The sequence below is a fragment of the Paramicrobacterium agarici genome (assembly GCF_002563955.1).
GTDB lineage: Bacteria > Actinomycetota > Actinomycetes > Actinomycetales > Microbacteriaceae > Paramicrobacterium > Paramicrobacterium agarici.
Genome location: NZ_PDJE01000001.1, coordinates 115,344 through 561,891 on the forward strand (window position 1 = coordinate 115,344; position 446,548 = coordinate 561,891).

Genomic DNA, 446,548 nt, shown 5'->3' on the forward strand with positions numbered 1-446,548 from the left:
CGATCACGATCTTGACGCCGAAGCCGCCTCCGGCGTCGGTCGATTCCACGACAACGCCGTCGGCGATGGCCTGAATCGGAGCGCCGTACCCGGGGTTGAAGTCCTGGCCGAGGTGGTTCGTCGAGCAGCCCAGCGAGCAGCCGGGGCGTGAGCCGTATCCGCTGCCGATGTGCACACCGACCGAGAACGGCCACTGAACTGTTCCGTTCGGGTCGTTCGTGAACGTGTTCTCGGGATTGATGCCCAGCTCGGTTGCGGCCTGCGTGGCCGAGAGCGCGCCGTACGTGTCGCGCTGCACAGCGACGTCGGCAGAGGCCGTGTTGACCATGGACTGTGCCTGCCCGGCTGCGTAGTCCTGGCGCTCGAGCGACTGACGCTTCTGCGCCTGAACCTCGTCGGCGCTGAGCAGCGCGTTCGCGGGCACCGACGTCGCAACCGTCATGAGCCCGACGGCGAGAAGCGCGCTGATGCTCATGGTCTTGGTAGCAAGACGGCGAATTGAACGCGGCGAGCGCGGCGGATCGACCGGAGCGGACGATGAGGCGCCGTGGCGGCCGCGGCGCGGGTTTGCTGCCGCGTTCGGCTCGCCGTTCGCCGCAGCGGTTGCCTCGTTGGCCGGCTCGTCGTCTTCGGCGGGCACGTCGTCGGGAACCGACGAGGCCTCCTCGATCGGAAAGGCGCCGGCAATGATCTCTTCAAACGACTTGGTCGTCGTCGGAACCTCGCCAGGGTCAACAGCAGCGTGCTCGGTAGTCGCCCGAGGAGCGTTGACGATCTCAGGCTCGCGGGATTGCGCGGCGTCTGCCGCCTCCGCGGGCTCGACGACCGCGATCAGCTCGTCGGCCTCGGGAGACTCGTCAACAACGTCTGCCATCTCGACGATCTCTGCCGTCTCGACAACATCCGCCGCCTCGGCAACCTCTGCGGTCTCGGCCGCCCGAGCGGCATCCCCACCGTCGTCAATGTTCTCGACCTCAGCGACCTCGGGAGCTCCCGCTGTCGATGCGGATGCCACGCTCTGAGCGGCACGCCGACGAGCACGACGCGTCAGCCGCAGCTCTATGTCGTCGTCGCGCGATGCCGGCAACGCAGCGGCGAGGCCGTCGGGCTGCTGCTGAGCCGCATGGCGACGCTCGCGGCGGCTGAGAAGTTCTGTGTTCGCGGGTGCCGCCGACGCCGAGTCTTCGGCAAGGTCCGCGACGCCAGCCGAGTTCGCGTGCTCGAGCGCCTCCCGGGCCTCGCGCTCGCGACGTGCCCGGCGAGATCCGAATGCCGATTCAGTGTGCGGGGTCGGTGCGGTGCCCGAAGGGTCGAGAACAGATTCATTCTCGGCAAAGGCACGGCTCGACACAGGCAGACGGACTTTCTTCGCTAGGGGGCACAGCTATCGCTACCGCGTGGCAATGGGGACGCCGTTTGGTAACGGATTGATAAACAATAGCAAAGCGAGACTGAAAAATCACAGGGCACGCGGCCGTTTTTCTGTCCCCCAATGGGGGAACCCTCTCCTGCCGCGCTGTCTCGCCCGCAATGGCGGGCGAGAGCGCGAATCACCGCAGGATTCTGTCGGCGTTCAAACCTTCAAGTCGCGCTTCAAGGAACGCGAAGAGGCCCGGTTCGGCGAGAAGAGTCATGGATGCTGTCGCGGCCTCTCCCCTGAGCCCGCCGACCCGTGCTCCTGCCTCGCGTGCGATCAGCGCACCTGCTGCCATATCCCACGGGTTCAGTCCCACTTCGAAGAATCCGTCGAGTTGCCCATCGGCGACCCGGCAGAGGTCCACGGCGGCCGAGCCCATACGCCGAATGTCCCTGACCTCCGCGATCAGCCCCATGACGACGTTCGCTTGGCGAGTGCGGCGCTCGGGGTCATAGCCGAATCCCGTACCCACGAGTGCCAGCCCGGGATCGACGGGACTGTTCACGCGTATCGATGCGGTGCCTTTGAGAGCGCCCTCTCCGCGTGCGGCGCTGTACATGACGTCAAGCTCCGGGGCGTACACCGCACCGGCGAGCGGCTCCCACGAGACCGGGTCGGCCTCCCCCTCGACGACTCCAATGCTCACAGCGTAATCGGCAAGACCGTAGAGGTAGTTGACCGTTCCGTCGATGGGATCGACCACCCATGTGACGCCCGATGTTCCCGACGTGCTCCCTCCCTCTTCGCCCAGGATGCTGTCGTGCGGGCGTGCGTCGAGAAGAAGGCCGCGAATGAGCCGCTCCGATTCGCGGTCGGCCGCGGTGACGATGTCTTCTGGTGATGATTTCGTGGCGGCGACGCTCACGCCTTCACGTCGGCGCGACCGCACAAGCTCGCCCGCCTTGGCGGCGACATCACGGGCGAGGTCTTGCAATTCGCGAGTGCTCATGACTCGACGCTACCTGGCTTCAGTACGTGACGACCACCGGGCGACACTCGGCGACGTACGGCACAGCTACCCGGGAAGGGCGCACGTGTCTACCCTCTCGACGCCAATGGAACGCGACCGTACTGTGGCTCGCACGCAGAGACGAAGGAGCAGCACATGGCCGCCAAACTGGTCGACACCACATCCCTTTTCGCATTCCGCTTGAATGTAGCCCTCGCGATGGAGCACGATTCGCTGTCGATGCTCGACGAGCTCGAAGCAGCGGCGGAGTCCGATGAGGTGCGCCACATGTTCGCGCATCACGCCGACGAGACACGAGAGCAGATCGAGAACGTGCAGAAGGTCTTCACCATTCTCGACATTGAGGCACTGACCGTCACGTGCCCGGTCACTGTCGGCCTCGCCGAAGACGCGCGAACGCTGATCGAGGCATCTGACGCGAGGATCAGGGATCTCGCTGCGCTCAACGCCGCCGCGGGCACAGAGAACTACGAAGTGGGCGCGTACAGAACTCTTATCGCCGTTGCAGAGGGAATGGAGGAGAACTCAGTGCGACACCTTCTGAATGCGAATCTCGACCAAGAGCGCCACACAAGCGACGAGTTCGACCGCAAGATCCGTTCGCTGCTGGCGTGATCGCCGCGACTACGTCGCGATGGCAGCATCCGTCAACCCTCTTGAGAAAGCGCAGCGCGGCGAGAGGCTGGGTGCATGGCATATGAAGAGAGCAGACAGAAGGCAGTGGTTTTGACGTGCACGCTTTCGCCGAGTCCGGCGGAATCGAGCACGGCGCTCATGGGGCAGCAGTTCGTGCAAGAACTGGCGTCGCACGACGTGCCGGCCACGGAGATCCGGGTTGTGGATCACGACGTCCGCCCTGGAGTCATGGCAGACATGGGCGACGGCGATGAATGGCCGGCTATCCGCTCACAGGTGATAGATGCGTCCATTCTCGTGCTCTGCACGCCCACGTGGGCCGGACACCCGTCGAGCGTCGCGCAGCGCGTCATCGAACGCCTCGACGCCGAACTCGGCAAGACGCAGGACGACGGCCGCCCGAGCCTCTTCGATAAGGTCGCCCTCGTGGGCGTGGTCGGAAACGAAGACGGAGCGCACGCGATCGTCGCCGATGTTTACCAGGCGCTCAACGACTTCGGCATGACCATTGCCGCCAAAGGTTGCACCTACTGGAACGGCGAAGCCATGCACAAGACCGATTACAAGGACCTGAGCGAGACGCCGCCGGCGACGCTTTCTGCGTTGAAGGGCGCAGTGGCGAACGCCGTACACCTCGCCCGTGCGCTGTCGATCAGCGGGTATCCGGCGCCGCCGAAATAAGGAGCGCTATTGGCGACTGCTTCTCAGTCGATCCCGCCCGAGATGGTGACCTCGCCGCTCTTGACGGCCTCCGCCTCTTCCTCGCTGACGACGACGAGCCCTCGCGATGAGTGCGACAGTCGCGACATGACGTCGATCCAGGTCTTGTTCAAGGCCGGCGGTCGGCTTCCCGAGAAGCGGAACTGCAGAGGAATCGTCGGCGCTATCCAGATCGATGTGCGCCCAGAACCGGCGCTTGGCTCGGTCGCCCAGCTCAGCAGAAAGCTCTCCTGCCGGCGAAGGCGAGAAACAACAACAACTTTGAGGTGCGCGAGCGTGCGATCATCAAACTCATACTCACTCGCGCTGCCGTACTGAAGGTATCCCATGGCATAAGTGTGACACAGAAACACGTCAACGTGACGGTTGCCGCATAATGTTCGTGCTCTGCAGAAGCTATCCCCTGTTGGAGGGGCATTTCACGAAATTTTCTGCGTCAGTCCACCGTCTCGCCTTGTGTCTCGATGTAGCGCAGGTCGTCGTTGCTGAGGCCCACGTCCCCCGCGACCGTCGTGTCGGTGATTCGCTCGATCTCTCTCAGCACGCGGTCACTGATGGGCGCTGTTCGGTCTTCGAGAATCTCATGTCGTGCTCCGACCGTGAGGTGCGGCCACCAGGATTCAATGCGCGGCAAGTCAGGCATCAGGTTCTCCTCTCATCGAACGTCTCGCACACGAGTCTCGGTGCAGCGACACGAAAACATGAAGTGCCTTGACACAGCACGGTCGCACCGGTATCCGGTGAGCGAGCTGGCAGAAGCCGACTTTCGAGTCAAGCCCTTCGCCAAGCAGCGACTCGCGGTCTATGGTGAAAGCAGTTTCATGGATGTCGCACGCTCTTGAGGGAGGAACACATGGCAGACAACACCGAGTCGACCGACCACGAATCCTCGACGACAACCCACTCGGAGTGGGGTGCGGGGCATCCACGTCTGCGGGTCTCGAGTCCTTCGCAGAACTTCGTCTTCGACCTCGACGTCGATGACGTCAATATTGGTTCGGCCGAGAAGAACGAGTTGCGGCTTGAAGGCGCTGCTCCCCTGCACGCGACAATCCACCACGACGAGAACGACGAGTACATTCTGACGCTTCTGGAAGACGGGCTCATGAACGCCAATCCGGAGATGACGGCGACAGACGACGACCGTTCAGAGATCTTGCGACAAGGTGCACGCTTCACCGCGGGCGAGTGGACGCTCGTCTTCGCTCGTGAAGAGTTTGCCGACCACGGGCGTCCGTTCGGCGGGCGTGAGGGCGGCGAGTTCTCCGAGCAGCCGGCGCAGCCGACGCGCCCTCGTTACACAGATTCCGACGACGAAGACAAACCGCCGTACGAGGTGCAGAAGGGCTAAGCGGCTCCGAACCCCTTCTGCCCCGCAGGCGGTCGTCGCGCGCTATGCCTACGTCGCGTCGTCCGACTCGTCTGGCACCGAGCGCGACCGTTGCTCGGGCGACGACGCGACGTCTTCACCGTATTCGTCGAGCACAGCATCCGTTTCGTCCACCGTGCTCTCCTGCACGGGTTCATCAACCTCTCGCAGATGTTCAGCCTGCTCGTCCGGTGACGCCGTGTTCGGTTGGTCATTGCGGTCAGTCATGAAGCTGCCCTCCTTTATCTCCATGTGCGACGCTAACGGCCCTCGATCGGCGGCCGCCAGGCCTTGACAGGCGCCCTCACTCTCCGTCGGCCACGGTCGCCCTGATCGCCCGAACAGCAAAGATGATCGTGCCGATTCCAGAGCCGGCGTCGGGGCCATCGATCGAGTACGCGATGACGCGATCGCACGATCGAAGACAGCGTTCGCGAGTTTCTGGTACCGCGTCGTCGTCCTGAAGGTCGCGCACGAAGTCCGAGAGGTCGCCGAGCGCGTCACGGAGCGGTTCGATGATGTCGTGCGGAATCGGCGCGGGAATCGGCTCGTTCCAGATCGCTCCATTCAGCACTTGAGCGATCTGCGACATCTGAACGGCGATACGCCTTACCGTGTCGAGCACCTCGTATTCCGTCGTCGTGTCGTCGTGTGTCCAGAGAGCTCTGGGGTTTGCCCGTCGACTTCGTCGCGCCTCATTGACGAGTTGCTCGGCGGAATCGACGGTTGACCGAAGGTCTCGCGCATAGTGAAGCCAGTTTCTGCCCTTAGGCGGCCACCGCTCGTCGAGCACGTTCGCGATCTCCTCGATGTGATTGGCGAAGTCCGTCTGCAATGATGCGATTCGTGCTCGAGCCGACGAGAAGCGAAGCGGTGGTATGAGTACGACGTTGGCGAGCGTACCGATCACGAGACCCAATCCGAACTGCGCGATGTACCCGAGCGCGTACGACTCGGGATCATCGACGCCGAGAATCACGACGAAGACCGCAGCAATCGCCACGTACACGCGACCGGAGCCGAGCACCCGAACGCCGGCGATCCACACTCCGAGGCCCGCTCCGATGGGCGCTCGCAGAAACCAGGGCATGCCCGTTGCGATAAGCAGCCAGCCGATGAGCACTCCGAGCGCAATTCCGGCAACCATCTCAATGCTCGTTCGGATCGAGTCGACAACCGTCGGCGTCACTCCGAGAAGCGCACCCAGAGGGGCGTAGTAAGCGTACTCGTCGAGTTCTCCGGGCAGAAGCTGACCGAGCAGCCACGCCGCGACGACGGCGACGGCAGCCTTGGCGGCCACTAAGAACCGGTATCCCGTGAACAGCTCTGCGGCACTCGCCCGCAAGACCTTGACCACCTTCACGTTCATATCAAAGCCCGCTTCTTCGCGAACAGGCACGGGGTTGACAAGCAGCGGTCGTCGGTTCTGAACGGATGCATGCAGAAGGGGCTCCGATGATCGCTCATCGGAGCCCCGGCACAAAGTACTGATTTCACAGGTGGGATACCTCATCTGTGCTTTGTGCCTGTACCCACGGTATCGAGTGACAGGCGCCGGGGACAATGGGCTGGACGGCGAGCACCCTCTGATGTAGCAATTTTCCCGTGTACCACTGCCGGGGCAGACAGGCCACCCCTTGAACTCGGGCCTATACGTGGGAAAACTGGGCAGCGAGTCGCGATGCGACTATTCAAATACGAACCACTTTCGAAAGGGAAGGGTGAGCACATGGGCACGATCACCGGAAAGAAGGTTGCCGTCCTTGCCACGAATGGCTTCGAGGACAGCGAGCTGACGAGTCCCTGGCAGGCCCTCGAAGGCGCGGGGGCCGTGCCGACGATGGTCTCGCCGAAACCCGACGCTGTAACGGGAAAGAATGGTCACGAGCAAGACGTCGACATGCTGGCACGCGAAGCCAGCGCAGCAGACTTCGACGCCCTCGTGCTTCCCGGTGGCGTCGTCAACGCCGATCATCTGCGTATGGACGCAGACTCGGTGTCATTCGTGCGGGACTTCTTCGAGCAGCACAAGCCGGTCGGCGTCATCTGCCACGGCGCGTGGATTCTCGCCGAAGCCGACGTGCTCCGCGGGCGAACGCTGACCAGCTATCCGAGCCTGCAGACGGACCTGAAGAACGCAGGTGCCGCGTGGGTCGATGAGGAGGTCGTCGTCGACAGCGGCCTCGTCTCAAGTCGAACTCCAGATGACCTGCCAGCGTTCAACAGCAAGGTCATTGAAGAGGTCGGCGAAGGAAAGCACACTGACCAGACAACCTGACACGACCTCGTGAGGACGCTCCGCCTGTGCTCAGGCGGAGCGTCCTTCGTCGTTAAGCGTGCACAGCGGCACGTCTTCAGCATCCGGTTAAGCCTCGAGTTCGCGACCGCGAGAGATCGACGCCCCTCGAAAGCGGGGTGCCGCAGCATCGTCATAATTTGAACGTGAGCACATCTCAATAAGTAACGACGTCCCCGCGTCGTGCTTGTGTCCCGACCTCTATGCCCGACGCCCGCGCCAGGCGGAATCGAAGACTGATGATGAATGAAGATGCTCGATGGGAACTCGAGATGAAGGCCGACCGCATTCTCTACCGGCTGACTGCTGAGCAGATCGCCTATCTCGGAGACGGGTTCCCCTGGACCGTGACCGCCGAAGATCTCATGAACGCGCCCCTTCTCGACGCGGTGCGCCAGGCCGCACTTCGCCTCGGGCGTGAAGCCGCGCTGCTGACTCACCCGCAGACTGATCCGTCTCGCTGTGTCGAAGCCGGACAATCACATCGCCGTCCTACCTCTCGCACGGCGACACGCAGACTGTGGCGAGCCAGATGCCAATGATCAGCCGATGGTCTGCGCGAATGACCTAATACCGAATTGCGGCGGTAGGGCTCGAGAGGCCCTACCGCCGAGTCACATTCTGGCGATGTGATGTCGAGACGCTCACTCCCCCAAGCGAGCGCCCCAGCCGCGCCGACCCCACACGACGGGAGCCGTGGAATGGTGCACGAACTGTTGTCTATTGACCTTATGCACTCCGGTCAACAGCGGGAAAGGGGTTGACCCGCGCGACGCGATATGCCACGCAAGGGCTGCGCAACTCGCGGCGCGACGTCATAGTCTGGAAGCTCTGCAAGCAGCTGGTGCCCTGCTTCTGCTCGGCGCTGCGGGAAAGTGGCGAGTGAGGGATTCGAACCCCCGAAGTCGATGACAGCTGATTTACAGTCAGATCCCTTTGGCCGCTTGGGTAACTCGCCAGGGGCGCGCTCGACCAAACTTGTACAGCCAACCGAAGGCGCCACAGAAATATTAGCCTCTCACGCGGCCGGGACGAAATCGAGGCCAGAGGCAGAGAATCACGGCTCGCGAAGCAGCGCGCCTTCAAAGCGACAGGTCGCCGCAGCCACCAGCATCGCTCGCTCGAGTACCTCTTCCCACGCGCCAGGAGATGCCGGGATCCCCATTGCGACAAGGTGCCGCACGATCGCCGCGAGAACGGCGTCTCCGGCGCCCATCGTGTCGATGATGTCGCCGGGCAGCTCAGCGATCGGCCGCTTCACCGTCCGCGCGCCACGGCGAACGAAGCCGCCGTCGCGCCCTGCCGTGCCCACGACGTGCGCGGCACCTGCATCGACGAGGCGATCGACGAGCTCGTCGAGCGTGCTCTCATACAGCATCCTCGCGTCGTCTTCGCCGACCTTGATGAGTTCACATCGCGACGCGAGCGACTCAAAGCCGCGCACGAACTCCTCGCGCGAGTGCATCATCCCCTCGCGCGGGTTGGGATCGATGATCAGCCTCCGGCGATCATGAGGGACGGATGCTGCGAGCTGCTCGACTTGACCGGCATTGTCGAAGGGAAAACAGCTGACGACCGTGAACGGAGCATCGGCAATGGCCCGCCTGCTCTCGGGACCGAACTCGATCGCGCGTCTTCGCGCCGCCTCGTTGAACGCGTAGGTCGGCTCGCCATCACGCCTGTCGCTCACGGCTCGCGATGTGCCATTCGGGCCGATCGTCCGCACGAATCCCACGCCGTGCTGGTCGAGGAACTCCGCGATGCGTGCGCCGTCGGCATCGTCGCCGATCATGGCGATGAGCGTGGTCGGGACGCCCAGCCGTGCAATGCCGACAGCCACATTGAGGGCCGCGCCGCCCACGAAGTCGCGTGTTCCGGTCTCGTCGCGCAGTTCGTCGATCAGGGCATCGCCGATCACGGCGACGGGAGCCGGTGAGCTGTGCATATCGGCAAATGTACACGGCTCAGTAAGCTGGTGCTGACCAGGTGAGGGAGTGCGATGGCGGGTATCGAAGAGGTCGCCAAGAAGGCGGGCGTCTCGACGGCGACCGTGTCTCGCGCGCTTTCCGGCCGCGGCTACGTCTCAGAGGCGACGCGGAGCAAGGTTCGCGGTGCGGCATCGGAGCTCGGCTACGTCGTGTCGTCGACAGCATCCGGTCTTGCCTCTGGGCGAACCCGCAACGTCGGCGTCGTCGTGCCGCTTCTCAGCCACTGGTACTTCTCGACCGTCGTCGAGGGAGCCGAGACGGCGCTGCTGCGCCGCGGCTACGACACGACGCTCTATAACCTGATGGGCGGCGAGGCCGAGCGCCGCAGTGTGTTCACACATTTTCTGCTTCGCAAGCGAGTGGATGCTGTCATCGCGATCAATCTCGAGCTGACCGTCGACGAGGTGCGCGCCCTGCACGACCTGCGCAAACCGCTCGTCGGCATCGGCGGGCCGATTCCCGATGTGCCGACGCTCGCGCTCGACGATTTCGAGGTCGCGCGGCTTGCGACGTCGCATCTCGCTGGACTCGGGCATCGGCGCATCGGGCACATCGGCGGTGGCCGAGAGTTCGATATCGACTTTCACCTGCCCACGACGAGACGACGCGGCTACGAAGTGGCGCTTGCCGATGCCGCAATCACCCTCGATGAACGGCTCATTCGTCCCGCTGACTTCACCATGAAGGGCGGATATGTCGCCGCGAAGCAGCTGCTCGGCTCACCTGTCGACCGCCCGACGGCCATCTTCGCCGCGTCTGACGAGATGGCGATCGGGGCGATTCTCGCGGCACGCGATCTCGGGCTCTCGGTTCCGCGCGATGTCTCGATTATCGGGGTCGACGACAATCAGCAGGCGCCGTTCTTCGATTTGACCACGATCGCCCAGTTTCCGCGACAGCAGGGCGAAACGGCCGTTGATCTGCTGCTCGCCGAACTCGGCGAGAGCACGACGGCCCCCACTGACCTCAACCTCCCGTTCGAGCTTGTAGTGCGCGGCTCGACCGCTCGTCCGCAGGAGTGACGAGCCGTCAGGAGCTCGCGGTGCGATCGACGATGTTCTCGACGAGCGCACGCTGAATCGCAAGGCGCTCCTCACGCGTGATGGGCTTGCCCGGCGCATCCGGGCGGCTCTGCCACGGCGCCGGCCCTTCCAGGTCGCGATACTCGACGCCGAGTGCGTCGAGGCGGACCAGGTGCTCGTCGAGACGCCGTCGGAAGTCTGCGAGATCTTTGTCGACCGACCACACGGCCTCGGCGACAGCGCAGAGCCGCGGAAACAGCATGTAGTCGAGGGCGCGCGGAGAATCGAGGTGCTCACTCCAGATATTCGCCTGACCGCCGAGCACGTGCCGAGCCTGCTCAGGGGTGAGCTCGGGCGGCAGCGGATCGAACGCGTACACGTCGTCGACGCCGAGGGGAAATCCGACGGGAATCGGCTCGCCCTCGTGGTCTGACTGCCGGTAGTCGAGGTAGACGGCATCGTCGGGGCAGACCACGACGTCGTGTCCGGCGCGTGCAGCGGCAACGGCTCCGAAGCGCCCCCGCCAAGAGGCAACGGTCGCGCCCGCTGCGAGCCCGCCCTCGAGAATCTCGTCCCACCCGTAGGCACGCCGCCCTCGCGACGTCAGATGCGCATCGATCTGACCGATGAACCAGCTCTGCGCTGCTTCTTCATCGGCCAGGCCGCGTTCGCGCATGAGCTCCTGCGTTCGCGCGTCACCCTGCCACTCGGTCTTCTTCGCCTCGTCTCCGCCGATTCCGATGAAGCGCGACGGAAAGACCTCAATGACCTCGTCGAGAATGCGACGGAACGCGTCGACCGTCGCCTCCTCGAGGTTGAGTACACGGGTGCTGATGCCCCAGCGCGCCCAGGGCTCGGCCGGTGCCTCACCGATTCCCCATTCGGGATACGCGGAGAGCGCCGCCTGAACGTGGCCGGGCATCTCGATCTCGGGAACGACGTCGATGCCGCGCTCGGCTGCGTACGCGACGATCTCGCGCGCGTCGTCTTTCGTGTACCAGCCGCCATGCGGGCGACCCGTCATCGTCGCATTCGGCCCGTGGCCCCGCTGACTGTCGCTGCGCCAGCCGCCGCGCTCCGTCAGGCGCGGAAACGCGTCGATCTGCAGACGCCATCCCTGGTCATCGGTCAGGTGAAGGTGCAGCGTGTTGAGCTTGTGCACCGCCATCAGGTCAATGACCCTCATGACCTCCCGCTTTGGCAGAAAGTGCCGCGCGACATCGAGCATGAGACCGCGCCAGGGGAACCTCGGCGCATCCGAGATGACGCAGTGCGGCAGCATCCATTCGGTGGTTCTCGTGCGGGCCGAACGGTGGATCGCGGGCGGAAGCAGCTGCACAAGACTCTGTATACCCCAGAGGATGCCGCGGGGCGATCCCGCGCGAAGCACAACGCCGCCCTCGTCAATGCTCAGGCGATACTCTTCGGCGTCGGCGTTAGGCTCGATTTCGAGCGTGATGTCGCCGCTGCCCGCGTCGGCGATCGCGAACGCGAAGCCTGTCGCGGGTCGCAACAGCCCCTGGAGCACCCGTGCGGCGGGCACGAGCTCTGGCGGTGCGCCGATGGTCGCGGTCGGGGCCATCGGGTACTCCCCCGGACTGACTGTCGCGTCGCGCGGCGCAGGAATGATCGAGAGCTCAGATGTCGACATTGCCACCTTCGTTGTGATATTTGCACAGCAGATTGCAGAGTACGCTCGAACACCGTATTCTCCCGAGCATGAAGGTGTCAACGTGCACGTGACCTGCGTCGGCGAGCTGCTCGTCGTGCTGGCCCAGCCCGTCGCAGAGCCGCTCGAGAGCACCGTCTCGTTCACGAGATCGCTGGGAGGCAGCGAATTCAATACGGCCGTCGCGCTCGCCGCGAGCGGAACCTCCGTCGGCATGGTGTCCGTTGTCGGCGACGACGGCTTCGGCCGGTATGCGTCAGCAAACGTCGCCTCGCACAGCATCGAGACCTCCGGCATCGTCGTCGACGACGAACGCCCCACCGGGCTGTATGTGAAGGAGCTTGGCGCTGTCGGGGTCAGCCGCATGCACTACTTTCGCGCCGCCTCGGCGGGCAGCTTGCTCTCGCCCGCCATCATCAGGCGGCCCGACATCGAGTTGCTCCTCTCGACGACGCGAGTCATTCACACCACGGGCATCACGGCAGCCCTCTCTGCCTCATCGCTCGCGGCACTCTCACTGATCGTCGAGGAGCGCGGTGATCGACTGCTGAGCTTCGACGTGAGTTGGAGGCCGAGCCTGTGGCGCGACCGCGAAGATGAGGCAACCGAGGTGCTCGGGGCGTTCGTCGGCCAGTCCGACGTCGCCTTTGCGACGAGGGCAGACGCCTGTGAGGCCTTCGGCACGGGCGAGCCTGACGCTCTGCGCTCACTGTTTCCCGAGCCACGCTGGCTCTTCGTCTCGGACAAGCAGAGCATCACAGCATTCGACGGCCGGCGCCGAAACGTCATCGCGCGCACCACATCGCCCGCCGTTGACGCGATCGGCGCATCAGACGCGTTCTCGGGCGGGGTGCTCGCGGCTCTCCTGCGCGGAGCTTCTGTGGCCGACGCGGCGGTTGCCGGTGACGAGCTGGCGACACGAGTGAGTGCCTCGACGTCGGATCACCTGCTGTCGTCGTCCTGACCCTTCCGTCGGCGCACGTGAGGCACGCGACGTTGTTTCACCGCATCGAACGTGCGGCTCAGCGGTTCGGAGTAGACCGGAAAGCGACGGTGCACGAGAGCGGCGAACAGAATGTCGACGACGGCAAGCTGAGCGATGCGGCTGGCCATTGCTGCCGACCGATACTCGTCTTCTCTCGACCGTGTGCGCAGCACGAGGTCGCTTGCGTGGGCGAGCTGGGAGTCGGGATCACTCGTGATGCACACGGTCGTGCCGTTTGCCTGCGCCGCGATGTCGAGCGCGTCGATGACCTCGCGCGTCTGGCCGGAGTGTGAGATGCCGATGGCGACGCCACCCGGCTTCTGCAGAGCGACGGACGAGAGTGCCAGGTGGTGGTCGGCGAAGTGGTGCGCCGGCAGATCGATGCGCTGCAGCTTCATCTGCAGGTCCGCGGCAACGAGACCGCTCGATCCGCTGCCGACGATGTCGATCCGCGGAGACCGCGCAAGTGCGGCTGCCACCGTTTCGACGGTGTCCGGGTCGAGTTTCTTCGTCGTCTCTTCGATCGTCATCGCATCGCGGTACCCGATCGTCGAGATGATGTCGCCGATCGATGCATCGTGAGCGATCGGACCGCCGTCGGCCGAGAACCGCTCCCTCCGCACGTGCTCGCGTGTCGTCGAGGTCGCAAGGTCGAGGCGAAAATCTCGGTATCCGGTATAGCCGAGCGACTGCGCGAAGCGCGCGACCGTCGCCTGTGACACGCCGCACTGTTGCGCCAGCTCCGTGATCGTCAACTCGACGGATCCCTCAGGGTCAGCCAGAAGCAACTCGGCCACCCTCGCTTCCGCCGCGCTCAGCGTCGGCAGCACGCGAGCGAGAGACTGCACAACGTTCTCGTCGGCCATAGCTGCTCAGTTGCTCGTCGCACTCGAGTGCGCGAGAGCATCCCTGATGAAACCGTCGGCCTCGTGCAGCGCGGCGCGTGCCTGTGCTGCGGAGACTCCTGCGAGAACGGCGACGATCGCCGTCTTCACGGATCCGTCCGCAGCATCCAGCTGCTCAGCGGCTCGTTCCCTGTCGCATCCCGTCGCGCGCATGATCGTTCTCTCGGCGCGAGCCCGCAGCTTCTCGTTCGTAATCTGCACGTCGACCATGAGCGTTCCAAAGGTCTTGCCCAGACGCACCATCGTCAGAGTGCTCAACATATTGAGCACCATCTTCTGCGCGGTTCCCGCCTTGAGACGCGTCGAGCCCGAGATGATCTCGGGACCAACGACGACCTCGATCGCCGTGTGCGCCGCGGCACCGAGTGCTGACTCTGCATTGCACGCGACCCCGACGGTGAACGCACCTCGTTCGCGTGCTTCGGCCACGGCACCGAGCACGTAGGGGGTGCGACCGGATGCTGAGACGCCGACGACCGTATCGAACGCACCGACGTCGCGCGCAGCCACGTCGGAAGCACCGAGCTCTGCGTCGTCTTCTGCCCCTTCGACGGCGGTGCGAATCGCGCCGTCACCCCCGGCGATGACACCGACAACACGGTCGGGATCGAGACCGAACGTGGGAGGAATCTCACTCGCGTCGAGAACACCGAGCCGCCCGGGCGTTCCCGCGCCGACATAGAGCAGCCGCCCGCCGCGGCGCATGCGCTGGGCAATGGCGTCGACGGCCTCGGCGATCGCGGCATCGACGCGAGCCACCGCCGCCGCGACCGAGGCGTCTTCGCGGTTCATCGCCCGCACGAGCTCGGGCGTGCTCAGCTCGTCGAGCCGCGCGTAGTCATCGTTCACGCGCTCGGTGGCGAGCCCGCCGATCTCGCGATGAACAGACTCTCCGACGTCTCGCCCCTCGATCATGCGGTCTTCCTCTCTCGAATTCGCAGCCCGGCGACTCTGCCCACCGCGACGCGCGGTGCCCACCCCGCCGGCGTGATCGTTCCCGCTACTCGAGCTCCGACGTTCCGGTTTAGCGTGACGGGCAACCCGTGTGCCCCGAAGTATCCCACAAGCGCGAAGAGCAGAGACTCCTTGTGCGCGGGATCGACTCCCCGTTCGGCGCTCGAGACGAGCGTGCAGCCGTCGTCGGCGAGCGCATCGCGGAGCGCTGTCATGAGCGCTCGGTTGTACACGCCGCCGCCCGAGGCAATGAGTGTGCGCACGGCCCCCGACCGCGCAAGCGATTCCGCGACCGAGCGCGCCGTGAGCTGCACGAGCGTCGCGAGCAGACTCTCGAGCGAGACCTCGTGTCCGATCGCCGCCAGAGCATCGTCGATGACGGCGAGGTCGAACGTCTCCCTTCCCGTGCTCTTCGGCGGCAGCTGCCCGAAGTACGGGTGCCTCAACAAGGTATTCAGAAGCGCATGATCGACAGATCCGGATGCTGCGCGCGAACCGGCCGCATCGTATGCGTCGACCCCCGCCGTCGCTCGCGCGACGACCGCGTCGAGCAATCCGTTCGCGGGGCCGGTGTCCCAGCCCGTTGCCGTGCCGTCCGTCTCGACGCGGCTGACGTTCGCGATCCCGCCGAGGTTGAGCGTGGCGATCGGCGCGCTGTCGCGACGTGCCTCGCCACCGAGCCATGCGGCGTCGAAGACGGGCATGAGCGGCGCGCCGTTGCCGCCCGCTGCGATGTCGGCGGCACGCAGATCCGAGATCACCGCGGCTCCCGTGCGCTCGGCGATCACGGCGCTGCGCCCAAGTTGCAGCGTCCCCCGCGCACGGCCGCCCTCGACCCAGTGGTAGACGGTCTGACCGGGTGCGACGACAAGCTCGGCGCCGCCGCATGCGGCCTCTGCGACAGCATCCGCGAACGCCTCAGCGATGTCGATGTCGAGGCGCGCGATCTCGCCAATGCCCACCGGCGCCCCGAGTGCAGCATCGAGAATGCGACGACGCAGCGGCTCGGGCCACGGCACGCTGGTGAGCACCTCGGGCGTCAGGTCGATGACACCCGACTGGTCCACGACGATATCGACACGTGCGATGTCGATGGCATCGGCCGAGGTGCCCGAATGCGCAACGGCGACCTTCACTGTCGCCCTCCGGGCTCAGGCGTCTGGTTCATCCCTTCACCGCGCCGGCGACGAGACCGCTCGAGAGCTTGCCCTGCACCAGAATGAAGAAGATCATGACGGGAATCGTGATCACCGTGGATGCTGCCATGACGGCGCCCCAGTCGTTGGAGTGCAGCCCGAAGAACTGCTTGAGTCCGATGGCCACGGTATAGCTCTGGTCTTCGCCGCCGAGCAGTGTCATGGCGAAGATGAACTCGTTCCAGGCGGTGATGAACGAGAAGATGCTTGTCGCGACGAGCCCTGGGGCCACGAGCGGCAGCAGCACGGAGCGGAACATGCGACCCCAGCTGGCGCCGTCAAGATACGCGGCCTCTTCGAGTTCGACGGGCACCGCGGCGACGAAGCCGCGCAGCATCCAGATGCCGAACGGGAGCGAGAACGCCAGGTAGACGACGATCAGTCCCGTGAGTGTGCCGAGCAGCTGCAGATCGCGTACCTGCACGAACAGCGGAATCACGAGTGCCTCGAGCGGGACCATCTGCACCGCGAGGATCATCATGAGCACCCCCGTGCGAAACCGGAACCGGAATCGCGCGACGGCGACCGAGGCCAACAGCGCGAGCGCCGCGGAGATCAACACCGTGAAGAGGGCGACGATGGCGGAGTTCGCGAGAAAGCGGCCGAAGTTCCCCTCGGTGAACACGAACTCGAAGTTGACGAGCGAGAACTCGGCAGGCAGCAGAGACTGCCCGCCGCTCGAGGCCCTCGCGTCGAACGCACTTGAGACCATCCAGTAGGCCGGAAAGAGGGTGAAGATGAGCAGCAGCGTGACGAGGACGCCCTTTGTGATGGTGCGTCCGAGACTTTTGCGCCTCACAGTTCGTCCTCCTTCAGCAGGAATCGCACGTAGATGGCCGTCACCACGAGAAGCAGCAGCGTGAGAAGCACCGCGATCGCCGACCCGAAGCCGTAGCGGTTCTGCCCGAACGATTCGACGTACGACCACACGCCGAGGTTGAGCACTTCGCGATTGGAGCCGGAGCCGCCCGGCATGAGGTAGATCTGCGCGAACACTTTGAAGTCCCAGATCGTCGACAGAATGAAGACGACGGCGAAGACCTGCCTGAGGCTCGGGAAGATGATCTGGAAAAAGCGGCGGACCGGGCCGGCGCCGTCCATCTCGGCGGCCTCGAGCATCGCCTTCGGCACTCCCAGAAGGCCCGCAAGCACGGTGACCGCGACGAAGGGGAAGCCGTGATGAATGATGTTGATGACGGCGATGGCGTAGAACGTCACCGGGTTGGTAAACCAGTTGAACGGCTCATTCATGAAGCCCACGCCCTGCAGGATGGCGTTGACGAGGCCATGGTCGGCGTCGAAGATCCAGATCCAGACGTAGGTGCCCGTGACCGCGGGCATTGCCCACGCGACCATGATCGCGCTGCCGACAATGAGACGCCACACGCGACCGAGTGATTGCAGAAGCAGGGCGACGAGAGTGCCGAACACAACCGTTCCCACGACAGCGACGACGGCGAACCCGACCGTGTTAGGAAGAACGACGGTCCACAGCTGGCTGTCACCGAAGATCTCTGCGTAGTTCGCGAAGCCGATCCAATTGGGCTCGCCGCTGACGATCTCACGCAGACCATAGTCCTGCAGCGAGAACAGAAAGACGCGAATGAGCGGCCAGAGCAGAAGGCCCGCCAGCACGATGAGCGCCGGGGCCAGCAAGAGCCAGGGGCGTGTGCGCGCGGCGAGCGGTGCGCGACGCCGCGGCGGTGCTGCGGGCGGACGGTGTCGCCCGCCCGCAGCCGTGTGTGGTGTTGTTACCGCCACGAAGGATTACCCTTCTTCGTTCATGATGCTGTCCATCTCTGCAGCAGCATCCTCCGTTGCCTGCTCAACGGTCTTCTGACCCGAAAGAATGGCCTGGATCATGGCGTTGACCGTCTTCTTCGCCTGAACGGCACCGAACGTCGGCGTCACGGGAACGGAGCCTCCGCCGTCGACCATCTGCGTCGCGAACGGCTTGACGAGCGGGTCGTCAGACTCCATGGACTTCTCGAGAAGCGAAGTCTGTCCGGGGAAGTACCCGGTCTGCTCGCCCCACTTCTCGGCGAACTCCCCCGTCGTCATCATCTCGACGAACTGGAACGCAAGGTCTTCGTTCTTCGTCGTGTTGAAGATGCTCAAGTGCGAGCCGCCCAGCACGGAGGGAGCGATGCCGCCGTCCTGCCCGGGAATCGGCGCCGCAGCGAACTTGCCCTCAAGATCGGGGTTGTCCTGAATGATCGTCGCGGGAGTCCACGACCCCTGCAGCGCCATGGCGACGTTGCCCTGCGTGAAGTTGTCGAGAACGTCGGTCTCGTTCCAGGTCGTCGCGCCTGCAGACGAGAAGTCGTGCTCGGTCGCGAGTCCCGTGTAGAAGGCGATGCCCTCCTGCGATTCAGGGCTGGCCAGCTGCGACTCCCACTTTCCGTCCTTCTCAACCGAGATCTCGCCGCCCGCGCCCCAGACCCAGGGGTAGACGCCGAACTCGGCGTCGCCGGGAACCGCGAACGGAACCATGTCGGGCTTTGCCTCCTTGATGGCGTTGCCCGCCGCGACGATCTCGTCCCATGTCGTGGGTGCTTCGAGCCCGAGCTCGTCGAACACGTCGCTGCGATAGATCAGCGAGCGAACGCCCGCGTACCAGGGCATTCCGTAGAGTTCACCGTCGTAGGTGCCCGATTCGACGAGCCCGTCGACCAGGTCGTCTCCGAGTCCGGCTTCCTCGACTTTGTCTCCGATCGGCAGGAGCGCTCCAGCGTCGGCGAACTCCGCTGTCCACGTCGTACCCGTTTCGGCGACGTCGGGCGTCGTGCCGCCGGCAATCGACGTCACAAACCGGTCGTGAGCGTCAGCCCACTGCACATACTCGACCTCGAGGTCGGCGCCGGTCTTTTCTTTGAACGCTTCCCCGACCTCGTCGAAGAACGCGTCGGAGTCAGGGTTCGTGCCCTGCATGATCCACACGGTGAGGGTGTCGCCGTCCGAGCCGGCTCCTCCCCCGGAGCATCCCGTGAGCGCTAAGCCGGCAGCCGCGAGGACCGCCAGCGGCATGAGTCGCTTCTTCATCTGTCTCCTCGTTGACACATAGAAAAGGAGCGTCAAGCGCTCCGGTTGTTGGTGATGAAAATTATCTTCACAAACTCTCGACAGTTTGTAAACTTCTCTCACTTAATGACAAGCACTCACAAAAGCGCGCGTCTCGAGGGGTCACGCCTCGCGGAAGAAGCGCGTCAGAAGCTCAGCGCATTCAGCGGCACGCACGCCGGGAACGACTTCGACCGTGTGCGTGAGCCGTCTGTCGCGAAGCAGGTCATGTATGCTGCCAGCAGCACCCGCTTTCTCATCCCACGCGCCGAAGACCACCGTGGGAATGCGCGCTGCAAGAATCGCCCCCGCACACATGACGCACGGCTCGAGGGTCACTACGAGCACGACGTCATCGAGCCGCCAGTCGCCCCGCGCAGCCGTCACCTGCCTGATCGCCTCAACCTCTGCATGCGCCGTGGGATCGGCGCGAGCTTCTCGCGCGTTGCGGCCGCGACCGATCACCTGCCCAGAAGCGTCCACGATTACAGCGCCGACCGGAACGTCTGCCGTCTGCAGGGCGCTCCTCGCTTCGTCGAGAGCGAGCTCCATGAACTCGTCGTGTCGCGGGTCGACGCCGAGCGGCATCCGGATTCCCCCTCTGCTGAGCCGATGAGCCTGTGCGGGCTGTAGGTTTAACAGTATGCGAGTGCACGTTGCCGATCATCCGCTCATCACCCACAAGCTCACGGTGCTGCGCAACAAGAACACATCTTCACCGACGTTTAGAGCCCTCACCGAGGAGCTCGTCACTCTGCTCGCGTATGAGGCGACGCGGGGCGTTCGCACGCAGCCGGTCGAGATCGAGACGCCCGTCACCCGCACGACAGGCCTTGAGATCAGCACGCCGCGCCCGCTCGTTGTGCCGATTCTGCGCGCGGGACTCGGCATGCTCGACGGAATGGTCAAGCTGCTCCCCACGGCAGAAGTGGGCTTTCTCGGCATGGTGCGTGACGAAGAGACGCTGCAGCCCATGACCTACGCAGAGCGGCTGCCCGACGACCTCTCGAACCGGCAGTGCTTTGTTCTCGACCCCATGCTTGCGACCGGCGGCTCCCTCGGCGCAGCGATTCAGTTTCTCATCAAGCGCGGCGCCGTCGACGTCACCGCCGTGTGCATTCTCGGCGCCCCCGAGGGTCTCGAACGCCTTGAGCGCGAAACCGAAGGTCTCGATGTGACGATCGTGCTCGGAGCCCTCGACGAGCGCCTCGACGAGAACGGCTACATCGTTCCCGGGCTCGGTGACGCCGGCGACCGCCTCTACGGCCTCGTCTGACGTCGCTTCCACCCGCGTAGCACGACATCGACGGCAGGTGTTCGCCGCCGGCAGCGGTGACGCTGCACGGCGGCGAACACCGGCGAAGCTTCTGTGAGCGACAGTATCCTGCCCTCAGACGCGTAAAAGAACCTGCGATTTGATCGGTTACCGCTCGAAGAATCATGAGTGTTACGCAAGCAAACGTCATTTACTGCAATGATTTGACACATCATTTCGCGCCCTACTTAAATTGAGGGCATGACACACAGCACGCGCACCCTGAGCTCCATCGAGTTCCGTGGGAATGCCGGGTCGATGATGGCCGGCATCGGTGCTGTCATGTGTTGTCGAATGTGCCGCTTCTGATCTGACGACTCGCACGCATACTTCGGATGCTGTCAGCATCCACCATTCGACACCGCAGAAATCTCACCCCGCCCCGACACGTATCGGTGTGGCCCGGGTGAGTCGTACCCATCATCGCAAAGGAACTTTCATGTCACTCGCTGCCGCTCTTCCCCAGACCGCGCCCGTTGAGAACCGCACTCGTGCTCTCCGCGCGGTTCCCGCTGCCCCGGAACCCCGCGGCTTCGCCCTGTACGTCGGCCTCGATGAAGAAGCCGCTCGCGCCGCAGGCACGTCACTCGGCGCCATCGTCGAAGCCATCAAGACGACAATCGGCGAACTCGCTCCCGCCGCTCAGTCGTACGCCGCTGTCGCGCTCGCACCAGCGGGAGTTGGCGGTCGCGATGTCGACGTCGTGCGCCTCGCGCTGCAGGAGCCGACCGCTGTGGCCCGCAACACGGCGGAGCCTGCCGAAGACGAAGAGGAGCTCGACCGCGCTCACGCGGGTGTGGTCATCGACATCTCGCGCAAGCGCGTCGTTCTCGACAACGCCACGGCGACGCTCACCTACAAGGAGTTCGAACTGCTGCAATACCTTGTGCTGCGAGAGGGCCGCACAATCGAGCGCACTGAGCTGATCAACGCTCTCTGGTCAGCGCACGACGGTGAGATTCCGAATGAGCGCACGATCGACGTGCACGTGCGGCGCCTGCGCTCGAAGCTCGGCCGTTACGAAGACATCGTGCGCACTGTGCGCGGTGCCGGCTATCGCTTCGACCGCCACGCCGACGTCTCGATCCGCCACGCGTCGACGCCATCGCCCGACCTGTTCTGATCGGCCATCAGCCCGCGCGGCGTTCACCGCCGAGCATTCCCGGGTAGCCGTCAGGCGTGATCCGCACCTGACCACCGCTGCTCACGCAGCACGACGCTTCGGTGCATTCATGAACCCCGCCACGGCTTCGACGTAGGCCCGCGGCTGCTCGATGTAGGAAAAATGGCCTGCATCGGGGATCGTCACCACATCTCCACCTGTTGCCGCCCGGTAGGCCTCGATGACGGACGGCGCTGCGACGAGGTCCCCCTCGCCGTGCAGGAGGACCGATGGCACGCTCAGCGACGACAACGACGGAGTCCGATCGCGATACATGTCGTGAAGCAGCGGAAGGTGCGACACGCCCTTCGCCCAGTCGAGATCTTCGGGGGCTCTCCCGATGAGCCGCTCATAGCGAGCGCGGCCCTCCCGGCCCGCCACGAAGAGATCAAGGTAGCGATCGCCGAGGGCCTGCATCACCTCCCAGGAACGGTCGCCGCCCGTGAGGCGCCTCGGGGATGCGGCGAGCGCCACGCACTTCTCGGCCTCACTGGTCTTACCCACATCCTGCAAGAGAGCTGCCGCCCGCGGAAGGCGAAAGCGGTCGGTCGCGTCAGCATCGAGGCACGGGCAATCGAGAATGAGCCCGGAGACCGAGTCGGGATGCGACAGGGCGTAGTCGAGCGCATATCCGCCGCCGGCGGAGTGCCCGAGAATCGTCCACTCGTCGATTCCGAGCGCCCGGCGAAGCGCCTCGAAGTCATCAATGAGCACGTTTACCGTGAGTTCGGCGCCCTCGAGCAGGCTGTCGGAGCGGAGGACTCCGCGCTGATCGACGCCGAGCACGCGGATCCCACGCGCCGCAAGCTCGTCGCCAACGGCGGACATGAAGTCCCAGCACGAATTTCCCGGGCCGCCGTGCACAAAGAGGAGCGGTGGCCCGTCGGCCGGACCGCGTTCATCGAGGAACAGCACGGTTCCGTTGACGTCACAGCGATGGTCCACGTCGTGAGCCTACCGAACGCCGCTCAGGCCGCGGATAGTTGGCGAGCAGAACATTCGCAGAAAAATAACGAACAGATAACTAGACGCTGTTACCTTTCCGTTATATATTCAAAGAGCGTCAGTTGTTTTGCTGTGGCAGCTGACGCGGAATGTGATTGCAGGACACTCTTGGTGCAAGGGAGAGGGCCGGTCGTAAGCCTCTACGACCGGCCCTCGATCTTTGCCGTCACAGCTGCCTCCCTTGCCCCACTATCCTTAGGCATCAGGAGGAAATCCATGTCTCAGAGAGCCACCGCCGTGCATGCCTGGGAGTCGCTGTTCCGCGCTCAGGTCCAGGTGATGCGAGTACTCAGCGAAGAGTTCCCGACGCAATCGATGTCGCTCACCGAGTACGACATTCTGTTCAATCTCTCGCGTGAACCCGAGCAGTCAGCCAGGCTGCGCCTTCTCAACTCCCGGGTGCTGCTGAGCCAGCCAAGTGTCTCGCGCATGGTCGATCGGCTCGCCGCTCGCGGCTTCGTCGAGAAGATCCAGGATGCGAAAGACGGTCGCGGCACCATTGTGCGCATGACGAAGCTCGGCTATCGGGAATTCCGTTCCGTCGCCGTCAAGCACATGGAATCGATCACCGATGTCATGGCGGCCGCGCTCTCGGACGATGAGCTCACCCAACTGACCGAACTCACGACAAAGGTGCGCAGGACAACCGAGGGCTGCTAATGCTTGCACCGCAGGATCGCCGCTGATTAGCATGCAACGCATGGCCATCAAACTCGAGAACGTCGGTATCGCCGTTCGCGACCTCGACGCGACGATCGCCTTTTTCACCGACCTCGGTCTCTCGGTCGTCGGCCGGGACACCGTGCACGGTGAGTGGACGGACACAGCCGTCGGGCTGGACGGCAACCACGCAAAGATTGCCATGCTCGAGACGCCCGACGGCAATGGTCGTCTCGAACTCTTCGAGTACATCCATCCTCAAGCGATCGAGACGGAGCCCACGCGCCCGAACGAGATCGGTATGCACCGGGTCGCATTCTCCGTCGACGACATCGACGAAGCGCTCGAGATAGCCGCGAAACACGGCTGCCACCCACTTCGCGGCGTGTCGTCCTACGAAGATATGTACAAGCTGACGTACGTCCGCGGTCCCAGTGGCATCATCGTGATGCTCGCCGAAGACCTGACGAGGCACTGAGACCTGCCGGCACCTCACTAGCGCGAAGGTCGGGCAGCGTCACCCTGTCGTCACTCTTCGAAGGAACGGCGCAGCTTGCGTGCCGTGATCACCGTCTTTGCCTCTGCCTCGATGTCCTTATCGATCCTCGCCGAATCGCGAAGCGGCAGGTGGAGGTTGTATTCGGCGTGGACGCCAAGCTGCAGTTGCCGCGCGCGCTCGAGTTCGGCTTCAAGACCGACCCCGAAAACCAGCGCCATATTGCTCAGATACAACCAGATGAGAAAGACGATGATGCCGCCGAGTGAGCCATACGTGGCGTTGTAGCTGTCTGAGTTCGACACGTAGACCACGAAGCCGACCGTCGTGATCGCCCAGACCAGCAGCGCCGTCGCCGCCCCGAGGCTCACGAGGCGGAAGCGCGATGGTCGCACGTTCGGTGAGTAGTAATACAAGAGCGCGATCAGGCCAATGCCGGCGAGTACCAGCACGGGCCACTTCGCGATGTTCCACGTCATCACGGCAGCATCCCCCAGCCCGATCACGTCGCCGATCAGCCGCGCAACCGGCGCGCTCACGATGAGAAGAATGGACATGATCGTGATCGCGACGACACTTGCCGCTGTGAGCAGCAGCACCGTCAGTCGCAGCTGGAGCGAGCTGCGCCCCTCGGCCACGCCATACGCACGATTCGCCGCTCGTGCGAAACCGTCGACGTACTTCGATGCCGACCAGATCGCACCGAGAAGACCGAGAACGAGGCCGAGGCCCGCCCCTGGCGCCGACATGATCGTCGAGATCGGCCCTTCAAGCGCTTGAGCCGTCTCTGTCGGCGCGACATCGTTGAGCATCTCGATGAGTCCCTTGCTCACCGATCCGTCGGCGTTCACAAGCGACAGAACCGAGACGATGGCGACCAAGCCCGGAAACAGCGCGAGCACAAGAAAGTACGTGAGGGTTGCCGCGACATCGGTGGACTTGTTGGCAGCAAACAGCTTCACGGCGCGAACATAGGCGAAGCGGATGCTGCGAAAGCGCAGCCGCTTCGGACGCGAGTGCGTGTGCTCCGCGTGCTCTGTGTGCTCTGTGTGCTCACTCATCGTCGTCACCGCTCAGAGCCATTGCAATCACGTACACCGTCGCACCGGCCGCCGCGATGCCGAGGCCGATGGCCACGGGCACGATCTTGCGCCGCACTGCTGCAATCGTGGTGCTGAGCTCCTCACGAAGCTCATCAATGTTCAGCTGCCGGACCCACGGCCCGATCTCGCCCGTTCGCTTCTCCCGGTCCACCGGAAGAACCATCGCCCGCCCCGCGTGTTCTGCCATATCGTCACGTTATGGGCATCTGTGTTCTCTGGCAAGGGCATTGCCAGGTGCGGCCCAGCCATGCACATGGCGCCCAAGCGGTTGGCGCGCGACGCCGTATTCAGGCGACCTGCCGCTGAGTCTGCTCGGCGAGAAACGAGCGCATCTGGGCCAGGTGCAGCCTCTCGATGCCGTGCTCGTACACGGTCGTGAGCTTGAGCGATGGCGTACCCGCCGTCGCCTCGTCGACCATTCCGCCATGCGCCATGACGGCCTCGTCATCGACCCAGACAAACGGCGCGGGAGAGAATTCCTGATCGGCAATGATGCTCTGGGCCTTCCACCATCCACGCCCTCGATCAGAGCTCACCGCGTCAGCATCCATGATCGCCCGACCTCCGAACAGACCGCCAAGCGCTGGCGCGAGTCGCGTCATCGATGCATGCATCTCGTTCCACGTCGACAGCCAGACAAGTTCGACCCCGAACTCCTCGCGAAGGGCGTCAAGCTCTGTGACGACTTCGGGAGCCCACGTGAGGGGCTCTCTGCTCATCATTCCCCCGCCGTACTCGATCTGCACACGCGTCGACTTCACATTGGAGAACGGCGGCTCGTCGGCGTTGATAGCACCGTCGACATCGAGATACAAGCGCGTCGGCGCCGGGTTGCTAGGCATGTTGCTCCTTGCCATTCGAAGGTGGACGATCAGTCAAGCACCCGGCACTGACACGGTGCTGGGTAAGGCTATGAATCTGCCATGTGACAGTTCGGCTGCCACACGAGGATGCGGCAGGATGGACACCATGACGAGAGCGCTTTCCGGACGAAACATCACTCTGCAGCACGGTGCCTACACCGCATCCATCGCCTCAATCGGTGCAACGCTGCGCGAGCTCACGCATTCCGGGCGCGACCTGATTGTGCCGTTCTCCGCTGACGAGATGCGCCCGTTCTACCGAGGCGCAACGCTCGTGCCGTGGCCCAATCGCGTGGTCGATGGGCGCTACACGTGGAAGGGCGAAGAGCTCCAGCTCGCGTTGACCGAACCTGAGCGAGGGCACGCGCTGCACGGTCTCGGCGCATGGCTCGACTACGGCATCGTCGAGCAGACGGCGTCGTCGGTCACGCTCGGCACGGCGATCATCGCGCAGCAGGGCTACCCGTTCACGCTCGACGTCTCTGTCACGTTCCGCCTCGACGACGATGGACTGCATTGCTCGGTCACCGCGACAAACCGCGGTGACGCCGCAGCACCGTTCGGCACGGGACCGCACCCGTACCTGGTCGCGGGAGAGGGGCGCGTCGACGACTGGAGCGCGACAATTCCGGCCGGCAGCGTCCTCACCGTCACGGACGACAGGCTGATTCCCACAGGTCTCGAACCCGTCGACGGCACGGCGTTCGATTTTCGGGAGCAGCGCGTCATCGGCGACACCTTCATCGACCACGCGTTCACGGAGCTCGCTCGTGACGCCGAGGGGTTCACCGAGGTGGCCGTGCGCAGCACGTCGGGCGCGGGAGTCGCGATGACGTGGGACGCGGCATGCCCGTGGGTGCAGGTGCACACTGCCGACCAGCCGGACGCAGCGATCAGTCGCATCGGCCTGGCCGTAGAGCCCATGACGTGCCCACCCGACGCGTTCAACTCGGGCACAGATTTGATCGAACTCGACCCCGACGCCTCGGCGACGGCGAGCTGGAGCATCCGCGCACTCTGACTGAGCGCTCCCGCAAGGAACATAAACGGTCGGATCGCGACGGGCAACCCCCTGGCCACCGCAGAACGCGGCGCTTAACGTCGGTGAGACACGTGCCATCCGCACGTGCCGCACACCAATTGCCAGGAGGTTTCCATGAGCACTGTCCAGGAATCCGTGCAGGTCAATGTTCCCGTGACGACCGCGTACAACCAGTGGACGCAGTTCGAGTCGTTTCCGCAATTCATGAAGAACGTGGACTTCGTCACCCAGATCGACGATCTCCACAACCACTGGAAGGTCACCGTCGGCGGCGCCACGCGCGAGTTCGACACGACGATCACCGAGCAGACGCCAGACGAGCGCATCGCATGGCGGTCGACGGACGAGCCGCAGCACAGCGGCGTGGTGACATTTCACCGCGTGTCAGATGACGAGACGCGCGTTCACCTTGAGATGACATGGTCGCCCGAAGGCGCTACCGAGAAGATCGGCGCCGCGCTTCAGGCCGATGACATGGCCGTGAAGAAGGACCTCTCGCAGTTCAAGGAGCTCATCGAGTCGAACGGATTCGAGTCGGGCGCCTGGCGCGGCGACGTTCCGCGCGAGCCCGATGCGACCGGTCGCTAACGATCGCACCGCGCTGAACAGAGGATAAAAGTGCCGGGGCGAGGACGATTTTCGCGAATTCGTCCTCGCCCCGGCCCTCGGCGTTCGCGAGCGGCGCTCAGGCGCGGGTGACGTCCACCACAACGACCGCCCACGACAGCGCGGGCAGCTGAAGAGACAGCGTCGAACCGTCTGCCGTGACTCCCTCGAGCGGGGTCAGGCCGACGGGCTGAGCGTCCTGCGTGTTCGTCGTGAGTCGCGTGCCTCCGTCGGGAATCGTGAGCACCTCGGCGCGCGAGATACCGGATGCTGTGAAGCCGCCGAGCTTCACCGAGACGTCGCACCGCTCGTCGAGCCCGCGGTTGGCGAGGAAGAACGCCACAGTGCCGTTCTCTTCGTCCCACGTGGCACTCACGTCGACCACGTCGGCATCGCCGTACTTCGCGGTGTCGACCTTGTCGCTCGTGACCGCCGTGCGCAGGATGCTGCCGCGGGCCAGCTGCGACATGCGGGCGAACGGCCAGAAGATGCTCTGCCGCCAGGCGGGGCCACCCTCTTCACTGCGGATCGGCGCGATCACGTTGACCAGCTGTGCCTGATTGGCGATCGTGACACGGTCACCGTGCCGCAGCAGCGAGTTGAGGAACGTGCCGACCACGACGGCATCCGTCACGTTGTACTCGTCTTCGATCAGCCGCGGGTGCGTGCGCCAGGACCTCTCGACGTTGTGCGGCTGGTCGTCGGTGTCGAGGCCGCGCTGGTACCAGACGTTCCACTCGTCGAACGAGAGGTTGATGCGCTTCTTCGTCTTGCGCTGTGCGGCCACAGCATCCGCCGTCGAAATCACCGACTCAATGAAGTAGTCCATGTCGGTCGCCGTCGCGAGAAAGCTCTTGGCGTCGCCGTCGTGCTCTTGGTAGTAGGCGTGCAGCGAGATGTAGTCGACTTCGTCATACGCGTGGTTCAGCACGGCGTGCTCCCACGCGCCGAACGTGGGCATGCCGGTGTTCGAGCTGCCGACCGCCACGAGCTCGATCGACGGGTCGACGAGCTTCATGGCCTTTCCGGCCTCCTGGGCAAGACGACCGTACTCGTCCGGCGTCTTGTGGCCGATCTGCCACGGGCCGTCGAGCTCGTTGCCGAGGCACCACACCTTGATGTCGAAGGGGTCCTCTGCGCCGTTCGCGCGGCGCATGTCACTCCACGCCGTTCCACCCGGGTGATTGGCATACTCGACGAGCGCGCGAGCAGCATCCACTCCCCTGGTGCCGAGATTGATGGCCTCCATCACCTCGACGTCGGCCTCGCGCGCCCAATCCACGAACTCGTGCAGGCCGAACGCGTTGGTCTCGATCGTGTGCCATGCGCCGTCGATGCGCGTCGGGCGCTGGTCGACCGGGCCGACGCCGTCTTCCCAGTTGTAGCCCGAGACGAAGTTGCCTCCCGGGTAACGCACGATCGTCGGGCCCATCTCCTTGACGAGTTCGAGAACGTCGCGCCGAAAGCCGCGCTCGTCGGCCTGAGGATGCCCCGGCTCGTAGATTCCCGTGTAGACGCAGCGTCCCATGTGCTCGACGAACGAGCCGAAGATGCGCCGGGGCACGTCGCCGACACGAAAGTCGCGATCGATGGTGATGCGGGCGGTGGTCATGTATCTCCTTGTGTGTGTTGCGGTCTGGTCACCGAGGGCGTCGCTGCGTCTGAGGGGCTACTGCCCGCCGAAGCCGGTCGTCGCGATGCCCTTGATGATCTGGCGTTGGAAGAAGAGAAAGACGATGATGAGCGGCAGCGCGGCAAGAATCGCCATGGCCATGTTCTGGGCGTACTGAATTCCGTAGGCGCTCTTCACCGTCTGCAGTCCGACGGGCAGCGTCATGAGCTGCGGATCGTTGATGATGATGAACGGCCAGAGAAAGTTGTTCCACGCCCACACGAACACGAAGATGGATGCTGCCGCGAGGATCGGCCGCGACAGGGGCATGACGATCGACGTGAACACGCGCAGTCTGCTCGCCCCGTCGACGCGCGCCGCCTCCTCGAGCTCGATCGGGATCTGGTCGAAGAACTGCTTGAGGATCAGCACGATGATCGGCTGCACCGCCTGCGGAAGAATGAGACCCCAGTAGGTGTCGACGAAGTTCATGGCGAGCATCTCGTAGAACAGCGGAACGATGAGCACCTGCGGCGGAACCGCGATCGCTGCGATGGCGACGATGTACGCCCACTTCTGCCCGCGAAAGCGCATGCGCGAGAACGCGTAGGCCGCGAGGGCGGAGGTGAGAACGGTGATGGCCGTGATGAGCGCCGACGTGAAGAGGCTGTTCCACGCCCAGATGGGCACGTTGCCCTCGGCGAGCACCTTGGCGTACGCGTCGAACGTGAATCCGTGCGCGGGCCACAACGTCGCCGAGGCAGCATCCGTCTCGCTCTTGAGCGATGTGACGATGGCCCAGAAGAAGGGCAGCAGCCACGCGGCGGCGAGCACGATGAGCACGACGAGTGCACTGATGCCGGCCGGGCCGAGTTTTCTGCGCTTGGCGGGGGCGATGGATGCTGCGGAGCGGCCGCCCGCGGGAACGGTGAGGTGCTGGGTCATTGTCGACATGTCATGCGCTCCTTCGCGCCGTGATGCGGAACTGGATCACCGAGACGACGATGATCAGAACAAAGAAGATGTACGAGATCGCCGAGGAGTACCCGAAGCGGAACCCCGTGAATCCGGTCTCGAAGATGTACTGGATGGCTGAGCGGGTCGTGCCGGCCGGGCCGCCTCCAGTCATCTGGTAGATCTGGTCGAACACCTTGAGCGAGGCCAGCAGCTGCAGAATCACGACCATGACGGTCGTCGACCCGAGCTGAGGAATCGTGATCGAGAACAGCGAGCGCCAGCGGCCGGCTCCGTCGAGCGACGCCGCCTCGTACTGACTGTCGGGGATGTTCTGCAGTGCGGCCAGGTACAGAAGAAAGTTGAACCCGATCGTCCACCACACGGTCGTGATGACGACGGAGAGCATGGCGAGGTCCGGGTCTTGCAGCCACGTGATCGGATCGACCCCGAACCAGCCGAGAACGGTGTTGAAGAGGCCGAGCTGCGGGTTGTACAGCCACACCCAGATGAGCGAGACGACCGTCGAGGCGAGCAGGTACGGCATGAAGAACGACAGCCGCCACAGCCATTGCCCCGGCAGCCCTGTGTTGACCAGCAGGGCGAGGGCAAGGGCGATCACGACGAGCGGGACCGTGCTGAGTACCGTGAACCACACGGTGTTGAGCATCGATCGCCACATGTCGGGATCGGCGAGCGCCTCGGCGTAGTTGCTGAAGCCGATGAGCTCGCCGCCTGCCCCCGTGAGGCTCTGGTTCGTGAAGCTCAGGTAGATTCCCCAGAGCACGGGAACGAGCATGAACAGAATGAACAGGATGCCGAAGGGCGCGATGAATCCCCATCCGGCGAGGTTCTCGCGCGGCTTTCCCCTGCGCGTCGCCTTCACGGTGGCGCCGGTGTCGGGCAAGACGTTTCGGGCAGTTGCGGTCGTCACAGCGAGACTCCTTTGTCGTCGCGCAGCGCCGTGCGCTGCCTGATGCGGGCGCTCATGCGGTCACCGGATTCGGCTTCGAGAGCAGTGTGTTGATGCGGCTGATGAACGAGGCCAAGCCCGCTTCCGGGCTCCTTTCGCCGAGCATGACGCCCTGGATCGAATCGAGAAAGTAGTTCTGAAAATCAGAGCCGGAGCCGGTGAACCACGCCGGCGGGTCATAGTTGATCAGATCGGCGGCGTTCGCGTAGTGCGCCTGCGGAATGAGGTCGTCGTACGCCGGGTCGTTCACAACGGGAAGGTACGCGGGAATGTGGCCGGCGCCCGCCCAGTCGATCGAGCCCTTGAGCAGCGTCGACATGAACTCGTACGCTGCGCGGCGCTTCGTCTCGTCTGGTTTCGACTGATGGGGCAGCACGAACGTGTGCGAATCCGCGTACACCGCGGGCGTCCCGTAGAGGGTGGGGATCGTGCTCGCATCGAACGCGATGTCGGCATCTTGCAGGGTGCGCAGCTCCCACACGCCCGAGAAGAGCATTCCGCTCCGTCCGCCCGCGAACTCGGCGATGCCGTTGTTGATGTCGCTGTTCGTCGCGGCGACGGTGCCATCGACGAGCTTCGTCATGAACTCGAGCGATTCGAGCGCAGCATCCTTGTCGTACTCGGCCGGTTTGCCGGTCTCGAGCACCATGTCGGCACCGTGCTGCTTGTAGAGCGTGTAGAAGAGCCGCCACAGCTGAGCGCCGTCGTTGAGGTACCCCCACGAAAGTCCGTGCTGACCGGTGACCGCCTGCATCTCGAGCGCCATGTCGATGAACTCGTCTGGCGTCGTCGTCTCGATGAGCGTTCCGTCAGACCTGAGCACGCCCGCTTCGTCGGCAACGTCGGTGTTGTAGAACATGATGAACGGGTGCGAGTCGAGGGCGACCGAGTACAGCTTGCCGTCGGTGAACCCCTTCTCCCAGATGCGCGGTTTGAAGGTCTCTTCGGTCACGTCGAACTCGGCGAGCAGGTCGAGATCCCACGGGTCGAGCAGACCGCCTGGCGCCCATCCCGTGACCCGGCTCGCGTGCATGATGGCGATGTCGGGAGCGCGACCGCCCGCCGACGCCATGGCGAGCTTTGTGTAGTACGGAGCACCCCACGCGAGAACCGTCTGGTCGACAGAGACATTGCCGAGCTTCTTCTCGACGTCGGCGACGAGGGTCGCCATGGTGATGCCGTCGCCGCCGCTCAGCAGGTGCCAATACGACAGCGAGGTGATTCCGGATGCTGCCGAGGTCGAGCAGCCCGCGAGCGTCGGCGTGAGAAGCGCACCGCCGAATACCGCGGCAGTGCCGGCCAGCATGCGGCGCCGCGAGAAGCTTGGGCCGCCGCCCGGCTGACGAGATCGTGTCATGAACATCACTCCTTTGTGCTGGACACCATCGGAAGTCACCATCATTACATCGTTGTAATGGGAAATACAAGACCAATGATGTGCAGCAATTTCGGAAATTACGGTCGCCGTTTCGGCCTCAGGCAGCAAAACCCCTGGTCAGCAGCGCCCCCGGCAGGCGACGCTAAGAAATCTCCGAAATAAGCGCACGTGTCACGCCCGGGTGCTCTCGCGCTCGAGAACCTCGTACGGCACGCGCGTGCGCTCTGGCGCAAGAGTGTGGTCGGCGATGCGCTGTTCGAGGCGCTCGATCGCCAGTCGCGCGAGCTCGCGCCGATCGAAGGCCACTGTCGTCAGCGGCGGCACCGCGTAGGGACTGTCGACGGTGTTGTCGAAGCCGGCCACGCGAACATCGCCGGGCACGCGAAGGCCCCGCTGCCACAGCACGTTCAGCACGCCGAACGCCATGGTGTCCGTGAAGCAGAACACGGCGTCGGGCACGTCGCCGCCGCCGTCGAGATACGACGAGAACGCGGATGCTGCGCCCGCAGCCGTCCAATCGGCGCACCCGATCTCGAGAGCAGCATCCGTCGCCAGCCCCGCCTCGCGAAGTGCGTCTCGATACCCTTCGGCGCGCTGACGAGACGTCGCCGTCTGAAAGTCTCCGACCGGCGACCCCACGACGGCGATGCGGCGATTGCCGCTCTCGATGAGGCACCGGGTCATATCGCGCGCCGAGTGCCGGCTGTCGACGCCGACGAGGTCGACGAGACTTTGCTCGACCTCGCCGATGAGCACGAGCGGAGGCAGACCGCGAGCCTCGGCGATCACGCTGTCTTCGAGCGTGATGGGGTTGAGAATCAGCCCGTCGACAAGGTGCGCCCTCGCGCGTGACAGCAGTTCGAACTCGCGTTGCGGCTCTGCGCCGGTCTCTTCGACCTGGATCGCCCACCCGCGGGCGTGCGCAACCTCGACGAACGCCCCGATCGTCTCGGCCGAGTACTGCGTGTCGAGGTTGGGCAGCGCGAGCGCGAGCACGCCAGAGCGGCCATTGCGCAGTCCGCGCGCCGACAGATTGGGAACGTAGTCGAGCTCGGCCATTGCCTGCTCCACGCGCTCGCGCGTTTCTGGGCGCACGAAGACGACGCCGTTGATGACGTTCGACACGGTCTTGGGCGACACCTCCGCCCGCACCGCGACGTCACGCATTGTCGCTCGCATGAACTCAGCCTAATCGGGGCCGGGCCATGGCGTCGTCGGAGTGCATCCGGCATGATGAGGCACATGACTCGAGTGCTCTACATCGGCGGTTCCGGAGTGATCAGCTCGGCGTGCGTTCGCGCGTCGCTTGAGCGCGGGCACGAGGTGACCGTGCTCAACAGAAGCCGCACCGGCGAACGGCCGCTCCCCGACGGCGTCGACCAGCTGACCGCTGACGCTGGCTCACCAGCATCCCTCGCCGACGCCCTCGGCAGCCGTGAGTTCGATGCGGTCGCGCAGTTCGTCGCGTTCAACCCCGAGCATGTGCAGCGCGACATCGATTTCTTCGCCGGGCGCACGGGTCAGTACGTGTTCGTCAGCTCGGCGTCGGCGTACCAGACGCCGCCGTCGCGCCTGCCGGTCACCGAGTCGACGCCGCTGCGCAATCCGCACTGGCGGTACTCGCGCGACAAGATCGCCGGCGAAGACGCTCTTGTCGCGGCGTATCGCGGCACCGGGTTTCCCATGACGATCGTGCGCCCCTCGCACACGTACGACCACACGCTCCTTCCGACCATTGGCGGCTGGACCGACGTCGCGCGCATGCGAGCGGGAAAGCCCGTGGTTGTGCACGGCGACGGCACGAGCCTCTGGACGCTCACGCACAATTCGGACTTCGCTGTCGGGTTCACGGGGCTGCTCGGCAATCCCCTTGCGATCGGCGAGGCATTCACCATCACGAGCGACCACGCGCCGACGTGGAACCAGATCTATGAGTGGCTCGCGGATGCTGCCGGAACAACCGCCGACATCGTGCACGTCACGAGCGACCGCATCGCCTCGGCGCTTCCCGATCTCGGCCCTGGCCTGCTCGGCGACAAAGCGCACTCCATGGTGTTCGACACGAGCAAGCTGCGAGCGCTTGTGCCGGAGTTCGGCACGACGGTGCCGTATTGGCAGGGCGCGCGCGAGCAGATCGCGTGGTTCGACGCTCACCCCGACAAGCAGGTGACGGATGCTGCGCTCGACGCGACCTTCGACCGGCTCGTCGCAGAGGCACCCTCGGATCACCCCAGCGCGGCGCACTGATTGGCGGCAGAGCCAGACACCGCGTTTCCCTCGCCTTTCACCGCGCCGTTGCCCGAGCAATTGAGGTCGCCATGCACCTCGTTGGCAGAAACGGTTCCGCTCTTGCCTCCGTCGACGGTCAGCGTTGCACCGACGGTGGACGTCGTGACGACAGCATCCGTGTTGGCGAGCATCTCGAGGTCCCCCGCCACGTCGCTATCGGTGACAACGACGCTCTCGGCACCGATGATCTTCGCCTCGCCCGTGACGGTCGTGTTGATCAGCTTCACCACGCGGGTTCCGTCAAAGACGATGCTGCCCTCGATTTCGGTGTTCTTGAGAACGCACGTGTCGGCGTCGCCCGATGCGCTCTCGGCCTCGCAGATCTCGTCGGCGTTCTGCTCATCGACAGCGACGTCGGTCGCCGACGGCGCGAGGCTCTGCGGGACCGACGGCGTTTCCCTCGGCCCCGCTTCGTCATCGGCGGCAGCGCATCCGGCGAGGCCGAGTGCGACAAGCGCAATGAGCGCGGGGGCGAGAACGTGGCGGCGCATGGCGAACTCCTTCACAGTGCGTGGTACGCGGATGCTGCCGCGCGACGTTCCGCGGCAGCATCCGGTTCACCATAACGATGCCCGCCAGCCGAAAGCGTAATGGCGTCGGAGAGGTGGCTCACGTGCACGAGACGCTCAGTTTCGGCAACGGCGAAGCGTCGACATGAGTGCGTTCGCTCAGGCGGACTGCGCAAAACGAGCATCGGCGATGATCGCTTCGTGATGCCGACGAGAAATCTCGGCAAGAATCACCGAAGATTCTCTCGGAGGCGAATGTGACGACGATCAGTGGCACGAATACGACAGCGATGCGAGGTTTCCGCAGGGCGGCCGCCGTCATCGGCATCCTCTCGATCTCTCTGACAGCGTGTGCAACCAGTGCGCCAGAGGCCGAACCGGCCGCGGGTTCAGCAGGCGAGGGCCCTCAGTTCGAGTTTCTGGATGCTGGTGATGGCGTCGCGATCCGAACCGGCGACGACTGGAGCCTTCCCGCTGGCGTCACGCCGGCGTCCAACTCGGGGTTCTTCTCTGAGGAAGCGTCGACATCTGATCATGTGTTCACGCGCTCGGTGGACGTGTCGTGGCGGCAGATTCAACCGGAGGCCGGCGAGCTCGACCGCACCTCGAGCGGTGAGGCGCAAGGCATGAGCTTCGCGTCGCTCGACGACCAGCTGGCCGAGCAGGGACCGTTCTGGATGCGCATTTTCGCGAGCGGCGAGACGTGGGCACCGGACTGGGTCGTCGAGGACTGCGGCGTCTCGACGTATGGCCCCGACTATGACGGGCAGCGCCACCTCCCGATCTGGGACGAGTGCGTGTGGGGCCATCTGATGGACACGTACGAAACGCTGTTCGTCGACGGAGGCCTCGCTGCCGATCCCCAGTTGGCGTTCGTCTACGTGCCCGGGGCGTTCACGTGGGCCGAGTTCGACTACGAGATGATCACCGCCGCGGTCGACGCCGGCGACCTCGACCTGAAGACCTACCTATCGTGGTACGACCATGCCTGGACGGATTTGGCTGACCTTTTCGGCGACAACGCGAACAAGCTCGTATTCACGGGCGAGGACTATCCGTGGGGTCCGTTCGGCGCAGACGACGATCTGCTGGCGAAGCAGGCTGTCGAGGCAGGACTCGGGATTCGCACCGGCATCACGGAGCTGTCGAACTTTCACTTGAGCGAAGCGCCGGCCTACGGCTCGCGCGTTCTGCCGAACGGCCACATGGTGCTCGATGACACCCTGCCGGTTCACGACGGCACGCGCATCGTCGCGACAGAGAACGAGTGCTACAACGACTGCGGATACGAGACGGATGACCCGTACTACGCCGTGCGGCAGTCGAATCTCAAGGCGCTGCAGCTGCACACCAACTGGATCTATGTCGTGCCCGAGCCCTCGTACTTCGCCGAATACCCCGAGCACTGGGACTGGGTACGGCTGTCCATGGGTCAGACCGCCGAGACCTCGGCAGATGCGTGGGCCGCGCTGCGCGATGCCGAAGACATGTACTGGGCCGGCGACGAGGCGGGACCGTTTGACGGTGAATGGGAGACCCGGCCGTGGGTGCGCAATCTGGAGCGCTGGCTCGTGCAGGTCGACGAGCCTGGCTCCGTCGCGCACCGGTCAGATGTCGACGTGCACACCGAGGTGTTCGAGCCCGACAACGGAGAGGCACACGAAGGACTCGCAACCGACGTTGCCGGTGGCGACACGGGATTCGTCTTCGAGCTTGATGCGCGGTTTGCCGCGGCATCCTCGGGCTCGTCCGACCCTGTCGTGAAAGTGACCTACCTTGATGAAGGAACGGGAACGTTCACCGTCGATGTCGGTGACTGGTCGTCACCCGAGATCGAGCGCACGGGCGACGGGCAGTGGAAGACGGCGACTGTCGCGCTTCCCGACGACGCGTTCGATGCAGACAACACGCGATTCCGGGTATCGCTCAGTGACGCTGCAGACGATCTCACGGTGCGCTTCGTGCGGGTCGTGCGTGCGTAAGCACTGTCTGGCTGACCCGGTGCACCAGCGCTGGCCCTGGTCCGCCGCTATCCACCAGTTGTGCGACGGCAGTTGTCACAACCGACGTCTTCCCGTCTCGCACGTTCTCTGCACGCATTTCCTTCAGCGTCAGCTTCGCAGTCTTCCCGTTCGTCGGAACCGATCGAAAACTGCATCCTTTGTCCGCCGGTGCCCACCAACGAGCCCGTTCGATATGGCAACGGCGGCGATGACGATGGTCGCACCGACGAGTTGGAGCGTTGTCGGACGCTCGGCGAGAATCATGGCAGAAAGGCCGAGCGCGAGCACTGGCTGAATCAAGAGCAGTGCGGCAGTGGTGACGGGGTCGAGGTGGGTACTGCCACGATGGATCAGCAGCCAGGCGACGATCTGTCCGAGCACTGCGAGCAAGACCAAGTACGTCCAGGCCAGTGGCGTAATGGCCTTCAGATGTAGACCACCCGTAAAGGGTGCGATAAGAGCGGCCGTCACAGCAGCCGAGGCTGTTGCCCAGGCGAGCGGCTGAACCATTCGGCCCGGCTCCTGCCTCGTCGCTCGGCGTGTGAGAAACAGATACGACCCGTACCCCAGACCGGCAAGCAGACCGAGCAATGTTCCGCGCACGGCTTCTTCTCTCAGCGTGGCGGCGCCCCAGACGCCACCGACGAGACAGATTCCGAAGAGCATCAATGGCAGGGTCAGCAGGAATCTCAGGCGCATCCGTTCGCGATCAACCACGAACGCCAGCAGCGGCAGCACGACAACCTGCACGTTGACCAACACTGTGCTGATCCCTGCACCGACAGAAAAGATCGACGCCGTCCATGCGGCATAGTCGATGCCGAGCGCGACTCCCGCTGCGAGAGCCCAACTGATGCCCCGCCGAGAGAGCGGGCCGCGCCGCCCGCGCTCACCCAATGCCAGGGGGACGAGGAAGAGAACGGCGATAGCGCACCGCAGCACCGCCGTCGTTGCAGCGTCCACCCCCGCGAGCTTGACCAGGATCGCCGACGCTGACAGACACATCGCTCCCGCGAGCACCGACAGCGAGGCGACTGCTTGGGATCGGAATCTGTTGAAATCGGGCAAGTCTTGATCAGTCACGCCTCGACTTTAAACGTCGACACTCATTAGCTCTAGTTTGTATTTGCTTCTACTACTATTAAGCTACGCGTATGCGTGTGGAATGGAGCCGACTTCGACTTCTCGACGCGGTCGCACGCACAGGATCGGTCACCCGGGCGGCGATGCTGCTGCACATGACCGGGCCCGCGGTCTCACAGCAACTACGCCGCATCGAGGTTGAAGCTGGCGTCAAAGTCGTCATTCCCGATGGACGTGGCGTGCGACTGACGAACAAGGGCCGCATCCTCGCCGATTACGCCGCGCGCGTGGCCACGCTCATGACGCAGGCGGAGAATGACCTGCACTACGGCGATGAGCTTGTCGGTCGCATCGGGATCGGTGCGCTTGCTTCCATCGTCCGCACCACCCTGGTCGACGAACTGCCGGCCTTTCAGGAACTCCATCCACGAGTTGAGCTGCGCATCGAAGACGGCGAAACGGAATCGCACCTCGATCAGCTCGCTGGGGGCCGGCTGGATGTGGTGTTCGCTGAATCGTGGAGCCCCACACCGCTGCGGCTGCCTGCCGGAGTCAACGCCCAGCGCCTCAATCAAGAGACGGCGTGGATCGCGTTGCCCGAGAGTCATCCTGCGCGCGCCAAGAGACACATCACTCTCGCTGACCTCGCAACGGAAGTGTGGGCGGCATGCGCCCCGGAGTCTGACGAGCACGACGCTCTCACCCAGTTCGCTCGCCGGAACGGAATCGAACTGGACATCCGACACTTCGTCTCGGATCACGTTACTCAGCTCGCGCTCGTCCGAGCAAACATCGCAATCGCCTGTGTTCCGTCACCAGCAGAGAAGCCCGAAGCTCCAGGTATTGTCTATCGCAAGCTGTTGCCCGAGATGAATCGCGACATACTGCTCCTGACCAACGACAGAACTCAGTCACGTCACGTCGAAGCGCTCATCGCGCACCTCGCCGCCGGCAGATCTCGCGGGCGAACTGAAATCTTGTCAGGCGGTTCTCTCCGCGTGCCCGGGGCAGAAGCCACGAAATGAGCTGCGAGGATCGACGTTCTTGTCGCACCGTGCATCGCTCGGGCTGGTCTCGAGACAGGAATGCACATCGGCTCCTGTAGCCGCAAAGAGTTCCTAGGTTATTGCGCGTCAGACACAGCGTGGAGTCGCTACATATCGTCAGAAGGCCAAACCTCGGCACGAAAGTCAAAGTTGTATTCGAGTGCTTCTCCCTTCACGATGGACGCCAGTCGAAGGGAGCACAGATGGTGGATGCGGTCGCAGGCAAGGCGGGGCAGATCGCGAGTGAGCAGCGTTCAATCGAGGTGATGTACGCGCGGCTGGACCAGAAGAAGGCCGACGCCATCGTTGCGAGCGAGGAAGCGATGGCCCCGTCCATCGATGGGGCCGAATCTCGTTGGGCAAGAGATGACATGGTGAGGCGAACGGCCGGAACGTTAGGGGTGCTCGAGTTGGCGGAACGTTCTCTATGCTTCGGACGCATAGACAGCGCAGACGGCAAGGCGTTGCATGTCGGCCGTATCGGCCTCCGTTCCAAGTCCGGCGAGATCCTGCTTGTCGATTGGCGGGCGGAGGCCGCGAGGCCCTTCTACGCTGCAACCATGGCTTCCCCGCTGGGGCTACGCCGCCGCCGTCATCTCCGCGTCGAAGACCGACGAGTCGTTGATGTTTCCGACGAGCTCTTCGACGGAACAGGCCCGACGTCTGCCGACGTCGTCTCTGATGGGCCGCTTGTGTTGGCGCTGGGTGCGGCGCGGACGGGACGTATGCGTGAGGCTGCTGCAACTCTGCAGCGTGAGCAGGATGAGATCGTTCGATCTGGGCATCGCGGGATCATGGTCGTTGACGGCGGGCCAGGAACAGGCAAGACGATTGTTGCTCTGCATCGGGCCGCGTACGTGCTCTACGCGTTTCCCACGATCGCGGAACGGGGCGTGCTCGTCTTCGGCCCGAACCGGCGCTTCCTCGCCTACATCTCCGACGTGCTTCCTTCGCTCGGCGAAAACAACGTTCAGCTCGCCACGGGACCCGATCTTCTGGGCGTCGAGGCGACGAGATCCGAGTCAGACGCGGTCGCCCGTGCCAAAGGACGTCGGCTGCTCGCCGAGGCGCTCGCACGGCGGGTGCGGGATCGGCAGCCGCATGGCGTGCCCCTGCGATTCACCACAGCTCACGGGGCGGTCACCCTGGACGCTTCCCGGGTCGATGCGGCTCGACGCAGCGCTCTGCAGGGCGGCATCGGCCACAACCGCGGGCGGGCTCTGTTTCTCGAGCACGTCGTTGATGACCTGGTCGATGAGTTGGAGCAGCAGACCGCCCGGGACATGTCTGACTTCGAGGACGAGCTCAAGAACGTAGGCGTCGACCTTGATCGCATGTTCGCGCCCCAACCCGGATACGCTGAGTCAGAAGAGGCCGATTCGCGCTCAGACGGGCTGGAGATCGACTGGGATCGCATCCGCGACGACCTTCTCGGTGACATCAGCATCGACCGAACCATCGCTCAAGTCTGGCCGAGGCTTCGCGCCGACGACGTCCTGCGCGAGTTGCTCACGGACCCCGAAGTGCTGGCTGAGGCTGCCCCTGAGCTCTCCGACGAACAGATCGATTCGATCGGCGCGGGCGCGCAGGCGGGGTGGAGCCGTGCCGACCTTCCGCTGCTGGATGAGGCGCGAGCGCAGGTGGACGGGCTGCCCGAGATAACTTATGGGCACGTCGTGGTCGACGAGGCGCAGCAGCTTTCGGAGATGGAATGGCGCATGCTCATGCACCGCTGTCCGAGCCGATCGATGACGATCGTCGGCGACCTCGCACAAGCGGGTCCTACGAGCTCGATCGCGAGATGGGAGGACGCGCTGGAGCCATTCGTCGAGGGCCGCTTCACCCATCACACGTTGACCGTCAACTACCGCACCACCGCCGAGATCCTCGAAGCAACCAAACCCATACTTGCTCAGATTGCGCCAGCACAAAGCCTCTCGTACTCGATCCGCCGTGGCGAAGCCCCAATCAACCTCACCGTCGCCGCAGCGGAAATCGACGATGCCGTCGCCGACATCGTCACTCAATCGGCACGAGACCACCCTGACGAACTGGTGGGAATCGTCGCCGCGACTCAGCATGCTCGGAGGATCGAAAGCGGACCCCTCGACGCGCGTGCCGCGATCGTGTCTGCAACCGACGCACGAGGGCTGGAGTTCGACACGGTGATCATCATCGATCCTGACGAAATCCAACAGGAAAGTGAATCCGGTCTTCGCGACCTCTACGTTGCCCAGACCCGAGCGACCAAACGCCTCATCACGCTGACGATCACAGCCGCGGAGTCGGCACCCAGCAGGTGTCGCAGTAGTCGGTCTTGATCGACGTGATTCTGGCGTTTCTGTTCTACTCGGCGGCGCGAGTCTGCGCATGAACGACGTCGCCATTAGCTGGGAGCGAGCCGTTGAACGTGATGGGGAGAGCTTGGGCTCGATCGACATCACGATTGTCGAGCGCTTGGACATGAACATGAGGTTCAGTGCTGTTCCCGGAGTTTCCGCAGCTGCCGAGTTCGTCGCCCACCTGCACCTCCTGGCCAAGGCGCACCATAATGCTGTCCTGCCGCAAGTGACACAGGGCGAGGACAGCGTCGCGGCCCTCGATCAACACGTGATTCCCGGCAAGGGCCGCCCAGCCTGCTCCGGCACGCCGCTGCTGGGTCAACGCGTAACGGATCGAGGGCAGACCGCGATGAGCATGGTGGTCGAGTTCGCCATCGTGGGTGGCGACGATAACACCGTGGACGGGCGCCAGTATCGGGCGCCCAAAACCGGGAAATCTCTCGGCGGGCTCCGGCTTCACGAAAGAGCCGAGCGTGATCGGTGCGGTGCGTCCGACCTCGGTAACGGGAACGAAGTCGATTGCATAGGCCGTGGCAAAAAGGCGTGTGCCGTGGCTGGGAATCCGGTTCGCAGGGCTATTCCGGACGAGCCAACGGCCGGCGAACGGATAGGACAGGTCCACCGGGGTGCTCATGTGCCTCCAGCGTTCAGCGGACGACGTTGACACAAGCGTATATTGCTCCTCGACGTCACGCTCTTCGATAATTGCCGAACTGCTGGCTGACGCGTGTGCGGTAATCACCCTCGGCCGACCGGAAATCAGCTCTCAAGTTGCGCCTGTCTCGCCCCGCTCAGGCGTCTCGCAGTTCGTTCCAGGTCTGCGAGCTCGTCGGGCTTTACGCTGTCGCATGCCCAGGCGACGTAGCCGTCAGAACGTACGAGGATGAGGGCCGCAGGTGGTTCTGCCACGGGCATACAGACCGTCGTCACTCCCTCCGGCGTGATCTCCTGACCACCACGCAAGTCAATCAGGGTGGGCCGGGCGTCATCGAGAAGCTCGTCGATCTTCGTCAGCTCAGGAACGAAGGTCCCGACCAGGGAGTGGTCGGCAGGTTCCGCCGGATAGGTAACTTCCGATCCCTCCAGCATTCGTATGAGCCGAGAAACCACCGCTGGCTCCTCGAACAGTTCCCCGAGCAGCTCTCGCAGGGACGTCACGGCGCTGTCCGGTGACAGTAGGAGGGTCTGGACTTGGCTGTGCATCACCACACGCTCGGCGGCCGGGCGCCGGTCGGTCTCATAACCGCCAAGTGCGTCGCTATGGCCCTGAACTGCTGCTGCGAGCCGCCAAGCGAGGCAGGCGGCGTCTTGCAGGCCGACGTTGAGCCCTGGCGCCCCGACCGCGTTGTGAACGTGAGCGGCATCCCCTGCCAGTAGCACCCGGCCCCGGCGGTATGCGGATGCGATCCTCGTGTTCCGCCCCCGCCAACGGCGCAGCTGATGCGGTCCGGGCAAAGTTGGCGGCTGCACCGGGACGTGCGCGCCAACGACTCGATCGAGAGCCTGAGCGACTTCGGCGAACGTCACGGGGGCTGCGTCTGTCGTGTCGTCACCGGCTGGCCACTCCATCGCGCTGATTAGGACGGTGCCGTCGCCCCTCGGCATCATCGACCACGCGCCGCGCTCGGTGCGATTCCAACCGTACAGACCAAGCGAGCCGACGCCCGGAACCTCGACTAGGCTCTGGCCGGCCGAGACGCTTGCCGCCGCGACGACGGCGTCGGCAGATCGGGAGACGACGTCGTCATCGGTGACGCCGGGGAACCCGATCCCCATGATGCGGCGGACATCGCTATGAGCGCCGTCGCAGCCGACGACGTACCTCGCGGCGACCGTTTGCTCCTCAGCAGTACGGTCCCGGAAGCGCACGCTCACCATCTGCTGGTCGTCGATCAGGTTCAGCACCTCACATCCGCGCCGAGTCGTCACGCCTGCCTCCGCTGCCCTTTCAGCGAGTGCTTGCTCGAGTTGCTGCTGCGTGACCCGGATGCCGTGAAGGCGATCATAAGGCGACAATGACAGAGTCAGTGCGAGCCCGCCGAACTGGAACAGCGGAGAGGGATCAGGCATACGCGCAAATCCGAGCCGCCGATGGATGCCTCGATGCTGCAGCAGGCGCGCAGCCTGCCCGATGACAGCGTTCGCCTTCGGCATCGCGCTGGGTTCGGAAAGCTTCTCGAGCACCGTCACCCGCAGCCCCGCCCTGGCCAGGTCTCCGGCCAGCAGCAGTCCCGTTGGACCGGCACCAACCACGACCACATCGCAGTGGGGGGCTTGTGACGTGCCCTTCACTCGTCCATCACTCCATTCACGCCGCTTCGTCCTCGTCACAATCCGGCAGTCCCGGCACCAATCGTTCGAGCGGCCGAAGCAGTGCTTCGCAATCTCCTTTCGTCGATTCGTGCACCAGCTTCCTTCAGTCACCACCCGATGGGCGCATGGGCAACGTGCTCGCTCATCAGAATCCGATCACCTCTTCGAGAAGCAGCACTGTGGCACGCCCAGGGCGAGGATCCGCGTTGATCGTGAGCATGAAGTTCACAGCGCTGGGCCGGCCGTATGCCTCCCGGGCTCGCTCATCCTCCCGTGGAAGAGCGTGTTCCTCAAGGCGATGGATCGCAGCATTCATATCCGCGACGACTTTCTGTGCGCCGACGACCCAGATCGCGCGCGCGCCGCCGGCGTACGCGGGGAGCTGGCTTCCGCTGGCGGAGGCGGCGATGAGCGATCCCGCTTCCGTGACGGCGGCGACACTTCCGAGAACGACATCGGGACTAGCCACGAGACGTCGGATGCCGTCGGCATCCGCGCCCCGGTCCATCGACTGTACCTGTCGTCGAACCGACCGGTATCGCCCGCTATCGTTGACGTCCTCGTCGATTCCGGAGACGCGCAGCGTCTCACTCGATGCGGTCAGCACACTGTCGCCTTCGGGCACCAGCTCGCGCACTCGGACGCGCGCTTCGGCGCTGTCGCGAAGGATCTCAACCGTGAAGCCGTGCCGGGTGAGCGCTGCGGCCGCCCGTTCGATCTGCTCGCGAGATGCCGAGCGTGCGAAGTCTGAAGTCACGTGAAACTCGGCCACCGTCAGACCTCCTCCTCGAAGCGCGGTTCCGCTGCACGACCTGGTTCGCGCCGTGGCGAGATCAGTTCGATGTTGTCCAGCCGATCATCTGCGGTAAGTGTCATGAGAGCAGTCCAATCAGGTGAGGTCTGGGAGAAGCGGACGTCGGAGCAGGAAGCCCGTCGCCGAGCTCCGCGAAGACGCGCCGGAGGGCGCTGGGCAACGTCGTTCCGGGCTCGATCATGGGGTAATGGTTTGTAACGACCGTCAACGTGCTGAGGGCGATCTGAGCCACGAGACGCGGGTAGAGGTCGGATGCCGGGTCTGTGCCTGTGCGTTCCGCTACCGCGCTGGCCAGGTCGTCGGTCGCCGTCCGTGCGAGAGCGGCCTGCATCTCCGGCGCCTGATTGAGCTTCTGGACTTCATTGAGGCGCTCACGTGTCGGTTGGCCGTACGGGGCTCCGTCCTGGACCATCGGCTCCAGGATCGCTTCGCAGATCGCCGCCCACAGTGGCTCATCGGCGGGTCGGCCACGCAGAAGCTCAGCACTGCGTCGAAGACGGAAGCCCACCCGATAGGCCAACGCGTCGTACTTGGTCGCGAAGTAGTTGCTGAAGGTCCGGAGCGAGACGCCGGCGCGTTCAGCGATGTGCTCGCGCACGACATTCTCAAGACCAAGCTCGAACATGAGATCGAGGGCAGCATCACTCAGTGCCTTACGTAACTCGAGCTTCTTGCGCTCGCGTAGCCCTACCTTGGATTCATCAGCCATGACTACGACCCTAGAATATCTTTGCCTTGTAGGCAAACTTGCCCGGTGGGCAGATCTGCCACCGGCTGCCCCGGCGTGATCTCCAGCCAGCGGCAATCCCGTTGGACCGGCGCCGACCGGGCCCACGCCGTCATGCGACATTCCTGACAGCTCCTTCACGCTCCGAGAACTCCTCACGGTCGATCACCCGATCTCCTTCGCGGTTCAGCAAGCCGGAGCATCCTCGACGACGTCGATCAACGAACGGATGGCGATTGCAACGTCCTAGACGCTCGAGATGCCGTCGAAGGAAAGTGGTCGTCACCAGAGGCCGAGCGCACGGGAGACGGCGAGTGGAAGACGGCGACTGTCGCGCTTCCCGACGACGCCTTCGAGGGCGACGCGTCGTTCAGAATCTCACTCGCCGACGGCGCTGACGACCTGACGGCACGGTTTGTGCGGGTCGTGCGCGGCTGACGTGCGCGAACGGTGCGAGGCGTCGACGAGACCTCTCACGCCGCCGCGGCGTGACGATGCGCCGCACAAACGAGAACGGCCCGCTTTCGCGAGCCGTTTCGAACTGTCTCAACACAGTGCGCGCCACGAGGGATTCGAACCCCCAACCTTCTGATCCGTAGTCAGATGCTCTATCCGTTGAGCTAGTGGCGCATGACCGGGTACTGCGTGATGGGCCGTAGTAGAGGATACATCATCGGCGGGCGCGATCGCCAATCGCCGGACGAGCTGTTGTGGTGCCCTCGCGCTGCCCGGCAGAATCGATACGCTCAGGAGTGTTGCCTGACAGCATCCATGAGCCAAAGGAGTAATCGGTGAACGAAGAGCGCTTCGACCAGCCCATCCCCGAAACACATCAGCCCTATGTCGCTGCAGCCGACAGGTACACGAACTTCGGTTACCGCCGCGTCGGCGAGAGCGGCCTGCTGCTGCCGCCGATCTCGCTCGGACTCTGGTACAACTTCGGCGACAACAGGCCGTTCGACGGTCAGCGCGAGATTCTGCGCCATGCGTTCGACAAAGGAATTACGCACTTCGATCTCGCCAACAACTATGGCCCGCCATACGGCAGCGCCGAAGAGAACTTCGGGCGCATGATGCGCAACGATTTCAAGCCGTACCGCAACGAGCTCATTCTCTCGACGAAGGCGGGCTGGGACATGTGGCCCGGGCCGTACGGGTTCCTCGGCACGCGCAAGTACCTGCTGTCGAGCCTCGATGAGTCGCTGCAGCGCATGTCGGTGGACTACGTCGACATCTTCTACTCGCACCGCTTCGACCCGAACACGCCCGTCGCCGAGACCGTGGGCGCCCTCGACACCGCGGTGCGCCAGGGCAAAGCGCTCTACGCGGGCATCTCGTCGTACTCGCCGGATCGCACGCGCGAGGCCGTTGAAGTGGCGCGATCACTCGGCACTCCGCTCGTGATCCATCAGCCCTCCTACTCGATGCTCAACCGCTGGATCGAAGAGGGCCTCACCGACACCCTCGCCGAAAGCGGAATGGGATCGATCGGCTTCACGCCCCTCGCCCAGGGACTGCTGACCGACAAGTTCCTCGGAGGCAAGCACGAGGAACACGCCACGAAGCGCCGGTCGTTCAGCGACGACATGCTGAGCGATGACAACCTGCGTCGCCTCGAGGGCCTCAACAGCATTGCTCGTGATCGGGGGCAGTCGCTTGCGCAGATGGCTCTCGCATGGGCACTGCGCACCGTGACGTCTGCTCTCATCGGCGCCTCGCGCGTTGAACAGCTCGACGAGAACATTGCGGCTCTCGACAACCTCGAGTTCAGCGACGACGAGCTTCGTCGCATTGATGAGTTCGCGGGAGACGCGGGCGTCAACATCTGGGCGAAATCCAGCGACCTGTAGCGAGAATTTCAGAGGGCGGATGCTGTCGCGCACGACGCGCGACAGCCCTGCGCACGTCAGCCGATTCGCGAAGCTTCTGATTGAATAAGCTCGGCGAGGTCCCGAGGTCGGCTCCACATTGGCCAGTGCCCGGTCGCGAGGTCGATGACGTTAACATTCTGGAGCTTCGCGACTTCGGCGAACATCGGGCGTCCTTCTCGGGCCATCTCCAGCATCTGCACGCTCGGGATCGAACAGCAGACCAGGGTGGTCGGGACCCCGTTGCGGGCGTCATTCGTGAGCTCGACGGGTTGGCGAAGCACGGAACCAGGTTCAGGGATCGCTCGAGCGCGAAACCGATCGGGGACATCTGCGCTCAGCCCGTCGAGGCTCGCCTGCTGCCCGAGCACGTCGAAGGATGGCAGCGGGAGCTCGTCCACCTCCTCCGGGAGGTCTGGGGCGAAGGCACTCCCCGTCGCCATCGGACCCGAGTCGCCCCACACCACCCGCTGAACGAGTTCAGGATGCCGATCGAGGACGAGGCTGACGGGGGCGTTCGCCCCGCTGTGAGCGACGATGACAGCGGGCTGTTCCCCGGAGACGCCGAGCCGCGCGAAGAGGCCGACGACCGCCGCGACTTGATCGTCGAGCGTCCTCGCCGCACGCTCGGGATCGTCCGCGTCAAGGCCGGGAAGTGTCATCGCGGTTGCGCGGGAGTGGTCGGCTTTCAGATGTTCGAGGACGTCGTCCCACGCCCAGGCACCGAGCCAGTGGCCGGCGATGAGAATGATGGTCGGGCTGCTCGCAATTGTTGTCATGCCTCTACCTTCGCGGGCGCTGCGGGCAGGTGTGTGTCACTATTTATGTCATGAATCTGAGATGGGCTGGGCGGTGAAGCGAGCGGAACGACTCCACGCTCTGTCCGAGATGCTGCGCCGCAACGGATCGCGAGGTTGCTCGGCTGAGCGACTGGCACGAGAGTTCAGCGTGTCCGTGCGCACCCTCAAGAGAGACCTCGCTGCGCTTGAACGCAGTGGCGCACCCATATGGTCGCGCCCGGGTCCAGGCGGCGGCTACGGATTGGCGATAGGAGCGTCCTTGCCGCCCGTCAGCCTGTCCCCGGCGCAGGCGGTAGCGCTGATGGCCGCCGGGTCGACTGCGTCTGACGCCCCCTACGCTGACCTGGCAGCATCCGGGATAAAAAAGATTCTCGACGTCCTCGATCCTCGAACTCGAGCGCGAGCCGACGAGCTGGCCGGCCGCGTCTGGGTCAACAGCATCTCCCCCGCTTCGCGCTCAATCAAGTCGGCGCTGGAGGAGGCGATGGCCGACCAGCGTGTCGTTCGCATTCGCTACACGACACAAGACGGGACGACGACAACCCGCGACGTCGAACCCGTGCTCTTCGCGTCCGCAAACGGCCAGTGGTACCTGGTCGGCTGGTGCCGACTGCGCAACGCGATGCGATGGTTCACCGTGTCTCGCGTCGAGCGAGCCAGTGTGACAAAGACGGCGTGCGGAGAACACGGCATCGACGAGGTCGGAGAACCGCCGGTCAGCGCCAGACCGGTGCACGGTCGGGGCAACTGACTAGCATTCGCCGAATCACCGGGGCGTCAGGGCTGATCTTCCTTCGGGCGTTGCCTGACCTTGCGAGGCGTGCTCAGCGCGAGCGTCAGCATGACGAACTCCCGCCCATGCTCCCCATGCCCCGAGCAGCGCGCACCCGGCGACAAGGGCGAGACTCGAGACGGGGACCAGGCTCGGAGCTCCGGCGACAAGCCAGAGGCCGATCGCGAGCGCGACAACCCCGACGATAGCGCCGCATGACGCCGCACGCTGACGTGTTCGGTGCCCTGCGTCGAGTTCGCGATCACGCACCACGAGAGCGACAAGCACCCCGAAGACAACGACGACGCCCACGAGCGACCCGTCCAGACCCGATACGGCGATCCCGATCGGGAAGAGTTGAGCGGTGACCGAGTTTCCGGCGACGAGTGCTGGAACCGCGGTTCCGATGTACAGAAAGGCACCGAGAATCGCTCCGGCGACGACGCCGACGAATGCCTCTCTGCCATACCGCAGCATGTCTTAATGTTAACCGTCTGTTCCATGACGTGTAGCCCACGTTCGGGCGACACGCCGGAGATTTCGCAGAAGCCGCCGCGGGTAACCTGGCCTTCTCATCACACACCGGGTAAACTCTGGGGCTTGAAGGGGAGTAGTTCCCACGGCCCGGCACACGGGCAAAGCGGAGTGTCGACAGACTGGCGCCACGGTAGGCGCCCGGCCCTCCACCCGTACGCGGGCGAACGAGACCTTCGGCCGACCAGGCCGGAGACCCATCGCTTCTCTGGCCGCCGACCAGGAGAAGACCGTGACCGACGCTCAGTCAGCCGCACCTCGAAACCCCAGCCCCGCAGACATCCGGCGCTGGCGGCAGTACCTCGCCGATGAACGCGCCGAAGCGGCCGTCTACGAAGAGCTGGCCAGCAAGCGTTCAGGTGAGGAACGCGCCATTCTGCTCGGACTCGTCGAAGCCGAGCGTCGTCACGAAGCACACTGGGTTGCTCTGCTCGGCGAGAACGTGGGGCTGCCCACACGCACGAAGCTCCGCACGAGGATGCTGGCATTTCTCGCCCGTCGCTTCGGCTCGATCTTCGTTCTCGCTCTCATGCAGCAGGCCGAATCCCGGTCGCCTTACGGAACAGACGACGACGCGACAGAGGCCATGGCCGCCGACGAGCAGATTCACGAAGAGGTGGTGCGCGGACTTGCTGCACGGGGACGCACGCGCCTCTCGGGAACCTTTCGCGCTGCCGTCTTTGGCGCCAACGACGGGCTGGTCTCGAACCTCGCCCTCGTGATCGGCATGGCTGCCACAGGCGTCTCGAGTGCCATCGTTCTCGCCTCGGGCATCGCCGGACTGCTCGCCGGCGCACTCTCAATGGGCGCCGGCGAGTTCGTGTCTGTGAGGTCGCAGCGCGAGCTGCTCAGCTCCACCCTGCCGAACCCCGAGACGCAGAAGATTCTGCCGAACCTCGACGCCGAGGCCAACGAACTCGCCCTCGTCTATCGTGCGCGAGGAATGAGCGAAGAGGATGCTGAGTCGCACGCCCGCGAGCGCCTCTACGGACTCGAGTGCGTTCACGGCAGAGACGATACGGCGCGGCACTCCTCCGATGCGGACACCGACGACCACTCGGCCATCGGCTCGGCGTGGGGTGCCGCAGCATCCAGCTTCTGCTTCTTCGCCTCCGGTGCCATCGTTCCTGTGATTCCCCTGCTGTTTGGAGCGTCGGGTCTCACGGCCATCATCGTCGCCGCGGTGCTCGTCGGCATCGCCCTGCTCATGACCGGAGCCGTCGTCGGCGTGCTCTCGGGAGCGTCGCCGTTGAAGCGTGCGCTGCGCCAGCTGGGCATCGGGTTCGGCGCTGCTCTCGTCACGTATCTGCTCGGGTTGCTGTTCGGCACGAGCGTGGCGTAGCGGTCTGCCGCGAACCTGCTCAGCGTCGGCCCCGTTTGCCCCCGCCGGCCTTGCGCCGCGCGACGCGAGCGGCGTGCTTGCGCTCGCGCATTTCTTCGGCCGAACGCCGCGCAGCATTCTTCTTCTCTGCCGCGCGTTTCTGCGCCGCGTGCTGCTGAGCTTCAACGGCGCCGCGCGCGCGGGTGCTGTGCGCTGATCGGCCACGCACGACGCCGATGAACGACTCCGTCAGCTCGTCGTCATGGCCCTCGCGCCAGCACAACGCCACGCGGGTCTCGGCGACACCCAAGACCGGGCGCCGAACAACGTCTTTGCGGTCGAACTGCCGAGCGACAGACAGCGGAAGGATCGCGATCCCCGCGCCCGTGGCGACAAGCTCGATCAGCTGGCGCGGCGTCAGGGCATCGAGGCCCGGTCCGACAACAGCATCCGGGGCGACCTCCCGCCACTCCGGCACGGCACCAGGATGCTGCAGGAGATGCTCGTTCGTGAGATCGGCGAGCTCGACAGCATCCGCTGCCTCAACGACGTGCCCCTTGGGCGCGACGACGACGGGGCTCTCGGCGTAGAGCGGAATCACGTGCAAGCCCGTGGTGTCGATCGGCAGCCGTGCGAGCACCATGTCAGCCCGACCCTCGACAATCACCGCACGCTGCTCACGCGAGTCCTCAAGCGGCACAGGAACGAGCTCGGCGTTCGACTCTCGCTCACGCCAGATGCGAAACCATTTATCGGGAGAGACGCCCGGAACGAATGCAATGCGCAGACGGCTGCTGCCGTCAGCATCCGTCATTGTGTCGGCCATGATCTGCTCCCGTCGCGCTCGTGCAAGCGTAATACGTCGCGGCTCCCGTACGCTGGAACATTATGAGCGCACCCCAATCTCAGTCGATGAAGGCCCAGACGGCCGCGAAGAAGCTCGGCATTCTGTTGTCGGCGACCCCGCCCGAGTTTCGCGAGGGACCCGTGACGCGCGATGAGCTGAACGAGCTACAGCAGAACCCGCCCGAGTGGCTCGCGGAGCTGCGCCGCAATGGCCCCCACCCGCGCCACGAGGTAGCGCGAAAGCTCGGAGTCTCTGCGTCCGGTCTGGCACGCGCCGGTATCACCGATCCGCTCACGACCGCTCAGATCAAGGAGCTTCTCGCCGACAAGCCCCAGTGGCTCGTCACCGAGCGGGCTCGCCAGGCGAAGGTGCACGAAGAGAACGCGCGCATCAAAGCCCAGGATGCTGCGAAGCGCTCGAACGACTGAGGCACACACACCACGCGCTGCACTGATTCGGGGCGAGATCTCACGCTGAGATCTCGCCCCGTTGTCGGCGCGCCACACGTTGCGCTGGCGCCAGCGTTCTAGTTGTTGCCGAGCACCGCCGAGAGGAAGTCTCGCGTGCGCTGTTCCTTCGGCGCCGTGAACATCGACTCCGGGTCTGATTCCTCCACGATCTTTCCGCCGTCGAACATCAGAACGCGGTTTGAGACGTCACGAGCGAACTGCATCTCATGCGTCACGATCAGCATTGTGATGTCGGTCTCTTTCGCGACGTCTCGCAGGATCGACAGAACTTCGCCGACGATCTCGGGGTCGAGAGCTGAGGTGACCTCGTCGAGAAGCAGAATCTCCGGATCCATCGCGAGGGCGCGGGCGACCGCGACGCGCTGCTGCTGACCACCCGAGAGCTCGAGCGGGTGCGAGTCAGCCTTGTCGGCGAGCCCGACCTTGTCGAGCAGGCCCTTGGCTTTCTCGATCGCGGCGGCCTTCGACATCTTGAGCACATGCACGGGCGCCTCGATGAGGTTCTCCATGACGGTCATGTTGGGGAACAGGTTGAACTGCTGAAACACCATTCCGATGCGCTTGCGCACCTCGTTCTTGTGCTTCTCCTTCAGCTCGACCCGCTTACCGCCGCGTTCCTCGTGCGTCAGCGGTTCGCCATCGATGTAGATGTATCCGCCGTTGGCCTCTTCGAGCGTCATGACGAGACGTAGAATCGTGGTCTTGCCCGAGCCGCTGGGCCCGATCAGCGTCACACGGTCGCCCTTCGCGACGCTGAAGTTGAGGTCGTGAAGCACAACGTTGTCGCCGAATCGCTTTTCGACGTTGTCGAACCTGATGGCGGGTTCTGTGTCAGTTTGAGAAGGCAAGTCGCTTTTCCAATCGGCCGATGAGCAATGACGTGGGGTAGCTGGCGATCAAGAAGATGATGCCGGCCGTGGTGATCGCTTCAATGTAGGTGAAGTGATTCCCGCCAAAGACGAGCGCAGCCCTCACCATCTCGGTCACGGTGATCGCGATGAGGAACGGCGTGTCCTTGAACATCGAGATCACGTAATTGCCGAGCGCGGGAATCGTCGATCTCAGCGCCTGCGGAATCACCACGGCGACCCAGGTGCGGGTCGGCGACATCGACAGAGCCGTCGTCGCCTCCCACTGGCCGGCCGGTACCGCGTCTATTCCCGCTCGGTACACCTCCGCCATATACGTGGAGTAGTGGATGCCGAAGATGATCACGCCGATCGTCACGGGATCCAGCTCGAGAAGCAGGTAATACGCGAACAACAGCTGCACGACGATCGGAGTCATGCGAATGAAGTTCACGATAAATGTCAGCACAGCGGCGATGGGCTTCGGAGCCGAGCGTCGCGCGATGGCGATGACGAGTCCGAGCACAGCGGCGATGGCGCTTCCGACGATGGTGACGAGAAGCGTCACCTTCACGAATCCGAGGAGGAGCTCTGGGAGCGCCTCCCAGACCATTGTCCAGTCCCATTGAAGGCCGGTCATGAAACACCTGCCTTCCCGCCGGCGCTGCGAGGAGCGCGGAAGCTCAGCGCCTCACGCAGCGACTCACCGCGTCCGAGCTTGTGCTTCGCATGAACTTCAAGAGCGTTCATGATGAGCGTGAGGGCATAGGCGATGACGAAGTAGATGATCAGGCTGACGCCGTATGCGAAGAACGTGTCGGTCGAATTGCGGAGCTTGTCGGTCGCATACGTCAGATCGGCGAGTGTGATGAAACTCACGATGGCCGTTCCCTTGAGCAGCTGGATCAGCAGATTGGTGAGCGAAGGGATCATGAGAGCCCACGCCTGAGGGAAGATGACGCGCCACATCCGCTGCGCGGACCCCATGCTCAGCGCCGTTGTCGCCTCCCACTGCCCGGAGGGAACGGAGTTGATCGATCCGCGCACGACCTCGGCGCCATATGCGCCGTAGTTGAGACCGAGTGCGAGGATTCCGACGAACATCGCGGGGAGTTCGACCCCGATCTGCGGCATGACGAAGAAGAACCAGAAGAGCTGGACAACGAGCGACGTACCGCGGAAGAACTCAATGACGGCGCGCGCGATTCCGCGGAGAACGATGTTCTCGAATCGCGCGAGCAGCCCGAGGCCTATTGCTATGAGAAGCGCCAGCAGAGCGCCGCCGATGGTGAGCTGAATGGTGATCCAAACACCTTCGCCCACCAACGGCAGCGCTCCGATGAGCGCCGCGATATTCTCGCCCAAGTTAGCTCAGGTCTCCTTCACAGAGCTGCTCGGTCGTGAGGTCCTCCGGCGGGAGGTTGTCCTCGGTGAAGCCGTACTCGCCCACGAGGGACATGTACTTCTCGGGGTCGCCCGTGATGTTCGCGAGCTCTTCGTTGTACGCCTCAAGCAGTTCCGTGTCGTCCTGACGGAAGACCGTGGATCCAGCGCCGATCTGCTCGACACCGTCGATCACCTGCACGAACGGCTTCGTCGTCTCAACGCCGGCGTCGGGGTTGTTCTCGGCCATCCAGTTGAGCGAAATCGCCGTCATGGCGAACACGTCAGCACGGCCGTTCGAGACGAGGTCCATGCCGTCTTGGGCGTTGTCGACCTCGACGGTGTTCGAGATGCCGAGGGACTCTGCGTAGCCGGCCTCGATGCCGCCAGCGAGGATCGCGAGCTTGACGTCACCGTTTGTCGCCTTCACCGAGTCCAGATCGGTCAGGCCTTCCGGGTTGCCCTCGGGAACCATCAGTGTCGTCGTGTACATGATCTCGGGGTCGCTGAACGCAGCCTTTGCGCAGCGGTCAGGGAGAATCGACATTCCCGCGCTGATGACGTCGAACCGGCCGGCATTCAGGCCGGGGATCAGGGAGTTCCAGTCGGATTCGACGACCTTGATGTCGTCGATGCCGAGTGCGGAGAAGATCTCTTTGTGCATCGCGATGGTGGCGCCCTGTGGCTCACCGTTGTCGTCGACCCACGAGTAGGGACGCTCGTCGGCGACCGCGATGGTGATCGATCCGGCCTCTTTGGCCTTCTCGAGTGTGCTGCCCGCTTCTTCGGATCCTCCGGATCCGGAATCCGAGCTGCACCCGGCCATGAGGCCGAGGGTCAGGATCCCGACCGCGGCAATACCCGCGCGTGCAAGAGTACGTCGCTTTGACATCGTGTTCCTCTTTCGGTTGTGACGGGGCGAACCCTCACCCTCGTTGTGAGCGGGGACCCGGCCCGAAATTGGGGATGGCTCTGGCTACCTTATGCCCATTCTCAGACACGCGCACATTCTGCACGCCTTATTGTCTGCTTGTATACAAAGTTGTTATGGTTGGCGAGCCACCCGCGGTTTATGCTCGATCGTGTCCGTTCGCATCGGCACAGCCCAGCGCGGCACAGCGCGCACCGCCTCCGTCCGCACGCGGGGTCGCACAGACATAAGGAACTTGATGCCACAGAGCAGCACACGTACAGGAGCGCCGATTTCGGTGTTCCGGGTTCCACGCACGTCGACGGTCGACCTGATCGCGATCGAGCTTCGAAACGCCATCTTCTCTGGCGCGCTCCCTGTGGGCAGCCAGATCGGCGAGGTCGAGATCTCATCGCAACTCGGGGTGAGTCGCAGCCCGCTGCGCGAGGCGACACAGCGGCTCGTGCAAGAGGGGCTTCTCACCGCGACACCGGGCAGAGGGCTGCGCGTGAGCAGAATCGGACCCGAGCACGTGAGCGACCTCTACGTCGCACGGCTCGCCGTTGAGTCCGAGGCGATCCGAATCATCATCGACCGTGCCGATCCCGAAGCGCTTGCACTGCTCGAGAAGCAGTTCGAGGCGCTCGTCAAGGTCAGCGAGGGCACAGACGCGCGGTCGATCGGCGACGCCGACATCGCCTTCCATCAGAAGCTGGTGGATGCCGCGGGCAGCCGTCGTCTCTCGCACTACATGAGCACGCTCATCATCGAGACGCGCATCGCAAGCTTCAGCTCCCCAGACGGCTATGCCGTGCGCCGCAGCGTCTCCCCCACCTACACCACGCTGCTCGACGCGATCCGCAACGCCGACGCCGACGCCGCGGTGTCTGCGCTCGCTGTGCAGTTCGATGACGCCGTCTCTCGCCTCGTCGGAAAGGACGCAGAGGTCGAGACCGTCGAGACGCCGCCCGACGCCGTACCTCCGAGCTTCGAGCCCATCGACGCGCCTCGCGCCTAGGTTCCCCGCGCAGGTGAACCACACGCAGCGACCCCCGCACACGCGGTGGCGATTTCTCGCACTCGTCGCGCTCGGCGGAGCGTGCGGCAGCGCCCTGCGTGCCGCGATCGCTCTCGCCATTCACGACGATGCATTCCCCGTGGCCACGCTCACCGTGAATCTGGCCGGAGCATTCGGGCTCGGGATGCTGCTCGAGGCACTGAGCCGCTTCGGCGATGACACCGGTCGGCGCCGCGTGCTGCGGCTGGGTATCGGCACGGGGTTCTTCGGCGGCTTCACAACCTACAGCACCTTCGCGGTCGACACCGTGCGGCTCCTCGCAGACGGGGCGCCACCTCTTGCGATCGGCTACGCGCTCGTCACGCTCGCTGTCGGCGCCGTCGCCACCGTGCTGGGCATCATGCTCGGCGCGGGGCTGCACCGTCGCCGCAGCCGGGGCGGAGGCGCGGCATGACACCGCTCGTTTTCATCGCCCTCGCATTCGCGGGAGGAGCGGGTGCCGCCGTTCGCTTCTGGCTCGACGGCGTCATCTCCGCGCGAGTCAAGAAACCGTTCCCCTACGCGACGGCCGTGATCAACGTCAGCGGCTCCTTCGCTCTCGGCGCACTGACCGGCGCCGCTGGCGCCCTGGTCGTCCCAGAAAGCATCGCCCTCATCATCGGCACGGGCTTTCTCGGCGGCTATACGACGTTTAGCACGGCGAGCGTCGAAACCGTTCGCCTGATTCAGCAGGGACGCTGGCTCGCGGGAGTCGTCAACGGGGTCGGGATGCTGCTGCTCGCCGTCGCGGCCGCGGCGTTCGGCTGGTGGCTCATCGCACTGCTCTGACGCGCTCAGCCCCCGAGCGCGTCGCTGATCGCGGCGGTCGATCGGGTGAGGCGGTCCACGATGCGGTCGACGTCGAGCGTTGGGGCCACGTGCACAACCGCGACCGCCGCCGGCTGCCGCCCCCGAAGCGCCAGCGGCACCGCGACCGACTGCACGCTCGGGATCACCTCGTTAAAGCTCGTCGCGAAGCCACGCGCGACAACATCGTCGATCTCGCTTCGCAGCGCCTCCGACATGTCGGCGGGCCACTCACGTCGTGGAAGCTGTGCGACGATCGCCTTGCCTGGCGCGCCCGCCGTCATGGGATGGCTCGCGCCGGGGCGCTGTGCGACCGAGGCGATGGCGTGGCGGGGTTCGACGCTCACGAGTGTGGTGCACTGGTCGCGGTCTCGCACGGCAAGAAAGCACGTCATGCCCAGCTCGTTCGCCACGGACGAGAGCTCGGGCAGAGCCTCCGCCTGCAGATCATGGGCGACGCTCGCCGCGAGAGAGGCCATGCGCGCCCCGAGCGCGAGCCTGCCCGACGAGTCTCGGCCCACCAGTCCGTGCTCTTCGAACGTGCGCAGCAGCCGATACGCGTTCGAGCGGTGCACGCCGAGTTCACTCGCCACGTCGTCGATGCTCAGCGGCGACGGCGCCTCCGCGAGAATCTCGAGAATGCGGATGCCGCGGCTGAGGGTCTGCGATGCAGCAGAACCTCCGCTCGACGCGCGATTCTGTCGAGGCGCGGTGTCGGTCATCGCATCCTCTCCCCCCTGCTCGGCTGGGCGTCCACTTGCACGCCCTTCACAGCGACACGTACCATTGTCTAATAGTAGAACATGGTGTTCAAATAACGAACACGCGAGTTGCGGCCTCGACGATGCAGTGCGAGGGAAGGATCAATGACGATGCAGTTTCACCACCACGGCTACGTGTCAGGCGACCCGCGGGTACAGCCGGCGTCAGGCACAGGAGTCGACCGTCCGGCGGAGCTTCCCGACATGACGGATGTGCTGATCGTCGGGTCAGGGCCGGCGGGGATGCTGCTCGCCGCCCAGCTCTCGCAATACCCCGATGTGACGACGCGGCTCGTCGAGCGCCGGCCCGGTCGCCTTGAAATCGGGCAGGCCGACGGCATCCAGGCCCGCAGCGTTGAGACGTTCCAGGCGTTCGGGTTCGCCGAATCGATCGTCGCCGAGGCCTACCGCATCACATCGATGAATTTCTGGTCACCCGACCCGGTGGATCCCTCGAAGATCGTGCGGTCAGGACGCGAGGTCGACGACCCGCACGGCATCAGCGAGTTTCCCCACCTCATCGTCAACCAGGCACGCGTGCTCGACTATTTCGCGGCAAGCGCTTTGAACGGTCCCGGTCGCATCCGGCCCGACTACGGCTATGAGTTCGCCGGGCTGACCGTGCACGACGACGGCGAGTACCCCGTCGAGGTCTCCCTGCGCCACACGGCCGGCGCACACCAGGGGACAACGCAGACAATTCGCGCCAAGTACGTCGTCGGCTGCGATGGCGCACGCAGTGCCGTGCGCGAGTCGATCGGCCGCAGGCTCGCCGGCGACCAGGCGTTCCACGCGTGGGGCGTCATGGACGTGCTCACTGATACCGATTTTCCCGACGTACGCACCAAGTGCGCTATTCAGTCCGAGTCGGGCAGCATCCTGCTCATCCCCCGTGAAGGCGGCTATCTTGCTCGCTGGTACGTCGATCTCGGCGAAGTCGGCGCCGACGACAACCACGAGGTGCGCAACACGCCGATCGAGACCATCATCGCCAAGGCAAACGAGATCATTCGCCCCTACTCTCTCGAGGTGCGCGACGTCGCCTGGTGGAGCGTTTATGAGGTCGGGCACCGCGTGACCGACAAGTTCGATGATGTTCCCGCCGAAGACACCGACACGGTGAATCCGCGCGTCTTCATCGCGGGCGACGCCTGCCACACGCACAGTGCGAAGGCCGGCCAGGGCATGAACGTCTCGATGCAAGACGGATTCAACATCGGCTGGAAGCTCGGGCAGGTGCTCTCCGCGCGCAGCCCTGAATCACTGCTCTGCACGTACTCGGGCGAGCGTCAGGAGATCGCCCAGAACCTCATCGATTTCGACAAGGAATGGTCGACGATGATGGCGAAGAAGCCCGAGGAGTTCTCGAACCCGAAGGAGCTGAGCGACTTCTACACGGCCACGGCGGAGTTCCCCGCCGGGTTCATGACGCAGTACAAGCCGTCCATGATCACGGGCGAGAACACGCACCAGGATCTCGCGAGCGGGTTCCCCATCGGCAAGCGCTTCAAGTCCGCGCGAGTGGTGCGGATCGGCGACACCAACCCGGTACACCTCGGGCACCATGCACGCGCAGACGGCCGGTGGCGCGTGTATGCATTCGCGGATGCTGCCGCGCCCGGCGAGCCATCGGCGCTCACCTCGTGGGCCGAGTGGATGCTCGGCTCCCCCGATTCCCCCGTCGCGCGCTTCACCCCGGAGGGCTCTGATCTCGACGGGCAGTTCGACATCAAAGTCGTCTACCAGCAGAATCTCGAAGACGTCGACCTCAATCGGGTGCCGAAGATCTTCTTGCCGAGAAGCGGGCCCTTCCAGCTCGTGGATTACGAGAAGGTCTACGCCACGCTCGAGGGAGAGGACATCTTCGACGAGCGCGACATCTCGCGCAACGGAGCTGTCATCGTCGTGCGCCCGGACCAGTACGTTGCTCACGTGCTGCCGTTGACGGCGACGACCGAGCTGGCGGAGTTCTTTGCGCAGAGCTTCATCGAGCAGCCACCGTCCCGCACAGTGTAGGCGCGAGGCCGCGGTGCAGGGCGGCCCGCCTCGGAGGAGCGCCGCTGAGCTTCTGCTGACGACAGCGCGACGACGCGCGAGCGCAGATCGCGCACGCGGTCGGCGCGTTCATGAACGACGTCGAGTGACGCCGTCAGTCGTTCTTCGAGATCTCCGAGACAGTATCGCCCGCGTCCTTCGATTGCAGCGACAGCGCCACGTCGGCCTGACTGATGATGCCGACGAGATCCTTGTCATCGAGGACCGGAAGCCGCCGCACTCGCTGCGCCTGCATCAGTGACAGAGCGTCGCTGATGTCAGCATCCGCGCTCACTGTCGTCGGAACGCCCTCAGCGAGCTCACTCGCGCGCGTCTGCGACGGGTCTCCCCCATTGGCAATGCACTTCACGACGATGTCACGATCGGTCACCATGCCCTTGAGCTTCTTGTCGTCGCCGCAGATCGGAAGCGCGCCCACATTGAGCGATGCGAGCTGCTTGGCGGCATCTGTCAGCGTGTCGTTCTCGCCCACGCACTGCGGCGCCGGTGTCATCACGTCTCTCACCAGAGTCATGTCCTTCTCCTTCCGATTTCGAGGCCACCGTACGTCGTGCTTCTGGCGGCCAGTGAGGGGGTTGACAGCTCCAGCGGCGCCGATCGGGCGCCCGATCCCACGCCGCACAACGTTCGTCAAGCCCTTACTCCGGCACTTTCGGTGGCGCTAGCATCTGCGAGAAGCACGAGAAGCGCTCGGCCGGAAGGGGGCTCGTCATGGCGACCACGTTCGGAAAGATCAACACGAAGATCCCGGCTCGAATGGACAGGCTCCCCTGGGCACGGTGGCACTGGCTCGTTGTCATCGGACTTGGCACGGTCTGGATCCTTGACGGACTCGAGGTGACGATCGTCGGAGCGATCGCGGGGCGGCTGACCGAAGAGGCGAGCGGGCTCAATCTGACCTCGGCCGACATCGGGCTCGCAGCGGGAATCTACGTCGCCGGCGCCTGCTCGGGCGCCTTGTTCTTCGGATATCTGACGGACAGATTCGGCCGGAAGAAGCTCTTCATCATCACGCTCGGCGTCTACCTTCTCGCCACTGTCGCCACCGCGTTCTCGTTCAACGCGATCTACTTCTTCATCTGCCGGTTCTTCACCGGCGCCGGAATCGGTGGCGAGTACGCCGCCATCAACTCGGCGATCGACGAGCTGATTCCGGCTCGCCGGCGCGGCGTCGTCGACCTGGCGATCAACGGCTCGTACTGGCTCGGCACCGCATTCGGCGCTGTGCTGACCGTCTTTCTTCTCGACACGTCGATCTTTGCGGCCGACCTGGGCTGGCGCCTGGCGTTCGGGCTCGGGGCGGTGCTGGGACTCGTGATCCTGCTGGTTCGCCGCAATGTACCCGAGTCTCCGCGCTGGCTTTTCATTCACGGTCGCAATGACGAGGCAGAGAAGCTGGTCGGCGACATCGAGGCGCACGTCGAAGAGCACTCCCGAACAACGCTCGATCCCGTGAGCGACGATAAGACCCTCGTGATCCGACAGCGCTCGCACACGGGATTCATCGAGATCGCGAAGACAGCTGTGACCCGGTACCCGAAGCGGTTCACGCTCGGTATCTCACTCTTCACGGGTCAGGCCTTTCTCTACAACGCCGTCTTCTTCACCTACGCCCTCGTGCTCACCGAGCTGCTCGGGGTTCCCGATGACGTCGCACCGTGGGCACTCGTGCCGATCGCGATCGGCAATTTCGCCGGCCCGCTCCTTCTCGGTCACTTCTTCGACACGGTGGGCCGCAAGCCGATGATCACGGGAACGTACGTCGGCAGCGGCATCTTGCTGATCATCACCGCCCTCTTGTTCGGCGGCGGGCATCTGGATGCTGTCTGGCTGACCGTGTGCTGGTGCGTCGTGTTCTTCTTCGCGTCGGCAGGTTCGTCGAGCGCCTACCTCACGGTGAGCGAGATCTTCCCGATGGAGACGCGCGCCATGTCGATCGCGTTCTTCTACGCCGTGGGAACGGGTCTTGGCGGCATCATCGGGCCGATCCTGTTCGGCCAGCTGATCGGCGATGGCATTCAGGCCGTGACGTTCGGCTACTACCTGGGCGCCGCCCTCATGATCGCGGCCGGACTCGTCGAGCTGTTCCTCGGCGTCAAGGCCGAACGGCAGTCGCTTGAAGACATTGCGCAGCCGCTCTCGGCAGAGATGCCGACGGTGTCGAAGTGACGGTGCCGTTCGCACGGAGGCGATGGGAGACGACCATGCGTGATGAGCCGATGCAGTATCGAGCAGCGAGCCGCGCCGCCTGATGGTCCGGCTTCGCATAGCTGACACGTCGAGTCCGGGGTGGACGCTGGCCACGACGAGCACCGGTCCGGTCCTCGTCGACGCGAGAGGCAGACGCATCACGGATGCTGCAGCGCTCACTCGTGTTGCCGACCTCGTCATTCCGCCCGCCTGGACGGATCTGTGGATCGCGCCTCAGCCGAACGCGCATATTCAGGCTGTCGGCACGGATGCCGCGGGGCGACGCCAGTACCTGTACCACGAGCAGTGGCACCGCCAGAAGAAGCGCGAGAAGTACGATCGCATGCTCGAGCTTGCCGCATCGCTGCCGTCGGCGCGCAGCCTCGTCACGCGCGATTTGCAGGCTCCGTATGGCTCGCGCGAACGTGTGCTCGCCGCGTCGTTTCGGCTGCTCGATAACGCATACCTTCGCGTCGGCAGCGAACGCTATGCCCAGCGCCATGGCAGCCGCGGGCTCACGACCCTTCTCGGGCAGCACGCCACGGTCTCGGGTGACACGGTGATTCTCGATTTCGTTGGCAAAAGCGGCATGGCGTGGGGGTCGCAGACGACGGATGCTGCTCTCGCATCTGCCGTGCGCTCACTCAAGCGGCGCGGCGGCAACGAGCGGCTGTTCGCGTGGCGCGACGGCGTCACGTGGCATCCTGTCACCCCCTCAGACGTCAACGAGTACGTCAGGGAGCGGACACACGGGGACTTCACGGCAAAGGATTTTCGCACGCTGCACGGCTCGACATCGGCCGCAGCAGAACTGGCTTCGCTGGGCATTCGCGAGACGGCCGCGGAGCGCAAGCGCACGATCGCCGAGGCCGTCACGCGCACGGCGGATATTCTGGGAAATACACCGGCTGTTGCGCGCTCCAGCTACATTGACCCGCGTATCATCGACCGCTATCGCGACGGTTACGTCCTGCAGACCGGCCGCATCTCACCAGAACGCGCGTTGCGCGCACTGATCATGCAGCACGAAGGAGACGACGATGACAAGCTCTGAACAAGCGCAGATCGCCGAGCGAATCGCCGAGGCCGCCTCGGCGGGACAGCAGTGGATCGCCGCCGCCGAGTCGCTCACGAGCGGAGGAATCTCGTCTGCACTCGGTGCCGCGCCCGATGCGTCGAGCTGGTTCGCCGGAGGGCTCGTCGCCTATGCGCGCGCTGCCAAGCACGAGCTGCTTGACGTCTCGAAGGGGCCGGTAGCGTGCGCCTCGGCCGCGGAAGAGATGGCGACGTCGGTCAGGCGCCTGTTTCGCGCAGACGTCGCCATCGCCGTCACGGGCGCCGGCGGCCCGGAGCCCGAAGACGGTCAGCCCGCGGGCACTGTCTTTCTCGCCGTGGCGACCGCCGCCGGTACCCAAATCGAGAAGAAGACGTTCGAGGGAGGCCCGGGGGAGGTTGTGCAGAGCACGGTGAAGGAGGCACTGCTGCTCGTCGAACGGACCCTCGCGGTGCCCACGTCGTCCTAGAGAGCGTTGCCCTCGAGCATCCTGTACCGTCAGACACAGTCGTGGGGTCCGCGAATCATTCGCGGACCCCACGCTCAATGACAGGTGTCGTTACTTCTTGTCATCGAAGAGGTCTTCTGCACCGTTCTTCACGTCGTCGGCGGCGTCCTTGACGTCTTCGCCCGCCTTCTTGGCTGTTGCTTTCGCCTGGTCAGCGCGGCCCTCGTTCTCGAGGCTCTCGTTGTCGGTTGCGTCACCGAACTTCTCTTTAGCCTTGCCTGTCGCATCTTCTGCGGCGTTGCTGATCTTGTCTCCGAGACCCATGCTGAACTCCTTTCGTGAGTTGTGTCTCCACGCTAGAGAACGCTCCTCTGGCGCAACAAGGGGTTGACAGCGAGCGACGATCGCTGCCCGGCCAGACGTGGTCGGCTACCACGTTCATGCGGGAAGGTGCCAGCCCCTTGTCGTCGCGGCGCGCCCGTTCGACGCTGGCAGTGTTCGATTGTCATACAGGTCTGGAGGAGTTCACAATGGCTGAACGAGGAAGCACGAAGCACGGCCCGGAGCTCGACGACGAGATGAAGCACGAGACCGAGGGCATGATCGACGGCACGCAGCCCGATCATGTTGAAGAGTTCAGGCAGACCGAAGGCATGCCAGACGACACAGACAGCGAAGAGGTCGAGGATGCTGCCGGCATGACCGGCGCCGAGGTCGACGACGAACTCCCGTGGGACGAGAACCCGGGCTCGGGCGGGCAGGGCTCGTAGCCGCTCATTCTGAGGAGTGCGTGCCTGTCACGCACCTCCGTCCACATCATCTATCAATGAGTGGACGGCGACCGCGATGTCCTCGTCGCGGAAGACAGCGTCGAAGGCGAGTGCATGCAAGATCGCACCATCAACGTACGTGAGCATCCGACGCGCCGCCGCGAAAGGCCGGGAAACACCCAGCACCTCGAGGGACTGCGCGGCCCAGACGTCGACCCGATGACGTGCTTGGGCAAGCACCTCCCTGATGTGCGGATCGTGAAACCCTTCGGCGAAGAACGCATACCGCGCAGCGGTGAGATCTCGCTGCGCCCCCGCGGCATCTCGGATGAACTGGGCGAGCGCCGCGACTAGGTCGTCCACGGTCTGCGGAGCGCTCTCCGCGGCAAAGTGGCGTTGCTCGGCTCCGACGAGGTGATCCACGGTCGCGTGAAGGAGCGCGGCACGAGTGCGGAAGTGGTTGGAGGTCGTCCCCGAGGGCAGTCCCGCCGTGGAATCGACGCGCCCGTGCGTCAGTGCGCGAATCCCCTGGCCGCCCGCGATGGCAAGGGCGGCGTGCAACGCTCTGTCGCGATTGCTCTCACTGCGGCTCGTCATACTCGCCTCTCCCTATCGATCGACTGCTTCATGTCAGGCGAAGCGCGCGAGCGCGCTCATCGTCCTCTGACGAACTCCGCTGAAGCGGCGCGCGGTCGACATCCGGTTGAGAAAACGTGAGAGCCGCACCGTTCTCTGCCCGGCACGGCGCCGACTCTGATCGAACGCGCGCAATCCGTTCTCGATCGTTCTCGCCGCACCCAGCGCATCCGCCAGCTGCGCCGCATCAATGAGCGCCTCACAAGCGCCGCGCCCCGCGTTCGGCGCCATCGCGTGAGCCGCGTCTCCGATGACCACCGTGTGTCCTCGGGCCATCGACCGCAACGGGGCCGAATCATGCAGCACGCGTCTGTCAATCTGTGCGTGGTTCACCGTGCTCACGACTCGTGCAACATCTCGATGCCAGTCGCCGAACAGTTCAGCAAGCAGCTCGCCATTCGAGAGACCGGCGTCATACTCGCCGAGAACATCCTCTCGCACGCACGCGAACCAATTGGTCGTGCGACCGTCTTGGGGGGTGATGCCGAACAGGCGGCCATCGCCCCACGTTTCCGTCACCTCATCCACAGACCCCGCCACGACTCCGCGGCACGCCACCGTCCCGAGCGGCCGTGGCAATGCTCTGTGGCCGGTAACAGTGTGCCGCACACGGCTGTTGATCCCGTCAGCGCCCACAATCAGGTCGGCATCGGGAAGAGCAGTGAGATCTGAAATGGCGGATGACCACCGCACCTTCCTCTCGAGAACGCCCTCGTAGAGGAGCTCATGCAGCACCGGGCGCGATACCAGATAGGCGGGCTCACGCGAGGCGACGCGGGCGAACGTCGACCCGTCCGGCCGGAGGAACGAGGCACCGCGCTGGAGTACCCCCTTCTCTCGCACTGCGTCTGCGACGCCGAGCCGACCCAGAGCCGCCATCGCCTCTGGCCACATACCCAACGCCGTCCCCGTAGGAGGCAAGCCATCGGCGCGCTCGTAAAGCGTTACATCCCAGCCGTCTTGAAGCAGCGCCCGTCCAACAGCCAGTCCGGCGATTCCTGCCCCGATAATGATCGCTTCGCCTCTCATGCCTCCACCGTACTATAAACATAGTTACAAATCACTACGGACGGCTCGAGGGCGACTGCTCGCCGTCAAACGTCGCGGCGAAACCAAACCATTCATCGCCTCGAAGCGGAACAGACGAGCGCAGCGTCGCAATCGAAGGTGTCAACGCGAGGCGATGGCAGAGCGCTCGTGAATTGCGCTGGACCTTGTTCCGACAGATTTCCGCAGCCACCGATCACCAGGATCAGTGATCGAGGCTGCGTTCTCGGAACGATCAAAGGGCGGAGACGGAGGGATTTGAACCCTCGGTCCCCTTACGGGGACTCCACCTTAGCAGGGCCTTTGGAGTCGCAATGGACGCGTAATCGTGCGCGTGCGTGCACCGGATGCACGCCCGTTCTCGGCGTGCTCGCTGATGCTACTCCCCTGGCACTCCCCTGGGCCGACCGGAACACATGGACCAAACGGCTCCGTTGTTTGATGACGTCCGCGATGCTGTCCGGGCGCGGATCTGCACCCGCCCATTTGAGGCCGAACCAGGCCGATTCGTTCGCTGTCAGTCTCGCCGGACAGCTGTATGCCCGTCTTGCGCGAGTCTCTATCGGGGCGATTGGCAGCGCATCGCCCGGTCGGGGATTTACGACGCGGACGGGCATCCGCTCGTCGGCTATCGGTACTTCTTCATCACGCTGTCGGCTCCGTCGTTCGGGTCGATACATCTGGCCCCAAAGTGGGAACGTGACGCGGGAAGGCGCTGCAAGTGCGGGCAGACGCACGGCCATGAGGACGAAAAGCTACGCGGAATGCCGATTGACCTCGATGCTTACGACTATGAGGGTCAGATCCGTTGGCATGGCGCGCTGTCCCGGCTTTGGCGTTCTTCGGTTGAGGCGATGCGTAGGCGGTGCCCTGATGCGGAGTACTTCGCTGTGCGTGAGGTACAGGCGAGGATGGCGCTACATGTGCACGCGGTGGTGCGTGTGCCCGCCTCAACTTCGGTCGATGCTGAGTCGATGGGGCGGGCTGCTCGGGCGGCAACTGCCACGCATCCGGTGACGGACGAGGTTGTCGAGTGGGGCCAGTACGGCATGCAGGATCGGGAGATCCGACCGCGGCTCGTCGGATCAGAGGACGTGATGCCGGACATGTCGCGCGCTGCCGCTCGCATTATCTCCTACGTTGGCAAGGCGCTCGGTTACTCGCTCAAGGATGTGACACCGGGCGTACGTGACGGCGAAGCGACGCTGGAGCGCATTGAGTTCGTGAAGCGGCTTCGGCGGGCGGCTCGACTGCATGTGCTCTGCCCGGATTGCCCTATGGGTAGACCTGGTGACTGCCCGCGCCGGGCGCATGAGAATTTGGGCTACGGGGGCCACGTCGTGACGGTCTCGCGCACGACGGCACGGCGGGAAGGATGGTCGTTATCGCACTTGACGCGCACCCGGCTGCGGGAGGAACGCAAAGCCTGGATGGAGGCGAACCAGCCCGAGGGACGCCGGGGTGGTCTGAGCGACGCTGATGTGAAGTTGGCGTTTTGGTTGGCGGAACAGTCCGCACGGCACGCTTGGGAGGTCTGGCAGAATCGAAATCACGCCCGAGCACCATAGAACGTCAGCGCCCACAAGTAGGGTCGGACTATGGCAAGCCTTCTTGACGAGATTATCGACGGCAGTACGAACGGTGCTATCAGGACGGCTGATCTACTGCGGAAGGTTCAGGTAGCCGCGACCCGAGTTGGCGCGAGTGACGTGGTGCGCTGGGTCCAACAAGAGTTACAGGGATACGAGGACGACGCGGAGATTCCGTCGTACCGGGTAATGCCGACCAGCGTTGTTGGACTGTTCACTGGGCCTATGCAGTCACGGATGCAGCACCAGCTTCCCGCCCATTCCGACTTCACCGATGACTTTCATGTGAAGATGCGTCAGCCGCTCTCAACCTTGCAGTCTTTCGCGGATGCGGACAAAGATGCGGAGGCGCACTGGCCTGCGTGGCGTGTGCAGCAGTATGAGAACACCGGAGCTTTCGCCATCCAATTTTATGGCCTGTTCGACGCGTGGAACGTGATTACACGACAGTCACTACTTGGTGTTGTGGATACGGTGCGCAGCAAGGCGATGGAGTTCGCATTGGGGTTGCAACAGGACTTCCCGGATGCCGGAAGCGTGGGTGGTCCATCACTGCTCACGAATAGTGCGGTAGCTCCAGTCGTGTTCAACACGACCAACAATATTTATGGTCACGGGACGAACATCGCAACTGGTCATGACATCGCCCAGAAAACGGTGTTGAAAGGCAATCGGCAGGAGCTTGAGCGGCAGGCTGAGCAGCTCGGCCTTAGCAGTACGGAAGCAAGGGAATTCGTTGACGCTGTCGAGTCTGAGCAGGGCATCACAACACCACAAGTAACGGGCTTCTTGGAAAAGGTGAGAACAGGCGCCGCAGCAGTTGGGCTCTCCGTGTCGTCCGATGTGATCGCCGGATCGCTGATCGAACTGGCAAAGCTGTACCTCGGTATCGCTTGAGTGAGCGGGCACGCGGCCCGTCCAGCAGTACCAGCGGCCTGAGCCGGAAAGCGATCGCTGAACTGGCGCGCTGGCCCCATGCGCGGGCTGCCCGGACGGCGTGGACCGGCCGAAGGCCGCATGCCGCGCCGCCCGAGCAGCCCGCGCGGCCGCGCAGCGGCCGCCTCTTGTTCATGTAGGGCGTTTTTCCACGGGCCTAAGCAGCGTGTTGGGAGGCACTATCCGATGCTCGCCCGAACCGGTTGGATTTTCGTGCGCCAGCTGGGGCGCGAAGCTACTCGAGCGCGACACTACTAGCACTCAGCCCACCCCAGGCTCGCGCGTATGGAAAGAATCGCGGATCGAAGAGCACGACTGGCATTGTCTTGAACGCCTCCGTCTTGATGACGGCGGTCTTGCCAGAGTCGCCGTCAGTGTTGCTGATCGAAAAGTCAGCAAGACCAAGATAGCCGACGCGGACTTCCCACACCCAGGCTGTGCGACCGCGGCTGTCCTTGCCGCGTGTGTATTCACTATTCGGACCGCCGAGTGCGTAGCGAAACGTCAAGTAGACGCCCTCCTTCGGAAGGTGTCCCTTGGGCGAGTTTGTCTCCAGCGCAGTCTTCACTTCGAGATCGGGCAAATCTTCGCGTTGCGGAACGAGGTCCGGAAACGCGTGCGGGCGGTTGCGAACGTAGAGGCCCCCCGACGCCTCCGCAACGCCCGCTCCGACGAGGTTCCCGATCATTGACGACAAGTTGGCCAGCTCGACCAATCCGCTGATGGGCTCCGAGCCCCTCGCGATGAGTTCCGCATCAATGAGATCCAGCGTGTCGTATGCATACTCGACCGCAGAGCGAATCGCGCCCGCTTCGAGACCCGTGAGTTCGAGTAGCCGCTCGCTGTTCATGCTCACCGAGGTAGGGAGACGTCTTGGCGACAGTGCCGTCTCCTGCCTGGAGACACCCTCCTCATCCGCCTCTGCGAGTGCGATCAACGCACCGAGGCTGAGATCGAGTGCCTCGGCGATTCTCGACGAACTATGGATGGTGAGACCTCGCTCGCCTCGCTCGACCAGGCCAAGGGAGGTTCGGTGCAATCCCGCTCTGTCGGCTAGGTCCTCTAGAGTCAGTCCTGCTTCACGTCGTAGCCGCGCAATGACCGCTACTAGAGCGGCGGTCGGGTCATCGGCGAATGGCGTGTCTGGCACAATTACGAGGATGGCTGAGAGTAGCCTCGAATTCCACGCGACTATAGTCTCCACCGGAGGGTAGATGTACAAGGTAATGGATCTGTTCTGCGGGACAGGCGGGTTCTCCAAAGGCTTCGAAAACACGGGTGGCTTTGAGATCGTCCACGGCATCGACGTGCTCCCGGTGGCGGTAGAAACCTTCAGGGCAAATCACTCGGGTTCCTTTGCAGTGGCTGGGGATATCAGGAAGGTGCGCCGCTCCGAGGTGTCGGAGGCTACAGGGCTGAAGCGGGGCGAAGTCGATGTCATCATCGGTGGACCGCCGTGTCAGGGCTTCTCATCAATTCGTCCCTTCCGCTCGTCCGCTGACGATGATCCGCGCAATTCGCTTTTCGAGGAGTTTGCGTCGTACGTCAATTACTTTCGCCCGAAGGCGCTCGTGTTAGAGAACGTTGTCGGGCTGGCAACCTACGAGGGCGGCGAAACCATCAACCGCATTCTCGAAACGTTTTCATCCCTGGGTTACGACTGCGACTGGCGAATACTCAACGCATCCAACTTTGGCGTACCACAGAAGCGCGAGCGGTTGATTGTCCTCGGCGTTGAGCGTGGTGGGAAATTCGATTTCCCGGCGTTCACTAACGCGGGTGCTCAGAAGACTATCGGGCACAAGGACCGGTCACGCATGCACGCTTACGCGGCAACGGGACCAACACTTTTCGGCTCTGAGGACCTCCACACGCTTCCGTCAGCCGTCACCGTTCGGGAGGCGATTGACGACCTCCCCGTCGTGCAAAGCGGCGAGAGCGCAGATCGCTACTCCAAACCCCCACGGACCGAGTTTCAGATTGCCCGCCGAAGGAACACTCTAGATGAGCTGACGCTCCACTCATCCACTCGGCATTCAGCGAAGATGATGGAGATTATTCGGCATTCCGGGGACAATATCTCGTGCATTCCAAAGCATCTCATTACTAGCGGCTTCTCGTCCTGCTACTCACGCCTGCGTGGCGATGAACCTGCCGTAACGATCACAGTCAATTTCGTTCACCCCGCGTCGAACAAGTGCATACACCCTGACTTCGACCGCGCGCTAACACCCCGTGAGGGGGCACGTCTTCAGTCCTACGATGACGATTTTGTTTTCAAAGGAAATCGGGCCCAGATCGTCAAGCAAATCGGCAATGCTGTGCCACCTCTGCTCGGGCAAGCTATCGCACAAAGCGTTCTAGATGCGCTCGGCGCACCGGCACGGTCTCAAGAGCAATTGATCGCATAATCGCGCGATTGTTCGCTCGCTCAGATACGAGACAGCACGACGCAGCGTTTGTCCCAGAGCTGGAAGCCATTGGCGGGTAGGTGCCCTGAAATTCGAGCGTAGGCGCGATCGCTAATGCCGCGACTTCCTCGGCATTAGCGCGGAAGAGTCAATGCTTCCCGTCCGCGCCCCAATGGGAGCCGCGTTAAATAGTGCTCTCGCCATAACTCGCCGTCGTAGTCGAGGTCGAACCGCCAGCCACGAGCGTCGACGTCGTAACTCTTGTCGCGGATCCACCAAGCTCCCACAATCCAATCCGACACCTCCGCTAACAAGAGTTTCCGCTCGACTCCATCGTCTAGTCGAAGCGGCCACCATTTCTCAGCGGCCTCACGCTTGCGCGGCTCACGCCAGCTCTCGTGCCAGCCCGTGTGCGTGTCACCGTTCTCCTCAGGCGGTGCCGAGAGTCGAACTACGACGGCGGGCATGGTCGGATCAGCCGCACCACGCGCCAGCAGTCGATCGATGCCATGCACACCATCAGCCGACTCCTCAGCAAACATCACCAGGTGCGCGACCCTCGTCGGCGAAAGCAATCCGCACGCCACGAGCTTGTCAACTGATGTGGTGCTGACCGACAACAGCGCGGCAGCATCCTTCCTTGTGATCATCGAACCAGCCTGCCTCACCTGAGATTGATTTGCTCGTAACTCCAAACATGCTATCGTTCTGTCTGAGATTGATTTGCTAATCATTCTCAGGATTCCATGGCGGGGCTTCCCGCCAAATCGAGAGTTTGGAGAAAACGCATGACCCGAAACGTCACAGTCCCAATTTCCGGTGAGGCGATCGCCCTCGTACCCGCAGGCGAGCCGCGCGGCGCGTTCGTCTACGAGAAAGGAAGGCGCACAGACACCCCGCGAACCAACGCACAGGGACAACCGTTGTATGCCTTCGATGCGCTCGCCCAACTCAACGGCGCTGATCTCGGGACCGTCCGCGTGTCTTCCCCCGCAGAGGTGCTGCCCACGACTGGCTTCGGCACGGTTTTGGTCGGCGAAGGCGCGGGGTTGCTCACCGTCCGCAATACAGACGGGTTTGACTTGGCTGTTTCTGTCCAACTCGACGGCGTCAATCCCACCACCACGTCAGCGCGGCGCCGCGGCGAGTGACGTTACTTGCCCCCGCCCACGTTCGCTTGCCGCTATCCAACAAGTAGGGAACCAAAATGACCGGATATCTTGCCCGGCGCGTCGGCCTTTGCTCGGCGCTTGCACTCGTCCTCGGATTTGCCGTCCCCCGTGCAGCTGCGGACGCAACCGCGAACTGGTGGCCACCATTCGTTGTGCTGGGGGTCAGCGTTGCGTTCCTCCCGTCCGTGATACTCATGTGCGTTGCCGTGCCTGCGTTGTGGGACGCGCTGCTACGTCGAACCGGTGTGGCGCGTTACACCCGCCGCCACCTGAGCCGTGCGGACAACCCTCGTCGCAACGAATTGAGCTACGCCGAGCGACTGCGGCGTCCGCTGATTTGGGCTGAGGGAGCGGGCGTCAGTGGGACCCGCCGAGTTACCGTGACCACACACAACCAGGACGGCAGTACAAGTCAACGCGACAAGAAGGTTCCGACTTTCCCGAGATGCGCGCGCGTTTTCATGGGCGTTCACGGACCCACCGGAACTTACGTTGTTCCTCCTGGCACGACGCCGCATCAGTGGGAAGCAGAGCGTATTGCCGCTCAGTTGGGCAAGGCCTCTGTGCGCGTCGAAAAGACGGATGCGCGTACGGTGAGCGTCACGGTTCTCACCCGAGACGGGCTCTCCGATAAAGAGTTGGTCCCATTCCGGATGGTCAATTTGGCAGACCCCGCCGACCCGATTTGTATCGGAGTCTCAGCGAACGGGGTGTTTGCGCTCCCAGTCTTCGGGAGACATACCTTGCTGCTCGGTGCGTCCAATTCCGGGAAGAGCTCCGTCATTTGGTCGGTTGTAGGGCAGCTCGCACCGAGCATCCACGCAGGGATAGTGCGTCTGCACGGCATCGACCTCAAAGGCGGCGTCGAGTTGGCATCCGGGCGAGATCTCTTCCACAACGCGGCATACACATACGATGATGCGGCAGAGATAATTTCAAACCTTGCAGAACGACTCGATGAACGCCTCGCGCGCATGCGGGAGCGTGGTCTGCGCAAGCATGAGCCAACCGTTGCAGAACCGCTGGAGATCTTGCTGATCGATGAGGCCGCGTCGCTTACGTACGTCGCGCCGGATCGAAAGACAGCCGAGGTAGTGAACGCGAATCTGAAGCGCATACTTAGCACCGCTCGCGCGGCGGGTATCGCTGTGCTGGCGGCGATGCAGGATCCTCGGAAAGAAGCGTTCCCTGTTCGCGATCTATTCACGCAGACTATAGCCCTCAGGTTTAGAACGAAGGATGATTCAGTTCTAGCTCTCGGGTCAGCAGCTTATGAGGCGGGCGCACACTGTGAACGTATTCCTCAGACACAAGCCGGCACGGGATACTCCATCGATGGAGACACCGGCAAAATCGTTCAGTTCCGCGCATTCTGGGTGTCCGATGAGACGATCCGAGAACTCGCACGTCGCTACCCTGGGCGAAAAGGCGAGGGGCAGTTGTGATGGAGCGCCCGGGTCTCGCGGAACTCATCGCGCGCACGGAGCGCGTGGCCACAGGCAAGGCGATGACCGGCAATTGGTCCGCCACCGATGAAGCCCGCCTGTCAACACTGTACGACGAGCGTCGCTGCCTGCGCGACGAAGGAGCAGACTATGAGTGAGTCACCAGAAAAGCTCTGGTACACGGAATCTGAGCTTGCCACCCTGCTACGGGTGCACCCATCGACGGTGTCACGGCGGGTGCGCGAGGGCACTCTGCCGTTCACACCGTTGGTCGTCGGTACACGGCGCGTCTATCCCGTCGCCGAAGTCCGCCGCCTCGCGGGGCTGTTCGCTTGAGTATCGAACGCCGTGAGAACTCATCAGGCGTGCGCTGGCGGGTGCGTCTTCACGTCGGGGGCCGCGTGGTCGCAGATCGCACGTTCACCACGAAGCGGGCAGCCGAGGCCTGGGAGCGGCAACAAAAAGAGGCGTTGGGTGGCGGCAGCTTCGTCTCGCCCCGCCAGTCGCGCACTCCGGTATCGGCTGTCGCCACCGCCTTCCTCGCAGCCCGCTCAGGGCAGGTCGCTCCGCACACGTTCCGCACCGACCGAGACAATCTAGCGGCGCTGCCGCCAAAGTTCGCCGCTCGGCCCGTCGGCTCCGTGACCGAGGCCGATATTCTCGCTCTGCTTACAGCTCTTCTTGGAACGCGCGCGCATTCGACCGTCTCCCGCATTCGTACGACGCTCTCCGCGCTGTGGACGTGGGCGGTGCGCGAGCGATGGACTACGACAAATCCAGTGCGAGGAGTACGGATGCCGCCCGGAGCGGTACAGACTCACGATGGTGCGCCGCTAACGGACTCGACGCTCACGGCGATAATCAGCTCTCAGCGCGAGCGGTCGCCGCACGGTGCGCTCATCACCGAATGGCTAAGTCTCACAGGACTCCGCTGGTCCGAGTTGCGGGCGCTGCGCGTTGGCGATCTGCAAGACCTCCCCTTCCCCGCCGCGCGTGTGCTCCGCGCGCAGAGTGACGGCTACTCGGAGAAGGCTCCAAAGTCGGTTCGTGGACGTCGCTCGGTGCCTCTCGTTGCTCGCGCGCATGACATCGCTCGGGAATGGGCGGCAGGCAAGGGATTGACGGACTATCTAGCGACCAGCGCAACCGGCCGCCAGCTGCGAGGCACATACTTCCGACGGGCAGTTGCCTGGACGACAACTGCTCCCGGCCACACGATCCACGACCTGCGGCACTATGCGGCGAGCACATGGCTCCGTCAGGGCATTCCGATCAACCAGGTTGCGACCTGGCTGGGGGACGATCCGCGCACTGTTCTGAAGGTGTACGCCCACGTTCTCGGAGAAGCGCAGGACTTGGAAGCGCTGCGCCGCCTGAACTCGCCGCTCCCCTCACACTCCCCTGAATGCACATCGAGACACGATCCGCAGGAAGGAGGGAGGCCGGAGGAACCGAGCAAAGCGGTTCCTAACCAGGGAAAAAAGTGCGGAGACGGAGGGATTTGAACCCTCGGTCCCCTTACGGGGACTCCACCTTAGCAGGGTGGTGCACTCGACCGGACTATGCGACGTCTCCATGCGTTCGTCAAAGAACGCGGGTTCAATCATAACGGGTGAGAGCGTCAGCGGCGAATCACGAGGATGCTGCCGCCGACAGCATCCGCTCTACCTGCCGTTTCCGTCTGCGCAGGTGACCTGCGAGGCGTTCTGCCCGTGAATCGAGTCGGGCAATTCGACGGTGTCGTCTTGCGGGGGCTCCGTCGAATCGGGGCGCTCGGTCTCAGGCGGCGCTGTTGAAGCGGGCGGCTCAGTCGTGCCACCGTCAGTCTCGCCGTCCTTCGGAATCGAACCGCCCGTGCCACCCGTGACCGAGAGGTTCTTGTCGGCCTTGATCGCATCCATGAGCGTCTCAGCATCTGACGTCAGCGGAGCAACGCCGTCGCCCTCGTAGTAGTTCGGGTACTGCACGAACGTGATCTTGTCTGTGGGAATGTCTGCGAGCGAGCGCGCGAGGCCCACCATCGTGTTGATGTTGTTGAGGCTCTGCGAGAACGTCATGTTCGTCGCCGCCACTTTCGCAATGCTGTAGAGCTTGACCGGGTCGGTGAGCGTCTCGGCCGATTTGAGATCGCGCACGAGGGCCGAGAGAAACAGCTGCTGGTTGCTGATGCGGCCCAGGTCGGATCCGTCGCTCACACCGTGGCGGGTGCGCAAGAACTGCAGCGCGTCCTTGCCCTTGAGCGACACGTTGCCCGCGGGCAGATCGAGATCGGTCTTGGGGTCCTTGATCGATTGCGCGAGGCACACTTCGACGCCACCGATCGCGTTCGACAGTGCGATCACGCCGTTGAACTGCACCATCGTGGCGTACTGAATGTCGATGCCGGTGAGCTCTTCGACCGTCAGAACGGTGCACGCCATGCCGCCATATGACAGCGACGTGTTGATCTTCTGACGACTCATGGCGTAGTGGTACTCGCCAGTCGGATTGCCCTCGTCGTCGACCTTGGGGCACGACGGGATCGGAACGTACATGTCGCGGGGAAAGCTCACCACGGTGGCGTTGCTGTGGTCTTCGGCAATGTGCAGCAGCATGGTGACGTCGTTGAGCTTGGCGGTCTCGTGCTGACCGTAGCCGTCGCCCTGACCCTCGCGGCTGTCGCTGCCGATGACGAGAACGTTTGCGCCGCCCTCAATCGAGTTGATGTCGGGAATCGGCTGCCCCGGGGTCTCACCCGCGAGCGTGACTCCTTCGGGAACCGTCTGAACCACATCGGTGACCGCCCAGGCGACGACGGCGGTAGCGCTCACGAGCGCGACGGCGAGACTCGAAGCCACGAACTTGCCGACGGTTGTCCACGGATTGCGCCTCGGCAACTTGCCGTGGCGCGCAACGGGTGCGGCTCGTCGCGCCACTGAAGTGTCCTCTCGCAGGGGGTCAGATACTCGAGAATCCGCTCGTCAACCCGCGATCCGGGGAGAATTCGGCTCTCTAAGGCATCGATTTTACGCGCAGATGGCTGAAAATCCGGTAGAAGCGCGCTCGACAGATGCCGAAATCGCCGCAGAACGCGCACCAACGCCGCGAAAAATTTGCGGAGGGCGTGGGATTCGAACCCACGAGACATTTCTGCCCACTGGTTTTCAAGACCAGCTCCATCGGCCGCTCGGACAGCCCTCCTCACCGCCTGAAAGACGGCGCGAACGATTCTACCTGACGGGCGAGACAGGCACGATTCGGATGCCGCTACAGCGACGCGAGCACGGTGACCACGCCGTCGCTGGCAACGTCAGCGACGGCTTCTGTCGCAGCATCCTTCACCTCGTCTGGCGCTTGGCCCATCGCCACGCTGCGCCCATGCTTCCCTGCCCAGCGCAGCATCTCGATGTCGTTGCGACCGTCTCCGACAGCGACCAGGTTCGTTCGATCGACCCCGAGCCACGAGCGCACGTGCTCAAGACCCGTCGACTTGTTGACGCCGAATGGCGCGATGTCGAGCCAGGCCGTCCACCCAATCGCATATGTGACCTTGTGCAGCCCCATGTCTTCGACGGCCTTGAGAAACTCCTGCTCGTCGTGTCCTGGCGAGACCACGACGACACGTGTCACCGGCTTCTCGAGCAGCTCGTCGAACTCGACCATCTCTGCGCCGTCGAGATTCCACTCGGTCATACCCTCGGTGAATCGGCGAAAGCCATCGGGGTACTCGACGAGGTAGCGACCGTCGTCGAGGTGGTTGTGAATGAGCCGCAGAACCTCGGTGGGATCGAACGTCTCGACGTGATGGCGCACATAGTCGTCGCCCTCACGCTTCATGATCACCGCACCATTGGCGCAGACAACGTAGTCACTCGCGATTCCCAGCTGCTGCATCACCGGTTCGGTCGCCTCCCAGCTGCGACCGGTAGCGAGCATGAGCATGTGACCCGAGGCGGATGCTGTCGCCACGGCGTCGAGCACGGCGGGCGACACCTCGCCGTTCTCGTGCAGCACCGTTCCGTCGACGTCGAGCGCGACGAGTTTGGAGACGGGCGTCACGCCACGGGCTCCGCGACCTCGAGTCCGCCCAGGTAGGGACGCAGCACCTCGGGGATCACGACGGAGCCGTCTGCACGCTGATGCGTCTCGAGCAGCGCGACGAGCCACCGCGTCGTCGCGAGGGTTCCGTTGAGCGTCGCCACGGGAGCTGTCTTTCCGGACTCGGTGCGGTGGCGCGTGTCGAGCCGGCGTGCCTGGAACGTCGTGCAGTTCGACGTCGATGTCAGCTCGCGATATGCCTCTTGCGTCGGCACCCACGCCTCGACGTCGTACTTGCGGGCGGCGCTCGACCCGAGATCGCCGGCCGCGGTATCGATGACCCGGTAGCTCAGGCCGAGGCTCTGCAGCATCCCTTCTTGCCACGCCAGCAGCCGCTCATGCTCGGCCTCGGCCTCTGCGGGGTCGGTGTAGACGAACATCTCGAGCTTGTTGAATTGGTGCACACGAATGATGCCGCGCGTGTCTTTGCCGTGCGATCCGGCCTCGCGCCGATAGCACGTGGACCACCCGGCGTAGCGCAGCGGCCCGTTCGAGAGATCGACGATCTCGTCTGCGTGGTAGCCGGCGAGCGCGACCTCGCTCGTGCCCGTGAGGTAGAGGTCGTCTGCTTCGAGCTTGTACACCTCGGCGGCGTGCTCGCCCAGGAACCCCGTTCCCGCCATGATCTCCGGCTTCACGAGCGTCGGCGTAATGAGGGGCGTGAAGCCCGCCTCAAGCGCACGGTCGAGCCCGAGGTTCATGAGTGCGAGTTCAAGCCGCGCGCCAATGCCCTTGAGGTAGTAGAAGCGGGCGCCCGACACCTTGGTGCCGCGCGCCATGTCGATGGCGTCGAGCTTCTCGCCGAGCTCGAGATGGTCGCGCGGTGCGAAGTCGAACGTCGGAAGCTCCCCCTCGGTGCGCAGCAGCGTGAAGTCGTCTTCTCCGCCCGAGGGCACGCCGTCAATGACGATGTTCTCGATCGCGCGAGCGGTGGCGGTGAATGACTCTTCGGCGTCACTCGCTGCGCGCTGCGCCTCTTTCACGCGGGCAGCCAGCTGCTGCACCTCCGCGATCAGCGCCTTCTTCTCGTCTTTCGGAGCCTGCGCGACCTTCTTGCTGAACGCGTTCTGCTCGGCGCGCAGCTCTTCGTAGACGCCGATGGCGCGTCGACGCGCAGCATCCGCCTCGATCGCCTCGTCGACGATGTCGACTCGGGACCCGCGCGCCTCCTGCGAGCGTCGAACGAGGTCAGGGTTTTCACGCAGAAGTACCGGATCAATCACAGGCCAAGTCTAAGCGGAAGCGGGTAGGTTTCTCGTATGAGCGTCGGAGGCAAGCGGTTCGCGGCAGTCGTGTACAACCCGGTGAAGACCGACGGCGACAAGCTGAAGAAGATCTTCACCGAGGGCGCCGTGGAGCACGGGTGGGACGAGCCGCGCTTCATCGAGACGACCGTCGACGACCCCGGCGTCGCCATGGCGAAGGATGCGGTGCGAGACGGCGCATCGGTCGTGATCGCCGCGGGCGGCGACGGAACAGTGCGCTGCGTCGCGGAGGGCTTGCGTTCGAGCGGCGTTCCCCTCGCGATCGTGGCCGCGGGCACGGGCAACCTGCTCGCGCGCAACCTCGACATTCCGCTGAGCAACGTCAAGCAGGCCATGACCATCGCGTACACGGGCGACGACCGCACGATCGACGTGGGTGTCGCCGAGGTGAAGTCCGACGACCGCGCGACGCAGGAGTACGTGTTTCTCGTGATGGCGGGCATGGGCATCGACGCGCAGATGATCGCGAACACCAATGACGATCTGAAGAAGACCGTGGGGTGGTTGGCATATGCGGATGCTGTCGTGCGCTCGCTCGCGGGGCTGAAGCCGTTTCGCATTCGCTACCAGCTCGCCGAGTCGGCTCCGCACGGTGCCCACGTGAGCACCATCCTCGTGGCCAACTGCGGAACGCTTCCCGCCGGCATCGAGCTGCTGCCCGACGCCAAGGTCGACGACGGAAAGCTCGACCTCGCCGTGCTGCAGCCCAAGGGCGTTCTCGGCTGGGTGCAGGTGTGGCGCAAGGTTCGGTGGGAGAACGGCGTACTTCGCCGGTCAAGCATCGGTCGACGCATCTTGAAGGCGTCGGAGGGGCGCGACAGCACCATCACCTACCTGCGCTCCCCCATGGTGACGGTGAAGCCCGACGACCCGCAGGAGCTCGAGCTTGACGGTGACGAGGTGGGCACGACGACGGCCACGCGCTTCACGGTCGACCCGCTCGCGCTGACCGTGAAGGTGCCGCAGGCGCGCTGACCGCGCGCCGCAACGCCCCACCGCTCCGTCGTCACAAACGGCGACGTTTCGCCGCAAAACATCGCGCATTGCGACCACTGCCCCGTGAGTCGCCGCTGCTCCACCGGGCAACTGTCACAAAGGGCGAGGTTCCGGCGCAGAACCGTGCACATTGTGACCAACGCCAGCGTCTACGGCGGCCGCGCGAACAGCCACGCCACCGTGCTCCGCCACGCGACACGTTGTCCACAGCAGCGGCGACGACCGCGCCTCTCCACAATGCTTCGGGAACAGCTCATGGCCCGTACGAAACGTCGGCACACTCGTGGCATGCGCTTCATCAAGCCACTGCCCGACAGCATCCGCGAGCCCGTCTCTGTCGCGACGGCGCGCGAACGCGGTGCCACACGTTCTCAGCTGCGCAACACGGCGTTCCGCGCACCATTTCACGGCACGCGAGTGCTGGGGCCGGCCGAGCCGTCGCTCCAGGTCTGCTGCACCGCCCTGATGACTCGGCTGCCCGACGGTTCCGCGATCAGCCACCTCACCGCGGCCGACCTTCGATCGATGCGGCTCCCACTTGCGCGTCGCGACGGCGTTCACGCGACCGTGCCGCCGTCGCATCGCGCACCCCGGCATCGCGGCGTACATGGTCACAGCGCGAGGCTGCGCGACACCGACGTTACGCTTGTGGACGGCATCCCCACGACCACCGTTGAGCGCACGTGGTGCGACCTCGGTGCCCTGCTGAGCCTGCCCGAACTCGTCGCCGTCGCAGACGGCGCACTGTGGATCGAAGACGCGACGACGACGCTGTCCGACCTTCGCGACGCCATGCGCGAGCACCGGAATCGGCCGTACTTCCCGAAGCTTCGTCGCGCTCTTGAGCTGACGAGCGCGCACTCGGCATCCCGCCCCGAATCGCTTCTGCGCGTGCATATCGTGCTCAGCGATCTTCCCGATCCCATTCCGAACTACACCCTCGAGCTCACGCACCGCGCCGGGCATCGAGTACTCGACCTCGCGTATCCGAAGTACCGCCTGGGGCTGGAGTATCACGGTGATCATCACCGCACCGACAAGCATCAGTGGCATACCGACATCCAACGAGCCAATGACATCGTTAAGGAAGACTGGGAAGAGCTGCAGTTCACCGGCGCCGATCTGCCGCGCCTCGACGTACTGCTGGCGCAAGTGGAACGCCGCTTGCGTGCACGGGGCTGGGTGGGATAACGACACGTCACATGCAGTCGTCACAAAACGCGACGTTCCCGCGAAGAACCTCACGCATCGAAACCAGCGCCGCAGGCCAGTCCTCACGCCCTCCCGAGCAGTCGTCGCAAAAGGGCGAGGTTTCGCCACGAAACCTCGCCCTTTGCGACGAGAGCGGGTAGGAAGCAGCCGCCGCTAGATGACGCCCTGCGCGAGCATCGCGCTCGCGACCTGCACGAAGGCAGACGTGTTGGCACCGACGACGTAGTCGCCGGGGTGGCCGTAGCGCTCGGCCGCTTCGTAGGCCGAGCGGTGCACGTTGCGCATGATGTCGTGCAGGCGACGCTCGCTGTCGTCGAACGACCAGCGCTCACGCGAAGCATTCTGCGTCATCTCGAGCGCGCTCGTCGCGACACCTCCCGCATTCGCGGCCTTGCCCGGGCCGAACAGCACGCCGGCCTCCTGAAAGGCGTGTACCGCATCGGGCTGCGTCGGCATGTTCGCGCCCTCAGACACGGCAACGACACCGTTCTTGATCAGCGTCTCAGCATCCTTGAGGCTCAACTCGTTCTGCGTCGCGCTCGGCAGGGCGATCTCGCCCTTGACGTCCCACACGGAGCCGCCCTCAATGAAGCGCGCCGATGGCTTGCGCGCCGCGTACTCCGAGATGCGCAGGCGCTCGACCTCTTTGACCTGCTTCAGCAGATCAACGTCGACGCCGTCTTCGTCGACGATGTAGCCCGACGAGTCAGACGCGGTGATCGCGGTTCCGCCGAGCTGCTGCACCTTCTCGATCGCGTAGGTCGCGACGTTTCCCGCGCCCGACACGATCGCCGTGCGACCGTCGATGCCCTCGCCCTTGACGGCGAGCATCTCTTCCGCGAAGAACACGGCGCCGTAGCCTGTGGCCTCCGTGCGCACCTGGGCGCCGCCCCAGCCGAGGCCCTTGCCCGTGAGCACACCAGACTCGTGGCGGTTCGTGAGCTTGCGGAACTGCCCGAAGAGGTAACCGATCTCCCGCCCGCCAACGCCGATGTCGCCCGCGGGAACATCCGTGTACTCGCCGATGTGGTGGTACAGGCCGTCCATGAACGCCTGGCAGAAGCGCATGACCTCGGCGTCGGACTTGCCGTGCGGGTCGAAGTCGCTGCCGCCCTTGCCGCCACCGATGCCCTGACCGGTGAGAGCGTTCTTGAAGATCTGCTCGAAGCCGAGGAACTTGATGATCGAGAGGTTCACCGAGGAGTGGAAGCGCAGCCCGCCCTTGTACGGCCCCAGTGCAGAGTTGAACTGCACGCGGAAGCCGCGGTTGACGTGCACGCGGTTGCCGTCGTCCGTCCACGGCACGCGGAACATCACCTGGCGCTCCGGCTCGACCATTCTCTCGAGAATGCCTGCCTCGATGAACTCCGGGTGCTCGATCAGTGCGGGTGCGATCGACTCGAGCACTTCATGCAAAGCCTGGTGAAACTCGGGCTCATTGGCGTTGCGCGCAACGGCGGTTTCGTAAACGGAGCTGAGGTAGTCATTGACGGTGGAATTCGTCACATGCGGTCTTTCTGTGTGTTTCGTCGAAGCGACAGACTGCGCCGGCTGAAGCTCGTCTGGCGGGCACGCGCATGCGGGGTTGCGGCGCGCAAAGCACCGAGACAGGGGGTATGACCTTTCGTGGGGCCAGACACAGTTTCGCTGTTACAGCGGGGTTTCGTCAATCTCGCGACGACGAATGGATGCTGCCACATGCCAGCGCGCGGCCAGCCAGAACAGCCCCGCGAACGTGATCAGGCCGCCCGCGAACACCGGGATCATGTACGCGTGCGGGGTCCACCGGCCGTTCACGAGAGGGTTCCAGTACCCGCGAAATATAGGAACCTCGTTCGACACCGCGAGGAGCTTGTTGTCTGACACCCAGACAGTCACCGGCTCCGCAGAGAATGAACCGGCGGCCTCCGCTTGTCGCAAGAGGATGTCGCGGATCCGCGCGGCCATACTGTCGACGAACCCGGTGTCGGTGGCGTCGAGCTCGCTCCCGCCTGCTGAGAAGATCACGTACTCCTCGACGTCTTCAGGCACGTCGCCGTCCTTCACGGTAATCGCGGACTGCGCTGAGTCATGACGGTGCGCGAGCCCCTGCACGACGTACGCGACACTGCCGATGCTCAGCACGAGCCCAAGCAGCGTCACGATGACCGCGCGCGACGACCGGAAGCGGCGAGGTGCGGCGCGCGCAGCAGCCGAGCCCGTCATCGATGCTCGCGCCGCTCACGCCGCCACGTGATCGCTGCGAAGAACACGACGCCCATCAGAACGAGGAGCCCGACGGCAAATCCAAACGGCGCAAGGCCGAGGGCGAACTGAGCTTGTGTATACGCGTCTTGCGTCTGCTCGTTGTCTCCGAAGGCGCCGCCGAAAATGTCGCTCGTCGCCGAAACAGCCGACGAGTATGAGGTCCACGACCACACAACGAGAGCGGCTCCGAGCACGACGATGAGCCACACGAAGGGGTTGCGCAGCAGCAGCGCTGTCTCGCTGCGCGGCGCCGGCGCAGCAGCATCCTGAACCTCTCGCTCCTCACGGTCGATCGCTCCCCCTGGCGCAAGATCGTCAGCGTCGAGAACGGGAATGTCACCGGGAAGTTCCGGCGACGGCTGCGTCGACGCCTCGTGACGCCGGGACGGCCGAGGCGCGCTGGATTCACCGTGCACGTCGGGGTCGTATCCGGGCTGAAACCGCGGGTCGAATCGCGGATCGAAACCGGGTGTCGGGTTGGGCACGTTCAGCTCCTTCGGTGAATCGTGGGCGGGGTCAGTACGCCGCGTCGGGCTCCCCCGAGATCAGGCCGCGCAGCCAATCGCGGGCCTCGATGTACACGTCGTCGTCGTACCGCGCGTCGAAGCGCACCGGCGTTTTGTCGGCGCGCGGGTACGAGCCGAGAAATGTTACGCGCGGGCTGAATCGGTGAATTCCCATGAGCGCATCGGCGACCCGCTCGTCGCGAACGTGGCCGTCGACGTCGATCACGAAACGGTAGCGGCCGAGCTCATCGCCGATGGGGCGCGACTGAATCATCGTCATGTTCACACCGCGCGTCGAGAGCTGCTCGAGCATGTCGAGAAGGGCACCCGGCTGGTCGACAGGCAGCTCGGCCACGAAGCTCGTCTTGTCGGCGCCGGTGGGGTCAGGGATGCTGCGCGACGTCGTCACGAGCACGAAACGTGTGACGGCATTGAGGTTGTCGCCGATGTGCTCCGCGAGCACCTCGAGGTCGTAGTGTTCGGTGATCGTCGGCGGTGCGATCGCGGCGTCGGCGACGTCGCTCTCGAGCAGGTTCGCGGCGGCCGCGACGTTGCTCGTCGACGGAATGTGCGTGTGACCGGGCAGGTTCTTCTCGATCCAGCGACGGCACTGCGCGTAGGCGACCGGATGCCCGTTGAGATGGGTGACCTGGTCGAGAGTCGTGCCTCTGCGAGCGACAACCGTGAAGTCGACGGGCACAAGGTACTCCCCCATGATGCGCAGTCCCGGCGTGGTGGCCAGAGCGTCTTGCGCGGCAGAGACCCCGCCGTCGATCGAGTTCTCAAGGGCGACGACAGCGCCGTCAGCAACACCGTTCGCCACATCAGAGAACGCCTCGCCGACGTTGTTGACGCTGCGCCAGTTCTGCCCCTGTGCCTCGGCGACCTGCGCAAGCGCCGCCTCCGTAAACGTTCCCCGCGGACCAAGATAGCTGTACGTGCGCAAGGTCTGGGCGTCGTTCTGAGGCATAGCCTCGAGCCTAGTCGCCTCCGCCAGCGGGCACTGAGACAATGGGCAGATGAACGAGCGTGCTGGAACCGTCGCCACCGACGAGGATCTTGTCGACATCGAAGCTCTGATCGCCGCGTATCACGAGCGCAAGCCCGACCCCAGTGTCGCCTCGCAGCGCGTGGTGTTCGGCACGAGCGGTCACAGAGGATCGTCGCTCAACTCAGCATTCAACGACGATCACATTGCCGCGACCACGCAGGCGATCGTGGAGTACCGGGCTTCGATCGGCGTCGACGGACCTCTGTTCCTGGGAGCCGACACGCACGCGCTCAGCGCCCCCGCGCATACGACGGCGCTCGAAGTGCTGGTGGCGAACAACGTGCACGTGCTCGTCGACGAGTTCGGCGACTACGTGCCGACGCCCGCGCTCAGCCACGCGATCCTCGTCTACAACAACGATCCGGCGCACCACGATCGCGCCGACGGCATCATCATCACGCCGAGCCACAATCCGCCGACCGACGGCGGCTTCAAATACAACCCACCCCACGGCGGCCCCGCCGACAGAGACGCGACATCGTGGATCGCCGACCGCGCCAACGCGCTCATCGAGGCTGGTCTCACCGATGTGAAGCGTGCCCAGCCGAGCGCTGTCGACACCTACGATTTCCGCGGCCGATACGTCGACGATCTCGCGAGCATCATCGACATGGATGCTGTCAAGGCTTCGGGAATCCGCATCGGAGCCGACCCTCTCGGTGGTGCGAGCGTGCACTACTGGCAGGCGATCGCCGAGCGCTATGACCTCAACCTCACAGTCGTGAACCCCCTCGTCGACCCGACGTGGCGATTCATGACGCTGGACTGGGACGGCAAGATCCGCATGGATCCCTCAAGCCCGTCGGCCATGGCGTCCGTTCTGACCCATCAGAGCGACTACGACATCCTCACCGGAAACGACGCCGACGCCGACCGGCACGGCATCGTCACGCCCGATGCGGGACTCATGAACCCGAATCACTTTCTCGCTGTCGCGATCGACTATCTCTACCAGCACCGCCCGGGCTGGAATCCGGATGCTGCGATCGGAAAGACGCTCGTGTCAAGTTCCATGATCGACCGCGTCGCCGCATCCCTCGATCGCACACTGTGGGAGGTGCCGGTCGGATTCAAGTGGTTCGTTCCCGGGCTCGTCGACGGCTCGGTCGGGTTCGGCGGCGAAGAGAGCGCCGGCGCGAGTTTCTTGCGCATGGACGGAACCGTCTGGACGACAGACAAAGACGGCATCCTGCTCTGCCTTCTCGCCGCTGAGATTCGCGCTGTCACCGGAAAGTCACCGTCGCAGCTGTACGCGGGACTCACGCAGCGCTTCGGCGATCCCGCGTACCGGCGCGTCGATGCTCCAGCGAGCCCGCAGCAGAAGGCCGCGCTCAAGAAGCTCGACGGCGATGCGATCACGGCAACCTCGCTCGCGGGCGAAGAGATCACAGCGAAGCTCTCGCACGCGCCGGGCAATGACGCGGAGATCGGCGGAGTCAAGGTCGTGACTGAGAATGCCTGGTTCGCGGCGCGTCCGAGCGGTACCGAAGACGTGTACAAGATCTACGCCGAGTCGTTCCGCGGGCAGGAGCACCTCGAGCAGGTGCTCGCCGAGGCGAAGAGCATCGTCGACGCTGCACTCGAGGGCTGAGCGGGAACGGCCGGCTGGCTACGGGATCGAGTAGAACCAGACGTCGCCGCCGGGATGCTCCTCGGTGAGCGTCTCGTCGAGGTCGCGGAAATCGTAGTCGACGTTGTGCCCGACGAGCTTGATGTCGATGCTGCCGTCGTCGTTCGCGATCACGTCAGAGACGATCATGACGTGGTCGCGATACCCCGTTCCGCTCCAGCTGAAGACCGCAACGTCTCCGACCGCAACCTGATCGCGCTGCTCGCTGCTCAAGCGGGTCACATCGGGAACGGTCTGCAGCCAGTTGTCGAGTGCCGGCACGAACGACCAGGCTGAGGTCGCGCTCCCCGCTGAGTTGCGCCACGTCGCGGTCTGCTCCCACCCGCGAGCGGCGAGAGTCTGCGAGACGAAGTTGGCGCAATCGCCTCCGAGCGGGTTGTAATTGCCCCACTCGTCGTCGTTGTAGTCCTTCCAGTACGCCAGCGCGTACTGCATCTGCCGGTCGACATCGCTGACGGCCGTGTACTCGTAGCTGAGGTCTCCGGTCGCCGGCACGGTCTGCTCGCCCGACTTCGCGGTTATGGCGACGCTGCCCGACTGGTAGGTGGCGTGCCGTGGTGCGACCACCGTGATGGTGTTCTCGTCGACGACGGTCAGGTCGGTCGCGGCCTGCTCGCCGAACATCACCGCCGTCACCTGCGACAGCGACGAGCCCGTGAGCGTGACGGTGTCGCCACCCGAGAGGGATCCGGATGCCGGTGAGGCCGCCTCGACCGTCGGAATCGCGATGGGGGTCGCCGTCGCCGACGGAACGGGACGCGGCTGGAGACGCTGTGCGACCGTGCCCGCGGTCTCGGCGAAAGCCGCGGTGCATCCCGCGAGCAGCAGCGCAGACACGACGAAAACCGCCGCGGCAGCGACGGTACGTGGCGAATGACGCATGGAGACCTTCGGAGCGGGGATATGTTTCGCCCCCAATCTTAGGCGAAGCGACCTGAGAGCAGCGAGCGCGCCGCCTCCGCGAGAACGATGTCCTTCAACTCATGTCGCGCCAAGCCCCGCGCAACCGGCAAGCGTTTGCTTCTCGAAGGACGATTGACAAATCCTCGCGAACCTGTCTAGAGTCTTGTCCAGTTTGAGTGAGAGCGCTCTCACGGCGTCAAATGAGAGCGCTCTCACAAAACGCACCAATCCACCACCCACAAAGGAGTGACCGTGAAACTCTCACGACGCACCACCGCAGCAGCGACAATTGCCGGTGCTGCAGCCTTCGCGATGCTGGCGACGGGCTGTTCCGCAGGCAGTGGCTCTGCAGCATCCGGTGACGAAGACATCACCCTCACCATCACGACGTTCGGAACCTTCGGCTACGACGACCTCTACAAGGAGTACGAAGAGCTGCACCCGAACGTCACGATCAAGCCCACCAACATCGACACCGGAGGCAACGCGCGCACCGACGCCTTCACGAAGCTCGCGGCCGGCTCTGGCCTGAGCGACATCGTCGCGATCGAGGAGGGCTGGCTCGGCGCCATCATGGAGGTCTCCGACCGCTTCGTCGACCTCAACGATTTCGGCGCTCAGGACATCAAGGACCGCTGGCTCGACTGGAAGTTCGAGCAGGGCACCGACGCGGACGGCCGCGTCATCGGCTACGGAACCGACATTGGCCCGACCGGCCTCTGCTACAACGGCAAGCTCTTCGAAGAAGCAGGCCTGCCGAGCGACCGCGCCGAGGTCGCCGAATTGTTCGGGGGCGCCGACGCGAGCTGGGACACCTACTTCGAGCTCGGTGCCGAATACACCGAGAAGACCGGCAAGGCCTGGTACGACCACTCGGGCTTCGTCTGGAACTCCATGGTCAACCAGATGGACGAGGGTTACTACACCTCGGACGGCGAGCTCAACATCGAGGGCAACTCTGAGATGCGCGACCGCTTCGATCAGCTCGCCGAAGCCACGCTGAACGGCCAGTCGGCCGCGCAGACCGCATGGGACTGGGGCGGCGGTAAGGCATTCGTCGACGGCTCGTTCGCCACGTTCGTGTGCCCGGGCTGGATGCTGGGAACGATCAAGGGTCAGCTTGAGGCTGGTGGCGGCGACGCCAGCACGGGCTGGGACTTCGCAGACGTCTTCCCCGGAGGCCCCGTGAACTGGGGCGGCGCGTTCCTCTCGATCCCGACGACCTCGAAGCACCAGGAAGCAGCAGCTGAGCTCACTGCATGGCTGACCGCTCCCGAGCAGCAGGTCAAGCAGTCGAAGGCTGCCGGCAACTTCCCGAGCACGATTGAAGCGGCCGAGACCATTGCTGAAGAGTCAGCACCGAACGAGCTGTTCAACGACGCACCAACGGGTGCCATCCTCGCCGAGCGCGCCAAGGGCGTGAAGGCGCAGTTCAAGGGCCCCGACGACTCCGTGATTCAGGAGAACGTCTTCGGTCCGGCGCTCAACCTGCTCGACCAGCAGGAGGCGACAGCAGACGAAGCATGGCAGCAGGCCATGGATCTTCTGCAGGATCTCGTCATCGACAACTGATGTCAGGGGGCTCCCGGTCACAGCCGGGAGCCCCACACGATTGGGCACTCATGACTGCAACACTCACCCCGGGCACGACAACGCCTCCCCGTCCTTCACAGCCGCGCACAGCCGATCGCGCTGAGCGCCGACGCCACTGGCTCAGCCGCCTCGACGTCAAGGCTTCTCCGTACGCTTACGTCGCGCCGTTCTTCATTCTGTTCGGACTCGTCGGCCTCTTTCCGCTCATCTACACGTTCGTCGTCTCGCTCTACGACTGGGACCTTCTGAAGGGCCAGGGCGACTTCGTCGGCATCGCCAACTTCATGAGTGTTCTGCAAGACGAGTACTTCTGGAACTCGCTGTTCAATACGCTCAGCATCTTTATTCTCTCGTCGATCCCCCAGCTCATCGCCGCAACGTTCATCGCGGCGATCCTCGACCAGAACATTCGCGCCAAGACGTTCTGGCGCATGAGCGTTCTGCTGCCCTACGTTGTGACGCCTGCCGCTGTCGCGCTCATCTTCTCGAATATGTTCAGCGAGGACTACGGCCTCATCAACAACATGCTGCAGAACTTCGGCCTCGACGCCATCGGCTGGAAGACCGACACCTTCGCGAGCCACATCGCGATCGCGACGATGGTCAACTGGCGATGGACCGGCTACAACGCGCTCATCCTGCTCGCGGCGATGCAATCCGTGCCGCGCGACGTCCACGAATCCGCGGCGCTGGATGGCGCCGGAGCACTGCGCCGGTTCTTCAGCATCACCCTCCCAAGCATCCGCCCCACCATGGTCTTCGTCATCATCACGGCGACCATCGGCGGTCTGCAGATCTTCGTCGAGCCTCGTATGTTCGACGCCTCGACGGCGGGCGGCGCTCAGCGTCAGTTCCAGACGACGGTTCTCTACCTGTGGGAGATGGCATTCTTCCGTCAGAACTTCGGTGAGGCATCAGCGATCGCGTGGCTGCTGTTTCTCATCATCATCTGCTTCGGCCTGATCAATTTCATGCTGTCGAGGACCATCGCCACCGCCGAGACCAAGGTGACCTCGACGAGGCGGCAGAAGCGGCTCGCTCGCTTGCGAAGCGCTCGATCCACACCCGCCACGACGCGCAGCACGGAGGACGCACAATGAGCATCGCAGTCAAGCAGAAGCAGACGGCTCAGGATGCTGCGAAGCGCCGCCGCTTCTTCGGCATCGATCGCCGACCGGGCTTTCTCACGTACGGCCTGCTCACGGTCTTTCTCGTGTGCTCCGCCTACCCGCTCTGGTGGTCGTTCATCATGTCGACGCGGCCCAACTCGGACTTCGGGCTGAGCTGGCCGCCGCTGCTGCCCGGAGGCCAGTTCTGGATCAACGTGCAGACGGTTCTCGAATCGATTCCGTTCTGGAAGGCGCTGGCCAACAGCCTCATCATTTCGTGCGTCATCACGATCTCGGTCGTGACGTTCTCGACGCTCGCGGGCTACGCCTTCGCCAAGCTGCGGTTCCGCGGCCGCAACGGCCTCATGGTCTTCGTGATCGCGACCCTCGCGGTGCCGACGCAGCTCGGAATCATTCCGCTGTTCATGCTCATGCGCAACTGGGGCTGGACGGGCAGCATCGGAGCGGTGATCATTCCGCTGCTCGTGACGGCGTTCGGCGTGTTCTTCATGCGCCAGTACCTCGTCGACGTCATTCCTGACGAGCTGATCGAGGCCGCGCGCGTCGACGGTGCCAACATGATCCGCACGTTCTTCCATGTCGCAGTTCCCGCAGCCCGTCCCGCAATGGCGATCCTCGCGCTGTTCACCTTTATGACCGCGTGGACCGACTTTCTCTGGCCGCTGCTCGTGCTCGACTCGACGAACCCCACCCTGCAGACGGCGCTCAGCCAGCTGCAGTCTGCGCACTACGTCGACTACTCGGTCGTTCTGGCCGGTGCAGTACTCTCGACAATCCCACTGCTTGTACTCTTCGTACTGGCAGGCAAACAACTCATTTCCGGAATCATGCAAGGAGCCGTGAAGGGCTGATGACACTCAACTTCCCGCCGACGTTCATGTGGGGATCCGCCACCGCCGCCGCTCAGGTCGAGGGGGCAGGGCACGAAGAAGGCAAGCGCGACTCCGTGTGGGACGCTTTCGCTCGCGTCCCCGGCGCCGTCGCGCGAGGCGAGAACCTCGAGGTCGCCGTCGACCACTACCACCGCTACCGCGAAGACGTCGCGATCATGCGTGAGCTCGGACTCGACACCTACCGGTTCTCAACGAGCTGGTCGCGCGTGCTGCCCGACGATGGCGACGTCAATCAGGCGGGCATCGACTTCTACAGCCGTCTCGTCGATGAGCTGCTCGAAGCCGGAATACTCCCGTGGCTCACCCTGTATCACTGGGATCTGCCGCAGGCGCTCGAAGAGCGCGGCGGGTGGGCGAACCGCGAGACGGCCGAACGTTTCGTGCGCTACGCGGAGGTCATGTACGCCGCCCTCGGCGACCGCGTGAAGCACTGGACGACGTTCAACGAGCCCTTCTGCTCATCGCTGCTGGGGTACGCGTCGGGCGTTCACGCACCCGGTCGACAGGAGCCGGATGCTGCCGTCGCAGCGATTCACCATCAGCACCTCGCTCACGGTCTCGCCGTCAACCGCCTGCGCGAGCTGGGTGCCGAGAGCCTCGGCATCACGCTCAACCTGTCGAACTCGATTCCGCTCGACGAGAACGATCCCGTCGACGTCGAGGCGGCGCGCCGGTTCGACGTGCTGCAGAACCGGGTCTTCCTCGAGCCGATCGTCACGGGCGCGTATGCCGACGACACGCTCGCCGATCTCGAGCAGTTCGGTCTGCGCGAGCGAATTCAGCCGGGCGACATGGAGATCATCGGAACCCCGATCGACTTCTTGGGCGTCAACCACTACCACGACGACCAGGTGTCGGGGCATCCGTCGCCGGGCTCCGATGGCCACTCGGGTGCCACGGACCGCACGCTCTCGTCGCCGTGGGTCGGCAGCGAGCATCTCGCGTTCCCCTCGCGAGGACTGCCGCGCACCGCTATGGGCTGGGAGGTCAATCCGTCGGGGCTGCGCGTGCTGCTCACACGGCTGGGGCGCGAGTACCCGAACCTGCCGCCGCTCTACGTCACCGAGAACGGCGCGGCGTACGACGACGTCGTGTCTGACGACGGCCGTGTGCACGACCCCGAGCGCGCCGCGTACATTCGAGACCACGTGCAGGCGGTCTCCGACGCCATCGCCGACGGCGCTGACGTGCGCGGATACTTCGTATGGTCGCTGCTCGACAACTTCGAGTGGTCGTGGGGCTACGACAAGCGGTTCGGCATTGTGCGCGTCGACTACGACACGCTCGAACGCACCGTGAAGGACTCCGGCCGCATGTACGCCGATCTGATTGCACAGGTCCGCTCGCGCGTGGGCGCCGATGCGGCATCCGCGCATTAAGGTGGGAGCAAGCACTCTGCCAGCCGATGGAGGGGGACGGGCGCGATGACCGATCGCACAATCGCGAAGCCAAGCGCGCCCACCCTCGAGGCCGTCGCCGCGCACGCCGGCGTCTCGCGCGCCACCGTGTCGCGCGTCGTCAACAACTCGCCGAAGGTGACCGATGAGGTCGTGGCGATCGTGAACGCAGCCATCGACGAGCTCGGATACGTTCCGAACCGCGTCGCCCGGTCGCTCGCGAGCCGCAAGACGCAGGCGATCGCGGTCATCGTTCCCGAGACGGCGTCGAAGGTGTTCGACGACCCGTTCTTCTCATCGATCGTGCAGGGCGTCGCACTGCACTTGGCGGGCACCGAGTACACGCTCAGCCTGCTGATGGAGACCGAGAACTCGTCGGCAAAGACGCGGCGCTACTTGCGCGGCGGAAACGTGGACGGGGCGCTCATCGTGTCGCACCACGTCAGCGACCACTCGTACACGCAGCTGGGCGCGACGGTGCCGATGGTCTTCGCGGGGCGCCCACTGATTCCCGAAGCCGTCGCGAGCTACTACGTCGACGTCGACAACGTCGAGGGCGCTCGCATGGCGACGAATCATCTGATCGAGTTGGGCCACACCCGCATCGCGACGATCGCCGGCCGCACAGACATGCCTGGGGGCCACGACCGTCTCGCGGGCTGGCGAGCTGCGATGGCCGCTGCGGGTCTCGACGACTCGCTCGTTGCGCACGGTGACTTCTCCCCCGCTGACGGCGCGGCGGCGATGCGCGCTCTGCTTGAGCGCGGCGAGCCCATCGACGCCGTCTTCTCGGCGAACGACCAGATGGCGGTCGGGGCGTACTCGGCGGTGCGGAGCGCGGGCCTGCGGATTCCCGACGACATCTCGATCGTGGGTTTCGACAATGATCGCTATGCTGCGACCGCCTCGCCGCCCCTGACGACCGTCGACCAGTCGCCCGAGCAGATGGGCGAGGCGATGGCCGGCATCCTGCTGCGACTCATCGACGGCGACGAGACGGTGCCGAACGCGACGATGATGCCACTCGAGCTCGTCGTGCGCGAGTCCACAGCCCCGCGTCGCTGAGCCGCCGCCGGGTAACACCGCCCCCGACCGGGGCGGTGCGCGAGACAATGGATACGTGACAGTTCAGACTCTGACCCTCGACGACACGACGGTTCGCCGCATCCGATCGGACTTTCCCGAGCTCGATGCGCAGGTGAACGGCGCACCCCTCGTGTACCTCGATTCGGGCGCCACGAGCCTCAAACCGACGAACGTTCTCGACGCTGAACGTTCATTCGCCGAGAACTACACCGCTGCCGTTCACCGCGGAGCCCACACACTCGCAGCTGAGGCGACCGAGCTGTTCGAAAGCGCGCGCGAACGCGTTGCCGCCTTTGTCGGGGTCGACGCAGACGAGATCGTCTGGACCTCCAACGCGACAGAAGCCGTGAACCTCGTCGCCTACGCGATCGGAAACGCGACGGTGGGGCGCGGCGGCGCAGCATCCGAAAGATTTCGACTCGCCCCGGGCGACGAGATCGTCGTGACCGAGGCTGAGCACCACGCCAATCTCATTCCATGGCAAGAGCTCGCGGCACGCACGGGCGCCGTCGTGCGGGCGATCCCGGTCGATGACCAGGGACGCCTCGACCTCGACGCCGCTGCCGAGATCATCGGCGAGCGCACACGTATCGTCGCCTTCGCGCACGCCTCGAACGTGACGGCCGCGATCGCGCCGGTTGCCGAGCTCGTCGCACTGGCGCACGCGGCCGACGCCCTTGTTGTACTCGACGCGTGTCAGTCGGTGCCGCACATGCCCGTCGATCTGCACGCACTCGACGTGGACTTCGCCGTATTCTCGGGCCACAAGATGCTCGCCCCCACAGGAATCGGTGCGTTGTACGGGCGTCGCGAACTGCTGAATGCGCTTCCGCCGTTTCTCACGGGCGGATCGATGATCACGACCGTCACCCTCGAATCGGCGGAGTACCTGCCCGCGCCGCAGCGCTTCGAGGCTGGAACGCAGCGCATTTCGCAGGCGATCGCCCTCGCTGCCGCATGCGATTACCTGAGCATTGTGGGCCTCGATCGCATCGCCGCCCACGAGCACGAGCTCGGCGCGCGTCTTGTCGACGGACTGCAGCAGATCGACGGTGTGCGTCTTTTGGGCCCGACGGATGCTGCTGCTCGCACCGGCCTCGCGGCATTCGATCTCGCGGGCGTTCATGCTCACGACGTGGGGCAGTTCCTCGACGACCGCGGCATTGCCGTGCGCGTCGGCCACCACTGCGCTCAGCCGCTGCACCGGCGCTTCGGAATGACAGCATCCACCCGCGCCAGCACCTACCTGTACAACACGACGGCTGATGTCGACGCGTTCCTCGACGCCCTCACGGGCGTGCGCTCGTTTTTCGGGGTGAGCGCATGAGCGGGCTCGAGAGCCTGTACCAGCAGGTCATTCTGGATCACTCCCGCGAGAAGCACGGTTTCGGGCTGCGCGAGGGCGAAGCAGCATCCTCCCATCAGTTGAACCCGACGTGCGGTGACGAGCTGACGCTGCAGGTGCACGTGTCAAGCGACGGCGAGACGATCGACGCTGTCACGTGGGAGGGCGCGGGGTGTTCGATCTCGATGGCGTCTGCGTCGCTGCTGAGTGACCTGGCGGCCGGGATGCCGGTGGCGGATGCGCCCGCTCGCATTGCGCTTTTTCGGGAGCTGATGCGTTCGAAGGGCGCCGGCGTCGACGACGACGAGCCGCTGGGCGACGCCGCTGTGCTTGAGGGCGTGTCGCGCTACATAGCTCGCGTGAAGTGCGCGATGCTCGCGTGGGTCGCTCTTGAGGACTCCCTGGCGAAGCTGCCGTAGCCTCGCCCGAGCGCCGCCAGTCATCCGCGTCCCTTCTGTTCCAAGCGAGCCACCTGCTCCCCGCGAGCCGACCCCGCCAGCGCCAAAAAATGTTTGACGACGCCCTAACGTTTAGTCTTCTCGAATATTTTCTTGGCGCATATCTCCCCGGGTCGGCACATTAAGCGGCACCACCTGGGTGCAAATCGGCAGGTTCTTGCAAACGATCGCGGAGTCTGACGATACTGGCCACGACACGTCGAGCACGGGAGGTAGTCCATGACGCGGTCCATCGTCATCGGCGCGGGAATGGTGGGCCTCGCCACGGCGTGGCATCTGCAAGAGCGCGGCGTCGATGTGACGGTCATCGATCGCGCGGGAGTCGCGGCTGGGTCGTCGTGGGGCAACGCCGGGTGGCTCGCCCCGGCCAAGACGATTCCGCTGGCCGATCCGAGCGTGTGGACGTACGGGCCGCGAGCCCTGTTCGATGCGGATGCTGCGCTGCACGTTCCCGTGCGCGTCGACGTAAGCCTCTGGTCGTTCCTCGCGCGCTTCGTCGCCCACGGCACGCAACGCGCCTGGGACACAGCGATGGCCGCACTTACACCGATCGACAAGCTGGCGCTCGAGAGTTTCGATGAGCTGATCGACGGTGGCGTCGATGCGTGGACTCGCGAAGGGCCGTTCATCGTCGGGTTCGGCCACGAGAAGCAGGCTCGCGGTTTCATGCGCGACATCGCGGGCGTAATTCAGCACGGGCAGCGTGTTCACGTCGAGCGCCTCGACGACCCGCGCGCTCTTGCGCCGCAGCTCTCCGGCCAGGTCGGCGCGGCGTACCGCATGGACGGGCAGCGATTCATTGAGCCGGGGCCCTTCGTGCACGCTCTCGCTGCCGCTGTCGAAGAGCGCGGCGCCGATATGCGCGTGAACGCCGCGGTGACCGACGTGAATCGGACGTCGATGCCGACGGTGACGCTCGCGACGGGCGAGAAACTCTCCGCCGACTCCGTCGTCATCGCCACAGGTGCATGGATGCCGGAGCTCGCTCGGCCCCTCGGCGTCAACGTACGCGTGCAGGCAGGTCGTGGCTACTCGTTCACCGTCGACACTGACGAGCCTGCCGCGCATCCGATCTACCTTCCCCTTCAGCGTGTTGCCTGCACGCCGTATGACGGCAGGCTACGCATCGCGGGGACGATGGAGTTTGTCGGACCCGACGAACCGCTGCAGGCACGCCGCGTGCAGGCGATCGTCAACCAAGTGCGTCCCTTCATGACCGGGGTCGACCTCGACAATCGGCACGACGAGTGGGTCGGATCCCGTCCCGTCACACCCGACGGGCTCCCGCTCGTTGGCGAGACGCGATCTGCCGGAGTCTACGTTGCGGGAGGCCACGGCATGTGGGGCATCGTGCTCGGGCCGGCGACAGGCAAGCTCCTCGCCGAGCGCATCGTCACCGGCAGAACCGACCCTGCAATCGCCCCGTTCGACCCACTGCGCTGACGGCACGCATCGTCACCAGCGCCGAGCCATGTCGGACCGAGCATTACTCCCGATCTCAGGTGAACACCCGCATGCTCGCGAAATGCGCCGCCCTGATTCATGAAGACCCGTTGCGTGAACTGATCGCCAGACAGCGGTCGTTAATGCAATAATCTGCGTATGCATGCAGACAACAGAGTACGCGAGTCGATGTGCCAGTTGACCCCCGAGAGCGAGTTCGTCGATCTCGCTGTCGAGGTATTCGCCATGCTCGCTGATGCCACTCGAGTGAAGATCATTCTGGCGCTCCGAGACGGCGAACTCTCGGTCAACCATCTCGCCGACATCGTCGATAAGAGTCCGGCCGCAGTCTCGCAGCATCTCGCAAAGCTCCGCATGTCGCGCATGGTGACCACGCGCCACGACGGGACGCGCGTGTTCTACAGCCTCACCGACGAACACGCACGCCAACTCGTCGTCGATGCCGTCCAACAAGCAGAACACACTGTCGGCCGTCCCTCTCACCACCGCGACGATGGCCCCACGGAAGCCTGACATGCCCGCGCCGCACAACCACACCCACAGTCAGGAACACGATGGTGCGCATGGGCACTCTCATTCGCACAAGGGCGGATTCGCCGGTTTCATCGCCCATCTCTTCGTCCCGCACAGCCACGATGCCAGCGACTCCATCGACGACGCGCTCGAAGCGAGCACGCAAGGGATCCGCGCCGTCAAGATCAGCCTGATCGCCCTCGGGGCGACGGCCCTGCTTCAGGGCGTCATCGTCGCCCTCAGCGGCTCGATCGCACTGCTCGCCGATACCATCCACAATTTCTCGGATGCTCTGACAGCAATTCCGCTGTGGATCGCGTTCTCCCTCAGCCGACGCGCGGCCACGCCCCGCTACACCTGGGGGTTTGGCCGCGCCGAAGACCTCGCGGGCCTCTTCATCGTCGCGATGATCGCGTTGTCCGCCGTGCTCGCCGCCGTCGAATCGGTGCACCGTCTCCTCGAACCACGCCCACTCGAGTACACCGGATGGGTCTTCGCCGCCGGGCTCCTCGGGTTCGCGGGCAACGAACTGGTCGCGATCTACCGCATCCGCACGGGTCGCCGTATCGGCTCGGCCGCGCTCGTCGCCGACGGCGTCCATGCCCGCACCGATGGCTTCACGTCGCTCGCCGTTGTTCTCGGCGTCGTCGGCGTGTGGCTCGGTTTCCCCTGGGCCGACCCCGCCATCGGCATCCTGATCTCTCTCGCAATCGTCGTGCTGCTGATCGGGACCGCGCGCGACGTGGGCAGGCGTCTTCTCGACGGCGTCGATCCCGATCTCACACGCCGGGCACGCGACGTGCTCGCGCATGATTCACGCGTGATCGCCGTCGATGTGCTCCGCTTGCGGTGGAACGGGCACCGGCTCACTCTGCAGGCGACGGTCACGACGAGCGGAGACCTCTCGGTCGACGAGTTTCACAGCTTGGAGCACGACCTCACGCATCGCCTCGGGCACGCGCTTCCCGGCCTGGGCGATTGCGCGCTCACTCCGCAGCCGGGTTCAGCCGCTCGCGCATGATCGCAACGGCCTCGGGGTTCTCATCGATCAGCACATAGTTGCGTCCGAGCGAAGCGGCGGCAGCCCCCGTCGTGCCGCTCCCGGCGAAGAAGTCGAGCACCCAATCACCCTCTCGACTCGACGCCTGAATAATGCGCCGCAGCACACCCACGGGCTTCTGCGTCGGGTACCCCGTCTTCTCTCGGCCAGTCGGCGAGACGATCGTGTGCCACCACACGTCGGTCGGCAACTTACCTCGCGCGGCCTTCTCGGGCGTCACGAGACCGGGCGCCATGTAGGGCTCACGGTCGATCGCATCGGAATCGAACACGTAGCTCCGCGGGTTCTTTACGTACACGAGGATCGTGTCGTGCTTTGTCGGCCACCGCGACTTCGATTTGCCGCCGTAGTCGTACGCCCAGATGATCTCGTTGAGAAAACAGTCGCGGCCGAAGATCGCGTCGCACAGCACCTTGGCGTAGTGCGCCTCACGATAGTCAAGGTGCAGGTACAGCGTGCCGTCGTCGGCAAGCAGCCGCCACGCTTCGAGAAGCCGCGGCTCGAGAAACGCCCAGTAGTCGTCGAACGCGTCGTCATAGCGGTGCAACTGCCCGCGGATGCGCTCGTACGTCTGCCCTTTGAACCCCGTCACTGTTCCGCTCGCGGCCTCGCTCGAGCGCACGTGGGTCGTCCGGGTACGACGCTGCTCACGCCCGGTATTGAACGGCGGGTCGATGTAGATCAGCGTGAAAGCAGCATCCGGAAACTCGGGCAGAATCTGCAGGTTGTCGCCCTCGAGAATCACGCTCGACTCGGGCAAACTCCGGTCGTCACCTGCATCAGGCGCATCGGATGCTGTCGCCGCGACACCCGAAGCGACACCCTCCTGCGTCATCAAGGCACCCGATTGAGCCACGCCTCGGTCGAGAACTTCGTCTCGACGAGCTTCTCGGCGTCGGCATACTCCTGCGGCGTGATCTCACCCTCGGTTGCGCCGGTCTGCTTCACGAACGTCTCTTTCATGCGTTCGATGATTTCGGCTCGGCTCAGCCCGGTCTGGCTGCGCAGCGGGTCAACGCGCTTGGCCGCGGAGGTGGTTCCCTTGTCACTCATCTTCTCGCGACCGATGCGCAGCACGTCGGTCATGACGCCGCCGTCCATGTCATAGCTCATGGTCACGTGATGCAGCACGCCGCCGTTGCCGAGACGCTTTTGCGCAGCACCGCCGATCTTGCCTCCGGGGCTCGTGATGTCGTTGAGCGGCTTGTACTCCGCGTCGATGCCGAGAGAACGCAGCGCCTCGATCACCCATTCGTCGAGGTAGGCGTATGAGTCGGCGAACGACATGCCCTGCACGAGCTCTGCCGGGACGTAGAGCGAATAGGTGACGACCTCGCCTTTCTTCATGAGCATCGCGCCACCGCCCGAGATTCGACGCACGACGTCGAAACCGTGCTTCGCTGCACCCTCCATGTCGACCTCATTTTTGAGCGACTGGAAGCTGCCGATCACGACGGCCGATTCGTCCCATTCCCAAATGCGCAATGTTGGTCCGCGACGCCCCTCGCCGACTTCGCTCGTGAGCACTTCGTCGAGTGCAAGATGCACGCGCGGCGGAACTGCCTTCGAGTGAATGATCTGCCACTCGAAATCGCGCCAGTCCGCGGCTTGCGTCAGCGCACGGCGTGTGGCGACGCCCACCGATTCGGGAGTGAAGCCAAGAAGCGACGCGTCGTCGGGCAGGGCATCGCGCACCGCGGCCGCGAATGTCGGTGTGTCGCTCGCCGCCGCCATGCCGAGCATCGCCTGGTTGATCGCGCCGAGCGCTTCGTCTGGTTCGAGAAAGAAGTCTCCGGCGAGGGCGAATTCCGTGATGACTCCGTTGTCCACCTCGAGGTCGACGACCACGAGTTTTCCGCCTGGAACCTTGTATTCACCGTGCATGCTGTCAGCTTATCGCCGTTGCATCCATGCTCAGGGGCGGCAGAATGGGAGCATGAGCACGACATTGATCATGGTCAGGCACGGCGAGACCGTGTGGCACGGGGAGCACCGGTATGCCGGGTCGAGCGATGTCGCGCTGACCGAGCGAGGCATGCAGCAGGCCGAAGAGCTTGCCGAGTGGGCGTCTCGCCACCGGCCCGACGTGCTCGTCTCGTCCGCGCTGTCGCGTGCCTGGCTCACGGCCGATGCAGTCGCGAAGGCGACGGGTCTTGAGCACTGGACCGAGAAGGACCTCGGAGAGGTGGACTTCGGCAAGGGCGAGGGACTCACGCTCGACGAGCTCGCCGAGAAATATCCGGATGCTGCCGCAGCCTTCGTCGCGGCACCGGCTCAGTCCCCCATGCCTTCTGGCGAGCCCGGCGCGATCGCCGTTGCGCGTGCGCTCAAGGTACTTGCCAGGATCATTCGCGACACCGATGGCGGTGCAGCGCTCGTCGTGGGCCACGGAACGCTCATGCGTCTCGTGATGTGCACGCTCTTCTCGATCGACCCGAACCTCTATCGTGACGTGTTCCCCGAGATCGGCAATTGTGCGCTCACGACGCTCTCGTTTGAGGGCGACAAAGCGTCGCTGCTGAGCTTCAACGTGCCGGTCGCCAACGCGCGCTAGCTGCGTTCGTGGTCATACTTTCGCGAGCCTCCCATTACCGCGGTAGTGTCACGAAATGGATCTGGAAGAAGTCTGGCCGCTGTTCGGCCTTGAGATCGCCACGCCACGTCTGATTCTTCGACCGGTGCGCGACGCCGACCTTCCCGGCCTTGCGGAGGCTGCGCTCGACGGCGTGCATGATCCCGCGCACATGCCGTTCGGTTTTCCCTGGACCGACGCTGACGCTGCCGACTTGCCTCGAAACTTGGCCGCGTACCACTGGACGCTCCGTAATCGGGTCACACCTCACAATTGGAACATCGCCTTCGCCGTGCACGTCAACGGCACCGTGGTCGGCGCCCAGGACCTCTCTGCCTATGACTTTGCGAATCGACGCACCGTCAATTCCGGATCATGGCTCACCCGCCGGGTCCAAAATCAGGGTCTGGGAACAGAGATGAGAGTCGGCCTTCTCCAATCCGCCTTCGATTATCTTGGTGCGCAGTGGGCAGAATCAAGCGCGGCGACCTGGAACGAGGCGTCCCTTCGCGTTTCTCGCAAACTCGGCTACTCGCTCAACGGAATCACTCGGCAATCACCGCGCCCCGGCCAGCCCATTAATGAACAGCGTGTGCGGCTGGAACGTGACGAGTTCGCGAGCCCAAACTGGTCAATCGCCGTTCGCGGATTCGACGCGGCTTGTACTCAGCTCGGAATTACACCGCGCCGCTGACAACGTAGTCGGGCAAGCGACCGGCGTCCAGTGCCTTTCGCATCGTCGATCCGCTCGCGTCAGTCCGCGTGCAGAAGGCGAAGAAAGTGGCGTGCCTGGCCTTCCGTCGTTCCGCGGGGATTCCTCGAGAACGCCCCATTGCCCGGAAGAAGCATAAGGAGCCAGAAGATGGCCCAGTGCACCCGATACTTGTTCATACGCGCGACGTCGTCGCGCGAGAGACCCGCGGCAGAGCTCAGCAGCTCAGCGCTCCAATTGCCGTCACGTCGGTTCGCAAGGTGTTCGACATGATCCGCGATCTCAAAAGCAGGTTCAGTGAGGCCGCCATCCTCAAAATCAACGAGACGGCAAACGCGTCCGTCCCAGAGAACGTTCGCCGGATTGAGATCTGCGATGCCGATCGAGGTCAGGCGAGGCTTGATGCGTGCGTCGTCTCGTTCGATGTATGCGCACGCCGATTCAAGCGCTTCCGTGACGAGTGCGGGATTTTCACATACGTCAAGGCTATGTACCTGGCTCAGTCCGTGCCGGAGGATGTCGATGATCTCGGTCGGGCCGCAGCGTCGTTCACGAAGATCAATCGAGTGCGCAGCCGTCAGCGGAACCCTATAGACGCGTTGGAGGGTTCGGCCAAGCGCAGCGACGATCGACACGCTTGTGTCTTGAAGGGTCAGGGGATCCCCCGCCAGCCGGCTCATGATGATGACGGGAGCATCGCCATCGCGCTCGCGCCGTAGCGGAGTGGGCGCGATTCCTGGCGCGTGTTCTGCCAGAAGCGACAACGTAGCCCACTCGCGGGAATCTTCACCGTCATTCCACGTGACGAATCGCTTTCGCACGGTAGTTTCGCCGATCGTGAGCTCGTGCGTTGCGGTCTGCATGCGCTCAACCTATCGAAAGCGAGGTTTCAGATAGTGCTCGACTGGGGATCGGACGCGCCGGTCCCCAGGTTATTCAGGAACTCACAGCGCTGAATTCAGCGGGCCTCTCCGTATTCAGCTCGCGTCTGCCGCCCTCGATGATTCGAAACTGAGCACCGCGAATTCCGTCGGCCAGCTGACGCGCCACCGGGAGGTTCGGCTTGTCCCTCGAACTAGATACGACGAGAGTCGGAGCCTACATCGAGACCAAGATCGCACGGAACCCGACCGGGCTATTCTGAGTGGCTCATCGGTCCTCGCTCGATCGAGGAGACGCGAGCGTCCATGGCCGGACTCAACATCTCGCTCTCCGAGGCACAAGTGCGCTGGCTCGACCTGCGCACTGACAGCCCGGAGTAACGGTCCGCTACTCGGGCTGCACCGGCGGCACGAAGGTCAGCGCATTCCACTCCCCCGGCGACTTCAACGGTGCGAAGCGCACATCGGCGGCTTCGGTCGACACGCTCGCGACGCACGCGAGCAGCGAGAGCGTCGGGTACCCGTGAGCGCGGTTGTCGCGAATGATCGCGGCGTCGTCTTCGGGCGAGAGATGGCTACTGCGCTCGAGAATCGTTGCCCAGTCGCGCCACCACTCATCGTGCAGGCCGCCACCCGCAGGCGCGGCCTCGCGAAACTCCGGCAACCACTGCGAGATCCGCGCCGAACCGGGATCATCCACGTCATGATGCTCGATCATGTGAACACCGGGCACGAGTTCTTCAATGCCGACGCTGTCGCCGTCCCACGTGGTCACGGTCACAGTCGCGCCCGCAACATCGACGAGATTGAAGCCCGCTGTTCGCGGATCACGAGGCGGTCGCCCGGAAACCGATTCGAGAACCAGGCCGCCGCGAGACTCGAGCTCTCCTGGAGCCGCGTTAAGCGTGTCGGGGCGATTCAGCATCACAGCGAGCCGTCCGCGCACCGGGTCAGCCCCGAGCCACGCACCGCCCGCGCGCACATCGCGCACGCCCACGACTCCCGGGTAGGCCTCGGGCCACCACGCGCCGAGCGGCTGCCACGGCCGCTGCGGATCCTCATCGCGTACGGCGAGCATGCGCACGACGCCCTCTGCAGACTCTGGCACGGCAACAATCACTGTGCACATGGCGTTACGCTTCCCCACCAACATGGTCGTTGAGCCACTCGATCAGCCGCTCCACGACCTCGTCGCGATTCGTCTCGTTGAACACCTCGTGTCGCGCGTCGTCGAAGATCTGCAGATCGACGTCGCTCACGCCGGCCCGGCCGCTGTATGCCTCGGCGAGCATGGTCGCACCGCGCTCGCCACCGAGCGTGTCGCGCGATCCGACCATGATCAGCACCGGGATGTCCCGCGGCATCCTCGGCGATGGCCGCCCGAGAAACCCGAGGGCCTGAACGAGATTCCACACCGGCTTCTCGGCAATGTCGAAGCACAGCGGGTCGGCGACAAACGCCACAGCGACTGCCTCGTCTCGGCTCAGCCATTCAAGCCCGGTCGATCGCGGCCCGCGCCACGGCTTATTGAGATCGCCGCCGTTCAGCACCCCGGGTACGGCCAGCGACGTCCCCGTGAGGATCACGCCGTCGTAGACGGGCGAGCGCGCGACGATCTTCTGCACCATGAGCGATCCCCAGCTGTGACCGAGACCGAAGAAGGGCAGGGTCGGATGCTGCTCGCGCACCGTTTCGGCCACTCGCTGCAGCGAGTTCGTCGCCCCTCGCACGCCCCGCGGGCCGAGGTGGGCAAGACCCAGGTAATCGACGCCGGTCTGCCCGTGACCACGATGATCGTCTGCGACGACCGAATAGCCGGCCTCGACAAGATCCGCGGCGAGAGCGCCATAGCGACGCGCGTGCTCGCCCGCACCGTGTGCAATGTGCACGACTCCCCGTGGGTGGGGCGCAACCCACTCGTAGTACGTGACGCGCACGTTGTCGTCGTCGACGAGCGTGCGTGTGAAGTCAGGCTCCATAGGCCAAGCGTAGCGCGACAGCATCCAACCGGGCTTCCAACATTGTCATTTACTTAGCAACGCTAATGAGCTAAGCTAATTAGCCGTGGGAAAGACTATCGGGGAGCAGAGCACCGACCTGCGCATCGCGACGTTTCGCCTGGCGCGCCGACTCCGCGCCGAGAAGGCCGACGGTGAGTTGAGCGACGCCCACTTCTCGGTGCTCGCCGGTCTGCACAAACACGGAGAAGAGACGTTGAGCGCACTTGCCGAGCGCGAGGGTGTCTCAGCGCCGTCGATGAACCGCACCGTCAACTCCCTTGAGGAGTGGGGCTACGTCGAGCGCATCTCCGACGAACGTGACCGCCGCAAGGTGATCGTCGCTCTCACAGACTCGGGCCACGACACCGTCAAGAACACCGTGAAGAAACGCGACCGGTGGCTGCACCAGCAGTTGCGCGGACTGAGCTCAGAAGACCGCGCGACACTCTTTGCCGCAAGTGAGCTGATGAGGAGACTCGCCACCCAGTGAAAGCCATGTTCCGCTCGCTGTCGAGCTTCAACTACCGCATCTGGTTCATCGGAGCCCTCGTGTCGAACATCGGCGCGTGGATGCAGGCGACGACGCAGGACTGGGTCGTTCTCGTCGATCTGACCGACAACGATGCCCTCGCGGTGGGAACGACAATGGCTCTGCAGTTCGGACCTCAGCTGCTGATGGTGCCGATCTCGGGATATATCGCCGACCACTTCGACAGGCGCAAGATCCTTATGTGCACCCAATCGGCGCTCATGCTGCTCGCGGCGGGCCTCGGCATCCTTCTGCTCACCGGGGTGGCGGAGCTGTGGCATGTGTTCGTCTTCGCGTTCACGCTCGGCGTCGTCAACGCGATCGACACTCCAGCGCGGCAGGTGTTCGTGTCCGACCTGGTCGGTCAAGAGAACATGGCGAACGCGGTGTCGCTCAACTCGGCATCCTTCAACACAGCGCGCCTCATCGGACCGGCGGTCGCCGGCATCCTGATCGCACTCGTCGGCTCGGGCTGGGTCTTCATGATCAACGCCGTGTCGTTTCTCGCGGTGCTCACCGTGCTCATCAGCCTGCGCGTCAGCGAACTGCACCGCAGCCCGCGCGCGACGGGGAGCCCCATTAAGAACATCGTCGAGGGCTTCTTGTATGTGAGAGCTCGCCCCGACCTGACGGTAATCTTCGTGATCGTGTTCATCATGGGCGCGTTCGGCATGAACTTTCCCATCGTCGCCTCGACGATGGCCGTCGAGTTCGGGCGCGGCGCGAGCGAGTACGGTGCGCTGTCATCGATCCTCGCGATCGGGTCGCTCACGGGAGCGCTGCTCGCGGCACGCCGCGCGAGACCGCAGATGCGCATCGTCATCGTGGCGGCGGGGCTGTTTGGCACAGCATCCACCGTCTCGGGCATTATGCCCACCTACATATCGTTCGCGATCTCAATGATTCTCGTGGGCTTCTCGACCGTGACGCTGCTGACCACGGCGAACAGCTACGTGCAAACGACGTCGGACCCGATCATTCGTGGGCGGGTCATGGCGTTGTATGCGGCGATTCTGATGGGCTCGACGCCCGTGGGCTCGCCGATCGTCGGTTGGGTGGCGAACGCGTTCGGTGCGCGGTGGACGCTCGGGGTCGGCGCCATGGCGGGGTTTGCCGCGTGCGCCGTCGGGCTCGGATGGCTGATCGTCTCGCGCAAGCTGCGGCTTCACCGCGACCCGGAGTCTCGCTGGCGACTCGTCGTCACGCACTTCGGCAAGCCCATGCCTGGCGCCGCGCCATCGAGCTTGGGCCGCATGGGCCTCACCACGCCGATTCAGGTTGTGCACGGCGAAAACGGCGAGCGCGAGTACCTCGACGTGCACGGCAAGGCGTTCGTGCCCGCGAGTACGTCAGAACCGGATGCTGCGCCGCGACGCCCTGACACCAAGCCGTTGCCGGTGCCCGACGACGCGCGCTCCGAGACGGCGACGAACGACGATGCTGGCTCCCGCGAACCGTGCGCTGAGACCGCGAGCGTCGGTCTCCCGCAGTCGGCGCCGCAGGCCGTTCCGTTCATTGAGCCCGAGACGCTGACGGGGCAGATTCGAGTGCAGTACCTCGACGATGATGGCGAAGACCGCACAGCGCCGCGCCCCTGATACAGGCAGTCCGGGTGCAGATCAATGCCCTAGCCGCACTCATTCGCCCCTGCCTACCATCGACTATGACCATCTCGATTGCCTCGCTGGCCACGCGCACTCCCGACACCGTCCTGCACCAGCCGACCGTTCGAGACGTCTTCGCCTCGCAGCCCGATGTCAGCAGGCTCGCCCAGCGTCTGATCTCGACGAGCTTCGATCAATCGGGCATCGAGACGCGTCGCTCGGCGATCGTGGAGTTCGACGAGTCGCTTGATGTCGAGCATCCGGTCTTCTACGATCGCGAAGCGGGGCTGCTGCTCTCGCCTGGCACCGAGGCGCGCAACGACCTGTATACCGAGGCCGCGGGAAAGCTTTTCGTCGATACCGCGCGCGACGCCACAGCAAACCTCGACACCGACACGATCACGCACGTCATCACGGTGTCGTGCACGGGGTTCTTCGCGCCAGGACCTGACTACCTGATCGCCCGCGAGCTCGGCCTCCGACCGAACGTGCAGCGCTACAACCTCGGGTTCATGGGATGCTACGCGTCAATGCCCGCGCTTCGGCTCGCTCAGCAGCTGTGCGCCGCCGACCCCGACGCCGTCGTGCTCGTCGTGAGCGTCGAGCTCTGCACGCTGCACGTGCGCGCGTCGAACGACCCCGACCAGATCATCGCGTCGTCGCTCTTCGCCGACGGCGCGGCGGCCGCGGTCGTGCACACCGGGTCGGGACTCGCGAGCCTCGATGCGTTCGACACGCGCGTGACGCCGACCGGCGAAGAGGCCATGGCCTGGACCATCGGAGACGAGGGCTTTCTCATGGTGCTGTCGAGTTACGTGCCGCATATCATCGGCGAACACATCACGGGCGCTCTCGACGGGCTCATCGACGACACGACGCCTCGCGACATCACACACTGGGCGCTGCATCCCGGTGGCCGCAGCATCGTCGACCGTGTCGAGGCCGCGCTTGAGCTCGACCCGGCCCAGCTTTCGGCGTCGCGCGCCGTGCTGCGCGAGTTCGGCAACATGAGCAGTGCGACCGTGCTGTTCGTGCTCGAGCGCATTCTCGCCGACGCCGAGGCCGGCGACAGCGTATGCGCCCTCGCGTTCGGGCCGGGACTCACGGTGGAATCCGCGCTGCTCACGGTGCAGTGATGGTGGAGCTTGACCGCCGCGATTCTGCCTTGCGCGAGCGCATGGACGACCCCGATTGCGACCCCGCGAGACTGCGGCGCACCTACCGCCGCTTCGACATCGTCAATCGCCTCGTCGCGGGGTGGCGACACACGTATATCGAGCGCCTGCGTCCGCGCCTCGCGGCGTCGAGCAACGCTCGGCTGCTCGATGTGGGCTGCGGTGCTGGCGACGTCACGCGCGCGATCGAGCGCTGGGCACGGCGTGACGGATTGTCGCTCGAGGTCACCGGAGTCGATCCCGATCCTGTGGCGATCAAGTCGGCAGAGGATGCTGCAGGGCGACACCGCTCTCACGCGCGATTTCTCCGCACGCGCGCCGCTGACCTCGACGAGCAGTTCGACGTGGTCATCTCGAACCACGTTCTGCACCACATCGCTGATCTGCCCGGCTTTCTCGACGAGACACTCGGATGCTGCGCGCGCGACGGCCTCGTCGTTCACAGCGATATCGAGCGATCACGCTTCGCCTACCTCGGGTTCAGCGCCCTCGCGGCGCCCCTGACGCCCGGCACGTTCATTCGCGAAGACGGGCTACTGTCGATCCGACGCAGCTATACAGCGCCCGAGCTTCGAGCAGCATCGCCCGAGGGGTGGCTCGTCGACAGCCAGGCTCCGAGCCGGCTGCTGCTGCACCGGGAGGCGCACAGTGCCTGACGTCGTCGTCGTGGGCGCCGGACCGGTCGGAACACTCATCGCCGCGCTTCTGCAGCGCCGCGGCATCGAGACGGCAGTGTACGAGCGCCGCACAGCCATCTCGACACGGCCGCGCGCCGTCGGCATCCATCCGCCAGCCGTGGCCGCCCTGCGGCAGCTCGGACTTGAACTCCACGGCGCACGGCAGATCACCCGCGGTGAAGCGCGCGACCGTGCCAGCATCCTGGGCGCAATGCACTTCGACCCACCGGTCCTCACGCTTCCGCAACACACCCTTCAGGCCGAGCTCGATGCACACGTGCGCCACCTGCGGCGCGGTGCTCCGGTGCTCACGGTCGAGACCGGCTCACATGCCGCTCGGGTCATTCTTGCCGGCGGGTCCGTCGGCGCGCGGCTCGTGATCGCGGCAGACGGCGTCGGCAGCAGCATCCGCTCAAGCCTCGGTGTCACGTGGCATCGCCGGCCCGGTCACGGGCGCTACCTCATGGCTGACATCGACGATGACGGAGGCCTCGGCGATGCGGCTGCGCTCTGGTTCGCCCGCGGAGGCGTCGTTGAGTCGTTTCCCCTGCCCGCATCACGCAGACGCTGGGTCGCGAGAGCGGCTACGGGCAGCGATCTCGCTCGCTGTGTCGCCGAGCGCACCGGGATTTCGCTCCCCTCCGCGACGGCAGAGGCGACGAGCATCTTCGTCGCCTCCCAGCACATCGCCGAGCGGTGGGTCCACGACCGCGTCGTGCTCCTCGGCGATGCCGCGCACGAGCTCAGTCCGATCGGCGGGCAGGGCATGAACCTGGGAATCCTGGATGCTGTCGCACTCGCCCCGTGCGTGGAGCGCGCGCTGGACGGCGATGCCGATGCGCTCACTCGGTGGGAGAGCGAACGCCGGCCGTCGGCGCGGCGAGCAGTGGCGCAAGCCGCCTTCAACATGAGTGTCGGCGTGCCGGTCCCCGGAACGCTTCAGCCCGTCAAGAATCTCCTCGTGCGCGGTCTCGCCCGTGGCCCGGCGGCGCGCATGCTCGCGCGCGCCTTCACGATGCAGCAGCTGTAACGCACGCGTGGTCGAGGCGGATCACACAGCTCATGACGCCGAGCAGCTGCGCATCGACCGAGGTCAAGGCCCTCTCGCCGACGGCGAATCACCCGCCGGTTACGTCGACGTCGAGTCGCGCACGACGAGCTCAGGCTGAAACACGTACTGCTCGTGCCGAAAGTCCTGTCCCTCGGCGTTCTCGCGCAGCAGCAGGTCCACTGCCGTGTGCCCGATCTCGTGGCTCGGCTGACGGATTGACGACAGCGGCACGACCGATGCCCGCGTAAAGTCGATGTCGTCGTACCCGATCAGAGCAACGTCGTCGGGGACTCGGATGCTGCCGAGCATCGCGAATGCCTGCAAGACGCCCATCGCCAGCAGATCGTTCGCAGCAAAGACGGCATCCGGGCGATTCGACGCGGGTCGAGAACACAACCGCTCACCTGCAGCGCGTCCCTGGAGCACCGACAGTGAGTCCTGCAGAATCACCTCGAGTGTCGCGTCGGAAACGTCGGCGACAGCCCTCTGCGCTCCTTCGAGGCGATCGGCCACCTGGCGAATTCGCGCGGGTCCTCCGACGAACACGATGCGGCGTCGTCCGATGTCGAGCAGGTGCTTCACGGCCATGTAGCCGCCGGCCACGTCGTCGACCGCGACAGACGAGAAGTCGTCGCTGTCGGTCTGCCTGTCGACAAGTACGGTCGGTGTCCCCTGCCGCCGTAGCGATTCGAGTCTCTCGGGCCGAGCCCCGACGGGGGTCAGCAGGATGCCGAAGACACGCTGCTCCGCGAAGAGATCGAGGTGAGCGGCTTCGCGGTCGGCGTCTTCGTCGCTGTTCGCGAGCAGCACGGACAGGCTCGCATCGCGTGCGCGGTCCTCGGCGCCGCGCGCAATGTCGGTGAAGAATGGGTTGCCGATGTCGAGCACCGACAGGCCGATGCTGCGACTGCGACCGGCGCGAAGCTGACGCGCGGCATCGTTGCGCACGAAGCCCAGATCCGCGATGGCCGCGGCCACGCGTTCGACGGTTGTGGGTGACACGCGTTCTGGGCGATTGAGCACGTTCGACACGGTCCCGACCGATACGCCCGCCCTGTCGGCGACGTCTCGAACACTGGCGGCCATTCCACCTCCCGAAAGCGACTGAGGGTCAGCATACACTGCGGCATGAATCGTCTCAGCCAATCGACGTTCACCCGGGCACTTGACAGCGGAATGCTGGAAACCCTACTCTGATCCCACCCCTGAAACGATTCATTTCCCATCCCAGGAGAACGATCGATGACGATCCCTGCCCCTTCCCCGGTTCTCGAGTTGCGCGACGTGCGCAAGACCTTCGGGTCCGTCGTCGCTCTCGACTCCGGCAGCCTGACCGTGCTTCCCGGCTCCATCCACGCGCTTGTCGGCGAAAACGGCGCGGGAAAGTCGACGCTCGTCAAGGTGATCGCCGGTGTGCACCGCCGTGATGCAGGAAGCGTCACTCTCGGGGGCGAGAACGTCGATTTCACCTCGACCGCCGAGGCCAAGAACGCGGGCGTCGCGGTCATCTACCAAGAGCCGACCCTCTTTCCCGATCTCTCGGTCGCCGAGAACGTCTTCATGGGCCGCCAGCCCGTGCGAGCGGGACGGGCCATCGACCGCAGCGTTATGAACGCCGAGACGACAAAGCTCTTTGAGCGCCTCGGCGTCTCGATCGATCCAACGCGCCCCGCACTCGGGCTCTCCATCGCCGACCAGCAGGTACTGGAGATCGCGAAGGCCATCTCGCTCGATGCCCGAGTGCTCGTCATGGATGAGCCGACAGCCGCGCTGAGCGGCGTCGAGGTCACACGCCTCTTCACGATCGCACGCGCGCTGCGCGATGAGGGCAGAGGAATCGTCTTCATCTCGCATCGGTTCGACGAGATCTTCGAGCTCTGCGACACCGTGACCGTCATGCGAGACGGCGCATACGTCTCGACGCACCGCGTCGACGACGTCACTCCCGCAGAGATCGTCACAAGCATGGTGGGCCGCGACGTCGACACGCTGTTCCCGAAAACCGAGGGAACCGAAGCAGGCAACGTCGTGCTCTCGGTCGACGGCCTCACCTCGCCTGGTGTCTTCTCCGACGTGAACTTCACCGTGAGGGAACGTGAGATCGTCGGACTCGCCGGGCTCGTCGGCGCGGGCCGCAGCGAGATCGCGCGAGCGGTCTTCGGCATCGACGGCTACAGCGCCGGCGTCGTGCGTATCGACGGCGCCACCCTCGCGAAGGGCAATCCACGCAAGGCGATCAAGGCGGGAATCGGCCTTGTCCCCGAGGATCGCCGGCAGCAGGGGCTCATCGTCGACATGTCGGTCGCTCGCAACATGACACTCGTCATCCGCCGAGCCCTTGCGCGCTGGGGGCTCATGTCGAGCGGCCGTGAGTACGAACGCGCACGCGAAGGCGCCGCACGGCTGCGCGTGAAAGCGGGCGATCTCGACAGCGAGGCAGGAACGATGTCGGGCGGCAACCAGCAGAAGGTCGTTCTTGCGAAGTGGCTCGAGACGAAGCCTCGCCTGCTCATCGTCGATGAGCCGACGCGCGGTATCGACGTCGGAACGAAAGCCGAAGTGCATCGCCTGCTCGATGAGCTCGCTCAGCAGGGAATGGCCATCCTCATGATCTCGTCAGAGCTGCCCGAAGTTCTCGGCATGAGCGATCGCGTCCTCGTGGTTCGCGAAGGCCGCATCACGGCCGAGCTGAGCCGCAGCGAAGCCACGTCTGAAGCCGTCATGACCGCTGCGACCCGCACGGGAGAAGCCGCATGAGCCCCGCTACCTCACGCTTGACCACGCTCCTCAAGCGGCGCGAGACCAGCGTCGCCCTCGCGGTGATCGTGGTGATCGTCATCGCAACCCTCTTCAACTCGAACTTCACGTTCGGCTCCGACGGGTTTCGCAATCTGCTTCTCACGCCGTCGATTCTCGTCTTGCTCGCGATCGCGCAGGCGGTCGTCGTCATCACGCGCAACATCGACCTGTCGGTGAGCGCGATCCTCGGACTCTCGGCGTACGCGACGGGCCGCATGTTCACCGATTGGCCTGGCGCCCCCACGATTCTCGTGATTCTGCTCGGCGTTCTGCTCGGCACCGCGCTCGGCATCATCAATGGGCTGCTCGTGAGCGTCGCCAAGGTTCCCGCCCTCGTCATCACGCTGGGCACCCTCTACATCTACCGCGGCATCGATATCGCCTGGGCCGGCTCCACGCGCATCAACGCCTCGGATCTGCCGCGCGACTTCACGTCGATCGGAACGGGCTCGCTCTTCGGCATCCCGTGGCTCACCGTCATCGCGCTCGTGGCGTTCGCCGTGCTCGCCTATTACCTCGGCTACTCGCGGTCCGGTCGCGACCTGTACGCCATTGGGTCGAATCCGGATGCCGCGAAGCTCTACGGTCTTCCCGTCGCTCGACGCGTCTTCAGCACCTTCGTCATCTCTGGCACGCTGTCCGGCGTCGCGGGCGTGATGTACGCCGCCCGCTACGCAACGGTGAGTGCGACCGCCGGCTCTGGAATGGAACTCGACTCCGTCGCCGCTGCCGTCATCGGCGGAGTCGCGATCTTCGGCGGCAGCGGAACCGTGCTCGGCGCTGCCCTGGGAGCCGTGCTGCTGTCGACGATCGACCGCGCGCTTCCGACCGTCGGCATTCAGGACTTCTGGCAGCAGGCCGTTGTCGGTGCGCTCATTATCGGTGCGATCGTTCTCGACCGCGTGCTGTACGTGCGCAACCAGAAGGCACTCGCGCGAGAACGACAAACACCCTCCGGCGACCGCGAAGGAGCGCGCTCATGACGCGAACGCTTGAGAAGACGACGACGCCCGAGGCTCCCTCGCTCGCCCATCGGCTGCGAGCGCTGCTCTTCGGCCGGTCGGCGGCGATCATCGCTCTGCTGGTTGTCGTGTGGATCATCGCCTCGGTGAGCGTTGAGAACTTCAATACGCCGAACACGCTGTACTTTCTCATTCTCGATGTCTTTCCGGTGCTGCTCATCGCTCTGCCGATGACGTTCATCATCATCACGGGCGAGATCGACCTCTCCGTCGCCAGCATGGTCGGTCTGTCGAGTGTGACCATCGGTGCGCTCTTTCAGGCGGGAGTTCCTGTTCCCGTGGCAATCGTGATCGCCCTCATCGTCGGGCTGGCCGGAGGTGCGGTCAACGGGTTTCTCGTCACGACTATCGGATTGCCTTCGCTCGCGGTGACCATCGGATCGCTCGCACTGTACCGGGGGATCGCGGTCGGCATTCTCGGCACAACCGCGATCACAGGATTCCCCGAGATGTTCGGCGACCTCGTGAAAGACCGCCTTTTCGGGCGCGGAACGGCGATCCCCGGCATCCTCATTGTGTTCATCGTTCTCGCGATCATCGCGATCGTGCTCTTGCACGCCACGTCGATCGGCCGCAGCACGTACGCGATCGGGCTCAACAAAGAAGCATCGCTGTTCTCGGGAATCGATGCCGGTCGCCTCAAGTTCTGGTTCTTCGTCGCGAGCGGCGTCGTGTCGGCTCTCGCCGGGGCCTTCTGGACGCTGCGTTACGACTCGGCACGAGGAGACAATGCCATGGGCCTCGAGCTTGTCGTCGTGGCAGCGGTGCTGGTCGGAGGCGTCTCGATCTTCGGCGGGCGCGGATCGCTCGTCGGCGTCATCGCGGGCGTGCTCGTCATCGGAGCCCTACGCAGCGCGCTACGCCTGGCCGACGTCTCGTCAGACGTCATCAACGTCGCGACGGGTCTTCTGCTCGTCGTCTCGGTGATCGTTCCGTCGATCATCTCTGCTGTCACGGGCTTCGCCGAACGAAGACGCGCTGCCGCGGCGGCATCCTGACCCTGCTCCACCCCTACACACCACAGAAAGAAGGACGAACAATGACGTTGTTCAGCAAACGCTCCCGCTCTGGGCTCGCGCTCGTCGCGCTTGCCCTCGGCGTGTCGCTCACGGCCACGGCCTGCTCCGCCGGCGGCGGCGGATCCGAAGGCGGCGGTGACGGCGGAGGCGCCTCCTACGACATCGCATTTCTGCCCAAGAGCCTCGGCAACCCGTACTTCGAGGCATCGGATGCCGCGGGCAAGTCGGCGGTCGAGGGCTTCGGCGGCACGTTCAAAGAAGTGGGTCCGACGGAGGCGACCGCCGACGGTCAGGTGACCTACATCAACACGCTCACTCAGCAGAGCGTCGACGCCATCGTGCTCTCGGCAAACGACCCGAACGCACTCTGCGACGCCCTGGGCGAAGCACGCGACGCCGGGGTCGCCGTCGTCACATTCGACTCCGACGTCGACCCCGAGTGCCGCGACATCTACGTCTCGGCCTCGAACGCCGAACTGATCGCCAAGAAGCAGGTCGACCTGATCGCCGAGCAGATCGGCGGCGAAGGGCAGATCGCGATTCTGTCGGCATCGGCGAACGCGACAAACCAGAACGCCTGGATCGCCGAGATGGAGACCTACCTCGACTCGGAGTACCCCGACATCGAGCTCGTCGACACCGTGTATGGCAACGACGACGACCAGACCTCGTTCGACAAGACCGAGGCACTGCTCTCGACGTACCCCGACCTCAAGGGCATCATCTCGCCCACGACAGTCGGCATCGCCGCTGCGGCACGTTACCTGTCGACCTCGGACTTCAAGGGCGAGGTGGCGCTGACCGGACTCGGCACGCCGAACGACATGCGTGAGTACGTCGAAAACGGCACAGTCACGTCGTTCGCGCTGTGGAACCCCGAGGACCTCGGCATTCTCGCGGCGTTCGCAGCGAAGGCCATGATCGACGGCGACATCACCGGCGAAGAAGGCGACACGTTCGAGGTTGAGGGTCTCAGCACCGACAAGACCTCGTACGAAGTGGGCGCAGACGGCGTCGTCACCCTTGGCGACCCGTTCGTGTTCACCGCAGACAACATCGACGACTTCGACTTCTAGTCGTCACGATGCGCCGGCGGTCGCCGCCGCCGGCGCATCCCTCCCTCTCGTTCACACAAGGAGCTGAACAATGTCAGATCGATTCGACGCGATTGTCGCCGAGCTCGCCAAGCAGAAGATCGAGCTGCCCTCGTGGGCGTTCGGAAACTCGGGCACGCGCTTCAAGGTCTTCGGAACGCCCGGCACTCCGCGCAGCGTCGAAGAGAAGATCGCGGATGCTGCCACGGTGCACCGCTATACCGGGCTCGCTCCCGCTGTCGCCCTGCACATTCCGTGGGACACCGTCGATGACTACAGCGCGCTGCGCGACTATGCCGCCGAGCAGGGTGTCGCCCTCGGCACGGTGAACTCCAACACCTTCCAGGACGACACGTATAAATTCGGCTCGCTCACGCACTCCGACCCCGACGTGCGACAGCAGGCGATCGACCACCACTTCCGCTGCATCGACGTCATGAACGCCACCGGGTCGCGCGACCTCAAGATCTGGCTCGCCGACGGCACGAACTACCCCGGGCAGGGCGACATCCGCTCGCGGCAGGACTGGCTGCACGAATCGCTGCAGACCATCTACGACCGTCTGGGCGATGATCAGCGCATGGTGCTCGAGTACAAGTTCTTCGAGCCGGCGTTCTACCACACCGATGTTCCCGACTGGGGCACCTCCTACGCTCAAGTGAGCGCACTCGGCGACAAGGCGATGGTGTGCCTCGACACCGGCCACCACGCACCGGGCACCAACATCGAGTTCATCGTGGCTCAGCTGCTGCGCCTCGGAAAGCTCGGCTCGTTCGACTTCAACTCGCGGTTCTACGCCGATGACGATCTCATCGTGGGGGCCGCTGACCCGTTCCAGCTGTTCCGCATTCTCGTCGAGGTCGTGCGCGGCGGCGGCTATGCCAACCCCGACGTCGCATTCATGCTCGACCAGTGCCACAACGTCGAAGACAAGATCCCCGGGCAGATCCGCTCGGTGCTCAACGTGCAGGAGATGACGACGCGCGCGCTGCTTCTCGATCGCGAGGCACTCACCCGAGCACAGCACGAGCACGACGTGCTCGGGGCGAACGAGATCTTTATGGACGCGTTCTACACGGATGTGCGCGGCGACCTCGCCGAGTGGCGTGAGTCACGGGGACTGCCCGCCAACCCGATGGCCGCCTATGCGGCATCTGGACACCAGCAGCGCATTGAGAACGAGCGCGTCGGCGGCACGCAGGCGGGCTGGGGCGCGTAGGCCGCTGCTCCGCGCTCCCACGAACGCTACTCAGACACGGAGAGATAATGACCAACCCCACCGTCAGCGCACTGATCGAACGCAGCAACCGCCTCGGCGCCGACCCCAAGAACACCAACTACGCCGGCGGCAATACGTCGGCGAAGGGCACGGAGACCGACCCGGTGACAGGTGACGATGTCGAGCTCATGTGGGTGAAGGGCTCAGGCGGAGACCTGGGAACACTGCAGGAGAAGGGCCTCGCTGTGCTGCGCGTCGACCGACTGCGCGCCCTGCAGAACGTGTACCCCGGCGTCGATCGCGAAGACGAAATGGTCGCCGCGTTCGACTACACGCTCTTCGGCAAGGGCGGTGCCGCGCCTTCCATCGACACGGCGATGCACGGCCTTGTCGACGCGGCGCACGTGGACCACCTGCATCCCGACGCGGGCATCGCGATCGCGACGGCGGCAGACGGCGAGCGCCTCACCACCGAGATCTTCGGACGCCGGGTCGTGTGGGTGCCGTGGCGGCGCCCGGGGTTTCAGCTCGGCCTCGACATCGCGGCGATCAAAGCCGAGAACCCGGATGCTGTCGGCTGCATTCTCGGCGGGCACGGAATCACCGCCTGGGGCGGCACCTCTGACGAAGCTGAGAAGAACTCGCTGTGGATCATCGAGACCGCGGCGGCATACATCGCCGAGCACTCGAAGCCGGAGCCGTTCGGAACCGTCATTGCCGGTTACGAAACACTGCCTGAAAAGGAACGGCGCGCAAAGGCCGCTGCTCTCGCGCCGGCGCTGCGTGCCGTAGCATCCGCTGATCGCCCCATGGTGGGGCACTTCACCGACTCTGATGTCGTTCTCGATTTTCTCTCGCGCAGCGAGCACCCGCGCCTGGCCGCACTCGGCACCAGCTGCCCCGACCATTTTCTGCGCACGAAGGTGAAGCCGCTCGTCGTCGACCTGCCCGCCACCGCAACGATCGACGAGGTGCTCGAGCGCCTGCCCGAACTGCATGAGCAGTACCGTGCCGATTACGTCGCCTACTACGAGCGGCATGCAACCGACGACTCCCCGGCGATGCGCGGTGCCGACCCGCTCATCATTCTTGTGCCCGGCGTCGGCATGTTCAGCTACGGCAAAGACAAGCAGACCGCGCGCGTTGCCGGCGAGTTCTACGTGAACGCCATCAACGTCATGCGGGGTGCCGAGGGGCTGTCACACTACGCGCCGATCGATGAGGCCGAGAAGTTCCGTATCGAGTACTGGACGCTCGAAGAGGCGAAGCTGCAGCGCATGCCCAAGCCGAAGCCGCTCGCCACGCGCATCGCGCTCGTGACGGGCGCAGCATCGGGTATTGGCAAGGCGATCGCGAGGCGGCTCGCTGCCGAGGGCGCATGCGTCGCGATCGCGGACCTCGACATCGAGAAGGCGCGTGCCGCAGCCTCCGAAATCGGCAACGCCGACGTGGCCGTGGGGATCGCCGCCGACGTCTCGAACGAGCAGGCGGTGAAGGCGGCAATCGACGAGACGCTGCTCGCGTTCGGCGGGCTCGACATCGTCGTCAACAACGCCGGGCTGTCGCTGTCGAAGTCGCTGCTCGAGACGACCGAGCGCGACTGGGATCTGCAGCACGATGTCATGGCGAAGGGGTCGTTTCTCGTATCGAAGAATGCCGCGCGCGTGCTCATCGACCAGAAGCTCGGTGGCGACATCGTGTACATCTCGAGCAAGAACTCGGTTTTCGCCGGGCCGAACAACATCGCATACTCGGCGACGAAAGCCGACCAGGCGCATCAGGTGCGGCTGCTCGCTGCAGAACTGGGCGAGCACGGCATCAAGGTGAACGGCATCAATCCAGACGGCGTCGTTCGCGGTTCGGGCATCTTCGCCTCGGGATGGGGTGCGAATCGTGCCAAGACGTACGGCATTCCGGAGGAGGACCTCGGCAAGTTCTATGCCCAGCGCACGATTCTGAAGCGCGAGGTCGTGCCCGAGAACGTCGCCAACGCCGTGTTCGTGCTGTGCACGGCAGACCTCGACCACACGACAGGACTGCACATTCCGGTGGATGCGGGAGTGGCAGCGGCGTTCTTGCGATGAGCACGACGACCGTCGCCGCTGTCGACATCGGAGCGTCGAGCGGACGCGTCATGCTCGGGCATGTCGGCCCGGGCGAACTGCGGCTCGAGCACGTTGCGCGGTTCCCGACAGGATCGGTTGTACTGCCCGACGGTCTGCACGTGAACGTCGTCGAGCTCTACCGCGCGGTGGTCGACGGGTTGAGAGAGGCGCGGCGGCGAGCGACAGCATCCGGTGGCCCTGACATCGCCTCGATCGGCATCGATGCGTGGGCGGTCGACTACGGTCTGCTGCGCGATGGCCGCCTGCTCGGGGTGCCGTACCACTACCGGGACAGCAGAACGGATGCTGCCGTGCGCAGCGTGCACCAGGCGGTGCCGTTCACCGAGCTCTATGCCGAGAACGGTCTGCAGTTTCTGCCGTTCAACACGCTCTACCAGCTCACCGCCGACAACACCGCCGGAATGCTCCACCTCGCCGATCAGGCGCTGCTCATTCCCGATCTGCTCGCGTACTGGCTGACGGGAGAGCGCGTCGCCGAGGCGACGAACGCGTCGACAACGGGGCTGCTGCGCGTCGACGGCAGCGCGTGGAACACGTCATTGATCGAGCGGCTCGGCCTGCCGGACAGCATCCTCCCGCCCCTCGTGCGGCCGGGCGAGACGATCGGTCGCATCACCGAGCAGAGCCCGACGGGTCTCGACGGCGCCACGGTCACAGCTGTCGGGTCGCACGACACTGCCTCCGCCGTGGTGGCTGTTCCCATGACCGAGCCCGATGCCGCATACATCAGCTGCGGCACGTGGGGCCTTGTCGGCGTCGAACTTGAGCATCCGGTGCTCTCCGACGCCGCACGCGAGGCGAACTTCACGAACGAGGGCGGGGTCGACGGCCGCGTGCGCTTCTTGCACAACGTCATGGGGCTGTGGCTGCTGTCGGAGTCCGTGCGCGCGTGGGAGGCCGAATCTGGTGAGACGATCGAGCTGAATGGGCTGCTGGATGCCGCGGGAGCGGTCACCGACCTTCAGCCGGTTTTCGACGCGAACGATCCGCGTTTCATGCCGCCGGGCGACATGCCGACACGCATTGCCGCGTGGCTGCGAGAGCACGATCTGCCGGTGCCGGAATCGCGAGCGGCCATGGTGCGGTGCATTGTTGAGAGTCTCGCTGATGCTTTCGCCGACGCCGTGCTGACCGCATCCGAACTGTCGGGCAAACCGGTCTCGGTCATTCACGTGGTCGGCGGCGGGTCGCAGAACGAGCTGCTCTGCCGGCTGACGGCACAGCGCGCTGGTCTTCCGGTGCTCGCGGGTCCTGTCGAGGCGACGGCCCTCGGCAATGTGCTCGTGCAGGCCCGCGCTCTCGGGGTGCTGCCCGGCAGCCTTGAGGCGCTGCGCGACCTCGTCGCCCGCACGACGAGACCGCGCCGCGACGACCCGTGACCGGCGGGCGCAGCTCACAGACTCGTATGAGAATCCACTCATACTCCGTGCCGGGGTCTGCTTCGCGGGCGTATCGTGGGCCCTATGAGAGCACAACGAACACCGATCACGGCGGCAGCGGCCGTTGCGGTGGCGCTGGGCCTGACACTTGCCGGGTGCACGGCGTCGGACGACCCCCATCCCAACGACGACGGGCCGCCCGCACCGACCGCATCGCAGAGCTCCGGCGAGTCCACGACCGGCAGCGGCACTGAGCGGGGCGCTGCCCTCGCGACGACCGCGTTCGCTCTAGCATGGCGCGACGCCGTCGACACCGCCAAAGACGGATTCGAGGGCGAGCTCACCGAGATCGAGCTGGGCTGGGAAACGGATCGCTACGCCTACACCGTTGAACTCCTGTCTGGCGATCACGAGCACACAGCTGTCGTCGACGCCGAGACCGGCGAGATCGTGACGAACAGCGGCGAGCCCGTCGAGAACGACGACGTGGCCGAGAAGAAGGCCGAGGTGATCGACTACGAGGGCCTCGTCCCGTTGGAAGAGGCGATGTCCACGGCACTCGATGCGCAGTCGGGCACCGTCAGCGAGTTGAAGCTCGAGGGAACCCAGAACGGCGCGCAGTGGCAGTTCGACATCGACGCCGGCTCGGGCGAAGACTATGAAGTAACCGTGGATGCCTACAGCGGCGACGTGATCACCACCGACGACTGACGACCGTAGACGTGCGCGCCGGTAGGCTCGAAGCATGTCTCAGCGCCTCGTCGTCAGCACCCCCGGTAACGCTCTTCGCACCATGGTCGGGGAGGTGCCCGAGGGCGTCGAGATGATTCGCTGGGACATGGACGGGCCCGCACCTGTGGACCACATAGACATTGCGGTGGGACCGTACATGGGCGGACCCGAGCCCCTTGCGCACCTTGAGACCGTGACGACGCAGCTCGTGCAGAGCCAGTCGATCGGGTACGACGGCGTCACGGGGTACCTTCCCTCGGGCCGGGTCTTCGCCAATGCAGCATCCGTACACGAGGCCTCGACGGCCGAGCTGGCCATGGCGCTCATTCTCGCAGTCCAGCGCGGAATCCCCGACTTCGTACGCGCTTCGTCACAGGGCACCTGGGCGCCCGCACGCTACGCGAGCCTCGCCGACCGCCGCGTGCTCATCGTCGGATACGGCGGCATCGGCGTCGCCCTCGAAGAACGTCTTGACGGTTTCGAAGCATCGGTGACGCGTGTGGCTCGCACGGCGCGCGACTCATCGGCTGGGCGCATTCACGGATTCGACGAGCTTCCGGCCCTGCTGCCCGACGCCGAGATCGTCGTTCTCGCGGTTCCGCTTAATGACGAGACGACATACATGGTGGATGCTGCGTTCCTCGCAGCCCTGCCCGATGACGCACTCGTGGTCAACGTCGCCCGAGGCGCCGTGATCGACACCGATGCGATGCTCGCCGAGGCCCGAACCGGGCGCCTCCGCTTCGGCCTCGACGTGACCGACCCCGAGCCGCTCCCCGAGGGCCACGAGCTGTTCACGCTCGACAACGTTCTGATCTCGCCGCACGTGGGCGGCGCCTCCACTGCCATGCTGCCCCGCATGGCGAAGCTTCTGCGCCGGCAGATCGACCACGCACTCGCGGGAGAGAGCTTCGAGAACGTGGTCATTCGGCCCTAGTTCGAAGATTTCTCAACTTTTTTGCTCGAAGCTCTTGCGGCCGGAGAGCGTATACCCATAGTCTGTAAAGCTGTCGTTCATCTGGAGCAACGACATGCAGAGAGGAGGCGACAATGATTATCGCAATGACCCGGAGTGACCAGGGTGCAGCAGGCTTTGTCCTCGGCGATCGTATGGCTCGTCTCTCTCACGGGGCCGCATAACGCTCAGCGCGCGACGCGCATCACCAGCGATCATTCCCCTTTACTGAGCACCTGACCACGGTGCCCTTCGCTCTGCGACTCCTGTAGTCGCAGAACCGTCATGCCGGTCGGCCACCCCTTCGTGCGGGCCTTCCGACCGTCTTTCTCATCGCGACGTTCGTCGTGCCCTGGCGCATTCGTGCCGGGGATCTTCAGCGTGCCCGCACGAGCTCCACCACAACACAAGGAACACAGTGAACACCACAACAGTGCAGTCCCCCGTCCACACGGCCGAAACCTCGCACCCGCCGAGACTCCGGCCCCCAACCGAATCGGAACCACCGCGGCGTGTGCGGCGCCAACGCCGCACGTCATGGGTCGCACGGCTCGTGGCCCGCCTGCGTCGGCCGCGCTCCGAAACCGACCCGTACACGGCGCACCAGAACGAGCTAGAGCGCGTCGAGCGCGAGGCCAAGCACGCTCGCGCTCTCGTGTACTTCGGCGGATTCCGATGACCGGATGCTGCGAGGCAGCGACCCGCGCGCTGCCTCGCCCCTCCGGCATCCACCCTCACGCACGCTGACCGTTGACACGCGATCAATCCGGGACGATCACCGTCTTGATGCCGCGTCCCTCGCGAATGTTCTCGAAGGCGCGCTGCCACTCGGCGATCCGAACACGTTCCGTGACAAGCGGGTCGAGCGCGACAAGCCCTCCCTCGATGAGCGTCATGGCACGGCGCCACGATGCCGGTGTCGACGCGAAGCCGCTCGTCACCGTGATCTCTTTGTAGAGCACGGCATCAAACGGCAGCGGCACGTCGCGACCGAAGATGCCGACCTGAACATAGCGGCCGGCGCGACGAACCGCCGAGAACGCGAGCGCAGCTCCTGGAGCACTCCCGGACGCCTCGAGCACGACGTCGAAGCTCTCAGCATCCGGAGCCTCCGTCGTCGTGCTGAAGCCGAGCTCGCGCGCGACGCGCAGCCGCTCGGCGTCTTTCGGTAAACCGGCAAGCGTCACGACACCACCCTGAGCGCGGGCCACCTGCGCACTGAGCTGCCCCATGGCGCCGGGACCGACGACGAGCACGTCGTCACCTGGGGAGATGACAGACGGGTCGCACAGGCAGTGCGCCACACACGCGAGCGGCTCAGCGAGTACGGCGCCGATTCCGGCATCCTGCCCCTTGTCTGCAGAGGGCACCGCGTGCAGATTTGCCACGGGCACGCAGACATACGGCGCAAAGCCGCCATTTTCGAACGAGCCGATCGAACGGCGATTCGGGCACAGGTTGATGCGACCATCGCGGCACGGGGCACAGCGTCCGCACGTGCTGAAGTACGTCTCGGTTGCGACACGCTGCGACACCCAATGCTCGTCTGCAGCGTCGCCGATGGCATCGACCTCGCCGAGAATCTCGTGCCCCATGACGACGGGCGCCTCGTAGCCGTACTCGTCGCGGGCGATGTGCAGATCGGTACCGCACACTCCCGTCGCGATCACGCGGATGCGCGCGAACCCGGCCTGCGGCTCGGGAACATCTGTCTCGCCGAGACCGACGCCGGCCTCGCCCGGCGCCGTCTTCATCACGGCGCTCATTCGCGACAGCATCCGTCAGCCCTTGGTGGCGCCGGCCGTCAGGCCCGACACGATGTACTTCTGCGCGAACAGCGCGACAACGATGATCGGCAGCGTCATGATGCACGCCGCGGCCATGATCGCACCCCAGTCGATGCTCGCGTACGACACGAAGTCAAACACGGCCACCGGCAGCGTCTTCGTGTTCGACCCCGAGAGCACGAGGGCGAACATGAAGTTGTTCCACGAGAAGATGAACGACAGGATGCCGGCGGTCGCGATGCCCGGAACAGACAACGGCAGCAGAATGCGCAGGAACGCACCGATCGGCGTCAGCCCGTCGACAAGCGATGCCTCTTCGAGTTCGAGCGGCATGGAGTCGAAGAACGACATCATGATGTACACGCTGATCGGGATCAGAATGAACATGTGCGAGATGATCAGCACACCGTAACCGCCGACCCAGCCGAGGTTCGCGAAGACGTAGTACCACGGCACCAGCAGGCTGACGCCCGGGATGATGCGGGCGAGAAGCACGAGCAGCGCCGACTTCTGCATGTTGAAGCGGCTCATCGAGTAGGCGGCCGGCACACCGATGAGCAGCGAGATGCCAGTCGCGCAGAATGCCACCCAGAAGCTGTTCCACACGAAGTTCAGGTAGCTGTCGTTGCCGAGTACGTGCGAGTAGTTGTCGAGAATCGGCGTGAAGATGAACGACTTCGTGGTGTCGTGAATGTCGACGTTCGTCTTGAACGACGCCATCACCATCCACACCAGAGGAAGCAAGAAGATCAGCACGACGGCGACGATCATCACGCCGCGGAATGAGTTGTACGCCTTGAGCCGGCCGGGCCTGCGCCGCTTAGCCACCTCGTCAGCGCTGCGGGTCATCGTCTGCGCACTCACAGCTTCGCCCCCTTTCGGCGGAACGTCAGCAACCACATCACCACGAGAATCATCAAGAAGAAGATGATGAGCACGGCGGATGCTGTTCCAAAGTCGTTGTATTTGAAGCTCAGCCCATACACGTAGATGTTCAGCGTCTCGGCTTCGTGGAAGGACCCGCCGCCCTGCCCCTTGACGACATAGAGCAGGTCGAAGGTCTTGAGCGCATCGATCGAGCGCAGCAGCACGGCGACCAGCACAACCGGCCGCAGCAGCGGCAGCGTCACGTACCAGAACCGCTGCCACGCGTTCGCACCGTCGATGCGCGCCGCTTCGTCGGGCTCGTCAGATAGCGACGTCAACCCGGCCAGCAGAATGATCGCGATCATCGGAGTGAATTCCCAAATATCAACGAACATCAAGGTCGGCAGCGTCGTCGCCGGCTCAGAGAACCAGGGTTGCGGTGGAACGCCCACCCAGCTGAGCACGCGGTTCGCGAAGCCGATGTTCGGATCGAAGATCAGCCGCCACATCATCGCGATCGCTACCGGAGTCGCAACGAACGGCAGCAGAATCGCCACACGCACCCACTTCTGCGCCTTGAACGGCCGCCACAACAGCAACGCGATCGCCATTCCGGCGACCAGCTCAACGGCCAGCGCACCAAACGTGAAGACGCCGGTGCGCATCACAGCAGGCCAGAAGCGATCGACGTCCGTCAGAACGTCGATGTAATTTTCGATACCGATGAAGTCGGCGGGGGCGCGCACGGAACCCTTCGCGTCCGTGACGCTCAGGTAGATGGTCCACCCGATCGGAAAACCGATCAGAATGGCGGTGAAGATCATCGCGGGCGCAGCGAAAATCCACTTGCGGTGATCATTGACCCACCGCGAGACCCGTTCGGTACCCGAGGATCTGTTCAGCGACGTCGTTGTCATTCGTCTCACTCGTTCGTGTCGGCGAGAGGGGCGGATGCTGTCGCGAGGCACGCGCCGCGCGACAGCATCCGTCTTCTACATCAGTGCCGGCTACTTCTCGGAATCCAGGAGATCCTGGAACTTCTGATTCGCTTCGTCTGCCGCAGCATCCGAATCGCCGCCCGTAATCGCCTCGACGATCGGGGCACCGACGATCTCGCGAGCCTCGGCCACGCCGATGACGAGCGGGCGGTCGTTGCCGACACCGTTCTCACCGTTCACCTGGATCGCCTTGGCGAGTTCTTCGGGGAAGTTCGACGTGCCTTCGGGGTTCTCCCACACCGAGGTGCGGGCACTCGGCACGCCTTCCTTCTGAATCTCGAGCGTCATCTCGGGACTCGTCGCCCACTTGATGAACTTCCATGCATTGTCTTGATTCTGCGACGCAGCGTTGATGCCGAGCGCCCACGCCGCGACGTTGTACGGCTTCGAACCTGCCGGGCCCTCGGGGAACGGCGCAAAGCCGACCTGGTCGCCGACCTTCGACTTCTCGGGGTCGTACACGTTCTCGTACAGGCTCGATGCGTCGATCCAGAACCCGGCATCGCCCTGCGCGAAGATCGCCGCTGCCTCAGGCCAGCTCATGTCTGTGCTGATCTGGTCGGGGCCGTAGTCGTGCAGCAGCTTGCCGTAGAAGGCATACGCTTCCTTGGCCTCGTCACTGCCGATCGCGGAGTTTCCCGAATCGTCTTCCCACGTTCCGCCGAAGCTGTAGAGGAATCCCGAGAACTGCGTGACCGCCGCGGAAGCCTGGCTGCGCATGACGATGCCGGCGACGCCATCGTTGTCTTCTTTGATGGTCTTCGCCGCGTTCATCAGGTCATCCATCGTCTTCGGAACCTCGAGTCCTGACTTCTCCAGAAGATCCTTGCGGTAGTACAGCATCTCGTTCTCGGTGATCATCGGCACGCCGACGACCATGTCCTCGTACGTGGTGAGCCCGACGGGCCCGGCCTGGAAGTCATCCCAGTTCCAGTCGCCCGCGTCGTTGACTCTGTCGGTGATGTCGGCAAAGTAGCCGCTCTGTCCGAAGAGCTTGCCCACCTGCAGAGGCCGGTACATCATGACGTCGACATCACTCGACCCCGCGTTGAGCTTGACCTTGTAGTTGTCGACGAGCTGGTCCTCGCTGAGCTGATTAATCTCAACGGTGAGGCCCGAATCCTCTTCGAACTCCTTGATCTTCTTGGTGATCACGTCTGTCCAGACGTGATTGGCGAGGGTGACGTTGAGGGTCTTCGACCCGCCATCATCTCCACCGCCACTGCTGCAGGCTGTGAGCACGCCTGCGCTGAGCAGCGCTGCCGCGGCTAGGGCCACGACTCGCTTTGCCGATCCAAACTTCATTGCTTGACCTCCTGTGCTTCGTTGCACTGCGGCTGGCACGGATGCGCCGTTGCTTCTAGGGTATATACAATAAGTATTACGTATCAATGGCGTGATCAAAACGTGACCGCGAGAGCGGCACGGGGCAATGGAGCCGAGATGCAGATAGAACTGGGCGGCAAGACAGCCGTCATCACGGGAGCCGGTCGCGGTATTGGGCGAGACATCGCCCTCTCTCTCGCTCGCGAAGGCGTGCACGTGGTTGCGTGCGACCTGAACGACGACGACATCGCTCGAGTGGCGCGCGAACTCGCCGCTATCGATCCGCGCTCGCGCGGCTATACGTGCGACGTCCGCGATTCTGTGGGAATCGCCGAGCTAATCGCCGAGACGCATAACGATCTGGGAAGCATCGACATCCTCGTCAACAACGCCGGCGTCGTCGGCGATGCGCCCATTGACGAGCTCGACGAACGCACGTGGGACCTTATTCAAGACGTCAACGTCAAGGGCACCTTCCTCATGTGCCAGGCGGTCGCGCCGTACATGAAGAAGCAGCGCTCGGGGCGCATCATCAATGCGGCATCCTTCGCTGCGATCTCGCCACGCGTTCGCAGCGTCGCCTATGCCACGTCGAAGGCGGCTGTTGCGCACTTCACGCGAGGACTCGCGGGCGAGCTGGGTCCATGGAACATCACGGTGAACGCGTATGCACCGGGCATGATCCCCACGCAGATGAACCGATTCGCCGAGCTCCCCGATGACAAGCAGAGCGAACTGCTCGATACCCTCACACTACGACGCTGGGGAAGCACAGACGACATCGCGAACCTCATCTGCTTTCTCGCCTCAGACCAGGCCTCGTACATCACCGGAACACTCATCGACGTCAGCGGCGGCAAGCTCGCCACTCAGATTCCTTCCGAGGCTTACCAGGCAGACTGAGACGGCACCGTCGGCGGAGGGAGAACAGCGCATGAGCGAGAACGACCCGCGGAACGTCATATCGTGGCGGTCCGATGCTCCGCCGTTGCCGCCACCGCGCACTCGATTCAACGCCCGTAAAGGCCATGGCCTGTACGACCGCGTCGTCGACGTGATCGGGCAGCAGATCGTCACCGGCGAGCTGCCGGTCGGCTCGATCATCTACGCCGAGCAGGTCTGCGAGCAGCTCGACATCTCACGCTCGGTCGTTCGCGAAGGCATTCGCACCCTCAGCTCGATGGGGCTCGTCGAGTCGCGACCGCAGCGTGGCACGCGCGTGCAACCCCGCGATCAGTGGGACCTCCTCAACCCGCACGTCGTCCAGTGGCGCGGCGAGGGATCCGAATACCTGCAGCAGATGTACGAGCTCCTCGAGCTGCGCCTCGGCATCGAGTATGCCGCCGCTCACTTTGCGGCACTGCGCATGAGTGATGCCGATCGCGAGGCCGTCGTCGCGGCGGGCTACGCGATGCAGCGCGCGTACGAAGACCGCGACCCGCACACGTTCTTCATGGCCGACGCCGATCTGCACCGGCTCATGCTCGAGGGCACGGGAAACGCCGTGATCGGGCAGTTTGCCGACACCGTCTCGACGGCTCTGCACATTCGCGGCAGCAATGCGTCGCGCTCGTATTCAAGGGCGCAGAGCCTCGATGCACTGTCAGCAGGCCGACACGTCGAGCTGGCCGAGGCGCTTGCGCGCAGAGATCCGGATGCTGCGCAGAAAGCCGTGAACGACATCATGTTCGCGACCCTCGCAGAAGTGCAGAATCTGCTTGAGGCCCGCAATGGCACGGTAGCGAACACGAGCTCTTCGGCTCACCACGGCTGACGACCTTCCTTCCACAGGCAAGGAGTGTTTCGGGTTGTCCACAATGGTGTTTTGACCGGGTCTTCTGTCGGTGGCAATGTCAGTGGGTGCTGGAAGACTGTTGGCATGGAGAACGCAGCCGCAGCACCCGGATACGAGTCCGAAATGGGCCCGGATGCTGTCGCTGTGCGTGCCGCTGAGAATGTACTCGCGGCTGCTGCTGACCTCACCGATGTAGACCCGAGCGCGCTCTCGGCGGACGCCCTTCTGGAGTTCACGGGTCTGCTGGGAAACATTGCTCGTCTTGTCGAGGGCCGCCAGGTCGGCAACGTGGGCGACATCGCTCTCCGCTCCGACACCGATGCCGGGTTCGATGGTCTCGCCGCTCGTCATGGGGCGGCGTCTGCGACGGGACTGTTTGAGAAGATCACGGGGGCGAAGAACTCGACCGCGTACCGGTACACGAGACTCGCCGCCCACACGACACCGCGCGTCTCCGACACCGAGCTTCCGCTTGACCCGGTGTTTCCGCAGACCGCTCAGGCGTTGAGCGACGGTGTCATCGGTTTGGACGCTGCCGAAGCGATCACCGCGACACTCGCACCGGTGCTCCCGCGTGCGGTGCCGGAGCAGATGGACTGGGCAGAAGCCACGCTGCTGGGCAACGCGACCGGCGCGAACGGGGAAGCACCGGTGTCAGCGGATAACCTGCGTCAGCAGGCCCGCGCGTTCTGCGCCGTGCTGGACCCGGACGGTGTGGAACCGTCGGCGGAAGACCTCCACCAGGCGCGGAAGCTCGTGTTCCGGCACCAAGACGACGGCAGTCTGAAGATCACCGGCACCTTGTCACCGGAACAGGCAGCACAAGTGACACCCGTGTTCGACGCCTACATGTCCAAACGCACGTCACCGACGTTTATGCATGCCGACGAGCAAGCCGATAACAATGACGCGCCGGAGGAGCGGTCGAAACCGCAGGAACGCGCCGATGTGTTCATCGCGATCATCAGCGGCACCGGAAAGCAGAAGACCGCACCGAAACTCCACGGGCGAGGACCGACCGTGCTGGTGACTGTGGATGAACGCAACCTCAACACGGGAACCGGCGCGGCGTGGTCGCCGGGAACACCGGCAGCGTTGCCGATGAGCTACGTGCAGCAAATGCAATGCGACGGCGACACCCGGCACGTGCAGATCGACGAGCACGGCGAAGTGCTTGACCAGGGACATGCCAGCCGGGAGTTCTCCCCGAATCAACGCTTGGCCTTGATCGCACGCGACGGCAACACCTGCGCCGTCCCCGACTGCCAGATTCCCGCCTGGTTGTGCGGAGCACACCACATTCACGGATGGAAAACCGGCGGTAAAACAGACCTGTCCAACGGCGTCCTACTGTGCTGGTGGCACCACCGCGTTGTCGAACACGGAGAATGGGCCATCACCCGCGACAACAACGGCCGACCACGCGTGGTGCCGCCCGGCTGGTACGTCAACCGCGGTTACCTCGGGCAACGGAGAGCGCCAGGACGCGGTACCAGTGCTGACGAACCAGGCACGAGCGCGGCCGGTCCACAGACGAGTGCGCCCCGGCCCGGGACCAACGCGACGAGACCGCGGACGAGTGCGCCCGAAGGCACAACCAACAGTGAAAACGGCGGTCCGCCCGGCGACGGACGAGATACCGGGCCGCGTTCCTGACAGCGCGGCGGCCCTGACACACGACACGCACGAGTGAAACCACTCGAAGCGCTACTCGGAGTGCCCGTACGCGCTATGAAGGCGCACAACAACAAGGTTCCGCTTCTGCAACGCCCTATTTTCCGTACGAGTGACTGTGCACCGGCGAAATGACGAGCTCGTTGACACAGACATCCGCAGGAGAATCCACCACGAACGCGACGGCGCGCGCCACGTCATCAGGACTCAACATGCGTGATCGTGCCGCAGCATCCGGAACCGTCGGACGCTTGTCAACGAATTCGGTGTCGATGTCGCCAGGGCAGATCACGGTAGCGCTGATGCCATGTGCGCTCTCCTGATCATTCAGCGACTCCGTGAGCGAAATCAGTCCCGTCTTGCTTGCCGAGTACGCAACGCCAGCACCTCGGCCGAAAGCCCACCCGGCCCACGACGAGATCACAACGACACGACCCCGCCCTCTGCTTCTCATCTCGGGCAGCACAGCGGAAATTCCCCGCGCGACAGAGGTGAGGTTGGTCTCGACCACGGCCTGAAATTCCGCGATCTCCAGCTTGTCCCAGTGCCGTTTCGTGACGTTCATTCCCGCGCAGAAGACGATCTCGTCGACGGCACCCGCCTCGGCGTGAACGCGATCGAGCGCCTGCCGAGTCGACTCGTCATCTGCAGCATCCATTGGAATGACAATCGCCCTTCCGCCCCGCTGCTCCACCTTCGCACGCACGACCTCGAGGGCATCAACGCGACGACCACTGAGCGCGAGCACGCGACCGGATGCCGCAAGAGCAAGCGCGCTCGAAGCCCCGACACCCGAACTTGCTCCGATGATCCAGGTCACAGTGTTCGATTCGCTCACACGCACCTCCAGAATCTGCGGCGATTACCGACACCATACCGCCTGAGTTTCGCGCAGCACCCCGCAGCCAGCCGGCTGGTAGAGTCCTCCGCATGGGACGCTCGAGGTCGACAGGGATGCTGTTGTGCGCACTGTCGCTCGGACTCGCACTCACGTTCGCCGCATGCTCGAGTTCCCCGCCAGAATCGAGCGAGGCGCAGGACGATCCGGCGCCGCGGCCCACCCCGTCCGTCATCGCCGAGCCGACAGGCGTTCCTGCACCCGCCAACGACTCTTCAGACGAACACGACGACACCGCAGCGGAATTCGATCCCGCGCAGATCGAAGACCTCGGTGCGCGCGAGGGTGCCTCAGGCGAGGCCAGGCACGACGCGAGCGGCTTCTGGTACTACGAGGTTGTTTCAGGCGATGTTGCGAGTGTCATCTGCGATCGCTTTGACCGCCGATGGTGGCAGCTCGAGACTCTCGACGCCGAGCCCGGCTTCGATTGCCGCAGCACGATCTACCCCGGTCAAATTCTCATTCCGACCGCTTATGCCGAAGATCACAACGTCGATCCGCCGTGGGTGCCGAGCGACAATCCGTTCACGGGGTGAGCGACGACCACGCGGCCAGCTCTCGCCTGCTGGTGAATTCCCGAATCGTGCCGTCAACGGGGTCTGTGAAGCGCAGTGTCTTCGCGAGCAGCTGCAGCGGCGACGAGAAGTCGTCAATCGACGTGTCGACGACCTCGGGATAGAACGGGTCATTCACGATCGGCAGACCGAGAGCGTTCATGTGCAGGCGGATCTGGTGCGTCTTGCCGGTATGCGGCGTCGCTCGATAGCGCGCGAGGCCCGATGCCTGCTCGATCAGCTCAATGCGCGTCTCGGCGTTCGGCTCGCGATCGGTTACTTCGTATGCACGCACCTCACCGTGAATCTTGACGATGTGGCTGCGCACCGTCGCCGGAAGCTCGCGGTCGCCGGGCGCGTTGGCGATCGCCTCATACTCCTTCTCGACCTCGCGGCGGTCGAACATCGTCTGATATGCACCGCGCCACTCGCGCGCCGCCGTGAGCAGCAGCACTCCTGCTGTCACACGGTCAAGCCGATGAGCGGGAACAAGTTGCGGCAAATCGAGCAGACGACGCGCCTTCACCACGACGCTCTGCGTCACGTGCCGACCGCGCGGAATCGTCGAGAGAAAGTGCGGTTTGTCAATGACGACAATGCGGTCGTCGCGGTGCAGAACGTCAATGTCGAACGGAACCTCGACCTCCTCGCGCAGATCTCGATGGAACCACACGAACGTGTGCGGCCGATACGGCGCGTCTGCCGCGAACGGACGGCCGTCATCGCCCGCGAACTCCCCGTTCGCGAGCATGTCGTCGATGCGCGCGGCCTCGAGCTTCGGCAAGCGCTCAATCAGAAACTGCCGAAGGGTCTTCCAACGGCGCTCGCGCGGCGTGCGCACCCACGCGGCATCGAGCCCGTGGCGTTGCGGAAGAGGTGAGATCGGCACTCATCGAGGGTACCCCTCCCCATTGAAGCGCCCCGCTTGCCCCTGGATAGACTCCCCCTCATGGGGAGAATCGCACGTGCGCTGGTCGCAACCGGTGCGGCCGCCGCGGCAGCAGCGATGCTGACCGGGGCGGCCATGGCCGGGACCGTGCCGACGGACGAGAGACCGGGTGAGCCCACGTCGCTCAACCACGCGACAGCAGCGGCGCAGCCCAACGGCACCTCGCCCGTCATGGCGCTCGGCGTCGCGCCCTCCGACGTCGACGATTTCGAGTTTCAGAGCCTCGACGTCGACTACACCATCGGCCGCGACGACGACGGCCACAGCACGCTCACGGTCGTCGAAGAGTTCACGGCGGTCTTTCCCGACGCCGATCAGAACCGTGGAATGCGCCGCAGCATCCCGACGACCTATAACGGTCAGCCGCTCAACCCCGAACTTGTCTCGATCACCGACGGCGCGGGCACAGAGCGCCCCGCTGAGACCGACACCGAAGACGGCACGTTTCAGATGACATCTCGTGCTGACGACTACCTGCACGGGGCACAGACCTTCGTGTTCACGTACACGCTGCAGCACGTCACGTGGTACTTCGACGAGACCGACACCGAGGAGTTCTACTGGGACGTCAACGGCGTCGACTGGAAGCAGCCCTTCGGCTCCATCGAGGCCACGCTGCACGTCCCAGCATCCCTCGCGCCCGCGATGACGGCCGAGCAGTCCTGCTACCGGGGAGCGCAGGGCAGCGCCGACACCTGCTCGATTCTGGCGACTCCGGATGCTGATGGCGGCGCGACCGTGACGGCGCACGCCCGCGACATTTCCCCGTACGAGACGACCTCCATCGCTGTCGGATTCGAGCCCGGCACTTTCGTTCCGTACGACACGTCGTTCTTCGCCCGCGCGTGGGGATGGTTGCAGCTCGTCGTGACGCTCGCCGCCGTCGCCCTGCTGATCCCGGCCATCCACACGCGAGTCACGAAGCTCCGCGATGCGCCCGGACGCCCCAGGGTGATCGCCGAATACGAGCCGCCGCACGACATCGACGCACTGCAGGCCGCCGTCTTTCTCGGCAAGCAGGCGAAGGCGATCCCGGCCGAGGTTCTCGAGCAGGCCGTCTCCGGCAGCATCCGCATTATCGAGGGTCGCAGAAAGTTCTTCGGCGGCGCGCGGCTGCAGGCCCAGCTCGTCGACACGTCGAAGGCAGACGGTGATGGGCGCATGCTTCTATACGGTCTCTTCGGCCCCGCACCGGCAGCCGGTGCCGTCTTCGAGTTCGGCCGCCAAGACAAACGGCTGTCGAAGACGGCGCAGAACATCATCACGTGGGCGAAGACGCAGCTTAAGTCACGCGAGTACCGCCGAACGGTGTCATCGACGGCCGTCAAAGCTCCCGCAATTCTCGGCTTTCTCGCCGCGGGCGCGTCTGTCGCACTGGGCGTCATCTCTCTCAACCTGCAGGTCGAGCCGCTGCTGCCCGTTCTGCTCATGATCGGCGCCGTCGTCGCGTGGGTCGCATGCATCATGCTCGTCGCGCACCGACCGCTGACGCCCAGGGGAGCCGAGCTTCGCGACCACCTCGCAGGTCTCAAGGAGTTCATCGAGTGGGCAGAGGCCGACAGAATCAGGATGCTGCAATCGCCGACCGGCGCGGAACGCAGGACCATCGATGCGAGCGACCCGCGCCAAGTGCTGCACCTCTATGAGAAGCTCCTGCCGTTTGCAGTGATCTTCGGGCAAGAGAAGCAATGGGCCGACCAGCTCGTCGTGCTCTACCAGTACACCGGTGCCGCCGCGCCGACGTGGTACTACGGTGCGGCCGGTTTCAACGCGTCGGCGTTCTCTAGCGGCATATCGACGTTGTCGACAACTGCTGTCAGCGCCTCGTCGAGTACCGGTGGCTCGAGCGGCGGAGGTTCGGCCGGCGGCGGAGGCGGAGGTGGCGGAGGCGGAGGCGTCTGACGCTTTTCCCCCCGGCGCGCCGATGGTATCGTGTGGTCTGACCACATCGATTGACCGGAGGCGGCGTGACTGACGAGAAGCGTGCATGGGAGACCGTGCTCTCGCGCGTGGAGTCCGATCTGCTCGACGGCACGCTCGTTCCCGGCGACCGCCTGCCCGGGGAACGCGCACTCGCCGCCGAACTCGGCGTCGGCCGATCGAGCGTTCGCGAAGCACTTCGCGTGCTCGAAGTGCTCGGCCTCATCCGCACGGCGACGGGTTCCGGGCCGGGTGCGGGTGCGATCATCGTCGCGACTCCGCGCGGCGGCATGTCGGCGCTTCTGCGGCTTCAGGTCGCTGCGAAGGGCTTCGCCATGCACGACATCGTCGCGACGCGCCTCGTCCTCGAAGCGTCGGTCGCTGAGGACCTCGCCCGACAGCATCCGGATCTCACCGACGCCGAGGCAATGCTCACCGCCATGAACGGTGACGATCTGACTCCCGCCGAGTTTCTCGCACTCGACGCGCAGTTCCACTTGTCGCTCGCCGAGGCGACGGGCAACGCCGTGATCGCGGCGACCATGGCCGGATTGCGCGGCGCGATCGAGTCGTACGTGCAGGCCGGGAGCGCGAGCATTCCCGACTGGCTCGCGACCGCTGCACGGCTGCGTGCAGAACACGCGCGCATCGTCACCGCGATACGAGCGGGAGACGCGGATGCTGCCCGCGCGCACGTGCGCGACCACATCACGGGCTACTACGCCCAGATCAACAACGGAAAGGATGCGCAGAATGGTTAAGCGCCAGCTCCCGAACCCGGCAGAGATCTTTGAGCTCATGAAGTTCAAGACACCGGAGCTCAACCTCAAGAAGCGCCGGCTCGATGCCGCTCTGACGATCGGAGACCTGCGCGAGATCGCCAAGCGCCGCACGCCGGCCGCGGCCTTCGACTACACCGACGGCGCCGCCGAGGCCGAGCTGTCGATCGCCAGGGCGCGTCAGGCATTCAAAGACATCGAGTTTCACCCCGACGTTCTGCACCCCGCGACGAGCGTCGACACCTCGACGACCATACTCGGCGGCCCGAGTGCGCTGCCGTTCGGCATCGCCCCGACAGGGTTCACGCGACTCATGCAGACCGAGGGCGAAGAGGCCGGCGCGGGAGCCGCGGGCGAGGCAGGCATTCCGTTCACGCTTTCGACGCTCGGCACGATGTCGATCGAAGACGTCAAGGCGGTCAATCCGCACGGCCGCAACTGGTTTCAGCTGTACGTCATGCGCGACCGCGACGTCTCCTATGAGCTGACGCGCCGGGCGGCAGCATCCGGATTCGACACCCTCTTCTTCACGGTCGACACGCCTGTTGCCGGCGCACGCCTGCGCGACACCCGCAACGGATTCTCGATTCCGCCGCAGCTCACGCTCAAGACGATTCTCGACGCCATTCCGCGGCCGTGGTGGTGGTTCGACTTTCTCACGACGCCCAAGCTCGAGTTCGCCTCGCTGTCGTCGACCGGCGGAACGGTCGGCGAACTGCTTGACGCGGCGATGGACCCGACCATCAGCTACGAGGACCTCGATGTGATTCGCGACATGTGGCCGGGCAAGATCGTGGTGAAGGGCGTTCAGACCGTCGCGGATGCTGCGAAGCTCGTCGATCTCGGTGTCGACGGCATCGTGCTCTCGAACCACGGCGGGCGCCAGCTCGACCGAGCGCCGATTCCGTTCCACCTGCTGCCGCACGTGCGTCGCGAGCTGGGCAGAGATGCGACGATCATCACGGACACCGGAATCATGAATGGAGCCGACATCGTCGCGTCTGTCGCCCTCGGCGCGGACTTCACGCTCATCGGGCGCGCCTACCTCTACGGGCTCATGGCCGGCGGGCGTGAGGGGGTCGACCGCACCATCTCGATTCTGCGCACGGAACTGACGCGCACCATGAAGCTTCTCGGGGTCTCGTCGCTCGCCGAGCTCGAGCCCAGGCACGTCACGCAGCTCGCGCGTCTCACACCCGTTGCACAGGAGGCCGACGAGGTCGCTGCGGGCTTCGCCTGATCCACAGTGCGCGTCGAACACGGCGAGGGTGATCGATGCACAGCTTTTATACGAGGCACTGCCCTGCGCAGCATCCGCCCCTGTAGTGTCGCACCATGATCACTTTGCGACCGTGGAAGCTCTCTGACGCGGCCGCGCTGCTCGAGTGCATCGCGACGTCGCCCGACCTCGTGCGTCAGGTGGGCACCGCCGATGTCTCCACGGTTGAATCGTGCCGCGCGTTCATTCGCGACGCGCTGCCTGCCGAGGCATCGACGGTCAACGTCGCGGCGTGCATCGACGACGTGCCGGTGGGCAATGTCGGAATCAGCAACATCGAGTACCGTCACAGCACGGGGTGGACCTACTATTGGCTCGCCGTTCGGGCGCGCGGGCAAGGCATCGCGACGCGCGCCCTCGCCACGATCGCGCAGTGGGCGTTCACCGAGCAGAGCATTCACCGGCTTGAACTCGGGCACCGCGTCGACAACCCTGCCTCGTGCCACGTTGCGACGCGAGCGGGCTTTGCACCCGAGGGCATTCAGCGGGAGAAGCTCCGCTACGGAACCGAGCGGTATGACGTCGAGACGCATGCGCGCTTGGCAACGGATGCTGTTCCCGCAATCGAACCGCTGCCGCTCGACCTCTGAGCGCGCTCGTCGCGTTCACATAGTCGGAACGGCGGTGACGCTTACGGCGTGTCGCCCGCTCGGCAACGGAGTGTCGCCCGGCATTTCCGACTATGGGCGCATGAGGCCTCACTTCAGTGACTCGCGGTCACTCGCTCTCGTGGGCGGAGAGCAGTCGACTCAGCAGGCTGGCGAGCTCCGCCCGCTGCTCAGCGTTGAGGCTCTGCAGCATCCGCTCTTCATTGGCGACATGATCGAGCAGCGCTGATTGCACGACGTCTCGCCCCTCGGCGGTGAGCTCCACGCGCACCGAACGGCGGTTGGCCGGGTCCACCTCCCGGGTGACGTAGCCTTTCGCGACAAGCCGGTCGAGACGATTCGTGATTGCGCCTGACGTGACCATCGTCTGCGCCGTGAGTTGTCCTGCGGTCAGGCCTTCTCTGCGGGGATCAGCACGCACAAGCGTCGCGAGAATGTCGAACTCGCCGCGCAGCAGATTGTGCCGGTCGAAGACCTCGCGCATCTGCGCGTCGTGTGCGCGCTCGAGTCGTGAGATGCGGCCGATGATTCCCATCGCGCTCACGTCGAGTTCGGGTTCTGTGGCGTTCCACTGGGCGATGATCCTGTCGACGCTGTCCGCCATGTTCGACCTTTCAACGCTGAACTATTTGACGTCGAGTTTACATCGCGATATTGTCTGAGCATTCAAGTGTTCAACGTTAAGAGAAACGATGAAACTGACAACGACCGCCCTCACGGCACTCGCACCCGCCGTCTGGGGAACGACATACATCGTGACGACTGAGCTGCTCCCCGCCGATCATCCGCTGTTCGCATCGCTCGTGCGGGCACTGCCCGCAGACCTCCTCGCCATTGCAATTGCACGGCGCCTCCCCCGCGGATCGTGGTGGCTGAAATCGGCGATCCTCGGCATCCTGAACATCGGCGCCTTCTTTCCGCTTCTGTTTCTTGCCGCGTACCGCCTCCCCGGCGGTGTCGCGGCCACCCTCGGCGCATTCCAGCCACTCATCGTCGCGCTGCTCGTCGTGCCCATCCTCAGAGAACGCCTCTCGACGTGGCGCATGCTGTGGGGGCTGGTGGGCGTCGTCGGTGTCGCCCTCGTCGTGCTTCGCTCGTCGGCGTCGCTCGATGTCGTCGGAATCGTCGCCGGACTCCTGGGCCCCGTCTCCATGGGACTCGGCGTGGTGCTCACCAAGAAGTGGGGCCGCCCAGAAGGCGTCTCCGGCGTCGCCCTCGCGGGGTGGCAACTGACCGCGGGCGGGCTCGTTCTTCTTCCGATTGCGCTCACTGTCGAGGGCGTGCCCGCAGTGATCGACGCGGATGCCGCGCTCGGCTACGCCTGGCTCGGCATCGTCGGTGGCCTCCTCGCGTACACCCTCTGGTTCAGCGGCATCCGCTCACTACCCGTCACGGCTGTCGCCGTGTTGGCACTGCTCTCTCCGCTTGTCGCTGCATTGCTCGGAGCCCTCGTGCTTGGTGAGACATTCACACTCGCGCAGCTGGCGGGCTTCGCCCTCGCGCTTGCCGCGATCGTCGCCTCGCAGCTCACTCCGCCGAAACGACGCCGCGCACATCCACATACCGACCGCAGACTCACCTACCAGCCAAGCACCTCGACAACGTCGCTCGCTGCCACCGAAAGGACGCCCCAATGAGAATCGCCGTGATCGGAGCAACCGGAATGATCGGCGCACGCATCGCAGCAGAGGCAGCACAGCGCGGTCACGCCGTTACCGCCGTGTCACGATCTAAGCGAGCGGATGCTGCCAGCAACATGTCGCCGATCGCGGCCGACGCCACGGATGCCGCCGCCATGCGCGCTCTCGCTCACGGCAATGACGCGCTCGTGCTTGCCACGCGCCCCGCTCCCGGAGCAGAGCACCTGGTGCGCGACCCGGCGCGCATCGTGCTCGCCGCGGCTCAGGATGCGCGGCGTCGCGTCTGCGTGATCGGCGGCTCCGCGCCCCTGAAGACCCCGGATGGCACCGGCCTCGTCATCGATGACGCTCGCTTCGTTCCTTCCGAGTGGCAGACGTTCGCCCGCGCCAGCGTCGAGCAGCACGACGAATGCACGCGCTCCCGCGCCGACTGGGTATACGTGAGCCCTCCCGCGGTCATCGAACCGGGGCGGCGCACCGGCTCCTACGTTCTCGGCACCGACACGCTGCTCGTCGACGACGCCGGCGTCTCATGGATCAGCGCTGAGGACTTCGCCGTCATGGTCGTCGACCAGCTCGAGGCGCCACCCTCCAGCATCAGCCACCTCACAGCACGCGCGTGAGCGATGTCCGAGCCGGTCATTGACGCGTGGCACGGAATCGCTGCGGCAGCGCGGCGATGCCCCACAGCGTTACGCGCCACATCGCTTCGAACACGATTCCGCCGCTCATCTTCGACCGGCCCTTCGTGCGTTCGACGAACGTGATCGGCACTTCGACGATTCGCAGGCCCGCACGGTGCGCATGCCACAGCATGTCCACTTGAAATCCGTAGCCCTGACTGTGCACGTCGCCGCGGCTGATTCGGCGCAGCGCGTCGCTCGAGAACACGCGGTAGCCGCCCGTCACATCGCGGTACGGCATGCCGAGCACCCATCGCGCATACGCGCTGCCGCCCCGTGACAGCATCCGCCTCTGCCACGGCCAGTTCTCGATACCTCCGCCGGTGACCCAGCGGGAGCCGAGCACCAGATCCGCCCCAGCATCCGCGGCCGCGAGCAAGTCCGCAAGCTGCTCGGGCACGTGCGATCCGTCGGCATCCATCTCGACAAGCCGCGCAAACCCGCGCTCGAGCCCCCACGCGAACGCGTGTGAGTACGCGGCGCCCAGCCCCTGCTTTCCCGGGCGGTGCAGAACCGAGATGCGAGAATCGGATGCTGCCAGCTCATCGGCGAGCGCGCCGGTGCCGTCTGGCGAGGCATCGTCGACTACGAGCACGTGAGCGTCGGGGACGGCCGCCCTCACACGCGAGACGACGTCGGCGATGTTCGCCCGCTCGTTGTAAGTCGGGATGACGACGAGCACGTCCGTCACGGCATCCTCCCGGTCTCTTGCGCAGCGCGGCAATCCAGCCTACCCGGATGCTGTTGAGTCACTGCTCTGCCCGCGCATCCCTCACGCTCCGAGTCCAACGCGACCCGCGCTGCGCCGTCGAGCGCCAAGAATTGGGCGGCGGCGACTCAAGTATGTGTCGCCCTCGAGCAGTTTTTGGCGCTGGAGGCCTCAGCTGACCGTCAGCGGCGGAGTTCGAGCGTGCAGCACTTGACGCCGCCTCCGCCGAGCAGCAGCTCAGAGAGGTCGACGCCGATCGGGTTGTACCCGCGCTCACGCAGCTGCGCCTCGAAGCCTGTCGCCCGCTCGGCGATCACGACGTTGTACCCGTCGGAGATCGAGTTGAGCCCCAGAATGCGGGAGTCCTCTTCGCTCACGTGGATGGCGTCGGGGTAGCGCTTCTCGAGGATCGCGCGCGAGGCGTCGTCGAAGGCGCTCGGCAGGTAGGCGATGTTGGCGTCGTCGTCGCCCGTGAGCGGATCGAGCACGGAGATCGCCGTGTCGAGGTGGTAGAAGCTCGGGTTCACGAGGTTGAGCGAGACGACCTCACGTCCGAAGACCTCGGCGACCTCGCGGTGGCTGTCGGTGCTCGTGCGGAACCCGGTGCCCGCGAGAATCGTGTCACCGACGAGCAGCAGATCGCCCTCGCCCTCGTTGATGTTCTTCGGCTCGACGACGTCGAAGCCGTTGGCATCGAACCAGCTCATGAACGCCGGACCTTCGGGCTGGCGCTCCGGGTACGTGAATCGCGCGCCGTAGGCCGTTCCGTCGATGACAAAGCCGCCATTCGCTGTGTAGACCATGTCAGGAAGACCTTCGAGGGGGTCAATCAGCTCGATCGTGTGCCCGAGCGACACGTACGTCTCGTACAGGGTCTGCCACTGCGCAATGGCGCGTGCCGTGTCGGTCGGGTGAGTCGGCTCCATCCACGGGTTGATGCGGTAGGAAACCGTGTAGTGCTCGGGACGGCACATCAGATACGTGCGAGGGTTCGGCGTGCGCTCTGCCAAGGGAGCGGATGCGGTCACGGACTCGGTGCTGGTCATAGCGTCTCCAGTGAATATCTCAGATGCGGCGGACGCTGTCCTCTTGGCCCGGCCGCTATCGAATCCGGGCACGCCTCCACATCCAGTTTCTCATCGCTGTCACGACGATGAATCCGATCCACTGCAGGTTTCATGCGTCATCGACGGCGAATACGCAACTTTCGCCGCTTAGAATACGCAGCATGGACAATATCGACCGCGGAATCATCGATTTGCTGCGACAGAATGCACGTGCCGGGTACGGAGATATCGGGCAGGTCGTCGGGCTGTCAGCATCCGCCGTAAAGCGTCGAGTGGACCGGCTCGTCGCCGATGGTGTCATCCGCGGTTTTACCGTGCAAGTGGATCCCGCCATCGATGGGCGCCGCACCGAAGCATACGTCGAGCTCTTCTGCCGAGGAACCGTCGCCCCCGACGAACTCCGGCAGATGATGAGCCACGTTCCCGAGGTCGTCGAAGCGTGCACGGTCTCGGGCAGCGCCGACGCCATGGTGCACATCAGAGCGCGCAGCATCCCGGCCCTCGAAGACGCCCTCGAGCGTGTGCGCGTCGCCCCTAACGTCGATCACACGCGGTCGTCGATCGTGCTTTCACGCTTGATCGACCGGCCTATTGACTGAGGTTTTACGCTAGGTACATGACTGGGCAGGCGAGCAAACGGCAGCGCCAGCTTCGCGCCAAACTCGGCGAGTCGCTGAAGGGGCTTGCCGGCGGCATGGTGCGCGGCATGGGCATGCCCACACAGCGGATCGCGCTTCCGGGCAGCGACGATGCCGTGTCACAGCGTCACGCGCGATCGGTGATCGAACTCTGCCTCAGGGTCGGCGAGACGATGATCGCCACGGGCGCGTCGGCAGCCGACACGGTTGCTCAGCTTCTTCGACTCAGCTCGAGCTTCGGCATCTCCGGCGTGCACGTCGACATTCACTTCAGCTCGATCACAGTGTCGGTGCACCGCGGGCTCGACGAAGACCCGATCTCGGTCATGCGCGTCGTCAAGGTGCGCACCACCGACTACACGCGGCTCCGCGACGTCTACATGCTCATGGACGAGATCACCTCGGCAACCGATCCCGTCGACCCCGATATCGCTCGCCAGCACCTCAGCGAGATTCTGCGACAGCCGCACCCGTACCGCCGGTGGGTCGTCTCGGCGGGAAAGGCGATTCTCGCCGCGGGGGTCGTCGTCATGTACGACGCGAGCTTCATCGTGATTCTCGCGGCCGCCATTTCGGCGATCATCGCCGACATCGTCACGCGGCGTCTCGAGAAGTGGGGCATCTCGGCGTTCTTCGTGCAGATGGCCGCCGCCTTCATCATCACGTCCATCGCCGGGCTGCTCTACTGGACGCGGACGCTGGGCTTCGCGGTGACGAGTGAAGTTCAGCCGACGGTGATCGTGATCTCGGGAATCATGCTGCTGCTGTCCGGAATCGGATTGACGGCTGCGGCCAGAGACGCGATTGATGGCTACTACATCACGGCATCGTCACGCGGCCTCGAGGTGATCATGATGACCCTCGGTCTCGCGGTCGGAATCTCGCTGACCATCGGTCTTGCTCTTCGCATCGGCATTCCCATTGACGTCGGCACGTCCCTCGGACGCACGGACAATATTTGGGCGGGCATCGTCGGTGCAGGACTCATCGGCATCGGCTTCGCTCTCACGTCGTATGTGCGCTTGATCATCGCGCCGATCATGGCCGCGCTTGCCGGAGCCGTCTTCGCCGTCTTCTTCATCGTGCAGCCGCTGATGCCCGACCCCGGACTCGCACCGGGTATCGCGGGAGTCGTCGCCGGCGTGCTGAGCTACCTGGTGTACCGCTGGATCACCGTTCCTGAGGCCGCTCTCACGATGGCGGGCATCATCGGGCTCATTCCCGGACTGACCGTGTACCGCGGCCTGTACACGCTCATGGATGGCCCGCAGGGCCTCGTCGCGGCGCTCGGCGAGCTGTTCGTCGCACTCGCCGTCGGCATCGGCCTCGCAGCTGGAACGACGATCGGCGGACACCTCGCCCGGCGCAGCTTCGGCCTCGATCGCGCGGCAGAGATCTCCATGCGCCGCACCCGCCGCATGAAGTAGCTCGGCGCACTGCAGCCAGCTGGCGCGAAGCCCGCCAGGGCAAGGAAAGGAGGCAGGATGCCCCCATCCTGCCTCCAGGCCGACCGCGGCGAACCGCCCGAGAACGGGCGGGTCCCCAACCACCGCACGCTGGCCGGCTTCCTCAAACGACGATCGCGGCAGTGCCTGGCGATGTCGTAGATACACAGTACCGTGAAGGCGTGCCCCAAACGAGGGGTAGCAGTCACCATTCTGCTCGTGTAGTGGGCGGCACGAGGGTCGCGAGCTCGTCGCGCACCCACACGGCGCCCGTCGCGCGCTTCTCGGCGCGCGTCGCAAATCGATAGGCGAAGACGCGAGCGCGAATGGCGCGCGGAGCGGCCCCGTCGAACGGGTCGTGTCGCAGCATCCGCAGGGTCGCGCGGTCGGCGTGCAGCAGCTTGCCGAGCAGCCTCTCGAACCAGACGGCGTTCCAATCGCCGAGCGCGAGAAACCACATGAGCCAGTCAAGCCGCAGGTGGTATGGCGCGAACTGCTGAGGTGTGCGCGTCACGTCGCCCGGCTTGCCCTTGAACTCGTACGCGTGCCAGTCGTCGGCGTCGGGATGCTCCGCCATCGTGCCCTCGATCACCACCTCGCGCCGCAGCTGCGTGACGCTGCCGAAGGCCCCATACGCGTTGCCGATTCCGAGCCGGTTGAAGCTCGCGTTCATGAGTTGCCGGCGCGAGAACAGATTCGCCACGGCGGGCACGCTCAGCCACGCACCGACGAGGAAGGCGGCGGTCGTGAGAGCGAGCCACCAGATCGGTGACGAGTATGCTGCGTCTCGCGCAGCATCCGCCCCGCCCTGCGCGCCAAGCGGCACACTGAACCAGCTCCAGCCCGGCCAGCCGTGACCCGTGATCCACGCGAAGAAGGAGTCGCTCACGGCCGAGAACGCGACGACGATGGTGATCCAGTTGAGCCAGGCGAAGTTTCCGGTCACGACGAGCCACAGCTGCGTCAGGACGATGAGCACCGCGGCGCAGCTGGCGATCGGCTGCGGCGCGAACAGCAGCAGGGGCATGCCGAGCTGAACGATGTGGTTGCCGAGTGTTTCGGCGCGGTGCACCGACGGCGGCATCAGATGGGCGAGCCGGCTGAACGGCCCGGGCATCGGCTGCGTCTCGTGGTGGTAGCTCATGGCCGACAGGTCGCGCCAACTGCTGTCGCCGCGCATCTTGATGAGCCCAGCGCCGAGCTCGACGCGCACGACGAGCCACCAGAAGAACACGATCACCAGCAGCGGAGGCGCCGTCGCGTTCGAACCGAGAAACGCGGCGATCGCGCCCGCCTCAAGCAGCAGCGATTCCCAGCCGAACCCGTAGAACACCTGCCCGATGTTGACGATCGAGAGGTACAGCACCCACAGCAGGACAAAGACGAGAAGGGGCAGCCAGGGAGGGCCGAGTTGCGGGAGCCCGAGAACGACGGATGCCGCAAGGGCGACGCCGATCGAGGCAGTGACGCGCAGCATCCTGTCGCTGTACCGAAACGGCCGCAGCCTGAAGATGCTCGGCAGGCGGCGGCCCGACGTGCGGGCGATGAATCGCGGAGCGGGGAGCAGGCCGTTCTCGCCGAGCAGTGCGGGGAACTGCGCAATCGCGGAGGCGAAGGCGATCGCGAAGATCGCCGCGATGCCGCGTTGCAGCACCTCGCGCGCGATCGTGTAGTCGTCGGCGTTGAGAAACCCGAGCGCATCAGCGAGTTCTGTGCCTGCCATAGAAACCCCCTATCGCCAGGACACCACTGCTGCGCCGCGCCCGCAAGGGGGTTGGCGCGACCTAGTCGCGCACTTCTGTGAGGCAAAGAGCTCTTCATCGTGCGCCTGAAGAGCCCTTTGCCTCAAACGAACCGTCGGACTAGAGCCTTGCGCGACGGCGAGCAACGATGAGCGACGTCACGCCGATCGCGACAACCGCCCCGCCGAGCGCTGCGAGAACAGCGGCCAGGCCCGCGTCGACGCCCGTGTACGGCAGCTCGCCCGACGCATCGTCAGCAGCGTCCGCGCCATAGGCCTGCGAATCAGTCCCCGTGCCTGTCTGTGTTCCCGCGCCGGACCCGTCGGCACCAGGTGCACCGCCGGGCTCCTCACCATTCGGGTCGTCGCCGAGTTCGCCCGTGCCATCGCCGTCACCCGGCTCCTCCGAGCCGCCCGGTGTCTCACCGTCGTCGCCCGCGAGTGCGATGCCGTAGTAGCTCGTCGTTCCCGAGACCTCGTTGCCGACCGCGAGCATCGGCTCTCCCGTCGGAGACGCGTCCGCCGCAACGAACGCGATGCCCTCCGGCCCGAGGTCGCCCGCTGCCGACAGCACGGCGTCGGGGTTTGCAGCATCCTCAACAGAAATCGAGAAGTCGCGGTTGTTCAGATATGTCACGAACGTGGCCGCCGCCGGCTCGCTGATGTCGTACACGGCAATGCCACCCACGCGCTCGAAGCCGACAAACGCGTACGTGCGGCCGTCGACAACGCCGAGCGTCACACTCTCGGGCTCGGGGCCCTTGTCGTCGCTGCGCCCCTCTCGGTTCGATTCGCTGTGGTTCGAGTTGAAGTACTCGGGCGCCGCCTCGGCGGTGATCTGCTCGAAGCCGTCGCCGGAGTCGAAGACAAGCTCGCCCGATGTCGTCCAGATCGAGAACGATCGAGCGCCGAACGCATAGAGCTCCTCGTAGCAGCTGCCGTCGTCAGACAGCCCAAGATCCGTCACGACGTTGAGGCGCCCGAGATCAGCGTCATCCGTCTGCGCAGCGAGCGGGCTCGTCTCGCACACGGGAGCGAGCCCGTCGTCGCCGAGATCCTTCACGCGCGCAGCATCCACGAAGTCGCCCCACTCACGCGAGTCGCCCTCATTAGCAGTCACGAGGTAGGTCTCGCCGTCGACCTCATACGCCGCGATGCCGTCGGGCATGTACACACCGTGCAGCCCGTCGTACGTGCTGATGTTTACGGTCGGGGCGCCTTCGGGATCACGATCCGACGCGTCGAGGCCGAAGCCGGCCGTGCCATGGTCTTTGTACCCCAGAGGCCAGATGTCGGTGACGGATGCTGTCGCGAGATCGACGACAGCCACGGCGTTCGCCTCCTGAAGCGCCGCATACGCCGTTCCCCCCGACACGGCAATGTACTCCGGCTCAAGGTTGCGCGACACCGGAAGGTCGCTCTCGGGCGTTGGCCCGAAAACGCGCACGGCCTCGTCAAGCGTCTTCGGCCCGCCAGCCTCGAAGTCGTGGAATTCGGCGATGCTCACGGCATCCTGCGACGGTGCCGCAACGGCATCGGGAAGCGCGACGACACCGATCGAGCCCTCTGGGTCGACGGAGAAGTCGTCGGCGGGCTCGCCCTCGTTCGCCACGACGGCGTAGGCGCCGTCGGCACTGATCGTGACCATGTCGGGAAGGGCGCCGACCTGAACAGAGCCGAGAACGGACGCGGAGGCGGCGTTCGCGTCGAAGAACAGGAGCGTTCCAGCATCCGTCTTGATGTCGGACTCGAGCGCGACAACGCCGAGGCCATCGTCGCGGATCGCAATCGAGTTGGCCACGCCGGTTCCCCCGATGGAGTACAGGTATCGCGGCGCTGACGGGTCGCTCACATCGACGACGTCGACGGCGGCCTTCTGCGCGTTGACGGTGTAGCTGCGGTTCTCGTAAACGGCGACGATCTCAGCGGCAGATTCGTCGAAGACGCCCGTCTCAAAACTACCGAGCACGCTGAGAGACAGCGCGGCGTTCTCGGCTGAGACCGTGATGGGGTCGGCCGCCGGCGCAGCAGCGGCGGGTGCGACGCCTGCGAGGCAGACGGCGACAAGGGCGGATGCTGCGAGGGCGCAGCGTGTTGCTCGCAGTGGCATGACAGGGCTTTCCTCTCGGGAGGGGGCCCTGCTTGTCTACGGCGGCCAGGTGTCGCTCCGGTGAACCGCGGGTTGCGCGTTGAAGTTCTGTTCGCGCGAGCCTTACGAGAGCGACACGTCGAGCACGACCTTGCCCTGCGGGCGGCCCGTCTCGACGCGATCGAATGCGGCAGCAGCATCCACGAGCGGAAACACGGAGTCGACCCGGGCGCCGTACCCGTGCGTGGCGATGAGCATCGGGAGGTCGGCCAGAATGTCCCACGCGCCGTCCGCTCCCCCGCCAGTCGCACGCGCCCCGAGTTCCGGAGCTGTGAAATCGGCGATCGATACGACCTGGGCGGGGTCATCGACGAGCGTGATGAGCTCGGGCACTGAACCTGAGCCTGCCGTATCGAAGACGGCGTCGACGTGGTTCGTGAGACCTCTGACGCGGCCGGCAATGCCGCGACCGTACGAGAGCGGCTCGGCGCCGAGCGAGGCGAGGTAATCGTGGTTGCGCTCGGATGCCGTTCCGATCACGCGCGCGCCGCGAGCACGGGCAAGCTGCACAGCCGCCGCTCCGACGCCTCCCGCTGCTCCCTCGATGACGATCGTCTGCCCCTCGCGCACGTTCAGCAGTCGAAGGCAGCGCTCGGCGGTCTCGGTCACGACCGGCAGCGCCGCCGCGTGCGTCCACCCGACGGCGGGCGGCTTCTGCACAACGTGCTTGAGCACGGCGAACTCGGCGTGCGTGCGGAAGCCCCACCCGAGCACCTCGTCGCCGACGGCAACGTGCTCGACGCCTTCGCCCACCTCGTCGACGACTCCCGCCGCGTCGAACCCGGGCGTCACGGGAAACGTGGCTTCACCCATCTGACCGTTGCGCTTCTTGACGTCGGCCGGGTTGACGCCCGCGGCACGAACCCTGATGCGCACGCGCTCCTCGCGAGCGTGCGGCTCGTCGCGCTCCGCGACCCGCATCACCGAGCTGTCGCCGAACTCGTCGTACCTGACCGCCAGCATGAAGAGCCTCCCCCTCGACGTTGACTCTGCGAACGTGTGCTCCCAACGTTCAGAGTGGTTATTCCTGCCCTTCGAGGGTACGACGACCCGGCAGCACGCCGGCGAACGTCTCAGCGGCCTCTGAGGGGCGCGCTCGAGCGACGACGTATCCGTCGGGCCGCACGAGATAGAACTCACCCGGAATAAGCGGCGTGTCCGGCGCCGCGGAGAACACGTGCACCTCGCAGCCGAGCGCACGCTCAAGACGAGCCGTGTCTGCGGGGTCCGCGCTTCCGTACTCGTGCACCTGCCACTCATGCGAGCGCAGCGCGTCGACGTTGTCGCCCGCCCACGGCAGCCGCCGCCCCACGACATCGTCGCGCGTTCCGTCAGCGTGCTCGCTGCCTGGCACGTGGTACCGCACTCGCAGCTGCCCGAGGTAACCAAATCCGCGGTCTCCAACCCAGGTGCGCGGCAGGAGTCTCGTGATGATCGGGCCAAGCAGCCGCGGCCCGATTCTGCGCACCAGTCGCGGAACGGTCTCGGGCGAGGTGACGAACGAAAAGAGGCTGTCTGTCGTCTCGATCAGGTGGCGCGCCACCGGCATCCGCTCTGCCTCATATCGGTCGAGGATGCTGTCGCGAGCGCCGCGCTTCAGCACGTCGGCGAACGCGAACGCGAGGTTGTGGGCATCTTGCAGTCCGGTGTTCATGCCCTGCGCGCCGACGGGCGAGTGTACGTGCGCCGCATCACCCGCGAGAAACACGGCGCCGTCGCGAAAGCGCTCGGCCACGCGGTGATGCACGCGATACGTGGCGAACCAGGTGTGCGACTGCCACGTCACGCCGAACGAGATGCGCACGCGCTCGCGGACCGCGTTCTCCAGAGCGTCGGGATCGTCGTGACGCTCGGCCTCCGGCACGACGGTGATGATGCGAGCATGGCCCTCGCCCTCCATGGGAAATGTGAGAAGCAGATCGGTCTCGAACGGCCGGATGTTGATGGCATCTTCGTCGAGCCCGGTAACACCGTTCGCGTCGATGACGCAAAAGGTCTCGGCGTTCGTCGTGCCCTCAAACGCGATGCCGCGAATCTCGCGCACGAGCGACGACGCGCCGTCGGCTCCCACGACGTAGCGCGCAGTGATCGTCTGCTCGGCACCGTATCCGTCGGCGACGGTCACGGTCACTCCGTCTCGGTCAGCCGCGTCGGCCAGACCGACGAGCTTCTGACCCCAGCGCACGTCGCGTCCGCGCGAACGCAGCGCGTCGACGAGAATGCGCTCATTGCGGCTCTGCTCAAGAATGTACAGCTGCGGGTACGGCGTCTGGCCCTCGCCGAGCGCATCGAACTCAACGGCGTTGAACATCTGGTGGCCGTATCCCGGCCGAGCGGCGGGAGCCACACGGGCCTCCTGCATCACACGCTCCACGACGCCAAGCTGATCGTAGATCTCGATCGACCGAGCCTGCAGCCCGATCGCGCGTGACTCCCGGGTCGGCTCCGCCTTGCCGTCGACGATCACGGCGTCAATGTCGAGCTCTGCAAGCCACGCCGCCAGCATGAGGCCGGTCGGCCCTGCCCCGATCACCACGACGTCGGTGTCCATGACTCAACGGTACGCTCATGTGCCGACCACAGCATCCCGCAGTTGCGACGCCTGGCGGGCCTTGCCACACTTGTCACACCGACGACTGGAGGCGTGGTGACCGACCCGTTCTCACCGATTGATGCGGATGCTGGTGAGCCGCCGTTCGAGCAGCTCCGCGCGCAGCTGATCGACGCCGTGCGAAGCGGCCGCGCGACCGCGGGAGACAAGCTTCCGACCGTGCGAGGACTGGCGAGCGACCTCGGGCTCGCCGCGAACACCGTCGCGAAGGCGTATCGGGCACTCGAGACCGACGGCCTCATCGAGACGCGCGGCCGCAGCGGCTCCTTCGTCTCGGCGCAGGGCGACGCGACGCAGCAGCGGCTGCAGCGCGCTGCGAGCGACTACGCCCGGCTCGCGCACGAGATGAAAGTGGATGCCGCGAGCGCGCTCGACTACGTGACGGCGGCCCTCGGCATCCGCCCCTGACCGAGCGTCAGGCGGTCGCGACCTCTCGCGCTCTCAGGTCCTTGCGCAGGATCTTGCCCGAGCTGGACTTCGGGATCGCGTCGACGAACTCGACGCGCCGCACTTTCTTGTACGGCGCAACGCGCTCTTCGACGAACTCCATCACCTCGTCTTCTGTCAGCTCGGCGTCGCCTGCGGAGACCACGAAGGCCTTCGGAATCTCCTGCCCGTCGTCGTCGAGCACGCCGATCACGGCGACGTCGGCGACGCGCGGGTGGCTCAGAAGCAGTGCCTCGAGCTCGGCCGGCGGCACCTGGTATCCGTGGTACTTGATGAGCTCTTTCACCCGATCGACGATCGTGTACCAACCGCCCTCGCTGAGCGTTGCAACATCGCCCGTGTGAAAGAAGCCGTCTGCATCGATCGCCTCGGCTGTCGCATCGGGCCGGTTCAGGTACCCCAGCATCACCTGTGGACCTTTGATCCAGAGCTCCCCGGGACGCGTGACTCCGGCGTCGTCGAACTCGGTGATCTCTGCGCCGCTGTCGGGGTCGACGAGCTTGCAGACCGTGTTGGGCAGCGCGACGCCGACAGAGCTCACGGGAATCTCGTCGCGCGTGTACGGCACCGCGTGAGTCACGGGGCTCGTCTCGGTGAGACCGTAGCCCTGCATCATGCGCGCGTGGATGCGGCTTGCGGCGCGTTCCGCCGTCTCGCCGTCGAGCGGCGCTGCGCCCGAGAATACGGAATGCACCGTCGAGATGTCGTAGCGATCGACGACCGGATGCTTCGCGAGCGCGACGGCGATCGGCGGAGCGATGAACAGGTACGTGCAGCGATGCTCCTGAATGTTCGACAGAAAGTCCTCGAGGTCGAAGCGCGGCATGGTTACGAGGCTCGCGCGCTGCCGCAGAGCGAGATTGAGCAGCACGGTCATGCCGTAGATATGAAAGAACGGCAGCACCGCGAGAACCCGGTCGCTGCCGCGAAGGTCGATGTTCACGCGGGACTGCTCCACGTTGGCGACGAGATTGCGGTGGCTCAGCATGACGCCCTTGGGTGTGCCCGTCGTGCCCGACGAATACGGCAGCACGGCCAGGTGCGTCTTCGGATCGATCGTCACTTCCGGCGGAGTAGGCTGCTCACCGAGCAGGTCCCGGAGGTTCGGGTGACCTTCGGCGCCGTCGAGAACGATGACATGGTCAGTGGGGATGCCGCACGCGCGCGTCGCTTCGGCGGCGTTGGGCAGCAGGGCGCTGACCGTCACGAACCATGTGGCGCCAGCATCCTCGATCTGCTTCTGAATCTCGGCTGCCGTGTACAGCGAGTTGAACGTCGTCACGGCGGCTCCGAGGCGCAGCACGCCGTGAAACACGGTGGCGAACGCGGGAACGTTCGGGCACAGCAGACCCACGACAGTGTCAGCCGCGACTCCGCGAGCGGCGAGCGCGCCAGCGAATGCGTCGATCTGTGCTTTGAGGACGCCGTAGCTCGTTTCGGCGCCCGTTGACGGGTCAATGAGTGCGACGCGCGACGCCTCGTCGTCGGTCAGGTTGGCGAACAGGTAGTCGTAGACGCTGAGGTCGGGAACCTCCACGTCGGGGAACGGGCTGTGGAACACGAGAGTTCTCCTTTGAATCTTCGTGAGCGCTCCGGCGTTCGCCGGAGAGGGTTGCCGTCCATCATGCCACTCGGCGACTCCAGAGCTCTCTCACTCTCGCGTACGGCCCGCAGGTTCTTCTTTGTCCGCGAGTTCGCGGGAGTGCAGCACGTCGCCGATGAAGAGGTCATACACGAGCACGCCGATGATGCCTCCGATCAGCGGCCCCACGATCGGCACCCAGAAGTAAGCGCTGAACGAGCCCTCGACGGTGCCGGGGAGGGCAACGTCGCCCCAGCCGGCCATCCAGGCGAACAGCCTCGGACCGAAGTCGCGCGCGGGGTTGATCGCATAACCCGCGTTCGCGCCGAACGAGATTCCGATCGCGGCGACCGCGAGCCCGATCAGCAGCGGCCCGAGTCCCGCTTTTACCGCTGCATTGCGCATGTCGATGATGGCCGCGACGAACATCACGAGAAACGCCGTGCCGACGATCTGATCCGCGAGGGGAACCCACATATTGCCGTCGAAGTACGGCGCGGGGAACGTCGCGAAGATCGAGAAGGTGATGTTGCCCTCCGGGTCCGTTCGCGTCACGCCCATCGCCTCGTTGAACGCGTTGATCGCGTCGGAGTAGAGCAGGTACACGAGCGCCGCGCCGACGAACGCTCCCACCACTTGGGCGACGATGTATGGCGCCACCTTCTTCCACGGAAACCGCCGGCGAACCGCGAACGCGAGTGTCACCGCCGGGTTGATGTGCGCACCGCTCACGCCGCCGGCCACATAGACGCCGAAGGCGACGGCGAACGCCCAGCCCCACCCGATGAGCAGCCAGTCGCCCGCGCCGAGAAAGAATGCCGTCGGGTCCTCGGTTCTGCCCGACCCGGGCAGACCGGCCACCGCCATGGCGACGACGCCGTCGCCGAAGGCGATCAGAACAAAGGTGCCGAGAAACTCGGCGAGCACTTCGCCCCACGTGTTGTTCAGGCGCTTGAGTCCGCTGCCATGCCGCAGGGCGCCGCGAAGAGGTGTGACATCGCTCATGATGAGCCTCCTGGATATCGACATCAACGTCAGTACATCCGAGGGTCTCGTTTCGAAACGGGGCTCTCTTCTCGCACAGTACGCCTGAGTGCGACAGAGACACAAGAGGCGCAGCGAGAAGTGCTTCGCGGCACCGATCTGGCCGGATGCTGCGTCAGCCCGTGAGCGAGTACAGCAGCTCCGGTCGCCCTGCTTGCCCGTATCGTGGGGCGACAGAAGCCTGCCCCGTCGACGTCAGGTGCTCAAGGTACCGGCGCGCACTCACGCGTGACAGGCCGGTGGCCTCGGCGATGTCGGTGGCGGATGCTGCCGCGTCAGCCGCGTGCAGAGCGGCGACGACCCGGCGCAGCGTTGCCTCGCCGATTCCCTTCGGCAGCGGTGCATTCGCGACCGCGACCCTGCCGCCGTGCATGATGGCGTCGATCGCCGACTGGTCCACGACAACGCCCGCCTCCGTGTCGAGCTGACGCCTCGTGCGTGCAAACTCGGCGAGCGCGTCTCGCAGCTTGCTCGCGCTGAAGGGTTTGACGATGTACCGAAACGCACCGCCGAGCTTGGCCCTGCGCACGCTGTCGAGATCGCGGGCGGCCGTCACCGCAATCACATCGATGTCGCGCGTCGCGTCGTCAGACCGCAGCTCCGCGAGAACATCGAGACCGCCGATGTCGGGAAGATACAGATCGAGAACGACGAGGTCGGGCTGCAGCGAGCGCGCCTTCGCGAGCGCCTGCGAGCCGGAATGCGCCGTTCCAACAACCGAAAACCCATCGAGCGCCTCGATGAACCGTTCGTGTATGCGAGCGACGGCAAAGTCGTCATCGACGACCAGAACGGCAAACGATGTCACAGTGCGCGCTCCGTCGGCCGGGCGTGAACGTCTGCGAGCACAGCCGTGAACGTGGAGCCGCTGCCCGGTTCAGAGACGACGGTGACGTCGCCTCGCCGTCGACGGGCGATGCGCCGCACCAGTGCAAGCCCGATCCCCCGGCGGCCGTTCGCCGACGTCTTCGTCGACACTCCAGCGTCGAAGACGTGCTGTGCGAGGTCGTCGGGAATGCCAGGTCCGTCATCGCGCACAACCACGACGTAGCCATGGTCGTCACGGATGCTGACGGCCACCGTTCCGCCCAGTTCACACGCGTCGAGTGCATTCTCGATGAGGTTGGCGACGACCGTCAGCACGTCGATGCGCGTCTCGAGGTCAGACGAGAGATCGCGCAGCGAGCTCTGCGGATCGATGGCGAGTGCGATGGCGCGCTCTCGGGCACGTGCATCGAGCGAGATCAGCAGCGCGCTCACCTCGAGATCGACGATGCCCGGGTGTGCGCCGTCGCCGTTCAGAGTGCCCCCGCCGTTCGTTCTCTCGATGATCGCCACCGCTTCGTCGGCGTGGCCCAGCTCGATGAGCCCTGAGATCACGTGCAGCTGGTTCGAGAACTCGTGCGCTTGTGCCCGCAGTCCTTCCGCAAGGCTCTGCACACCTTCAAGCTCACGCAGCATTTCGTGCAGGTGCGTGTGGTCCCGAAGAATGAGTACGCTCGCCGTCGGCCCGCTCGGAACGCTCACCCGGTCGCTGTGCGCGATCAGCACGCGATGTCCGGCCAGAATGAGCCGCTCATCCACATCGCCCTCATCCACGAGGTCGAACACAGCGGGCTCCAGCACGTCTGAGGCCGCGCGCCCGACATAGTGCTCGCCGTCGAGGTCGAGAAGCCGCCGCGCCTCGTCATTGATGAGCACGATGCGCTGCTTGTCGTCGACGGCGACGATGCCTTCGCGGATGCCGTGCAGCATCGCGTCGCGAGTCTCAAGCAGCGCGGCGATCTCGTCGGGCTCGAGCGAGTAGATGCGCCGCCTGATGACGCGCGTCGCCCACGCTGACCCCAGAACGCCGAGCCCCGCAGCGATCGCGAGCACGATCACCAGTTGCAGGGTGTCGGCGACCAGCGCCTCGTCGAGCATCGATTCGAGCATGCCGACAGAGACGGTCCCGATCACCTCATCGCCGTCGAACACCGGGACCTTGACGCGCCACGATTCCCCGAGAGTCCCCGTCTGCGTTCCCACATACATCTCGCCCGAGAGCGGAATCGAGGGATCCGTCGACACACGCTTTCCGATTCGGCTCTCGGTGGGGTGCGAGTACCGGATGCCGTCAGCATCCGTCACGACCACGTAGGTGACGTTCGATGCCTGCCGTATCACCTCGGCGATCGGCTGAATCGTCTCGGCCGGATTCTCGGTCTCGTACGCGTCGAGAATCGCCGGCATACTCGCGATCGACTCGGCCACAGAGACCATGCGATTCTTGTAGGCCTCTCGCAGCTCTCGTTCTTGAAACCACGACGAGGCGACACCGGCCGTCACCACCGTCACGAGCACGATCGACACCTGCAGCACGAGCAACTGCACTCGAAGCGACATTGGCCGAGTCATCTGCCCATTGTCCCATCGAGCGAGGCCCCGCCGATGCCCGAAAGCGTGACCACAATGAACACAATGCACTCTATGACCGGATGCTTCCAGCGCACCGCCTCCCGCCCCTAGTGTCGCTGCAACCCTCTCTGCACTCGAGGGCACTGCACATCACTCAACGAGGAGGATCACGTTCCCATGGCACACAGCCGAAACCGACGTCGATGGGGAATCGGCGCCACAGCGATCACAGCAGCGGCGGCACTCGCACTGACCGGATGCTCCGCAGAAGCGAGCGGAGCAGGCGGCGACTCCGCCGACGGGCCGTCAAGCGTCGACATCATCGTTCCCGCCGACCCGGGCGGCGGCTGGGACCAGACCGGGCGCACGATGCAGCAGGTGCTGACAAGCGAGAAGATCGTGAGCGACGCGCCCGTCACCAACATCGGCGGCGCAGGTGGCACCGTCGGCCTTGCATCACTGGCCACCGAGAAGAACCCGTACACGCTCTTCGTCACAGGACTCGTCATGGTCGGCGCCGTTGAGACGAACGAGTCGGCGACGCGCATTGAAGACACGACGCCGATTGCCAAGCTCACCGAAGAGGCTCTCGTCGTCGTGGTTCCCGCTGATTCGAAGTATCAGACGCTTGAAGATCTCGTCGAAGACGTCGTGAAGAACAAGAAGGACGTCACGATCACGGGAGGCTCCGCCGGCGGTGCCGACCACATTCTGGCCGGGCAGCTGCTGGCCGCGGCCGGAGTTGCGCCGGAAGACACGAACTCGACGCTCAACTACATCGCCAATTCGGGCGGCGGCGAGGCCGTCACGATGCTGCTCGGCAACAACGTCTCGGCGGGCATTTCGGGCGTCGCGGAGTTCTCGGAGCACATCGAGTCGGGCAGCCTTCGCGCTCTCGCCGTGTCGTCTCCCGAGCGCTCAGAGCTGCTCCCCGACACCCCGACGATCACCGAAGCGGGCTACGACGTCGAGCTCACCAACTGGCGCGGCGTTCTCGCGCCCGGCGACATCTCCGACGACGAGCGCGCAGAGCTGATCGACGTGGTGACGCAGATGTATGAGACAGACGTCTGGAAGGACGAACTCGAGAAAAAGGGCTGGGAAGACGCCTTCATGGCCGGTGACGAGTTCGACGACTTCATCACCTCAGACATCGAGTCGGTGACCGAAACGCTCACCAACATCGGGTTGATCTAGCATCATGGCTGAGCACGACGGGGCTCTCGCTTCCGAGCGGGAGCCCCTCCCCGATACCGAACGACCCTCGTCTGCGGGCGCAGGCTCCGGCTGCGCAGAGTCCGCCAGTGAGGCGTCGCCGCGGCCGGGCAACACGGTCGGCGAGATCGTCTTCGCCGTTCTGTGCGTCGCGATCGGCGTGCTGGCGCTCGTCGTCGCGAGCCAGATTCACGTTCCCCCGACGGCCAACACCGTTGGCCCGCAGGTATTCCCGTACATCGTCGGCGGCGCGCTGACCATCGTCGGCCTCGCTACGCTCGTCACGGTGTTGTTCGGCGCACGGGGCGACGCAGAAGACAGCGAGGATGCTGACTCGACGATGGGCACGGACTGGCTCACGGTCGCGAAGCTCGTCGTCTTCTTTCTCGCGCATGCATTTCTCATCGACTACATCGGCTGGCCGTTCGCCGCAGCTCTGCTGTTCTTCGGGGCGGCATGGGCGCTCGGAGCGAAGTCGCTCTGGCGCGCTGCCGTTGCCGGCATCGCGCTCGGCCTGTTGATCGAGCTCGCCTTCGGCGTCGGCCTCGGGCTTTCGCTGCCGGCAGGGCCGCTCCTGAATTGGATACCGATATTCAATGGATAGCATCGACCTTCTGCTGAACGGCTTCGCAACAGCTCTTCAGCCTCAGTACCTGCTGTACGCCCTGCTCGGCGTTCTCGTCGGCACCGCCGTCGGGGTTCTGCCGGGCATCGGTCCGGCAATGACGGTGGCTCTGCTGCTGCCGCTCACGTACACCCTCGATCCCACGGCAGCGATGATCGCGTTCGCCGGCATCTACTACGGCGGAATGTACGGCGGATCGACGACGTCGATTCTGCTCAATACTCCGGGCGAATCCGCCTCGATCGTCACGGCGCTCGAGGGCCATAAGATGGCCAAGCTCGGCCGGGGCGCAGCCGCCCTCGCCACGGCGGCGATCGGATCGTTCATCGCGGGAACACTCGCGACGATCGCTCTCACGTTCGTCGCGCCGTACCTCGCCGACTGGGCTGTCTCGCTGCGACCGAACGACTACTTCGCGCTCATGATCGTCGCCTTCGTGACGGTCGGTGCACTGCTCGGGTCATCACCGCTGCGCGGCATCATCTCGCTCATGGGCGGTCTGCTACTCGGGCTCGTCGGCACCGACGTGACGAGCGGCCAGCAGCGCTTCACGTTCGACGCTCCCGTGCTCGCAGACGGCATCTCCGTCGTCATCGTCGCCGTCGCGCTCTTCGCCGTTGGCGAGACGCTCTACGTTGCCTCCCGGTTGCGCCGCGGGCCGATCTCGGTCGTTCCCGTCACCTCTGGCTGGCGCACCTGGATGTCCCGCGACGACTGGAAGCGATCATGGAAGCCGTGGCTGCGCGGCTCCGCGATCGGATTCCCCATCGGAACGGTCCCCGCCGGGGGCGCCGATGTCGCGACGTTCCTGTCGTACGCCGCAGAGCGCAAGCTCTCGAAGCGCAAGGATCAGTTCGGCAAGGGCGCCATCGAGGGCGTCGCCGGCCCGGAGGCGGCGAACAACGCGGCGGCAGCGGGCGTGCTCGTTCCGCTTCTGACGCTTGGACTCCCCACCACCGCGACGGCCGCGATCATGATCTCGGCACTGCAGACTTACGGCATCCGTCCGGGACCGCTCCTGTTCGACAGCCAGCCGGCTCTCGTGTGGGCGCTCATCGCGAGCCTCTACATCGGCAACCTCGTGCTCGTGGTGCTGAATCTGCCGCTCGTGGGCATGTGGGTGAAGCTGCTGCAGATTCCGCGGCACTACCTCTACGCGGGCATCCTGGTATTTGCCGGGTTCGGCGCTTACGCGAACAAGTTCAACTACCGCGAGGTCATCATTCTGCTCGTGCTCGGCGTCGTCGGGTTCTTCATGCGCCGCTATGGCTACCCGGTCGCTCCGCTCGTGATCGGCATGATCCTCGGGCCGATGGCCGAAGAGCAGCTGCGCAAGTCGCTCATGATCAGCCAGGGCGACCCCACGTACCTCGTGACGAGTCCGTTCGCGATCGGAGCGTACGTGTTCCTTGCGCTCGTGGTGATCGCGGGTCTGTGGCTTCGCCACCGTCAGTCCAAGCTCGAGCAGCGCCTTGCCGCCGAAGACCTGGCGACGCGCGAGCGCGAGGCGATCTCGGTCGAGGCGCACGTTGCAGAAGGTGCGCGGCGCTCCGGCCCTCAGGAGGACTGAGCAGCTCCTGGTCGAGAATCGGGCGGATGCTGTTCCAGCAGCATCCGCCCGATTCTGTCTCTACAGCGCGTCCTTTACTTGATAGCGGCCGCACAGGAAGGCACGGTTGCGTGCGATGTCGACGAGTTCGAGATCCAGCTCGCGCGGAAACAGCGGCGCGCCCGCGCCGAGCGTCACGGGGGCAAACTGAACCCAGATCTCGTCAAGGAGACCGGCGTCAGCAAACTGGCCAGCGAGCTCTCCCCCGCCCATGACCCACAGGTCCTTTCCCGGGACCGCTGCGGTCATCTCGGCGTGCACGGTGCGCACATCTCCCTGCACGAAGCGAACATCAGCGCCCGGAGATGCATTCAGCTGGCGGTGCGTGAACACGAATGCCGGTCGCGTATACGGCCAGCCGTCGTCACCCTCTTCCGCCTGGATCGCCTCATACGTCGTCGCACCCATCGCGAGAGCGCCCATGCTCTGGATGAATGCGGGGTACGCCATCGGCCCCTCGAGGTCGATGTCTTGCTTCAGCAGCCAGTCGAGCGAGTTCTCGGGACTCGCGATAAAACCGTCAAGGCTCGATGCCGTGTAATAGTGGGTCGTCATGCGCCGATGCTATGCGGCACCACCGATATCCGGGTCGTTCGACGCTTTCCTCGCATAGAGGCGCGCCAAGTTCCGAGCCCACCGCCCGGGTGAGTTCGTCAGTCTCAGTTCCGATGTTCGTTTCAGTTCTGACGTTCGTCAGATCCAGTTCTGGCGTTCCTCAGCTTCGGCTCTGATCTCCTCCATCGAATGTCGACGTGACCCTTTGCCGTATCAGTGCTCGCCGACGAGTTGTTCGAACGAGCCAGCTGTGTCGCGACTCTCGATTCGGTTTAGAACGGCGGATTCTCTGGCAGATTCCGTGCTCGCTGTTGGCCCTCAGCGGGCACGGTCTCGGGTGTTGTGTCTTCGAATTTCACGACGCGCTTGTATCCGGGCCCCGCGTACGGGCGGATGACGTAGTGGCGCCCGAGGGCTGATGTCCACACGAGTTTGCCGTCGCCGGTGCGCTCCACGCTCCATGTTGTTTCGTGCTTCACCGGGTGATGCGACGGACACAGCGCGGCAAGGTTGTCGAAGTCGGTTTCACCGCCGAATTGCCAGTCCAGCCGATGATCCAGATCGCACGAGGAGGCCGGCCGGTTGCAGCCGGGGAATCCGCATGTTTCGTCGCGGATCTCGACTGCTTTGCGTAGGTCCGCGGGCACCGTGTACCGGTCACGTCCGACCGAGAGCACCGCACCGGTCTCGGGATGGGTGAGCAGTCTGGTGAAGCTCGGAGCAGCCGCGGCCAGCCGTCGGGCCGTGTCTGCGTCGATCGGACCGTACCCGTCAAGCGTGCCCGGCTCCGCTGATCGGCCCAGCAGCGTCATCACCGGAACGGTGACATGCACGGTCGGGCGAAGCCGGCCCCGACGCGCCTGGACGCCCTCAGCAGCCGAACCGGCCGTCGTCACGCCCTTGTCGCCTGCGTCGTCGCCAGCATCGCCCCCGGCAGCGCTGTCGCTGGTTTCTTCGGCTGGTGCCGGGAGATCGACGGTGAATCCGGTCTTGACCGCGTCGAGGACGGCATCCGTGGCGATTTGTGACAGTGTGCGACCATCGCCAGCCGCTTTCAGCGACCTCGCGGTGTTACGGGCGACAGCCTCGATGCTGAGGATGTCTTCGATCGGGCCATACAGATCGAGATACCCCATCCCGTTCGGGCACGAGGTCACGTGAATGTGGCGATCCTTCACCGCCTCCCGCTTACGCTCGGCCGCAGAGTCCGGGTTCAGTCGCTCCCGGATCGACACGGCGGCGGTCTTGAACTGCGGTGGGGTCGTCGACAGCGCCGTTGCGATCGCCGTGGATTCGAACTGGCGCACGTGCTCACGATCAAGCCCTGCAGCTTGCGCGACCATGATCTCCGCATGCTGCAGCGAGATCGACCCATCCTGCAACGCCGACAACGTCTCGGGAAGCTCTGTCACGAGAGCCTCGCTGGTCTCCATCATCGACGCGATCTTCCGCTCCGACAGCCGGAACGCTACGGCGAATTCCGCAATCAGGGCACGACGCGTCCATTCCTGACGCGACGCCGACGACGACGTGTCGTCAGGCACAAAGACGCGATCGTTACGCAATGCGAATCGCACTGCCTCACACATCAGAACAGCAACCCGAGCCTGCATGCTCGCGATCATCTCCTGCTGCTCCGCGATGCCGTCAACCATCATCGACAACGAGTTCGCCGACGCACCAGCCGACCCCGCAGGCGGATCATCACCACCCGGATACTTCCCAAAATCAGTGAAATCAACCATGCACATATTCCACCACGACCCACCGACATTCACTCGAACATGTATACGAGTCTCCCATGAAACGGGACCGGGATTGCAGAGAAGTCGACTCTGGATTGCACGACCGGCGATCGGGTCGTTCGTTCGTAAATGGAACATACGTTCGCATTATTCGAGAGACGTGTCGGCGACCGAAGTCTCAGTCAGGCGCAGCGGGTTCCCTGATGAAAGCGCACGCGGGGCTGCCCCGACGTGATGTCCCAGACAGACGAGTGCCGACTCTCGACAGCAGTTCCCGTGATCCGGTATGTCACGAGCACGATTCCAGCCGAGAGCTCGGCAAAGTGCCATTCGTCGGTCTGAGGTACCTCTCCGCGCTCCTCGCTCCCGAGCATCGCGACGATCTCGTCTCGCGTCCACCGCCGACCGGAGCGGCCGATCTCGATGAAGTCTCCGTGAAGCAGTTGATCAACTCGGATGCTGTCGCTGCGAGTCTCGGGCGAGAGCAACCCGATCTCCGCGGCTCTGATCCGCTCGAATCGTTCATCACCGCGCTCACTCATACGGTCAGACTATCGGCAGAAGACCCCGCGTCAGCCGCGGCCATTCGAGCAGGTTTCGTCTGCCGCCGTCTGACCCTTGACGCTATCCGGCAGCTCAACCGGGCCCTCGGTCGATGGCGGATCCGTCGCCTCGCCCGTCGAATTATCGGCGGGAGGCTCACTCGGCTCTTCGCTCGAATCGCCGTCCTTGGGTACGGCCCCGTACTCACCTGTTCCGCCCGTGATCGCCAGACTGCGGTCGGCCTTGACGGCGTCGAGCAGCGTGGCGGCAGCATCCTCTACCGGAATCTCGCCATCTTGCCCATTGCGCATTCCAGAGCCGGTGGGAAACTTCACAAACGTGATGTTCTCGGTCGGCATTCCCTTGAGGGCAAGTGCGATCGACACCATCGTGTTCGGGTTGCTGAGCTCGTTCGAGAGCGTCATGTTGTCGGCGGCGACGCGCGCGAGCTTGTACAGCTTGACGGGATCAGAGAGCGTCTCGCCCGAGAGGATCTTGCGCATGAGCGCCGACATGTACACCTGCTGGTTGCTGATGCGGCCGAGGTCTGAACCGTCACCGACGCCGTAGCGTGTGCGCAAGAACTGCAGTGCCGTCTCGCCCTTGAGCGTGACATCGCCCGCAGGCAGATCGAGGTTCGTCTTGGGGTCGACAATCGGTTCACTCAGGCAGACCTCGACGCCGCCGATCGCGTTGGCCATGGCCGTGACGCCGTTGAACTGAATGGCGCCCGCGTAGTGAACCGTCAACCCGGTGAGCTCTTGCACCGTTGCCGCGGTACAGCCGAGGCCGCCGTGCTTGAGGGTCGTGTTGATCTTCTGAATGCCCGCAGGCGCTTGCTCCCCCTCGGGCACGGTGCCGTCGTCATTCTGCGGGTACGGGCACGCGGGAACATCGACGAACGTGTCGCGCGGAATCGAGATGGCCGTCGCGTTCGAATGGTCTTCAGAGACGTGCACGAGGATCGTCACGTCGTTCAACTGCCCCGTCAGCAGCTTGGGGTCGCCAAAACCGTTGCCCTGACCCTTGCGGCTGTCGCTGCCGACGAGAAGCAGGTTGAAGCCGCCCTCGATCGCGTTGACGTCGGGAAGCGGCTGCCCCGAGTTGCCCGGAAGAGACACGCCACCGCGGTCTAGCCGCCCGAAGATGTCGGCGACGCCCCACGCCGCGACACCGACCACGCTCATGGCGATGACGACGACCGAAGCGAGAGCCACCTTCAGGCCCGTGCGCACTCCGCTGCGGCGAGGCTGCTGACCGTGGCGCACGGGGGCGCCGGTCGAGCGGCGTTCGCTCATGGCAGCATCCTTCCGCTGGTTTCAGGCATGAAGGGGCACACTACCCGCTCGAGTCTGAGAGAGTCACAGCGTTCGCTGGGAGCCGCCTGTTGACGATGCCGATTCCCGAGACGATACCGCCGACCGCGAGCATGACCGCCGTCGCGATCATGGCACGCCGAAAACCGTCGATGTCGAGAGCGCCCCCGACAATGAGCGCGGCGCACGCGACGGTCACCAGTCCCGCGACGCGAGAGACTGCGTTGTTGACCGCCGAGGCGATGCCGGCGCGGTCCGGGCCGATCGCGCCGAGAATAGCGCTCGTCAACGGTGCGACGGTGATGCTGAGCCCGAGGCCGAAGATGAGCAGCCCGGGCAGAAGCTGAAGCCAGTAGTTGATATCGGGCGTCACCGTGAGCGTGAGAGCGAATCCCAGGCCGGCGACGATCGGTCCGACGCACATGAAGAGACGCGGTCCGAACCGGCTTGCGAGGTCGCCCATGCGGCCCGACAGCGCGAGCATGACGAGCGTCGGCGGCATGAGTGCGACACCGGCGAGGGTTGCGGCGAATCCTGCGACCTGCTGCAGGTAGATCACGATCACGAACGTGCCGAAGCTCAGCGCCCCATAGACGAACACCGTTGCCACGTTGCCGACCCAGAAATTGCGTGCCCGAAACAGAGTGAGGGGCAGCATCGGTGCGCGCGCCTTCGCCTGCCAGATGACAAAGGCGATGGATGCTGCGATCCCGATCGCGAGCGGCACGGCGACGACCGGGCTGGCCCAGCCGAATCGCTGCTGCTCGATGAGCGCGAACACGAGGCCGCCGAGACCCACAGCACCGAGCACAGCGCCCAGCACATCGATGCGTGCGCGGCCTTCTGGACGCGGCTGGGCGGGCATCTTTGCCATGAGCCCGAGTGTCACGACGATGGGGATCACGTTGATGCCGAAAATGAGTCGCCAGCTGAGCGCGTCGACGAGCACGCCACCGAGCAGCGGCCCGATGATCATCGCCGTTCCCGTCCACGCTGTCCAGACGCCGATCGCCCGGCCGCGCTCGTCGTCGTCGAACGTTGAGGTGATGATGGCCAGTGAGCTCGGCACGAGCAGTGCTGCCGCGATGCCCTGCAGCGCGCGGGCCACGATCAGCAGGACGGCGGTGGGGGCGACGGCGCACAGCAGCGACGTGACGCCGAACCAGACGAGCCCCGCGGCGAGAACCCTGCCGCGGCCGAAGGAGTCCGAGAGCGAGCCGGCGAGCAGTATGAACGCTCCGAGCGTGAGCATGTACGCGTCGACGACCCACTGCTGCACGGCGAGGCCGCCGCCGAGTTCGTTCTCAATCGCGGGAAGGGCGACGTTGACGATCGACCCGTCGAGAAACGACACGAACGACGCGAGGATCGCCACGACGAGAACGAGCCTCTTCGCGCGCGCGTCGGGCACGACAGCATCCATGTCTTCGATTATCTGCCGTCCGGCACGTCACGTCGATGGTGTGCGTCAGACATGTCGCCCGTGCGCGACCTTATGACGCGAGGGGGTCGACGCGACGAAGACCGGGGATGCTGTCGAAGGCCGGGTCTGACGAGGCGACCGTCTCGATGCCGTAGGCGAGGGCCGTTGCAGCATGCACAGCGTCGCGCCCCCGCACCTGGGTGCGTTCGATGAGCTCGAGGGCAAGCTCAAGTACCTCGTGGTCGAAGTTCAGCACGATGAAAGAGCGCATCGAATCGCGCGCATCACTCACGGCGAGCAATCGGTCGCCTGTCCTTCGCAACCGGTGGTGAACCACCTCTTGAATCATCTCGGTACTCGCGTAGGCACGCCCTTTCCCGCTCCACACATGCCGAAGATATCGACGACATGCCTCTTTGTGAGGCTGACGGTCTCCGAGGGCGTGAGCAAGGACTGTTGAATCTACGAGCACCGCGTGCTCGTCCATGGGGTTCATTCGATGTCCATCAGCGACGGTCGGTTTAGCAGATCATCCTTATGCTCTTCCCATTCTTCCGCGGACATCGCAGGCATCGGGTTCTCGTCGGCTCGCGCAAAAAGTTCTTCCAGCGCGGCCCGTGCATCCGATCGTTTGCGATCGAGCCGGTCGTCGACGGCTTCCCGGATGAGCGCACCGACGCTCATGCGCTCGGCCCGCGCCTCGGCCTCGAGCCGGGCGTACTGCTCGGGGTCGAAGAGCACCTGAACCCGCTTCTCTAGTGTCGCCATGGTGACAGTCTACTCGCTCCTGCACATGCATACACATCTATGCACATCACCCCATTTCCGGGGTTCAGATGACCGCTTCACTCCACGTGTCAAGGTTGCCAAAGCGGTGCGCGGTGATCGAGATCGCCTGCTCGTGCACGAACGGCAGCATCTCCACACGGCCGGACTGCGTGACCGGGCCGGAGTAGATCGCGAGGTCCGGGTCGCCATCCACCGCGACAGCGAGAGCCCGGTGCAGGGCTGCGCGGCGCCGCGCATCCGCCCCGACCAGACGCACGCGAGGAACGCGCGAAGCAGAACCGTCAGCCGCGCTCGGTCTGGCCATGCGCTGCACCCACTCGGCATCGGTCTCGACCGTGACGGTGACGCCGAGCCCGTCGAGCACGCGAAGCACCGCCGTCGGCAGGGCAGACGCGACGCTCACCGTGAGCTCGGACTTGGCGCGAACGCCCGCGACGATCACGCGCAGCACCTCGCTGAGAGGTGCGTCATCCATGGCGCGAATCGCGACCGGAACCGGGCGGTAGCGCAGAATGTTGCGCTCGACATCGAGCCCCGTCGCGTCTTTGACCTCGCCGTACTCGTTGGCCCACGCGACGGCGTCAGACAGCGCGCTGCGGCGCAGAACATCGAACTGCTCGTACTCCATCGAAGGCTGCGCCGACTCGATCAGCCGCGTGATGCGCGAGTCGAGCCCGCGCAGATGCAGTGTCGAGCTCGAGCTGCCTCGAGCGGCGCGCCACGAACCGAGTCCGTAGAGGTAGCTCGGCCCGCCCGCCTTGGTGCCCGCCCCCACGGACGAACGCTTCCACCCGCCGAACGGCTGTCGCTGCACGATCGCCCCCGTCATGCCGCGGTTGACATACAGGTTGCCGGCCTCGACGTTCGCGAGCCACTCTTCGAGGTCGTTCGGGTCCTGCGTGTGAAGGCCGGACGTGAGCCCGTATTCGATCGCGTTGACATACCGAATCGCGTCGTCGAGGGTTCGAGCGCGCATGATGCCGAGAACCGGTCCGAAGAACTCGGTCAGGTGAAAGTACGAGCCGGCCTTGACGCCGGAGCGGATGCCGGGAGACCACAGTCGCCCCGACCGGTCGAGGCGTTTCGGCTCGACGAGCCACTCCTCGCCGACGCCGAGCTCCGTCAGGGCGTGCAGCAGCTTTCCCTGCGCCGGCTCGACGATCGGGCCCATCTGGGCGCTCGGGTCAGAGGGGTACCCGACGCGCAGCGACATGGCGGCATCCACCAACTGGCGGTGGAACCGCTCGGATTTCGCCGCGGAGCCGACGAGAATCACAAGACTGGATGCTGAGCATTTCTGCCCCGCGTGGCCGAAGGCGCTCTTCACGACGTCTGACGCCGCGAGGTCCATGTCGGCGCTCGGCATCACGATGAGGGCGTTCTTGCCGCTCGTCTCGGCGAGAATCGGCAGCTCCGGCTTCCACGAGCGGAACAGCTTGGCGGTGTCCCACGCGCCCGTGAGAATGACACGGTCCACGGCGTCGTGCGCGATGAGTTGTCTGCCGAGGTCGCCCTCCTCGATCGAGACGAAGGCGAGCAGATCGCGCGGAACGCCAGCCTCCCACAGTGCCTCGACCATGACGGCGGCGGTGCGCTCAGCCTGCGGTGCCGGTTTGATGATGACGCCGGACCCCGAGGCAAGTGCGGCGAGAACGCCTCCCGTCGGAATCGCGAGCGGAAAGTTCCACGGCGGCGTGACGACAATGAGCTGCGACGGCTCGAACACGGCACCCTGCACGCGGTCGAGCTGGCGGGCCTGCGCGGCGTAGTAGTGCGCGAAGTCGATCGCCTCGCTCACCTCGGGGTCGCCCTCGGAAATGGTCTTTCCCGTCTCGGAGCCCATCACCTCGATGAGCCGGTCGCGGTGCGCGGCGAGAGCATCGGCGGCGCGCTCGATGACCTCGGCGCGATCAGCGCCCGGCTTCGCGCCCCACGCGGCACCCGCGCTGGTCACGGTATCGATGATGCGCTCGAGCTCGGCAGCATCCGTCACCCGGTGGGCGTTTACCTCCTCGACGCCCAGCCGCGATTCCGCCATGCGTGCGATGATGGCGCGGCCCCACTCGCGGTTCGCGGGGATCGCCGGGTCGGTGTCTGGCGTGTTGTGAAAGCCGGGCAGCCCGACGTCGCTGCGCGTCACGGCCTCGAACGTGCCCGTGAAGATGCGCGTCGTGTCGAACGGACCGGGAGCGTCACCTCTGGGGCGTCCCAGATGCAGCACCTGCTGGGTCAGGCCCTCGTCAGGCAGTGCGTCGCCGAGATCGAGGGTGTCGGATGCTGTCGCCGCAGCACGCTCGACGTCAACCTCCTGGGCCTCGGCGTTCTCGCCGGCGGTGATTTCGCCGTTCGGTGCGTCGCCCGCGAGCATCCATTCGGTCTGGCGATTCTGTGTGCGGTTCGGCGTGGGAGGTGCCGAGCCGTCGTGGTCGAGCTCGTCGATCGAGGCAAGAAACCGCTCTGTCTCGCGCTCGAGCAGCGCGTGGTTCTCGTGCAGCTCGAAGACCGCCGACATGTAGTTCTCCGTCGAGGCGTTCTCTTCAAGCCGACGGATGAGGTAGGAAATCGCGACATCGAACTCGTGCGGATTCACGACCGGCGTGTAGAGCAGCAGGTTGCCGACGACGTTGCGCACGGCCTGCGCCTGACCCGTCGCCATGCCGAGAAGCATCTCGAACTCGACAGCATCCGTCACACCGCGCTGCCGCGCAAGCAGCCACGCATACGCGACGTCGAAGAGGTTGTGGCCGGCGACGCCGAGCCGAACAGCATCCGTGTTCTCTGGCGTCATCGACCACTCGAGAACGCGCTTGTAATTGGCGTCGGTGTGCTGCTTCTCGGAGTACGGCGCGTTCGGCCAGCCGTGCATCTGGGCGTCGACGTTCTCCATCTGCAGATTGGCGCCCTTGACGAGGCGCACCTTGATCGGCGCTCCGCCGCTCGCACGGCGGGTGCGTGCCCATGCCGTGAGCTCCTGCATGGCCGGCAGCGCGTCGGGCAGGTACGCCTGCAGAACGATTCCCGCTTCGAGAAACCTCAGCTCGGGGTGCTCGAGCACGCGCGTGAAGACCGCGATCGTGAGGTCGAGGTCGCGGTACTCCTCCATGTCGAGATTGATGAACTTGCGGTGGCCGCGCTGCTCGGCCTCGACGGCGACGCGGTACAGCGGAATGAGCTTTTCGACGACGTGCTCGACGGCCTCGTCGAACGCCCACATCGAGAGCTGCGACACGATCGACGACACCTTGATTGAGACGTAATCGACGTCGTCGCGCTCGAGCAGCCGCAGCGTTCCGTCGAAGCGACGCTGCGCCTCTTTCTCACCCAGCACCGCCTCGCCCAGCAGATTGAGGTTGAGCCGCGAACCGTCTTCACGCAGGTGAGCGATTGCCGGGCCGAGCTTCTCTGGCGTGGCGTCGACGACGAGGTGCCCGACCATCTCACGCAGCACGCGGCGGGCGATTGGAATGACGATGGCGGGAATCACGGGCCCGAGAACACCGCCGCACGCGATGGCGGCGCGCATGTACCAGGGGAGAAACGCCGGCGTGAGCTTCGCGACCCGCTGCAGCCCGTATCCCGCGACAAAGAGGTCTTCTGGGCGCATGACGCCGTCGACGAAGCCGACGGTGAACGGCAGCCCGTTCGGATCTTTCAGAACTCCCGCGAGCCGCTCGGCGGCCGGATCCGCGGGGTATTGCGCGCTTTCGCGGAGCCACGTGTGCGCCAGCTGCACCGCTTCGTGAGCAAGCTCGTGTCGCGTTGTCTGCTGTGATGCCTCTGCCATGCTCCCGAGACTATTACGCCAGAGGTCGTGACGCCGCCCGGACTGCCGCAGATTCAGCTTCTCGGCGGGTGGACCGCGACTCGTCAGAGCAGCCATCGAATCTGCGAGAATAACCATCACGTCTGCTTCATGAAGACGAGGAGGCCGGATGCTGGACATGCGACGCCTCCGCGTGCTTCACGAATTGAAACTGCGAGGAACCCTCTCGGCCGTCGCCGACGCTCTCGCGTACAGCCCTTCGGCCGTGTCGCAGCAGCTCGCGCAGCTCGAGCGCGAGGCCGGTGTTCCGCTCATTCAGAAGGCCGGCCGCCGTGTTGCGCTCACCCCTCAGGGCGAGGTTCTCGCCGCTCACGCCGCTCGCCTGCTCGACGGGCTCGAGGCAGCGGAAGCCGCGGTGTCGCAGACGCTCACCTCCGTGTCGGGCACCGTGCGGCTCGCTGTCTTTCAATCAGCCGCGCACGCGATCATCCCGCGCGCCATCACGCTCGTTGCGGCGCAGCATCCCGAACTGCGCGTCATCACCGTCGAACGTGAGCCTGACGAGGCGCTCTTCGAGGTGTCGGCGCGCGACTTCGACCTCGTGATCGCCGAGCAGTATCCGGGGCACACACGCGCACATCGTTCCGATCTCGATCGAGTCCCTCTCGGAAACGACGCGATTCGACTCGCGATGCCACCGGATGCCGGAGACACGCCGATCGCCTCTGTCGACGACTTCGCAGCATCCGCCCGCCACCGCCCCTGGGTGATGGAGCCGCAGGGAACGGCGTCGCGCACATGGGCGCTGCAGCTGTGCCGGGGAGCCGGATTCGAGCCAGATGTTCGCTTTGAGACCGCCGACCTCATGGCGCACATCCGGCTCATCAGCAGCGGCAACGCCGTCGGCCTGCTTCCCGATCTCGTGTGGGCGGGCGAGCACCCGTCGGTCACGCTTCGCGAGCTGCCGGGAAATCCGCAGCGCGAAGTGTTCACCTCGGCACGGCCTGCCAACGCGTCGCGGCCAGGAGTCGTCGCCGTGCGTGCCGCGCTCGCTCAGGCGGTCGCCGAGATCGCACCCTGATTCAGCACGCCACCTTCTGTCAAACCCTGTCGTGCGCAGAGCAAACGTGCCACGGTGAAGAGGAACGCACCGAGCACCAGGAGAGTCTCATGTCGCGAACACCGACGGACGTGATCCACGACCACCTGATGAAGCGCCTCGAGGGAGACCTCGAGGGCGACATCGCACACAACTTCTCCGAAGACATCCTGATTCTGTCGGGCTTCGGCACCTACAGAGGGCACGACGGCATTCGGCAGTCGTCAGCGGAACTCACCGAGGCTGTCGCGAGCGGCGAGTTCAACTACAACCGCACGGTCATCGAGCGCGAGTACGGCTTTCTCGAGTGGACGGCGAAGGGGAACGACAACATCATTCGCGACGGCGCCGACTCGTATCACGTCGTCGACGGGCTGATCGTGCTGCAGACGATCCACTACACGACCTGGCCGCGCACCTGACGGTGGTCAGCCGAAGAAGCGCTCGAGCTCGCCGGTCAGCTGAGTCGGCGCCTCTTCGGCCATGTGGTGCCCGCTGTCGATGCGCGCACCCTGCACCTGGTCGGCCCACGCTCGCCAGATCGCGAGCGGGTCGCCGTATAGCTTCTCGAGATCGTCGCGAATCGACCACAGCGCGAGCACCGGCATCGTGAGCTTCTTCCCGCGGTCGCGGTCGGCCTCGTCGTGCTGCCGGTCGATCGCGAGTCCAGCACGGTAGTCGGCCAGCATCCCAGCGATGACCTCGGGCCGACGAACCGCCTCTGCCACCTCGGCGAAGTTCTCGGCGCCCATGGTGTCGGCATCGAACCCGTACCAGGCGAGGGGGTCCGCTGCGATCGCACGCTCGGGTTTATCGGGCTGAGCGTAGAAGAACCAGTGCCACCGCGCCGTCGCGAAGGCGGCATCGGCACGGGCGAGGTGTTCGCTGATGGGAACGCAGTCGGCGAGCGCGAGCCGGGCCACGGCCGCCGGACTGTCGAGTGCGAGCCGCAGGGCGACGTAGCTGCCGCGATCGTGCCCCACCAGGTAAAACCGTGTGTGACCCAGCGTCTCGACTGCGGAGCGGATGCTGCGGGCCATCGCACGCTTCGACGATGACGAATGATCGGATGCTGGATGAGCGATGACCGACCGGCCATAGCCCGGAAGATCCGGGCAGATCACGGTGAATCCAGCATCCATGAGCGTGGGAGCGACTCGATGCCATGTTGCCGAGGTCCGCGGGTGTCCGTGCAGCAGAACGATCGGAAACCCATCTCCGCCGTGCCGCACGAAAATGCGCGCACCTGGAGTCTCGACCCAGTCTTCGGCGAAACCCTTGAACACGATTACTCGTCTCGCTGCAATCGGCTGCTGCTCATGATTCGACGCTAATCGCGATGCCCACTGCTGGCGAGAGGTTGACACGGGCACCGCACGGTCGTCGTCGGCTCACTCGCCGGCGTCGTGCGCACCCTCGACTGAGCGCCCTCGACGGGTCGCACCCTCAGCTGCGCACGGCCGACACGATGTCGCGAACGGGTTCCGCCGCCTTGAGCCCTGCTCCCGTGAGCAGTACGACGGTGGTCTCGGCGGGTGCGATCGCGCCCGAGCTCAGCAGCCTGGAGTAGGCGGCAGCGGCGGTGGCGCTCGTCGGCTCGACGAAGAGTCCCTGCGAGCACAGATCGGCGAGAGCACGCGAGATCTCTGCCTCGGCAAGAGCAATCGTTGCCCCGCCGGTCTCCCGCAGCGCACGGATCATCTGCGCCAGCCGCAGGGGATGCGCAATCGCTGTTCCCTCGGCGATCGTGGGGGCGACAGGACGCTCGACCGGCACGTCGACTCCTGCCGTGAAACTCGCGTCGACGGGAGAGCAGTTCACCGGCTGCGCCGCGTAGAGCCGCGGCATCCGCGTGATCTGCCCCGCGCCGAGCAGTTCTCGAAACCCGATGAAGCATCCAAGCAGGCTGCTGCCGGCCCCGACCGGAACGATGACGTTGTCCGGTGCGCGAAACCCCAGATCTTCCCACAGCTCGTACGCGAGCGACTTGGTGCCCTGAAGAAAGAATGCCTGCCAGTTGTGGCTGGCGTAGAACGCTGTGTCGCCAGACGCCGCGATCGCGGCATTTTGCGATTGCTCGCGCGCTCCCGGCACGAGCTCGAGCCGCGCACCGTATGCCTGCACTTGAGCGAGCTTGGCCGCAGACGTTGCCTCGGGCGCGAAGATCGTCGCTTCGAGTCCGCCCGCAGCCGCGTAGCCCGCGACGGAGGACCCGCCATTGCCCGAGCTGTCTTCGAGAATGGAGCGGATGCCGCGGTCGCGAAGGTATGAGAGCATGACGCTCGTGCCGCGATCTTTGAAGCTGCCGGTGGGGTTCATCCAATCGGCTTTGAACAGCGGAGTGCCGCCGGCGAACGAAGGCTCGATCAGCGGAGTGCATCCCTCCCCGAGGGTGATCGGCGACGCAATCTCGACGGGCAGTGCAGCGCGATACCTCCACAGTGAGTGCGCCGAGGTGTCGATGTCGTTGCGACCGAGGCCTGAGCCCAGTTCGATCCACAGCGGGCGACCAGCATCCGATCTCCACCGTGGCTCGCCCAGAGGGTAGGTGCTCCCATCAACCGGATCAACGTAGCTGCTCACGATGCCAGCGTATGCGAGCGGCACCGCCAGCCGAGCGTTCATCGGCCAGTGCGGCTAGCATGTGGGCATGGCAGATTCATCGTTTGACATCGTCAGCAAGGTCGACAAGATGGAGGCGGAGAACGCCGTCAACCAGGCCCGCAAAGAAGTGGCCCAGCGCTACGACTTTCGCGGAACCGAGGCGTCGGTCGAGTGGGCGGGCGAGGCGATCCTCCTCAAGGCGAACACCGAGGAGCGCGTGAACGCGATTCTCGACGTCGTGCAGTCCAAGTTCATCAAGCGCGGAATCTCGCTCAAGAGCCTCGAGTCCGGCGAGCCCTACGCGAGCGGCAAGGAATACCGCCTCGAGATCGGCCTCAAGAACGGCATCGCGAGCGACCAGGCAAAGAAGATCTCGAAGATCATTCGCGACGAGGCGCCCAAGAGCGTGAAGAGCCAGATTCAGGGCGATGAGCTGCGCGTGCAGTCGAAGAGTCGCGACGACCTGCAGTCGACGATCTCGCTGCTCAAGGGCAGCGATCTCGACATCGATCTGCAGTTCATCAACTTTCGCTGATCAGCGTCCCGCCGTTACTGTTCAAGGACTGGCACCATCGCGATCGCGCATGGCCGTGCGAGGAATCTCTGGCACAGGAATGATCGCGACATCCTGCAGTTTCCAATCGAGACGCATGCATTCGACTCGGGCGGCACGCAACAGCTCCGTCGTGACCTTGCCGCGTCGCGGAACAACGAACGCCTCGACATGAAACACCTGGCCCTCATCGCGAACGCGTGACCCGACGTCGGTGACCCACGAGAGGCTTCCGAGATAGTCGTGCACCTTGTCGACGAGCGGGTGCACCTGCTTCTGGTCGAATGTCGTCGCACGCTGGTCCACGAGATCGAGAATCGACGCTCGAGTGTTCTTGATGCCGTCCCAGAGAATACCGATGGAGATAAAGATTGCCGCTGCCGAGTCCATCCACCAGATTCCCACGCCAATACCGGCCACCCCGACGATCGATCCCACGTTCGTCGTCCAGTCAGCCTTCGCCATGTCAGCATCGGCAAAAAGCAACTTGTTGTGCAGCGGTCCCGCAACTTTCATTTTCGCGCGTCCAAGCAGCACGGGCGGAGCGGCGATGAGCGCCATCACGATCATCATCAGCCACCCCAGCCAGATCGTGTTTCCCCAGAGATTGACCGTGCCTATCGTGGGATGCTCCTGTTTGACGAGCCCCGTCGTGGCGTCAACGATCAGTATCAGGCCGACGATGCCGAGTGCGACGCCAGCGACGAGATGGCCCACTTCCATTGCGCGGTGAAAGCCGTACGGATGCTTGCGCGTGGGCTTCTTCGCCACGATAGAGATGGCGACGAGAAACGCGAGCTGCGGTGTCGTGGAGATCATGTCTTCGATCCACGCCGTCTTCATGGCCTGCGAGTTTCCGAGCACGAAGAACACGATCGTAATCGTGAACACCGCATAGGCGATCGTCGCCCACTCAAGCCAGATCGCCTTACGCAACGCCTCCTGCTGCTCCTGGGGCAGCTTCTGGTCTATCGGGGGAATCATGCGTCCTCCCTCTGCGTGTCAAGGTAGGTCTCGAGCTCGCTCAAAAGCGCGTTCTCCCCCATCGGAACGAGCATGACGAGATTGAGGATCGAACCGTCATCTGCCTTGGTCTTCATATAGGGACGCGTCGGCGCTGCCCGCTCTGCCCACGGCGTCTGATCGGTCATTCCCGCGATCACGACGTCGAGCTGCTGCTTCTCCAGACCTCGAACGAGCGCCTCCTCACTCCCGACCGTCCACTCGATCTCGGCATCGATGCTCTCGGCGAAGCCGCGAATGAGCTCCACCTCCTTGCCGCTGTACTCGCCGTCGTCGGCAACCGTCAGATTCCCGTTGGGCGAGATGCCCACGCGGAGCGTACCGCCCGTGGCATGCTCGAGACTCCCGTAAGGGTCTGTGGGCATGGTGATCCCGCACCCGGTGAGCAACACTGCCATCAAGCCGACGGCGAGCAGTCGAAGAAATCGCATATTCCGACGGTATCGACCTGCCCCGCACGAGGCGATGCCTTGACAAAGCACGAGAACCAGAAGTATTCGAGCCCGCACGCTTCCGCACTGCCGCGGTGTCGGGCGAGGAACACTTCAACCGTGCACGTTGTGGCGCTGGTCATAGTCCGCGCGCACGACGGCCCATGGATCTGGGGGCCAACTTTTACTGTCTGCCGTGGGCTCGGCACCAGTAAAGTTGGTCCCCGATTGGGCGAACTGACCGCCGAGTTGCCGTGGGCACAGGCGGCGAGCCTTGCCAGCTCAGTCGAGCGCGTGCATCACGTGCTTCACACGGGTGTAGTCCTCGAGGCCGTACATCGAGAGGTCTTTGCCATAGCCCGACATCTTGAAGCCGCCGTGCGGCATCTCGGCCGTGAGCAGAATGTGCGTGTTGACCCACACGCAGCCGAAGTCGAGGTCGCGCGTGAGGCGCATGGCACGCGCGTGATCGGTCGTCCATACGCTGGCGGCAAGACCGTAGTCAACGCCGTTGGCGAGTTCGACAGCCTCGGCTTCGTCGCTGAACGACTGCACCGTAATGACCGGGCCGAAGGTCTCCTGCTGCACGCACGCGTCGTCTTGCCGCACGCCCGTCACAACGGTCGGCGCAAAGAAGAATCCGTGCTCCCCCACGCGGCGCCCGCCCGTCTCCACGGTGGCGTGGGCGGGCAGGTCGTCGAGCACGGCCTGCACCTTGGCGAAGTGGCTCGCATTGTTGAGCGGACCGTAGAGCGCGTCAGCATCCGTGCCCGTCTTGGTCGCCTCGGCCGCGCGCACCAGCTCCGCGACCATGGCGTCATGCACCGGCTCATGCACGAGCACCCGCGTCACGGCGGTGCAGTCCTGCCCGGCGTTGAAGTAGCCCGACTCGGCGAGGGCGTCGGCGGTCGCCGCGAGGTCGACGTCGTCGAACACCACGGCCGGGGCCTTGCCGCCCAGTTCGAGGTGCGAGCGGTGCAGACGTTTGGCCGCGGATGCCGCGACCTCACGGCCCGCCCGCACCGACCCCGTGATCGAGACGAGCCCTGGAACAGGATGCTGCGCGAGAAGCTCGCCCGTCGTCGCGTCGCCCAGCACAACGTTGAGCACGCCGTCGGCCAGCACGCCGCGGCTGGCATCGGCGAGCACGAGGGTCGACTCTGGCGTCGTGTCGCTCGGCTTGAGCACCGTCGTGTTTCCCGCCGCTATCGCCGGCGCGATCTTCCACACCGCCATCATGAATGGGTAGTTCCAAGGGGTCACTTGCGCGACCACGCCGATGGGCTCGCGCCTCACATACGAGGTGTGGCCCTCGAAGTACTCGCTCGCCGCTGCCCCCTCGAGCACACGCGCTGCGCCCGCGAAATACCGAATCTGATCACAGCCCGTGATCACCTCTTCGACGCGGATCGTCTCTTTCGGCTGCCCCGTGTTGCGGTTCTGCGCCTCGACGATGTCGTCGGCGCGGGCTTCGAGAGCATCGGCGAAGGCGAGAAGCGCCGCCTGACGCTCCCCTGGAGTCGTGCGTCCCCACGACACAGCAGCCGACCGCGCTGCGTCGAACGCAGCATCCACGTCTGCCTCATTCGACACCGGAGACACGGCAACGCGCCCCTCCGTCACCGGGTTGACGACGTCGATCGTGGCGGTTCCCCGCGCGTTGACGAACCGGCCGCCGACAAAGTTCTGAAGTGGCGCTGTATTCTGCAACAGGTCAGGCATGGTTTCGCTCCCTTGCGATGTCGGATGCCGTGAGGGCGGTGCTTGTGGCACCGCCCCCGAGCCGTCAGGCCGGCATCATCGTGTACTTGGTGTTGAGGTATTCGTGAATGCCCTCGAGACCGCCCTCGCGACCGAGACCCGACTGCTTCACGCCCCCGAACGGCGCCGCCGCGTTCGAGATGACGCCAGCGTTCAACCCGACCATGCCGGACTCGAGCCGCTCGATCATGCGGTGGCCGCGCGCGAGGTCCTTCGTGAACGCGTAGGCAATGAGGCCGTATTCGACGCCGTTCGCCATGGCGACGGCCTCGTCTTCGGTCGAGAACGGTGCGATCGCGAGCACGGGCCCGAAGATCTCCTCGCGCACGATCTCGGCGTCGCTCGGCACGCCCGTCATGACGGTGGGCTCGTAGAAGCTGCCGTCGCCCTCGATCGCCGAACCGCCCGTGACGAGCGAGGCGCCGTGCTCGACAGCATCCTGCACGAGCCGATTCGCCTTGTCGACAGCGCGGTCGTCGATGAGCGGACCGATCATGACGCCGTCGTCGGTGCCGCGCCCGATGCGCATCGACGTAACCCTCTCGGTGACACGGCGCGCGAACTCGTCGGCCACCGACTCGTGCACGATGAAGCGGTTCGCCGCCGTGCACGCCTGGCCGATGTTGCGGAACTTCGCCGCGATCGCGCCGTCGACGGCCGCGTCAAGGTCGGCGTCGTCGAACACGATGAACGGGGCATTGCCGCCCAGCTCCATCGAGGTGCGCAGCACGTTCTTCGCAGACTTCGCAATGAGGTCCTGCCCCACGCCCGTCGACCCCGTGAAGCTGAGCTTGCGCAGCCGCGGGTCGTCGAGGATCGCGTCGGACACCGGCCCCGTGCGTTTGGTCGTCACGATGTTGACGACACCCTTCGGCAGGCCCGCGTCTTCGAGCAGCTTTGCGAAGTAGAGCGTCGTGAGCGGCGTGAGCGACGCCGGCTTGACCACGACGGTGCAGCCTGCGGCGAGCGCCGGCGCGATTTTGCGCGTCGCCATGGCGAGAGGAAAGTTCCATGGGGTGATGAGAAAGCAGGGGCCGACCGGATGCTGCGACACGATCATGCGCCCGGTTCCCTCGGGGTTCAGTCCATAACGGCCCGCAACGCGCACGGCCTCCTCGCTGAACCAGCGCAGAAACTCACCGCCGTACGTGACTTCGCCGTTGGATTCGGCGAGCGGCTTGCCCATCTCGAGCGTCATGAGCAGGGCGAATTCGTCGCGGCGCTCCTGCATCAGGTCGAACGCATCGCGCAGAATGTTCGAGCGCGTGCGCGGCGGCGTCGCTGCCCATTCCTCTTGTGCGGCGACGGCGGCATCGAGCGCGGCGGTGCCTTCGTCAACCGTCGCGTTGGCGATCTCGACGAGCGTCTTTCCCGTCGACGGGTCGGTCACGGCGAAGGTCTCGGCAGCGTCTTTCCACTCGCCGCCGATGAACAGGCCGGTGGGAACCTTCGCGAGCAGGTCGCGTTCTGAAATCATGTGATTCTCCTTACGTATCAGGTGCCGCAGCGTCAGCGGGCGGAGTCTGTGTGCACGTCGCGCAGAGCCGTCGCGACGATATCGAGTCCTTCAACGAGCAACTCGAGTGGAATGCTCAGCGGCGGCAGAAATCGGATCACGTTTCCGTACGTTCCACAGGTCAGCACGATCACGCCCTGGGTGTGGGCGGCGGCTGCGACGCGGCGCGCGAGCTCCGCATCGGGTTCGCCCGTCTCGGGGCGCACGAATTCAACAGCGATCATGGCTCCGCGGCCTCGAACATCGCCGATTCGGGGGTCGGATGCTGCCAGCTCGCCGAATCGTCGCGCGACGATCTCGCCGATGCGCTCGGCTGCCTCGCAGAGCCCGTCGTTCTCGAAGGCGTCGATCGCGGCGAGGGCCGCCGCGCAGGCAACAGGGTTTCCGCCGTACGTGCCGCCGAGACCGCCGGCGTGCACGGCATCCATGATCTGTGCTCTGCCGGTCACCGCGGCCAGCGGCATGCCGCCCGCTATGCCCTTGGCCGTCGTGATGAGGTCGGGAACGACGCCCTCATGCTCGCAGGCAAACATGCGACCCGTGCGCGCGAAGCCTGTCTGCACTTCGTCGGCGATGAACACGACCCCGTTGTCGCGCGCCCACGCCGCGAACGTCGGCAGAAACCCATCTGCGGGAACGATGAAGCCGCCCTCTCCGAGGATCGGCTCGATGATCACGGCGGCCAGCTGGTCGGCGCCGATCTGGGTCTCGATGCGGCTGATCGCTGCGCGAGCAGCATCCGTCCCCGTCATTCCCCCATCGCGAAAGGGGTACGAGACGGGCGCGCGGTAGACCTCGGAGGCGAACGGGCCGAAGCCGCGCTTGTAGGGCATGGACTTCGCCGTGAGCGCCATCGTGAGGTTGGTGCGGCCGTGATAGGCGTGATCGAAGGCGACGACCGCCGGCTTGCCGGTGTGCGCACGGGCAATCTTCACCGCGTTCTCCACGGCCTCTGCACCCGAATTGAACAGGGCACTGCGTTTCGCGTGATCGCCGGGTGTCAATCGATTGAGCGCTTCGGCGACAGCGACGTAACCCTCATAGGGAGTGACCATGAAGCACGTGTGCGTCGAGAGCGCCGCTTGCGCCGCCACGGCCTCGACCACGCGAGGGTGAGCGTTGCCCACTCCCGTGACGGCGATGCCCGACCCGAGGTCGATGAGCGAATTACCGTCGACGTCGACGACGACTCCTCCGCCCGCGGCGCGGGCGTAGACAGGCATCGTCGTGCTCACGCCACCGGCAACGGCTCCGTGCTTGCGCTCCATGAGTGCGACGGACCGGGGGCCAGGAATCTCCGTAACGAGGCGTCGCTCCTGGGGAAGAGCCGGGCCGCCCGCGGTGAGCGTCGGTTCTGCAATGGTCATGACCACTTCCCGTCGAGTTCGCGTCTGTGCTCTCCATGCTACGAAGCGCGCGCGAATCCGGTACGTGCCGTTTTGGTGAATTACGCAGCGGGAGTACGCCATACTGGCACACATGACCGTCACCGTCCGCCGGCTCCTCGCGCGCACAGACCTCGGGCTTCGCCTGCTCTCACCGCTGCCCGACCGCGCGGCACCGGCCGTGCACCCGCTCGACCAGCCCATCACCTGGGTCGCGGGCACCGATCTCGACGACCCGACGCCGTTTCTCACTGAGGGGAATGTCGTGCTCACGACCGGGAGACAGTTCGGTGACGCGATCGACGCCGACGGTTACGTATCGCGGCTCGCTGCCTTCGGCATCCGTGCGATCGGCTTCGCCTCTGGAGTGATTCGCGATGTTCCGGCAGAGCTCGTCGACGCCTGCGAACGCGAGGCGATGCCACTCTTCGACGTTCCCTACCGCACGCCGTTCATCGCGATCACGCGCTACGTTGCCGACCTCGTGACCGCCGAGGCACACGGTCGCAGCGTGTGGGCAGCCGACGCTCAGCGCACAATCTCCGGCGCTGCGCTGCGCGATAACGGGCTGCGCTCCAGCGTCGTCGAGCTCTCGCGGCAGCTCGATCGACCGGTGACACTCTTCGACGCCACGGGCGACGCGCTTCACGCAGCGCCGGCTCCGCTCGATGTTCACGCAGACGTACGACGACTGCTCGAACGGGGCATTCCCGCAGCCGCTCCGACCGACGACGGGATTCTGCTGCAGACGATCGGCCGCGGGGGCGAGCTGCGGGGAGTGCTCGCTGTTGCGGGCCCACTCGATCATCCGGCACAGAGCGTCGTCGCCGGCGTCGTCGCGCTCGCGGTCATGGCGCTCGAACAGCGCCGCTCGCTCGCCGAGGCGTCTCTCGCGCTGCGCAACGGGGCATGGCACTGTCTCCAAGACGACAACCTCGCGCTTGCTCGGCACCTCGCGGGACACGAGCTTCCCGCCGGAGACATCGTGGTGGCTCTCATCGCGCCAGCTGCTGCCGATCGCGTTCCCCCCGACGATGCCTCACGCGCCTCGAGCCCGCTCGGCGCTATCCTCGCGGATCCCGCCCTCGACGGCCTGTTCACCGCGCGCGAGGGATCGCGCATTGCGGTACTGCTCCCCGCGGGCGACGAATCGTCGCGAGATGCACCGGTAACGCGCGACCTCGCCGTTCGCCACGGCATCCACATCGGCCTGTCGTCCCCCGCGACCATCGAGACCGTGTCGCGAGCGGCAACGCAAGCAGAACTCGCGCTGTCACGGGCGGCGCAGACGGGCGGAGTTGCTCGCTTCGATGAGGTGGCGGATGCTGGCTTCGACGCCGTTCTCGACACCGAGGCCGCCCGCTCGATCGCTTATGCGCTGCTCCGCCCGATCGCGGAGCACGATGCCGCCCACAGAACAGCGCTCACCACGTCGCTGCGCACCTGGCTCGAGCACAACGGCGCCTGGGATCCCGCGGCGTCAGCCCTCAGCATCCATCGGCATACCCTGCGCAAGCACATTCTGAAGATCGCCGAGCTGACCGGACGGGACCTCTCGACGGCGCGCGTGCGTGCCGAGCTCATACTGGCGCTCGAGAGCACCCAGTAAGCAACGACGTCTCGCGGCGCGGTCAGCGGACGGGCGGAGGTTGCGGCTGCCAGCCGGGCTGCGCGGGCTGCGGTGCCCTGCCGGTGAACACGCGCTGACCGCGCACCGCCAGCACGACGAGCGTGCCGAGCGCGACGACGACCGCGGCATCGATGACCGTCCACAGCGACGAGACAACCGTGTAGGGAAAGAAGAACTCGAGCGACCCCTGCACGGCGCCGACGATGAGGTCGAGAATGAGCGCGAGAACCAGGCTCACTCCGCCCGCAATCACGCCAGCCACGAGACCGCGGCCGAGTGATGAGATCTTGGACAGCGGCCAGATGGCTGCAAGCACAACGAACGCCGCGGCGGCACACAGCACGGCGCGCAGCACGATGATGACCAGCTGCACGAAATGCCCATGCACGAGAAGCATCCCGACGGCGAGCACAGAGACCACGACAGCATCGACGAGTACAGCGCCGGCGATGATGAGTGCGGGCGGCACCACGTTCCGGCGATCCGGCACGCCTGCAGCCAGCTCCCCACTCCAGCGGCGTCCGCGCACGATCACGGCTCCGAGCGCGAGAACAAGCGTCAGCGAAATGAGGTTTCCCACGACGGCACCCAGGTTGACGTCGTACGACGAGCCGCCGTGGATGGCAAGAGTGCGGATCGTGGCGTAGAGGTAGCGGTAGATGACGAGCAGTGCGCCGCCGATGCCACCCGCGATGAGCACCGGAACAGCAAGCGCAGCCACGGGGCCATTTAGCTGCGGCGGCTTGATGAACGCGAGCGAAAGAAAAGCCGCCCCGGCGAAGAGAAGCGTCGGAAGCAGTTCGCCGAAGATCGCGAGCAGCACGTCGTCAAACCGCATCCCGAACGAGAAGAGGCTGATCAGTACATTGAGAAGTGCCATTCCCGCGGGAAAAGCCGCAATGAGGAGTGCGACCGGCACCGAAGCCGGCCGAGCTGGAGACGCAGGCTGCTGCCATAGCGGCTGGTTCGTCATTCGCTTAGAGTAGCGGCCGCCGCGGCGCGAGTCTATAAGCAGCTGTCACCACTCTCGCCCATACCCGGCGAGCCAGCGCTGAAGCTCGAGCTTCACCCGTTGCCGCACCGGCGGCGCCGAGAGCGTGACATCGTGGATCGCCCCCTCCACCCGAATGAGCGTGACGGCGTTGCCCAGCCGCGGAACCCGCTGCGCGACTTCGTCGACATTGAGCACGATATCTGTCGTGCGCATGGGTTCCGCCCACGTGCGCGAGATCGTCGATGCCGACGAGAGCAGCACGAGCACGGGAATATCGATCGAGAGACCGGATGCGACTTTGCGCTGCGCCGCAAAGATCGCCGCGAGCCACGCGGTGTGCGTCGCAAAGCCGCGCTCGGGCCGCCAACGCGGGTCGATGTGCCACTCCCCCTCGAACTGGTCAGAGATCGTTCGCGTGTAGAAGCCGTAGTCCACTTGAGGCAGCGATCGCAGCGGCGTAATGCGCGCGCCGATCTCGAGAAGCGGCGTGAGCGCCTCGCGGCCGATGCCGCCGATCTGAAACTCGAGCCACGGGCTGTTGAGCACGAGCGCGTGAGCGCGACCGGGGTTCCGATGCACCCACAGGCTCATCGTGAGCCCGCCCGTGGAGTGCGCCATGATGAACAGGCGTCGCGTCGGCCGCTGGCCCTTGCCGTGCCCCATCGCGTGTAGCGCCCCCTCGATGTCTTCGTCGTAGGTCTCGAGGTCGCTGATGTAGCCCGGCGTCTGGTGCTCGCGCAGGCTGCGGCCGTACTTTCGCAGGTCGAGCGCATGAAAGCGCGCGCCGGTCTCTTCCCATGCTTCGGCAACATGACGCTGAAAGAAGTAGTCGACCCAGCCGTGCACGTAGAGCACGTCGACGTCCGAGAGATTCTTGACGGATGCTGTCAGCCGCTGCCAGCGCGAACGCCGCGTTCTCACAAGCGTCGCAACCACGTCTCCTTGCGGGTCAGGAGCAAGAGGCAGCGTCGCGCGCTCGAAGCGTTCTCCGAGAATATCCGGCTCCCACGTCACCATGGCTTCAGCGTAACGAAGCCCGCTGCGTCGACAGCATCCGACGACGCGCCCCTGACTGGGGTCATGCATGACACGCTAAACATGAGTATTCTTCACATTAAGGGGTTCGTTGGAGCTTCTTCGCAGAGACCATGTCTGACGCACTTCCCCTCATGTGTGCGACCGGCATGGTCTCTGTCGTTCACGGTGCGACGGCGCGCTCCACCACCGTGCGCAGAAACTCTCGTCGTCCAGCGTGAACACCGTCGCCCTCGCGCGCGGTCGCCGCATAGACATTGCTCACAGGTGACCACGCCATCGACATGGCGATCACCATGGCCATCACATCGAAAGCCGAGGCGGCAGCGGTGATCTCGCCAGACCGTTGGGCAGCCCCGATCACGTCGAGCTTTGTCGCGTCAAGCCGATCAGCGTCGTCACGAAGGTGCCCCTCGGGTCGCCGCTCGAGACGAGCCCATGTGGCGAGGCGAATGAGATCAGGGCGCTCGAGATATTCGTCATACAGTCTCACTGCCCAGTCTGCGAGATCGTCCGCCGAAATCGGCACAGTCGAGAGCATGTGCTGCATCGACTCGTGCACGACGTCGTCGAACAGTGCCTCCTTGCTGCCGAAGTACACATAAAGCTGCGCCTTGTTCGTGCGGGCGTTTGCGGCGATCCGATCGACGCGTGCGCCCGCAAGACCGTATCGCGCGAACTCTTCAGTCGCAGCATCCAACACCCGTTGCCGTGTCGCGCGCCCCCGCGCCGTCGCCGCTGTTTCCGCCATCACCAGAGCATACCAACCTCGAAAACCAACCGTTCAGTTTGCACATGAAGATCTCCAGGGTTTACATTTGCAACTAACCAGTTTGTTTTGGAGGGGCGGCATGCGAGCGACAATGGCCTACGGAACGCGAAACGGAGAGAGCCTCACTGCGGTGCGCATCGAGCGACGTGACCTGCGGCCGACGGACGTCGCGATTGAGATCACGTACTGCGGTGTCTGCCACTCCGACCTGCATGCTCTTCGCGAGCACGGCCGCAGCGGCCCTGCGGATCTGCTCGTTCCCGGGCACGAGTTCGTGGGAACCGTGAGTGCGATCGGAGCGGCTGTCAGAACGTTCGCGATCGGAGACCCGGTCGCTGTCGGCAACATCGTCGACTCGTGTGGCACGTGCGACATGTGTCGACGAGGACAAGAGAACTTCTGCGAGGAGTTTCCGACCACCACCTACGGAGGCCAGGACCGCCGCGACGGCACGACGACCCTCGGCGGCTACTCACGCGACACCGTTGTCGACGAGCGCTTCGTGTACCACCGCCCCGAGCAGCTCGAGGCGGCAAGCGTCGCTCCGCTGATGTGCGCCGGAATCACCGTGTGGGAGCCGCTGCGCCAGTGGAACATCGGCCGTGGCAGCAGCGTCGGGGTCGCGGGTCTCGGCGGCTTGGGGCACCTTGCCGTGAAGCTCGCTCGCGCTCTCGGTGCCACCGTCACCGTCTTCACGACATCGCCGCGAAAAGCCGAGGACGCACGGGCGCTTGGCGCGGCCGAGGTCATCGTGTCAACGGATACCGAGGCGCTCTCTGCCGTCCGGAACCACTTCGACCTGGTCATCGATACGATTTCGGCGCCGCACACTGTCGAGCCTTATCTCTCGACGGTCGCGCTCGATGGAGCACTGTGCCTTGTCGGGCACCTCGGCGAGACGAACGTCGACGTGCTCTCGTTGCTCATCGGCCGCAAGAGCCTGACGTCGGCGGGAAGCGGCGGCCGCGTCCACACACAGGAACTGCTGGATTTCTGCGGCGAGCACGGCATCACCGCTGACGTCGAGGTACTTCCGTCTCGCGAGGTCAACGTCGCGCTCGGTCGCCTCGCACGCAACGACGTGCGGTATCGCTTCGTTCTCGATATGGCAGACCTCGATCGCGCCTGACGGGTGGCACGAGGCCGCGTGGGCTACTCGCCGCGGGAGATGCGCACCATCTCATCGCGCGGCACGACCTTGATGCGGGCACGCTCGTGCGGCTCACCCAACGCGATCTCATGTGCGTCGAGATTGTGCCATCCCTCGAGATCGGTGTACTCGACGCCGCGCTCGTTGAGCAGATCGACGATCGCCTGCTCCTCGGGCTGCTCGGGACTCCACCAGCTGCCCTGATCATTGATAATGTGCGAGACCGTCTCCATGGCGTCTGACTTCGTGTGACCAATGAGCCCGATGGGGCCACGCTTGATCCACCCCGTCGCGTAGACCCCGTGCACTTGCTCATTCGTCTTGCGATCGAGAACACGGCCTTCGTGGTTGGGAATCACCCCGAGCTTCTTGTCGAACGGAATGCCGTCGAGCGGCGACCCGAAGTAGCCGATGGCGCGGTACAACTGCCCGATCGCCACCTCGCGGATCTCACCCGTTCCCTCAACACCGCCCTCGCCATCGGGGCGCGTGCGCTCATACCGGAACGCCGCAACGTTGCCATTGCCGTCGTCGACGACCTCAATCGGCTTCGCGTAGAAGTGCAGGTGCAGGCGTCGCGAGGCCTGCCCCGTCTCGCGCTCGCGCCACTTCTGCAGCACGCGGTCGATGACCATGACCTGCTTGTTGCTTGCGATCGCCTGCTTCGAGGCCTCGTCGTAATCGAAGTCCTCGTCGTACAGAATCATGTCGACGTCGTTCAGCTCGCCCAGCTCCCGCAGCTCGAGCGGCGTGAACTTCACCTGCGCAGGGCCGCGTCGGCCGAAGACGTGCACATCGGTGACCTGCGACGCCTGCAGTCCCTCATACACGTTGTCGGAGATCTCCGTGGGCAGCAGATCGTCTGCGTGCTTGGCGAGCAGGCGCGAGACGTCGAGCGCGACGTTGCCGTTTCCGATCACCCCAACAGAGCTCTTGTCGAGGGGCCACTCCCTCGGCACATCGGGGTGGCCGTCGTACCAGTTGACGAAGTCCGCTGCGCCGTACGATCCGGTGAGGTCGATGCCGGGGATGTCGAGGCTGTGGTCGCGAATCGCCCCCGTGGCGAAGATCACTGCGTTGTAGTGCCTCTTGAGGTCGTCGAGCGTCACGTCTTCGCCGTAGCGCACGTTGCCGAAGATGCGAATGTCGCCGCGGTCAAGCACATCGCGCAGAGCATTGATGATGCCCTTGATGCGCGGGTGGTCGGGGGCGACGCCGTAGCGAACGAGTCCGTACGGTGCCGGAAGCTGCTCGAACAGATCGATCGACACTTCAAACTTGCGCTCGGCTTTCAGCAGAATGTCCGACGCGTAGATTCCGGCCGGGCCGGCTCCGACCACGGCAAGTCTCAGCTTTGTCACTTGGTTCCTTTGCTTGGGTACGCTGCGGGTGACGCGGGCGTTTATCTGTCTCTGTCGGCCAGCTTGCGGCCGAACCGGGTCAGGGCGTCGCGCACGGGCCCCTCCGGAAGGTCATCGAGAGTCGCGATTGCCTCGGCGGCCCACTTCTTCGCCTCGGCGCGGGTTCGCTCGGTGACCGGGTGAGCATAGAGATCTGCAACAGCAGTGAGGAAGGACTCGGATGCTGCCGCCTCGACGTCGCCCGACTCGTCCTCGATGCGGCGCAGCAGGTCTGCGTCAGCAGCATCCGTCTTCGCACTCTGCCGCAAGTAGATCATGGGCAGGGTTGCGACGCCCTGGCGAAGGTCGGTGCCGGGAACCTTGCCCGTCTGATCGGGCTGAGGCGAGAGATCGATGACGTCGTCGACGAGCTGGAACGCGACGCCGATCTTCTCTCCGTACTCCCGCAGCGCCTCTTGCACACTGTCGGGCGCGTGCGCGAACAGGGCTCCAGCGCGCGCCGCCGTCGAGATGAGCGACCCGGTCTTGTCGGCGAGCACCTGAATGTAGTGCTGCTCTTCGTCTTCGCCGTTCTCGGGACCGACGGTCTCGTGCAGCTGGCCGAGAACCAGGCGCTCGAACGTGTCGGCCTGCAGGCGAATCGCCCGCTCGCCGAGGTTCGCCATGAGCTGGCTCGCGCGGGCGAACAGCAGATCACCCGTGAGAATCGCTACCGAGTTTCCCCACACGGTGTGCGCGCTCGGCACCCCGCGGCGGCGGTCGGCGTGGTCCATGACGTCGTCGTGGTACAGCGACGCGAGGTGCGTGATCTCAATGGCCTTCGCGGCGTCGTAGACGTCTTGCGTGTTACCGTCGCCCAGCTGCGCGGCGAGCAGAATGAGCATGGGACGCACACGCTTGCCGCCCGCTTCGAGAAGGTAGCGGCCTGCAGCATCCGCCACTGAGTCGGTGAACTCGAGATCGCCGATCAGCTGCCGCTCGATCTCGACGAGCCCCTCGTCGATGGCGTTGACGACGTGACGCATCGATGGGCTCATCATCATGCGCTCGGTCAGGCCCAGCTGCTGCGACAGTCGCGTGTCGCGAGGGGTCGTGCTCACATCCACCCCACTACCCTATCCGTCCGTGCAGACCACGGTGCGATCCCGGATGCCGCTACCTACCGGGCTTGAACGCACGGTGCATCGCGGCGATGCCCGCCGTGAGGTTGCGGTACTCGACGTTGCCCCAGCCTGCCTCGCGCAGCCATCGGGCGAGGCCCTTCTGGTTGGGCCAGGCGCGGATCGAGTCGTTGAGGTAGGTGTACGCCTCGGAGTTCGAGCTGACGAGCCGAACGATGAGCGGCATGATCTTGGCGATGTAGAGGTTGTACGCGCTGCGCACGGCGGCCGCTGGCGGCGTCGAGAACTCGCACACGACGAGGCGCCCGCCCGGCTTGGTGACGCGCAGCATCTCGGCGAGCGCCTTCTTGGGGTCGACAACGTTGCGCAGCCCGAACGAGATCGTCACCGCGTCGAACTCGTCGTCGCCGAACGGCAGATTCGTGGCGTCGGCCTCGACGAAGTCGATGTTGGGCAGGTGCCCGAAACGGCGTCGGCCCTCGGCGATCATGCCGGGCGAGAAGTCCGCCGCGACGACCGTGGCACCGGTCGCGGCGAGCGCGGCACTCGAGGTTCCCGTTCCGGCGGCGAGATCGAGGACGCGATCGCCCGGGCGCGGGTCGACGGCACGGCGGAGCGCGATGCGCCACAGCCTGTCATTTCCGAAGGACAGAACATCGTTCGTGATGTCGTAGCGTTCGGCGACCTCGTCGAACATGGCCGACACCTGCTCGGGCTGCTTCGCGAGATCCGCCTTCTTGCTCATTCCCCCAGTTTAGGCACTCTCGCCTGAACGACCTGCCCAGCCCGCCCGGCGTAGGCTTGGGCCGTGACCACCCCCGACACGCCGCGGCTTGTCGTCGACACCACCCCCGTCGGCGATGTGTCGCTTCTCATCCCCCACACCTCACAGAGCGAACCGCTCGTCTGGCTGCGCAAGGGCGCAGGAATGATCGGAATCGGCGAGGCCGTGCGCCTGGAGTTCTCCGGGCCAGACCGCATGACCGAGGCCGCCGCAGCATGGCGTCGCCTTGCGGCATCCGCTCATGTCTCCGATCGCGTCGGTGTCCCCGGAACCGGGCTCATCGCGTTCGGCGCGTTCGCGTTCTCGGCGCTGTCGACGACGACGAGCGTGCTTGTCGTGCCGCGCACCGTCATCGGGCGCCGCGGCGGACGCCACTGGGTGACGCACGTGCGCCTCGAGGGCGAGGAGCTCAACACGGGACACGGGGGAATGACGGATGCTGCCGAGGCAGCGATCGCCGACGCGATGCCCGTCGGCGAGGCGTTCGCCGTAGAGTTTCTCGACGGCCAGGAGTCTCCCGAGTCGTACAAGCTGCATGTCGCGGAGGGCGTTCGTCGCATTCGCGCGGGCGAGCTCGACAAGGTCGTTCTGGCGCGGGACCTCGTCGGAACGGTTCCCGAGGGCGCCGATCTGCGCCGTTTCGTCACAGACCTCGCGCAGGGGTACCCCGACTGCTGGACGTATGCGGTCGACGGCCTGATCGGCTCAAGCCCCGAGACGCTCGTGAGCGTGACCGAGGGCGCGGTGACGGCGCGCGTTCTGGCGGGCACCACGGGGCGCGGAGACGGCCCGGATGCTGACGAGCAGGCCGCCGTCGCCCTCGCGACATCGCAGAAAGACAACGACGAGCACGAGTTCGCCGTGCAGAGCGTCGTGCGCTCGCTCGAATCGCACACGTCGCACCTGGCGGCGAGCGAAGTGCCGTTCACCCTCAAGCTGCCGAACCTCTGGCATCTCGCGACGGACGTCGACGGTGTTCTCAGCGACGGCGCATCGTCGCTCGACCTCGTCTCGGCACTGCACCCGACGGCGGCGGTCGCCGGGGCGCCGACCCCAGACGCTGTCGCCCTCATCGACGACCTCGAGCCGTTCGACCGCGGGCGCTATGCCGGACCGGTGGGCTGGGTAGGCGCTGACGGCGACGGCGAGTGGGCGATCGCGCTGCGGTGCGCGCAAGTGGACGGCGACGCACTCACGGCGTATGCGGGGTGCGGCGTCGTTGCCGATTCCGTTCCCGAGAACGAGCTCACCGAGACGCGCATCAAGTTTCGGCCCGTTGTCGACTCGCTCGAGGGCTGAGCCACGTCCTGCTCCTGACAGTTGCGGACGTTTTGTGCTGCCGCGCCGATACAGAACGTCCGCAGACCACAGAACAACGCTCAGTGCCGTCGAAGGCAGCGACGTACCGCGTGCAGACGCACTGCTCAGCGCTCGAGCGGAACCTCGATGATCACCGGGGCATCGCGCGGCGTCGTGAGCGCCTGATCGAGGTCTGCGCGGGTCTGTGCACGCACGTGGTCCCACCCGTACGCCTGCGCGAGCGCGGCTACGTCGACGCCGTGCGGCGTGTACTGCACGCGATCGAACACGTCGCGCTCGGCGGACTTCGCAACCTCGAGATCATCGAAGATCGTTCCGCCGCCGTCGTTGCCAACGATGACCTGCAGTCGCGGCCAGGCCTCGCCGTGACCACCGAGCAGTGAGCCTGCATCGTGCAGGAGCGCGAGGTCGCCGACAAGCACGCGTGTGACGCCCGGCATCCCGTCTTTCTGCTGCACCGACGCGATGCCGTGCGCCGTGGCGATCGTGCCGTCGATGCCGGCGAGACCGCGGTTCGCGTGCACGGGGATCTTCTTTCCCGCGACGAAGGCGTCGGCGACGCGAATCAGGCGGGATGCCGCGAGCACGAGACGATCGTGCGGCCACGTCACACGCCACAGCTCTTCGGCCAGCATCCGCCTGTCGATCGGAGCGCGCACGGCAGCGAATTCTGCGCGGGCGAAGCGGGCGCGTGCTGCGGGATCGTTCGAGTGGCCGTCGTCCAGTGACGGTGCCGTGTCGCGGTCGGCCGCGGCCATGTGTTCGCGCGATGCGACCACCCACGCTCCAAGCCAGTCCCGGTCTGCAGGGCCTTCGGCGACGGATGCTGTCGCGACGACGCGAGCGCGCCGCGCAGGGTTGTACGCCTCAATGCCCGTCGGCGCGACGACCGTCACGTCGACGTCCGGCCGCTGCAGCAGCGCCGGCACCTCGCGGCTGAGCGTCGGGTGGCCGAACACGACGGCACGCTCGATGCGCCCGCCGAGGCGAACGTCGCGCAGCAGCTCGCGGTACGGCACAACGAGATTGCGACCGAAACGAGCCCCGCTTGTGACCTCTGCGATGAGCGGCCAGGAGCCGGCGTGCGCGAGTTCTTCTGCGGCGGGCCCCGCGCCGTGTCCGGCAATCACGACGGTTCGCGGGCCCCGGTCGAGTGTCACGCTCGGCCGCTCGAACCTCGCGCTGGTGGAGGGGCGGGGCGCTTCTGCTTCCGGCGTTCGTGTGCCACTTTGTGTGGCATCGTCGGTGCTCACGCCGCCAAAAACGGCACGCGAATCGGCGCCCGTTGCATCAGCCAGCTCCTCCGCCACGTCCGTCTCCGAGAGCGACGACGACAGCGGTTCACGAAAAGCGACGTTCAGGTGCACGGGTCCTGACCCGGCGACGCCTCGGCCGTTGGCGGCGCGCATCGCCTCACGTGCCAGCGCCGCGGCCCGCTCGATCTCGTGCGGCGTCCCGACCGGCGCGGCGACATCGCGCTCGAACCGCACGGCGCCGCCGAAAATGCCCGGCTGCACGGTGGTCTGGTTGCTGCGAATCCCGCGCAGCTCCTCCGGGCGATCGGCCGTGACCAGCAGCAGCGGAACACCCGAATGATGCGCCTCGAGAACCGCGGGATGCAGGTGCGCCACGGCAGACCCGCTCGTGGTCACGACCGCGGCAGCGTGCCCCGACTCGACGCCGAGGCCGAGCGCGAAGAACGCGGCCGAGCGCTCATCGATGCGCACGTGCACGCGCAGGACTTCGGCCTGCTCCAGTGCCGCCGCCGCGAGCGCGAGCGCTTGCGACCGTGACCCGGGGCACACAACAACGTCGGTCAGACCGTGCTGCGCGAGTGCGTTCAGCAGCGCGAGTGCGTACGTCGTCGCCGGCGCCTGGTTCGAGGCGAGGATGCTGTCGCCAGCCGCGTTCGGTTCAGAGCGGCCCTCGTCTGAGACGGACGGCTCGTCAGGCATCCGAGCTGTTCGTACCGGTGCCGTGGCCGTGGTCGGAGGGGTGCTCGTCGTCACACGGGTCGGTTGCCGTTCCATCAGAGGAACGCTCTGCCTCGCGGCGCTTGCGCTGCTCTTCTGCGGCCGCAGCATCCGCTCGTCTCTTCTCGTCACGCGGACGAATGATCTCTTCTTCAGCATCGAGTGCTGCGAGCTCTTCTTCGAGCTGGCGAATGCGGTCGTCTTGCTCAGAGTCGCCGCGCAGTCCGCCGATGAACGACGGGTCGTCGTCGGGCGCGACATCGCGAGCGAGCTCGGAGCCGCCTCGGCCGATGAAGTACCAGAGCGCCAGGCCGATCACCGGAAGAACGAGGATCAGCACGATCCAGATCGGCTTCGACAGGCCCCTGACGCGTCGGTTGTCGATGATGGCGCAGTCCACGACCGTGTAGATCGTGATGGCCACGATCACCGGGATCAAGATGAAGAGTAGACGTGCCATGCACTTATGGTAGCTTCCCCAGCGGTTAATGTTCTGGGCGTCTTGGCACCCAGCGCTCAGCCAGCCGCTTCGCCCTAGAATTCTCGTGTGAAGCGCATTCCCCCGGCCGTGACCTACACGATTCTTCGCCTGCTGACGTTCTTCGTTCCGCTGGCGATTCTGCTTCTGCTCGGGTTCAACGAGTGGTTCTCGGCGATCGTGGCCGCGCTCATCGGGTTCGCTGTCTCGCTCATTTTCTTGCGCCGGTCGCGAGATCAGGTGTCTGAGGCCATCCACAGCAAGCGCACGGGGGCGGATGCTGCCAAGCCGCACGAGACGCCGACGGACGAAGAGGCCGAAGACGACGTTGTCGACCACGCCGCGCCCGAGCCCGGTGCCACCGACGGCAAACGTTCTCGGCGCGACGACTCCGCAACGGCATAGCCCGTGAGCAGCTACTCGACTGACGCCGTTTCTCGCGCTGCTAGAACGAGTAGCCGACGAAGAACGCGATGCCGTACAGCAGCTGCGTGATCCCGACGAGCTTGAGTGCGAGCACGAGCTCCTTTGGCGTGCGCGCTGTGACGACGATGAGGCACGCTGGCAGCGCGGCGAGCAGCGCGAACGCGGCGTACCAGATACCGGTGTAGAACAACGCCACGAGCGCCGCGATGGCGAAGGGCACGAGCATGAGCACGACGAAGAGAATGCGTGTGGCGAGGTTGCCGATCAGCACCGAGAGCGTGTGCTTGCGCGAGAGCTTGTCTGACTCCCGGTCGCGCAGGTTGTTGACCAGGATCGCCGACATCGAGATGAGACCGACGCCGACCGCGCCGTACCAGGCCTCCTGGTTGAGCTGCCCCACCTGCACCCACATGGTGCCGAGGGTCGCGACGAGCCCGAAGAAGATGAACACGACGATCTCGCCGAGCGCGTAATAGCCGTAGGGGCGCTTGCCGCCCGTGTAGAACCATGCCGCAAGAATGCACGCCGCACCGACGGCGATGAGCCACCACTGCTGCGTCGCGATCGTGATGAGCACACCTGCGACGGCGGCGAGACCGAAGAACACGAGAGCGACGATGAGAACGCTGCGCGGACTCGCCTTGCCCGAGCCGACGAGCCTGCCCGGGCCGACACGGCTCTTGTCGGTTCCACGGATGCCATCGGAATAGTCGTTCGCGAAGTTGACGCCGATCTGCAGCGCAACGGCAACGGCGAGGCAGAGCAGAGCGCGCACCCAGTGAAATTCGTCGGGAGCGCCCGCAATGCGCGCAGCGCCCGTGCCGACGAGAACCGGAGCGATCGACATGGGAAGCGTCGGAATGCGAGCCGCGCGAATCCAGTCACCGGCGGTCGCCGGCTTGATCTGCTGCAGCGGGCGCGCCGCCGGGTTTCCGCTCTTGCCGCCACCCTTGCGCGCGACGTGAACCGCCGCGCCCTGCTTCTTCTTCGACGAGCTCTTGCTCTGTGCTGCCACGAACGACCTCCTGCTCCGCGGCAACTTTACTAAAGAACGCTATGTCGGCGTGCGCTCGGCGATCACGCGCGCGACGGCCTGGCGATCGGGCTTGCCCGACAGGAGCCTCGGAATCGCGGCGACGGTGACGATGCGATCGGGACGCGCGGGCTTGCCGAGCGCTGTCGCGACAGCATCCTGAACCACATCGAGGCGCGACCCGGCCACGTCTGTCACGACGACAGGCACCTGCCCCCAGCGGTCATCGTCGGCACCCACGACGACGGCATCTTCGAGGCCCGCCACAGTGTGCACAATGCGCTCGACCCGGTCAAGGTTGACGTTGATGCCGCCCGAAACGATGACGTTGTCGGCGCGCCCGAGCACCGTGAGCACGCCATCGTCAATGCTCGCGAGATCGCCCGTTCGATACCAATGGCGGCCCTCGCGCTCGACGAATGCGCCCTCCATGCGGCGGTGATCGATCGTGCCGTCGTCGGCGAGGTATCCGTCGGCGAGCATCGGACCGGTGAGCTCGACTTGCCCGTCGACGATGTTCATCTCAACGCCGGGCAGCGGGCGGCCGTTGTAAACGCAGCCGCCGGAGGTCTCACTCGAGCCGTACGTGCGAAAGATGGGGAGCCCGAGCAGCTGCGTTCGATCGCGCACGGGTTCGGGCAGAGCCTGCCCACCGATGAGGATGCCGTCGAAGCGACGCAGCGCAGTCACGCCGGAACGCGTCTCGAGCAGCCGCATGAGCTGCGCCGGAACGAGCGACGTGAAGCGCAGATCGCCCGTGAGCTGCTTGCTCGCCTCGATGAACGCCGCCGTGTCGAAGCGGCCGGGCGGCAGCACGACGGGCGTCGTCTCGGCGGCGATCGAGCGCACGAGAACCTGCAGCCCCGCAACGTAGTGCGCGGGCAGAGCGATCAGCCACTGCCCTGGTCCGCCCATGACGGACTCCGATGCCGAGGCCGACGCCAGCAGCGCGTCACAGCTGAGAACGACGTTCTTAGGTTCGCCCGTCGATCCAGACGTGCGGATCACGACGGCCGTCGCGTGCGGAACCTCGTGCAGCTCGGTGCCGTGGTGGGCGGCGAGCGGGGCATCTTTGTGCGGCGACTCGGCGGCCAGCGGCAGCAGCGCGGGGCCGGAACGGTCGAGCGCACCGCGCAGTGCCGTCATGACCTCGATGGGGTCGGATGCCGGAACGGCGACGATACTGCGTGTCATGACCAGAGTCTACGTCCCGGCCCAACCCCGGCGCACGGGGCTTGCGCACACTCGTGTGTACTCCTTGTACTCATTGTGTGCCCGCGGCGCGACTCAGTAGTGCCAGGGGTACGGCGACCAGTCGGGCTCGCGCTTCTCGAGGAACGAATCGCGTCCTTCGACGGCCTCGTCTGTGCCGTAGGCGAGACGCGTCGCCTCCCCCGCGAAGACCTGCTGGCCCACAAGACCGTCGTCGACGGCGTTGAACGCGAACTTCAGCATCCTGATCGCCGTCGGCGACTTGGTGAGAATGCGCCGCGCCCACCGCAGGGCTTCGGTCTCGAGCTCCGCGTGCGGAACGACGGCGTTGACGGCGCCCATCTCGTAGGCGCGCTGCCCCGAATATTCGTCGGCGAGAAAGAACACCTCGCGGGCGAACTTCTGCCCGATCTGACGGGCGAAGTACGCGGATCCGTAGCCGGCGTCAAATGAGCCGACATCGGCATCCGTCTGCTTGAACTTCGCCTTATCGCTCGCCAGCGTGAGATCGCACACGACGTGCAGCGAGTGGCCGCCGCCGGCTGCCCACCCGGAAACGACGGCGATGACGACCTTCGGCATGAAGCGAATGAGCCGCTGCACCTCGAGAATGTGCAAGCGACCCGAGCGCGCCGGATCGATGCCCTGCGCCGTGTCTTCGGCAGAGTACTTGTAGCCGTCGCGGCCGCGGATGCGCTGGTCGCCGCCGGAGCAGAATGCCCAGCCGCCGTCTTTCGCGCTCGGCCCGTTGCCCGTGAGCAGCACGACGCCGACGGTCGACGCCGTGCGTGCGTGGTCGAGCGCGCGGTACAGCTCGTCGACGGTGTGCGGGCGAAAGGCGTTGCGCACCTCGGGACGGTCGAACGCGATGCGGGCGACGCGGCCGTCATGCGTGTGGTGATATGTGATGTCGGTCAGCTGTTCAAAGCCCTCAACCGCCTGCCACTGGGATTCGTCGAAGATCTCAGACACCGTCATGCCTCAATCGTAGTTGTGTGCCGCTGCCCTCCCTGGCCCCAGGCGGGCACGCGTGCACAGTTTCGGAATCCTCGCGGGCGTCGGTGCCACAGGATGCCGCCGACCAGGGGTTTTGCGGCGGTTCGCGTGCACCGCCGCACAGATTTCCGAAACAAGCGCACGGCCTGCCGGTGCAGAATGGGCGCATGCATGCGTTGCCGCCGCTCGACGAGCTTCTTGCCTCAGCCCACGTCGTCTCGCTGCCGCTGACAACCAGGTTCCGCGGCATCACGCAGCGCGAGGCCGTGATCTTCATCGGGCCTGAGGGCGCAACCGAGTTCTCCCCGTTCACCGAGTACGAGGATGCCGAGGCGGCGACGTGGCTGCGGGCGGGCATCGCGTTCGGCTGGGGCGAGCTTCCGCCGCTGTGCCGCGACAGCATCCGCGTGAACGCGACGATGCCCGCCGTCACGCCGGACCGCGTGGAGAACGTGCTTGCACGCTACGACGGATGCCGCACTGTGAAGGTGAAGGTCGCCGAGCCGGGGCAGACACTCGCAGACGACGTCGCGCGCGTTGCGGAAGTGCGGCGTCTGGTGGGACCCGAGGGCCGCGTGCGCCTCGACGCGAACGGCGGTTGGAACGTCGACGAGGCCGAGCACGCGATTCACGAGCTTGCCGAGTTCGATCTCGAGTACGTCGAGCAGCCGTGCGCCACTGTCGACGAACTGGCTCAGGTGCGCAGGCGCGTGAAGTACATGGGCATTCCCATCGCGGCAGACGAGAGCGTGCGCAAGGCCGAAGATCCGCTCGCCGTCGCCCGGGCGCGCGCCGCCGACCTGCTCATCGTGAAGGCGCAGCCGCTCGGCGGTATCGGCCGCGCGCTCGACATCGTGCGCCACGCAGGGCTGCCGGTCACGGTTTCGAGTGCCCTCGACACGTCGGTCGGCCTCGCGCTCGGCGCGCACCTCGCCGCCGCAGTGCCCGAGCTGCCGTACGACTGTGGGCTGGGAACGGCGTCGCTGCTTGCGGCCGACGTCACCGACGAACCGCTTGTGGCGCACGGCGGCGAAATCGACGTGCGTCGCGTCGAGGTTTCAGAGCGGATGCTGCGCAACTACGCCGCGTCTGCCGAACGTGACGCGTGGTGGCGTGACCGCATCCGCCGTTGCTACGCCCTGCTCTGACCACATTCGCGCGACCGAGGGCGTTCGCCAGAGTGAAACAGGACCCTGACAGCCAAGGTTAACTATCAGGCCCACGCAACGCCGCTGGTCCGTCGCTGGTTTCCTATCGACGATCTCGCACACTCTGTAGAGCGCGCAATCGTCGATCGACAAACGCAGCCGCCACTCCCAGTCCGATGGCAATTAAAGCCCACCGGTGAAGACCCGCGGAACCGCCGGTCCACGGAAGAACGTCGTCTGTTGCAGCATCCCGGGCTTCTCGTGAAGCATTGGACGATTCGCCGGGGATGCCCCCGTCATCTGAATCAGCTTGCCCGCCCGGAATGACCGCGAAGTCGCCGCCGAGCGTGACGCGCAGCGCGAAAGACGCACGATCCCAGTTCGCATCCCCTCCTGTCGAGGCGGAGCGCGGTAAAGCGACTTCGACGATGAGCTCCCTCACCTGCCCGGGATCGAGACGGCTCTCGTAAAGCACTGCCGAATCAAGCTCGTCGAAGGCCAGAGGCTGCGCCGATTCTCGCGGCTCACGCACCGACAGCGTGAGGTCGCTGGAAAACGGATGAGTCGCAAGCGAGTGCAGCTCTATGTCCTCAGGAACGACGCTCAGCTGCGCTCCGTCGTGGGCGTCGTTTCGAACGAATACTGTCGCCGAGAGTCGATCTCCGGGAACGAGCGTCGTCGTGGAGAACAGCGGCGACGACGGTTCGCTCTCCCAGACGATTCCGTCGAGACTGAGAGCGAGTTGCGAGCCGGACGTCGGCTCGGCCGCCGCTGACGCGGGTGCGAGCATGGCGACGAGCGCGAGCATCGTAGCGAGCACGGCCGCCGGAACGCCCCGCAATTTGAGGAAAACACGCCCTGTCACGTTCGCTCCGTTCGTTTGCGAAGCAGCTCACGCATGATCGTGAAAACGGCATAGCCGATGAGGATCGATCCAAGAGCACCGACGATCCAGCCTCGCTCGTCGACGGCGAGCAAACTCGTGGCGTGTCCCACATAGGGCACCGCATAGATCACTTTGCCCATGACCTGCTCAGCCACAATAGGTTTGTCGTCGGCACCGTTGTTGTCACCCCGGGTTATGAAGCTTAGAGCGCCATTTGCCCTGTGCCCCTGGCTCACAATGCGATGAGTGACGAGCTTGGGATCGTCTGAGACCGGCTGAAATGTCACGACGTCGCCGACGGCTAATGATGCCGGGTCGACCGGTTTCGACACGACAAGTGTTCCGGGCGGCATCGTCGGTTCCATCGACGATGTGAGAACGGCCAGCGGCACCGCGCCCACCAAACGCGGGATCACGAGTGTAACGGCTACAATCGCCATGACCGCGAAGAAGGCGATCCAGACGGCGATGGATGCGGCGAGTTTGAGCGAGCGACGGAGTGGCCCAGGGAGACCAGCGTGCCGCTCTTGACCACCCGGACGGTGAACCTCATGTCGTGTGTCGGTCATCACGGGCTCTGGCAATAGCTTTGGTTGAGGTCGTCGCGCGGGTAAATGGTGATGGAGTTGCTCGCTGGTCCGAGCCAGCCGTCGGGATACATGGGCCGAACGTAAACGGTCATGGGCGAGTTATCCGTCGGGAGGTTGTAAAAGTTCGTGCCCCTGTCGTGGAACATGTAATTGTATTCCGATGCGTCGCCGAGGATGCCTGCCGGTTCGGACGACCAGTCACTCCACTCGGTTACACCGTCTATGACGCGATAGATCCTGAAATTGGCGAACACCGGCTCGATCTGGTCGCGGTATAGGTATTGGACGGCGCTGAAGTCTCCGCCGATGCTCGCTTCGTAGCCGTTGTATGCCTGTGGGCCACGGCAGCTCAACCATCGCCCACTGTTCACCGTGATGGGCGGGTAGCCGGCCTCGACGCTTACACGGGCCAGTGACGATGCCGACCACTGCGCGGACGCGGGCAGCGCTATGGCCCCCGACCCGACGACGAGGAGCGCGGCAAGTGCCACGTGCCATGATGTGCCGGTGCGTGATGTACGGCGTCGGGTCATCGGATTCCCTCACCGGCGAAGTTCAGTATGAACGATGACGTTGCATCGCTCAGTTCAACCCCATCTACAGTCGCAGAAGTGCCCGCAGGAATGGTGAGACGCACGCAGAGGTAGTCCGTGTTCGCGAGCTCGGTTGTCGAGACGAGCGATTCGGTCACCGACAACGCAGCCAGGTCGGAATAACCTCCTGCATCGCCGTAGACCTGGGTTCCGCCCGGCACGCCGCTCGTAGCGCACTCTGCTGAGGCGCTCGACTGAACGTACACCTGCGCGTCAACGACGCCGAACAGCGCTGAGGATGCACTCGACGCGTCGGTCAGCACCGATGTGAGCACGTAGTCCAGCCCGAGGTTTCCCGAAGCGTGTCCGTTGAGCTCGAGACGGGTCGCCGTGACTGCACCCGGATAGAGAGTATCGACCGTACCCATGTCGTACTCCGTCTGCCCGCCAATATCGAGCATGAGAACGCCAGATCTGATGGCCACGCCGTCGATAGTCTCAGAATCGTTCCACAGCGCAAGAGTCACACCGGTTCCCGTAACGAGAACCAGTGCGACTCCGGCGATCATCGCAAAGACGCGTTTCACAGCTCATCCTGGCTGGCGCCCGAACTCGGGCTCCGACAGACTCTACGGAGTGGTTGTTTGCGTCAAAGTGACGGTGAGATCAGCGAGGTTGAGTGTCTGTCCCTGTGCCAGGGTACCCTCCGTAGTGGAATCGAACACGATATTAACGGTGACGGTGATGACATCGCCATTGTTCGCGCTCGTGATCGCACCGTCGGCAACCGGCGTACCGGACTCGTCAGTGAAGCTCTGCGTGACGGTCGTCGCGGCCACGAGTTCGGCATCGCCTGCCGCGTCGACGGGGTCAGACACGTCGATTGTGGCCGTGAGGTTGTCGCCGCTGGCACCCACCGTATACGAGCTCGTGAACTGGATCTCGTCGCCGGGAACGATAAGGAATGCCGAAATATCGGTGATCTCTTGCGGCGTACCGCTTGAGAGGTCATTCCACGTTCCAGTCTCGCTCGGGGTCAGCGCGAGCGTGCCCGAATTCACTGTGCCGCCGTTAACCGTCGCGCTGTCGTTCCAAAGCGCGAAAGTCGTGCCTCCGGCCAGTAATACGACACCGAGAGCTCCCGCGAGCGTAGCCTTCGTCAGCTTTTTCATTTGCCCTCCCCAAGGCATGATGTGGTTCCAATTCACGATGCATAGACGACCGAATGTGCGCACACCGGCTTGCGCCTTCGACCATTTCGGGCAGAAGTCTCACACACCGGGCGACATCGTGCGACTGCCCTCAGACAAAGGCCGCTGTGAGTTCTCAACATTCGCATTGGGAACACAACTTGTCAATAGATTCGAATGCATCGCGGAACTTGCTCCTACCCCAGTTGTCGGGTCACGGTGGCATCGTGTAAATGCGATTGAAGCGCGACCGGGCGGTTGCGGCTGAAGTGGCGCGGGTTCTGTCGTTGAAGCGCACGGTGCAGCTCTCGCGCGAATGCCGCTGCCGCGATCGGTCGCGTCGAGTTCGAACCGGTCACGCCAAGACTCCGTTGACACGACTTTCCGGTGCTGGCAGATGGCGACGCGCAAGAAGCACATATTCAGGTCCAGGAGCCCGCATTGGCGGCGTAGTGTAAGCGCTTTCACTAAAGTGTCGTCCTCAATGGTTAGTCTTGCTGCACGCGTATCGCGACAATCGAATTTCATAGCCGAATGCGTCACAATTTGTGTAAACGCTTGCATTAAAGAGGGGCGGACTCTACGTTGGGTGCCAACGTCGCGCTACGGCAGCGGATGCCGCCCGCGACGCGCACCGCGGCGCGGCGGCGCTTGATGACGAACCTCGTCTCGCACGCTGATTTCACTCACGCGGTGTCACCATCCGTGCAATGCGAAGGAGCATCTTCATGAGTACCGTGTCACAGATCGATCTGCCACAACCGGGGAGGCGTCGACGATTACCCTTGGTCACACTCACCGTGGGACTTCTGATTGCGGGACTTCTCGTCGCGATCACCCCGCCGCAGAAGGCAGACGCAGCCGCTCCGGGGCCGAAGGACGTCATCGCCGTCATGTTTTCTTGGACGTGGAACGCGATCGCGCGCGAGTGCACGAACACGCTCGGGCCCGCAGGCTACGGCTACGTACAGACCTCTCCTCCACAGGAGCACGTGACGGGCAGCCAGTGGTGGACGTACTACCAGCCCGTGAGCTACAAGCTCGAGTCTCGCCTCGGCACAGCCGAGGAGTTCAAGGACATGATCGCCACGTGCAACGCCGCGGGCGTCGAGGTGATCGTGGATGCTGTCATCAATCACATGAGCGGAGACTCAGACGGCGGAACCGGCTGGGCAGGAAGCTCGTACGGCCACTACAACTACCCCGGGCTCTACAGCGACAACGACTTTCACGACTGCCGCAGAGACATCCAGAATTACCAGGATCGCTGGGAGGTGCAGAACTGCAACCTCGTGAATCTGGCCGATCTCGACACCAGTTCTGACTACGTGCAGCAGACGATCGCCGACTATCTCAACCACCTCGTCGACCTGGGTGCTGCCGGGTTCCGCATCGATGCCGTGAAGCACATTGCCGCAGACGACCTGCGCGGCATCATGTCGCGGGTGGAGAATAAAGACGACCTGTACATCGTGCAGGAGGTCATCCGCGCCAACGAGCCGATTCAGCCCGAAGAGTACCTCGGCATGGGTGACATTCACGAGTTCGCCTATGCGCGCAAGCTCAAAGAGGCCTTCGGCGGCGGCACGATCGACTGGCTGATCAGTGGCAACGGCATCGGGGAGACGTGGGACGGCTTCCTCGATCACGACGACGCCGGAGTGTTCGTCGACAACCACGACACCGAACGCAACGGCCAGACGCTGAGCTACAAGGACGGCGACGTCTACGACCTGGCGCAGATCTTCACTCTCGCGTGGAACTACGGTTCGCCGTCGATCCAGTCGGGCTTCACATTCAACAACTTCGATGCGGGCCCTCCGCAGACAGCATCCGGTGAAGTCATTGATCCCACCTGCGGGAACGGCTCGGTCTGGACGTGCGAGCACGCCGAGAACGAGATCGTCAACATGGTCGGCTTCCGCACCGAGACGTACGGCACCGACGTGACGAAGAAGTGGACGAACGGCAGCAACGCCATTGCCTTCAGCCGCGGCGACAAGGGAACTGTGGCGATCAACCGCGGAGGCAGCGAACTGACGCGCACCTTCGAAACCGGTCTGCCCGACGGCACGTACTACAACGTGATCTCTGCAACGCGCAACGGCGAGACGTGGTCGGGCGACACTGTCACGGTCTCGGGCGGGCAGTTCACCGCGACCGTTCCCTCGAACGGCGCGGTCGCGATCCACGCTGGAGCGAAGGCGGGCGCAGGCTGCGAAGACACCGCGGCACCGAGCGCACCGCAGAACGTCGAAGCGGCAGCCGACGGCACGAACGTGTCGGTCAGCTGGACGGCGTCGACAGACGACTGCGCCGTGACCGGCTACACGATCACACGAACCGGCGGCGAGCAGGGCGAGACCACGCTCACGGCCCCCGGCAGCTCAACATCGATCGCCGACAGCGGCCTCGATCCCGACACGGAGTATTCATACACCGTGACGGCGACAGACGGCAGCAACGAATCGGAACCCAGCTCACCAGCATCCGTCACGACAGGGGAGAAATCTCCGGATGCTGCCGCAGAGGTGTTCTACAAGGCCAACGGCAGCTGGAGAGACTATTACATTCACTACCAGGTGGGCGACGGCGAATGGACGAGCGTTCCGGGCGAGCAGCTGCAGCAGCGCTGCGACGGCTGGTACGGCGCGACGATTCCGCTCGGCGATGCCGACGGGCTCACTGCCGCCTTCAACGACGGCGCGGGCACGTGGGACAACAACGGAAAGCAGAACTACGCGCTCGGCGCCGGCGTGCAGGTGGTCGACGACGGCCAGATCACGACCACAGACCCCTGCGCTGAGCCGCCGACGGGAGACATGACGCTCTTCTACTCCGCAGACGCGGGGTGGGATGCCTACTACGCCCACTACCGCGTCGGCGACGGTGAGTGGACCACCGTTCCGGGCGTCGCGATGGAGCAGGCCTGCGATGGCTGGTACTCCGTGACCGTGGCGGATGGGGCGTCGGGAACGACGTTCGCGTTCAACAACGGTGCGGGCACGTGGGACAACAACGGAAAGCAGGACTACCGGGTCAGCGGATCCGTCGTCACCGTGGCATCCGGTCAGGTTTCGGGAACCGCACCGTGCGACCTGCCGAGCACCGCTCCGACGACGCCGACCGACGTCTCGCTCAGCGCAGACGACGGGGCGGTGACCGTCACCTGGAGTGCCTCCACCGCCGAGTCGGGAATCGCGAGCTACACGGTCACACGCACGGGAGGCGCCGAGGGCGAGGTGAGCACCGTCGTCGACGACACCACGTTCGTCGACACGACCGTAAGCGAGTCGACGACGTACTCGTACACCGTCACGGCGACGGCGGAAGACGGCAGCGTCTCGCTGGCCTCTGATGCGGCCGAGATCACGACGCCGGGCACCACAGGCGGAGATGACACCGAGAAGCCGTCGACGCCGGCGGGCCTCTCCATCACCGTCGATGGCGACACCGTGCACCTCAGCTGGGATGCGGCGACAGACAACGTCGGCGTTGCCGGCTACCGCGTCATCAAGGCCGGAGGCGGCGAAGCGACCCTCGGCATCGTCACGACCGCGACCGAGATCGGCTTCTACAACCTGACGCCGGACGAGGAGTACCTCTTCAAGGTTCAGGCGATGGATGCCGCGGGCAACCTGTCTGGCTGGAGCGAGATCGTCTCGACACAGACGGACGCGGGCGAAGACACCCAGGCACCGGGCGTGCCGACGGGAGTCACTGCGACAGTCGACGGCACAAGCGTCACACTGACGTGGACGCCGTCGACAGATGACACAGCCGTCGCGTCATACACGGTGCGGATCGACGACGGTGCGGCTACCTCGGAGAAGACCGCGGCCGGGCCCTCGATCACGATCGACAATCTCGACGCCGACACCGCGTACGCGTTCACCGTTCAGGCGGCCGACAGCTCGGGCAACGTCTCCGACTGGAGCGAAGCGGTTTCGGCGACAACTGCAGGTGGAGACCCGGGCGATCCCGGTGAGCCGACGGGCACCGACTACTCAGACGGGTACTACCAGCAGAACTCTGAGGGAAATGTCGGATCAGCCGCCGAAGTCACTGTCGACGGCGACGCCTCGGAGTGGACGGCCGACATGGTGATCGCACAGGGCGTCGCGAATGACGATCCGCGCATCTTCCGCGGCAGCCACGAGGGCCCGGTCTACGATCTCTACTCGCTCTCGAGCGCGTGGGACGACGACAATCTCTACCTCATGTGGCAGTTCACCAACGTCACCGACGTCGTCGACCCGGCGCAGAGCTACCCGATCAGCGACAATGGGAAGCCCTACAACGGCGACATTCCGCAGGCGCTTGCGTTCGATGTGAACGCCGACGGCGGCACGGGGCTCGTCGACGGAACAGAGAAGGGCGTGTGGGGCATCCGCACGACATTCTCGAACCAGGAGGTCGACCACCTCGCGATGTTCTCGAGCAAACCGGGCGTCGGCCAGCCGGCGATGTTCTCACTCAACGGCTCGGGCGCATTCGACTATGAGCCCGAGAACGCTGTCGGGTTCGACGAAGCGGCGATCTCGTATGCCTACGGCGACGGCTTCTGCGGTGAGAGCCTCATGGGCATCGATGCCAACGGCTACGAGGGCTATACGCCCGCCGACCTCAGTGACGCGAGTTCGTTCATCGACTTCCTCGACACCGCACACGACACCGCGCAAGACACCGTCTACGAGATGGCGATTCCGTTTGCGGCGCTGGGAACGACTCGGGACGCCGTTGAGGCGAACGGCATCGGCGTGATGCTGCTCAGCACCTTCGGGCAGTCGGCGATCGGCTCTCTGCCGCAGGATCCAGCAACGCTCGACGTCGCGCTGGAACCGTATTCGGCGGATTCGTCGACGTCTGCTGAGAAGGAGGACTGGGACCCGATGACCGCGCAGTTCGCACGGATCGGGGCGTAATCACGATCGACCACAGTGGGCGAGAACTCTGAGAGTCCTCGCCCACTGTGTTGTGAGTACGACAATTGCACGTGCTTTGGGGTCGTATTCCCGCCCCCGGTACTCAGCTTTGATGGCGGGTGACTTATTCCACCGGAGAAAGCGGCGGCCGCGGCGGCAGAACTTCTGTCGGCGAGTCGCTATCAGCCTCGGGGATCCGTTCGGTCACGGAGTCCGACATCGGACGAGACTGGTCATCCGCTGCGGGACGACTACTCCGATCCGCAGAGTCGTCGATCACCGCCGTCTGCGTCGGAGACCCACTGCTCGGATCTGTGCCCGGCTGCGGCCAAGCGGGCGCCGCGGCACCCGACGACGTTCCGGTCACTGGAGCGCCGGGAGTCGTCTGGCCGTCGTCGTAACTGAACAGCTCGCTGCTCGCCCCCGCGGCAGCCACCTTCTTCTTGTGCCGGATCACCAAGAACACCACAGTGGCAATGAGCAGAAGCATGATTAGCACGATGACCCCGAGCGTGATGATGCCTCCGATGTTCGGGCTGCTCGCATCAACGCGGAACTCTGGCGAGCTCGGGGAGTCTTCAGACACGGCAACGACGTTGCCCGCGACCTTGGCGCCCTTGGGCAGATCGGAACTGTCTGCGACGCTTGCACCACCGGGAAGATCAACGCGGTAGGTGATGCCGTCTGCAACGCCACCGCTCAGCAGGTCACGGGGAAGAGCGACAACCATGTTCACGGAGTACGAGCGCGTGAACAGCGACGAGTCTGACTCGACGACGCTGTACTGCGACCCGGGAAGGTACTCGCTCATGCGCGTATTCAAGTCAGCAGCGTCCTCGCCAGCCACCGTGATCATGTAGGTGACGGCATCCTTTCCCGCATCGACGCTCAGGTCTGCGACAGTTGATGCGGGTTCGAGGAAGTCTTGCATGGCTGAACCGACGAGGTCGGCGTTCTCAACGCTCAAGACGTAGTCGATGGTGAGTGTGTTCTCTCCCGAGGGAGCAACGGATGCTGCCGCAAGAACTGATTCGAACTGAACGCGGTGATCGAAAACGACGGGGTCATGACTGATCGGCATCGACCAGCCGTCTTCCCCAGCACTTCCGCCGTTGTCGCCCTGCCAGCCCTTCGGCAGGACCAGGTTCGACGACACCTCGGCGTCTTCGTTGCAGATCTGCCCGCAGTCGACGAAGTCGATCACCGACGTGTGGAACATTGTGGGGTCGTCGCCATCGGTCTCGCTCGACACGGCAAAGTCCGTCGATTCTGAGTTCAGCGCCGTGTTCGTGTATTCGATGAGCTGCTTTTCGTCTTTGGCGGAGAACTCGATCGTCCAGACGGTGGATGCCTCGTCCGGTTCCGTCAGAGTGCCACCCTTTGGCGTTGCCTTCTTAAAGAACTCGTCGTAAGCACCCGTGTCACGCGCGTACGTCTCACGGGACAGATCATACGAGATCGTCCGCACGTAGCTGCCCGTGCCGACCCCCTCTGTCGTGACGTTCAAGTAACGGATGCCGTAATCGGCGATGTCCGAGTACTCGATCTTCGCCGGTGTGTCGTGCCCGACTCCGTCGACCTCGACAACGGTCTTCCCAATCTCCGTGAGATCGTCTTTGTCATCGTCATCGACGATTCCCGACTTCACCATGGCCTCGACGAGCCACTGCAAGAGATCCTGAGACGTGAAGTTCTCATTCACGCTCACGCCCTCGCGGAACACAGAGTCGGCGACGGCGATCTCTATCTCGGTCTCGATGTCTGTCACACCACCCGCGCCGAGTATGCCGATGACCTTGTCTTCGTAGTCTTTCTGCGAGTCGAACTCGATGGCGAACGAATAGATCGCAGCGCCGTCACTACCCGCTTTCTGACCGCCGTAGGTCATTCCGGCGGGGAGATTCTCGGTGATGGCCGTGTCGATAGCGCCGGCGCCGCCGTTCACCTTCTCAAGATCGTCGGCTTCAACAGTGGCCGTGATCGCGCGCGATCCGCTGCCGTCGGCGTTGATCACAAGCGCGTGTCCACGACAGCACCACACGCGGTGAGAACGAAGGCGACTGACAACGCCATCAGCGTGATGAGCCCGCGTTTCCACCTCGCAAAGGTCGTCCAATCATCACGTCGCGACTGCGCAATTGCATCACTCAACTCTGCAATCCCCCCATGGATGTGCCACTGTGTCCCCCGTGCGACACAAGCGCGTCACGACGTTATCACAGCTTATTCATAGGGTTCACGCTTGTGACGGCAGCGAGATAGCAGGCGCCCTCTCGCGTACAACCATTCGGAAAAGGCGACGACATTGCGGCGTGTCGTGCGCCGACACGCCGCAACCACGCCGAAAAGTTCCGAACGGCTGAACCGCTCAGGGCACCGAAGCAGCTCTCCGCGCGAACTCGTGATCGATGCTGAAAAATCGACAGGCAACCATTCAGAGCGGCGTCTGCGCGTGAGCTGGTGGGCGACGAGGACGACCGAACGGGAGCCGGCTCTCTGCACCAGCGAGCTTACAGCCCCGAGTAGCTGTGCAGGCCGTTGAAGAAGATGTTCACGACGGTGAAGTTGAAGATCACCGTGCCGAAGCCGATGATCGCGAGCCACGCGGCTCGACTGCCGCGCCAGCCCTTCGTTGCACGCGCATGGATGTATCCGGCATAGATCACCCAGATGATGAACGTCCACACTTCCTTGGTGTCCCAGCCCCAGTAGCGACCCCAGGCCGCCTCGGCCCAGATCGATCCGGCGATGAGCGTGAACGTCCACAGCACAAAGCCCACGATGACCGTGCGGTATGCGAGGTTCTCAAGACGCTGCGCCGACGGGAACGTCGCCATGAACTTGAGCTTCAGCTCACCCAGCGCCGCGCGCCGCGCCTCGGTGCGCGCCTGAATCAGCTGCAGCACGCTCAGCGCGCAGCCGAGCGCAAGAAAGCCCATCGCCGTCGTCGCGAGGAATACGTGAATCACGAGCCACGCCGACTGCAGCGCCGGAGGCAGCGGGGCGACCTCGACGTAGAAGTTGATCGTGCCCATGCACAGCAGCGAGACGACGAGCAGCGAAATGAACGTGCCGAGGTACCGCAGGTCGACCTTGATGTTCACCACGAGGAACACGGCGACGACGAGCATCGTGCCCGTCATGACGAATTCGTAGAGGTTCGCCCACGGCACGCGCTCGGCTGCGATGCCCCGCGTCACGTCGGCGGCGACGTGCAGCAGAAAGCCCAGCACCATGAGCGCCATGGCCGAACGCAGCGACGGCGAGCGCTTCGCTGTGACGGCGGGTTCAGAGCTCTGCGGCTTCACCGGGCGCGTCTTGACGGCGACGCCTCCGCCGGCCTGCGCGACAGATTGCTCCGCCGACGTCGCGACAGCGGACTGCGCGGCGGATGCCTCTTTCACCTCGGAGCTTCGGCGCGCCAGGTCAAGCGAGAACGCAATGAGCGCAAGCGCGTACAGCACCGTCGCCGACCACAGGGCCAGCAATGAGAACGAATTGAGATCCACGATGTCAGGTTACTCCTTCGCTTTTCGCGCGTTCCGAGCATGCAGGGTGCGTACCAGCAGCGCGATGAGACGCCACCCCACAAGGGCGAGCCCGAGCACGAGGGTGGCAACGATGATGAACGGCACGGCGATTCCCTGTCCGGATGCTGCGCGCAGCAGCATCCCGCCCGCAACCGTGATGATCCACACCGGGATGCCGGTGCGCACGACGTCGAGCGGCCGGCGCCACGCGAGCGTCACGACCCAGCCGATCGCGAGCGCCGCGAGAAACGGCCACCAGGTGCCCCAGATGCCCACGGGATCGAGTACCTCGGCATGGCTCGAGCGCCCCGAGATCGCGAAGCCGAGCGTCAGGACGACGTCGAGAATGAGCGCGACGACGATCATTCGCGGTCCACCCCCAGCGCGGTGCCGTGCCGGTAGGCGACGGACTCGACAGCATCCGCCAGCCCCGGGTCCTCACCGCGCGCAAGCCCCGCGTACTCGATGCGCACCGAGCCGTCGTCGTTATCGTACGCCTTCACCCACACGCGGCGCCGGGGCACGAAGAGCGACGTGAGCAGGCCCAGAAGAACAAGTCCCGCGCCGATCGCGACGCCCAGCTGCGTCTTGTCGCTGTGAATGTCGAACGATGCGAAGCGGTGCACAGAGCCGGCATAGCTGCCCTTCTGCGGGTTCTCATTGACAAACTCGATCGTGCCGAGCCCGTGGGGTAGCTCCGTGCTCTGCCCCGGCATGAGCTCGATCGATTCGACGCCCGTGTCGCCGCCCGTGAGCTGGGTCATGCCGTCGACGTCGAGCGAGTACACCGATTTCGGCACGCCGCCGTCGATGCCGAGGTCACCCGTGTACACGTTGAGCGTCAGCAGGGGGTACTCGAGGTCGGGATACGTGGACGTGTAAGCCCCCGACTCGAGAGGGTACGCGGTCGGGTAGAAGAACCCGACCATGCCCAGCTGCTTGTCGAGGCCGTCGGGAACCTTGACGACGCCGACGGACGTGAGCGTCGACGAGTCCTGCGGCAAGAACGGCACCGAGTCCGTGAAGACGATGTTGCCCTCGGGGTCCTTCACCGTGATCGTGGGGGCATAGCCGTTGCCCAGCAGATAGACATCGGTGCCCTCGAAGCGCAGCGGCTCGTTGACTTTGATCGCGGTGTCGTGGGCGTCGCCCGAGGGCGTGCGCGTCGTGACGTTGGCTTCGAAGTCGATGGGCTGCCCATAGGCGTTGAGGTTCTCGGTCTCGTAGTCGACGTTGAACTCGTCGAGCGTGAGCGAGTAGGGGGCGAGTTGAGACGGGTCGAAGAAACGCCCTGGGCTGAACGAGTCGTAGTCGCCGAGCACGTTGACGAACGACTGCCCCTCCACCACGACGCGCTGCCCCGAGTAGCCGAAGCCGCCTCCGATGCCCACGACCAGCAGAATCAGCAGAAGCGCCGAGTGGAAGACCAGGTTGCCCGTCTCGCGCAGGTACCCGCGCTCCGCCGAGACCGAGATGCTCGCGGGTGACGTCTTGGTAGCCGGCGCTTCGTACAGCTCGACGCGGTACCCCGACTTCTTGAGCAGATCGCGTGCTGACGACACCGCGGCCGCGGCATCCGCCTCGACACCGTCGCCCGCGCGGTACGTGACCTCGCTGTAGTCGCTCAGGCGGCTGAGGCGTACGGGCGTGCGCGGCGGCTTCGCGCGCAGGGCGCCGATGTGGTGCTTGACGCGCGGAATGACACAGCCGATGAGCGATGTGAACAGCAGAATGTAGATCGCTGAGAACCATGCAGACGTGAAGACGTCGAACATCTGGATGCTGTCGAGCACCGGCGCGAGATCGGGATGCTCGGTGAAATACTGCGTGACGCCGTTGGGGTCGCTCGAGCGCTGCGGAACGAGCGAGCCGGGAATCGCCGCGATCGCGAGCAGAAGCAGGAGCAGGAGCGCCGTGCGCATGCTCGTGAGCTGCCGCCAGATCCAGCGCAGCCAGCCCACGACGCCGAGCTTGGGTTGCGAGACGGGCTGCTCGCTCGGGCCGTCGTCGCGCCCGTCAGTGTAATCAGATGGCCGGGACAAAGTACGGCATCACCCCCGCGAGCATGCTGATGAGCGACGTCCAGACGCCGGTGACCATGAGGATCCCGATAAGGATGAGCAGGATGCCGCCGATGATGTTGATCGCGCGGATGTGACGGCGCAGGAACGTGACGCTCTTGGTCGCCCACGTGGCACCTAGGCCTAAGATGACGAACGGAATGCCGAGGCCGAGGCAGTACACGAAGCTCAGCAGCGCCCCGCGCCATGGCGAGGCCGAGCCGAAGCTGAGCGACTGGATCGCCACGAGCGTCGGACCGACGCACGGCGCCCAGCCGATGCCGAACACGACGCCGAGCAGCGGAGCACCGAGAAGCCCCGTCTTCGGCGTCCACGTCGGGCGGAACGTCCTCTGCAAAAACGTCACCTGGCCGATGAACACGAGGCCCATGAGAATCACGACGGCACCGAGGATCTGCGTGATGAGCGGGCCGTATGCGACGAGCCACTGCCCGAGACTGCCGAAGGCGAAGCCGTACGCCGTGAAGATCACCGAGAAGCCCGTGATGAACAGCACGACGCCGAGCAGCAGCCGTGCGCGATCGCGCGTCGCCGCCTTTGCCCCCTGCTGCGCCGTCGATGCACCGCCGACATAGGCGAGATAGCCGGGAACGAGCGGAAGCACGCACGGCGATGCGAACGAGACGAGGCCTGCGAGCGCCGCAATGGGAATGGCGAGCAGCAGCTGACCGCTGATGACGATCTCTCCGGGATTCACGTCACGTCCCTGCCAGGGCGTCTTCGACCAGCGTCGACAGAATCGACGTGTCTTCGATCGCCCCCAGAATGCGCGCGGCCACCCGGCCCTGCTTGTCCAGCACGATCGTGGTCGGAACGCTGTTGGGCGGAACGGTGTCGGCGAACGCGAGTTTCACACTGCCCGTGTCGACGTCGATGATCGACGAGTAGCCGACGTCGTAGGTGTCGTTGAACGAGGCGGCGGTTCCCGGCTGGTCGCGCAGGTTGACGCCGACGAACTCGACGCCGTCATCGGAGTACTCCTCAAAAACATTGTCGAGAATGGGCGCCTCGGCCCTGCACGGAGCACACGAGGCGTACCAGAAGTTCACGACCACGACGTCGCCGACGAGGTCGCTCGACGAGATCTCGTCACCTGACTCCGTGGTTCCCGAGAAGTCGACCGGTTCGCCGCGGTCGGGCTCGGCGATCTCCATGACCGAGCCGTCGCCCGCGATGTACCCCTTGCTGCTTCCCTCTTTGTACTGCTCGGCGAGGGGATCGCTCGAGCAGCCGGCGACCAGAAGCACCGAGGCGAGCGCGGCTGCGGCGGCCGACAGCATCCGTGTGGTGTGTCGTGCTCGAGTCATACGGCACCCACGTCGACGGCACCTGCCGTCAGCAGAAGCGCGGGTTCGGCGTAGCCCACCTCGACGAAGCGCTTGCCCGTGTGCTCAAGAGTCGTGATGCTCGACAGAGAGCAGCGACGCTTGCGCGGGTCGTGGTGAAGCGGAATGCCCAGGATGCTGGAATGGGCCATCCAGATCGGAAGCTGATGGCTCACGAGCACGACGTCGCCTGATTCCGTGTTCTCCCACGCATCGGTGATCGCCTCGAGCATGCGAGTGACGATGTCGGCGTAGGGCTCGCCCCAGCTGGGCTTGCGGGGGTTGCGCACGGCGTACCAGTTGCGCGGATTGCGCAGTGCGCTGCTCATGCGCATGCCTTCGAAGTAGTTACTCGGCTCGATCACGCGAGCGTCGTTCTCGATCGAGAGCTCGAACGCCGTCGCAATGGGGGCCGCCGATTCTTGCGTGCGCTGCAGCGGTGACGCGATCACGCGCGACACGGGCCGTTTGCGCCGCGCCAGATCGTCGGCGGCGGCCTGTGCCATGCTGCGTCCGCGGTCGGAGAGACCGAAACCGGGAATGCGTCCATACAGCACGCGCGAGGGATTATGCACCTCGCCATGCCGGACGAGGTGGATCTGCGAGGCAACCACGGCCCTTAGTCTACGTTCTGTAGAGCTAAGAATCTGCCGTGAGCAATCAACGGGTGGCGGCACTCGCTTCACGACGAGGCAAGTAGACTTGTCGAATGCTTCGGGGCAGGCCCGTCGTCACACGGCATCCTCCCCTCTTCACCGCCGGAAAGGACCTTTTCGTGCTTCGCACTCACAACGCCGGAACACTCGGACTCGAGCACCTGGGCGAGACGGTCACTCTCGCCGGCTGGGTCGACCGTCGCCGCGATCACGGAGGAGTGGCTTTCATCGATCTGCGTGATGCATCGGGCATCGCTCAGGTCGTCATTCGCGATGAAGACGTGGCGCACCCGCTGCGCTCGGAGTTCGTGCTGCAGGTGACGGGCACCGTGCAGAAGCGGCCGGAGGGCAACGCCAACGACAACCTGTCGACGGGGCAGATCGAGGTCATCGCCGAGACCGTCATCGTGCTCAACGAGGCCGCGCCGCTGCCGTTTCAGGTGTCGACCGCTCTCGACGGAACCGAGACCATCGGCGAAGAAGCTCGCCTCAAGCACCGCTACCTCGACTTGCGTCGGCCCGATCCCGCACGTGCCCTGCGCCTGCGCGCGAAAGCGAACAAGGCAGCGCGCGACGTGCTCGACGAGCGCGAGTTCGTCGAGATCGAGACGCCGACGCTCACGCGCTCCACGCCAGAGGGCGCGCGCGACTTTCTCGTGCCCGCGCGCCTCAACCCCGGCTCGTGGTACGCGCTGCCGCAGTCCCCGCAGCTGTTCAAGCAGCTGCTCATGGTGGCCGGCATGGAGCGGTACTACCAGATCGCCCGCTGCTACCGCGACGAGGACTTCCGCGCCGACCGGCAGCCCGAGTTCACGCAGCTCGACATCGAGATGAGCTTTGTCGAGCAGAGCGACATCATCGAAATCGGCGAGAAGATCGTCTCGGCGCTGTGGAAGCTCATCGGCTACACCGTTCCGACCCCGATTCCGCACATGACGTACGCAGAGGCGATGCAGAAGTACGGCAGCGACAAGCCCGACCTGCGCTTCGGCCTCGAGATCACTGAGCTCACCGAGTACTTCGCCAACACCGGCTTCCGGGTGTTCCAGAACCCCTATGTCGGCGCGATCGTCTTTCCCGGTGGCGCATCGACGCCGCGCCGCGGCTTTGATGCGTGGCAGGAATGGGCCCGCGGCCGCGGAGCGAAGGGACTCGCGTACGTCACGATCGCCGAAGATGGCACGCTCGGAGGGCCGGTTGCCAAGAACCTCAGCGACGCAGAGCGCGAGGGGCTCGCGGATGCTGTCGGAGCGAAGCCCGGAGATGCGATCTTCTTCGCGGCGGGAACTCCGCGCGACTCGCGTGCCCTGCTCGGCGCCGCTCGTCTCGAGGTCGGCCGTGCCGCCAACCTCATCGACGACGATGCGTGGGCGTTCGTCTGGATCGTGGACGCCCCCATGTTCGAGCCGGCCGAGGAAGCCGTGGCCTCAGGCGACGTCGCCGTCGGAGCCGGCCGGTGGACGGCCGTGCATCACGCGTTCACGGCGCCGAAGCCGGAGTATCGCGACACGTTCGACACCGACCCCGAACACGCGCTGTCGTACGCGTATGACATCGTCTGCAACGGCAACGAGATCGGCGGAGGCTCGATCCGTATTCACGAGCGCGACGTTCAAGAGCGCGTCTTCGAGGTGATGGGGCTCGACGAAGAGAACGCGCGCACGAAGTTCGGCTTTCTTCTCGACGCCTTCGCGTACGGCGCTCCCCCGCACGGCGGAATCGCGTTCGGCTGGGATCGCGTCATCGCCCTGCTCACCGGGTCAGACTCGATTCGGGAGGTCATCGCGTTTCCCAAGACCGGAAACGGCTTCGACCCGCTTACGCAGGCCCCCGCGCCCATCACGCCTCAGCAGCGCAAAGAGGCTGGCGTCGACGCCAGGCCGAAGCAGAGCGACGACGAGTAGGCGCGATCTGAGGTCGCGCCGCTACGCCTCGAGATCGATGGATGCCCGCTGGGCGACGACGCTGCGGATGTACGCCGCAACCTCCGCGTGCTCGGGATGCACTTGGTAGGCCTTGAGCGCTGCGACATCGTCGTGCACCGAGATGAGCGCAAGGTCGTAATTCACATCGTCGAACGCCGCGTTGCGCGTGACCTCGAGTGACTGGATGCCGGCGATGCGCCCCACGAGCGCCTCAAGCCGAGCGGCGATCTCGTTCGCAGCATCCGCCTTTGCTGCGTCGTCGTCCCCCGCGAGCGTCCACATCACGATGTGCTTGATGGCCATGGTTCCCCCTCAGGCGTCGTCTTCGGTCAGCGCTGACGCGAGACGACGCTCGTCGACGCGCCAGAAGGTGTGCTGCTCGCCGTCGATCAGTACAACGGGAATCTGCTCCCAGTAGCGCTCGTACAGAGCGGTGTCGTCGAGAATCGATTTCTCTTCGAGAGTCACGGATGCTGCAGAGGGAATCTGCGTGAGCACCCGCTCGATCGCGCCTCGGGCATCGTCGCACAGGTGGCACTCCGGTTTGCCGATGAGCGTGACGGTTATTGTCATGCGACCAGCCTAACGGCCCCGTGCGACGACGCCCTAGGCATCAACGTCCCAGTCGGTCTGGTTGATCAGCGCACGGACGATCCCGTCCCAGTCACTCCCCTGATGAAGGGGTTCGGTGTAGCCGGCAGGGATCCCCCCGTACACGGGCAGCCCATCTTCGCCGTCTTCGTCCAGGAGCACGAGCCGTCCATACGGCGCTCGCGAGATCATCTCGGTGACCACCCATGTTCTCTCCATCGACGGGACGATGCCGAACGTGCGTCCCTTGTGCTCGATGTTCAGCTGACGCGTTGTGCTGGGTCCCTGCTGCGTTGGCATGTCGCCTCCTCACCTGTGCAATGCATCGTTCCCCCAACGGTCGCTTCCCCCCACGGGGAACGACAAGGCGGTTGCGCTATCGGCGACGGAGCGCTAGGCGCACCAAAAAGCGCCAAGGCAGAACCCTGGCGCTTCGGTGCAGTCCCGTGAGACTACTTCTTGTTGCGACGCTGGTGGCGCGTCTTGCGAAGAAGTTTGCGGTGCTTCTTCTTCGCCATGCGCTTGCGACGCTTCTTGATAACTGAACCCACGTAAACCTCACAAAAGTATTGGGTCTGGCCGCGCGTGCCGCGGCCGGCATAAAAGGCCTCGGGTTAGTTTACCCGAATTTCGTGCGTACTCGTGTCACGCAGAATCTGCGACGTTGCGCGTGATGGCATCAGCGATCGCCGACTCGGGAACGCGAAAGGACCGCCCGAAGCGAATAGCGGGCAGCTCGCCGGCGTGAACCATGCGGTAGACGGTCATCTTCGAGACCCGCATCATGTCGGCGACCTCGGCGACGGTCAGAAACCGCACGTCGTCGAATTCTTTAGCCACGAGGCCCCCTTTCGTCACGTCAGTCACACGGCTCACAACAACATTACTGTGAAACCTGAGTGAATGTCGAGCAGAAGCCGATGGGGGCATGACCATCGGTGCGCGAATCCGCTCGCATTGACGAAGTGACCCGCTTTCGGGCAGTCCCTGCGATGGCAGTCGCATCACCCGATGCGCCGGAACTCCTCGAGCGAGAAGAGAACTTCAACGGGTACGTCAAAGTACTCGGCGATCTTCAGAGCGAGATACAGACTGGGACTGTATTCGCCACGTTCGAGGTAGCCGATGGTCTGATAGTGGACGCCGAGAGCTTCCGCGAGCGACCGACGCGAGACGCGGCGCTCGGCGCGCAGCATCGCGATGCGGTTATGAACCGTCTCGGCCACGTTCGGCTAAACCCCCCACTGCTGCTGAACGTCCAGGCGGCGCGCGGCAAGCGTCGACCCCGATTCTCGGCGCGCCATCCGGCCGAGGAGCTTCGGAGCGATGGCGAGACACACGACCGCCCACGCGGCCAGAACGATGAACACCCATTCCAGTCGCCAGGACCCAGAGATTTCGACGGCGGACATCGCGTCAGGCAGCAGCGAGGCCCGCAGCCCGAGGCCGTACCAATACAGCGGGAAGGCCTGTGCGACTCCCTGCAGCCACCCGGGGAGCGCGACGATCGGATAGAAGATTCCTGAAATGCCGACGAGCACCAAGACTGGCATCATCACGAAACCCATGAACTTCGGGTTGGAGACAAGTGCTCCGAGAACGGCGCCAATCGCCAAGGTGGACACCATTCCGAGCACGAGCACGGAAGCGAAGAGCAGCCAGCGCAATGGCGAAGCGAACTCCAGACCGTCGAAGAGCAGCAGCCCGACAACGAGCATCAGAAGTGCGGAGACCACGGTGGAGATGAGATTTGCCGTGATTTCCCCGACAAGATAGCCCGTTGTTCCGCCCGGTACCGATTTTGAGCGCAGGAGAGTGCCGTTCGTGCGATCCATGGAGAGGACTCCCACGATCCCCATGACACCGCTAAACAGAACGCCCATCGCGATGACGCCGGGCAGTCCCATCGCTCCGAGATCGACGGATGCGCCGCCGAATGTTCCCTGCGACAGAAAGATCAGCGACACAACCATCAGCGTCATCATCACGAGGGTGCCGACGATCTCACTCGGAGTAGTCAGCTGAATGCGCGCCGAGATCAACCCGCGCTTCAGGCCGGTCTTGTAGGTGCTCACCGTCGGGTTGTACCGAGGGGTTCTCCTCACAACCGTCGTCATCGCGCTGCCTCCTCGAACGCTGTTGCCTCAATCGTGCCGCCACTCTCGAACTCCTCGACGAGCGACAGGTAGGCGTCTTCAAGCGTTGCACGACGAATCTGCAGGTCGGCCACGCCGGCATCGTGCTCCAACAGCTCGCGCACGAACTGCGTTGAGTCCTCGGCGACGTGGAGGTGTTGCTGCCCGTGCGCGCGCCAACTGATCTCGGCAGTGCGTGACACCGCGCTCGTCAGTTCGAATGGGGTGCCGTCGGCGATGATTCGCCCGCCTGCGAGAATGACGATGCGACTGGCCAGCGCCTCGGCTTCGGCCAGATCGTGTGTTGTCAGCATGATCGTGATGCCTTCCATGTCGCTCAGTCGATGGATGAGGTCGTGAAAGTCCCGGCGTGCACGCGGGTCGAACCCCGTCGTCGGTTCGTCGAGAAACAGCAGGGAGGGCTTGCCGATGATGGCGAGCGCCACATCAAGACGCCGCCGCTGCCCGCCTGAAAGAGTCTGCAGCTTCTGCTGTGCCTGCTCGGTCAGCCCAACCATGTCCAGCAGCTCGTCCGCCTCCCACGGGTCGACATATGGGCGGTAGAAGTCGGCCAGATGCGATAGCAACTGGCGCGGCCGCCATTTGCCGTGATCGGTCGATGCTTGAAGGACCATCCCGATCTGCGACCGCCAGCCGTCGTCGCCTCGCGCCGGATCGCTGCCGAGGACGGAGACACTCCCTGACGAGGGTGTGCGGAATCCCTCGAGGATCTCGATCGTCGTGCTCTTTCCCGCCCCATTCGGCCCGAGCATCGCCACGATCTCGTCTTCGTGGATGTCGAGCTGAAGACCATCGAGAACGGTCTTGTCTCCGTAACTCATGCGCAGATCGGAGACAGAGATGATCGGCGTTCGTGACGCCGTCTGCGATGATTCCACGTCTACCCCATCTAAGATCATGTACAGGATGTAGTACTTATGCTACATCTTTGACGTGCAGAAGTGCATGGCAGCCGCGGAATACGCGTCACGGCGAGGCGAGCCGGTCGCTGACGAGACGGCTATTCGCCAGATCTGCCGAATCGCTTGCCCATCGCCGTGACGGCGTTCGAGACGCGCTTGCGCGTTCCCGCGGCGACGTGCCCTATCGCGTCGGCAACCTGCTTGGCCTGCTCGGGCAGATGAGCTTCGATCTCGCGTTTGAGATCCTGCTCGCTGAAGTCAACGCTCAGAAAGGGGATGAGCCAGTCTTCGACGGCTTCGAGAGGCTCGCTGTCGAGTGAGTAGTAGCGGTGCTGCCCTTCTTCGCGCACCTCCACGAGCCCGGCTTCGCGCAGCACCTTGAGGTGCTTGGAGACGGTTGGCTGGCTCAGTCCCAGCCCGGCGACGATCTCGGAGACGCTTGTTCCGCGCGCGGCACCGCTCTCATCGAGGGAATGACGTTCGCGAAGCACGCGCAAGATGTCCCTTCTTGTTCCGTCTGCGATAACGTCAAAGATGTCGGCCATGTATCAAGGTTAGTAAGTCCCGCGGCGGAGTACCATTGCGAGGCGTATCAGCTCCAACTCAAGTGAGGTCTTCATGGCACGCAGCAGGCGCGCCTCATCGTCACCGCTCGCCCGCACCGCGCTCGGGCGCCTGCGCGAGGCAGTCAATGACTTCACGACGCGTTCGCCCTCACGATTTGCGATTCTGGTTTTCGGCTCGCTCATCGCGGTGTTCACATTTCTCTTCATGCTTCCCGCCGCGTCGGCGGACCGCAGCTGGACGCCGCTTGCTGATGCGTTCTTCACCGCGATGTCGACCATCTGCGTGACGGGCCTCGCGACCGTCGACATGGCAACGCACTGGTCGTTCTTCGGTGACGTGCTCGTTGTGCTCGGCGTGCAGATCGGCGCAGTAGGCGTGCTGACGCTTGCGTCGATTCTGGGAATGGTGATCTCACGACGACTCGGCTTGAGAGCGAAGCTCGTCGCCGCATCTGACAGCAATCCGCTGCGCGTGCACCACGGACCCGTCGCCGAAGGGCAGGCGGTACGCCTCGGCGACATCGGCAATCTGCTGCTGACCGTGGTCGTCAGCCTCCTAGTCATCGAAGCCGGGCTCGCCGTCCTGCTCTTCGCACGCATGATCATGGACGGCATCGCCTGGGGCGAGGCCGCGCTGCACGGCGTCTACTACTCGGCTATGGCGTTCACCAATACGGGTTTCACGCCGAACGAACTCGGCCTTGAGCGCTTTGCCAACGACACGTGGTTTCTCGGCATCCTGATCATCGGCGTCTTTCTCGGTTCAATCGGCTTTCCCGTGATCTTCGCGCTCAAACGTCACCTGATCCGGCCGCGGCAGTGGTCGCTGCACGTCAAGCTCACTCTCGTCACGACGTTGATTCTGCTCGTGCTCGGCGCCGTGGCCATCGTCGTTCTCGAGTTCAACAATCCAAGAACGTTCGGCCGAATGGATGCGGGCAACACGGTGTTCCAGTCGCTGTTCCTCTCGATGATGTCGCGATCGGGCGGCTTCGCCACCATCGACATCTCTGAGCTGAACAGCTCAAGCCTCCTTGTGCTCGACATGCTCATGTTCGTCGGCGGCGGCTCCGCTTCGACGGCGGGCGGCATCAAGGTCACGACGCTTGCCGTGCTTGTTCTTGCAGCATTCGCCGAGGCGCGCGGTCGTCAGGAGATCACCGCGTTCGGCCGCCGCATTCCCGGCGACGTGATTCGCGTCGCGATCTCGGTGTTCTTCTGGGGAGCGACGATCGTCGCTCTCTCGTCGATCATCATCATGCAGATCACGAAGGAGCCTCTCGACCGGGTTCTGTTCGACGTCATCTCGGGATTCGGAACCGTCGGCATGTCGACGGGTCTGACAGAAGAGCTGCCGGATGCCGGAAAATACGTGCTCGCGCTCACGATGTTTATGGGGCGCGTTGGTACAGTGACCTTGGCCGCAGCAGTCGCCTCCACGAGCAACGGGCGCCTGTATCGCCACCCAGAAGAGAGGCCCATCGTTGGTTGACCGCATCAAACACGACGCGCCCGTGCTGATCATCGGTCTCGGACGCTTCGGCGCCGCGTGCGCGGGCGAGCTCGACAGGCTGGACCGCGAGGTTCTCGCGATCGACGGCGACGAGGGCCTCGTGCAGAAGTGGGCGGACCGCATCACGCACACCGTGCAGGCCGACGCCCGCAACATCGAGGCGCTTAAGCAGATCGGCGCAGGCGACTTCTCGGTGGCCGTTGTCGCTGTCGGGTCCTCGATCGAGGCATCCGTGCTGATCACCGCGAACCTCGTCGACCTCAAGATTCCTCAGATCTGGGCCAAGGCCGTGTCTCAATCGCACGGCAAGATCCTCGCTCGCGTTGGCGCGAACCACGTCATCTACCCCGAAGCCGAGGCAGGCGAGCGCGTCGCGCACCTTGTGAACGGACGGATGCTGGATTTCATCCAGTTCGACGATGACTTCGCCCTCGTCAAGATGTATCCGCCCAAGCCGATTCGCGGAAAGAACCTCACCGATTCTGGCGTACGCACCAAGCACAACGTCACCGTTGTCGGCGTCAAGTCCCCGGGCAAGCCGTTCACCTACGCCACGGCAGACACCGTGGTGTCCGATCACGACCTGATCATCGTCTCGGGATCGTCGGGCGATATCGAGCGCTTCGCTGCGCTCAGCTGAGCGCAGGCACTCGCCGAACGCGGTCACGCGCGCAGCATCGCCAGCAGCCGCTCGGGGTCGCGCAGCAGCATCCGGGATTCTGGATCGTCGATGAGCCGGCGCAGAAGCGCCTGCGTCGCACGAACCGGCTTCACCCAGTAGCGACCGACGTGGTGCCTCGTGACATCGACGTGTACGGCATCTCCCTCGTGCGGCACCACGTCGAACGACGCGTCGTACTCCTGGTCGACGATCTCCCAATCGTGCAGCATCGCGCCGGCGACAGCGAGAAGCGCCGTCGTCACCGCCCCGGGCCAGCGGAAGCGCGTCGTGCGCACATCGAACGTCGCCGATGCAATCGTGTTCCAGCCCAGTTGGATCGGCTCCTCACCGTGACGCAGAATGACGATTCCCGCCTCGGTCAGGCGCACGTGGTGCCCGCCGAGGTCGCCGATGGCCAGGTGTCCGTCACGCGATTCGAGCGGACCGTATCGCGTCACGAGCCGGCTGCGAGCTCGCGCGCACGTGCGAGCGCAGCATCCGTCGCTTTCGTGAACGTCTCAGCGAACCCCGCCTGCTGCAGCACGGTGACGGCCTGCTCCGTGGTTCCCTTAGGACTCGTCACCTGAATGCGCAGCTGCTCCGGAGTCTTGTCGGACTGCATGAGCAGCTCGGTTGCTCCCGCAAACGTGCCGTTCACGAGCGTCGCTGCCTGCTCGGGCGTGAACCCCTTGTCGATCGCTGCCTTCGTGAACTCCTCGATCAGGTAGAAGACGTAGGCCGGGCCCGACCCGGAGATCGTCGAGAGCGCGTCGATCTGGTTCTCGGGAACCTCGACGACCTCGCCAACGGTCTCGAACACGGCACGTGCAAGCGCGAGGTCCTCATCGCTCGAGCGCGTGCCCGGCGCGATGCCCGTGACGCCCTTGCCGACGTGCGACGGCGTGTTGGGCATGGCGCGAATGACCGAGACGTTCTCGGGCAGCAGACTCTCGAAGGTCTCGACGGTGACGCCCGCCGCCACGCTCACGACGATGGCCCCGGGCTCCAGGTCGTCGGCGATGTCACGCAGCAGGTCGGGGACCATGTGCGGCTTCACGCCGATCAGCACGACCTTGGCGCCGGCAAGTGCTCGTGCCGTGGCATCCGGTGTCTGCTCAAGTGCATACGACGTGACGCCCTCAAGAGCGTCGAGCGGTTCGGCCTTGGCCGCGGTGCGGTTGGTGACGCGGATTCCGCCGTCGACGTTCACGTGCGGCTGCACGAGCCCCGAGAGGATCGCACCGCCCATCGACCCGGCACCGAGAATGGCAATGGCAGGAAGTGTCGTCTCACTCATGCGTCCATCCTACGAGCGCAGCGTACGGCTACCATCGGGGTATTACCGACGCATCAGAGAGGATGCCGCCATGACCGCGATCCGTGTCGAGACGATCACCCTCCCCGCCGCCGATCTCGGCGCCGCGAACCCGTTGGCCGTTGTCGCCGACGCATCGCAGCCGCCCTACGCCGTTTCCGGCGCGCTTCCCGAAGAGATTGCCGCGGGCATGGGCTTCGGCGGCGTGCGCAACCTCTTTCCCTATACGATGCAGGACGACTACGACCGAGAGCTGCGGCCCACCGAGTTCATGGCGATCGTGCTCGAGAACACTCACTTGCGGGCCATGGTGCTGCCCGAACTGGGCGGGCGCGTATGGTCGCTGCGCGATCTCGACAGAGATGTCGATCTGCTGCACGCGAACGATGCCGTTCAGTACGCCAATCTCGCTCTGCGCGACGCGTGGTTTGCGGGCGGAATCGAGTGGAACCTCGGCACGCGAGGGCATGCGCCGTCGACGGCGAGCCCGCTTCACGCGGCGATCGTCGACATCGACGGCGGACAGCTGCTGCGCATGTGGGAGTTCGATCGCCTGCGCGAGACCGTGTTTCAGGTCGATCTCTCGCTTCCCGCCGACTCAAGCGCGTTGTTCGCCTACGTGCGCATCCGCAACACGTCCGGGCGCGACGTCCCCATGTACTGGTGGACGAACGCCGCGATCCCCCAGACACCGAGCACGCGCATCATCACGCCCTCGCGTTCGGCGATCGCGACGGGATACGACGGCGCGATCGCGTCGGTCGAGATCACCCCAGACATGCTCGTTCCAGCGCGAGCGCCATACGCCGCGGACTACTTCTTCGACCCCGTCGACGACGAGCGCCCGTGGGTGGCAGCATGCGATGAGAACGGCGACGGCCTCGCGCTGCTCTCGACCAGACGCCTTCGCGGTCGCAAGCTGTTCTGCTGGGGCGAAGGCGCTGGCGGGCATCGCTGGCAGCGCTGGCTCACGCCAGGCGGAAACCATTACGCCGAGATCCAATCTGGCCTTGCGCGCACGCAGTTCGAGCATCTCCTGCTACCCGCAGGCGAGAGCTGGGACTGGGTCGAAGCGTACGGCAACATCGCGCTCGGCGGTGGGTCTCGTCTCGCCGAGGGTGAGATTCCGGATGCTGCCGCCGCAGCGCGCCGCGTCGAGACGCTGTGGCCTGCCGCCAGCATGGAGGCGCAGCTCGCGCAGTCCCGGGAGGCCGCGGATGTCCCGCCCGGCGACCTCGTCGTGCGCGGAAGCGGCTGGGGGCACCTCGAGCAGCGAAGACGCGAGCATGCCGGTGACGGCGCCCTCGCGGCATCCGGCACCCCCTTCGACGTCGTGACCGACGACGTGCAGCCCTGGCTCGAGCTTCTCGACACGGGCACGCTCTCGCTCATCGACCGACGTGAGATCCCGGGCAGCTATGTGCGCGGCGAAGCATGGGAGATGCTGCTCACGCAGGCTCCCCGCACGTGGCTCACGGCCGCGCACCTGGCAACCATGGCGCACGCCCGCGGCGATATCGAGAGAGCGGGCGCGTACTACGCGGCATCCTTCGCCCTCGCCCCCAACATGATGGTGCTGCGCGGCCGAGCTCGTCTGCGCGCCGAGACCGACCGTGTCACGCTCGCCGCCGATGACTACCTCGCGGCAGCAGGGCACGCTCTGCCCGCGGCGCAGCCTGCCCTCGTCATCGAGGCCGCCACGGTGCTTCTTGCCGGTGGCGACCCCGCGGGAGCCCTGCGCATCATTGAGGCGGCGGATGCTGAGATCGCGAAGATCGGTCGTGTGCGGTTTCTGCGAGCGACGGCGCTGCACCGGCTTGGGCGCAACGCCGAGGCGGGGCGGATGCTGCGCGAGGGCATCGAGATCGCGAATCTTCGCGAGGGCGACGATACGGTGTCGGATCTGTGGTCGCGAGTAATTCCCGACGAACCACTCCCGGCCGACTACGACTTCCGCATGAAGGTCTGAGCCCCGGTCTGGTCACTCGCCCTGCGCACCAGCTATCGCCTCACACCCACTCGACGTCGTATTCGCGAATCCGTTCGTCGACCGTAACAAGCGCCAGTCCCTCTGCACTCGCCTGCGCGATGAGCATGCGATCGAATGGGTCGTGATGGTGCCACGGCATGTCACGGAGCTTCTCCGCTTCCGCAGCGCTGAATGAGAGAATCTCGAACCCGCTCGATGTCACAGCGGGCTGCAGCGGTCCTGGGACATCCAGCTTGCCAAGGGACGCCTTGATCGATATTTCAGCGATCGACACGCTGGAGACAAAGACGGCGTTCGTTCCGTCCGCAATCAGCTCTCGGTGCCCTTTGCTCAACCGTGCATCGTTGGCGAGCCACCAGAGCATGATGTGCGTGTCGAGCAGAAGCCGCATGGGCTATGCGCCGTACCAATCACGCTCGTCCTGGGCCGTGAACTCGTCGAAGTCATCCGCGATGCGCACGCGGCCTTCCCAGACGCCTGCTACGCGATCACGCGGCGGCTCCCACTTCACGAGGCGAACAACCGGCTTTCCCGCTCGCGCAATGACCACGTCATCGCCGCGCAACGCGCTTTCGATGAGTCGTGAAAGCTGCGTCTTCGCCTCGTAGACGTTCACGGGCTTCGTAGACATACGATCATAATACTCCTCATGGTCTAGTTGGTCTAGTTCGATTCAGACCGGAGCTATCACAGCAGAGCTCACGCCCGGTTCGGTCGACGTGCGCCTGCGCCGCGACAATGCCGCATTGGAAGCTGCCCTGCGCTATATTTAGCCGCTGCTTCAGACAGTTATCGTCGCAGCGCGTAAGCGGAGCACTCGGGACAGCGCGTGATGAGACTGTGGCGGCACTGCCTCACATGACGCAAGAACAGCTCCGCAGCATCCAGTTCCTCGCGCTGCCGGCGAATTGCCGCCAAGCGCCGATCGATGACGGCATCCCTTCCCTGTTCGCCTCGATGAAGCACGTGCCGAATCTCACGCAGACTCACTCCGACACCACGACACGCCTGCACGATCTGCAGGCGGCGCACGTGCTCCTCCGAGTACTCCCGATGCCCCGCCGCCGTGCGCTCTGGCACGACGAGCTTCATGTCCTCCCAGTGGCGGAGCACGTGCGTCTCAACCCCCAGCCGAGCCGCGGCTTCTGCGATCTTCATGTGCTCATGATCGCACCTTGACTTCAGGTCGACCTGAACTTCTACCGTTGTGGCCATGAACACGTTCACGCCGATTCCGCTGCCGTCGCTCGTTGACATGGAGGGTTCGCGCATCGCGACGACGGTTCTGCAGCCGACAGAACGCGAGCCACGCGGAGACGTTGTGCTGTGTCATGGCACACCATGGTCTTCCACCGTGTGGGCCCCGATCGCGCAGGCCCTGAGTGCCGACTACCGCGTGTTCCTGTGGGACATGCCCGGGTACGGCAAGTCGATCGCCCAGGATGCTCCAAGCGCCGATCTCGTGAGCCAGCGCAAACGCTTCGCGTCCCTCATCGATCATTGGCAGCTTGATCGGCCGCACGTGATCGCGCACGACATCGGTGGAGCGGTCGCCCTCGGCGCTCACGTTCTCGAGGGCGTCGACTACGCGTCCCTCTACCTGATGGATACCGTCACTCTGGATCCGTGGGGATCTGCATTCTTTCGGCTTGTCGCCGACAACCGGAACGTGTTCTCTGCGCTGCCGCCGACGCTGCACGCGGCCCTCGTCCGCGCGTACATCGCTGGCGCGGGCGGTCCCCGTCTCGATCCCGGGTGGATCGACGCCCTCAGCCGGCCATGGAAGAGCGCCGTCGGACAAACGGCGTTCTACCAGCAGATCGCGCAGCTTTCACCCGACCACACCACGCCGATCGTCGAGCGACTTGCCACCGTTCGGTGCCGCACCCGAATCGCGTGGGGTGCGTCGGATCCGTGGATCGACGTCGAGCAGGCGACTCGCCTGGCGTCGCTGCTTCCGGGCACCCCTGATGTTGTGGTGTTCCCCGAGGTCGGCCACCTGCTTCCCCTCGAAGCCGCAGACGACCTCGCGGCCGACGTCGGTGACTGGCTCTGCGGTTCAGGAGCACGGGTTCCGGCATCATAGTCTGGAAGCGGTTCGCTGACCGCCGCACTCTCGCCTGACCTGAAAGAACACATGACCCACATCACTCGACTCTGCATTGACGGCGGCCAGTCAGGAATCCGCCTGCGCGGCACCGCCGATGACGGGAGCGTGCTGACAGCATCCGCTCCCGGTGTACTGACTGACCGGCCCGTTCTCGACCAGATGGCCGACGAGGTTCTGGCATTCGCGAGCGCCAACGATGTCACGTGCGACGAAGTCGCGGTCGGCGTTTCCGGGCTCACGCCCGCGGCAACGATGCCGGAACGCCTTCTCGACGCCGTGAGGCCCATCGGCGTCAGCAGGGTCGCGGTCGCGCACGACTCTATCAGCGGCTACCTCGCGGCGAACGACACCGAGACGGGTGTCATGCTCGCGGTGGGCACGGGCGTCGTCGTTCTCGCCGTCGCCGCCGGCGGTGTTGCCAAGGTCGACGGCTGGGGAAATCTGATCGGCGACGCCGGCAGCGGCTACTGGGTGGGGCGCGAGGGACTCATCGCCGTCATGCGCGCCTTCGACGGGCGTGGCGACGAGACGGAGCTGACGGCGCTGGCAGAGGACGCGTTCGGCCCTCTCGACGAGATCTACATGGTGCTGCAGTCCGATCCGAGGCGCGTCTCGCGCATCGCGGCGTTCTGCCGCACGACCGTCGACGCGGCGCGTGCGGGAGACTCCGTCGCGACGGAGATCGTTCGTCGTGCGGCCGCAGAGCTGGCACACTCGGCGCGATCGGCGCTCGTGCGCGCCGGCTGGGCGGAAGGCTCCCCCACCCGAGTGAGCGCCGTCGGGTCTCTGCCGACCAAATCGACGTTCTTCCGGGAGCACCTCGAGGACGCTCTCCACGACAAGGGCCTCGGCGGCGCCGTGCAGCAGCCGCTGCACACGGAGCCCATCGACGGCGTCGCCGCCCTGCTCGACGTCGCGCCGCAGCATCCGCTGAGAACTCACATCGCAATGGCATCGATCTGACACGCCTCCGCCGGTAAGATCGTGCCACCGAAACGAGGAGCATCGTGAGCGCAACTGGCGGAAACAAGGCAATCATCGCGGCATTCTCGGCAAACCTCGGGATCGCGATCACCAAGTTCATTGCGTGGGCCCTGTCCGGGTCCGCGTCCATGCTCGCTGAAGGCGTGCACTCCGTCGCCGACTCCGGAAACCAGCTGCTTCTGCTGGTCGGCGGACGCAAAGCGCGCAAGGAGGCAGACCGAGAGCATCCCTTCGGCTACGGGCGCGAGCGGTACGTGTACGCGTTCGTGGTCGCGATCATTCTGTTCAGCGTCGGCGGTGTCTTCTCGATCTACGAGGGCATCGAGAAGCTGCGGCATCCGCACGAACTCTCGATGTGGTGGCTGCCGATCGCGGTGCTGGTCGTGGCGATCTGCCTCGAGAGCTTCTCGCTGCGCACGGCGGTCAAGGAGTCGAACCAGGTGCGCGGCGACCGCTCGTGGGCGCAGTTCGTGCGTCGCGCCAAGGCCCCCGAGCTGCCCGTCGTTCTGCTCGAAGACGTCGCGGCTCTGCTCGGTCTCGTGTTCGCGCTGTTCGGCGTCGGGCTCACGGTGATCACCGGCAACTCGATCTTCGACGCGATCGGCACGCTGTGCATCGGCACGCTGCTCGTCGTGGTGGCGATCGTGCTCGGCATCGAGACGAAGAGCCTTCTCGTGGGCGAGGGCGCAACGGTCGAAGACCACAAGCGCATCGTGCACGCGATCACGTCGGGCGACGAGGTCGACACCATCATTCACATCAAGACGCTGTACCTCGGCCCAGACGAGCTGCTCGTTGCCGCAAAGCTTGGCTTCGCGAAGACGGCAACGCTCGATCAGGTGACGAACGGCATCAACGCGATTGAGCGCCGCGTGCGCGAGGCCGTTCCCGCGGCGCGCGTGATCTACTTCGAGCCCGACGTCTACCGAAAGGATGCTGCCGCAGACACAGAGTCGATCGTGGTACGCGGCGAGGACTGACGGTCCGCCGTCAGGCGAGGCCGCTCTCGCGCGCAATGATCGCCGCCTGCATGCGTGACGTGCAGTCGAGCTTGCGCAGAACGCGAGACACGTGCGTCTTCGCCGTCGCCTCAGAGATGTAGAGCTCTGCGGCTACCTGCTGGTTCGACAGACCGCGGCCGAGCGTGGCGAGAACGTCGCGCTCCCGCGCCGTGAGCTGGCGAAGCTGCGCGGCGTCGACAGCATCCATTCGCCTCGTCTGCTCCGGCGCATCGCCGTTCGGCGTGGCGGCCCACTCAGCGCCCACGGTGTCTCCGCCGGCGAACGCGGCGAGCAGCCGTCGCGTGACCTGGGGCGCAAGCACTCCGTCGCCCGCCGCCACGTGACGAATCGCCGCGACAAGGTCGTCGGGCTCCACCGTCTTCAGCAGAAACCCGGCGGCACCCGCGCGCATGGCCTCGAAGACGAACTCGTCGAGGTCGAACGTCGTGAGCACGAGCACCTCGGCCGTTGCCTCGGCCACGATCTGCCGCGTGGCACTGATGCCGTCCCTCCCGGGCATGCGAATGTCCATGAGCACCACGTCGGGCGCCCGCTCGCCGACGAGCGCCACCGCGCCGTCGCCGTCCGATGCCTCGCCGACGACCTCGAAGCCGGCGTTCTCGAGCATGGCGCGAAGGCCAAGCCGAATGGCCGCGTGGTCGTCGGCGATCACGATCCGAACACTCATCGCGCAGCCTCCGGCACAGACGCCTGCACGGGAATGCGCACGTCGACACGCCAGCCGTCGGCGTCCTTGCGCGAATCGAGGGCGCCGCCGAACGCCTCGGCCCGTTCGCGCATCACACGAATGCCGATTCCGGAGCTCGGCACGACAGCATCCGCCCCGTTCGTCGCCAGCGTGTTGCACGCGGTGATGCGTACCTCATGGTCGAGTGTCATGCGCAGGTCGAGCACACTCCCGGGAGCGTGCTTGGCAGCGTTTGCGACAATCTCGCCCACGATGCGCGCGATCGCCTGCCGAACCGGATCGCCAACGCGGCCAAACATCTCGGCGTCGGGCAGGTCGAGGGCGATGGAGATGGTGGATGCTGATTCAGCCTCGCGCACCTGCCGCTCAAGCCCCGCGAGCGACGCGTCCACGGCAACCGGCGCGAGCGGCTCGTCACCCGCTCGAAGCACGGTGATGAGCGAGCGCATGTCATCGAGCGCGCCCACGCTCGATTCTCGAACCGTCGCGAGAGTCTCGCGCTGCCGTTCTGCTACGCGCCGCCAGCCGTCGGCATCGTCCGCGTCCGCGACCGTCAGTCCTGCCGCCGAGTTGATGGCGATCGCCGAGAGCCGTGACGCGACGACGTCGTGCAGTTCGCTGGCCATGCGCGCCCGCTCATGACGCACAGCCTCATCGCGCTGCAGCTCGGCAATGCGTCGCGTGTCGTCGTTGCGCGTCCGCTCGAGCTCGAGCCGCTGCTCGCCGAGTGCGGCGATTTCATTGCGCTGCCGCACGTTCGTTCCCCACCACACGGGCGTGCCGAAGATGGCGACGCCCTGCAGCGCACCGAACACGACCGCGCCGAGTCCTTCGCTCATGGGTCCGGCGGTCGTGAGCGCGACTCCAGCGACGGCGACGCCCGCCGTCACGCGCCTGACGATGGTGCCGCCATAACAGGACGCCGAGTAGAGCCCATCGACGAGGTACAGGATCACCGCGCTCGACCCGCCGAGCGCGACGTCGAGAGCCACGGCGACAAGACTCAGGGCGAGGGTCGCGCCCGGCGCACGGCGCCTCAGCGCGCTCGCCGTCGCCGCCACCGCGATCGGGCCGAGAAAGACCGCGGTACCCAGCCCTCGGTCGATGAAGAAGCCGACGTCGCCCACGACAACGAGCACGATGCAGACCGCTGTGAAGACCACCGTTCCGGCAACGTGCATCACGCGCGGTCGATCGCGCGCCCACGCCGCCGCGCGGTCTGCAAAGCGAGAGAGAGCGGTCATCATGCCCATTTCAGCACAACGGCACCCGCGGCACGTCCCTCGAACGATGTACGCGCGCCGCCGGCATCCGCGTGAAATCACTCGATTGCCGGACGCCCCGCCCGCATGCGCTCGCAACCATGGAATTCATGGACATCGATTCCTTACTCAGCACAGCCTTTGACGGTCCCGCCCTGCTCGGCGTGCTGGCGGTTCTCGCGCTCATCGACTCGACGAGCTTCGGCACTCTGCTGATTCCCGTTTGGCTGCTGCTCGCTCCCGGGCGCCTCCGCCCCGGGCGCATGCTGGTTTATCTCGGCACGATCACCGCCTTCTACGCGGCGGTCGGCATCATGATCGCCCTCGGCGCGACGTTCTTCACCGACGCGATCGCAGCCTTCTTCGCCTCGCCCGTCGCGCGGTGGCTGCAGCTGCTTCTCGGCGCGGGCATGCTCGTGTTCAGCTTCACCATGGACACGGGAAAGAAGGGCGGCGACGGCGAGTCACCGCGTTCGGGCCGCCTCGCGCGGTGGCGCGCCCGGGCCATGGGGGTTCAGGATGCTGGTGAGCAGCCAGCCTCAAACGCACCGTCTGGCGGCGCTACGACCGCGACGCGCGCCGCCTTGGCACCCCTCATGATGCTCGCGCTGACTGCCGCGCTCATCGAAGTGGCGTCGATGCTCCCGTATCTCGCCGGAATCGGTCTGATTTCGGCCTCCGATGTCGGATGGCCTGGCTCGGCGGGCCTCATCGTCGGGTACTGCATTGTGATGGTGCTCCCCGCGCTCGTGCTGCTGGTCGCACGCATCGTCGCGCTTAAGCACGTCGAACCTCTGCTGCAGCGTATCAACGCGTGGATCACCAAGAACGCCGCGAGCTCGACGGCGTGGATCGTGGGAATCGTCGGGTTTCTGCTCGCCCGCGACGCGGCGACGGCGCTCGGGCTGTTCGACGCCCTGAACACCCTGCGCTGAGCCCGCGCTCAGCGCAGGTCGAGGCGCATGAGCACGCGCGGAAAGCCCGCGAGCACCGACGTCGTATCTGCTGCCTTCTCGAATCCCGCCTTCTCGAACGTTGCGCGGGTTCCGACGTACGCCATGGTCAAGTCGACCTTCTCTCCACGGTTGTCGACCGGATACCCCTCGATCGCCGGCGCTCCGTTCTCGCGGGCGAACTCGACGGCCCCCGCGAGCAGAGGATGCACGAGTCCCTGTTTACGATGCCCCGGGCGCACTCTCATGCACCAGACGCTCCAGACGTCGAGATCGTCAATGTGCGGAATCTTGCGATTGCGGGCGAAGCTCGTGTCGGCACGGGGATGAACACCCGCCCAGCCGACCGGCTCACCGTCGTCATAGGCGATCACTCCTGGGGGCGGCGTCTCGGCACACAGCTGTCTGACGCGCTCTGCACGCTCGGGTCCGCGCAGCTGCGTGTGCTCCTTCGCCTGGAGTCGGTAGCTCAGACAGAAGCACACGTTCGCGTCTGGTCGCTTGGGGCCGACAAGGGTCGCGACATCGTCGAAGTTCGACGCGGGCAGCACATCGATGGACATACTCGAATCGTCGCACACGGCGCCGACACCGTCGACGAGGAGCTTGCGTTAGAAGCAGGGGCGATGGTCGCGCAGAGAGAGCCTGGGCAACCAGAATCGTCGCGAGGCCGAGGTATTCACTGTCGATCGGTGCGACACTGAGAGTATGCCACGCACCATTAGCGACCAGCTCGACGAGGTCGTCGAGCTACTCCGTGGCGCCGGTGCCCGGTTCGCTTACCTTTTCGGCAGCCAATCAGACGGAAGCTCGAGGACAGAATCCGACATCGACATTGCTGCCTTTTTTGGACGCCGGATCGCCAGCTTCGACGTGCTCCTGCCCTCTGATGTCGATCTCCTTGTGCTTGACACCGCACCATTGGAGCTCGCCGGCCGCGTTGCGCTGCACGGAACACCCCTGTTCAACGCCGACTTCTCGGAACGCGTTCACTGGGAAGCGACAACGCGAAAGATCTACCTCGACGAAAAGCCGCGATTCGAACGAGCCCACCGTGAGTTCATCGAGGCGGTACGGCATGGTTGATCGACTTGGTGACAAGAAGGTCCTCCCTCGAGATGTCGCCGACGGCATGCGCGGAGCGGTAGGCTTCCGCAACGTGCTGGTGCACGAGTACGTCGAAGCGGACGACGAAGTTGTGATGACCCAGCTTCGCAACCACAACGACCTCTACGATTTCGTTGCACGAATAGCGGAGTATCTCGACGGGCCTACATAGGTCATGCGGTCGAATCGCCTGCGGGGGCAGGGCCATGGCCGCACGGGACTTACGCCGACGAGGGCCGGAACCCCCTCGGCATCCTGAAGGCGTAGATGGATGCTGCCAGCAGCAGCGCCGCAGCCACCCCGAACGCCGCTCCATACGAGATCGCGTCCGCGAGAACACCGGCCACGAGCGGCCCGACGATGGCGCCGAGATCCGAGAACATCGAGAACACCGCGACCGGGGTTCCGCTGCGCGCGCCTGCCGCGTCGCCCACAGAGGCAGCCGGCGCGGTTCCCGTGAACGCCGACGCGACGCCGTACAGCGCGAGCAGCACGACGAGCATCCACAGCTCACCGACGAAGGGCATGGCGACAAGCGACGCCGCTGCGAGCGCATACGCGCCGATGATGGCGGGCCGGCGCCCCACCTTGTCGACGAACGTTCCCGCGGGAGCGAGCATCACGGTCTGCACGACGGCCGCGATGGCGAACGCGATGCCCGTCCACGCCGGATCGTGATGCAGCACCTCGACGACGAGCACGGGAACGAGCGCGCTGCGCACACCGAGCCCCGCCCAGCCCTGACTGAAGTTCGCGAGGCAGGCCGCCTGGTACCGCACATCGCGCACGACGTCGCGGAACGGCATGACGACGGCCGTCGATCCCGTATCGGTGTTCTCGGTGCGGTGCAGCATGAACAACCCCACGAGCCCCGCGATCGCGAGCGTACCGGCGTAGAAGAAGAAGGGCGCGCGCAGCGAGATGAGCGCAAGAACGCCGCCGAGCGCTGGACCGGCCATGCCGCCGATGAGAAATCCGCCCTGATAGAAGCCGACCGCCCGGCCGCGCAGCGACAGCGGAGTCGAACCGAGCAGCAGCGTCATCGCCGACACCGAGAACATCGCAGACCCGATTCCACCGGCGCCCCGCAGCACGAGCACTTCGACATACGTCTGTGCGAGACCCACGAGGGCGCTCGATACGGCGACGATTCCGATGCCGATCGCCAGAATCGTGCGCTCGCCTCCGCGCTTGATGAGCCAGCCGCAGAACGGGCTCGCGATGAGCCGCATGAACGCGAACGCCGAGACCACGGCACCGACCTCGAGGTAGCCGACATCAAAGCTGCGCACGAAGACCGGAAGCACGGGAACGACGACGCCGAACCCCACCATGACGAAGAACGCGACGACGCCGAGCACGTAAACATCGCGTCCGAGGCGCGGCTTGCGAGGCGCGGCCGAATCAGAACTCACGGTCTCAACAATTCCAGATTTTCACCGGGGCGGAGGCACCGGGCGTATGGTGGGCGGCACACGCACGCAGGCGCAGAGGAGCATCATGGCCGAGATCCAGGACCCCCGAGTCGCGGTCTACCTCGATTTCGACAACATCGTCATCTCGTGGTACGACAGGGTGCACGGCCGCAATTCGTACGGCAAAGACCGTCAGCGCATCGCGGACGATCCCGACGATCCTCACGTCATTGAACGCCTCGAGCAGGCGATGATCGAGGTGGGGGCGATCATCGACTTCGCAGCATCCTTCGGCACCCTCGTTCTGACCCGCGCCTACGCCGACTGGTCCCTGCGGGTCAACGCCGAGTACCGCTCCCAGCTCGTCGCTCGGGCTGTGGACCTCGTGCAACTCTTCCCCGCCGCCGCGTACGCCAAGAACGGCGCCGATATTCGGCTCGCCGTGGATGCTGTCGAAGACATGTTCCGGCTGCCCGACCTGACGCACGTCGTGATCGTCGCCGGCGATTCCGACTACGTGCCGCTCGCACAGCGCTGCAAACGACTCGGCCGCTACGTCGTGGGAGTCGGGGTCGCCGGGTCGACGGCGAAGTCTCTGGCTGCCGCGTGCGACGAGTTCGAGGCGTACGATTCGCTGTCGGGTGTGCCGCGCATCGACGCCGCGCCGTCGAAATCGAAGACCTCGCGCAAGGCGAAGACCGCGCAGCCTGAGGAGCAGCCCGATGAATCGAGCGAGCCCGACAACCAAGAAGCCGCGACGATGCTGCTCGAACGGGCGCTGCGGCTCGGGCACGACAAGAGCGGCTCCGATGAGTGGCTGCACACGTCTGCTGTGAAGACGCACATGCGCCGCATGGATCCGTCGTTCAGCGAGAAGGCGCTCGGCTATCGCTCGTTCAACGACTTCCTCAAGTCGCGAGACGGCATCGTCGAGCTTGAGGAGAGCGGCAACGATCGCCTCGTGCGCCTGCCCGATCGCTGAGCGCTCTTACGCGTTGCCACTATCGCCCAGGCCGGAACGATGCGCGATCACGGCGAGTTCCGTGCGACTCTGCACGCCCATCTTCGTGAGGATCCGGCTGACATAGGTCCGCGCGGTCGCCGGGCTGATGTACAGCGATGTCGCGATCTCGGCATTGCTCTCACCGTGCGCCAGGCGCCCCAGCACTGCGGTCTCGCGTTCGGTGAGCATGTCGAGACGCGGATCTTTCGGTGCTGGCTTCGGCGCCGCAGCAACGTAGTCCATGACGGGCCCGACAACGGTCGGCGACAGCAGGTGCCCGCCGTCGGCCACAGTGTGTACCGCTGCCCGAAGATCCGTGCCTTGCGTGTCCTTGAGCAGATATCCCGCGGCCCCAAGTCGAATCGCCTCGAGGATCTCGTCGTCATCATTGAACGTCGTGAGTATCAGCACCCGAACACGGCGTAACTCAGGGTCACCACGAATGGCACGTGTGGCTTCGATCCCGTCCATCTCGGGCATCCGAATGTCCATCAGGATGACATCGGGCACGTGCTCCCGCGCTTTGGCGACAGCCTCTCGCCCCGTGCGCGCCTCGGCCACGACGTTCAACCGGCTGTCGTTCTCGAGCAGTGTCTTCAGCCCTGCGCGCACGAGATCCTGATCGTCAGCGAGAAGCACTCGAATCATTCGCCACCGCCGATCGGCAGCAGCGCAGTGACAGCAAAGCTGTTCGGCGTCGACCGTATCGCGAGTTCGCCGCCGACGGATGCCGCCCGCTCACGCATTCCCGCGATTCCGTGCGATTCCGCGACACCTACATCGGGTGCCCCTCCGTTGTCGCTGACGTCGATGCGCAGATTACTGCCCTCACGAGCCACCTCCACCCGGGCCCGCGTCGCCGTCGAATGTTTGAGCACGTTCGTCACGGCTTCCTGAACGATGCGAAACGCCGTCGCTTGGACCGCAGTCGGCACACCACTCGGGTCACGAATGTCCGCTGTAAATGCGATCGGGGAATCAGCCGGAATGACGCGCTCGAGATGTGCGAGTTCGCCGGCTGATCTCTCACGCGGTGCGCGCAGTACAGCAACGGTTTCACGCAGGTCTGCCATCGTCGACCGCGCGGCAGATGTGACATGACGCAGCGCTCGCGCAGCCTGGCCCGAATCCTGCGCGGCCAGGGCCTCCCCCGCGACGTCCGCATGAAGAGAGATCACCGAAACGCCGTGCCCGATGGAGTCGTGCAGATCGCGGGCGACAGCAAGCCGCTCCGCACGCGCGTGTTCGTCACTCTCGCGTTTCGCACGCTCAGCGACCAGCGTCACAACCTCGCGGCGCGAACGGATGCTGTCGCCGAGCGCGAGCGCACCGGCCATCAGAAACGCGTGACCAGCAAGTTCGTAGCCGATGACAAGCGAGACCGCCTGCCCGTCGGCGAGGCGAAACATGACGCTCACGAGAAGCGCGACGATTGCAGCCACGACTCCCCACAGCATCCGGCCGAACTCTGCTGCGGAATAGAGAGCGGCAGCGATCGGTACGGCGACGCCGATCGCCGGGTAGCCGGCCGTGTAATACGCGAAGAGCCCGAGAACTGAGATGGTGACAACGAGCCCAGGGTACCGTCGACGAGCAAGCATGAGGGCGCCGAGACCGATCGTCCAGATGTACGCGAGACCATCGGGGTCGTTTCGCCCGCCGTAGCCCGCGCTCATGACCGCGGCCACGATGACTGTGACCGCCGCGCCGAGAAGCGCGTCTGTCGCCCACGCGGGCCACCGCGTGTGACTGCCCCTTCTTCGCTCGCTGCCGTGCACGTTCCCCACCGTAGAGTCTCGCCCCTCGGTTGCGACAGTGTTCCGCGAGAACTGTCGCCTTTTTACGTATGCAGATCGCGATGTCTGACGGATGCACGACGTACTGGAGCCTTCGTAGCGTCGAAAACATGACTCAGTACTCTCACTCTTCCGACGCCCACCAACGCTCTGGTCCCGCACAGCGCCGACTCGGCCTGCCGTTTGTCGCACTCGTCGGGCTCGCACTGCTCGCCGTCCCTCGCGTCGTGCTTCACGACCTTGATCTGATCGCTGAGGGCACGCTGCTCAACGCCGTGTTCGTGTTCGGGCCCGCCATCGTCTGGATTGTCGTGGTGTGGGCGCTGCGGGTCCCGAATCCGTTCCTCACCCTCGTTGTCGTCGGCGCGCTCTACGGAATTTTTCTCGCGCTGGGGCACCAGCTCCTGTGGAACGTGAACACGGGCGGCACGCAGCCGCAGCTCGGGGGCAACCTCTCAGACGTCGATCCGGTTCTCGAATCGGTGATCTTTCGCGTGTTCGCCACGATCTCAAGCCTGTTCACCGGTGTGATCGTCGGGGCGATTTCGGGCCTCGTCGCGTGGGGTCTCAGCGCGATCACTCGTCGGGCTCGATAGCCCGAACAACAGCCCTAATCAGTGCCAGTAGTACTCAGTGCCAGCGGTGGTCTTGACGCGTAATGCGCGGACCACGCCGGGGCTTGCGGATGCCACTGAGGGCGATGAGCCGCAGCACGCGCTGACGCTGCCCCGCCCACGGTTCAAGCAGTTCGAGCATCGCGTCGTCGTCGACCGGTTCTCCGACCAGAGCGCAGCCGACCGATGCGGGCAGATGGTAATCGCCGACGCTGACGGCATCTGGATCGCCGTGTGAGCGTGCCGTGACCTCTGCGGCCGTCCACGCCCCGATTCCCGGAAGACTCTGCAGGCGAGCGGATGCTGTCGCCGGCGGCTCCGCGGCCGTGCGGTCGACTGCCTCGGCAACACGGCTCGCACGAACGATCGCCTCGGAGCGCTGCGGCCCGACGCCGACCGCGTGCCACTCCCAGCTGGGAATGCGTCGCCAGCTCGCGGCATCCGGTGCCACCCACATTCCCTCGGGAGCCGGGCCCGGTGCCGGCGTGCCGTGTCTGCGCACGAGCAGTCGCCACGATCGCCAGGCTTCGGTGCACGTCACCTTCTGCTCGATGACCGACGGCACGAGCATCTCGAAAACACGTCGGTTGCGGCTCAGCCGAACGCCGGGATGACGCCGGCGCACCTCGGTCAGCAGCGAGCTCTGCGACACGTCGAGCTCGCTCCAGTCGTCGCTCTCGCCGAGCAGTTGCGGCACGCCGTCGATCGCCCACTCCGCGCCGTGCCCCCACGCGGCCGCGTGTACCTCGTCACCAGTGCGGCCCAGGCGCAGTGTCGCAGGGCCGTCCGGCGTGCGAAATGTGAGCCACGCGCCATCCGCTGTTCTGCGAAACCCTGGGCCGTCTCCGCCGCGCGCGAGGGGCGACAGCACCTCTCGCAGGTCAAGCGCGTGCCTCGGTCGATACACCGTCGACGCGGACGGCTCGTGATCATGATCACGCGTCGTCGTGTCACCGAGAGCCTCGGCGACGGTGCGCAGTGCAATGGGAGGAATCTCAGCCGTGCCCGCCTCGCGGATTCGCTGCTGAACGAAGGTCATGCAAGAACACTACGTGCCGGCGCTGACATCCTCCGCGCGAGGCGCGCACGACGGCACTTCTTCGTGTTTGCTGAGCATTCACGCGAATGTCGGTGCCTGCCCCTACCATCCCACACATGACCTCCTCTCACATTTCACAGGATGCTGCTGCACTCTCGACCCGCGTCTCGGGGCCCGTCCTCCTCCGCGACGACCCTCGGCTCGCCGACGAAGTGCGCGGCCAGAACCTCAGCCTCGAGCACTCCCCCGAGATCGTCGTCGGCGCCGAAACCGCGAACGACATCGTCGAGGCCGTGCGCTTCGCGACGACGCACGAGCTCCCGATTCACGTGCAGGCGACGGGCCACGGAACCCACGAGAACATCACCGACGGAATGCTCATCACGACCCACCGGCTCAACGACGTGAGCGTCGATCCGCAGACCCGGCTGGCGGCGATCGAGTCGGGAGCGCGCTGGCGCGCGGTGGTCGATGCCGCTGCACCGCACGATCTCGCGCCCATCACCGGGTCGGCCCCGGGAGTCGGCGTGGTCGGCTTTCTCGTCGGAGGCGGCATCGGGCCGCTCGCGCGCAGTCACGGATTCGGCTCGGACTGGGTGCGCAGCGCACGCATCGTCACTCGAGCGGGTGAGCTTGTAACAGCATCCGCCGACGAAAATGCCGACCTGTTCTGGGCGCTCCGCGGTGGCAAGACGGGCTTCGGAGTCGTGACCGATGTCACTGTCGAACTCGCCGAGGTTCCCTCGCTCTACGCGGGAAGCCTCATGTTCGGTGCCGAGCACGTCGACGAGATGCTCCGCACCTGGGCGCGGTGGACGCGCACGGTGCCCGACAACGTCACGAGCGCCGCCGCGATCATGCGCTTTCCCGACGTCGAGCAGGTGCCGGCACCGATGCGCGGCTCCACGGTTCTGAACGTGCACGTTGCGGTTCCCGGCGATGCGGCCGACGCCGAGTCGATCGTGGCGCCGCTGCGCGAGGCTGCTCCCGCTCTCTCCGACGATCTCGGGCCGATGGCACTCACCGATGTGGGCCGTATTCACAACGACCCCGAAGACCCGTCGCCCATGCACGTGTCGTCAACGGGGCACCTGCTGTCGCGTTTCGACGACGACGCCGTCGAAACGCTGATCTCCGCGTTCGGCGCCGGTGCCGAATCGCCCCTCACCATCGCGGAGGTCCGCCATGTCGGAGGCACCGCGCCTGCGCCGGACACGGCTGTCGGCGGACGTGACGGCGACTACCTGTTCAGCGCGCTCAGCATCGCGCCGGTGCCGCAGCACGAGCTGTTCGCCTCCGCCACAGAGCCATTCCTTGCCGCTGCTGCAGCGTGGCTGGCCGCAGAGACTCCCGTGAACTTCACCGGGCCGTTCGCAACCGAAGCGCGCGACGCCCGCAGCTGGTCACCAGAGAAGCGGGAGCGCCTCGCAGAGGTCAGGGCCGCTTACGCCCCGCACGGCCTCTTCCGCTGACATCTGCCGGGCCGGCTCACGAGTTCCACACGCTCGGAGCCGGCTCGCGAGTCGAGGGCAAAGCAGCATTCCGCCCCCACTGCTCAAGCCACTCGGGCACGGTGAGATCGCGGTCATTGTCGTGACCGATCGCGTCGAGCAGCTCGCCGACTGAAACCGTGCCTCCCGATTTTTTGAGGAATCGAGCGCGAATGAATGCCTGCGTGTACATTTCGCCATCCACGACCGCTCGATGCTCGAGGTAGAACGACTTGTCGTCGAACCCGAGAATCCGCGTCTCGACAGTGAATCGCTGCCACAGCGTGAGCGACTTGCGAAAGGTGATGGTCTCGCTCGCCACAACCGGGTACCAGCCTCGCTCGGTGAACGTGTTCCACATTCCGCTGCGCATCAGCAGGTCGAAGCGTCCGAGGTCGAACAGCGAGAAGTAGACACCATTGTTGACGTGCTTCAAGACGTCGAGATCGGTCGGCAGCACGCGCAGCGTCAGGCGGCTCACCGCGTATGGGTCGGCGGGACCGCGCCGTCGGAGCGCTCGGCGTGCTCGCGACAGAACCAGCATGGTGCGCAGGATCATATGCATGCCGGGAGCCTATTCGGATGCTGCCAGCCCGCGCCGCGCGGCTGTCGCAGTGCGACAAGACGCCCGCGCTCAGCCACCTGTTGCGTTGCCGCGCCGCACAATTACACTGGCCGCATGTCACTTGAATGGGAACAGGTCATTGTCGACTCCGTTGACCCGCAATCGCTTGGCCGGTGGTGGGCAGAAGCCCTCGGCTGGGTCATCGTCGATGACACAGACGGCGTTGAGATTCGCCCGAGTGAAGATCGGCTGCCGGGAATTCTGTTCGGAAACGACGACAGCCCGAAGACGATGAAGAATCGGTTGCACTTCGATTTTCGCCCTGACGATCAGCAGGCGGAGGTGGAACGGCTGGTCGCGCACGGCGCGCGACACGCTGACGTCGGGCAGACGGGAGACGAGCCGTGGGTCGTGCTTCTCGACCCGGAGGACAACGAGTTCTGCGTGCTCTCGGGCAGGGCCTAGCGGAGCAAGAGCACTGGCACGACAGGGTGTTGCGCAGCGACGCACCACCGCCGAACCCGGCCGAGGAGACCGGGTGCGGCGGCGGCATCCATTCCCGAGCCCTACCCGGCGCGGCGCATGCTCCGCGTCCCCACAAGAAGACCGATCACGGCGATCACGACCGCTGCGATGACGCCTCCCAGAACGTCGGGTGAGGCCAGATTGCCGGCGAACAGGGCTCGCTCGGCCTCGACGACGTACCCGATCGGGTTGATCGCTGCGGCGATCTTCATCCAGCCCGGACCGGCGTCGACGGGCAGCAGCATTCCCGAGAGAATGAGCAGCGGAAACAGCACGGTCTGATGCACGACCCAGAACATCCATTCGCGTCCGACGACGGCGAGCGCGAGGCTGTAGCTCAGCGCGCCGAAGCCGACGCCGAACACGGCCAGCACGAGCAGCCCGAGAGCCAGGCCCGGGATGCTGAGGGAGAACCCGAACGGCAGGGCGACCAGCACGACGAGAAGTCCCTGCACCATGAGCGGAACGATCTCTTTGAGAGCGCGCCCCACCAGGAGTGCGCTGCGTGAGATCGGCGCGACAAGTGTTCGTTCGTGTGAACCGGCCATGATGTCGTCAAGCAGGTTCGCGCCGATCGTTCCCGTTCCGAAGAGAGCGACCATGACGAGGATGCCGGGAACAAACCACTGAAGGGTCTGCGCTGCTGGCGCGTCGGTCGTCGCGACGAGCAGCGGGCCGAAAAGTCCCAGGAAGAACAGCGGCTGAACCAGGCTGAAGATAAGACTGAACGGATCGCGCAGCGTGGGTCGCAGCTCTCGCGAGAGCACGCTCACCACGTCTCGCGTGAATCGGGTGGGGGCGGCGCTCGATGCGTCAATTGCGGTTGTCATGGCGAAACGACCTTTCGTTACGAGGGAAAGCGATGGTCACTGTGCGGGTGCCGCGACGTCGTCGCGAGCAGCATCCGGAGGTGAGGCGTGGGCCGCGCCCTCGTCGCGAAGGCTGCGACCCGTGAGCGCGAGGAACACGTCGTCGAGAGTCGGCCGACGGTATTCGGCGCTCACGGCGTGCACGCCAGAAGCGTCGAGCTGGCGCAGCAACTGCGGAACGCCGCGTTCGCCGTCATCGCTTGCGATGCTCACGCGCTCGCCCTCCACGATGCCGCCAACGAGAGCAGCCGCGGCTCGCGCATCGTCTTCGTCGGCGAACCCGAACCTGACACTGTCGCCCGCGAGCGTGTGCTTGAGCGCCGTCGCCGAATCGTCGGCGATGACCTCACCGTGGTCCATGACCATGACGCGCTCGGCGAGCTGGTCGGCCTCATCGAGGTAGTGCGTCGTGAGAAAGATCGTGGTTCCCGTGCGCGTGCGCAGGTCGAGAATATGCTGCCAGAGGTTCGCTCGGCTGTGAGGGTCAAGCCCTGTCGACGGCTCATCGAGAAACAGAACAGCGGGGTCGTGGATGAGTCCAAGGGCGATGTCGAGCCGACGCCGCTGGCCACCCGAAAGCGACTGCACTTGTCGCATCGCGACAGACGACAACTCGAGCGAATCGAGAAGCTCGTCTGCGCGGGCGTGGGCCGTGCGGCGGCTGAGGCCGTAGAACGCGCCTTGGCTGCGCAGCTCATCGCGCACGCGCTGGTTGTTGGACGCTGAAGACTTCTGGCCGATGAGACCGATGCGCCGACGAACGTCGCCGGGATCTCCCGCGACCGAGAATCCTGCAACGCGCGCTTCGCCCGAGGTCGGCTGAAGCAGCGTGGTCAGCATGCGCAGCGTTGTGGATTTGCCGGCCCCATTCGGACCGAGAAACGCCACCAGCTCGCCCGGAGCCACGTCGAGGTCGATACCACGAACGGCAGAGACGGAGCCGCCTTTCGCGGCGAATGACTTTGTCAGATTGCGTGCCGTGATCATTGTCGTTGTGTTCATGATCACGATGATTCCGCTCTAATAGGACGTATTCTGTCCTCATTCCGACGAGAATGAGAACATGGCCGAAACAACGTCGCGCACTCTCGATCTGCTCTCTCTTCTGCAGAGCCACCGCCACTGGTCTGCGCGCGAACTTTCGGAGCGCCTTGGGGTGAGTGGCCGCACGTTGCGACGCGACGTGGAGCGGCTGCGGGACCTCGGCTACGGCATCGAGGCAACGCGAGGCGCCATCGGCGGCTACCGGCTCGAGGCGGGAACGGGGCTCCCTCCCCTTCTGCTGAGCGACGACGAGGGCGTTGCGATCGCGATCGGGCTGCGTTCTCAAGCGACAGCGGGCCTGCGCGGGGCAGAGCACACAACACTCAGCGCACTCGCGAAGATCGAGCAGGTGCTCCCCTCAGGCTTGCGCCAGCGCGTCGCCGCTCTGCAGTCGCACGCCAGCACCTCACCGGGCCAGGGTCCGCCCGTGACAGCAGAGCTCCTCGGTCTGCTCGCCCTGTGCTGCCGAGACAGCGAGCGCATTCGATTCGACTACACGGATGCCGGCGGGCGCACGTCGGCCCGATCGACCGAACCGCACCGCCTCGTTCCCCTCGCACGGCGCTGGTACCTGCTCGCCTGGGACCGCGATCGTGACGCCTGGCGCACCTTTCGGGTCGACAGAATCACGAAGCCGTTCCAGACACGCGTCCACTTCGCGCCGCGAACGCTCAACGAGCAGGAGTCCGAGCGGCTCGTGCGCGAGGCCGTGCGGTTTCGCTCAACAACGGTCACGGCAATGCTGCGCTTCGACGCGCCCATACACGACGTCGCCCGTGAGCTCGGCTGGTGGGCTCGGAATGCGTCGTCGAACGCCGACGGCACAACGACGCTGCCGGTCGAGGCAGAAAGCGTCGAGGCGCTCGTCGCGGGGTTCGCGTGGATCTCACCTCGCCTCTCGTACACCGTCGCGGGCCCGCCAGAGCTTCGAGCGCACCTCAGAGCACAGGCGGACAGCTTTGCCGCAGCTCTCGACAATGGTTCCTGAGCAGGGCTACGTGCTGGCCAGCATCCATTCAGGCATTCGGCGCTCCAAGCAGACGCGAGATCTCGTTTGATAGCACTCGGTCGTTGCACGCGGACTCGAGACCGTCAAGGCCGTGTCCGCGCCCGCGCCGCGACGTTACGCTCGCCGCATGACGAACGCTCCAGCTCCGACAGCGCCTGACGCGACGAGGATCGAATCGGCGCCCGTGCTGCACGGTGACTCGTCGCTCATGTTCCTCTTGGAGGGCTACATGTTCGGACACCGCCGCTTCGAAAGGTTCGACACCGAGGCGTTCCGCACGCGGCTCATGGGTCGCTCCGCAACCCTGCTTCGTGGTCTCGACGCCGCGCGGTTCTTCTACGAGGGCGCTCGCTTCACGCGCCAGGGCGCGATGCCGCGCTCGGTGCTGCACTCGCTGCAAGACGAGGGGAGCGTGCAGACGCGGACCGGCGCACCGCATACCGCGCGCAAGACAATCTTCACGCGGATACTCGATGCCGGCGGAGAGGACGCGCTCGCTCACGCGTTCGCTGACGAATGGGATCGCGCGCAGGCGCTGTGGGTTCAGCATGATGAGCTCGCGCTCATGCCCGCGGTCGAGCAGGTGCTCACCGATGCTGCCCTGCGGTGGCTCGGCATCTCGGAGCCGCCGCGCAGACGGCGCGAGCTGGCACGAGAGGCTGCAGCAATGATCGATGGAGCCGGATCGTTCGGACCGCGCAATTGGCGGGGCCGGATGCTGCGGCAAGCGACCGAGCGCTGGGCACGCGACGTCGTCCGCGCGCAGCGCACCCGGCGCAGCGACGACAGTTCGCCGCTCGCGATCCTCTGCTCCGAGCTCAGGGACGACGAGGTCGCGGCAACGGAGTTACTCAACCTGCTGCGGCCGACCGTGGCCGTTGCCCGGTTCATCGCGTTCGCGGCGCTTGCGCTGCACCAGCATCCGCTCTGGCGTCAGCGCGCACGCGACGACGACACGGCCGCGAGCATGGTCGCGCAGGAGGTGCGGCGAGCCGCTCCCTTCTTTCCGGCGATCGGCGGTCGCGCGACCGCGTCGACGGAGTGGCGGGGCATCCGGTTCGGCGCAGGCGACTGGGTGATCGTTGATCTCTTCGCGACAAACCGACATCCGCGTGAGTGGGAGAACGCCTGGGAGTTCGACCCCTCTCGCTTCACACATGAGTCTCCCGAGCGGGTCGTCGCTCAGGGCGCGGGGCCGATTGCACTCACACACCGGTGCCCGGGCGAACCGGTCACCGGAGATCTGCTGGCGGTCGCGATCGGGCGGCTGGCCCGTTCAGACTGGCGGGTGCTGCCGCAGAACCTCGACGTCGACCTCTCACGATTGCCGGCGCGCGCGGGGAGTGACGGGATGCTCGTTCGGTTCAGGAGCTGACAGCCCCGGATTCACGGTGCGCTGTCGGGTCGCTCCCGCTCGGCCCGATTCCCTCGGCGAGATACGCAAGCCGGTGCAGGGTTTCAGCGTTGCGCATGCGGAGCAGCACATCGACGAGCATGCTCGGCAGATACTTCGCCGGACCGCTCACCGGATTCTCGCGAATGCGCACGAGGCTCCCGTCGGCATGCGGTTTCACATCGATCCTCACGTGAGCTTCACCAATGGGCCAGCTGCGTGCTCTCAATTCCATGCGCCGTGGCGGATCCCACGTCACGCAACTCGTGCTGTCGTCGATGAGCGCGGGCCACACTCCCACCGAATGGTGAAGGCGCGCTTCCGGACCTGGCCAGGCGTCGTCGACGGCGCGCATGCGCGAGGCCCCGACGACCCAGCCCGGGTACAGCCATCCGTCACCCAAAATGCGAAAGACCGCGTCAGGATCGCAGCGGAAACGTCGTACGTTCTGGGCCATGCATCCTCCGACCGTCTGTGACGAGCAACCCGATGACTGCCCGCAGGATTTCAATCAAGCACAGCAGTTCCCGCGCGCCAACGGGGTTGACATCGCTCGGCTGCCGAGTCAGCCGACGTGACGCTCGTCGGGTCCGTTGTACTCAGACAAGGGCCGAATGAGTGCATTGTTTGCCAGCTGCTCGGCGATGTGCGCCGTCCAGCCCGCGACGCGCGCCGCGACGAACAGCGGCGTGAATGTCTGCGTGTCGAAGCCCATGAGGTTGTACGCAGGGCCCGAGGGGTAGTCGAGGTTCGGCTTGATGTTCTTGCGCTCCCCCATCGCGGTCTCGAGCGCCTCGTACAGTTCGAGCATGTCGCGCCTGTCGTAGTGCTCGACGAGCGTGTCGAGCGCCTGCTTCATGGTCGGCACGCGCGAGTCGCCATTCTTGTAGACGCGGTGGCCGAACCCCATGATCTTGCGCTTCTCGGCGAGCGCGTCATCGAGCCATTTTTCGGCAGCATCCGCCGTCTTGATCTCGTCGAGGGCTTCCATGACGGCTTCATTGGCTCCGCCGTGCAGCGGCCCCTTGAGCGCACCGATCGCGGCGGTTACGGCGGAGTAAACGTCGGCGAGCGTCGACGTGACGACGCGTGCCGTGAACGTTGACGCGTTGAAGGAATGCTCCGCGTACAAGATCATCGACACGTTGAACGCCCGCTCGACGACCTCGTGCGGCTCTTCGCCGAAGGTCATCCAGAGAAAGTTGGCGGCGTAGCCGAGGTCATCGCGCGGTTCGACGAGGTCTTCGCCCCGGCGCCGACGCTGATCGAAGGCCACGATTGCGGGAAGCTGCGCCAGCAGATACATCGCGCGGCCCTCGTTGAGGTTCGCATCGGTGACACCCCCCGGCCGCAGCAGCGTGTCATCGAACGTTCCCAGCTGGCTCACGGCGGTGCGCACGACGTCCATGGGGTGGGCGCTCGTCGGCAGCGCGCTGATCAGCTTCTTCGTGCGCTCGTCGAGCGGCCGCAGCGACCGCTCGTGCTTCTCGAACTCGGCGCGCTCGTCGTCGGTGGGAAGCTCGCCGTGCCACAGCAGATACGCCACCTGCTCGAAGCTGCACGACTCGGCCAGCTCCTGCACGGGGTATCCGCGATAGAGCAGGGAGTTCGTCTCGGGATTGACCTTCGAGATCGCGGTGTAGTCCGCGACGACTCCGGCGAGACCCTTTTTGATGTCGGTGTCGGTCATCGTGCTCCTTTGCCTGAGTGGTGACGAGTGCACTCTACGTCGATGGGTGCTATTTCTCGACAGTGAAGTTGAAGATGGTCGCGTCGAAATGGTTGTACGACTCGTAGTCGATGAGGTCGTAAAGCTCGCTGCGGTGCTGCATGGCATCGAGCTGCGAGGTGAGTGCGCCCTGCTCATTCAGCGTGTCAAGGGCACGGGATGCTGCGCCCATGGCCATACGCAGAAGCGAGACGGGCCAGATCACAATGTTGATGCCGACGCTCGCGAGCTGCTCTGTGGTGAACAGCTCGCTCTTGCCGAACTCCGTCATGTTGGCCAGAACCGGCACGTCGACGGCAGCGCGGATCGCCGCGAACTCGTCGAGCGAGCGCATCGCCTCGGGAAAGATCGCGTCGGCGCCAGCATCCACCAGCTTCTTGGCGCGGTCCTTCGCCGCGTCGAGACCGTCGACAGCGCGAATATCGGTGCGCGCCATGATGAGAAAGTTCGGGTCGCGTCTGGCGTCTGCGGCCGCACGGATGCGCTTGAGCGCCGTCTCGTCGTCGACGACCTGCTTGCCGTCGAGGTGCCCACAGCGCTTGGGGTTCACCTGATCCTCAATGTGCGTTCCCGCCAGCCCCGCGTTCTCGAGCTCTTGAATCGTGCGGGCGACGTTCATCGGCTCGCCGAAACCGGTGTCGGCGTCGACGATCGCGGGCAGGTCTGTCGTGCGCGCGATCTGCGCCGCGCGCCCTGCGACCTCCGTGAGCGTCGTGAGGCCGATGTCCGGCAGGCCGAGGTCGGCGCTCAGCACGGCGCCCGAGATGTATACGCCGTCGAAGCCCTTGCGCTCGATGAGCCGCGCGCTGAGCGGATTGAACGCACCGGGGAACTGCAGCAGCTCACCGGTCGCAAGGCGATCGCGAAACGCTGCGCGTTTGGCGGCAGCATCCGTCTGCGAATAAAGCATCAGAACAGTCCCTTCGTCGTCGGCACCGAGGCGAGAACGCCCGGATCGACAGTGAACGTGAGTCCCGCGAGCTCGTGCGGCTCGAGCTCGGGAAGGCGCTGCGCGACGTCGAGAAAGCGCTCGATCTCGTCTGACGCGACGACGGGCTCCGCGAGCGTGCGGAACTTCTCGATGTAGTTGGCGCGGGCGAACGGACGGGCGCCGAGCGGATGGGCATCGGCAACGGCGATCTCGTCTGTGATGGTGCTGCCGTCGGCGAGAGTGATCTCCACGCGACCCCCGAACGCCTTCTCCTGCGGGTCGAGCGAGTGGTAGCGCCTGGTCCACGCGGGGTCCTCCTCCGTCGTGACGCGCTTCCACAGTTCGACCGTGTCGGGACGGCCGGCGCGCTCGGGAGCGTACGAGTGCCCGTGATGCCACTCACCGTCTTGCAGCGCGACAGTGAAGATGTAGGGGATCGAGTGGTCGAGCGTCTCACGGGATGCTGCGGGGTCGTACTTCTGCGGGTCGTTCGCCCCCGAGCCGATCACGTAGTGGGTGTGGTGCGACGTGTGCAGCACGACGTTCCGGATCGCGCCTGGCTCCAGCAGCTCCGGGTGCTCGTTGTGCAGCCTGCGCGCGAGGTCGATCCACGCCTGCGCCTGGTACTCGGCGGAGTGCTCCTTGGTGTAGCTGTCGAGAATTGCGCGCTTCGCTTCGCCCTTCTCGGGCAGTGGCACCTCGTACCGCCCCTCGGGTCCGTCGAGCAGCCAGGCGATCACGCCGTCTTCGCCCTCCCAGATCGGTTCGGGCGACGTCTGGCCGCGCATGGCGCGATCGACCGCCTCGACAGCCATCTTCCCGGCGAACGCGGGTGCGTGCGCCTTCCACGTGGAGATCTGCCCCTTGCGCGACTGACGCGTGGCGGTCGTCGTGTGCAGCGCCTGGCCGATCGCATGAAAGATCACCTCGGGGTCGAGGTGCAGCATAGTGCCGAGCCCGGCCGCGATGGACGGGCCGAGGTGGGCGACGTGGTCGATCTTGTGCTTGTGCAGGCTGATGGCCTTCACCAGGTCGATCTGCACCTCGTAGCCGGTGGCGATGCCGCGCACGACGTCACGGCCGGTGCTGCCCACGTGCTGGCCCACGGCGACCATTGCGGGAATGTTGTCGCCCGGGTGCGAGTACTCGGCCGAGAGAAATGTGTCGTGGTAGTCGAGCTCGCGCACCGCGACGCCGTTCGCCCACGTCGCCCACTCGGGGCTGACCCGGCGGGTCTGCTCGCGGCCGAAAACCGTCGCGCCGTCGCCATTCACCGACACCGGGTGGGTGAGCGCTTGAGCGCGCGCCGCCGCGACGGGGGCACGGGTGACGGATGCTGCGGCGACGGCCGCATTGTCGATGACGCGGTTGATCACCATCTCGGTCACGTCATCTGCGACCTCGACATCGTCGACGGCGACCTCGGCGATCGCCCACGCGAGCTGATCCTTTCGCTCGAGGTTCTCGTCGCTCCTGTAGGTGCGCAGCTTGTGTGTCTTCATGGGATTCCCTTTCGTCAGGAGACCGTCTTCTCCGAGTGCGTGGACGCGGCGAGCGCATTAGCGCGGCTGAGGCTCAAGTGAACGTGCGTGGCGTGACCGGCAAGCGCGACATCCCCGTCGCGAATCGCCTGGCAGATCAGCAGGTGCTCAGATGCTGCCTGGCGCAGCCGCTCCGGGTTTCGCTGTGCGCTGCGCCGCACTCTCGCCGAGTGCAGCCGCACACTCCGCAGCGCCTGCGTCAGGTAGGCGTTTCCCGTCGCCGCGTCGATTGCGGCGTCGAGCTCGGCGACCAGGTCGTAGTAGCGCTGCAGCCCGGTGTCGCCGCCGTCGACGAGCAGTGCCGCATGTGCGAAACGATCGTGCAGGTCGGCAAAGACCCGCTGGTCGCGGCGCTTCGCGGCGAGCCGGGCCGCCGAGACCTCGAGCGCTTCGCGCAACTCGTAGAGCGCCGAGATGTCGTCGCCCGAGACGTCGGTGACGACAAGGGCGCGAGCGGATGCTGCCTCGACGAGACCATCTGCGGTCAGCCTTCCGAGTGCCTCGCGTACGGGCGTGCGGGAGTAGCCGAGCCGCGTGGACTGCTCCACTTCGGTCAGCGTGGTTCCGGGGGGAAGGGCGCCGTCGAGAATCTCCTCACGGAGCACCGCGTACACTCTGTCGCTTGCGCGCACGTCACCTCCCGGCATCCCTCAATGTATACATTATCGTGTCGGACGCCGCACGCAGCAGCGGAATACCCTCATACACTCGTTTCCAGTGTATACACCAGCGCGCCACCCGTCGAGGCTGAATGCGCCGTACGCACGTGTTCCGACCGTGCATCCCGCCTAGCACCTGGGCGAGCCTGCGCCTAGGCTGAGAGGGCGCCTGCCCCAATCGCGCCGCCCCCAACCGCAAAGGAGCGCCATGACTACGAACGCCACGACCGTCACCGTCACCGGAGCCGCCGGGCAGATCGGCTACGCGCTGCTGTTTCGCATCGCGAGCGGGCAGATGCTGGGCGACGACGTTGCGGTAAAGCTGCGACTGCTCGAGATTCCGCAGGCCGTACGTGCGGCAGAGGGAACGGCGATGGAACTCGACGATTGCGCTTTCCCCCTGCTCGAGGGAATCGAGGTCACCGACGATGTGCAGCACGCCTTCGACGGTGCGAACATCGCGATGCTCGTCGGGGCGCGACCGCGGAGCGCGGGAATGGAACGCGCCGACCTGCTCGAGGCGAACGGCGGCATCTTCGGGCCTCAGGGCGCAGCGATCGGTGCGCGAGCAGCATCCGATATTCGCACTGTCGTCGTGGGCAACCCCGCCAACACCAACGCGCTCATCGCCGCCGCGCACGCCGACGGCGTGCCTGCCGAGCGCTTCACCGCCATGACGCGGCTCGACCACAATCGTGCCGTCGCGCAGCTGGCGCACAAGACGGATGCTGCCGTCGACGACGTCGCCGACATCACGATCTGGGGCAACCACTCGGCGACGCAATACCCCGATCTGAGCAACGCGACGGTGGCCGGCCGCCCCGCGCGCGAGCTCGTCGACGACGCGTGGATTCGCGACGAGTTCATTCCGCGGGTCGCGAAGCGCGGTGCCGAGATCATCGACGTGCGCGGCGCTTCGTCTGCAGCATCCGCCGCGAATGCCGCGATCGACCACATGCGCGACTGGGTGCTGGGCATGGTTCCGGGCGCGTGGACGTCTGCGGGCATCTTGTCCGACGGGTCGTATGGAGTTCCGGAGGGGCTCGTCTCGTCGTTCCCCGTGATCTCGCGTGGCGGCGAGTGGGAGATCGTGCCGAACATCGAGATCGATGCGTTCTCACGTGAGCGCATTGATGCTTCGGTCGCTGAGCTTGAGGCGGAGCGCGACGCGGTGCGGGCGCTCGGCCTCCTACGCTAGCCAGCGCTCTTCTGACATCTGCGGTTGATCTGCATCGCCGCGGCACTGCAAGACGACCGCAACTTTCAGGAACTTGCGCACGGCCGTCAGCGGACGCCGCGCATGAGCTTCAGCACCCACGGACTGATCGCGATCACAATGAGTCCAAGCGCGATCGCGATGCCGCCGACGATGCCGAAGTAGGTCGCCTCGGGGAGCGACTCGTACAGTTTCGCGAGCTCGCCCGAGACGGCGGAGCCGAGCGCCACCGAGAGGAAGAACAGCGCCACCATCTGCGCACGCATCGAGCGCGGGGCGAGCTTCGTCGACACCGAGAGGCCGACAGGTGACAGCAGCAGTTCGGCGATCGTGAAGGTGAAGAGAATGAGCACGATGGCCAGCAGCGGCGTCGTCGCGCCCTGACCGCCCGACCAGATGAGGAAGATCAGAAAGGCGACGCCGACACCGGCCGTGCCGAGCCCGAACTTCACGGGCGTTGACGGCTGGCGCTCGCCCCACTTCGTCCACAGCGCCGCGAAGGCTCCCGAGAGCAGAATGATGAACACGGGGTTGATCGACTGAACCCACGTCGGCGGGATCGCCCAGCCGAATACGTCGAGATTCAGTCGCTGCTCGGCGTAGATCGGAATCACCGTGAACTGCTGCTGATACAGCGACCAGAAAGCGCTCGAGGCGAGAAAGAGCGGAATGAACGCGTACACGCGGTGCCGCTCAGTGGTGTCGAGGCTGCGGCTCGTCAGCAGCACGATGAAGTACGCAATGGCCGCGACGACGGTGGCCGCGATGACGATGCCCGGCAAGTTGTCGGCGCGGATCAGGCCGACCAGGCAGAGCACCACGATGGCGGCGATTGCCACAAGTGCAACCGCGCCCCACATGAGACGCCCCATCCCGCTCAGCGGATTCGGCACCTCTCGCGCGTTGTCGGGAAGGCCGCGACGGCCGATCGAGTACTGGATGAGCCCGAGCACCATGCCGACAGCCGCGGCGCCGAAGCCGATGTGGAACCCGACGCTCGACTGCAGGGCGCCCGTGACAATGGGACCGACGAACGAGCCGAGGTTGATGCCGAGGTAGAACAGTGAGAATCCGGCATCCCGCCTCGTGTCGTCTGGCGCATACAGGGTTCCCACCACGCTCGTGGCGTTCGCCTTGAGGCCTCCGCTGCCGAGGGCGACGAGAATCAGCCCGATGCCGACGCCGACGAATCCCGGAAGAAGGGCGAGTGCGAGGTGACCGCACACGATGATGATCGCGCTCGCGAACAGCACACGCTCTGAGCCGAACATGCGGTCTGCGAGCCATGCTCCGACGACGGTCGAGAGATAGACGCCGCCACCGTACGCCCCCACGATGCCGGCGGCCTCGACCTGCGACATTCCCAGGCCGCCCTCGGTTGCCGAGAAGTACAGGTAGTAGATGAGGATGCCCTGCATCCCGTAGAACGAGAAGCGCTCCCACATCTCGACGCCGAAGATGTGCGCGAGTTCGCGCGGCTGGCCGAAGAACGAGCGTTTGTGCGGCTTCTTTCCGTTGGCCGTTGATGCTGCGGTCACGTTGTCAGACGGAGGATGTCCGGAAGCCATGGCCGCCAACTTAAGTCGCAAAGGTGTGAGGCAGGTTGGTGCCGCCCGAGTGCGAAATGGACAGCGGGTCCCCGGGCTGCGCTATACCCCCTGTCAGCCGTAGAGGTCGAAGCGTACGTAGCGCTCGGCAGCATCCGGCCCGCCCGTCGCGCCCAGCACCTGGCGGCGCGCCTGGTCGTCGATCGGGTCGTCGCTGAGCGCCGCGAGGTACTTCGCGTGCTCGGCGAGCGATGCGATCGCGGCATCCACTCCCACGGATACCTCGACGGCGTGCTGCCCGGTCGGCGAGTTCACGGCGATGTGGCGCACGCCCGGCCAGGGCTCGAGGCCGTCTGCCGTGAGGTCGGGGAAGATCCATTCGTTTGCAGCGTCGGCGACAGCGTCCATGACGGCGAGTCCGAAAGCGCGATGGTCGGCGCTGTTCCACACCCCGGGAAACCAAGTCTCGTGAAAGTTCATGGTCACGACCAGCTCGGGCCGGTGTCGGCGGATCGCCGCAGCGATGTCGCGTCGCAGCGCAGGACCGTACTCGATCGTGCCGTCGGCGTGGCCGAGAAACTCGAGCTCGCTCACGCCGACGTGCGCGATGGCGTTGCGCTGCTCGGCCTCGCGAACGCGGGCGGATTCGTCGGGCGGCATGCCGGCGATGCCCGCTTCGCCGCGGGTTGCGAGAACGTAACGCACGTCTTTTCCGGCGGCCGTCCACGTGGCGACCGCGGCACCGACGCCGTACTCGGGATCGTCGGGATGCGCCATGATCACGAGGGCACGCTCCCAGTCGTCGGGCAGGGGCGTGAGGTCGGATGCTGCAGCGGCGTCGTTCATGACGGCTCGATTGTCGGCGCGTCGCCGCTGGCGGGACTTGAGCCGTTCGGGCGCGAACCCGAGCGGCGGATCGCGGGGATGAAGGCGATCCAGGCGACGGACGCGATGGCAGCGCCCATGATCATCGATGCGGCATCCATATGTTTCACGGTAGACGGCGGGCGCGCGGCTTGTCGAGGGCACATGGTGTCCGGATGCGGACTCGTTGTCACGGCGCACCTGCTCACGTTGTCCGCGGGTGCACACCCGTTACCCGGGGTGGATGTCGGCGGCGGGGCCCATACTGGTTCTGTGCCCGAGTTGCCCGAAGTACACGCGCTCGCCGCCGACCTGAAGCGACGGCTCGCCGGACATACAATCGAGCGCTTCGACGTTCTCGCGGTGTCCGCACTGAAGACGGTCGGCATTCCGCCGTCGTCCATCCACGGACGAACGGTCGACGACGTCACCCGTCACGGCAAGTTTCTCGACGTGCAGGTCGGCGACGATCACATCGTCATCCACCTCGCTCGCGCCGGCTGGATCAGATGGCGCGATAGCGCGCCGAAGACGCCCACTCGGCGCGGCAAAGGGCCGTTGGCCGCGCGACTTCTTCTCACGGGAGACGACACGGCGGCGCCCGGGGCCGGGATCGACATCACCGAGGCGGGCACAAAGAAGAGCCTCGCCATTTCGTTCGTCGCAGATCCTCGCGAGGTTCCCGGTATCGCCCGGCTCGGCCCCGACCCTCTCGACGACGCGTTCACGGTCGAGGTGTTCGAGACGGTTCTCGCGCACGCGGGCAGGGCGCAGATCAAGGGCGTTTTGCGCAACCAATCGCTCATCGCGGGCATCGGAAACGCCTACTCCGACGAGATTCTGCACGCAGCGCGCATGTCGCCATTCAAGCCTGCGGCCATGGGGCACGAGGATGCTGTGCAGCTCTACGACGCGCTCAGGTCTACGCTCGAAGCTGCCGTTGCCCGCGCAGACGGACTCGCCGCGGCCGACCTCAAGCGCGAGAAGAAGTCTGGCATGCACGTGCACGGCCGCACGGGAGAAGCTTGCCCGGTGTGCGGCGACACCGTGCGTCAGGTGATCTTCGCCGACTCGACATTTCAGTACTGCCCCACGTGCCAGACGGGCGGAAAGGTGCTCGCGGATCGCGTGCTCTCTCGGCTCGTGAAGTAGGGGCGCAGGACGTTACAAGACGACCCGTTCGACCTCGGTGATGTCGACCTCGGCGATCGTCGCCGGATTCCACCGCGGAGCGTTGTCTTTGTCGACGACCCGCGCACGAATGCCCTCGACGAGATCCGGGCGGTCCAGCAGCCACGACGAGGTGCGGTACTCCTGATCGAGCACGTCGCGAAGGTCGTTGCGCATGCGTGCACGCCGAATAGCCAGGTGCGTCGTCACGAGGCTCGTCGGGCAGAGATCGTCGAGCTCGGCTGCCGCTGCGGTCGCAGCATCCGTCTCCATCTCGTGCAGACGCTCGACGATCTCGGGAACCGTCGCTGCGCTGTAACAATCGTCGATCCAGCGCCACTGCGCCCTGAGAGGCGCCGGCCCCGGATCGACCGCGAATCGCGCGACCGCCGCAGCAGGCTCGTCACCCGCGAGCAGGGCGTCGCGCAGCTTGGGCAGGCTGTCGCTCGGAACGAGGTGATCCGCGAAGCCGCACCACACAGCATCCGCACCCGTCATCGTCGCGGCGTTCAGCCCGAGATATGCGCCGATTGCGCCCGGAGCGCGCGACAGAAGCCACGTGCCCCCAACGTCCGGGGCGAGTCCGATGCGCGTCTCGGGCATCGCGACCTTCGAGCGCTCGGTCACGACACGGATGCTGCCGTGCGACGCCACTCCGACGCCGCCGCCCATCGTCACGCCGTCCATGAGCGCGACGTACGGTTTGGGGTAGTTCGCGATCACGGCGCACAGCGTGTACTCGTCGCGCCAGAAGTCGCGCGTGTCATTGGGCCGCTCGGCCAGGACGTTCTCGCGAAGACCACGGATGTCGCCTCCCGCGCAGAGTCCGCGATCGCCCGCACCGTCAATCACGACAGCGTGCACGCGCGGGTCGGTGCGCCAATGTCCGAGCGCATCGCGGATGCCGAGAATCATGCGGTGCGTCAGCGCATTGATCGCCCGCGGCCTGTTGAGTGTGAGATGCCCGACGCCGTTCTCGACGCGGGCGAGCAGCTGTGCTTCGTCGCTCATGCTCTCACGCTACCCGTATTGTGATTCGCGACCGCCCCGGGGAGCCTCGGCGAACCCATATGGCGATTTCTGCGGTTCTCAGCGCCGAAAACCGCAGAAATCGTCAGATGAACAGTGCTCGAAGCAGGCGCCCACGGCATCACAGGAAGATGTCGGGGAACAGGTCCGACTCATCGACACCCGGCGAATACTTCGCAAGATCGGTCACACCCGCGTCGGCGAGCACGTCTTCGACGATGAGCGACTTTCCGGTGTACTCACGTGCCGGCTTGAGCAGCACCTCATATGCAGCATCCGCGTAGATCTCGGGCGTGCGACTGCGGGCGATCATCTTCTCGCCGCCCAGAACGTTTCCAACCGCTGCCGTCTTGATGGTGGTTCGCGGCCACAGCGTGTTCGCGGCGATGCCATCACCCGCGAACTCGGCGGCCAGACCGAGCGTCGCGATGCTCATGCCGTACTTGGCGAGGGTGTAGCCCGTGTGCGCTCCGAGCCACTTCGGGTCGAGATTGATGGGCGGGCTCAGCGAGAGAATGTGCGGGTTCGCGGCCCCGCACAGGTGCGGAATCGCGGCGCGCGACAGCATGAAGGTGCCACGCACGTTGACATCCTGCATGAGGTCGTAGCGCTTCGGCTCGAGGTCGAGGGTGCGCGAGAGGTTGAGCACGCTCGCGTTGTTGACGACGATGTCGACGCCGCCGAACTCGCCGACCGTCTCGGTGACGGCGCGCACGATGTCGTCGTCGCTGCGCACGTCGCCGACGACCGCGATCGCCTGCCCTCCGGCATCCCGAATCTGCTCGGCTGCCGTGTGCACCGTGCCCTCGAGCTTCGGGTGCGGAGTGTCGGTCTTGGCCAGCAGCGCGATGTTGGCGCCGTCGCGGGCGGCCCGCAGCGCGATCGCGAGGCCGATGCCGCGGCTGCCTCCCGACATCAGAATGGTCTTTCCGGTGAGCGTCTCGGTCATGGGGTCTCCTCGGCTTGAGCGATGGCGGATTCGGAAGGGGCGGACGCTGTCTGCCGACGCGACGAGCGGGCGGCAAACGCCGCAATGCGCTCGGTCGCCTGCGGCGTCTCGAACGCGGCGCCGATCGTGGCGGCCTCATCGCTGAGCGCCTCACGGTAGCTGCGCGGCTCGACGGTCTGGGCGCGCACGAGGCGCTTGGCCTGACCGAACGCCGCCGCTGCCCCGTCGACCCACGATGCGGCGATCTCTCGAGAGCGCGCTGCGAGCGCAGCATCCGTCGTCACCTCGTTGACGAGCCCCCAGTCGCATGCTTCGCGGGCGCCGAGGCGGCGCGACGTGAGCGTGAGCTCAAGAGCGCGGCGCGTGCCAATCGCCTCGGGCAGAAGCGTGCTGACACCGCAGTCGGGAGTGAGGCCGATGTCGGCGTATTTCGACGCGAACGAGGCCGCCTCGCCTGCGACAACGTAGTCCGCCGTGAGCATGAACCCGAGCCCTCCGCCCGCGACCGCTCCCTGCACGGCGGCGACGATCGGCTTGGGCATGGTCGCAAACGTGTGATGGCCTTCATGAATCACGTGCGCGAGCGTCGCGATCATGCTGCCGCCCTCGCCGAACCCGGCCATCGCGGCCACGTCGCCGCCGGCGCAGAACGCGGGGCCCGCGGCATCGAGCAGCACGGCAGAGACGTCAGCGCGCTCCGCGATCTCGGCGGCAACATCGCGCCACCGGTACGCCGCCTCATCGTTGATCGCGTTGAGCCGCGTCGGCCGGTTGAGGGTGACGTGCGCGACTCCGCCGTCGACCTCGAACAGGATGCTGTCAGACATCGTTCTCCTTACTTGGGCGCCATGCGAATGGCGCCGTCGAGGCGAATGGTCTCGCCGTTGAGGTAGCCGTTGTCGACGATGTGCTCCACGAGCCGCGCGTACTCGGCGGGGCGCCCGAGGCGCGACGGGAACGGCACCTGCTGCCCGAGCGAGTCCTGTGCCGGCTGCGGCAATCCCGCGAGCATGGGCGTCTCCATGATTCCCGGCGCAATCGTCATGACGCGAATGCCGTAGCGGGCAAGTTCGCGCGCGATCGGCAGCGTCATGGAGTGCACGCCGCCCTTCGACGCGGCATACGCGGGCTGGCCGATCTGCCCGTCGAACGCGGCGACGGATGCTGTATTCACGATGACGCCGCGTGAGCCGTCGTCGTTGGCGTCCGTCTGCGCCATGGCCGCTGCCGCGAGTCGTATGACGTTGAACGTTCCGATGAGGTTGACGTTGACGATCTTCGCGAAGGCGTCGAGCTCGAGCGGGCCGTCTTTGCCGAGCACTTTCGCGGGCGGAGCGATGCCCGCGCAGCTGACGACGGTGCGCAGCGGACCGAGTGCTGTCGCAGCATCCACGGCCTTCTGCATCTGTTCGGGGCTCGTGACGTCTGCGGCCACGAACTCGCCCTCGATTGCGGCGGCGGCCTCTGCCCCGTTCGATGACTCGAGGTCGACGATCACCACCTTGATCCCGCGCGCTGAGAGGCGTCGTGCGGTGGCGTTGCCGAGGCCTGAGGCGCCTCCCGTCACGAGTGCCGATGTACCGTCGAGCGTCATTGCTACCTCCAAGCGTCGAGTTACGGTGCGAGCCTATGCCGCGGACGAGCGTGCTTCCACCCCTTGTCGCGAGTGAGACGGATGCCGCCTCCGCGATGTCGGCCGCGTTGTCGACGCCCTACAACTCGCCGCGCCCCGAGCCGCCGCGTAGGCTGATGCTCGTGGACAGTGCCTCCGCCAAGCCTCGCCGAGGGCGCCCGCGCAAGAACCTGCGCGGTGACACGCGTGCGAGAATCGCGGATGCTGCCGCCGCAGAGTTCGCCGACAAAGGCTACGACGCGACGTCGATTCGCGCGATCGCCCGACGTGCCGGGGTCGACTCGGCGCTCGTGCACCACTACTTCGACACGAAGGCTGCCCTGTTCGCCGACGTCGTCAAGCTGCCCGTTCGCCCCGATCGCATTGTTCGTCAGGCGCTGGAGGCCCCGATCGAGAGGCTCGGAGAATCGATCGCGCGTACTGTTCTTACCGCGTGGGAGAACCCGAAGGTGAAGCCGGTAGGCGTCACGGTTCTGCGCTCGGCGATCGGCGGTTCTGCAGCCGGAGGCCTGATCCGGCAGTTTCTGCTGCGTGAGCTCATGAGCGCCATCGCCGACAAGCTCGAGCACTCCGGTGTGCCGCACGCTGAGGCTGCGCTGCGCGCCGAGCTCGTGCTCACGCAGGTCGCCGGCGTGCTGATCATGCGCCACGTCCTCGGCGCCGACCCCCTCGCATCCATGCCCGTTGACGACGTCATTACGCGCATTGCGCCGGCGCTGCAGCTGCACATCGACGGCCTCACCTGACGGCATCCTCGGTCCCGTACCCCTCGCTCTTGACACCGCGCTCCGCTCCGGCGTTTAATTCATCACATGGTGAATAATGCGATCGAGGTGAGCGAGCTCACTGTTCGGCGTGGCCGCACGACGGTGATCGACGGCCTCGACCTCACAGTGCCGCGCGGAGCGATCGTCGGCCTGCTCGGGCCCAGCGGCAGCGGCAAGACAACGCTCATGCGCGCGATCGTCGGTGTGCAGGTCATTCGCAGCGGCACGGTTACGGTGCTCGGAGAGCCGGCGGGATCCGCCCCGCTGCGCCACCGTGTCGGCTACATGACGCAGCAGGCCAGCATCTACGATGACCTCACTGTGCGCCAGAATCTGCGCTACTTCGCGCGGGTGCAGGGCGCACCAGCATCCGATATCGACCGTGTGCTCGAGCGCACCGACCTCACCGCGCAGGCCGACCAGCTCGCCCGCACGCTCTCGGGCGGCCAAGCCAACCGCGTCTCGCTCGCGGCCGCGATGCTCGGCTCCCCCGACCTGCTCGTTCTCGACGAACCGACCGTCGGGCTCGACCCGGTGCTGCGCGCCGACCTCTGGAGCATCTTCCGCTCGCTCGCCGACGACGGCGCCACCCTGCTCGTCTCGAGCCACGTCATGGACGAGGCGACGCGCTGCGACCGGCTGCTTCTCATGCGCGAGGGAGCGATCATCGACGACACGACACCTGCCGAGCTGCTCGAGAGCACGGGAACCGACTCGGCTGAAGACGCGTTTCTGCGCATCATCGAAGCGCACGACAGGGGAGCGGATGCTGCAGCTCAGCGTGCCGCAGCATCCGACCCTCACCGACCACGCGGGCGTCACGCGGGAGGCACCCGATGAACCCGATGCGCACTCTCGCGACGGCGGGCCGCGTGCTCATGCAGATTCGGCACGACCCGCGCACGATCGCGCTGCTGCTCGTCGTGCCGAGCCTGCTGATCGGCCTCGTCGCGTGGATCTTCGACGAGACGTCCGTCTTCGCCGACATCGGCCCCGCGATGCTCGCGCTGTTCCCGTTTATCGTGATGTTCCTCGTCACGAGCATCGGCACGCTGCGCGAACGCCGAAGCGGCACCCTCGAGCGGCTGCTGTCGATGCCGCTCGGCCGCGGCGACTTCATTCTCGGCTACACGCTCGCGTTCGGGCTGCTCGCCGTCGCGCAGACCACTGTCGCCGTGGCGTACGCCACGTGGGTGTGCGGCCTCGAGATTGAGGGGTCGGTGTGGATGCTGTTCGTCGTCGCCATCGCCGATGCACTGCTCGGCACGGCACTCGGTCTGCTCGCGAGCGCCTTCGCGCGCACCGAGTTTCAGGTCGTGCAGTTCATGCCGGTGTTCGTGTTTCCGCAGATACTGCTCGGAGGCATCTTTCTGCCGCGCGATCAGCTGCCCGACGTGCTCGAGGTGATCGGCGACTGGATGCCGCTGTCGCACGCGATCGACGCGCTCACTGCAGTGTCGACGGGCGACGAAGACGCGGGCTACGTCTGGCTGCGCATTCTGTTCATCGCGTGCTGGATCGTTGGCGCGATTGTCGTCGGTTCGCTGACGCTGCGCCGCCGCACGCCGTAGCGTGTGCTTTATTCGGAAATCCGAGGGCATGCTCGGGGCTCCCGTCACAAAACCCCTGGTCACGGATGCCGGGGCGCGCCGCACCTCATGAATTTTCCGCCTGAAGCGCACGCACCGTCGCGTCGCTCCAGTCGAAGAGAGTGAGATGCCACAGCCCCGGTCTTTGCCGCGACGGGTCGATGAGGCCGCGAGCCCCGGCAGCGACGAGGGCGTCGCGCACGCGCCAGGACGGCGGAGTGCGCCCCTCTGCGACGGCCTCCTGCCACGGCGCTGCCGCCTCCTCAGGATCAACGCCGAAGAGAGCCGCTGCGGCAGCGTCGCGCAGATCGGCGATTGAGTCTACCTTGACGTCAAAGGCCATCACCTCGAGCTTCGGCGCCCGGTGGTCGACGTGTGCGATCATCGCCGCAGCAACGCCTTCGTGTGAGGCACTGAGGTACAAGGTCGACTCCCCGGTGCGCGAGTAGCGCCCCGGGTTGCGTGAACCCGCGAGGGCAGCACCCTTGTGTGCAGGGTCGACCGCACGATAGAACGTTCCGCGCACCGTGCAGAAGCCGCCAGCGCCTGTCCGGATGCTGGGCCCTGCGTCCTGTGTCGTCGGCTCAGAGGTCTCATCCACGACGCCCAGCTTGCCAGACGACACCCACGCGCGAGTGGTACTCTGACGGCGTTCCCACCCGAGGTCACGAGGTCACAGTGCTGCAATACATCGAGTTCATCACGCGGTTCATCACCGCTGCCTTTGAGCTCTCTGCGGCCAACCACACGCTGTGGGAGTTTGCGCTCGTCGCCGCGATCGGCCTGGCCGGCACCGCGGTCGTGGTCACGGCGCACTCGAGGTTCGCTATCGCCGTCACGGCGGGCGAGCCGTTCGTCGGCCGCATCCTTCCCCCGCGCGATACGTCGCGCATGCTCTCTCAGAGCGCACCGGATGCTGCGGGAAAGCCACGGCCCCGAGCACCGGGACTGGTCACTGCGACCGTCGCCTGACGCAGCCGCAGCGCATCGACGCTCTGCCGCACGGCACACTTCTCGAGGTGCCCCGGCCCAGAGTGAGCAGGTTCGGCACCGCCGGCGCTCCGTGCGGCAGCCAGGTTCGTCATCGCATCATCCGGCCAGTGCGGTCCGCGGTTCTGCGCATGGCGAGGCCTGCAGCGTCAGCATCCGATGGTCATACGGCTCCCCCTCCGCGTCGTCGAAAGTGACCCATGAACATCTACGAATTCGCGCCCATCGCGTGGCTCATCAACATCGCCCATACCGTGCTCACCTTCTTGAGCGACCTCATCGAACCCGTCGTCGGCGGGGCGAGCGCCGCCCTCGCCGTCATGCTGCTCACGATCATCGTGCGCGCGTGCCTCATTCCCGTCGGACGATCGCAGGTCAAAGCGCAGATCGACAGGCAGCGCCTCGCGCCGCAGCTGCAGGCCCTGCAGAAGAAGTACAAGAAGAAGCCCGAAGTGCTGCAGCGCAAGACCATGGAGCTGTACCAGAAAGAGAAGGTCTCGCCCATGGCGGGCTGCCTGCCGATGCTCGCGCAGATGCCCGTGCTCATGGCGGTGTACGGGCTGTTTCTCGTGCCGACCATCAACGGCGAACCGAACGACCTGCTGACCCACTCGTTCTTCGGCACCGAGCTCGGCGACAGCCTCGTGCTGCAGATTCAGTCGGGCACCGTCACGGTGACGTCGGCGATCATGTACGCGATCATCGTCGTGATCATCGCGGTTGTCGCGCAGGCGTCTCGCAAGATCCTCATGCCGCCGATGCCGCCGCAGACCGAGCGCCCTGAACCGGCGCCCGGCATGCCGCAAATGCCCGACATGACCAAGATCACCAAGGTGCTCAGCTTCATGCCGTTCATGACGGCGATCGTCGCGACGTTCGTTCCGCTCGCCGCGGCGCTCTACCTGCTCGTCACAGTGTCGTGGACGCTCGGCGAGCGCGTCATTCTGCGCAAGCTGATGGGTGCGGACAAGCCGGCAGACGGCACGGATGCTGCGGGAGCGACGCCGCAAACGGCATAACGCGCCCACGAGAAGTGCGCCCTTGCGGACAAAGTGTCACCGCGCAGCACACCTTATCCGCGACACCACACCTGACAGGCCGCCGCGTCGGCCTCGCGCCTCAGGCGGCGCCGCCGAACTCCCCCACGCCCTTCAAGATCGCCCGAGCAAGCGTGTGAAAGTGCAGGTTGAAGCCGAGCACCGCAGGGGTCGACTGCGCGTCGATGTCGAGCGACGGCACGTCAACGGCGTGCACAACGAAGTAGTAGCGGTGCACTCCCGTTCCCTCGGGCGGAGCAGCCCCCGTGAACGACGGCTCGCGCAGCTCGTTGGGCAGCGTGACGGCGCCGTCGGGCAGCATCCCCGAGTCAGGCGCTCCTGCGCCCGTCGGCAGCGACGTCACATCGGCCGGAATGTTGAACACAGCCCAGTGCCAGAACCCCGAGCCCGTCGGAGCATCCGGGTCGTATGCGGTGACCGCGAAGCTCTTGGTCTCGGGCGGAAACCCCGACCATGCGAGATGCGGAGACGTGTCTGCACCGCCCGCGTCTGCCGCATACTGCGGTGGCTTCAGCGGCAGATCCGGGTCGAGATCGTCGCTTTCGACGGTGAACTCGGGCACTGCATCGAGCTGGGCATAGGGATCGTAATCGAACATGAACCGCTCCGTTCTGTCTGATCCTCCCAGCCTATCGACGTGTGGCAGATGTCAAGCAGTTGCCCGATTCGCCCTGGTGACAGCGGCCGCTCTCATACCCACGGGCGAGGTGAATCATCCTTTGGCGTGATGTGCCGCGAACGGCAACACGATGAACTTGTACCGTGAACGAAAACACGAAGGCCTCAAAGCCCCTGGTCATCCTCGCGACACTCACGGGGGTGATCGCCCTCACGTGCGGCGCAGCGGCCGTCTGGCTCGTGACCGTCGGCATCTGACAGTCACCAGAAGAGCGGATGCTGTGACAGCATCCGCTCGTGATCGGGCACGTAAAATCAAGCGGTGGCCATTCCGAAGATCCTGCTCTACTACGTCTTCACACCGCTGAGCGACCCCGATGCGATTCGCCTGTGGCAGCGCGATCTCTGCGAGTCGCTGAACCTGCGCGGCCGCATCCTCATCTCGAAAGACGGCATCAACGGTACGGTCGGCGGCGAGCTGAACAGTGTCAAGCGCTACCTGCGCAAGACGCGCGAGTATGCCGCTTTCAAGAACATGGACGTCAAGTGGTCCGAGGGCACGGCGCTCGATGAGGGCGGGGCGAGTCTCGACTTTCCCAAACTCAGTGTCAAAGTGCGCGACGAAATCGTCTCATTCGGCGCACCGGGTGAGCTGAAGGTCGATGCCACGGGCGTCGTCGGCGGCGGCACGCACTTGAGCCCGCAGCAGGTGAACGAGCTCGTTGCCGATCGCGGCGACGACGTCGTGTTCTTCGACGGCCGCAACGCCTTCGAAGCCGAGATCGGGCATTTCAAGAACGCCGTGGTGCCCGACGTCGATACGACGCGCGACTTCGTCGACGTGCTCGACTCCGGTGCATACGACCACCTCAAAGACAAGCCCGTCGTCACGTACTGCACGGGCGGCATCCGCTGTGAAGTGCTCTCGAGTCTCATGCGCAATCGAGGGTTCAGCGAGGTCTACCAGATCGACGGCGGAATCGTGCGCTACGGAGAGCAGTTCGGCGACGACGGTCTCTGGGAGGGCTCGCTCTACGTCTTCGACAAGCGCATGAAGCTCGAGTTCTCAGAGAACGCTGCCGTCATCGGCGCGTGCGCCGTCTGCGGGGCGACGACGAGCCACATGCAGAACTGCACAGAGCCCTCGTGCAGAACGCAGCTTGTCGTGTGCGATGCGCACGCAGCATCCGGTCCCCTCTGCGTCGTGCATCAGGGCGAAGACTCGCGTCACTCGTCGTAGTCGCTCGCGGGAATTCCTTCGTCGTAGTCGCTCGCTGACTCATAGTCATTGGCGTCGTCGAGCTCGGTCTCGGCATCGTCACCGTACCCGTGGGGTGTGACTCTCTCGTCGACGTCTTCGGGCGTCTGGCTGAGGTCGTCGCGACTCTGCTCGATGACGTCGGCCTCGTTCGCCTCAGCATCCGAGAGCGAAGGATCATCGCCGAAGTTTGGTGTGAAGTCCGGGTCGCTCATAGTCCACTCCTCTCGTGTGATTCGACCGTACGGCGCGGCACACGCAACAGCAAGGCCTTCACAGAGACAGGTCAGCGAGTCCGGATGCTGCTCGCCAGCGAGAGCGCCCGGAAATCTCCGCCGTCAGAGGGATGCGCGGCGCGGCCTGCTCCGTCACACTGAGAGAAGCACAGCGAAAGGAGAAGGCGTGGGCGATCCCGGAGTGACGATCGAGTTCAGCAGCCTCACCAAGACCTTCGGCGGCTTTGCCGCTGTCAACGACATTTCATTCTCGGTCAAGCCGGGGCGCGTCACCGGGTTTCTCGGGCCGAACGGCGCCGGAAAAACGACGAGCCTGCGCACGCTCCTGGGGCTCGTGAACCCGACGAGCGGTTCCGCGACGTTCGGCGGAACCCGCTACCGCGACCTGCCAACACCGCTCACGACCGTCGGCGCCGCTCTCGAGGCGGCGAGCTTCCATCCGGGACGTTCTGCGCGCCACCACCTCGAGATCTACGCGCGGGCCGCCGGTCTGCCCCTCGCCCGCGCACGCGAGGTGCTCACGCTCGTCGGCCTCGACCCGTTCGTCGACAAGCGCGTCGGCGGTTACTCGCTGGGCATGCGCCAGCGCCTCGGCCTCGCATACGCGATGCTCGGAGACCCCCGCGTGCTGGTTCTCGACGAGCCCGTGAATGGCCTCGACCCCGAGGGCATCAAGTGGATTCGCGAGCTGCTCAGGGGACTCGCGGCAGAGGGACGCACCGTACTGATCTCGTCGCACCTTCTGAGCGAGGTGCAGCAGACCGTCGACGATGTCGTGATCATCTCGAAGGGAGAGATCGTTCACGAGGGAACTCTCGCTGACCTCGACACGGGCGACCAGCTGCGCGTGCACGTGGACTCGCCCGATCGCGCGGCGCTTCAGGCGGCTCTCGAGTCGGCCGGCTTCGCGTTCGACGTGAGCCGCACCGGATTCATCGTGCGCGACGTCGAACCCGGCGCTGTCGGGCACGCCGCCTTTGTCTCGGGCGTTGAGCTGCACGTGCTGCAGCGCAAGTCATCGGGACTCGAAGAGAGATTCCTGTCGATCGTCGGCGGAGGTGATGTCGCATGAGTACGCTCATCGCTGCCACGCGGGCGGAGTTCGCCAAGGTGTTCACGACGCGCATCTGGTGGATTCTGCTCATCATTCTCGCGGCCTACATCGCCTTGCTCTCGGGAGGGCTCGGCCTCGTGTTCGGCGCGACATCCGAGGGCCTCCTCGGAGCATCCGCCGGCGCAGAGCAGATGCCGACCGACGGTCTCGCGGTCACGATCTACAGCACGGCGACGAGCATCGGCTACGTCTTTCCGCTACTGCTCGGCGCTCTGGCCACAACGGGTGAGTTCCGGCATCAGACGCTCACGCCGACATTTCTCGCCACTCCCAAACGCGGAGTCGTTCTGTCGGCGAAAATGATCGCCCTGTTCGTCGTCGGCGGCGGCTACGGCGTCGTCGCCCTCGCGTGCGCCGTCGGCGCTGGCTCCGCTGCCCTTGCCGCGTTCGGCATCGACACCGCCCTCGACTCCTCAGACACGTGGGCGCTGATCGGCCGATCGGTTCTCGCGATGGCCATCTGGACGATGCTCGGCGTGGGTCTCGGCTCGGTGATCCCCAACCAGGTGGCGACGATCGTGATCGTTCTCGCCTTCACGCAGTTCGTCGAACCCATTCTTCGCTCGATCGGCGCCCTCGCCGACTGGATCGGCCAGGTCACGAAGTGGCTGCCCGGCGCTGCGAGCGATGCCCTCGTCGGGGCGAGCTTCTACGGCATGATGGGCACAAGCGACACGCAGCTCGAGTGGTGGGCCGGAGGCCTCGTTCTTCTCGCCATCGCGCTCGTCGTGACGGTTCTCGGGTGGCTCATCACGTGGCGCCGCGACGTCACGTGATCGCGATAGACGGATGCTGTGAGTCGCACAGCGGCTCCCAGTTGCCGCCTGTGCACCAAACGTAGGATTGAGCTATGGAAATCGTCGTTATCCTCGCAGTGCTGCTCGTGGGCGGCGCCGTCACCTACTTCGTTCTCGGGGCGCGACGCAGAAAGCGCGCCGTCACGGAGCGGCAGCAGGCAAGCGCGCAGATCGATGCGCTCGAGGTCGAGGCGGGTCAGGCGCTCGTGCGTGCCGACGAGCGCATTCTCCTCGCCGACGACGAGCTCGGGTTCATCACTGTCGAGTTCGGTGAGCAGGTCATCTCGCAGTTCCGCAGTGCGCTCGCCGACGCCCGCGGCTCCCTGACCGAGGCGTTCCGCCTCAACCAGCTGCTGCACGACGAGAAGCCCGACACCCCAGACGAGCGGCGAAGCATGTCGCAGGGCATCGTCAGACACTGCTCGAACATCGAGACAACGCTCGGTGAGCAGACGGCGGCCGTCTCGAAGCTCCGTGAGTCCATGCGCGGGCTTCCGGATGCTGTCGCGTCGGCGCGCGGCGACATTACGACGGTGCGCGAGCGCGTCGAGCCGGCGCGGCGCGCCCTCGCCGCAGCATCCGACCGCTATGCCGAGTCTGCACTGCGATCTGTCGCGCCCAACGTCGAGCAGGCGGAGCGCCTCATCGAGTTCAGCGAGCGCAGCCTGCAGATCGCCGAAGAGAAGCACTCCGAGCGCCTCGCGATTCCCGCGAGCAAAGCGCTGACGGTGGCGCGCGAGAGCGTCTCTCGCGCCGATGGACTCCTGCGTGCGGTGAGCGACTTCGAGATGGAGGCGCTGTCGGCCGAATCGACGTTGGCCGCGGTGATCGAGGACTCGCGCAGCGACATCATCGCGGCACGCGAGGTCGCGGAGCGTCCCGCCGATCTGGGGCCCGCGATCGAGCGTCTGCGTCACGAGACCGACGCCGTCGCGCAGCAGACGGGCAAGCGCGATCCCTTCGAGACGCTCTCTCGACTGCGCGACGCTAACTCAGCGCTCGACGCGATCATGGACCGCATCACGCAGAAGCGCAACGACGAAGAGCGCATGCGCAGCCAGCTGCCGCACGCGATCGACGACGCCGAGAGGCAGATCGCTGCGGCCACGAACATCGTCGACAACTACCAGGCGCCCGTCGGCCCCGACGCTCGCACGCGTCTCGCAGAAGCCCGCCGGATGCTCGACGGCGCGCGCACGGAGTCCGACACCGGCACCGCCGTCGCGAACGCGCGTCGTGCGGCAGATCTTGCCTCGGAGGCCGCGCGCATCGCCCACAACGACATCCAGCAGGGTGGAATGTACGGCATGCCCGGCTACGGCCCGCAGCGCGGCATGTATGGGCGCGGTGGCTACGGGCGTGGTGGGTATGGACGCGGTGGCCTCGGCGGCGGCGACATGCTCACGGGCATTCTCGGTGGCATGGTCGTCGGTGGTCTCCTCGATGACATGGGTGACATGTTCGACTGAGGCACAGTCGAGTGCTTTCGGCGACCGGCGGTGCAGGCATAGGCTGGCCGCATGACGTTTCGCGCATGGTGGATCGAGAAGAACGAGGATGCCGAGGGCACAACGCAGCAGACCGCGAGCTTGACCGATCTCGGACCCGCCGCTCTGCGCTCAGGCGACACATGGGTCGACCTGGCGGCATCAAGCGTCAACTACAAGGATGCTCTCGCCCTGACCGGCGGCGCCGGAATCGTTCGCGAGTGGCCGCTCATTCCGGGCATCGACGTCGTGGGAACCGTGCGCTCGTCGGACTCCGGACTGTGGACGCCGGGAGAGCACGTTCTGCTCAACGGCGCCGGGCTCGGTGAGAGCCGACACGGAGGCCTCGCGGAGGTGGCGCGCGTTGACGGGGAACAGCTCGTTCGTGTTCCGCAGCGCTTCACCCCGACGCAAGCCGCCGCCATTGGAACGGCGGGGTTCACGGCAATGCTCGCCGTGCTCGCCATCGAGAAGCATGGCGTCGAACCGGGCGATGGTCCGATTCTCGTCACGGGTGCCGCGGGCGGCGTCGGCTCCGTCACGATCGCCCTTCTCGCGCACCTCGGCTACGAGGTCGTCGCCTCGACGGGCCGAGGCGAGAGCGAGGGCGATTACCTGCGGCACCTCGGCGCGACAGACATCGTGGATCGGCATGAGCTGAGCGACGAAGCGGGAAAACCGCTGCAGAAGCAGCGGTGGACGGCGGTGGCGGATGCTGTCGGCAGCACGACGCTCGCCAATGCACTCGCGCAGACGCAGTACGGCGGCATCGTCACAGCATGCGGTCTCGCCCAGGGCGCCGATCTCCCGGCGACCGTCGTTCCGTTCATCTTGCGCGGTGTCACGCTCGCCGGGGTGAATTCCGTGGATGCTCCGCACGAGCTGCGCGAGGAGGCGTGGACCCGCCTCGCGCAGAATCTCGACATCGACCTGCTCGACGAGATGACAGAGGTCTACGCGCTTGCCGACGCGCGCTCCGTTGCCGACCAGGTGCTCGCGGGTTCCGTTCGGGGACGCGCCGTCATCGACGTGACTCAGTAACGCTCAGCGGCCGTCAGCTGTCAGACGTCGTCGGGCCAGACTTCTTGGGCCCCGACTTCTTCGGTCGAGATTTCTGAGGATCAGGCTTCTGCGCGCTGGGCTTCTGCCCAGAGGGCTTCTTTCCACTGGACTTCTGCCCGCCAGACTTCTGCCCGCCAGACTTCGGGGCGTCGGACTTCGGCACCGACCGCTTCTTCTTGGGCGTCGCCTGCTTCTTCGCGTCTCCGCCTGCCTCGGCATCCTTCTCGGCAACGCTCGCGACGGCCTTCGTTCGCGGTTTCGCGTGGTGAATGCGCACCTTGTGGGGCTTGCGCTCTTCGAGGCGCAGCGCAGCGATCAGCTCGACGCCCTTGCGCGTCGACACGAGCACGCGCCGGAACTCCTCGTCGACGAGGTCGATTACGACGGCCGGTCGGGCTCCCTTGAGAACGAGAAAGTCCTTGCCTCCGTGAAACTTCCACTGGCCGACCGCGAGCGTGAGCGGAACCGCGGTGCCCGGCGCGCGAACCCCGCGCACCCAGATCCACGGGTCGTCGGTGAGGGCGACAGAGCGAATGCTGTCGCGCGGAATCACGAGGGAGTCCTTGCGGTGAGCAAGCATCTTCTCTGCCGCGGTCAGCTTGATCTCAAGTCGATCGGAGTGCAGCAGAATTGACGCCATGCATCTAGTCTGCCGCGTATATTCCGGTAGCGGGATGGTGAAACCTCACAAAGAGGTAACACCCAGTTTGGTCACAGGCGATCAGGAGCCGCGCTCAGAGCTCCCGAACCGAGAGGGGCTCCTCGACAGCGCCGTCGCCAACGCGGCGCACGCGGTACACGGGGCGGTCTGGTCGCTCGGCGACCGCCTCGACCACGACACCATCGCGCAGCATGACTGCGGCGTGATCGTCAACCGCGATTCCGTCAGTCAGCTCGCCTGCCGCCACCCAGCGCTGGTACTTCTCGCGACGTCCCTCTTCGCCGAGGTAGTGCGGGCATGCGCTGCCTGCGACGAACCCCAGCCCGTCGCGAAGCGGCGCGAGCGGTCCGTACGAGTCGGTTGACGACGCCTCGAACCAGCAGTTCATTCCCGCGCTGATTCCCGCCAGCACCGTGCCGTTCGCGGCGGCCTCGCGCAGAATTTCGGGGAGACCGTGCAGTCGCCACACGGCGAGCAGGTTCGCCGTCGATCCGCCGCCGACATAGATCACGTCCTGGTCGAGAAGAACGCGCGGGTCGGTGTACCCCCACGGGTCCTGACCGAAGAGCGACAGCACACGCGTTTCAGCGCGGCCGTCGAACGCGTCTTCAAAGCGCCGGCCGTAGCTGTCGGCGTCTCCGCTCGCGGTCGGCACAAAGCAGACGCGTGGCGTGGCAGCATCCGTCAGTCCGAGAATGTAATCGTCGATCAGCGACGGCCTGTCGGGCGCCACCGAGAATCCTCCGCCGCCGAGCGCGACGATCGTGCCGGCGATCATGGGGCCGAAGCGGATGCTGCGGCACGCGCAGCCGTGGGAAGCGCGTCAATGATGCGGCTCACTGCGCGCTCGTCGTGCGCGGCAGTGACGAACCATGCCTCGAACACGCTCGGAGGCAGTGCGACGCCCGCGTCGAGCATCGCGTGGAAGAACGGCGGGTAGCGCCACGTCTGCTGCGCCTGCATGTCGGCGTAGTCGACGGGAGGCGTCTCGGTGAACGCAAAGCTGAACAGGTTGCCCGCACGCTGCACCTGGTGGGCGACGCCCTCCCGCGCAAGTGCCTCGGAGACGGCCTGCGCGAGCGTGTCTGCTGTGCTGTCGAGGTGCGCGTAGACCTCGGGCGTCGCGTGCTCGAGCGTGGCGATTCCGGCGGCCATCGCGACGGGATTCCCTGAGAGCGTTCCCGCCTGATACACGGGACCCGTCGGCGCGAGATGCTCCATGACGTCGGCGCGGCCGCCGAGCGCGGCAACCGGCATCCCTCCCCCAATGACCTTGCCGAACGTGAACAGGTCTGGCTGGTACGCCGGCCCTTCGCCCGTGCTCAGCCCCCAGTAGCCTGCCGCTGTCACGCGGAATCCGGTCAGCACTTCGTCGAGAATGAGCAGCGATCCATTTTCGTGAGCGATGTCGGCGAGCGCGGCGTTGAAGCCGGGCTTCGGCGCAAGCACACCCATGTTGGCGGATGCTGCCTCGACAATGATCGCGGCGATGCGATCACCGTGCTCAGCGACCGCTGCGCGCACGGCGTCGATGTCGTTGTACGGCAGCACGAGCGTCTGCGCAGCGATCGGCGCGGGAACGCCGGCCGAGCCGGGCAGCGCCATGGTCGCAACTCCGGACCCGGCGGCAGCCAGCAGGCCGTCGGAATGGCCGTGATAGTGCCCGGCGAACTTGATGAGAAGATCGCGGCCCGTGTAGCCCCGCGCAAGGCGAATCGCGCTCATCGTGGCTTCGGTTCCGGTCGACACGAGACGGAGCTGCTCGATCGGGTGAACCGTTTCTCCGTTCGCCCCTGCGCCGGCCACGCGTGATTCGACGAGCTCGGCAAGCTCGGTCTCGCTCGGAGTCGAGGCGCCGAACGAGAGGCCGAGCGCCGCGGCATCCTGCACCGCCTTCACGACCGCTGGGTGGGCGTGGCCCAGAATCGCCGGCCCCCACGAGGCGACGAGATCGACGAACTCGCTGCCCTCGGCGTCGTAGACGTACGGCCCCTCGGCGCGCACGAGAAAGCGGGGAGTTCCGCCGACGGATCCGTACGCGCGAACCGGCGAGTTCACGCCGCCGGGAATCGCCCGCTTTGCCCGCTCGAAGAGCTCGTTGTTCACTTGATCCACCCTGCGATCTCTGTTGCCCAGTAGGTGAGTACGGTGTCGGCGCCTGCGCGGCGAATGCCGAGAACAGACTCGAGGATGCTGGCGCGACGATCGATCCATCCCTGCGACGCCGCGGCTTCGATCATGGCGTACTCCCCAGAGATCTGGTAGGCCCACACGGGGACGTCGCTGATCTCGGCAACGTCGCTGAGCACGTCGAGGTAGCTCATGGCGGGCTTCACCATGACGATGTCCGCGCCCTCGGCGAGGTCGAGCGTGGCCTCGCGCAGGCCCTCGCGGCGGTTGGCGGGGTCTTGCTGGTAGGTGCGGCGATCGCCCTGCAGCTGCGAGTCGACGGCTTCGCGGAAGGGCCCGTAGAACGCAGACGAGTACTTGGCGGCGTAGGCAAGCACTGCCGTGTCGGTGTGGCCTGCGGTATCGAGGGCATCGCGCACGACGGCGACTTGGCCGTCCATCATGCCGCTGAGGCCGAGAATGCTCGACCCGGCGTTCGCCTGGGCGACCGCCATGTCGGCGTATCGCTCGAGCGTCGTGTCGTTGTCGACGTGCCCGGCGGCGTCGAGAACGCCGCAGTGCCCGTGGTCGGTGAACTCGTCGAGGCACAGGTCGGTCTGCACGACGAGGGCGTCGCCCACCTCACGCTGCAGTCGCTCGGTGGCGCGGTTCAGGATGCCGTCGGGGTCAGTCGCCTGCGATCCTGTCGCGTCGCGCACGCTCGGGATGCCGAAGAGCATGACCCCGCCGATGCCGGCGTGCGCAGCCTCGTCAGCCGCGCGCGCGAGGGACTCCATGGAGTGCTGGACGACGCCGGGCATCGAGCCGATGGGAACCGGCTCCGACGCATCTTCGCGCACGAACATCGGCAGCACGAGATCGGCGGGATGCAGCCGGGTCTCGGCGACGAGACGCCGCATCGCAGGAGTTGTGCGAAGACGGCGAGGACGGATGCGCGGAGGCGTCACGTGTTCTCCATTCGATCGGCGGCGAGCCGCTATTTGGCGTTGCGCTCGTCGACGATGCGGATCGCCGACGTGATGGCTTCGCTCTGCTTCGACGACCGCACGGCCTCGTCGAGCCCGCCCGACTCGACGACGCGCACGACGCTGTCGAGCAGCGCTTCGACGGTCTGCCGCGGCGACACGATGTGCACCGTGAGGCCAGCCTGCTCGGCATCCTTCGCCGTTCTCGGACCGATCGCGGCAATGAGCGTCGTGGGCGGCAGCGGACTGAACTGCTCGACGACCTGCTCCGCAACGGAGCCCGAGGTCACGAGGATCGCGTTCGTGCGCCCGCTCGCGACATCCTCGAGCACCTTGGGAGTGACGGGCTCGCCAACGGTGCGGTACGCGATGACCGAGCGGACGTCGTGCCCGGCATCCATGAGGCCCTTCGAGAGCACCGGTTTGGCGATCTCGGAGCGCAACGAGAGAAACTTCTTCGGCTCGGATTCAAGCGCCGTGAGCTGCGCCACCATGCCCTTTGCCGAGTTGTCTTTCTCGGGAAGCAGATCGACGTGGTACCCGACCGCCTGAAGAGCGGCCGCCGTGGTCTCGCCCACGGCCGCGATCTTCGTCGTCGACGGCACCTTGACGCGCTGGCTGTAGAGCACGTCGACGGTCGTGGCGCTCGTGACCGTGAGCCAGTCGAACGCTCCGGCGGCGAGGTCGTCGAGCGCAGTGCTGAGCGTCTCGGGCTCGGAGGTGGCGGCGAAGTTGATCATGGGGGCGATGACGGGGGTAGCACCTCGCTCGCGGAGCTCTGCCGCGACATCATCTCCCCAGGGGCCGCCTCGCGGCACCAGAACACGCCAACCCTTCAGTGGCTTGATCGGAGCTGTAGTCATGATTCCCTCAACGGTGCGATGTCAGCCGCTCCAGCGGCTAGGAGAGCATCGGCCAAATCTGCTCCCGCGCGTGCCGCGCGCTCGCGAAGCGCGCGGGCGCGATCAGAAGCAGTGGCCGAGCCCGGTGCATGCTCACGCGGTCGAACATCGCCGATGCCGACGGTGATGCTGTGCGTGCGCATGTCAGATCCGTCAAGCGCGTACACACGCGCTGTGACGACGAGGTCGTCGCCTGAAATGACGGCGTGCGCGCCGACGGGAGCCGCGCAGCCGGCTTCGAGACGGGCGAGAACGCCGCGTTCTGCGCTGGCGACAGCGTCGGCATCGATATCGTGCACTGCCTCAAGCGCACGATGCAGCGGTGCGTCGGCCTCCAGCGTCTCGAGATCCCCCGAGCGCACCTCGACGGCGAGCACCCCCTGTGCCGGAGCGGTGGGCCAGTCCACGAGGTCGAAGTATTCGGTCACGCGTTCGGTGAGCTCGAGTCGAGCGAGCCCTGCGGCCGCGAGCACCACCGCGTCGAGCTCTCCGGAGTCCACAAAGCCAAGGCGGGTTCCCACGTTCCCGCGGATGTCCACGACCTCGAGATCGGGACGACGGTGCTTGAGCTGGGCAATGCGGCGCGGGGAGCCTGTGCCAACGCGGGCGCCCTCGGGAAGCTGCGCGAGCGTCAGCCCGTCGCGGGCGCACAGCGCGTCGCGGGCGTCTTCGCGCTCGGGAACAGCGCCGACGGCGAGACCGGGGTGGGATGCTGTCGGAAGGTCCTTCATCGAGTGCACGACGACATCGCACTCGTTGTCGAGCAGCGCCTCCCGCAGCGCGGCGGCGAACACTCCCGTTCCGCCGAGGCTCGAGAGCGACGCACGCGACACGTCGCCGTGCGTGGTGACGCGCACGAGCTCCGCCTCCACGCCAACCGCGGCACCGAGACGCCTCGCGACGCCACCGGCCTGAGCCGTCGCCAGCGCGCTTCCGCGAGTGCCGACCAGCAGGCTCGTCATCGTGTGTTTGTCACCGCCGATGTGAGCGCGGCACCTTGCGAGGGGTGGTCGGGCCACGGTCCCAACGCGGTTTCGTGCGGGCGCTCGGAGTCGGGAACGTCGTTGATGCGCTCGAGAAGCAGGTCGACGAGTCCCGTCACGTACGCCGGGTGGATGCCGGGCGTGGGCACCCGAATCGCACGAATGCCCTTCGCGGTCGCGGTCTCCATGGCTTCGTTGTCGAGGTCCCAGATGACCTCCATGTGGTCGCTCACGAAACCGATCGGCACGATGACGAGACCGTCAACGCCGTCGAGCTGCTCGATGGCGTCGTTAATGTCGGGCTCGAGCCACGGCGTCGCCGGGTTGCCCGACCGCGACTGGTAGACGAGGCTGTGCGGCGCGGCGCTTCCGACGCCGCGCATGATGGCCTCAGCGACGGCGAGATGCTGAGCCTCGTACGCCCCGCCCTCACCGTACTCGGGCCCCGATTCTGTTGCGGCGGCAGTCGGGATCGAGTGCGTCACGAACATGACGTGCGTGTTCGCAGCATCCGCCAAATCATCAAGGACCGAACGCACACCTTCGACGAACGGGGCCACGAAACCGGGGTGGTCGAAGAATTCACGGATGCGGCTGAGGCGGACCTCGTCGCGCAATCCGGTCTCATCGAGGGCGCGCTCGAAGTCTTCGTGGTACTGCTTGACGCCGGAGTACGAGGTGTAGGCGCTCGTCACGATGACCAGCACGTCGCGCTTGCCGTCGGCGTGCAGTTCGCGGAGGGCGTCGGTGAAGTACGGGTCCCAGTTGCGGTTGCCCCAGTACACGGGCAAGTCGATCCCGCGCGTGGCCAGTTCGGCCTCAAGCGCGACCTTGAGCTCGCGGTTCTGCTGGTTGATGGGCGAGACCCCGCCGTGGTGGCGGTAGTGAACGGCGACCTCCTCGAGGCGCTCTTCGGGGATTCCCTTTCCCCGCGTGACGTTCTTGAGGAACGGAATGACGTCGTCTTGTCCCTCGGGGCCGCCGAAGCTGGCGAGCAGAATAGCGTCGTAGCTCACGACAGAACCTCCGCGATCTCAGATGTCTCAATGCGGCGCCCCGTGTAGAAAGGCACCTCTTCACGCACGTGCATTCGTGCCTGTGTGTAGCGCAGTTCGCGCATCATGTCGACGAGCTCGGTGAGTTCGTCTGACTCGATCGGCAGCACCCATTCGTAGTCGCCGAGCGCGAATGCCGCAACCGTGTTGGCGATGGCGCCGCGGAAAGCGGCGCCCTTGCGCCCGTGATCCGCCAGCATCTTCGACCGGTCCTCGTCGGGCAGCAGATACCAGTCGTAGCTGCGCACGAACGGATAGACGACGATCCAGTCCTTGGGCGCGAGCCCCTTGAGAAAGCCGGGAACGTGCCGCTTGTTGAACTCGGCGTCGCGGTGGCAGGCCATGGCGTTCCACGTGGGCAGGAGCGGGGCGATGAGCCCGGTGCGCCGCAGCACGCGAAGCGCCGCCTGGATGTCTTCGGCGCGGTCGCCGTGCAGCCAGACCATGAGGTCGGCGTCGGCCTTGAACCCTGAGACGTCGTAGAAGCCGCGGATGGTGACTCCGAGATCGGCCGCTGTGGCGACGGCGTCATCGAGTTCTGACGCCGAACCATCGGTAACGGTCACGGGTGAGTCGGGGTTTCGCCGGAAGACAGCCCAAAGAGTGAAACCGCTGAGAGGGAGGTCTTCCTGCGCTGAAGTGGAGGCGTCGTGGGGGTTCGACGATGCCTTCTGAGAGGCAGGTGCAGTCATGCTCTCCATGATCGCTCACGACCCTGCGCAGAGCAAAATGGCTGACGACCGGGCGAGCGCCAGGCGCAAAGACCGGCGTCAGCCTATTTGATGACGGCGCGAACGACAGCCCACACCCCGAGCCCGACAGCGGTCGCCACTCCTGCAGCACCGGCGACGAGCGCGGCGGGATTCTGCTCGCGCAGCCTCTCATACGTGGCTTTCGCCTGCTTCGGAACGTTGAGCTTGTCTTCGATGGCATCGAGCGTCGCCGCGAGATCGGCACGCGCTTCGGCCGTTGTCGGCAGCTTCTCAGCGGTCATAGGAGCCCATTCCCTTCAGCGCGTCGACGTCTTGCTTCACGCTCTCGACGGGGTTCGGATCTTGACCGATCTTCTTGAAGAACGACAGACCGACGAGCGCCAGAACCACGGCGATGAGCACAAAGACGACGAACACGATGAGCGCGGCAAGCCACGCGGGGAGCACGAGCGCGAGTGCGAGGATCCCCACGGCGACAAGCACGCCGATCGCGAAATAGATGAAGATGAGCGCACCGACGAAGAACCCTGCGCCGATTCCGGCGTACTTGCCCATGTGAATGGCTTTGGTCTTCGCCTGCTCGATCTCGGCCTTGATGAGGTCGGTGATCAGCCCCGGCAGGGAGCGCACGAGCGAAATGAGAGATTCGTTGCTGCGGTCAGTCATCGTCGAACCCGCTTACTTGGTGCGCTTCGTCGATGATGACGCGTCACCAGACGCCGCACCGCGCTCGCTCACATCGTCAAGCTCGTCCGCCGTCGTCTTCGCAGCCGAGATGGTGGAATCGAGCTTCTCGCCGGGAGTCGCATCCGACGCGAGCGTCGTCACGACCTTCTTGGCACCCGAGGCCAGCACCTTCGGAACCTCAGAGACGCGAGCCTTTGCGAAACCCTCGACTTTGGCCACCTGCTTCTGCACAGGTTCGGTGTTCCAGATCTTCTCCCACCCAGACTTGATCTGCTCATAACGCTTGCGTCCGGCTCGGGTTCCCAGCACATAACCGGTCGCCAGACCGGCCACGAACAGTACTTTCCCCTTCATGTCGCCTCCCTGTCGTCGCGTCGCGAATGTCTCCAGCGTAACGCCCTCAGAGCGCTGGCACGAAGGCTTGCGAAAATTCCTATTCCCTGCCAGGCATAAACGGACGCCGTCACTCGCCGTCGAGCACCTCGGAGATGATGCGTCTGCGCACCCGCCCTGCGGCGGACGCAGCATCCGGAATCACTGACGCCAGACCCGTGCCACTCAGCCATGCCCCCGTGATATCGAGTCCCGGAATGTCCGTGACGGCGTCGCGGACGCCGCTGGCGCGCTCCTTCTGACCCGCGAACGCGCGCGGAAGCGTCGATTGCCACCGCGTGCGCAGCGTCTCGACAACGTCGTCTGCGGCGATGTTCACGCCGAGCATGGCGGTCGCCTCTGAGCGCGCAAGCTCGGCGATCTGCTCGTCGTCGAGGCCGTCGAGAGGGCTTCGCTCCCCCGCTCGCCCGAAAGACACGCGCACGATGTGGCGATGGGGAACGTCGATCTCGGCGGCAAGCCACGGCCATTTGGCGCTGCTGTGTGTGAGCGCCTTGGCGGTTCTGCCAGCTGACGCAGCGGTGAGAACGCCGGTGCCGCGCGGGCGGGCGTCAAGCGCAGCATTGTCAATCGCGAGAGTCACGATGTCGACGACGGGAGCCTCTGCGGCGGCGGGCACCGCGATCTCGGGAACAACGTCGTGAAGCAGCTCGGTCGCCACGCCCTCTGGAGTCGCGACGATAACGGCCTCCGACTCGAGCACGAGCGCCTCGGCCTCTGCGTCAGAGTCTGCCTCGGACTCCGAGGGCGTCTCTGCGTGAACGCGCCACTGCTCGTCGCCGAGGTGCTCCAGTCGCGTCGCCCGCGTCGAGGTGAGCACGCGCACCTCGTAATTGGCAAGAGTCGCAAGAAGCGCGTCGACGAGCACGCGCATTCCGCCGGCGAATCCGCCGACCGCAGAACCCGCCGGTGCGTTGTCGCGCAGGGTCGCCACGGCACCCGAAAGCGAACCAGCAACGGTGAGCGCGTTGTTGAGTCCGGGCGCGGCTCGCGCGACGTCGAGCTGCGCCGGGTCGGCCGAGTAGACGCCGTTCGTCACGGGAGCGACGAGGTTCTCGAGCACAGCCCGGCCCATGCGCTTCTCGACGAGGGCACCCAAATTGCGCTCGGTGCCGATCGTCAGCACGGGCTTGATGCGATCGACGTAGGCACGCACGGCGCCGGACCACCCGATGATGCGCCTCACGTCGTCGGCGAGGGGATTCGAGGGGATGCCGAGAAGCCCGGCCTTAGGCAGCGGGGCTGCATCGTCGCCGAACGCGAGCCACGCACCCTCGGGCGACGGGGCGACAACCGCATCCGCCAGCCCCAGCTCGTCGATGAGATCGCGGACCGTTCCACCGCGGGTCGCGAAGCTCTCGGCACCCGTGTCGACGTCGACGCCCGCGATCTGCTCGGTGCGGATGCAGCCGCCGACTCGCGCGTCAGCTTCGAGCAGCGTGACACTCACGCCGATTCGCGCGCACTCGTACGCGGCGACGAGGCCGGCGATGCCACCGCCGACGACGGTGACGCGACGATCGCTCGGAACACCGTCCATCATCGGCCGTGCACCAGCTCGACGAGTCGCGTCAGAACCTCGGGGTCCGCATCCGGAGGCACGCCGTGCCCCAGGTTCAGCACGTGAGCGGGCGCCGATTCCCCGCGGAGCAGCACCTCGACGACGTGCTGCTCAAGCACGTTCCACGGCGCGAACAGCATTGACGGGTCGACGTTCCCCTGCAACGGCACGTCACCGCCGAGCCGCTGTGAGGCGACGTCGAGCGGCGTCTTGTAATCGATGCCGACAGTATCGGCGCCCACCTCGTGCATGACGGTGAGCAGTTCGCCCGTTCCGACGCCGAAATGAACGATCGGTACGCTGTGCGACTCGCCGCCGCGCGCGTATTCGATGTCGTGCACATACTCGAGCGTGCGAGCGGATGCTGGCGCGACGCTCTCGCTGTAATCGGTGAGCGAGAGGCTGCCCGCCCACGAGTCGAACAGCTGAGCCGCCGACGCCCCCGCGAGCACTTGAGCGCGCAGGAAGCGTCCCGTCACGTCGGCGCACCAGGCCATGAGGCGCGACCAGGCGTGCGGGTCGCTGTGCATGAGGGCGCGGGCGCGCATGTGGTCCTTGCTCGGGCCGCCCTCGACCAGGTAGGCCGCGAGTGTGAAGGGCGCGCCGGCGAAACCCACGAGCGGGGTCGGTCCGGCGGTGCCGGCAACGTTCTCGAGCTCCGCGACCGTGAGCCGCACGGCCTCCGCGACGGGCGCGAGTGCCTCGTCGAGCACCGCGGGATCAAGCGACACCAAGGCGTCGAGTTCGTCATTCGTGCGCACGGGCGTCTGCATGACGGGCCCCTTGCCCGGAACGATCTCGACGTCGACGCCAACGAGCTTGAGAGGAACGACGATGTCCGAGAAGAACACCGCGGCGTCGACCTTGTGCCTGCGCACCGGCTGCAGCGTGATCTCGCTCGCCATCTGCGGATTGAGGCATGCGTCGAGCATCGCCGTCCCCGCGCGCAGTTCGCGGTATTCGGGCAGCGATCGGCCCGCCTGGCGCATGAACCAGACGGGCGTCGTGTCTGGCCGGTCCCCGCGGTAGGCGCGGATCAGTCGAGAATCGTGTGTGAGGCCCGCCGCGAGCGGGTGGCCGGAATCGAGATGCACTCGCTCATTCTCTCAAAGTCCCCTGCCATCTGCGTTCTTCTACACGGCATAGAACATTTGCACAGGATGTACGGGTTACCATGGAGCACGTGCTCATGAGTCTGACGGCGAGTCACAAGAACGCGTCCTTCGATCTGCTGGAACACCTGTCTTCGCAGGCCGACGCGAACGCTGTCGTCTCGCGCGTCACCGAGAGCTCCGACGTCGTCAAAGGCGGCATCCTCGTCTCGACCTGCAATCGCTTCGAGCTGTATGTCGATGTCGATGACCAAAGGCCGGATGCTGTCGCGCACGCCCTGCGCGAGGCGACGAGCGCAGTCGCCGACGAGTGTGACCTTCCCGCAGAGACGCTGTCGTCAACGTGGCACGTCACAACCGAGCACGGCACCGCCGAGCACCTCTTCTCCGTGGCCTCCGGTCTCGAGTCGGTCGTCGTCGGCGAGGGCGAGATCGCCGGGCAGGTGCGCCGCTCGCTCGAGCGGGCCCGAGCTGCGGGCACCACGACATCTGATCTTGAGCGGCTCTTTCAGCACGCGTCGAAGACGTCACGCGGAGTGAAGAACCGCACACCGCTCGGACGCGCCGGACGATCGATCGTTCGCCTCGGGCTCGAACTCGCGTCGAGCCGTGTCGCCGACTGGGCGGCAGCGCGGGTGCTTCTCGTGGGGACAGGCGCGTATGCGGGAGCGAGCCTTGCGGCACTGCGCGATCGCGGCGTCACCGACGTGCGCGTGTTCTCGCCGTCCGGCCGCGGCGCGAAGTTCGCCGCGAACCACGGCATAGCCCTTGTCGAGCCCGATGAGCTGCACACTGCCATCGCGTCAAGCGACGTCGTCGTCACGTGCACGGTGACCGAGGGCTACGTTCTCGATGCCGAGCTGCTGCAGCGCGCGCGCATCGACTTTGCCCTGTCGCACACGAAGGCGCACGTGCACGACGCCCTGCACCGCGACGAGACCCCCGGGTGCCCCGTCAACCACGACGCCTACCAGCTGGTGATCGACCTCGGCCTTCCGCGCAACGTTAATCCGGATGTGGGCGGCGTGTACGGCGTCGAGCTGCTCGACCTCGAGACCATCCGCATCCACGCCCCGCTCGAAGAGCTGCAGGCCACCGACACTGCTCGGGCGATTGTCACGACGGCCGCGCGCAACTTCGCTCGCAGCGCTGCCGAAGAGTCGCTGACTCCCGCCGTCGTCGCACTGCGGCGCAATGCGCACCGCGTTCTCGATGAAGAGATCGCCCGGGTCCAGCGCACCGACCCCGATGGCGTTGCCGCGGCTGCTCTTCGTCACATGATGGGCCGGCTGCTGCACAAGCCGACGACTCGCGCCCGTGACTTCGCTCGCGACGGCGAGCACGACCGCTACATCGATGCGCTCGGCGTTCTGTTCGACATCGAGGTCGAGACCGACGCGGATGCTGCCGCGCAGCGCGCCGCAGATGACGAAGCCGCCTCGTAGCCCCCTGACTTAACAAGTTCGGGCCCCGCCGAAGCGGGGCCCGAACTTTTTCGCTCTCGATCAGTACGAGTAGGTGTCCATCTGCGTTGCCACAGAACCGAGAAACGCTACAACGATGATGATGTAGATAATCGTGATGACGAGGGACGCAAGCCCGATGATCACACCAGCGATCGCGAGCCCGCGACCCTTCTCGCCCGTCTTCTTGATCTGCGACAGCGCAACGAAGCTGAGGATCGCGCCAACGATGTTGACGATGAACGCCAGGATGAACCCGACGATCGCCATGACGTTGTACTTTTCCTGAGGTGCAGGCGCTCCCTGGTAGGGGTTCGGTGCGGGAGGAGGAGGTGTCTGAGACATTCGTGGGTTCCTTTCTCACGTGTGCGCTGCACCAGCATCCGACTAGACGTGGCGCACACAGACGTCTTGTGATTCAAGAGTGGCCTACGGGCGTTCGACGCGTCAACAGGGAGAACTCCCCATGCTCGCGCGTGCGGTTATGCGCCCTTGAGCCTCTCGGCAAGATAGCCGGACAAGCGGTCGAGCGACACGCGCTCCTGCGACATGGTGTCGCGGTCGCGCACCGTCACCGCCCGGTCGTCGAGCGAGTCGAAGTCGACGGTGATGCAGAACGGCGTGCCGATCTCGTCCTGCCGGCGGTATCGGCGACCGATTGCGCCGGCATCATCGAAGTCCACGTTCCACTGCTGGCGCAGCGAGTCGCCCACCTCACGCGCAAGCGGAGAGAGCTTCTCGTTGCGGCTGAGCGGCAGCACGGCCGCCTTGACCGGGGCGAGCCGTGGGTCGAGCTTCAGCACCGTGCGCTTGTCGACGCCGCCCTTGGTATTGGGCGCTTCGTCTTCGGTGTACGCGTCGACGAGGAACGCCATCATCGAGCGCGTCAAACCGAACGAGGGCTCAATCACGTACGGAATGTAGCGCTCACCGGACGCCTGGTTGAAGTAGCTGAGCTCGGTGCCCGACGCATCCGAATGGGACTTGAGGTCGAAATCGGTGCGGTTCGCGACGCCCATGAGCTCACCCCACTCACTGCCCGTGAAACCGAAACGGTACTCGAAGTCGATCGTCCCCGCGGAGTAGTGGGCGCGCTCGTCTTCGGGAACATCGAACTGGCGCATGTTGTCGGGGTTGAGCCCTAAGTCGATGAACCAGTTCCAGCAGGTGTCTACCCACGTCTGGAACCACTCGCCCGCGTCTTCGGGGGCCGTGAAGAACTCGATCTCCATCTGCTCGAACTCCCGAGTGCGGAAGATGAAGTTTCCGGGCGTGATCTCGTTGCGGAACGCCTTGCCGATCTGGCCGATGCCGAACGGCGGCTTCTTGCGCGAGGCCGTGAGCACGTTGTTGAAGTTGACGAAGATGCCCTGCGCAGTCTCTGGTCGCAGGTAGTTCAGGCCTGCTGCCGAGTCGACGGGGCCGAGAAACGTCTTGACGAGGCCCGAGAACATCTGCGGCTCGGTCCAGCGGCCCTTGGTTCCGCAGTCGGGGCATGCGATTTCGCTCATGCCATCGCGCGGTGCGCGACCCTTCTTCTTCTCGAAGCCCTCGATGAGGTGGTCTTGGCGGTGCCGCTTGTGGCACTGCTGACACTCGACGAGGGGGTCGGTGAAGGTGGCGACGTGGCCCGAGGCCTCCCACACGGCCTTCGGCAGGATCACCGACGAGTCGAGTCCGACCATGTCGTCGCGCCCGCGCACGAAGTGCTGCCACCACTGTCGCTTGATGTTCTCTTTCAGCTCGACACCGAGGGGCCCGTAATCCCATGCCGACCGCGACCCGCCGTAGATCTCACCCGCTTGAAACACGAACCCGCGGTGGCGGGCGAGGGCGATGACGGCGTCGAGTCTGCTGGAAGCGGCCACGATGGCTCCTGAGTGGGTTGTAATGCGAGAACTGCCGGATTGCGCGGCAGACTTCAGTCTATCGACTGGCCCTGGTCTCTTCACATCTGCCGGAGGTGCAGACTGGTCGGGTGAGTATTGACGCAGCATCCTCTCAAACACTCCCCGACATCATCGTCTCGGCTGTCGCGATCATTCGAGATCGGCGCGTGCTCATGGTGACCGCCCGCGGTCGCGACGTCGTGTTCATGCCCGGCGGCAAGGTGGATGCCGGTGAGACACTGCTCGAGGCAGCGCAGCGTGAGTCGCGCGAAGAGATCTCGGTCGGGCTCATCTCGGACACCGTCCGTGAACTCTTCACGGTCGTGACGCAGGCTCACGGCGAGCCCGAGGGGCGCATGGTGCGCATGACGCTGTTTGCGGGAATTCCGGATGCTGAGCCGCAGCCGGCAGCGGAGGTCAGCGCCCTGCATTGGATCAGCTCCGCGGAGCTGCACCGGTGCCCGCCCGCGGGGGCCGAGGTCGTGCGTCGCCTTGCAGCATCCGGACTCATCGACTGAGGAATGCAACGCTACTGTGCGACGAGACCCCTCAGGTGCGTTTCAACGATACGGCGGCTCAGCACACTGAAATCGGGGTCAGACGCCAGAACGCCGTGGAGTAGCAGGCCATCGACGAGCGCGTGAAGACGGGCGATTTCCACGTTGGCGTCGAGGTCGTGGCGAAGCCTCCCCGATTGCAGTCCCGATGTGATCATTCGGCCGACGAGAGTTCGGAGTCCGTCATGCAGCAGGCCGATCGGGTGCGCCGTGTCGGCACGAGTTCGTGCGGCGACGGCGAACTCGAGCCACACGACCGCCTCGGTCTCTCGGGTCTCGTCGAGCGGCAGAACCTCGCAGAGCATGTCGACGGCCGCAGTCGTGCGCGCTTCTGCGGAATCGGCGGTACCGAGCGCGCCGAGATGCGATTCAAGCCGTGCCGTCGTGCGATCGACAAGCGTTTCAGCAGCGAACCGCAACAGCTCGTTGTGCCCGGCGAAGTAGTGGCGCACAGATCCAACGGCGAGCCCCGACTCTGAGGCGATGGACGCGAGTGTCGCGGCACGCAGTCCCCCGTGGGCGATGACGGCGAGAACGGCTTCGGCGATGGCGTCACGTCGAGCGCTAGCATCCACGATCTTGGGCATGCATCTTTTTTAGCAGACATGTGCTATTTTATTTAGCATGCTGTTGCCAATAAAAGATCACCACGGGCTCGAGACGGTCCTGAATGTGCTGCTCATTCGCTTTGGGATCATCGCTGCTGTCGTTGTCGCGATCATGGTCGGTCTGTTCGCGATTGCACTGTGGCTGCGCAGGCGCGGCAGGCTGGGAGACGCTTCGCGCCGCGTCGCCCCGCTCGCGCGCAAAGCCGCCGAGTATCGCTCGCGCCGCAGCCACGGTCGTAGCGATATCGTCTCGTCTGGGCTCTCGTCGCTCGCGTCCGCGCTCGAGCGCCACGACGACAAGCACAACGAACACGACCGATGACCATTCGCACGGTCATGTCGGTTCGCACAGGCCTTGTCGAGCACCTCATCGCCGACATGCTCATCAAGGCCGCGATCGTCGGCGTCAGCGTGGTCATCGTGATCGTGGCTATGGTGATCCTTTGGAAGACGGTCGGCCGCGGACGTTGACCCGGCGGATACTCCCCCTCGACCCAGGCTATTGCCGAAGGACGCTGCTCTGAACGGCTGAAAACCACCGAATTCGATAATTGCCCTGAAGGAGCGCAACGGCGGCCCTCCGAGGAGGGCCGCCGCTGTGCGTTGCGCTGACGATCAGTCGTGCAGCGTGTTCAGGATGCTGTTGAGCGTCGCCGACGGTCGCATGACGGCATCCGCCTTCGCCTCGTCGGGGCGGTAGTAGCCGCCCAGCTCAACCGGCGAGCCCTGAACCTCAATGAGCTCCTGCTCGATCTGGTCGGACTGCGCCTCGAACTTCTCGGCGATCGGCTGCAGCGCCTCAGCGAGCGGAGCATCGTCAGTCTGCTTCGCGAGCTCTTCGGCCCAGTAGCGCGCGAGCCAGAAATGGCTGCCGCGGTTGTCGCGCTCGCCTGCCCTGCGCGACGGCGACTTGTTCTCGTTGAGGAACGTTGCTGTCGCAGCATCCAGGGTCTCGCCAAGCACTGCCGCACGCCGGTTGTCCCGCGCACGCGCGAGGTGGCGGAATGACTCGGCGAGCGCCATGAACTCACCGAGCGAGTCCCAGCGCAGGTGGTTCTCTTCAACCAGTTGCTGTACGTGCTTGGGCGCAGAGCCGCCCGCGCCGGTCTCGAACAGGCCACCGCCCGCGAGCAGGGGAACGACAGAGAGCATCTTGGCGCTCGTGCCGAGCTCGAGGATCGGGAACAGGTCGGTGTTGTAGTCGCGCAGCACGTTTCCCGTTACCGAGATGGTGTCTTTGCCCTCGCGGATGCGGTCGATCGAGAGCTTCGTGGCCTCGATCGGCGAGAGAATGCGGATGTCGAGACCGTCGGTGTCGTGTTTGGGCAGCTCGTCGTTGACCTTGGCGATGAGCTCGGCGTCGTGCGCGCGCGTCTCGTCGAGCCAGAACACCGCCGGAGTGTCAGAGAGGCGTGCACGCTCGACAGCGAGACGCACCCAGTCACGCACGGGGACGTCCTTTGTCTGGCACGCGCGCCAAATGTCTCCGGGCTCGACATCGTGCTGCAAGAGCACGTCGCCGGCCTGGTTGACCACCTCGACCGAACCGGCGGCGGAGATCAGGAACGTCTTGTCGTGGCTGCCGTACTCCTCGGCCTTCTGCGCCATGAGTCCGACGTTGGGCACCGAGCCCATGGTCGTCGGGTCGAAAGCGCCGTTCGCCTTGCAGTCGTCGACGACGGCCTTGTAGACGCCCGCATACGAGCTGTCGGGAATGACGGCGAGCGTCTCGGCGGGATTGCCCGCGGCATCCCACATGATTCCGCCACCGCGGATCATCGCGGGCATCGAGGCGTCGATGATGACGTCTGAAGGAACGTGCAGGTTGGTGATGCCCTTGTCGGAGTTGACCATCGCGATCTGCGGTGCGTTGGCGAAGCCCTCGTCGACGGCAGCGCGAACGCCATCAGCCACGTCGGCGGGGAGCGCGTCAAGACCGGAGAGGATGCCGCCAAGGCCATTGTCTGGCGTGAGCCCCGCCGCGGCCAACTGCTCGCCGTACCTCTCGAAGACGGCGGGCAGGACAGCGCGAACCACGTGCCCGAAGATGATCGGGTCGGAGACCTTCATCATGGTGGCCTTGAGGTGCGCCGAGAACAGCACGTCTTCGCGCTTGGCGCGCTCGACCTGCTCGGCGAGGAATGCGTCAAGCGCCTTCGCGCTCATGAACGTCGCATCGACGATCTCGCCCTCGAGCACGTCGAGACCGTCTTTCAGAACGGTGACGCCGTCTGAGGTGACGAGGCGAATCTGCAGCACGTCGTCGGTCGCGAGGGTGACGGACTTCTCGTTGTGACGGAAGTCGCCCGAGTCCATCGTGACCACGTCGGTCTTGCTGTCTGCACTCCACTCACCCATCGAGTGCGGATGCTTGCGCGCGTACTCCTTGACCGAGCGCGGTGCCCTTCGGTCGGAGTTGCCCTCACGCAGCACGGGGTTGACGGCGCTTCCCTTGACGCTGTCGTATCGAGCTCGAATATCGCGCTCGTCGTCGGTCGACGGCTCGTCGGGGTAGTCGGGAAGCGCGACGCCCTGCGCCTGAAGCTCGGCGACGACGGCCTTGAGCTGCGGCACGGAGGCCGAGATGTTCGGCAGCTTGATGATGTTCGCTTCCGGGGTCTTCGCCAGCGCACCGAGCTCAGCGAGTGCGTCGGCTTCGCGCTGCGCCTCGGGCAGGAGGTCGGAGAACGCGGCGATGACGCGTCCGGCGAGCGAGATGTCACGCGTCTCGACCTCGACGCCGGCCTTGCTTGCGAACGCCTGCACGACAGGCAGGAACGAGTGGGTCGCGAGCATGGGAGCTTCGTCGGTGTGCGTGTAGATGATGGTCGCCATAGATGTACGCTTCCTCAATCTCTGGGATGTCAGGTCCGCTGCGGGGTCTGCGCGGGGCACCACTACAAAACTACCCGACATGCGGGCGCTCTGCGCTCGTCAGGCCGCGGTGCCGAGGCTTTCAAGCGTCACGGGGTGCGTAAGCGGCTCGCCCGCCGCAATGCGCCGCAGCTCGGCCACCTCGACGTCGATCATCCTGTCGACCTCGCTCCCGACGGAGCCCGCGATGTGCGGGGTCAAGATGACATGAGGATGCTCGTAGAACGGGTGATCCGCGGGAAGCACCCACGGCGTCGTCACGTCGAGAACAGCGTAGAGGTCTCCGCAAAGCACGCGCTCGACGAGAGCATCCTGATCGATGATCGAACCGCGCGACGTGTTGATGAGGGTGGCGCCCGGCGGCATCCCGTCGATCAGCGACCGCGAGAGCATCCCCTCCGTCGATGGAAGCGCGGGCGCGTGCACCGAGACGACATCGCACGTAGCGCACAGCTGATCGAGGCTCGCCGGGGCGACACCGAGGGCCTGAATCTGGTCATCGGTGAGGGTCGGATCGAAGAGAACCACGTCGAGATCAAAGGGCCGCAGCAGCTCGACGACGCGCCGCCCGATGCGCGACGCCCCGACGATTCCCACGCGCCGGCGGTAGTTACCGACGACGCCCAGCTGGGCTTGGTCGATGAAGGCTCGCTCGGCGCGATACTGACGAGCGATCGGCAGAATCCGTTTGTTCGCCACAAGGATCATCGCGAGGGTGTACTCGGCGACGGGCAACGCGTTCGCGTCGACGGCCGACGACACCTCGATTCCACGCTCCCAGACCTCGGGCGCCAGTAGCTCCTTGACCGAGCCGCCCACGTGCAGAAGCTCGAGTCGAAGCGCCAGCGAGGTCTACGCTCTCAGATCCCAACACTCACCGGCATTCTGGAATCAGCGGAGGGCGAGCTCCTCAATGAGATCACGGAGCCTGCGCTCGTCGTTCGGCAGCTTCGTCACACGCTGTGGAGCGTCGAGGAGAGCCTGAGTCTCGGCATCGGGCTCGACCGGAGAGCCGAGCGCCTCACTGATGGTGTCCGAGAACTTCTCGGGCTTTGCCGTCTCAAGCACGAGCATTGGAACACCCGGCTCCACGTGGTCACGCGCAACCTTTGCACCGTCTGCCGTGTGCGGGTCGAGTACGACACCATTGCTCTTCGCAAACGCTCGGATCGTGTCGAGACGGTCCTGGTGCGAGCTGGTCCCGCTGACAATCCCGAACTCGTCAGCGAAGCGCTCCTGCTCACTCGAGAGATCGAACTCGCCTTCAGCGGCAAGCGCCGCCCAGGCAGCAGCCGTGCGCTCCGGGTCCCGCCCGAGCAGGTCAAACACGAAGCGCTCGAGGTTCGACGCCCTCGATACGTCCATCGATGGGCTCGACGTCGCAAGAGTATCTGCAGCCGAACGCGGACGATACCGCCCGGTGCGGAAGAACTCGTCGAGAACGTTGTTCTCGTTCGTCGCGAGCACGAGCTTGCGCACGGGAAGCCCCATGAGGCGAGCGTAGAGACCCGAGAGGATGTTGCCGAAGTTGCCGGACGGCACGGCAAACGACACCTCGAACCCGTCGCGCTTCTCGGCGGGCACGTCATCGGTCACGCGCAGCCATGCCCACACGTAGTACACAATCTGCGCAGAGATACGGCCGAAGTTGATGGAGTTGACGGCGCCGATGTGGTGCTCACGCTTGAACGCGAGGTCTTCGGCGAGGCTCTTGACGAGGTGCTGGCAGTCGTCGAAGACGCCCTCGACCGCAATGTTGTGAATGTTGTCGTCGTGCAGCGAATACATCTGGGCGCGCTGGAACGGACTCATGCGCCCCTGCGGCGAGAGCATGAACACCGAGATGCGGTCGCGTCCGCGCAGCGCGTGCTCGGCAGCGGAGCCCGTGTCGCCCGACGTCGCGCCAAGCACGTTGAGCACGTCGCCCAAGGTCGCGAGCACGTACTCCAGCGCTTCACCCAGAAACTGCATCGCCATGTCTTTGAACGCGAGCGTCGGCCCTTCTGAAAGTCCGACGAGCGTCATGCCGTCTCCGATGTCGGTGAGCGGCACCGCGCGGTCTGACGCGTACTTGGCCGGATCGTACGCTGCACGGCACAGGCGCGCGAGGTCATCGCGCGGAATCTCGGTAGCGAAGAGGCCGATCACCTCGGTCGCGAGCTCGGAGTAGCTCAGCGAGCGCCACCGCTCAAGATCGCCGCCGATCTGCGGCATCCGCTCGGGAACCGCAAGCCCGCCGTTCGGTGCGAGACCCTCCACGAGAATGTCGCTGTAGTGACCGATCGTTCCCCCGCGTGTGGAGATGTATTGCACGGACGGTGCCCTTCGTTCTCGCCTGTTCCGGTGCCCTGCGCACACGAACGCCTCGGCGCCCATCGTACGCGAGTCTCGGCACGCGCGAGTGGCGATGCCCGGTGGCGTTACGGCAGACGCGGGATGGACGCGACGAGGCTGCGCGCGTAATCGGTGCCAGGGTTCGACAGGATGCTGCTGGTCGCAGCGTGCTCGACGATACGGCCGTCTTTCAGCACGACCGTGCTCTCGCACAGCGCCGCGACGCTCGTGAGGTCGTGCGACACCATGAGCAGCGCGAGTCCCGTCTCGCGACGCAGGCGCTGCAGCACCTCGATCACCTGGATGCGCGTCGTCACGTCGAGCGCACTGACCGGCTCATCGGCCAGCAGCACCTTCGGGCGGCACACGATCGCCCGAGCGATGGCGATGCGCTGACGCTGCCCTCCCGAGAACTCGTGCGGAAAGCGTCGCAGCACATCGCGCTCCAGACCGACGGATGCCAGAGCGTCGACCACGCGCTCGCGCGCGGTGTCACCCGACGCGATGTCGAGCGAACGCAGGGGCTCGGCCACGATGCGGTCGATGCGCTGCCTCGGGTCGAGCGACGAGTACGGATCTTGAAAGACCGTCTGCACCGACGATCGGAAGCGCCGCATGAGGCTGCGGTCGCGCCGGGCGAGCGGTGCGCCGTCGAACAGCACCTCCCCGCTCGTCGGGGCGATGAGTCCGAGCAGAAGCGACAGGACCGTCGACTTGCCCGCCCCGGACTCCCCCACAAGTCCGATGCTCTCGCCCGCGTCGATCGAGAACGACACGTCGTCGACGACGGTCCGCGCTCGCCCGTAGGCGAACGAGGTGCCGCGAAGCTCGAGAAGGCTCATGCGTCGCCCCCATCGAGCGTGCGATCAAGAGCACGAGCGCTCTCGACGAGCCGCTGCGTGTACTCGTGCCGTGGCGCGTCGATGACCTCGCGCACGGGACCGGATTCGACCGCGACGCCCCGGCGCAGAACCGTGACGCGCTGCGCCATGCGCGACACGACGGCGAGATCGTGGCTGATGAACAGCAGCGCCATGTCGCGCTCGGCGACCAGGCGATCGAGCAGGTCGAGCACCTCGTTCTGCACGGTCACGTCGAGCGCGGTCGTCGGTTCGTCGGCAATCAGCAGACGGGGATGCGCCGCAAGCGCGATGGCGATCGCGACGCGTTGGCGCTGGCCGCCCGAGAGCTCGTGGGGGAACGCACGCGCCGCCCGCTCGTCGGGCAGCGACACGGTGACGAGCGCATCGTGCACCGCGGCCGACAGCTCGCGCCCGCGGAGGCCGCGGTGCCTGGCGATGGGCTCTGCGATCTGCTTTCCCACTCGCATGAGCGGGTCGAGTGCTGTGAGCGGCTCTTGAAAGACGATGGATGCTGCCGGCCCACGCAGTGGGCGCAGCGCGCGGTCTGTCGCGCCGACGATCTGCTGACCGTCGAGCAGCACGGAGCCGTGCGCCGTGAGACCCGCGTCGAGAAGACCCGTGATCGCGAGCGACGTGACGGACTTGCCCGACCCCGATTCTCCGATGAGGCCGACGCGTTCACCAGCATCCACCGTGAACGAGAGGTCGCTCACCAGGGCGTCGCCGTCACGCGTGCGAACGCTCAGCCCCGACACCTCGAGAAAACTCATGAGCGCCTCCTCGTCGGGTCGGCGACGTCGCGCAGTCCGTCGGCGATGAAGTTGACGCCGAGCACGAGCACGACGAGGGCGATGCCGGGCGCGATCGCTCCGACGGGCGCGCTCATGACGGTGCCCTGCGCCTCTTGCAGCATCCGCCCCCACGACGCGTTCGGCGGTGGCGTGCCGAGTCCGAGGTACGACAGGCTCGCTTCGGCGAGCACGGCGATGCCGAACTGCAGCGCAAGGTTGACGCCGAGCATGGGCGCGATGTTCGGCAGAATGTGGCCGCCCACGACGCCGGGCCAGCGCGTTCCGCTCGTGCGCGACGCCGTGATGTATTGCTCACCGAGCACGCGCCGGGCGAGAATGCGTACGAGCCGCGCCACGACGGCGGACTGCGCGAGTCCGATCGCGAGGATGGCCGACCACAGCGACGCTCCCTGCACGGCGACCACGAGCATCGCCAGCAGCAGCACGGGGAACGCGATGATCACGTCGAGCGCCGCCGAAAGCGTGTCGTCGAGCCACGGCCACGCGAACGCGGCGATGAGCCCGATGATGAGGCCGAGCACCGCGGCGATGGCGACTGCGCCTGCGCCGACGACAAGGGCGATGCGTGCGCCGATCATGAGCTGCGTCATGAGGTCGCGCCCGAGCTTGTCTGTGCCGAGCCAGTGCGCGTCGCTCGGCCCTTCGAGGCGGGTTCCACTCGTGTCCGCCTGGGCATACGGCAGCCAGAACAGAGAGGTCAGGGCAAGAAGAGCGATGGATGCTGTCAGCACGATGCCGATCACCAGCACGGTGCGGCGGCCGCGGCGCCCTCTGCGGCGCGCTGTCGCCGCAGCATCCTGAACCTCCGTGACCTGCACGGGTGCCGTGTCGCTCATCGGTTGCCCGAGACGCTCAACCGCAGACGCGGATCGACGAGGCGCTGCACGATGTCGGCCGCGAAGCCGACGAGCAGCACGAACAGCGTGCTGACGACGAGGATGCCTTGAATGTTGGGGTAATCGTGCTGAGCGATGGCGTCGATGAGCATGTTGCCGAGGCCAGGCAGCGTGAATACGCTCTCGACCACGACGGCGCCGAGCAGAGTCGTCGAGAGTTCGATGCCGAGAATCGCGATCACGGGAACCGAGCCGTTGCGCAGCCCGTGCCACCACAGCGCCTGCGCCATGCTGGCGCCGCCCGCGCGCGCCGTGCGCAGATAGCCGCTGCCGACGACATCGAGCGTCGCCGCGCGCACGTAGCGGGTGAGCGATGCGCTCATGACCACGGCGATCGTGATGACCGGAAGCGTCAAGGCGGTGAGCGCCTCACCTGGAGTCTCCCAGTCATCGCGCGGAAACCCTCCTGCGGGCAGTGCCCCGAGCTGCAGCGCGAAGATCCAGACGAGAATGATGCCGACCCAGAAGACGGGAATCGCGATACCGAGCTGCGCGAAGCCCGACAGGACGGTGCCGTACCAGCGGTCGGACCCGACCGCGGCGGCGACGCCTGCGACGAGCGCGATCACGAGGGCGAGCAGAAACCCGAGCACCGTGAGCGGAACGGTCACCTGGAGCCGCGCGAGCACCTCGGGCAGCACCGGGAGTCCGCTGATGTACGACTCGCCAAGGTCGAAGCGCACCATGTCGCCCGCCCACCGCGCGAACTGCTCGGCGAGCGGACGGTCGCTGCCCACTTGAGCACGCGCGGCCGCGATCTGCTCGGGCGTCGCGTTCACGCTCAGCAGCGCGTTCGCGGGGTCACCGGGCAGCAGCCTGAGCAGCACGAAGATCACGACCAGTGCGACGACGAGCGACAGCACCAAGAACGCGAAGCGGCGGATCAGGTACGCAAGCATGCCCTGCGAACTTACTCCTTGACGATGTCGTACGCGTAAAACTGTGAGTTGAGGCCGTTGACCGGGTAGCCCGACACGTCGCTCGAGGCGACGACGATCTGCGGGTAGAGGTACAGCCAGACGCTCGCGGCATCCTCGGCGATCTGCTTGTTCACCTTGGTCAGCAGCTCGGTCTGCTCGTCTGTGGTCTTCGCCTGCTCGGCCTCGGCCACCCACTTCTGAACCTGGGCGTTGTCGTAGCCCCAGTAGAAGTCGGGGTTGCCGTACCAGACGACGTCACGGTCGTTCACGTGCTCTTGCAGCGTCGCCTCGAAGTCACGGTCCTGGAATACCTTCGTGTACCACTCGTCTGCCGTGATCACGTTGATGTTGACGGTGATGCCGACCTTCGCGAGCTCGGACTTGAGAAACTCGGCGACGGCGGGGTGCGGATCGTAGTTCGGGGTGTCGAGGGTGAAGCTGAAGCCGTCGGCGTAGCCCGCCTCGGCAAGGAGATCCTTCGCGAGGTCGACGTCGTACGGGTTCACGTCTGTGAGGTCCACGTACCAGGGATCGGTCGGGGGCACCATCGAGCCGATCAGCTGGCCGTAGTCACCCCAGATCGAGTTGAGCAGCTTCTCGCGGTCGATCGCCGAGTACACGGCCTTGCGCACGAGCCTGTCGTTGAACGGCTCGAGGCGGTCGTTGAAGGCAAGCAGCTCCTTCGTCGTCGACGACCCGTTGTTCACGACGTAGTCGTCATTGCCCTCGAACTGGCTCAGCGCGTCAGGGCTCTGCACGCTCGTGATGATGTCGATCTGCCCGCTGATAAGCGCATTGTTCTGCGACGTCGCGTCTGTGTAGTAGTGGAAGACCACCTCGGCGTTCTTCGCGGCATCCCCCCAGTAGTCGTCCCAGCGCGTGAGGCTCAGCGTGCTGCCGCGTTTCCACTCGTCGAGCGTGTAGGGACCGGTGCCGTCTTCGCTCGTCTTGAGGTCGGTCGCGGCGTCATTGACGATCCAGATGTAGCTGAGGTTGTAGATGAACGAGATCGAGCGCTGGCTCAACGTGAAAACCACGGTGGTGTCGTCGGGTGTCTCGATCGACTCGATCACGTCAAAGCTCGACTTGCGGGCCGACTGCGAGTCCTCAGCCGTGACGGCCTCGATGCTGGACTTCACATCGACAGATGTCAGCGGGTCGCCCGAGTGAAATTCGACGTCGTCGCGCAGCGTGATTGTGTAGGTCAGACCGTCGTCGCTCACCTCGTCGTCGGCGGCGAGCAGCGGCTCGACCTCTCCGTCATCGGTGAGCTTGTAGAGCCCCTCGTAGACATTGCCGCTCAGCGCCTCGGTGACGCCCTGGCCTCCGCCGCCCGTGTTACTGAGGTTCTGCGGCTCGTACAGCGACCCGATGTTGATGGTGGCGTCGGCGCCGCCCGCGTCGTCGGCAGATCCTGACGAGCAGCCGGTCAGCACAAGGGCTGCAGCGGCGATCGTAGCGGCGAGGGTGAGCTGTCGTTTCACTGAGTTCTCCACGTGATGTTCTTCTCGCCCGCGGTCACGGGCACGGCAAAGCGGTTCTGCGGCGGCGGCATCGGGCAGTTGTACTGGTCCGAGAACCCGCACGGCGGCACGAAGGCGCGGTTGAAGTCGAGCGTCACGGTGCCCGCGTCGCCAAAGCCTCCGCCGTCGGTGCGCTGCACAAAGAGAAAGCGTCCGGCAGCGTAGGTGCCGTCATCAGCCTCTGCGCCGTTCGTCGGGTCTCCGAAGACCAGCAGCAGCACGCCACCGTCATCGAATGCAGCGAACGTGTAGCGCGTGCCGTCGCGAGAGAACGTGATGTCGCCTGGCACGACGAGATCACGCGTGCCCCCGTTGTCGCGGATGTGCTCGAACGGCACGGTGCGACCAGCGCCGACGGGCGTAAACTGCGCCTCGATCACCCACGCGGGGTCGTAGTCGAAAGCGGCGATCCCCTGGAATGCGTGAATCGCAGGCGACTCGGCGTTCCAGAACCGCAGCCCGTGCTGCGTCGCGCCCGTATCGATGTCTGTGCGCGTCAGGGACGTGACAGTGACGGATGCTGGCGAGGCAGCGGCTTCGGCGGCGATGTCGGGCTGCTCGCCTCCGGGCGGGAGCCACCGCGTCTCTACGAGAGCAAGGTTTCCGGTCGATGCGGTGACGGCGCGCTGTCGCTCGTCGCGCCAGGCAGCGTGCTCGGCGGCAGCGTTCACGGCAGGGAGGTGTGAGGGCATCGTACTTCCGATTATCTGGGGAAAGTTGACGGCACGGCGAATCGCAGCGTCACGAAACTCAACGAGTTTGCGGATGGCGGTATTCCGCGGCGCCTACGCTCAGGCTCGGTCGATGAGGTCGAACGGACCGTCGCGCCACGTGGGGTGCTCGGGCACCCAGCCCAGCTTGGCTGCGAGCGCATTCGTACTCGCACGGCCACGCGATCGCACGCTCAGCTCGGTCTCGCCTCCGCCAGCTGCCCACACGAGCTCAGGCGCCCACTCGTCGGCGTCGGCCGGGTCATCATCGACGATGTTCACGATGCCGTGAGGCCAGTCGAGCGCCTGAACGACGGCTCTCACCGCGTCATCGGCATGCACGAACGACGTGTGCCGCACGGTCGCGACGACGACGCCGTCTTCTGCGCGCTCGTATGCTCGCCCGCCGCGCCAGAACCATGTGCCGCGTCCGTACAGCATTCCCATGCGCAGCACGACGCCGTTCTCGAGTCCGAGCACCGCATGCTCGAGCGACTCCACGGCGGGGAACAGGCTCTCGTCGGAGTCGGGATCGCGCGCGATTGCCACCGATTCGTCGCCTGGCTCAGTATCCGGCTCCCCCACCCAGGCGATGCTCTCGGCGACCATGCGCGTCACCCCGGCGCGCTCGGCCGCGGACACGAGGTTGCGCGTTCCGACGATACGCACCTGTGCGTTGCTGGCGAAGTCTTCCGTTGCGAGATCGGTCAGCAGGTGCACGATCGCGTCGGGGTCGGCCTGGTCAACGACGGCATCAACGGATGCTGCGTCGCGAGCATCCATCACCACGCCCTCAGCTCCTGCCGCCGTTGCCGGCACCAGTCTGTCGATGCTGCGGCTCGTCGCAATGACGTCGTGGCCTGCCGCTGTCAGGAGCGGAACGACTCGTGAGCCGATCACTCCCGTTCCCCCGGCGACCAAGATCCTCATGCCACTATTGTCTCCCGCTCGCCCGACAAGAGTCCACCATCATTAGCGCCGGCGCTACCCGTGACCGATGCGTCGTCGGCGACTTTCTGCTCGCCGTGCGTCTGCCACGTTCCCACCATTGACCGGCCTGTCAGCTGCCTGGCAGTACAGCGGCTTGCCAAGCGGTCACGCGCACGGTCGCGCCGGAGATGATATCCAACGAGATCTCCCAGGAGAGCCGCTCTTCTCCCGGGAGCACGGCGATCCACAGGCTGCGGGCGGCGAGCTGCCCGTGCACCGAGTTCGCATCCCACCCGATCACGGCTGAGGCCGACTCGCTCGGTTCGAGGGTGATCGGCGATGCCCCTGGGTCCTCGGCCATGAACGAGCCGCCGTGCTCGACAGTCGCGTCGAGAAGGTGCTCGTTCTGGTCTCCGTAGGCGATGTCTGGATACCCCTCGACGACGCACGGCTCCTCGGAGACGTTCACAAGCGACAGGGACTGCCCTCGGTGCCCCGTAGCGGCATCCGGCGCCGGCGCCAAGATCGTCGTGTTTGCCGACGTGCACGCATCTGCGGCCAGACAGCCTTCGGAGGGCGCCACGGTCGGCACCGGTTCGCCAGCCGCGGAGGGATCCGGGGCAGCCGCTCCTTCCGGATCGGCCTGCGCCTGCGTTGCCGCCTCTTTCTCGCGCAGCTGCTCTTGTGTCGCACTGTGGCCGGCCTCGGCCGCGAACGGAAGACTGATCAGCGCAACGACTGCAGTCAGGGAAACGGCGCCAGTCGACCTCCTCATTCGGGCGGGGTGGCGCGAAGGCTTCAAGCCCGTCTCCTGATCTCGTCCCGACTTCACCCATACGAGCGCCGGGACCCATCCCACCAGGACCGCCCACCACGTCGTCAGGGGCGTCGCGCCCATCGTACCGATGGCGCCGCGAACCCCGATGTCGCCGACCCAGACGACGAAATTCCCAAGATCGAGGACAGCGCCGATGGCGAAGGCGGTCAGAACCGCGGCGAGCCAGTCGGCCACGAAAGCTACAGCACCTGCCGAGAACCTGGAGGCGAGTACCCGCGAACCCGGCGACGAGCACGACCGCCATCAGCACCTGTACGATGACGATCCACAGAACCGGGCTGCCGAAGACTCCGCGCACCATGGGGGAGGGCACCAGCCGAGCGAGAGTGGCCATGCTTCCGCCTGCCGAGTACAGAAGGTGCGGCACCCAGCCGCAGAAGAACCACAGGACGGCGAGGACGCCTCCGCCGATCAGACCACGCCGCATCGCACTCCCCGGATCAGCACCGCCCACACACGGATGCCTCGACCCTATCGTCACGATCTCCGCGCCCGCTTGCCGAGACTCCGTCCGCGAGTTTCGAATAATTGTTGTCGTTGAAAGGCGTCGAAACCTCGTTACGTTGGACGTGAGAGCGTCACCAACGCCCTGCTCCGGCTTCTGTGGAAGGACCGTCTGATTTCTCGAACACCCAAGCTTTCTTTCGTGGTATTTCTTGCGCTGACTCTCAGCGCATGTTCCACGAGTGGGGTCGGTGACCAGGCTTCTTCGGCCACCGGCGGAACGATCGAGTTGGCGGTGTCGGAGACTTGCGTTGAGGGCTCGAGCCCCGAGTGCATTTCAGTCAACGGCACGAATGTCTTGCTCCCCTCCGAATTTGACCAAGCTGGTGTTGCGGATGCCACTGTCGTCGAAGACACGGAACAGAGCGCGGTCGACGTGACATTCAATGAAGACGGAGCCGTGATCTTTCATTCGCTTTCGAAAGAAGCAGCTCGAGCCGGCGACGAAGCGCGCCTCGTTATAAAGATCGGTGACGAGGTATTAACTGCCGTCATGGTGATGCAAGCCATGGAGAGCGACCACGTACAGCTCGGTCTTTCCCCCGACGACAACGCACAGGAGATCGTGGACCTCATTCAGCACGGCTGAGCCCGTGCCCGGGCCCCGAGTGCCTCTACCTGGCGACGCGTTCAGCATCGTTGTCGTCCCGGCGCTACCCTTGACCTATGCGTCGCCCGCTATCCATCACCGCGAGGTCTGCGCGTGGTGCGTGAGCTTGTTGTTCTCGGAACGTCGTCGCACCTTCCCACGCGAGCCCGCAACCACAATGGCTACCTGCTGCTGTGGGACGGCGACGGCTATCTGTTCGATCCAGGCGAAGGAACCCAGCGCCAGATGACCTTCGCGGGTATCTCGGCGTCGAAGATCACGCACATCTGCCTCACACACGTTCATGGCGATCACAGTTACGGTCTTCCCGGCGTGATCTCGCGGCTCGCCGCCGACGGCGTTGAGCACACCGTTCAACTGCACTATCCCGCGAGCGGCGAAGCCTTCGTGCGTGCGCTTGTCGGCGTCTCGGCGCCGCTGTCGACTCTTCAGCTCGTGCCCCACGGCAGCGCAGGGCAGATCGCCTCCCATTTGAGCGTCGCACCGCTGCACCACCGTGTCGAGACCTTCGGCTACCGGCTCACCGAGCCCGACGACCGCACATTTCTGCCGGCGAAGCTCGCAGCTGCCGGTATCAGCGGTTTCGATGTCGGCAAGCTGCGCCGCGAGGGATCGCTCAACGGCGTTGACCTCGACGATGTAAGCGTTCCGCGGTCGGGCCAGAGCTTCGCCTTCATCATGGACACGGCGCCCTGCCCCGGGGCCGAGGATCTGGCGGACGGCACCGACATGCTCGTGAGCGAGTGCACATTTGCCGACGAAGAATCGGATCTTGCGCGCGACTACCTCCACATGACGGCAGGCCAAGCAGGCGATCTTGCGCACCGCGCGCGGGCACGACACCTCGTTCTCACGCACTTTTCGTCACGCTATGCGGACACAGCACATCTCGTCGCTCAGGCTCAAGCGCGTGCCCCGCACTCGCGTGTGACAGCCGCGAACGATCTCGACCGGTTCGCAATGCCGCGGCGACGTACGACGGCCGTGTAGCGCTCAGTGCACGTACTCGAGCAGGTCGCTACCAACCGCACGCATGCCGTCGACCACCGCGAGCCGCGTCAGAAGATCGGTGTCGGTGAACGACGTCGCGACCGCGTAGGCGACACCCGAACGCGGCCCGCGGAGCACACCGGCCTCGGCACGGACGCCGGGAGCAGAACCGGTCTTATTGAAGAGCGTGAGGCCGTGCGTGCCGCTGCGATGTGCGAGCGGATCGAGGCCGAACGCCGAGGCGACGAGCGAGAGGTCCATGTTGAGCGAGAGCCAGTCGACAACGCGCTGGCTCGCCGCCGGACTGATCGCCTCTCCCCTCGCGAACTCGGCGAAGAGCCACGTGAGCTCCTTCATGGACCCGACCGAGAGGTGCGGAGCGTCGTCGGGACCTCGGTGATCACGGGCGAGATCGAGCAGCGCCGTTCGCCTGAGGCCGAGATGCTCAGCGCGCAGCCGAACGGCGTCGAGACCGATCTGCCTCAGGAGCACGTTCATGGCGAGGTGGTCGTTCGACGCGGCGACGAGCGCGGCGAGATCGGCGATCGGCAGCGACGGTGCTTGAAGGTGCTGCCACAGGCCAGCATCCCCCACTTGGTCCTGCGTCTCACGATCGAGGATCATGAGTGATTCGAAGGCAGGGTCGTCAAGCCGCGCTGCAACATCGGCGAGCAGCAGCGAGGTGCCGATGCCCGCCGTCGGCATCACGATGTAATCGTCGATCGAGAAGAGTTCTCGTCCACTCGCCAGGTCGATCGCGCGTGCGGACACCTGCACGCCATTGCGGGCGAGCAGAGCAAGTGACCGGAAGCCCGATGCGAACGTGTCGGCCGGCTCATCAGAGCGGTGTCGTGCCCGTCTCGCACTGGGACGCACCCGGCGACCGGGCTCACGTGTGGGGGATGCCACGGACCACGTCCTCCTTCAGACCGGAATTCATCAACCGGCACTCCGACGTCGCGTTCCCCCGCGTTCTCGCACCGTCGGCGTAGACGGTTCTACCAGATCGTGACGCGCTGCTCCGGGTCGAGCCAGAGCGCATCACCCTTCTGGACTCCAAAGGTAGTGTAGAACTCGTTGAGATTCCTCACAATCTGGTTGCACCGGAACTCGTTGGGCGAGTGCGGGTCGATCGCGAGCAGGCGGATCGTCTCGGCATCGCGGCCTTTCTGACGCCACGCCTGCGCCCACGACAGGAAAAATCGCTCGGCTCCCGTCAGCCCATCAATGACCGCCGAGTCCTGCCCGTCGAGCGAAATCAGGTACGCCTTCCAGGCGATGCCGAGCCCGCCGAGATCACCGATGTTCTCGCCGATGGTGAGAGCGCCGTTCACGTGATGGTCGGGCACCTGCTGGGGTGCGAGCGCGTTGTACTGCTCGATGAGCGAGCCCGTGCGCTTCTCGAACGCCTCCCGATCAGCATCCGTCCACCAGTCGATGAGACGGCCATCGCCATCGAAGCGTGAACCCTGATCGTCGAAGCCGTGGCCGAGCTCGTGCCCGATCACGGCGCCGATTGCGCCGTAGTTGGCCGCAGCATCCCGTGACGCATCAAAGAACGGGAACTGCAGGATCGCCGCGGGGAAGACGATCTCGTTGAACCCGGGGTTGTAGTAGGCGTTGACGGTCTGCGGCGTCATGAACCACTCGTCACGATCGAGCGGCTTGCCGATCTTCGACACCTCACGGTGCAGCTCGAACCGGTTGGCGCGGTGCACGTTGCCAATGAGGTCGGCCGGATCGATCTCAAGCGTCGTGTAGTCACGCCATTTCACGGGGTAGCCGATCTTCGGTGTGAACTTCGCCAGCTTGTCGAGAGCCCGTTCGCGCGTCTCGGGACTCATCCAGTCGAGCGTGGAGATCGACTGCCGGTAAGCCTCGATCAGGTTCGCGACGAGCTCGTCCATGGCCGTCTTCGCCTCGGGCGGGAAGTGCCGTTCGATGTAGACACGGCCGACAGCTTCGCCCATGGCGCCCTCGACCAGCGAGACGCCGCGCTTCCAGCGTTCGCGCTGCTCGGGCGTGCCCGTGATGGTGCGGCCGTAGAAGTCGAAGTTCTCGCTGACGAAGTCATCGGTGAGATAGGGCGCGGCGTCGTGCAGCACCTTCCACGCCAGCCAGTCCTTCCACGCGTCGAGCTTCTCGTCGACGAGCAGAGGGCCGAGACCCTCGAGGTACGACGGCTGCATGACGACGATCTCGGCAAGCGCGTCGTCCGGCATGTCGAGCGCGTTCTTCCACGGCGACATGTCGACGCCCTTGATCAGGCCGAGGGCGTCCTCGCCCGAATACAGGTTGTACGTCTTCTGGGCGTCGCGCGTCGCGACGTTGTCCCAGTGCTGCGCGGCCAGCTCGGTCTCGAGGTCGAACACGCGCTGAGCGCGCGCGGCAGCGTCGTCGAGCCCGCCGAGCCCGAACATGCGCTGCAGGTGCTCAAGGTACGCCGAGCGGATCTCCGCGAACTTCTCGTCGCGGTAGTAGCTCTCGTCTGGAAGCGTGATGCCACCCTGAACCATGAACATCACGTACCGCTCTGGGTTTCCCGGGTCGTTGTCGACGCCCATGCCGACAAAGCCGCCGAGTCCGTCGTTCTCGAGCGTTCCGATCGTCTCGAGCAGTTCGGCGATCGACGAGACGGCGGATGCTGCACGCAGCTGCTCTGCGACGGGCTCGACGCCCAGCTCGGCAATGCGCTCGGTGTTCATGAAGCTCGCGTAGAGGTCGCCGACCTTGCGGGCCTCTGCCGCAGCATCCGTGTCGTCGAAGACGCCCTTCTGTGCATCGAGGATGATCTGCTGAACGTTCTTCTCAGCGGTCTCGGCGAGCTGGTGGAACGTGCCCCACCTGGCCTTGTCGCCCGGGATCTCTGTGTTGTCGATCCACGTGCCGTTGACGTGCCTGAACAAATCGTCTTGAGCGCGGATGTCGGCACTGAGGCCGTCAATTTCGATACCGGAGTTCAGAACACCATCAGTCATGCACCCAGCCTAAACGAGCTAGACAACCAAACAGAACGGGTGCCCCGCGGGATCGAGATAGACCCGGAAGCCCTCCTCTTTCACGCCGGCATCCGTCGCACCTCGATCGAGCACCTGGCGCTCGCCCTCGTCGAGGTCGTCGACCGTGACGTCGAGGTGAAACTGCTGCGGCACATCCTGGCCCGGCCACTCGGGCGCTCGATAGTCGTCGACCTTCTGGAAGGCGACGGCGGGGATCCCCTCGGCATAGCCGATCGTGATCCAGTCGTCCTCCGTGGTGACCCGCGACATTCCGAGCAGCTCTTCGTAGAACGGCGCGAGTGCCGCCGGGTCGGGGCAATCGATGACTGTGGAGTGAAGTTTTCCAATCATGGTGCGACCATACGACGCGACACCACCACAGAAAACCCCTTGTCAGCGCGGCTCAGGTGTGAACGAGGTACTGCTCAAGAGCTGTTCGCTCAGTGTCCACAGACGCCGGGCGGACCGCGGATCAATGGAGTGGGAGACCACATCTGCGGGAATCTCCTCCGCCGTCACGGGTCGCTGATTGTCGTTCAGCTCTGAGATGTCGCAGTTGTTCAGGTAGATGCCGCCGATCCCGGCAAGCAGAGGACTCGTAGCGCCGAAGACAATCGTCGCGGCTCCCTGCTCAGGCGTCTTCTTGCCGCGCTCCGGGTCGATGATCGGCTCGCCGGACTCATCGATCAGCCCCAGCTCACGCTGGGCATCCGCGCCGACGGCGCTGTTGAACGCCGTGCTGGCGATGACACCAGGGTGAGCGGCGAACGCGCGAATCATGTCGCCGCGCCACCGGCGGTCCAGCTCCACCGTGAAGAGCACGTTCGCCGTCTTCGACTGGGCGTAGGCGAGGCCGGGGTCGAAACTGCGCTCGACGAAGTTCGGGTCGTCCCAGAGAATGCCGGACATTCTCTGGGCGCCCGAGGTCGTGCTGACGACGCGCGCTCCCCTGGCGGCCTTCAATGAGGGATACAGACTCTGTGTCAGCTGGAAGTGACCGAGGTGGTTTGTGGCGAGCTGCGCTTCGTAGCCGCGTGCGTCGCGCTCAATCTCGTCCGTGCCTGCGTGCCCCGCGTTGTTGATCAGGGTGTGAAGGGGACGATCGGATTCGAGCCAACGCTGCGCGAAGGCGTCGATCGATGCCGGATCGAGCAGGTCGAGACGACTCACCTCGACGCGCTCGATCCCCTCGACGGCGGCCGCTGCGCGGTCGGCGTCTCGAGAGCCCACGGTGACGGACGCTCCCGCTGCCGACAGTGCTCGCGTGATCACGAGACCGAGCCCGGAGTGGCCGCCCGTGACGACGACATTCTTTCCGGTGAGGTCGATCCCCGCGAGCACGTCGTCGACAGTCGACGACGCCGAGAATCCGCTCCCGATGGGATGCTGCTGATGTCTCATTGTGGTTCCCTTCGTCTACGCGACTCGTGTCACGCGGCTGCGCGTGTCGCGGTCGGCAGCCGACGCAGCGATGCCTGCTGCAGCGCCGGCGGCACATACGAGGCCTGGTCGGGACGGCCCACATCGGTTCCCGGCGGAACGATCTCGTCAATGCGGTCAAGCACGTCGTCAGAGAGCGTCACGTCTGCTGCCGCAAGCAGGTCGTCAAGCTGCTCCATCGTGCGGGGGCCGATGAGCACTGAACTGACGGCCGGATGCGCCACCGCGAAGGCCAGCGCCAGGTGCGGCATCGAGAGGCCGGCCTCCTCGGCGAGCGCCGCGATCTTCTCGACAGCATCCAGTCGCTCGGTGTCGCTGAAGCTCGAGAACACGGCGGCCCGGCGAAGGTCAGTGGCGCCGTCTCGCCGAATGCGCCCCGACAGCATCCCCTTTGCCATGGGGCTCCAGGTGAGCACGCCCATGCCGTAGCGGTCGGTCACGGGAAGCACCTCGGCTTCGATCGCACGATTGAGGATCGAGTACGGCGGCTGCTCGGTGCGGAAGGGCTCGAGGCCGTGCCGCTCGGCGACCCACTGCGCCTCGACGATCTGCGATGCGGGCACGGTCGACGCCCCGATCGCGCGCACCTTTCCGCTGCGCACCAGCTCGGTCAGCGCCGACAGGGTCTCGTCGATATCGGTGTCGGGGTCGAGCCTGTGCATCTGGTAGAGGTCGATGTGATCGGTCTGCAGGCGACGAAGCGAGTTCTCGACCTCGGTCATAATCCATCGTCGCGATGCGCCTTTGTGGTTGGGGTCGTCGCTCATCGGAAGCCCGAATTTCGTCGCGAGCACGACATCGTCGCGGCGGCCCTTGAGCGCTTTGCCGACGACGACCTCTGATTCGCCGCGCGAGTACGCATCAGCGGTGTCAACGAGGTTGATTCCGGAGTCGAGAGCCTTGTGAATGATGCGCACGGAATCGTCGTGGTCGGGATTGCCGAGCCCCTCGGCCCCCAGCACCATGGTGCCAAGAGCGAAAGAGCTGACCTGGATGCCGGTGCGGCCGAGTGTGCGGTAGTGCATGGCGTCTTCTTTCTTCTGTGCTCGATACGGGTGTCTGCGGCGTTCCGGAATCGATTGATATGCTGGTCTAAGCGGAACACCTTTCCACTACTATACGGAACAATGTTCCGGTTATGCAAGGGAGAATTCTCATGAGCGCACAGCGTGCTCTCCGATCCGACGCCAAACGCAACGTCGAGGCACTGGTCGAGTCAGCGAGGACGCACTTCGCTGAGTCGGGGGTGGATGCTCCCGCGCGAGCGATCGCCGACACGGCAGGCGTGGGCGTCGGAACGCTCTACCGGCATTTTCCGCAACGTTCCGATCTCGTCATCGCCGTCTTTCAGCATGAGGTGGACGCCTGCGCTGGCGCCGCGCCGGAGTTGGCCGCGACGCTCCCCCCTGCAGACGCCCTCGTCGCATGGCTGCGGCGCTACACGGACTTTCTCGGCACGAAAAAGGGTCTCGGCAAGGCGCTGCACTCGGGAGATCCCGCCTTCGAGGCTCTGCCCGAGTACTTTCTCGCCAATCTCCGCCCAGCACTCGAGTCCCTTCTCGTTGCAGCAGAAGCCGCAGGCGAGATTCGCTCCGGCGTGAACGCGAAAGATTTCCTCTACGCGATCGCCAACCTCTCGGTGCCCGTCGTCGACGATGCCTCGGGCGGCGGCAATGACATGGTCGGGCTTCTGATCGACGGCCTGCGCCACACGGCGAGATCGTGAGTGCGCGGGCGCAGTGCAACGAGGCGGCGCTTCGCAGCCTCGGCACCACACCCCGTTAGAGTCGTACGCGTGACATCTGTTGACCGCGAGATCATGCGCCTCGCGGTGCCGGCTCTCGGCGCCCTCATTGCCGAACCCATGTTTCTTCTCGCAGACTCTGCGATGGTCGGGCATCTCGGTGTCGAACCCCTCGCTGGCCTCGGCATCGCGAGCGCCGTGCTGCAGACGATTATCGGTCTCATGGTGTTTCTCGCCTACGCGACGACGCCCGCCGTCGCCCGACTGCTCGGCGCCGGCGACGAACGCGGAGGCGTCTCGGTCGGAATCGACGGCATCTGGCTCGCGCTCGGCCTCGGCATTGTGCTCGCCGGTGCGGGTTGGGCCTCGACACCGCTCATGATCGCGCCCTTCGGAGCCACCGAGGGCGTCGCCGAGCAGGCATCCATTTATCTGGGCATCTCGATGGCGGGCATTCCTGCGATGCTCATCGTCTACGCCGCAACCGGTCTGCTGCGTGGGCTGCAAGACACGAAGACGCCGCTGTTCGTGGCCGTCGCCGGATTCGGTGCGAACATCGTGCTCAACTTCATCTTCATGTATGTGCTCGACTTCGGCATCGCGGGCTCTGCGCTGGGAACCGTCGTGGCCCAGTGGGGCATGGTCGCCGCATACCTCGCCGTCGTACTGTGCCATGCGCGCAGGACGAACGCGACGATCCGGCCGACTCGTGCAGGGCTGCGCGGCTCAGCGCTGTCGGGCGGCTGGCTTTTCGTGCGAACGGCAAGCCTGCGCGCGGCGATGCTGCTGTCGATCTTCGTCGCCACATCACTCGGCACGGCGGAGCTGGCGGGGTTCCAGATCATGATGACGATCTACGGCACGACGGCATTTGCCCTCGATGCGCTGGCGATTGCCGCTCAGGCGCTCATCGGCAAGGGTCTCGGCGCCGGCAACGTCACGGAGGTGCGCGCCGTGCTCGTGCGCTGCCTCGTCTGGGGCCTCGGCGCCGGCGTCGTGATCGGAGCCATCGTCGCCGGTCTCAGCGGCGTGCTCGGACACGCGTTCACGGGCGACGCGGACCTGGCTCAGATGATGACTCCCGCGATGATCGTGCTCGGCTGCAGTGTCCCGCTCGGCGGCTTCGTCTTCGTTCTCGACGGCGTGCTGATCGGCGCTGGCGATGCGCGCTACCTTGCGCTCACCGGCATCCTCAACGTGCTCTGCTATCTGCCGCTCGCGCTCTGGGTGTACGTCGCATCACCATCAGGAGTGGCCGGGCTTGCCTGGCTCACGGCCGCGTTCAGCTTCGGCTACATTGCGGCACGCGCGCTCACTCTGGGTCTGCGCTCGCGCACGACAGCGTGGATGCGCACGGGTGCGTAGCCCATCGTCATTCGAAAATGTAGATTTTTGTCTACATTTAGAATAAAATTGTGCTATGGCACAGACGGTCCCCATCGGCAAACTGCGGCAGAACCCTACGGAGGTTCTGCGCGCCGTCGCGGCAGGCCAGCAGTTCGTCATCACGAATCATCGTGTACCCGTCGCAAATCTCGTGCCTTATCGGGAGAGCGCCGGCATCTCTGGCCCGGAACTCATGCGGCGCCTCCGTCAGGTTCACGACGATGAGACGTGGAACGACGAATTGCATGCGCTGCGCGAGACCGAGACGGGGCGGGATCCGTGGCAGTAGCGCCGGCTGTCGCACTTCTCGATACCTCGGTCACCATCGCTCTGACTCAAGAAGGTCGTCGTCTCGATCTGAGTTCGTATGATCGCCTTCTTATCTCGTCGATCACGTATGCCGAACTTCGACTTGGAGTCGCGTGCGCGCGCAGCGCAGATTCAGCTCGCCAGCGGTCCGCAGCTCTCGAAGAGATCTCGGCACTCTTCGGAGAAGGCCTGCCTTTCGACGACGCTGCTTCTGCATCATATGGGCGCATTCTGCAGGCGGTCGCACGACGAAAAGGGGAGCCGAAAGCGCACGCTAACGACCGCATGATCGCCGCCGTTGCCGCCGCTCACGATTTGCCGTTGCTGACGTTGAACCCGTCAGACCTCCGAGGGCTCGACTCCCATCTTCTAGTGATCGACGCCCGCTGAGGTTGTCGATCACAGTATCCACCGATTGGTGGAGGGCACAATCAGCCTGACGGATGCTGCCGCACGGCGCCCCGCACCGCCAGTGTTGAATCATGGCAACCACTGATACTCCTGGCAGCACTGACACTCCGAGCACCGCTGATACTCCGGGCAGCACAGGAACTCGGCCCGGCGCTGGCAACATCGTCGAAGTGCGCGACCTGCGCAAGACCTACGGCTCGTTCACGGCGCTCGACGGCGTGAGCTTCGACATTCATCGCGGCGAGACATTCGCGCTGCTCGGCCCGAACGGTGCGGGCAAGTCCACGACGATCGAGATCCTCGAGGGGTACCGCCAGCGCTCGGCCGGCGCGGTCAGCGTTCTCGGCTCCGATCCCGAGAAGGGCGGTCTGCCGTGGCGGTCGCAGCTCGGCATCGTGCTGCAGTCAGGTGGGGAGTCAGGCAACATCACGGTGCGCGAGCAGCTCACCGAGTTCGCCGGCTACTACCCCACGCCGCGTGACGTCGACGAGGTGCTCGCGGCGGTCGGTCTCGCCGAGCAGCACAAGACGCGCATCGGCAAGCTCTCGGGCGGGCAGCGGCGACGCGTTGACGTCGCGCTCGGCATCATCGGCAATCCGCAGCTGCTCTTTCTCGACGAGCCGACGACGGGCTTCGACCCCGAGGCCCGGCGTCAGTTCTGGGGTCTCATCCGCTCGCTCAAGGCCGATGGCACCAGCATCCTGCTCACCACTCACTACCTCGACGAGGCAGCACAGCTGGGCGACCGTGCCGCCGTGATCGCGGGCGGCCGGCTCGTGGACATCGGAGGCATCGACGCGATCGGGGGACGCGAATCGCGCGTTCCGATCGTGCGATGGACGGATGCTGCCGGGCGCCGTCACGAGGAGCGCACCCCAGAGCCGGGACGCCTCGTCGCCGCACTCGTGGCAGAGAGCTCTGGCGAGCCACGTGACCTCGAGATCGTGCGGCCGACGCTCGAAGGCGTTTACCTCGAGCTCATCGCAGACGCAGACGACGAGGGCTCCGCGAACGCCCTCACCATGGATCAGGAGAACGCAGCATGACGACAGCAGACGTCGCACCCGTCACCTCAGCGCGCACGGACGCGCTTCCGGCCTTCTCGCCGACGCGCACGTTGCGCCTCGGCATCCGTCGCATCTCACTCGAGCTGAAGACCTACTTCCGCGCTGGCGACCAGGTGTTCTTCACGTTTCTCTTTCCCACGCTCATCTACTCGCTGTTCGCGGCGGTCTTCGCCGATCAAGACTTGCCCGACGGCGTGAGCATGGCCACGTACTACCTGCCGGGCATGATCGCAGGAGCCATTCTGCTCTCGGGCGTGCAGAACCTCGCCGGCGACATCGCGGTGGAGAAGAGTGACGGAACTCTCAAGCGCCTCGGCGGTTCACCGCTGTCACCACTGTCGTACTTCGTGGGCAAGCTCGGGCAGGTGATCGTCACGAGCCTGCTGCAGATCGGGCTGCTCGTGCTCGTTGCCGTGCTCGTCTTCGACGCGCAGCTTCCCGCCACAGTCGAGGGCTGGACGACCGTGGCGTGGGTGTATGTTCTCGGCATCGCGGCGTGCTCGTTCGCGGGCATCGCCCTCTCGGCCGTGCCCCGCTCGGGCAAGACCGCGTCGGCCGTGATCATTCCGATCGTTCTGGTGCTGCAGTTCATCTCGGGCGTTTACCTGCAATTCTCTATGCTTCCGGACTGGCTGCAGACAGCATCCGGACTCTTCCCCGTGCGCTGGATGGCGCAGGGCCTGCGCGCGGCATTCCTCCCCGAGACGTGGGCCACGGCCGAGCCGAGCGGAAGCTGGGATCTGCCGCTCGTCGCCCTCATGCTCGCCGGGTGGATCGTGCTGGCGCTTATTCTGTCGCGCCTGACGTTCCGGTGGATTCACAAAGACCGATGACGGCGTCGAGCTTCGCGGCTCGCAACGTGAGAATCTAGGGCAATGAACACGCGTCGTTGGTGGGATGTGGCTGTCGCCGCAGTGATCGTCGCGCTTTGCGCGGTCGCGGTGCTGGATGCTGACAGCAGCAACGTCGAGCAGTGGACGCTGCTCGGTCTGCTTGGCGCGCTCGGTGTGCTCTACGGAACGCTGCTTCGGCGCTGGGTTCCGCTGCACGTCGGCATTAACGACGACGAGCCCTCGGTTGCCGTCGCCCTCATGGGCCAGCTACCGATGATCGCCCTCGCTGCGGCCGCCGTCGCCCTCAACCCAAACATGATGAACACGATGGTGATCGTGCTGCCACTGCTGTGGCTGTCGTCGGCGGGAACGTTGCACGCGATCGTCGTGAACGTTGTCGCCACGACGGCGCTCGGGGTCGGCTACGCCTTCAACCAGGGATGGACTGCGACGGGATCCCTCACGGCACTGGCGATCTCGGGCATTTCGACGGCATTCAGCATCGCTCTCGGACTGTGGATCTCGAGCATCGCCGATTGGGGCACGGAGCGGTCACGACTGCTCGCCGAGCTCACCGAAGCGCAGGGTGCACTTGAGGCGGCGCACCGTGAGTCGGGGGCTGCGTTCGAACGTGAACGCATTGCGCGCGATATCCACGACACGATCGCCCAGAGTCTCACGAGCATCGTGATGCTCGCCGAGCGGGCGTCACGTGAGCCGGATGCACGGGGAACGATCGCGCTCGTCGAAGACACCGCCCGCGATGCCCTGAGCGACGCACGGGCGCTTGTCGCGGCGAACGCGACAGTGTCAACGCAGCTCGCGCCGCTCGAAGCCAGTCTCACGCGCCTCGGCGAGCGCTTCGCGCGCGAGACCGGTGTGGCGGTGTCGTCGAGCGTCGATCTCGGCGATCAGCTGCCGCGGGAGCTCGAGGTCATGCTGCTGCGCTGCGTGCAGGAGGGTCTCGCGAACGTGCGCAAGCACGCCGATGCTCACGCGGTGTCCGTGACTCTGCGCAGCACGGTCGCGGGGGTCGAACTCACCGTTACCGATGACGGGCGCGGACTTCGCGGCGTCACCGTCGACGACGAACGCGGCTTCGGGCTGACGGGAATGCGCGAGCGCGTCGCCCTCGTGGGAGGATCTCTCTCGGTCATGGATGCTGCGCCCGGCGGCGTCACTCTCGCGGTGACCGTGCCGCACTCACCCGTCCCGTCGAATGGAGCAACCCCGTGATCCGCGTTCTCGTCGCAGACGACCATCCCATCGTGCGCTCCGGCATCGTCGGCCTGCTCGATGATGCCGACGGCATTGACGTGGTGGGCGAGGCGGCCACGGGCACTGAGGCCGTGGAACGCGCACGCGCGCTGCAGCCCGACCTCGTGCTCATGGATCTGCGCATGCCAGAGCTCGACGGAACCGAGGCGACGCTCGTCATCACCGCTGAACTGCCCGGCACGCGCGTGCTCGTGCTCACGACGTACGAGAGCGACGACCACATTCTGGGGGCCATTGAGGCCGGGGCATCCGGGTACCTGCTCAAGGCGGCGCCGTCGGCAGAGATCATCGCGGGAGCGCGCGCCGTCGTCGCGGGCGAGACCGTGCTCGCACCGTCGATCGCCGCGACACTCGTCAAGCGCATGCGGCATCGCGAGGAGCCCGCGGCGCCCGCGCTCAGTCCGCGCGAGGTCGACGTGCTGCGCCTCGTCGCCGCCGGGCACAGCAACCCGCGCATCGCGCGAGAACTCTTCATCGGCGAAGCGACGGTGAAGACGCATCTGCTTCACGCGTACGACAAGCTCGGCGTCTCCGACCGCACGCAAGCGGTGCTCCGAGCGCTGGATCTCGGCATTATCGCGCGCGACGGCACGAATCAGTGACGCCTGCGGACACGGTGTGCCGGTACACCCTCACACCATGTTCGCCCGTGTCACACAAGCATCCGCCTACCGCTGCCGTGCTGGTTACCGCTGCCGTGCCAGTTACCGTTGCTCTGCCGGCACGAGCGACACTCGCGTGCTCAGCCAGTCGTTCGCGTCGGCCTCCGCCTCGGCCGTCGTCAGCGGCTCGAAGCCCGCACGCTCGGCAACCGAGCGAGACTTGGGGTTCTCGGGGTTCACGCGCGTGATGGCCTCTGAAATGCCTGGAATCTGGTCGAGGAACGACACGACGAGCATCACCGCTCGCGTTGCGATTCCACGCCCGCGCGTCGCCGGGTAGAGACCGTAGACAATGTCGGCCTGGTAGTCCTTGAGCCCCTCGCGCCCGACCTCTGCCGTGATCGTCCCGGCCAGTTTGCCGTCTGCCACGATCGCGAACGAGTAGATGGGCCCTTCCGCTTCCCACGACTTCTCCACGTCAGAAAGGTGCGCTCGCACGCTCTCTTCCGTGGCCTCAGCGTCGTCGAGCCACGTCACGTACTCGTCGTCCTGCCCGGCGATGTGCTCGTCAGCATCCGCCACAGTCAACGGTCGCAGCATGACGACGCCATCGTCGGAATACAGCACCTTGATCATCGTTCCCCCTCAGAGTTCTCGGCCGCGCCGAGCCATTCGCGCGCGGCTGTGGTGAGTGCCGCAATGCCCACGCGAAGCGTCGGCTCGGGCACGGGTGCGAAAAACGGCGAGTGGTTCGACGGCACTCCGGCAGGCAGCGAGGTGAGCAGCTCGCTGCCCTCGAACAGCGTGGGGTCGGTGCCGCCGAGCAGCCAGTACACGATCGGCGCGTCAACAGGTGCCGCGAGGTTTCCGATGTCCTCGCTGCCCATGATGGGTTGAACATCGCCGACGACGACGCCCTCCAGTTGTTCGCGCAGGACCCCGAGCGTGCGCGCTGTGGCTGCCGGCTCGTTAACGAGCACGGGAAACGAGTCGCGGCCGGTGATCTCGGGGGCTCGATCGACGCCGGATGCTGCTGCCTCAGCGTTCACGATACGGTGCGCAGCCGCGATCACGCGGTCCCGCACGGCGGGGTCATAGCTGCGGATGTTGAGTCCGAGGCGCGCCTCGTCGGCGATGACGTTGTTCTTCGTGCCGGCCTGCATCGTGCCGATCGTTAGCACAGCCGTCTCGCGGCCGGCGACCTCGCGCGACACGATCGTCTGCAGTCGCATCACGGTTGCCGCGGCCATGACGACCGGATCGATGGTCGACTCCGGTTGCGAGCCGTGGCCTCCCCGGCCGAACAAGCGCACTTCGAGCTCGTCGGTCGCGGCGAAAGCCGGGCCGGACGCCGCGCCGATGAAGCCGGCGGGAAACGGCATGACGTGCTGTCCGAGCACGATATCGGGGGCGGGAATGATGTCGTACAGACCGTCGTCGACCATCACCTGGGCGCCGCCGCCGTTCTCTTCTGCGGGCTGGAACACGAGAACGAGGGTCCCCGTCCACTCCCCATGGGCGGCAGAAAGCAGTTCCGCAGCGCCGAGCAGCGCTGTCACATGCATGTCGTGCCCGCACGCGTGCATGACCGGCACGTCGACGCCCTCGGCGTCGGTCCCGCGCGCCGTCGAGGCGTACGGCAGTCCCGTCTGCTCAAAGACGGGCAGTGCGTCCATATCGGCGCGCAGCATGACAACCGGGCCGTCGCCCGATGTCAAGACGCCGACAACGCCCGTTCTGCCGATCTCCTCGTGCACGTCGAAGCCGAGTTCGGCGAGGCGCGCCGCCACGATGCCCGCCGTTCGCGTCTCATGAAACGACAGTTCAGGATGCTGGTGCAAGTCTTCGTACACCGGCAGAAGACGCTCGGCGACGGCCGCGGCCTCGTGCAGCGCATTCAGGCTCACCATCGCCTCCTCGTGATCGTTCGAACGTCGTGACTCCAGCGTATCCCGGGAGGTCCGCAACGGCACTACGCGCGGCTCACGCTCCCGGGGGCGCGGATACGGTCTCGCCCGCGACGAATTCCACGCCGAACGACGTCGATACGGGCATCCGCCCGTCGAGCAGCTCAAGAACGGCACGACCGGCGGCAGCGCCCTTCTCGTTCATCGGCTGCCGCACGGTCGTCAGCTGCATGCCGAGGTTGTCGACACGGATGCCGTCGAAGCCGACGATGCTCACGTCGCGGGGAACTTCGAGGCCAAGATCTCGCGCCGCAGCGATCGCCCCCGCGGCGATGAGATCGCTCTGCGCGATGATCGCCGTCGGCCGGCGCGCCGCCTCCACGTCGAGCAGGGCCCGCGCGGCACGTCGCCCTGCGTCAACACGGCTCGATCCCGCGACCCAGCCGCCGATTCCCGGGAACACGTCGCGTGCGCCCAGCATCCGCTCTCGTGCCGGGAGCACGCTCTCGCGCTCGCACTCCGGCGTCAGCGCGCGCGGTTCCGTCGGTCGCTCGAGCCCGAGCGTGATGAGGCTGACGTGTTCATGTCCCAGGTCACGCAGGTGCTGCGCGAGCATGCGGGTTCCACCCCGGTTGTCCACGCTGATCACGGGGCTCTCGCCTGTCGGTTCCGCCTCGATCGCCACCATCGGAATTCCCCGGCGCGTCAGAACATCGAGTGAGTGGCCCGGGTCAATGTTGCAGCCGAGCAGAACGACGGCGTCAACAGGCGCATTGGCGACGGTGACCTGACTCGTGCTCTCGGCCGAATCGCTCATGAGCAGCAGCCCGGCGCCGAGCGAACTGAGCTCTTCGGCAAGTCCGTCGAGGGTCTGAATCAGAACCGGATCCCGAAACGACACTCCGATGCGTGAGGCGAGCACCGCTCCGACGATTCCGCTGCGGCCGCGACGAAGCCCCGCTGCCCGAGGATCCGGGCCGACGTAGCCGAGCGCCGCCGCCGCGTCGAGCACCTTCTTCTTGGTCGCCTCCGACACCGGGCCCTGGCCGCTGAAGGCGATGGATGCGGTTGAGGCCGAGACGCCTGCGCGAGCGGCGACGTCGGCGAGCGTGGGGCGAGAGTCTTCGGCGGCGCTTCTCGACACGCTTCTCGACATCGGGCACCTCCTCTGGCGCTTCTCTGCGGCGGCTTGACCACCGGCTCCTGTCTCGGCTAGCTTAGGCGGATGCCGCGATCGAATCGATTCGAGCTCGGTCTCTACCCTTCGTCCCACGTTTCGAAAGACCATCATGGCTGTCACGACATCGCGCTCTGAACTTGTCGCGTGGCGCAACGCGATCTTTGTCATCTTCACGATGTCGGGCCTCAGCGTGGCAACGTGGGCGGCGCGCGTTCCGACCATCAAGGCGAACCTCGACATCTCGACGGGCTCCGTCGGACTGCTTGTCTTGTGCATGTCGGCGTGCTCCGTTGTCGGCCTCATCGTCGCGCCGATGATGTTCGCGCGCCTCGGACCACGACGCAGCATGCTCACGTCACTGCTCCTGGTGGCGGTGGGGCTCATCGTCATCGGACTCGGCGCTGCGGTCGTCTTCACGCCGGTCGTCGTGGGCATCGGTCTCGGCCTCTTCGGGTTCGGCAACGGCAGCTGCGACGTCGTCATGAACGTCGAGGCAGCCGACGTCGAGAAGCACCTCAAGCGCACGGTCATGCCGCTCATGCACGCGTTCTTCAGCGGCGGCACGGTGCTCGGTGCCGGCATTGCGGCGCTCACGGAGCTGCTGCAGGTATCGATGATCGCCCACGCACTCGTCATGGCCGCGGTCGTTGCAGCGACCGCGTTCGTTGCCGCTCGTTTCGTGCCGCTGCGTACGTCGACCGACACTCAGGAGCTCAAGCGTCAGAATACGAGCTGGCAGCAGAAGGTCCGCGAGAGTCTCGCCGTCTGGGCCGATCCTCGGCTGCTCGCGATCGGCGTCATTATTCTGGGCATGGCATTTGCCGAGGGCAGTGCGAATGACTGGGTCGCTCTTGCCGTCGTGGAGGGGCACGGGATGCTGGAGTCGGCGGGAGCCGCGATTCTCGCGGTGTTCCTCACGGCGATGACCGTTGGGCGTGTCATCGGCGGGCCCATCCTCGACCGTTTCGGCCGTGTGAAGGTGCTCATCGGATGCTCGGTGTCGGCGGTCGCCGGCCTTCTGCTGTTCATTGTCGCGCCCACCCTTCCGCTCCTGGTGATCGGTGCGATTCTGTGGGGCCTCGGTGCTTCGCTCGGTTTCCCCGTGGGAATGTCGGCGGCGGCAGATTCACCGAAGGATGCTGCGGCACGAGTGAGTGCTGTTGCAATCATCGGCTACTGTGCGTTCCTCGTCGGGCCTCCGCTGATCGGTCTGCTTGCCGACCACATCGGTCTGCTCAATGCACTGTTCGTCGTGCTCGGCCTGATTGTCTTCGCCGGTGTCGCGTCCCCTGCGGCGCGTGAGCGTTCGGTGCGCATTCACGACAGTGAGTAACGTCGTGCGGGTCTGATGCAACGTCGTGCGGGTCTGATGCAACGTCGTGCGGGCCTGATGCAACGTCGTGCGGGCCTGATGCAACGTCGTGCGGGCCTGATGTAACATCGCACGGGCCCGATGCAGCCTTGACCGCCCGAGCAGTGGTCCTGCTCAGGTTCAGGCCCAGGAACTTCCCTTAGCGCCTCCCCGATGCGGTCCTGCAAAACTGGCAGGCAGTGCCGCCGACGACATCGGCGGCCAGCTCAAGGTCGGCCAGGGACGGCTCGTCAGAACAACGGTTCTTCGGCTACTTCCTTCCGCTCGTCGTCGTCCGCCGCACTCTCGGCATTCGCCGTCGCTTTGTCTTCGGCGCCTACTTCCAGGAATTGGACGTTGGAGGTGCGTGGCACCTGGTAAGCGATTCCGAGGGGTGAGATCCATTCGATCCGGTCGCCGTCGGTATGAACCTGCCACATGGTGTGGTGTCGGAGCATGTGGTGCTGTTCGCATCCGGGCTGCAGATTCGACAACTTTGTTTCACCGCCGTGTTGCCATTGTTCGATGTGATCCAGGTCACAAATGGTGGCAGGCCGGTCGCAGCCGATGCCGGTGCAGGTTTCATCGCGCAGTCGCACGGTGCGTTTCAGATCCGCCGGCACCGCATAACTGTCACGCCCCACCGACAGCACCGCCCCGGTCTCCGGGTGCGTCAATAACCTCGTGAAACTCGGTGCCCGCGCCGCCAACTCGCGTGCGATGTCGGGGGCGATGGGCCCGTATCCGTCCAACTGTCCGGGCTCGTCGGAGTGTCCGAGGAGTGTCATGACGGGGACGGTGACATGCACGGTCGGACGAATCCCACCCAAACGGTCAGCCCCCACCCCCGAAGCACCAACACCGGGTTTAGGCCCGTCGGTGGTGAAGCCTTTCATCAGGGCATCAGTGACAGCATCTGCTTCGATCTGCGCCAGAGTCCGGTCGTCGCCGGCAGCTTTCAACGCCCGCGCCGTCCGCGTGGCCGCATTCAGAAAGCTCTGCACCACCTCGACCGGACCGTGCAGGGTGAGAGCTCCCATGCCGTCTTGGGTGCCGTAGCACTCCACCCGACGCTGCTTCACCGCCTCACACCGACGCTCACTAATCGTCTCCGGAAACAAACCCTCCCGGATCTTGATCGCAGCACGAGCAAACTGCGTCGCCGACTGCTGCCTTGCCTTAGGGAGAGCTTTCGTCTCGAACGCGGCCGCTTCTTCTGGGTCGAGGCTCACGGCCTGACGCAGCATCGCATCCACATGCTGCCGCGTAATCTCACCAGCCTCTAAAGCGCCGAATGTTGACGAGAGCTTCTCACACAGAAACTCAGCATCATTCAGCAGGCCCTGCGCGTGACCTTTCGTGACACCGATCGCCGCACCGATCTCCTGCGCCAAAGAAGACCGCACCCACCCCTCAGCCTCCGCGTCAAGATCCGCCCGAGACGTTCCGGCCGGGACAGGGATGAACACACCCGGATGCTCAAGGGCCTCCTGCAGCATCCCGTAGATGCCGCGCATGCGCGATGCTTCCGCTGCCGAGATCGCACGAGAATCAGCAACAACACCAGCCAGCCGCTCACGCAACGCGCTCGCTACAGCATCCGCTGACTCTCGATCAGGCACGTCAGGGCCGACGACGTCAAACTGATCATTCGAATCCGTCGGCGGCGGTTGATATAACTCTTCTCTCCCATCCGGCGGACCCCAATTGTCCGGGTCCGGAGGGGAATCTCTGAACTCATCCATGCACCAATTCCACCACGAATCACGACATTCATTCGAGCAAACCTACGAATGTGGATAACTCTTCTCGAAGTTGTATTCGCATCGATCCTGTGGAGAACTGACACCTGAAAGAGCGTTGTCGACAGCATCCGCCCTCTCTCGCTGTGTACACTCGCAGAGTGCGTTTGGTGATTGCAAAGTGCTCGGTCGACTACGCGGGCCGCCTGACCTCCCATCTTCCCGAGGCAACGCGCCTGCTCATGCTCAAGAGCGACGGCAGCCTTCTGGTTCACTCCGACGGCGGAAGCTACAAGCCCCTCAACTGGATGAGCCCTCCCTGCGTCTTCGAAACCGAAGAGCCCACCGACGAGCAGCGCGAAGCGGGCATTGTCGATGTCTGGAAAGTCACCCACAAGAAGACGAGTGACCAAATCGTCGTCTCGATCTTCGAGGTGATTCACGACAGCCAGCACGAGCTCGGCATCGACCCCGGTCTGCAGAAAGACGGCGTCGAAGCGCACCTGCAGAAGCTGCTCGCCGAGCAGATCGACCTGCTCGGCGACGGCCACACCCTCGTGCGCCGCGAGTACATGACGGCGATCGGCCCCGTCGACATTCTGGCGAAGGATGCTGCCGGCAGCTCCGTCGCCGTCGAGCTGAAGCGCCGCGGCGACATCGACGGCGTCGAACAGCTCACCCGCTACCTCGAGCTGATGAACCGCGACCCTCTGCTCGCCCCCGTCACGGGAATCTTCGCGGCACAGGAGATCAAGCCGCAGGCTCGAACGCTCGCGGAGGACCGCGGCATCCGGTGTCTTGTTCTCGACTACGACGCCATGCGCGGCATGGACATCGCCGACGGGCGTCTCTTCTAGATCATGCGTCTCATCTCATCGGCCGACCCCGATCTCTGGATTCCCGTCACGAGCTCTCTGGGGTGGAAGGGACGCCGCCATCGCAAAGCAGCACTGCGGATGCTGATGGCGAACGGCCCCGGACTGGGCGCCGGAGGGCAGCGGCGAGGTTCGGGATTCGGTGCCTGGCTTGCCAGCCAGCTCGCTCCATTCGCGATGCGCAAGGCCGATGGACGGGTGCTTGCCTGGACATGGAAGGCCGAGCCTGAGCTCGTTGTCGCGATCGCCACGACGCAGGAGCTGACGCCGCACGTGCGCATGGCTCGAGCATCGATGCCCATGGAGTATGACGACACCGAGAACTTTCCCACGCCGCTCGGCGTGGGCGAGAAGCTCGTGATGATGACGCCGCCGAATCCGCGCGGTCTGCCGTTCGCAACCTACACGTGGGACACGGGAACGCATCTCGTCACGCTCACGGCTGTGTGCCCCGACCGTGAGCGCTTCGGAACACTGGAACCCGCGCTCGACGACCTTGCTCGCAGCATCCGCATCGCTGGCGACGCGACAGCTGGCGGCGATGACGTGCTGCACCTACCGCCTGCCTGAGACAAGTGCGGGCGCCGCCCGAACCGGATCAGATGCTTCCGGAAGCCGAATGCAGTACTAGGCCGTGCCGCCGCGCAGCCGCATTCAGCTCATTGTCGAAAGCAAGAAATTCCGTCAGCTCACCGCCAACCTCAAGAGCTGTGGCCAGATGCAGCGCATCGAGGCTCCGAAGGCCTGACCTCAGCCGGATCGCGTCGTCGAGGACATTGTCGTCAACAGCAATGAGAGTAATCGTGTCGAGCACCTCGTCGATGTGCTCCCTCGGGAGTCCGCGCCGATCCGCAGCTGCGCTCAGTTCGACGGCGAGCAGGCGAGAAGAAACAAGGCGATCAGACGTGGCGAAGAGGGTTCGAACATGGGCACTCCCCGTCTCGTCGACGAGGGTCTTCATGACCGCCGACGTGTCAAGGTAGATCACCCGCGGTCCCGCCTGATGTCGGCCATGATCTCTTCGGTCGAGACGCCGAGCTGCGTCGGCTCGAAGCTCAGAGCCCCGCGCCGTTTTGCGGGACGAACCTTGCCTGCTGCGACCAGCCTCTCCCAGCCGGAGTCACGCGTGGGAGCGATTTCAGCGATGGGACGCCCGCGGTCAGTGATGGTGACGCGTTCGCCAGCCGCCACACGCGCCAATACGCGCGCGGTTTGCTGATTCAGTTCGGTTCGAGTCACGCTTCCCATGCAACCATGCTAACCCCGAACTACTATTATTACTACACAGCTAGCACGACGCCTCTCTCGCCTACGATTGAGAGCACAATGAATACTTCTTCCGGCCCTTGGTCGTGCGTTCTCTTCGACCTTGACGGCACGCTCACCGACTCCGCACCCGGCATCGTCGACCGCATTGACCGAACGCTGAAGCAGCTCGGCCGCCCCGCCGCAGACCGCGACGATCTGTTCAGCTGGGTCGGCCCGCCCATGCTTGAATCGCTCGAACAGTACGGCTTCACGCCGAACGAGGCGATCGAGGCACTCGACGTGTATCGCTCCATCTCTGAGGCAGAGGGACCGTGGTCGGGATCGTCGGTGTACGCCGGAATTCCCGACTTGCTGTCGCGCGTCAAGGCTGCGGGAATTCCGCTCGCCGTTGCGAGCAGCAAGCCCGAGTACCAGGTCGCGAAGGTCATTGAGCACTTCGGGCTGAAGCCGCACTTCGAGATTCTCTGCGGCGCCTCCGCCGACGAGACGATCAGCGCAAAGGCCGACGTCATTGCAGAAGCACTGCGTCGCCTGCACCATCGCGGCATCGACCTGTCGAACACGCTGTACGTTGGCGATCGCATACACGATGTCGAGGGCGCAACCGCGCACGGACTCCCGGTGATCATCGTCGACTGGGGCTACGGCACAGCAGCGGAGGCACAGGGGTCGCTCGCCCATGTCGCGACGATCTCCGAGCTCGAGAAGCATCTGCTCGGCTGAGCATTGCCACAGGGCTCGCGCCCGCGCAGCATCCGTTTTCTAGACTTTGAGTATGTCTTCGCTCTGGTGGGTGCCATCGCTCGTCGTCTTCGGAACGACAGCGCTCATCATTGTGGGAGTCGTGCTCGCCGTCAAGGCGCGGCGGAGGCGCGCGATCGCCTCTGGGCGCATCGCCGATACGCGGCCCGAGCCAATCGAGCACCTCGAGGTGCGCGCTGGACAGGCGCTCGTTCAGGCGGACGAGGCGGTGCGCCGAGGCGTTGAGGAGCACGCGTTCGCGGCAGCGCAGTTCGGCGTCGACGAGACCGCGGCGTTCGCGGCGGCTATCGAGAGCGCCCGCGGCCGCCTGAGCGAGGCGTTCGAGCTGCGACAGCGGCTCAGCGATTTCACGCCCGACACCGATGCCGATCGCCGCGCGTGGTCCGAGAGCATCCTGCAAGCCTGCACAAACATCGAATCGACGCTCGACGAGCACACCGACGCGTTCGTCGGCAGGCGATCCGAAGAGCGCCTCGCGCCCGAACGCGTAGCGTCACTGCGCGCGCTGCGCACCCAGGTTGAAGCGAGAATTCCGGATGCTGTAGCCACACTCGCGCGTCTGTCGAAACTGTATGCCCCCGCGGCGTTCGCCGACCAGCGCGACGCCGTGACAACAGCGACGGCGCAGCTGGCCGAAGCCGACACTGCGTTGTCACGTGCCGAGTCGGCCGTCGCCGCTACAGAGCCCGCGGTTCCGGCGCTCGAGAAAGCCGAGGGCGCGTGCCGAGACGCGACCACGGCGCTCGATGCCCTGGCCCGCGCAGAAGAGCGGCTTGCCGACGCCGACACGGAGCTGCGTGAGGCGATCGTCGAAGCCGAACGCGCGCTTGCCGAAGCATCCGAGTTGCGCGACTCGAGCGAGATTCCGGATGCTGCCGAGCGCATTGCGAGCGGAATCACCGAGCTGCGCCGCGTGCTCGATACCGTCTCAGCGTCGACCGGACCGCAGACCCCGCTGCGGAGCGTCGACGACATTCGCTTTGCGCAGGCACGGCTCGATGACGCCCTCGCATCAGCCCGCAGCGCACAGCAGCGCATCGACAGCGCTCGTGAGACATTAAGCGGTGCACTGTTCTCGGCGACGAGCCATCTCGATACGGCGCGCGAGTTCATTGCCGCAAACCGCGGGCGCGTGGGCCCAGACGCACGCACGCGGCTCGCCGAAGCCGAGCGCCAGCTCGCCCTCGCCAAGGCTGCCGGCGATCCGGTTGAGGCCGTCGACATCGCGCGCAGGGCAGCGCGACTTGCCCAGGACGCCGGGGACCTCGCGCACTATGACGCCGGACCTCGAACAGCGCCAATCAAACGCCACAGCTGAGCGAGCGCATCCTTCGTCAATGCGCTGCGGCCCAGTGCGGACTCTGAATCAGACCGATCAGGTTGCCAAAGGGGTCGACGACCGAGGCGGTCCACCACTCTTCGCTTCGCTGCATGACGGGGTCGAACTCGCGGGCGCCGGCGGCGATGAGCTCATCGAACGAGGCCCGAACGTCGTCGACGTGCAAATAGACGAGCGTTCCGCCCGGCTTCGAGGTAACGGGGCGAAATGCGGCATCCATGACGGCGAATTCGTCTTCGTCGTCTCCGAAACGCCATTCGGCGTACTGTGGCTCCCCCGTTTCTGGGCGCTTGAAGTACGGCGCCTCGCCGAAGATGCCGGAGTACCACGTGATCGCGGCGGGCACATCGGTTGAGACGACGTTGACATTGGCAATTCCTCGAAACATGATTCTTTCCCTTCTCGCCCGGCGACTGTCCCCCGGCGCGTATCTCCATCATTTCCGCAAAAGTGCTCACCCTTTGAGCACTTTGAATGGCAAAGTTGAGAACATGAGAGCAGACAGACTGATTCGCGTTCTCTTCGTGCTGCAATCCCGCGAATCGGTGACGGCCGCGCAACTCGCCGTTGAGCTCGAGACATCAGTCGCCACCGCGAGACGCGACCTCGAAGCGCTGTCGATGTCGGGAGTGCCCGTCTACCCACAACCGGGGCGCGGAGGCGGCTGGCGGCTGCTCGGAGGTGCTCGCACGAATCTCACGGGGCTCACCGAATCGGAGTCGACGGCGCTCTTCGCTCTGCTCGGCAAGGCTCAAGGCGGGGCGCGCGAAGCCGCGTCGGCGATTCAGAAGCTTCTCGCGGCGTTGCCAGCGACCTTCCGACACAACGCCCAGCGCGCCATCGGGTCGACGCTCGACGACGGCGCGGCCTGGGGCGACGCGCCGACCTCGACGCCTGCTGAAGTCTCGACTCTTCAGCGAGCCATCTCACACGAGCGCGCGATCCACCTCGGCTACCGCGCGCATCCTGCCAGCGCCGCGACACCACTGGGCGTGGCCACCCGCGGCGGGCACTGGTATCTTCTCGCCGATCCCGGCGCCGGGCCGCGCATGTACCGCGTTGACCGCATCCGCGATCTCTCGATTCTCGACAGCGACGCACCGCCGCCACCTGGCTTCGACCTGAGCAGGGCATGGGCCGACGCCGTTGCAGCGGTGGAGTCACTGCGCGGAGCGTCGAGCGCGGAGGTCCTCGTCGATGACGATGCCGTCGCGGCGTTCGTGCGACGCTTCGGCAGACAGGCGAGTGTTCAGGATGCTGTAGGAAACGGCCGCGTGCGCGTCGAGGCACGCGCACAGAGCACTGAAGCGCTTGCGGAGCAGCTTGCCGGATGGGCTGCAGTGATCGAGGTCGTCGGGCCGTCTGAGGTTCGTCGCGCACTTGCCGATCTGGGCAGACGACTCGTCAATCGCTATGGCTGAACGCTCACCTCTCTCCTCTCGAATCTGAGTTGACGCGCCGAAGCGGCTACACTTCGTGCGGAGACTCCCGCCACGACAAGGACGACGCACCCGCATGACGATCGACAAGAAGCAGCTCGAAGGGCTCACGAAGAAAGAGCGCCGCGAGCTGCAGCGAGAGATGGCCCGCATTAAGCGCGAGACCGATCGCAAACGGCGCAAGCGCCGCAAGGTTCTCGGCATCTCCGGTCTCATTCTGCTGATCGTCGCCATCATCGCGGCCGTCGCGCTCGTGGTGTGGACGCAGCTGCGCCTCGCGAACGAGGGGCCCGAGAACATGGCGAGCGACGGCATCGTGCTCACCGGCGACGGCCAGACGATTTCCGCCATGCCCACGGGAGCGCACGGGTGGCTTGAGCCGGCTGCTGATGTTCCCGAGCCTGAAGAAGGCATCGTTCCGCTCACGGTTTACGTCGACTACGGCAGTCAAGACGCTGCGGCGTTCTTCGCAACGAACGGGCAGCAGCTGCAGCAGTGGCTGACGTACGGCTTCGTTCAGCTCGAGATCAAGCCGATCGCTCTCGACCAATACGACGAGGCGACCGATAACTATTCGACACTTGCCGCGAACGCAGCGGCCTGCGTCGCGAACTTTGCGCCGACCAACTTCCTCGCCGTCAACACGGCACTGCTCGACGCGAATCCGCTCGTGACCGACACCGCCATCGACAAGGCCGGCGTCTCGAAGGCCGTCGCGACCGCGCTGGGCGGAGAGAACACAGACATCTCGACGTGCATCGCCAACGACCGCTACGCCAACTGGGTGGCGACGGTGAGCCAGAACGCGGCGAACGGACCGCTGCAGGGCACCGACGTGCAGAAGGTCGCGCACGCACCGCTCGTGCTCGTCGACGGCAAGAAGTTCACGGGCAAGAACGACGAGTCGACCGACCTGCTCTCGTTCATTTCGGAGGTGCTCGCGGCCGAGCAGAAGGCGAAAGAGGGCGAGGGCTCAGAGGAGTCGACGCCCACGCCGACTCCGACGGGATCCGCGACTGAGGGTGCGAAGTAGCGCACAACGACGCGCAAAATGAGCGGATGCTACGCGGCGATGTCGCGTAGCATCCGCTCTTTTCAGCACTCACACATAAGACGCATACCCTCCTGGCGTATTGTTGAAATGACAACCTCCCCGCCCCCGACCAGGATGAGCCGTGAGCAAAAAGCCCAACAATGTCCCACCAGCCGGAGCGTCGAAGAAGCAGCGACAGCAGCACATTCGGGAACTCGCGCGCCAGGAGCGCGAACGCCACGAGAAGCGTGAACGCCGCGTGCGTTGGGCATGGCAGGGCGGGATCGGCGCGATCATTCTCGCGGTCGTCGCCATCGTTGTCGTGGTGATCGTCACGTCGATGAAGCCGTCGGTGACAGCGGCGGGGCCGAAGAACATGATCAGCGACGGCATCCTGTTCACCGCCGGCGAGAACGGGGCAGCAGTCGTCGAGACGCCGGCGATGGAAGAAGGCGGCACGCCCACGCCGACGGATTACTCACAGTACTCCGATGCCGTGAACGTCATCGTCTACCTCGACTACATGTGCCCCTACTGCGGCCAGTTCGAGCAGGCGAACGGCGAGATGCTCACGAGCCTGACGGCATCCGGCGACATCACGCTTGAAATGCATCCGATCTCATTCCTCGACAGCATGTCGCAGGGAACCGAGTACTCAACACGTGCGGCGAACGCCATGGCAGCCGTCGCGAACTACCAGCCCGAGGTGTTCCTCGACGCCAACGCGGCGCTGTTCGCCAACCAGCCCGCCGAGAACACCGAGGGGCTGACCGACGACGAGATCTGGTCGATTCTGCAGTCCGCAGGAGTCTCTGACGAGAACGTCAAGAAGGCGATCGACGAAGGGACATTCTCAACGTGGGTCGGCGAGCAGACCGACCGCGCCATGGACGAGAACCTGCCGTACCTGACCGGAGACAATGCGGCACCGCTCAGCGGAACGCCCACGGTGATCATCGACGGCTCGCTCTACCAGGGAAGCATCACCGACTCAGGCGCGCTCGCGAAGGCGATTCAGGATGCTGCCACCCAGTCGGGCGGCTCGGGATCCGACGGCTCGCAGACTGATGCGCCAGCGACCGAGGAGCCCTCAGCCGAGCAGTAATCGCTTTGTGAAGGCCCGGGCACCGTTCAGCGGCGCCCGGGCCTTTTATCTTCGAGCGCAAACGGTCCGCGGCGTAGAATCCGGGTATGGGCGTTGAGATCAAGCGCGTGTACGAGGACGCTGCGAAAGCCGACGGTTTTCGCGTGCTCGTAGATCGGCTCTGGCCACGCGGCGTCAAGAAGGAGGCGGCCGAGCTCGACGCCTGGCTGAAAGACGTCGCGCCGAGCGCGGACCTGCGCACGTGGTGGAATCACGACCCCGATCGCATGGACGAGTTCGAACAGCGGTATCGCAGCGAGCTCGACGAGAACGATGCCGTCGACGAGCTGCGTGGGATTGTCGACACGCACGGCTCTGTGACGCTCGTCTACGGCGCGAAAGACACGCACGTCAACCACGCGCGGGTGCTGCGGGACTACTTACGGGACTGACGCCGCCTCACCGTCAGGCACCCAGGACATCATCGAACATCGTGCGCGACTCCAGCACGCCGTCGAGGTGATCGACGGCCCAGCGCTCAAGCGCAGCGAGCGGCGCGCGCAGGCTCCGACCAGCATCCGTCAACTCGTATTCGACGCGCGGCGGAATCTCCGGAAAGACCGTTCGGGTCACGAGTCCATCGCGCTCAAGGCTGCGCAACGTCTGCGTGAGCATCTTCTGCGACACCCCGTCGACGCGGCGCGCGATCTCCCCGTACCGTTTCGGACCGTCTGAGAGAGAGCCGACGACGAGCACGGTCCATTTATCGCCGATGCGATCGAGAACACGGCGCGAGGGGCAGTTTCTCGCGTAGGGGTCTGGTCCGGACATGCGTGTCTCCTTGGTTTGCCTGTGCTGGCGCATCTCGGGTTCGTCAGGCACTCTGAAGTGCCTACTTCCGTTCAGTGCGTCACTCTCTTATGGTAACTACCGTGGGCAAGGCCCGCGAGAGTTCACACAAATCGAGAGGATTCATATGGCACACGTCGTCGTCTTCGGAGCAACCGGTTATGCGGGCGGGCACATCACGAACGAGTTGCTCGAGCGCGGGCACAGCGTCACTGCGGTCGCGCGCGACACATCGAAGCTCGAGGCACGCGACCGGCTGACGGCGGAGCAGGGCAGCATCCACGACCCTGCGTTCGTGACTCGAGTCAGTTCGGGCGCGGATGCCGTGATCGTGGCACTTCGCGCCGCGGATGACAACGGCGAGAAGCTCGTCGAGGCGATGCCGCACGTGCTCGCGGTCGCGGCCGAGGTGGGAGCCCGCGTCGGCATTGTTGGGGGTGCCGGAAGCCTGCGGGTGTCAGAGGGCGGACCGCTGCTGATCGACACACCCGCGTTCCCGGATGCCGCCAAGGACGAAGCAAGCGCTCACAAGAAGGTGCTCGACCTGGTGCGCGACACACCTGACGTTGACTGGTTCTACGTGAGCCCTGGCGCCGAGTTCGGGTCGTGGGCGCCCGGCGAGCGCACGGGGAAGTATCGCGTGAGCGACGAGATCCTGCTGACGGATGCCGAGGGTCACTCGTTCATCTCGGGAGCCGACCTGGCGATTGCGTTCGCCGACGAGATCGAGAACCCTGCGCACCATGGCGCGCGGTTCGGTGTCGCCTACTGATTCACGCGTGCCACGTCGCGTGGTTTGCTGGCGCGCCGCCAGTCGGCGGGGGCGAACCATGCGACGGCGCCCACGACGGGTGCCGCGATGACGACGAGAATCCAGAGTGCTTTGGCGCTCGACGACGGGCTCGTCGCTCTCGGCCACATCGGTCTGGCGTTCTGGGCGGGGTTCGTCCTCGGGAGCCGCCGGCGCTTCTAATCAACGCGATTACCACGATGCAATGGGTCGGGCTACGATTCAAAGTACCCGAATCGTCAAGGATGTCGATGCCCACGCCTTCTCGCGCCACCCCGCGCACTCCCCCGTCGAGCCAGAAGCCGCCCGCGCTCGGTGGCCGTACCTGGACAGCCCTCGTTGTCGTCGGCCTCGTCGGCCAGCTCGCCTGGACCGTCGAGAACATGTACCTCAACGTGTTCGTCTACGACACGATCACCGACGACTCGAACGTGCTCGCCACGCTCGTCGCATTGAGCGCCATCACGGCGACGATCGCGACAATGGTCATCGGCGCAGCATCCGACCGTGCCCGCCGCAGGCGCCCTTTCATCGCGTTCGGCTACATGCTCTGGGGACTCTCGACTGCGGCCTTCGGATTCGTTCAACCGGATGCTGCGCCGGGCGCTCAGCCCGCAGCCAACGCGGTCGTGATGGCGATCGTCGCGATCGTGCTTCTCGACTGCATGATGTCGTTTTTCGGCTCCGGCGCGAACGACGCCGCATTCAACGCCTGGGTCACCGAGTCGACGGTTCCCGCCAACCGCGGCCGCGTCGACGGCGTGCTCGCGATCATGCCGCTCATGGCGATGCTGCTGATCTTCGGCGCACTCGATCCGCTCACGCAAGCCGGCGAGTGGAAGCTCTTCTTCGGCATCATCGGGCTGCTCACGGCGGTGGTCGGCGTACTCGTGCTCGTTCTGGTACGTGATTCCGACAGCATCCAGACGACCGGCGACGGGTACCTCGCCTCGACCCTGCACGGTCTGCGCCCGAGCACGATCCGCGCGAACCCGCGCCTCTACCTCACGCTGGTGGCGTGGGCGATCATCGGCACGTCGACGCAGATTTTCATTCCGTACCTCATCATCTACTTGCAGCGCTACCTGCGCATCGACGGCTACGCGCTCATTCTGGGCAGTGTGCTCACACTCGCCGCCGTGATCAGCGTGCTCGGCGGCCGCGTCATCGACCGCGTCGGAAAGCGTCGCGCGATCGTCCCGGCGACGGCCCTGATGGTCATCGGGCTCATCGGTATGTTCTTCGTGCGCGAGATGGTGCCGATCATTGTGTTCGGCACCCTCATGATGGGCGGCTTCATGGTCACCGTCGCAGCGACCTCGGCGACCGTTCGCGACCACACGCCCGCCGACCGCGTGGGCATGGTGCAGGGACTCCGCATGATCTCGGCGGTGCTCATTCCCATGGTCGCCGGGCCGTTCATCGGCGCCGCCGTCATCACCGGCGCCAACGAGACGTACATCGACCTCGGCGTCGTCAAGCAGGTTCCGACCCCGTGGATCTTCATTGCCGCGGCCGTCGTCGCCGCATTCGTCGTGATTCCGGTGGCGCTGCTGAAGCGCCGCGAGAGCGAGATCGAAAAGGTGCATGCATGAAATGGCTCACCCCATGGGGCGAGAACCTCGACGCCGACAACCCGCTGCCCGAGTACCCGAGACCGCAGCTCGTTCGCGACAGCTACCTCAACCTCAACGGTCAGTGGCAGCACGCGTTCACCCCGCTGCGGTCGACGACACAGGATGCCGCGACAGCATCCGGCCCCCTTTCGGTCCCCGACCCGAGCGCGCCCCCGAGCATGTGGGACGGCGACATCGTCGTTCCGTTCTCGCCCGAGACACCGCTGTCGCAGGTGGAGCGGATGCTGCAGCCGGACGAGGTGCTCTGGTACCGCCGCACGTTCACGCTGCCGCCTGACCGTGCTGGCGAGCGCGTTCTGCTGCACTTCGGCGCTGTCGACCAGACGTGCGAGGTCGCGGTCAATGGGGTGCGCGTCGGCGGTCACACGGGCGGCTTTCTGCCGTTCGCCCTCGACATCACCGGCGCGCTGGCGGAACGCGGAAACGACGCCGAGCACGAGATCGTCGTCGCGGTGCGCGACGTGACCGACACGTCGTGGCTGTCGCGCGGCAAGCAGGCGCGCAAGCGCGGCGGCATCTGGTATTCGCCGCAGTCAGGAATCTGGCAGACGGTGTGGCTCGAGGTGCTGCCGTGCGTCGCCGTCGACGCGCTTGAGCTGACGCCGCGCCTTGCCGAACGCGGCGTCGACGTGCTCGTGCGCAGCGACAACGCGGAGTCCGGTGACGTCGCCACAGTGACGATTCGCGCGGGCCGTAACGTCGTCGCGACAGCATCCGTCACCCCCAACGTCACGACACGCGTCGTATTTGACGCCGGTCACGAGGTACGTGCGTGGTCACCCGATGACCCGTTTCTGTACGACATCGATGTGACGCTCGGCGACGACAGCATCTCAAGCTACGTCGGCATCCGCTCGTTCGGCATCGGCCCAGACGAACACGGCACACCGCGGCTGCTGCTGAACGGCCGCCCGTACTTTCACACGGGACTGCTCGACCAGGGCTATTGGTCGGACGGCTGGCTCACGGCGCCGAGCGACGCCGCCCTCGAGTACGACGTGCGGCTCGCCAAAGACCTCGGATTCACCATGCTGCGCAAGCACATCAAGATCGAGCCGCTGCGCTGGTACTACCACTGCGACCGCCTCGGCATGCTCGTGTGGCAAGACATGGTCAACGGCGGAACAACGTACAACCCGCTGGTCATCTCGGTTCCCGCCGTAGGCACCGGCCCCGTGAGCGACCACCGTTACCGCGCGTTCGGGCGAGCGGATGCTGCGGGACGCGCCAGCTTCAGAGACGAGTTGCGTGCCACCGTCGACCATCTGCGCAACGTCACAAGCCTCGCGCTGTGGGTGCCGTTCAACGAAGCCTGGGGGCAGTTCGACGCCCTGCAGATCGAACGTGAGCTGCGCGAGCTCGACGACACGCGGCCCGTCGACCACGCGAGCGGCTGGCACGATCAGGGCGGCGGAGACCTGAAGAGCCTGCACGTGTACTTTCGCGCGTTCCGCGTGAAGGACTCGTGGCGTGACGGGCGTCGGGCACTCGCGCTCACCGAGTACGGCGGCTACAGTCACCGCGTCGAGGGACACTGCTGGAACGATCGCGAGTTCGGCTATCGCAAGTACAAGACCGCTGCCGAACTCGAGGCGGCGTTCGCGGCACTGCACGAGCAGCAGATCGTCCCAGCCGTCGAGCGCGGCCTCGCAGCATCCGTGTACACCCAGCTGAGCGACGTCGAAGACGAGGTGAACGGCATGGTGACGTACGACCGGCGCGTCGTGAAGATCCCCGCCGAGACCGTGCGCCGCGTCAACGCGCAGCTGAGGTACCCCTAACGCCAGGCGATGGTCGCTGAATGCTGCGCTGCGGCTCCGTGAACAGCACTCATCGACAACGGCCAGGGACACACGACGAACGGAGAACACTGTGACCCCCACCAACGGGAACGCTGAGCGCGAGATCACGACGCCTACGCCGCTCATAGACGAGCGGGGCCGCCTCAATCGCGACGCCGTCGGGTGGATGCGCCGCCCGCTTCTCGACACGAGCGGTATCGACGGCCGTCGTTCGTGGGGCCGCAACAAGCGGTGGGAGTACTGGTGCGTCATGACACCCACGCACATTATGGCGGCGACCGTGTCATCGATCGACTACGCCGGCGTGCACGAAGTCTGGGTGTTCGACCGCGAGACGCAGGAGTCCATCGGGCACGGAGCAACCGTTCCGCTCGCGCGCGACACCGTGCTGCCCCGCAGCCTCGGCGACGGACCGGCGAGCGCGAGCACACGCGACATGAGCATCGAGATCGTCGACACCGAGGCAGGGGGCGCTGCGGGTGGTCTGCCCGAGGGCAGGGGCATGGATGCCGCGGGCACGCGGCTGCGCGCCCGGGCACCGCGCGTGCGCTTCGACGTGACCGCGGCAGTTCCGCCAGGACACGAGTGCCTCGGCGTCGTGGTCCCTTGGAGCGACACGCGGTTTCAGTACACGGTGAAGGACGTCGCTCGTCCAGCATCCGGAACCCTCTGCATTGACGACGTCGAGTACGACGTGCCCGCCGGACGCTCCTGGGCCGTGCTCGATCACGGGCGAGGTCGATGGCCGTACGACGTGCGCTGGAACTGGGGCGCCGGCTCGGGCGAGTGCGACGGGCACACCATCGGCATTCAGATCGGCGGGCAGTGGACGGTCGGATCCGGGTCCACCGAGAACGCGTTCGTGCTCGACGGGAAGCTGCACAAGATCAGCCAGGAGCTGCGGTGGCAGTACGACACCCAGAACTACCTCGAGCCGTGGCGCATCACGGGTGACGACATCGACCTCACGTTCGAGCCGTTCTACGACAAGGGCACGCGCACCAACCTCGGCGTGCTGCAGTCGCACACAGATCAGTGCTTCGGAACGTACTCGGGGTGGTTTCGCGACGCCGACGGCGCGGCGACCGAGTTCCGCGGCATTGAGGGCTGGGCCGAAGACGTGCACAACCGGTGGTAGGACGGGACGTATCGCTTTCGCGGTTCAGCTCGTCTGCTGAGTCGGGCGCGTGCCGATCACGACCGTCGTCTCGCGCTCGTCGTCGTACTCCGTTCGTGCGCGCAGGTTCGCCGAGGCGAGGGCAGCGAGCGCAGCATCCGTTTGCTCGTCACTGATTTCACTCAGGATGCTGCCGCCCGGCGCGAGCCAGTCGGAGGCTGCGCTGACGAGTCGCCGATACACGTCGAGGCCGTCACTACCGCCATCGTGCGTGATCTCGGGCTCCTGCTCGCGCGCTTCCGCCGGCATAAGACGCAGTTTGTCGTGCGGAACGTACGGAACGTTGGCGACCATGACGTCAATGCGTCCGTGAAGCTGCGCTGGCAGAGCATCCACGAGGTCCCCCTCGGACACGTTCCCGAGACCTGCGAGGTTCTCGCGCGCGCACGCGACGGCGAGCGGCTCAACGTCAGCCGCGTGCAGGGTCACACCCGGCACGCGCTCCGCGATCACGCGACCCAGAGCGCCCGAACCGCAGCACATGTCAACGACGACGCTGCCCGTACGACAGAGCGCCACGGCTTGCTCGACGAGCGCGACCGTGCGCTGGCGTGGAATGAAGACTCCTGGTGCGACGACAACGCGCACGCCGCAGAACTCAGCCCAGCCCACAACGTGCTCGGGCGCTTCTCCGGCAACGCGACGCTCGATCATGCTCGCGAGTTCGGCCGGGGTCTGCGCTGCCTCGAGAAAGATCGCCGCCTCGTCTTCGGCGAAGACGCTGCCCGCACGGCGCAGCTTCGCGGTGATCTCGTCCACGCGCATCACTGAAGCACCATCGCAAGCGCGAAGCCTCCCATGAGCACCACTGCCGCGCCGATCATCCACGGAAGCACGTTGACCCGCTGCATCCGCACGCCCTGCGGCGCCACTCTTCCATCGAGAGTGCGGTCGTCTGAGTACCGCCCGGCCCGGCGTGCCATGTCCGCCGCGACGCGCGACAGCATCCGATTGATCACTGCCCACTCACGCTCGTCTGCAAGCGCGAGGCCGAGCGGCTTGTAGAAGATGATGCGGTCGTCGACGATCTCGACGTCGAAGCCCGATCCGGAGTCGATCAGGTCTCCCATGAGATCGGGAGTGAGCAGATAGCGGATGTCGGCGTCGTATCCCGCGGGGCAGTACAGGGTGAAGTGCTGGGGGAAGTCGCCCTCGAGCTGGACGGCACCGCTCCGATAAGGGTTGGGAAAGACCTGCCCGTTCAACCCGTTGTTCGACCTCGAATCGAGGATGGTGTGGGGAAAGCGGCGCTCGAGCTGCACCGAGATGAATCCCCAGCGATGATCGATCGCGCCACCTCTGCCCGTGTCTTGCCTGTAAGCGAGGTTTCCGATCGAGACGCGGGGCGCGGAGCGTGTTGTAACCACGTCATACACGCGGTCGCTCATTCTGAGAAGCAGGCCAGGTGTTCCGGGCTGCGCGTTCGCCGTTGCCGTGTACGTGCTGTTGTTCTGCTCGGCGAGACGCGCAAGCACGAAGCGTTCACGCCATAACCGTCTGCCGATGCGGGGAGGGCGGATGCGGGCGACGACCAACACGGAGCCGAGCACCATGAGCAGTGCGATGACGCTCACGAAGATCACGGGCCCCGAGAACCCGTCGATGACGAATCCGACGACCGCAAAGCCGACGACGAGGAGCGCGAACGGCACCATGAGAAGCGCCGTGCATCCGCCGCGAAAACTTGGAGCAGCGGCGTCTCTGCTCGGTACACCCGCCGCGCGGGCGGCCTGGCGAAACTGGCGCAGCGCAGCGCGGTTCGGCCGCGCGTTCAGAGCGTCGAGAACGAACGTCTGCATCACGTTACTCGGTCGAGAAAGTCGAGTGTCTTGTCGAAGGCCATTCTGGCGTCGGCGAGGTCAAGATGAAATTGGTATTCGTGCGGAAGTGCCGGTTCATGGTCTGCCTCGTAGAAGAGCTCTGTCACCGAAACTCCCTCATCGCGCAGAGTCTGAGACATCGGCAATGACTGGATCCAGGTGAGCCCGTCCCCGTTGCCTCCGGAGATGAAGGTGTCGGGAAAGTCCTCGGTCACCCACTCCTTCGTCGACATCAGCGATCCCGCGGCGAGCTCGGACCATCGCTTCGTTCCGGTATAGGCCCACAAGGACGTTTTGAGTCCCCAGGCATCAAGACCGGTGAGGTCGGCCATCGCGTCGAGGTCGTAGACGCCGCAGTGCAGGATCACTGCTTCGAGCTGGCTCGCGGTGATCTGGGGCTCGATCCCTGTGAAGTGCGCGTAGTGCGGGTTGGTCACCAGAACCGCGAGCTGACTGGCGAGCTGAGAGCCCGCCGAGTCTCCGGCGAGCACGATGCGCTCGGGATCAACTCCGAGCTCCTTCGCGTGCTCGTTGATGTAACCCAAGGCAGTGTTGAGCTGCTCGAATGCGGTGGGGTACGTGGCCTCGGGGCCGAGCGTGTAGCCAAGTCCGATCGCGGCATATCCCTCATTGGCGATCATTTCGAGATACGGAGCAACGTTGCCCTTGTCCCCCGATACCCACGCCCCACCGTGAATCCAGACGACAGCGGGAAGGGGCTCGTCAGCGTTCGCGGGGCGAAACACGTCGAGGCGCGTGTCGTCGCTTCCCTCGGCATAGGCGATATCGCGCTCTGACTCGATGTTGAGCTCGGGCTGGTTGCGCTCCATCTCGGCGACGATCGACCGCGAGCCGGCATCGAAGACCCCTCGCAGAATCATCGTTGATGGGACAGGACTCGCCGTGAATGCGATCGCGACCGCGACGATGAACGCGCTGGCCCCGAGCAGTATCTGGGTCCGGAGGAATCGGTGCCGTCGATGGGCATCAGGGGAGCTCACAAGCCGAGCCTAGCTGCCGTCGACGCGCCGTGCGCGTGACCTGCGCCAGTCGGTCTCCTTGTGTTGCTCAGTGATGACGACGAATGGCTAGACCGCGTGCGGACCTGAAGACGGATCCACAGCGGGAGGAACCGCTACTGCCGGCTCCGCGATGCGCTCTTCCAGCGCAACACTCAGATGCTCAAGAGTTGAGGCGAGTTCTTCCGTGCCCGACTTCGACATCGTGGCGATGACGTCGTTGATCGCGGTATCGAACTCCTCATTCACCCACTCAACTGCCTGACGACCGGCTTCTGTGAGGGCGATCAGCAGGCTTCTACGGTCGTCGGGATTGCTGTTGCGTGTGACATATCCCGCACGTTCGACACGATCAAGCAGCGGAGTGATCGTCCCCGACGTCATCTCCATGCGGCGTGCGAGGTCGCGCGGCGTGAGCGGCTCTTCTTCGCAGAGTGCTGTGAGCGCGGCGAGGTCGTTTCGGCCGAGGTGCAACTGAAGGGCGCGGGCGAGGCGGAACTCCTCACCGCTTTTCACGAGGTGTCGCAAGGCGAGCGTCACAGCTCGCACATCGTCCGGTGATTCATCTGCCGGTGCGCTCATGAGCGTAGTCACTTTCCCGACCCCCAAAAACTGTAATTGAAGACAGTCTAGCCCGATGTTCGTCCTAAACCTCGATTTACTTTGCCCTAGTTTCGCTTGTTTGGCAAGTTAGTTGCCCTGCTGTTTTGTTTGTGGTACTTTCTTTTTGGCGCCGAGCTAGTTGGCGCTTCCCAGTTCCACTTGCTGAATAGGAAAAACACCAAATGCTGTCTCTTTTCGTCACACTTCAGTCGTTCGTTTCGAGCGTCAAGGGCCGCCTCTCTCGTGAAGAGTCCGGCGCCACCGCCGTCGAGTACGGCCTTCTCGTCGGCCTTATCGCCGTCGCGATCGTGGGCACGCTCATCCTTCTTGGACCGCAGCTTCAGGACCTCTTCGAGACGGTTCTCAACGGCGTCAAGACGGCGAACGTCAACGCGCCTGCCGCGTAACACCTCCGGAACAGTGCGTCGGCAATCGTGACGACGCCATGTTCCGCCGGATGCCGAGAAGAAGGGAACACGATGATCGATCTGCGATCCGAGCGCGGGTCAGCCGCAGTCGAATTCGCGCTGGTCGTGCCCATCTTGATCGCCCTCCTTCTCGGCATCCTCGAGTTCGGCTCCGCCTACAGCGCTCAAGTGAGCGTCACAGCAGCAGCTCGCGACGGAGCACGTACGATGTCCGTCACCGCAGACCCCGCAGCCGCCCGCCAATCCGTGCGAGCGTCGGCTCCGGGCTTCTCTCCCCAGATCTCGTCATCACAGATCGCCATCACGAATTCCTCCGGAGGCGTCATGTCATCGTGCCCGCCCGGACAAACGGTGACGGTGACGATCACCTATCCGTACACCTACTACACCGGCTTCTTCGGACCAGGTTTTTCAATGACAGGTAAGGCGGCAATGCGATGCGGAGGCTGAACGCCGCTCGGCTTCGCGACGAACAGGGCGGCGTCGCCGTCATCGTCGCCGTCATCATGGTCGCGCTGCTCGCCGCCACCGCCCTCGCCATCGACGTCGGCGCCATGTACGCCGAGCGCGCTCAACTGCAGAACGGTGCCGACGCTGCAGCTCTCGCGGTCGCTGGAGATTGCGCGGACGGCACGTGCGGCAATGCGAGCTCGATCGCTCAGCGCTACGCCGACGCGAACGCGAACGACGGGGCCTCGGCGGTCTCCTCCGTTGATTTTCCCCGAGCAGGAACCGTCAGCGTCACGACAGCGACCGAGGATGCCGCCACCGGCGCTGGCCCTCTGGCACTGACCTTTGCACCATTGCTCGGAATCGCGGATCCCGACCTGTCGGCATCCGCGACAGCATCCTGGGGCAGTCCTGCCAGTGGCCGTGCCGACCTCCCCCTCGCCTTCGCACCGTGCGTCTTCCGCTTAGACGGCGCCATTCAGGTACTCAGCATCCACGGTGACTCGGGCGGCACATCGTGCTCGAGCACGAGCCCGTCTGGCCAACTGCTTCCCGGAGGATTCGGTTGGCTCGCTGACCCGACAAACACGTGCAGCGCAGATGTCAGCATCTCCAAGAACGCGCCGATGGCGGGTGACTCTGGAGTGAGCATCTCATCGGCGTGCGCAACAGTGCTCCCCGGGCTCGCCGACAAGACGATTCTCCTCCCCGTTTACGGCGACATCAGTGGCACAGGCGGAGGCTCGTACCGCATCACGGGCTGGGCCGCCTTCACGGTACTCGGTTGGAACTTCTCAGGCTCCGTCACGAGCTACCACAACCAGTACTATCCGGGCGCGACGTGCACCGGGTCGTGCAAGGGACTCATCGGCAAGTTCGTCAGGTTCGTGTCATTCGACGACCGATTCACGATGGGAGGCCCGGACCTCGGAGCCTCAGTCGTGCGACTCACAAAATAGGACCTCACATGAAGATTCGCATCATCAGCGCGATCGTCGCCCTCGTTCTCGCCATAGTCGGCACAATCGCCATCTCGTCGTACGTGCAAGATGCAGATCGACGAGCCTTCGAAGGCGCAAAGCTCCGCGACGTCTTCGTCGTGACCAAGGCAGTTCCCGCAGGAACACCTTCCGCGGAGCTTGAAACGTCCGTGAGTATCCAGTCTCTCCCCGTGTCAGCCGTCCCGGCGGACGCCGTGTCCGACCTCGCGGCGTTTGCCCACACCGTAACCGCTGTTGATCTGGTCCCTGGCGAGCAGCTTCTGGGATCGCGGCTCGTCGACCCGTCCGAACTTCAGTCGTCGTCATCCGTTCCCGTGCCTGAGGGTTTCGATGAGGTCTCCGTGCAGTTGACCCCCGATCGCATGGTCGGCGGACAGGTCAAGGCAGGCGACACCGTTGGGATCTATATCTCCTTCGGCGATACCGCTGCCGGACCTGCCTCGACGCAGCTTGAGTTTCAGAAGGTGCTCGTGACGAACGTTCAGGGCGCCCCGGTGCAAGACGGTGAAGCCGCGCCAAGCGGAGCTGTTCTCGTGACGCTTGCACGGCCCGCCGCTGATGCCGAGAAGATCATCTACGCCGCTCAGTACGGATCGATCTGGTTGTCGCGCCAGCCGGCAGACGGTCCGACCGCTAAGACAGACGGCGCGCGACAGGAGAGCTTCTCATGAGCCGGTTTGTTCTTCTCACCGAAGACACGGCGTTCGAGCACCGCGTTCGAGCAGCGATCGCAGGTGGACTGTCGGGATCGCTTCGCGCCCTCGGCTCCGCGATTCCTGATTCACCACTCGAGATTCTTGCCGTGTCGGATGCTGAGCCGGTCGAAGTTCTACTGCTCGGCCCGAGCGTCGCGCAAGACGAGGCGTTCAGAATGGCGTCGATCATCGACGTACAGCGACCGGATATCAGCGTTGTGCTCGTCGCGGACGCGACCCCCGAAACAGCGATCGCCGCGATGCGCGCGGGAATCCGCGATATTCTCGATCCCGCGGCGAACCCCGACGAGATCCGGGTGCTCGTCGAACGGGCGAGCCGTGCATCGGCGAACCGCGTAAAAACCCCGGCTCCGCACGGCGCCACATCGTCAGGCCGCATCCTCGTTGTCGCATCGTCGAAGGGTGGAGTGGGCAAAACGACTCTCGCGACGAACCTCGCACTCGCCCTGGGACGAGTCGCTCCGATGTCGACGGTTCTCGTCGATCTCGATGCTCAATTCGGTGATGTCGCGAGCGCACTGCGGCTCGAGCCCGAGCACACGCTTGTCGATGCGGTTTCCGGCGCTGCCAAGCAAGACTCTATGGTTCTCAAGACGTTCCTCAGTGTCCACCCCAGCTCGATCTACGCGCTGTGCGCACCGTCCTCGCCCGCAGACGCCGACAGCGTCACCGGTGAGGACGTGGCCCACCTTCTCGATCAGCTGGCAAGCGAGTTCGAGTACGTTGTGGTCGACACCGCGCCCGGTCTCGGTGAACGTGCGCTTGCCGCGCTAGAAGCCGCGACCGACGGCATCTTCACGTGCTCCATGGACGTGCCGAGCGTACGCGGTCTTCGCAAGGAACTCGACGTCGCCGCACAGCTCGGCCTGGCGGCACAGCGCCACGTCGTACTCAACATGGGTGACCCGAAGAACGGCCTGTCGCTTCGCGATGTCGAAGCAACGCTCGGAACACGCGTTGACATCGTCGTTCCGCGCTCGCGCGAGGTGGCTCTGTCGACGAACACCGGCGAACCGCTGCTGCAGAAGACCAAGCGCGGCCGCGCGGCGAAGTCGCTCGACCGTCTTGCTGCCCGATTCGATCCCGCACGCGCGGCCGAGTCGCGACGTGGCCGCCACGGCCTGGAGGTTGTGAAGTGAACCTGTCCGAGCGACTCGCCGGGGCGACGGCCGATGCACCCGTACCGATTCGAGAGACGCCGTCGATCGTTGTCGCCGAACCAGACAAGGCAGACGCGACTCCGGCGGTCGACGCGCTCCTCGACCTGAAAGCCCGCGTCGGCGCAACGTTGTTCGAGCGACTAGGTACGCGCCTCGCCGACCCCAATCTCGGCGAAGCCGACCTGCTCATCTTTGCGCGTGACGTTCTCACCGAGATCGTCGAGGCCGAGCAGGTACCGCTCAGCGCACCCGAGCGACAGCGGCTCATTCAGCAGATCAGCGACGACGTTCTCGGCTACGGCCCACTTCAACCGCTCCTCGACGATCCGTCCCTGAGCGAGATCATGGTCAACGGTCCTGACCAGATCTACGTCGAACGAGCAGGTCAGCTCACCCTCACCTCCTCCCGCTTCCGCTCCGAAGACCAGCTGCGCCGCGTGATCGAGAAGATCGTCTCGCGCGTAGGCCGCCGTATCGACGAGTCGTCACCGCTTGTCGACGCGCGCCTCGAAGACGGTTCGCGCGTGAACGCCGTGATTCCCCCTCTCGCGGTCAATGGCTCCTCGCTGACCATCCGAAAATTCGCCGCCGACCCCCTCACGGTCGACGACCTCATCGGCTTCGGGTCGCTGTCGCCCGAGATGTCCGAGCTCCTCGAAGCGTGCGTGAAAGCCCACCTCAACGTCATCGTGTCCGGCGGCACGGGGACCGGCAAGACGACTCTTCTGAACGTTCTCTCGTCGTTCATTCCCCGCGGTGAGCGCATAATCACCATTGAGGATGCTGTTGAGCTGCAGCTTCAGCAGGATCACGTCGTGCGTCTCGAGAGTCGTCCTGCGAATATCGAGGGCAAGGGCGAGATCGCGATCCGCGACCTCCTCAAGAACTCTCTGCGTATGCGCCCCGACCGCATCGTCGTCGGCGAGGTCCGCGGTGGAGAGGCACTCGACATGCTTCAGGCGATGAACACCGGCCACGACGGGTCGCTGTCGACCGTGCACGCGAACTCGCCACGAGACGCGATCGCGCGCCTTGAGACCCTCGTGCTGATGGCAGGTATGGATCTTCCTCTTCGGGCGATTCGCGAGCAGATCGCGTCGGCCGTCGATGTGGTCGTGCAGCTCACTCGTCTGCGCGACGGCAGCAGGCGCGTGACCCACGTCACTGAGGTGCAGGGAATGGAAGGCGACATCGTCACGCTTCAAGACGCGTTCGTGTTCGACTACTCCGCCGGTATGGATGCGGCCGGACGATTCCTCGGCAAAGCAGTGCCGACGGGTGTTCGTCCTCGCTTCATCGACCGATTCAGCGAACTCGGCATCCCCGTCTCTCCACGCGTTTTCGACGCCGGAGGGCGGTTCTGATGCTCACCGTTGCGCTTGTCCTCCTCTATGCTGCTGCACTCGTTGTGCTGTTCGGAGTCTTCCGTTCGACCTCGCGGCTGCCGCTTGAACGCCGTCGCCCCAGCGACGCAGAGAAGCAGACGACACTGAGCCGCACGAGCGGGGCGACGACAGACTTCCTCTCGGACCTCCTGTCGCGCCGAGGATGGACACAGCCCCTCGCAGCATCCCTCGAGCAAGCGGGCATGAAGATCTCGCCCGCCGAGTTCCTCGTGTTCGTGATCTCCGGCTCGGTCGTTGCGCTCCTGGTCGGATATCTGATCGCGGGTCTCGGGCTCGGGCTGCTCTTCGCGGCTGCCTCCCCCGCGTTCGCTGTCGCTCTTGTCAATATTCGCCAGTCGAAGCGCCGTGCCGCGTTCGCCGCCCAGCTCGAAGACACGCTTCAGCTGCTGTCGGGCGGACTGAAGGCGGGGCACAGCCTTCTGCGCGCTGTGGACGCGATATCGCGCGAGGCCGAGTCCCCGACGAATGAGGAGTTCGCTCGCATCGTCAACGAGACCCGGCTCGGTCGCGACCTCGACGATGCCCTCGATCAGGCGGCCCAGCGCATGCGCAGCGACGACTTCAGCTGGATCGGACAGGCGATCGCGATCCACAGGGAAGTCGGTGGCGACCTCGCCGGTGTCCTTGACGAGGTGGCGGAGACAATTCGCCAGCGTAATCAGATTCGACGACAAGTCGCGGCGCTGAGCGCCGAGGGCAAGTTCTCCGCGTACATCCTCATGGCGCTGCCGTTCGTCGTTGTCGGCATCCTGTCGCTCACGAGCCCGTCGTATGTCGCGCGATTCGTCGAGACCCCGCTGGGGTTCGGGCTCATCGGCGTCTCAGCGGTCATGCTCATCATCGGCGGCGTCTGGATGAAGAAGGTCGTGAGCTTTAAATTCTGATGATGACAACCAATGTACGCGAACGCGCGGTCACCCGAGCCGCCGAGGAGATGCCGTGCAGATGATGATCGCACTTCCGATCTTCCTGATCGCTGCCTGCCTCGCGGCTGTCGTCGGCTCGCTCGCGCCCGCAGAATCTCGCTCTCGCCGCGCCATTCGAGCGAACCTCGCTGCTGGCTTCGACGGGGACTCGGCCGACGTCGACGAGCGTGCCGAGCCAAGCGTCCTCGGACAGCTGGCCCGCCGGCTCGTGCTGCCCGCGAATCGCGTCAAGCTCGAGAAGCTCGTCGCTCTCGCAGGGCACCCGTCGGCGTGGCCGCTAGAGCGCATCCTCGTTGCGAAACCCCTGCTCGCGGCCACAGCTCTCACGCTTGGCCTTCTGCTGCTCGGCGGATCACCGGGTGGGCTCGTCGTGCTTCTCGTCATCGCCGTCGTCATCACCTCCTACTTCGTACCCGACCTTCTGCTCCACAGTCGCGGCATCGAACGCCAGGCCGCTATTGAGCTTGCCCTTCCCGATACGCTCGACCAGATGCTCATTGCCGTTGAAGCCGGCCTCGGGTTCGAGGCGGCGATGTCTCGGGCGGGCCAGAACGGTTCGGGGCCGCTCGCCGAAGAGCTCGTGCGCACGCTGCAGGACATGCGCGTCGGTCTCTCGAGACGCGAGGCTTACCAGGCCATGGTTGAGCGCACGAACGTTCCCGACCTCCGAGCCTTCGTACGCGCCGTTGTTCAGGCGGATGCCTACGGGATCTCGATCACCAGCGTTCTGCGCACGCAAGCGAAGGAGATGCGAGTCAAACGACGTCAACGCGCCGAAGAGAAGGCGATGAAGATCCCCGTCAAGGTACTCTTCCCGCTCATGTTGTTCATTCTCCCAGTGCTCTTCATTGCCGTGCTCGGACCGACTGTCATCAACGTCGTCAATGGCTGACTGGGTTCAGCCCGGCGTGATCGGTGCCATAGCGCTCGTCGCCGGTTTCTTCGGTCACCGGATGCTGTGGCGCCGCCTTCCGCGCCTAGCCACCGCGCCGACGCCCTCGTTGGGCTCAGACGTTCTCGCCGGCGCAATCACCGGGGCAGCTGCCGTCGCGCTCGCACCGCTCGGCACTAACCCTGCCGGTGCTGTCGCATACGGGTTCTTCGCGATCGCGGGCGTTCAGTTATCGCTGATCGATGCCCGGCTGAAGCTCTTGCCCAACGTGCTCGTGCTCCCCACCGCCGGGATCAGCCTCGCGCTGCTCGCGGCGACAGCAGCTGCAGAAGACGCATGGCTGTCGCTCGGGCGAGCCGTCGCCGGAGGCGCAGCGCTCTTCGTCGCGTACCTCGTACTCGCGCTCGTCTCACCGAGCGGCATCGGCATGGGTGACGTCAAGCTCTCGGTCGTCGCCGGTGTCTTTCTCGCGTATCAGGGCTGGATGCCGCTTGTCGTCGGTGCCGCAGCTGGCTTCGTGATCGGTGCCCTCGTCGGCCTTGCGCTCCTCGCTGCGCGCAAGGCGAATCGTCACACCACTGTGCCATTCGGCCCGTCGATGCTCGGCGGCGCTGTGCTCGTGCTCGCCTCGATTCCTGCGGGACTCTTCGCACTGTGACGACAGAGCTGCGGGGCAGGAGAAGCTCCTGCCCCGCAGCATCCGTCATGCTGATTCGCGTCAGCTCTCGGTTGGCGCCGTTTCTGCTGGCGCCTTGTAGTTGGGCATCGAGATCTCAGCGGTACGGCTGAACTCCTGCGTGACCGCCTCGTTCTCTCGGTACGTGAACAGGCTCACGACCACCGCGACCACAAGGTTCGCGATGAAGCCCGGAATGATCTCGTACGTCTGCGCCACGAACGATTCGGCTCCGAAGATGTCGGCACCGAACTGACCCCACACGTACGCGACGACGGCACCCGCGATGAGGCCGCACAGCGCGCCCCAGTTGCTGAGCTTCTTCCAGAACAGCGCGAGCAGAATGATCGGCCCGAAGGCGGAGCCGAACCCTGCCCACGCAAATCCGACGAGGTCGAGGATGCTCTGGGACGGGTTGAGAGCGAGAAGGACCGCGATGATCGCAACGACGAGAACACCGAGGCGACCGAGGGTCACGTACGTCTTCTCGGAGATGCGGTCGACACCACCGGTCTTCTCGGCGATCATCTTGTACAGGTCCTCGACGAGCGCGGACGACGTCACGACCAGTTGCGACGAGATCGTCGACATGATCGCAGCAAGGACGGCAGCGAGCACCAGACCCGCGATGAACGGGTGGAATAGAATCTGCGCGAGGTCGAGGAAGACCGTCTCGCCCGATTCCGCATCCGTCGGTGAACCGCCGGTGTTGGTGAAGTACGAGATTCCGATGAGCGCAGTGGCGATCGAGCCGAGAACCGTGAGGATCATCCAGCCGATGCCGATGCGCCGGCCAGCCTTCGCGTCTTGCGGAGTCTTCAGTGCCATGAAGCGCACGATAATGTGCGGCTGACCGAAGTACCCGAGTCCCCACGCCGCGGCAGAGATGATACCGAGTGCCGTGCCGCCCGAGACGAGGCTGAGCAGGTTTGGGTCGACCTCGTTGATCGTGTTGACGACCGTGGCCGGTCCGCCCGCGTTGATCACGGCGACGATCGGCACCGCGATGAGCGCGGCCAGCATGAGAATACCCTGGGCGACGTCGGTGAGGGTTGCACCAAGGAAGCCGCCGAAGAGCGTGTAGATCATGGTGATCACGGCGACGAGCAGCATGCCCCAGACGTAGTTGACGCCGAAGCTGGACTCGAAGAACTTGCCCGCTGCGACCATGCCGCTCGACACGTAGAACGTGAAGAAGACGAGAATGATGATGCCGCACACGATGCGCAGTGCGCGCGATCTGTCACGCAGACGGTGCTCAAGGAAGCTCGGGATCGTGATGGAGTTTCCCGCGACCTCTGTGTAGGCGCGCAAGCGCGGGGCCACGAACTTCCAGTTGAGCCAGGCGCCGATCGTCAGTCCGATCGCGATCCAGGCTTCAACGAGTCCCGAAATGTAGATGGCGCCGGGAAGGCCCATGAGCAGCCATCCCGACATATCGGAGGCGCCGGCGCTGAGCGCCGCGACTCCCGGTTTCAATCCGCGACCGGCGAGCATGTACTCGTCGAGGTTGTTCTTCGTTTTTCTATACGCGAACCAACCGATGGTCAGCATCCCCGCGAAATAGAGAACGATGGCGATTGTCTGGAACACTTGATCCGACATGTTGCTCCTCGGGTTTTGCACCTCACGCCAATGTGAGGATGTTTCCACTATGCCAGAGGATCCCCAGGTTTCGGGCCCTCGAACGAGTGTCATCCACGCAAAAGTCGACGCAAGTCTCGTGGTGTGTGGGACGCGCGGCGAGGGACGAGAACTGACGATGCCGGGGGTGCATGGCTTCATAACGCCTGCCGCGCAACACACAACACTATCGGAATTCTGTAAATCCATGGAAGTCACTGCTGATTAGGAACCGATTTTCAGGTTTGCTATGGTTGCTGTGCGCCAGTGTTCGCAACGCACTGCTCCCACCACCCGGGTGTCGCGAGCTCGTCTGCTGAACCGCGCAGCGAGACCTGAGTCGTATTCGCCAGGTCACGCCTGTTTGCGATGCCGGATCGCGAACACCGTCAGAGACGGATGAACGATGCTGCCTGCGAACAGGCACGCTCAGAATTCAGCGCGGGCCGGCGCCGCCGAGGAAGGGACGACATCGCACGTGGACGCATCTGATCTGACTCAACTGGGAGGACCGCTCACGATCGGTCTTCTCATTCTGTTCTTCGGCGGCACTCTCGTGATGTCGGTCACGATCAGCCGCAAGAAGGAGAACGCTGACGGGTACATGACGGCCGGAAACAAGATCGGCTTCGGCATCTCCGCAGCATCCATGACCGCCACGTGGATCTGGGCGTCGTCCATGTATGCGTCCGCCACGTCGGGGTACACCTACGGCATCTCGGGCCCGATCCACTACGGGCTCTGGGGCGCGCTCATGATCCTTTTGATCTACCCCTTCGGCCGGCGTATTCGCGCCGTCGCTCCCCGTGCACACACCATGGCCGAAGTCATGCACGCGCGTCATGGCCGCTCGAGCCAGCTCATGCTCGCCGGCTCCAACGTGCTCGGCAGCTTGATCAGCCTCACGTCGAACTTCATCGCGGGTGGCGCGCTCATCGACATGCTCTCGCCGTTCACGTTCGGCCAGGGCATCCTGATCATCGCCGCAGGTGTACTGCTGTACACGCTCTGGTCGGGTTTCCGTGCCTCGGTGCTCACGGACTTCGCGCAGGTTCTCGCGATGCTCGGTGCTGTCGTGATCATCATTCCGGCGGTGTTCTTCCTCGCCGGCGGTCCGACCATGTTCGTCGAGGGCGCTCAGAACCTCACACCGCAGCAGGGCAACTTCTTCTCGTCTGACGCCTTCCTCAACCAGGGCGCCCCCTACATTGCCGCCGTTCTCGCGTACGCCATCGGCAACCAGACCATCGCGCAGCGCCTCTTCGCCGTGCGCGAAGACCTCATCAAGAAGACCTTCGTGACGGCAACCGTCGGGTACGGCGCCACCATCATCGGAATCGGGATGCTGGGCGTCATGGCCCTGTATCTGGGCATCGAGCCTCTCGACGGCGACCCGAACAACCTCGTCCCGCAGATCGCCGCGAGCTTCCTCGGGCCGGTCATGCTGTGCCTGTTCTTCATCATGATCATCGGCTCGCTCGCATCGACGGCCGACTCCGACCTCGCAGCGCTGTCATCGATCATGATGGCCGACGTGTACGGTCAGAACATCGCGGGCAAGGACAAGGCGAACCCTAAGACGATGCTTCTCGTCGGCCGCGTGACCATGATCATCGCCACCGGTGCCGCGCTCTTCTTCGCGAGCGGTCAGATGAACATTCTCGACCTGCTCGTCTTCGTGGGAGCACTCTGGGGTGCGCTCGTGTTCCCCGTCATCGCAAGCTTCTACTGGAAGAAGGTCACGAACCTCGCCTTCACGGTGTCGGTGCTCGCCGCCCTCGCGGTGTTCATTCCGGTGCGCTTCTCGTGGATCTCGATGGATGGCTTCACGGGCATCTTCTTCGATGTTCTCTCGGTGATCGGCATCGGCATCGTGCTCGGACTCATGGCCTTCGGGTTCTTCGGAAAGCGCGTGGCTTTGATCGTGGCGATCGTCGCGATCGCAGCATCCGCCCCTTTCGCCATCGGGTTCCTGCACGATTACGCCGTGCTGTCGGGCTCGCTCGTGGCGTACGCCGTCAGCACGATCGTTTGCACGGCGATGTCGTTCCGCAGTTCGATGAACTTCGATTTCGACCTCATCAAGAAGCGCACGGGCGACTTCGACACCAACGACCCGAGCGACAGTGTGATCGAGACGGTCGCACCCACCACAGACCCCGTCGACGATTCAGACGGCCAGTCCGCCGACACGGCGCGGCGCTAAGGAGAAACCATGAACATCATTCTGCTCACCCTTTATGTTCTGATCTGGCCGCTCATCGTCGCCGGAACCCTCTACTTCATTGCCAGCGCGTTCTTTCGCGAGTGGAAGGAAGCACGCCGTGAGGGCCGCCGCCTGATCTAGCTGCGTCCCCTCACTCGGTTGAGGTCCCGGCCGTCGGCACAGCGCCCGTCACGGCCGGGACCTCTTGCGTGAGCGGTGCCTCCGCAGCGACCTCGAGCAGCTCCTCCGTCTCGAACTGCTCCTCGCGGTCTTCGCCCCGGAACTGCGTCATGTAGAGGTCGTAGTACGCACCGCGCCGCTCGAGCAGTTCGTCGTGGGTTCCCTGCTCGACTATTGCGCCGTGCTCCATCACGAGGATGGTGTGCGCGTCGCGAATGGTCGACAGCCTGTGCGCGATGACGAACGAGGTGCGGTCGGTGCGCAGCGCCGCCATGGCCTTCTGCACCAGCAGTTCGGTTCGCGTGTCGACCGAGCTCGTCGCCTCGTCGAGAATGAGCAGCGACGGGTTCGCGAGGAACGCACGGGCGATCGTGATGAGCTGCCGTTCACCGGCCGAGACACTGCCGCCCTCGGCATCCACCACGGTGTCGTATCCGTCGGGAAGCTGGCGAACGAAGCGATCAACCATCGTCGCCGTCGCGGCATCCACGACCTCATCGTCTGTCGCATCAAGGCGGCCATAGCGGATGTTGTCACGGATGGTGCCCTCGAACAGCCAGGTATCCTGAAGCACCATGCCGACTTGCGCGCGCAGCTGCGCCCGCGAGAGTGCACGCGTGTCGATGCCGTCGAGCAGAATGCGACCGCCCGTGATCTCGTAGAAACGCATCACGAGGTTGACGAGCGTTGTCTTTCCGGCACCGGTCGGGCCGACGATCGCGACGGTCTCGCCCGGCTGCACGTCGAACGAGACGTCGTCGATGAGCGACGAGTCGGGGTTGTAGCTGAACGTGACATTCTCGAACGTGACGTGTCCGTCGGTCTTCGCGGGCAACTCGGCGCGCACGTCGTCGGGCTCCTGCTCGTCGGCGTCGAGCAGCTCGAACGTGCGCTCGGCCGAAGCGACTCCCGACTGCACCATGTTGGCGACGCCGGCCATCTCGCTGATCGGCTGCGAGAACTCGCGCGAGTACTGGATGAACGCCGTGGCGTCGCCGAGCGTCATCTGCCCCGAGGCGACCCGCAGTCCACCCGCGACGGCGATGAGCACGTACGAGAGATACGAGACGAATTGCATGGCCGGCATGATCATGCCGGACACGAACTGGGCGCCAAAGGATGCTGTGAAGAGCTTCTCGTTGCGGTCGTCGAACTCGCGCAGCATCTCGTCATCACGGCCGAACGCGCGCACAAGCTCGAGGCCCGAGTACGTCTCTTCGATGTGACCGTTGAGATTGCCCGTGTTCTTCCACTGTGCCGTGAAGAGCTTCTGCGAGCGCACGCCGATCACTCCGGCGATGATGCCCGAGAGCGGCAGCGCAATGAGCGCGAGAAGCGCAAGCTGCCACGAGACGATGAACATCATGGCCGCGATGCCGATGATCGTGAGCGCCGACTGCACGAGCTGCGAGAACGCCTGTTGCAGAGACGCCTGCACGTTGTCGACGTCGTTCGTGACGCGCGACATCAGGTCTCCGCGCTGACGCGTGTCGAAGTAGCTGAGCGGCAGGCGGTTGAGCTTGACCTCGATATCTTCACGCAGCCGGTAGACAACACGCATGACGAGGGCGTTCAGAATGAAGCCCTGTGCCCACATGAGAATCGAGGCGACGATGTACATGCCGAGCACGATGAAGATGAGGCGGCTCAGTTCGACGAAGTCGATGCCCTGCCCGGGCACGACGTCGGCCGTCGCGAGCATCTGAGCGTAGTCGCCCTGCCCCGCAGCTTCGGCCTGCGCGATGATCGTCTCGAGGGGAACGCCCTCGGGCAGCTGAGCGCCGATGATGCCGTTGAAGATCACGTCCATCGCCGCGCCGAGCACCTTGGGCGCGATCACCGTGAGCACGACAGACCCCACCACGAGCAGCACGACGAGGATCATGCCGGCGCGCTCAGGCTTGAGCAGGCCGATCAGGCGCTTCGTCGACGGCCAGAAGTGCTGGGCCTTCTTGGCGGGAGCGTCGCCGAACATGTCACTGTCGCCCTGAACTGGCGTGTACTCCAGCAGCTCGTCGTCAGTCTTCGCGGCTTCAGCCTCGGCGATTCCGGATGCTGTGGAAGCGGCGTTCTTCTTCTCTCGGCGCGCCATCAGCGCACTCCTTCCACGCTGAGCTGCGATTCGACGATCTCTTGATACGTCTCGTTCGATTCCAGAAGCTCATCGTGCGTTCCTCGCCCGACGATGACCCCCGTGTCGAGAACGATGATCTCGTCGGCCTCGCGAATGGTCGACACGCGTTGCGCAACGACGATCACGGCAGCATCTGTGATCGACTCGGCGAGCGCTTCGCGCAGTCGGGCGTCAGTGGAGACGTCGAGGGCCGAGAACGAATCGTCGAACAGAAACACCTTCGGCTGGGCGACAAGGGCGCGGGCGATGCAGAGGCGCTGACGCTGTCCGCCTGAGACGTTCGTGCCGCCCTGAGAGACGGGGTCGTCGAGGCCCTTGGGCTTCGCGGCGACGAAGTCGTCGGCCTGCGCAATGCGCAGCGCCTCCCACAGTTCGTCGTCCGTCGCGTCCGGTCTTCCGAATCGCAGGTTCGAGGCGATGGTACCCGCGAACAGGTAGGGCTTCTGCGGCACAAGGCCGATCACACTCGCGCGCTGGGCACGCGTCAGCTCGGCGACCGACGAACCGTCGATTGTGATGCTTCCCGACTGCACGTCGTACAGATTGGGAATGAGATTGACGAGCGTCGTCTTGCCCGCTCCCGTGGAGCCGACGATCGCGGTCGTCTTTCCGGGTTCTGCCGTGAAGCTGACGTCGTCGAGAACGGGGCGCTCGGCACCGGGGTAGCCGAACGTGACGTGGTCGAAGACGACGCGCCCGGTCTCGGGCGTTGGCAGCTTCTGCTCGGTCGGCGGCAGATGATCGTTCTCGCGCAGCACGTCGTCGATGCGCTCGGCACATACAACGGCGCGCGGGATCATCATGACCATGAACACGCCCATCATGACGGCGACGAGAATCTGCAGAAGGTACTGCAGAAACGCGGTGAGCGATCCGACTTCCATGGCGCCGTCGTCGACGCGGTGCCCGCCGAACCACAGCACGGCGGCTGTTGCGAGGTGCAGCACCATCATGATGACGGGGAACATCAGCACGAAGATGTTGCCGACGCGCACGGACACTCGAGTGATCTGCTCGTTCGCGGTGCGGTAGCGGGCCGTCTCGTGCGGCTCGCGCACGAAGGCACGGATGACGCGGATCCCGACGATCTGCTCACGCAGCACGCCGTTGATGGTGTCGATGCGGTCCTGCATTTCGCGGAAGAGCGGGAGCAGGAGCTTCACGAGGATGCCGACGATGACGAAGAGCACCGGAACGGAGACCCACACGAGCCACGAGAGTCCGACGTCTTCGCGCAGCGCCATGATGATGCCACCGATGCACATGATGGGCGTGGACACCATGAAGTTGAGCGTCATAAGCACGAGCATCTGCACCTGCTGCACGTCGTTGGTGTTGCGCGTGATCAGAGTTGCGGTGCCGAAGCGGCCCACCTCGAGTGCTGACAGCTTGTCGACCTTGCGGTAGACGGCGCGCCTCAGGTCACGCCCGACGGCCATGCCGACGCGGGCGCCACAGTAGATCGCCGAGATGGCAGCGATGATCTGCGCGAAGCAGACGGCGAGCATCACCATCCCGGTGTTCCAGATGAACTCGGTATCACCCTTGGCGATGCCCTCGTCGATGATGCGGGCATTGAGGCTGGGCAGGTACAGCGTCGCGATCGTCGATGCGAGTTGAAGCACGACGACGCCGATGATCCACGGCCAATACGGCCGGGCATAGTGAAGTGAAAGGCGGAGGAGGGCCACGAGAGTCTAGTCCTGACGTTGCTTTTTCGCCTGCCGAAAATTGGCGAGCGTATGAGCATAACTCAGAACGAGCTGCTCGATCTATCCGCCTTAAGGGGGATATTCGGCGCCATGCAACCTTCGGCTTATCCCGTCGACCCGGCGAGCAGACCCATTACCTCGTCGGGGTAGATCGGCACCTGCTCAGAGCTGTCGTCGAACGAGCGCCACACGACCGGAACGATCGATCCATCGCTCTCGGTGAGCGTCGCGCCGGTGGCCGCCGGTTCGGGGTCAAAACGCCCGGTGTATACGAAGACAATCTCGTGACCGCACACACCGTCGATCTTGAAGATATTCTCCACCACGCCGAGATACCGCAGGTCGCGGATCGACGCTGAGAGCTCTTCGCTCACCTCTCGTTCGACAGCTGCCCTGTGCGATTCACCGAACTCGACGCTGCCCCCGATGAGCCGATGGAATCCGCTCGGATTCTCTGCCGTCGGCGCATTGAGACTTACCGCGTGCGCGGTGCCCTCAGCATTTGGCGCAATGAGCATGGCCTTCACCCGGATGCGGCTTCGATCGATCGACATCCGATCATGTTATGCCAGACGGGCACACACGACGACAAGGCCGGATCCTTTCGGTGCAGAGCCTTTCGGTCTCGACGTGAGAAGAGTCGCTTGACCCTCACGCGACGTCAGGCTTCACGATTGTCGGCATGACACACACAACCGACGACGCACCGTTCTACAACGCATTCGAGATCAGCCCTGTCCCGCCGCCGGGGCCGGACGCGACGCCGCCTGACCTCTACCGCGGCATCTACGGCATGCCCATGTTCGTGACGATTCCGACGGCTGACCTGGCAGCATCCGTCGATTTCTGGACCCGAGGACTCGGCTTCATCGATCTCTTCATGACGCCGGGCGTCATGTCGCACATGCGGCGGTGGGCCTTTCAAGACGCACTGCTCGTGGCGGGAGAACCCGCGGATGGTGAGCCGGCCATGACCGTAAGCTTCTCGTGCGTGCTCAGCGAGCTCGACGCGATCGCCGACGCCTGCGAGAAGCTCGTTCCCGGCTGTACGACCGGACCCCGCGCCATGCCGTGGCCCACGGTCGACCTCGAGGTGCGAACCCCCGAGAACACGCGCGTGATCATCACCGCCGCGAGAGGCGTCGACCCGCGCAGCGACGAAGCCCAGGCCCTGCGCGAGGCCGGGTACGGGGTTCCCGACGCCGACGAGGAGGCGTAAGACTGGATGCTGTGAGCACACACTCCCGTGACGAGGCCGCCGTGAGCGGCCTCACCGTGGGTGCCGTGGCACACCGCACGGGAGTAACCGTACGCACTCTGCACCACTGGGACGACATCGGCCTCGTGACTCCAAGCGCACGGTCGAGCGCGGGGTACCGGCAGTACGGCCCTCGAGATCTCGCGCGCGTGCACCGCGTGCTGATCTACCGCGAGCTCGGGCTGCCCCTCGAGAGCATTCGCGAGGTCCTCAACTCTGACGCGACACTGTCGGCGGCCACGCTTCGCGCCCAGCGCGACCAGCTGGAGCAGCGCATCGCCGACCTGCAGAGCATGCAACGTGCGCTCGATCGCATGATCGGTGCCGTTGACGAGGGAATCCTGCTCTCGGCCGATGAGCAGCTGCGTATCTTCGGCGAGACGTGGGATCCTGCGTGGACGAAGCAGGCCCGCGATACCTGGGGCGACACCGAGCAGTGGGCGCAGTACGCCGAGCGCGCGGCGAATCGTGACACGCGCGATTGGGAGGAGATCGCCGAGCAGACGCGCCGGCTCGACACCATGCTCGCCGACGCGATGCGCCGCGGCGTACGGGCAGGCATGAGCGAAGCAAACGAGCTCGCCGAGGCGCACAGGCGGTCGATGAGCCGGTACTTCGACTGCAGCGTCTCGATGCACGTGTGCATTGGGCGGCGGTGCGCCAGTGACCCGGACTTTCGCGCCCACTTCGACACCATTGCGCCCGGCCTCGCCGTGTGGCTGCGCGACGTCATTGACGCGAACGCCCGCGAGCACGGCGTCGATCCCGACAGCGCCACCTGGGAGTAGTGACTCCTGCGAGCATCGAGGTTGCTGCAAGCGCGCGGCGATGTCGCACGAGCACGATACGCTGACGGAAAGCTCACGAGAGAGGACCGCCGTGGCAGAACCTAGCGACGCTTCGCCCCAGGAGGGAATCGTCGTCGACGGTGTCGCTCGGTCATTCGGCCGCGTTCACGCTGTTCGCCAAGCGAGTTTCACCGTGCCTCACGGGAGCATCACGGGGCTCGTCGGGCCCAACGGAGCAGGCAAGACGACACTTCTGCTCATGCTCGCCACCTTGCTGCGGCCGGATTCCGGCAGCATCCATGTCGCCGGAGCCGACCCCGTCGCTGACCCTGTTGCGGTGCGTTCGCGCATCGGGTGGATGCCAGACAGTCTCGGCACCTGGTCGTCGCTGAGTCCCCGCACGGCGCTCAAAACGATCGGCCGCATGTACGGCCTCAGCGCGCAGGCGTCCCGCGAGCGCGCGGCAGAGTTGCTCGACACCGTGGGACTCGCTCCCCTCGCCGATCAGCCGGCGCGCGTTCTCTCGCGCGGGCAGAAGCAGCGCCTCAGCCTCGCTCGCGCCATCGTTCACTCGCCGCGCGTGCTGCTCCTCGACGAACCCGCATCAGGACTCGATCCCGTTGCCCGCGCCGAGCTTCGCACGCTGCTGCGCCGCATCGCCGACGACGGTGCGGCCATCCTGGTCTCGAGTCACGAGCTCGCCGAGCTCGAAGAGATCTCGGATGCCGCCGTCTACATGTCCGCTGGCGTGACGGCCTCGAGCGAGGCAGTCTCGCGCGCGGCCACAACGGCTCGGCAGTGGCGCATTCGAACGCTCGAGGCAGCGCCGCTCGTGCAGACGCTGCAGCAGATCGGCGTCACCCCAGAAAACATCGCCTCCGACAACCGAGGAACCCTCGTGAGCGTCACCGGGGAAGCCGATGCCGCACAGCTGCTCAACGCCCTCGTCGCCGCGGGAGCGCCCGTCACGTCGTTTGCGCCCGCTGTGGGCGAGTTCGAGCACACGTTCCGCGATCTCACCCAGAGCAGCGCGGTCCACCAGCATCCGCACCCCGACGACTCCGGAGGAGCACAGTGACGTTCTTCCGCGGCCTCGGCCTCATCATCGGTCTCGAACTGCGCCAACGCGTTCGCGGTGTCGCGTGGTACGTGCTCATCGGCATCTTCGTCGTACTCGTCGCCATCGTTACGGCACTGCTGTGGCTGACGACACGCACCTGGAACACCGGCCCCGAGATCGGGGCAGCGGAGACCGGAGCAGGCGGCTGGCTGTTCTCACTCATTCTCTACTTCGTGCTGCTGCTCGGCACCCTCGCAACCCCAGCGTTCAGCGGAAACGCCGTCAATGGCGAGAGGGATGCCGGCACGCTCGCGACCACCCAGGTGACACTCGTCTCGACCACGCAGATCGTGCTGGGCAAGTTCGTCGCAGCGTGGGTCGCCTCGCTCGCCTTTCTCGTGGCGAGCCTGCCGTTCATCGCCATCGCGCTCGTGCTCGGCAACCTCGACGTCGCGACGATCGCCGTGTCGTTCGTTGTGCTCGCCGCAGAACTCGGGGTTCTCGCCGCTCTCGGCGTCGCACTGTCGGCCATCATCACGCGACCGCTGTTCTCCATCGTGGTGAGCTATCTCGTCGTCGCCGCGCTCAGCATCGGCACGCTCATCGCGTTTGGCCTGCTCGGTACGGTGACCACCTCGACGGTCACCGAGACGTACATCGGCATGGAAGCCGACGAGTTCGACGAGCAGACGGGCGAGCCGATTGACCCGGTGTGCCTCGACCCCGAGACGCGCACGTACCAGCAGCCGCGCTACGACCTGTACTGGGGATTTCTCGCTGCAAATCCATATGTCGTGATCGCGGATGCTGCGCCCGGCGGTTTCGATTCGCACGGCAACCCGACAAATATGTTCAGCACGCTCTCGAGCGGCGTGCGGTCGCTGCAAACTCCGCCGGAGTTCGAGCCCGTCCTCGATTACTGCAATGACGGAAACCCGGGAATGTCGTACCTCGCCGATCGGCCGACGCCCGAAGAGGTGCACGACAACGCGGTGCCAAGCTGGTTCGTCGGCCTCGGCATCCATGTGCTTCTGGCCGCCGGCGCCCTGTGGTGGGCCATCGCGCGAACCCGCACGCCCGCCAAGCGCCTCGCGACGGGCAGCCGCATCGCCTGAGCGACCGTGTCTGGAGCCAGGGTGAGCAGCTATCGGGCATTCGAGTGCCCGCGTGAGAGGTTGCTCGCCCCTACTGCGGAGGCTCCACCGGTTCTGCGCCGCGCTTGATCTTCACGCCCGTGAACTCGACGTCAACGGGCTCTGTGAAGCGGCGCCCGTTGATCTCGTCGTGGCGCATGAAGGTCGGCGGATCGATGTGCACCTTGAGCGTGTACTCGCCATCTTCTGGCAGCGTCCAGTTGCGGGCGTAGTGATAGAGCATCGGATGCCACACGAGCATCTGATCGTGCGGGCCGAACGTCTCTCCACTCGGTGACACGAGCGTCGCCGTGACGTTGAGGCACGGCACAAAGCGGCCGTCTGCGGCATCGCACGCGACGATCTCAAGATGCACGTTCTCGTCGTCGGGATTGACCCACGTGAGGGAACCGTCGGCGAAATCGTACATTCCTTCAGCATCCTCAACCGCGTAGCCGACGATGTAATCGCCCGCGGGTTGCGTGCCGCCATCTTTCGCAACCTCCTCGGCCATGTAGCGCAGCGCCTCGCGGTAGGCGTCACCCTCGGCCTTTGCACGGTCAAGCTGCGGCTGCGTCGCCTCGGAACTGTTGGGGTCCATAGGCGGAGTGTGCGCGCTCATGCGTCCTCCCGTTCAGGGTTGTCGAGGCGGAAGAACGTCGATTGGTTGCCGTTCGACTTCTTCTCTTGATAGATGAAGTTGAGACGCCGCGCGTCGAAGGTCTCGAACCATTCGTCCCACGAGACCTCGCGCAGCCCACCGTCGTCGTGCGAGAAATCGATCTGCAGCACGCCCATGCGTTCTCCATGCTCGGTCGCCTCGACGGTCGCGGGGGTTCCTCCGCGCTCCTTCGCCCATGCCGTGATCACGTCGTGACTTGTCGTCACGAGCGTTGCGCCGTCGTGGTCGGGCTTCTCGTCTGGCGACGAGATGACCTGCGCGTTCTCAATCGATTCTGACATTCCGGGCCCCGTGCGGATCTCGCCGTCGTCGCCTGCGTTTTGCGTCTCATCAGTCATTGCGATCCTCCATCCATCGTGTGGAACTGCACGATCGTCACGGTACGCAGCTTCGGCTCTGCCCGTCTATTCCCTTTCGGACCCCGAGAACTCGTGCCATAATGGCCCGCTTGGCCGCCGGTCAGCTGTGCCGGCGGCGCTGCCTGCGCTCAGATGCCGAGAGCCCGACCGACGCCAGCACGGCAATGAGCAGCGCGCAGACGCCGACGACGACAACGTTCTGCTGCAGCGTGCCGAGCACGCCGAAAGCGACAGCGGGCACCGAGACGCCGCAGATCACCGCGGCGACTGTTGCCGAGGTCACACGGCGTCGGGCGCTCGGAGAACGCCGCTGAGCAATCACGACGCTCGCCGCGCCGAGCGAGGCCGCAAACCCGATCAGCGCTCCCGCCGCCGCAGCGATGAGCGCGTACACGACAGCGAGATCGAGCGAGATGCCACCGGCGAACCACGCAACCTCGATCAGGGTGCCGACGAAGATGTATCCGGCAGCGGCGACGGCGCCGCCCACGACAGCGCCGATCACAAGGACGATGATGCTGCCGAACTTCCACACAGATCTAAGTATGCGCTCGGCCGACGACAGAGCGCCTGAACGCGTTGCCGAGACTTTCGTCAGCTCTGAAGCGCGGCAGCCTCGGCACCCAGTGCGTCCTGAGCCTCGACAATGCGCAGCGCGCGCTCGACCTTGTCGACGTCGCGCACCGCGCCCTTGTCGGCCGACAGCGCCATGGCAGCGTAGGCGCGAAGCGCGGGAGACACGATGCGCTCACGATCACGCGGCGCGAAGCCACCGCTCGCGAGCAGCGCACGGCGACGCTCCTCGAGCACGTCGTCTGGCACGTCGAGCGACATGGACCGGCTCGGAATGTCGATCGTGACGGTGTCGCCGTCCTCGACGAGGGCGATGAGACCACCGGATGCTGCCTCGGGCGAGATGTGCCCGATCGACAGTCCCGAGGTTCCGCCCGAGAAACGTCCGTCGGTGATCAGCGCGCACTTCTTGCCGAGCCCGCGACCCTTGAGGAACGACGTCGGATACAGCATCTCCTGCATGCCCGGGCCGCCCTTGGGGCCTTCGTAGCGAATGACGACGACGTCGCCGGCGCCAACTTCCTTCGCGAGGATCTTCTGCACGGCCTCGTCTTGCGATTCACACACGACGGCCGGGCCCGAGAACGTCCAGATCGACTCGTCGACGCCCGCGGTCTTCACGACGGCGCCGTCTACAGCGAGGTTGCCGCGCAGCACGGCGAGCCCGCCGTCGACCGAATATGCGTGCTCCATGTCGCGGATGCATCCCTCCGCAGCATCCGTGTCGAGATCGGCCCAACGCTCCGACTGGCTGAACGCCGTCGACGACCGCTTGCCGCCCGGCGCGGCGAACCACAGGTCCATTGCTTCGGCGGATGCTGCGCCGCCACGCACATCCCAGGCGTCGAGCCACTCGGCCAACGACGGCGCGTGCACGCTGTGCACGTTCTCGTTGAGCAGGCCGCCGCGGCGCAGCTCGCCCAGGATCGCGGGGATGCCGCCGGCGCGGTGCACGTCTTCCATGTAATAGGTGCGGCCGTTCGCGACGTTGGGGGCGACCTTCGCGAGGCACGGCACCCGGCGCGACACCGCGTCGATCTCGTCGAGTCCGAAGTCGACGCCCGCCTCGTGGGCCGCCGCGAGCAGGTGCAGAATCGTGTTCGTCGATCCGCCCATCGCGATGTCGAGCGCCATGGCATTTTCAAACGCCGCGGGGCTCGCGATCGCGCGCGGCAGCACCGACTCGTCGTCGCCGTCGTAGTACCGGGTCGCGATGTCGACGACGGTCTTTCCGGCGTTCTCGTACAGCGCCTTGCGCGCGGTGTGCGTCGCGAGCACGGAGCCATTGCCGGGCAGCGACAGGCCCATCGCCTCGGTGAGGCAGTTCATCGAGTTCGCCGTGAACATGCCCGAGCACGAGCCGCACGTCGGGCATGCGCTCTCTTCGATGCGCAGCATGTCGGCGTCGGAGATGTTCTCGTTGACAGCATCCGAAATCGCGTCGACGAGGTCGAGCGAGCGCACCGAGCCGTCGACGAGCGTTGCGTGGCCCGACTCCATGGGGCCGCCCGAGACGAAGACCGTCGGAATGTTGAGGCGCAGTGCGGCCATCAGCATCCCGGGCGTGATCTTGTCGCAGTTCGAGATGCAGACGAGGGCGTCGGCACAGTGCGCGTTGACCATGTACTCGACCGAGTCGGCGATGAGGTCGCGACTGGGCAGCGAGTAGAGCATGCCCGAGTGCCCCATGGCGATTCCGTCGTCGACGGCGATCGAGTTGAACTCGCGCGCGATGCCGCCCGCCTTGTTGATCGCCTCTGACACGATGCGGCCGACCGGCTGCAGGTGCGTGTGACCGGGAACAAACTCGGTGAAGCTGTTCGCGACGGCGATGATCGGCTTGCCGAAGTCGCTTCCCTTGACGCCGGCGGCGCGCAGCAGTGCGCGGGCTCCGGCCATGTTTCGTCCGTTGGTGACAGTTCGTGAGCGCAGGTGTGGCATGAGACCACAATGGCCGCCGGATGCTACGCGCGGAAGTTGCCCGTTGTACTAGTAGTGTCACTACTAGTATTGAAGCGTGGTTGAGGATGCTGCCAGCGCGACGCGCTCTGCAGAAGACGCGCAACGCCGCCGTGAGCTCGGCGGATTTCTGCGCGCCCGCCGCACGCAGCTGTCGCGCAGCGAGGTGGGGCTTCCCCCGCGCACCCGCGGCGGCGACGTGGGACTGCGCCGCGAAGAGGTTTCGTATCTCTCGGGCGTGAGCGTCACGTGGTACACGTGGCTTGAGCAGGGCCGCGACATCAACCCGTCACGGCAGGTGGTGGATGCTGTCGCGCGAACGCTGCGGCTCGAAACCTCCGCACACGAGTACGTTCTCGCCCTGCTGGGTTATTCCACCCCGCTCCCCCAGCACGCCGCGCCCGTTCCGCAAGCACCGGCGCATCTGCAGCGGCTGCTCGACTCGTGGGACGACCCGGCCTTCGCACTCGCTCCCGACTGGGGAATGCTCGCGTGGAACGACGCATACGAACGGCTGTACCCCGGCATCGCGACGGTTGACGACGAGCATCGCAACCTGCTGTGGCTTGTGTTCACCGACCCCTATGTGCGCGAGCTGCTTCCGGACTGGCAGGCGACGAGCCGCCGCTTTCTCAGCGAGTTCCGCGCCGAGACCGGGCCGCGGCTCGGTGACCCCGCGCACGGCGTGCTCGTCGAGAGGCTGAGTGCGGCGAGCGCGGAGTTTCGCGCGGGCTGGGAGAGCCGCGACGTGCAGCGCTTCGCCTCGCGGGAACGGCTGTTCCAGCATCCTGATGTGGGCCTTCTGCACCTCGAGCACCACCAGCTCGCGCTCTCGGACCACCCAGAGATTCACGTCGTCGTCTATACGGCGATGCCGGAAACGGATGCTGCCGAGCGCCTCGCCCGCCTGCGGGCACCCTGACTCGAGCAACGCGAGTCGCACCCACCCGGCTGCGTGCATTCGTCCGGCGTCGGCTCACGTCCCGGCCGCACGGGCACGATAGCTGTTCGGCGATTCCCCGACGTGACGTTTGAACGCCGTGCTGAACGCGCTCTCTGAGGAGTACCCGAGCTTGAGCGCAAGCGGACGGATGCGCGAACCCGGCAACTGCAGCTCACGCTGTGCGAGCAGCATCCGCCATCGCAATGAATAGGCGAGCGGCGGCACACCCGCGACGTCGCGAAAGCGAACGGCAAATGCGGTGCGCGACATCGCCGCCGCGCGAGCAAGGTCATCGAGGCTCCAGTTTGTCTCGGGATGCTCGTGCATGAGGTCGAGCGCGGGGCGCATCCGCTCGTCGTCCAGCAGCCGCAGCCACCCAGGCGGCACGTCCGGCTCGCGCGCGAATGCGCGCAGCACGTCGAGAATCAGCAGCTGACTGTACTGGCGCACGGCAAACGCGGCGCCTGTTCGATCGGCAACGATCTCCGCGAGGAGCTGGTCGACGTGCGCGCGCACTCGCTTCGCGGGCTCTGCCGCGGCCTGCACGTGAGCGACGGGAGGCAGGGCGTTCAGCACGAGCTCTCGCCCGGCACCATTCAACTCGATGCGTCCCCCGATGAAGACATCGGCGCTCTCATGGTCGTCACCTTCGTACCGCGTGATGGTGCCGTTCGAGGGCTGCTCGATCGTTGTGAGCGGGCCATCGCCTGCACTGCCGCGGAGCGACAGCCATGATCGTCCGTTGAGAATCGCCACGTCGCCCCGCGAAAGGCGGATCGGCTCGTCGATGCCGTCGGTCGTCAGCCACGCCTCGCCGCGCGCCATGGCGCAGAACTTGAGCTGCTCGACAACGGGCGCCTCTGCGTGCCAGCGCCCGCTCACGGCAGCCCCGCCCGAGACAACGCCGCGAACAGCGATCAGATCGAGCACCTCAGAGAGACGATCGCCGGCCATGTTTGAACTCTAAAGCATATTTTCTGTGCTTTACGTTATTCCTCGTTTCGTTGCTACGGAGCACACTGGCATTCATGACTCAGATCAACACACCCACCACCACCTCCCCGGTCGCTCTCATCAGCGGTGCCAACCGAGGCATCGGGTTGCAGGTCGCCAAGGACCTCGCGGCTCACGGCTTCGCCGTCGTTGTCGGATCTCGCAATCTTCAGCGGGGTCAAGAGGCCGCTGCCGAGATCGGCGCGAACGCCAGCGCTGTTCAGCTCGACGTCGCCGACGGCGACTCTATCGCCGCCGCAGCCGACCATATTCGCACCCGCTTCGGCCGACTGGACGTGCTCGTGAACAACGCGGGCGTCTCATTTCTCGGCGACCAGAACACGCCGCTGCCCGTCCGCGCAAGCTCGGGACTGCTGTCCGTCGTACCTCTCGACATCGTGCGCCAGATCTACGAGATCAACGTGTTCGGCGTCATCGCATTGACGCAGGCACTTCTTCCGCTGCTCCGGTCGACAGCGGGCTCGCGCGTCGTCATCGTCGGCAGCGGAGGCGGGTCCCTCGCCGCAAATGCAGACACGGACAATCCACATCGCCAGATGTTCGGCGTCTACTCGGCATCGAAGACGGCGCTTCACGCCGTCTCGCTCGCCTTCGCCACGGCACTCGCGCCCGACGGCATCCCCGTTAACACCGTCGACCCCGGCATGACGTCAACGGCGCTCAACGATTTTCAGGGCACGAAGTCCGTCGAGCAGGGCGCCGCACACATCGTCGAGGTGGCTCTGCGTGGCACCGACGGCCCCACCGGAACATTCACGAGCGATGAGGGCCCTGTCCCCTGGTGAGTGACCGACCCGTGGGTCAGCTTGCCGAGCTTGCCGCGTAAACGTCGTCGAGGGCGCGGCGCACAACAACCCCGAAGCCCTCGTCGCCCTCCGCAGCCGACCACCGTTCATACGCAATATCCATGGCGAGCGCGCCGAATTCGGCGGCGACCCGCGCGGCCAGCTCGGGAACGCCGCGTCGCGTGAGGCCCGCAGACATCGCCGCCGTCAGCGAGAGACCTTTGAGTGCCTCGCGCTCTTGAAGCTCGGGGTTGGCCGCGATAACCGCGCGACGGCGCCCCGAGAACTCCCGCGTCTCGGGCGTGAACGTCTGGCTTCCGACAGCGTCGAGTGCGGCGGCAATGACCTCCCGCGCCGATAGGTCGGCCGGGAGATCCTCGATCGTCTGCTCAAGCAGCGTGGCGACGGCGCCGCCCCCGAAGAGCACCTCGCGCTTGTCGGGAAAGTACCGAAAGAACGTGCTCTTGGTCAGCCCCGCGCGCTCGGCGATCTCGATCACGGTTGTGCTCTCGTAGCCGTTCTCGGCGAACAGCTCGACGGCAGCGACAATGAGCCGCTCGCGCGCATCGGGTTTCCAACGAGGCATGGCCACGAGTTTATCGGACCGAGTCGCATCAAACACGGACGTGATGGCACTTAGTCCCATCACGGGTGTACAGTGATAAGACTTAGTCCCATCACTGGCATTCGGAGGTCAGTATGAATCGCGCTGTCATCTACGAGAAGTTCGGAGGGCCGGAGGTCCTTGACGTGAAGGAGACGCCCGAGCCGCACGCCGCGCCTGGAGAGGTTCGCGTACGTGTGACCGCGGCGGGTCTCAACCCCATGGACTGGATCATCGCTTCGCTTCCCGAAGCGGCGGAACAGTGGGGAGTCACGCTCCCCGCCGGGTTCGGCTGCGACTTCGCCGGAGTCATCGACGAAGTCGGACCCGGCGCGGGCGACTTCGTCGTGGGCGACCGCGTCTTCGGCGGCGTCATGGCGCGAGCCGTCGCTGATCACGTCATCGTCAACATTGGTCCTTCTGCTCTCTGGCCGCTGGCGCGAATCCCTGAAGGCATGAGTGATGAGACGGCGGCAGCGCTGCCGACACCGGGGCTCACCGCCGCCGCCGTTGTCGACACGATCGGTCTCGGTCCAGACGACACGGTGCTGCTCGGCGGCGCCGCGGGCGGCGTCGGGGTTCTCACCGTTCAGCTGGCGAAGCTCGCGGGCGCACGGGTGATTGGAACAGCATCCGAGGGCACCTTCGACTTTCTGCGCACGCTCGGAGCCGAACCAGTCACCTACGGACCGGGGCTCGCCGACCGCGTTCGAGAACTCGCGCCGAATGGAGTGACGGCCGCGGCCGATCTCTTCGGATCCGAGACCGTTGAGGCTGCCCTTGAGCTCGGTGTGGCGAAGCAACGCATCACGTGGATCGCCGCGGGCGAGTCCGTCCCCGACGGCATCCGGTGGTCGACCGGTTCAGACGCGGCCCCCGGTTCACTCGAGAAGGTGGCACGCGCGATCGTCGCGGGCGAGATCACCGTGCCGATCGCCGCACGCTTCGGCATGGACGACATCCGCGACGCCGTCGCGCTGCAGGCCGAGCGGCACGTACACGGCAAGATCGTCGTCATTCCGTAATGTCAGGCGCAGTGCGGCTTGCGACGCCCCAGCCAGCCGCGCGCTGCAGGCATGCCTGCATTGCGAAACCACCGGGAAGCACTGCACTACACGTTGCGCGAAGAGATCGACTGCACTCCGCTATCAGGCGCCAGCGCCGAGCGCGCGCATTGAGGCGAGCGTCACCTCTTCGCGCGGCGGGATCACCGCCGGATGCGTTCCCGCTATCTCCTCAATGACGCGCAGCACTTGGCAGCTGTACCCGAACTCATTGTCGTACCAGACGTACACGACGACATTCTCATCGTCGGCGATCGTCGCGAGGCCGTCGACGATCCCGGCCCGATGCGAGCCGACGAAGTCCGTCGACACGATATCGGGCGACTCGACATAGTCGACCTGCTGCCGCAGCTTCGAGTGCAGCGACACAGCCCTCAAGTATGCATTCAGCTCGTCGCGCTGGGCATGATTCTCAAGGGTCAGGTTCAGAATCGCCAGCGAGACGTCTGGGGTCGGCACTCGAATCGCGCTGCCCGTCAGTTTTCCCTCGAGCGCCGGCAGCGCCTTCGCTACAGCTTTCGCCGCGCCGGTCTCAGTGATCACCATGTTGAGCGCGGCCGACCGCCCCCGCCGCTCGCCCTTGTGAAAGTTGTCGATGAGGTTCTGATCGTTCGTGTACGAGTGCACGGTCTCGACGTGCCCGCGCACCACGCCATACGCCTCGTCAATGGCGGCAAGCACCGGCGTGATCGCGTTGGTCGTGCACGATGCGGCAGAAAGGATGCTGTCGCCCTCCCCGATCTCATGGTGATTGATGCCGTACACGATGTTCTTGAGGTCGCCCTTGCCCGGCGCCGTGAGCAGAACGCGAGAGACTCCACGGGCGCGAAGATGCTGTTCGAGCCCCGCACGGTCGCGCCACCGCCCCGTATTGTCCACGACGATCGCGTCGTCGATGCCGTACTCCGTGTAGTCGACGGTCGCCGGATCATTGGAGTAGATCACCTGAATGAGCGTGCCATTGGCCAGAATCGTGTTGTTCTCGGTGTCGATGGTGAGCGTACCGGCGAAAGGGCCGTGCACGGAGTCACGACGCAGCAGGCTCGCGCGCTTCACAAGGTCTCCGTCGCTCCCTTTGCGCACGACGATCGCGCGAAGCCGCAGCCCCGCGCCGCTTCCGGCATGCGCGATCAGAAGCCGAGCCACAAGCCGTCCGATGCGCCCGAAGCCGTAGAGCACGACGTCGCGCGGCTCAGCGGTCTCGCTGTTCCCCGCAAGGTTGCCGGCAAGCTCCTCGCGCAAAAATTCACGCAGGCTCCGTCCCTCACCGCGGTCGCGGTGTGCCTGATGCAGGCGTGCGATGTCGAGCGACGCCGGCCCGGGCTTCAGCGCGGTGAGCGCCTCGAGAACAGCCGTCGAAGCATCCATCGACATGGTCTGCGCACCCGCCTGCCGAGCGAATTTGTGCGCCTTGATGAGATCGATCGTCGACAGCCCGATGAGCCGACGGCCGTGAATCGACGTCACGACGCCGTGGGTGCGATAGAGACCGCCGACCAGGGGAATGAGTCGTTCTGCCTGCTCCTCGCGGGCGATCCAGTTCGTGCGGTGGGCTTCTGCCGAGCTGTTCACTGCGCTCCTTCTGCCGAGCTGCCTCGTGAGCAGGCGGCAATTCGTGTTTTCGGGCACGCCGAATCGGCGTGAAGAAGGGGCGTACCGGCATTCTACCGAGCGCGCGAGCGCCGATGCTGAGAAGAGTCAGCCCCGTTCGACCGGCTGCCGAATGATCGTGCGCAGCTTCTCGGGCGCCGTCTTCCGCACGTCAGAGAGATAGATCTCGTGGTGTCTGCCCGTGAGCACGCAGTCGCTGCCGGGAATGAACGCGTCGTGCATTTCGGCGATCACCGGACCTTCGGCATCGTACGCGATCCACTCGGGCTGCGCGATCATCATGGTCCAGTCCCAGTCCCCCTTGCGCCTCTCGGCGAACGCCGTCATGTCGCGCGACCTCGGGGCATAGAGGGCGCGATGATGCTTCTTGATGTCGTAGTTGTCCATGGCTCACTCACCGTCGACGCCGAATCGGACGTGTGCCGCGAGCATATGCGACGCCTCCGACAGCATGACCAGTCCCGTGAGTTCAGGCGCTCGGGGATCCGTCCCGACACGCCGATGGCGGCGCGCCCGAGTCGGCGCGCCGCCATCGATTACCGAATGCGTGAACGCGAGATCAGCCCGCGGGCGTGAAGTCGCGCGCTCCGGCGAACTCCGGGCGGGGACTGCTCGTCGAGAACGGCTCGACAGCGGTGTTCTCCACACTGTTGAACACGATGAACACGTTGGAGCGCGGGTACGGCGTCACGTTGCCGTTCGACGCGTGCATGCAGTTGCAGTCGAACATGATCGCGCCGCCGGACTTTCCCTCGAGCACGTCGATGCCGTACTCATCGGCGAACGCCGTGAGGGTCTCTTTCTCCGGTGTTCCCGCTCCCTGCATGATGAGGGACTTCTTGTAGTTGTCTTCAGGCGTCTCGCCCGCGCACGACACGTACTTCTTGTGCGAGCCGGGCATGATCATGAGCGGCCCGTTGTACGAGTAGTTGTCGGTCAGCGAGATCGAGATGCTCACCGTGCGCATGTTCGGCAGGCCGTCTTCGGCATGCCACGTCTCGAAGTCCGAGTGCCACATGAACTCCTTGCCCTCGAACCCGGGCTTGAAGTTCACGCGCGACTGGTGAATGTAGACGTCAGAGCCGAGCAGCTGCTTCGCTCGGCCCACAACGCGCGGATCGTTGGCGATCTTGGCGAACACGTCGCTGACCTTGTGGATCTCGAAGATCGAACGCACTTCATCGCTCGCGGCCTCGACAATGGTGCGCTCGTCACGTCGCACGCCCTCGTCCGCTGAGAGCCGCTGCAGTTCAGCCGTCAGCGCGGCGACCTCGTCTGCGCTGATCAGCTCGTCGATTGCGAGATACCCGTTGCGGTCGTAGCCGCTGAGTGTCGCAGCATCCATGGGGCCGTCGTCGGCCGTGCCATAGAGCGTCGGGTCCTCGCGGTCGAGCACGCGTTCCGCACCTCCGGTACGGGTGGGGTAAACGTCGGTCTGGACTGTCTGAGTTGCAGTCACTCACTCCTCCTTGATCGGTGTTGTTCGTTCTTGCATTTGTGTCACCCAAACGACAACAGCCGGGTCAGCTTTCGCTGACTCGGCTGCTGTGAATGGGAGCTTCAGGCGCCCGCTGGCTCTTCGGTGATGAGCGGGTACACGCCGTTCTCGTCGTGCACCTCACGGCCCGTCACGGGCGGGTTGAATACGCACACGCACTTGATCTCGGTGCGCGGACGCACGATGTGCTTGTCGTGGTCGTTGAGCAGGTACACCGTTCCGGGCTTCAGTTCGTGGGTCTCGCCCGTCGCCTTGTCGGTGACGGTGCCCTCGCCCTGCGTGATGAACACGGCCTCGATGTGGTTGGCGTACCAGAACTCACTCTCGGTTCCGGCGTAGAGGGTGGTCTCGTGAACAGAGAAGCCCACGCCCTCCTTCGCAAGGATGATGCGCTTGCTGCGCCAGTTCTCGCTCTTGATATCGGCGTCGGTACCCTCGACGTCTTCAACGCTGCGGACGATCATGCGAAGCTCTCCTCGGTCTTGGAAATGGTGGATGCTGAGTTCGCCAGCTCTCCCGAGGCGACCGTGGCAACGGCGCTCTCGAGAATGTCGAGTCCGGCGTTAAGTACATCTTCGGGAATGGTCAGGGCCGCGAGCAACTTCACGACCTCGCCGCTCGGGCCAGCGGTCTCGACGAGAAGACCGTTCTTGAACGCCTCCTCGCACACGGCATCGGCGAGCTCGCCCGACGCCATTTCGATTCCGCGCGCAAGACCGCGACCCTTCGCCGTGACGGTGATGCCCGGCGTCACGTCCACGATCGACTGGAAGCGCTTCGCGACGATCTCGCCCTTGTCCTTGATGGACTTCGTGAACGAGTCATCTGACCAGTACTCGCGGATCGTGGCCGTCGCCGTGGCGAAGCCGGCGCTGATACCACGGAAGGTGCCGTTGTGCTCTCCGGGCTCCCACACGTCGAGCTCTGGCTTGAGCAGCGTGAGGGCCATGGGGATGCCGTAGCCGGAGATCGACTTCGACAGGCACACCATGTCGGGCTCGATGCCGGCCTCTTCGAAGCTGAAGAAGGTACCGGTGCGGCCGCATCCCATCTGAACATCGTCGATGATCAGCAGAATGTCGTGCTGCTTGCAGAGCTTCGAGAGGTTCTGCAGCCACTCGTAGCGCGCCGGGTTGATGCCGCCCTCACCCTGCACCGTCTCGACAATCACGGCACCGGGTTTGTTGAGGCCGCTGCCGCTGTCGGTGAGCAGGCGCTCCAGGTAGAAGAAGTCGGGGTAGTCGCCGTCGAAGTAGTCGTCGTACGGCATGGGCGTCGCGTGCACGAGCGGAACACCGGCGCCGCCGCGCTTGAGCGAGTTGCCGGTCACCGAGAGGGCGCCGAGCGTCATGCCGTGGAAGCCGTTCGTGAAGCTGATGACCGACTCGCGCCCGGTGTACTTGCGCGCAAGTTTGAGCGCCGCCTCGGTGGCCTGCGTTCCTCCGGGGCCGGGGAAGGCGAGTTTGTAGTTGAGGCCGCGCGGCTTGAGGATCAGCTCGTTGAACGTGTCGATGAACTCCTGGCGCGACGTCGTGAACATGTCGAGCGAGTGCATCACGCGGTCGTCGCTGATGTAGTCGAGCAGCACCTTCTTGAGCACAGGGTTGTTGTGCCCGTAGTTGAGCGCACCAGCTCCCGCAAAGAAGTCAATGTACTCGCGACCGTTTTCGTCGTACATGTGGCTGCCGACAGCGCGATCGAAGACCGCGGGCCATGAGCGAGAGTAGCTCCGGACCTCGGACTCGAGAGCAATGATGGCGTCGGAAATGGGGGACATCACGATTCCTTCCTTCGTGAGGATGCCGTGAATCTTTTGCAGTAGCAGCGTGCGCAGGCGTCACGGGTGATCCTGCGCCCGTCGGAGGGCAGCGGTGGCCGCCCTCGTCGTCGTGGGTGCGTCAGCCGAGCGATTCGGCGCGCTGACGAGCTTGTTCGACCTCAGCGAGGAGCTCGTCGTCGAAGAAGAAGATGGGGCCGATCTCGTACAACTTCTCGGCGTCGTGGTTGTCGGGGAAGTGCTTGCCGTCGAACAGCGGGTCCACGGTCATGGGCGCCTTCTGCCAGCGACGGGCGAACGACGCGAAGAGGTTCTGGGAGGCCTCATTGTCGTCGGTGATCGTCGTCTCGACGGTGTGCACGTCATCGGATGCTGCGACACCGCTGAACAGCTCATCGAGCAGCCGACCCGCGAGACCGCGGCCTCGATAGCTCTCATCGACGGCGACCTGCCAGACGAAGAGGTGGTGCGGCTTCTCGGGTCGCACGTGGCCCATAACGTAGCCGACGACCTTACCGTCGACGACGGCCACGCGCGTTGTGCGGCTGAAGTCGCGACAGTACACGAGGTAGGCGTAGGAGGGGTTGAGATCGAGCGTGACCGAGTCGCGCGCAATGCGCCACATCTCGGCAGCGTGTTCAATTCCGGGAGCGATGATGCGCTCGGTGGAGTCACTCTCGACTTGGACATTCGTAATGGCTTGAGTCGCAGACATATGGCTTCCGAGGTTACAGAGACGATCACACGCATTCAACCGCATTCGGCGATACCCGGAGAGCCCACAGATAAGCTCGAACCCCCGTGCTAAGGCCCGAAAATCGTTGGCATCTCAAGGATCGGGACGCGCGGAAATCGCCCTGTTCAGATTCTGTCCAGTCGATAACGCGATCGTGATCAAAACGAGACATAACGCACCCGTAACCTCAGGTTTCCTCTGTCACAATCACGGGTTCTCGTAAACGCCTCCGTTCAGAAGACCCACGAAGACGACGCCTGCGAGAACGTAGGGCACGACCCCGAGCATGACCATGCGCGGCGGCCGGAACCACCGCACGCGCACGGTGGCGACGACGCAGATCCACGCCGTCAGCGGCATCCACAGTGCTCCTGCCCAGAACCGGGGCGACGCGATCTGCTCAACGATGGCCGCGCCCCAGGCGGCGTCTGCGTCGCCATGCGGAATCACGATCGCCACCACGACGATCACAAACTCGACAATCGTGACGATGCCGACGACAGGAGCGATCCACCAGTGCAGCATGGGCCGTCCCTCAGCCGTTCGCCACGTCACGAGCCACGAGAACGCGCCGACGACGAGCGCGCCGAGAACCGCCCAGGTGACCGCGGCGGCAATGCGCTCACCGAGAGCGAGCTCCGTGGACAGTGCACGGTAGACGATGCCGGCCAGTACGTGAGTAACGAGCAGGTAGAGAGGCACGGTGCCGATCGACACACCCGTACGCACCCACGGGTCTCGCTCGAGCACACTGGCCATGGGCTCAGAATATGCACGGGTGCTCTAATGTTGTCTGGGTGCCCGAAGAAACTCGCTTTCCCTGGGTCGGTCTTCTCACCCTCGCCGGCGCGATCTTCGTCTCGGTGACGAGCGAGTTTCTGCCGACAGGGCTCCTGCCCGACATGGCCCGGGACCTCGACGTCAGTCTGTCGACGGCGGGACTGCTCGTGACGGTCTTCGCGGGGACAGTGGTTGTCGCGACGACTCCGCTCGCGGCGATTACGCGCAACATGTCGCGCAAGGCCCTCGTCGTGGTTGTTCTGCTCGTCATCGCCCTCGCCAACGTGCTCGCCGCCATCGCTCCGAGCTATGAGCTTCTCGTCGGAGCCCGCATTCTGGGCGGGCTGGCTCACGGCCTGTTCTGGGCGGTCGTCGCAGCGTACTCAGCGCACCTCGTGCCGCCGCACCAGCTCGGCCGCGCCGTAGCCATCACCTCGGGCGGCGGCTCAGCCGCATTCGTTCTCGGCGTACCCGTCGGCACAGCGCTCGGTCACACGCTCGGCTGGCGCGCGGCGTTTCTCATCATCGGCGGCATTGTCGTCGTGCTCGCGCTCGTCGTCATCAAGTTTCTTCCCGCCGTGCGGCACCAGGTTCCGCTGCGCACGGGCGAGATCCCCATTCCGGCGCGTCGAGATCGCAGCCTGCCCGGCGTAATCATCGTGTGCATCGTGATTCTGCTCGTGCTCACGGCGCACAACACCTTCTACACGTACATCGCGCCCTGGCTCGTGAGCGAAGCTGGGTTCCCCGCCGACAGCGTCGCGTTTCTGCTCTTCCTGTTCGGCGGCGCCGGTGCCGTCGGTCTCGTGATCGCCGGGTTCACCACCGATCGCTTTCCCAAGCGCGGCTTCGCCATCGCCGTGCTGTCGCTCATGGCCGCGATCACGGTGCTTGCCGCGCTTACCTCGAACCAGGCCGTCGTCACGGTGGCCTTCGTGGTCTGGGGTGTCACGTTCGGCGGCATTCCGGCAATGCTTCAGACCCGGATGCTGCACACCGCGTCGTTCCGCCTCCGTGATCTCGCCGCCGCTCTGCAGACCACGGCGTTCAACGTCGGCATCGGCGGTGGCGCGCTGCTCGGCGCTGTCATTCTCGACGGCACGAGCCTGAGCGCGCTACCCATTGCGGCGCTCGTGCTCTTCGGCGTCGGCCTCGCGCTCAGCATCGCGACGGATGCGCTCCGGGTCGCGCGTGCCCGTCGGTCGCTGAGCTGACCTCAGTCGCTCTCGCGCATGGATCATGCAGAGTAGCTGATCCACTCCTTGATCTTTTCAAGGCATGTTCTGAACGTCGGCTCGTCTGATTGCGTCAGGAGATTAAGTAACTCAAGAACCTCGTAGCGCTGTCGCCGCGTTCCGGCACTAGGAAATTCGCTCCCATACTGGATCCAATGCGCATCTTCACGTTGCTGCACCAGGACGTTGCCCAGAAACACCGCAGCCGAGTTCTCCAGTCCCCGAGAGCGAATCTCATCACCCTGTCCTCGGATATGGCTCGCACAAGCGCCGATGTCTGATGCCAGAGAGCGCGGATCGGTTCCCAGCTCTGCGCACAACGTAACGAACGCCTCATACCCGGTGAGATGCCGAACCATGTTCGGCCGCGAACTATCTTCAGGCAGGTAGGCCGCATACCCCTGCGCTATCTGAGGCACCGAAGAGTAAGACGGCTCCGGGAAAATTGGCATGTCCATGTACTTCGAACTTATGTCAGGGCAATCCAGAAGAATATCGGTGTTTCTCCCGGCTATTCGAGTGTGCCGTACGCTTCGCGCACGGCAGGGGCTCGGTATCCGGAAGGAACACCTGTGCTCTCATCGAGAGCCAGCAGCCCCAAGAGCACGACGGACGCTTGATGCCCCCGCTCCCAGCACGTGCGCGATGTGTGCGTAGCTCTGGTTCTCGGCCCGCATGCGCTCGGCGGCGTCGATGCGATCGGGTGTCATCACTGTGGGACGTCCGCCGATCCTTCCCTGGCTTCTCGCGTAGTCCAAGCCGCGCCGGGTTGTTTCTCGGATGCCGTCTACGCGCAGCTGCGCGGAGACGGCGTTGATGCTGAATAGCGCGCGCCCCATCGGCGTTGTCGTGTCGAATGCCGGCTCGGTGAGGCTGCGCAGGTCTATGCCTCGTCAGCCGAGTTCTGCGACTATCTCGATCGCCATAACCTCGCTGCCGGCGATGCGGTCGAGGCCACGGACAACGAGGATGTCACCGCCGCGCAGATTGTCCATGCAGGCAAGCCACTGCGGGCGATCTGCGACCCTGCTCGACTCACCATGATCGATGAACACGCGGTGCGCTCCGGCTGCGCGAAGCTCGGCCTCTTGCGCAGCTGGGTTCTGATCGCGGGTCGATACCCGGGCGTATCCAACGCTGTTGGTCATGCCGAAAACGCTACCGCCAGGATTCCGGCGCGAATTGGTTTCGGTGGGGTGTTCCGGCGCACTCATCCTCGGCGTGTCGCAGCACGCAAATGATGCCTGCAAAGGTGCACCGGAAACGATCGTTTTTGGGCGGAAGGTGTGGTCGATCAGAGATGCCGGCGATGATCGGCATCTTCTGGCAAAGAGCCGGGAGAAGTTGTCGGTCGAGGCGTGATTTTGATGTCGTCGAGGTTCGGAATTGCATGCCTTAGGGCGTTTTGAGCGAGAGTGGCAATTTGGTCGGCCTCGGTGAGCGTGACGACACTGGTGGTGATCGTTGCGTTGCCGCTGAGGCGGTGTCCGATCCAGCGCAATTGGAGGCGCTCGATGCCTTCAATGCCGGGTGTGTCGTGCAGCGCATGCTCGGCTCTGTGCAGGAGGCCTGGTTCGATTCCGTCCATGAGGCGGCGGCCGAGGCTGCGCACTGTTCCCCAGAGCAAGACGATGATGGCAGCCGAGATGAGCAGGCCGACAATTGGGTCTGCCAGGGGGAAACCGATCATGACACCGAAGCCGCCGATGACCACGGCGAGGGATGTGAAGCCGTCGATGCGTGCGTGCACCCCGTCGGCGACAAGGGCGGCGGAGCCGATTCTTTGACCGACGCGGATGCGGTAGATGGCGACGGCTTCATTGCCGGCGAACCCGATCAGCCCAGCGATGACGACCCACCAGAGGTTGTGCACGGGTTGTGGATGGAAAAAACGGTCGATGGATTGCCATGCGGCAACGATCGCGGAGATGGCGACCACGGCGATGATGAACAGACCGGCGAGGTCCTCAGCTCGGCCGTAGCCGTAGGTGTAGCGGCGGTTCGCAGCTCGGCGGCCGAGAATGAATGCGATCCATAGCGGTACAGCAGTGAGCGCGTCCGCGAAGTTGTGTACGGTGTCAGCGAATAGGGCGATCGAGCCGGAGAAGACAGTGACGACGAGCTGAAGCACCGTGGTGACCAGCAGTATGCCCATGCTGATCTTGAGGGCGCGCACTCCCTCAGTCGACGCTTCCAGCGCGTCGTCGATGGAGTCGGCGGCGTCATGCGAATGCGGCACGAACAGGCCATACAAAAAACCTTTGAACCCCGTCGGATGCGTATGCCCATGCCCGTGGTCGTGGTCGTGGTCGAAAGCATGCTCGTGGTCGTGCGAGTGGGCACTCACGAGCGCTCGCCTGTCTGCACGTGGTGGTGGCGCGGAACACCGCCGAGGGAATGTTCGGCTTGGAAGATGGCGTCTGAGACGAGCTGCCGGGCATGCTCATTCTCCAACCGATAGAACACTCGCTGCCCGTCCTGCCGAGTAGACAAGATTCGGGCAAGCCTCAGCTTGGCTAGGTGCTGTGACACGGCCGACGGCGGCTTATCCAAAATGTCGGCCAGGTGGTTCACCGACAACTCATCGACATCACGGAGCGCGAGGATTATTCGCACCCGCGTCGCGTCCGCGAGCATCGAAAACACCTCGACAGCGAGTTCCACATACTGACTATCGACCTCACGACCGCATATCGGCTTATCTGCATCCATACGCAGATGATAATGCAAAAACGGAGTGCGGTCGCTCCCGAGGAACGCTAGTACCGCTCGAGAATGCGCTTCATCTGATCGATCTCCTCCTGCTGAGACTTGATGATCGTGTCACACAACTTCTCGATTTCCGGGTCGCTGATGTCGGATTCTTGGCAGACGAGGATCGCGCGAGAGTGATGCGGGATCATCGCTTTCAGGAAACCCTCGTTGCCGACGAAGGTTTCGGCGCGGCCCATGAAGAACGCAGCAATGAAGACGACGACGAACCCAGCGATGAGCGCGATCTTCAGCTTCTTGTTCTTGAACATCCCCCACATCACGACCAGCATCACGATCGCCATGGGGCACACCATCATCAAGGCCATGTAGCCATTGCTGATATTGAAGTAGAAGTCGCCGATGACGTTGATCATCGAGAAGGTCAGCAGGTACATAATGACGAAGCTCACGACGAGGGTGATGCCCAGCTTGAGGTAGTTGGACATTCCCTTCCGTCGCGGCTTCGTGTGGTGCTGCTCGCTCACAGCTTCGCGATCACGTCGGCGCACGCCTGCTCGCACTGGCGGCAGGCATCGGCGCAGATCTTGCAGTGGTCGTGCATCTGGGCGTGGCTCTCGCACTCGTCGCCGCAGCTCTTGCACGCCGCCTGGCAGGCTTCCAGAGTGACGCGGGTGATGTTGGCGTCATACCCGGTATGGCGAGAGAGAACGTTCCCCGTTGTTGTACAGAGGTCGGCGCAGTCGAGGTTAGTGCGGATGCATTTGGTGAGCTCGGTCACCCCGTCCTCACTGAGGCAGGCGTCGGCACAGGCCACACAGGTCTGTTCGCACTCACGACACGCTGCAATGCATTTGCTCAGGGCTGCCTGGTCGACTCCTCCGAGGTCTTTCGGGTAGGAGTCGAGCATTTGATCGATAACGTGCATGATTCGTCTTCCTTACCGTGTAGCTGTCACCTAATGCCCACACGGTATAGCGGTCGCGACGAAGCAAGAAAGGGGGTTGCATCAACGCTGGAGCAACCAGCAACCCTCAGCAAGGCATATTGAGGAACACGGCGGCCAGGGTCGCGATTAGCGAGACCACCAGTGCGACTACTCCGATGTTGCGGGCAACCGTTTGGCGATCGCGGCGGCGCCAGAGGAACCAGAGCACCCCGGCGATGAGGGCGATGATCCAAGCGACAATCGCGATCCCCGTTGCCGCGGTGAGTAAGGCATCTGCCAGAAACGGCGGTGTGCAGGGCTTTGCGTCGAGTCCGTCGAGCCTCATCAGTTGGTACTGCTGTCCGCATCCAGCCGACGGGGGATGATGCCGAAGCGTTCGGCCCGGATCACGCGGCCGAATTTGCGGTCGTCCTCCGCTCCCCATGATTCGCTGCGTTCTTTGCCGTAGACGATCGCCCCGTCACCTTTCGAGAGGTTCGCCGCTGCGCTTTTGCTCAGCTCGAACCACGCTTCGATGAAGTGTGTTGTGGGGGTGTCGTCATCAACCCATTCGCCGCCTCGGTAGCTGCGGGTGTTCTCGATCACCCGGAACTTCGTAACCTCGGCCTTCCCGGCCTGCTCAACCGTGAGGTCGGCGGCGAGGTTTCCCCAGATGGTTCGTTCTGCCATGGTTTCTTCTCCTTCTCATTAGGTGCGGGTGCACCATTCAGCGGGGCACAGTTCGATCCCGAACAGTGCCATGAAGTCGGCCGGGTCCACGTATCCAGCGGGGCCGTCGATCGTTTGCGCCTGCGGCAGGCTGTTTACCTGCGCGTTGCTGCTGGCGGCTACGTTGATGCGCAGATCGAGGTGGCATCCGGTGGCCGGGGCCACGTCCCCGACTTTCGCGATCTGCTGCCCGGCCTGTACGACATCGCCCACGTCCACGGAGCGATCGGCCTTGTATGTGTGCAGGTAGGAGATAACGAACCCGTCAGGGTGAGTGACCGAGAGCCAGAGCTTTTCCGATTTCGTGACGACTCCGGGAAGCACGGCGTAAACCGGTCGCCACACTGGCCTACCAGGTCAACGGCCGGGTGCCACGAGCTGGCACCCGGTGTCGATGATGTGCGCGGCCCGTAGCCGCTGGTCTGCATGTACGGCTGATCGAGCGGGTAGACAGCTGCACCGCAGCTGCCAGAGCCGAGGCCAGCCACCACGGCCTGCGCCGGCTCCCAGTACTTCGTGTAGTGGTCAGGGTCCGCGTTGACCTGCACGGTGTGAGCGACCGCCGTGGGCTCCATGGTTTCCCAGCCCTCGACGGTGACCATCTTTGAGTAGAAGAGAGTCGCTGCCGTTGTGGGGTCCATGCGTTCCGCGCGGCTGCCCCAGTTGTCGCGCTGCTGGAACAGCCCGAGAGAATCGGGGCCAGCTGCGTCGCCATGGTCGAGGTTCTTCAGCGAGGATTCGCCCATGGCTGTCATGACGCCGATCTGCTGCGCGCGCCGGTTCAGGCCCATGGCCGTAGCAGCGTTCATGATGAGCGCGGCGTTACTGAGCTGGTGGAGACCATCAGGACGGTGCCGATCAAGCCGCCGATAATGACGATGATCGCACCGGGTGTCAGGCCGACGGCTAGCATGTCTTCTTGCTTTCTAGTTAGCTTTCTCGCTTTCTAGAAAGTAAGACAGCCAGCCGCTTCTCAGTTTCACCGGGTTTATTCGGGCCAGCTGTAGAGAGCTTCGGTGGCCGCGATCTTCGGAGTTCCCTCAGCGGCAGTGATGCTCGTTTCCTTTGAGTCGGCTCCGCTTAGTCTCCCGGCTGCGTCTGATATTCCCGGCGAGGCTGTTAAACGCTGGCCTTCTCGCGATCTTCGAGCAGCTGGTAGACACGGCCTCGGGTGACGCCAAGCAGGGCGGCGATGTCGATCGCGCTCAGTGCGTAGACCTCGCGGAGTCGTCGCGCCGCTGCACGACGGTCGTGCGCTGCGCGCGCGATTGCTTCCTGGGCCTCACGGTCGAGTCGTGCCGCTTCGTCGAGTTGCGCGGCAACGTCGGCGGGCTTTTCGATCTGTACGGCCACGTCGAAGCTGTCGGGCTCGACGTCTTCCATCGTTGCGATGAGGTCGCGGCCCATGTACTCAACTTCGCTCAGTGCGCGCGCCTGTGTGCGGTGATCAATGGAGAGCACGTCGATGATCCACCAGCGGCCCTCGCGGGTCACGCTGAGCTGATAGGTTGTGCGGCTCGTCGCTTCCCCCTCACTTCCACTCGTTCGGGACGAACCCGATTACCTTTTCGATAGTTCGCAGAGCTCCGGGAGAAATCCTGTTAGGCCGGGGGATCGGGATGGATCGAGCGCCGGACTTGCCCCCACTTCGTGTGGCCGCCCTTCTCACTTTGCACCGTGTATTCCCGCTCACGCAGGAACCGCTCGACCTCACTCCGCTTCGATTCCTCCACGACGTTAGTACACCCGCCCCTATACATCAATGTCTAGCGCACCTAGACATCCTTCTACCTGTCTTCTGTCGTGAACGCTTCTCCGCAGAGTCCGCAGATGACCGGGCCCGCGTCGAGAACGGTGATGCTCTGATCTTGCGGTCGCAGCTGCATGATGCTGCCGCGCCGTTGTTGTTGATTGTTCGGCCTTCTGCGTCGCGGCTCTCGTGCTGTTCGGCGTCGGTCTCGCGCTCAGCATCGCGACGGATGCGCTCCGGGTCGCGCGCGCCCGTCGGTCGCTGAGCTGACCTCAAGCGCTCTCGCGGACCGCACGCGCCGCGTTCGAGTACGCCTCGGCCGCCGCCGTGACGTAGCGCTCAACGCCTGAACGCTGCTCCTCGCTCATCGCTTCGAGAGCCGCGGCAATCGGTTCTCGAACGGCGTCCAGCACTGTCGCGAGATCGCCGGGGAGATGCCCCGTGTGTTCGACCACGGCTCGTCGCCGGTCGGCAGGGTCCTCCCGGCGTCGAGCGATTCCGGCGTCGATGAGGCGGTCGACGAGGCGAGAGGTCGCCGCAAGCGAGAGCCCCAGCCGACGAGCGAGTTCGCTGCTCGGCATTGGTCCGTCGAGCCCCAGCAGGTTGCTCGCCTGGTAATCGACGCCCGCGAGACCGACGGAATCCGCGGCGGCCTCGTGGAACAGGGTCAGTGCCGCGAGATACCGGCGGTAGGCGGCAGCATCGACGGGCTCTTGTGCTTTACTTGCATTCATGCAACTATTGCCTCCATGCAAGCAAGTATAGAACATGCTCTTGACCGGATGGTCGCCGCGTGGAACGCGGGAGACGCTCGCGCTTACGCAGACCAGTTCACCGAGCACGCGACGTACGTGATCTTCGCCGGGTCGACCAGCATCGGCCGAGAGGCGATTCGGCGTGATCATGAGCCGGTGCTCTCGCGCTTTCAGAAAGGGAGCCGCATGCGCGTCTCTGTGACGAACGTGCGATACATCGGTGACGACGTCGCGCTCGTACTCACGGAGGGCGGCGTCGGAACCGGCAGGCGCGTACCGCTCGACAAGGTGCAGTCGTTCGTGTTCCGTCGCCAGTCCGACGGGGGCTGGCTCTGCGAAGCATTTCAGAACACGAAGAAGCACCGCTTGATGATGTGGCTCTTTGCGCGAAGCACGCGCGAGACCGCGCCGACCCTACAGCCGCACTGAACTCTGCGGTCGTTCTGCATCGCCGCGGCGTGACAGCACGACCGCAGATGACAGATGCGCGTGCCACGTGACCGGCCCCACAACACCGGGGCATACTTGAGGCAGCAGACAACGCCGTCAGCACAGGAGTCCTATGCCAGCCCTCACTCCCCCAGTCACCGCCGATGCCCTCACCCTCGCACACCGCATTCCGCCCGGCTTCGTGATGGGCACGGCAACAGCGGCCGCACAGATCGAAGGCATGCGCACGTCAGCCGGCCGCAGCGTCTGGGATGACTTCGCCGCGCAACCCGGTCACGTTCTCGACGGTAGCGATACGTCGGTGACGTGCGATCACGTGCACCGCTATGCCGACGACGTCGCGCTCATGAGCGAGCTCGGCATTGACGCGTACCGCTTCTCATTCGCGTGGCCGCGACTGCAGCCCGGTGGCACGGGAGCGCTCGATCCGAGCGGCGTCGACTTCTACGACCGGATGCTGGATGAGCTCGCCGCGCACGGCATCGCAGCGTTCGCCACGCTCTACCACTGGGATACGCCGTCAGAGCTCGGCGGCTGGCTCGACCGCGATACGGCACTGCGGTTCGGCGACTTCGCGAGTCTCGTCGGCGAGCGCTTCGCCGACCGCGTGAGCCACTGGATCACGCTCAACGAACCAGCGACGGTGACTCTCAACGGCTACGCTCTCGGCATCCATGCACCGGGCGAGGCACTGCTCTTCGATGCGCTGCCCACCGTGCATCATCAGCTGCTCGGGCATGGCCTGGCCGTGCAAGCGCTGCGAGCAGCATCCGTTCCCGGCCGCATCGGCATCACCAACTCGCACACGCCCGTGCAGCCGGCGACCGAATCGGCCGAGGATGCTGTCATGGCGCAGCTGTTCGACATGGTGCACAACCGCGTCTTCGCCGAGCCCGTGCTGCTCGGCCGCTACCCCGACGCGCCGGCCGAGCTCGAGGCGATGTTCGGCGCACTCGGCAACACAGACGCGGCGGACCTTGCGACGATTCACCAGCCGCTCGACTTCTACGGCCTCAACTACTACATGCCGTCGCGCATCGCCGCTGGCCCCGGTAGCGGCGACAGCCCCGACGGCAGCGCCGAGGCGATGAGCGACCTCCCGTTTCACCTCGTAGACATCGACGAATACCCGCGCACGGGCTTCGGCTGGCCCATTGCGCCGGAGCACCTTGGCACCGCGCTGGGCGAGCTGCGCGACCGATACGGCACGGCGCTCCCGCCGGTGTACATCACCGAGAACGGCGCGAGCTTCGCCGATGACGTCGCGGCAGACGGCACCGTGCACGACCCGGAGCGCGTCGCCTTCATCGCGCAGCACCTCAACGCGGCGCTCGACGCGGTCTCGCCCGGCGGTGTGGCCGAGGGCGTCGACCTGCGCGGCTACTTCGTCTGGTCGCTGCTCGACAACTGGGAGTGGGCGGCCGGCTTCACGCAGCGCTTCGGCCTCGTTCACGTCGACTTCGACACACTCGAGCGCACCCCGAAGTCGTCGTTCCGATGGCTGCGCGAGGTGCTCGCGGCGCGCAAGGCGTAGACCATGATGCCGGATGCCGCGAGCACACCGCTCGCCGAACCGACAAAGCGCGTCGGCATGGCGTGGCTTCTCGCGTTCGCCCTCGCCTGGTTCGGATTCTGGCTGCTCATCGTGCTGCCGGGGCAGTTCATGGTGCTCAAGCTCGCAAGCGTTCTCGACCCGGTCGGCAAAGTCGCGTCGAGCTCGTTCATGATCGCCGAGATGTCGCTCGTCATCGTGGTGTCGGTTCCGTTCATCGGCGTCGCGTGCGACCGCACCCGCACGCGCTTCGGGCGTCGCCGCGCATGGATTCTCGGCGGCTTCGTCACGGCGACCGCGCCCTTCGCGTTCGTGGGCGCGCAAGCATCCTGGCCCCTTGCCGCTTTGCTGCTCGGCGTCGTCTCGCTCGGGCAGGCCGCGGTGCTCGTCGCGCTCTCTGCCGTGATCGCCGACCAGGTGCCGCGCGAGCAGCGGGGGCGCGCTTCTGCAGCCATGGGCGTTCCGCAGGTGATCGCGCTCGCGGGCGGCATGGTCGTTGTCACGATGCTCGTCACCGACGTGGCGCAGAGCTGGTTCGTGATCGCCATTCTCGCCCTCGCGTCGAGTGTGCCGTTCCTCGTGATCCTGCGCGACACTGAGCCCGGCCCGCTCCTGCCGCGGGCACGATTCCGGATGCTGCGGCGCAGCGACCTGCGCGGCTACCACGACTTCTCGTGGGCGATGCTGTCGCGCGTGCTCATCAACGCGGGCAACCTCACCGGCACGACGTACCTGCTGTACTTCCTCGCCGACGTGCTGAAGGTGCCGAACCCTGACGAAGCGCTCACGACGCTGATCTTCGTATACCTCGGAGCGTGCGCCGCGGCATCGTGGCTGAGCGGCATTCTGTCTGATCGATGGCGCATGCGGCGGCACTTCGTCGCGGCCTCGGCGGCGCTGCAGGCGGCCGCAGCGCTGTGCCTCGCGTTCGTGCCCACGTGGGAGAGCGCGATGATCGCCGCCGTGCTGCTGGGCTTCGGCTTCGGCACGTTCCTCGCCGTCGACCAGGCGCTCATTACTGACGTGCTGCCGAATCCTGCCAGCCGTGCACGTGACCTCGGCATCATCAACTCGGCGCAGTACTTACCCGTAGCGCCGGTCGTCGGCTGGCTCGTTCTCGGTGTTGCGGGGTACAGCGAGCTCTACGCGGTCACGGCGGCGATCATCGTCACGGGCGGCATCGTGGTGTACCGCATCCGTGGCGTGCGCTGAGCCGCAGCGTGGCCACGCACGCACCCTGTCTCTTGATTGGGAGCCACGTTTGATCATCAGTCCGCATCGTGCAGACATCAAAGTTGGTCCCCCGATCTGGGACATGCTCCCGGCCCGTACACTCTGAAGCATGACCGTCATCGATGACCAGGGCCGCCCCGAACCTCCGATCGCCGCGAACGAAATCGAGACTCTCGTAGGGTTTCTCGAGTTTCACAGAGCCACGTTCGAGTGGAAGTGCGCGGGGCTCGACGCCGCGGGGCTGAGCGCCACGACAGCATCCTCGTCGATGACTCTCGGCGGCATGATGAAGCACCTCGCGCTCGTCGAGGACTCGTGGTTCTCGGAGCGCCTGCTCGGCAACGAGCCGGGCGCCGAGTGGATCGACGTCGACTGGAACGCCGATTACGACTGGGACTGGCACTCGGCCGCCGACGACAGCCCTGAGCGGCTGCGGCAGGTGTGGGCGGATGCTGTCACGCACTCGCGCGCCTGCGTCGCGGCGGCGCTGGAGCGCGATGGCCTCGACACGCTCGCTGTCACAGCGCTCGCTGACGGCACCCATGTCTCGCTGCGGTGGATGCTGGTGCACATGATCGAGGAGTACGCGCGCCACAACGGGCACGCCGACCTGCTGCGCGAGGCGATCGACGGCGAGACCGGCGAGTAGCTGCACGGCCGAGGTTCACGAGCTGTACCGCCAAGCGCTACGACGTTCGTCACCGCCTGCCGCCGTCTGAACTGCGCGGTCGTTCTGTAACGCCGCGGCGTTACAGAACGACCGCAGAGTTCAGCAATCAGCACAGCTTCAAAAACTTTTCTGCGCGATGTCGATTTACACGGTTGCCGTTCGACGACATAGTAAGAGGGGCCACGCGGCGTCCTCACAACATAAGGAGAGAACCGTGAAATACATGCTGATCATGCGCAACACTGACGATGCGGCGATCCACGAGTACGAGCAGACGAACTTCGAAGAGATCATCAATGCGATGGGTCGGTACAACGAGTCGATGATGAAGGCCGGCGTGCTGCTCGCCGGCGAAGGGCTCAGCGATGCCTCCGAGGGCTTCGTCGTCGACTTCGGCAGCGAGACGCCGATCGTCACCGACGGACCTTACGGCGAGACGCACGAGCTCTTCAACGGGTTCTGGATTATCGAGGTCGCGAGCAAAGAAGAAGCGGCGGAGTGGGCACGCCGCGCTCCGCTTGGCCGCGGAAGCAAGCTCGAGGTGCGTCGCGTCACCGACGAGAGCGACTTCGCCGACTACGAAGACAACGAGTTCGTGCAGAAAGAGAAGGGCTGGCGCGAAGAGCAGCAGAAGCGCGCGGCGCAGTCCTAGCGGCCCCGTCGCGGCCGAGCCATACCGGATCGTCGCGGCTGCACTTCACGGCGGCGGTTCGCGGCGTCGCGCGACAGCATCCTGTGACCATCATGACGACAGTTCAGAGCACACTCGATGTCACCTGGCGAATCGAGGGAGCTCACATCATCGCCGCGCTCGCTCGGTTCACCGGTGACATCGGGCGCGCCGAAGACCTCGCAAGTGACGCGAGCGTCGAGGCGCTCTCGACATGGCCGGATGCCGGTGTGCCACGTAACGCGGCGGCGTGGCTAACCGCCGTCGCGAAGCGTCGTGCGATCGACGCGTGGCGACGCGATGCGCGGCTCGCGGAGCGGTACGCCGCAATGGCACACGACCTTGACGAGGCCGAACGTCGTGATCCAACGGCCGAGTGGGAACCTGTCGACGACGACGTGCTGCGGCTCGTGTTCATCGCGTGCCACCCGGTGCTGTCGCGTGAATCGCAGGTGGCGCTCACGCTGCGCGTCGTGGGCGGTCTCACGACCACAGAGATCGGGCGGATGCTGCTCGCCCCCGTCGCGACGGTGCAGGCTCGCATTACTCGGGCGAAGCGCACGCTCAGCGAAGCGCGCGTTCCGTTCGAGTCACCGGATCCGGGTGAGCTGCGGGCACGACTCGGCGGAGTGCTGAGCGTCGTATACCTGATCTTCACCGAGGGGTATGCCGCGACCTCGGGAGACACGTGGATGCGCACCGATCTCGCGCGGGAGGCGCTGCGGCTCGGCCGCATCCTGTCTGGCCTCATGCCGCGCGAGCCCGAAGTTTTCGCTCTTGTCGCGCTCATGGAATTTCAGGCGTCGCGATTCGCGGCGAGAACGGATGCTGCCGGGCAGCCGATCCTGCTCGCAGACCAGAATCGGGCGCGGTGGGATCACGCGCAGATCCGCCGCGGAAGCGCCGCGCTCGCGCGGGCCGATGCTCTGGGGCACGGGCGCGGTGCGTATGCCCTGCAGGCGGCGATCGCCGAGTGTCACGCCGTGGCGCCGAGCGTCGAGGCGACCGACTGGGAGCGCATCGTGGTGCTGTACGAAGCGCTCGGCCGCCTTGCTCCGAATCCGATCGTCGACCTCAACCGCGCCGTCGCCGTGTCGAAGGCGACGGGCCCGGCGTCGGCGCTGCGCATTGTCGACGAACTCGTGGCGGCCGGCGCGCTGAAGGGCTCGCATCTGCTGCCGAGCGTGCGCGGCGAGTTGCTGCTGCAGTTGGGCCGACACGACGAGGCGCGGGCAGAGCTTGAGCGCGCGGCGTCACTCACGGGCAACGAGCGCGAGGCCGAGGTGCTGCGCGGCAAGGCGCAGCGTCTCGGCCCGGCGCACTCGTGAGGCGGCACTCATCGGCCGGAACGCGAGCGCCGAGCGTTCGTTTGACGAAGTTTGCTCTACAACCGCTCTCATAGAGCAAACTTCGTCAAACGAACTGCAAAGAGCTCTGCCTGACGCGCCACGCAGATCGCAGCGCTGCGCAGGCGAGCATAGCTCCGGGCGGGGCTAGATCACGCCGTCCGAGAGGGTACTCGGCGTTCCGAAGCGGTGCGCCGTGATCGACACAGCCTGCTCGTGCAAGTGCGGAAGCATCTCGACACGTCCCGCCGAGACCACCTCGCCCGCGTACACGGCGATGTCAGGCTTACCGTTCGCCGCCGCGAAGACCGCTGCGGCGTCAGCATCCCGAGACGCGCCAGCGACAACGCGAATGCGCGCACTGGCCGACGGGCCCTCCTGCGCCGCGAGACCGGCAACCCGCGAACGCCAGGCAGCGTCGTCTTCGAAGTGGATCGTCACTCCGGCGGCGCGCATGGCGTTCATGATCGGCTCCGGCAGAGCGATCGGTGTGCTGACGGTCGGCGTCGACTCTGCCGCAAGTCCCGCCGCGACCGCGCGCACCACGTGGTGCAGCGGGGCGTCTGCCACGACGCGAATCGTCACGGGAACGGGCAGGTAGCGCAGCATGTTGCGCTCCACGCCGAGCTGCGACGCGTCACGCGCGATGCCGAACTCGTCGTCCCACGCCTGAGCGTCGCTGCCGAGCGCCGCCGACAGCCAGGCAAGCTCGTCGCCCGCGACACCGGCGCGTTCCGCGGCGTTCAGCAGCGCTGCAGCTGCAGCACGTGGCGACCGCGAGGGCGCTGCGGGAGCAGCATCCGCCCAGTCAACGAGCCCGTGCAGGTAGTTCGGGCCACCCGCCTTGGTGCCGGCGCCGATCGCCGACTTCTTCCAGCCTCCGAACGACTGGCGGCGCACGATCGCTCCCGTGATGCCGCGGTTCGCGTAGAGGTTTCCGGCCTGAACGCGGTCGAGCCAACGCGCCAGTTCGTCGCTGTCGAGCGAGTGCAGGCCCGTCGTGAGGCCGTACTCGATGTCGTTGACGATGTCGATGGCCTCGTCGAGCGTGTCGGCGGTCATGATGCCGAGAATCGGCCCGAAGTACTCGGTGAGGTGGTACTCGGAGCCACGCTTCACGCCGTCGCGCACACCCGGGCTCCACAGCTTGTTCTCGCCGTTCTTGTCGAGCGCGAGCGGACTGTCGCTGTCGAGCGGCTCGGGCTTGATCGCCCAGCTCTCGCCGGGGCCGAGTGTGGTGAGACCGCGCAGCAGCTTGCCCTCGGGAGCCGCGATCACGGGGCCCATTTGCGTGTCGAGGTGCTCGGGCGTGCCGACCTTGAGCGACTGCACCGCGTCGAGAAGCTGGCTGCGGAATCGCTTGGATGTCGCGACAGAGCCCACGAGAATGACGAGGGATGCTGCCGAGCACTTCTGCCCCGCATGCCCGAACGCTGACTGCGCAACGTCTTTCGCCGCGAGGTCGAGGTCGGCGTTCGGCGTGACGATGATGGCGTTCTTGCCGCTCGTCTCCGCGAGGATTGGCAGGTCTTGCCGAAGCCCGCGGAACGTGGATGCTGTCTCGTAGGAGCCCGTGAGGATGAGCCGGTCGACACGCTCGTCGGCGACAAGCTTCGAGCCGAGAGAACGGTCGCCGAACTGCACGAGTTGCAGCACGTCGCGCGGAACGCCGGCCTCCCACAGCGCCTCCACCATGACGGCGCCGGTGCGCGCGGAGTTGGATGCCGGCTTGATAATCACCGACGAGCCGGACGCAAGGGCGGCGAGCGTGCCGCCCGCGGGAATGGCGATGGGGAAGTTCCACGGCGGGATCACGGCGACGAGCTTCTTCGACGTGTGCGTTGCGCCGTCGACCTGCTCGAGCTGCTGGCCGAGCATCGCGTAGTAGTTGGCGAAGTCGATCGCCTCTGAGACCTCGGGGTCACCCTGATCGAGGGTCTTCCCCGCCTCAGAGCCCGCGACCTCGAGCAGGTCGGCCCGGTGCTCTTCGAGCTTCTCACCCGCACGGTACAGAATGCGGGCACGCTCGTCGGCGCCCAGCGCCTGCCAGGCGTCGGCCGCCGCGACACCGCGCTCGATCGCGTCGTTGAGCGCGGCTTCGTCGTTGATGCGCGCCGCTTCAACAGCATCCGTTCCCAATGTCGACCCCGCCATGCGCTCTGCGATGGCGCGCCCCCACTCGCGGTTGCCGTCGAGGTCGGGGTCGGTGTCGGGCGTGTTGTCGAACTCGCCGGTGCGACCGGCGGCGATGCGCGCCTCGATACGGGCTTCCGCCCCGTCGGCGTCGTAGTAGCGGCGGTCTTGCTGGCGATTGGGCTTCGGCACGTCGAACGAGTCGACGTCGCCGTCACCCGTGATCGCCTCGAGGTCGTCGAGCGAGGCAAGGAAGCGCTGCTTCTCGCGCTCGAACAACGTCTCGCTGTCGTTGAGCTCGAAGACGGCAGACATGAAGTTCTCGTGGCTCGCGCCCTCTTCGAGGCGGCGGATCAGGTAGGCGATCGCCACATCGAACTCCTGCGGGTGCACGACGGGCGTGTAGAGCAGCAGCGATCCGACGTCGCGCTTCACGACCTCCGCCTGACCGGTCGCCATGCCGAGGAGCATCTCGAACTCGACGCCATCTTGCGCGCCTCGGTCCTTCGCGAGCAGCCACGCGAGCGCGACATCGAAGAGGTTGTGGCCGGCGACGCCGATACGCACGTTCTTCACGCGCTCCGGGTGCAGGGCGTAGTCGAGCACCGCCTTGTAGCTGGTGTCGGAGCCCTGCTTGGTGTCCCACGTGGCCGCGGGCCAGCCGTGAATCGCGGCGTCGACGTGCTCCATCGGCAGGTTGGCGCCCTTCACGACGCGCACCTTGATGGGCGCACCGCCGTCCGCCACGCGCTGGGCTGCCCACTCCTGCAGGTGCATCATGGCCCCGAGCGCATCCGGAAGGTATGCCTGCAGTACGATTCCCGCCTCGAGGTGCTTGAACTCAGGTCGGTTCAGGATGCCGGTGAAGACCGCGAGTGTCAGGTCGAGGTCTTTGTACTCCTCCATGTCGAGGTTGATGAACTTCTGCGGGCTGGCGTTCTTCGCCTGCTCGAGCAGCGGCGCGAGATGGTTCTGAATGCGCTCAACGGCTTCGTCGAACGCCCAGTGGTTGTGGGGCGCGACGGTCGACGACACCTTGATCGACACGTAGTCGACGTCGGAGCGCGCGAGCAGAGCCTTCGTGCCGGCGATGCGACGCTCGGCCTCATGCTCGCCGAGAATCGCCTCGCCAAGCAGGTTGATGTTGAGTTTGACGTCGTCTTTCTTGATCTTGGCGATCGCGGGGCCGAGCTTGGAGTCGGTCGCGTCGATGATGAGGTGGCTGACCATCTCGCGCAGCACCTTGCGGGCGATCGGAACGACAACGCCAGGCAGGGGTTTCGCGAAGGCGCCGCCAAGGCCGATGGCTCCGCGCAGCACGGCGGGGAGGAACTGCGGAGTAAGCGGCGTCAGTTCGGTGAGCTTCTTCGCGGCAGCGCGCAGGTCTTCGGGGCGCACGACTCCGTCGACGAACCCGACGGTGAAGTCGAGGCCGTTCGGGTCGCGCAGAACTCCAGCGAGACGCTCGGCCGACGCGTCGGCGGGAATGTCAGCGGATTCAGCAAGCCAACGCTTGACGAGGGCCACGGCCTCGTCGGCGAGGTCCTGGGGACGGGCCATGGATTGCGTGGCATTCGGTGAGGAAGTCTTGGCGGAACTCACGATGCGCCTTTCACGAGTGCGAGAGCAGCGATGCTCCATAGGGATATGAACGTCAGAGTGCCAGTTTCAGCCCGCGGAAGCATGAAGTAAAGCGACGATTTGTGACGGATATCGTGAAGCAGAATTGCGGCATCGTTGGGCGCAGATCACGCCGTACCGGACGCAGGCTCGACCGGCCCAACCCGATTGACTCAGCCGTCACGAATGAACACGACGACGCGCGGCGCTATGCGAGATAATCAACCCGTGACCTCGACTTTCACCCTCGTAACTCGAACAGGCGCACCTGTCGAGCAGTTGTTCGACGTGTCGCTCAACATCGACGCCCATGAGGCGTCAATGGCTGCTTCGGGCGAACGCGCCATTGAAGGCGTGACGAACGGCGCCATCGGACTTGGGGAAACCGTGACATGGCGAGCGCGGCACTTTGGAATCTGGTTCACTATGACGTCGCGACTCACAAGCCTCGAAAGACCTCAGCGTTTCGTTGATGAGCAGGTGCGTGGCCCCTTTCGATCGTTCCGGCATGAGCACACATTCGGAACCGATTCGGGAATGACGGTGATGACGGACACACTCACGATCAGGTCGCCCATATTCGGGATGCTCGCTGAACGCCTCATTCTTGTTCCGTACTTGCGTCGACTGATCCGGGGGCGAAACCGGCATCTTCTCGCCTCGTTGAACGCAACATTCCAGTGAAGCTCGTTCAGAGCCTCATGGCGTCCACTCAGAGGACCAGTAATCGGCCTTGATGCTGAGAATGCCGCCCTTCTGCTCCCCTCGAAGCCAAATGGTTCGTGGATCGAGTAGGTTCCCGCTGATCTTCCCTTGAGGATCAATGCCCAGCTCCCGAGCGAGATCCGCCGGCGTCATTCCTTCTGGTGGGCGCACATCGATCAGTGACCAGCATCCGCCGGAAGCACAGTCGGTGCTCACGTCGACGATCTGACTCCCGGCGGGAAGCGGAATTGACGACGCCGAAGGAACATCGCCCTCCGTCGCCCCTGCGAATAGCCAGGCAACGCGCGCAGCATAGCCGAGCATAAGGACCCCGACGAGGCACGAGACAACGACGAGCGTGTATCGCCGCGTCCGTGTGCGAGTCATAGTTCGCACACCGTATCAGGGCGCGTCGCGGCGGCGCGCTTACGCACGGGAGCGCGCGAGGAGATACACGAAGTACGGTGCCCCGATGAGCGCCACCACGAGTCCCGCGGGGATCTGCGCCGGCGCGATGACCGTGCGCCCAAGTGCATCGGCGACGACGAGCAGCACCGCACCGAGCATCATCGCAACGGGAGCGACCCTCGAGTGACGGCTTCCCACCAGCGCCCGCGCCGCGTGCGGAGCGACGAGCCCCACGAACCCCACGACGCCAACGGCCGAGACACTCAGCGCCGCAAGCACAGCGGCAGTGAGCAGCAGCCCGAAGCGCACGCGCTCACGCGCCACGCCGACCAGACGCGGAGTATCGTCGTCGAGCGACAGCAGATCGAGCTCACGCCGCCACACGACAGCGAGCGGCACCGCGGCGAGCAGTGCGACGCCAACCGGAACAACGTCGGCCCAGCCGCGCCCGTACGTCGACCCCGACAGCCACGTGAAGATCGCTGGCGTGTTCCAGGGATTGGCGCGCACGAGAATGAACGTTGTCAGCGCCGTGAATCCATACCAGAGCCCGATGCCAATGAGCACGAGCCGATCGGTGTTCATGCCGCCACGCCACGACAGTGTGTAGACGACAGCGAACGCCAGCAGTGCTCCACCGATCGCCGCCGCCGTCATCGTGACAACGCCTCCTCCCGAGACGAGCGTGACAATAATCACGGCGCCGAGCCCCGCACCTCCGGTAATGCCGAGGATGCCCGGCTCGGCGAGCGGGTTGCGGGCGCTTGCCTGCACGAACGTTCCCGCGAGAGCGAGCGCTGCGCCCGCGAGAAGCGCGGCCGCCACACGCGGAGCACGGCCGTCGAGCGCGTGCGCGATGACGGGGGCCGCATTGTTCTGCAGCCACAGCGCGATGTCGCCGGTGAGCAACCAGCGTTCACCGGCCAGAAGTGCAACGACAGCCGTCGCGACAACCAGAATGGCGAGAACTGTGGCGACAACCGCGGTGCGCAGTCCGCTATGCGTTGTCGTGCGCGCGGCACGCGGCTGCCGCGTCGGCCCCGAGTCGCGGGCACGACGGGCAAGCAGCACGAGCACAAGAGCGCCGAGAAGCGTCGTCGTCACGCCTGTCGGCACTGCGATGGCAGCATCCGCCCCGATAATCGCACGCAGCACGGCATCGGAGACGACCACGATGAGGGCACCGACAAGTCCCGCGGCCGGAATCATCACGACATGGCGGTGCAGCACGGGAACCGCGCGGGCGATGAGCCGAGTGATGACGGGCGCACACAGTCCGACGAAGCCGATGGGCCCGGCAAGCGCGACAGCGGTGGCCGTGAGAACGACGGCAAGAAGGATGCCGCTTGCTCGCGTCGCTCGAATCGGAACACCGAGAACGGATGCCGCGTCGTCACCGAGCCCCAGCAGGTCCAGGCGGCGCGACAACAGCATCGCGAGCACCGTTGCCACGAGAATGACCGGCGCGCAGCGTCGCGCGTTGTCGAGGCCGAGCTGACTGAGCGAGCCACTGCCCCACGCGAAGAGGCTCGTCGTCTCTTCGTCGAAGAGGATGAGCAGAGTCGACGTGCCTGCTTGAAGGGCAAGGGCCGCCGCCGTGCCCGCGAGGATGAGGCGCGTGGTCGACGCTCCGGCTCCCCCGGCGATGCCGAGCACGAGGCCCGCCGCGAGCAAGCCGCCGGCGAACGCGACGCCGCCCGACGCCCACAGCGGAATCGCGATGCCGAACGCGGCGACCGCCGTGACCGCGAAGTACGACCCTGCCGTGACGGCGAGCGTGTCGGGAGAGGCCAGCGCATTGCGCGCAAGCGACTGGAAGAGCGCCCCGGCGACGCCGAGCGCGATGCCGACCAGAACACCAGCGGCGACGCGCGGCAGCCGCGATCCGAGCAGCACGTCGCGGGTCGTGACGCCGTCACTGTTGGTGGCGCCGGACAGCATCCTGATCAGGTCGGTAAAGCCCGTGTTCGACGTGCCCTGCGTCATGTGCCACGCGACGGCGAGGGCGACGAGCACGGCGAGCACGGTGAGCGCTCCTGCCGCGCCCAGCCCGCGCCCCAGCCTGAGCGCGCGCGAGCCGCCGCCCGCCGGAGCGGACGGCGGCGCCGTCTCGGTGCGTGCCATGTGGCCGAGGATTACGCGGTGAGAAGGTCGACGTAGGCGTCGATCGCCTGCTCCGCCGAGCGGGGCCCGCCGAACGTCCAGATTCCCGAGGGGAACGCGTACACGTCGCCACGCTCAACCGCGGGCAGCGACGCCCAGATGTCGTTGTCGGCCAGCAGGTCGACGACGCTGTCGGACTCGGGATCGTCGGTGCCCGTGTAGATGAGCATGGCGTCGCCCACCTCGACGAGCCCCTCGACGTCGGTCTGCCCGAGGCCATACACCGGGTCGACCTCACCGGACCAGACGTTCGTCAGCCCGAGCTCTTCGCCCAGCTCGCCGAACAGCGAGCCCTGGCCGAACGGCCTGATCGCGACGTTGCCGCCCTGCGCCCAGCCGTCGAAGTACACGAAGTCCATCGTCTCGAGATCGGCGTCGGCGACAGCATCCTTCGCCTCGGCAAGCGCCGTGTCGAACTCGTCGAGAACGACCCCCGCACGCTCGCTGCGTCCCGTCGCCTCGGCGATGAGCGAGAACGTGTCTTTCATGTGCTGGATGGGCTCAGCAGCATCCGCCCCCACCGTCGCGAGCACGGGAACGTCGTACGCCTCGAGCTGCGAGACGATCTCGTCGTCGGGCGATGACACCTCCACGATCACGAGATCCGGGTCTTCACCGAAGATCGCGTCGAGGCTGGGCTCCTGACGGGTGCCGACGTCGGCGACGCCCTCGGGCAGCTTCTCTGCGGTGTCCCACGTCGAGTAGCCCTCGGCATCCGCGACGGCCACGGGGGTCACGCACAGCGAGAGCAGGTCTTCGGTCTGCTGCCACTCGAGAACGGCGACGCGCTCGGCCGGCTTGTCGAGCTCGACGGTGCGGCCGAGGTCATCGGTAAGTGTCACGGGGTCGGTCGAGGTTGTTGTCGAGTCGTTCTCGCACGACTGCGACACCGGTTCGCTCGACGTGTCGTCGCCCGAGGCTTCGACCGAGGTGGTTCCGCACCCCGTCAGCACAAGGGCGGTGAGGGCCGCGAAGGCGACGGCGGATGCTGTGGCAGTGCGTCGTGACATAGATCTACTTTCGTGAGAGGGGGAGGGGACGGATGCTGCCGCAGCAGCGGCGCGTCAGACGGCGCGCGCCAGACAGCGGCGCGGCAACGACTCGACACGGACGAGCCCTGAAGCGTCGTCGACGCGCGAGACGATCGGAATGCCGTACACCTCAGAGAGCACGCCAGCGCCGAACACCTCAGCGGGTGTGCCGGTGATGCGCACACGGCCCGCGCTGAGCAGTACGACGTTGTCGGCGACCGCGGCGGCGTGGTTGAGGTCGTGCAGCACGACGCCCACTGCGGTGCCGTGGTCGTCGGCCAGCTCGCGCATGAGGTCGAGGATCTCGATCTGATATCGCAGATCGAGGTGGTTGGTTGGCTCATCGAGCAGCAGCACGCCGGTGTCTTGCGCGAGGCAGGTCGCGAGCCACACGCGCTGCAGCTCGCCGCCCGAGAGCTGGTCGACGGGGCGGTCGGCCATGCGGTCGGTTCCCGTGAGGCTCAGAGCCTTGTCGATCGCGGCGAGGTCGCCGTCGCTGAGAGCTGCGAACCGGCGGCGGTGCGGATGGCGGCCGTAGGCGACAACGTCGCGCACACTCAGTCCCGACGGGTGCGGTCGCGACTGCGACAACAGCGTCACGCGGCGGGCAAAGTCGCGAGAGCTGAGCGCGACAGCATCCGTGGTGTCATCATCACCCTCGCGCACGCGGACGGTGCCGGAGCGGATCGGATGCAGTCGGGCCATGGATCGCAGCACCGTCGACTTGCCGCTGCCGTTCGGGCCGATGAGCGCGGTGACGGCGCCGGGCGTGATGTCCAACGAGACGTCGTGCACGACGGTATCGCGCTCATACGCGAGGGTCAGCCTCTCGGCGGTCAGCTCAGTGCGATTCACATTAGCCGAGCCTAACCTAACTAAACCGCGATTGGGAGAGTCCGGCGAAAATTTCTGCGTCGCACGGTTGGCACCCCGTGTCCGAGATTCCGCTTTCTCTCGACATTCAGGATCATGCGCGTATGCTGGTGCGCGTGAAAACGACGATCTCGACTCCGCCCGCTGGGCGTTTGGAGGATGCTGGCGCGCTCTGCGCCGGTACGAGATAGCGCTGCCGCCGCGTCGGGGTACGAGTGTGCCCTTTCGATGCCGTGCATGAGTCCACGCACCGTATGCCCGAACCTTGCAGGCATGGCATTCGGCGTGCACCGCGGGCTACTGCTCCCCGCAGCCTCGGCGCCCCGCAGCCTCCGCACCTCGTAGCTTTTTCGCGCTACGTTCTGCTCTTCGCTCCCGAAGCTTCTGGCGCGAGAAGCCGACGAAGGCGCGGATCGGCGAGCACGGGCACGCCGCCGGCTCTCGTGCGTCGAGCGCGGCATCCTGTCTGACCACGATCACCAGGGGCACCGCCCCACACCGTAAGGCCACCTCATGATTCCTCTGACCGAAAACCAGATCCGCTCCAGCTTCGTCAACGCGACGAAGCGCGAACGCACCCAGCTGACGCTGCCCGACCTCGATGCGCTGGATTGGGACGCCCGGGACTTTCTCGGCTGGCGCGACGCCAAGTTTCCTAAGCTCGGCTACGTCGTCATCGTGATCGACGACGAACCGGTCGGCGTTCTGCTCAAGCTCGCCGAAGGGCGCACGCTCACGCGACCACAGTGCTCGTGGTGTGAAGACGTGCACCTGCCGAATGACGTCGTGTTCTTCGTGGCGAAGCGCGCGGGAGACGCTGGTCGCAAGGGCGACACCGTCGGAACACTCGCCTGCGCGGAGTTTCAGTGCAACGTGAATGCGCGCAAACGTCCCCGAACCGCGTATGTCGGGTTCGACGTCGAAGCTGCCAAGCAGCAGCGCATCGACGCGATGCGCAACAACGTCACGCGCTTCGTCGCGGGTGTGCGTGACGGAAACTGACCCGCGTCGTCGGGGTGGGCGCCGGTGTTCTGATCCGGCGCCCACCCTGCTCTCCACGCATCCCGCCTCGCCTCCGGTTGCTCGCACCAGAACTTTCTGAGCGCAAAACCTGAACTGGCGCGGGATGGAGCGCTTGGGTTAACGCGCGTGACGCAGTGTCGTGAGCGACACCACGATCGCGGCGACGATGATCCCGGCCGCCAGCCACGACGTGATCGAGACGCCACTGCCGAACGCCGAAACCGCGGCATCGTACAGCGCCGATCCGAGCGCGCTCGGCAACTCGCTGGCGACCTGCACAGCTCCGCCGAGCGTCTCGCCTGCGGCTGCAGCATCCGCTCCGCCTACCCCTTCGGGAATTACGATGTGCCCGCGGTATGACGCGGTCAGCACCGTGCCGAGTGTGGCGACGCCGAGCACAGAGCCCAGCTCATACGCCGTCTCAGACAAGCCCGAGGCGGCACCGGCCTTCGCCGCCGGAGCGTTCGCGAGGATGAGGTCGTTGGTGATGGTTTCGGCCGCACCCACTCCAATGCCGAGGGAGACGACAGCCAGCGCAACACCCAGCACGCCGACGGCACCGCCCTGCACCGCAATGCTGCCGTAGCAGAGCACCGAGAACACGAGCGAAACGGCGACGAGCAGGCTCGGTCGCACATTCCGGGCGATGGGCACGATGGCGAGGCCGGCGATGATCATCACGGCGAGACCGGGCAGCAGCACGAGGCCCGCGATCATCGGACTGAGGCCGAGCACAAGCTGCAGATGCTGGGTGATGAAGAACAGGCCGCCGACGAACGCGATGATGCTGAACAGGTTGATGACGATCGCACCGCTGAACGCCGCGTTGCGGAACAGCGACACATCGAGCATGGGGTGCTCGAGCTTCAGCTGGCGCATGACAAACAGGATGCCAAAGGCCACCGCCGCGACGAACGCGACACCGGCCGCGAGGTCGACGCCGTCTTCTGCCGCGTGCTTGATCGACCAGACGAAGGGCACCATCGTCAGCAGAACAAGTGCGGCGCTCAGCAGGTCGATCGGAGCGTCGACGGGGTCGCGTGACTCGCGCACGAGGATCGGCAGCAGAATGAACAGCGGCAGCAGCACGGGCACCGCGAGAAGAAAGATCGATCCCCACCAGAAGTGCTCGAGCAAGAAGCCGCCGGCGATCGGACCGAGTGCGCCACCGCCGGCGAAACCCGTGCCCCAGACCGCAATGGCGAGTCGCCGCTGCTCACGGTTGAGAAAGAGATTGCGCAGCAGCGACAACGTCGACGGCATGAGCGTGGCGCCGAAGAGACCAAGGGCCGCGCGGGCGGCGATGAGCGCTTCAGCGGAGGGGGCGAACGCGGCAAGGATCGAGACGACGCCAAACCCCGTGGCACCGATGAGCAGCAGCTTGCGGCGCCCCAGACGGTCGCCGATGCTGCCCATCGTCACCAGGAGTCCAGCGAGAACGAGCGGGTAGACGTCGAGAATCCACAGCAGCTGAGTTCCGGTGGGCAGCAGCGCCTCCGAGATCTCGGGCAGCGCAAAGTTGAGGATCGTATTGTCGGCCGAGATCAGCACGACCGGCAGCATGAGCACAACGAGGCCCCACCACTCACGGGCGCCCGCGCGCGGTTCCAGTCGCATCTCAGCCGTCGTCATCATGCCCTCCGGTCGACAACTGTACCGTCCAGACGGTACAGTGACAACATGGCCGCCTCACCTGACAGCGCATCCACAGCCAGCCCTTCAACAGCAGACCGCCTTCTCGACGCCTTCAGCGCCCTGCTCATCGAGGGAGGCGAGAAGGCAGCCACGCTTGACGCCGTCGCCGCCCGCGCGAGTGTCTCGAAGGGCGGTCTGCTCTATCACTACGGGTCAAAGGATGCTCTCGCTCACGGTCTTGTCGAGCGCCTCGGTCGGTTTGTCGACGCCGACATCGAAGCGATGACCTCTGCTCCGGAGGGTCCGGTCGCGTTCTTCATTCGCACGTCGACAGACGTCGGCACCGATTTCGATGTCGCAATCAATGCGACGATCGCTCTCGCGCAGGGTGGAAGCAGCGCAGCGGTCGCCGCGATTGCCCACGCGCGCACCCGCTGGCACGAAGCACTCCTCCCGGAGACGCGAGATTCAGACGTCGCGTGGGCGCTGCTCTTCATGAGCGACGGACTCTATCTCGCGAGCGCCAATCCGCAGGCGTACCCCGACATCGACCGCGGTCCAACGGCAGAGTTCGCCGAGCGAATGGTCGCGGTCGCCCGCCGCCTCACCGCCGGTTAGTCTGCTGCGGTTCAGTCCCGTTTTCGCCACGCTGAGCGTTCACATAATCGGAAATCTCGCTGCGACACGCCGAGAAAAGCGCTTTCTCTGACGGCGTGTCGCCAAGATTTCCGAATGAGGAGCGCGGCGTAGAGCGGTTACGAGCGCACCTTCGCGGCGAAAGCAGGAGCAGGAGCAGGAGCTGCAGCGTCAGCGCACGCGGCGGCCGTGTGCGAGGTCGATCAGGCGCGGCAGCACGGTGCCCGAACGCAGGCCGTTGTGCTCGTTCTCGCTCGAGATGAACGGTGTCACTCCCGGCAGCAGCGTCAGTGTCTGCAGCGAGTACTCCATCGGAACATAGATGTCGTTCGCGTACACCGCCGCGGCGCCGCGAGCCTCCGACTCAAGCAGTGTCGCCTCGTCGTAGAGCCTCGGCCACTCGTGCGCGGCGAGAATGTCGACAACTTCGCGCCACGGCTGCAACGCCGGAACCGTGTCGGCCCATTCACGCCGCACATGCTCACCCGTGAGCAGCGTCACATCGCCGCGGAACTCCTGCGGCAGCGTGCGCTCGGCCGACCAGTTCGTCACGACACCGTCGGCGTAGCACGACTCGTGAAAGACGTAATACAGCGGATTGCGCCCCGAGAACGGCAGCGCCGCCTCAAGGTCGTAACGGAACGCGTTGGTCGCGGAGTCGCGCTCCAGCAGGCTCCACAGCGTCTGCCAGCCCTCGTTGGCACCGAGCAACATCCCGAGCGAGCGCAACCTCGACACCGAGACCACTTCGCCGCTCGGCAACGTGATGGCGCCAGCATCCGCCCGCTCTGCAAGCCGACGAAACGCATCGCGGTGCTCAGGGAACCGACGGTAGTAGGCCAGCGAGGCATCCTTCACCTTGTCGTACGTGAGCGCGTACGCGTCGTCGGGATGCCGTCCGACGGCGCTTACTCCGCCCGTGAAGTACGCGTGCTCGATCGACGAGGGCGCGGTCGACAGGTACGTGAGAGTCGTGAATCCGCCGAACGACTGGCCGAGCACGCTCCAGGTTTCGGCCCCGAGCTCTTCGCGCACCGCCTCGCAGTCGCGCACGATCGAGTCGGCGCGCAGATGCGTGATGTATTCGGCGACGGATGCTGCCGGGCGCTGCAGATCGTCATCGCCAACGGGCGTCGAACGCCCCGTTCCGCGCTGGTCGAGCATGACGACGCGGTAGTGCTCGAGCGCCGCGTCGAGCCACGAGGGCGAGGTGGGGTCGTGGAAGGACGCGGTGCCTCGCTGCCCGGGCCGCCCTGCAGAAACACGAGGTAGGGAAGGTCTTCGCCTCCCTCGCGCACGACGGCCGCCGCAAAGATATCAATGGTGCGTGCATCTGCGTCGTCGCCCCACACCAACGGCACGGTGAGCGTGTGCTCGTGAACGGTCAGATCCAGCATGCGGCGCGTCGTCACGGTCATGCATACAGCCTATGGGCGGGCGAGCGTATAACGATGGCTGTGTCACGCCGTTTACATTTGTCACACAGGCGCTAGAATGTGGGCATGAGCAGCACTCTCAGCTTTCGCCCCACGCCGGACGACGCTCGCATTCTGCGCGAGGCCGCCCGCGACGGCGAGAGCACATCAGAGACCCTGCGTCGCGCCCTGCGACTGCTCGATCACGAGCGCTGGCTCGAGCAGTTCCACGCCGACACGGCTCGAATCGCCGACGAGGACATCACAACGGAACCCGAAGCCTGGTGATTCGGGGAGGCATCTACCGAATCGACCTCGGTGCGGCCCGAGGTCATGAGCAGCGCGGCCGGCGTTTGGGCCTTGTTATGTCACCGACAGACTCGCTCTTATCTGTCGTCACCGTGATTCCCACGTCAACGTCAGCGGGCACCGCGATACACCGCCCGCGCCCGACGATCGCGGGCAGAGAAACGCTTGTCCTTGTGGATCAAATTCGAAGCATCGACGTCGACAACGTGTTCGGCGACCCTGTCGACTACCTCACCCGGGACGAAATGGGTGAGGTAGAGAACTCACTGGCGCACTACCTCGGCATCGTTCCCGGCGGCCCGAGCGCCTGACGACGTCGCTGTTCTCAGACGGTCAACAGCACCTTCGTCGCACGACGCTCATCCATGGCGGCATAGCCCTCGGCGGCGCGCTCCAGCGGAATGGTCATGTCGAAGACGTCGCCCGGCGTGATGGTGCCCGTCATGATCAGGTCGATGAGCTCGGGCAAGAACCGCCGCACAGGAGCGGGGCCGCCATGCAGATGCACCGCCGAGAAGAAGAGCTTGTTGCCGGGAAGCTCGACGTCGTGCGACACGCCGACGAAGCCGATGTGTCCGCCGGCACGCGTCGATCGGATGGCCTGCATCATCGACTCCTGCGTGCCCACGGCCTCGATCGTCGAGTGCGCCCCAAGTCCACCGGTGAGCTCGCGGATGCGGCGAGCGCCAGCATCCCCGCGCTCTTCGACGATGTCCGTCGCACCGAACCTGCGGGCAAGCTCCTGCCGGTCAGCATGCCTGCTCATCGCGATGATTCGCTCGGCCCCGAGCTGACGCGCGGCGAGCACACCCAGAAGCCCCACCGCGCCGTCACCGACGACCGCCACCGTCTTGCCCGGCCCGACTTCAGCGGCGACGGCAGCGAACCAGCCGGTGCCGAGAACATCGGATGCTGCGAGCAGCCCCGGAATCTCGGCGGGCGTTGGCTGTCGCGGCGTGGCGACGAGCGTTCCGTCAGCTAACGGAATGCGCGCGTACTCGGCCTGTGTTCCGATCGCGCCCATCGGCACAACGTGCACGCAGCGGCTCTGGTATCCGGCCGCGCAGATCTCGCACGTGTTGTCGCTCGCCATGAACGATCCGACCACGAAGTCGCCGGGCTTGAGCGTCGAGACGTCATCGCCGATGCTCTCGACGACGCCGACGTACTCATGTCCCATTGGCGCTGGCTCCTCGAGCACGTCAGCGCCGCGGTACGGCCACAGGTCAGAGCCGCACACGCACGTCGCAGCAACCTTGATGATGGCGTCGGTCGGTTCAACGATCGTCGGCTTGTCGCGCTCCTCGACGCGTACGTCGCCGGGACCGTGCATGATCACTCCGCGCATGGCTACTCCTTCTCTCTTCATCGTGCGAGGTTCGGGCTGAAGCCCAGATTACGCCCGGCCACGCATGGCGCGATCAATCGACGTTCACGCCGTGCAGGCGCGCATGCAGCTGCTTGATCTCGTCGGCGAACTCGGGCGCAGGGCCGGTAACGGGCACGAACGGCGCAATCTCGGTGATCGGGTACGGTGCCACCGGACCTCCCGGAACGCCCCAATCCGCCAGCCACCCGACGAGCTGGTCGGTGCTCGATGCGAAGACGATTCGCCCCAGTCCCACCCAGGCGTGCGCCGCGCTGCACATGGGGCAATGCTCGCCCGACGTGTAGACGACAGCATCCCTCCTCTCGTCTGGCGTCATGTGCTCAGCCGCCCAGCGCGCAATGGCGAATTCCGGATGCTGCGTGCGGTCGCCGCTCTCCACAACATGGTTACGGTCTTCGAAGCGCACGCTGCCGACGGCGTCCACCAGCACCGACCCGAACGGCTCATCGCCCGCGTCGAGGGCCTCGCACGCCAGCTCAACGCAGCGGGCGAGGTGGCGTCGGTCGAGCTCGGTCAGGTCTCCCCCGTCGTGGGAAGGCACAGCGTTGTGAGACATGCCCACACCGTAGCAAGAGCAGCTGATCCGATCTCGCACGGATAGCACAGGATGCGAAGCGGTGACAAGCACTACCCGCCGCGGGGGCTTCCGCGTATGGTCAAAAAGAAGGCAGTCACGCGTCGCATCAGCACCGTGTGGCGGCCCTCGCGATCACCCCGCTGCGGCGGGGCAAGGAGGGATCATGGGCATCATCATCACATTGCTCATTCTGTGGGCGATTCTGAGCGTTCTCGGGTTTGCGGTGAAGGGCCTTATGTGGCTCGCCATCATCTGCATCATTCTGTTCGTGGCGACAGCTGTCTTCGGGTTCATCCGGCGCAAGGCGAGCGGCAGCTGACGTGCACGGCGTCTGCTGACGCCACGATACGAGAGCGCGGGAACGACGCAGCGACGATCGTCAAGAACACTTTCCGGTGCCTACGATCGCACGTAGGCTGAGCCGAGTGAGCACAACGACGTACCTTCGCTACCCACACATCTCGAACGATCTCATCACCTTCGTCGCCGACGACGACATCTGGCTCGTCGGCGACGACGGAGGCCGCGCCTGGCGCCTCACCTCGGACCATGCGCCCGTGCGCCAGCCACGCCTCTCTCCTGACGCAGCGCACGTGGCGTTCGTCTCGAATCGCGACGGGCACCCCGAAGTGATGGTCGCCGACGTCGCCACCGGCGCAGCGCGACGGCTGACGTGGTGGGGCGGCTCGGTCACCACGATGCTCGGGTGGGCATCGCGCGACAGCATCCTTGTCGCCTCGAACGCCGGCGAGGCGAACATGCGCCACACCGTCGTGAAGAAGGTGTCGCTCGACGGCACGACCGAACGGTTGCGTTATGGCACAGCATCCGGTCTCGCCCTTCGCGCAGACGGCGCTGTCGCGCTCAGCACTCCGGGTAGCCGCCCGCCCGCATGGTGGAAGCGCTATCGCGGCGGCACGGCACCGCGGCTCTGGCTCAGCGTCGACGGCGCGTGGGAGCAGCTTCTGCGTGACGACGAGGCGTCGATCGTCGATCCGATGTGGCTCGGCGACCGTCTCGCCTTCGTCTCTGATCGCGCCGCGCGATTCCCCGATCACGCTCACGAGCAGGCGAATATTTGGGTGATGGATGCCGCAAGGGGCGACGAGCCGCGCCAGGTGACGTTCCAGACCGAAGACGACGGATACGTGCGCGACGCCACGACAGACGGGGAGCGCATCGTCTGGCACAGTCGAGGGCAGATCCGGATGCTGTCGAGTCTCGACGCCGAGCCGCGCACTGTCGACATCACGCTTCCCGGCGTCAGCGTCGCTCCGGTGAGCCTCGACTCCACGAAGAACATCAACGCGATCGTTCCCGATCATGGCGGCGACGGCAGCCTCGTCTCGTGGCGCGGCAACGCCTTCTGGCTCTCGCACCGCGAGGGGCCCGCCCGCGCCCTCGCCGCCGATTCCGGCGTGCGCACCCGCGACCCCGTTGTGCTCGGGCAGACCGGCTCGGTCGCTTACGTCACCGACGCCGAGGGGGAGGATGCTGTCGAGATCCGCGCCGCCGACGGCACGGGCGAGGCACGGCGCATGCTCAGCGGGACGCTCGGCCGCGTGCTGCATCTCGCATCGAACCCCACCGGGGATCGTCTCGCCGCGATCTCGCACGATGGCGTGATCCGCCTGATCGACGTCGATGCGGCAACGGCCCGCGAGGTCGGCCGAAGCGCTGCGGGCGAAGCCCTCGGCCCCGTGTTCTCGCCCGACGGCCGCTACCTCGCGTGGTCACAGCCGACCTCAGGTGAATCGGAGCTGCACCAGATCCGCCTGCTCGACACGACGCGCGACGACGAGTCGGTTGCGCTCACAACCGGCAAGTACCACGACCACTCGCCCGCGTTCACGTTCGACGGCAAGCACATCGTGTTCCTCTCGGATCGCACCTTCGACCCGCACTACAACCAGCACGCGTTCGACCTCGCGTTCTCGGGGGCGACGCGGCCGTGGCTCATCCCGCTCTCGGCCACGGAGCCGGCTCCGTTCGGGCCGAGCGCCGACGGCTGGCGCGTCTCGAATGCCGCCGAGCCGAGTGCCGGCGCCGAGGGCGGCGCTTCGGCAGCATCCACCCCTGTCGCCTGCCCCGATCTCGACGCCGACGGGGCCGAAGAGCGCATCACGCCGTTCCCCGTTCCCAGCGCCGATTATCGCGACCTCGCTGCTGTGAAAGACGGCGTGCTGTGGGTACGCGTGGCCTCTGACGAGCAGGGCGAGCTCGGGTCGCGCCGCGCGGGCGTCACGGGCGACAAGGCCGCGGATCGCCTCGAGCGGTGGTCGTTCGCCGATCGACGGGTGACGACGCTCGTCGAGAAGGTCGATCAGTTCGCGGTCTCCGGTGACGGCGAGCGCATTGTCGTGCGGCACGGCGACGACGTGACGGTGCTGCCGTCCACGCGCAAGGTTGACGACGACGACAGCGCGCGCATCGCGGTCGACATGAGCCGCCTGCGCTTCCAGCTCGACCCATCGGCCGAGTGGCACCAGATGTTCGACGAGAACGCGCGCCTCATGCGCGATCACTACTGGCGCGCCGACATGAATGGGGTGGACTGGGATGCTGTCGCAGCGCGGTGGCGCCCGGTGGTGGATGCTGTTCGCACCCACGATGACCTCATCGACGTGCTGTGGGAGACCGTCGGCGAGTTGAACACGTCGCACGCTTACGTCATGCCGCGCGATCCGCTCGGAGACGCCTCGCGCAAACTCGGCTTTCTCGGCGCCGACCTGTCGCCGGCCGAGGGAGGCTGGCGCATCGAAAGCATCCTTCCCGGTGAGTCGAGCGAACCGGACGCCCGCTCCCCGCTGCGTCAGGCGGGAGTCGGTGCGCGCGAGGGCGATCTCATCGTCGCCGTCGACGGCACGCCGGTCGATCCGGTTGCCGGGCCCGCGGCGCACCTCATTGGAGCGGCGGGCAAGCCCGTCGAGCTGACGCTGAGCCGAGATGGTGATGAGCGGCGCGTCGCGGTGGTTCCGCTCGAGAGCGAAGAGGTGCTGCGCTACCAGGCGTGGGTGCGGTCGCGGCGCGCGTACGTCACAGAACGCAGCGGCGGGCGGCTCGGGTACCTGCACGTTCCCGACATGCAGAGCTACGGCTGGGCGCAGCTGCACCGCGATCTGCGCGTCGCGACCGATGCCGAAGGCGTCATCGCCGATGTGCGCTACAACCGCGGCGGGCACACGAGCCAGCTCGTGATCGAACGGCTCGCTTCCCGGGTGATCGCGTGGACACAGGCGCGGCAGTATGACCGCCCGATCCCGGATCCCGATCGTGCGCCGCGCGGGCCCGTGGTGATCGTCGCGAACGAGAACTCGGGTTCTGACGGCGACATCGTGAATGCTCGAGCACAGGCGCTCGGCGTTGGCCCGGTTGTCGGCGTGCGCACGTGGGGTGGTGTGGTCGGCATCGATAGCCGTTTCGATCTTGTCGACGGCACAGGAGTGACGCAGCCACGCTACGCATACTGGCTCGAGGGCAAAGGCTGGGGGGTCGAGAACCATGGAGTCGACCCCGACATCGAGGTCGTGCACACGCCGTCGCAGCTGTTCGAGGCGGACGACCCGCAACTCGACCGCGCGATCGACGAGGCGCTGGCCCGTCTCGACGAGACCCCGGCAGCGACGGCTCCTCCGCTGCCTGAGCCGCGCGTGCAGAGCTGAGCCCGAGGGGCGGAGCAATGCTCCGCCCCTCGTGCTGACGGCCGGACCGCGACCCGCCACCATCGTGGTTCCTCAACTGCTCGAGACACCGGCATCCATCGACTACGGCATCGGTCAGGCCATGCTCGAAGCCGGCCTCTGGAATCGTGCTGCGCATTCGCAAGCAGAAGAAGGCGGATGCTGTTGCCGACGCTCACGCCTCGGCAACAGCATCCGCGCACTGAATCAGCTCTGCGCGACCGCGACCTCGTTCGGGGTGAACTCGAACTCGGCCGTCGTCAGCACCTCGCCGGTTGCCAGGTCGACGACGTGCAGCGCGTTCGCCGACGGCTCGGTCACGTAACCGACCTCGCCATCGGTCACGATCGCGGGGTGCGCGTCTTGCCACTCGCTCGGCCCCTCCCAGGGATCGATCACGGGGAACGCGTCGACGAGTTCGCCTGATGTGGGATCGAGCACGTGGATCGACCCGTCGGACGACAGAATGTACGCATTGTCATCGGGTCCTCGCACGACGTCGCGGAACGTGTACTGCACCTCGTCGGGAAGGTCGACGACGTCGTACGTGCCCGCTGCGGTGTCGATGAGCGTCACGGCGTTGAGCAGGTAGCCCTCGGCATCGGGGTCGTTCTTGTAGTCACCCACGACGATCGGGCTTGTCTCAGAGACGTACGCGTTGCCCATGCGCCCGTAGTCGTCGGGCGCGGTGAACTTGGTGAACTCGCCATCGTGGAATAGAAGCGCGCCGTTCTCGCAGCCGAAGATCACGGCCTCGTCGGCGGCCGTACCCTCACCGTGGATGCCCGGGCACTCGTCGCTCGATGCGGCTTCGTGCCAGTGGTCGTCGTGCGGGTGAAGCGCGACCGCTCCGGTGCGCGACTCCTCTGTGCCGACCGTCGTCACGAGCGTGCCGTCGTCAAGCACGATCGAGACTCCGTGATGGGCGGACTCCGCCGTGTACGTCTGGGTCTCGGGCAGCGATCCGTCGCTCTGTAGGAGCCCCTCGGTATCGACGACCGTCGTCGTTCCGGTGCCATCGTCAAAGAGCACCGTTTTTCCCGCATGGCGCACGACGTGACCCGCGCCCGTCGCGTCGAAGACGAGATCGGTGAGCTCCGGCGTCGCCGTGTCGAGAACCTGAAAGCCCCTCGACGTCGTCACGGCGACGTGGCGTCCGTCACCGAACGCGTTGAGGCGCGTGAACTGCTCCGAGTCGAACTGCTCGACGACCTCGAGTGTCTCGGCGTCGATCACCGCAATGCCGCCCTCGTACGAGACGGCGATGCGCGCGTCGGAGCTGCCGCGCGCGGTGTCGGTGTCTCCCGCAGCATCCGCCGTGCCTCCACCTCCCGCGCAGCCTGTCATGAGCAGTGAGAGACCGGCGAGCGCGGCTGCTCCTGTCACCAGTCGCGTCTGTCGTTTCATGTGTTTCCTTTCCATGGGTGGCCTCACGGCGTGAGGCCCTCTGCGATGCGCTCGGTGTTCGCGCGCATCATCGTGAGATAGGTGGCGGCGCCTTCGCCTGGCTCGGTGAGCGACTCCGTGAAGAGCTCGACGACGGCGACATCGACGCCGACCTCGCTGGCGAGTGCCTGAACGAGCCGGTCGGGCTGCGACGATTCGGCGAAGATCGTGGGTACGCCGGCCTCGTCAATGGCGTCGGCGAGGTCGCGAAGGTCGGCCGCGCTCGGGGCGGCGAGGGTGGTTCCCCCGGGAATCACGGCGCCGACGACCCGAAAGTCGAAGCGGTCGGCAAGGTACCCGAACACGTGGTGGTTCGTCACGAGTGCTCGGTTCTTCTCGCCGATCGCGTCGAACGCGTCCGTCATGTCGGCGTCGAGCTGGGAGAGGTCGGTGCGGTACGACTCGGCGTTCGCGGCGATCGTCCCGGCATCGATGCCGCTCACCGCAGCCAGCTCGGTTTCGAGCGCGTCGACGACGTCGATCATGCGGGCGGGGTCCGTCCAGAAGTGCGGATCGGGCGCTCCGTCGGCGTCGCCGGTCGAATACGGCAGTACATCGATGGCGTCGCCGGCAGCGAACAGCTCGGTACCCGCCTCTGCCGCGCTGTCGAGATGCTGCTGCAGCCCCTCTTCGAGTCCGAGGCCGTTTGAGACGACGAGGTCGGCGTTGCGCAGCAAAGCGCCCTCTTGAGCCGAGATCTCGAACGAGTGCGGGTCGGCGTTCGGCTTCATGAGCGTCGTGACGTGCGCCTCGTCCCCGGCGACCTGCTCGACGACATCGCCCAGGATGTTGGTGGTGACGACGATCTGCACGTCGTCTGACGCGCTCGCGTCTGCACACCCGACGAGCCCGAGCGCCGAGAGCAGAGCAATGCCGGCCCCGAGATGACGGGCCATTCCGTTCATCGTCCGACCTCCGCAATGTGTACGGGAGCGGTCGGGGTCTCAAGTGTGCGGGCAATGCGCGCTCCGTCGGCATACGCGATCTCGTAGACCACGCCCTCTGCCGGCGCGTTCAGGTACGCCCGCTGACCGTCGACAACGAGAGTCATGCTCTCGAGCTGCTCGGCGTCGATCGTTTCGGCCAGAAGGGCGTCGGTTTCCGCGATCTGTTCGCCGGACTCGGCCTGGTAGACGCGCACGCGTCCGTCTGAATCCAGCGCCACGACGTGTCCCTCCGCGTCGTCGACCGCGGTCACGCGTACGAGCTCAGCATCTGTCTCAACCAACGACCACGAGCGTTCGCGCGTGTCGAGCAGCCAGAAGCCCCTGTCACCCGCGATCGCGGCGACGGTGGGGCGGCCTTTGCGCCCGTCGAACGCCGTCGCGCGCTCCGCGTTCAAAGCCTCGGGGTACGCCACGTGTTCGAACACGGGCCGATCGCCCTCCGCGGTCGCGATCACGGCGCCGTCCGAACACCCGACGGCGAGCCCCACGCGCGTCGTGATCGTTCCAGCGGGACTCGGGCACGCGATCGACTCGTCCGCCGGCGAGCCGTCGCCGGTGTAGTACCGCAGCGCGTCTCCGTCGGAGACGAGCGCACCGTCACCAAGAGGGGCCGCAACGCCGGCCGCTGAACCAGTGTCGATGCGGAACAGCTCGACGATCTTCCCCTTCGAGAGCGCGTCATTGTCGAGCAGAACCGCCTCGCGCGACCCTTCGAAGTACAGGGCAGTGCTGCCTGCTGTGGCGAGCATTCCCGTCGCAACCCTCACGGGCCCCGCGCCCTCGACTGTGCCGATGACCGATGGCTCGGCCCGGTAGTAGTGAAAATGGTCGACGTGATCCCACGTCCACACGCCGCTGTCGACGATCTCGACTCCCGCGTCCGTCGTGGCGAAGACGTACCGGCCGCCGGTCGCTGTCGCGCTGGGCGCGCCGATCGTTCCGAGCTCGCTCGTCGCACCGTCGAGCAGGTCGAGGATGCCCACGGCCCCCGTCTCGTCGATCGACACAAGCTGCAGCGGCGGCTCGGCGACCTCGGCCGCACCGGCTATCGCGCCGTGGCCGGGTGTCGCAGTAGCCGTTGCGGAGGTAGACGGCGCAGACCCACATGCCGACGTGGCGAGAAGCAGCGCGGCGGTTGACGCGAGCAGAAGAGAACGACGTGATGTCATCAGGGCCTTTCGAGAATCGATGAGGGTGGCGAAACAGGGGTGGCCGGCTCACGGCCGTGGATGCTGCGGTGCGACGCCTCGGCGCGGCGCACGCGGTCCACGGCACCTCGCACGAGGGCGGATGCTGCGGCGAGCGCGATCGCCGAGCAGGCGATGGAGGCGCCTGCCGCGCTTCCGACGTGCCACGACACGAGCAGGCCGGTCAGAACGGCGGCGACGCCGAAACCGCTTGCAAGCGTCATGATGACCGGGATGCGCTGTGCCCATGGTCGTGCGGCGACGACGGGAGCGATCAGAAGGCCGACGACGAGCAGCGTTCCGACTGCCTGAAAGGACACGACGACAGCGAGTGTCACGAGTCCCACGAGCGCGCTTTGCGCGATGTGCGGAGCGAGTCCGAGAGTCTGCGCGATGCGCCGGTCGAAGGCAGCGGCGACGAACGCTCGGTGGAATGCGGCGGTGACGATGAGAGTCACGGCGAGGGCGGCGACGAGCAGGACGATGTCGCCGGGTGCGATCGCGAGGATGTCGCCGAAGAGCATCGCCGTTGCGTCTGTGGCGAAGCTGCGCGAGTGCGACACGATGATCACGCCGAGCGAGAGCATGCCGACGAACAGCAGGCCGATGCTCGTGTCGTATGAGAGCCGGCCCCGCCGTTGCAGCATGCCGATCGCCGCGCTCATGACGAGAGCGCTCATCGCGGCGCCCGCGATCAGGGGAAGGCCGAGCACGCTCGCGAGGGCGACGCCCGGCAGCATCCCGTGCCCGATCGCCTCGCCGAGAAATGCCATGCCCCGAATCACGACCCACGTTCCGACGACGCCGCAGATCACCGCGACGAGCATGCCGCCGAGGGCAGCGCGCACGACGAAGTCGGTGCTGAGGGGATCGATCAGCCAGGACACGGACTCGACACTAGTCGAGAATGAGAATGATTATCAATTGCTATAGTGGGGCAATGCCTTCTCCCCCGCACGCCGTTCTCGCCGACTCGCTCTGCTACGCGTACGAGCAGACCGACGTGCTGCGCGACGTGAGCCTGCAGGTGCGGCGGGGCGAGGTCGTTGCGATCACGGGTGCCAACGGTTCGGGTAAATCGACGCTCGTCGAGTTGCTCGCCGGCGTGCTGACCCCGCGGCAAGGCATCGTGACGCGCTCAGGCGACGTGGCGCTCGTGGTGCAGAGACCGAGGGTGTCCGACGCACTGCCGCTCACGGTGCGCGATGTGGTCGCGATGGGAACGTGGGCGCGTGGCCGAGCGCACCGCACCAGCGACACGCGGTCTGCGGTAGCCGACGCGCTTGATCGCGTTGATCTAGCCGAGCTCGCGTCGCGCCCATTCACCGCGCTGTCAGGTGGTCAGGGTCAGCGCGCCCTCGTCGCGCAGGGAATCGTGAGGCGCCCCGAGATTCTGCTTCTCGACGAGCCCGCGGCCGGGCTCGACGAGCACAGTCGGGAGCGCACGCGGTCGATCCTCGCCGAAGAAGCTGCTCGAGGCGCCGCCGTCGCTTGTGTGACCCACGATCCCGAGTCGATTGCGGCGGCCGACCGGGTGATACGCCTCGAGAACGGTCGTGTCGTCAGCGGGTTGCTGTCACAGCATCCTGAAGCGCCATGAGAATGTACTCGGCGGTTCCGACCGTCGCATTCGGGCCCATGAGGCCGATGCGCCACACGGTGTCTGCATACTTTCCGACACCCGCGCCAATCTCCATGCTGTACTTCTCGAGCAGGTAGCCCCGCACGGCAGCAGAGTCGACGCCGTCGGGCACGCACACCGTCGTGAGCGACGGCAGCCGCGCGCCCTCGGCTGCGAACAGCTCGAAGCCGCGCTCTTGCAGCCCAGACCGCAGCGCCGCGGCCGCCGCACTGTGCCGCGCCCAGACGTTCTCGAGACCTTCACCGAGGATGCGGTCGAGCGCCGCCTCGAGACTCGCGATCATGGCGACGGGCGCCGTGTGATGGTACGTGCGCTTGGCGCCCGATGCGGCACCGACGTAGCCGCCCAGCATGCCGAGGTCGAGATACCACGAGCGGGGATTCTCGACCCGGCGCTCGAACGCCCGGTCAGACACGGTGAACGGCGCGAGCCCTGGAGCGACACCGAGGCACTTCTGTGTGCCGGCGTAGCCGATGTCGATGCCCCAGTCGTCTGCGCGCAGCTCGACACCGCCAATCGACGTGACGGCGTCGACGAGCAGCAGGGCGTCGCCCTTGAGCTGCCCGAGCGCCGCGATGTCTGACAGCACGCCCGTCGAGGTCTCGGCATGCACGACGGCAATGATGGCGGGGCTCGGATGCGCCTCGGCGACGCGCTGCGGGTCGATCGGCTGGCCGTACTCGTGGTCGACGCGCACAACGTCCGCTCCGCACCGCGCGGCAACATCGCACATGCGCTCACCGAAGAGGCCGTTCACCGCAATGACGACGACGTCGCCGGGCTCGACCATGTTGACGAACGCGGCCTCCATGCCCGCAGAGCCTGTCGCGCTGAGCGGCAGCGTTCGAGCGTTCTGCGTTCCCCACACCTTGCGCAGTCCGTCGCACGTGTGGTCGATCCGCTCGATGAAGAGCGGGTCGAGGTGCCCGAGCAGCGGATAGCCGAGCGCCACGGTCGCCTCGGTGTAGGGATTCGTCGGACCAGGACCGAACAGGCTGCGCGTGGTGATCGGTGTCTGCATGGAATGCTCCCTCGAATGTCCGGCATCGGCGAGGCCGCGGCAGCCTCGCCTCCATTGAATCAGTACACGGCTCGCCCGCGGGCCTCACCGGCGCGCGTCGCTGCCTACTCCGTGATGCTCCGCGTCACTCCGGGCAAGCGCTCGGGGTCGGCCAGAACATCGATCGCCACCACGCGGTCATCGACGACCGTGAACGACATAAGCGAGACGACACGACCCTGCACGACGACGGCCGCGCCCTCGGCGCCGTTGATCGAGACGAATCGCACGTGCGGTGCGAGCTCCATGTACATCGCCGCTTGCGACGCAACGGTCTGAGCACCCTCCAGCACGACGGACTGCTCCCGGCGACGCGCACCGCCGTCGCTGCGCAGCACCACATCGGGTGCGAGCACGGCGAGCAACCCATCAATGTCTCCGTCGCGGGATGCTGCAAAGAACGCCCTCACTACGCGGCGCTGCTCTGCAGCATCCGCATGCCCTTGGGTCTCTCGCGTGCGCACGCGGCGTCGTGCCCGGCTCGCGAGCTGGCGCACAGCATCCGGAGTCTTCTCGACCAGAGTCGCAATTTCGTCGAACGGAACGGTGAACATGTCGTGCAGCACGAACGCTACGCGCTCTGTCGGGGAGAGGGTCTCCATGACGACCATGAGGGCCATGCTGACGGCCTCGCCCTGCTCCGCGCTCAGCTCGGGGTCGGCCGTCGAGGAGACCACGATCGGGTCGGGCATGCGCGCGTCGAGCGCCGTCTCGCCGCGGGTGCGACGCGTGCGCAGCATGTTGAGGCAGACTCGCGAGGTCGCGGTCATGAGCCACGCCCCCAGATTGCGAATGTCGGTTGTGTCGCTCGCGTTCAAACGCAGCCACGCGTCTTGAACTGCGTCGTCAGCCTCGGCAAGAGACCCGAGCATGCGATACGCCGCCGCTCTGAGCCGAGGGCGTTCGCGTTCGAAGCGCTCCGTTGGGTTCATTTTCTCCCCGCATGTCACACATCTCGTTCGCCGCGTGTCGTCTCAGTGAAGCACATTCACCGCGGGCGAAGCCCGCGCCACAGAACTGGAGAACCACATGTCTGCAATCCTCGTCACCGGAGGAACCGGGACGATCGGCTCATACGTCGTCGAGAGCCTTCGAGCTCTCGGGCGCGATGTGCGCACCGTCAGCCGCCATGCGCACGTCCCGGCCGACGGCACGTCGCACGTTGTCTGCGACCTTCGCACCGGAGACGGCTTGGCCGACGCCATGCGCGACGTCGAGACCGTGCTGCACCTCGCCGGCGGCGCGAGCGGCGACGGAGCGCTGACCGCGACCGTTGCGCGCGCGGCTAGGACTGCCAGCGTCGCGCACCTCGTGCTCATCTCGGTGATCGGCGCCGATGCCATGCCCATCGGCTACTTCCGCGAGAAGAAGGCCGCCGAGAGCGTCGTGCGCGAATCGCGCGTTCCCTTCAGCATCCTTCGAGCCGCCCAGGCCCACTCGCTCGTGCTGCCCCTCGCGCAGATGATGTCGAAGCTGCCGCTGGTGCCGAATCCGACGGGACTGCGGTTCGAGCCCGTCGACCCGCGCGACATCGCCGACCGACTCGTCGAGATCGCCGAAGGGACACCGGCGGGTCTCGTGCCTGACATCGCGGGCCCTCAGGTGTACTCGCTGCGTGAGCTCGTGCAGAGCTACGCGGATGCTGTCGGCAAGCGTTGCGCGTTCGTGCGCGTACGCATTCCCGGAGCCATCGGTCGCGCCTATCGCGCTGGCGAGAACCTGGCGGCACGCGATGCAGACCACGGCGAGCGCACGTGGGAGGGCTATATCGCTGAGCATGGCGCGCTGGTTGTGTCTGCACGGAAGTGAGCGTAAAGTGACTGAACATGTTCACTGAACCGGTTCAGTCAAGGGTCCAGCAACGCGAGGCGACGCGCCGGCGAGTAATCGACGTTGCCGACAGGCTGTTTCGCGCAAACGGCTTCACGGCAACTTCGGTTCGCCAAATCGCACATGAAGCGGGAGTCAGCGCGGGCACCGTCATGGCGGTCGGCGACAAGAGCACGCTGCTTGCCGCCGTGTTCGAATCATCGATCGCGCAGATGCAGAGCGCGCCGCCTCCTCGCACATCAGCCTCAGCGGATGCCGCCACCACTCCGGACCGCATCGCCGCCGTGCTTCGCCCCTTTCTCGAGCTGTTCGCCCGTGACCAGGAGCTCTCACGCGAATACGCCGGAGTCCTCGTTCGCGGAGGTCACGAATCCGTGATCTTCACGACGCTCGGCAACGACCTGCTTCAGGCGATCACGGTTGAGCTCGCGAGATCGGGACTCAGCGCGGCACGTGCCGCCGCGGCATCCCGGGTCATCTACTTCGCGTACCTCGGCGTTCTCTTCGCCTGGGCAGGAAACGGCTCAGACGTCCCATCTGCGCTGCGTGAGCTGCGGAACGCGGTGTCCGTGGTGACCGCCGAGAATCCGGAGAACTGAGATGCTGCTTCTGCCCGACCCCTGGTGGCTCACGGCACTGCTCGCCGCGGTCGTGCTGGGCGATGCCGTGATGTCGATTCGACCTCCCCGGTTCATTCGCGACTGCCTGAACGGGGTCCACTTTCCGCGCGAGTGGTGGTGGGCTCTCGTGGTGATCAAGCTCCTCGCAGCGGGAGGGCTCGCCGTCGGCGTCTGGATTCCGGGCATCGCGTTTGCGGCGAACGTGGGAGTCGTCTGCTATTTCATTGCGGCGGCATACGCCCACGTTCGCGTGCGCTTCGTCGGCAGCGAGTTCTGGGTGAACTGCCTGGGAATGCTGACGCTTGCATCGGTCGTGCTGCTCGTCTCGTACCTCTGAGACAGCATCCCCGCCGCCTCGGTTAACACACTCGTGAGCGGAGACACAAGCTCTTCCAGCGTGACGCGCCATAGGCGTAGCCTCGCAATCGAGGCGCTGAGCAATGCTCGGCCAACCGCGGGTGTGAGGAGGAACAACATGGATGCTGGATCCCAGCCCAAAGACGCACGACTCTCGGACTCCGAGACGGAGTTTCCGCTCGAAGACGACCCAGAGACCGACGAGTCCCACGACGGACTGACGTATGTTCAAGACCGTCCGGGGCAGTCGAAGGATTCCGACCAGCCAGAGGACTCAGACACGAACGAAGAGTGATCCGCCCATCACGCGATCCCGATAGAGGTGAGACCATGGCCGAATTCGCCGTTGGCGACCACGTGAGCTGGAACTCCGAGGCCGGGCAGGTGTCAGGAACGATCACCAAGGTGCACGAGTCCGACTTCACGTACAAGGGCCACAATCGCCGGGCGTCGAAAGATGACCCGCAGTACGAGATCGCGAGCGACAAGACGGACCACGTCGCGGCGCACAAGGGCTCCGCTCTGACGCGCATCGAGAAATAGCATCCGTGCCTGACGCGCCTATTGCGAGCCCGGTCTTCACGGTCGGCCACTCGGACCGCACGCTCGAAGAATTCACCAGGATGCTGCATGAGCACGATGTGCGGCACATAGTCGACGTGCGCAAGCTCGCGGGCTCACGCAAGTACCCGCACTTCAACGACGACGCACTCAGCGAGTCGTTGCCGAGCGCCGGCATTGCCTACTCGCGCATCGAGGAGCTCGCGGGGCGGCGTCCGGTATCGAAGGACGTGCCGTTTGAGGTGAACGCCTTCTGGAACAATCGCAGCTTTCACAACTACGCCGACTACGCACTGAGCGAGAGCTTTCGTAACGGTCTTGACCAGTTACACGCTCTGGCAGCAGAGGCAACCGTGGCCGTCATGTGCTCGGAGGCGGTGTGGTGGCGCTGCCATCGGCGCATCATTGCCGACCATCTGCTCGCGCATGGCGACACCGTGCGGCACATCATGACTGAGACGAAAGCGGATGCTGCGAGCCTGACACTCGGCGCGGTCACCCACCCGGACCACTCAGTCACGTACCCGCCCACCGCGCGCTGAAGCGAGCGCAACCTCGCGCCCGTATTGCATCTCCAGCGATCCGAGACATTGAGGTCCGAACCCGATTACCGGGAGCACCGCATGTCGCGAACGTAGGGGTGTACCACCACTATTTGCGGTGGTACACTGGTGGTATGCCAACCGTGCTGCCCCGGTTTCAAGTGACCCGGACCGACGAGGTCGAACGGGCGCTGCAAATCGCGCGCGAGCGCTGGCCCGATGCAACACGAGGCGAGCTCGTCACGCGGCTGTTCACGACGGGTGCTGCCGCCGTTGCCGACGAGATCGAAGCTCGACGTCAGCGTCGTCTTGAGGCCGTCGACTTCGCCTCCGGGATTCTCGATGTCGCCTACGAAACCGACTACCTGCAGAACCTTCGCGAGGACTGGCCCGAATGATCGTGCTCGATGCAAGCGTCGTCATCGCTGTTCTCACGCACGACGACCAGCACCACGATCAAGCCGATTCCTTTTTTCGTGCGACCGTGAGTAATGGCTACCTCATGCACTCACTGACACTCGCCGAGATCCTCGTTGGTCCCGTGCGCGCCCATCGCGAGACACTCGCGCTCCGAGCAATAGATGGTCTTGGAATCTCCGAGTGGTCGCCGGGCGAACGCAGCGCATCCCGTCTGGCCACACTTCGCGCAGAAACGTCGCTTAAGCTGCCCGACTGCTGTGTTCTCGATGCTGCCCTCGAAACTAGCTCGAGCCTCGCAACGTTCGACGAGAAGCTAGCAACCGCGGCCAGGGCATTGGGAGTAGACGTGTTCTCCCACGACAGCCGGTAATCCACCATCCCACCTGGAGTGACTCTCGTCGTCAATCGCTGTCGTCGGGTGACGACACCGAGAGCACGTCTTTCACGTCGGACAGCGCCTCAACCAGATCGTCTGTTGGCCCGGCCTTTGCCCGTGTGAAGCGCATGCTCGCCTCGATCATGTCTGTGCCGCGTTCCTCGAGCTTTCGCGTGTTGCTCAACGAGGTCTGGTAGCCGAGATCTGTCGCGCACGCGAGGATTCTGCGGAGCGCACCCTTGTGATTGCGATAGGTCACCACGAACCTCACGCTGCGGTCAGCAGACGGAATCAGAGCGGCAATCATGCTCAGTGCCATCACTGCGATCAAGTACAGGGCCGTCGCTGCCGCAGCGACCAGCGGCATCCCGGCACCGCACGCCATGCCGATCGCTGCCGTCACCCAAATCGAGGCGGCGGTCGTGAGGCCATTGACAATGTTCTGGCGCACAAAAATGACTCCGGCGCCGAGAAAGCCGATTCCCGACACGATCTGCGCCGCAATGCGGGAGGGGTCCAGCACAACGTCGGGACCGAGCACGTTCTCGAAGCCGTACGCCGACACCAGGGTGAACAGCGCTGCACCTAGGCCGACGACCGTGTGCGTGCGCATTCCCGCCGACTTCAGCTGCCGCTGGCGTTCGAACCCGACGATCGCCGACAATCCGAATGCAATGCAGAGCAAGATGAGCTGCGTGAGAAGAGTGTCGGGAATCCAGGTGATGCCGTCCATCGGTCGCCCCTCCCCGAATGTCGCCTTCGATCGTGCCGTGCCCGGTGTCGCCCAGCGCTCCCATTCTCGCATCGCTGCCGGTGCACCTCCACACGGTGAAGCAGGTAAAACAATCGGTGACACGCCAGCGAATCCGCGTGGCAGAGTGGAGGGGTAACAGCGTGAAGGGAACGCAGATGACCACCGAGCTCCTCGTCGATCGCCCGGCATTCACGGTGCGGCGCGCTTTCGTGTCGTCGATGAACAACGCTGTCTATCTTGTGACGGCGCGGCGTTCGGGCGAGCAGGTGCTCATTGACGCCGCTGACGATGCCGAGGCGATCTCCGATCTCGTCGAAGAAGGGGCTCAGGATGCTGCGGATGGCGCACGTCTCGCTTACGTCGTGACGACGCACGCTCACTGGGACCATACGCGCGCAACGGCAGAGATCGCTGCGCAGACAGGTGCTCATGTCGCCATTGGACGAGAGGATGCTGCGCAGCTCAAGGCGGAGCGAGGCATTGAAGCCGACATGCTGCTTGACGACGGAGACCTGGTGCACGTCGACGGCGTCACGCTCGATGTGATCGGACTTCGCGGGCACACCGCGGGCTCGGTCGCGCTTGCCCTCGACGCCGAAGAACCGGCGCTTCTCTTCACGGGCGACAGCCTCTTCCCCGGTGGCGTCGGCAACACCGGAGACGACCCAGAACGTTTCGCCCAGCTGTTCGGCGACGTGACCACGCGGCTCTTCGATCGCTTCGCCGACGACACAATCGTCTTTCCCGGTCACGGCGAGCCGACGACCCTCGGAGCCGAGCGCCCCGCGCTTCCGGAGTGGCGCGCCCGCGGCTGGTAGCTAGCGTGTCAACGGGCCCGACGGCGTACGTCGATATGTCTGTCGCACGAACCATGAGCGTACAGTGCAGGTATGCAGCCCACCGACACCGCGGTCTTCGACGCGCACTTTCACATCGTTGACCCCGCGTACCCACTGATTCCGAACAACGGATACCTGCCCGACGCCTTCACCGCCGACGACTACGTTGCGCGCACTGCGGCGCTCGGCGTCACGGGTGGAGCGGTCGTGAGCGGGTCGTTCCAGGGCACGGACCAGAGCTATCTGGTGGCCGCACTCGAGCGCCTCGGCCCCGGATTCGTCGGCGTCACGCAGCTGTCCACGAGCGTCTCAGACGACGAGATCACACGATTGGATGCTGCGGGAGTCCGCGCCGTGCGCTTCAACCTCTACCGCGGCGCCACGATCGGTCTCGCCGAGATGGAGCACTTCGCCACACGCGTGCACGATGTCGCCGGATGGCACAGTGAGCTCTACGTCGATGCATCGGACCTCCCCGACCTCGCCGAGACGCTCCGACGGCTTCCGCAAGCATCCGTCGATCACCTCGGCATGACCGGCGACGCGTCGGGCACTCTGCTCTCGCTTGTTGAGGGCGGCCTCGTTGTGAAGGCGACCGGCTTCGGGCGCATGTCAGTGAGCGATCCGGATGCTCTGATGGCAACGATCGACAGGGCCAACCCGCACGCGCTGATCTTCGGAACCGATCTGCCCTCGACTCGCGCCGCCGTGCCGTTCGCTGATGCGGATCTCGACCGTGTGCGCGCTGCCGTCGGCGACGACCGTGCCCAAGCCGTGCTGTGGCACAATGCCCGGCGCTTCTACCGCCTCTCCGACATGGAGTAGGCCCGACTCGTTACGCGGATATCGCGGTTGCGTCGCCCCGGTGTCGGCGATTGTCGCGCTCGTCGCCCTCCAGCATCCGCATTATCTGCGTTGCCGCGTGCCGACCGGCGCGGTTGGCACCGACGGTCGACTGCGAGGGGCCGAATCCAACGAGGTGAACGCGCGGTTCGTCCTTCACCCGCGTTCCGCGCATCGTGATGCCGCCGAGCTCGTTGCGCAGACGCAGTGGGCCGAGGTGTCTCAACGCGGGCCTGAAACCGGTAGCCCAGAGAATCACGTCAACGGTCGTGAGCGACCCGTCTGCTTCGCGAACGCCGCGCGGTTCGATCGCCGTGAACATCGGGCGGCGCTCGAGTGCACCGCGCGCCTTCGCTTTGAGCGCATACGGGGTCCATGGGATGCCGGTGTACGACGAGATGCTGCCAGATGGGCGCCCTGCCTCGACGTCGGCGGTCACCGCGGCGATCGTGGCGCGGCCGTTGGTCTCCGCCTCGAACTTGCCGTCGATCCAGACGGGGTCACGTCGCGTGTACCAGAGCGTTGTGGCGACGCGAGAGATCTCCTCAATGTGCTGAATCGCCGAGATGCCGCCGCCAACGACGGCAACCCGCTGTCCGGCGAACTCGTCGAGCGATACGTACTCGCTCGTGTGCAGCTGGCGCCCGAGAAAGCTGTCCGCGCCAGGGTACTGCGGCACAAGCGGGTTATCCCACGTGCCTGTCGCGTTGATGACGGCGCGTGTGCGCCAGGCTCCAGCATCCGTGTCGACGATGAGTTCTGCGTCGGGCGACGCCTCAGCCTCATGGACGGACGACACGTGCACGGGCCGCAGGATCGGCAGATCGAACGCGTTCTCGTAGGCCGCAAAGTAGCGCGGAACCGCGTCACGACTCGGCTCGCTGTCGTCGATCGGTGGCTTCTCCATGCCGGGCAGGTCGAAGATGCCGTTCACCGTGTTCATCGTGAGCGAGTCCCACCGGTGCTGCCACGCACCGCCAGGCGCAGCGTTCCCGTCGACCACGACGAAGGTGCGATCTCCATCGGAATTATCGAGGGCGCTCGCGAACCCGAGGCGCTGCAGGTGAAAAGCGGACGAGAGTCCCGCTTGCCCAGCACCGATCACGACGACGGTCGCGAAGCGGGGATCGGTGGCCATACTCCCTGCAACGCTCCCGCCCCCGTCGCTCTTCCCTCGGCACCGCGCACCACAAGCTCTGGTGCTCTACGGCCCCGAACACTAAATTGCGAGAGATCGGGACCAAAATGCGGGGCGGCGGTGTTATACACCGTGGGGCCGCGCTCCGGCGGCCACAAGAGAAAGTAGATCGTTGCCTCACAACGACCACCGCGCGCTCATGTGACGCGGTTACGGTGGGTACGAGACGTCGTTCGAGTCGTCGGGCACCGTCTACAGGTAAGGAGCATGCATCATGACTAGCGGAATTCGCGACACCGGCGAGATTACACGCAGGGAAGGCGCAGAAACCGCCGTGCTCGCAGGAGGGTGCTTCTGGGGCATGGAAGACCTCGTGCGCAAGCAGCCGGGAGTGCTCGGAACGCGCGTGGGATACACGGGTGGCGAGAACGAGCACGCCACGTATGGCAACCATCCGGGTCACGCCGAGGCACTGGAGATTGTCTTCGACCCGACGAAGACCACGTATCGGGACATTCTTGCCTTCTTCTTCCAGATCCACGACCCTTCTACGCTCAATCGGCAGGGTAACGACAGGGGAACGAGCTACCGGTCGGCGATCTTCCCCGTCACTGACGAACAAGAGGCCGTCGCCCGTGAGACGATCGCGGACGTCGACGCTTCCGGCCTGTGGCCCGCACCGGCGGTGACCACGATCGAACCATTGGGCGCGTTCTGGGAGGCCGAGCCGGAACACCAGGACTACCTCGAGAAGTACCCGAACGGCTACACCTGCCACTTCCCGAGAGCAGACTGGGTGCTTCCGCGCCGGGGCGCCGCAACGGCCTGACCGCTTCGGGGCACGGGAGGATTCACGTGTACGTTCGATTGCGTGACTTTTCCCGCTGCCCCGGCAGCTCCCGCCCGACGCGCACGCGTCGCGGTCTCGGCGCTCTTTCTCACCAATGGCGCTTTGTTCGCCAACATCCTGCCGCGCTATCCCGAGATCAAGGCGGCACTCGGACTCGATAACGTCGCATACGGAGTCGCGGTTGCTGCCTTCCCCGCGGGTGCGATTGTTGCGGGTCTCGCCGCCGCACCGCTGATGCGCAGGGGCGGGTCTGCACGCATTGCCGTCATCGGCACGATCCTCACCGGGCTGAGTCTTCTGGCCGCGGGCATCGCGCCCACCGGCATCCTGTTCGCTATGGCTCTCTTCGTCGGCGGAGCATCCGACGCGATCACCGATGTGGCTCAGAATGCGCACGGTCTGCGGGTGCAGCGTCAATACCGGCGATCGATCATCAACTCGTTCCATGCGATCTGGTCAATTGGCGCCGTACTGGGCGGAGCGATGGCCGCGTCAGCAATTGCACTGCGACTTCCCCTCGGCATCCACCTGGGAATCTCGACGCTCGTGTTCGCCCTCGTCGCAGTCACCGCCCTGCGCTTCTGCCTTCCCGGGTTCGATGTCGACATCACCCCTGATGTCCACGCAGATGATTCCAAGCCACACAAGAAGCAACGCCCAACGGTGAGCGCTCGGCTCGTCTGGATGCTTGGCGCGCTGACGCTCGTGGCCATGGCCGGGGCTGTAGCCGAAGACGCCGGGAACTCGTGGGCGACCCTCTACCTGTCGGATTCGCTCGGTGCAGCCTCGGCGATCGCGCCGGTCGGTTTCATCGCGCTCGTCGGAGCGCAGTTCATCGGTCGCCTGCTCGGCGACGGCATGACGGACAGGCTCGGCCAGCAAGCCGTCGCACGCATTGGCGGAATCATCGCGGCGATCGGCATGGGGCTCGCCCTTGCGTTCCCCTCAGTGCTGGGTACGACCCTCGGCTTCGCAGCGGTCGGGTTCGGGATCGCAACGCTGATTCCTGCGGCGATGCACGCAGCGGATGAACTCCCCGGGCTTCGCCCTGGTGTCGGCCTCACGATCGTCTCCTGGCTGCTGCGCCTCGGGTTTCTGCTCTCACCACCGTTCGTCGGGTTTATCGCTGAAACTCAGAGCCTGCGGGCCGGATTGCTCGTCGTTCCGGTCGCGGGAATCGTGGCGGCCGTGTTCGCGGGCGCGCTCGCTGGGCGCAGTGCGTCCCGCAACAACAAACGCTCTTCCGAATGAAGGTCCGCCGGGCACCGGCGGATCGTTCAGGGCAAAGTTCAGGGCTCCCAGGTGTCGTTGTTGGTGCCGAGCTGAATTCGCTCGCCTTCCCAAGAGAAGCTGTGCCGTGCCCATCGGGGGTGCTGCGCCACATGCACGTCCAGACCGAGACATACTTCGTGACGCTGTTGGGTAGTCAACCAGTCAAAGCGCCAGATGACGGAAAACGTTGACGAAGAGAGGGCAGCGGAATGGACTTTCAGGAGGCAATCGAATCTGCTGGCCGTGTCGTCGACGCGGCGGGCGTTTTTGCGGTCGTCATCGGTGCCTTGCTTGCAGCGATTTTCGCTGCGACGCGGTTAATCCGTCATCAGAGTGACGTGTATCGACAGTTCCGGCGATTCCTCGGTCGCTCTATTCTGCTCGGCCTCGAACTCTTAGTCGCGGCCGACATCATTAGGACGGTAGCCGTGACACCGTCGTTGGAAAGCGTTGCGGTTCTCGCAGCGATCGTCGTCATCCGAACCTTCTTGAGCTGGTCACTTGAGCTCGAGATCACCGGGAAGTGGCCTTGGCAGAAGGGGAAAGAAGCCGACGAGCCGAAGGGTGCTGACGTCTAATTCTGCGTCATCACCGCCAGTGCACAGATTTGCACCGTTACGCGTCGAAAACGGGATGAACCACACTGTGCGCGAGGGGGGACTTGAACCCCCACGTTCTTGCGAACACTGGCACCTGAAGCCAGCGCGTCTACCAATTCCGCCACTCGCGCGAGCGTCGACAACACTGTGTCAACTCAGCGAGATTAGCACGAAACTACAGGCGACGAGGAATCGGAGAGAAGCCGCCGAAGACCCCGAGAAGACGGTGGACAGGATGCCGCTCACAGTCCTTCCCGTTAGCATGTCCCTAGCCACCGAACGCAAACAGGAGCACCGTGGGGATTTTGGACAACTTCGAGAAGGGTCTTGAGCGCGCCGTCAATGGCGCCTTCGCCAAGACCTTTCGCGCGGGTCTGCAGCCCGTCGAGATCTCCAGCGCGCTTAAACGCGAACTCGACACAACGGCCGCAGTCGTCACTCGCGACCGCATCCTGGTTCCCAACCGCTTTCGCGTCAGCATGTCTGTCGACGACCACGACCGCATGGACCGCATCGGCCCTGCCCTCATCGACGAGCTCACGAGCGTCGTTCAGAAGCACGCCAAGCAGCAGGGCTACCAGTTCGCGGGAGGCATTGACATCACGCTCATCGCCGACCCGACGCTGAGTGACGGGATGCTGCAGGTCGACTCCGACAACGTCAAGAACGACGTCACGTGGCAGCCTGTCGTCGACATCGACGGCAAGCGCCACCCCATCCGCCAGTCCCGCACCGTGATCGGCCGCGGCAGCGACGCCGACATCACGGTCAACGACACGGGGACGAGCCGCAAGCACGTGGAGATCCTCTGGGACGGCGAGCGCGCGCAGGTTCGCGACCTCGGCTCCACAAACGGCTCCACCCTCAACGGAGCGAAGATCTCCCAGGCCGCACTGCCGCCCGACTCGGTCATACAGATCGGCCGCACCCGCATCACCTTCCGCGTGCTCGCACAAGCACAGCCCACCTCGAGCGCCGACGTCCCCACGCGACGCAACGACATGGGCGGATTCTGGGGGCCCGCCTCGTGAGTGAACTGACTCTTCTCGTTCTGCGCTTCGGTTTTCTCATCCTCCTCTGGTTCTTCGTTCTGGGGGTGGTCTACGCTCTGCGCTCCGACCTCTTCGGGCAGGGCCGAAAAGTGGATGCTGGCAAGCAGCAGAGCGCGCGAGCAGCATCCGCTCCCCCAGCGCCGAAGCCGACACCGGCTGCCGCACCACGCGCAGCCCGCAGCGGCAATGCGACGGTGCACAACGTGAACCGCATCGTCATCACGTCGGGCACCAAGCAGGGAACCGAGGTTCCCCTCGACAAGGGCCCCATCACGATCGGCCGCGCCGCCGACTCAACGCTCGTGCTGCGCGACGATTACACCTCGACACACCACGCGCGACTGCTGCTGTGGAACGACGATTGGATGCTGCAAGACCTCGACTCGACGAACGGCACGTTCCTCGCCGGTAAGCGCGTCGGCGCCCCGACAGCGGTGAAGCTCGGTGCTCCCATCAAGGTGGGCCAGACGACGTTCGAGCTGCGAGGCTAACCCATGCCACTCTCGGCAAACGCGGCGGCGGCGACCGACGTCGGCAAGATCCGTTCGAACAACCAGGACTCCGGATACGCCGGCGACTACCTGTTCATGATCGCCGACGGCATGGGCGGCCACGCCGGCGGCGACGTCGCTTCGGCCATTGCCGCCAAGCGCATCATGGAGGTCGACGCCGAGTACGAGACCGTGCAAGACGCGCAGTTCGCCATGCAAGACGCCATCATGGCGGCCAACGATCAACTGAGCGAGACCGTTTTCGAGCATCCTGAGCTCACGGGAATGGGAACGACCGTCGACGCGCTCATGGTCGTGGGCGACGAGGTCGCGATCGCGCACATCGGCGACTCGCGCATCTACCTCTACCGCGACGGCGAGCTCACACAGATCACCACGGACCACACGTTCGTGCAGAAGCTCGTGGACTCGGGCCGCATCACGCAAGCCGAAGCGCGCGTCCACCCGCGCCGTTCGGTGCTCATGCGCGTGCTCGGCGACGTCGATACCTCGCCCGAGGTCGACACGCTCTCGATGACGGTTCAGGACGGCGACCGCTGGATCATCTGCTCCGACGGCCTGAGCGACTACGTCGACGACCGCGACACACTGCGCATTGTCGCGGCCGGTCAGAACGCGCAGAAGACCGCCGACCGGCTCGTCAAGAAGACGCTCGACAACGGAGCACCCGACAACGTCACAGTCGTCGTACTCGACGTCGGCGCCAAGAGCACAGCCTCCGGACCGGTCGTCGTGGGCTCAGCATCCCGCCCTCTGGCGTTCGAGGTGAAGCCCTCACGTCGCACGGGACTCATTCCCGCGCTCCGCCTGCACACCGGCCGCGTCGCCCCGCTCGATCCCTCGCACTTCGAGCCCGCAAGCGAGGACTACCTCGAAGAGCTCATCGAAGAGGATGCTCGGCGCGTGCGACGCCGACGTCTCACCTGGACGCTCGGCATCTTCGTGCTCGTTCTCGCACTCGCGCTCAGCCTGCTCGCGGCCTACTCCTGGACGCAGACGCGCTACTACGTCGGCGCCGACGGCGACAGCGTGGTGATCTTTCAGGGCATTCAGCAGAACGTCGGGCCGCTATCGCTCTCGCACGAGTACGACGACACCGGCATTCTGCTGAGCGAACTGTCGTTCTACGACCGTCAAGAGGTCGAGCGCACCATCAGCGCCGCAAGCCTCGACGACGCCATGGACATCGTGTCGCGCCTGCGCCTCGACAGAGACGATGAACAGGATGCTGACACGGGGACGCCGAGCGAGACCCCGACGCCCACTCCGACCGCAACGGGAGGAGGTTGATGGCCGACGTGAAAGACGCGGGAAGCGTCACGACCGACACCGCCGTGGTGCGCATCATGCGCAAGCTGCACGTTCCGCAAAAGCTGCGCAACCGTGAGCTCATGCTGCTCGTCTTCGCGAGCATCGTGAACACTGTCGCGATCATGCTCGTGCAGCTGGGCGCGCTCGGCGAACTCGACTACTCTCTCCTCTATTTCGGCGCAGCCCTCTCGGTTCTGGTCTTCGGTCTGCACATCTGCCTGCGGTACGTCGCGACGCAGTCCGACCCGCTGCTGCTGCCCATCGCCACCGTGCTCAACGGCCTCGGCATCGCAGAGATCTACCGCATCGACATTGCCGAGAACAATCTCGGCTGGGCCGCAGCATCCACTCGCCAAATCGCGTGGAGCGCGATCGCCATCATCGCTGCGATCGTCGTGGTGCTCGTGCTGCGCAACCACCGTGTGCTGTTCCGCTACACGTATCTGTTCGGCCTCGGCGCATTCGTGCTGCTTCTGCTGCCGCTCGTTCCGGGCCTCGGGCGCAGCGTCAACGGTGCGAAGGTGTGGATCGGCATCGGCGACATCATGTCGTTCCAGCCCGGCGAAGTCGCCAAGATCGCCCTCGCCGTGTTCTTCGCCGGCTACCTCGTGCGCACGCGTGACAGTCTCTCGATGGTCGGCACGAAGGTTCTCGGCGTGCGGTTTCCGCGGCTGCGCGACCTCGGGCCGATCCTCGTGGTGTGGGTGTTTGCGATGCTCATCATCATCTTCGAGCGCGACATGGGAACGGCGCTGCTGTTCTTCGGCATGTTCACCGTCATGCTCTACGTGGCGACGGGCCGGCTCAGCTGGGTGCTCATCGGCGGTGGTCTGTTCGGCGCGGGCGCGCTCGTGGCGAGCCAGTACCTCACATACGTGCAGAACCGCTTCAACAACTGGATCAACGCGTTCGACCCCGAGGTGTACAACGCCGAGGTCGGCGGCAGCTGGCAGCTTGTGCAGGGCATCTTCGGGCTCGCGCACGGCGGACTCATTGGCACGGGCCTCGGACAGGGTCGCCCGCACCTCACCCCCGTCGCCGAGAGCGACTACATCATCGCAAGCCTCGGCGAAGAGCTGGGTCTTGCCGGCATCTTCGCGATTCTCGTGCTCTACCTCGTGCTCGTGTCGCGCGGCTTTCGCATCGGCTTCGTCGGTCAGGATGACTTCAGCAAGCTGCTCGCCCTCGGCCTCTCGTTCACGATCGCGCTTCAGGTGTTCATCATGGTCGGCGGCGTGACGCGCGTGATTCCGCTCACCGGTCTCACGACGCCGTTCCTTGCCGCCGGCGGCTCATCGCTCGTCGCCAACTGGATGATCATTGCGATTCTGCTGCGCGTGAGCGACAGCGTCAGGCGCAAACCGGCGGAGGTGAGCGCATGAACAAGGAGTTCAAGCGCGTGAGCGTCGTCGTCGTGGCAATGTTTCTCGCGCTGTTCGTGTCGACAACCGTGATTCAGGGAATTCAAGCGGATGCTCTCGCCGCAGACCCGCGCAACACGCGAACCCTCTACGACAGCTACCAGACCGAGCGCGGCGCGATTCTCGCGGGCGACACGGTTCTGGCGACGTCCAAGCCGACGGGCGACCGCTTCGTGTACCAGCGGGAATACCCACAGGGCGAGAAGTACGCGGCGATCACCGGATACTTCAACCCGACGCAGGGCTCGTCCGGCCTCGAACACGCGATGAACCAGTACCTCTCGGGTACGTCGAACTCGCAGTTCCTCGACACGCTCAACCAGATCATCGCGGGTCAGGACCCCAAGGGTGCCGCCGTCGAGGTGACGGTCGATCCAAAGGTTCAGGATGCTGCGTGGGAGGCGATGCAGGGCTATACGGGCGGGCTCGTCGCTCTTGAACCGAAGACCGGTCGCGTTCTCGCCATGGTGACGACGCCGACGTACGACCCCAACGCGCTTGCGGTGCACGACGGCGAGGCCGTGCTCAAAACGTATGACCAGCTGCTCGAGGACGCCGGAAAGCCGCTGTACAACCGCGCCATTGCCGGAGACCAGAATCCGCCCGGCTCGACGTTCAAGGTTGTCGTCGCCGCCGCGGCATTCGCCTCGGGCGATTACACCCCGGAATCCACGCTTCCCAACCCGGCGTCGTACACGCTGCCGGGCACGTCGACGAAGGTCTACAACTCAAACCGCGGAACGTGCGGACCGGGCGACGAAGTGACGATTTCGGACGCGATCCGCCTGAGCTGCAACATCCCCATGGCCGAGCTCGGTGTGGAACTCGGCGACGAGGTCATCCGCGAGACCGCAGAGTCGTTCGGTTTCAACGACGAGAACATCACGATTCCGCTGCAGTGCGGGACGAGCCACTACCCGCAAGAGGGGCTGAACGATGCCCAGACGGCGCTGTCGGCGTTCGGCCAGGGTGACGTGAGGTCAACGCCGCTGCAGATGGCGATGGTCTCGGCGGGCATCGCCAACGAGGGCACAGTGATGCAGCCGACGCTCGTTGACCGGGTTACGGGGCGCAACCTCGAGGTGCTGCAGAGCTTCACACCCTCGGTATACAACGAGGCCACACCCCCCGATGTGGCGGCAGATGTGTCTGCCGCCATGCAGCTCAGCGTCCGAAGCGGGGCCGCGAGTAATGCCACAATAGACGGAGTCAATGTGGCGGGAAAAACGGGCACGGCCGAGAACGGGTCCGACGAGCCATACTCCCTGTGGTTCACCGGATTCGCCCCCGCGGACAACCCTCAGGTTGCAGTAGCAGTCGTAATTGAAGATGGTGGCGGAAAGGGCCAGTCCGGAAGCGGCAACGAAATTGCCGCACCGGTCGCCAAAAAGGTAATCGAGGCGGTGCTGAACGAATGAGACCCATGGCAGGGGTGACCTTCGGCGGGCGATACGAGTTGGAGTCTCGCATCGCCATCGGAGGCATGGGCGAAGTCTGGAAAGCGACAGACAACGTCATCGGCCGTACGGTCGCCATCAAGATTCTCAAAGACGAGTACATGGGCGACCCGGGCTTTCTCGAGCGCTTCCGCGCCGAGGCCAGGCACGCTGCACTCGTCAACCACGAGGGCATCGCCAACGTCTTCGACTACGGCGAAGAGAACGGCTCGGCCTTTCTCGTCATGGAGCTCGTTCCGGGCGAGGCGCTGTCATCGACGCTCGAACGTGAGCACGTGCTGTCCACAGATGCCACTCTCGACATCGTGGCGCAGACCGCAGCCGCCCTGCAGGCCGCGCACACCGCTGGCCTTGTGCACCGCGACATCAAGCCGGGAAACCTGCTGATCACCCCCGATCGTCGCGTGAAGATCACCGACTTCGGCATCGCGCGCATCGCCGACCAGGTTCCGCTCACGGCGACCGGTCAGGTGATGGGCACCGTGCAGTACCTCTCGCCGGAGCAGGCGTCAGGGCACCCGGCCTCGCCGGCGACCGACATCTATTCGCTCGGCATCGTCGCCTACGAATGCCTGGCGGGCAAGCGCCCCTTCACGGGCGAATCGCAAGTGGCGATCGCGATGGCGCAGATCAACGACGCGCCGCCCGAGCTTCCTGCGACCGTCGCAGAGCCGGTGCGCAACCTCGTGTTCTCGATGATCGCGAAGAACCCCGACGACCGACCCGCGTCGACGGCGCACGTCGTGCGCGCTGCCAACGCTTTGCGCCGCGGCGACGTTTCGGCGGCGACCGCCGCGGTTCCCGCTGTCGGCGAGGGCACGGGCGGGACCAGCATTCTGCCCGGTGGCAACGACGACGCCACCCAGGTGATCAGCGAGCACGAAGACACCGGCACCGCGTCGCTGCCCGTCGCCGGCGAAGAGGGTGAAGACGGCGAAAAGAAGAAGAAGCGCAGCCCGTGGACGTGGCCGCTCATCGTTCTGATCGCCGTGCTCGCGCTCGTGCTAGCCGGGACCATCTTTGCGCTCGTCAATATGAACGCGGACCCGAATGCTGGTGAGACATCCACGCCTCCGAGTACTGATACCTCGTCACCGCGCGAAACGACGACTGAACCGACGCCCGAGAACACGCGTGTCTCGATCGACAAGGCCGACTTCGTCGGGCTGTCGTACGACGATGCCGCTGCGAAGCTTTCTGACCTCGGTCTCAAGGCCGAGAAGCAAGTGGGCGACGCGGCGTCGTCGGCCGACCAGGTGAACACGGTCTACGATGTGAACCCGTTTGGCCGGGTGAACCCCGGGGAGACGGTGACGCTCACGGTGTACGGCGAGGTGCCTCCCCCCGAGACGCCGCCTGCACCAGACGCTCCGGCCGTGGAGGGCTGCACAGGCTCTGATTGTTCGGTCGACGGCGTCGAGGGGCAAGACACCACCATCAGAGTGACGTGGAACCCGTACAGGCAGTGTCCGGCTGGCGAGCCCACCAACTACCAGGTGTCGGCGCCCGGCGCTAACCCGTCTTCGGTCGATGTTCAGCCCAGTGGAAGCATGAGCACCAACCTGACGATTCCCGCCGGAACCGATTCAGTCAGCGTCTCGCTCATCGTTTTCTGCGACGACGTCAAGTCCGATCCCTCGGACTCGACGAACGTCACGGTGAACCGATCCGGCGGTGACGGGGGCGGCACCGAGGGCGACCCGAACACAAGCGGTGACCTGAGTTCGCTGCCGCCGAACGACAAGGCGACGTCGCGCCGATAACGGAACGTCACGATCCAGGCCAGCGTTCAGGGATTCCGGCGACTGTCCAGCATCCGCCCGATAAGCTATACGCGTTCAATGCCCCGACAGGGGCGGTGTCCGACGATTCGGAGTTCATGGGGTGGTTGACGAAGAGCGGATTCTCGCCGGACGGTACCGCGTCGGTTCCGTCATCGGGCGGGGAGGCATGGCGGTCGTCTATAAGGGGCGCGACACCAAGCTCGGCCGCAACGTCGCCATCAAGATTCTCAAGTCTGAGCTCGCGAGCGACCCGGCCTTCCGCACCCGCTTTCGGCAAGAGGCCCAGGCCGCATCGCGCATGTCTCACTCGAGCATCGTTCGCGTGTACGACGCAGGCGAAGAGTCCGTGCGACGCGAGAACGGCGAGGTCGAGCGCGAACCCTTCATCGTCATGGAGTACGTGCAGGGGTACCAGCTCAAGGATCTGATCGCCAAGGGTCCGCTCGACGTCGACGAAGCCATCCGCATCACGCAGGACATCCTCACCGCCCTCGAATATTCGCACCGCGCGGGGGTCGTTCACCGGGACATCAAGCCGGGCAACGTCATGATCACAGCGGACGGCACCGTTAAGGTCATGGACTTCGGCATTGCGCGCGCCGTGAGCGACACCTCCTCGACCGTCGCCCAGACAACGCAGATTCTCGGGACCGCCTCGTACTTCTCGCCAGAGCAGGCAAAGGGCGAAACCGTCGACGCGCGCACCGACATCTACTCGGCAACAGTCGTGCTCTTCGAGATGCTCACGGGACGCCCGCCGTTCGTCGGCGACACCGCGGTCTCTGTTGCGTACCAGCACGTGAGCGAGACGCCCACCAAGCCGTCGACGATCAACAGCGCCGTGACGGCAGCACTCGACAAGGTCGTGCTCACCGGGCTCGCAAAGGACCGCTTTCAGCGCTACCAGACGGCGAGCGACTTCAGCGAGGCGCTCGACATGGCCGCGGGCGGACACATTCCGGTCGACACCGTCGCCGTCTCTCACGACGACGATGTCGCGACCGAGCTCTTCGGGGCCGCGCCGCCGCCCGTCAACGACACCGAGCAGGCGCTACGGCAGCTGACGAACGACGAAACGGTGACGCGCACGCAGCGGCGCCCACCCGTGGTGTGGATCTGGGCTGGCGTCACCGTCGTCGCGGTGATCATGCTCGCCGTGCTGTGGTGGGTGATGACGTTGCCTCAGGCCGCGCAGATCCCGTCGGCATCTCGCACGATTCCCACTCTCGCTGGTGCCACGTGGGAGAGCGCAGAGAAGACGCTCACCGACCTCGACTTGCTGCCCACGAAGTACGAGCAATCGAGCACCGAGGTGCCCGCGGGCGAGGTGATCTCGGTCGACCCCGAAGCGGGAACGCGCGTGGAACCCGACACTCAGGTGAAGGTGTACGTCTCGACCGGGGCCGAGCTGAATCCGATTCCCGACGTGGCGAACATGTCACTCGACGATGCCAGGGCAGAGATCGAGGATGCCGGGCTCGAAGTGGGCTCGATCACCTCTGAGAACTCTGCGTCAGTTCCCGCAGACACCGTGCTCTCGACGTCGCCGGAGATCGGCGAGGAAGTTGCCGAGGGAACGACGATCGACATCGTGATCTCAGACGGCATGGTGACGGTACCCGATATGACGGGCAAGGCGCTCGACACCGCGCGGCAGGAGCTTGAGGGCGAGAAGTACGCGCTCACGGTGATCGATGTCGCCGATTCGTCGTGCGTCGCTGAAGACGGCAGCCCCGTAACCGAGCAGTCGATCGGCCCAGGAGAGGTTCCCCAGCACTCGACGATCGAGCTGACCTATTGCTCAGGCTCGGCCGAAGAGGGCGGCGATAGTGGCAATGGCAACGGCGGCGGAAACAACGGCAAGGGCAATGGGAACAGCGGCAACGGTCAGAGCGCGCCGAACACGCAGGGCGTTCTGGGTCGCGAGAACCGCTGAGCCGGCGGGCGCTCGTTAGGCGGTTGCTGCGGGCGCAGCATCCGTGGTCATGAGCGGATGCAACTCGGATGCTCGAGCTGCAGCCCCGGCAAGCCCGACGGTCTCGAGCCAATTGCCGAGCATGCGGTAGCCGCCCTCGGTGAGCACGCTCTCGGGGTGAAACTGCACGCCGAAGATCGGGCGGCTGCGGTGATGCAGGCCCATGATGACGCCGCCGTGCGTTCGGCTGTTCACAACGAGATCGTCGGGAACGGTTCCGTCAACGACGGCGAGCGAGTGATAGCGGGTCGCGGTGAATGGCTGCGGAACACCGTCGTAGAACGGGCTCTCGTCGTGCACCACCTGCGACGTCTTGCCGTGCATGAGCTCTTCGGCGTTCGTCACGACTCCGCCGAACGCCTCGGCGATGGCCTGGTGCCCGAGACACACGCCGAGCAGCGGCTGCCGCGAGGCGACGGCGGCATGCACGAGCGGGATCGAGACGCCGGCATCAGCGGGCTTGCCTGGACCGGGCGACAGCAGCACGCCGTCAAACCGGGCCGCGTGCGCGACAGCATCCGTGTCGCTGAATGCGTCGTTGCGCACAACCTCGGTCTCAGCGCCGATCTGCTGCAGATAGCCGTTGAGCGTGTACACGAAGCTGTCGTAGTTGTCGACAACGAGAACGCGGGTCATGACAGAGATTCTATTCGTCGAGCGTGGCGTCAGGCACCGGAATGAGCGTCTGCACCCACGGGAACACGAACGCGAACAGCAGGTACAGCACGGCCGCGATGAGCACGAGAAGAATGATGAGCTTCACGATGACCGGGCCGGGCAAGACGCGCCAGAGTGCTGCGTACACGATCAGTTCTCCAGATCTTCGGTGAGGGATGCTGGCGGGCCAACAGCCGCTGGCGTGAACGACTCGAGCGTGCCGTAGGCGATGATGCGCTCGGCCGCCGAGAACATGGGACTGCACGCGGTGAGCGTGATGAAGCTGTCGGTGATCTCGGCGGTGTCGCTCTGCGGAACCGGATTGAGCACGTCGACCGCTTGCGGCGTGACGTACTCGAGAGTGCGGAAGCGGTACGTGTACCAGCCGTCTTTCGTCTGCAGCACGATCGCGTCGCCGACGCGGAGCTCCGCGATCTGATTGAGCGGCTTTCCGTAGGTGGTGCGGTGCCCCGCGAGTGCGAAGTTGCCCGGCTCTCCCGGCGCCTGAGTGTTGAGGTAGTGGCCCAGACCGATCGGGTCGAGCGTGCCCGAGCGCGTCACCCCGCCCGCGACGTCGGCCGCATAGTCGTCGCCGAAGCGCGGGATGAGCATGACGCCGAAGATCTCGGTGTCCGCCGCCGGTTCGGGGACCACCGGTTCATACACCGTCTCGCCGCCCTCGGTGCTGAGCGGCTCAGGCGCGGGTGGCGCGTCGGCGAGCCACTCTTGTGCACGATCGTGGGCAAGGTCGTTCTGCTCGGCTCTGACAATGATGTCGTTGAGCCACAGCTGCCAGAACAGAAACAGAAGAATGAGAACGCCAGCCGTGATCAGCAGCTCACCGAGCACGCCGACGACCGTCACGCGTGGGCGCGGCCTTTCCGGTGTGCGCCGAGCAGTCGCGCGTCTGCGCTCACGACGGGAGCCGACAGCATCCGGAGCGCCATGTACCATGGGGCTGATTCTACTGATGCCCGATGTATAGATAGAATGGCTGGCATGGCACGCACGAAGAACAAGGCCGCAGCTGCACGCGCGCAACAGCAGCAGCAAGCTCAGCGCAGCGGCGACGACGCGCCGAACCCGGTGTGGTTCAAGCCGGTCATGTTCGGCTTCATGCTGATCGGACTCGCCTGGATCATCGTCTTCTACCTCTCGCAGGGTCTTCTGCCCATCGCGGCGCTCGGTTCATGGAACATCCTGGTCGGCTTCGGCATCGCCTTCATCGGATTCTTGATGACCACGCGCTGGCGATAGCCGCACACACACGTACTGCGCAGGGCCTCCACTCCGGTGGGGGCCCTGAGTTACGTTGCGGCGCCCTCATGGGTGAATTGCAGAAAATGGTGGTCGTGGATGCCGTCTGGCGCTGCCACTTTCTGCAACTCACCAGCCGCGGGTCAACGTCGCTGCGTCGTGCCGTACTCCGAGCGGTAGTGGACGAGCGGAGTGGCGTCGTGGTCGTCGCTGCGCCCCATGGCGACGACCTCGCCGACGACGAGCGTGTGAGTTGCAGCGTCGTGCACCGCCGTCGTGCGGCACTCGAACCAGGCGACGCAGCCGTCAATAATCGCCGGCGCGCCGAGTTCCCGCCGCCAGTGCGGGGTGCGCGCGAGCAGACCACGCAGCGGTGCGCCCAGCTCTCCGAGCTCGTCGGCGATTGTGCGCTGGTCGCTCGCGAGAAGACTGAGCGCCCAGCGCCCCGCCTCGTCCACCGCCTCTGCCGTGCGCGAGAGCCCGTAGAGACTCACGAGCATCGTCGGCGGATCGTACGAGACCGAGAGGTAGTCGGTCACCGTCGTGGCGTGGTCATAGCGACCGACGACGGTCGAGACAACGGCGACCCCCTTCGCGGCGCGGCCCGACAGCATCCGGTAGCTGTCACGCACCGAGCGGTCGAGCGCGGAGGAGTCGACGTCGATGACCTCGTGCGTCATCAGTCGGGGTCACTCGGATCGAGCGGGGCGTGGTGGTCGAGGTTGACGATGCCGCGCTTCCAGTACCCCTCGACCTCGACCTGCTCTTTGGGAAGGCCGAGGTCGCGACGGAAGTAGCGGCGCACGTCGACGAGCTCATTCGCCTCGCCCGCTGCCCAGACGAACGTGTCGTCGCCGATGGATCCGAGCGAGCGTACGGCCTCGATGAGCTGACCGGGACCGTCTTCGCGGTACAGCACCTCGACGTTTGTGCGTGTGCGGTGCTCGCCGGTGAGGTAGCTTTCGGCGTCTTCGTCGTGCACCTGCACGATCGACGTCACCTTGACGTCAGGCGGCAGCATCCGCAGCCATCGACTGAAGGCGGGCAATGCCGTCTCATCGGCGATCAGCACGACGCGAGCGATGCCGTCGGGAACGAGCTTCGAGCCGCGCGGTCCGCCGATGCCGAGCTGCAGACCGGGGTGAACGTGCGCCGCGAACGACGTGGCGGGAGCCTCATCGCCGTGCACGACGAAGTCGATGTCGAGCTCGGGCACGCCGCCGGTGCCGTTTTCGCGGAACGCGAGCGGAGTGAAGTCTCGCGAGAGAATGAGGCCGTCTGTCGGCCGTTTGAGCCCATCGGCAGTGACTTCCGGGGTCGTCAGGTCGCCCGTCTCCGGGTCGGGAAAGAACAGCTTGACGTGGTCGTTGGGCCCAAGCGCCGTGAACCCGCGCAGGCTCTCGCCGAACACCGTGACGCGCACCATCGAATCGTTCAGCCATTCAACGCGCTGAACTGTCGTGCGGCGCACGGCCAGCTCGTGACGTCTGCGTTCACGGGTGATCATCGGGGCATCCTTCCTCTTACCTACGTCCCCCAGCGTACGCGTCGGGCAGCTGGCCCAAGTCGACGTGGCGGATGCTGCGCGGCGACGAACTACACACATGTAGTTCTCCCCACCTGTTGATAACCCCTGTGAGTAACTTCTGCGGAGCGCTCAGCGCAGTAACTTCTCTGGACGGTGTCGAGTTACAGCCCTGTAATTCTCCACAGTGTGGACAAGGCTGTGGATAACTATGGGGAGGAATTGTGGGCGCGCTGTGAAAAACAACTGGGGATATGTGGACAACGTGTGGACAGAACAGGCCTTTCCTCCCTGGCGACGCCCGAACGTGGGCCAGCACGCGGCTACTCAGGGCATTAAGGTGAGAGCATGTCGAGATTACTGCGCCTCGTCGCCGCGCTTGTCTTCGGGTGCATGCTCGCGCTCGCTGGCACAACAGCAGCGGCCGCGATGCCGCTGTACGTGACGATCGACGGCGAAGACGAACTCGCACTAGAGGTGGAGGCGTCCGACTCCATTCAGCAGGTCAAGCACAAGATCCGCGATCAGAGCGGCATCCCGGTCGATAACCAAACTCTCGAGTTCGCGGGAAGGACGCTCGAGGATGGCCGGACACTCGGCGACTACAACATCCAGAGCGGGTCGACGGTGACACTTCTCGTCTCTCCTCAGTGGGTCGACATCGACCTCGCCGTGCCGGTCATCGGCGAGGAGTACATCGACGGCGTCGCCGCGCGCTACGGCGATTTGCAGTACGCGGTCACCTCCGGCGCGCTGCCGGTCGGTCTCGAACTCAACGCTGCGACGGGTGCCATCACCGGGATTGCCACCGTTGCCGGTCCCTACACTTTCACGGTGACCGCCACGAACGCGGTGAGTTCGGTGTCGCAGAGCTTCTCGGGTGAGATCGCGTCGGCGCCGATCGTCACTCCGAGTCCGACGGAGTCCGCGACAGCGGAGCCCGTCGATCCGGCTCCTCAGCCCGAGGCGACTCAGGATGCTGCGGACAGCGCCGACCTCGACGAACCTGAACTGCCGGCAACGGGGCCCTCGCCATCGACGATGGCGCTTCTTCTCGCAGCGCTGATCTTGCTCATCGCCGGAACAATGCTCTTCGCGCGATCGAGGCGCACTCGGCCCGAGTGACCGCGACTGTCGCGTTCGACAGAGAGCCGGAGCTAGACGTAGAGCAGCGTACCCACGACCGTCAGAACCAGCAGCAGCACAACGACGCCGGCAATGCCCAGCTTCTGCAGCCCCTGCTGCCTGCGCTTACGCGTTCCCACGAATACGAGGCCGAGCAGCGCCCCGGTGATGAGCCCACCGAGGTGCGCCTGCCACGCGATGTTCGTGCCGGGGATAAATCCGATCACGAGGTTGATGCCCACGAGCACGAGCAGCCCGGTCATGTTTCCGCCCAGCCGGTGCACGATCACGAGCGTCGCGCCCATGAGTCCGAAGATCGCACCTGAGGCACCCACGACGGGCTGCAGCGGGTTGTCGAGCAGCAGAACGCCCACCGACGACCCGAAGGCCGTGATGATGTACAGCGTTGCGAATCGCCATCGCCCAATCATCGGCTCGATCATCCTGCCGAAGATCCACAGCGTGTACATGTTGAGCGCCACGTGCAGAATGAACGACTTCGAGTGCACGAGAGCGACCGTCAGCATCCGCCATGGCTCAAAGTGACCCAGCTCAGGGATGCTGTAGACGCCCGCGTACAGCAGAGCGTCGGTGACGCCGAGTGGCAACAGCTGAAGCACGAACACCACGAGCGTCAGCGCGATGATGACGTACGTGACGGCCGGGTGTCCCGAGTCCTTGCGCATGACGCTTGAGAACCGGGACGCGGCGGCCGACTTGACCCGTGGCGCCGAGGCACGCTGCTCGCGCATGCACTCGGGGCAGATCACGCCGACGGGAGCCTGCGTCTGGCATTCCGCACAGATTGTGCGGCCGCAACGCTGGCAGAGCACGAAACTCTGACGGTCAGGATGCCGGTAGCAGAAGTTCTCGCGTCCCGTCGGGAAGGTGCTCACGGGCCCTCTGGATCAGACGTTCTCGACGTCGATGCTCTCGATGACGACGTCGTCGAGCGGACGATCGCGGGCATCTGTGGGAACCGTCGCGAGCTTGTCGACGACCTTGCGGCTTGCGTCGTCGGCAACCTCACCGAAGATGGTGTGCTTGCCCTGCAGCCACGTGGTCGCGCCGACAGTGATGAAGAACTGCGAGCCGTTGGTGCCCTGTCCCATGACGATTCCGGCGTTCGCCATCGCGAGCTTGTAGGGCTGCGTGAAGTCGAGTTCGGGGTTGATCTCGTCGTTGAACTGGTAGCCGGGGCCGCCGGTTCCGTTGCCGAGCGGGTCGCCGCCCTGAATCATGAAGCCCGGAATGATGCGGTGGAAGATCACGCCGTTGTAGAGGGGCGCGTTCGTCTTTGTCTCACCCGTCGACGCGTCGGTCCAGTCTTTCGAACCCGTAGCGAGTCCGATGAAGTTCTCGACAGTCTTGGGGGCGTGATTGCCGAAGAGATTGACCTTGATGTCGCCGTAGTTGGTGTGAATCGTGGCGACAGCGGTGTGAATAGACATATGTCAATTCTTGCATAATGAATGCTCCACCCCTTGTGACGCTCCCAGCCTCTCGTGACAAGATAGGGTGAGTCGTTTGTCACGAGATCAATGGAGGTCCCCCAGTGAGCATGACACGCAAGCGCAAGAAGCAGCTGAAGCGCCTCAAGGGTGACGCAAACGCCCTGTGGGCTGCGCAGCAGGATCTACTGGACCAGGCGAACTCCGTGGCTCGTGATGCGAGCCGCCAGCTCTCGGCGTACAGCCGTGACGAGATCGCACCCCGGCTCGCGCGAGCGTACGAAGACAAGCTGCAGCCGGTCGTTCACCGGGTGGATGCTGCCACGTACGACGCGCGCAAGGCCGCAAAGCACAACTTCGACAAGAAGGTTCTTCCCGCTGTCGGCGGCGCGCTTGGCACGGTCATGGCTCTCGGTGACGCCGCCCGCGACGGGCGCGTCAAGGCCGCGTTCGGCAAGGTCGTCGAGCCCGAGCCGAAGAAGAAGTCCGGCGCGGGACGCGCGATTGCGCTGACCGCTGGCGTCATCGCCGCCGCAGGTGTCGCCTACGCCGTCTGGCAGACCTTCAGGGCAGACGACGAGCTGTGGGTCGCCGATGACGACGACGCGATGCCCAGCAACTGAGCTGAGAACTTCTGTCGACGAGGGGTATCGCCTGCGGGCGGTGCCCCTCGTCAGCATCCGCGTGCCTGCCTTCCGGTGCATTCGCGCGGCCCAAATGTTCGCGAGAGACCATGTATCGCTGACATGAGGGCCGCATGAACGAACGGGGCGGCCGAACACGCTCAGTCGAGCATGCGCAGGGCAACATTGACGAGCTCGACGCGATGCAGTGATTCGACAGCGTCGAGGTAGTGCCACTCGGCGTAGTCGGTCGACCCGTCGAGTTCATAGGTGAGAGTGCCGCCGACGACGCGGGCTCGGTACACGATGCGCAGCGCCTGCAGTGGCCGGTCGGCACCCGCGGCAAAGCGTGCCACCGCCGGAATGATCATCGAGTCAACACCGAGAACCCCGTCGAGTTTGGCGTCGTAGCCGGTTTCTTCGCGGATCTCCCGCACCGCCGCGTCGGCGGGATGCTCACCCGGCTCGAGCCCGCCCCCGGGCAGTGTCCACGCCTGGCGACCGCCCTCGTTCCAGTGCGACAGCAGCATGCGTCCATCGTCGATGATGACGCCGTACGCGGCGACGCGCATGTCCATGCCCATGACGAAACCCTAGCAATGCAGATGCTGTGAGGGCAGCGCAAACGGACCGGAAGTAGCTCGGGTGCTGTGAGAGTGCCGGGCGACGTGGGACAGCCGTCAAGACCAGGTGATCGGCGAAGCCGAGCGGGCTCGGCAGGACAGGACAGCCGTGCACAGTCCGTCGCGCAGCTCCCCCGCCCATCGTGGACGCTGCTGTAAGAGCATCACGGCGAGCGTCGAGGTGGCGTGGCTGTGCGCCCGCGTCATTCGCACGTGGTCGACGACGAGATGCTGCTCATGCGTCAGCATCCGCGAACCCTCCACGGGCAATTGAGGCGAATGCGTGCACAAACAGACCGATGCTCCACAATCCGACCATCCAGACGAGACCACCACTGATGGAGCCGGTCCATCCCGCGAGGAATGCATGCACTGAAACGGAGCCCACGACGAGAACGAAGCTCAGAACGTGAAAGACGAAGTACGCGAACGGGCGCCTAATCAGGTTCTTGCGCATCACGCGCGCCCCGATCACGATCGTAAGCGCTGCACCCGCGAGCGCCAGCATCGACCACTGGTCGACCGTGCCATCACCGACGGTCACGACCACGACGTGGAATACAACCATCACGGCCGCGAGAACGAGCGCATAGAGTGTCAAGCCCGCTACGAGCGAACGTTCTTCCCCTGACCGAGAGATCATTGTTCCTCCCCTCATCAGCACCGGTGCGTTGTCGGAACATGATCTTGTCCGCACGCTACCAACGGCCCGATGAGGGGTCAAGGGATGTATTCAGCATCATGGACACACCTGGAACGGATTCGCTCCATCGGCAACAGGGCTTCGTGCTTCGCGGGGCCCCGACAGAACACGCGATCACCCCGCTCTCTGGCGCCGCGTTGAGAACGGCTGAGGTGAGCATCAGCCCGCCGTCACGCGTTCCGCGTTCACCGAGAATTCATCAAGCCACGCACCGATCGCGCGCAGAATCCGCGAGTAGTCGCTTCGCCTCGGTGACGAGGGAAGACGCTGCTCATGTTGCGCTTCCCACCGGGTGAGCGCCTAGGCTCGACGCATGAAACGCAACCGCGGGCGCATTGTGCAGATCGATTCGCTCGACGAGTTCGACACCCGCTGGGCCGAGGGAGCACGCGAGCTTTCAGGGTGGCGGCTCATGGCCATCGACTTCTCGCATCGCAGTCAGCAGCTGCGGTCTGCCGACGTCGGCGGGGCTCTGTTTCTCGGCTGCACATTCGCGGATCACGATGAGGACTCGGTTCGAGCACGAGGCGCTGTCGTCTTTCCCGAGGTGCCCAGCGTTCCGGTCGACACCTATCGCACGGCGCTGTACAGCCCGCACGACCTTTACGACAACCGGGAGTACGACAGAACACTCGATGCTCGCACATACGCGTGGTCGCAAGAAGACCACTCCATCGACGCGACCCTCGCCGAGGCTCTGCACGACCACGCGATCGATGGCGCGCTGGCCGAATGGGTGGCGCAGCGCGACCTGGTCGGCCTGATGGGCGGCCACTCGCTCAAGAGAGATGAGCAGACTTACGCGGATGCTGCCCGGCTCGGATATCTGCTCGGGCAGAGCTACACGGTGGCGACCGGCGGTGGCCCTGGCGCGATGGAGGCCGCGAATCTGGGCGGCTACCTCTCTTCGGTCGATCACGATGCTGTTGGCGACGCCGTGGAGTCACTCGCCGCCGTTCCGCGCTTTCGCCCCGACATCGGTGCATGGGCGCGCGCGGCGTTCGATGTGCACGAGCGTCACCCCGAGGGCGCGGACTCCCTCGGCATCCCGACCTGGCACTACGGCCATGAACCGCCCAACGCGTTCGCCTCGGTGATCGCGAAGTACTTTCACAACGCCCAGCGCGAGGCGATTCTGCTCGAGGTCTGCCAAGCCGGCATCGTGTTTCTGCCAGGCGCCGGTGGCACGGTTCAAGAGATCTTCCAAGACGCGTGCGAGAACTATTACGCCGACGAATCCGCCGTCGCGCACATGGTGCTCGTCGGCGTCGACTACTGGACGCGAAAGTATCCCGCGTGGCCGCTGCTGCAGGCGCTCGCCAAGGGCCGGCCCATGGAATCGCGTGTGCACATCGTCGATACGGTCGATGAGGCCGCCGAGCTGGTGCTCGAGGGCAAGCGCTAGACACACGGATGAAGGGCACAAGTACGGCGTTCACCTCGTCGGCGTGTGTCCAGAGGAGTCCGTGGGGAGCACCCTCGATCTCGACGTACTGAGCATCGGGAAGCAGCGTGCGGAACTTTCGCGCCGTTGCGTCGATGGGAAGGATGTTGTCTGCGGTGCCGTGCAGGATGAGCGTCGGCTTGCCGCTCTGCCTTACGGCCTCGACATCGTCGCGGAAGTCTTCGATCCACGTCGGGACGACCGCGTATGCCGCGACGGGAGCGCTTGAGACTGCCGTGTTCCAGCTGCCGGTCACCGCCTCCTGGCTGATGCGCGAGCCGAGGTTCTCGTCAAGGTTGTAGAAATCGGCGAAGAAGTTCGTGTACCACGCGTAGCGATCGCCCTTCGCCTGTGCGGCGATGCCGTCGAAGACCTCCTGCGGCACGCCGCCCTCGTTGTCGTCGCGAGCGACGAGAAATGGCTCGAGCGAGGCGAGGAAGGCCAGCTTGGCGACGCGCTCATGACCGTACCGCGACACGTAGCGCGCAAGTTCGCCCGTTCCCATGGAGAAGCCCACGAGAATGACGTCGCGGAGGTCGAGCTCCTCGAGCACGGTGTTGAGGTCAGCAGCGAAGGTGTCGTAGTCGTATCCGGTGCCCACCTTGCTCGACATTCCGAAACCGCGGCGGTCATACGTGATGACGCGGTAGCCGGCGTCGAGCAGCTCGCGCGTCTGTCGCTCCCAGCTGTGTCCATTAAGCGGGTAGCCGTGAATCAGAACAACCGGCTGCCCAGTGCCCTGGTCCTCGTAGTAGAGGTCGATCGACGTGCTGTTCTCGGTGCCAACGGTGATGTAGCCCATGATTCTCTTCCTTCATCTCTGTGTGAGAACGGTCGTTCTCGTTTCGTGGTTACGAATATAAAGAACGCTCGTTCTCGTGTCAAGTACACTGGGGATATGAATGTAGAAGAGGCGCGTGAACGCATTCTTTCGGCAGCAGAGGATCTCTACTACCAGAAGGGGTACTCGGCCGTCGGCATGGACGAACTGCGCACGACCGCGGGCGTATCGCTGCGGCGCTTGTACGCCCTGTTCCCGTCGAAAGACGACATCATCACGGCCGTGCTCGACCGAAAGCACAGCGAGTGGGAATCGGGACTCACGGGACGGGTCGCCTCCGCGCCGGACACTGCTCGCGAACGCCTTCTCGCGATCTACGCGTACCTCGAAGAGTGGTTCACGACCGAAAGTTTTCGCGGCTGCGCATTCATCAACGCGTTCGGCGAACTGGGTGGCACGCACCCCGAGATCGCCGCGCTCGTGCGCGATCACAAGGCGTCGTTCCAGCAGTACGTGACCGCGCTTGTGCGCGACCTCGGCGCGAGCGACGATCTCGCCGCTCAACTCTCGATTCTCGCCGAGGGAGCTCAGAGCACAGCAGCGATCTCGCGAGATCCCGCGGTAGCGGGTCAGGCACGGTCGGCAGCGCAAACACTCATCGACTCGGCGCTCGCAACAGCGTGATCGGCGGCGGGTGGCGCGCACCGCTATCGTTGAACCGACTGTCTCCCGCGATATGGTCGTCGCGAGTCTCATTCGCGCACACGTGACCAGCATGAAGGAGCCCTTCGTATGATGCAGCCCGTGACCCGCTTGAGCGGCGTCTCGTTCACCCGCAACGGAACTCACATTCTGAGCGACATTTCGTTCACGGCGCACGCGGGAGAGCACTGGGCCCTTCTCGGCCCGAATGGAGCGGGCAAGTCGACGATTCTCGGGTTCTGCGGCGCACGGACGCACCCGACGAGCGGCACCGTCGAGATTCTCGGGCAGCGCCTCGGCCGCGTCGACATGCAGCAGCTGCGGCGCGCGATCGGGCCGTCGACCCCCGGCATCCAGTTCGCTCTCCACTGTCGGTCACTGAGGTCGTGCTGACCGGACTCACCGGAACGATCGAGCTGCGATGCGGTGGAGTGCGTCAGCCGCAGAGACCCGCCGAGCACACGAACTGATCGACCAGGTAGGCCTCGCTGCTCGACAGGACGCCCTGTGGCCCACGCTGTCGCAAGGCGAACGGGGCCGAGCGCTCATTGCGCGCGCTCTCATCGCGGATCCCCGGCTGCTGCTGCTTGACGAGCCCACGACAGGGCTCGACGTCGCGGCGCGCGAGCAACTGCTCGAGACCATTGACGATCTTGCCGTCACCGCACCAGATGTCGCGACCGTTCTCGTCACTCATCATCTCGAAGAACTTCCCGTTTCAACGACTCATGCTCTCGTGATTGCCCACGGCGCCATCGTCGCTGCGGGCACTGCTGATGAGGTCGTGACGTCAGGCACGATCTCCCGCGCTTTCGCGCACCCCATTCGCGTGGGGAGAGACGACGGACGATGGAGTGCGCGCACGGTGCGCAGGCAAAGCACGTCGGATGCTGCCGTAGCAGCGAGCGCGTAGACCCGACTGCCCATCAGAATCCCGTGATGGCGGGGCGCGACGGCGTGCCGCCGTTAATGCGCGATTCCAGAGTAGTCAGACGAGCGCGGAGCCGCCGGGAACGGCGCTCGAGGTGTGCCATGCGACGCTGCTCTCGCGCCGACAACAGCATCCGCGATTCTCGCGACCACGACTCGTACTCACGGGTTCCGGGGTGACCGAGACAGGCAGACCCGGGCACCGCCGCTGCACCGCGACGTTCGATCGCGTGGAGGCTGAACTGGTCCATTGCCCTATCCCTTCAACGTGAAGCATGCGCTTCATATATCTGAAGCATACGCTTCATACTCGAGATGTCAAGGAGAATTTTCAGATCTCGCGTAGACTGGGGACATGCCTCGCAACGACCTCGATGAGCAGCTCGCAGCGGCAAGCGGCATCCCGAGTCGTCCCATACACTTGCGGGATGCCGAGGCCATACGCGTGCTCGCGCACTCCGCGCGCCAGCGGGTCGTGAATCTGCTCTTCGCCGACCAGCTTGCGCACACGTCCACGGAGCTCTCGGAGCTCACGGGACTGACCCCGAGCGCCATGAGCTACCACTTGCGCGCCCTCGAGAAGGCGGGTCTCGTTGAGCGATCGAAGCCCGACGCGAACGATTCGCGCACCCGGCCGTGGCGGGCGGCGGGGACCTCGATCTTCATTCACGGCAGCGAGGCCGAGGGGGTATGGGAGGCCCAAGACGCTCTCACGAGCATCGCAGTGTCAGAGTTTCGCGAGCGCCTCCAAGCGGTTCGAGAACACGAGCCGTCGAGCGGCAGCTACGTGGGAATCAGCGAATCGACGCTGTGGCTCACCGACGACGAGGCGGCGCAGTACGCAGAGGCTCTGCAGCGCGCCGAACTCAGCCTCAGGAAGTCCGGCTGGACCAACACTCCGGGTCCAGGACGGCGGCTGACCCGCGCTCTCTTCTCGCTTCTTCCCGAGACGCCGGCGAGCGATCAGAACTGAGGCTCGCCCGTCGCCCTCACCGCGCCATGGGACGCAAACGCGCCGAGCCCGAACGCGAGAAGTGCGAACCCCGATGCCACGCCGCTCACGAGCGCGATGGCGAACGTCGCGCCGACGAGCCACAGCACGAAACCGGAGATGCCGAGCGCAGTGACGATTGCGCCCAGAACGTGAAAGCGCGCGAGCCGGAAGATCGGCGCAAGCGCAAAGAAATGCGTGCCGACGACGAAGGCGACCCACGCAACACCGAGCTCCGGGTGCCCCCAGGCCGTCAGCAGGCGGCTGCCGCCGAACAGGGCAATGGCTTCGATGGCAACGACGACCCAATACCCCCAGCCGAAGGGCGGGCGGACACCCTGCCCTCCCCCGGCGCCAGCGACATCCGAGTGGCCGGTCCCCTTCGAGCGATAGCTCCGCACACTCAGAACGATGATCGCGGCGAGCGCGCATAGTGCGATCACCACGAGGGGAATCCGCACGACCGGCAGCGTCTCACCCGAGTTCACCCATACGAAGACGGTGCCGAAAACTCCGGCGATTTGCGCTCCGACTTCTCGTCCACGCATGGTCGGGGTTGCGTTCGCCGCCGGTGTCTCTTCGGCCATGAATTGATCTCCCCCGTCTTTCACTGAATTGGTTATAGTATGTTATATCCAATTCAGCGATGCAACCGTGATGGGCAGTTGTGATCCATGGCACACCCGAGTAGAGCCACACGCGAGTACCGTTCTGCCGTACGCGAGCAGCGTGCCGCGCAGACACGAGCGGCGATTCTGGATGCTGCACGGCAGCTGTTCCGCAGCGGCGGCTTCGCGGCGACGACGGTCAACGCGATTGCCGAGCGCGCGGGGGTCTCAGCGCCGACGGTCTACGCGACCTTCGGCTCCAAGGCGAGCGTCGCGCGCGCGATCGTTGAGCAGATAGAGGAGTCGAGTCGTGCGGCGCACTGGCGCAACCGCATTGCACACGAGTCCGACCCGCACGTGATTCTGCACGCGTTCGCGCAGTGGACGGCCGAGTTCTTCAGCGCGAGCATTCCCGAACTGACACTGGCGAGCGAGCTCACCGCCGAAGCGAGCACGATGGTTGCAGAAGGCAACGCTCGCCGGCGTGATGCCCTGACGGCGCTTGTCGGCCGACTCGCCGATCATGCGGCGCTGCGTCCCGGCCTGTCGCAGCGCGAAGCAGTCGATCGGGTATGGATGCTGACGGGCATCGAGATGTATGTCAACGCCGTCCAGGGCTGCGGGTGGCCGATCGCGCACTACGTGTCGTGGCTCTCCGAAACGCTCGCGCAGCAGATTCTCGACCGCGGGGCCACATCCTGACGAGAACCCCGTGTGCCGGGACCGCCGCACAGAGCAGTGGGCGAGCGCTGTGCGCCCGCCCACTGGTTCCGCCTCAACGTCACTTGTCGCTAGACGGTGCGTCTCCAGCATCCGGCTCTGTTGTCGCTGTTGGCGCGCTGCCAGCTGCCTGCGATTCGGCCGAAGGCGACACGTGAGTCTCCTCCTGCTGAGACCGGTCGGCTGTGGAAGCCGAGGACTCACGCATGGCCTCGCCGACGGCGCTGCCTGTGACGCGACCCTGAATGACACTCGCGAGGTCGACGCCGGTCGCTTCCTTGACCGACTCGAAAACGCCGCGCATCGCCGATGCCGACTCTCCCGAGAACTGACTGCCCGCGGGCGACGAATCGGAGCCTGACCCGATGACGCTGATGGTGCCGATTCTCGAGTAACCCTGCGCGAACCGCTCCATGAGGTCGGGCAGAATCTCGATGGCGCGCTGAGCAATGACTCCTTCGAGATTCTCTTGAAGCGCTGCAGCCTCGGCACGGATGGCGTCACCCTTCGCCTCACCGGCGAGACGGACCGACTCCGCCTCGGCCGCAGCACGTGCCTTGATGGCCTCGGCTTCGCTCTCGGCGACGTCGACTTCGGCCTGAGCCGCCTTCACCTGGGTGTAGGCCTTGGCGTCTGCCTCGCGCTCCTTCTCGTACTGGGCGGCGTCGGCGACGCGCTTGACGTCGGCGTCCAGCTGAGCCTGCTTGTTCTCGGCCTCTTGTTGCAGCACGTCTTGACGGGCCTGCACACGGGCGAGTGCTTCGGCCTGCTCAGCGCGGGCATTCGCCTGGCCGACTTGCGCCTTAGAGTCCGCCTCGTTCTTGTCGTACGCCGTCTGCTCGACGAGGTTGGCCTCGTCGTTGGTGATCTGCTGCTTGCGAATCGCACGCTCTGCGTTCGTTGCAGCGATCTCCGCCGCCTGACGCTTTGACTGCACCTCGGGCGCACCGAGCGACGCAATGTATCCGAGGTCGTCGGTGATGCCCTTGATCTGGAACGAGTCGAGAATCAGACCCTGGTCAGCGAGCTCTCCCGACACGTCGGCGGCGATCTGGTCTGAGAACTTCTTGCGGTCGCGCATCAGACTCACGACGGCGAGCGTGGCGACGATTCCACGAAGTGCACCCTCAAGCTGTTCTGTCGTGAACTGCTCAATCGCCTTGTCCTGCGAGGCGAATCGTTCGGCCGCGCGCTGCACGAGCTGCTTCGACGACCCGATCTTCACCATGGCGACAGCCTCGACCTCAAGGGTGACGCCGTCGTACGACTGTGCTTCAGCCTGCATCGAAACCTGGCGTGAACGCAGCGAGATGATCTCGTGGCGCTGTGTCAGCGGGTTGACGAGGGCCTTGCCGTTGACGATGACGGCGAGCGATGACTCGTCTTTGTTCTTCTTTGACTTTCCCGAGACGACGAGTGCTTCATCGGAACGAGCGACTTTGATCCACATCTTCGCAACAATCAAAGCGATGATCAGAACGACGACGACGATGGCCGCGATGATTCCGATCAGCACCAAGACGCCGCCCGCGATGGCGAACTCCATGAGACCTCCAGGTTGTCCGAGTGTTCCTCCAATCATGTCGGAGTTGTCAGCTGATGCATAGTTCGGCGCTCAAACTGTGGAGTGCAAGCCGCGGAGATCCGTGATCGTCGGTGCTCACTCACGCATTGCCCGAGGCGATGCGTGAGTGAGCAGTACTGCCGTCACCCTATGCGTAGCGGTAGTAGGGGAATGCCGGGTATGCGTAACCCGGCGTCCAGTACGGTGAGTATCCGTAGTACCCGAAGACCTCGTTATAGTACGACGTGTCGTTCACAAGCTCCGGATCGTAGGCAGGAGCGCCGGCGACCGTGCTTCGTGTTTGGTCTATGCGAACTTCGTCTTCCGAGATTCCCGTAATCGCGTCGACGGGAATGAACGATTTGTCTTGTCCGATGCCCAGGAATCCGCCGGACGCGACTTCCATGAATCGCACTTTGTTCTCGTCTGGGTCGATCAGCAAGTCGTCGACCTTGCCGAGGTCGGCGCCTTCTCGATCCTTGACATCGTAGTTTCGAATGTCCTCATCGGCGCTCGTGATCGTTTCCTGAGTGTCGCTGAGCTTGATCAGTTTGCTTGCCTCATTTGTTGCCATGATCTGGTTCTCCAATCCTTCCTGCTGTGGTGGAGGCGGCGTGAACGTGGAACTGC

463 protein-coding genes, 6 tRNA genes and 4 pseudogenes (1 of these 473 running past the window's edge) are annotated in these 446,548 nt (G+C 65.2%); 210 read left to right on the plus strand and 263 right to left on the minus strand.

Annotated features, from left to right (window positions below):
• Positions 1-1,351, minus strand: partial view of a peptidoglycan DD-metalloendopeptidase family protein gene (locus ATJ78_RS00550; protein ID WP_098405825.1) — the 5' portion only. It extends 218 nt beyond the left edge of the window; only the first 1,351 of its 1,569 coding nucleotides appear in the window; its start codon is at positions 1,349-1,351; its stop codon lies off the left edge, out of view.
• A 199-nt stretch (positions 1,352-1,550) separates the two neighbouring features.
• On the minus strand, positions 1,551-2,366 hold the full coding sequence (locus ATJ78_RS00555) for an inositol monophosphatase family protein (protein WP_098405826.1): 816 nt from the start codon (positions 2,364-2,366) through the stop codon (positions 1,551-1,553).
• Positions 2,367-2,522: 156 nt separating this feature from the next.
• Between ATJ78_RS00555 and ATJ78_RS00560 the strand changes: the two genes are divergently transcribed.
• Both ATJ78_RS00560 and ATJ78_RS00565 read left to right on the plus strand, forming a co-directional pair.
• Positions 2,523-3,002 (plus strand): YciE/YciF ferroxidase family protein, encoded by a 480-nt coding sequence (locus ATJ78_RS00560; protein WP_098405827.1) that lies wholly within the window; start codon positions 2,523-2,525, stop codon positions 3,000-3,002.
• A gap of 75 nt (positions 3,003-3,077) precedes the next feature.
• Entirely contained in the window at positions 3,078-3,704 is a 627-nt protein-coding gene (locus ATJ78_RS00565; protein ID WP_098405828.1) for a flavodoxin family protein, read from the plus strand.
• 23 nt (positions 3,705-3,727) lie between these two features.
• On the opposite strand, the gene ATJ78_RS00570 is transcribed toward ATJ78_RS00565, so the two are convergent.
• Together ATJ78_RS00570 and ATJ78_RS00575 are read right to left on the minus strand one after the other, a co-directional pair.
• Complete coding sequence (locus ATJ78_RS00570; protein WP_098405829.1) at positions 3,728-4,072, minus strand: DUF7882 family protein; 345 nt, start codon at positions 4,070-4,072, stop codon at positions 3,728-3,730.
• A gap of 107 nt (positions 4,073-4,179) precedes the next feature.
• A complete protein-coding gene (locus ATJ78_RS00575; RefSeq protein ID WP_098405830.1) occupies positions 4,180-4,386 on the minus strand; it encodes a hypothetical protein in 207 nt (68 codons plus the stop codon).
• A 210-nt stretch (positions 4,387-4,596) separates the two neighbouring features.
• Here ATJ78_RS00575 and ATJ78_RS00580 point away from each other — a divergent pair, with 210 nt between their 5' ends.
• Complete coding sequence (locus ATJ78_RS00580) at positions 4,597-5,094, plus strand: hypothetical protein (protein WP_098405831.1); 498 nt, start codon at positions 4,597-4,599, stop codon at positions 5,092-5,094.
• Between the two features lie 48 nt (positions 5,095-5,142).
• Here the strand turns inward: ATJ78_RS00580 and ATJ78_RS00585 are convergent, their stop codons facing one another.
• The gene (locus ATJ78_RS00585) at positions 5,143-5,340 is read right to left on the minus strand and encodes a hypothetical protein (RefSeq protein ID WP_143741350.1); all 198 of its coding nucleotides are present in this window, start codon (positions 5,338-5,340) and stop codon (positions 5,143-5,145) included.
• A 76-nt stretch (positions 5,341-5,416) separates the two neighbouring features.
• On the minus strand, positions 5,417-6,481 hold the full coding sequence (locus ATJ78_RS00590; protein ID WP_143741351.1) for an FUSC family protein: 1,065 nt from the start codon (positions 6,479-6,481) through the stop codon (positions 5,417-5,419).
• Positions 6,482-6,841: 360 nt separating this feature from the next.
• Here ATJ78_RS00590 and ATJ78_RS00595 point away from each other — a divergent pair, with 360 nt between their 5' ends.
• A complete protein-coding gene (locus ATJ78_RS00595; RefSeq protein WP_098405834.1) occupies positions 6,842-7,390 on the plus strand; it encodes a type 1 glutamine amidotransferase domain-containing protein in 549 nt (182 codons plus the stop codon).
• Positions 7,391-7,647: 257 nt separating this feature from the next.
• Positions 7,648-7,950, plus strand: coding sequence for a hypothetical protein (locus tag ATJ78_RS00600; protein WP_098405835.1), 303 nt, complete (start codon positions 7,648-7,650; stop codon positions 7,948-7,950).
• A gap of 334 nt (positions 7,951-8,284) precedes the next feature.
• Here ATJ78_RS00600 and ATJ78_RS00605 read toward each other — a convergent pair.
• Both ATJ78_RS00605 and ATJ78_RS00610 read right to left on the minus strand, forming a co-directional pair.
• Positions 8,285-8,366, minus strand: a tRNA-Tyr gene (locus ATJ78_RS00605).
• A 99-nt stretch (positions 8,367-8,465) separates the two neighbouring features.
• The gene (locus tag ATJ78_RS00610) at positions 8,466-9,353 is read right to left on the minus strand and encodes a carbohydrate kinase family protein (protein ID WP_098405836.1); all 888 of its coding nucleotides are present in this window, start codon (positions 9,351-9,353) and stop codon (positions 8,466-8,468) included.
• Positions 9,354-9,407: 54 nt separating this feature from the next.
• Here ATJ78_RS00610 and ATJ78_RS00615 point away from each other — a divergent pair, with 54 nt between their 5' ends.
• Complete coding sequence (locus tag ATJ78_RS00615) at positions 9,408-10,418, plus strand: LacI family DNA-binding transcriptional regulator (protein WP_098405837.1); 1,011 nt, start codon at positions 9,408-9,410, stop codon at positions 10,416-10,418.
• A 7-nt stretch (positions 10,419-10,425) separates the two neighbouring features.
• On the opposite strand, the gene ATJ78_RS00620 is transcribed toward ATJ78_RS00615, so the two are convergent.
• Positions 10,426-12,069: a beta-N-acetylhexosaminidase gene (locus ATJ78_RS00620; RefSeq protein ID WP_098409117.1), complete on the minus strand. Its 1,644-nt coding sequence runs from the start codon at positions 12,067-12,069 to the stop codon at positions 10,426-10,428.
• 82 nt (positions 12,070-12,151) lie between these two features.
• Here ATJ78_RS00620 and ATJ78_RS00625 point away from each other — a divergent pair, with 82 nt between their 5' ends.
• Entirely contained in the window at positions 12,152-13,051 is a 900-nt protein-coding gene (locus ATJ78_RS00625) for a sugar kinase (protein ID WP_169923344.1), read from the plus strand.
• Here the strand turns inward: ATJ78_RS00625 and ATJ78_RS00630 are convergent.
• The 7 genes from ATJ78_RS00630 to ATJ78_RS00660 form a co-directional block, all read right to left on the minus strand.
• Complete coding sequence (locus tag ATJ78_RS00630) at positions 13,030-13,938, minus strand: MurR/RpiR family transcriptional regulator (RefSeq protein ID WP_098405838.1); 909 nt, start codon at positions 13,936-13,938, stop codon at positions 13,030-13,032. The genes ATJ78_RS00625 and ATJ78_RS00630 overlap by 22 nt on opposite strands.
• A gap of 6 nt (positions 13,939-13,944) precedes the next feature.
• The gene (gene murQ, locus ATJ78_RS00635; protein WP_098405839.1) at positions 13,945-14,892 is read right to left on the minus strand and encodes an N-acetylmuramic acid 6-phosphate etherase; all 948 of its coding nucleotides are present in this window, start codon (positions 14,890-14,892) and stop codon (positions 13,945-13,947) included.
• The gene (locus ATJ78_RS00640) at positions 14,889-16,067 is read right to left on the minus strand and encodes an anhydro-N-acetylmuramic acid kinase (RefSeq protein WP_098405840.1); all 1,179 of its coding nucleotides are present in this window, start codon (positions 16,065-16,067) and stop codon (positions 14,889-14,891) included. The genes murQ and ATJ78_RS00640 overlap by 4 nt, the downstream gene beginning before the upstream one ends.
• 28 nt (positions 16,068-16,095) lie before the next feature.
• Positions 16,096-16,926 (minus strand): carbohydrate ABC transporter permease, encoded by an 831-nt coding sequence (locus tag ATJ78_RS00645; protein ID WP_245836153.1) that lies wholly within the window; start codon positions 16,924-16,926, stop codon positions 16,096-16,098.
• Positions 16,923-17,888 carry a carbohydrate ABC transporter permease gene (locus ATJ78_RS00650; RefSeq protein WP_098405841.1) on the minus strand — a complete coding sequence of 322 codons (966 nt, stop codon included), beginning with the start codon at positions 17,886-17,888 and terminating at the stop codon, positions 16,923-16,925. The genes ATJ78_RS00645 and ATJ78_RS00650 overlap by 4 nt, the downstream gene beginning before the upstream one ends.
• A 6-nt stretch (positions 17,889-17,894) precedes the next feature.
• A complete protein-coding gene (locus tag ATJ78_RS00655; RefSeq protein ID WP_098405842.1) occupies positions 17,895-19,169 on the minus strand; it encodes a sugar ABC transporter substrate-binding protein in 1,275 nt (424 codons plus the stop codon).
• Positions 19,170-19,310: 141 nt separating this feature from the next.
• Complete coding sequence (locus ATJ78_RS00660; RefSeq protein ID WP_098405843.1) at positions 19,311-19,775, minus strand: nucleoside deaminase; 465 nt, start codon at positions 19,773-19,775, stop codon at positions 19,311-19,313.
• Between the two features lie 55 nt (positions 19,776-19,830).
• On the opposite strand from ATJ78_RS00660, the gene upp reads away from it, so the two are divergent.
• Together upp and ATJ78_RS00670 are read left to right on the plus strand one after the other, a co-directional pair.
• Positions 19,831-20,463, plus strand: a complete 633-nt coding sequence (gene upp, locus ATJ78_RS00665) for a uracil phosphoribosyltransferase (RefSeq protein WP_098405844.1) — start codon at positions 19,831-19,833, stop codon at positions 20,461-20,463.
• A gap of 478 nt (positions 20,464-20,941) precedes the next feature.
• Positions 20,942-21,625: a winged helix-turn-helix domain-containing protein gene (locus tag ATJ78_RS00670; RefSeq protein WP_098405845.1), complete on the plus strand. Its 684-nt coding sequence runs from the start codon at positions 20,942-20,944 to the stop codon at positions 21,623-21,625.
• A gap of 81 nt (positions 21,626-21,706) precedes the next feature.
• Here ATJ78_RS00670 and ATJ78_RS00675 read toward each other — a convergent pair whose 3' ends face one another.
• On the minus strand, positions 21,707-22,609 hold the full coding sequence (locus ATJ78_RS00675) for an alpha/beta hydrolase (RefSeq protein WP_098405846.1): 903 nt from the start codon (positions 22,607-22,609) through the stop codon (positions 21,707-21,709).
• Positions 22,610-22,885: 276 nt separating this feature from the next.
• On the opposite strand from ATJ78_RS00675, the gene ATJ78_RS00680 reads away from it, so the two are divergent.
• Both ATJ78_RS00680 and ATJ78_RS00685 read left to right on the plus strand, forming a co-directional pair.
• Positions 22,886-23,329, plus strand: coding sequence for a MarR family winged helix-turn-helix transcriptional regulator (locus ATJ78_RS00680; protein ID WP_098405847.1), 444 nt, complete (start codon positions 22,886-22,888; stop codon positions 23,327-23,329).
• Positions 23,330-23,369: 40 nt separating this feature from the next.
• Positions 23,370-23,807, plus strand: a complete 438-nt coding sequence (locus ATJ78_RS00685) for a VOC family protein (protein WP_098405848.1) — start codon at positions 23,370-23,372, stop codon at positions 23,805-23,807.
• Between the two features lie 50 nt (positions 23,808-23,857).
• Here the strand turns inward: ATJ78_RS00685 and ATJ78_RS00690 are convergent, their stop codons facing one another.
• The 3 genes from ATJ78_RS00690 to ATJ78_RS00700 form a co-directional block, all read right to left on the minus strand.
• Positions 23,858-24,886 carry a YihY/virulence factor BrkB family protein gene (locus ATJ78_RS00690; protein WP_141897491.1) on the minus strand — a complete coding sequence of 343 codons (1,029 nt, stop codon included), beginning with the start codon at positions 24,884-24,886 and terminating at the stop codon, positions 23,858-23,860.
• On the minus strand, positions 24,879-25,115 hold the full coding sequence (locus ATJ78_RS00695; protein ID WP_141897492.1) for a hypothetical protein: 237 nt from the start codon (positions 25,113-25,115) through the stop codon (positions 24,879-24,881). The genes ATJ78_RS00690 and ATJ78_RS00695 overlap by 8 nt, the downstream gene beginning before the upstream one ends.
• 100 nt (positions 25,116-25,215) lie before the next feature.
• Complete coding sequence (locus ATJ78_RS00700; protein ID WP_098405851.1) at positions 25,216-25,770, minus strand: HAD domain-containing protein; 555 nt, start codon at positions 25,768-25,770, stop codon at positions 25,216-25,218.
• Positions 25,771-25,897: 127 nt separating this feature from the next.
• On the opposite strand from ATJ78_RS00700, the gene ATJ78_RS00705 reads away from it, so the two are divergent.
• Together ATJ78_RS00705 and ATJ78_RS00710 are read left to right on the plus strand one after the other, a co-directional pair.
• Complete coding sequence (locus tag ATJ78_RS00705) at positions 25,898-26,812, plus strand: aldose 1-epimerase family protein (RefSeq protein WP_098409120.1); 915 nt, start codon at positions 25,898-25,900, stop codon at positions 26,810-26,812.
• A gap of 135 nt (positions 26,813-26,947) precedes the next feature.
• On the plus strand, positions 26,948-27,421 hold the full coding sequence (locus ATJ78_RS00710; RefSeq protein ID WP_098405852.1) for an SRPBCC family protein: 474 nt from the start codon (positions 26,948-26,950) through the stop codon (positions 27,419-27,421).
• A gap of 97 nt (positions 27,422-27,518) precedes the next feature.
• Here the strand turns inward: ATJ78_RS00710 and arfA are convergent, their stop codons facing one another.
• From arfA to ATJ78_RS00735, 5 genes are all read right to left on the minus strand, one after another.
• Positions 27,519-29,051, minus strand: a complete 1,533-nt coding sequence (gene arfA / locus ATJ78_RS00715) for an arabinosylfuranosidase ArfA (protein WP_098405853.1) — start codon at positions 29,049-29,051, stop codon at positions 27,519-27,521.
• 57 nt (positions 29,052-29,108) lie between these two features.
• Positions 29,109-30,005 carry a carbohydrate ABC transporter permease gene (locus ATJ78_RS00720; protein ID WP_098405854.1) on the minus strand — a complete coding sequence of 299 codons (897 nt, stop codon included), beginning with the start codon at positions 30,003-30,005 and terminating at the stop codon, positions 29,109-29,111.
• 1 nt (position 30,006) lies between these two features.
• Positions 30,007-30,912, minus strand: a complete 906-nt coding sequence (locus tag ATJ78_RS00725) for a carbohydrate ABC transporter permease (protein WP_434061506.1) — start codon at positions 30,910-30,912, stop codon at positions 30,007-30,009.
• A 79-nt stretch (positions 30,913-30,991) separates the two neighbouring features.
• Positions 30,992-32,335: an extracellular solute-binding protein gene (locus tag ATJ78_RS00730; protein ID WP_098409122.1), complete on the minus strand. Its 1,344-nt coding sequence runs from the start codon at positions 32,333-32,335 to the stop codon at positions 30,992-30,994.
• A gap of 192 nt (positions 32,336-32,527) precedes the next feature.
• Positions 32,528-33,535, minus strand: a complete 1,008-nt coding sequence (locus ATJ78_RS00735; protein ID WP_098405855.1) for a LacI family DNA-binding transcriptional regulator — start codon at positions 33,533-33,535, stop codon at positions 32,528-32,530.
• 63 nt (positions 33,536-33,598) lie between these two features.
• On the opposite strand from ATJ78_RS00735, the gene ATJ78_RS00740 reads away from it, so the two are divergent.
• Positions 33,599-34,603 (plus strand): SDR family oxidoreductase, encoded by a 1,005-nt coding sequence (locus ATJ78_RS00740; RefSeq protein ID WP_098405856.1) that lies wholly within the window; start codon positions 33,599-33,601, stop codon positions 34,601-34,603.
• On the opposite strand, the gene ATJ78_RS00745 is transcribed toward ATJ78_RS00740, so the two are convergent.
• Entirely contained in the window at positions 34,582-35,136 is a 555-nt protein-coding gene (locus tag ATJ78_RS00745; RefSeq protein ID WP_098405857.1) for a hypothetical protein, read from the minus strand. The two genes, ATJ78_RS00740 and ATJ78_RS00745, sit on opposite strands and share 22 nt — an antisense overlap.
• Positions 35,137-35,411: 275 nt before the next feature.
• Between ATJ78_RS00745 and ATJ78_RS00755 the strand changes: the two genes are divergently transcribed.
• Complete coding sequence (locus ATJ78_RS00755) at positions 35,412-37,136, plus strand: hypothetical protein (RefSeq protein WP_098405859.1); 1,725 nt, start codon at positions 35,412-35,414, stop codon at positions 37,134-37,136.
• Positions 37,137-37,265: 129 nt separating this feature from the next.
• Here ATJ78_RS00755 and ATJ78_RS00760 read toward each other — a convergent pair whose 3' ends face one another.
• Entirely contained in the window at positions 37,266-38,240 is a 975-nt protein-coding gene (locus ATJ78_RS00760) for a DMT family transporter (protein ID WP_245836154.1), read from the minus strand.
• Positions 38,241-38,311: 71 nt separating this feature from the next.
• Between ATJ78_RS00760 and ATJ78_RS00765 the strand changes: the two genes are divergently transcribed.
• Positions 38,312-39,265 carry a LysR family transcriptional regulator gene (locus tag ATJ78_RS00765; RefSeq protein ID WP_098405860.1) on the plus strand — a complete coding sequence of 318 codons (954 nt, stop codon included), beginning with the start codon at positions 38,312-38,314 and terminating at the stop codon, positions 39,263-39,265.
• 224 nt (positions 39,266-39,489) lie between these two features.
• Complete coding sequence (locus tag ATJ78_RS00770; protein ID WP_211288401.1) at positions 39,490-41,607, plus strand: HelD family protein; 2,118 nt, start codon at positions 39,490-39,492, stop codon at positions 41,605-41,607.
• Positions 41,608-41,632: 25 nt separating this feature from the next.
• Here ATJ78_RS00770 and ATJ78_RS00775 read toward each other — a convergent pair whose 3' ends face one another.
• From ATJ78_RS00775 to ATJ78_RS00795, 5 genes are all read right to left on the minus strand, one after another.
• The gene (locus tag ATJ78_RS00775; protein WP_098409125.1) at positions 41,633-42,262 is read right to left on the minus strand and encodes a M23 family metallopeptidase; all 630 of its coding nucleotides are present in this window, start codon (positions 42,260-42,262) and stop codon (positions 41,633-41,635) included.
• A gap of 125 nt (positions 42,263-42,387) precedes the next feature.
• Positions 42,388-44,055 (minus strand): FAD-dependent oxidoreductase, encoded by a 1,668-nt coding sequence (locus tag ATJ78_RS00780; protein ID WP_098405861.1) that lies wholly within the window; start codon positions 44,053-44,055, stop codon positions 42,388-42,390.
• Between the two features lie 31 nt (positions 44,056-44,086).
• On the minus strand, positions 44,087-44,713 hold the full coding sequence (locus tag ATJ78_RS00785; protein WP_211288402.1) for an LUD domain-containing protein: 627 nt from the start codon (positions 44,711-44,713) through the stop codon (positions 44,087-44,089).
• Between the two features lie 100 nt (positions 44,714-44,813).
• Positions 44,814-45,464 (minus strand): TetR/AcrR family transcriptional regulator, encoded by a 651-nt coding sequence (locus ATJ78_RS00790; protein WP_098405862.1) that lies wholly within the window; start codon positions 45,462-45,464, stop codon positions 44,814-44,816.
• Between the two features lie 575 nt (positions 45,465-46,039).
• Positions 46,040-46,112: transfer RNA gene (locus ATJ78_RS00795), tRNA-Arg, on the minus strand.
• Between the two features lie 161 nt (positions 46,113-46,273).
• On the opposite strand from ATJ78_RS00795, the gene mgrA reads away from it, so the two are divergent.
• Positions 46,274-47,332 (plus strand): L-glyceraldehyde 3-phosphate reductase, encoded by a 1,059-nt coding sequence (gene mgrA / locus ATJ78_RS00800; RefSeq protein WP_098405863.1) that lies wholly within the window; start codon positions 46,274-46,276, stop codon positions 47,330-47,332.
• A 56-nt stretch (positions 47,333-47,388) separates the two neighbouring features.
• Here mgrA and ATJ78_RS00805 read toward each other — a convergent pair whose 3' ends face one another.
• Complete coding sequence (locus tag ATJ78_RS00805) at positions 47,389-48,129, minus strand: alpha/beta fold hydrolase (RefSeq protein ID WP_098405864.1); 741 nt, start codon at positions 48,127-48,129, stop codon at positions 47,389-47,391.
• A gap of 73 nt (positions 48,130-48,202) precedes the next feature.
• Here ATJ78_RS00805 and ATJ78_RS00810 point away from each other — a divergent pair, with 73 nt between their 5' ends.
• Positions 48,203-48,901 carry a helix-turn-helix transcriptional regulator gene (locus tag ATJ78_RS00810; protein ID WP_098409127.1) on the plus strand — a complete coding sequence of 233 codons (699 nt, stop codon included), beginning with the start codon at positions 48,203-48,205 and terminating at the stop codon, positions 48,899-48,901.
• A 15-nt stretch (positions 48,902-48,916) separates the two neighbouring features.
• Here ATJ78_RS00810 and ATJ78_RS00815 read toward each other — a convergent pair whose 3' ends face one another.
• The gene (locus tag ATJ78_RS00815; RefSeq protein WP_098405865.1) at positions 48,917-49,399 is read right to left on the minus strand and encodes a hypothetical protein; all 483 of its coding nucleotides are present in this window, start codon (positions 49,397-49,399) and stop codon (positions 48,917-48,919) included.
• A gap of 289 nt (positions 49,400-49,688) precedes the next feature.
• Between ATJ78_RS00815 and ATJ78_RS00820 the strand changes: the two genes are divergently transcribed.
• Entirely contained in the window at positions 49,689-50,798 is a 1,110-nt protein-coding gene (locus tag ATJ78_RS00820) for a VIT1/CCC1 transporter family protein (RefSeq protein ID WP_098405866.1), read from the plus strand.
• 19 nt (positions 50,799-50,817) lie between these two features.
• Here ATJ78_RS00820 and ATJ78_RS00825 read toward each other — a convergent pair whose 3' ends face one another.
• Entirely contained in the window at positions 50,818-51,603 is a 786-nt protein-coding gene (locus tag ATJ78_RS00825; protein ID WP_098405867.1) for a LysR substrate-binding domain-containing protein, read from the minus strand.
• A gap of 62 nt (positions 51,604-51,665) precedes the next feature.
• Here ATJ78_RS00825 and ATJ78_RS00830 point away from each other — a divergent pair, with 62 nt between their 5' ends.
• On the plus strand, positions 51,666-52,052 hold the full coding sequence (locus ATJ78_RS00830; RefSeq protein WP_098405868.1) for a DUF5997 family protein: 387 nt from the start codon (positions 51,666-51,668) through the stop codon (positions 52,050-52,052).
• A 98-nt stretch (positions 52,053-52,150) separates the two neighbouring features.
• On the opposite strand, the gene ehuA is transcribed toward ATJ78_RS00830, so the two are convergent.
• From ehuA to ehuB, 4 genes are read right to left on the minus strand one after another with little or no spacing between them, the layout of a single operon-like run.
• Positions 52,151-52,942 carry an ectoine/hydroxyectoine ABC transporter ATP-binding protein EhuA gene (ehuA, locus tag ATJ78_RS00835; RefSeq protein WP_098405869.1) on the minus strand — a complete coding sequence of 264 codons (792 nt, stop codon included), beginning with the start codon at positions 52,940-52,942 and terminating at the stop codon, positions 52,151-52,153.
• On the minus strand, positions 52,926-53,582 hold the full coding sequence (gene ehuD / locus ATJ78_RS00840; protein WP_098405870.1) for an ectoine/hydroxyectoine ABC transporter permease subunit EhuD: 657 nt from the start codon (positions 53,580-53,582) through the stop codon (positions 52,926-52,928). The genes ehuA and ehuD overlap by 17 nt, the downstream gene beginning before the upstream one ends.
• A complete protein-coding gene (gene ehuC / locus ATJ78_RS00845; protein WP_098405871.1) occupies positions 53,579-54,307 on the minus strand; it encodes an ectoine/hydroxyectoine ABC transporter permease subunit EhuC in 729 nt (242 codons plus the stop codon). Before ehuC ends, ehuD begins: the two co-directional genes overlap by 4 nt.
• A 1-nt stretch (position 54,308) precedes the next feature.
• Entirely contained in the window at positions 54,309-55,217 is a 909-nt protein-coding gene (gene ehuB / locus ATJ78_RS00850) for an ectoine/hydroxyectoine ABC transporter substrate-binding protein EhuB (RefSeq protein ID WP_098405872.1), read from the minus strand.
• Between the two features lie 277 nt (positions 55,218-55,494).
• On the opposite strand from ehuB, the gene ATJ78_RS00855 reads away from it, so the two are divergent.
• Genes ATJ78_RS00855 through crcB (ATJ78_RS00865) form a run of 3 tightly spaced genes read left to right on the plus strand, consistent with a single transcriptional unit; the run spans position 55,495 to position 57,081 of the window.
• Entirely contained in the window at positions 55,495-56,253 is a 759-nt protein-coding gene (locus ATJ78_RS00855; protein WP_169923346.1) for a GntR family transcriptional regulator, read from the plus strand.
• Positions 56,254-56,266: 13 nt separating this feature from the next.
• Positions 56,267-56,707: a fluoride efflux transporter CrcB gene (gene crcB, locus ATJ78_RS00860; RefSeq protein ID WP_245836155.1), complete on the plus strand. Its 441-nt coding sequence runs from the start codon at positions 56,267-56,269 to the stop codon at positions 56,705-56,707.
• Positions 56,704-57,081 (plus strand): fluoride efflux transporter CrcB, encoded by a 378-nt coding sequence (crcB, locus tag ATJ78_RS00865; protein ID WP_098405875.1) that lies wholly within the window; start codon positions 56,704-56,706, stop codon positions 57,079-57,081. The genes crcB (ATJ78_RS00860) and crcB (ATJ78_RS00865) overlap by 4 nt, the downstream gene beginning before the upstream one ends.
• 5 nt (positions 57,082-57,086) lie before the next feature.
• On the opposite strand, the gene ATJ78_RS00870 is transcribed toward crcB (ATJ78_RS00865), so the two are convergent.
• Positions 57,087-57,821, minus strand: a complete 735-nt coding sequence (locus ATJ78_RS00870) for an IclR family transcriptional regulator (RefSeq protein ID WP_098405876.1) — start codon at positions 57,819-57,821, stop codon at positions 57,087-57,089.
• Positions 57,822-57,971: 150 nt separating this feature from the next.
• On the opposite strand from ATJ78_RS00870, the gene ATJ78_RS00875 reads away from it, so the two are divergent.
• The gene (locus tag ATJ78_RS00875) at positions 57,972-59,876 is read left to right on the plus strand and encodes an FAD-binding monooxygenase (RefSeq protein ID WP_098409128.1); all 1,905 of its coding nucleotides are present in this window, start codon (positions 57,972-57,974) and stop codon (positions 59,874-59,876) included.
• Between the two features lie 133 nt (positions 59,877-60,009).
• On the opposite strand, the gene ATJ78_RS00880 is transcribed toward ATJ78_RS00875, so the two are convergent.
• Positions 60,010-60,429 (minus strand): CBS domain-containing protein, encoded by a 420-nt coding sequence (locus tag ATJ78_RS00880; RefSeq protein ID WP_098405877.1) that lies wholly within the window; start codon positions 60,427-60,429, stop codon positions 60,010-60,012.
• 197 nt (positions 60,430-60,626) lie between these two features.
• Between ATJ78_RS00880 and ATJ78_RS00885 the strand changes: the two genes are divergently transcribed.
• The 3 genes from ATJ78_RS00885 to ATJ78_RS00895 all read left to right on the plus strand — a co-directional run bounded on the left by ATJ78_RS00885 (position 60,627) and on the right by ATJ78_RS00895 (position 63,628).
• The gene (locus tag ATJ78_RS00885) at positions 60,627-62,084 is read left to right on the plus strand and encodes an MFS transporter (RefSeq protein WP_434061478.1); all 1,458 of its coding nucleotides are present in this window, start codon (positions 60,627-60,629) and stop codon (positions 62,082-62,084) included.
• 82 nt (positions 62,085-62,166) lie between these two features.
• A complete protein-coding gene (locus tag ATJ78_RS00890) occupies positions 62,167-63,159 on the plus strand; it encodes a DNA topoisomerase IB (protein ID WP_098405878.1) in 993 nt (330 codons plus the stop codon).
• A complete protein-coding gene (locus ATJ78_RS00895; protein WP_098405879.1) occupies positions 63,146-63,628 on the plus strand; it encodes a CinA family protein in 483 nt (160 codons plus the stop codon). Before ATJ78_RS00890 ends, ATJ78_RS00895 begins: the two co-directional genes overlap by 14 nt.
• A 90-nt stretch (positions 63,629-63,718) precedes the next feature.
• On the opposite strand, the gene ATJ78_RS00900 is transcribed toward ATJ78_RS00895, so the two are convergent.
• Complete coding sequence (locus tag ATJ78_RS00900; RefSeq protein ID WP_098405880.1) at positions 63,719-63,931, minus strand: CsbD family protein; 213 nt, start codon at positions 63,929-63,931, stop codon at positions 63,719-63,721.
• 206 nt (positions 63,932-64,137) lie between these two features.
• Between ATJ78_RS00900 and ATJ78_RS00905 the strand changes: the two genes are divergently transcribed.
• Complete coding sequence (locus tag ATJ78_RS00905; RefSeq protein ID WP_098405881.1) at positions 64,138-64,377, plus strand: hypothetical protein; 240 nt, start codon at positions 64,138-64,140, stop codon at positions 64,375-64,377.
• Positions 64,378-64,404: 27 nt separating this feature from the next.
• Here ATJ78_RS00905 and ATJ78_RS00910 read toward each other — a convergent pair whose 3' ends face one another.
• From ATJ78_RS00910 to ATJ78_RS15835, 3 genes are all read right to left on the minus strand, one after another.
• Positions 64,405-64,974: a TetR/AcrR family transcriptional regulator gene (locus tag ATJ78_RS00910; protein WP_098405882.1), complete on the minus strand. Its 570-nt coding sequence runs from the start codon at positions 64,972-64,974 to the stop codon at positions 64,405-64,407.
• 33 nt (positions 64,975-65,007) lie between these two features.
• On the minus strand, positions 65,008-66,042 hold the full coding sequence (locus ATJ78_RS00915; RefSeq protein ID WP_098405883.1) for an FAD-dependent oxidoreductase: 1,035 nt from the start codon (positions 66,040-66,042) through the stop codon (positions 65,008-65,010).
• Positions 66,043-66,303: 261 nt separating this feature from the next.
• Positions 66,304-66,446, minus strand: a tRNA-Ser gene (locus tag ATJ78_RS15835).
• A 30-nt stretch (positions 66,447-66,476) separates the two neighbouring features.
• Here ATJ78_RS15835 and ATJ78_RS00920 point away from each other — a divergent pair.
• Both ATJ78_RS00920 and ATJ78_RS00925 read left to right on the plus strand, forming a co-directional pair.
• On the plus strand, positions 66,477-67,628 hold the full coding sequence (locus ATJ78_RS00920; RefSeq protein ID WP_342744769.1) for a replication initiator: 1,152 nt from the start codon (positions 66,477-66,479) through the stop codon (positions 67,626-67,628).
• 30 nt (positions 67,629-67,658) lie between these two features.
• Positions 67,659-68,546 carry an AbiTii domain-containing protein gene (locus ATJ78_RS00925; RefSeq protein ID WP_098405885.1) on the plus strand — a complete coding sequence of 296 codons (888 nt, stop codon included), beginning with the start codon at positions 67,659-67,661 and terminating at the stop codon, positions 68,544-68,546.
• 274 nt (positions 68,547-68,820) lie between these two features.
• Here ATJ78_RS00925 and ATJ78_RS16030 read toward each other — a convergent pair whose 3' ends face one another.
• Together ATJ78_RS16030 and ATJ78_RS16035 are read right to left on the minus strand one after the other, a co-directional pair.
• Positions 68,821-69,441, minus strand: coding sequence for a hypothetical protein (locus ATJ78_RS16030; protein ID WP_245836417.1), 621 nt, complete (start codon positions 69,439-69,441; stop codon positions 68,821-68,823).
• 93 nt (positions 69,442-69,534) lie between these two features.
• Positions 69,535-69,888: pseudogene (locus tag ATJ78_RS16035) on the minus strand (helix-turn-helix domain-containing protein); the annotation flags it as partial.
• On the opposite strand from ATJ78_RS16035, the gene ATJ78_RS00935 reads away from it, so the two are divergent.
• Complete coding sequence (locus ATJ78_RS00935; protein WP_245836156.1) at positions 69,800-70,996, plus strand: DNA cytosine methyltransferase; 1,197 nt, start codon at positions 69,800-69,802, stop codon at positions 70,994-70,996. The pseudogene ATJ78_RS16035 and the gene ATJ78_RS00935 sit on opposite strands and share 89 nt — an antisense overlap.
• Before the next feature lie 134 nt (positions 70,997-71,130).
• On the opposite strand, the gene ATJ78_RS00940 is transcribed toward ATJ78_RS00935, so the two are convergent.
• Positions 71,131-71,646 (minus strand): hypothetical protein, encoded by a 516-nt coding sequence (locus ATJ78_RS00940; protein WP_098405887.1) that lies wholly within the window; start codon positions 71,644-71,646, stop codon positions 71,131-71,133.
• A gap of 138 nt (positions 71,647-71,784) precedes the next feature.
• Here ATJ78_RS00940 and ATJ78_RS00945 point away from each other — a divergent pair, with 138 nt between their 5' ends.
• The 5 genes from ATJ78_RS00945 to ATJ78_RS00960 are packed head-to-tail and all read left to right on the plus strand — an operon-like array spanning position 71,785 to position 75,118.
• On the plus strand, positions 71,785-72,147 hold the full coding sequence (locus ATJ78_RS00945) for a hypothetical protein (RefSeq protein ID WP_098405888.1): 363 nt from the start codon (positions 71,785-71,787) through the stop codon (positions 72,145-72,147).
• A 56-nt stretch (positions 72,148-72,203) separates the two neighbouring features.
• Positions 72,204-73,613, plus strand: coding sequence for an FtsK/SpoIIIE domain-containing protein (locus ATJ78_RS00950; RefSeq protein WP_098405889.1), 1,410 nt, complete (start codon positions 72,204-72,206; stop codon positions 73,611-73,613).
• A complete protein-coding gene (locus ATJ78_RS15915) occupies positions 73,610-73,771 on the plus strand; it encodes a hypothetical protein (RefSeq protein ID WP_169923347.1) in 162 nt (53 codons plus the stop codon). Before ATJ78_RS00950 ends, ATJ78_RS15915 begins: the two co-directional genes overlap by 4 nt.
• Positions 73,764-73,949 carry a helix-turn-helix domain-containing protein gene (locus ATJ78_RS00955; RefSeq protein WP_169923348.1) on the plus strand — a complete coding sequence of 62 codons (186 nt, stop codon included), beginning with the start codon at positions 73,764-73,766 and terminating at the stop codon, positions 73,947-73,949. Before ATJ78_RS15915 ends, ATJ78_RS00955 begins: the two co-directional genes overlap by 8 nt.
• Positions 73,946-75,118 carry a tyrosine-type recombinase/integrase gene (locus ATJ78_RS00960; protein ID WP_143741352.1) on the plus strand — a complete coding sequence of 391 codons (1,173 nt, stop codon included), beginning with the start codon at positions 73,946-73,948 and terminating at the stop codon, positions 75,116-75,118. Before ATJ78_RS00955 ends, ATJ78_RS00960 begins: the two co-directional genes overlap by 4 nt.
• Here ATJ78_RS00960 and ATJ78_RS00965 read toward each other — a convergent pair.
• The 5 genes from ATJ78_RS00965 to serS form a co-directional block, all read right to left on the minus strand.
• Positions 75,100-75,188: transfer RNA gene (locus ATJ78_RS00965), tRNA-Ser, on the minus strand. The genes ATJ78_RS00960 and ATJ78_RS00965 overlap by 19 nt on opposite strands.
• An 89-nt stretch (positions 75,189-75,277) precedes the next feature.
• The gene (locus ATJ78_RS00970) at positions 75,278-76,528 is read right to left on the minus strand and encodes an LCP family protein (protein WP_245836157.1); all 1,251 of its coding nucleotides are present in this window, start codon (positions 76,526-76,528) and stop codon (positions 75,278-75,280) included.
• A gap of 180 nt (positions 76,529-76,708) precedes the next feature.
• A tRNA-Ser gene (locus ATJ78_RS00975) sits at positions 76,709-76,793 on the minus strand.
• 66 nt (positions 76,794-76,859) lie between these two features.
• On the minus strand, positions 76,860-77,651 hold the full coding sequence (locus ATJ78_RS00980) for an HAD family hydrolase (RefSeq protein WP_098405893.1): 792 nt from the start codon (positions 77,649-77,651) through the stop codon (positions 76,860-76,862).
• A complete protein-coding gene (gene serS, locus ATJ78_RS00985) occupies positions 77,648-78,913 on the minus strand; it encodes a serine--tRNA ligase (RefSeq protein ID WP_098405894.1) in 1,266 nt (421 codons plus the stop codon). Before serS ends, ATJ78_RS00980 begins: the two co-directional genes overlap by 4 nt.
• 36 nt (positions 78,914-78,949) lie before the next feature.
• On the opposite strand from serS, the gene ATJ78_RS00990 reads away from it, so the two are divergent.
• The gene (locus ATJ78_RS00990) at positions 78,950-79,930 is read left to right on the plus strand and encodes a diacylglycerol/lipid kinase family protein (RefSeq protein WP_098405895.1); all 981 of its coding nucleotides are present in this window, start codon (positions 78,950-78,952) and stop codon (positions 79,928-79,930) included.
• Between the two features lie 309 nt (positions 79,931-80,239).
• Positions 80,240-81,142 (plus strand): hypothetical protein, encoded by a 903-nt coding sequence (locus ATJ78_RS00995; protein ID WP_098405896.1) that lies wholly within the window; start codon positions 80,240-80,242, stop codon positions 81,140-81,142.
• A gap of 174 nt (positions 81,143-81,316) precedes the next feature.
• On the opposite strand, the gene gdhA is transcribed toward ATJ78_RS00995, so the two are convergent.
• From gdhA to pheA, 4 genes are all read right to left on the minus strand, one after another.
• Entirely contained in the window at positions 81,317-82,669 is a 1,353-nt protein-coding gene (gene gdhA / locus ATJ78_RS01000) for an NADP-specific glutamate dehydrogenase (RefSeq protein WP_098405897.1), read from the minus strand.
• 144 nt (positions 82,670-82,813) lie between these two features.
• The gene (locus ATJ78_RS01005; protein ID WP_098405898.1) at positions 82,814-83,368 is read right to left on the minus strand and encodes a hypothetical protein; all 555 of its coding nucleotides are present in this window, start codon (positions 83,366-83,368) and stop codon (positions 82,814-82,816) included.
• The gene (locus tag ATJ78_RS01010) at positions 83,365-83,895 is read right to left on the minus strand and encodes a hypothetical protein (RefSeq protein ID WP_098405899.1); all 531 of its coding nucleotides are present in this window, start codon (positions 83,893-83,895) and stop codon (positions 83,365-83,367) included. Before ATJ78_RS01010 ends, ATJ78_RS01005 begins: the two co-directional genes overlap by 4 nt.
• Positions 83,896-83,926: 31 nt before the next feature.
• Positions 83,927-84,886 carry a prephenate dehydratase gene (pheA, locus tag ATJ78_RS01015; RefSeq protein ID WP_098405900.1) on the minus strand — a complete coding sequence of 320 codons (960 nt, stop codon included), beginning with the start codon at positions 84,884-84,886 and terminating at the stop codon, positions 83,927-83,929.
• A 49-nt stretch (positions 84,887-84,935) separates the two neighbouring features.
• Here pheA and pgm point away from each other — a divergent pair, with 49 nt between their 5' ends.
• Complete coding sequence (gene pgm / locus ATJ78_RS01020) at positions 84,936-86,558, plus strand: phosphoglucomutase (alpha-D-glucose-1,6-bisphosphate-dependent) (RefSeq protein ID WP_098405901.1); 1,623 nt, start codon at positions 84,936-84,938, stop codon at positions 86,556-86,558.
• Between the two features lie 18 nt (positions 86,559-86,576).
• On the opposite strand, the gene ATJ78_RS01025 is transcribed toward pgm, so the two are convergent.
• On the minus strand, positions 86,577-87,479 hold the full coding sequence (locus tag ATJ78_RS01025) for an amidase domain-containing protein (protein WP_098405902.1): 903 nt from the start codon (positions 87,477-87,479) through the stop codon (positions 86,577-86,579).
• 333 nt (positions 87,480-87,812) lie between these two features.
• Here ATJ78_RS01025 and ATJ78_RS01030 point away from each other — a divergent pair, with 333 nt between their 5' ends.
• From ATJ78_RS01030 to ATJ78_RS01075, 10 genes are all read left to right on the plus strand, one after another.
• On the plus strand, positions 87,813-89,072 hold the full coding sequence (locus ATJ78_RS01030; RefSeq protein WP_098409131.1) for an ABC transporter substrate-binding protein: 1,260 nt from the start codon (positions 87,813-87,815) through the stop codon (positions 89,070-89,072).
• 50 nt (positions 89,073-89,122) lie between these two features.
• Complete coding sequence (locus ATJ78_RS01035) at positions 89,123-90,193, plus strand: carbohydrate ABC transporter permease (protein ID WP_098405903.1); 1,071 nt, start codon at positions 89,123-89,125, stop codon at positions 90,191-90,193.
• A complete protein-coding gene (locus ATJ78_RS01040; RefSeq protein WP_098405904.1) occupies positions 90,190-91,074 on the plus strand; it encodes a carbohydrate ABC transporter permease in 885 nt (294 codons plus the stop codon). Before ATJ78_RS01035 ends, ATJ78_RS01040 begins: the two co-directional genes overlap by 4 nt.
• Positions 91,074-92,495: a GH1 family beta-glucosidase gene (locus ATJ78_RS01045; RefSeq protein WP_098405905.1), complete on the plus strand. Its 1,422-nt coding sequence runs from the start codon at positions 91,074-91,076 to the stop codon at positions 92,493-92,495. Before ATJ78_RS01040 ends, ATJ78_RS01045 begins: the two co-directional genes overlap by 1 nt.
• A 45-nt stretch (positions 92,496-92,540) precedes the next feature.
• A complete protein-coding gene (locus ATJ78_RS01050) occupies positions 92,541-93,578 on the plus strand; it encodes a LacI family DNA-binding transcriptional regulator (RefSeq protein ID WP_098405906.1) in 1,038 nt (345 codons plus the stop codon).
• A gap of 55 nt (positions 93,579-93,633) precedes the next feature.
• Positions 93,634-94,926, plus strand: a complete 1,293-nt coding sequence (locus tag ATJ78_RS01055) for a SufS family cysteine desulfurase (protein WP_211288403.1) — start codon at positions 93,634-93,636, stop codon at positions 94,924-94,926.
• Positions 94,923-95,363, plus strand: a complete 441-nt coding sequence (gene sufU, locus ATJ78_RS01060) for a Fe-S cluster assembly sulfur transfer protein SufU (protein ID WP_098405907.1) — start codon at positions 94,923-94,925, stop codon at positions 95,361-95,363. The genes ATJ78_RS01055 and sufU overlap by 4 nt, the downstream gene beginning before the upstream one ends.
• Positions 95,364-95,621: 258 nt before the next feature.
• The gene (locus ATJ78_RS01065) at positions 95,622-96,845 is read left to right on the plus strand and encodes an NAD(P)/FAD-dependent oxidoreductase (protein WP_098405908.1); all 1,224 of its coding nucleotides are present in this window, start codon (positions 95,622-95,624) and stop codon (positions 96,843-96,845) included.
• Between the two features lie 159 nt (positions 96,846-97,004).
• Positions 97,005-97,379, plus strand: a complete 375-nt coding sequence (locus ATJ78_RS01070) for an ArsR/SmtB family transcription factor (protein ID WP_169923349.1) — start codon at positions 97,005-97,007, stop codon at positions 97,377-97,379.
• A gap of 1 nt (position 97,380) precedes the next feature.
• Positions 97,381-98,400, plus strand: coding sequence for a cation diffusion facilitator family transporter (locus ATJ78_RS01075; protein WP_098405910.1), 1,020 nt, complete (start codon positions 97,381-97,383; stop codon positions 98,398-98,400).
• Here the strand turns inward: ATJ78_RS01075 and ATJ78_RS01080 are convergent.
• Positions 98,366-99,274 carry a DNA-methyltransferase gene (locus ATJ78_RS01080; protein WP_098405911.1) on the minus strand — a complete coding sequence of 303 codons (909 nt, stop codon included), beginning with the start codon at positions 99,272-99,274 and terminating at the stop codon, positions 98,366-98,368. The two genes, ATJ78_RS01075 and ATJ78_RS01080, sit on opposite strands and share 35 nt — an antisense overlap.
• Positions 99,274-100,323 carry a lipoate-protein ligase LplAB gene (lplAB, locus tag ATJ78_RS01085; RefSeq protein WP_098405912.1) on the minus strand — a complete coding sequence of 350 codons (1,050 nt, stop codon included), beginning with the start codon at positions 100,321-100,323 and terminating at the stop codon, positions 99,274-99,276. Before lplAB ends, ATJ78_RS01080 begins: the two co-directional genes overlap by 1 nt.
• Before the next feature lie 52 nt (positions 100,324-100,375).
• Between lplAB and ATJ78_RS01090 the strand changes: the two genes are divergently transcribed.
• Together ATJ78_RS01090 and ATJ78_RS01095 are read left to right on the plus strand one after the other, a co-directional pair.
• Positions 100,376-100,993, plus strand: coding sequence for a histidine phosphatase family protein (locus tag ATJ78_RS01090; RefSeq protein ID WP_098405913.1), 618 nt, complete (start codon positions 100,376-100,378; stop codon positions 100,991-100,993).
• Between the two features lie 55 nt (positions 100,994-101,048).
• The gene (locus ATJ78_RS01095; RefSeq protein ID WP_098405914.1) at positions 101,049-101,705 is read left to right on the plus strand and encodes a GNAT family N-acetyltransferase; all 657 of its coding nucleotides are present in this window, start codon (positions 101,049-101,051) and stop codon (positions 101,703-101,705) included.
• 59 nt (positions 101,706-101,764) lie between these two features.
• On the opposite strand, the gene ATJ78_RS01100 is transcribed toward ATJ78_RS01095, so the two are convergent.
• The 3 genes from ATJ78_RS01100 to ATJ78_RS01110 form a co-directional block, all read right to left on the minus strand.
• Positions 101,765-102,586 (minus strand): aminoglycoside phosphotransferase family protein, encoded by an 822-nt coding sequence (locus ATJ78_RS01100; RefSeq protein WP_098405915.1) that lies wholly within the window; start codon positions 102,584-102,586, stop codon positions 101,765-101,767.
• A 406-nt stretch (positions 102,587-102,992) separates the two neighbouring features.
• Entirely contained in the window at positions 102,993-103,733 is a 741-nt protein-coding gene (locus ATJ78_RS01105) for an NRDE family protein (protein ID WP_169923351.1), read from the minus strand.
• A gap of 4 nt (positions 103,734-103,737) precedes the next feature.
• Complete coding sequence (locus tag ATJ78_RS01110; protein ID WP_169923352.1) at positions 103,738-104,583, minus strand: serine aminopeptidase domain-containing protein; 846 nt, start codon at positions 104,581-104,583, stop codon at positions 103,738-103,740.
• A gap of 85 nt (positions 104,584-104,668) precedes the next feature.
• Here ATJ78_RS01110 and ATJ78_RS01115 point away from each other — a divergent pair, with 85 nt between their 5' ends.
• The 5 genes from ATJ78_RS01115 to ATJ78_RS01135 all read left to right on the plus strand — a co-directional run bounded on the left by ATJ78_RS01115 (position 104,669) and on the right by ATJ78_RS01135 (position 109,619).
• Entirely contained in the window at positions 104,669-105,094 is a 426-nt protein-coding gene (locus ATJ78_RS01115; protein WP_098405917.1) for a MarR family winged helix-turn-helix transcriptional regulator, read from the plus strand.
• A gap of 5 nt (positions 105,095-105,099) precedes the next feature.
• The gene (locus ATJ78_RS01120) at positions 105,100-106,731 is read left to right on the plus strand and encodes an MFS transporter (RefSeq protein WP_098409134.1); all 1,632 of its coding nucleotides are present in this window, start codon (positions 105,100-105,102) and stop codon (positions 106,729-106,731) included.
• 65 nt (positions 106,732-106,796) lie between these two features.
• Positions 106,797-107,873 (plus strand): type III polyketide synthase, encoded by a 1,077-nt coding sequence (locus ATJ78_RS01125; protein WP_098405918.1) that lies wholly within the window; start codon positions 106,797-106,799, stop codon positions 107,871-107,873.
• The gene (locus ATJ78_RS01130; protein WP_098405919.1) at positions 107,873-108,568 is read left to right on the plus strand and encodes a methyltransferase domain-containing protein; all 696 of its coding nucleotides are present in this window, start codon (positions 107,873-107,875) and stop codon (positions 108,566-108,568) included. Before ATJ78_RS01125 ends, ATJ78_RS01130 begins: the two co-directional genes overlap by 1 nt.
• Positions 108,561-109,619, plus strand: coding sequence for an FAD-dependent oxidoreductase (locus tag ATJ78_RS01135; RefSeq protein ID WP_169923353.1), 1,059 nt, complete (start codon positions 108,561-108,563; stop codon positions 109,617-109,619). Before ATJ78_RS01130 ends, ATJ78_RS01135 begins: the two co-directional genes overlap by 8 nt.
• A 99-nt stretch (positions 109,620-109,718) precedes the next feature.
• Here ATJ78_RS01135 and ATJ78_RS01140 read toward each other — a convergent pair whose 3' ends face one another.
• A complete protein-coding gene (locus tag ATJ78_RS01140) occupies positions 109,719-110,726 on the minus strand; it encodes a LacI family DNA-binding transcriptional regulator (protein WP_098405921.1) in 1,008 nt (335 codons plus the stop codon).
• Between the two features lie 156 nt (positions 110,727-110,882).
• Between ATJ78_RS01140 and ATJ78_RS01145 the strand changes: the two genes are divergently transcribed.
• The 10 genes from ATJ78_RS01145 (at position 110,883) to ATJ78_RS15740 (ending at position 122,664) form a co-directional block, all read left to right on the plus strand.
• Positions 110,883-112,397 carry a sugar ABC transporter ATP-binding protein gene (locus ATJ78_RS01145; RefSeq protein ID WP_098405922.1) on the plus strand — a complete coding sequence of 505 codons (1,515 nt, stop codon included), beginning with the start codon at positions 110,883-110,885 and terminating at the stop codon, positions 112,395-112,397.
• The gene (locus ATJ78_RS01150; protein ID WP_098405923.1) at positions 112,394-113,422 is read left to right on the plus strand and encodes an ABC transporter permease; all 1,029 of its coding nucleotides are present in this window, start codon (positions 112,394-112,396) and stop codon (positions 113,420-113,422) included. Before ATJ78_RS01145 ends, ATJ78_RS01150 begins: the two co-directional genes overlap by 4 nt.
• The gene (locus ATJ78_RS01155; protein ID WP_098405924.1) at positions 113,419-114,459 is read left to right on the plus strand and encodes an ABC transporter permease; all 1,041 of its coding nucleotides are present in this window, start codon (positions 113,419-113,421) and stop codon (positions 114,457-114,459) included. The genes ATJ78_RS01150 and ATJ78_RS01155 overlap by 4 nt, the downstream gene beginning before the upstream one ends.
• A gap of 41 nt (positions 114,460-114,500) precedes the next feature.
• On the plus strand, positions 114,501-115,556 hold the full coding sequence (gene rhaS, locus ATJ78_RS01160; protein WP_098405925.1) for a rhamnose ABC transporter substrate-binding protein: 1,056 nt from the start codon (positions 114,501-114,503) through the stop codon (positions 115,554-115,556).
• A 70-nt stretch (positions 115,557-115,626) separates the two neighbouring features.
• On the plus strand, positions 115,627-116,793 hold the full coding sequence (gene rhaI / locus ATJ78_RS01165) for an L-rhamnose isomerase (protein WP_098405926.1): 1,167 nt from the start codon (positions 115,627-115,629) through the stop codon (positions 116,791-116,793).
• Positions 116,794-116,840: 47 nt separating this feature from the next.
• Complete coding sequence (locus tag ATJ78_RS01170; protein WP_098405927.1) at positions 116,841-118,877, plus strand: bifunctional aldolase/short-chain dehydrogenase; 2,037 nt, start codon at positions 116,841-116,843, stop codon at positions 118,875-118,877.
• Entirely contained in the window at positions 118,874-120,298 is a 1,425-nt protein-coding gene (locus ATJ78_RS01175; RefSeq protein ID WP_098405928.1) for a rhamnulokinase, read from the plus strand. The genes ATJ78_RS01170 and ATJ78_RS01175 overlap by 4 nt, the downstream gene beginning before the upstream one ends.
• An 84-nt stretch (positions 120,299-120,382) precedes the next feature.
• Positions 120,383-121,009, plus strand: a complete 627-nt coding sequence (locus tag ATJ78_RS01180) for a PepSY domain-containing protein (protein ID WP_098405929.1) — start codon at positions 120,383-120,385, stop codon at positions 121,007-121,009.
• A 34-nt stretch (positions 121,010-121,043) separates the two neighbouring features.
• Positions 121,044-121,967 (plus strand): 2-hydroxyacid dehydrogenase, encoded by a 924-nt coding sequence (locus ATJ78_RS01185; protein WP_098405930.1) that lies wholly within the window; start codon positions 121,044-121,046, stop codon positions 121,965-121,967.
• 436 nt (positions 121,968-122,403) lie between these two features.
• Complete coding sequence (locus tag ATJ78_RS15740; protein WP_143741353.1) at positions 122,404-122,664, plus strand: hypothetical protein; 261 nt, start codon at positions 122,404-122,406, stop codon at positions 122,662-122,664.
• Between the two features lie 82 nt (positions 122,665-122,746).
• Here the strand turns inward: ATJ78_RS15740 and ATJ78_RS01190 are convergent, their stop codons facing one another.
• The 4 genes from ATJ78_RS01190 to ATJ78_RS01205 all read right to left on the minus strand — a co-directional run bounded on the left by ATJ78_RS01190 (position 122,747) and on the right by ATJ78_RS01205 (position 126,942).
• On the minus strand, positions 122,747-123,751 hold the full coding sequence (locus ATJ78_RS01190) for a zinc-dependent alcohol dehydrogenase (protein WP_098405931.1): 1,005 nt from the start codon (positions 123,749-123,751) through the stop codon (positions 122,747-122,749).
• 15 nt (positions 123,752-123,766) lie between these two features.
• Entirely contained in the window at positions 123,767-124,636 is an 870-nt protein-coding gene (locus ATJ78_RS01195; protein WP_245836158.1) for a carbohydrate ABC transporter permease, read from the minus strand.
• Entirely contained in the window at positions 124,633-125,556 is a 924-nt protein-coding gene (locus tag ATJ78_RS01200) for a carbohydrate ABC transporter permease (RefSeq protein WP_245836159.1), read from the minus strand. The genes ATJ78_RS01195 and ATJ78_RS01200 overlap by 4 nt, the downstream gene beginning before the upstream one ends.
• Before the next feature lie 90 nt (positions 125,557-125,646).
• Positions 125,647-126,942 carry an ABC transporter substrate-binding protein gene (locus ATJ78_RS01205; protein WP_098405932.1) on the minus strand — a complete coding sequence of 432 codons (1,296 nt, stop codon included), beginning with the start codon at positions 126,940-126,942 and terminating at the stop codon, positions 125,647-125,649.
• Positions 126,943-127,080: 138 nt separating this feature from the next.
• Here ATJ78_RS01205 and ATJ78_RS01210 point away from each other — a divergent pair, with 138 nt between their 5' ends.
• The 3 genes from ATJ78_RS01210 (at position 127,081) to ATJ78_RS01220 (ending at position 130,414) form a co-directional block, all read left to right on the plus strand.
• A complete protein-coding gene (locus ATJ78_RS01210) occupies positions 127,081-127,866 on the plus strand; it encodes an SDR family NAD(P)-dependent oxidoreductase (RefSeq protein WP_098405933.1) in 786 nt (261 codons plus the stop codon).
• Between the two features lie 31 nt (positions 127,867-127,897).
• Positions 127,898-128,737 (plus strand): FadR/GntR family transcriptional regulator, encoded by an 840-nt coding sequence (locus ATJ78_RS01215; RefSeq protein WP_098405934.1) that lies wholly within the window; start codon positions 127,898-127,900, stop codon positions 128,735-128,737.
• A gap of 105 nt (positions 128,738-128,842) precedes the next feature.
• The gene (locus tag ATJ78_RS01220; RefSeq protein ID WP_098405935.1) at positions 128,843-130,414 is read left to right on the plus strand and encodes an HNH endonuclease signature motif containing protein; all 1,572 of its coding nucleotides are present in this window, start codon (positions 128,843-128,845) and stop codon (positions 130,412-130,414) included.
• A gap of 115 nt (positions 130,415-130,529) precedes the next feature.
• Here the strand turns inward: ATJ78_RS01220 and ATJ78_RS01225 are convergent, their stop codons facing one another.
• On the minus strand, positions 130,530-131,270 hold the full coding sequence (locus ATJ78_RS01225) for an SDR family oxidoreductase (protein ID WP_098405936.1): 741 nt from the start codon (positions 131,268-131,270) through the stop codon (positions 130,530-130,532).
• A gap of 92 nt (positions 131,271-131,362) precedes the next feature.
• Here ATJ78_RS01225 and ATJ78_RS01230 point away from each other — a divergent pair, with 92 nt between their 5' ends.
• Positions 131,363-131,866 (plus strand): hypothetical protein, encoded by a 504-nt coding sequence (locus ATJ78_RS01230; RefSeq protein WP_141897610.1) that lies wholly within the window; start codon positions 131,363-131,365, stop codon positions 131,864-131,866.
• On the opposite strand, the gene ATJ78_RS01235 is transcribed toward ATJ78_RS01230, so the two are convergent.
• On the minus strand, positions 131,856-132,773 hold the full coding sequence (locus tag ATJ78_RS01235) for a pseudouridine synthase (RefSeq protein WP_098405938.1): 918 nt from the start codon (positions 132,771-132,773) through the stop codon (positions 131,856-131,858). The genes ATJ78_RS01230 and ATJ78_RS01235 overlap by 11 nt on opposite strands.
• Positions 132,774-132,833: 60 nt before the next feature.
• Between ATJ78_RS01235 and ATJ78_RS01240 the strand changes: the two genes are divergently transcribed.
• The 4 genes from ATJ78_RS01240 to ATJ78_RS01255 all read left to right on the plus strand — a co-directional run bounded on the left by ATJ78_RS01240 (position 132,834) and on the right by ATJ78_RS01255 (position 137,401).
• Entirely contained in the window at positions 132,834-134,735 is a 1,902-nt protein-coding gene (locus ATJ78_RS01240; protein WP_098405939.1) for a DUF2207 domain-containing protein, read from the plus strand.
• A gap of 65 nt (positions 134,736-134,800) precedes the next feature.
• Positions 134,801-135,514 carry a FadR/GntR family transcriptional regulator gene (locus ATJ78_RS01245; RefSeq protein WP_098405940.1) on the plus strand — a complete coding sequence of 238 codons (714 nt, stop codon included), beginning with the start codon at positions 134,801-134,803 and terminating at the stop codon, positions 135,512-135,514.
• Entirely contained in the window at positions 135,507-136,772 is a 1,266-nt protein-coding gene (locus ATJ78_RS01250; RefSeq protein WP_098405941.1) for an alpha-hydroxy acid oxidase, read from the plus strand. The genes ATJ78_RS01245 and ATJ78_RS01250 overlap by 8 nt, the downstream gene beginning before the upstream one ends.
• Positions 136,773-136,867: 95 nt before the next feature.
• Entirely contained in the window at positions 136,868-137,401 is a 534-nt protein-coding gene (locus ATJ78_RS01255; protein ID WP_098405942.1) for a GNAT family N-acetyltransferase, read from the plus strand.
• A gap of 127 nt (positions 137,402-137,528) precedes the next feature.
• On the opposite strand, the gene ATJ78_RS01260 is transcribed toward ATJ78_RS01255, so the two are convergent.
• Positions 137,529-138,023: a MarR family winged helix-turn-helix transcriptional regulator gene (locus ATJ78_RS01260; protein WP_098405943.1), complete on the minus strand. Its 495-nt coding sequence runs from the start codon at positions 138,021-138,023 to the stop codon at positions 137,529-137,531.
• A gap of 88 nt (positions 138,024-138,111) precedes the next feature.
• On the opposite strand from ATJ78_RS01260, the gene ATJ78_RS01265 reads away from it, so the two are divergent.
• Together ATJ78_RS01265 and ATJ78_RS01270 are read left to right on the plus strand one after the other, a co-directional pair.
• Complete coding sequence (locus ATJ78_RS01265) at positions 138,112-139,056, plus strand: EamA family transporter (protein WP_098405944.1); 945 nt, start codon at positions 138,112-138,114, stop codon at positions 139,054-139,056.
• Positions 139,053-139,682 carry an NAD(P)-dependent oxidoreductase gene (locus ATJ78_RS01270; protein ID WP_098405945.1) on the plus strand — a complete coding sequence of 210 codons (630 nt, stop codon included), beginning with the start codon at positions 139,053-139,055 and terminating at the stop codon, positions 139,680-139,682. Before ATJ78_RS01265 ends, ATJ78_RS01270 begins: the two co-directional genes overlap by 4 nt.
• A gap of 16 nt (positions 139,683-139,698) precedes the next feature.
• Here ATJ78_RS01270 and ATJ78_RS01275 read toward each other — a convergent pair whose 3' ends face one another.
• Positions 139,699-140,433, minus strand: coding sequence for a polyprenol monophosphomannose synthase (locus ATJ78_RS01275; RefSeq protein ID WP_098405946.1), 735 nt, complete (start codon positions 140,431-140,433; stop codon positions 139,699-139,701).
• 200 nt (positions 140,434-140,633) lie between these two features.
• The gene (gene ddaH / locus ATJ78_RS01280) at positions 140,634-141,497 is read right to left on the minus strand and encodes a dimethylargininase (RefSeq protein WP_098405947.1); all 864 of its coding nucleotides are present in this window, start codon (positions 141,495-141,497) and stop codon (positions 140,634-140,636) included.
• Between the two features lie 182 nt (positions 141,498-141,679).
• Here ddaH and ATJ78_RS01285 point away from each other — a divergent pair, with 182 nt between their 5' ends.
• From ATJ78_RS01285 to ATJ78_RS16175, 3 genes are read left to right on the plus strand one after another with little or no spacing between them, the layout of a single operon-like run.
• The gene (locus tag ATJ78_RS01285; RefSeq protein WP_098405948.1) at positions 141,680-142,117 is read left to right on the plus strand and encodes an Lrp/AsnC family transcriptional regulator; all 438 of its coding nucleotides are present in this window, start codon (positions 141,680-141,682) and stop codon (positions 142,115-142,117) included.
• A 17-nt stretch (positions 142,118-142,134) separates the two neighbouring features.
• Positions 142,135-143,583 carry a threonine/serine exporter family protein gene (locus tag ATJ78_RS01290; protein ID WP_098405949.1) on the plus strand — a complete coding sequence of 483 codons (1,449 nt, stop codon included), beginning with the start codon at positions 142,135-142,137 and terminating at the stop codon, positions 143,581-143,583.
• Positions 143,584-143,640: 57 nt separating this feature from the next.
• Positions 143,641-143,763 carry a hypothetical protein gene (locus tag ATJ78_RS16175; protein ID WP_281253351.1) on the plus strand — a complete coding sequence of 41 codons (123 nt, stop codon included), beginning with the start codon at positions 143,641-143,643 and terminating at the stop codon, positions 143,761-143,763.
• Between the two features lie 43 nt (positions 143,764-143,806).
• On the opposite strand, the gene ATJ78_RS01295 is transcribed toward ATJ78_RS16175, so the two are convergent.
• The 4 genes from ATJ78_RS01295 to ATJ78_RS01310 all read right to left on the minus strand — a co-directional run bounded on the left by ATJ78_RS01295 (position 143,807) and on the right by ATJ78_RS01310 (position 150,042).
• Positions 143,807-145,324, minus strand: coding sequence for a lipase maturation factor family protein (locus tag ATJ78_RS01295; protein WP_098405950.1), 1,518 nt, complete (start codon positions 145,322-145,324; stop codon positions 143,807-143,809).
• Between the two features lie 139 nt (positions 145,325-145,463).
• Positions 145,464-147,452, minus strand: a complete 1,989-nt coding sequence (locus tag ATJ78_RS01300; RefSeq protein WP_098405951.1) for a choice-of-anchor I family protein — start codon at positions 147,450-147,452, stop codon at positions 145,464-145,466.
• Between the two features lie 102 nt (positions 147,453-147,554).
• Entirely contained in the window at positions 147,555-148,454 is a 900-nt protein-coding gene (locus ATJ78_RS01305; RefSeq protein WP_098405952.1) for an NADP-dependent oxidoreductase, read from the minus strand.
• 58 nt (positions 148,455-148,512) lie between these two features.
• A complete protein-coding gene (locus ATJ78_RS01310) occupies positions 148,513-150,042 on the minus strand; it encodes an FAD-dependent monooxygenase (protein ID WP_098405953.1) in 1,530 nt (509 codons plus the stop codon).
• A gap of 96 nt (positions 150,043-150,138) precedes the next feature.
• Here ATJ78_RS01310 and ATJ78_RS01315 point away from each other — a divergent pair, with 96 nt between their 5' ends.
• Positions 150,139-150,510 (plus strand): GntR family transcriptional regulator, encoded by a 372-nt coding sequence (locus tag ATJ78_RS01315; RefSeq protein WP_098409137.1) that lies wholly within the window; start codon positions 150,139-150,141, stop codon positions 150,508-150,510.
• A gap of 7 nt (positions 150,511-150,517) precedes the next feature.
• Here the strand turns inward: ATJ78_RS01315 and ATJ78_RS01320 are convergent, their stop codons facing one another.
• The 4 genes from ATJ78_RS01320 to ATJ78_RS01335 all read right to left on the minus strand — a co-directional run bounded on the left by ATJ78_RS01320 (position 150,518) and on the right by ATJ78_RS01335 (position 155,572).
• Complete coding sequence (locus ATJ78_RS01320) at positions 150,518-152,110, minus strand: AMP-binding protein (RefSeq protein WP_098405954.1); 1,593 nt, start codon at positions 152,108-152,110, stop codon at positions 150,518-150,520.
• Between the two features lie 90 nt (positions 152,111-152,200).
• Positions 152,201-153,136, minus strand: coding sequence for an MIP/aquaporin family protein (locus tag ATJ78_RS01325; protein ID WP_098405955.1), 936 nt, complete (start codon positions 153,134-153,136; stop codon positions 152,201-152,203).
• Positions 153,137-153,290: 154 nt separating this feature from the next.
• Entirely contained in the window at positions 153,291-153,983 is a 693-nt protein-coding gene (locus tag ATJ78_RS01330; protein ID WP_098405956.1) for a response regulator, read from the minus strand.
• Positions 153,980-155,572, minus strand: a complete 1,593-nt coding sequence (locus ATJ78_RS01335) for an ATP-binding protein (RefSeq protein ID WP_098405957.1) — start codon at positions 155,570-155,572, stop codon at positions 153,980-153,982. The genes ATJ78_RS01330 and ATJ78_RS01335 overlap by 4 nt, the downstream gene beginning before the upstream one ends.
• A gap of 177 nt (positions 155,573-155,749) precedes the next feature.
• Between ATJ78_RS01335 and ATJ78_RS01340 the strand changes: the two genes are divergently transcribed.
• From ATJ78_RS01340 to ATJ78_RS01350, 3 genes are read left to right on the plus strand one after another with little or no spacing between them, the layout of a single operon-like run.
• A complete protein-coding gene (locus ATJ78_RS01340) occupies positions 155,750-156,769 on the plus strand; it encodes a Bug family tripartite tricarboxylate transporter substrate binding protein (protein WP_098405958.1) in 1,020 nt (339 codons plus the stop codon).
• A gap of 4 nt (positions 156,770-156,773) precedes the next feature.
• Positions 156,774-157,391, plus strand: a complete 618-nt coding sequence (locus ATJ78_RS01345) for a tripartite tricarboxylate transporter TctB family protein (RefSeq protein WP_098405959.1) — start codon at positions 156,774-156,776, stop codon at positions 157,389-157,391.
• Positions 157,384-158,982 carry a tripartite tricarboxylate transporter permease gene (locus ATJ78_RS01350; protein WP_098405960.1) on the plus strand — a complete coding sequence of 533 codons (1,599 nt, stop codon included), beginning with the start codon at positions 157,384-157,386 and terminating at the stop codon, positions 158,980-158,982. Before ATJ78_RS01345 ends, ATJ78_RS01350 begins: the two co-directional genes overlap by 8 nt.
• 60 nt (positions 158,983-159,042) lie before the next feature.
• Here ATJ78_RS01350 and ATJ78_RS01355 read toward each other — a convergent pair whose 3' ends face one another.
• The 8 genes from ATJ78_RS01355 to ATJ78_RS01390 all read right to left on the minus strand — a co-directional run bounded on the left by ATJ78_RS01355 (position 159,043) and on the right by ATJ78_RS01390 (position 169,176).
• A complete protein-coding gene (locus ATJ78_RS01355) occupies positions 159,043-159,576 on the minus strand; it encodes a dihydrofolate reductase family protein (protein WP_098405961.1) in 534 nt (177 codons plus the stop codon).
• A gap of 272 nt (positions 159,577-159,848) precedes the next feature.
• Positions 159,849-161,321, minus strand: a complete 1,473-nt coding sequence (locus tag ATJ78_RS01360) for an HNH endonuclease signature motif containing protein (protein WP_169923354.1) — start codon at positions 161,319-161,321, stop codon at positions 159,849-159,851.
• Between the two features lie 182 nt (positions 161,322-161,503).
• The gene (locus tag ATJ78_RS01365; protein WP_098405963.1) at positions 161,504-161,863 is read right to left on the minus strand and encodes a nuclear transport factor 2 family protein; all 360 of its coding nucleotides are present in this window, start codon (positions 161,861-161,863) and stop codon (positions 161,504-161,506) included.
• A 30-nt stretch (positions 161,864-161,893) separates the two neighbouring features.
• Positions 161,894-163,162 carry an LCP family protein gene (locus tag ATJ78_RS01370; RefSeq protein ID WP_098405964.1) on the minus strand — a complete coding sequence of 423 codons (1,269 nt, stop codon included), beginning with the start codon at positions 163,160-163,162 and terminating at the stop codon, positions 161,894-161,896.
• Between the two features lie 40 nt (positions 163,163-163,202).
• Entirely contained in the window at positions 163,203-164,603 is a 1,401-nt protein-coding gene (locus ATJ78_RS01375) for a DHA2 family efflux MFS transporter permease subunit (RefSeq protein ID WP_098405965.1), read from the minus strand.
• 70 nt (positions 164,604-164,673) lie between these two features.
• Positions 164,674-165,099 (minus strand): type II toxin-antitoxin system VapC family toxin, encoded by a 426-nt coding sequence (locus tag ATJ78_RS01380; protein WP_098405966.1) that lies wholly within the window; start codon positions 165,097-165,099, stop codon positions 164,674-164,676.
• The gene (locus ATJ78_RS01385) at positions 165,096-165,371 is read right to left on the minus strand and encodes a ribbon-helix-helix protein, CopG family (protein ID WP_098405967.1); all 276 of its coding nucleotides are present in this window, start codon (positions 165,369-165,371) and stop codon (positions 165,096-165,098) included. Before ATJ78_RS01385 ends, ATJ78_RS01380 begins: the two co-directional genes overlap by 4 nt.
• Positions 165,372-165,435: 64 nt before the next feature.
• On the minus strand, positions 165,436-169,176 hold the full coding sequence (locus tag ATJ78_RS01390; RefSeq protein WP_098409138.1) for a proline dehydrogenase family protein: 3,741 nt from the start codon (positions 169,174-169,176) through the stop codon (positions 165,436-165,438).
• A 148-nt stretch (positions 169,177-169,324) separates the two neighbouring features.
• On the opposite strand from ATJ78_RS01390, the gene ATJ78_RS01395 reads away from it, so the two are divergent.
• Positions 169,325-170,236 carry a LysR family transcriptional regulator gene (locus ATJ78_RS01395; protein ID WP_098405968.1) on the plus strand — a complete coding sequence of 304 codons (912 nt, stop codon included), beginning with the start codon at positions 169,325-169,327 and terminating at the stop codon, positions 170,234-170,236.
• An 89-nt stretch (positions 170,237-170,325) separates the two neighbouring features.
• The gene (locus ATJ78_RS01400) at positions 170,326-170,676 is read left to right on the plus strand and encodes a nuclear transport factor 2 family protein (protein WP_098405969.1); all 351 of its coding nucleotides are present in this window, start codon (positions 170,326-170,328) and stop codon (positions 170,674-170,676) included.
• Positions 170,677-170,682: 6 nt separating this feature from the next.
• Here ATJ78_RS01400 and ATJ78_RS01405 read toward each other — a convergent pair whose 3' ends face one another.
• Together ATJ78_RS01405 and ATJ78_RS01410 are read right to left on the minus strand one after the other, a co-directional pair.
• Positions 170,683-171,621 carry an alpha/beta fold hydrolase gene (locus tag ATJ78_RS01405; RefSeq protein ID WP_245836160.1) on the minus strand — a complete coding sequence of 313 codons (939 nt, stop codon included), beginning with the start codon at positions 171,619-171,621 and terminating at the stop codon, positions 170,683-170,685.
• 79 nt (positions 171,622-171,700) lie between these two features.
• On the minus strand, positions 171,701-172,837 hold the full coding sequence (locus tag ATJ78_RS01410; protein WP_211288404.1) for a threonine synthase: 1,137 nt from the start codon (positions 172,835-172,837) through the stop codon (positions 171,701-171,703).
• A 67-nt stretch (positions 172,838-172,904) separates the two neighbouring features.
• Between ATJ78_RS01410 and ATJ78_RS01415 the strand changes: the two genes are divergently transcribed.
• Positions 172,905-173,393, plus strand: a complete 489-nt coding sequence (locus ATJ78_RS01415) for a YajQ family cyclic di-GMP-binding protein (RefSeq protein ID WP_098405972.1) — start codon at positions 172,905-172,907, stop codon at positions 173,391-173,393.
• A 21-nt stretch (positions 173,394-173,414) separates the two neighbouring features.
• Here ATJ78_RS01415 and ATJ78_RS01420 read toward each other — a convergent pair whose 3' ends face one another.
• The 5 genes from ATJ78_RS01420 to gabT all read right to left on the minus strand — a co-directional run bounded on the left by ATJ78_RS01420 (position 173,415) and on the right by gabT (position 179,509).
• The gene (locus tag ATJ78_RS01420) at positions 173,415-174,395 is read right to left on the minus strand and encodes a cation diffusion facilitator family transporter (RefSeq protein ID WP_098405973.1); all 981 of its coding nucleotides are present in this window, start codon (positions 174,393-174,395) and stop codon (positions 173,415-173,417) included.
• Positions 174,392-174,865: a transporter substrate-binding domain-containing protein gene (locus ATJ78_RS01425; RefSeq protein WP_098405974.1), complete on the minus strand. Its 474-nt coding sequence runs from the start codon at positions 174,863-174,865 to the stop codon at positions 174,392-174,394. Before ATJ78_RS01425 ends, ATJ78_RS01420 begins: the two co-directional genes overlap by 4 nt.
• A gap of 282 nt (positions 174,866-175,147) precedes the next feature.
• The gene (locus tag ATJ78_RS01430; protein WP_098405975.1) at positions 175,148-176,587 is read right to left on the minus strand and encodes an aminobutyraldehyde dehydrogenase; all 1,440 of its coding nucleotides are present in this window, start codon (positions 176,585-176,587) and stop codon (positions 175,148-175,150) included.
• Between the two features lie 64 nt (positions 176,588-176,651).
• Positions 176,652-178,103, minus strand: coding sequence for an NAD-dependent succinate-semialdehyde dehydrogenase (locus tag ATJ78_RS01435; protein ID WP_098405976.1), 1,452 nt, complete (start codon positions 178,101-178,103; stop codon positions 176,652-176,654).
• A gap of 32 nt (positions 178,104-178,135) precedes the next feature.
• On the minus strand, positions 178,136-179,509 hold the full coding sequence (gene gabT, locus ATJ78_RS01440; RefSeq protein ID WP_098405977.1) for a 4-aminobutyrate--2-oxoglutarate transaminase: 1,374 nt from the start codon (positions 179,507-179,509) through the stop codon (positions 178,136-178,138).
• 112 nt (positions 179,510-179,621) lie between these two features.
• Between gabT and ATJ78_RS01445 the strand changes: the two genes are divergently transcribed.
• Positions 179,622-181,136 carry a PucR family transcriptional regulator gene (locus ATJ78_RS01445; protein ID WP_098405978.1) on the plus strand — a complete coding sequence of 505 codons (1,515 nt, stop codon included), beginning with the start codon at positions 179,622-179,624 and terminating at the stop codon, positions 181,134-181,136.
• 22 nt (positions 181,137-181,158) lie between these two features.
• Here ATJ78_RS01445 and ATJ78_RS01450 read toward each other — a convergent pair whose 3' ends face one another.
• The 3 genes from ATJ78_RS01450 to ATJ78_RS01460 form a co-directional block, all read right to left on the minus strand.
• Positions 181,159-182,130 (minus strand): hypothetical protein, encoded by a 972-nt coding sequence (locus ATJ78_RS01450; RefSeq protein ID WP_143741354.1) that lies wholly within the window; start codon positions 182,128-182,130, stop codon positions 181,159-181,161.
• Positions 182,131-182,175: 45 nt separating this feature from the next.
• Positions 182,176-183,168: an alpha/beta hydrolase gene (locus tag ATJ78_RS01455; protein ID WP_098405980.1), complete on the minus strand. Its 993-nt coding sequence runs from the start codon at positions 183,166-183,168 to the stop codon at positions 182,176-182,178.
• Positions 183,169-183,349: 181 nt separating this feature from the next.
• Positions 183,350-183,937, minus strand: coding sequence for a TetR family transcriptional regulator (locus ATJ78_RS01460; RefSeq protein ID WP_098405981.1), 588 nt, complete (start codon positions 183,935-183,937; stop codon positions 183,350-183,352).
• A 100-nt stretch (positions 183,938-184,037) separates the two neighbouring features.
• Between ATJ78_RS01460 and ATJ78_RS01465 the strand changes: the two genes are divergently transcribed.
• Positions 184,038-185,087 carry an NAD(P)-dependent alcohol dehydrogenase gene (locus ATJ78_RS01465; RefSeq protein ID WP_098405982.1) on the plus strand — a complete coding sequence of 350 codons (1,050 nt, stop codon included), beginning with the start codon at positions 184,038-184,040 and terminating at the stop codon, positions 185,085-185,087.
• A 23-nt stretch (positions 185,088-185,110) separates the two neighbouring features.
• Here ATJ78_RS01465 and ATJ78_RS01470 read toward each other — a convergent pair whose 3' ends face one another.
• The 3 genes from ATJ78_RS01470 to ATJ78_RS01480 all read right to left on the minus strand — a co-directional run bounded on the left by ATJ78_RS01470 (position 185,111) and on the right by ATJ78_RS01480 (position 188,335).
• Complete coding sequence (locus ATJ78_RS01470; protein WP_098405983.1) at positions 185,111-186,469, minus strand: FAD-dependent oxidoreductase; 1,359 nt, start codon at positions 186,467-186,469, stop codon at positions 185,111-185,113.
• 41 nt (positions 186,470-186,510) lie between these two features.
• Positions 186,511-187,512 carry a polyprenyl synthetase family protein gene (locus ATJ78_RS01475; RefSeq protein ID WP_098409139.1) on the minus strand — a complete coding sequence of 334 codons (1,002 nt, stop codon included), beginning with the start codon at positions 187,510-187,512 and terminating at the stop codon, positions 186,511-186,513.
• Between the two features lie 112 nt (positions 187,513-187,624).
• The gene (locus ATJ78_RS01480; RefSeq protein WP_098405984.1) at positions 187,625-188,335 is read right to left on the minus strand and encodes a demethylmenaquinone methyltransferase; all 711 of its coding nucleotides are present in this window, start codon (positions 188,333-188,335) and stop codon (positions 187,625-187,627) included.
• A 63-nt stretch (positions 188,336-188,398) separates the two neighbouring features.
• Between ATJ78_RS01480 and ATJ78_RS01485 the strand changes: the two genes are divergently transcribed.
• Positions 188,399-189,673: an isochorismate synthase gene (locus tag ATJ78_RS01485; protein WP_098405985.1), complete on the plus strand. Its 1,275-nt coding sequence runs from the start codon at positions 188,399-188,401 to the stop codon at positions 189,671-189,673.
• Between the two features lie 125 nt (positions 189,674-189,798).
• Here ATJ78_RS01485 and menD read toward each other — a convergent pair whose 3' ends face one another.
• Both menD and ATJ78_RS01495 read right to left on the minus strand, forming a co-directional pair.
• Positions 189,799-191,649, minus strand: a complete 1,851-nt coding sequence (gene menD, locus ATJ78_RS01490; RefSeq protein ID WP_098405986.1) for a 2-succinyl-5-enolpyruvyl-6-hydroxy-3-cyclohexene-1-carboxylic-acid synthase — start codon at positions 191,647-191,649, stop codon at positions 189,799-189,801.
• Positions 191,642-192,127 (minus strand): PLD nuclease N-terminal domain-containing protein, encoded by a 486-nt coding sequence (locus ATJ78_RS01495; RefSeq protein ID WP_098405987.1) that lies wholly within the window; start codon positions 192,125-192,127, stop codon positions 191,642-191,644. The genes menD and ATJ78_RS01495 overlap by 8 nt, the downstream gene beginning before the upstream one ends.
• 87 nt (positions 192,128-192,214) lie before the next feature.
• On the opposite strand from ATJ78_RS01495, the gene ATJ78_RS01500 reads away from it, so the two are divergent.
• Positions 192,215-192,550 (plus strand): DUF4229 domain-containing protein, encoded by a 336-nt coding sequence (locus ATJ78_RS01500; RefSeq protein WP_098405988.1) that lies wholly within the window; start codon positions 192,215-192,217, stop codon positions 192,548-192,550.
• 40 nt (positions 192,551-192,590) lie between these two features.
• Here ATJ78_RS01500 and ATJ78_RS01505 read toward each other — a convergent pair whose 3' ends face one another.
• The 3 genes from ATJ78_RS01505 to ATJ78_RS01515 form a co-directional block, all read right to left on the minus strand.
• Entirely contained in the window at positions 192,591-193,586 is a 996-nt protein-coding gene (locus ATJ78_RS01505; RefSeq protein WP_098405989.1) for a 1,4-dihydroxy-2-naphthoate polyprenyltransferase, read from the minus strand.
• Positions 193,587-193,625: 39 nt separating this feature from the next.
• Positions 193,626-194,798: an AMP-binding protein gene (locus tag ATJ78_RS01510; protein ID WP_098405990.1), complete on the minus strand. Its 1,173-nt coding sequence runs from the start codon at positions 194,796-194,798 to the stop codon at positions 193,626-193,628.
• A gap of 93 nt (positions 194,799-194,891) precedes the next feature.
• Positions 194,892-195,794 carry a 1,4-dihydroxy-2-naphthoyl-CoA synthase gene (locus tag ATJ78_RS01515; protein ID WP_098405991.1) on the minus strand — a complete coding sequence of 301 codons (903 nt, stop codon included), beginning with the start codon at positions 195,792-195,794 and terminating at the stop codon, positions 194,892-194,894.
• Positions 195,795-195,979: 185 nt separating this feature from the next.
• Between ATJ78_RS01515 and ATJ78_RS01520 the strand changes: the two genes are divergently transcribed.
• Complete coding sequence (locus tag ATJ78_RS01520) at positions 195,980-196,960, plus strand: o-succinylbenzoate synthase (RefSeq protein WP_098405992.1); 981 nt, start codon at positions 195,980-195,982, stop codon at positions 196,958-196,960.
• A 103-nt stretch (positions 196,961-197,063) separates the two neighbouring features.
• On the opposite strand, the gene ATJ78_RS01525 is transcribed toward ATJ78_RS01520, so the two are convergent.
• Genes ATJ78_RS01525 through ATJ78_RS01545 form a run of 5 tightly spaced genes read right to left on the minus strand, consistent with a single transcriptional unit; the run spans position 197,064 to position 200,141 of the window.
• Complete coding sequence (locus tag ATJ78_RS01525) at positions 197,064-197,825, minus strand: hypothetical protein (protein WP_098405993.1); 762 nt, start codon at positions 197,823-197,825, stop codon at positions 197,064-197,066.
• Positions 197,822-198,415 (minus strand): signal peptidase I, encoded by a 594-nt coding sequence (locus ATJ78_RS01530; RefSeq protein WP_098405994.1) that lies wholly within the window; start codon positions 198,413-198,415, stop codon positions 197,822-197,824. The genes ATJ78_RS01525 and ATJ78_RS01530 overlap by 4 nt, the downstream gene beginning before the upstream one ends.
• On the minus strand, positions 198,415-198,969 hold the full coding sequence (locus ATJ78_RS01535; protein ID WP_141897661.1) for a hypothetical protein: 555 nt from the start codon (positions 198,967-198,969) through the stop codon (positions 198,415-198,417). The genes ATJ78_RS01530 and ATJ78_RS01535 overlap by 1 nt, the downstream gene beginning before the upstream one ends.
• Positions 198,966-199,556, minus strand: coding sequence for a SipW-dependent-type signal peptide-containing protein (locus ATJ78_RS01540; protein WP_098405996.1), 591 nt, complete (start codon positions 199,554-199,556; stop codon positions 198,966-198,968). Before ATJ78_RS01540 ends, ATJ78_RS01535 begins: the two co-directional genes overlap by 4 nt.
• A 42-nt stretch (positions 199,557-199,598) precedes the next feature.
• Positions 199,599-200,141: an alternate-type signal peptide domain-containing protein gene (locus tag ATJ78_RS01545; RefSeq protein WP_169923356.1), complete on the minus strand. Its 543-nt coding sequence runs from the start codon at positions 200,139-200,141 to the stop codon at positions 199,599-199,601.
• 746 nt (positions 200,142-200,887) lie between these two features.
• On the opposite strand from ATJ78_RS01545, the gene ATJ78_RS01550 reads away from it, so the two are divergent.
• On the plus strand, positions 200,888-205,084 hold the full coding sequence (locus tag ATJ78_RS01550; RefSeq protein WP_098405998.1) for a fibronectin type III domain-containing protein: 4,197 nt from the start codon (positions 200,888-200,890) through the stop codon (positions 205,082-205,084).
• Between the two features lie 124 nt (positions 205,085-205,208).
• On the opposite strand, the gene ATJ78_RS01555 is transcribed toward ATJ78_RS01550, so the two are convergent.
• From ATJ78_RS01555 to ATJ78_RS01585, 7 genes are all read right to left on the minus strand, one after another.
• Positions 205,209-207,098 (minus strand): hypothetical protein, encoded by a 1,890-nt coding sequence (locus tag ATJ78_RS01555; RefSeq protein ID WP_098405999.1) that lies wholly within the window; start codon positions 207,096-207,098, stop codon positions 205,209-205,211.
• A gap of 496 nt (positions 207,099-207,594) precedes the next feature.
• A complete protein-coding gene (gene ccsB, locus ATJ78_RS01560; protein ID WP_098406000.1) occupies positions 207,595-208,596 on the minus strand; it encodes a c-type cytochrome biogenesis protein CcsB in 1,002 nt (333 codons plus the stop codon).
• A gap of 6 nt (positions 208,597-208,602) precedes the next feature.
• Positions 208,603-208,980, minus strand: coding sequence for a DUF3054 domain-containing protein (locus tag ATJ78_RS01565; protein WP_098406001.1), 378 nt, complete (start codon positions 208,978-208,980; stop codon positions 208,603-208,605).
• On the minus strand, positions 208,977-210,656 hold the full coding sequence (gene resB, locus ATJ78_RS01570) for a cytochrome c biogenesis protein ResB (protein WP_098406002.1): 1,680 nt from the start codon (positions 210,654-210,656) through the stop codon (positions 208,977-208,979). Before resB ends, ATJ78_RS01565 begins: the two co-directional genes overlap by 4 nt.
• Positions 210,640-211,392, minus strand: coding sequence for a cytochrome c biogenesis CcdA family protein (locus ATJ78_RS01575; RefSeq protein WP_098406003.1), 753 nt, complete (start codon positions 211,390-211,392; stop codon positions 210,640-210,642). The genes resB and ATJ78_RS01575 overlap by 17 nt, the downstream gene beginning before the upstream one ends.
• 1 nt (position 211,393) lies before the next feature.
• Positions 211,394-212,002 carry a TlpA family protein disulfide reductase gene (locus ATJ78_RS01580; RefSeq protein WP_098406004.1) on the minus strand — a complete coding sequence of 203 codons (609 nt, stop codon included), beginning with the start codon at positions 212,000-212,002 and terminating at the stop codon, positions 211,394-211,396.
• Complete coding sequence (locus ATJ78_RS01585; RefSeq protein WP_098406005.1) at positions 211,999-212,634, minus strand: histidine phosphatase family protein; 636 nt, start codon at positions 212,632-212,634, stop codon at positions 211,999-212,001. The genes ATJ78_RS01580 and ATJ78_RS01585 overlap by 4 nt, the downstream gene beginning before the upstream one ends.
• A 161-nt stretch (positions 212,635-212,795) precedes the next feature.
• Between ATJ78_RS01585 and aspS the strand changes: the two genes are divergently transcribed.
• The gene (gene aspS / locus ATJ78_RS01590; RefSeq protein ID WP_098409140.1) at positions 212,796-214,580 is read left to right on the plus strand and encodes an aspartate--tRNA ligase; all 1,785 of its coding nucleotides are present in this window, start codon (positions 212,796-212,798) and stop codon (positions 214,578-214,580) included.
• A 21-nt stretch (positions 214,581-214,601) separates the two neighbouring features.
• Here aspS and ATJ78_RS01595 read toward each other — a convergent pair whose 3' ends face one another.
• The 9 genes from ATJ78_RS01595 to ATJ78_RS01635 form a co-directional block, all read right to left on the minus strand.
• Complete coding sequence (locus tag ATJ78_RS01595; protein WP_098406006.1) at positions 214,602-214,904, minus strand: Dabb family protein; 303 nt, start codon at positions 214,902-214,904, stop codon at positions 214,602-214,604.
• Positions 214,905-214,913: 9 nt separating this feature from the next.
• Positions 214,914-215,174 (minus strand): glutaredoxin family protein, encoded by a 261-nt coding sequence (locus tag ATJ78_RS01600; protein WP_098406007.1) that lies wholly within the window; start codon positions 215,172-215,174, stop codon positions 214,914-214,916.
• A 33-nt stretch (positions 215,175-215,207) separates the two neighbouring features.
• Complete coding sequence (locus tag ATJ78_RS01605) at positions 215,208-215,492, minus strand: hypothetical protein (RefSeq protein ID WP_098406008.1); 285 nt, start codon at positions 215,490-215,492, stop codon at positions 215,208-215,210.
• Positions 215,493-215,644: 152 nt separating this feature from the next.
• The gene (locus ATJ78_RS01610; RefSeq protein WP_003792170.1) at positions 215,645-215,743 is read right to left on the minus strand and encodes a 30S ribosomal protein bS22; all 99 of its coding nucleotides are present in this window, start codon (positions 215,741-215,743) and stop codon (positions 215,645-215,647) included.
• 94 nt (positions 215,744-215,837) lie between these two features.
• Positions 215,838-216,032 carry a helix-turn-helix domain-containing protein gene (locus ATJ78_RS01615; RefSeq protein ID WP_098406009.1) on the minus strand — a complete coding sequence of 65 codons (195 nt, stop codon included), beginning with the start codon at positions 216,030-216,032 and terminating at the stop codon, positions 215,838-215,840.
• Positions 216,033-216,196: 164 nt separating this feature from the next.
• A complete protein-coding gene (locus ATJ78_RS01620; protein ID WP_245836161.1) occupies positions 216,197-216,418 on the minus strand; it encodes a helix-turn-helix transcriptional regulator in 222 nt (73 codons plus the stop codon).
• A gap of 6 nt (positions 216,419-216,424) precedes the next feature.
• Positions 216,425-217,309 carry an ABC transporter permease gene (locus ATJ78_RS01625; protein ID WP_098406010.1) on the minus strand — a complete coding sequence of 295 codons (885 nt, stop codon included), beginning with the start codon at positions 217,307-217,309 and terminating at the stop codon, positions 216,425-216,427.
• The gene (locus tag ATJ78_RS01630) at positions 217,306-218,226 is read right to left on the minus strand and encodes an ABC transporter ATP-binding protein (RefSeq protein ID WP_245836162.1); all 921 of its coding nucleotides are present in this window, start codon (positions 218,224-218,226) and stop codon (positions 217,306-217,308) included. The genes ATJ78_RS01625 and ATJ78_RS01630 overlap by 4 nt, the downstream gene beginning before the upstream one ends.
• Positions 218,227-218,348: 122 nt before the next feature.
• Positions 218,349-218,795 carry an ArsR/SmtB family transcription factor gene (locus ATJ78_RS01635; protein ID WP_098406011.1) on the minus strand — a complete coding sequence of 149 codons (447 nt, stop codon included), beginning with the start codon at positions 218,793-218,795 and terminating at the stop codon, positions 218,349-218,351.
• Positions 218,796-218,868: 73 nt separating this feature from the next.
• Between ATJ78_RS01635 and ATJ78_RS01640 the strand changes: the two genes are divergently transcribed.
• Entirely contained in the window at positions 218,869-220,308 is a 1,440-nt protein-coding gene (locus ATJ78_RS01640; RefSeq protein ID WP_098406012.1) for a TrkH family potassium uptake protein, read from the plus strand.
• Entirely contained in the window at positions 220,301-220,969 is a 669-nt protein-coding gene (locus tag ATJ78_RS01645) for a potassium channel family protein (RefSeq protein ID WP_098406013.1), read from the plus strand. Before ATJ78_RS01640 ends, ATJ78_RS01645 begins: the two co-directional genes overlap by 8 nt.
• Before the next feature lie 23 nt (positions 220,970-220,992).
• Here ATJ78_RS01645 and ATJ78_RS01650 read toward each other — a convergent pair whose 3' ends face one another.
• Positions 220,993-221,448 carry a hypothetical protein gene (locus ATJ78_RS01650; protein WP_098406014.1) on the minus strand — a complete coding sequence of 152 codons (456 nt, stop codon included), beginning with the start codon at positions 221,446-221,448 and terminating at the stop codon, positions 220,993-220,995.
• Complete coding sequence (gene proC, locus ATJ78_RS01655; protein WP_098406015.1) at positions 221,445-222,287, minus strand: pyrroline-5-carboxylate reductase; 843 nt, start codon at positions 222,285-222,287, stop codon at positions 221,445-221,447. Before proC ends, ATJ78_RS01650 begins: the two co-directional genes overlap by 4 nt.
• Positions 222,288-222,357: 70 nt before the next feature.
• On the opposite strand from proC, the gene ATJ78_RS01660 reads away from it, so the two are divergent.
• Positions 222,358-224,274: a DUF5107 domain-containing protein gene (locus ATJ78_RS01660; protein WP_169923357.1), complete on the plus strand. Its 1,917-nt coding sequence runs from the start codon at positions 222,358-222,360 to the stop codon at positions 224,272-224,274.
• A gap of 40 nt (positions 224,275-224,314) precedes the next feature.
• Here ATJ78_RS01660 and ATJ78_RS01665 read toward each other — a convergent pair whose 3' ends face one another.
• The 3 genes from ATJ78_RS01665 to ATJ78_RS01675 form a co-directional block, all read right to left on the minus strand.
• A complete protein-coding gene (locus ATJ78_RS01665) occupies positions 224,315-224,686 on the minus strand; it encodes a type II toxin-antitoxin system VapC family toxin (RefSeq protein WP_098406017.1) in 372 nt (123 codons plus the stop codon).
• 3 nt (positions 224,687-224,689) lie between these two features.
• On the minus strand, positions 224,690-224,926 hold the full coding sequence (locus ATJ78_RS01670) for a type II toxin-antitoxin system Phd/YefM family antitoxin (RefSeq protein ID WP_098406018.1): 237 nt from the start codon (positions 224,924-224,926) through the stop codon (positions 224,690-224,692).
• 158 nt (positions 224,927-225,084) lie between these two features.
• Entirely contained in the window at positions 225,085-225,453 is a 369-nt protein-coding gene (locus ATJ78_RS01675) for a MerR family transcriptional regulator (protein ID WP_098409143.1), read from the minus strand.
• 55 nt (positions 225,454-225,508) lie between these two features.
• Between ATJ78_RS01675 and ATJ78_RS01680 the strand changes: the two genes are divergently transcribed.
• The 3 genes from ATJ78_RS01680 to ATJ78_RS01690 are packed head-to-tail and all read left to right on the plus strand — an operon-like array spanning position 225,509 to position 228,369.
• The gene (locus tag ATJ78_RS01680) at positions 225,509-226,381 is read left to right on the plus strand and encodes an alpha/beta fold hydrolase (protein ID WP_098409144.1); all 873 of its coding nucleotides are present in this window, start codon (positions 225,509-225,511) and stop codon (positions 226,379-226,381) included.
• A gap of 51 nt (positions 226,382-226,432) precedes the next feature.
• Complete coding sequence (locus tag ATJ78_RS01685; RefSeq protein WP_098406019.1) at positions 226,433-227,368, plus strand: N-acetylglucosamine kinase; 936 nt, start codon at positions 226,433-226,435, stop codon at positions 227,366-227,368.
• Positions 227,369-227,412: 44 nt separating this feature from the next.
• The gene (locus ATJ78_RS01690) at positions 227,413-228,369 is read left to right on the plus strand and encodes a cation diffusion facilitator family transporter (protein ID WP_098406020.1); all 957 of its coding nucleotides are present in this window, start codon (positions 227,413-227,415) and stop codon (positions 228,367-228,369) included.
• Positions 228,370-228,379: 10 nt separating this feature from the next.
• On the opposite strand, the gene ATJ78_RS01695 is transcribed toward ATJ78_RS01690, so the two are convergent.
• Positions 228,380-229,078, minus strand: coding sequence for a response regulator (locus ATJ78_RS01695; protein WP_098406021.1), 699 nt, complete (start codon positions 229,076-229,078; stop codon positions 228,380-228,382).
• The gene (locus ATJ78_RS01700; protein ID WP_098406022.1) at positions 229,075-230,352 is read right to left on the minus strand and encodes a histidine kinase; all 1,278 of its coding nucleotides are present in this window, start codon (positions 230,350-230,352) and stop codon (positions 229,075-229,077) included. Before ATJ78_RS01700 ends, ATJ78_RS01695 begins: the two co-directional genes overlap by 4 nt.
• 119 nt (positions 230,353-230,471) lie before the next feature.
• Between ATJ78_RS01700 and ATJ78_RS01705 the strand changes: the two genes are divergently transcribed.
• Positions 230,472-231,296, plus strand: a complete 825-nt coding sequence (locus ATJ78_RS01705; protein WP_098409145.1) for a GAP family protein — start codon at positions 230,472-230,474, stop codon at positions 231,294-231,296.
• An 8-nt stretch (positions 231,297-231,304) separates the two neighbouring features.
• Here the strand turns inward: ATJ78_RS01705 and ATJ78_RS01710 are convergent, their stop codons facing one another.
• Positions 231,305-231,877, minus strand: a complete 573-nt coding sequence (locus tag ATJ78_RS01710) for a GNAT family N-acetyltransferase (RefSeq protein WP_098406023.1) — start codon at positions 231,875-231,877, stop codon at positions 231,305-231,307.
• A gap of 145 nt (positions 231,878-232,022) precedes the next feature.
• Between ATJ78_RS01710 and ATJ78_RS15920 the strand changes: the two genes are divergently transcribed.
• The gene (locus ATJ78_RS15920) at positions 232,023-232,400 is read left to right on the plus strand and encodes a nucleotidyltransferase domain-containing protein (protein WP_169923358.1); all 378 of its coding nucleotides are present in this window, start codon (positions 232,023-232,025) and stop codon (positions 232,398-232,400) included.
• Positions 232,393-232,593 (plus strand): DUF86 domain-containing protein, encoded by a 201-nt coding sequence (locus ATJ78_RS15925; RefSeq protein ID WP_169923359.1) that lies wholly within the window; start codon positions 232,393-232,395, stop codon positions 232,591-232,593. Before ATJ78_RS15920 ends, ATJ78_RS15925 begins: the two co-directional genes overlap by 8 nt.
• 49 nt (positions 232,594-232,642) lie before the next feature.
• Here the strand turns inward: ATJ78_RS15925 and ATJ78_RS01720 are convergent, their stop codons facing one another.
• Positions 232,643-233,836, minus strand: a complete 1,194-nt coding sequence (locus ATJ78_RS01720; RefSeq protein WP_245836163.1) for an MFS transporter — start codon at positions 233,834-233,836, stop codon at positions 232,643-232,645.
• 85 nt (positions 233,837-233,921) lie between these two features.
• Here ATJ78_RS01720 and ATJ78_RS01725 point away from each other — a divergent pair, with 85 nt between their 5' ends.
• Entirely contained in the window at positions 233,922-234,818 is an 897-nt protein-coding gene (locus tag ATJ78_RS01725) for an NYN domain-containing protein (RefSeq protein WP_098409147.1), read from the plus strand.
• 6 nt (positions 234,819-234,824) lie between these two features.
• Here ATJ78_RS01725 and ATJ78_RS01730 read toward each other — a convergent pair whose 3' ends face one another.
• Both ATJ78_RS01730 and ATJ78_RS01735 read right to left on the minus strand, forming a co-directional pair.
• Positions 234,825-235,487 carry a response regulator gene (locus ATJ78_RS01730; protein ID WP_098406025.1) on the minus strand — a complete coding sequence of 221 codons (663 nt, stop codon included), beginning with the start codon at positions 235,485-235,487 and terminating at the stop codon, positions 234,825-234,827.
• Positions 235,484-236,617, minus strand: coding sequence for a sensor histidine kinase (locus tag ATJ78_RS01735; protein WP_143741358.1), 1,134 nt, complete (start codon positions 236,615-236,617; stop codon positions 235,484-235,486). Before ATJ78_RS01735 ends, ATJ78_RS01730 begins: the two co-directional genes overlap by 4 nt.
• Before the next feature lie 128 nt (positions 236,618-236,745).
• On the opposite strand from ATJ78_RS01735, the gene ATJ78_RS01740 reads away from it, so the two are divergent.
• A complete protein-coding gene (locus ATJ78_RS01740; RefSeq protein ID WP_098409148.1) occupies positions 236,746-237,231 on the plus strand; it encodes a hypothetical protein in 486 nt (161 codons plus the stop codon).
• A gap of 34 nt (positions 237,232-237,265) precedes the next feature.
• Here ATJ78_RS01740 and ATJ78_RS01745 read toward each other — a convergent pair whose 3' ends face one another.
• Positions 237,266-238,288: a DNA-3-methyladenine glycosylase family protein gene (locus ATJ78_RS01745; protein WP_211288406.1), complete on the minus strand. Its 1,023-nt coding sequence runs from the start codon at positions 238,286-238,288 to the stop codon at positions 237,266-237,268.
• Between the two features lie 116 nt (positions 238,289-238,404).
• Here ATJ78_RS01745 and ATJ78_RS01750 point away from each other — a divergent pair, with 116 nt between their 5' ends.
• Positions 238,405-239,760 carry an FAD-binding oxidoreductase gene (locus ATJ78_RS01750; protein ID WP_169923360.1) on the plus strand — a complete coding sequence of 452 codons (1,356 nt, stop codon included), beginning with the start codon at positions 238,405-238,407 and terminating at the stop codon, positions 239,758-239,760.
• A gap of 16 nt (positions 239,761-239,776) precedes the next feature.
• Here the strand turns inward: ATJ78_RS01750 and ATJ78_RS01755 are convergent, their stop codons facing one another.
• The gene (locus ATJ78_RS01755) at positions 239,777-240,343 is read right to left on the minus strand and encodes an acyl-CoA thioesterase (RefSeq protein WP_098406028.1); all 567 of its coding nucleotides are present in this window, start codon (positions 240,341-240,343) and stop codon (positions 239,777-239,779) included.
• 114 nt (positions 240,344-240,457) lie between these two features.
• On the opposite strand from ATJ78_RS01755, the gene ATJ78_RS01760 reads away from it, so the two are divergent.
• Positions 240,458-240,808 (plus strand): VOC family protein, encoded by a 351-nt coding sequence (locus ATJ78_RS01760; protein ID WP_098406029.1) that lies wholly within the window; start codon positions 240,458-240,460, stop codon positions 240,806-240,808.
• A 101-nt stretch (positions 240,809-240,909) separates the two neighbouring features.
• Here the strand turns inward: ATJ78_RS01760 and ATJ78_RS01765 are convergent, their stop codons facing one another.
• Together ATJ78_RS01765 and ATJ78_RS01770 are read right to left on the minus strand one after the other, a co-directional pair.
• Positions 240,910-241,698 carry an ABC transporter permease gene (locus tag ATJ78_RS01765; RefSeq protein WP_098406030.1) on the minus strand — a complete coding sequence of 263 codons (789 nt, stop codon included), beginning with the start codon at positions 241,696-241,698 and terminating at the stop codon, positions 240,910-240,912.
• A 36-nt stretch (positions 241,699-241,734) separates the two neighbouring features.
• Positions 241,735-242,739, minus strand: a complete 1,005-nt coding sequence (locus ATJ78_RS01770) for an ATP-binding cassette domain-containing protein (RefSeq protein ID WP_245836164.1) — start codon at positions 242,737-242,739, stop codon at positions 241,735-241,737.
• Positions 242,740-242,800: 61 nt separating this feature from the next.
• On the opposite strand from ATJ78_RS01770, the gene ATJ78_RS01775 reads away from it, so the two are divergent.
• Together ATJ78_RS01775 and ATJ78_RS01780 are read left to right on the plus strand one after the other, a co-directional pair.
• Positions 242,801-243,769 carry a helix-turn-helix transcriptional regulator gene (locus tag ATJ78_RS01775; protein ID WP_098406031.1) on the plus strand — a complete coding sequence of 323 codons (969 nt, stop codon included), beginning with the start codon at positions 242,801-242,803 and terminating at the stop codon, positions 243,767-243,769.
• A gap of 148 nt (positions 243,770-243,917) precedes the next feature.
• Entirely contained in the window at positions 243,918-245,165 is a 1,248-nt protein-coding gene (locus tag ATJ78_RS01780; RefSeq protein WP_143741359.1) for a cytochrome P450, read from the plus strand.
• Here ATJ78_RS01780 and ATJ78_RS01785 read toward each other — a convergent pair.
• From ATJ78_RS01785 to ATJ78_RS01805, 5 genes are all read right to left on the minus strand, one after another.
• Positions 245,155-245,640, minus strand: coding sequence for an SRPBCC family protein (locus tag ATJ78_RS01785; RefSeq protein ID WP_098406033.1), 486 nt, complete (start codon positions 245,638-245,640; stop codon positions 245,155-245,157). The two genes, ATJ78_RS01780 and ATJ78_RS01785, sit on opposite strands and share 11 nt — an antisense overlap.
• Before the next feature lie 108 nt (positions 245,641-245,748).
• Positions 245,749-246,873: a bifunctional 2-methylcitrate synthase/citrate synthase gene (locus ATJ78_RS01790; protein WP_098406034.1), complete on the minus strand. Its 1,125-nt coding sequence runs from the start codon at positions 246,871-246,873 to the stop codon at positions 245,749-245,751.
• Between the two features lie 49 nt (positions 246,874-246,922).
• Positions 246,923-247,822 carry a methylisocitrate lyase gene (prpB, locus tag ATJ78_RS01795; RefSeq protein WP_098406035.1) on the minus strand — a complete coding sequence of 300 codons (900 nt, stop codon included), beginning with the start codon at positions 247,820-247,822 and terminating at the stop codon, positions 246,923-246,925.
• On the minus strand, positions 247,822-249,345 hold the full coding sequence (locus ATJ78_RS01800) for an MmgE/PrpD family protein (protein ID WP_098406036.1): 1,524 nt from the start codon (positions 249,343-249,345) through the stop codon (positions 247,822-247,824). Before ATJ78_RS01800 ends, prpB begins: the two co-directional genes overlap by 1 nt.
• A gap of 14 nt (positions 249,346-249,359) precedes the next feature.
• Complete coding sequence (locus tag ATJ78_RS01805) at positions 249,360-250,016, minus strand: GntR family transcriptional regulator (protein ID WP_098409151.1); 657 nt, start codon at positions 250,014-250,016, stop codon at positions 249,360-249,362.
• A 235-nt stretch (positions 250,017-250,251) separates the two neighbouring features.
• Here ATJ78_RS01805 and ATJ78_RS01810 point away from each other — a divergent pair, with 235 nt between their 5' ends.
• A complete protein-coding gene (locus ATJ78_RS01810) occupies positions 250,252-251,241 on the plus strand; it encodes a malate dehydrogenase (protein ID WP_098406037.1) in 990 nt (329 codons plus the stop codon).
• A gap of 86 nt (positions 251,242-251,327) precedes the next feature.
• Here ATJ78_RS01810 and ATJ78_RS01815 read toward each other — a convergent pair whose 3' ends face one another.
• The 3 genes from ATJ78_RS01815 to ATJ78_RS15840 form a co-directional block, all read right to left on the minus strand.
• Entirely contained in the window at positions 251,328-252,827 is a 1,500-nt protein-coding gene (locus tag ATJ78_RS01815) for a peptide MFS transporter (protein WP_098406038.1), read from the minus strand.
• A 93-nt stretch (positions 252,828-252,920) separates the two neighbouring features.
• Positions 252,921-253,652 (minus strand): PIG-L deacetylase family protein, encoded by a 732-nt coding sequence (locus ATJ78_RS01820; RefSeq protein ID WP_098406039.1) that lies wholly within the window; start codon positions 253,650-253,652, stop codon positions 252,921-252,923.
• Complete coding sequence (locus tag ATJ78_RS15840; protein ID WP_156088582.1) at positions 253,649-253,792, minus strand: hypothetical protein; 144 nt, start codon at positions 253,790-253,792, stop codon at positions 253,649-253,651. Before ATJ78_RS15840 ends, ATJ78_RS01820 begins: the two co-directional genes overlap by 4 nt.
• 151 nt (positions 253,793-253,943) lie before the next feature.
• Here ATJ78_RS15840 and ATJ78_RS01825 point away from each other — a divergent pair, with 151 nt between their 5' ends.
• Entirely contained in the window at positions 253,944-254,822 is an 879-nt protein-coding gene (locus ATJ78_RS01825) for an Fpg/Nei family DNA glycosylase (protein WP_098409152.1), read from the plus strand.
• 12 nt (positions 254,823-254,834) lie between these two features.
• Here the strand turns inward: ATJ78_RS01825 and ATJ78_RS01830 are convergent, their stop codons facing one another.
• From ATJ78_RS01830 to ATJ78_RS01845, 4 genes are all read right to left on the minus strand, one after another.
• On the minus strand, positions 254,835-255,851 hold the full coding sequence (locus tag ATJ78_RS01830; protein WP_098406040.1) for an enoyl-CoA hydratase/isomerase family protein: 1,017 nt from the start codon (positions 255,849-255,851) through the stop codon (positions 254,835-254,837).
• Between the two features lie 139 nt (positions 255,852-255,990).
• The gene (locus tag ATJ78_RS01835; RefSeq protein WP_098406041.1) at positions 255,991-256,818 is read right to left on the minus strand and encodes an SDR family oxidoreductase; all 828 of its coding nucleotides are present in this window, start codon (positions 256,816-256,818) and stop codon (positions 255,991-255,993) included.
• Complete coding sequence (locus ATJ78_RS01840; protein ID WP_098406042.1) at positions 256,815-257,645, minus strand: enoyl-CoA hydratase/isomerase family protein; 831 nt, start codon at positions 257,643-257,645, stop codon at positions 256,815-256,817. Before ATJ78_RS01840 ends, ATJ78_RS01835 begins: the two co-directional genes overlap by 4 nt.
• Before the next feature lie 8 nt (positions 257,646-257,653).
• Positions 257,654-258,412, minus strand: a complete 759-nt coding sequence (locus tag ATJ78_RS01845) for an SDR family NAD(P)-dependent oxidoreductase (RefSeq protein WP_098406043.1) — start codon at positions 258,410-258,412, stop codon at positions 257,654-257,656.
• A gap of 50 nt (positions 258,413-258,462) precedes the next feature.
• Here ATJ78_RS01845 and ATJ78_RS01850 point away from each other — a divergent pair, with 50 nt between their 5' ends.
• The 3 genes from ATJ78_RS01850 (at position 258,463) to ATJ78_RS01860 (ending at position 260,789) form a co-directional block, all read left to right on the plus strand.
• Entirely contained in the window at positions 258,463-259,197 is a 735-nt protein-coding gene (locus ATJ78_RS01850) for a TetR/AcrR family transcriptional regulator (RefSeq protein ID WP_211288407.1), read from the plus strand.
• Positions 259,198-259,263: 66 nt separating this feature from the next.
• The gene (locus ATJ78_RS01855; protein WP_098406045.1) at positions 259,264-260,058 is read left to right on the plus strand and encodes an ABC transporter ATP-binding protein; all 795 of its coding nucleotides are present in this window, start codon (positions 259,264-259,266) and stop codon (positions 260,056-260,058) included.
• Positions 260,055-260,789: an ABC transporter permease gene (locus tag ATJ78_RS01860; protein ID WP_098406046.1), complete on the plus strand. Its 735-nt coding sequence runs from the start codon at positions 260,055-260,057 to the stop codon at positions 260,787-260,789. Before ATJ78_RS01855 ends, ATJ78_RS01860 begins: the two co-directional genes overlap by 4 nt.
• A gap of 85 nt (positions 260,790-260,874) precedes the next feature.
• Here ATJ78_RS01860 and ATJ78_RS01865 read toward each other — a convergent pair whose 3' ends face one another.
• Complete coding sequence (locus ATJ78_RS01865; protein WP_245836165.1) at positions 260,875-261,408, minus strand: RES family NAD+ phosphorylase; 534 nt, start codon at positions 261,406-261,408, stop codon at positions 260,875-260,877.
• Between the two features lie 77 nt (positions 261,409-261,485).
• Between ATJ78_RS01865 and ATJ78_RS01870 the strand changes: the two genes are divergently transcribed.
• Both ATJ78_RS01870 and ATJ78_RS01875 read left to right on the plus strand, forming a co-directional pair.
• The gene (locus tag ATJ78_RS01870; protein ID WP_098406047.1) at positions 261,486-261,779 is read left to right on the plus strand and encodes a DUF6412 domain-containing protein; all 294 of its coding nucleotides are present in this window, start codon (positions 261,486-261,488) and stop codon (positions 261,777-261,779) included.
• A 218-nt stretch (positions 261,780-261,997) separates the two neighbouring features.
• Positions 261,998-262,816, plus strand: coding sequence for a YidC/Oxa1 family membrane protein insertase (locus tag ATJ78_RS01875; RefSeq protein ID WP_098406048.1), 819 nt, complete (start codon positions 261,998-262,000; stop codon positions 262,814-262,816).
• A 100-nt stretch (positions 262,817-262,916) separates the two neighbouring features.
• Here ATJ78_RS01875 and ATJ78_RS01880 read toward each other — a convergent pair whose 3' ends face one another.
• Entirely contained in the window at positions 262,917-263,453 is a 537-nt protein-coding gene (locus tag ATJ78_RS01880; RefSeq protein WP_098406049.1) for a YbhB/YbcL family Raf kinase inhibitor-like protein, read from the minus strand.
• 342 nt (positions 263,454-263,795) lie between these two features.
• Between ATJ78_RS01880 and trhO the strand changes: the two genes are divergently transcribed.
• Complete coding sequence (gene trhO / locus ATJ78_RS01885) at positions 263,796-264,713, plus strand: oxygen-dependent tRNA uridine(34) hydroxylase TrhO (protein ID WP_098406050.1); 918 nt, start codon at positions 263,796-263,798, stop codon at positions 264,711-264,713.
• Here trhO and ATJ78_RS15745 read toward each other — a convergent pair.
• Positions 264,701-264,946 (minus strand): hypothetical protein, encoded by a 246-nt coding sequence (locus ATJ78_RS15745; RefSeq protein ID WP_141897710.1) that lies wholly within the window; start codon positions 264,944-264,946, stop codon positions 264,701-264,703. The two genes, trhO and ATJ78_RS15745, sit on opposite strands and share 13 nt — an antisense overlap.
• A 187-nt stretch (positions 264,947-265,133) precedes the next feature.
• Here ATJ78_RS15745 and ATJ78_RS01890 point away from each other — a divergent pair, with 187 nt between their 5' ends.
• The 4 genes from ATJ78_RS01890 to ATJ78_RS01905 all read left to right on the plus strand — a co-directional run bounded on the left by ATJ78_RS01890 (position 265,134) and on the right by ATJ78_RS01905 (position 269,406).
• Complete coding sequence (locus ATJ78_RS01890) at positions 265,134-266,039, plus strand: ABC transporter ATP-binding protein (RefSeq protein ID WP_245836166.1); 906 nt, start codon at positions 265,134-265,136, stop codon at positions 266,037-266,039.
• The gene (locus ATJ78_RS01895; RefSeq protein ID WP_098406051.1) at positions 266,036-266,857 is read left to right on the plus strand and encodes an ABC transporter permease; all 822 of its coding nucleotides are present in this window, start codon (positions 266,036-266,038) and stop codon (positions 266,855-266,857) included. Before ATJ78_RS01890 ends, ATJ78_RS01895 begins: the two co-directional genes overlap by 4 nt.
• Positions 266,858-266,931: 74 nt before the next feature.
• Positions 266,932-268,347, plus strand: coding sequence for a hypothetical protein (locus tag ATJ78_RS01900; protein ID WP_098406052.1), 1,416 nt, complete (start codon positions 266,932-266,934; stop codon positions 268,345-268,347).
• A gap of 51 nt (positions 268,348-268,398) precedes the next feature.
• Positions 268,399-269,406 (plus strand): MDR family oxidoreductase, encoded by a 1,008-nt coding sequence (locus ATJ78_RS01905; protein ID WP_098406053.1) that lies wholly within the window; start codon positions 268,399-268,401, stop codon positions 269,404-269,406.
• 13 nt (positions 269,407-269,419) lie between these two features.
• Here the strand turns inward: ATJ78_RS01905 and ATJ78_RS15990 are convergent, their stop codons facing one another.
• The 13 genes from ATJ78_RS15990 to hemE form a co-directional block, all read right to left on the minus strand.
• Positions 269,420-270,067, minus strand: coding sequence for a hypothetical protein (locus ATJ78_RS15990; protein WP_211288408.1), 648 nt, complete (start codon positions 270,065-270,067; stop codon positions 269,420-269,422).
• Between the two features lie 94 nt (positions 270,068-270,161).
• Positions 270,162-270,866, minus strand: a complete 705-nt coding sequence (locus ATJ78_RS01915; RefSeq protein WP_098406054.1) for a Type 1 glutamine amidotransferase-like domain-containing protein — start codon at positions 270,864-270,866, stop codon at positions 270,162-270,164.
• The gene (gene hemL, locus ATJ78_RS01920; protein ID WP_245836167.1) at positions 270,863-272,203 is read right to left on the minus strand and encodes a glutamate-1-semialdehyde 2,1-aminomutase; all 1,341 of its coding nucleotides are present in this window, start codon (positions 272,201-272,203) and stop codon (positions 270,863-270,865) included. The genes ATJ78_RS01915 and hemL overlap by 4 nt, the downstream gene beginning before the upstream one ends.
• Complete coding sequence (gene hemB, locus ATJ78_RS01925; protein WP_098406056.1) at positions 272,191-273,165, minus strand: porphobilinogen synthase; 975 nt, start codon at positions 273,163-273,165, stop codon at positions 272,191-272,193. The genes hemL and hemB overlap by 13 nt, the downstream gene beginning before the upstream one ends.
• 29 nt (positions 273,166-273,194) lie before the next feature.
• Entirely contained in the window at positions 273,195-274,046 is an 852-nt protein-coding gene (locus ATJ78_RS01930; RefSeq protein WP_098406057.1) for a uroporphyrinogen-III synthase, read from the minus strand.
• Entirely contained in the window at positions 274,043-275,047 is a 1,005-nt protein-coding gene (gene hemC / locus ATJ78_RS01935; RefSeq protein ID WP_098406058.1) for a hydroxymethylbilane synthase, read from the minus strand. The genes ATJ78_RS01930 and hemC overlap by 4 nt, the downstream gene beginning before the upstream one ends.
• Positions 275,044-276,084 carry a ferrochelatase gene (locus tag ATJ78_RS01940; RefSeq protein ID WP_098406059.1) on the minus strand — a complete coding sequence of 347 codons (1,041 nt, stop codon included), beginning with the start codon at positions 276,082-276,084 and terminating at the stop codon, positions 275,044-275,046. Before ATJ78_RS01940 ends, hemC begins: the two co-directional genes overlap by 4 nt.
• The gene (gene hemQ / locus ATJ78_RS01945) at positions 276,081-276,815 is read right to left on the minus strand and encodes a hydrogen peroxide-dependent heme synthase (RefSeq protein ID WP_098406060.1); all 735 of its coding nucleotides are present in this window, start codon (positions 276,813-276,815) and stop codon (positions 276,081-276,083) included. Before hemQ ends, ATJ78_RS01940 begins: the two co-directional genes overlap by 4 nt.
• Positions 276,816-276,898: 83 nt before the next feature.
• Positions 276,899-277,117, minus strand: a complete 219-nt coding sequence (locus ATJ78_RS01950) for a DUF3618 domain-containing protein (protein ID WP_098406061.1) — start codon at positions 277,115-277,117, stop codon at positions 276,899-276,901.
• Positions 277,107-277,502 carry a phage holin family protein gene (locus ATJ78_RS01955; protein ID WP_098406062.1) on the minus strand — a complete coding sequence of 132 codons (396 nt, stop codon included), beginning with the start codon at positions 277,500-277,502 and terminating at the stop codon, positions 277,107-277,109. The genes ATJ78_RS01950 and ATJ78_RS01955 overlap by 11 nt, the downstream gene beginning before the upstream one ends.
• A 12-nt stretch (positions 277,503-277,514) precedes the next feature.
• On the minus strand, positions 277,515-277,877 hold the full coding sequence (locus tag ATJ78_RS01960) for a hypothetical protein (protein ID WP_098406063.1): 363 nt from the start codon (positions 277,875-277,877) through the stop codon (positions 277,515-277,517).
• 109 nt (positions 277,878-277,986) lie between these two features.
• On the minus strand, positions 277,987-279,459 hold the full coding sequence (hemG, locus tag ATJ78_RS01965) for a protoporphyrinogen oxidase (protein WP_098406064.1): 1,473 nt from the start codon (positions 279,457-279,459) through the stop codon (positions 277,987-277,989).
• On the minus strand, positions 279,456-280,571 hold the full coding sequence (gene hemE, locus ATJ78_RS01970; RefSeq protein WP_098406065.1) for a uroporphyrinogen decarboxylase: 1,116 nt from the start codon (positions 280,569-280,571) through the stop codon (positions 279,456-279,458). The genes hemG and hemE overlap by 4 nt, the downstream gene beginning before the upstream one ends.
• Before the next feature lie 95 nt (positions 280,572-280,666).
• On the opposite strand from hemE, the gene ATJ78_RS01975 reads away from it, so the two are divergent.
• Positions 280,667-282,034 carry a glutamyl-tRNA reductase gene (locus ATJ78_RS01975; protein WP_245836367.1) on the plus strand — a complete coding sequence of 456 codons (1,368 nt, stop codon included), beginning with the start codon at positions 280,667-280,669 and terminating at the stop codon, positions 282,032-282,034.
• A 60-nt stretch (positions 282,035-282,094) separates the two neighbouring features.
• On the opposite strand, the gene ATJ78_RS01980 is transcribed toward ATJ78_RS01975, so the two are convergent.
• Both ATJ78_RS01980 and ATJ78_RS01985 read right to left on the minus strand, forming a co-directional pair.
• The gene (locus ATJ78_RS01980; RefSeq protein ID WP_098406066.1) at positions 282,095-282,397 is read right to left on the minus strand and encodes a DUF4190 domain-containing protein; all 303 of its coding nucleotides are present in this window, start codon (positions 282,395-282,397) and stop codon (positions 282,095-282,097) included.
• 137 nt (positions 282,398-282,534) lie between these two features.
• Positions 282,535-283,920, minus strand: a complete 1,386-nt coding sequence (locus ATJ78_RS01985) for a glycine--tRNA ligase (RefSeq protein WP_098406067.1) — start codon at positions 283,918-283,920, stop codon at positions 282,535-282,537.
• 110 nt (positions 283,921-284,030) lie between these two features.
• Here ATJ78_RS01985 and ATJ78_RS01990 point away from each other — a divergent pair, with 110 nt between their 5' ends.
• Entirely contained in the window at positions 284,031-284,459 is a 429-nt protein-coding gene (locus tag ATJ78_RS01990; protein WP_245836168.1) for an NUDIX hydrolase, read from the plus strand.
• An 11-nt stretch (positions 284,460-284,470) separates the two neighbouring features.
• Here the strand turns inward: ATJ78_RS01990 and ATJ78_RS01995 are convergent, their stop codons facing one another.
• Positions 284,471-285,085, minus strand: a complete 615-nt coding sequence (locus ATJ78_RS01995; protein WP_098406068.1) for a TetR/AcrR family transcriptional regulator — start codon at positions 285,083-285,085, stop codon at positions 284,471-284,473.
• A 37-nt stretch (positions 285,086-285,122) separates the two neighbouring features.
• Between ATJ78_RS01995 and ATJ78_RS02000 the strand changes: the two genes are divergently transcribed.
• Positions 285,123-285,428 carry a hypothetical protein gene (locus tag ATJ78_RS02000; protein ID WP_211288410.1) on the plus strand — a complete coding sequence of 102 codons (306 nt, stop codon included), beginning with the start codon at positions 285,123-285,125 and terminating at the stop codon, positions 285,426-285,428.
• Positions 285,425-285,577: a hypothetical protein gene (locus ATJ78_RS15845; RefSeq protein ID WP_156088583.1), complete on the plus strand. Its 153-nt coding sequence runs from the start codon at positions 285,425-285,427 to the stop codon at positions 285,575-285,577. The genes ATJ78_RS02000 and ATJ78_RS15845 overlap by 4 nt, the downstream gene beginning before the upstream one ends.
• Positions 285,578-285,721: 144 nt before the next feature.
• Here ATJ78_RS15845 and ATJ78_RS02005 read toward each other — a convergent pair whose 3' ends face one another.
• From ATJ78_RS02005 to ATJ78_RS02055, 11 genes are all read right to left on the minus strand, one after another.
• A complete protein-coding gene (locus ATJ78_RS02005; protein WP_098406069.1) occupies positions 285,722-287,941 on the minus strand; it encodes an NADP-dependent isocitrate dehydrogenase in 2,220 nt (739 codons plus the stop codon).
• 99 nt (positions 287,942-288,040) lie between these two features.
• The gene (locus ATJ78_RS02010; protein ID WP_245836169.1) at positions 288,041-288,799 is read right to left on the minus strand and encodes a hydroxyacid dehydrogenase; all 759 of its coding nucleotides are present in this window, start codon (positions 288,797-288,799) and stop codon (positions 288,041-288,043) included.
• Between the two features lie 72 nt (positions 288,800-288,871).
• Positions 288,872-290,293: a threonine synthase gene (gene thrC / locus ATJ78_RS02015; RefSeq protein ID WP_098406071.1), complete on the minus strand. Its 1,422-nt coding sequence runs from the start codon at positions 290,291-290,293 to the stop codon at positions 288,872-288,874.
• A 107-nt stretch (positions 290,294-290,400) separates the two neighbouring features.
• A complete protein-coding gene (locus tag ATJ78_RS02020) occupies positions 290,401-291,156 on the minus strand; it encodes an ABC transporter ATP-binding protein (protein WP_098406072.1) in 756 nt (251 codons plus the stop codon).
• Complete coding sequence (locus tag ATJ78_RS02025; protein WP_098406073.1) at positions 291,153-291,947, minus strand: ATP-binding cassette domain-containing protein; 795 nt, start codon at positions 291,945-291,947, stop codon at positions 291,153-291,155. The genes ATJ78_RS02020 and ATJ78_RS02025 overlap by 4 nt, the downstream gene beginning before the upstream one ends.
• On the minus strand, positions 291,944-292,825 hold the full coding sequence (locus tag ATJ78_RS02030; protein WP_098406074.1) for an ABC transporter permease: 882 nt from the start codon (positions 292,823-292,825) through the stop codon (positions 291,944-291,946). The genes ATJ78_RS02025 and ATJ78_RS02030 overlap by 4 nt, the downstream gene beginning before the upstream one ends.
• Positions 292,822-293,784, minus strand: coding sequence for an ABC transporter permease (locus ATJ78_RS02035; protein WP_098406075.1), 963 nt, complete (start codon positions 293,782-293,784; stop codon positions 292,822-292,824). Before ATJ78_RS02035 ends, ATJ78_RS02030 begins: the two co-directional genes overlap by 4 nt.
• Before the next feature lie 11 nt (positions 293,785-293,795).
• Complete coding sequence (locus ATJ78_RS02040; RefSeq protein ID WP_098406076.1) at positions 293,796-295,289, minus strand: ABC transporter substrate-binding protein; 1,494 nt, start codon at positions 295,287-295,289, stop codon at positions 293,796-293,798.
• Positions 295,286-296,020, minus strand: coding sequence for a DUF1684 domain-containing protein (locus ATJ78_RS02045; protein ID WP_098406077.1), 735 nt, complete (start codon positions 296,018-296,020; stop codon positions 295,286-295,288). The genes ATJ78_RS02040 and ATJ78_RS02045 overlap by 4 nt, the downstream gene beginning before the upstream one ends.
• Before the next feature lie 99 nt (positions 296,021-296,119).
• Positions 296,120-296,968 (minus strand): NAD-dependent epimerase/dehydratase family protein, encoded by an 849-nt coding sequence (locus ATJ78_RS02050; RefSeq protein WP_098406078.1) that lies wholly within the window; start codon positions 296,966-296,968, stop codon positions 296,120-296,122.
• A gap of 130 nt (positions 296,969-297,098) precedes the next feature.
• The gene (locus tag ATJ78_RS02055; protein ID WP_098406079.1) at positions 297,099-297,980 is read right to left on the minus strand and encodes a DUF4232 domain-containing protein; all 882 of its coding nucleotides are present in this window, start codon (positions 297,978-297,980) and stop codon (positions 297,099-297,101) included.
• A gap of 565 nt (positions 297,981-298,545) precedes the next feature.
• Between ATJ78_RS02055 and ATJ78_RS02060 the strand changes: the two genes are divergently transcribed.
• On the plus strand, positions 298,546-298,899 hold the full coding sequence (locus tag ATJ78_RS02060; protein ID WP_098406080.1) for a hypothetical protein: 354 nt from the start codon (positions 298,546-298,548) through the stop codon (positions 298,897-298,899).
• Between the two features lie 117 nt (positions 298,900-299,016).
• Entirely contained in the window at positions 299,017-299,910 is an 894-nt protein-coding gene (locus ATJ78_RS02065) for a ribonuclease Z (RefSeq protein WP_098409157.1), read from the plus strand.
• A 3-nt stretch (positions 299,911-299,913) separates the two neighbouring features.
• On the opposite strand, the gene ATJ78_RS02070 is transcribed toward ATJ78_RS02065, so the two are convergent.
• The 5 genes from ATJ78_RS02070 to ATJ78_RS02090 form a co-directional block, all read right to left on the minus strand.
• Positions 299,914-300,819: a serine hydrolase gene (locus tag ATJ78_RS02070; RefSeq protein WP_098406081.1), complete on the minus strand. Its 906-nt coding sequence runs from the start codon at positions 300,817-300,819 to the stop codon at positions 299,914-299,916.
• Between the two features lie 89 nt (positions 300,820-300,908).
• Complete coding sequence (locus ATJ78_RS02075) at positions 300,909-302,888, minus strand: M13 family metallopeptidase (protein WP_098406082.1); 1,980 nt, start codon at positions 302,886-302,888, stop codon at positions 300,909-300,911.
• A gap of 18 nt (positions 302,889-302,906) precedes the next feature.
• Positions 302,907-303,260, minus strand: coding sequence for a VOC family protein (locus ATJ78_RS02080; protein ID WP_098406083.1), 354 nt, complete (start codon positions 303,258-303,260; stop codon positions 302,907-302,909).
• A gap of 42 nt (positions 303,261-303,302) precedes the next feature.
• Complete coding sequence (locus tag ATJ78_RS02085) at positions 303,303-304,310, minus strand: SDR family NAD(P)-dependent oxidoreductase (protein ID WP_098406084.1); 1,008 nt, start codon at positions 304,308-304,310, stop codon at positions 303,303-303,305.
• A gap of 29 nt (positions 304,311-304,339) precedes the next feature.
• Positions 304,340-305,374 (minus strand): aldo/keto reductase, encoded by a 1,035-nt coding sequence (locus ATJ78_RS02090; protein ID WP_098406085.1) that lies wholly within the window; start codon positions 305,372-305,374, stop codon positions 304,340-304,342.
• Positions 305,375-305,505: 131 nt separating this feature from the next.
• On the opposite strand from ATJ78_RS02090, the gene ATJ78_RS02095 reads away from it, so the two are divergent.
• The 8 genes from ATJ78_RS02095 to ATJ78_RS02130 all read left to right on the plus strand — a co-directional run bounded on the left by ATJ78_RS02095 (position 305,506) and on the right by ATJ78_RS02130 (position 311,979).
• Positions 305,506-306,075 (plus strand): TetR/AcrR family transcriptional regulator, encoded by a 570-nt coding sequence (locus ATJ78_RS02095; protein WP_098406086.1) that lies wholly within the window; start codon positions 305,506-305,508, stop codon positions 306,073-306,075.
• 93 nt (positions 306,076-306,168) lie between these two features.
• Complete coding sequence (locus ATJ78_RS02100) at positions 306,169-307,458, plus strand: MATE family efflux transporter (protein WP_098409158.1); 1,290 nt, start codon at positions 306,169-306,171, stop codon at positions 307,456-307,458.
• A 55-nt stretch (positions 307,459-307,513) separates the two neighbouring features.
• Positions 307,514-307,768: a type II toxin-antitoxin system Phd/YefM family antitoxin gene (locus ATJ78_RS02105; RefSeq protein ID WP_098406087.1), complete on the plus strand. Its 255-nt coding sequence runs from the start codon at positions 307,514-307,516 to the stop codon at positions 307,766-307,768.
• The gene (locus ATJ78_RS02110; RefSeq protein ID WP_169923362.1) at positions 307,759-308,178 is read left to right on the plus strand and encodes a PIN domain-containing protein; all 420 of its coding nucleotides are present in this window, start codon (positions 307,759-307,761) and stop codon (positions 308,176-308,178) included. The genes ATJ78_RS02105 and ATJ78_RS02110 overlap by 10 nt, the downstream gene beginning before the upstream one ends.
• A gap of 92 nt (positions 308,179-308,270) precedes the next feature.
• Complete coding sequence (locus ATJ78_RS02115; protein ID WP_098406089.1) at positions 308,271-309,245, plus strand: ABC transporter ATP-binding protein; 975 nt, start codon at positions 308,271-308,273, stop codon at positions 309,243-309,245.
• A complete protein-coding gene (locus ATJ78_RS02120) occupies positions 309,242-310,099 on the plus strand; it encodes an ABC transporter permease (protein ID WP_098406090.1) in 858 nt (285 codons plus the stop codon). The genes ATJ78_RS02115 and ATJ78_RS02120 overlap by 4 nt, the downstream gene beginning before the upstream one ends.
• A 42-nt stretch (positions 310,100-310,141) precedes the next feature.
• Positions 310,142-311,335, plus strand: a complete 1,194-nt coding sequence (locus tag ATJ78_RS02125) for a sensor histidine kinase (RefSeq protein WP_098406091.1) — start codon at positions 310,142-310,144, stop codon at positions 311,333-311,335.
• The gene (locus ATJ78_RS02130; RefSeq protein WP_098406092.1) at positions 311,332-311,979 is read left to right on the plus strand and encodes a response regulator; all 648 of its coding nucleotides are present in this window, start codon (positions 311,332-311,334) and stop codon (positions 311,977-311,979) included. The genes ATJ78_RS02125 and ATJ78_RS02130 overlap by 4 nt, the downstream gene beginning before the upstream one ends.
• A 102-nt stretch (positions 311,980-312,081) precedes the next feature.
• Here the strand turns inward: ATJ78_RS02130 and ATJ78_RS02135 are convergent, their stop codons facing one another.
• From ATJ78_RS02135 to ATJ78_RS02145, 3 genes are all read right to left on the minus strand, one after another.
• On the minus strand, positions 312,082-312,615 hold the full coding sequence (locus tag ATJ78_RS02135; RefSeq protein WP_098406093.1) for a GNAT family N-acetyltransferase: 534 nt from the start codon (positions 312,613-312,615) through the stop codon (positions 312,082-312,084).
• A complete protein-coding gene (locus tag ATJ78_RS02140) occupies positions 312,612-313,889 on the minus strand; it encodes an amidohydrolase (RefSeq protein WP_098406094.1) in 1,278 nt (425 codons plus the stop codon). Before ATJ78_RS02140 ends, ATJ78_RS02135 begins: the two co-directional genes overlap by 4 nt.
• Before the next feature lie 73 nt (positions 313,890-313,962).
• On the minus strand, positions 313,963-315,042 hold the full coding sequence (locus tag ATJ78_RS02145; protein ID WP_098406095.1) for a LacI family DNA-binding transcriptional regulator: 1,080 nt from the start codon (positions 315,040-315,042) through the stop codon (positions 313,963-313,965).
• A 133-nt stretch (positions 315,043-315,175) separates the two neighbouring features.
• On the opposite strand from ATJ78_RS02145, the gene ATJ78_RS02150 reads away from it, so the two are divergent.
• Entirely contained in the window at positions 315,176-316,399 is a 1,224-nt protein-coding gene (locus ATJ78_RS02150; RefSeq protein WP_098406096.1) for an MFS transporter, read from the plus strand.
• 269 nt (positions 316,400-316,668) lie between these two features.
• Here the strand turns inward: ATJ78_RS02150 and ATJ78_RS02155 are convergent, their stop codons facing one another.
• A complete protein-coding gene (locus ATJ78_RS02155) occupies positions 316,669-318,162 on the minus strand; it encodes an HNH endonuclease signature motif containing protein (protein WP_098406097.1) in 1,494 nt (497 codons plus the stop codon).
• A gap of 158 nt (positions 318,163-318,320) precedes the next feature.
• Between ATJ78_RS02155 and nucS the strand changes: the two genes are divergently transcribed.
• Positions 318,321-319,016, plus strand: coding sequence for an endonuclease NucS (gene nucS, locus ATJ78_RS02160; protein WP_098406098.1), 696 nt, complete (start codon positions 318,321-318,323; stop codon positions 319,014-319,016).
• Between the two features lie 3 nt (positions 319,017-319,019).
• A complete protein-coding gene (locus ATJ78_RS02165; RefSeq protein WP_098406099.1) occupies positions 319,020-319,604 on the plus strand; it encodes a hypothetical protein in 585 nt (194 codons plus the stop codon).
• A gap of 28 nt (positions 319,605-319,632) precedes the next feature.
• Here the strand turns inward: ATJ78_RS02165 and ATJ78_RS02170 are convergent, their stop codons facing one another.
• Both ATJ78_RS02170 and ATJ78_RS02175 read right to left on the minus strand, forming a co-directional pair.
• Entirely contained in the window at positions 319,633-320,022 is a 390-nt protein-coding gene (locus ATJ78_RS02170) for a type II toxin-antitoxin system VapC family toxin (RefSeq protein WP_098406100.1), read from the minus strand.
• Positions 320,019-320,282, minus strand: coding sequence for a type II toxin-antitoxin system Phd/YefM family antitoxin (locus ATJ78_RS02175; protein WP_098406101.1), 264 nt, complete (start codon positions 320,280-320,282; stop codon positions 320,019-320,021). The genes ATJ78_RS02170 and ATJ78_RS02175 overlap by 4 nt, the downstream gene beginning before the upstream one ends.
• Before the next feature lie 78 nt (positions 320,283-320,360).
• Here ATJ78_RS02175 and ATJ78_RS02180 point away from each other — a divergent pair, with 78 nt between their 5' ends.
• Both ATJ78_RS02180 and ATJ78_RS02185 read left to right on the plus strand, forming a co-directional pair.
• Positions 320,361-321,026: an HAD hydrolase-like protein gene (locus ATJ78_RS02180; protein WP_098406102.1), complete on the plus strand. Its 666-nt coding sequence runs from the start codon at positions 320,361-320,363 to the stop codon at positions 321,024-321,026.
• Between the two features lie 52 nt (positions 321,027-321,078).
• Positions 321,079-322,383: a coiled-coil domain-containing protein gene (locus tag ATJ78_RS02185; RefSeq protein WP_098406103.1), complete on the plus strand. Its 1,305-nt coding sequence runs from the start codon at positions 321,079-321,081 to the stop codon at positions 322,381-322,383.
• A gap of 16 nt (positions 322,384-322,399) precedes the next feature.
• Here the strand turns inward: ATJ78_RS02185 and ATJ78_RS02190 are convergent, their stop codons facing one another.
• Positions 322,400-322,792, minus strand: coding sequence for a VOC family protein (locus ATJ78_RS02190; protein WP_098406104.1), 393 nt, complete (start codon positions 322,790-322,792; stop codon positions 322,400-322,402).
• Between the two features lie 103 nt (positions 322,793-322,895).
• On the opposite strand from ATJ78_RS02190, the gene ATJ78_RS02195 reads away from it, so the two are divergent.
• The 4 genes from ATJ78_RS02195 to ATJ78_RS02210 all read left to right on the plus strand — a co-directional run bounded on the left by ATJ78_RS02195 (position 322,896) and on the right by ATJ78_RS02210 (position 326,412).
• Entirely contained in the window at positions 322,896-323,825 is a 930-nt protein-coding gene (locus tag ATJ78_RS02195) for a helix-turn-helix transcriptional regulator (protein WP_098406105.1), read from the plus strand.
• A gap of 94 nt (positions 323,826-323,919) precedes the next feature.
• Positions 323,920-324,876, plus strand: coding sequence for a DsbA family protein (locus tag ATJ78_RS02200; RefSeq protein ID WP_098406106.1), 957 nt, complete (start codon positions 323,920-323,922; stop codon positions 324,874-324,876).
• A gap of 142 nt (positions 324,877-325,018) precedes the next feature.
• Positions 325,019-325,981, plus strand: coding sequence for a DsbA family protein (locus tag ATJ78_RS02205; protein WP_098406107.1), 963 nt, complete (start codon positions 325,019-325,021; stop codon positions 325,979-325,981).
• A gap of 86 nt (positions 325,982-326,067) precedes the next feature.
• Positions 326,068-326,412, plus strand: a complete 345-nt coding sequence (locus tag ATJ78_RS02210) for a DUF488 domain-containing protein (RefSeq protein WP_098406108.1) — start codon at positions 326,068-326,070, stop codon at positions 326,410-326,412.
• 13 nt (positions 326,413-326,425) lie between these two features.
• Here the strand turns inward: ATJ78_RS02210 and ATJ78_RS02215 are convergent, their stop codons facing one another.
• Entirely contained in the window at positions 326,426-326,791 is a 366-nt protein-coding gene (locus ATJ78_RS02215; RefSeq protein ID WP_098406109.1) for a winged helix-turn-helix transcriptional regulator, read from the minus strand.
• A 145-nt stretch (positions 326,792-326,936) separates the two neighbouring features.
• Here ATJ78_RS02215 and ATJ78_RS02220 point away from each other — a divergent pair, with 145 nt between their 5' ends.
• Positions 326,937-327,581: an NAD(P)-dependent oxidoreductase gene (locus tag ATJ78_RS02220; protein ID WP_098406110.1), complete on the plus strand. Its 645-nt coding sequence runs from the start codon at positions 326,937-326,939 to the stop codon at positions 327,579-327,581.
• Here the strand turns inward: ATJ78_RS02220 and ATJ78_RS16265 are convergent.
• Positions 327,575-327,682 carry a hypothetical protein gene (locus tag ATJ78_RS16265; RefSeq protein WP_350339328.1) on the minus strand — a complete coding sequence of 36 codons (108 nt, stop codon included), beginning with the start codon at positions 327,680-327,682 and terminating at the stop codon, positions 327,575-327,577. The two genes, ATJ78_RS02220 and ATJ78_RS16265, sit on opposite strands and share 7 nt — an antisense overlap.
• Before the next feature lie 168 nt (positions 327,683-327,850).
• On the opposite strand from ATJ78_RS16265, the gene ATJ78_RS02230 reads away from it, so the two are divergent.
• From ATJ78_RS02230 to ATJ78_RS02240, 3 genes are all read left to right on the plus strand, one after another.
• On the plus strand, positions 327,851-329,194 hold the full coding sequence (locus ATJ78_RS02230; RefSeq protein WP_098409159.1) for an MFS transporter: 1,344 nt from the start codon (positions 327,851-327,853) through the stop codon (positions 329,192-329,194).
• Entirely contained in the window at positions 329,191-331,017 is a 1,827-nt protein-coding gene (locus ATJ78_RS02235; protein ID WP_098406112.1) for a glycoside hydrolase family 2 protein, read from the plus strand. The genes ATJ78_RS02230 and ATJ78_RS02235 overlap by 4 nt, the downstream gene beginning before the upstream one ends.
• A gap of 91 nt (positions 331,018-331,108) precedes the next feature.
• Positions 331,109-332,176: a DUF2804 domain-containing protein gene (locus ATJ78_RS02240; protein ID WP_245836170.1), complete on the plus strand. Its 1,068-nt coding sequence runs from the start codon at positions 331,109-331,111 to the stop codon at positions 332,174-332,176.
• Between the two features lie 24 nt (positions 332,177-332,200).
• On the opposite strand, the gene ATJ78_RS02245 is transcribed toward ATJ78_RS02240, so the two are convergent.
• From ATJ78_RS02245 to ATJ78_RS02260, 4 genes are all read right to left on the minus strand, one after another.
• Positions 332,201-332,980 (minus strand): putative protein N(5)-glutamine methyltransferase, encoded by a 780-nt coding sequence (locus ATJ78_RS02245; protein ID WP_098406113.1) that lies wholly within the window; start codon positions 332,978-332,980, stop codon positions 332,201-332,203.
• A complete protein-coding gene (locus tag ATJ78_RS02250) occupies positions 332,980-334,017 on the minus strand; it encodes a hypothetical protein (RefSeq protein ID WP_143741361.1) in 1,038 nt (345 codons plus the stop codon). Before ATJ78_RS02250 ends, ATJ78_RS02245 begins: the two co-directional genes overlap by 1 nt.
• The gene (locus ATJ78_RS02255; protein WP_245836171.1) at positions 334,014-335,036 is read right to left on the minus strand and encodes an alpha/beta hydrolase; all 1,023 of its coding nucleotides are present in this window, start codon (positions 335,034-335,036) and stop codon (positions 334,014-334,016) included. The genes ATJ78_RS02250 and ATJ78_RS02255 overlap by 4 nt, the downstream gene beginning before the upstream one ends.
• 87 nt (positions 335,037-335,123) lie before the next feature.
• Positions 335,124-335,636 (minus strand): MarR family winged helix-turn-helix transcriptional regulator, encoded by a 513-nt coding sequence (locus ATJ78_RS02260; protein ID WP_098406116.1) that lies wholly within the window; start codon positions 335,634-335,636, stop codon positions 335,124-335,126.
• 203 nt (positions 335,637-335,839) lie between these two features.
• On the opposite strand from ATJ78_RS02260, the gene ATJ78_RS02265 reads away from it, so the two are divergent.
• The 9 genes from ATJ78_RS02265 to ATJ78_RS02305 all read left to right on the plus strand — a co-directional run bounded on the left by ATJ78_RS02265 (position 335,840) and on the right by ATJ78_RS02305 (position 343,294).
• Complete coding sequence (locus ATJ78_RS02265; RefSeq protein ID WP_098406117.1) at positions 335,840-336,064, plus strand: Flp family type IVb pilin; 225 nt, start codon at positions 335,840-335,842, stop codon at positions 336,062-336,064.
• A 72-nt stretch (positions 336,065-336,136) separates the two neighbouring features.
• Positions 336,137-336,535 carry a TadE/TadG family type IV pilus assembly protein gene (locus tag ATJ78_RS02270; protein WP_098406118.1) on the plus strand — a complete coding sequence of 133 codons (399 nt, stop codon included), beginning with the start codon at positions 336,137-336,139 and terminating at the stop codon, positions 336,533-336,535.
• The gene (locus ATJ78_RS02275; protein ID WP_098406119.1) at positions 336,523-337,494 is read left to right on the plus strand and encodes a pilus assembly protein TadG-related protein; all 972 of its coding nucleotides are present in this window, start codon (positions 336,523-336,525) and stop codon (positions 337,492-337,494) included. Before ATJ78_RS02270 ends, ATJ78_RS02275 begins: the two co-directional genes overlap by 13 nt.
• Positions 337,495-337,502: 8 nt before the next feature.
• Complete coding sequence (gene cpaB / locus ATJ78_RS02280; protein ID WP_098406120.1) at positions 337,503-338,207, plus strand: Flp pilus assembly protein CpaB; 705 nt, start codon at positions 337,503-337,505, stop codon at positions 338,205-338,207.
• Entirely contained in the window at positions 338,204-339,391 is a 1,188-nt protein-coding gene (locus tag ATJ78_RS02285; RefSeq protein WP_098406121.1) for a CpaE/TadZ family protein, read from the plus strand. Before cpaB ends, ATJ78_RS02285 begins: the two co-directional genes overlap by 4 nt.
• Positions 339,388-340,776 (plus strand): TadA family conjugal transfer-associated ATPase, encoded by a 1,389-nt coding sequence (locus ATJ78_RS02290; RefSeq protein ID WP_098406122.1) that lies wholly within the window; start codon positions 339,388-339,390, stop codon positions 340,774-340,776. Before ATJ78_RS02285 ends, ATJ78_RS02290 begins: the two co-directional genes overlap by 4 nt.
• On the plus strand, positions 340,776-341,702 hold the full coding sequence (locus ATJ78_RS02295; protein ID WP_098406123.1) for a type II secretion system F family protein: 927 nt from the start codon (positions 340,776-340,778) through the stop codon (positions 341,700-341,702). Before ATJ78_RS02290 ends, ATJ78_RS02295 begins: the two co-directional genes overlap by 1 nt.
• Before the next feature lie 55 nt (positions 341,703-341,757).
• Positions 341,758-342,636, plus strand: coding sequence for a type II secretion system F family protein (locus ATJ78_RS02300; RefSeq protein WP_434061479.1), 879 nt, complete (start codon positions 341,758-341,760; stop codon positions 342,634-342,636).
• On the plus strand, positions 342,629-343,294 hold the full coding sequence (locus tag ATJ78_RS02305; protein ID WP_098406125.1) for a prepilin peptidase: 666 nt from the start codon (positions 342,629-342,631) through the stop codon (positions 343,292-343,294). Before ATJ78_RS02300 ends, ATJ78_RS02305 begins: the two co-directional genes overlap by 8 nt.
• Before the next feature lie 60 nt (positions 343,295-343,354).
• On the opposite strand, the gene putP is transcribed toward ATJ78_RS02305, so the two are convergent.
• Positions 343,355-344,917 (minus strand): sodium/proline symporter PutP, encoded by a 1,563-nt coding sequence (gene putP, locus ATJ78_RS02310; RefSeq protein ID WP_098406126.1) that lies wholly within the window; start codon positions 344,915-344,917, stop codon positions 343,355-343,357.
• A gap of 577 nt (positions 344,918-345,494) precedes the next feature.
• Here putP and ATJ78_RS02315 point away from each other — a divergent pair.
• Both ATJ78_RS02315 and ATJ78_RS15995 read left to right on the plus strand, forming a co-directional pair.
• The gene (locus tag ATJ78_RS02315; protein ID WP_245836368.1) at positions 345,495-347,141 is read left to right on the plus strand and encodes a sodium:solute symporter family protein; all 1,647 of its coding nucleotides are present in this window, start codon (positions 345,495-345,497) and stop codon (positions 347,139-347,141) included.
• A 9-nt stretch (positions 347,142-347,150) separates the two neighbouring features.
• Positions 347,151-347,282 (plus strand): putative transporter small subunit, encoded by a 132-nt coding sequence (locus ATJ78_RS15995; protein ID WP_211288413.1) that lies wholly within the window; start codon positions 347,151-347,153, stop codon positions 347,280-347,282.
• Positions 347,283-347,292: 10 nt separating this feature from the next.
• On the opposite strand, the gene ATJ78_RS02320 is transcribed toward ATJ78_RS15995, so the two are convergent.
• The 3 genes from ATJ78_RS02320 to ATJ78_RS02330 form a co-directional block, all read right to left on the minus strand.
• Positions 347,293-349,413 (minus strand): ABC transporter ATP-binding protein, encoded by a 2,121-nt coding sequence (locus ATJ78_RS02320; protein ID WP_098406128.1) that lies wholly within the window; start codon positions 349,411-349,413, stop codon positions 347,293-347,295.
• Positions 349,413-351,146 carry an ABC transporter ATP-binding protein gene (locus ATJ78_RS02325; protein WP_098406129.1) on the minus strand — a complete coding sequence of 578 codons (1,734 nt, stop codon included), beginning with the start codon at positions 351,144-351,146 and terminating at the stop codon, positions 349,413-349,415. Before ATJ78_RS02325 ends, ATJ78_RS02320 begins: the two co-directional genes overlap by 1 nt.
• Before the next feature lie 125 nt (positions 351,147-351,271).
• Positions 351,272-351,721, minus strand: a complete 450-nt coding sequence (locus ATJ78_RS02330; RefSeq protein ID WP_211288414.1) for an NUDIX hydrolase — start codon at positions 351,719-351,721, stop codon at positions 351,272-351,274.
• Between the two features lie 128 nt (positions 351,722-351,849).
• Between ATJ78_RS02330 and ATJ78_RS02335 the strand changes: the two genes are divergently transcribed.
• The 4 genes from ATJ78_RS02335 (at position 351,850) to ATJ78_RS02350 (ending at position 355,388) form a co-directional block, all read left to right on the plus strand.
• A complete protein-coding gene (locus tag ATJ78_RS02335; protein ID WP_098406130.1) occupies positions 351,850-352,386 on the plus strand; it encodes a VOC family protein in 537 nt (178 codons plus the stop codon).
• 11 nt (positions 352,387-352,397) lie between these two features.
• On the plus strand, positions 352,398-353,213 hold the full coding sequence (locus ATJ78_RS02340; RefSeq protein ID WP_098406131.1) for a MerR family transcriptional regulator: 816 nt from the start codon (positions 352,398-352,400) through the stop codon (positions 353,211-353,213).
• A 91-nt stretch (positions 353,214-353,304) separates the two neighbouring features.
• Entirely contained in the window at positions 353,305-354,291 is a 987-nt protein-coding gene (locus ATJ78_RS02345; protein WP_245836172.1) for an ABC transporter ATP-binding protein, read from the plus strand.
• The gene (locus ATJ78_RS02350; RefSeq protein WP_098406133.1) at positions 354,288-355,388 is read left to right on the plus strand and encodes an ABC transporter permease; all 1,101 of its coding nucleotides are present in this window, start codon (positions 354,288-354,290) and stop codon (positions 355,386-355,388) included. The genes ATJ78_RS02345 and ATJ78_RS02350 overlap by 4 nt, the downstream gene beginning before the upstream one ends.
• A 70-nt stretch (positions 355,389-355,458) precedes the next feature.
• Here the strand turns inward: ATJ78_RS02350 and ATJ78_RS02355 are convergent, their stop codons facing one another.
• The 4 genes from ATJ78_RS02355 to ilvD form a co-directional block, all read right to left on the minus strand.
• Positions 355,459-356,007, minus strand: a complete 549-nt coding sequence (locus ATJ78_RS02355; RefSeq protein WP_169923364.1) for an iron transporter — start codon at positions 356,005-356,007, stop codon at positions 355,459-355,461.
• A 17-nt stretch (positions 356,008-356,024) separates the two neighbouring features.
• Positions 356,025-356,426, minus strand: coding sequence for a hypothetical protein (locus tag ATJ78_RS02360; RefSeq protein ID WP_098406135.1), 402 nt, complete (start codon positions 356,424-356,426; stop codon positions 356,025-356,027).
• A 121-nt stretch (positions 356,427-356,547) separates the two neighbouring features.
• Positions 356,548-356,982, minus strand: coding sequence for a hypothetical protein (locus ATJ78_RS02365; protein WP_098406136.1), 435 nt, complete (start codon positions 356,980-356,982; stop codon positions 356,548-356,550).
• A gap of 59 nt (positions 356,983-357,041) precedes the next feature.
• The gene (gene ilvD, locus ATJ78_RS02370) at positions 357,042-358,961 is read right to left on the minus strand and encodes a dihydroxy-acid dehydratase (protein ID WP_098406137.1); all 1,920 of its coding nucleotides are present in this window, start codon (positions 358,959-358,961) and stop codon (positions 357,042-357,044) included.
• 76 nt (positions 358,962-359,037) lie between these two features.
• Here ilvD and ATJ78_RS02375 point away from each other — a divergent pair, with 76 nt between their 5' ends.
• A complete protein-coding gene (locus tag ATJ78_RS02375; RefSeq protein WP_098406138.1) occupies positions 359,038-359,901 on the plus strand; it encodes a helix-turn-helix transcriptional regulator in 864 nt (287 codons plus the stop codon).
• 54 nt (positions 359,902-359,955) lie between these two features.
• Here ATJ78_RS02375 and ATJ78_RS02380 read toward each other — a convergent pair whose 3' ends face one another.
• On the minus strand, positions 359,956-360,876 hold the full coding sequence (locus ATJ78_RS02380) for an AraC family transcriptional regulator (protein ID WP_098406139.1): 921 nt from the start codon (positions 360,874-360,876) through the stop codon (positions 359,956-359,958).
• 74 nt (positions 360,877-360,950) lie between these two features.
• Here ATJ78_RS02380 and ATJ78_RS02385 point away from each other — a divergent pair, with 74 nt between their 5' ends.
• Complete coding sequence (locus ATJ78_RS02385) at positions 360,951-361,721, plus strand: SDR family NAD(P)-dependent oxidoreductase (protein WP_098406140.1); 771 nt, start codon at positions 360,951-360,953, stop codon at positions 361,719-361,721.
• A gap of 16 nt (positions 361,722-361,737) precedes the next feature.
• Here the strand turns inward: ATJ78_RS02385 and ATJ78_RS02390 are convergent, their stop codons facing one another.
• Positions 361,738-362,307, minus strand: a complete 570-nt coding sequence (locus ATJ78_RS02390; protein ID WP_098406141.1) for a TetR family transcriptional regulator — start codon at positions 362,305-362,307, stop codon at positions 361,738-361,740.
• 113 nt (positions 362,308-362,420) lie between these two features.
• Between ATJ78_RS02390 and ATJ78_RS02395 the strand changes: the two genes are divergently transcribed.
• On the plus strand, positions 362,421-363,350 hold the full coding sequence (locus tag ATJ78_RS02395) for an NADP-dependent oxidoreductase (RefSeq protein WP_098406142.1): 930 nt from the start codon (positions 362,421-362,423) through the stop codon (positions 363,348-363,350).
• Positions 363,351-363,473: 123 nt separating this feature from the next.
• Here ATJ78_RS02395 and ATJ78_RS02400 read toward each other — a convergent pair whose 3' ends face one another.
• The 7 genes from ATJ78_RS02400 to ATJ78_RS02430 form a co-directional block, all read right to left on the minus strand.
• Positions 363,474-364,961, minus strand: coding sequence for a glyceraldehyde-3-phosphate dehydrogenase (locus ATJ78_RS02400; protein ID WP_098406143.1), 1,488 nt, complete (start codon positions 364,959-364,961; stop codon positions 363,474-363,476).
• Between the two features lie 126 nt (positions 364,962-365,087).
• On the minus strand, positions 365,088-365,387 hold the full coding sequence (locus ATJ78_RS16210; protein ID WP_143741362.1) for a GyrI-like domain-containing protein: 300 nt from the start codon (positions 365,385-365,387) through the stop codon (positions 365,088-365,090).
• A 172-nt stretch (positions 365,388-365,559) separates the two neighbouring features.
• A complete protein-coding gene (gene thpD / locus ATJ78_RS02410; RefSeq protein ID WP_098406144.1) occupies positions 365,560-366,459 on the minus strand; it encodes an ectoine hydroxylase in 900 nt (299 codons plus the stop codon).
• A gap of 101 nt (positions 366,460-366,560) precedes the next feature.
• Positions 366,561-366,962 (minus strand): ectoine synthase, encoded by a 402-nt coding sequence (locus ATJ78_RS02415; RefSeq protein ID WP_098406145.1) that lies wholly within the window; start codon positions 366,960-366,962, stop codon positions 366,561-366,563.
• Positions 366,959-368,275: a diaminobutyrate--2-oxoglutarate transaminase gene (gene ectB / locus ATJ78_RS02420; protein WP_098406146.1), complete on the minus strand. Its 1,317-nt coding sequence runs from the start codon at positions 368,273-368,275 to the stop codon at positions 366,959-366,961. Before ectB ends, ATJ78_RS02415 begins: the two co-directional genes overlap by 4 nt.
• 121 nt (positions 368,276-368,396) lie before the next feature.
• Entirely contained in the window at positions 368,397-368,990 is a 594-nt protein-coding gene (ectA, locus tag ATJ78_RS02425) for a diaminobutyrate acetyltransferase (RefSeq protein ID WP_098406147.1), read from the minus strand.
• 228 nt (positions 368,991-369,218) lie between these two features.
• Positions 369,219-369,770 carry a hypothetical protein gene (locus ATJ78_RS02430; protein WP_098406148.1) on the minus strand — a complete coding sequence of 184 codons (552 nt, stop codon included), beginning with the start codon at positions 369,768-369,770 and terminating at the stop codon, positions 369,219-369,221.
• 38 nt (positions 369,771-369,808) lie between these two features.
• Here ATJ78_RS02430 and ATJ78_RS02435 point away from each other — a divergent pair, with 38 nt between their 5' ends.
• Positions 369,809-371,005 carry an MFS transporter gene (locus ATJ78_RS02435; protein WP_245836173.1) on the plus strand — a complete coding sequence of 399 codons (1,197 nt, stop codon included), beginning with the start codon at positions 369,809-369,811 and terminating at the stop codon, positions 371,003-371,005.
• 23 nt (positions 371,006-371,028) lie between these two features.
• Here ATJ78_RS02435 and ATJ78_RS02440 read toward each other — a convergent pair whose 3' ends face one another.
• The 11 genes and pseudogenes from ATJ78_RS02440 to ATJ78_RS02500 form a co-directional block, all read right to left on the minus strand.
• The gene (locus ATJ78_RS02440; RefSeq protein ID WP_098406150.1) at positions 371,029-371,484 is read right to left on the minus strand and encodes a hypothetical protein; all 456 of its coding nucleotides are present in this window, start codon (positions 371,482-371,484) and stop codon (positions 371,029-371,031) included.
• Between the two features lie 120 nt (positions 371,485-371,604).
• Positions 371,605-372,240 (minus strand): annotated as a pseudogene (locus ATJ78_RS02445) (recombinase family protein).
• 80 nt (positions 372,241-372,320) lie between these two features.
• Positions 372,321-373,265, minus strand: coding sequence for a cation diffusion facilitator family transporter (locus tag ATJ78_RS02450; RefSeq protein WP_434061480.1), 945 nt, complete (start codon positions 373,263-373,265; stop codon positions 372,321-372,323).
• A 104-nt stretch (positions 373,266-373,369) separates the two neighbouring features.
• Complete coding sequence (locus ATJ78_RS02455) at positions 373,370-373,738, minus strand: ArsR/SmtB family transcription factor (RefSeq protein ID WP_211288415.1); 369 nt, start codon at positions 373,736-373,738, stop codon at positions 373,370-373,372.
• Positions 373,739-373,785: 47 nt separating this feature from the next.
• On the minus strand, positions 373,786-374,226 hold the full coding sequence (locus ATJ78_RS02460) for a DUF305 domain-containing protein (RefSeq protein WP_098409162.1): 441 nt from the start codon (positions 374,224-374,226) through the stop codon (positions 373,786-373,788).
• Between the two features lie 35 nt (positions 374,227-374,261).
• On the minus strand, positions 374,262-374,666 hold the full coding sequence (locus ATJ78_RS02465; protein ID WP_098406153.1) for a four-helix bundle copper-binding protein: 405 nt from the start codon (positions 374,664-374,666) through the stop codon (positions 374,262-374,264).
• A gap of 106 nt (positions 374,667-374,772) precedes the next feature.
• Positions 374,773-375,012, minus strand: a complete 240-nt coding sequence (locus ATJ78_RS02470; protein ID WP_098406154.1) for a hypothetical protein — start codon at positions 375,010-375,012, stop codon at positions 374,773-374,775.
• Positions 375,012-375,356, minus strand: coding sequence for a single-stranded DNA-binding protein (locus ATJ78_RS02475; protein ID WP_098406155.1), 345 nt, complete (start codon positions 375,354-375,356; stop codon positions 375,012-375,014). Before ATJ78_RS02475 ends, ATJ78_RS02470 begins: the two co-directional genes overlap by 1 nt.
• Positions 375,357-375,374: 18 nt before the next feature.
• Positions 375,375-375,740 carry a M23 family metallopeptidase gene (locus tag ATJ78_RS02480; protein ID WP_098406156.1) on the minus strand — a complete coding sequence of 122 codons (366 nt, stop codon included), beginning with the start codon at positions 375,738-375,740 and terminating at the stop codon, positions 375,375-375,377.
• Positions 375,741-376,514: 774 nt separating this feature from the next.
• Positions 376,515-376,889 carry a hypothetical protein gene (locus ATJ78_RS02490; RefSeq protein WP_098406158.1) on the minus strand — a complete coding sequence of 125 codons (375 nt, stop codon included), beginning with the start codon at positions 376,887-376,889 and terminating at the stop codon, positions 376,515-376,517.
• A gap of 528 nt (positions 376,890-377,417) precedes the next feature.
• Positions 377,418-377,879 carry a MarR family winged helix-turn-helix transcriptional regulator gene (locus ATJ78_RS02500; protein WP_169923366.1) on the minus strand — a complete coding sequence of 154 codons (462 nt, stop codon included), beginning with the start codon at positions 377,877-377,879 and terminating at the stop codon, positions 377,418-377,420.
• 15 nt (positions 377,880-377,894) lie between these two features.
• Here ATJ78_RS02500 and ATJ78_RS02505 point away from each other — a divergent pair, with 15 nt between their 5' ends.
• From ATJ78_RS02505 to ATJ78_RS02530, 6 genes are all read left to right on the plus strand, one after another.
• Positions 377,895-378,329, plus strand: a complete 435-nt coding sequence (locus ATJ78_RS02505) for an SgcJ/EcaC family oxidoreductase (protein WP_098409163.1) — start codon at positions 377,895-377,897, stop codon at positions 378,327-378,329.
• Between the two features lie 133 nt (positions 378,330-378,462).
• Positions 378,463-379,884 carry a GH1 family beta-glucosidase gene (locus ATJ78_RS02510; RefSeq protein WP_098406160.1) on the plus strand — a complete coding sequence of 474 codons (1,422 nt, stop codon included), beginning with the start codon at positions 378,463-378,465 and terminating at the stop codon, positions 379,882-379,884.
• A gap of 3 nt (positions 379,885-379,887) precedes the next feature.
• Positions 379,888-381,114 carry an MFS transporter gene (locus ATJ78_RS02515; RefSeq protein ID WP_098406161.1) on the plus strand — a complete coding sequence of 409 codons (1,227 nt, stop codon included), beginning with the start codon at positions 379,888-379,890 and terminating at the stop codon, positions 381,112-381,114.
• A 130-nt stretch (positions 381,115-381,244) separates the two neighbouring features.
• A complete protein-coding gene (locus ATJ78_RS02520) occupies positions 381,245-381,784 on the plus strand; it encodes a DinB family protein (RefSeq protein ID WP_098406162.1) in 540 nt (179 codons plus the stop codon).
• Between the two features lie 235 nt (positions 381,785-382,019).
• Positions 382,020-382,457 carry a YciI family protein gene (locus ATJ78_RS02525; RefSeq protein WP_098406163.1) on the plus strand — a complete coding sequence of 146 codons (438 nt, stop codon included), beginning with the start codon at positions 382,020-382,022 and terminating at the stop codon, positions 382,455-382,457.
• Positions 382,458-382,549: 92 nt separating this feature from the next.
• Entirely contained in the window at positions 382,550-383,803 is a 1,254-nt protein-coding gene (locus ATJ78_RS02530) for an RNA polymerase sigma factor (protein ID WP_098409164.1), read from the plus strand.
• 165 nt (positions 383,804-383,968) lie between these two features.
• On the opposite strand, the gene ATJ78_RS02535 is transcribed toward ATJ78_RS02530, so the two are convergent.
• A complete protein-coding gene (locus tag ATJ78_RS02535; RefSeq protein WP_098406164.1) occupies positions 383,969-387,514 on the minus strand; it encodes a proline dehydrogenase family protein in 3,546 nt (1,181 codons plus the stop codon).
• Positions 387,515-387,802: 288 nt separating this feature from the next.
• On the opposite strand from ATJ78_RS02535, the gene ATJ78_RS02540 reads away from it, so the two are divergent.
• Positions 387,803-388,258 carry an SRPBCC family protein gene (locus tag ATJ78_RS02540; protein WP_098409165.1) on the plus strand — a complete coding sequence of 152 codons (456 nt, stop codon included), beginning with the start codon at positions 387,803-387,805 and terminating at the stop codon, positions 388,256-388,258.
• A gap of 15 nt (positions 388,259-388,273) precedes the next feature.
• Here the strand turns inward: ATJ78_RS02540 and ATJ78_RS02545 are convergent, their stop codons facing one another.
• From ATJ78_RS02545 to ATJ78_RS02560, 4 genes are read right to left on the minus strand one after another with little or no spacing between them, the layout of a single operon-like run.
• A complete protein-coding gene (locus ATJ78_RS02545) occupies positions 388,274-388,666 on the minus strand; it encodes a hypothetical protein (RefSeq protein WP_098406165.1) in 393 nt (130 codons plus the stop codon).
• A gap of 39 nt (positions 388,667-388,705) precedes the next feature.
• Positions 388,706-390,811 carry an iron ABC transporter permease gene (locus tag ATJ78_RS02550; protein WP_098406166.1) on the minus strand — a complete coding sequence of 702 codons (2,106 nt, stop codon included), beginning with the start codon at positions 390,809-390,811 and terminating at the stop codon, positions 388,706-388,708.
• A gap of 11 nt (positions 390,812-390,822) precedes the next feature.
• The gene (locus ATJ78_RS02555) at positions 390,823-391,860 is read right to left on the minus strand and encodes an ABC transporter substrate-binding protein (RefSeq protein WP_098406167.1); all 1,038 of its coding nucleotides are present in this window, start codon (positions 391,858-391,860) and stop codon (positions 390,823-390,825) included.
• A gap of 54 nt (positions 391,861-391,914) precedes the next feature.
• Positions 391,915-392,736, minus strand: a complete 822-nt coding sequence (locus tag ATJ78_RS02560; protein ID WP_098406168.1) for an ABC transporter ATP-binding protein — start codon at positions 392,734-392,736, stop codon at positions 391,915-391,917.
• A 531-nt stretch (positions 392,737-393,267) separates the two neighbouring features.
• On the opposite strand from ATJ78_RS02560, the gene ATJ78_RS02565 reads away from it, so the two are divergent.
• Positions 393,268-393,756, plus strand: coding sequence for an FBP domain-containing protein (locus tag ATJ78_RS02565; RefSeq protein WP_098406169.1), 489 nt, complete (start codon positions 393,268-393,270; stop codon positions 393,754-393,756).
• A 138-nt stretch (positions 393,757-393,894) separates the two neighbouring features.
• Here the strand turns inward: ATJ78_RS02565 and ATJ78_RS02570 are convergent, their stop codons facing one another.
• Positions 393,895-395,412 (minus strand): MFS transporter, encoded by a 1,518-nt coding sequence (locus tag ATJ78_RS02570; RefSeq protein WP_098406170.1) that lies wholly within the window; start codon positions 395,410-395,412, stop codon positions 393,895-393,897.
• 45 nt (positions 395,413-395,457) lie between these two features.
• On the opposite strand from ATJ78_RS02570, the gene ATJ78_RS16180 reads away from it, so the two are divergent.
• The gene (locus ATJ78_RS16180) at positions 395,458-396,030 is read left to right on the plus strand and encodes a TetR/AcrR family transcriptional regulator (protein ID WP_098406171.1); all 573 of its coding nucleotides are present in this window, start codon (positions 395,458-395,460) and stop codon (positions 396,028-396,030) included.
• A 189-nt stretch (positions 396,031-396,219) separates the two neighbouring features.
• Here ATJ78_RS16180 and ATJ78_RS02580 read toward each other — a convergent pair.
• Positions 396,220-397,215: pseudogene (locus ATJ78_RS02580) on the minus strand (alpha/beta fold hydrolase); the annotation flags it as partial.
• A 335-nt stretch (positions 397,216-397,550) separates the two neighbouring features.
• Between ATJ78_RS02580 and ATJ78_RS02585 the strand changes: the two are divergent.
• Positions 397,551-397,751, plus strand: coding sequence for a hypothetical protein (locus ATJ78_RS02585; RefSeq protein ID WP_098406172.1), 201 nt, complete (start codon positions 397,551-397,553; stop codon positions 397,749-397,751).
• Positions 397,748-398,083 carry a type II toxin-antitoxin system PemK/MazF family toxin gene (locus ATJ78_RS02590; RefSeq protein WP_098406173.1) on the plus strand — a complete coding sequence of 112 codons (336 nt, stop codon included), beginning with the start codon at positions 397,748-397,750 and terminating at the stop codon, positions 398,081-398,083. The genes ATJ78_RS02585 and ATJ78_RS02590 overlap by 4 nt, the downstream gene beginning before the upstream one ends.
• A 14-nt stretch (positions 398,084-398,097) precedes the next feature.
• On the opposite strand, the gene ATJ78_RS02595 is transcribed toward ATJ78_RS02590, so the two are convergent.
• Both ATJ78_RS02595 and ATJ78_RS02600 read right to left on the minus strand, forming a co-directional pair.
• Positions 398,098-399,120, minus strand: coding sequence for a zinc-dependent alcohol dehydrogenase family protein (locus tag ATJ78_RS02595; protein WP_098406174.1), 1,023 nt, complete (start codon positions 399,118-399,120; stop codon positions 398,098-398,100).
• Between the two features lie 73 nt (positions 399,121-399,193).
• Positions 399,194-399,718, minus strand: coding sequence for a nucleoside deaminase (locus ATJ78_RS02600; protein ID WP_098406175.1), 525 nt, complete (start codon positions 399,716-399,718; stop codon positions 399,194-399,196).
• A gap of 184 nt (positions 399,719-399,902) precedes the next feature.
• On the opposite strand from ATJ78_RS02600, the gene ATJ78_RS15930 reads away from it, so the two are divergent.
• Positions 399,903-400,058: a hypothetical protein gene (locus ATJ78_RS15930; protein WP_169923367.1), complete on the plus strand. Its 156-nt coding sequence runs from the start codon at positions 399,903-399,905 to the stop codon at positions 400,056-400,058.
• A 106-nt stretch (positions 400,059-400,164) separates the two neighbouring features.
• Positions 400,165-403,401, plus strand: a complete 3,237-nt coding sequence (locus ATJ78_RS02605; RefSeq protein ID WP_098406176.1) for a S41 family peptidase — start codon at positions 400,165-400,167, stop codon at positions 403,399-403,401.
• A gap of 225 nt (positions 403,402-403,626) precedes the next feature.
• Here the strand turns inward: ATJ78_RS02605 and aztD are convergent, their stop codons facing one another.
• Genes aztD through aztB form a run of 4 tightly spaced genes read right to left on the minus strand, consistent with a single transcriptional unit; the run spans position 403,627 to position 407,886 of the window.
• Positions 403,627-404,826, minus strand: coding sequence for a zinc metallochaperone AztD (gene aztD, locus ATJ78_RS02610; protein ID WP_245836174.1), 1,200 nt, complete (start codon positions 404,824-404,826; stop codon positions 403,627-403,629).
• 23 nt (positions 404,827-404,849) lie between these two features.
• Positions 404,850-405,761 (minus strand): zinc ABC transporter substrate-binding protein AztC, encoded by a 912-nt coding sequence (gene aztC / locus ATJ78_RS02615; RefSeq protein ID WP_098406178.1) that lies wholly within the window; start codon positions 405,759-405,761, stop codon positions 404,850-404,852.
• A gap of 5 nt (positions 405,762-405,766) precedes the next feature.
• A complete protein-coding gene (locus tag ATJ78_RS02620) occupies positions 405,767-406,981 on the minus strand; it encodes an ABC transporter (RefSeq protein ID WP_098406179.1) in 1,215 nt (404 codons plus the stop codon).
• The gene (aztB, locus tag ATJ78_RS02625; protein WP_098406180.1) at positions 406,981-407,886 is read right to left on the minus strand and encodes a zinc ABC transporter permease AztB; all 906 of its coding nucleotides are present in this window, start codon (positions 407,884-407,886) and stop codon (positions 406,981-406,983) included. The genes ATJ78_RS02620 and aztB overlap by 1 nt, the downstream gene beginning before the upstream one ends.
• 53 nt (positions 407,887-407,939) lie before the next feature.
• Here aztB and aztA point away from each other — a divergent pair, with 53 nt between their 5' ends.
• A complete protein-coding gene (aztA, locus tag ATJ78_RS02630) occupies positions 407,940-408,599 on the plus strand; it encodes a zinc ABC transporter ATP-binding protein AztA (protein WP_245836175.1) in 660 nt (219 codons plus the stop codon).
• On the opposite strand, the gene ATJ78_RS02635 is transcribed toward aztA, so the two are convergent.
• Both ATJ78_RS02635 and ATJ78_RS02640 read right to left on the minus strand, forming a co-directional pair.
• Positions 408,562-409,662 carry a pyridoxal-phosphate-dependent aminotransferase family protein gene (locus ATJ78_RS02635; RefSeq protein ID WP_098406182.1) on the minus strand — a complete coding sequence of 367 codons (1,101 nt, stop codon included), beginning with the start codon at positions 409,660-409,662 and terminating at the stop codon, positions 408,562-408,564. The genes aztA and ATJ78_RS02635 overlap by 38 nt on opposite strands.
• 104 nt (positions 409,663-409,766) lie before the next feature.
• Positions 409,767-410,633: a sigma-70 family RNA polymerase sigma factor gene (locus tag ATJ78_RS02640; protein WP_098406183.1), complete on the minus strand. Its 867-nt coding sequence runs from the start codon at positions 410,631-410,633 to the stop codon at positions 409,767-409,769.
• Positions 410,634-410,730: 97 nt separating this feature from the next.
• Between ATJ78_RS02640 and ATJ78_RS02645 the strand changes: the two genes are divergently transcribed.
• The 8 genes from ATJ78_RS02645 to ATJ78_RS02675 all read left to right on the plus strand — a co-directional run bounded on the left by ATJ78_RS02645 (position 410,731) and on the right by ATJ78_RS02675 (position 414,401).
• Positions 410,731-411,510 carry an SDR family oxidoreductase gene (locus tag ATJ78_RS02645; protein WP_098406184.1) on the plus strand — a complete coding sequence of 260 codons (780 nt, stop codon included), beginning with the start codon at positions 410,731-410,733 and terminating at the stop codon, positions 411,508-411,510.
• Positions 411,511-411,527: 17 nt separating this feature from the next.
• Positions 411,528-412,130 carry a TetR/AcrR family transcriptional regulator gene (locus ATJ78_RS02650; protein WP_098406185.1) on the plus strand — a complete coding sequence of 201 codons (603 nt, stop codon included), beginning with the start codon at positions 411,528-411,530 and terminating at the stop codon, positions 412,128-412,130.
• A 1-nt stretch (position 412,131) separates the two neighbouring features.
• Positions 412,132-412,488: a DoxX family protein gene (locus ATJ78_RS02655; RefSeq protein WP_098406186.1), complete on the plus strand. Its 357-nt coding sequence runs from the start codon at positions 412,132-412,134 to the stop codon at positions 412,486-412,488.
• Between the two features lie 138 nt (positions 412,489-412,626).
• Positions 412,627-412,803 (plus strand): hypothetical protein, encoded by a 177-nt coding sequence (locus ATJ78_RS15850; protein ID WP_156088584.1) that lies wholly within the window; start codon positions 412,627-412,629, stop codon positions 412,801-412,803.
• Positions 412,804-412,838: 35 nt separating this feature from the next.
• On the plus strand, positions 412,839-413,051 hold the full coding sequence (locus tag ATJ78_RS02660) for a hypervirulence associated TUDOR domain-containing protein (protein ID WP_098406187.1): 213 nt from the start codon (positions 412,839-412,841) through the stop codon (positions 413,049-413,051).
• Between the two features lie 5 nt (positions 413,052-413,056).
• The gene (locus ATJ78_RS02665; RefSeq protein WP_245836176.1) at positions 413,057-413,611 is read left to right on the plus strand and encodes a DUF488 domain-containing protein; all 555 of its coding nucleotides are present in this window, start codon (positions 413,057-413,059) and stop codon (positions 413,609-413,611) included.
• 134 nt (positions 413,612-413,745) lie between these two features.
• Positions 413,746-414,009 carry a hypothetical protein gene (locus ATJ78_RS02670; protein WP_098406188.1) on the plus strand — a complete coding sequence of 88 codons (264 nt, stop codon included), beginning with the start codon at positions 413,746-413,748 and terminating at the stop codon, positions 414,007-414,009.
• Positions 414,006-414,401 (plus strand): type II toxin-antitoxin system VapC family toxin, encoded by a 396-nt coding sequence (locus ATJ78_RS02675; protein ID WP_098406189.1) that lies wholly within the window; start codon positions 414,006-414,008, stop codon positions 414,399-414,401. Before ATJ78_RS02670 ends, ATJ78_RS02675 begins: the two co-directional genes overlap by 4 nt.
• A 31-nt stretch (positions 414,402-414,432) precedes the next feature.
• On the opposite strand, the gene ATJ78_RS02680 is transcribed toward ATJ78_RS02675, so the two are convergent.
• Positions 414,433-415,212, minus strand: a complete 780-nt coding sequence (locus ATJ78_RS02680) for an MgtC/SapB family protein (protein WP_245836177.1) — start codon at positions 415,210-415,212, stop codon at positions 414,433-414,435.
• Between the two features lie 104 nt (positions 415,213-415,316).
• Between ATJ78_RS02680 and ATJ78_RS02685 the strand changes: the two genes are divergently transcribed.
• Together ATJ78_RS02685 and ATJ78_RS02690 are read left to right on the plus strand one after the other, a co-directional pair.
• Positions 415,317-415,979 (plus strand): MBL fold metallo-hydrolase, encoded by a 663-nt coding sequence (locus ATJ78_RS02685; RefSeq protein ID WP_098409168.1) that lies wholly within the window; start codon positions 415,317-415,319, stop codon positions 415,977-415,979.
• 72 nt (positions 415,980-416,051) lie between these two features.
• Entirely contained in the window at positions 416,052-416,825 is a 774-nt protein-coding gene (locus tag ATJ78_RS02690) for an amidohydrolase family protein (RefSeq protein WP_098406190.1), read from the plus strand.
• Between the two features lie 10 nt (positions 416,826-416,835).
• Here ATJ78_RS02690 and ATJ78_RS02695 read toward each other — a convergent pair whose 3' ends face one another.
• Positions 416,836-417,981 (minus strand): NAD(P)-binding domain-containing protein, encoded by a 1,146-nt coding sequence (locus tag ATJ78_RS02695; RefSeq protein ID WP_098406191.1) that lies wholly within the window; start codon positions 417,979-417,981, stop codon positions 416,836-416,838.
• 274 nt (positions 417,982-418,255) lie between these two features.
• On the opposite strand from ATJ78_RS02695, the gene msrA reads away from it, so the two are divergent.
• The 3 genes from msrA (at position 418,256) to ATJ78_RS02710 (ending at position 420,681) form a co-directional block, all read left to right on the plus strand.
• Positions 418,256-418,810, plus strand: a complete 555-nt coding sequence (gene msrA / locus ATJ78_RS02700) for a peptide-methionine (S)-S-oxide reductase MsrA (RefSeq protein ID WP_098406192.1) — start codon at positions 418,256-418,258, stop codon at positions 418,808-418,810.
• Positions 418,811-418,852: 42 nt separating this feature from the next.
• Complete coding sequence (locus ATJ78_RS02705) at positions 418,853-420,082, plus strand: MFS transporter (protein ID WP_098406193.1); 1,230 nt, start codon at positions 418,853-418,855, stop codon at positions 420,080-420,082.
• Positions 420,083-420,312: 230 nt separating this feature from the next.
• On the plus strand, positions 420,313-420,681 hold the full coding sequence (locus ATJ78_RS02710; protein ID WP_098406194.1) for a DUF1622 domain-containing protein: 369 nt from the start codon (positions 420,313-420,315) through the stop codon (positions 420,679-420,681).
• Positions 420,682-420,749: 68 nt separating this feature from the next.
• Here the strand turns inward: ATJ78_RS02710 and ATJ78_RS02715 are convergent.
• Positions 420,750-420,833: transfer RNA gene (locus ATJ78_RS02715), tRNA-Leu, on the minus strand.
• Positions 420,834-420,998: 165 nt separating this feature from the next.
• Here ATJ78_RS02715 and ATJ78_RS02720 point away from each other — a divergent pair.
• From ATJ78_RS02720 to pknB, 7 genes are all read left to right on the plus strand, one after another.
• Positions 420,999-421,733 (plus strand): FHA domain-containing protein, encoded by a 735-nt coding sequence (locus tag ATJ78_RS02720; protein WP_098406195.1) that lies wholly within the window; start codon positions 420,999-421,001, stop codon positions 421,731-421,733.
• The gene (locus ATJ78_RS02725; RefSeq protein ID WP_098406196.1) at positions 421,730-422,245 is read left to right on the plus strand and encodes an FHA domain-containing protein FhaB/FipA; all 516 of its coding nucleotides are present in this window, start codon (positions 421,730-421,732) and stop codon (positions 422,243-422,245) included. The genes ATJ78_RS02720 and ATJ78_RS02725 overlap by 4 nt, the downstream gene beginning before the upstream one ends.
• Before the next feature lie 3 nt (positions 422,246-422,248).
• Entirely contained in the window at positions 422,249-423,556 is a 1,308-nt protein-coding gene (locus ATJ78_RS02730) for a Stp1/IreP family PP2C-type Ser/Thr phosphatase (RefSeq protein ID WP_098406197.1), read from the plus strand.
• Positions 423,556-424,959 carry an FtsW/RodA/SpoVE family cell cycle protein gene (locus tag ATJ78_RS02735; RefSeq protein ID WP_098406198.1) on the plus strand — a complete coding sequence of 468 codons (1,404 nt, stop codon included), beginning with the start codon at positions 423,556-423,558 and terminating at the stop codon, positions 424,957-424,959. The genes ATJ78_RS02730 and ATJ78_RS02735 overlap by 1 nt, the downstream gene beginning before the upstream one ends.
• Complete coding sequence (locus ATJ78_RS02740) at positions 424,956-426,416, plus strand: peptidoglycan D,D-transpeptidase FtsI family protein (RefSeq protein WP_098406199.1); 1,461 nt, start codon at positions 424,956-424,958, stop codon at positions 426,414-426,416. Before ATJ78_RS02735 ends, ATJ78_RS02740 begins: the two co-directional genes overlap by 4 nt.
• Positions 426,413-428,218 carry a protein kinase domain-containing protein gene (locus ATJ78_RS02745; RefSeq protein WP_098406200.1) on the plus strand — a complete coding sequence of 602 codons (1,806 nt, stop codon included), beginning with the start codon at positions 426,413-426,415 and terminating at the stop codon, positions 428,216-428,218. Before ATJ78_RS02740 ends, ATJ78_RS02745 begins: the two co-directional genes overlap by 4 nt.
• A gap of 121 nt (positions 428,219-428,339) precedes the next feature.
• Positions 428,340-430,175: a Stk1 family PASTA domain-containing Ser/Thr kinase gene (gene pknB, locus ATJ78_RS02750; protein ID WP_098406201.1), complete on the plus strand. Its 1,836-nt coding sequence runs from the start codon at positions 428,340-428,342 to the stop codon at positions 430,173-430,175.
• Between the two features lie 15 nt (positions 430,176-430,190).
• On the opposite strand, the gene ATJ78_RS02755 is transcribed toward pknB, so the two are convergent.
• The 3 genes from ATJ78_RS02755 to ATJ78_RS02760 are packed head-to-tail and all read right to left on the minus strand — an operon-like array spanning position 430,191 to position 431,825.
• Positions 430,191-430,850, minus strand: a complete 660-nt coding sequence (locus tag ATJ78_RS02755; RefSeq protein WP_098406202.1) for an anthranilate synthase component II — start codon at positions 430,848-430,850, stop codon at positions 430,191-430,193.
• A 10-nt stretch (positions 430,851-430,860) separates the two neighbouring features.
• Entirely contained in the window at positions 430,861-431,019 is a 159-nt protein-coding gene (locus ATJ78_RS15935) for a hypothetical protein (protein ID WP_169923368.1), read from the minus strand.
• A 2-nt stretch (positions 431,020-431,021) separates the two neighbouring features.
• Positions 431,022-431,825 (minus strand): class E sortase, encoded by an 804-nt coding sequence (locus ATJ78_RS02760; RefSeq protein WP_098406203.1) that lies wholly within the window; start codon positions 431,823-431,825, stop codon positions 431,022-431,024.
• 45 nt (positions 431,826-431,870) lie between these two features.
• On the opposite strand from ATJ78_RS02760, the gene ATJ78_RS02765 reads away from it, so the two are divergent.
• On the plus strand, positions 431,871-432,128 hold the full coding sequence (locus ATJ78_RS02765; RefSeq protein WP_098406204.1) for a cell division protein CrgA: 258 nt from the start codon (positions 431,871-431,873) through the stop codon (positions 432,126-432,128).
• A gap of 143 nt (positions 432,129-432,271) precedes the next feature.
• Here the strand turns inward: ATJ78_RS02765 and ATJ78_RS02770 are convergent, their stop codons facing one another.
• Positions 432,272-432,808 carry a flavin reductase family protein gene (locus ATJ78_RS02770; protein ID WP_098406205.1) on the minus strand — a complete coding sequence of 179 codons (537 nt, stop codon included), beginning with the start codon at positions 432,806-432,808 and terminating at the stop codon, positions 432,272-432,274.
• Positions 432,808-433,635, minus strand: a complete 828-nt coding sequence (locus ATJ78_RS02775) for a siderophore-interacting protein (RefSeq protein WP_098406206.1) — start codon at positions 433,633-433,635, stop codon at positions 432,808-432,810. The genes ATJ78_RS02770 and ATJ78_RS02775 overlap by 1 nt, the downstream gene beginning before the upstream one ends.
• A gap of 366 nt (positions 433,636-434,001) precedes the next feature.
• On the opposite strand from ATJ78_RS02775, the gene ATJ78_RS02780 reads away from it, so the two are divergent.
• Positions 434,002-434,778: a ubiquitin-like protein gene (locus tag ATJ78_RS02780; RefSeq protein ID WP_098406207.1), complete on the plus strand. Its 777-nt coding sequence runs from the start codon at positions 434,002-434,004 to the stop codon at positions 434,776-434,778.
• A gap of 32 nt (positions 434,779-434,810) precedes the next feature.
• On the opposite strand, the gene ATJ78_RS02785 is transcribed toward ATJ78_RS02780, so the two are convergent.
• The gene (locus ATJ78_RS02785; protein WP_098406208.1) at positions 434,811-435,674 is read right to left on the minus strand and encodes a rhomboid family intramembrane serine protease; all 864 of its coding nucleotides are present in this window, start codon (positions 435,672-435,674) and stop codon (positions 434,811-434,813) included.
• A gap of 12 nt (positions 435,675-435,686) precedes the next feature.
• Entirely contained in the window at positions 435,687-436,229 is a 543-nt protein-coding gene (locus ATJ78_RS02790) for a peptidylprolyl isomerase (protein ID WP_098406209.1), read from the minus strand.
• 104 nt (positions 436,230-436,333) lie between these two features.
• On the opposite strand from ATJ78_RS02790, the gene ATJ78_RS02795 reads away from it, so the two are divergent.
• Entirely contained in the window at positions 436,334-436,852 is a 519-nt protein-coding gene (locus ATJ78_RS02795; RefSeq protein ID WP_098406210.1) for a DNA helicase, read from the plus strand.
• A gap of 161 nt (positions 436,853-437,013) precedes the next feature.
• Here ATJ78_RS02795 and ATJ78_RS02800 read toward each other — a convergent pair whose 3' ends face one another.
• Together ATJ78_RS02800 and ATJ78_RS02810 are read right to left on the minus strand one after the other, a co-directional pair.
• Positions 437,014-437,430 carry an NUDIX hydrolase gene (locus tag ATJ78_RS02800; RefSeq protein ID WP_098409169.1) on the minus strand — a complete coding sequence of 139 codons (417 nt, stop codon included), beginning with the start codon at positions 437,428-437,430 and terminating at the stop codon, positions 437,014-437,016.
• A gap of 280 nt (positions 437,431-437,710) precedes the next feature.
• Positions 437,711-438,118, minus strand: coding sequence for a hypothetical protein (locus ATJ78_RS02810; protein ID WP_098406212.1), 408 nt, complete (start codon positions 438,116-438,118; stop codon positions 437,711-437,713).
• A 373-nt stretch (positions 438,119-438,491) separates the two neighbouring features.
• On the opposite strand from ATJ78_RS02810, the gene ATJ78_RS02815 reads away from it, so the two are divergent.
• A complete protein-coding gene (locus ATJ78_RS02815) occupies positions 438,492-439,583 on the plus strand; it encodes an LOG family protein (RefSeq protein ID WP_098406213.1) in 1,092 nt (363 codons plus the stop codon).
• A 7-nt stretch (positions 439,584-439,590) separates the two neighbouring features.
• Here ATJ78_RS02815 and ATJ78_RS02820 read toward each other — a convergent pair.
• Positions 439,591-440,424: pseudogene (locus ATJ78_RS02820) on the minus strand (alpha/beta fold hydrolase); the annotation flags it as partial.
• A gap of 96 nt (positions 440,425-440,520) precedes the next feature.
• Here ATJ78_RS02820 and ATJ78_RS02825 point away from each other — a divergent pair.
• From ATJ78_RS02825 to ATJ78_RS16220, 3 genes are all read left to right on the plus strand, one after another.
• Positions 440,521-441,087, plus strand: coding sequence for a TetR/AcrR family transcriptional regulator (locus ATJ78_RS02825; RefSeq protein ID WP_098406214.1), 567 nt, complete (start codon positions 440,521-440,523; stop codon positions 441,085-441,087).
• A gap of 108 nt (positions 441,088-441,195) precedes the next feature.
• The gene (locus ATJ78_RS16215; protein WP_342744774.1) at positions 441,196-441,498 is read left to right on the plus strand and encodes an ATP-binding cassette domain-containing protein; all 303 of its coding nucleotides are present in this window, start codon (positions 441,196-441,198) and stop codon (positions 441,496-441,498) included.
• A 28-nt stretch (positions 441,499-441,526) separates the two neighbouring features.
• Entirely contained in the window at positions 441,527-442,018 is a 492-nt protein-coding gene (locus ATJ78_RS16220) for an ATP-binding cassette domain-containing protein (protein ID WP_342744775.1), read from the plus strand.
• Positions 442,019-442,031: 13 nt separating this feature from the next.
• Here the strand turns inward: ATJ78_RS16220 and ATJ78_RS02835 are convergent, their stop codons facing one another.
• The gene (locus tag ATJ78_RS02835) at positions 442,032-442,286 is read right to left on the minus strand and encodes a hypothetical protein (protein ID WP_098406215.1); all 255 of its coding nucleotides are present in this window, start codon (positions 442,284-442,286) and stop codon (positions 442,032-442,034) included.
• Positions 442,287-442,390: 104 nt separating this feature from the next.
• On the opposite strand from ATJ78_RS02835, the gene ATJ78_RS02840 reads away from it, so the two are divergent.
• Positions 442,391-443,008, plus strand: a complete 618-nt coding sequence (locus tag ATJ78_RS02840) for an ArsR/SmtB family transcription factor (RefSeq protein WP_098406216.1) — start codon at positions 442,391-442,393, stop codon at positions 443,006-443,008.
• On the opposite strand, the gene ATJ78_RS02845 is transcribed toward ATJ78_RS02840, so the two are convergent.
• Positions 442,999-443,613, minus strand: a complete 615-nt coding sequence (locus ATJ78_RS02845; RefSeq protein ID WP_098406217.1) for a hypothetical protein — start codon at positions 443,611-443,613, stop codon at positions 442,999-443,001. The two genes, ATJ78_RS02840 and ATJ78_RS02845, sit on opposite strands and share 10 nt — an antisense overlap.
• A gap of 87 nt (positions 443,614-443,700) precedes the next feature.
• Between ATJ78_RS02845 and ATJ78_RS02850 the strand changes: the two genes are divergently transcribed.
• On the plus strand, positions 443,701-444,336 hold the full coding sequence (locus ATJ78_RS02850; RefSeq protein WP_098406218.1) for a TetR/AcrR family transcriptional regulator: 636 nt from the start codon (positions 443,701-443,703) through the stop codon (positions 444,334-444,336).
• A gap of 79 nt (positions 444,337-444,415) precedes the next feature.
• On the opposite strand, the gene ATJ78_RS02855 is transcribed toward ATJ78_RS02850, so the two are convergent.
• Both ATJ78_RS02855 and ATJ78_RS02860 read right to left on the minus strand, forming a co-directional pair.
• Entirely contained in the window at positions 444,416-445,936 is a 1,521-nt protein-coding gene (locus ATJ78_RS02855; protein ID WP_245836178.1) for an SPFH domain-containing protein, read from the minus strand.
• A gap of 130 nt (positions 445,937-446,066) precedes the next feature.
• Positions 446,067-446,492, minus strand: a complete 426-nt coding sequence (locus ATJ78_RS02860) for a PRC-barrel domain-containing protein (RefSeq protein WP_098406220.1) — start codon at positions 446,490-446,492, stop codon at positions 446,067-446,069.
• Positions 446,493-446,548: the final 56 nt, after the last annotated feature.

Excerpts from the sequence above, each read along its gene's own strand:
- ATJ78_RS00910 (WP_098405882.1), bottom strand. The coding sequence starts at position 64,974 with ATGACGAGCCGCAGTGAGAGCAATCGCGACAGAGCGTTGCACGCCGCC.
- ATJ78_RS01290 (WP_098405949.1), top strand. The coding sequence starts at position 142,135 with ATGACTGGGCAGGCGAGCAAACGGCAGCGCCAGCTTCGCGCCAAACTC.
- ATJ78_RS02265 (WP_098406117.1), top strand. The coding sequence starts at position 335,840 with ATGCTGTCTCTTTTCGTCACACTTCAGTCGTTCGTTTCGAGCGTCAAG.
- ATJ78_RS01950 (WP_098406061.1), bottom strand. The coding sequence starts at position 277,117 with ATGACCGCTGAGAAGCTGCCGACAACGGCCGAAGCGCGTGCCGATCTC.
- ATJ78_RS00925 (WP_098405885.1), top strand. The coding sequence starts at position 67,659 with ATGGCAAGCCTTCTTGACGAGATTATCGACGGCAGTACGAACGGTGCT.
- ATJ78_RS00585 (WP_143741350.1), bottom strand. The coding sequence starts at position 5,340 with ATGACTGACCGCAATGACCAACCGAACACGGCGTCACCGGACGAGCAG.
- ATJ78_RS02320 (WP_098406128.1), bottom strand. The coding sequence starts at position 349,413 with ATGGCGCGCCGAGAGAAGAAGAACGCCGCTTCCACAGCATCCGGAATC.
- ATJ78_RS00660 (WP_098405843.1), bottom strand. The coding sequence starts at position 19,775 with ATGCCGCTCGGCGTCGACCCGCGACACGACGAGTTCATGGAGCTCGCT.
- ATJ78_RS01370 (WP_098405964.1), bottom strand. The coding sequence starts at position 163,162 with ATGAGCGAACGCCGCTCGACCGGCGCCCCCGTGCGCCACGGTCAGCAG.
- ATJ78_RS01065 (WP_098405908.1), top strand. The coding sequence starts at position 95,622 with ATGACGCGGTCCATCGTCATCGGCGCGGGAATGGTGGGCCTCGCCACG.
- ATJ78_RS00720 (WP_098405854.1), bottom strand. The coding sequence starts at position 30,005 with ATGTCGACAATGACCCAGCACCTCACCGTTCCCGCGGGCGGCCGCTCC.
- ATJ78_RS02025 (WP_098406073.1), bottom strand. The coding sequence starts at position 291,947 with ATGAGTTTTCTCGAGGTGTCGGGGCTGAGCGTTCGCACGCGTGACGGC.
- ATJ78_RS02595 (WP_098406174.1), bottom strand. The coding sequence starts at position 399,120 with ATGCGCGGAGTGATCATGCACGGTCCCGGCGACGTACGCGTCGAGGAG.
- ATJ78_RS02235 (WP_098406112.1), top strand. The coding sequence starts at position 329,191 with ATGAAATGGCTCACCCCATGGGGCGAGAACCTCGACGCCGACAACCCG.
- ATJ78_RS00610 (WP_098405836.1), bottom strand. The coding sequence starts at position 9,353 with ATGCACAGCTCACCGGCTCCCGTCGCCGTGATCGGCGATGCCCTGATC.
- ATJ78_RS00710 (WP_098405852.1), top strand. The coding sequence starts at position 26,948 with ATGAGCACTGTCCAGGAATCCGTGCAGGTCAATGTTCCCGTGACGACC.
- ATJ78_RS02585 (WP_098406172.1), top strand. The coding sequence starts at position 397,551 with ATGAGCAGCACTCTCAGCTTTCGCCCCACGCCGGACGACGCTCGCATT.
- ATJ78_RS01730 (WP_098406025.1), bottom strand. The coding sequence starts at position 235,487 with ATGATTCGAGTGCTTCTCGCTGACGATCAGGATCTCGTGCGCGCAGGG.
- ATJ78_RS01955 (WP_098406062.1), bottom strand. The coding sequence starts at position 277,502 with ATGACTGACCGCAGCAACGAATCTCTCATTTCGCTCGTGCGCTCCCTG.
- ATJ78_RS01250 (WP_098405941.1), top strand. The coding sequence starts at position 135,507 with ATGGTTAAGCGCCAGCTCCCGAACCCGGCAGAGATCTTTGAGCTCATG.
- ATJ78_RS02085 (WP_098406084.1), bottom strand. The coding sequence starts at position 304,310 with ATGAGACATCAGCAGCATCCCATCGGGAGCGGATTCTCGGCGTCGTCG.
- ATJ78_RS02150 (WP_098406096.1), top strand. The coding sequence starts at position 315,176 with ATGGCTGTCACGACATCGCGCTCTGAACTTGTCGCGTGGCGCAACGCG.
- ATJ78_RS00990 (WP_098405895.1), top strand. The coding sequence starts at position 78,950 with ATGAGCGTCGGAGGCAAGCGGTTCGCGGCAGTCGTGTACAACCCGGTG.
- ATJ78_RS02155 (WP_098406097.1), bottom strand. The coding sequence starts at position 318,162 with ATGGATGAGTTCAGAGATTCCCCTCCGGACCCGGACAATTGGGGTCCG.
- ATJ78_RS02075 (WP_098406082.1), bottom strand. The coding sequence starts at position 302,888 with ATGACTGATGGTGTTCTGAACTCCGGTATCGAAATTGACGGCCTCAGT.
- ATJ78_RS00580 (WP_098405831.1), top strand. The coding sequence starts at position 4,597 with ATGGCAGACAACACCGAGTCGACCGACCACGAATCCTCGACGACAACC.
- ATJ78_RS00615 (WP_098405837.1), top strand. The coding sequence starts at position 9,408 with ATGGCGGGTATCGAAGAGGTCGCCAAGAAGGCGGGCGTCTCGACGGCG.
- ATJ78_RS01710 (WP_098406023.1), bottom strand. The coding sequence starts at position 231,877 with ATGTCCATCGATGTGCTGCCCGCGTCGAACTTCGACGATGTCGCGACC.
- ATJ78_RS01685 (WP_098406019.1), top strand. The coding sequence starts at position 226,433 with ATGACCCACATCACTCGACTCTGCATTGACGGCGGCCAGTCAGGAATC.
- ATJ78_RS15840 (WP_156088582.1), bottom strand. The coding sequence starts at position 253,792 with ATGGATGCCGCATCGATGATCATGGGCGCTGCCATCGCGTCCGTCGCC.
- ATJ78_RS02430 (WP_098406148.1), bottom strand. The coding sequence starts at position 369,770 with ATGGCCAGTGTGCTCGAGCGAGACCCGTGGGTGCGTACGGGTGTGTCG.
- ATJ78_RS01530 (WP_098405994.1), bottom strand. The coding sequence starts at position 198,415 with ATGACCGACACACGACATGAGGTTCACCGTCCGGGTGGTCAAGAGCGG.
- ATJ78_RS02535 (WP_098406164.1), bottom strand. The coding sequence starts at position 387,514 with ATGGCCCGTCCCCAGGACCTCGCCGACGAGGCCGTGGCCCTCGTCAAG.
- ATJ78_RS02455 (WP_211288415.1), bottom strand. The coding sequence starts at position 373,738 with ATGGATGCAGATAAGCCGATATGCGGTCGTGAGGTCGATAGTCAGTAT.
- ATJ78_RS00805 (WP_098405864.1), bottom strand. The coding sequence starts at position 48,129 with ATGACAACAATTGCGAGCAGCCCGACCATCATTCTCATCGCCGGCCAC.
- menD (WP_098405986.1), bottom strand. The coding sequence starts at position 191,649 with ATGCCTGACGAGCCGTCCGTCTCAGACGAGGGCCGCTCTGAACCGAAC.
- ATJ78_RS01140 (WP_098405921.1), bottom strand. The coding sequence starts at position 110,726 with ATGGCCGCCAGTGTTCGAGACGTCGCCGACAGGGCGGGCGTATCGGTC.
- ATJ78_RS15845 (WP_156088583.1), top strand. The coding sequence starts at position 285,425 with ATGACCATTCGCACGGTCATGTCGGTTCGCACAGGCCTTGTCGAGCAC.
- ectB (WP_098406146.1), bottom strand. The coding sequence starts at position 368,275 with ATGTCCCCCATTTCCGACGCCATCATTGCTCTCGAGTCCGAGGTCCGG.
- ATJ78_RS01230 (WP_141897610.1), top strand. The coding sequence starts at position 131,363 with ATGGGACGCTCGAGGTCGACAGGGATGCTGTTGTGCGCACTGTCGCTC.
- ATJ78_RS02390 (WP_098406141.1), bottom strand. The coding sequence starts at position 362,307 with ATGCCTCGTTGGAAACCCGATGCGCGCGAGCGGCTCATTGTCGCTGCC.
- ATJ78_RS02635 (WP_098406182.1), bottom strand. The coding sequence starts at position 409,662 with ATGCAGACACCGATCACCACGCGCAGCCTGTTCGGTCCTGGTCCGACG.
- ATJ78_RS02380 (WP_098406139.1), bottom strand. The coding sequence starts at position 360,876 with ATGGCCGGCGATCGTCTCTCTGAGGTGCTCGATCTGATCGCTGTTCGC.
- ATJ78_RS02385 (WP_098406140.1), top strand. The coding sequence starts at position 360,951 with ATGACTCAGATCAACACACCCACCACCACCTCCCCGGTCGCTCTCATC.
- ATJ78_RS00700 (WP_098405851.1), bottom strand. The coding sequence starts at position 25,770 with ATGCCTAGCAACCCGGCGCCGACGCGCTTGTATCTCGATGTCGACGGT.
- ATJ78_RS02175 (WP_098406101.1), bottom strand. The coding sequence starts at position 320,282 with ATGGGAAGCGTGACTCGAACCGAACTGAATCAGCAAACCGCGCGCGTA.
- ATJ78_RS01375 (WP_098405965.1), bottom strand. The coding sequence starts at position 164,603 with ATGGATGCTGTCGTGCCCGACGCGCGCGCGAAGAGGCTCGTTCTCGTC.
- ATJ78_RS02670 (WP_098406188.1), top strand. The coding sequence starts at position 413,746 with ATGCCAACCGTGCTGCCCCGGTTTCAAGTGACCCGGACCGACGAGGTC.
- ATJ78_RS00595 (WP_098405834.1), top strand. The coding sequence starts at position 6,842 with ATGGGCACGATCACCGGAAAGAAGGTTGCCGTCCTTGCCACGAATGGC.
- ATJ78_RS02840 (WP_098406216.1), top strand. The coding sequence starts at position 442,391 with ATGCCTCGCAACGACCTCGATGAGCAGCTCGCAGCGGCAAGCGGCATC.
- ATJ78_RS15930 (WP_169923367.1), top strand. The coding sequence starts at position 399,903 with ATGGGCATCATCATCACATTGCTCATTCTGTGGGCGATTCTGAGCGTT.
- rhaS (WP_098405925.1), top strand. The coding sequence starts at position 114,501 with ATGACGTTGTTCAGCAAACGCTCCCGCTCTGGGCTCGCGCTCGTCGCG.
- ATJ78_RS02125 (WP_098406091.1), top strand. The coding sequence starts at position 310,142 with ATGAACACGCGTCGTTGGTGGGATGTGGCTGTCGCCGCAGTGATCGTC.
- ATJ78_RS01390 (WP_098409138.1), bottom strand. The coding sequence starts at position 169,176 with ATGGCAGAGGCATCACAGCAGACAACGCGACACGAGCTTGCTCACGAA.
- ATJ78_RS01995 (WP_098406068.1), bottom strand. The coding sequence starts at position 285,085 with ATGCCCAAGATCGTGGATGCTAGCGCTCGACGTGACGCCATCGCCGAA.
- ATJ78_RS02685 (WP_098409168.1), top strand. The coding sequence starts at position 415,317 with ATGACCACCGAGCTCCTCGTCGATCGCCCGGCATTCACGGTGCGGCGC.
- ATJ78_RS00935 (WP_245836156.1), top strand. The coding sequence starts at position 69,800 with ATGTACAAGGTAATGGATCTGTTCTGCGGGACAGGCGGGTTCTCCAAA.
- ATJ78_RS02440 (WP_098406150.1), bottom strand. The coding sequence starts at position 371,484 with ATGGACATGCCAATTTTCCCGGAGCCGTCTTACTCTTCGGTGCCTCAG.
- hemG (WP_098406064.1), bottom strand. The coding sequence starts at position 279,459 with ATGATGGACGGTGTTCCGAGCGATCGTCGCGTCACCGTCGTCGGCGGT.
- pheA (WP_098405900.1), bottom strand. The coding sequence starts at position 84,886 with ATGCCTCAGAACGACGCCCAGACCTTGCGCACGTACAGCTATCTTGGT.
- ATJ78_RS02180 (WP_098406102.1), top strand. The coding sequence starts at position 320,361 with ATGAATACTTCTTCCGGCCCTTGGTCGTGCGTTCTCTTCGACCTTGAC.
- ATJ78_RS02140 (WP_098406094.1), bottom strand. The coding sequence starts at position 313,889 with ATGGTGAGCCTGAATGCGCTGCACGAGGCCGCGGCCGTCGCCGAGCGT.
- ATJ78_RS02465 (WP_098406153.1), bottom strand. The coding sequence starts at position 374,666 with ATGCACGTTATCGATCAAATGCTCGACTCCTACCCGAAAGACCTCGGA.
- ATJ78_RS00885 (WP_434061478.1), top strand. The coding sequence starts at position 60,627 with ATGGCGACCACGTTCGGAAAGATCAACACGAAGATCCCGGCTCGAATG.
- ATJ78_RS01815 (WP_098406038.1), bottom strand. The coding sequence starts at position 252,827 with ATGGCTTCCGGACATCCTCCGTCTGACAACGTGACCGCAGCATCAACG.
- ATJ78_RS00670 (WP_098405845.1), top strand. The coding sequence starts at position 20,942 with ATGTCACTCGCTGCCGCTCTTCCCCAGACCGCGCCCGTTGAGAACCGC.
- ATJ78_RS01340 (WP_098405958.1), top strand. The coding sequence starts at position 155,750 with ATGGCACACAGCCGAAACCGACGTCGATGGGGAATCGGCGCCACAGCG.
- ATJ78_RS02710 (WP_098406194.1), top strand. The coding sequence starts at position 420,313 with ATGGACTTTCAGGAGGCAATCGAATCTGCTGGCCGTGTCGTCGACGCG.
- ATJ78_RS01930 (WP_098406057.1), bottom strand. The coding sequence starts at position 274,046 with ATGACTACAGCTCCGATCAAGCCACTGAAGGGTTGGCGTGTTCTGGTG.
- ATJ78_RS01745 (WP_211288406.1), bottom strand. The coding sequence starts at position 238,288 with ATGACCTTCGTTCAGCAGCGAATCCGCGAGGCGGGCACGGCTGAGATT.
- ATJ78_RS01905 (WP_098406053.1), top strand. The coding sequence starts at position 268,399 with ATGACGTTTCGCGCATGGTGGATCGAGAAGAACGAGGATGCCGAGGGC.
- ATJ78_RS01045 (WP_098405905.1), top strand. The coding sequence starts at position 91,074 with ATGACACTCAACTTCCCGCCGACGTTCATGTGGGGATCCGCCACCGCC.
- ATJ78_RS01800 (WP_098406036.1), bottom strand. The coding sequence starts at position 249,345 with ATGAAGACACACAAGCTGCGCACCTACAGGAGCGACGAGAACCTCGAG.
- ATJ78_RS01450 (WP_143741354.1), bottom strand. The coding sequence starts at position 182,130 with ATGACGAACCAGCCGCTATGGCAGCAGCCTGCGTCTCCAGCTCGGCCG.
- ATJ78_RS02395 (WP_098406142.1), top strand. The coding sequence starts at position 362,421 with ATGAATCGCGCTGTCATCTACGAGAAGTTCGGAGGGCCGGAGGTCCTT.
- ATJ78_RS01695 (WP_098406021.1), bottom strand. The coding sequence starts at position 229,078 with ATGAGTGTTCGGATCGTGATCGCCGACGACCACGCGGCCATTCGGCTT.
- ATJ78_RS01190 (WP_098405931.1), bottom strand. The coding sequence starts at position 123,751 with ATGAGCGCCGTGATGAAGACGGCGCCGGGCGAGGCCGGCGTCGGTCTC.
- ATJ78_RS00745 (WP_098405857.1), bottom strand. The coding sequence starts at position 35,136 with ATGCGCCGCCACGTTCTCGCCCCCGCGCTCATTGCGCTTGTCGCACTC.
- ATJ78_RS02515 (WP_098406161.1), top strand. The coding sequence starts at position 379,888 with ATGATGCCGGATGCCGCGAGCACACCGCTCGCCGAACCGACAAAGCGC.
- ATJ78_RS00685 (WP_098405848.1), top strand. The coding sequence starts at position 23,370 with ATGGCCATCAAACTCGAGAACGTCGGTATCGCCGTTCGCGACCTCGAC.
- ilvD (WP_098406137.1), bottom strand. The coding sequence starts at position 358,961 with ATGCCACACCTGCGCTCACGAACTGTCACCAACGGACGAAACATGGCC.
- ATJ78_RS01640 (WP_098406012.1), top strand. The coding sequence starts at position 218,869 with ATGGCACGCAGCAGGCGCGCCTCATCGTCACCGCTCGCCCGCACCGCG.
- ATJ78_RS00705 (WP_098409120.1), top strand. The coding sequence starts at position 25,898 with ATGACGAGAGCGCTTTCCGGACGAAACATCACTCTGCAGCACGGTGCC.
- ATJ78_RS02520 (WP_098406162.1), top strand. The coding sequence starts at position 381,245 with ATGACCGTCATCGATGACCAGGGCCGCCCCGAACCTCCGATCGCCGCG.
- ATJ78_RS01335 (WP_098405957.1), bottom strand. The coding sequence starts at position 155,572 with ATGACTCGGCCAATGTCGCTTCGAGTGCAGTTGCTCGTGCTGCAGGTG.
- ATJ78_RS01545 (WP_169923356.1), bottom strand. The coding sequence starts at position 200,141 with ATGAAAAAGCTGACGAAGGCTACGCTCGCGGGAGCTCTCGGTGTCGTA.
- ATJ78_RS02570 (WP_098406170.1), bottom strand. The coding sequence starts at position 395,412 with ATGATGACGACGGCTGAGATGCGACTGGAACCGCGCGCGGGCGCCCGT.
- ATJ78_RS01475 (WP_098409139.1), bottom strand. The coding sequence starts at position 187,512 with ATGATGATGAGCCCATCGATGCGTCACGTCGTCAACGCCATCGACGAG.
- ATJ78_RS02200 (WP_098406106.1), top strand. The coding sequence starts at position 323,920 with ATGACGATCGACAAGAAGCAGCTCGAAGGGCTCACGAAGAAAGAGCGC.
- ATJ78_RS01975 (WP_245836367.1), top strand. The coding sequence starts at position 280,667 with ATGAGTCTGACGGCGAGTCACAAGAACGCGTCCTTCGATCTGCTGGAA.
- ATJ78_RS02210 (WP_098406108.1), top strand. The coding sequence starts at position 326,068 with ATGGGCGTTGAGATCAAGCGCGTGTACGAGGACGCTGCGAAAGCCGAC.
- ATJ78_RS00735 (WP_098405855.1), bottom strand. The coding sequence starts at position 33,535 with ATGCGAGCGACAATGCGTGACGTCGCGGTGCGGGCGGAGGTGTCGCCC.
- ATJ78_RS02045 (WP_098406077.1), bottom strand. The coding sequence starts at position 296,020 with ATGCCCTCACACCTCCCTGCCGTGAACGCTGCCGCCGAGCACGCTGCC.
- ATJ78_RS02850 (WP_098406218.1), top strand. The coding sequence starts at position 443,701 with ATGGCACACCCGAGTAGAGCCACACGCGAGTACCGTTCTGCCGTACGC.
- ATJ78_RS02165 (WP_098406099.1), top strand. The coding sequence starts at position 319,020 with ATGCGTCTCATCTCATCGGCCGACCCCGATCTCTGGATTCCCGTCACG.
- lplAB (WP_098405912.1), bottom strand. The coding sequence starts at position 100,323 with ATGCACGGTGAATACAAGGTTCCAGGCGGAAAACTCGTGGTCGTCGAC.
- ATJ78_RS01480 (WP_098405984.1), bottom strand. The coding sequence starts at position 188,335 with ATGAGCAAGAAGGCGGATCTCGCGAAGCAGCCCGAGCAGGTGTCGGCC.
- ATJ78_RS02755 (WP_098406202.1), bottom strand. The coding sequence starts at position 430,850 with ATGACCCGCGTTCTCGTTGTCGACAACTACGACAGCTTCGTGTACACG.
- ATJ78_RS01770 (WP_245836164.1), bottom strand. The coding sequence starts at position 242,739 with ATGAACACAACGACAATGATCACGGCACGCAATCTGACAAAGTCATTC.
- ATJ78_RS16180 (WP_098406171.1), top strand. The coding sequence starts at position 395,458 with ATGGCCGCCTCACCTGACAGCGCATCCACAGCCAGCCCTTCAACAGCA.
- ATJ78_RS16210 (WP_143741362.1), bottom strand. The coding sequence starts at position 365,387 with ATGGACAACTACGACATCAAGAAGCATCATCGCGCCCTCTATGCCCCG.
- ATJ78_RS02470 (WP_098406154.1), bottom strand. The coding sequence starts at position 375,012 with ATGAGGCTCGACGGACTCGACGCAAAGCCCTGCACACCGCCGTTTCTG.
- ATJ78_RS00575 (WP_098405830.1), bottom strand. The coding sequence starts at position 4,386 with ATGCCTGACTTGCCGCGCATTGAATCCTGGTGGCCGCACCTCACGGTC.
- ATJ78_RS01580 (WP_098406004.1), bottom strand. The coding sequence starts at position 212,002 with ATGACTCGAGCACGACACACCACACGGATGCTGTCGGCCGCCGCAGCC.
- ATJ78_RS01400 (WP_098405969.1), top strand. The coding sequence starts at position 170,326 with ATGTCGCGAACACCGACGGACGTGATCCACGACCACCTGATGAAGCGC.
- ATJ78_RS02270 (WP_098406118.1), top strand. The coding sequence starts at position 336,137 with ATGATCGATCTGCGATCCGAGCGCGGGTCAGCCGCAGTCGAATTCGCG.
- ATJ78_RS01635 (WP_098406011.1), bottom strand. The coding sequence starts at position 218,795 with ATGGCCGACATCTTTGACGTTATCGCAGACGGAACAAGAAGGGACATC.
- ATJ78_RS01345 (WP_098405959.1), top strand. The coding sequence starts at position 156,774 with ATGGCTGAGCACGACGGGGCTCTCGCTTCCGAGCGGGAGCCCCTCCCC.
- ATJ78_RS02645 (WP_098406184.1), top strand. The coding sequence starts at position 410,731 with ATGTCTGCAATCCTCGTCACCGGAGGAACCGGGACGATCGGCTCATAC.
- ATJ78_RS02550 (WP_098406166.1), bottom strand. The coding sequence starts at position 390,811 with ATGGCACGCACCGAGACGGCGCCGCCGTCCGCTCCGGCGGGCGGCGGC.
- aztD (WP_245836174.1), bottom strand. The coding sequence starts at position 404,826 with ATGAAACGACAGACGCGACTGGTGACAGGAGCAGCCGCGCTCGCCGGT.
- aztC (WP_098406178.1), bottom strand. The coding sequence starts at position 405,761 with ATGGCCCGTCATCTCGGGGCCGGCATTGCTCTGCTCTCGGCGCTCGGG.
- ATJ78_RS01895 (WP_098406051.1), top strand. The coding sequence starts at position 266,036 with ATGAGTACGCTCATCGCTGCCACGCGGGCGGAGTTCGCCAAGGTGTTC.
- ATJ78_RS02120 (WP_098406090.1), top strand. The coding sequence starts at position 309,242 with ATGACGACAGCAGACGTCGCACCCGTCACCTCAGCGCGCACGGACGCG.
- ATJ78_RS02295 (WP_098406123.1), top strand. The coding sequence starts at position 340,776 with ATGCTCACCGTTGCGCTTGTCCTCCTCTATGCTGCTGCACTCGTTGTG.
- ATJ78_RS01205 (WP_098405932.1), bottom strand. The coding sequence starts at position 126,942 with ATGAAGTTTGGATCGGCAAAGCGAGTCGTGGCCCTAGCCGCGGCAGCG.
- ATJ78_RS01855 (WP_098406045.1), top strand. The coding sequence starts at position 259,264 with ATGGTGAATAATGCGATCGAGGTGAGCGAGCTCACTGTTCGGCGTGGC.
- ATJ78_RS01360 (WP_169923354.1), bottom strand. The coding sequence starts at position 161,321 with ATGGTTGATTTCACTGATTTTGGGAAGTATCCGGGTGGTGATGATCCG.
- ATJ78_RS01255 (WP_098405942.1), top strand. The coding sequence starts at position 136,868 with ATGATCACTTTGCGACCGTGGAAGCTCTCTGACGCGGCCGCGCTGCTC.
- ATJ78_RS02500 (WP_169923366.1), bottom strand. The coding sequence starts at position 377,879 with ATGAATGCAAGTAAAGCACAAGAGCCCGTCGATGCTGCCGCCTACCGC.
- rhaI (WP_098405926.1), top strand. The coding sequence starts at position 115,627 with ATGTCAGATCGATTCGACGCGATTGTCGCCGAGCTCGCCAAGCAGAAG.
- ATJ78_RS01025 (WP_098405902.1), bottom strand. The coding sequence starts at position 87,479 with ATGCGTCATTCGCCACGTACCGTCGCTGCCGCGGCGGTTTTCGTCGTG.
- ATJ78_RS01080 (WP_098405911.1), bottom strand. The coding sequence starts at position 99,274 with ATGACGCAGGAGGGTGTCGCTTCGGGTGTCGCGGCGACAGCATCCGAT.
- ATJ78_RS01790 (WP_098406034.1), bottom strand. The coding sequence starts at position 246,873 with ATGACCGACACCGACATCAAAAAGGGTCTCGCCGGAGTCGTCGCGGAC.
- ATJ78_RS01110 (WP_169923352.1), bottom strand. The coding sequence starts at position 104,583 with ATGGAGCCTGACTTCACACGCACGCTCGTCGACGACGACAACGTGCGC.
- ATJ78_RS15850 (WP_156088584.1), top strand. The coding sequence starts at position 412,627 with ATGGATGCTGGATCCCAGCCCAAAGACGCACGACTCTCGGACTCCGAG.
- hemC (WP_098406058.1), bottom strand. The coding sequence starts at position 275,047 with ATGACGAGCCTGCTGGTCGGCACTCGCGGAAGCGCGCTGGCGACGGCT.
- ATJ78_RS15920 (WP_169923358.1), top strand. The coding sequence starts at position 232,023 with ATGCCACGCACCATTAGCGACCAGCTCGACGAGGTCGTCGAGCTACTC.
- ATJ78_RS01005 (WP_098405898.1), bottom strand. The coding sequence starts at position 83,368 with ATGACGGGCTCGGCTGCTGCGCGCGCCGCACCTCGCCGCTTCCGGTCG.
- ATJ78_RS01840 (WP_098406042.1), bottom strand. The coding sequence starts at position 257,645 with ATGTCTGACAGCATCCTGTTCGAGGTCGACGGCGGAGTCGCGCACGTC.
- ATJ78_RS01460 (WP_098405981.1), bottom strand. The coding sequence starts at position 183,937 with ATGGCGGAAACAGCGGCGACGGCGCGGGGGCGCGCGACACGGCAACGG.
- ATJ78_RS02545 (WP_098406165.1), bottom strand. The coding sequence starts at position 388,666 with ATGACTCGCACACGGACGCGGCGATACACGCTCGTCGTTGTCTCGTGC.
- ATJ78_RS02315 (WP_245836368.1), top strand. The coding sequence starts at position 345,495 with ATGTCGGTCACGATCAGCCGCAAGAAGGAGAACGCTGACGGGTACATG.
- ATJ78_RS01210 (WP_098405933.1), top strand. The coding sequence starts at position 127,081 with ATGCAGATAGAACTGGGCGGCAAGACAGCCGTCATCACGGGAGCCGGT.
- ATJ78_RS00680 (WP_098405847.1), top strand. The coding sequence starts at position 22,886 with ATGTCTCAGAGAGCCACCGCCGTGCATGCCTGGGAGTCGCTGTTCCGC.
- ATJ78_RS00890 (WP_098405878.1), top strand. The coding sequence starts at position 62,167 with ATGGTCCGGCTTCGCATAGCTGACACGTCGAGTCCGGGGTGGACGCTG.
- ATJ78_RS01785 (WP_098406033.1), bottom strand. The coding sequence starts at position 245,640 with ATGGCCCAGAACGTACGACGTTTCCGCTGCGATCCTGACGCGGTCTTT.
- ATJ78_RS01125 (WP_098405918.1), top strand. The coding sequence starts at position 106,797 with ATGACCATCTCGATTGCCTCGCTGGCCACGCGCACTCCCGACACCGTC.
- ATJ78_RS02770 (WP_098406205.1), bottom strand. The coding sequence starts at position 432,808 with ATGACGCACGAGGTCATCGACGTCGACTCCTCCGCGCTCGACCGCTCG.
- ATJ78_RS01705 (WP_098409145.1), top strand. The coding sequence starts at position 230,472 with ATGGACATCGATTCCTTACTCAGCACAGCCTTTGACGGTCCCGCCCTG.
- pgm (WP_098405901.1), top strand. The coding sequence starts at position 84,936 with ATGAACGAGCGTGCTGGAACCGTCGCCACCGACGAGGATCTTGTCGAC.
- arfA (WP_098405853.1), bottom strand. The coding sequence starts at position 29,051 with ATGACCACCGCCCGCATCACCATCGATCGCGACTTTCGTGTCGGCGAC.
- ATJ78_RS01175 (WP_098405928.1), top strand. The coding sequence starts at position 118,874 with ATGAGCACGACGACCGTCGCCGCTGTCGACATCGGAGCGTCGAGCGGA.
- ATJ78_RS00945 (WP_098405888.1), top strand. The coding sequence starts at position 71,785 with ATGACCCGAAACGTCACAGTCCCAATTTCCGGTGAGGCGATCGCCCTC.
- ATJ78_RS01265 (WP_098405944.1), top strand. The coding sequence starts at position 138,112 with ATGAAACTGACAACGACCGCCCTCACGGCACTCGCACCCGCCGTCTGG.
- ATJ78_RS02690 (WP_098406190.1), top strand. The coding sequence starts at position 416,052 with ATGCAGCCCACCGACACCGCGGTCTTCGACGCGCACTTTCACATCGTT.
- ATJ78_RS02415 (WP_098406145.1), bottom strand. The coding sequence starts at position 366,962 with ATGATCGTCCGCAGCGTTGAAGACGTCGAGGGTACCGACGCCGATATC.
- ATJ78_RS02730 (WP_098406197.1), top strand. The coding sequence starts at position 422,249 with ATGCCACTCTCGGCAAACGCGGCGGCGGCGACCGACGTCGGCAAGATC.
- ATJ78_RS01465 (WP_098405982.1), top strand. The coding sequence starts at position 184,038 with ATGCGAGCGACAATGGCCTACGGAACGCGAAACGGAGAGAGCCTCACT.
- ATJ78_RS02330 (WP_211288414.1), bottom strand. The coding sequence starts at position 351,721 with ATGTCGATCGATCGAAGCCGCATCCGGGTGAAGGCCATGCTCATTGCG.
- ATJ78_RS02220 (WP_098406110.1), top strand. The coding sequence starts at position 326,937 with ATGGCACACGTCGTCGTCTTCGGAGCAACCGGTTATGCGGGCGGGCAC.
- ATJ78_RS01900 (WP_098406052.1), top strand. The coding sequence starts at position 266,932 with ATGGAAATCGTCGTTATCCTCGCAGTGCTGCTCGTGGGCGGCGCCGTC.
- ATJ78_RS02245 (WP_098406113.1), bottom strand. The coding sequence starts at position 332,980 with ATGCGCGTGGACGAGATCACCGCGAAGCTGCGCCGTGCGGGCAGCGTC.
- ATJ78_RS01725 (WP_098409147.1), top strand. The coding sequence starts at position 233,922 with ATGGCCGAGATCCAGGACCCCCGAGTCGCGGTCTACCTCGATTTCGAC.
- ehuB (WP_098405872.1), bottom strand. The coding sequence starts at position 55,217 with ATGTCAAAGCGACGTACTCTTGCACGCGCGGGTATTGCCGCGGTCGGG.
- ATJ78_RS00730 (WP_098409122.1), bottom strand. The coding sequence starts at position 32,335 with ATGACACGATCTCGTCAGCCGGGCGGCGGCCCAAGCTTCTCGCGGCGC.
- ATJ78_RS01350 (WP_098405960.1), top strand. The coding sequence starts at position 157,384 with ATGGATAGCATCGACCTTCTGCTGAACGGCTTCGCAACAGCTCTTCAG.
- aztA (WP_245836175.1), top strand. The coding sequence starts at position 407,940 with ATGCCTTCTCCCCCGCACGCCGTTCTCGCCGACTCGCTCTGCTACGCG.
- ATJ78_RS02600 (WP_098406175.1), bottom strand. The coding sequence starts at position 399,718 with ATGTCTCACAACGCTGTGCCTTCCCACGACGGGGGAGACCTGACCGAG.
- ATJ78_RS01305 (WP_098405952.1), bottom strand. The coding sequence starts at position 148,454 with ATGCTGGCGGTCAGGTACGACGAGTTCGGCGACAGCTCGGTGATGCGG.
- ATJ78_RS00790 (WP_098405862.1), bottom strand. The coding sequence starts at position 45,464 with ATGGCTGATGAATCCAAGGTAGGGCTACGCGAGCGCAAGAAGCTCGAG.
- ATJ78_RS00770 (WP_211288401.1), top strand. The coding sequence starts at position 39,490 with ATGGTGGATGCGGTCGCAGGCAAGGCGGGGCAGATCGCGAGTGAGCAG.
- ATJ78_RS00600 (WP_098405835.1), top strand. The coding sequence starts at position 7,648 with ATGATGAATGAAGATGCTCGATGGGAACTCGAGATGAAGGCCGACCGC.
- ATJ78_RS01515 (WP_098405991.1), bottom strand. The coding sequence starts at position 195,794 with ATGACGGTGTCTGAGATCTTCGACGAATCCCAGTGGCAGGCGGTTGAG.
- ATJ78_RS00995 (WP_098405896.1), top strand. The coding sequence starts at position 80,240 with ATGCGCTTCATCAAGCCACTGCCCGACAGCATCCGCGAGCCCGTCTCT.
- ATJ78_RS01380 (WP_098405966.1), bottom strand. The coding sequence starts at position 165,099 with ATGAACCCCATGGACGAGCACGCGGTGCTCGTAGATTCAACAGTCCTT.
- ATJ78_RS00875 (WP_098409128.1), top strand. The coding sequence starts at position 57,972 with ATGCAGTTTCACCACCACGGCTACGTGTCAGGCGACCCGCGGGTACAG.
- ATJ78_RS00565 (WP_098405828.1), top strand. The coding sequence starts at position 3,078 with ATGGCATATGAAGAGAGCAGACAGAAGGCAGTGGTTTTGACGTGCACG.
- ATJ78_RS15745 (WP_141897710.1), bottom strand. The coding sequence starts at position 264,946 with ATGAGCGACCCGGACTTCACACCAAACTTCGGCGATGATCCTTCGCTC.
- ATJ78_RS00815 (WP_098405865.1), bottom strand. The coding sequence starts at position 49,399 with ATGCTGCGGTATGGCAGAGAGGCATTCGTCGGCGTCGTCGCCGGAGCG.
- ATJ78_RS01600 (WP_098406007.1), bottom strand. The coding sequence starts at position 215,174 with ATGACAATAACCGTCACGCTCATCGGCAAACCGGAGTGCCACCTGTGC.
- ATJ78_RS01625 (WP_098406010.1), bottom strand. The coding sequence starts at position 217,309 with ATGACGACGGTTGTGAGGAGAACCCCTCGGTACAACCCGACGGTGAGC.
- ATJ78_RS00825 (WP_098405867.1), bottom strand. The coding sequence starts at position 51,603 with ATGGCCGACACAATGACGGATGCTGACGGCAGCAGCCGTCTGCGCATT.
- ATJ78_RS01835 (WP_098406041.1), bottom strand. The coding sequence starts at position 256,818 with ATGACCGAGACGCTCACCGGAAAGACCATTCTGATGTCGGGAGGCAGC.
- ATJ78_RS01550 (WP_098405998.1), top strand. The coding sequence starts at position 200,888 with ATGAGTACCGTGTCACAGATCGATCTGCCACAACCGGGGAGGCGTCGA.
- ATJ78_RS01325 (WP_098405955.1), bottom strand. The coding sequence starts at position 153,136 with ATGAGCGATGTCACACCTCTTCGCGGCGCCCTGCGGCATGGCAGCGGA.
- ATJ78_RS02005 (WP_098406069.1), bottom strand. The coding sequence starts at position 287,941 with ATGGCGACCATCATCTACACGCACACCGACGAAGCTCCCATGCTCGCG.
- ATJ78_RS01915 (WP_098406054.1), bottom strand. The coding sequence starts at position 270,866 with ATGATCGCCGGCACGATCGTCGCGCTCGGCGGCGGAGGATTCTCGGTG.
- ATJ78_RS01455 (WP_098405980.1), bottom strand. The coding sequence starts at position 183,168 with ATGGTGACGTGGGAGCCGGATATTCTCGGAGAACGCTTCGAGCGCGCG.
- cpaB (WP_098406120.1), top strand. The coding sequence starts at position 337,503 with ATGAAGATTCGCATCATCAGCGCGATCGTCGCCCTCGTTCTCGCCATA.
- ddaH (WP_098405947.1), bottom strand. The coding sequence starts at position 141,497 with ATGACCAGCACCGAGTCCGTGACCGCATCCGCTCCCTTGGCAGAGCGC.
- ATJ78_RS02735 (WP_098406198.1), top strand. The coding sequence starts at position 423,556 with ATGGCCGACGTGAAAGACGCGGGAAGCGTCACGACCGACACCGCCGTG.
- sufU (WP_098405907.1), top strand. The coding sequence starts at position 94,923 with ATGAGCGGGCTCGAGAGCCTGTACCAGCAGGTCATTCTGGATCACTCC.
- ATJ78_RS01120 (WP_098409134.1), top strand. The coding sequence starts at position 105,100 with ATGTTCCGCTCGCTGTCGAGCTTCAACTACCGCATCTGGTTCATCGGA.
- ATJ78_RS00590 (WP_143741351.1), bottom strand. The coding sequence starts at position 6,481 with ATGAACGTGAAGGTGGTCAAGGTCTTGCGGGCGAGTGCCGCAGAGCTG.
- ATJ78_RS01830 (WP_098406040.1), bottom strand. The coding sequence starts at position 255,851 with ATGAGCGACGAAGCACAGCTGCTCGCCCGCGTCGAGAACGGCGTCGGG.
- ATJ78_RS01425 (WP_098405974.1), bottom strand. The coding sequence starts at position 174,865 with ATGCGATTTCTTCGACTGCTCGCCGTCGGCTTGATGGCAGTGTTGCTC.
- ATJ78_RS00620 (WP_098409117.1), bottom strand. The coding sequence starts at position 12,069 with ATGTCGACATCTGAGCTCTCGATCATTCCTGCGCCGCGCGACGCGACA.
- ATJ78_RS00915 (WP_098405883.1), bottom strand. The coding sequence starts at position 66,042 with ATGAGAGGCGAAGCGATCATTATCGGGGCAGGAATCGCCGGACTGGCT.
- ATJ78_RS01170 (WP_098405927.1), top strand. The coding sequence starts at position 116,841 with ATGACCAACCCCACCGTCAGCGCACTGATCGAACGCAGCAACCGCCTC.
- ATJ78_RS00765 (WP_098405860.1), top strand. The coding sequence starts at position 38,312 with ATGCGTGTGGAATGGAGCCGACTTCGACTTCTCGACGCGGTCGCACGC.
- ATJ78_RS01095 (WP_098405914.1), top strand. The coding sequence starts at position 101,049 with ATGGATCTGGAAGAAGTCTGGCCGCTGTTCGGCCTTGAGATCGCCACG.
- ATJ78_RS00630 (WP_098405838.1), bottom strand. The coding sequence starts at position 13,938 with ATGGCCGACGAGAACGTTGTGCAGTCTCTCGCTCGCGTGCTGCCGACG.
- ehuD (WP_098405870.1), bottom strand. The coding sequence starts at position 53,582 with ATGACCGGCCTTCAATGGGACTGGACAATGGTCTGGGAGGCGCTCCCA.
- ATJ78_RS02215 (WP_098406109.1), bottom strand. The coding sequence starts at position 326,791 with ATGTCCGGACCAGACCCCTACGCGAGAAACTGCCCCTCGCGCCGTGTT.
- putP (WP_098406126.1), bottom strand. The coding sequence starts at position 344,917 with ATGTCGGATCAAGTGTTCCAGACAATCGCCATCGTTCTCTATTTCGCG.
- ATJ78_RS02860 (WP_098406220.1), bottom strand. The coding sequence starts at position 446,492 with ATGGCAACAAATGAGGCAAGCAAACTGATCAAGCTCAGCGACACTCAG.
- ATJ78_RS02335 (WP_098406130.1), top strand. The coding sequence starts at position 351,850 with ATGACACACACAACCGACGACGCACCGTTCTACAACGCATTCGAGATC.
- ATJ78_RS02185 (WP_098406103.1), top strand. The coding sequence starts at position 321,079 with ATGTCTTCGCTCTGGTGGGTGCCATCGCTCGTCGTCTTCGGAACGACA.
- ATJ78_RS00905 (WP_098405881.1), top strand. The coding sequence starts at position 64,138 with ATGGCTGAACGAGGAAGCACGAAGCACGGCCCGGAGCTCGACGACGAG.
- ATJ78_RS16175 (WP_281253351.1), top strand. The coding sequence starts at position 143,641 with ATGCCCCCATCCTGCCTCCAGGCCGACCGCGGCGAACCGCCCGAGAAC.
- ATJ78_RS01495 (WP_098405987.1), bottom strand. The coding sequence starts at position 192,127 with ATGGCACGTCTACTCTTCATCTTGATCCCGGTGATCGTGGCCATCACG.
- ATJ78_RS02115 (WP_098406089.1), top strand. The coding sequence starts at position 308,271 with ATGGCAACCACTGATACTCCTGGCAGCACTGACACTCCGAGCACCGCT.
- ATJ78_RS00740 (WP_098405856.1), top strand. The coding sequence starts at position 33,599 with ATGACTCGAGTGCTCTACATCGGCGGTTCCGGAGTGATCAGCTCGGCG.
- ATJ78_RS02620 (WP_098406179.1), bottom strand. The coding sequence starts at position 406,981 with ATGACATCACGTCGTTCTCTTCTGCTCGCGTCAACCGCCGCGCTGCTT.
- ATJ78_RS02760 (WP_098406203.1), bottom strand. The coding sequence starts at position 431,825 with ATGGTACATGGCGCTCCGGATGCTGTCGGCTCCCGTCGTGAGCGCAGA.
- ATJ78_RS02660 (WP_098406187.1), top strand. The coding sequence starts at position 412,839 with ATGGCCGAATTCGCCGTTGGCGACCACGTGAGCTGGAACTCCGAGGCC.
- ATJ78_RS00920 (WP_342744769.1), top strand. The coding sequence starts at position 66,477 with ATGGACCAAACGGCTCCGTTGTTTGATGACGTCCGCGATGCTGTCCGG.
- ATJ78_RS01240 (WP_098405939.1), top strand. The coding sequence starts at position 132,834 with ATGGGGAGAATCGCACGTGCGCTGGTCGCAACCGGTGCGGCCGCCGCG.
- ATJ78_RS02815 (WP_098406213.1), top strand. The coding sequence starts at position 438,492 with ATGAAACGCAACCGCGGGCGCATTGTGCAGATCGATTCGCTCGACGAG.
- hemQ (WP_098406060.1), bottom strand. The coding sequence starts at position 276,815 with ATGACTGCACCTGCCTCTCAGAAGGCATCGTCGAACCCCCACGACGCC.
- ATJ78_RS15995 (WP_211288413.1), top strand. The coding sequence starts at position 347,151 with ATGAACATCATTCTGCTCACCCTTTATGTTCTGATCTGGCCGCTCATC.
- ATJ78_RS02460 (WP_098409162.1), bottom strand. The coding sequence starts at position 374,226 with ATGTCCAACTACCTCAAGCTGGGCATCACCCTCGTCGTGAGCTTCGTC.
- ATJ78_RS01880 (WP_098406049.1), bottom strand. The coding sequence starts at position 263,453 with ATGTTCGATTACGATCCCTATGCCCAGCTCGATGCAGTGCCCGAGTTC.
- ATJ78_RS02825 (WP_098406214.1), top strand. The coding sequence starts at position 440,521 with ATGAATGTAGAAGAGGCGCGTGAACGCATTCTTTCGGCAGCAGAGGAT.
- ATJ78_RS01105 (WP_169923351.1), bottom strand. The coding sequence starts at position 103,733 with ATGTGCACAGTGATTGTTGCCGTGCCAGAGTCTGCAGAGGGCGTCGTG.
- prpB (WP_098406035.1), bottom strand. The coding sequence starts at position 247,822 with ATGCTTTATTCGCAGACGGATGCTGCCGCCAAACGCGCAGCGTTTCGC.
- ATJ78_RS01445 (WP_098405978.1), top strand. The coding sequence starts at position 179,622 with ATGACCGTCACCGTCCGCCGGCTCCTCGCGCGCACAGACCTCGGGCTT.
- ATJ78_RS02100 (WP_098409158.1), top strand. The coding sequence starts at position 306,169 with ATGCGCCTCGCGGTGCCGGCTCTCGGCGCCCTCATTGCCGAACCCATG.
- proC (WP_098406015.1), bottom strand. The coding sequence starts at position 222,287 with ATGAGTGAGACGACACTTCCTGCCATTGCCATTCTCGGTGCCGGGTCG.
- ATJ78_RS00940 (WP_098405887.1), bottom strand. The coding sequence starts at position 71,646 with ATGATCACAAGGAAGGATGCTGCCGCGCTGTTGTCGGTCAGCACCACA.
- ATJ78_RS02835 (WP_098406215.1), bottom strand. The coding sequence starts at position 442,286 with ATGGACCAGTTCAGCCTCCACGCGATCGAACGTCGCGGTGCAGCGGCG.
- ATJ78_RS02035 (WP_098406075.1), bottom strand. The coding sequence starts at position 293,784 with ATGCTTGCGTACCTGATCCGCCGCTTCGCGTTCTTGGTGCTGTCGCTC.
- ATJ78_RS01750 (WP_169923360.1), top strand. The coding sequence starts at position 238,405 with ATGACCTCCTCTCACATTTCACAGGATGCTGCTGCACTCTCGACCCGC.
- ATJ78_RS01510 (WP_098405990.1), bottom strand. The coding sequence starts at position 194,798 with ATGACACGCAGTATCGTCGCCGTTCCGGCATCCGACCCCATCGAGGTC.
- ATJ78_RS00555 (WP_098405826.1), bottom strand. The coding sequence starts at position 2,366 with ATGAGCACTCGCGAATTGCAAGACCTCGCCCGTGATGTCGCCGCCAAG.
- ATJ78_RS01605 (WP_098406008.1), bottom strand. The coding sequence starts at position 215,492 with ATGCCAACGCAGCAGGGACCCAGCACAACGCGTCAGCTGAACATCGAG.
- ATJ78_RS02555 (WP_098406167.1), bottom strand. The coding sequence starts at position 391,860 with ATGTCACGACGCACTGCCACAGCATCCGCCGTCGCCTTCGCGGCCCTC.
- ATJ78_RS01980 (WP_098406066.1), bottom strand. The coding sequence starts at position 282,397 with ATGTCTCAGACACCTCCTCCTCCCGCACCGAACCCCTACCAGGGAGCG.
- ATJ78_RS02000 (WP_211288410.1), top strand. The coding sequence starts at position 285,123 with ATGCTGTTGCCAATAAAAGATCACCACGGGCTCGAGACGGTCCTGAAT.
- ATJ78_RS00950 (WP_098405889.1), top strand. The coding sequence starts at position 72,204 with ATGACCGGATATCTTGCCCGGCGCGTCGGCCTTTGCTCGGCGCTTGCA.
- ATJ78_RS01700 (WP_098406022.1), bottom strand. The coding sequence starts at position 230,352 with ATGGGCATGATGACCGCTCTCTCTCGCTTTGCAGACCGCGCGGCGGCG.
- ATJ78_RS01185 (WP_098405930.1), top strand. The coding sequence starts at position 121,044 with ATGTCTCAGCGCCTCGTCGTCAGCACCCCCGGTAACGCTCTTCGCACC.
- ATJ78_RS02135 (WP_098406093.1), bottom strand. The coding sequence starts at position 312,615 with ATGATCAAGGTGCTGTATTCCGACGATGGCGTCGTCATGCTGCGACCG.
- ATJ78_RS01845 (WP_098406043.1), bottom strand. The coding sequence starts at position 258,412 with ATGACGCTCGACGGTACATCGGCACTCGTGACGGGAGGCGCCTCAGGC.
- ATJ78_RS02050 (WP_098406078.1), bottom strand. The coding sequence starts at position 296,968 with ATGAGGATCTTGGTCGCCGGGGGAACGGGAGTGATCGGCTCACGAGTC.
- ATJ78_RS00775 (WP_098409125.1), bottom strand. The coding sequence starts at position 42,262 with ATGAGCACCCCGGTGGACCTGTCCTATCCGTTCGCCGGCCGTTGGCTC.
- ATJ78_RS00855 (WP_169923346.1), top strand. The coding sequence starts at position 55,495 with ATGCCACAGAGCAGCACACGTACAGGAGCGCCGATTTCGGTGTTCCGG.
- ATJ78_RS01670 (WP_098406018.1), bottom strand. The coding sequence starts at position 224,926 with ATGTCTACGAAGCCCGTGAACGTCTACGAGGCGAAGACGCAGCTTTCA.
- ATJ78_RS02650 (WP_098406185.1), top strand. The coding sequence starts at position 411,528 with ATGTTCACTGAACCGGTTCAGTCAAGGGTCCAGCAACGCGAGGCGACG.
- ATJ78_RS02285 (WP_098406121.1), top strand. The coding sequence starts at position 338,204 with ATGAGCCGGTTTGTTCTTCTCACCGAAGACACGGCGTTCGAGCACCGC.
- ATJ78_RS00870 (WP_098405876.1), bottom strand. The coding sequence starts at position 57,821 with ATGACCGACACCGCGCCTCGACAGAATCGCGCGTCGAGCGGAGGTTCT.
- ATJ78_RS01035 (WP_098405903.1), top strand. The coding sequence starts at position 89,123 with ATGACTGCAACACTCACCCCGGGCACGACAACGCCTCCCCGTCCTTCA.
- ATJ78_RS01665 (WP_098406017.1), bottom strand. The coding sequence starts at position 224,686 with ATGCGGCTTCTGCTCGACACGCACATCATGCTCTGGTGGCTCGCCAAC.
- ATJ78_RS02105 (WP_098406087.1), top strand. The coding sequence starts at position 307,514 with ATGGCACAGACGGTCCCCATCGGCAAACTGCGGCAGAACCCTACGGAG.
- ATJ78_RS01180 (WP_098405929.1), top strand. The coding sequence starts at position 120,383 with ATGAGAGCACAACGAACACCGATCACGGCGGCAGCGGCCGTTGCGGTG.
- ATJ78_RS01070 (WP_169923349.1), top strand. The coding sequence starts at position 97,005 with ATGCATGCAGACAACAGAGTACGCGAGTCGATGTGCCAGTTGACCCCC.
- ATJ78_RS00695 (WP_141897492.1), bottom strand. The coding sequence starts at position 25,115 with ATGGCAGAACACGCGGGGCGGGCGATGGTTCTTCCGGTGGACCGGGAG.
- ATJ78_RS01040 (WP_098405904.1), top strand. The coding sequence starts at position 90,190 with ATGAGCATCGCAGTCAAGCAGAAGCAGACGGCTCAGGATGCTGCGAAG.
- ATJ78_RS01155 (WP_098405924.1), top strand. The coding sequence starts at position 113,419 with ATGACGCGAACGCTTGAGAAGACGACGACGCCCGAGGCTCCCTCGCTC.
- upp (WP_098405844.1), top strand. The coding sequence starts at position 19,831 with ATGCGAGTGCACGTTGCCGATCATCCGCTCATCACCCACAAGCTCACG.
- ATJ78_RS01075 (WP_098405910.1), top strand. The coding sequence starts at position 97,381 with ATGCCCGCGCCGCACAACCACACCCACAGTCAGGAACACGATGGTGCG.
- ATJ78_RS02030 (WP_098406074.1), bottom strand. The coding sequence starts at position 292,825 with ATGAGCGACACGGCACCCGTGCAGGTCACGGAGGTTCAGGATGCTGCG.
- ATJ78_RS01030 (WP_098409131.1), top strand. The coding sequence starts at position 87,813 with ATGCTGGCGACGGGCTGTTCCGCAGGCAGTGGCTCTGCAGCATCCGGT.
- ATJ78_RS00900 (WP_098405880.1), bottom strand. The coding sequence starts at position 63,931 with ATGGGTCTCGGAGACAAGATCAGCAACGCCGCAGAAGATGCGACAGGC.
- murQ (WP_098405839.1), bottom strand. The coding sequence starts at position 14,892 with ATGATCGAGGGGCGAGACGTCGGAGAGTCTGTTCATCGCGAGATCGGC.
- ATJ78_RS02305 (WP_098406125.1), top strand. The coding sequence starts at position 342,629 with ATGGCTGACTGGGTTCAGCCCGGCGTGATCGGTGCCATAGCGCTCGTC.
- ATJ78_RS01565 (WP_098406001.1), bottom strand. The coding sequence starts at position 208,980 with ATGATCGTCGTCGCGCTCATTCTCGACGTCGTCCTGACGCTCGGCTTC.
- ATJ78_RS01310 (WP_098405953.1), bottom strand. The coding sequence starts at position 150,042 with ATGGACACCGACGTCGTGGTGATCGGGGCAGGGCCGACCGGCCTCATG.
- ATJ78_RS02230 (WP_098409159.1), top strand. The coding sequence starts at position 327,851 with ATGCCCACGCCTTCTCGCGCCACCCCGCGCACTCCCCCGTCGAGCCAG.
- ATJ78_RS01535 (WP_141897661.1), bottom strand. The coding sequence starts at position 198,969 with ATGACCCGACGCCGTACATCACGCACCGGCACATCATGGCACGTGGCA.
- ATJ78_RS02095 (WP_098406086.1), top strand. The coding sequence starts at position 305,506 with ATGAGCGCACAGCGTGCTCTCCGATCCGACGCCAAACGCAACGTCGAG.
- ATJ78_RS01960 (WP_098406063.1), bottom strand. The coding sequence starts at position 277,877 with ATGAAGGGGAAAGTACTGTTCGTGGCCGGTCTGGCGACCGGTTATGTG.
- ATJ78_RS02740 (WP_098406199.1), top strand. The coding sequence starts at position 424,956 with ATGAACAAGGAGTTCAAGCGCGTGAGCGTCGTCGTCGTGGCAATGTTT.
- ATJ78_RS01520 (WP_098405992.1), top strand. The coding sequence starts at position 195,980 with ATGCATGCGTTGCCGCCGCTCGACGAGCTTCTTGCCTCAGCCCACGTC.
- ATJ78_RS01050 (WP_098405906.1), top strand. The coding sequence starts at position 92,541 with ATGACCGATCGCACAATCGCGAAGCCAAGCGCGCCCACCCTCGAGGCC.
- ATJ78_RS01820 (WP_098406039.1), bottom strand. The coding sequence starts at position 253,652 with ATGAACGACGCCGCTGCAGCATCCGACCTCACGCCCCTGCCCGACGAC.
- ectA (WP_098406147.1), bottom strand. The coding sequence starts at position 368,990 with ATGTCTGCGACTCAAGCCATTACGAATGTCCAAGTCGAGAGTGACTCC.
- ATJ78_RS02260 (WP_098406116.1), bottom strand. The coding sequence starts at position 335,636 with ATGAGCGCACCGGCAGATGAATCACCGGACGATGTGCGAGCTGTGACG.
- ATJ78_RS15925 (WP_169923359.1), top strand. The coding sequence starts at position 232,393 with ATGGTTGATCGACTTGGTGACAAGAAGGTCCTCCCTCGAGATGTCGCC.
- ATJ78_RS01765 (WP_098406030.1), bottom strand. The coding sequence starts at position 241,698 with ATGACAACCGCAATTGACGCATCGAGCGCCGCCCCCACCCGATTCACG.
- ATJ78_RS01220 (WP_098405935.1), top strand. The coding sequence starts at position 128,843 with ATGGAGAACGCAGCCGCAGCACCCGGATACGAGTCCGAAATGGGCCCG.
- ATJ78_RS01755 (WP_098406028.1), bottom strand. The coding sequence starts at position 240,343 with ATGCATATGATCCTGCGCACCATGCTGGTTCTGTCGCGAGCACGCCGA.
- ATJ78_RS02680 (WP_245836177.1), bottom strand. The coding sequence starts at position 415,212 with ATGCGAGAATGGGAGCGCTGGGCGACACCGGGCACGGCACGATCGAAG.
- ATJ78_RS02510 (WP_098406160.1), top strand. The coding sequence starts at position 378,463 with ATGCCAGCCCTCACTCCCCCAGTCACCGCCGATGCCCTCACCCTCGCA.
- ATJ78_RS01430 (WP_098405975.1), bottom strand. The coding sequence starts at position 176,587 with ATGCCTGACCTGTTGCAGAATACAGCGCCACTTCAGAACTTTGTCGGC.
- ATJ78_RS00830 (WP_098405868.1), top strand. The coding sequence starts at position 51,666 with ATGAGCGCACCCCAATCTCAGTCGATGAAGGCCCAGACGGCCGCGAAG.
- ATJ78_RS01145 (WP_098405922.1), top strand. The coding sequence starts at position 110,883 with ATGACGATCCCTGCCCCTTCCCCGGTTCTCGAGTTGCGCGACGTGCGC.
- ATJ78_RS01420 (WP_098405973.1), bottom strand. The coding sequence starts at position 174,395 with ATGATTCCCCCGATAGACCAGAAGCTGCCCCAGGAGCAGCAGGAGGCG.
- ATJ78_RS02640 (WP_098406183.1), bottom strand. The coding sequence starts at position 410,633 with ATGAACCCAACGGAGCGCTTCGAACGCGAACGCCCTCGGCTCAGAGCG.
- ATJ78_RS00655 (WP_098405842.1), bottom strand. The coding sequence starts at position 19,169 with ATGAAGAAGCGACTCATGCCGCTGGCGGTCCTCGCGGCTGCCGGCTTA.
- ATJ78_RS02275 (WP_098406119.1), top strand. The coding sequence starts at position 336,523 with ATGCGGAGGCTGAACGCCGCTCGGCTTCGCGACGAACAGGGCGGCGTC.
- ATJ78_RS02360 (WP_098406135.1), bottom strand. The coding sequence starts at position 356,426 with ATGACTGATGAGACGCAAAACGCAGGCGACGACGGCGAGATCCGCACG.
- ATJ78_RS00955 (WP_169923348.1), top strand. The coding sequence starts at position 73,764 with ATGAGTGAGTCACCAGAAAAGCTCTGGTACACGGAATCTGAGCTTGCC.
- ATJ78_RS01285 (WP_098405948.1), top strand. The coding sequence starts at position 141,680 with ATGGACAATATCGACCGCGGAATCATCGATTTGCTGCGACAGAATGCA.
- ATJ78_RS02775 (WP_098406206.1), bottom strand. The coding sequence starts at position 433,635 with ATGATCACCCGTGAACGCAGACGTCACGAGCTGGCCGTGCGCCGCACG.
- ATJ78_RS01215 (WP_098405934.1), top strand. The coding sequence starts at position 127,898 with ATGAGCGAGAACGACCCGCGGAACGTCATATCGTGGCGGTCCGATGCT.
- ATJ78_RS02810 (WP_098406212.1), bottom strand. The coding sequence starts at position 438,118 with ATGATCTCTCGGTCAGGGGAAGAACGTTCGCTCGTAGCGGGCTTGACA.
- ATJ78_RS00570 (WP_098405829.1), bottom strand. The coding sequence starts at position 4,072 with ATGGGATACCTTCAGTACGGCAGCGCGAGTGAGTATGAGTTTGATGAT.
- ATJ78_RS01295 (WP_098405950.1), bottom strand. The coding sequence starts at position 145,324 with ATGGCAGGCACAGAACTCGCTGATGCGCTCGGGTTTCTCAACGCCGAC.
- ATJ78_RS02355 (WP_169923364.1), bottom strand. The coding sequence starts at position 356,007 with ATGGACCCCAACAGTTCCGAGGCGACGCAGCCGCAGCTTGACCGTGCA.
- ATJ78_RS01150 (WP_098405923.1), top strand. The coding sequence starts at position 112,394 with ATGAGCCCCGCTACCTCACGCTTGACCACGCTCCTCAAGCGGCGCGAG.
- ATJ78_RS01775 (WP_098406031.1), top strand. The coding sequence starts at position 242,801 with ATGGCCGAAACAACGTCGCGCACTCTCGATCTGCTCTCTCTTCTGCAG.
- ATJ78_RS16215 (WP_342744774.1), top strand. The coding sequence starts at position 441,196 with ATGATGCAGCCCGTGACCCGCTTGAGCGGCGTCTCGTTCACCCGCAAC.
- ATJ78_RS01760 (WP_098406029.1), top strand. The coding sequence starts at position 240,458 with ATGTCACTTGAATGGGAACAGGTCATTGTCGACTCCGTTGACCCGCAA.
- ATJ78_RS01875 (WP_098406048.1), top strand. The coding sequence starts at position 261,998 with ATGAACATCTACGAATTCGCGCCCATCGCGTGGCTCATCAACATCGCC.
- ATJ78_RS02855 (WP_245836178.1), bottom strand. The coding sequence starts at position 445,936 with ATGATTGGAGGAACACTCGGACAACCTGGAGGTCTCATGGAGTTCGCC.
- ATJ78_RS00880 (WP_098405877.1), bottom strand. The coding sequence starts at position 60,429 with ATGACTCTGGTGAGAGACGTGATGACACCGGCGCCGCAGTGCGTGGGC.
- ATJ78_RS02090 (WP_098406085.1), bottom strand. The coding sequence starts at position 305,374 with ATGCACTACCGCACACTCGGCCGCACCGGCATCCAGGTCAGCTCTTTC.
- ATJ78_RS00895 (WP_098405879.1), top strand. The coding sequence starts at position 63,146 with ATGACAAGCTCTGAACAAGCGCAGATCGCCGAGCGAATCGCCGAGGCC.
- ATJ78_RS01675 (WP_098409143.1), bottom strand. The coding sequence starts at position 225,453 with ATGAAGATCGCAGAAGCCGCGGCTCGGCTGGGGGTTGAGACGCACGTG.
- ATJ78_RS01385 (WP_098405967.1), bottom strand. The coding sequence starts at position 165,371 with ATGGCGACACTAGAGAAGCGGGTTCAGGTGCTCTTCGACCCCGAGCAG.
- ATJ78_RS01090 (WP_098405913.1), top strand. The coding sequence starts at position 100,376 with ATGAGCACGACATTGATCATGGTCAGGCACGGCGAGACCGTGTGGCAC.
- ATJ78_RS02190 (WP_098406104.1), bottom strand. The coding sequence starts at position 322,792 with ATGTTTCGAGGAATTGCCAATGTCAACGTCGTCTCAACCGATGTGCCC.
- ATJ78_RS02800 (WP_098409169.1), bottom strand. The coding sequence starts at position 437,430 with ATGGACATGCGCGTCGCCGCGTACGGCGTCATCATCGACGATGGACGC.
- ATJ78_RS01415 (WP_098405972.1), top strand. The coding sequence starts at position 172,905 with ATGGCAGATTCATCGTTTGACATCGTCAGCAAGGTCGACAAGATGGAG.
- ATJ78_RS02080 (WP_098406083.1), bottom strand. The coding sequence starts at position 303,260 with ATGATTGGAAAACTTCACTCCACAGTCATCGATTGCCCCGACCCGGCG.
- ATJ78_RS01740 (WP_098409148.1), top strand. The coding sequence starts at position 236,746 with ATGACTCAGTACTCTCACTCTTCCGACGCCCACCAACGCTCTGGTCCC.
- ATJ78_RS02695 (WP_098406191.1), bottom strand. The coding sequence starts at position 417,981 with ATGGCCACCGATCCCCGCTTCGCGACCGTCGTCGTGATCGGTGCTGGG.
- ATJ78_RS01660 (WP_169923357.1), top strand. The coding sequence starts at position 222,358 with ATGACCGCGATCCGTGTCGAGACGATCACCCTCCCCGCCGCCGATCTC.
- ATJ78_RS01130 (WP_098405919.1), top strand. The coding sequence starts at position 107,873 with ATGGTGGAGCTTGACCGCCGCGATTCTGCCTTGCGCGAGCGCATGGAC.
- ATJ78_RS02765 (WP_098406204.1), top strand. The coding sequence starts at position 431,871 with ATGGCACGCACGAAGAACAAGGCCGCAGCTGCACGCGCGCAACAGCAG.
- ATJ78_RS02145 (WP_098406095.1), bottom strand. The coding sequence starts at position 315,042 with ATGTCGAGAAGCGTGTCGAGAAGCGCCGCCGAAGACTCTCGCCCCACG.
- ATJ78_RS01200 (WP_245836159.1), bottom strand. The coding sequence starts at position 125,556 with ATGACAACGACGTCGCTGAACAGATCCTCGGGTACCGAACGGGTCTCG.
- ATJ78_RS02195 (WP_098406105.1), top strand. The coding sequence starts at position 322,896 with ATGAGAGCAGACAGACTGATTCGCGTTCTCTTCGTGCTGCAATCCCGC.
- ATJ78_RS01860 (WP_098406046.1), top strand. The coding sequence starts at position 260,055 with ATGAACCCGATGCGCACTCTCGCGACGGCGGGCCGCGTGCTCATGCAG.
- ATJ78_RS01810 (WP_098406037.1), top strand. The coding sequence starts at position 250,252 with ATGACTACGAACGCCACGACCGTCACCGTCACCGGAGCCGCCGGGCAG.
- ATJ78_RS02790 (WP_098406209.1), bottom strand. The coding sequence starts at position 436,229 with ATGTCTATTCACACCGCTGTCGCCACGATTCACACCAACTACGGCGAC.
- ATJ78_RS02655 (WP_098406186.1), top strand. The coding sequence starts at position 412,132 with ATGCTGCTTCTGCCCGACCCCTGGTGGCTCACGGCACTGCTCGCCGCG.
- ATJ78_RS01270 (WP_098405945.1), top strand. The coding sequence starts at position 139,053 with ATGAGAATCGCCGTGATCGGAGCAACCGGAATGATCGGCGCACGCATC.
- ATJ78_RS01435 (WP_098405976.1), bottom strand. The coding sequence starts at position 178,103 with ATGATTTCAGAACGCGACCTGCTCGCGAAGGTTCCCACCGGCCTGTTC.
- ATJ78_RS01355 (WP_098405961.1), bottom strand. The coding sequence starts at position 159,576 with ATGACGACCCACTATTACACGGCATCGAGCCTTGACGGTTTTATCGCG.
- ATJ78_RS16220 (WP_342744775.1), top strand. The coding sequence starts at position 441,527 with ATGCGGTGGAGTGCGTCAGCCGCAGAGACCCGCCGAGCACACGAACTG.
- ATJ78_RS01780 (WP_143741359.1), top strand. The coding sequence starts at position 243,918 with ATGACGAACGCTCCAGCTCCGACAGCGCCTGACGCGACGAGGATCGAA.
- ATJ78_RS01260 (WP_098405943.1), bottom strand. The coding sequence starts at position 138,023 with ATGGCGGACAGCGTCGACAGGATCATCGCCCAGTGGAACGCCACAGAA.
- ATJ78_RS01595 (WP_098406006.1), bottom strand. The coding sequence starts at position 214,904 with ATGGCCATCAAGCACATCGTGATGTGGACGCTCGCGGGGGACGACGAC.
- ATJ78_RS02845 (WP_098406217.1), bottom strand. The coding sequence starts at position 443,613 with ATGGCCGAAGAGACACCGGCGGCGAACGCAACCCCGACCATGCGTGGA.
- ATJ78_RS02675 (WP_098406189.1), top strand. The coding sequence starts at position 414,006 with ATGATCGTGCTCGATGCAAGCGTCGTCATCGCTGTTCTCACGCACGAC.
- ATJ78_RS15990 (WP_211288408.1), bottom strand. The coding sequence starts at position 270,067 with ATGGCGTCAATTCTGCTGCACTCCGATCGACTTGAGATCAAGCTGACC.
- ATJ78_RS02505 (WP_098409163.1), top strand. The coding sequence starts at position 377,895 with ATGCAAGCAAGTATAGAACATGCTCTTGACCGGATGGTCGCCGCGTGG.
- ATJ78_RS02020 (WP_098406072.1), bottom strand. The coding sequence starts at position 291,156 with ATGAGCCTTCTCGAGCTTCGCGGCACCTCGTTCGCCTACGGGCGAGCG.
- ATJ78_RS02745 (WP_098406200.1), top strand. The coding sequence starts at position 426,413 with ATGAGACCCATGGCAGGGGTGACCTTCGGCGGGCGATACGAGTTGGAG.
- ATJ78_RS02780 (WP_098406207.1), top strand. The coding sequence starts at position 434,002 with ATGTCGAGATTACTGCGCCTCGTCGCCGCGCTTGTCTTCGGGTGCATG.
- ATJ78_RS02530 (WP_098409164.1), top strand. The coding sequence starts at position 382,550 with ATGACGACAGTTCAGAGCACACTCGATGTCACCTGGCGAATCGAGGGA.
- ATJ78_RS01395 (WP_098405968.1), top strand. The coding sequence starts at position 169,325 with ATGCTGGACATGCGACGCCTCCGCGTGCTTCACGAATTGAAACTGCGA.
- ATJ78_RS00690 (WP_141897491.1), bottom strand. The coding sequence starts at position 24,886 with ATGAGTGAGCACACAGAGCACACAGAGCACGCGGAGCACACGCACTCG.
- ATJ78_RS01100 (WP_098405915.1), bottom strand. The coding sequence starts at position 102,586 with ATGCAGACCGCAACGCACGAGCTCACGATCGGCGAAACTACCGTGCGA.
- ATJ78_RS02475 (WP_098406155.1), bottom strand. The coding sequence starts at position 375,356 with ATGGCAGAACGAACCATCTGGGGAAACCTCGCCGCCGACCTCACGGTT.
- ATJ78_RS01680 (WP_098409144.1), top strand. The coding sequence starts at position 225,509 with ATGAACACGTTCACGCCGATTCCGCTGCCGTCGCTCGTTGACATGGAG.
- msrA (WP_098406192.1), top strand. The coding sequence starts at position 418,256 with ATGACTAGCGGAATTCGCGACACCGGCGAGATTACACGCAGGGAAGGC.
- ATJ78_RS01365 (WP_098405963.1), bottom strand. The coding sequence starts at position 161,863 with ATGAGTGAGCGCGGTGATGAACGATTCGAGCGGATCAGAGCCGCGGAG.
- ATJ78_RS00560 (WP_098405827.1), top strand. The coding sequence starts at position 2,523 with ATGGCCGCCAAACTGGTCGACACCACATCCCTTTTCGCATTCCGCTTG.
- gabT (WP_098405977.1), bottom strand. The coding sequence starts at position 179,509 with ATGACCATTGCAGAACCGACGCTCACCGCGGGCGGCCCGGCTCTTCCC.
- crcB (WP_098405875.1), top strand. The coding sequence starts at position 56,704 with ATGACACCGCTCGTTTTCATCGCCCTCGCATTCGCGGGAGGAGCGGGT.
- ATJ78_RS02565 (WP_098406169.1), top strand. The coding sequence starts at position 393,268 with ATGATTCCTCTGACCGAAAACCAGATCCGCTCCAGCTTCGTCAACGCG.
- ATJ78_RS01300 (WP_098405951.1), bottom strand. The coding sequence starts at position 147,452 with ATGCCACTGCGAGCAACACGCTGCGCCCTCGCAGCATCCGCCCTTGTC.